Raw genomic sequence first — 461,373 nt, forward strand, 5'->3', positions numbered from 1 at the left:
ACGTCACGCTCGGCGAGGGTCTGCGCTTCGAGGACCAGCGCCATTTCCTGCGCCTTGGTGCCCAGCGAGATTTCGTCGCCGACATAGCAACGACGCGATGCGATGTTGCACTTCACGCCGTTGACGCGGACGTGGCCGTGGCTGACGAGCTGACGCGCGGCGAACACGGTCGGCGCGAACTTCGCACGGTATACGATCATGTCGAGGCGCTGTTCGAGCAGGCCGATCAGGTTCTGACCGGTGTCGCCCTTCATGCGCGACGCTTCTTCGTAGGTGCGCTTGAACTGCTTTTCGGTGACGTCGCCGTAATAGCCCTTCAGCTTCTGCTTCGCGCGCAGCTGGATGCCGAAGTCCGACATCTTGCCCTTGCGACGCTGACCGTGCTGGCCGGGGCCGTATTCACGCTTGTTCACCGGGCTCTTGGGGCGACCCCAGATATTCTCGCCAAGGCGGCGATCGAGCTTGTACTTGGCGCTGGAGCGCTTCGACATCGTATTTCCAATGCAATCTGGTATGACGTTTGACCGTCCGGGGACGATCGCGGCTCCCGGTCTTCGCCTCCGACTTGTGGTCAGGGCCACCGCTTCACCGGGAATGCGGGGCCGAATTGCGAAGGGGCGCGGTTAGACGCTGGGTTCCGCAGAGTCAAGCTGGACAAGGTGGCCGTCGCGCGCCACACCCCGCGGCCATGACGATCCTGCCCGGCCCCGACTGTACCACCATGACCGAAGTCCGCGCCGGCGTGGACGCGCTGGACCGCGAACTGGTCGCGCTGCTGGCGCGGCGGTTTGCGTATATGGACGCGGCGGCGCGGATCAAGCCGGGGCGGGGCGCGGTGCGTGACGAGGCGCGCAAGGCGGAAGTCATCGCGAATGCACGGGCGGCGGCGGTCGCGATGGGCGTGCCGGAGGATGTGGTTGCCGATTTGTGGGAGCGGCTGGTCGAGGCGTCGATCGGGTATGAGTTGGCGCGGTTCGACGCCACGCGGGGGTGAGCCGACCTCCCTCTTGCTCCTATCCGTTTGCTTCGAACGGAGGTTCGAGCTTGTCGAGAGGGGAGTGGCCCAAACAACGGCGTTCTCGACGGACGCTTCTCGACAAGCTCGAAGCTGCTCGAACCGAACGGATTTCGGGTATTACCGCCGCCGCTTCGCGCCATCCAGTGCCGACAATACGCCGCGCATCGTCCGCACTTCCTGTGACGTCCAGCCCGCTTTCGTGATCAGCGTGCGCAGCGTCCGGCGTGACGTCGCGGCGCGTTCGGGGGGATAGAAGAAGCGCGCGGCCTCCAGCATGTCGTCCAGCTGACCAATCATGCCCTCCAGCTCCTCATGCGGGGCGGGGACGCCCAGATCGACGGTGGGCGGGCTGGCCAGGCCCTCACCCTTCGACCATTCATAGGCGACGAGGATCACCGCCTGCGCGAGATTGAGCGAGCCGAACTCGGGGTTGATCGGCACGGTCAGGATCGTGCGGGCCAGCGCCACGTCGTCGGTTTCGAGGCCCGAGCGTTCGGGGCCGAACAGGATCGCCGAGCGGCCGGGTTCGGCGCGGATCGCCTGTGCGGCGGCTTCGGGGGTGACGACCGGTTTGGTGATGCCGCGCTTGCGCACCGTCGTGGCGTAGACATGGGCGCAGTCGGCGACCGCTTCGGCGACCGTTTCATAGACGGTGGCGTCGCGCAGCACCTGGTCGGCACCGCTGGCCGCCGGGCCGGCTTCGGGGTTGGGCCAGCCGTCGCGCGGGGCGACGAGGCGCATTTCGACGAGGCCGAAGTTCAGCATGGCGCGGGCGGCCTTGCCGATGTTTTGCCCTAGTTGCGGGCGGACGAGGACGATGACGGGCGCGCTGCTATCCCCCCGTTCGGTTCGAGCAGGATCGAGCTGGTCGAGATCCGTCCGCCGAGAGCTGGCTGCCGTCGAAATCGTCGACCAGTCGCCGCGGAACAGCCCTTCCTTCTTCTTGCGCGACCAGTCCTTGACCTGTGCCTCGCGCTCCAGCGCGTCGGTGCGGGTCTGGAAGGTTTCGTGCCACATCAGTTCGACCGGGCGGCGGTCATGGGTGTAGCCTTCGAACGCGCCCGACTGATGCTCGGCGATGCGGCGGTCGAGGTCGTCGGTGTGGCCGGTATAGTAGGTGCCGTCCGAGCATTTGAGGATATAGACGTAGAACATGGCGGGCCTTGGGTTCGCGGGGTCGAGACGGGTTCTCGACGGGCGTATCTCTTGCAAGCTCGATACCGGTCGAACCGGATGGGGGGAAGGGGGTGCCCCAAGTGGCCGGGTTCTCGACGGACGCTTCTCGACAGGCTCGAAGCTGCTCGAACCGAACGGAGAGTGTGGGGGTGAGGGGGCCTCACCCCTTCGCCGCATCCCCCACGGTGCCCGCAAACTCCTCGAAATCCTTCGCCTCGCGGAAGTCCTTATAGACGCTGGCGAAGCGGATGTAGGCGACGGGATCGAGGCCCTGCAGGCCCTCCATCACCAGCTCGCCGATGCGGCCCGAGGGGACTTCGCTGTCGCCGGTGGTTTCCAGCTGGCGCTGGATGCCGGATACGAGGCGTTCGACCTGTGACGGAGTGATCGGCCGCTTGCGACAGGCGGTCGCGACCGAGCGCAGCAGTTTGTCGCGATCGAAGGGCTGGCGGCGGTCGCCCGATTTCACGACAGTCAGGTCGCGCAGCTGGATGCGTTCGAAGGTGGTGAAGCGTGCGCCGCAGCCCGAACATTGCCGGCGGCGGCGGATGGCGGCGCCGTCGTCGCTGGGACGGCTGTCCTTCACCTGACTGTCTTCATGGGCGCAAAAGGGACAGCGCATCGAAATTCCCGTTGGACCCGCCGCCCCGCGATGACGCGGGGCGGCCGGGGTGCCGCATCAGTAGCGCGGCTGCTTCTTCGCCTTGTAGTACGCATAGCCGGCGCCGGCGGCGGCGCCGATCAGCGGGCCGACAAAGGGAACCGGAATCGCGATCACCGCGCCCAGCGCACCCCATTTCGCCATGCTCTTGCCAACCGACTTGTCCTGCATTTCTCGAACTCCTTACAGACCCGGATAGATCGGGAACCGCTCGCACAGCGCCCGAACCCGTGCCTTAACGTCCGCCTCGACCGCAGGGTCCCCGGCTTCGCCCTTGTTGCGCAGGCCGTCGAGCACATCGGCGACCATATGGCCGATTTCGGTGAACTCCGCCTTGCCGAAGCCGCGGGTGGTGCCGGCGGGCGATCCGACGCGGATGCCGCTGGTCTTGACCGGGGGGAGGGGATCGAACGGGATGCCGTTCTTGTTGCAGGTGATCGCCGCACGCTCCAGCGCCTCGTCGGCATCCTTGCCGGTGACGCCCAGCGGGGTGAGGTCGATCAGCGCCAGATGGGTGTCGGTGCCGCCGGCGATGACGTTCGCCCCGCGTTCCTTGAGGGTGGCGGCCAGCGTCTGCGCGTTTTCGACGACGGCGCGGATATAGTCCTTGAATTCGGGGCGCAGCGCTTCGCCGAACGCGACCGCCTTGGCGGCGATGACGTGCATCAGCGGGCCGCCCTGGAGGCCGGGGAACACCGCCGAGTTGATCTTTTTGGCGATGGCTTCGTCGTTGGTCAGCACCATGCCGCCGCGGGGGCCGCGCAACGTCTTGTGCGTGGTGGTGGTGACGACATCGGCATGGCCGAACGGGGTCGGGTGCAGCCCGGCGGCGACGATGCCGGCGAAATGCGCCATGTCGACCATGAACTTCGCGCCCACTTCATCGGCGATCGCGCGAAACTTCGCGAAATCGATATGGCGCGGATAGGCCGAGCCACCGGCGATGATGAGCGTGGGCTTGTGTTCGCGGGCCAGTGCGGCGACCTGATCGTAGTCGATCAGGTGCGTCTCACGGTCGACGCCATACTGCACCGCGTTGAACCACTTGCCCGACATCGCCGCCTTGGCACCATGGGTCAGGTGACCGCCGGCGTCGAGGCTCATGCCCATGATCGTGTCGCCGGGCTTGGTCAGCGCCAGCATCACCGCGCCGTTCGCCTGCGCGCCCGAATGCGGCTGCACGTTGACGAAGCCGCAGCCGAACAGCTGCTTGGCGCGCTCGATCGCGAGGGTCTCGACCTCGTCCGAAGGGTGGCAGCCCTGGTAGTAGCGCTTGCCGGGATAGCCCTCGGCGTACTTGTTGGTGAAGACGCTGCCCTGTGCCTCCAGCACCGCCTTCGACACGATGTTTTCCGATGCGATCAGTTCGATCTGGTAGCGCTCGCGCTCCAGTTCGTGGGCGACCCCCGCGAACACGGCGGGATCGGCATCGGCAAGGGTGGTTTCGAAGAAACCGTCGGGGCGGAACTGGTCGGTCATGGGGCGCGGCTCCCGCTGAGAAAGAGGTCGCGCGCGCTTTACTGCCGACGTCACATAATTGCCACCCGGTGAATCGGGCTTGCCCGATCAGGCAGGCGGTTGGCCGAGCTTGTCGACGCGGCGCTGGTGACGGTCGCCGCCGAACGGGGTCGAGAGGAACGCGGTCAGGCACGCCTTCGCCATTTCGCCGCCGATCAGCCGTGCGCCCATCGCGATGACGTTCGCGTCGTTATGTTCGCGTGCGAGCGACGCCGAGAGCGGTTCGGACACCAGCGCGCAGCGGCATGTCGGCACGCGGTTGACCGCGATCGAGATGCCGATGCCCGATCCGCACAGCGCGACGCCGAAGTCCGCTTCGCCGCTGCCAACCGCTTGCCCGAGCTTGTATCCATAGTCGGGATAATCGACGCTGGTCGCGTCATGCGGGCCCAGATCGGCGACATCATGCCCCTGGTCATGCAACCAAGTGGCGAGTTCTGCCTTGAGCGTCAGGGCGGCGTGGTCGGATGCGAGTGCGATGCGGGCCATGGCGCGCTTCTAGCGGTCGGGACACGGCAAGGCTAGGCTGTGTCGACGAGGTGCAGGAAAGGACGAACGGATGCGTGGAACGATCATCGTCGCGGCTTTGGTACTCAGCGCGTGCGGCGCCAACGAGCGACGCAGCGAAGGGGCCGCGACCCAGGCCGAGATCGAGAACAGCGCCGCGACGCCGTTGCCCGCGCTGATCGCGCCAAGTGCACCCAGTCCGACGCCCACGCCCGCATTGACCCCGACGCCGACCCCCACCCCCAGCGCGACGGCGGCTGCGGCGGCAACGGCCGCGGCAGAGGCGACCCGCTATCTTGGCCGCTGGATCGGGGTCGAGGGCATGTATCTGAACGTGACCCAGGCAGCGACGCCGGGCGCGGTGACGCTGGAGATGCAGTACGACCTCGACAACAAGGGGCAATATACCGGCACCGTCACGCCCGAGGGCATCCGGTTCAAGCGCGGTGCCGACACGCTGCTTCTGCGCCCGAGCAACGGCGATGCCACGGGCCTGAAATGGCTGGCGGGCAAGAAGGATTGCCTGACCGTCGCGTCGGGCGAAGGTTATTGCCGTGACTGATCCGCTGGCCGCCTCGACGCCGGTGCGCGTGCGGCCGCCGGTGGCGGCGCTGCTGCTCGGCTATGCGGGGTTGCTGCCGCCGATGGTCGCCGTCGCGGTGCGGCTGATCGATCCGGCCAAGGGCGGGATGATGCTGGCGCTGTCGCTGCTGTATGCCGCGCTGATCCTCAGCTTCCTGGGCGGCATGTGGTGGGGTGCGGCGGTGGCGCGGGTGAGCGGCGCGGCGCTGACGCTGTGGCTGGCCATCGCGGTCGTGCCGTCGCTGGTCGCGCTGGCGGCGGGGGCGGTGTTGTTCAGCTCGGTCGTGTCGAGCGCGGCGATCGTCGCCGCCGGGCTGCTGGGGTCGCTGCTGGTCGACATGGCGCTGGTCCGGGCCGGGCATGTGCCGCCATGGTGGATGCGGCTGCGCATCCCGCTGTCGGTCGGTCTGGCGGCATTGACGTTGCTGACCGGATTGCTGGCGCAACCGTGATATCGCCGAATATCGGGCGGATGGATAACCGTCTGTTCACCAACAGTTCGTGGCGCTCAAAGTCTATATCGCGTTGAAATGCTTATACCTGCCGGATAATCATGCTGTCATGACAACGACGTTCGAGCAGGCTCGCGCCGCGCTGGCTTTTCTGGAGCAACATCGGCTGGAGCCGAGCGTCGAATTTTACGATTTTGCGCTGGTATATTTGTACCAGTCGGACCCGATCTCATCCGAAGATGTCGATCGCGCGATCGACGAAGATGGCGCGCTGACTACCGCGCGGGCGGCGGATATCGCGGCGGCGCTGCGTGAGCGGCGGTCGGGGCCGGCGGATGCGGCGGTGCTGGCCGTCCGGGTCGCGACGACCGAGCGCGAGCTGGTGGCGCTGCGCGACCAGATCGCGGCACTGCGCGCGCTGGTCCTGTCGCAGATCGGGCCGGGCGACGATGCCGAGCATGACCGGCTGACCCACACGCTCAACCAGACCGGGGCGCAGCGTATCCTCGAACAGATCGGGCAGCAGGACCGCCGGTTCGTGGTGCTGATGTTCAGCATCGACCGGCTGGTCGCGATCAACCGCGATTTCGGCCATTCGGTCGGCGACAATATCCTCAACTCGTTTGCCGCGAAGCTGAAGCGGACCTTTCCCAACGAACAGGCGATCCGGTGGGGCGGTAACGAATTCATCGTCGTCGTCCCCGGACAGACCGCCACCGCCGTGCGCGAACTGGCCGAAGAGGCGCTTACGTTGCTGGAACAGCGCAATTTCCGGCTGCGCGATACCGGCGCCTCGATCGGAAAGGTCACCGCATCGGCGGCGGTGGTGTCGGATCATGTCGGCGATATCGACGCGATCCTGCGCGAGGCGCGCGCAAAGATCGATACAGCGATCGCGGCCGGCGGCAATCGGGTCGAGGTTTAGGGGCGGCGATCCTCCCCGTACCGGGGAGGATGTTGGTCAGGCCGCTTTCTTCAGTTCCAGCCGGCCCCAGATTTCGACCAGTGCGGCGGTCAGCTCGCGCATCATCGCCTCGTCATGCGCCGGGCCGGGGGTGAAGCGCAGCCGTTCGGTGCCGCGCGGCACGGTCGGGTAATTGATCGGTTGGACGTACACGCCGTATTCGCGGAGCAGGATGTCGCTGATCCGCTTGGCCTTTACCGGGTCGCCGACCATCAGCGGCACGATGTGCGTCGTCGTATCCATCACCGGCAGGCCGGCTTGCGTGAACAGCGTCTTCAGCATCGCGGCGGCGGCCTGTTGCCCTTCGCGCTCGGCGGGCGAGGCCTTCAGGTGGCGGACGCTGGCGAGCGCGCCGGCAACCAGCACCGGCGACAGCGAGGTCGTGAAGATGAACCCCGGCGCATAGGAGCGGATGACGTCGATCACGGTGCGGTCGGCGGCGATATAGCCGCCCATGACGCCGAACGCCTTGCCCAGCGTCCCTTCGATGATGGTCAGGCGCGATGCGGCGTCGTCGCGTTCGGAAATGCCGCCGCCACGCGCGCCGTACATGCCGACGGCGTGCACTTCGTCGAGATAGGTCAGCGCGTTATACTTGTCGGCCAGGTCGCAGATCGCGTGGATCGGGGCGACGTCGCCGTCCATCGAATACACGCTTTCGAACGCGATCAGCTTGGGCACCGCCGGGTCCTCGGCCGCCAGCAGCTCTTCGAGATGCGCCAGGTCGTTGTGGCGGAACACCCGCTTTTCGCAGCCCGAATGGCGGATGCCGGCGATCATCGACGCATGGTTCAGTTCGTCGGAAAAGATGATGCAGCCCGGCAGGATGCGCGCGATCGTCGACAGCGTGGCCTCGTTCGAGACATAGCCGCTCGTGAACAGCAGCGCCGCTTCCTTGTCGTGCAGGTCGGCGAGTTCGGTTTCGAGGTCGATGTGGTAGTGGGTGTTGCCGCCGATATTGCGGGTGCCGCCAGAGCCTGCGCCGACATCGTGCAGCGCGCCCTCCATCGCGGCGATGACCGACGGATGCTGGCCCATCGCGAGATAGTCGTTGGAGCACCAGACGGTGATCGGCTTCGGCCCGTTATGCCCGGCGAAGCAGCGCGCATTGGGGAACTGCCCCTTGTTGCGCAGGATGTCGATGAAGACGCGGTAGCGCCCCTCTTCGTGCAGACGGTCGATCGCCTGTGCGAAGACACGGTTGTAATCGACCGAGCGGGCCGGAACTGCGTCGATGCTCATGGGGCGGGGGTGTACCTGTTGGAACGCACGGTTGCCAGCGGATAAAAGCGGTTACGGTGATCGGCCGGGTTGGACATATTGTCCAAGGGGGCGGTGCCGGTCGCGCGGCCTACAGCGCCTCGACCGATGCGAATCCCTGCTGTTCCAGCCCCGCCGCGATGGTGCGTTCGCGTGCCCCCAGCCGGGTGAACACCAGCCGGCCGGGCACCGGAGTCGCGGGGAAGTCCTGTCCCGCGGTCAACGCCACGATACGCCGGGCGATGCCGGGGCCGCCATCGACGAACGCGACCTGTGGGGCAATGGCCCGCATCGCTTCCTCCAGCAGCGGGAAATGGGTGCAGGCATTGACGATCACGTCGATTCGCTCCCCCCCCGGCTGGTCGAACAGTCCGGCCAGTTCGGCGGCGACCGCGGCGGGCGGCGGCGGGATGCCGGCGAGCGCGCTTTCGGCCAGTTCGACCAGCGCCGCCGATCCGTGGCGCAGCACGGTGCAGTCGGCGGCGAAGCGCGCGGCGAGGTCGTCGACATAGGGTTGGCGCACCGTTGCCTGCGTGCCCAGCACGCCGATCACCCGCGTGGCGCTCCGTGCCGCCGCGACCTTGATCGCGGGCACGGTGCCGACCACCGGCACGTCCAGCGCGGCGCGCACCACCGGCAGCGCGATGGTGGAGGCGGTGTTGCACGCGATGACCACCAGGCGCGGGGAAAAGCGTTCGACCAGTCGCCCCAGCAGCGCAGGCACGCGTGCGGCGATCTCCGCCTCGCTCCGGGTACCATAGGGGAAACCGGCCGAGTCGGCGGCATAGACGATCGGCGCGGTCGGCAGCAGCCTGGCGGTCGGGGCGACGACCGACAGGCCGCCCACGCCCGAATCGAAGAACAGGATCGGTTGTGCCGCCGGGTCCATGATGCTCTCGGTCCTCCATCGGCATCGCCCGCCGCGTTGCAAGCCGCCGCCGAACCCCTTACCCTGACCATCACAGACGGCAAGTAACGGGGGCGATCCTGCCGAGCGACATTCTCTGGTTCCCGCCGGTGGCGGCATTGCTGATCGGCTATCTGCTCGGTTCGATCCCGTGGGGCATCTTGCTCACGCGGATCGCCGGGGCAGGCGATCTGCGCGCCATCGGATCGGGCAATATCGGCGCGACCAACGTGCTGCGCACCGGGCGCAAGGGGCTGGCGGCGGCGACGCTGCTGCTCGACCTGCTGAAGGGCGCGGCGGCGGTGTGGGTCGTGGCGGCGCTGTTTCCGGGCGAGGAACTGGTCGCGGGTGCGGCGGCGTTCGTCGGCCATTGTTACCCGCTGTGGCTGCGGTTTCGTGGCGGCAAGGGCGTGGCGACGATGATGGGCGTCGTGGTGGCACTCAGCCCGATCGCGGGCCTCGTCTATGCCATCGTCTGGCTGGGGCTGCTGGGGACGATCCGCATCTCCTCGGTCGCGGGGATGGCGGCGGCGGTGGCCGCGCCGATCGCGGCAGCGGCGCTGGGGCGGCTCGACCTAGCCGTGCTGTTCCTTGGCCTCGCGCTGATCGTGTTGTGGAAGCACCGCGAGAATATCGCGCGACTGATCGCGGGGACCGAGCCGAGGATCGGCCGCAAGCGTGACTGAACCGCAGGCCGCGCGGTTCGCGGCGTTGCGGCTGATCCGGTCGGCCAATATCGGGCCGGTCACGTTTCGCGCGCTGATCGAGCGGTACGGCGATGCGGTGGCGGCGATCGAGGCGCTGCCGACGCTGGCGGCGCGGGGCGGCGGGCGCGCGCCGGTGCTGGCCGACGAAGCCGTGGTGCGGCGCGAGATCGCGACCGTGCGGGGGCTGGGCGGGCGCTATCTGCTGCTCGGCGATCCCGACTATCCGGCCTTGCTGGCGGAAATCGACAGCGCGCCGCCGGCGCTGATCGTGCGCGGCGACCTCGACCTGTTGAAGCGGCCGATGGTGGCAATGGTGGGGGCGCGCAATGCCTCGGCGGCGGCGTGCCGCTTTGCGCGCGGGCTGGCCGAGGAACTGGGCGCGGCGGGCTTTTGCGTGGTGTCGGGGCTGGCGCGGGGGATCGATACGGCGGTGCATCAGGGCGCGATCGGCCACGCCACGATCGGCGTTATCGCCAGCGGGATCGACGTCGTGTTCCCACCGGAAAATGCGGGGCTGCAGGAAGAGGTGGCGACGCGCGGGCTGCTGGTCGCCGAACAGCCGCCGGGGACGCAGCCGCTCGCCCGCCATTTCCCCTCGCGCAACCGGATCATTGCCGGGCTGGCGCTGGGCACGGTGGTCGTGGAGGCCGCACCGCGTTCCGGCTCGCTCATCACCGCGCGACTGGCGGGCGAGGCGGGGCGCGAGGTGATGGCGGTGCCCGGATCGCCGCTCGACCCGCGGGCGCAGGGGTGCAACGCGCTGATCCGCGAAGGCGCGACATTGGTGCAGAACGCGGCCGACGTGGCGGAAATGCTGCGCCCGATCGATGCGCGCGCGGTGCGCTCGCCCGGCGGTGCCTATCGCCCCGAACCGGCGGCGGCGGATGCCAGCGAGGCGGAGCGGGCGCGGATCACGGGGTTGCTGGGGCCGGTGCCGGTGGCGGTCGACGAACTGGTGCGGCAATCGGGATGCGCGACGCCGGTGGTGCAGACGGTGCTGCTCGAACTCGAGCTGGCCGGGCGGCTGGAGCGTCACGCGGGCGGGCGGGTCAGTCTGGGGGGATGATGATCGGGGACGCAGTGGAATTGTTGCGCGGTACGGCGGTCGAGCTTCGGCGCGACCCGGTTGCGGCGGTGGTTGGGCTCGTGCCGCTCATCGCCCTCGGCATGTGGGGTGATCTGGGCGGGGCGGGAATAATGCCCCTTTCCTTCTTCGCCGCATCGATCGCCTCGTTCGTGCTGCACTATGTTTTGACCCGCCGTGCGATGCGGGCGGGCGGCCTGTTGGCGAAGGATGCGTCGGGCGACGTCAGTGGTCTGTTCCTGCTGAACCTCGTGTCCAACCTCGCCACCGCGCTGGGTTTCGTCCTGCTGATCCTGCCGGGCATCTGGTTGTTGGCGCGGTGGCTCGCCGCAGTGCCGATACTGTTTGCCGAAAAGACCACACCGTCCGAGGCGATGGCCGCCAGTGCTGCCCGCACCCGACCCTTGCTGGTGCCGATCATTCTAGCAGTCGTGGCACTCTATGCACCGAGCATCGCCGCCCTTGTCGCTTCGATCGCGTTGCCCGAAGCGGACATCATATCGCCCGGTATGTCGTTCGTGATCAATTTCGCATCGACCATTTCGCAGCTCGCGGGCTGGTACATGGCCATCGCGACCTATCGTGCGGTGCAGCCCGAACCGGTCGAGGCGGTATTTGCCTGATCGGACAGGCCATGTCGTAACATGTTCCGCTTAGCACCGACTTGACGCCACCCCCCGGCGCTCCCCACTCTCGTACGCGTACGCACAAGGACCGACCGCCACATCATGCAGCTCGTCATCGTCGAATCGCCCGCCAAGGCGAAGACCATCGAAAAATATCTGGGGTCGGATTACCGCGTCCTCGCCTCCTATGGTCACGTTCGCGACCTGCCGCCGAAGGACGGGTCGGTGAACCCCGACGACGGCTTCGCGATGGATTGGGAGACGTACGCCGACAAGACGAAGCAGCTCAAGGCGATCACTGATCTGGCGAAGACCGCCGACCGACTGATCCTCGCAACCGACCCTGATCGCGAGGGCGAGGCGATCAGCTGGCATGTGCAGGAGGTGCTGAAGAAGCGCCGCGCGCTGCCCAAAGAGGTCGAGCGGGTCACGTTCAACGCGATCACCAAGCCGGCGATCCTGGCGGCGATGAAGGCCCCGCGCGAGTTGGATACCGACCTGATCGACGCGTACCGGGCGCGCCGGGCGCTCGATTATCTGGTGGGCTTCACGCTGTCGCCGGTGCTGTGGCGCAAGCTGCCGGGGGCCAAGTCGGCGGGGCGCGTGCAGTCAGTGGCGCTGCGCCTGCTGGTCGAGCGCGAGCGCGAGATCGAGACGTTCATCGCGCAGGAATATTGGTCGGTCATCGCGAAGATGGAGGCCGACGGCACGCCGTTCGATGCGCGCCTCGTTAAGCTCAAGGGCAAGAAGCTCGACCGCCTGTCGCTGGGCGATGCCGGATCGGCGGAGGTCGCGAAGGCGGCGGTGGTCGATGGCCGCTTCACCGTGGTCAATGTCGAGACGAAGCCTGCGACGCGCAACCCGCCGCCGCCCTTCACCACGTCGACGCTGCAACAGGAGGCCGCGCGCAAGCTGGGCTTTTCGGCCAGCCACACGATGCGGATCGCGCAGTCGCTCTACGAAGATGGCGCGATCACCTACATGAGGACCGACGGCGTGCAGATGGACGGGTCGGCGATCGATGCCGCGCGCGGGGCGATCGCGAACCGCTATGACGGCAGCTATGTCCCCGACAAGCCGCGGCAATACCAGACCAAGGCCAAGAATGCGCAGGAAGCGCACGAGGCGATCCGCCCTACCGATTTTTCGAAGGACCGCGCGGGCTCTGGCGATCATGGCCGGCTATACGACCTGATCTGGAAGCGGGCGCTGGCCAGCCAGATGGCGTCGGCGCGGATGGAGCGCACGGCGGTCGAGCTGGAGGACCAGACCGGGCAGACCGGCCTGCGCGCGACTGGTCAGGTCGTGTTGTTCCCCGGATACCTCGCGCTGTACGAGGAAGGCCGCGACGATGCGGCGGACGAGGATTCGCGCCGCTTGCCGCTGCTGCGCTCGGGCGACAGCCCGACCAAGAAGGACGTCGTCGCCGAGCAGCATTTCACCCAGCCGCCGCCGCGTTTTTCGGAAGCGTCGCTGGTCAAGCGGCTGGAGGAATTGGGGATCGGTCGCCCGTCGACCTATGCCTCGATTATCCAGGTGCTGAAGGATCGCGGGTACGTCCGCGTCGAAAAGAACCGGTTTTTCGCCGAGGAAACCGGGCGGTTGCTGACAGCGTTCCTCGAACGCTTCTTCGAGAAATATGTCGGCTACGACTTTACCGCCGAGCTGGAGGAGGAGCTGGACGACGTGTCGGGTGGCCGGGCCGAATGGCAGGCGGTGCTCGAGGCGTTCTGGCGCGATTTCAAGCCGCGCACGTCGGAGGTGATGGAACAGCAGCCGAGCGCGATCACCGCCGAGCTGGACCAGTTCCTCGGATCATACCTGTTCCCCGAAAAGGCCGATGGCACCGATCCGCGCCTGTGCCCGAATTGCGGCGAGGGGCGCCTTGCGCTGCGCGGTGGCAAGTTCGGTGCGTTCATCGCCTGCTCCAACTACCCGGAGTGCAAGTACACCCGTCGCTTCGCGCAGCCGGGCGGCGAGGAGAGCGGCGATGCCGGGCCGGAAGGGCTGGGCAAGGACCCGGAGACGGGGCTGGAGGTCGAACGCAAGTCGGGGCGCTTCGGGCCGTACATCCAGCTGGGCGAGGGCAAGGAGGCCAAGCGCGCGTCGATCCCGAAGGATATCGGCGAGCTGAACCTCGAATGGGCGCTGAAGCTGCTGAGCCTGCCGCGAACCATCGGCAACCACCCGGAAACGGGCGAGCCGATCGAGGCGGCGATCGGGCGCTATGGCCCGTATCTCAAGCATGCCGGCAAATATGCGCGGTTGCAGTCGACGGCGGACGTGTTCGAAACCGGCATGAATGCGGCGGTCGTCAAGCTGGCCGAAGCGGCGGCGGGCGGCGGACGCGCGGCGCGCGGGGCGGCAAAGGAGCCGCTGAAGGTGCTGGGCAACCACCCGCGTACCGAGCTGGAGATCAAGCTGATGGAAGGCCGCTATGGCCCGTACGTCACCGACGGCACGACCAACGCGACGATCCCGAAGTCGGTCGAACCGAATGCACTGACGCTGGAGGAAGCCGCGCAGCTGATCGACGATCGCGCGGCGGCGGCCCCGGCCAAGGGCAAGAAGAAGCCGGCCGCGAAGAAGGCTGCGCCGAAGAAGGCGGCGGCGGCCAAGGACGGCGCGGCGAAGAAGGCGCCTGCCAAGAAGGCACCGGCGAAGAAACCGGCAGCGAAGAGTAGCTGATACCAATCGTCACTCCCGCGAAGGCGGGAGTCCATATGCGCCAGCGTCGCGGATCATGCCCCGGCGTTGGCGGTAATGGATTCCCGCCTGCGCGGGAATGACGCACGAGGACGATGGACCTGGGGCCCAACCGTGGTTGCGGAGAAGCGGGACCCCGGATCAAGTCCGGGGTGACGGAAGAGAATTGATCGGCCGTTGTCACTCGCCAACGGGTTCTGCCCCCGGCGGCGCAACGCCACCGGACCCGTCGGCGTCGCCGGTCAGTGCGCCCGCGCGCCGCCCTGCAGGAATGCCCGTGCCGCCTTTTGCGCGTCGGCGATCTGGCGCGGGGTCATGTCGCACGCGATTTCGGCGCGCCATGCCTGTGCCGCCTCGACGCCCGACATGGCGGCGAGGTTGAACCATTTATGCGCCTCGACCAGGTCGATCCCTGTCCCGCCGGACCCGCTGGAATAGCAGATGCCGAGATCGAACCACGCCGTGCTGTTGTTTGCGCCTGCGTCTTCCACCCGGCTTTCCGAGAGGAAGCGGGCGCCTTTCTGTCCAATGCCCATGTTTCGAACCCCCATTTGTACAGGCAAGAGATTGCCGGCAATGGGGTTGTGATTTGGTTAACGCGGAAAACCGAATGGGTTCAGTGCGTTAACGTACCGTCGATTAAGCATGTCGCCGAAAGTGTCGCTTATCCTCCCGTGGACTCCCCATGCTGGGGCCGCGTCGTTGCCGGGGTTCGGGCAACGGGCCCCCATTTTGGGGGGAGTCCGCATGGCCGGTGGCGTCTCAGCCCTGCGACAGCGCGTCCAGCGTGGGGCGGATGCCCGACAGGTCATATCCCGCCGCGCTGCCCGCCGCGACCAGCGTCGCGGGATCGCCGCCCTGCTTGGCGCTGGCCAGCGCCCAGAGATTGCACGACCGCGTGCCCGACCGGCAATAGGCGAGGATCGGGCCGTCGGTTTCGCCGAGGATTTTGGCCATAGCGTCCAGCTGCGGGTGGCTGAACCCGGCATGGGTGATCGGGATGGCGTGATAGGCGAGGCCCGCCGCCGCCGCCGCGTCCGCAATGGCATCGCCCGCCGGCTGGCCCGCTTCCTCGCCATCGGGGCGGTTGTTGACGATGGTGGTGAAGCCTTGCGCCTTCAGCGTCGCAACGTCGTCGGCGGTGATCTGCGGGCTGACCGAAATGCGGTCGTCGATACGGCGGATTTGCATGGGGGGAGGAGCTTAGTGTTGCTGGATGACGCTCAGGAATGCGTCGCCATAGGCTTGCAGCTTCTTCTCCCCCACACCGGTGATCTGGCGCATGCCGCCGATCGTCTGCGGACGGTCGCTGGCCATCTCGCGCAGGACCGAATCGTGGAAGATGACATAGGGCGGCACGCCGGCTTCCTGCGCCAGTTCGCGGCGCTTGGCGCGCAGTGCCTCGAACAGCGGGTCGCCGGTCGGGTTGGGCGTCGTCGACGTGCCGCCACGACCGCGCCGCCGTTCGCGCTTGGGCGGCACGATCAGCGACAGCGTGTCGCCGCCCTTCAGCAGCCCGCGTGCGGCAGGGCCGAATTCCAGCCCGCCATGCTCGTTCGCACGCAGCGCATCGCGCAATTGCAGCGCGCGGCCGACGGGTTTCAGGAGCGCCAGTTCGTCGCCCTCGACGATGCTCCACACCGACAGGTTTTCATGGCCATTGGTCATGCTGCGCTCGGTCGACTGGCCGGTCAGCACCTGTTCGATATAGGTCGCGCCGAACATCATGCCGGTGCGGAATACGGCCGAGAGATATTTCTGCGCGACCTGCGTCGCGTCGACCGCATTGGGCGGGGTCAGGCAATTGTCGCAATTCCCGCAGAATTCGGGCGGCGACTCGCCGAAATGCTTCAGCAGGATGGCGCGGCGGCATCCGGCGGTTTCGACCAGCGCGCCCAGCGCATTCAGCCGCTGGCGCTCGCCCGGCTGGCGGGCGGGTTCGACCTCGCCGATCCGCTGGCGCGCGCGGGCAAAGTCGTCGGCGCCCCAGAACAGGTGCGCGACCGCCGGATCGCCGTCGCGGCCCGCACGGCCGGTTTCCTGATAATAGGCCTCGATCGATTTCGGCAGTCCGGCATGTGCGACGAAGCGGACGTCGGGCTTGTCGATGCCCATGCCGAACGCGATGGTGGCGACCATCACCATGTCTTCGGACGCGACGAATTCATGCTGGTTGCGCTGGCGGACGGCAGGGTCGAGCCCGGCGTGATAGACGCGTACCGGGCGGCCGGTCTTCGCCAGCGCCTCCGCCAGCCGCTCCGTGCCGGCGCGTGACTGGACATAGACGATGCCGGGGCCGGGGGTCGCGGCAATCACGTCGGCGATCTGGCGCGTGCCCTGGTCGCGCGGGGTGATGTGGTAGCGGATGTTGGGCCGGTCGAACCCGGCGACGATCAGCCCTTCGTGCGGGATGCCCAGCTGTTCGAGGATATCGGCGCGGGTATGCGCGTCCGCCGTCGCCGTCAGCGCAAGGCGGGGCACCTCGGGAAACTGGTCGAACAGTGGGCGCAGCAGGCGGTAATCGGGGCGGAAGTCGTGGCCCCATTCGCTGACGCAATGCGCCTCGTCGATCGCGAACAGCGACAGGTTGCCGCGCGAAAGCAGCTCGCGGAAATCGCTGCCCGAGGCGCGTTCGGGTGCGACGTAAAGCAGGTCGAGTTCGCCATCGAGGAAGCGGCCGCGCGTTTCCGCACGGTTGTCGTCGGCGCTGGTCAGCGTCGCGGCGCGGATGCCGACGGCGGTGGCAGCGCGCAGCTGGTCATGCATCAGCGCGATCAGCGGGGAAACGACGACACAGGTGCCCGGCAGCATTTGTGCCGGCAGCTGGTAGGTCAGCGACTTGCCCGCACCGGTCGGCATCACCGCCAGTGTGCGCTGCCCGGCCAGCACCCGGTCGACGACCTGCCGCTGCACCCCGCGAAAGTCGGGAAAGCCGAAGGTCGATTGCAATACGGGGATCGGGTCGAGCACCATCGGGTCCCACCTAGGGATGCGGGGCAGGCGCGTCGAGGGGGGGAGGATATCGTCGAACCAGCGATACGCGTCGCCCAAGCCTGTGCCGGGGGGACGCGTATCGGTGGGGCCGGGTCTACTGCGTTCCCACCGCTGCCGCCGTGCGCAGCCATGCCGCCGTTTCGGCCGGATGGGTGACCGGGATCATATGCCCGCCGCCGATCTTGGTCAGTTTCGCGCCGGGAATTTCGCCGGCGGTCACGTCGCCCTGGCTGACCGGATCGAGCAATTCATCGTCCCGGCCATAGAGGATCGCGACCGGCAGCTTGATCGCGCCATAGCGCGGTACCATCGTCGCCAGCGCGCGGTTGGCGTCGGTCAGCTCGGCGGCGCCGGCCTGGAAGCTCGACGGGCGCAGCGCGACGAGCCCGCCGCCGCGCGTGCCGAAGTCGAGCGGCACGGCATCAGGCGCGAATACCTGTTTCGACACGGCAGGGCCGGTCAGCGTGGTCAGCGGCACGCCGATCGTCCATGCGGCCAGCCCGCGCACCGCGGCGGGTGGCGCCTTGCCACGAAAGATCGGGGGGGCGGCGGTCATCCGTTGCGTCAGCGGGGCGATGAGGGCGAGGCCGCGAATCTTCGCCGGCTGGTTCAGCGCCATCGCCAGCGCGACCGCGCCGCCCATCGAATGGCCGACCAGCAGCGGACGGTCGAGGCCCAGCGCATCGATCAGGTCGGCGATCATCCGCGCCTGCGTCTCGATCGTCGGATGGTCGCCCTCGACGCTGGAATGGCCCCAGCCCGGGCGGTCAACGACGATCAGCCGGTGGTCCCGCAGCTGGTCGGTCAGCGCATAGGTGAAGTTGCGCAGCTGGCCATAGATGCCGTGCAGCAGCACGATCGCCGGGCCGTCGCCGCCGGTATCGACATAATGCAGCCGGGCGCCGGGCACATCGACAAATTCGCCGTCCGCCGGGACCAGTGCCTCCGCCGCGCTGGCGGCCAGTGCCGTCCAGAGCGCCAGCCCGCCGCCGACCAGCGCGGTCGTCACCGCCGCCTTCTTCAGGGAATCCTTCATGCGCGTTCCTCCCGCAATGCGCGGGGGATACGCGCCAGCGCGGCGGAGTGTCCATGGGCGATGATGAAACCCCTACGCCTCGGCCAGTGCCGCCTCGCGCTCGTCGGCCTGGCGCGCCCACATTTCGGCATAGGTGCCGCCCAGGCGCAGCAGGTCGGCGTGCGACCCGCTTTCGGCGACGCGCCCGCCCTCCAGCACGACGATGCGGTCGGCATGGACCACGGTCGACAGGCGGTGGGCGATGACGATGGTGGTGCGGCCCCGCTCGATCGCCTCCAGCGTGTCGAGGATGTCGGCCTCGGTACGGCTGTCGAGCGCGCTGGTCGCTTCGTCGAGGATCAGGACCGGCGGGTTCTTCAGCAACGTGCGGGCAATCGCCACGCGCTGTTTCTCACCACCCGACAGCTTCAGACCGCGTTCGCCGACACGGGTGGCGTAGCCTTCGGGCAGGCTGGCGATGAACGGCGCGATCGATGCACCGCGTGCTGCCTCGGCAATGTCGTCAGCGCTGGCCCCGGCGCGGCCATAGGCGATGTTGTAGCCGATGGTGTCGTTGAACAGCACGGTATCCTGGGGCACGATGCCGATCGCGCTGCGCAGCGAGCCTTGCGCGACCTGCGCGATATCCTGTCCGTCGATCGTGATCCGCCCGGCGGTGGGATCGTAGAAGCGGAACAGCAGCCGGGCGAGCGTCGACTTGCCCGCGCCCGACGGGCCGACGACCGCCAGCGTGGTGCCCGGCGGAATGTCGAGGTCGATCCCGTTCAGGATCTGCCGCCCGTCGCCATAGCCGAAGCCGACATTTTCGAAGCGGACATGGCCTTCGCGCACGCTGAGCGGCGGGGCGTCGGGGGCATCGACGATCTCGGCCGGCGCGTCGATCAGGTCGAACATCGCCCCCATGTCGACCACGCCCTGCCGCACGGTGCGATAGACCATGCCGAGCAGGTCGAGCGGGCGGAAGAGCTGCGTCAGCAGCGTCGACACCAGCACGACGTCACCCGGCGTGAACCGCCCGCTGCTCCATCCGAACACGATCAGCGCCATGCCGCCGCCCAGCATCAGCGCAGTGATGAGCGCCTGCCCGATATTCAGCAGCGCCAGTGAGTTTTCGGACTTTACCGCGGCATCGGCATAGCCGGCGATGGCGCGATCGTAGCGCTCTGCCTCGCGCTCCTCTGCGCCGAAATATTTGACGGTTTCGAAGTTCAGCAACGAATCAACCGCATGCGCGACCGCGCCGGTGTCGAGGTCGTTCATCCGTTCGCGCAAGGCCGAACGCCAGTCGGTGACCCAGCGGGTGAAGGCGATGTAGAACACGACCATCGCCACCGTGCCGCCGACCAGCCACGCGCCGAACCGCGTGCCGAAGATCGACAGGACCAGGGTCAGTTCGAGGATGGTCGGCGCGATGTTGAACAGCAGGAAATACAGCATCGTGTCGATGCTTTTGGTGCCCCGTTCGACCACCTTCGTCACCGCGCCGGTACGCCGTTCGAGGTGGAAGCGCAGCGACAGGGCATGGAGGTGGCGGAAGACGGATGCCGCCAGCCGCCGCGTCGCATCCTGTCCGACGCGTTCGAACACGACGTTGCGCAGATTGTCGAACAGCGTGCCGCCGAAGCGCGCGGCGGCATAGCCCGCGACCAGCGCGACCACCAGCCATAGCGCGTCGCGCGATCCCGCCGCCATGGTGTCGATCGCGCCCTGCAGCGCGAACGGCGCGCCATAGACCTGCACCAGCTTCGACGCGACGACCAGCAACAGCGCCGCGACGATGCGCACCTTCAGCCCCGGCGCATCGGCGGGCCAGAGATAGGGGAGGAAGCGACGGAGCGTCGCCAGCATCGGCCGGGTCGGACCGGAGGCGGAATGGGTTTCAGGCGGCATGGCAAGCGCCATTTGGGGAGGCTGGCGTGGATAGGCAACGCTTCGTCGGAACAAGCTGCGGTGGAATGTATTGAAACCATCGAGGAGACGGAAAATGGCACCGTTGGTCTATGTCATGACGATCCTGGGTTGCGGCGACGATGGCGCGACCTGCACGCGGGAGCGGGTTGCTCCGGCCAGCTATACTTCGGTCGCCGAATGCCAGGCGGCGATGCCGGCCATTCTTGCCAGCAACACCGACCTGTCCTTCCCGGTCATCAGTGCGTCGTGCGAGCGTGGTGGGCAGTTCGTCGTGAACAATGCGCCGCGTTCCAAGCCCAAGGCGGGCTGATCGCCCGGCGACTTGACGCCATCGCACCGCCGGAATACTTACATGGATGTAAGTAGCGGAGGCGGGCATGGCGACGCAGGGAATCGAGACATTGCAGCCGCTGCGTCGCGACTGGGGTGCGGCATGGGCGGCGCTTCGGCGGTTGCTTGCCGATGGCAACGACACGGTACAGGTGTTCCGCATCATGCGCGCGCTGAACGCCGATACCAGCCACCGCAACTATGCGCGCCTGCTGCAGGAGCCGGGCGGCGGGCGCATCGCCTATGACCATATCGAGCTGGCACGGCGGTTTTCCGACCGGGCGTGGGTCGATGCGCTGCCCGATGGCAGCGTCGGCGCGCAATATCGCGCGTTCCTCGACCGCACCGGCTTTTCGGCGCAGGGGCTGGCCGATATCAGCTACGCCGATGGCGAAGGGTGGCAGGACGCAGCACATCCGGTCGCGTGGTTCGGCCGGCGCGAGCGCGACGTCCACGACATCTGGCACATCCTGACCGGCTACACCGCCGAAGAGCATCTGGGCGAAGCGTGCCTCGTCGCCTTTTCCTATGCGCAGACCGGCGGGCTGGGTTGGGCCGCGATCGGCCTTGGCGCGGCATTGAAATCGCTACGCATCACCGGCGAGCGGGCGTTCGCGAAAGCGGTGTGGGAGGGGTATCGCCATGGGCGACGGGCGAAATGGCTGCATGCCCAGGATTATGAGGCGCTGCTGGCCGAACCGCTCGACGTCGCGCGGCGGCGGCTCAATATCGCCGAGCCGGTGGCGTATCACGCGGCGCAGGCAAGGTTGCGCGAGCTGGGGCTGGCGGGGATTTAGGACGGCTGCTTACGATGTCACCCCGGGTCAAACCCGGGGTGACGGTTGATTGTAAGTACTTGTTACTTTGCCAGCGCGGCGCTGGCCTGCGCTTCGCCGCGGTCGCGCACGGCCTTGGCGCGTGCTTCGGCCTGCTGTTCGACCAGCTTGGATTCTTCGCGGATCGCGTCGGCGCGGACCTTCAGCCGTTCGGCATCATAGCCGCCGGCCTGCCCGGCCTGATTGACCAGCCCTTCCGCCTCGACCTTCATCTGCGCAGTCTGGTTCTCGGCGGCGGCTTCGATCGCGTCGGCCTCGGCATCGGCCTGGTCGCGCAGCTGTTCCGCACGCTGCTGCTCGGGGCTTTGCGAGCCGCAGGCAGTGAGTGCGAACGCGGCGGCGGCCATCAGGACGAAACGGGGCATCGGCGATTCCTGTCGTAAGTCGAACCTTCCCAATTCGCGAAGCGCCGGAAAGTTGCGTTTGTATAACAAACCACCGTGCGGCCGGAGGGTTTCGCGCGGGCGCTCGCGCCGCTAACGGTCACGCGCACATGCTCACCCGCCTGACCCTGACCGATTTTCGCAACCATGCGGGCGGCACCATCGAACCGGGTGGCGGCTTCGTCGTGCTGAGCGGGCCCAATGGCGCGGGCAAGACCAATGTGCTGGAGGCGGTGTCGCTACTGGCACCGGGCCGGGGGCTGCGCCGTGCGCCGTTGTCCGACATGGCGCGCGAGGGCGGGGCGGGCGGCTTCGGCGTCGCCGCCGACCTGACCGACGACGTGCGGATCGGGACGGGAACCCAGCCGAGTGCGCCCGAACGGCGGATCGTGCGGGTGAACGGTGCGGGTGCGGCGGCAACGGCGCTGGCCGAATGGCTGTCGGTGCTGTGGCTGACACCGGCGATGGACCGGCTGTTCGTCGAGCCGGCGGGCGAGCGGCGCCGGTTCCTCGACCGGATGACGCTGGCGCTGAACCCGGCGCACGCGACGCAGGCGACGCGCTATGACGCGGCGATGCGGCAGCGCAACCGGTTGCTGGCGGAGGACGCGATGCCCGATCCCGACTGGCTGTCGGCGCTGGAGGCGCGGATGGTCGAGCACGGGCTGGCGCTTGGCGCGGCGCGGGCGGAGGCGGTGGCGATGCTGGACGCGCGGATCGCGGCGCTGCCCGCAACCGATTTCCCACGCGCCGCCTTGTCGCTGGAGGGGTGGCATGGCGATGCGGGGCTGTTCGCCCGCGAACTGGCGGCGGGGCGCGCGCGCGATGCGGCGGCGGGGCGGGCGCTGAGTGGGCCGCACCGCGTCGACCTGATCGTCACCGACCGCGACCGCGGCATGGCGGCGGCGCGCTGTTCGACCGGCGAGCAGAAGGCGCTGTTGCTGGGGCTGGTGCTGGCGCATGCCGAACTGGTCGCGGAGCGTGCCGGGCGGCGGCCGGTCCTGCTGCTCGACGAAGTGGCCGCGCATCTCGACCCCGCCCGCCGCGCGGCGCTGTTCGCGCGGGCGGCGGGGGCAGGGCAGGTGTGGCTGACGGGGACCGAGGCGGCGCTGTTCAGCGACATGCCGGCCGATGCCACCCGCTATCATGTCGAAGGCGGACGGATCGAGCGGGATTAGTAGAAGCGTAGCTCGCCGGGTGTCCGTGCCGCCGTATCGCCGCGCAACCGGGCCAGCGCGGCGTCGATCACCGGGCCGATCGCGGCGGTGTGGAACGGTTTCGCCACGCAGCCGAGGATCAGCGGGTGGTCTGCGACATCAGGGCAGTTGCCGCTGAGGAACAGGCAGGGGATGCCCTGTTCGGCCAGCGTCGCGGCGATCCCGCGCCCGCAATCGCCGCGCGCCAGCCGGACGTCGCACAGCGCAAGGTCGGGCGGGTCGGCAGCGGCGAGTGCCAGCGCGTCGGCGCGGGTGTCGGCGATGCCGGTGACGACATGGCCGTGCAGGACCAGCGCGTCCTCCACCAGCATCGCGACCAGCGCTTCGTCCTCGACCAGCAGGATGCGTGAACGATCAGCCATCGTCGCGGCCGGCTACACTGAGCGTCAGCCGTTCGCCATCGCGCAGGATGGTCGCGCGCAGCTGTCGCGCCAGCCCGCGCACGAGGCGGCTGTCGTCCAGCACCGGGTTCGCCTGCCCCATGGCCGGGCCGGTCAGTATGATGCTGAGGGCTTCCGGCAGCCGCGCGATCGTGATGGCAGTCACTGCATCGGGTTCGGCGGTGACGAGGGCGTGGGTCAGCAGCGCGATGGCAGCGGCCTGTTCGAGCGGCAGCGCCACCGTGCCGCTGACCGTGATCTCGACCGGTTCGTCGTCGCTACGCTCGACCAGCGAGTCGATCAGCGCTGCGATGTCGATCCGGCTGGGGCTGTCGGTCGCGTAGAGCGGGCGATGCGCGGTGGCCAGCACCTCCAGCCGGGCAGCGGCGACGGCCAGGGCGGTGCGTGCCGAATCGTCCACCGTATCGGCCGCGCCCAGCCGGACGACGGCGACGGCGGTCTGCAGCGCGTTGCGGACGCGGTGGTTGAGTTCGGCGAGCAACCGTTCGCGCGATGCGATCCCGGCGCGCAGCTCTGCCTCGATCCGCAGGCGATGCTTGGCGAGCGCGACATAGTGGCAGACGGTGCGGATGAAGGCGAGTTCGTCGGCGTCGAACCGGTCGGTCCAGCGCCGCCCGAAGCTGAGCGTGCCGAGCAGCGTCGATCCGTGCATCAGCGGCGTGCAGACATAGGCGTCGACGCCCAGGCCGCGGACGAATTGCGCCATCGGGTCGTCCGATGTCTGCACACCGAAGGCGGTGATCGGCCGGCGATCGCGCGCGACGCAGCCGCACACCGCCTGTCCCATCGCCAGCCGGTCGAACGCCGTTGCCTCGCCCGGCGTCAGCCCGCCATGGGTTTCCAGCACCAGTTCGTCGCCATCGATCCGGTAGTTGAAGAAGACGTCGAGCCGCAGTTCGTCGGCGATCAGCGTGAACAGGTCGTCGACCATCCGCGCCGGGTCTTCGGCGGCAAGCAGGCGGTCGGCCGCTTCCCCCAACAGATAGAGCTGGCGACGGGGCAAGGCATCGACCACGGGGTTTGCGGGTGACGCATCGTTCGGGCGTGCGCCGGCCGGGGCAGGGTCGGTCATCGCCACGGTGTAGGGCGTCCGGACGGGTGTTACCACCTTCAAACTACGTTGGCCGGGGCGGCATACTTGACCTTCGAGCTGGTTTCCCCTATTTGCCGCAGCGCAGCGACGCTTTTCAGGCAGCGTGATCGGACCTCCTTGGTCTCGGCTCCGCGTCGCAGCTCCAACCGGCTTCCCCAGTCACGCGGGTGGCATTTTTTGCCCCGCTACCCGTACGCCATCGTTGCGCCACGGGTGCCGGAAGTATTTCAGGAACTACCATGACCTTCCAGTCGCTCGGCCTGTCGAAGTCGATCCTCGACGCGCTCGCCGCAAAGAATTACGAAACCCCGACCCCGATCCAGCGCGACGCGATCCCGCTGGTGCTCGAAGGGCGCGACCTGCTGGGCATCGCCCAGACCGGCACCGGCAAGACCGCCGCGTTCGTCCTCCCCTCGATCGACCTGCTGGTGAAGGCGAATGTCCGTCGCCGCCCGATGCGCTGCCGCATGCTGGTGCTGGCGCCAACGCGCGAACTGGTCAGCCAGATCGCGGACAACGCTCGCGCCTATGCCAAGCACAGCAAGCTGACCGTCGCGACCGTCTTCGGCGGCGTGCCGGTGCCGCGCAACATCCGTGATGTCGCGCCGGGCGTCGACATCCTCGTCGCGACGCCGGGCCGTCTGCTCGACCTGATCGACCAGAAGGTCCTGGGTCTGGGTGAGCTGGAAATCCTCGTCCTCGACGAAGCGGACCAGATGCTCGACCTGGGCTTCATCCATGCGCTGCGCCGCATCGTGTCGATGGTGCCGAAGTCGCGCCAGACGCTGTTCTTCTCGGCCACCATGCCCAAGGACATTCGCGAGCTGGCCGACAAGTATCTGACCGATCCGGCCACCGTGCAGGTGACGCCGGTGTCGTCGACCGCCGAGCGTGTCGAACAGTACGTCACCTTCGTCCAGCAGGCGGAGAAGCAGACGCTGCTGACGATGTTCTTCCGCAATACCAAGATCGACCGCGCGCTGGTGTTCACCCGCACCAAGCATGGCGCCGACCGCGTCGTGAAGCTGCTGGCGGCCAACGGCATCGCGTCGAACGCGATCCATGGCAACAAGTCGCAGCCGCAGCGTGAAAAGGCGCTGGCCGCGTTCCGTGACGGCACCGTGCCGATCCTGGTCGCGACCGATATCGCCGCGCGCGGCATCGACGTGTCGGGCGTCAGCCATGTCGTGAACTTCGAACTGCCCAACGTGTCGGAACAATATGTCCACCGCATCGGCCGCACCGCGCGTGCGGGTGCGTCGGGCGTGGCGTTCAGCTTCTGCGCCGATGACGAGCGGCCGTTCCTGAAGGGGATCGAGCGGCTGACCAAGCAGAAGATCGACGTCGTGCCGCTACCCGACGATTTCCTGCAGCAGAGCGCGCAGATCAAGGCGAGCCGGGCACCCTATGCCCCCGATCGTCCCGAGCGCCTGCCCAGCGAGCGTGGCCCCGCGCGGCCGCGTGCGACCCATGCCCATGGCGCAAAGCCGGCGCATGGTCGCGGCGGTCCGGTCGGCAATCCGTCGCGTGGTGGCGGCCAGCCGCAGCGTGGCGAAGGCCAAGGCGGCGGTGGCCGTCCGCAACGCGAAGCCGGTGTCGGTGGTGGCGGGCGTCCGGGTGGCGGTGGCCGTCCGGGTGGTAACGGTGGCGGCGGCGGTGGTCGCAGCCGTGGCGGCCGCGGTCGCGGCGGCGGCGCTCCCCGCGCAGCGGTGTAATCGACAAGCCCCGGCAGGCAACTGCCGGGGCTTTTTTCATCCTCCCCGGCACGGGGAGGGGGACCAGCGCAGCTGGTGGAGGGGGGCGTCGGCATACGGCACCGTTGCGTTTCGGGGAGGTCCCCCTCCACCACCGCTCACGCGGCGGTCCCCCTCCCCGTGCCGGGGAGGACTTTACAGCTCCCGCAGCGCCCGCGCCGGTCGCGCCGACAGGATCGGCAACGCGCCAAGCAGCCCGATCCCCACCGTAACCCCGACCCCCACCGCCAGCGTCATGGCGATCGCGCCATAATCCGGCAGCCAGTCGAACGCGAACAGCTCGACCACGACATACCAGCCCCCGGCGATCCCGATCGCCGCCGCCAGTACGGCAAGGATCACCGCCAGCAGCAGATATTCCAGCCCCTGCGCGGCCAATATCTGCCCGCGGGTCGCGCCCAGCGTCTTCAGGATTACCGAATCATAGGTCCGCGTCTCGCGCGCGGCCGCGATCGCGCCGATCAGCACGGCGATGCCGGCCAGAATCGCGATCCCCGCCGCCGCCGCGATCGCGGTCGCCATCTGTGACACGATGGTCCGTACCTGCCCGATCACCTCGCGCACCTCGACCACCGAGGTCGAGGGGAAGTCGGCCGACAGCGCGCGGACGACGGCGCGTTCGCGGCCCGGCGGCATGGTGATCGTCGCCGCCAGGTTGTGCGGCACGTCGGACAGGGTGTTGGGGCTGAACACCATCACGAAATTGAACCCCATCGTGTCCCATTCGATCTTGCGAAAGGATGCGATGCGGGCGGTGCGCTCCTGTCCCGCGACGCTGATCGTCAGCGGGTCGCCGAGCTTCAGCGCCAGCGCCTCGGCCATGCGTTCGTCGACCGACACCAGCGGTGGCCCGCTATAGTTTGCCGGCCACCATCTGCCCGCCACCAGTTCGCTGCCCGGCGGCAGGTCGGCGGCGAAGGTCAGGCCGCGTTCGCCGCGCAGCGCCCACGCGCCTTCGGGGATCGTCTTCAGGTCGGCGACGCGGGTCTTGCCATAGGCGGTGATCGTGCCGCGCATCAGGGGCACGGTCTGGATTTCGGCGTCGGGCTGGATGCTGACGATGGTTGTGCGGAACGATGATTCGCGGGCGGGAGGCACATCGAGGGCGAAAAGCGCGGGTGCGCGCGCTGGAACGGTTCGTTGGATGTTGGCGTCGAGGCTGGTGCGGATCGCCGCCAGCAGCACGAACAGGGTCAGGCCCAGCCCCAAGGCGACCACCAGCGCGCCCGTACGTGCGCCGGGGCGGTGCAGCGCCGCCACTGCCAGTCGCCACAGCGGTTGGCGCGACCGGGGCAATCGGGCCGCCAGCCTGCGGATCAGCGAACCAAGTAGCGATAATAGAAGGAGAAGTCCGCCCGCCGCGCCAAGGAACGCCGCGCCGAACCAGGGTCGTTCGCTGGTCACCAGCACCAGCGCGACGATCCCGGCAAAGGCCGCGCCCATCCATGCCGCAGCCTTCCACCGGGGCGCGCGCCGCCCGTCATGCACGCCGCGCAACAGCCCGGCGGCCGGCACTGCGCCCGCCGCCAACAACGGCGGCGCGGCAAAGGCGAGCGCGATCAGCAGGCCATAGGCCGCGGCCTGCAGCAGCGGCAACGGATGGATCGCAAAGGCCGGCGCGACCGGCAGGACATCGCCCGCCAGCGCCACGATCAGCGGGACGGCGGCGATGCCGATCGCGAGGCCCACCGCGATGCCGACCGCCGACACCGCGACGATCTGCAACAGATAGACCCGCGCGATCAGGCCGGAGGTCGCACCCAATACCTTCAGCGTCGCGATGCTCGATCGGCGGGTGGCAAGATAGCTCGATACGCCGTTGCCGACCCCGATCCCGGCGATAACGAGGGCGGTCAGTCCGACCAGCACGAGGAATTCGCCCATCCGCGACAGGAAGCGTTCCGCCCCTGGCGAGGCGCGGTCGCGGGTGCGCGTGTCCCAGCCCTGCGCGGGATAGCGGTCGGTAAACGCCTTGATCGCCTGCGCCGGATCATAGCGGCTGGCGATGCGGTATTTGCTTTCGTACAGGCTGCCCGGCGCGATCAGGCCGGTACGCTGCAACCCCTCCAGCGACACCAGCGCCACCGCGCCCAGCGTAAAGCCTTCGCTCAGCCGGTCGGGTTCATCGGCGATGATCCCGGCAACGGTGAAGCGCGCGGTGCCATAGCGTAGCGACCCGCCGACGCGCAGTTTCAGCCGTTCGACCAGCGCCTGTCCGACATAGGTCTCGGTCGGCGACAACGGGCGCGCAGTGCCGCTTCGCAGGGTGAGCGTGCCGTAGAGGGGATAGGGGGCATCGACCGCCTTCAGCTCGATCGGGGCGGTCTGGCCGTCGAAGTTGGCGGCCATCGACTGCATCCGCAGCGTTTCCGACACCCGTCCCAGCCGCGCCATCGCCCGGCGTTCGGCATCGCTGGCGGTACGCTGCGATACGGAGAGCTCGAGATCGCCGCCGAGCAGGCTCTGCCCGCGCGCCGCCAGTTCGCCGGTGATCGATCGCGTCAGGCTGCCGATCGCCGCCAGCGCACCGACGCCGAGGATCAGGCAGACCAGCAACAGCCGCAGGCCCCGGAAGCGGGCATCGAGTTCGCGGCGGGCGAAGGTCCACGCCAGACGCCACTCGCTCATGTCCGGATTCCGATACAGGATCGATCCGCGCGCCCTGCCGTACCCCCGCGCAGGCGGGGGTCCAGAGCCAAGCAAAGCAGCCGCGTGCGTGTGCCGCCCTGGACCCCCGCCTGCGAGGGGGTACGGCATGCGGGGGATGGTCCGAGTTTCGGCAAATGTATCGCAGGGGGCGAGGTCGAGTTGGCAAGCCCCGGCCGCCAATTACCGATGCCCCCCAACTGGGCCCCGGCCTTCGCCGGGGTAAGGACGGCGGAGGCTTGTCGCGCGCCCATCACCGCCCCGTATCCCGCGCGATGCGGCCATCGGCCAGCTCGACCACCCGGTCGCAGCGCTCGGCCAGTGCCGGGTCATGGGTGATGACCAGCAACGTGGCCTGCGTCGCGGCCCGGCGTTCGAACAGCAGGTCCATGATCGCCTGCCCCGTCGCGCGGTCGAGATTGCCGGTCGGTTCGTCGGCAAACACCAGCGTCGGCCGCCCGGCCAGCGCGCGGGCGATGGCGACGCGCTGTTGCTCGCCGCCCGACAATTGCGTCGGATAATGGTGAAGCCGGTGGCTTAAGCCCACCGCGACCAGCTCGGCCTCGGCCCGTGCGAAGGCGTCTCTCTCGCCGGCCAGCTCCATCGGCACCGCGACATTTTCGAGCGCGGTCATCGTCGGCAGCAGGTGGAATGCCTGCAACACGATGCCGATCCGCCCGCGCCGGGCGCGCGCCAGATCATCCTCGCCCATCGCGCCGAAATCCGCGCCCGCAACATGGACCTGCCCGCCGCTGGCGCGCTCCAGCCCCGACAGCACCGCCATCAGCGAGGACTTGCCCGATCCGGAGGCACCGAGCAGCGCGACGCTGGTCCCGGTGGGCACGGCCAGGTCGATACCGTGGAGGATGCGGGTGGCGGCGTCGCCATCGCCCAGCGTCAGGGTGACACCGCGTGCGTCGATGACCATATCGTTCGGAACCGAGGGCATGGAGTTTTTCGCCAGTGACGAAGCAGGGACCCACATATGCGGGCGCAGTCATCCTTCTCCAAGGCGCTTTGCTGCTGGCGGGATGCGGTGGGCCGGATTTGTCGGAGGCGAACGACGCCACGCCGGTGAATATCGCTGCGGCGGCGACGCCGAACCCGGTCGAGCCTAAGGCGCCGGTCGCGGGGCCGGAGCGGCTGGTGGTGGCGTTCGGCGACAGCTTGTACGCGGGCTATGGCCTCGCGCGCGGCGACAGCCTGCCCGACGATCTGCAGGATGTGTTGCGGGGGCAGGGGATCAATGCCCGCGTGGTGAATGCCGGGATTTCGGGCGACACCAGCGCGGCGGGGCGGCAGCGGCTGGCCTTCACGCTCGACAAGCTGGATCGCAAGCCCGACCTCGTGTTGCTGGGGCTGGGCGGCAACGACCTGCTGCGCCAGATTCCGCCGGCCGAAACGCGGGCGAATTTCGTCGCGATGCTGGACGAACTGAAGCAGCGCGGGATTCCGGTGGTGCTGACCGGCATGATGGTGCCGCCCAATCTGGGGCCGGACTATGCCGCGCAGTTCAACCGCATCTGGCCCGACATGGCGAAGCAGTACGGCGCGACGCTCGACCCGTTCATCCTGACGGGCGTGATCGGCAACCGGGCGCTGATGCAGCCCGATGGGATTCACCCCAATGCGCAAGGGGTGGACCGCATCGTTGCGCGGCTGGGTCCGGTGGTGGCGGCGCGGTTACGGGGGTAGGGGAACGGTTCAATAGCATTTCGCTCCCGGCACTGGCGCCCGCGTCCAAGTTCAAAATTTCCTACCTTTTAACCCGCGGCGTTGACACGGTCGCCGCTACGGCATGAAGTGTCGGCAGGGGAAGGGGAATGAACTTGGAATCTGACGAGAAAAAGTGCCCGCAATGCGCTGAGCTGGTAAAGGTTGAGGCGAAAATCTGCCGCTTTTGCGGTTATTCTTTCGAGCAAAAGGCCTCGGACAGTTTTAACGGTTCAAAGCCAGCCAAGAAGGGAAATTCGCTAGGAAAAGGGTGTTTGGTAGTTTTCGGCATCCTCGTCGCGCTCGCGTTTATTGGATCACTTTTCGGTTCGGGCAAAAAGAATGTGCCTTCCTCGAAAATGGCTACCGGCGAAAACGTAACTGCGGAATCTTTGACCTCGGCTGGCGCTGAACAAGCGACTTCCGCCGCGAAAAAACCGGACGACAGCTCAAACATTGGCCTCTTTGGGCCACAAGCGAATGCTGCACGCAGCGCTCAGCAGTATCTGGATATGACCGGATTCTCTCGTAAAGGACTTATTGAGCAGCTCTCATCCGATGCGGGCAGTGGGTATAGCGCTACGGACGCTACGGCGGCGGTCGATAGTTTAAATGTAGATTGGAACGAACAGGCAGTTCGGTCGGCCAAGCAGTACTTGGATATGTCTGGGTTTTCGTGCGCCAAGCTGATAGAGCAGCTATCGGCCGATGCTGGGTCGAAATATACAAGTGCCCAAGCGCGGTATGGCGCCGAGCAGGCAGGGGCTTGTTGAAGACTGCCGATACGTTGCTCAATTAACTTGGCAATTTGGAGCACCGGATGGCACTCCATGGAAATTGCCTCACCCGAACGGCCGGTCGATCGAGGGCTGCGGCTGGGTGAACCATTTCGCGCCATCGTCGGTGACGAAGAAATGGTCCTCCAGCCGGATACCAAAGCGGTCGGGGACGACGATCATCGGTTCGTTGGAAAAGCACATGCCGGGTTCGAGCGGCGTCGTGTCGCCGCGCACCAGATAGGCGGGTTCGTGGATCGACAGGCCGATGCCGTGGCCGGTGCGGTGCGGCAGGCCTGGCAGGCGATAGTCGGGGCCCAGCCCCTCGCGCACCAGCACCGCGCGGGCGGCGGCGTCGACGGCTTGCGCCGGCACGCCGGGCGCGGCGGCGGCGAAGGCGGCGGCTTGTGCGGCGTGTTCGATGTCCCAGATCGCGCGCATTTCGTCGGCGACCTGGCCGAAGGCATAGGTGCGGGTGATGTCGCTGTGATAGCCCTCCACCCGGCAGCCGGTGTCGATCAGCACCAGCTCGCCTTCCGCCAGCGCGCGGTCGCCGGGCAGGCCGTGGGGAAAGGCGGTGGCGCGGCCGAACTGGACGATGCAAAAGAACGACCCGCCGCCACCGACCGCGCGGTGCGCGTCGTCGATGAAGCGGACGACTTCGCTGGCGAGGATGCCGGGGCGCAGGATGCGTGCGGCGGCGGCCTGCACCTGGAGCGTCATGTCCTTTGCCTGTTGCAGCAGCGCCAGCTCGGCCGCCGACTTCACCTGGCGACACCCGTCGATGGCGGGCGCACCGTCGGCCAGCGTCAGGCCGTGGCGCGCGAGCTTCTGCCCCCAGGCGAAGGGCAGCAGCGGGTCGACCGCCAGCGTAGCGCCGGCAGGCAGCGCGCCTGCGACCAGCGCGGTCGGGTCCGCATCCTCCTCCCACAATAGCAGCTCGGCGGGGATGGTGAGGTCGGCCTCCAGCGTGCCGCGCTCGAACGCCGGGCAAATGATGCGCGGCGTGCCGGTGACGGGCAGGAGGAGCGCGACCATCCGCTCGCTCGGCCCCCAAGGAATGCCGGTAAAATATTGCAGCGACGCGCCGGTATGGACCAGCAGCGCCTGCGCGCCGGCGGCCTCGGTCAGCGCACGGGCGCGGTCGATCCGGGCGAGGCGCTCGGCAGAGGTGATCGCCGGGGCGGGGGACGCCCAGGGCGCGATCGCTGCCAGCTGCGCCGCCGCGCTCGATCCGCCGATGGTCATGTCCGTCTCCGCCTGAAAACCGCCCGAATGAGAAGGGCGACAGGTCGATCGCGGGGGCCGCGTCCACGATCGTCGCCGCGTCCAGCCTAGCTGGGATCGGCGCGGGCGTCAGCCCCATTGCCAGACGGGGTATCGCTGACCTAGCTGGGGCCACCCCGAAGGAGACTGCCCGATGCCGACCGACCGCCGCACGTTGATGACGCAGGGCGCTTTGCTGGGCGCAGGGCTGGCGACCGGGGGTTTCGCGATGGCGCAGGGCAAGCCGGCGTTTGCGAGCAAGCGACCGGCGCCCGCCGATCGCCGGTTCGTCAGCAAGTCGGTCGAGCAGGAGATCGCGCGGGTCAGCGGGATGATCGCCGATCCGGAACTCGCATGGCTGTTCGCCAACGCCTATCCCAACACGCTCGACACCACGGTGCGGATGGGGATGGTCGGCGGCAAGGCCGACAGCTTCGTCATCACCGGCGACATCCCCTGCCTGTGGCTGCGCGATTCGGCGGCGCAGGTGAAGTCGTACCTGCATCTGGCGCCCCGCGACGCGAAGCTGCGCGAGCTGTTCCGCGGGCTGATCGCGCGCCACGCCCGCTCGGTGCTGATCGACCCCTATGCCAATGCCTTCATGGAAGACCCGACCGCGAAGACCTCGCTCGAATGGGCGAAGGTCGACGAGACCGAGATGAAGCCGGGGGTGGCCGAGCGGAAGTGGGAGATCGATTCGCTCTGCTACTCGATGCGGCTAAGCCATGGATACTGGTCCACCACCCGCGACGCCGCGCCGTTCGACGCGACCTGGGCGGAGGCGATGCGCGCGATCGTGCGGACCTTCCGCGAACAGCAGCGGAAACAAGGCCCCGGCCCCTACAAGTTCCAGCGCGCCAGCCGCCAGCCGACCGAGACGCTGCTCGCCGGATACGGCGCGCCGACGCGCAAGGTGGGCATGATCCATTCGGGCTTCCGCCCGTCGGACGATGCCTGCCAGTATCCTCTGTTCGTGCCGGCCAATATGTTCGCGGTGACGACGCTGCGCGAAATGGCGCAGGTCGCCAATGAAGCGCGCAAGGACAGCTCGCTCGCCAATGAGGCGACCGCGCTGGCCAACGAGGTCGCCGCCGCCGTGGCCCAGCATGGCACGATGCGGCTGCCCGATGGGCGCGACGTGTGGGCCTATGAGGTCGACGGCTTTGGCAATGCGATCTTCATGGACGATGCCAACGTACCCTCGCTCTCCAGCCTCGCGTGGCTCGGCTGTGTACCTGCCAGCGATGCGCGGTGGCAGCGGACGGCGGCGGCGGCGTGGAGCGAGGCCAACCCGTGGTTCTTCAAGGGACGCGCGGGCGAGGGGATTGGCGGGCCGCACCAGGGCATGGACTATATCTGGCCGATGTCGCTGATCGTGCGCGGGCTGACCGCCACCGACGATGCGACGATCCTGNGGCGAGGGGATTGGCGGGCCGCACCAGGGCATGGACTATATCTGGCCGATGTCGCTGATCGTGCGCGGGCTGACCGCCACCGACGATGCGACGATCCTGAAGTGCCTCGCGACGCTGAAGCGCACCCATGCCGGCACCGGCTTTATCCACGAGGCGTTTGAAAAGGACGATGCGGCCAAGTTCACCCGCGACTGGTTCGCCTGGGCCAATGGCCTGTTCGGCGAATTCATCCTGCATCTGGCCGCGACGAAGCCGAAATTGTTGCAGGCACCATTGGACGGCATCCGGGTATGAGGACAACGTTACCCTGAGTTTATCAGCAATATTTCCGCCATGTGTACCCCCGCGCAGGCGGGGGTCCAGAGCGGCAAACGTCGTCGGTTTGTTACCCTGGACCCCCGCCTGCGCGGGGGTACCACTTTAGTGTAGATCGGCCTGTTGACTCACCCCCGCTGGCCGGGCGGCTGTGCGTTGTATGCCTCGCGAAATTCCTTGGCGAACATGTCGAGGAACGCCTCGTCCGACCCCTGCGCCACGCCGCCGAATTCGCGTTCATAGGCCTGCCACAGCGCCGCATCGCGCGCGGCGGGCAGGACGCGTTCGAGGACGCCGCCGTCCTTGGCCCGCGCGCGGATCGCCGAGGGGGCGAAGCGTTCGAGCGTGGTGCGCAGTGCGCCCTGCATAGCGCGCAGCGTCGCGACCTGATGCGATTGCAGGTCGCGAAATGCATCCTCGACCGCGCGGTCGGGGGCCATGAAGCCGGGCTGTTCGACCCCCAGCAGCATCGCCAGCGCATCGTCGGGACTGCGCGCGAACTTCAGCGGGTTATGGCCTTCGGGGCTATAGGCGGTGGCCTCCGCGCCCAGCTGCGCCTTGGCCCGCGCTCGCGCCTCCAGCATCACGACCAGCCCGGCGACCAGCCGCCGGAACAACAGCGCCCCGCGTTCGGCGGCGTCGGGGGACAGGCGCGCCGGATCGATGCCGAGCGCGGCGAGGAACGCATCGCCGGCGGCTGGCGTGGCCGGTGGAACGGGTGGCGGCGCGGGCGGTGCCGGCTGGGCGACCGGAGTCGGCGCGGGCGGCGGCGGTGGTGGCGATAGGCCCAGCGGATCGCGCGGTGCCTCGACCGGCTGGCCGAAGCCGCCGCGGGCCCAATCGACCACATTGCCCTCCGCGATGCGGCCCCACAGATCATCGGGGGTGGGGGCCGGCGGCCGGTCGGGCGCGGCGCTCGACCAGGCGGAGGCCGGATCGGGCGTCGGCATCGCGCTGTCCCACGTCGATACGACCGGCGGGGCGGCGGCGGGCGTGGCGGGTGTCGCCCCGCCGGACGCGCGGTCGGGTGCCGGGCCCCAGCCGGTCGCGGCCGCGCGATGCGCTTCGGGGCGGGCGAGCGACGGGCCGGTCTGCGGCTGCCAGCCGGCGCTGCTGCCGCTGCTGCCGCTGCTGCCGCGTCCGGCAGACGGGAGCGGCCCCCAGCCTGCGCTGGCCCCGCCGCCCGTGTCGGCCGGGCTCCAGCCGTCATGGGCCGGCACGGGGGTGGGGGGCGTCGTGTCGTTCCACCCGCCCCAGCCGTTTGCCGCCGCCGCCGGGCCATCGAGCCGGGCGAGGAAGGTGAACGGCCCGGCGGTGAAGCGATCGCCGTCGCGGATCACATGGTCGGGCGACACGCGCTGCCCGCTATCGGCCAGGAAGGTGCCGTTGGTGCTGCGATCAATCAGGCGATAGTCGCTGCCGTCGAACCGGATTTCGCAATGCCGCGACGACAGGTGCCGGGTCGGATCGCCCAGCATCCAGTCGCATCCCTCCGCCCGGCCGATCACCGCGCCGCGCCGGTCGAGCGTCAGGGGCGCGGCGGTGGCGGGGCCGGCGACGACCGACAGGGTAAGCGTCATTGGCCGCCGTCACCCGCTGCGGGGCCCAGCGCCTCGGGTGCGCCGAACGCCCCGCCGCCTTCGGGATTGATGTCGGTGCGCGCGCCGTTCAGCACCAGTGTGGTGGCGCCGTTGACCCGCGTATCGGGGGCGTTGACGACCGCCATGGTGTTCGCCTGCACATTCACCGTCGGCGACTGGATGGTGATGCTGTCGGGGCCGATGGTGATCTTCGAATTCTTGACGCGGATGGTGATCGACGTCTTGGATTCGATCGACAGCGCACCATCGACCAGCAGGCCGTCGGTGCCGATGACATGCGTCTCGCGCTTGCCCTTCACGTCGGTCCTGCTGTCGCGGCCGATCGTGTTGGTGTCGTCGCGGCCGATATTGGTGGTGCGGTCCAGCCCGACGCGGCGGTCCTGGTTGTGGCCGACATGGCGCGATTCATCGAAGCGGACGCGGCTGTTCATGTCACGCTCGGCATGGATGAACAGTTCCTCCTGCCCGCCCTTGTCCTCGAACCGGATTTCGTTCGAGGTGCGGGTCTGCCCGCTGTCGAGCGCCTCCGTCTCGGGATAATCGCCCGACGCGCCATAGGTCAGCGTGCGCCATACCGCGCGCGTCTTGTTCGCGGGCAGGTCGTAGACCGGCATATGCGACCGGTTGAACACCCGGCCCATCACGATCGGGCGGTCGGGATCGCCGTCGAGGAAGTCGACCAGCACTTCATGGCCCACCCGCGGCAGGATGACGTTGCCCAGCCCCCCGGTCTGCGACACGCGCACCCAGCAGGTGGAGCGTTCGCCCGGCGTGTCGGCACGGTCCCACGGGAAGCGGATTTTCACCCGGCCATATTCGTCGGTGTAGATCGTCTCACCCGCAGGCCCGGTGACCATCGCGGTTTCCAGGCCCTGCGCGCGCGGGCGCGGCGTCTGTGCCGGCGACTGGAACACGGTGTCGGCGGGTACCGCCTCGAACTTCACATTGTACGGCTGCTCATCCTCCTGCTCGCCCGAGCGATAGGCTTCGGCGGCGATCGAATGGGTCGCGGCGATCACCATATACGACCCGTTCAGCCGGTCGGCGGGATGGTCGGCGATGTCCAGCCGCTGTCCGGTTGTGATGCCCGATGCCTGGCTGGTGCCGGTAAAGACGCGGCGATTGGCGCGCTGTGCGTCGAGCAGGGTCTGGCCGCGTTCGCGTCCGGTCTGTTCCTGATCGCCGCGACCGGTCTTTTCGCGGGTATAGCGGCCGGGATAGACAAAGATTTCGCGGTCGTCGCGCGGGTGGCCGCCCTGTCCGGTCGATTCGCTGGCCAGCGGCTGGTCGGGCGATTCGAAATCGAAATCTCGCACCGTTACCCGTGCCTGCCCGCTGGATGCGACGCGTTCGACCCACGTCTGAAGGATGTCGCGCGGGGCGTCGAACCGGCTCTTCGAATTGGCGGTGAACACCGACATCGCGTTGGCGTTGAAGCGCAGCTGTGGCGGATTGCCCGGCTGGTGCGATGCCGGCCCCTCGCACAGCACCATCACATGCCGGTCGGCATCGTGGCGGAAGAAGTAATAAATGCCTTCCTCTTCCATCAACCGCGAGACGAAGTCGAAATCGCTCTCGCGATACTGGACGGTATAGCCCCGCGTAACGCGCGGCTTGGCAAGGCGGGTGTAATCGACGTCCTGGATGCCGGCGCCCTCGATCACCGCCTGGATGATCTCGACCGCGGTCTTGTCCTGAAAAATCGCCATCTGGCGGTTCTGCGCCAGATAATAGGTCCAGGGTTCGATGGTCAGGCGGTAATGATGGCCATCGGGCTTTTCCTCGACATATTCGCCCGCCGTCACCAGCCCGTGGAACCGTCGCAGCAGTTCACCATCCTCCAGCACCGCCAGCCCGGCGGGCTTGCCGAGATGGGGATAGAGGTCGAGTTCGAGCGGCGAGATGATCGTCGCGCGCACCGTGAAGGGGCGGCCGAGCCGTTCCTCGCTCTCGATTCGCTGCAACACGACCTGTTCGTCGCCGACGTCGATCGACATCTGGGTGAGCCGTTGCCCTGCGTCCGCCACCAGCTACTCCTGCGTGCGCGACAGCCTGCTGCATCAGCGGCCGAACTGCCTTGTCCCTGCCCGCGAACCTATCGTTCGTCCCGCCACCGTACAATGGCTTGAAAATCAAACGGTCGTTTCGGGATTGTGATCCATCGCGAATCGCGGCTAGAATATGGCAACAGGGCGGGGGCCTAATCGTTATCGGAACCGGAAGGGGACGAGACTATGACGCTACGCTTCGCACTGCTGTCCATGGCGGGACTGTCCATGGCAGGGACGATCGCGGTTCCGGCGCTTGCTGGACAGGCACAGCCTGCGCGGACGCCGACCGTGGAGGGGTATCTTTGCACCTTTGCCGGTAAATGCGATGGCGCGACGCCGGATCGCGTGACCCGCGATGCCCCGGAAACGCGCGGCTTCCGCCTTGCCCGGCCGGGTGAGGGGGGCGATGCATCGGCCTCGACGCCGGCGGCCGCACCGGTCGCGCGGACCCAGCGGCGGCCGACCCGCAGCGCCGTCGCCGAACGATCCGGTCGCAGAAGCTATGGCGCCGGTCCCCGGACCTATGCCACCGCGATCACGCCGCCGCCGGCCGCCAATCCTGGTGCGGGACGCCGCGCCGACCTGATGATCGGGTTCGAGCTGAATTCCGACCGGCTGACCCCGGCGGGCGAGGCATCGGCGCAGGTCTTTGCCCGGTCGCTGCTGATGCCCGAACTGCAGGGCCATCGCTTCCGGATCGAGGGGCATACCGACGAACGCGGCGGGCGCGGCATCAACGTGCCGCTGTCGGTACGCCGGGCGCAGCGCGTCGCCGACTATCTAATCGCAAATGGTGTCGCGCCGGCCCGGCTGGAGACGCGGGGCTTCGGATCGTCGCAACCGCTCCCTGGGCGTAGCGCCACCAATCCGGCCAACCGACGGGTCGAAGCCGAGCTGATCTCCTGATCGCGCCGGCGGCCGCCGTGACCCCGATCGACCGGGAAACCCTGTTGCAGCCGGTGGCGGACGATGCGCCCGCCGGCCCCGACCTGTCGTACGACCCCGCGCGCGAGACGATCGAACAGGCGTTCGCCACCCCGCCCGACGAAGTGGACTGGGACGCGACGATCCGCGCGATCGTCGATCAGATGGCGCACACCCGCGACCTGTGGCTGGCAGTCTATCTGGCGCGGGCGGGCGCGCGTGCCGGGCGGCTGGCGGTGGTCGGCGACGCGTTCGAGTTGCTGGCGGGCTATCTCGAACGCTTCTGGGACAGCGCGCACCCCACGCTGGCGGAATATGGCATCGAGGGGCGGCGCGGCGCGTGTGAATCGCTGGTGCGGATCGGCGAGTTCCTGGCCCCGCTGCGCCGCGTGCCGTTGATCGACCATCCGCGCCTCGGCAGCTTTTCCGGCGGCGATTTCGAACGCTTCGCGACCGAGGGCGCGGTGGCCGATGGCTATGGCCCGTTCCGCGCGGCGCTGGCCGATACGCCGGTCGACCGCATCGCCGAGGAACGCGACCAGCTGGGCCAGATTCGCGCGGCGATCCTGCGCACCGACCGCGTGCTGTCCGAACGATCGGAAGCGGTCGGACAGACCGGCACCAATTTCACCGCGACCTATGACACGATCGATTCGATCGTCGAGGCGATGGACAGCTTCGTCGCCGCCGCCCCGCCGGACGAGGCGATGGCCGACATGGCGAGCGGTACTCCGGCGACAGCCTCCGCGCCGCAGGGATCGGCACCGGGGCGAATCGCCTCGCGCGACGACGTGGCGCGCGCAATCGATTCCATCGTGGATTATTATGCCAGGGCCGAACCATCCAGCCCGATTCCGATAGCACTCGTCCGAATCAAGGGGTGGATCACAATGGACTTCGTTTCGATCCTAGATGACATTGCACCAGGGAGCCGAAACGAGGCCTTGAGCGTATTACGATCCAGAAACGAAGACGGCGGCGGTCCAGACATGATGTAATTCCGGTGCGACATCGCAGCGCCGGGCAAAATACAGGTCCGGTCGAAACGTTCAGAAGGGATGCGGATACATGGCGATCAAGAGCGGGCAGCGTTTCATTCGGGAGAATCGCAAGCCCCGAGTGCATATCGAATACGAAGTGGAGACCTATGGCGCGCGCCAGAAAGTCGAACTGCCCTTCGTCATGGGGGTCATGTCCGACCTGTCGGGCAAGAGCCTGAAGGACAAGAAGGCCGCCGAATCCCGCGAATTCGTCGATTTCGACATGGATAATTTCGACCAGCGGATGGAGGCGATCGCGCCGCGCGTCGCCTTTGCCGTCGACAACACGCTGACCGGCGAGGGTAAGCTCGCCGTCGACCTGACGCTCAATTCGATGAACGACTTCTCGCCCGGCCAGATCGCGAAGCGGATCGAACCGCTGGCCAAGCTGCTGGAGGCGCGGACCCAGCTGGAGGACCTGCTGTCGTACATGGACGGCAAGCATGGCGCGCAGGACCTGCTCGACAAGGTGTTGAACGACCCGGCGCTGCTGAAGGCGCTGCTCGCCGAACGCGCGGCGGCCCGTACCGAGGCTGACGGCACCCCGTCGGCACCCCAGGCCTGAACCCCGGTAGCGAACAGGAGCGGACCATGGCCCAGGAAGCCTTCAGCCAGACCAACGACACCGCGCCCGCCACTTCGGAAGAGGTGAGCGATTTCCAGGCGCTGCTGCAAAAGGAATTCAAGCCCGCGACCGAGGAACGCCGGTCGCGTATCGAACAGGCGGTGCAGACGCTGGCCGAACAGGCGCTGTCGAACGCGCAGATCGTCGGCGGCGACGTGTTCGCGACGGTCGATGCGATGCGCGCGGCGATCGATCGCAAGCTGACCGAGCAGATCAACCAGATCATCCATCACCCGGAATTCCAGGCGATGGAGTCGGCATGGCGGGGCCTCAACTACCTCGTCATGAATACCTCGACCGGCAAAGACATGAAAATCCGCGTGATGAACATGTCGAAGGAAGAGGCGCGGCGGATGTTCCGCCAGTATCGCGACGCGGCGTGGGACCAGAGCCCGCTGTTCAAGAAGATCTACGAGAACGAGTTCGGCCAGCTGGGCGGCCAGCCGTACGGCGCGTTCGTCTGCGACTACAGCTTCGACCACAGCGCCCCCGACCTGGAGGTCATGCGCGGGCTGTCGCGGATCGGTGCGGCAAGCCACGCGCCGTTCATCGCCGCCGCCGCGCCGTCGCTGCTGGGCATGGACAGCTGGACCGAACTGTCGAACCCGCGTGACCTGGGCAAGCTGTTCGACGCGACCGATTATGGCGCGTGGCGTTCGTTCCGCGCGTCGGAGGACAGCCGCTATCTGGCGCTGACCCTGCCGCGGTTCCTCGGGCGTCCGCTCTATGGCGCCAAGACCGAACCGGTCGAGGAATTCGATTTCGAAGAGGACGCCGGCGGGGCGCATGACAGCCATCTGTGGCTGAACGCCGCCTATGCGATGGGCACGCGCATCACCGAAGCGTTCAACACCTATGGCTGGACCACCCGCATCCGCGGCGTGGAATCGGGCGGCACCGTCGAGGAGCTGCCGACGGCGGCGTTCCCGACCGACGAAGGCGGCATCGATTACAAATGCCCGACCGAAATCGCCATTTCCGACCGGCGCGAGGCGGAGCTGTCCGCCGCCGGGCTGATGGCATTGGTCCATCGCAAGAATACCGATCAGGCGACGTTCATCGGCGCGCAGACCGTCCACCGGCCCGCCGCCTATGACAAGAAGGAGGCGACCGCCAACGCCAACCTGTCGGCGCGCCTGCCCTACATCTTCGCCAGCTGCCGCTTTGCACATTATCTGAAGTGCATGGTGCGCGACTGGGTCGGCGGATCGCGGGAGGCCGAACAGCTTCAGCGCGATCTGAACAATTGGGTCCTCCAATATGTCGACGGATCGCCCACGACATCGAACGAGGAAACCAAGGCCCGCCTGCCGCTCAAGCAGGCCAAGATCGAGGTGATCCCAGACGAGGAGAACCCAGGCTATTACAAGGGGAAGTTCATGTTCGTGCCGCACTACCAGCTCGAAGGGATGGATGTGGCGCTGAGCATGGTTTCACGCTTGCCCAAGTCCTGACGTGAACGGTTTTCGTCCGGGCTTTCACGGTTTGTAACAGGAGTAAGTCAATGGCAGTCGATCTTTTCCTCAAAATTGACGGCGTTCATGGTGAATCGTCCAAGAAGAACCACCAGGGCGAAATCGATATCATCTCGTTCGATTTCGGCGCCGTGCAGCATGGTTCGTTCCACAGCGGCGGTGCCGGCGGTGGTTCGGGCAAGGCCGAAATCTCCGACATCCGCATCCAGAAGGAAGTCGACAAGTCGTCGCCGCTGCTGTTCAAGCATTGCGCTTCGGGCAAGCACATCAAGGAAGCGGTCATCTATTCGCAGAAGGCGGGCGACGGCAACAACCCGCTGACCTATTACAAGATCAAGCTGGAAGACATCATCGTCTCCGACATCCATAACAATGGTGCCTCGGGCGGCGATGCGATCATGGAATCGGTCACGTTCAACTGTGCAAAGGTGACCTTCGACTATCAGGCGCAGAACGCGCAGGGTGGCAAGGACGGCGGCGTCGTCACCGCCTATTACGATATCCGCCAGAACGAGGCGGGCTAAACGATGGCGGCGGTCGTCAGTTCTGGTTCGCAGGCCGACGACCTGCTGCGTGCCGGCGACTTCGACGGGGCACGCCGTGCCCTGGTCGAAGTCGTCAAGGCGGATCCCGGCCATGTGCCGACCCGATTGTTCCTGTTCCAGCTGCTGGCGGTGCAGGGCGACTGGGCGAAGGCAAAGACGCATCTGACCGCGCTGGCGCAGCTGTCGCCGGAGGCGCAGATGCTCTCGGTCGTCTACGGTCAGGCGATCGATGCGGAGGCGACGCGCGCGGCGGTGATGGCCGGGCGCGAATGCGCAATCATTCATGGCGGCTCGGATTGGGCCGATGGCGTCGCCGAGGCGCTGCAACTGGCAGCAACCGGCGCGACCGCCGAGGCGGAGGAGGTCCGCGCGGCGGCGTTCGATGCCGCGCCCGATACGCCCGGAACCATCGACGGCGTGGACGTCGACTGGATCGCGGACGCCGATCCGCGCTTCGGCCCGGTGGTGGAGGCGATCATCGGCGGGCGCTACGGCCTGTTGCCGTTCGACGCGGTGGCAAGGATGACGTCGGAAGGGCCGAAGGACCTGCGCGATATCGTGTGGGCACCGGTCGAACTGACATTGAAGGCGGGGCCGCGCGTCGCCGCGCTGCTGCCGGCGCGCTATCCCGACCTGTCTGACGATCCGGCCGAACTGGCCGCGCGCGCGACCGGGTGGCGGGACGACGGGCGCGGTGTCGGACAGCGGCTGTGGACTGCATCGGACGGCGAGGATCGCGCGCTGCTCTCGATCCGCTCGGTCGAGCTTCGCTGACCCCGTGGCGGTGCGGCAACGGCTGACGCCGACGCTCTATGACAAGCTGGTCGCCGATCTCGACATTTCGGGCATGCGCGACGACGAAGAGACCGCGCCTGCCGTCGCGCGCGAGAAATTCCGCTATTATTCGGTGCCCAAGCTGGAGCGCTTCAACGAAACGGCGCTGCGCGCGACGATCCGCCGCGATTTGGCGTGGTTGTTCAACACCACCAATCTGGAATCGCTGGTCGATCTGGACGCCTATCCGCATGTGAAGGAATCGGTGCTGAATTACGGCCTCACCGACCTTGCCGGCCGCACGCTCGACCGGCGGGCGGTGCTGGCGCGGGCGCGCGAGATCCGGCGGGCGATCCGGCTGTTCGAACCGCGCCTGTCGCGTGAAGGGCTGACGGTCGATCCGGTCGAGGACCCCAGCGATCCGCACGCGCTGACCTATCTGATCCAGGGCGACATCACCGCGGCGGCGCAGACGATGCCGGTGAAGTTCCGAACCGAAGTCGAGGCCGAAACCGCCTCCGTCAACGTGCGCGAATGACGACCGGCATCGATCCGCGCCTGCTGCGCTATTATAACGACGAACTCGCCTATCTGCGCGAAGAGGCGCGGGCGTTCGGGATCGAACATGAAGCGGTGGCTGGGCGGCTGGGGCTGAAGACCCCGACCGACCCCGACCCCTATGTCGAACGGCTGCTCGAGGGGGTCGCCTATCTCGGCGCCCGTGTGCAGCTGAAGATCGCGGACCAATATCCCGAATTCACCCACCATCTGCTGCATGCCGTCCAGCCGCATTACCTCGCGCCGACGCCATCGATGTGCATTGCCGCCTTTGCGCCCAAGGACGGCGACCCGATCCTGACCAAGGGCTATGTCGTGCCGCGCGGCACGCCGCTGACCGCGACGGCGACCGAACAGAATGGCGTGCCTGTCGAGTTCCGCACCGGGCACGACGTGACGCTGTGGCCGCTGAAGATCACCCAGGCCGAATATCTGCCCAGCCGTGCCGCCGTCGCCCCCTTCGCCACCGCCGCCGACGTGCGGGCCGAGGCGGGGTTGCGGCTGCGGTTCGAAACGACCGGCGGGGCGGCGTTGCCGCAGATATTGCCCGATGCGCTGCCGCTCTATCTGGCGGGGTCGGAGGCGGTGCCGGCCGAACTCTATCGCCAGCTCATCGGCGAAACGGTGGCGACGATCGCGCGGTCGGCCGATGCGGCGGCGGGGCCGGAGGGGTGGATGCGCCTGCCGCAACCGGGGCAGGTCGGGTTCGACGACGATCAGGCGCTGTTGCCGCCCGAGCTGCGGTCGTTCCGGGGCTATCGGTTGCTCACCGAATATTTCGCCTGTCCCGAACGGTTCCTGTTCGTCGACCTGAAGGGGCTGGGCCGGGCGTTCCGGGTCAGCCCGACCGCGTGCGACGTGGTGCTGCTGTTCTCACGATCGGCGCAGATCCTGCACAATGCGCTGGACCCGTCGAACTTCCGCCTGTTCGCGACGCCGGCGATCAATCTGTTCGAAAAGCAGCTGGGCCGGGTGCGCGTGTCGCGGTTCGATCACGAACATCATGTCGTGCCCGACCGCGCGCGGCCGCTCGATTACGAGGTGTTCCGCATCCTCGACGTACAGGCCTATGCCGCGAATAATGTCGATGCGCGGACGGTCGCGCCACTTTATGCGCCGGGCGCGTTGCTCTACGACTGGAACGAAGCGCTGTTCTATACCACGCAGCTGCGCCCGCGCCGGCTGTCGACGCGCGAACGGCGGCTGCGGCGGCGCGGGGAGTATACGGGCACGGAGACGTGGATCGCGCTGACCTCGCCGGGGGATGCATCGCGGCTGGACGGGGTGGATGAACTGGCGGTGCGCGCGCTGGTCACCAATCGCGAGCTTCCCGAATTGCTGACCTTTCGCGGGGAGCATCACTTCACCGTATCGGGCGTGCCGGCGCGCACCGTCAGCGTGCTGCGTGCGCCGACCAAGCCGCAGACGCCGATGGGGTTGGGCGATGCCGCGTGGCGGCTGATCGGGCATTTGACACCCAATTATACCACGCTGGCGCCGCAGGACGGCGACGATCCCGGCGTGCTGCGCGATCACCTGGCGCTGTATGGGCGGCAGGACGATGCGGCGTCGCGGCGGCAGGTCGATGGCGTGACGGCGATCCGGTCCGAACGCGTCGCGCGGCGGGTGCCCGGCATGGACCGCATGTCGATCGCGCGTGGGCATCGCATCCATGTCACGCTGGACGATGCCGCATTCGACAAGGGGCGGATGTTCCTGTTCTCCGCGGTTCTCGAACGGTTTCTGGCCGAATTCAGCAGCATCAACAGCTTCACCGAAACCTGGGTCGCAAGCGCCAATGAAGGGGAGTTTCAGCGATGGCCGCTGAGGATCGGTCGCCGACCGACCATCTGACCTTCCTGGCCGATGCCGCCGCCGATGCCGGGCGCTTCGGGCTGTTCCCGATCGTACGGGGGGCGGAGGCGCGGGCGCGGCACCTGCCACGTGTCGGCCGGGCGCGGCGGCCGGCGCAGAGCGTCGCCGACCTGACGCAGGTGCCCTCGCTCGCCTTTCCCGATTCCACGCTGGCCGAGGTGGAGGTGCGCGGCGGCCGGGCGCGGGTCGGCGGATACTGGCTGGGGCTGACCGGGCCGATGGGCCCGTTGCCGCAGCATATGACCGAGTTCGCGACGTTCGAGCGGCGCTATGCGCGGGCGCGACCGTTCGGGCGGTGGCTCGACCTGCTGGCCGGCCGGATGCTGCAATTCTTCTTTCGCGCATGGAGCGATTCGCAGCCGGCGGCACAGGCAGACCGTCCGGAGGACGATCGCTTCGCCATCGGGCTGGCGCGGCTGACCGGAGCGGGCGACGGCGTATCGCCCGACGCCGCGTTTCCGGCGGCGGGGCGGGTGCATTATGCCGCGCTGTTCGCCGGGCGGCGCAGCGCCGGGGCGATCGAGGACGCCCTGACCCACCTGCTGGGGCAGGCGGTGCGGGTCGAGGAATATCAGCCGCGCTGGCGCGACATCGATGCGGAGGATCGCACCCGGCTGGGCCGGCAGTTCGCGCGGCTGGGCGACGAGGTGATGCTGGGCGGCCGGGCCAAGGTGGTGAGCGATGCGTTCCGCGTCGTGATCTGCGCGAAATCGGCGGCGGATTATGCGGCGCTGATGCCGTCAGGCGCGCGCTTCCGCGTGCTGTCGGAGGCGCTCGATGCCTTTGCGCCGAGCCACCTCGAATGGGATGTCGCGCTGGAGATCGACGGGGCGGACGCGACCCCCGCCCGGCTGGACGGTGCGACGCGGCTGGGGTGGAGCGGCTGGCTGGGCGGCGGCGGCGCAGGGGTGCGCCGCGACGCGCATCTGCGGCGGGCTGGCGACGGGGCGGCAACGGATCGGTCGCAGGGGAGCGGGGTCGCATGACGGCCACGATCCGCATCTGCGCGCGCGGCGCGATGCGGCGGCTGATGCCGGCCCTGTTCCTGATCGGTTGTGGTGCGTCCGCTGCACAGGCGTTGCCGATCGAGGCGTCACGTACCGAAATGTCCGGATCGGCGAGTGCGGCCAGTGTTGCGGCGGCCGAGGCGGGCGCCGCCCGCGCCGGTTGGCGCGACGTCAGGGTGAGCCGGGCGCAGTCGTTCCGGCTGATCGCGGGTGATCGAGCGGTCGCCGCGCTGGTCACGGGCAGGGCGATGCTGGCCCCCGGCGTGCCGGGATGTTTTGCCGGCGTGGTGCAGGGCGATCGCGTCGCGTTGGTCCCGACGATCGGGCAGGGCGAGTATGAAACCACCAGCTGCGGCGGGCCGGTCGCGGCAGGCATCCTGTCGTCGGGTGCGCCGGTTGGCATCGGCGTGGTGTTCCAGTCCTATTCGCCGAACGCGGCACCGCGCGAACCGATCGCCTTTCGCTGGGACGCCGCGACCAACGGGTTCGCGATCGATGCCGCGCGAACGAAAACGGCCTCCCTCGCCGGGGCGCAGTCGATCGCCGACATGCGCCGCGCCCTCCACTAGTCCATTCGCCCAAGCCCATCGACCGACAAGGATCAGCATGACCGACATCAGCCGTACCGCCCTGTTCGGACGCCTCGATCCCAGCGCGTTGCAGGCGATCGAATCCGCCACCGGTTTCGCCCGGATGCGCGGCAATCCCTATGTCGAACTGGTCCACTGGCTGCATTTGCTGGTGCAGGATTCGACCGGTGATATCGCCGCGATCCGGGCGGCGTTCGGCATCGACGATGCGGTGCTGGCGCGTGATATCGTCGGCGCGCTCGATATCCTGCCGCGCGGGGCGTCGGCGATTTCCGACTTCGCGCCACAGGTCGAGGAGGCGATCGAGAAGGGCTGGCTCTATGCCTCGCTGCAATTCGGCGCGGGCAAGGTGCGCACCGGGCATCTGCTGTACGGGATGCTGCGCACGCCGACGCTGCGCAACGCGCTGTTCGCGACCAGTGGCGAATGGCGCAAGATCGCGGCCGACCGGCTGGGCGCGGAGTTCGATGCGATCGTGAAGCCGTCGGCGGAGACGAACGCGGTTGCGCCCGGTGATCCGGCGACCCCGGCGGCGAGCGGCCCGGCCCCGGCGGGGGAAGCGCTGGCGCGGTATTCGACCGACCTGACCGCGAAGGCGCGCGCGGGCGAGATCGACGCGGTCGTCGGGCGCGATGCCGAAATCCGCCAACTGGTCGACGTGCTGCTGCGGCGGCGACAGAACAACCCGATCCTGATCGGTGAGGCGGGCGTGGGCAAGACGGCGGTGGTCGAAGGGTTCGCCCGCCGCATCGCCGATGGCGACGTGCCCCCGGCGCTGAAGGGCGTGACGCTGCGCGCGCTCGACGTGACGCTGATGCAGGCGGGCGCGGGCGTGAAGGGCGAGTTCGAGAAGCGGCTGCGGCAGGTGATCGACGAGGTCGAGGGCGCGGCCAGCCCGGTGATCCTGTTCATCGACGAGGCGCATACGCTGGTCGGCGCCGGCGGGCAGGCGGGGACGGGCGATGCCGCCAACCTGCTGAAACCCGCGCTGGCACGCGGGCGACTGCGTACGATCGCGGCGACGACCTATGCCGAATATCGCCAGTATTTCGAAAAGGACCCGGCGCTGACCCGCCGGTTCCAGCCGGTCGACGTGGCGGAGCCGGAGACGGGCGTCGCGGTCGACATGCTGCGATCGGTGGTTAGCGCGATGGAGGCGCATCACGGCGTGGTCGTGCTGGACGAGGCGGTGGGCGCGGCGGTCACGCTGTCGCAGCGTTACGTGCCCGCCCGGCAATTGCCGGACAAGGCGGTGAGCCTGCTCGACACCGCCGCCGCGCGGGTCGCGGTGTCGCAGCACGCGACCCCGGCGGCGGTCGAGGATCGGCGGCGGCGGTTGGAGCTGCTGGAGGCGGAGCGCGGCGTGGTCGAGCGTGAGACGCAGCAACGCTATCGCCGCGACGATCGGTTGGCCGAACTGGACGCGGCGATCGGCGAGGCGCGGTCGGCGGTCGAGGCGGTCGAGGCGAAATGGACCGCCGAACGCGACGCGCTGGACGCGGTGCGCGCGGCGCGCGACGGCGACGATGCGGGCGCGCTCGACACCGCGCTGGCGGCCGCGCGCGACGCGGCGGGCGATGATCCGATGGTGTTCGGCGTGGTCGACAGCGACGCGATCGCGGCGGTGGTCGGCGACTGGACCGGCATCCCGGTCGGGCGGATGGTGAAGGACGAGATCGCCAGCGTGCTGACGATCGGCGATGCGCTGAAATCGCGGGTGATCGGGCAGGATCATGCGATGGATGCCATCGCCAAGCGTATCCAGACCAGTCGCGCAAAGCTCGACAATCCGGCCAAGCCGGTCGGCGTGTTCATGCTTTGCGGGCCATCGGGCGTCGGCAAGACCGAGACGGCGCACGCCCTGTCCGAGCTGCTGTTTTCCGGCGACGATTCGATGATCGTCATCAGCATGAGCGAGTTTCAGGAGGCGCACACCGTCTCCACGCTGAAAGGTGCTCCGGCCGGCTATGTCGGATATGGGCAGGGCGGCGTGCTGACCGAGGCGGTGCGGCGACGCCCCTATTCGGTCGTCCTGCTGGACGAGGTGGAGAAGGCGCACCCCGACGTCCACGAGATGTTTTTCCAGGTGTTCGACAAGGGGTTCATGAACGATGCCGAGGGGCGGCATATCGATTTCCGCAACACGGTGATCCTGCTGACGTCGAACGTCGGCACCGACCTGATCGCGACGCTGACCGAGGACGAGGAGACCGCACCCGCCCCCGATGCGCTGGCGACGGCGCTTCGCCCTGAATTGCTGAAGGTGTTTCCGCCGGCGCTGCTCGGGCGGCTGTCGGTGCTGCCCTATTATCCGCTGAGCAAGGACATGCTGGCCGGGATCGTCCGGCTGCATTTGAGGCGGATCGAACGGCGGATTCGCGACAATCACGGCATCGCGCTCACCATTGATCCGGCGGTGGTCGACCATATCGTCGAACGCTGTACCGAAGCGGCATCGGGCGGGCGGATGATCGATGCGATCCTGACCAATTCGATGCTGCCCGACATGTCGGTCGCGCTGCTGGAACGGCGGATGCGCGGTGACGAGGTGCGGTCGATCGCGGTGGCGGTCGACGGCGATGCGCTGACCTATCGGTTCGATGGTGCATCGGGCGCGGTGGATGGTCCGGGCGAGTGATTGCAGCGACTTAGGCTTGCGATCATCCTGTTCGATGCGCGCTGGCGGCGTGGATGATCGCCGGGGCGTCGATCCGGGGGGCGACCGACAAAAGACGGTAAACGATGCATCCATTGCGAAGGCGGAACGTTCAACGTTGCGCCGATAATAAGGCGGAGACGGAATCGTGCGATTTGGAGAGATCGATCGAGGCGCTCGGGGCCAGCAGGTCCAGATGTTGCAGCATCTGTTGAACACCACGGCCCGCCCCCGGCCACCGCTGGAACTGGACGGCGTGTTCGGCCAGTCGACCGAGCGCGCGGTGCGCAGTTATCAACAGAGTCGCGGGCTGGAGGTCGATGGCGTCGTCGGCGCGAAAACCTGGTCCAGCCTGGGCGTCAACGGATCGGCATTGCCGCGCACGCCGTCCGCCGCCCGATCGACCGGCGGCACGCCGACCCGCGCGGTCACGGCGCCGTCGATCCGCAACCTGCCGATCGGCGATGCGCCACTGGGGCGGGGGATGGGCGGGACCGCTGTCGCGACCCGGCCCGCGCCGGCCCGTCCGGCCCCCGCCGCACGGCCCGCGCCGCATCGCAGCGCGCAGCTGGAGCCGCCGGGATCGACCATCGGCGCGCCGTGGATGCGGGTGGCGCTGGCCGAGAAGGGCGTGGCCGAAGTCGCCGGGCGGACCCATAATCCGCGCATCGTCGAATATCACGCCACCACCACGCTGGCCGCAAAGACCGATGAGGTCGCGTGGTGCGCGTCGTTCGTGAACTGGTGCCTCGAACAGGCCGGCATTCGCGGCATCCGCAGCGCGCGCGCCGCCGACTGGGGCAAGTTTGGCGTGGCGCTGAGCGAGCCGCGCTATGGCTGCATCGTCCACATCTATCGCACGCCGCGCGGGGTCGACGGATCGACCGGATCGTCGTCGGGGAACCATGTCGCGTTCTTCGTCGGACAGACCGCGACGCATATCCAGCTGCTGGGCGGCAATCAGGGGAACCAGGTGAAGGTCTCCGGCTACCCGCTCAAGCAATACACAGTGAAGGCCATGCGCTGGCCGGAGGGACGATGAAGGGACCGGTAACGATGACGATCGGGCTGGGTACGCTGCTGCTGCTGTCGGCCTGTGGCGGCGGTGGCGATACGGCGGTCGAGGCAAATGCGGCAGCGCCCGCCGCGCCGGTGGAGACGCCGGCCGAGGCACCAGTCGCGCCGGCGACGCCGATGGTGACGGCGACCGCTACACCGGCGGCTTCGGCGCAGGAGCAGTCGTTTCAGGCGTTCTGGACGAAGTTTCGCGCCGCTGCATTGGCGAACGATGCTGCGGGACTTGCTGCGCTGAGTGCGCCGGTGGTGATGCAGCATGGCGACCTGGACGACAGTCCGAAGGTTCGCCTGAATCCGGCACAGGTCGGGCCGGTGCTCCGCAAGCTGCTCGACAATCCCGATAACACCAATGGCGAGGGGCAAACCCAGCGACAGCTGGTCGAAGCCACCACGACGGCGAAGGTCGATCCGAACTGGGCGAAAGATCGCGTCCGGATCGGCGATATGGAATTTGCGCTGGGCAAGAACGGGTGGCGGCTCGACCAGATATATTACGAGTCATACGACTGACGCGCTTCCGGGCGTAGCATCTGGCCGGCGACACGGGACAACCGGCGTCGGCAACAAGGGGGAGTATCGGTTTGCGGAAGCTGGGTTCGGGACGTTGGAAGCTGCTGATGGGGGCGGTCGCTTTGACCGTTCCGGCGGCGGGATGGGCGCAGGTCGCGCCGTTGCCCAGCCGGCAGGAGGTGACGCCGCCCGCACCCGATCCCGATCGGGCATCGCGTGCCGAGGTAGATTCGCGCGGCGCGCTGGCCATCGGCAATTGCCCGTTCGCGGAGTCGCCGCTGCGCGTGTCGCTCAACCGCGTCGCATTCAGCCGGGCCGATGGCGCGCCGCTGCAACCGCAGATCGCCGAGGCGCTGGCGAAGGTGCAGCCGATGCCGGGCGACCAGTCGATTGCGGCGGTGTGCGACATTCGCGACCGCGCCAATGCCGCGCTGCGTTCCGAGGGATGGATCGCGTCGGTGCAGATCCCGGCGCAGGAGATCGCCGACGGCGTACTGCGGCTGGAGGTTGTGACCGCGCGGATCGTCGAACTGCGCGTGCGCGGCGATGCCGGGCGGTATGAACCGCTGCTGCGCCAGCGGCTGGCAAAGATCCAGGCCATGGACCCGCTGAACGAGCGCGAGGCGGAGCGATTGCTGCTGCTGGCCGGCGACGTGCCGGGGCTGGACGTCGCGCTGTCGCTGCGCGCGTCGGGCGGCAAGCAGGGCGACGTGATCGGCGACCTGACGGTCAGCTCGCGCCGCTTCGCGCTGTTCGCCAACGTCCAGAACTATAATTCCCGGCTGCTGGGCCGTGAAACCGTTTATGCGCGCGGCGAGCTGTACGGTCTGACCGGCCTTGGCGACATCACCTATCTGGGTGCGTCGGCGGCGGTCGATTTCCCCGAACAGTTCATCGTGCAGGGCGGGCATATCTTCGAGGTCGACAGCGCCGGCACCAGCTTCGGTGCGCGCGCGACCTATGCATGGTCGCGGCCCGATCTGGGGGCGCTCGACCTGCGGACCAATACGCTGATCGCCGGATTCGACGTGGCACGGCCGCTGGCGCGATCGATCCGGTCGAATGCGCGGGTGCGTGGCGGGCTGGACTATATCGACCAGGTGTCGCGCGTCGGCGGCGGTCGCGACGCGGTGACGCTGACCCGCGACAGATTGCGCGTCGTGTTCATCGGGCTGGATGGCGACCGGCAGTTCGTCGATGCGAACGGCAATGTCTGGCTGTCGATTTCCGCCACCGGCGAATTGCGCAAGGGACTGGGCGTCCTCGACGCCAGCGAGCGCGGCTTTGGCAGCGGGACGCTGACGTCGCGGCTGGACGGCAATCCGCAGGCGCTGGTGTTCCGCAGCGCGATCGACGCGACGGTGCGGGTCGGGCCGGTGTTCAGCGTGGCGGCACAGGGCCAGTTCCAATGGTCGAACGACCCGCTGCTGAACTACGAGGAATTCGCGCTGGGCAGCCTGACCATCGGGCGCGGCTATGATCCGGGTTCGAACAGCGGCGACCATGCGGTCGGCGGCCGGTTCGAGGCGCGGGCCGACGTGCCGCTGTGGTCGCCGGTGCAGGCGCAGTTCTTCGGCTTCTACGACCATCTCTACCTGCGCAACCTCGACCGCACCGCGATCGAGGGGCCGCGCAATTTCAAGAGTGTGGGGGGCGGCGTCCGGCTGTCGCTGCCCGGTAGCGTCGTGCTCGACGTCGCCTATGCCAAGCCGCTCGACAAGGCGCTGTTGCTCGACGAACGTCGGCCACCGGCGCGTGTACTCGTTTCGCTGACCGCGCAGTTGCGCGATCGCGCCCGATAGGAAACCCCCATGCCCGTCGCCGCCACCGCTCGCCGCCTTCGCGCCGTCCTCGCGCTCACCACCGCCTGTGGTGCGCTGTACCCGGCGGTCGCCACGGCCCAGAGCGTGGAGGTGCGGCTGCCGACCAAGGATGACGTGAAGGACATCCGGACGGACGGGTTCAAGCCCGATTTCCGCGGCAGTGGCGACAAGCTGCGCGTCGACCTGAACGCCCGCAACACCGTCATCGACTGGAACGGGTTCAACATCCCCGAGGGCAAGGAGATCGACTTCACCGACGCGCGGCTGCTGGGCGGGCTGCGCGGTGATATCGCCGTGCTGAACCGCGATGTGTCGACGAAGCCGTCGCAACTGCTGGGCAAGCTCAGCAGCGATCCCAATGTCGCGGTGTGGGTGCACAACGCCAACGGCATCCTGGTGGGATCGAAGGCGGCGTTCAACACCGGGTCGCTGGTGCTGACCACGCTCGACATCAAGCCCGAGGATTTCGTGGGCGCGGGCAACAGCTATCGGTTGCAGGGCAGCGCCAACAGCCAGGCGGCGATCACCGTGCAGCAGGGCGCGAAGCTGCGCGTCGATGGCAGCACGCGCGGGCTGGTGATGCTGGCGCCCAAGATCGACGCGCATGGCAATTTCGTGGCGGAGGGGCAGGATGTCGCCTTCGTCACTGCCAGCGACGTGACGCTCGACTATCGGTCGGGCAGCCCGTTGTCGGTGACGCTGAACCGGGGCAGCGCGGTCGCCGGGACCAGCCAGTATGTGCGCGGCACGGTGGCGGGCAACAATGCGATCTTTGCGCTGGCGTCGCAGGATACGCTGACCGATTCGTTGTTACAGGTATCGGCGGCGGTGACGACCGCCAGCACCGGATCGCGCGGGATCGTGCTGTCGGCGGGCAAGCCGGCGACGGCGGTCGGCGGCGTCACCGTCGCAGGCGATGCGGCAGCGACCGGCGGGGTCGCGCGGCTGCTGGTCGATGGCGCGCTCAATACCAACAATCGCGATGCGGATATCACGGCCGGCGCCAGCGGTGCTGTGACGTTCGGCGGGGCGGTGCAGACCCGCGACACGCTGACCATCGCATCGGGCGGTGCCCTGGCCGTGGCGGGCAATGTCACCGCCGGGGGCGATGTGCTGCTGTCCGGGCGCGGCGTGACGCTGGGCGCGACCGATCCGGTGACGCAGCGCGCCGGCGGGCAGTTCCGCGTTGCTTCGACCGATGGCGATATCGTCGGCATCGGCGCGGTGACGCTGCGGTCGGGCGATACCGGCGATGACGGGCTGCTGCTCGAAACGCTGGGGAGCAGTGCGGGCAACATCACGCTGGGCAACCGCAGCCGGTTGATCGCGGGCGACGATCGGCGCGGGGGACTTAAACTGACGCTGCGCGACGGTGCGAACACGATCGATATCGGTTCGGTCGACGCGCGGGCGCTGCGCGGTGCGGTCGGCAGCGGGGCGATCGGCCTTGGCGATGTGAACGTGCGTGAGGCGCTGTCGATCGGCGGGACGACGATCGTCACCGGCGACCTGGCATCCGACCGCGCGGTCGAGGTGCGCGGCAGCGGGGCGGTGACCACCGGCGGGATCGCCAGCGGCGCGGGCATCGCCGCCGTCGCGGGCGGCGCGCTGGGCGTCGGCGGCGATGTTGTCGCGACCGATGCGGTGAGCCTGCGCGGTGGGTCGGTGGCGCTGGGTGGTGCGACGCTGCGCAGCGGCGGCGCGATCGACGTCACCGCGCTGAACGGCGGCATCACCGGGTCGCGTGCGCTGGCGATCCAGTCGGGCAGCAGCCGGCGCAGCGACGTCATCAAGCTGCAGGCGGCGGGCGCGCAGGGCATCGTGCTGGCCGATGGCAGCGCGATTACCGGCGGGACCAACCGCGCACTGGCCGTGCGGGTGTTCACCGCCAGCGATGCGCCGGTGCAACTGGGCGATGTGACCGCGCGGTCGCTGGGCACGATCGCCGCGCTGGATGGCGATACGTCGACCGGCGGTGCGTTCCGTTCGGCCGGGTCGCTGCGCTTCGGGCGGCTCGATCTGGTCGACGGCTTCACCGCGGAGAGCACCGGCGGCGACCTGAGCGTCGGGCGGATTGCGGTGAGCGGCGCATTGCAGGGGATCGACCTGCGCGCTGCGGGCACGCTGTCGGTGCAGAGCGACATCGGCGCCAGCGGCGCGGTGACGCTGGCGAGCGGAACGGCGCTGACGCTGGGCGCGATCGAGAGCCGCGACCGGGCGGTCACGTTGACCAGCGGGGGGGTGCTCCGCGCCGGGCGCCTGACGGCGGCGACCGGGGTGACGGCCAGCGGGACCGGCGTGACGCTGGGCGATGTGCGCGGCGGCAGCGGGGCGGTATCGCTGACCGCGACGTCGGGTGACCTGTCGCTTGGCAGTGCGGCCGGACGGAGTGTCGCGCTGACGGCGGGTGGTGGGATCGGCGTCACGGGCGCGCTGACCAGCGATGCCGGGGCGATCGACGTGAACGCCACGCGGGCGATTACGGTCGGCGGTGCGGTGCGCAGCACCGGTGGCGGCGTGGGCATCGCATCGACGGGCGGGTCGGTGGCGGTGACCGGCGGGCTTGCGTCCGATGCGGCGGCAACCCTGTCGGGATCGGCGATCACGCTGGGCGGGACGCAGGCCGCGCGCGGGGCGTATCGCGCGACGGCGACAGCGGGCGGAATTACGCGGAGCGGCACCGGGCTGTCGATCCGGGCCGACAGCGACGGCAGCGGCGGCGAAGACGTGACGTTGCGCGCGACGGGCGGTGCGATCGACCTGACCGACAGCCGGATCGATGCCGGCGGCACGGTGCGGCTGACGACCGATGGGCAGGGCGTCACGGTCGGCGCGGTCCAGGCCGCCGGGCTGGCAGCGACCGGGGCGACCGCCACCGGTGCGGCGATCCGCACCGGCGACATACGGGTCGGCGGGCCGGTCACGCTGGGCGCAGCGGGCGATGTGACGACCGGCGCGATCACCACCGATGGCGCGGTGGCGTTGACCGGCAATGCGGTGCGGTTCGGCAATGTGCGTGCGGCGAGCCTGTCGGCGGTTGCCGCCGGCGGTGCGGTGAACGGCGGCACGATCGACACCAGCGGCGGCGTGCAGGTGCAGGCGGCCAGTGGTGCGCTCACGCTGGGCCGGGTCACGACCGCGCAGGGCGATGTCGCGTTGAACGCGCTGGGGCCGGTGTTCGTGCAGGGCGTGGCGTCGGGCGGCACGGCGTCGATCGTCGGGACCGGGGCCGGAGCCGATGTGTCGATCGCCGATGGCGTCGCGTCGAACGGCGCGGTGACGGTGCGGTCGGGACGCGATATCCGCACGCCGTTCGTCCGCAGCGCGACCGGTGCGTTGACGGTGGCGGCACCCAATGGCCGGGTCGCGGGCTTCGTCGCGGGCACCGGGACCAGCCTGTCGGCGGGGGCGGGACAGCCCTTTTCACTGACGGTCGGCACCGATGCGGTGCTGGGCGATGTGGTCGGCGGCAATATTTCGATCACCGCGACGGCGATCACCGCCAACCGGATCGACGGCGGCGCGCTGCCCGTCGCGCTAAAGGCGACGGTCGGCGACCTGATCGTGACCGGGCCGGTGACCGGAAGCACGCTGTCGCTGACGGCGGCGGGACGGGCGCTGCTCGGATCGGTCGATGGATCGGGCGCGGTGACGCTGGCAGGGGCGCAGGGCCTGTCGTTCGGCCGGGTATCGGGTGCCTCGATCAGCGCGACCGGCGGGGCGATCCGGGGGACCGCGCTCACTTCGGCCGGGGCGGTGACGCTGAGCGGTGCCGATGTGACGCTCGACCGGATCGATGCCGGGACGCTGACGGCGGACGCCACGGGCACGCTGGCGATCGGCACCGTCGCGGCGACGGGCGATGCGACGCTGAACGGAGCGGCCGGCAGGTTCGGCGACGTGACCGCCGGCGGTGCGCTCGGCATCACGACGACCGGCGGTATGCAGTTCGGCACGCTGTCGGGACGGACCGTCGTGGCGTCGGCGCAGGGCGGCGCGCTGAGCGGATCGGCGGTGGTGGCCGCGGGTAATGCAACGCTGACCGCGCAGTCGATCGACGTGGGATCGGTGGACAGTGGTGGGGCGCTGTCGGCGACGACCGGTGCGGCGCTGGCGATCGGTGCAGTTCGGACGACGGGCGATGCGGTGCTTGCCGCCGGGACGACGGGCACGTTGGGGACGGTCGAGGCGGGCGGGACGCTGAATGCCACATCGGCGGGCGCGCTGCGCTTCGAGCGGCTGGCAGGGCGCAGCATCACCGCGACCGCGCAGGGCGGGGCGCTTGTCGGCGCAGCGGTGGTCGGGACCGGCGATGTGACGCTTGGCGGGCAGTCGATCGACGTGACCTCGGCGGAATCCGGCGGCAATCTGGCCGCCACATCAGGTGGTGCGCTGACGATCGGCACGGCGAAGGCGACCGGCAATGCGACGCTTGCCGCTGGCACGATCGCGACGCTGGGAACGGTCACGGCGGGAGGCACGGTCGATGCCACGTCGGCAGGCGCGCTGCGCTTCGACCGGCTGGCAGGGCGGAATGTCATCGCGACCGCGCGGGGCGGGGCGCTTGCCGGCGCAGCGGCGGTCGGGACGGGCGATGTGACGCTTGGCGGGCAGTCGATCGACGTTACCTCGGCGGAATCCGGCGGTAATCTGGCCGCCACCTCGGGTGGTGCGCTGACGATCGGTACGGTGAAGGCGACCGGCAATGCGACGCTTGCCGCTGGCACGACCGGGACATTGGGAACGGTTACGGCGGGAGGCACGGTCGGTGTCACTTCCGCCGATGCGCTACGGTTCGAGCGGCTGGCGGGGCGCGCTGTCGCCGCGACGGCGCGGGCGGGGGCGCTGAGTGGGACGACAGTGGCGGCGACCGGCGATGCGGCATTGACCGGACAGTCGGTGGACGTCGCGACGGTCACCGGCGGCGGATCGCTGGTGGCGGATGCGACCGGTAGTGGGCTGCGGCTGGGCACGGTCGGCATGGGCGGCAACGTCACGGCGCGGGCGAGTGGTACGGCGACGCTGGCGGGTGCGGTGACGGCGGGTGGTGCCTATCGCGTCACCGCAGGGTCGATCGCGCTGGACGGCAATCAGCAGGCCGGTGGCGAGGTTCGGCTGGTCGCGACCAGCGGCGCGATCGGCGGGACGTCGGGGCTGACGCTGGCGAGCGGCACGGCCACCGGGACGGCGGGCGGTGCGGCACCGATGGTGCTCGACGCGACGGCGGGTATCGACCTGTCGAGTGCGGCACTGCGCGCCGGGGCCGGTTCCGCGCTGGCGGTGCGCGCCGGGCGGGGGCAGGCGATCCGGCTGGGATCGGTCGAGGCCGGATCGCTGGGCGGCTTCGACGGCAATGCGCCGGTCGACCGGTTGACGCATGATGCGAGCGTGACGACCGGCGACCTGAAGGTCGGGCGGGTCGCGGTGACGCTGACAGGTGGCGACCTGACGACCGGACAGGTGACGGCAAGCGGCCTGGTATCGCTGATCGCGACCGGCGGGTCGGTGCGCGCAGGCGACCTGACCGCGGGGACGCTGGAGGCACGCGCCGGATCGACGCTGGCGCTGGGCACGGCGACGGTCGGCGGGACCGCGACGCTGGAGGCGGGCGATATCAGCCTGCGGTCGCTGACGGCGCAGGCGCTGACGATCAAAACTGCCGGGACGCTGGGCGATACGGGCGGCGGGGCGACGGCGCTGCGCACGACCGGGGGCGACCTGTCGGTCGATGCAGGCACGGCGCGCCTGGCCAGCGTCGATTCGGCCGGATCGGCGACGTTGCGCGGTACCTCGATCGAGGTGCGCGACCGGCTGGCGGCGGCACGCGCGCTGCTGGTGGAGGCGCGATCGGCGCTGACGCTGCAGAATGCGGCGGCGGGCGGCGACCTGTCGCTCAGTGCGACCGGGGCGGTCAATGCGGGTGCGGTGACGGCGGGTGGCGCGCTGTCGGTCGACGGTGCGGGCGTCACGCTGGGCGCGGCGCGGGCCGGCGGGGCGTTGAAGGTCACCAGTGGTGCGGGGCTGTCGCTGGCATCGGGCAGTGGGAACGGGATCACGCTGGATGCGGCGGGGCTGGTGCGTGCCGGCGCGTTGAGCGGCGGGCCGTCGGTGTCGATCCGGGGTGCCGACGCCGAATTGTCGGGTGCCGTCCAGGGATCGAGCGTGCGCTTTGCCACGCGCGATCCGGCGACGACGGCGCTGCGTATCGGCGACGGCACGCGCAGCGACGGCTTCCGCTTGTCGGCGGCCGAGGTCGGACAGGTCGCAGCGGACACGGTGACGTTCGACAGTGGTGCCGGCGCGATGGAGGTCGGCACGATGGCGCTGACGCCGGGCATCGGCCGGTCGGTCGAGATGCTGTCGACCGGCGATATCCGCGTGACGGGGCAGGTGAGCGCCACCGGCAGCGGGCGGAGCATCCGTATCGGCGGCGACGGCACGACCGGCAATGCCGCGACGATCCACCTGATCGCGACCAGCGATGCGGGCGGGCGGTTGCTGCTGGGCGACAACGACCTCGACCTGCGGGGCAACCGGATCGCGGCAGGGCTGACGACCGGGTTCCTCGACACGTTGCAGCCGGGCGATGCCGGGCGGGCGCAGGCACAGGCGCTGATCGGCAACCCCAATTCGGCGCTCTACAACACGCAGCTGGGCGGCGGGTTCTTCGCGCCCGATGCGACGACGATGATCGCGGCGCGGTCGATGAGCGTCCGGTTCGGCGACTATGCGCTGTTCCAGAATACGGCAGTGCCCGGCCGGTCATCGGGCGTCACGGTCGGGTCGCTGGCGGCACCGGTCACCCCGGCGCTGCGCATCGCGACCTTCGGCACGCCATCGGCGGCGAGCTTCGCCTTTTTTGGAGAGATCAACGGGATCACCGGGGCGGGGGCGGCGCTGCTCGGCAATCCGGTGATCGATATCCAGCCCGCGCTGCTGCCCAACAGCCGGATCAACGGCTGTCTGGCCGGGTCGGGCGCGGGGTGCCTGACGACGATCGTCATCCAGCCGACGCTGCAGGTCTTCGACTGGGACAGCCAGGCGGTGTTCGGCATCCTGCAGGACGTGTCGCTACCCTTCACGCCGATTATCGGCGGCAATAACGAAGCGTTGCTGAGCGGGCTGCCCGCGCTGGCGCCCGAAACGCCCGCCGATGCCGCCGCCCCCGCCCCGACCGTCGCCGCCCCCATTGTCCCGGTGCAGGAGCCGAAGCCTTGATCCCCAGCCGTATCGTCCCGTTGCTGTCGGGCGTCGCCGCCGCCGTGCTGGCGGGGTGCACCGCCACGCCACCCGCGCGGCTCGACAGTTTCAACCTGGGGAGCAATGCGGCGGGCGAACGCTGTTCGGCGGCGCGCAATTGGGGCGATGCGGCGACGCCCGACCCGTTTTCGCGGGCCTATGCCATCACCTGTTCCAGCGTCGCGGCCAGCCGCCCGCTGGGCAGCATCCGGATCGTACCGGTCGAACCGGCGGCGGTCGCCGCGGTCGACGCGCAATTCGATTGTGCCGACCGGCGCGACGTGACGATCGCGGGAACGCCGGGGGGCGCCGCGCGCTGTTTCGACAGGCAGACCGGGCTGGAATCGATCCGGCTCGACCTGACGCGCGGACAGCGGCGCTATGTCGCGGCGGGTGCGCCGGCGATCTTGCCGCAGGTCGAGGAGGCGCTGACCATCGCCGCCGGCCTGCGCCGCCCGACGGTCGCCGCGACCTATGTCGCGACCGCCAGCGTCGATGCAGCGACCCTGCCGCTGCGCGCCGGCAGCCAAGGTGGCGACACGTTGCCGGTACCGGAAGCGACCGCCAGCGCCGCGCTGACGCAGGGGATCGCGCTCAACCACAAGGGGCTGCATGTCGAGGCATCGCGCGTGCTGAACGATGCGCTGACCCGGCTGACCCCCGATGCGCCGCCCGCGTTGAAGGCCGAATTGCTGCTGGAGGCCGGACTGGCCGATTCCAACATCCGCTTCCCCGATGCCGCCGCGCAGCATTTCGAGGATGCGCGCGCGATCTTCGTCGCGGTGCCGGCGACGCGGACGCCGTTCCTGCTGCGCAAGCTCGACACCTATCGCGCGCTGGACGCGATCAATCGGGGTGCGTTTATCGAGGCGCTGGCAACGCTCGACCGTACCGGCGGGATGCCGGGTGCGACCGACCGGCCGCTGCAGGATGCCGCGACGCTGGTCGCGCTGAACCAGCCGGCGGCGGGCGACCGGGGGATGCCCGCGCTCGCCGATACGGCGCAGTTGTCGCGGCTCGTGCTCGACGCGCAGGCGCATTATGCGCGCAGCATCGCCTTGCTGGGACGCGGCGACCGGGCCGGGGCCTTGACCGAGATCGATGCCGCCGCCGCGATCTATCGCCCGCTCACCAACGAACGGCTGGACCAGACGCAGCTCTATTGGCTGGGGGCGCGGATCGCGCGGCAACAGGGACGGTTACGCGCGCAGGCGGGCGATTATCGCGCGGCGCTGGACCATTATACCACCACCGTCGAACTGCTGCGGCGCGGGTCGATCGCCAATGCCGGGACCGGCAGTGAGCCGGCGATCGCCGAGGCGGGACTTGAGCGCGCGGCGGTCTATGCCCGCGCCGGTGCCTCGCGCAACGACGCGCGGGCGGCGTTTCGCGATGCGGTGGATGCGGTGATCGCATCGGGCGGCACGGCGCCCAGCGGCGCGATCGGCATGGAGGATTATCTCGACCTGCTGGTCGCCGAATCCGCCCGGCCGGCGGCCGACACCTACGACCTGTTCTTTCGCGCGGTGCAGGCGGCGGGCGAGCCGGCGGTCGCACGGCAGATCACCGAATTGCGCAACGTCGTCACCGCCGATCCGGCGGTGGGCGCGGCGGTGCGCGAACGCGCCGATCTGGAGCGCGAACTCACCCGGCTGCGCTATGCGCTGTCGAGCGGGGGTGAGGGAGCACCGGGCAGCTCGACCGCCGAACTGAACCGCGCGCGCGAGGCGGCGGAGAACCGGCTGCTCGCGGTCGACGCGCAACTGGCCGCCGATCCGCGGTACCGCACGCTGGACGAAAGCCCGGCGACGCTGGCCGAACTGCGCACGGCGTTGCAGCCGGGCGAGACGTTCCTGAAGCTCACCACGCTCAACCGCCGCATCTATGGCATGGTGGTGACCGCCGACCGGACGTATCTGTATCAGGTCGCGGAGAGCGATGCGGCGCGCGGCGCGGTGCTGCAACTGGCCGAACAGCTGCGCGCATCGATCGACGGCGACCTGGCGCTGGGCAAGCTGGTGCCGTTCGACGAGGTGCGGGCCTACACCCTGTACCGGCTGGTCAGCGGACCAGCGGCGCCGGTGTTGGCGGCGTCGCGGGCGATCGTGGTTGATCCGTCGGGGCCGCTGCAACGGCTGCCGGTGGGTGTGCTGGTCACGCGCTACACCCCCGATGCGCCGGAGGCACCCAAGCGCGATCCGTTCGATTTTTCGCGCACCGCGTTCCTGGCGGCGAACGCGTCAATTTCGACCGCGCTGTCGCCGCGATCGTTCCTGGTGTCGCGCGCCCTACCCGCATCGCGCGCGCAGCGGGCGTTTCTGGGCTTTGGCCAGAACCAGCCGGGATCGCCGGTGCCGCTGCCCAATGCGCCGGGCCAGATCCGGGTCGGGTTCGGGTGCATGGTCGCCGCCGACCGGCTGGGCACGATCGCCCGGTCGCTCAAACCGATCGACGGGCGCGAGCTGAACATCGCCGCTGGCGCGCTGGGCACGCGCGACGCGCAGTTCGTGACCGGTGCGGCGTTCAGCGACAGCGCGGTCGAGGGGCGCAGCGACCTCGACCAATATGAGGTCGTGCATTTCGCGACGCACGGTATCGAGGAAGGGCTGTGGGGCTGTTCCAAGTCGCCGCCCGCGCTGGTCACGTCGTTCGGGCAACCGGGGTCGGACGGGCTGCTCGATTTCTCGGAAATCGCCAAGCTGAAGTTCGATGCGAACCTGATCGTGTTGTCGGCATGCGATACGGCGGCGGGCGTGCGGGGCGAGGCGCTGCGCCGGGCGGTCGGGCAGGAGGAGCCGGGTTCGACGCTGGAAGGGCTGGTCCGCGCGTTCCTGACCGCCAATGCGCGGTCGGTGCTGGCGACCTATTGGCAGGTGTCGGCCGAGCGGGAGAGTACCGAGTTCATGCGCAGCTTCTATGGCGAGGCGCGCACCCACAGCATCGGCGAGGCGCTGCAACGCGCGCAGCGGACGCTGATCGCGCAGCCGCAATATTCGCACCCCTTCTATTGGGGGCCGTATTTCCTGGTCGGGGATAGCGCCAAGTCGATGCTGAGCGGCGGGGCAGGCGCGCGGGTCGCGGCGCGCTGATCGTGCGGGCGCGGGCGATCGCGCTGGCGCTGGCCGGGGTGCTGGCGACATGGGTGTGCCTGTGGGGCGTGGCGCCCTTTGCCGACCATCTGGTCCGGGGCGCTTCGCCGGTGGTGGCGGAGGCCGGATTCGGTGCGATCGTGTTCGGCGCCATCCTGTTGCTGGCATGGGGGCTGGGCAGGGTGGGCGGCGTCGCGTGGCGCTGGTCCGGGTTTGCGCAAGGGGCGGCGGTCGGGCTTTGCGCGCTGTTGCTGGCGATCGGCTATTGCGCGCTTGCCGGCACGCTGGGCCGGGGCGGCGGATCGTCGCTATCGCTTGCGCTGCCGTTCGGCCTGCTGGTCGTGCTGGTGCAGGTGGTGGCGGAAGAGGCGATGTTTCGCGGCGTCGTCCAGCCGCTGCTGGTGCGGGGCATCGGGGCGCGGGCGGGGGTGCCGCTGACCGCGCTAGCCTTTGCCGCGCTGCATGCCGTGCTGGGCGGCGCGGTACCGGTGATGCTGGTCAACATGCTGCTGGGCGGGGTGCTGTTCGGCCTGCTGGCGCTGCACCACGGGCTGGGCGCGGCGATCGGTGCGCATGTCGCGTGGAATGCAGTGGAACAGCTGGGCGTCGGGTTGGACCCCAATCCGGGCGTCGGGCCGTTCGGGGCGATCGTCGACCTCGACCTGTCGGGTGCCGCGCGGTGGGGCGGGTCGACCGCCGGGCTGAACGGCAGTTTCGCGATGGCCATCGCGCTGCTGGCGGCGATTTCGTTCGTGTGGTGGCGGCGGCCGGCGTGAGGCTACATCGCCTCCGCCCGCTTCGCGTCGATCGCGTCGCGCACCTTGCGGAATGCCGCCATGGCCGCTGTCGGAATGGCGCGGCCGCCCCCGGTTTCGATCGACATCGGGTCGACCGCCTGGCCATCGATATGGACTTCGTAATGCAGGTGCGGCCCGGTCGAGCGGCCGGTAGTGCCGACCTCTCCGATCTGCGTCCCCTGACCCACGCGACTGCCCGGCACGATCGCGGGGGCGATGCGGTTGAGGTGCAGGTAGAGCGTTTCCCAGCCATTGTCGTGGCGCAGCCGGACGAAATTGCCGTTCGGCCCCTTCATCGCGGCAAAGGTGACGGTGGCGTCGCCGGCGGCGAAGACTGGCGTACCGGTGGGCGCGGCGAAGTCGGTGCCGCGATGCATCTTGCGAAAACCCAGGATCGGGTGGCCGCGCATGCCGAAGCCCGAACTGATCCGCGCGGCATCGACCGGGGTCCGCATCAGCGACCGGCGGCTGCTGCGCCCGCTGCTGTCGAACCATTCCGCCTCCGCATCGCCCGGCAGGCGATATTGGTAGAGCGCGCGCGTCTTGGCGGCGGTGGCGAGCGAGGCGTAGACGAGGCGCGGCGTGCCGACGACATCGCCATCGGCGTTGATCCGCTCTTCGAAACCCGCCTCGAACACGTCGCCCGCCGAAATTTCGCGCTGGATGTCGAAATCATAGCGAAAGGCGTTGGCGAACGGGCCGACCAGCACGTCGCTGACGCCGGCGGCGACCGCCGAGCTATAGAAGCTGTTCCCGTCCAGCTCGCCCCGCACGAAGCGCAAACGTCGCGTCAGCCGGGCGGTCAGCGGCTTGGCGACCAGCGCGCCGTTGCCGCCGCGTTCGATCGCGACGCCGCCGCCATCGGCATGCGTCACGGTGGCGGCATGCAGCGTCGCACCGGCGAGCGTGACATCGAGGCGGAGGAGACCGGACGTATCGCCCAGCGCCTGCTGCGCCAGGTCGGCGGTACGATCGGCATCCGCCGGCGCGATGCCCAGCGACCGCAGCGTCGGGGCAATGGCGGTGGCGCTCGCAATATTCAGCACGCGCTGGTCATAGGAGACACCGACCGGGGCGGCAGGGGCCGGCGTCGGGGCGGCGGCAGGGTCGTTCGCCGGGCGGGCGGCATAGGCGAGGATCGCGCCGCCCAGCGTCACGGCGACCCCGGCGAGCAGCGGTATCGGGTTGCGCCGCGCGGCAGCGGGTGCCGCCTTCGCGATGGGCGGCATCGGCGCGGCGACCGGCCGGGGGCGGCTCCACGAGCGCGGGTCGTAGGACGGTTCGGGATCGTCGCGATGCTGCATGGCCTGCCCTTGGAACCAAAAACCGTGCCGGGCGTCCCTCCGGCAGCTATTGCTGTGGCGAAACGATCTGACAGTAACTTGGCTCCGGCGCGGTGCATCGTGCCTGAAGGGGGTAGAGGTTGGTGAAGAACCGGGTGGCGTGGTCCGAGGGTATGTTCCTGCGGCCGCAGCATTTTCAGGCGCAGGACCGCCACGCCGAGGCACAGCTGAACGCGCGGATCGCGTCGATCCGGCCATGGCCATGGGGCCTGACCGAGCTGGTGATCGACGAGGATGTGGCGACGCTGGGCAAGTTCGCGGTGACGCGGGCGACCGGCATCCTGCCCGACGGTACGCCGTTTTCGATCCCCGACGACATCCCGCCGCCGCCGCCACTCGACATTCCCGCCGATGCACGCGATGCGCTGATTTCGTTGACGCTGCCGGCGGCACAGCCCGGTGCGGTGCAGTTTCGCGAGGCGGACAGCGACAGCCTCGACGCGCGCTTCCTGGTCGACGATGCCGAGGTTGCCGACAGCTTTTCGAGCGATAGGAGCAGCGAGCCGGTCGGGCTGGCGCGGCCGAACCTCCGCTTCGGCGTGACCCGCGACCAGACCTATGGCCGGGTGACGCTGGGCCTCGTGAAAGTGCGCGAGGTGCAGAACAAGCGGGTGATGCTCGACGACCGCTATATCCCGGCGACGCTGGATATCGCGGCGGCGGCGCGGTTGCGCGGCGGGTTGTCGGACATCGCCGGGCGCGCCGGACAGCGCGCGGGCGAGCTGGCCCTGCGCGCGGTCGAGGCGACCGATGGCGGGTCGGATACCTTTGCCGGGTTCCTGCTGCTGCAGGCGCTCAATCGCTGGCTGCCGGTGCTCGACCATCTCCAGCATCTGCCGATGGTCCATCCCGAACGTCTGTTCGAGGCGCTGGTGTCGATGGCGGGGGAATTGGCCACGCTAATCCGCCCCGAACGCCGCGCACCGCCGCTGCCGCGCTACGATCATGTCGATCCGCAGCAATGTTTTGATCCGGTGTTCGACCTGCTGCAATCGATGCTGTCGGCAGTGTTCGAACGGTCGGCGGTGCAGCTGCCGCTCGATCAGGCGGGGCCGGGGGCCTATGTCTCGCGGATCACCGACCACGCGCTGTACCAGACCGGCTATTTCTACCTCGCGGTATCGGCCGCCGCGCCGGTCGAGGAAATTCGCGGACTGTTTCCGTCGGTCGCAAAGATCGGCGCGGTGCAGCGGATGCGGCAGATCGTCGATTCCGCGCTGCCCGGCGTGCCGCTGCGCCATACCCCGACCCCGCCGCCGCAGCTGCGTGTGCTGCCCGGCTTCGTCTATTTCGAACTGGATCGCGGCGTGCCCGACTGGGCCGAGTTCCAGCAGGCGACGGCGCTGGGCCTGCATGTCGCGGGTGACTGGCCGGGGCTGAAGCTCGAACTGTGGTGCGTGAAACGGAGCGCGCGGTGACCGAAGACGGCGACGAGGGCGACAAGACGGTCTTCCGGCCGTCGCCATTGCAGGGGCTGCGGCGTGGCGTGACGCCGGATGCGGGCTATGGCGCGCCTCCACCGCTGTCGCGTACCGGCCATGCGCCGGGCAGCGGGAACCTTGCCCCGTCGCGGCTGTCCGAAGACGATGTGCCGCTGCCGGCGACCCCGCCCAAGGTCCGCAACATCATGCTGGCGGAAGCGGAACCGGTCCTCGCGCTGCTGGCGGCGGTGCGTGCCGGGCGGGTGCGGATGCCGATGCCCGAATTCCACCGCGAATGCGCCAAGGCGATCGCGACGTTCGAGCGGGCGATCGCGCCGCACTACCCGGAGGAAAAGCGCCAGCGCGCGAAATATGCCGTCTGCGCGACCGCCGACGACATCGCCCAGAACCTGCCCGGCATCGGCGCCGATGGCGCGGAATGGGCGCGCCGGTCGATGGTCGTGCAATTCTTCCACGAAAATATCGGTGGCGACCGTTTCTGGCAGCTGGTCGACGACATGCTGCGCACGCCGAACGACAATCTCGACCTGATCGAGCTGTTCCATGCGTGCCTAGCGGCCGGGTTTGAGGGGCGGTTCCGCGTGATGCCCGACGGGCGGCGGCGGTTGCAGGAGATCATGACGCGGTTGTACGGCGCGCTGCCGCACGTCCGCGCGCTGTCGCAGGTCGAACTGGTCCCCAACTGGTGCGGGGAAAAGGCCGCGCCGGCCCGGATCGGGATGAACATCCTCGCGCTGGCGGCGGCGGGCGCACTCGCGCTGCTGGTGCTGGTCTATGCGGTGCTGCGGCTGATGCTGGCGTCGAGCGGCGACCTGCCGTCCGACCGGCTCGCCGCGCTGAACCCCGACAGTCGCCTCACCTTGTCGCGCCCGGCCGAGACGATGGCGGCGGCGCGGAGTGCGCAGGCGTCGCGCCTCGCCAAGTTTCTCGAACCCGAAATCCGCGAAGGGCTGGTGACGGTCGAGGAGGATGCGCAGACGGTGCGGGTGCGCACCACCGTCGGGCAGCTGTTCGAATCCGGATCGGACGCACTGGAGACCGGGCGCGAGACGCTGTTCCACCGCATCGGCCGTGCGATCGAGGGCGAACGCGGATCGGTGCTGATCGAGGGCCATGCTGATAACGACCGCGTGGCGACGGTGCGCTTCCCCGACAATATGGCACTGTCGGAGGCGCGGGCGGAGACGGTCGGGAAGCTGATCCGCGAGGACCTGTCCGATCCGTCGCGGGTCACGACCAAGGGGCTGGGGGAAAGCGTGCCGATCGCATCGAACGATACGCCGCAGGGCAAGTCGCAGAACCGCCGGGTCGAGATCATCGTGCCGAGGCGCCAGTGATGCGGCGGTTCTTCACCAACTGGTATGCGGTCACGCTGCTGACCGCGCTGGTGCTGGCGCTGATCGTCCTGTTCGCGCTGCCGTTGTTCTTCGCCTTTTTCCGGCCGTGGAGCGTGCGGATCGCGTTCGTCGTCGGCATCGCGCTGCTGTGGGGTGCATGGTGGGGCTGGCGGCGCTGGCAGGCCAAGAAGCGGTCGGACGCCATCGCCAAAGAACTTGCCGGACCCGACGCCGCCGAGGAAGAGGGCAAGGCGCTGGGCAGCCGCATGGGCGATGCGCTGGCGAAGCTGCGCAGCGCATCGGGCAATCGCCGCGACTATCTCTACAGCCGGCCGTGGTATGTTATCATCGGCCCGCCGGGCGCGGGCAAGACGACCGCGCTGCTCCATTCGGGCCTGCGCTTCCCGTTCGTCGAACAGGCGGCGAAGGGCGTGGGCGGCACCCGCAACCTCGATTTCTGGTTCGCCGACGAAGCGGTGCTGGTCGATACCGCCGGGCGCTATACCACGCAGGATTCGGACGCGACCGTCGATGCGGCGGGATGGGGCGCGTTCCTCAACCTGCTGAAACGCCATCGCCCGGCGCAACCGATCAACGGCATCCTCGTCGCGATCGGGGTCGATACGCTGGTCGGCAGCGACTGTGCGGCGATCGACGCCCATGCCAGCGCGGTACGGCGACGGCTGGTCGAGCTGCGCCGGACGCTGGAGACGGCGGTGCCGGTGTATCTGGTCGTGACCAAGGCCGATCTGCTGGCCGGGTTCGACACCTATTTCGACGATCTGGACGTCGAGGGGCGGCGCGCAGTGTTCGGTGCGACATTGCCGTACGGCGATGGCCGGCCGAGCGCCGAGGCGCTGGCGCAGGCGTTCGACATATCGGCGCAGGCGATCGCCGACCGGCAGGCACGGCGACTGTTCGAAGAGGTCGACCAGCGGCGGCGTGGCATGATGCTGGGCTTCCCCGCCCAGCTGCGCAGCCTGCGCGCGCGGCTGATGCGCTTTGCCGAGGGCGCGTTCGTCGCGGGTGACGATGCCCCGGCGCAGTTGCGCGGATTCTACCTGACCAGCGGCGTGCAGGAGGGGGCGCCGCTCGACCGTATCCTGGCGGCGATGGGCGAGGTGTACGAAGCGCCCGCCGGCGGCATGGAAACCCGCAGCCGCGCTTATTTCCTCAACCGGCTGCTGACCGAGGTGATGTTTCCCGAAGCCGGGCTGGGGTCGACCGACCTGCGTGCGCGGACGCGGCACCGCGCGCGGTTGATCGCGGTGCTGGCGGCAATCGGCATCGCGACCGCGCTGGTGTTGGCGGCATGGGGCATCAGCTATGCCCGCAACCGCGCGTTCCATAATGCGCTGGCCGAGCGGGCGCAGCTGGCCGAAAAGCAGCTGCGCGAGGCGGGTGTCGATCTGGCGCAGGTGCGTGAGGACGACGCCGATCTGCGCGCCGCGCTGCCCGCGCTCGACACGCTGCGCAATTTGCCACGCGGCTATGCCGAACGGCGCGCCGGTGGCCCGCCGCTGATGATGACGTTCGGGTTGTATCAGTCGAGTCTCAGCCAGCAGGCGGAGGAAAGCTACCGCGTGGCGCTGCGCCGCATCCTGCTGCCCCGCCTGCTGTTGCGGCTGGAGGCGGTGATGCGGGCCGATGGACGCGATCCGATGCGGCTGTACGAACCGCTGAAAGTGTATCTGATGCTCGGCCAGCAGGGCCCGATGGATGCGAAGGCGGTAAAGGCGTGGGTCACCGCCGACTGGGCGGGCGAGCTCTATCCCGGTGCCGACAGCCAGGCGGAGCGCACCGCGCTGACCCGGCATCTCGACGCGCTGCTGGAGGATCGCGACATGGCGTCGGTCTGGGCCAATCGCCGCCCGCCGCTCGACGCCGGACTGGTCGCGTCGGCGCGCGCGGCGGTGCAGACGCTCAGCCTTGCCGACCGTGCCTATGCGGTGATGCGACAGAAGGCGGCGTCGGCGGGTCCGGCATGGGAGGCGGCGAACATCCTGTCGCAAGGGGATGTGCTGGCCTTTGCCAACCCCGATGCGGTCGCGGCCTATCGCATCCCCTATTTCTTCACGCGCGCAGGCTATGAGAAGGCGTATCTGCCAGGGTTGGCGACGGTGCAGCAGGATCTGAAGCGCGACCTGTGGGTGCTGGGCGGCGCGGGCGAGGCGGGCGTGGGCGAGGAATTGTCCAACGTTCGCCCCGGTGTCGCGGGGCTGTATGCCAAGGACTATATCGCGGCATGGGACGGGATCATCGCCGCGATGAAGCCCGGCGCCTATTTCCGCGACCCCGCCGCGTTCGGCGCGCTGACCAAGAGTCCGTCGCCGCTGAAACGCGTGCTGCTCGAACTGCGCAAGAACACGATCTTTACCGGCGGGGTGCAGGCCGGGCTGGCGCGGGCCGGGCGCTATGGCATGAACCGGTCGCGGCTGGGGCGTGTCGCGAACGAAGTCGGACGCGACCGGGCAAGCGGGATCGATGCGGGCGACGAGATCACCGGCTATTTCGCGAACCTGCACGAATATGTCGGCGACGGGCGCGGCTCGGCGCCGGTCGATGAATTCATCGGCGGGATCAAGGCGGCGGGACAAGCGGTGATCGCCGCGCAGTCGGTCGGTGGTGGCGGCGGGTCGGACGCGACCCAGGCGGCGATGGCCACTGCGCTCGCCACGGTAAAGGCATCGGCGGCGCAGGCCCCGCCACAGCTGCAATCCTTCGTCAACCAGGCGGCAGGCGGCGGTGCCGCGGCGCAGATCGGCGCGGCGAGTGGCGCGGTGACCGATGCCTATGCCCAGAGCGTCCTGCCGGCGTGTCAGGGGGTTGCCCAGGAGCACTACCCTTTCTTCGCAAGCGCCCCGGATGCGCCGATGGCTGAGACGCTGCGCGTGTTCGGGATGGGCGGGGTGATCGATTCATTCGTGCAGCAGCGGCTGGCGAAGCTGATCGACACCGGCGGCCCGGTATTGCGCTGGCGCGAGGGCGATCCGGTGGCGGCGGCGCTGAACCCCGCCACGCCCGAGGCCTTTGCCCGCAGTGCCGAGCTGCGCGACCTGCTGGCCGGTGGCCTGCCGATCAAGGTGGCGGTGGCGCGTTTCGGGCAGGGGGTCGGCACGGTCGAACTCTCGAGCGGCGGTACTCGCTATCGCTTCACGCCGACCAGCAACCAGCCGCGCCCGATTCTGTGGTCGGCCAATGGCGGGCTGCCCGAGGCGTCGCTGATCCTCTATGGCCCGGCGGCACCGGGTGCCGCGCCGGCGGGCGGCGATGCTGCGCCCGGTCCCGAACTGGCGCGGATCGAGACGGAGGGGCCGTGGGCGCTGTTCCGGCTGATGGACCGCGCCGAAAAGCGTAATGCCGGCGAACAGCGGATCGAGGCCGGCTTTGGTGACGGCATGGCGCGCAGCACGCTGGCCATCGCGCTACCGACGAAGCGCAACCCGTTCAGCCGCGCCGGGCTGTGGTCGTTCCGCTGCCCGAGGACGCTATGACCGCGTGGGTGTTCGGCAAGCTGCCCGCGCATGGCGATTTCGTCGCGCGGGGCATGGATGCCGCAACGCGTGGCACGCTCGACGACTGGCTGGCGGATGCGCTGGCGACGGCGCGGGCGCGCTTCCCCGGCGATTTCGACGTGCGGTTCGACATGGCGCAGGCGTGGCGGGCGACGGGCGAGGGCGTGGCCGGGGCGGTCGCGGCGTCGCAGGATGCGGTAGGGCGGCGCTTTCCGGTGCTGCTGCTGGCGGACGATGCCCAGCTCGATCCGGCGGCGTGCGAGGACCTGCTCTATGCGGCGATTACCGAAGGCTGGGATGTGGATCGGCTGGCGGCGGCGGGTGCTGCGCCGCGCGGTGTCGTGACGCGCTGGTCCGGCGCGCAGGGGCAGGGGCTGGACGGACCCCATCCGGCCGAACTGATCGTGGAGATGCTGGCATGAGCGGCGTCCGCGCGCGCGGCTTTGCCGCGACCCATCCGGGGCTGAAGCGCCGGATCAACGAGGATCGTTTCTGCGCGCGGCCCGATCTGGGCCTGTGGGCGGTCGCCGATGGCATGGGCGGCCATGCCCATGGCGACTGGGCATCGAACGCGGTGGTGCAGGCGCTGGAGGCGATCGACCTGCCCGGCGACTTCCACGAGGCGACCCGCACCGTCGCCGACGCGGTGCACAGCGCCAACCGCCGCATCTGGGCCGAGGCGCAGCGGCGGACGCAGCAGATGGGGTCGACCGTGGTCGCGCTGCTGGTGCGCGACGGCTGTTTCTCCGCGATCTGGGTCGGGGACAGCCGCGCCTATGTGCTGCGCGACGGGGTGCTGCACCCGCTGACCCGCGACCATAGCCAGGTGCAGGAAATGGTCGATCGCGGGCTGATCTCGCCCGAGGAGGCGCGCGACCATCCGCGCGGCCATGTGCTGGCGCGCGCGGTAGGGGTGGGGGCGCGGCTGGCGGTCGACGTGGTGACCGACGATGCGCTGCCCGGCGACCTGTTCCTGCTGTGCAGCGACGGGCTGACTGCGACGACCGGCGATGCCGCGATTGCCGCCGCCATGGCCCTGCCCGACCGGCAGGCGGCGCTCGACCGGCTGGTCGCCAGTGCGCTGGCGGGTGGGGCACCGGACAATGTGACCATCGTACTGGTCGCGGTCGAGGAGGCGACGGCGCTGTCGCTGGGGCGGGGCGCGGCATGACCGGCGACGACGACGACCGCACCGTGTTCCAGCCGGGCGACGGCCGGGGCGAGGGTGATGCCGACCGGACCGTGTTCGAACCCGTCGGCGGCACCGTGGCGCAGCGCAGCGCCCATATCCAGCCCGGCGACGTGCTGAACCATATGTTCGTCGTGCGCCGCTTCCTGGCGCGTGGTGGCATGGGCGAGGTGTTCGAGGGCGCGAACCTCGCCACCGACGAACGCGTCGCGATCAAGGTGATGCTACCGGCGCTGGCCGCCGATCCGAACGTCATCACCCTGTTCCGGCGCGAGGCGCAGACGCTGACCCGGCTGCACCATGAGGCGGTGGTGCAGTATCGCGTGCTGGCGATGGAGCCCGAACTGGGCGTCCTCTACATCGTTACCGAATATATCGACGGGACCAGCCTGTCGGACGTGCTGCCGACGCTTAAGCCCGATCCGGTGGCACTGGGCGGGTTGCTGCGGCGGCTGGCATCGGGGTTGGCCGCGGCGCATCGGCTGGGGGCGATCCACCGCGATGTGGCGCCCGACAACGTGCTGCTGGGCGGGGGTGAGCTGCGCCGTGCCAAGCTGATCGATTTCGGCATCGCCAAGGACCTCGACCCCGGCACCGCGACGATCGTGGGCGACGGCTTTGCCGGCAAGCTGGGCTATGTCGCGCCCGAACAGCTGGGCGATTTCGATCGGGCGCTGGGGCCGTGGACCGATGTCTACAGCCTGGGGCTGCTGATCCTCGCGGTGGCGCGCGGGGCCGATCTGGGGCTGGGCGGTACGCTGGTCGATGCGGTCGACAAACGCCGCGCCGGGCTGGACCTGTCCGCCGTGCCGGTCCCGCTGCGCAGCGTCGTCGAGCGGATGGTGCGGCCCGACCCGGCGCAGCGGCTGCGCGATATGGAGGCGGTGCTGGCGGCGCTGGACGCGGCGGAGGTGCCGAGTGTCGTGTCGTCCGGTCTGCCGCGCCGGTGGCTGTGGGCGGGCGGCGCGGCGGCGCTGGTCGCGATCCTGGTAGCCGCCCTGCTGTTCCTGTCGGGGCGGGGCGGGGGCGAGCAGGCGACGGGCGATGTTCCGACCGTGGCATCGGGCGATCCGGTGCAGACCGCGCGATCCGCGATCGACACGGCGCTGCCCTCGGTCGGCTGTACCTGGCTCAGCATCACCGACATCACGGCGGCGGGTGGCGGGGTCGACGTCGCGCTGACCGGCGTGGCGGGCGATCCGGCGCAGGCCCAGCGTGAGATCGGCGAGACGCTGCGCGACCGGGGCATCGCCACGCGCCGGATGGATTTCGCCGATGTGGCGGTCATCACGCCGGCGGGTTGTGCCGCGCTGGATGCCTTTCGCCAGATTCGCGCAAATGGTGGCCACCGGCTGAGCGTCCCGCAGCGCCGGTTCGAGATGCGGCCGCAGCCCGCCACCTCGGCCTATGCCGGGCGACAGGCGGCCAACGCGATCGTCGGCATCGACATCGGCGAGCCGTCGCTCGACTTCGCACTGCTCGGGATCGAGCCGTCGGGGCGGATCGAGATGCTGATCGCCGATCGCGCCGCCTTTGCCGCCACGCTGCGCGCGTCGCGCGACGAAGTGCCGATCAAGGATCTGGGGAACGATCGGTACCGGCTGCAGATCGACCTGGACCATGCCGGCTGGTCCGGGCTGTTGCTGGTCACCGGCAAGGGGCCGTTCGAGCCGGCGATGCTGGCTCCCCCGCTTGGCAGCCGGGGCAGCGACTGGCGCGACAAGGTGGCAACGCTGGCGGGCGAACGCGGCTGGCGTACCGAGATGATCTGGTTCGAATCGGTGGCCGCGCGCTGAGGCTGGCGCGGTTCGGTTCAGCGATGGGGGAGAAGTGGTGCCCGGAGACGGATTCGAACCGCCGACACTGCGATTTTCAGTCGCATGCTCTACCAACTGAGCTATCCGGGCACGCCCGGTTGTCCGGGAGAGCGGGCCTGTTAGCGGGGCGGATCGTCGCTGTCCAGCCCGGTTTCGCCTTTTTCATCCGACGATGCCATCGGGCCGGGAATGCGATATCCCTCACCCATCCAGTTCAGCATGTCGCGGTCGCGACAGCCGCGGCTGCAGAACGGGCGAAAGGCGGCGTCCGTCGGGGCGGAACACAGCGGACAGTTGTTACGGGAAGCGGGCCTGGACATGGCCGGCGGATATGGCGAGGCCGGCGTCGGCCCGCAAGGCAAGCGTGGCACCCAGCGTGCGTTCGACCGCTTGGCACCATTCGGGCCGCGCGCCGATCGCGGCGATGACGGCGGGATGCGCGGTCAGCGTGCGTTCGCCGCTGCCCCGGTCGCGCTGCGCCTGTCGCAGCAGCGCGCGGGCATGGGCGGGGACGTGTGCGAACAGTTCCGGCAGCGAGGCACGGGTGCGGCGACGCACGATCTGGAGAAAGCCGAAGCCGTTGACGGCGGTGCGTTCGAAGGGTTGCGGCAGGATGGCGTCGACCGCTTCGGCAGCGGCGATGCGGACGCTCTTGTCCCCCACCGTCGGCAGGTCGATGCCGATCGATCCGGCAAGGTCGAGCCGGGCGATGGCGCGTGCCGCCGCGCGGGCGCCGCTGATCGCAAGGTCGGCCGGAGCCAGTTCGCCGTCGATGTCGATCAGCGTCATCGCCGGGGTCAGCGAGATCGTCAGCGCGCCGCCGGGAAAGCCGACCTGTCCGGTCGTCGCTTCCTCGATCAGCAGCGGCCAGCCGGCCTCGCCCAGCACATCGCGGTCGAACGGGCCGAGGATGCGGGCGTCGGGGAGGTCGGCCAGCGAGGGGCCGTCGCACGGGACCGCATCGGGCAGGGCGGGGCGGGCGCGGGCGCGCTTGGGCTTGCCGGGCTCGGGGGTCGCGGGGCGGGTGAGCTCGACCAGCAGCGTGGCGCCTTCGGTCACGGCGCGGGGCAGCGGGTGGAGCAGGGCCTCGCCACCGTCCCATGCGACGATGCCCTCGCCCCGGACGGGCAAGCGGCGGACGAGGCGTGCGGTCAGGATGGTGCCGGCGCGCAGGGTGTCGTCGGGTTCGATGCGGGCTTCGACGATATCGCCATCGACGATCCGTGCGGCGCGGACCTCACCGATGCCACGCTCGACGATCCAGTCAGCCAAGCGGGACGCCGGCGGTTTCGAGCAACGCGCGCGTGTCGAACAGCGGCAGGCCGATCACGCCCGAATGGCTGCCCGACAGGAAGCGGACGAACGCCTCGGCCCGGCCCTGGATCGCATAGCCGCCGGCCTTGCCGAGGCCCTCGCCGCACGCGACATAGGCGTCGATCTCGCGCGGTTCGAGGCGCTTGAACGCGACGATCGTGTCGGCGATGCGGATGCGCGCCTGCCCGTCGGGCATCAGCACGCAGACGGCGGACAGGCAGTGGTGGCGACGGCCGGACAGCAGCCCCAGCAGCTCGCGCTGGACATCCTCGGTCGTGGCGGGGGGCAGGATGCGTCGGCCGAGCGCGATCGTCGTGTCGCCGGCCAGCACCACAGCGCCTTCCTGCGGCCCGATCGCGCGCGCCTTCGCCTCGGCAAGGCGCAGCGCATAGGGGCGCGGCAATTCGCCCTTCAGCGGGCTTTCGTCGATATCGGGCGCCTCGACCCGATCGGGCACCGCGCCGATCCGTGCCAGCAGGTCGCGGCGGCGGGGCGAGGTCGAGGCGAGAATCAGGCGCATGGCCGAAGGCGCGGTCATGCGGCTATCGCTTACTTGAAGCGGTAGGTGATGCGACCCTTGGTCAGGTCATAGGGGGTGAGTTCGACGAGAACTTCGTCGCCGACCAGCACGCGGATGCGGTTCTTGCGCATCTTGCCGGCGGTGTGCCCCAGGATTTCGTGGTCATTCTCGAGCCGGACGCGGAACATCGCGTTGGGCAGCAGTTCGACCACCTGGCCGCGCATTTCGAGAAGTTCTTCCTTCGCCAAACAAATACCTCATGAGATTATGGCGCACCGGCAACCGGGCGGGTTCCCATAGGCGCTAAACGATAAAAAGGAAAGCGCGAACGACCGGACCCGTGGCTGGCACGGCCGGTCGACACTGTTTGGTCTAAATAAGGGGTGGGATTGGGTGAAGCAAGGGTCCCGCCCGTTCGTCATTCTCGAGCAGGCGGGGACGGCGAGCGGCCGTTACGACGGATTATACTCCTTCAGGAACGCGGTCATCTCGCTCAGGAATTGCAGCCGGTCCTCGCTGCGGGAAAAGAAATGGTCGCCCAGCGGCTGTTCGACGTAGCGATAGGGCTTGCCCGCCTTCTTCAGTTCGGCGGCGAGATTGCGCGACTGGGCGACCGGCACGCGCTTGTCGACCTTGCCGTGCATCAGCAGGATCGGGGTCGAAAAATCCCCGGCATGGAAGCGCGGCGAGATCAGCTGGAAATCAGGGGCCTGCGTCTTCAGCCAGTCGCCGATGGTGCGGCCGTTCAGGAACTGGCTGTCGTACCGGCGCAGCGCCGCCAGATCCGACACGCCGGCATAGCTGACCGCGCAGCGGTACAGATTTCCGTCGCGCTGGGCCGCGCGCATCGCCGCATAGCCGCCATAGGACGCGCCGACCATGCACACCCGCTTCGGATCGGCGATGCCCTGTTTCGCCAGATGGGTGACCGCATCGTTCAGGTCGTCCTGCATCTTCAGGCCCCATTCGCCCGCGCCCTTCTTGGCAAAGGCGATGCCATAGCCCGACGATCCGCGATAATTTGGCTGGATCACGACATAGCCGATCTCCGCCAGATATTGCGTCCACCAGTCCCAGCCTTCGCTGTCGCGCACCGACGGGCCGCCATGGGGGAGGACGATCAGCGGCAGGTTCTTTTGCCCCATCCGGTGGCGGGGCATCGTCAGCACCGCTTCGATCGGCGTCCCGTCGCGTGCGGCATAGCGGATGGTGCTGACCGGCGAGAGGCGGCGGCTCTGCAATATCGGGCTGTTCCAGGCCAGCCGGTTCATCTTTGCATTGCCGGTGTCCCAGAAATACAGCGCGCCGGGCTGCGACGCGGCGGCGACTTCGATCAGGAAGCGGGTGCGCGTCCGGTTCCACGATATGATACGGGCGCGGCGGTCGCCGACCGATCCGTCGATCGCCTGCTGCAATTCCTTCAGGTCGTTGTCGAACCAGACCGACCGGCCATGATGGTCGGTGACGGTGGCACCGACCACGTCGTTTTCCTGCGCGTTGTCGATGATGTCGTCGACGTCATAGCCGTCGAGCGCGTAGAGCTTCTTGCCGAGCTTCAGGTCGGGCAGCGATACTTCGTACAGCGCGGTATAGCCGCCTTCGTCGTCATAGGCGACGGCGGTGGTGCCATCGGCGCGGAAGGTGAGCGGGATGGTCATCCCGTCCTCGTCCTTGCGCGCGCGGCGGGCGATTGGGCGGAAACTGTCGCGGTTGTTCGCGCGGTACAGCAGCGCCGAGCTGCGCGTGGCATCGTTATATTGATAGGCGGCGCGGACCTGCCCCTCGCCATCGGCGTACCAGGTGCGGACGTTGGGACGCCCCTCCGCCACGCGGCGCGACTTGCCGGTCGATACGTCGATCTCGAACACCGACGGGTTGAAATCGGCTTCGGTTTCGATGCCGGTCTGTTTCGACAACAGGATGCGCGGGGTTCCGTCATGCGCGACCCACAGCACATCGTCGGCGCGCACGCCCGAGCTGTTCCAGTCGAGCCGGCGGGTGGTCTTCAGGTCGGTGCTGATCGCCAGCACGCGGGTGACGTAGATTTCCTGGCCGAAATAATCCTGCTGCGCACCGAGACCGATCACGACCCAGTCGTCATTGACTCAGCGCCACCAGTTGATGTCGGTGTTTTCGGGGGCAGCCATCGTGTGGTTCTGCTTGGTATCGATCAGCGACGTGAGCAGCAGCACCTGCTTTCCGTTCACCGCGCCCTTCGCCATCAACCGCGTGCCGTCGGGCGATAGGCTGGGAGATTCGAGCAGTGGCAGTTCGGCGAAGGTGGTGATCGGGACGGGCGTGGCCGGGTCGACCGCGGCGACGGGCGCCGGGGTCTGTGCCGGCAGGGCGGTGGCAAGCGTCAATCCGATCCATGGCAACAGCCGCATTCTCGTCCCCCGTATGCGCCGGGGGGCGGGGGCCGCGCGATGCCGCCCCCCGGCAGCGCGCGTCCGTCCTGAATCGAAAAGCCCCCGCCGTTCGCCCGCGATGGTAGCGCGGCCACGGCGAGGTGCAATGGCTTATCCCGCGCCCCCGCCGGCAAGCGCGGCGAGCAGCAGCAGGGCGACGATGTTGGTGATCTTGATCATCGGGTTGACCGCAGGGCCGGCGGTGTCCTTGTACGGATCGCCCACCGTGTCGCCGGTAACCGCCGCCTTGTGCGCCTCCGACCCCTTGCCGCCGTAATTGCCGTCCTCGATATATTTCTTGGCATTGTCCCATGCGCCGCCGCCGCTGGTCATCGAGATCGCGACGAACAGGCCCGAGACGATGACGCCGAGCAGCATCGCGCCGAGTGCCGCGAACCCCTGCGACTGTCCCGCCACCCACGTGACGACGTAATAGACCGCGACCGGCGAAAGGACCGGGAGCAGCGAGGGGATGATCATCTCGCGGATCGCGGCGCGGGTGACGATGTCGACGGTGCGGCCATAGTTGGGACGGCTGGTGCCGGCCATGATGCCGGGGTCGGCGGCGAACTGCGCGCGGACATCCTCGACCACCGATCCCGCCGCCCGGCCGACCGCGGTCATGCCGAATGCGCCGAAGAGGTAGGGGAGCAGCGCGCCGAGCAGCAGCCCGACGATGACGTACGGATTGGAAAGCGAGAAATCGACGGTCAGGTCGGGGAAGAACAGTTTCAGGTCGGTGGTGTACGCCCCGAACAGGACGAGGGCGGCGAGCGCGGCGGAGCCGATCGCATAGCCCTTGGTCACCGCCTTGGTCGTGTTGCCGACCGCGTCCAATGCGTCGGTGCGGCGGCGGACCTCGTCGGGCAGGTTGGCCATTTCGGCGATGCCGCCGGCATTGTCGGTGACCGGGCCGTACGCGTCCAAGGCGACGACCATGCCGGCCAGCGCCAGCAGCGCGGTGGCGGCAAAGGCGACGCCGATGATCCCGGCGAGCTGGTACGACGCGACCACCGCGACGACGATCACCAGCGTCGGCAGCGCGGTCGATTCGAGGCTGATCGCAAGGCCCTGGATGACGTTGGTGCCGTGGCCGGTGACGCTGGCCTTCGCGATCGACTTGACCGGGCGATAGGCGGTGCCGGTGTAATATTCGGTGATCCACACCAAGGCGGCGGTGACGGCGAGGCCGATCATCATGCACCAGAACAGGTCCATGCCGGTAAAGCTCTGTCCGGCGACCGGGGCCTGTGCGCCGAGCGCCCCCTCGACGGTCAGCGTGTCGCCGCCGGGATCGAGGAAGCCCGCGCCGCCGATCACGGCGTTGAGGTCGCCCAGCGCCCAGCTGGCGGCGAAGTAGATCGCGGGAACGGCGAGCAGCGCGGTGGTCCAGAACCCCTTGTACAGCGCGCCCATGATCGACTGGCCCTTGCCGAGCCGGACCATATAGGTGCCGAGGATCGAGGTGACGATGCACACGCCGCCGACGATCAGCGGCAGCGCCATCAGCCGCAGCAGTTCGGCGGGCGGTGCCTGTACCAAGAGCGCGATCGACACCATGGTCAGGCCGATGGTGACGACATAGGTTTCGAACAGGTCGGCGGCCATGCCGGCGCAGTCGCCCACGTTGTCGCCCACATTGTCGGCGATGACGGCGGGGTTGCGGGGGTCGTCCTCCGGAATGCCCGCCTCGACCTTGCCCACCAGATCGGCGCCGACATCGGCCGCCTTGGTAAAGATGCCGCCGCCCAGCCGCGCGAAGATCGAGATGAGCGACGCGCCGAAGGCCAGCGCGGTCAGCGCTTCGACCACTTCGCGGTCGCCCGGACCATGGCCGGCAATGGCGACGAGGTACCAGAAGATGCCGGCGATCGCGAACAGTCCGAGGCCCGCGACCAGCATGCCGGTGATCGCGCCCGAGCGGAACGCCATGGTGAGGCCGCCCTGCAGCGACCCGCGCGCGGCTTCGGCGGTGCGGACGTTGGCGCGGACCGAAATTTCCATGCCGACATAGCCCGCCACGCCCGACAGCACCGCGCCGATGACGAAGCCGACGGTCGATAGCGCGCCGAGCGTCGGGAACAGGATGATGGCGACGATGACGCCGACGATGGCGATGGTGCGATACTGGCGGCCGAGATACGCCTTGGCCCCTTCCTGGATGGCGGCGGCGATATCCTGCATCCGCGCATCGCCCGCTGGCGCGCGCAGCACCTGCATGGCGGTGAAGATGCCGTAGAGCACGGCCAATACCGCACACGCCATGGCCAGATAGACGATCGTCATCCGCAAACCCCTCCTGAACGGGGCCGCCCGGCTGTCTCGTCGGGTCGATGCCCTTGATGGGAGCAGCTTATGCCGATGGGCGAGGGGCGCAATAGCTAAATCCTCCCCGGCACGGGGAGGGGGACCGCCGCGAAGCGGTGGTGGAGGGGGTTCACCGCGCAATGCGATGGTTCCGTATGCGGACACCCCCCTCCACCAGCTTCGCTGGTCCCCCTCCCCGTGCCGGGGAGGATTAGTGCTGGTAGCCGAGACGATCGGGCAGGGGGATGGGATTACCCGCGTCGAGCAGGTCCAGACCGTCTCCTTCGCGGAACGTGCCGATGCGCGTTGCCGCGACTGGAGGCTCGCCCTCGCAGGCGAACAGCAGTTCGTAATCGTCGCCGGCCGTTGCCGCCGTGAGCGCGTCGTGGCCGAACGCCTTGAGATCGTCGGACAGCGGAACGCAGGCGAGGTCGATTTCCACCGCAAGGCCGCTGGCCGCCGCCATGCGGCCGGCGTCGATCAACAGGCCGTCGGACACGTCCATCATCGCATGGACATGGGGAGCGAGCGCCTGTCCTTCGACCAGCCGCGGCGTCGGACGACGGTACCGGGCGAGCAGCGACGGCGGCCCAGCCGCCCCCTGCGCGATGGCGAGGCCGGCGCCGGCATCGCCGATTGTGCCAGTTATCCACAGGCTATCCCCAGGCTGCGCGCCGTCGCGGCGGGGGGCATGGGCGCTGCGGCCGAGCGCGGTCAACGACAGTATGCGCGGGGTGTGCGGCGGCACCTTCACCGTGTCGCCGCCGAGCAACGGGCAATCGAACGCGCGCAGTACCGCGTCGAGGCCGGTCAGGAAGGCGTGGTCCCAGACGTCGTCGCCGATCGGGTAGCCGAGCATAACCCCCACCGGCACGGCACCCTTGGCGGCGAGGTCGGACAGGTTGGTCGCGACCAGTTTCCACGCGACATCGGCGGGCGGGTCGCCGGCAAGGAAATGGATGCCCGCGACGGTCATGTCCTTGGTCAGCACGAGGTCGCCGAGATGCGCGGCATCGTCGGTCAGGCCATGCGCCCCGGCATGGAGCGGCAGGCGGCGCAGCGCGGCGATGAAGTCGGCCTCGGTCACACGCCTGCGATCCACGCGCCATGGGCATGGGCGGTGGCGAGCATGCGCGGCGTGGGCTGGCCGGGCCAGTGCTGGACGATCAGTTCCTGGCGTTGCAGCACCCGGTCGGGCTCCATCCGGACCCAGGCGAGCGGGCGTTCGGGCGTGGCGTTTGCGGCGGCGTCCTGCATCATCGCGGTGATCGCGGCGCGGCGGGCATCGCCCAGATATTGCCAGACGACCGAATGCAGCAGGACGCGGGTAACGCCCGCCGCCTGCGGCTCGGCAAGGCGGGCGCGGAGCCAGTCGACCGCATCGCCCTGCACCAGATCGACCGGCCGCGCACGCTGCATCGCGGTGGCGGCGGCAAGGCGCGCCTGCCGCTCGGGCTGATCGGCCCAGATATAGCCGGCGAGGCGGGTAGCGACGGCGGGGTCGGTGGCGTCGAGCGGTTGGATATCGACGCCGCGTACCGACCGGATTTCCAGCGGCGCGGCGGGCGGCGGGGTCCCGCGCCAGTCGGGGCGGATGGTGACCGGGCTGTCGTCCAGCCCAACGCTCACCCCGCCCAGGTCGAAGCGATAGCGGTCGATCAGCAGGTTCAGGCCGGCGCTCGACCCGATCTCGAGCAGCTCGACCGCGGGACCATGCGCGGCGGCGACCGCAAGCAGCCCGGTCATCAATACGCCCGATCGCATCGGTTCGTTGGTCTGCGGCGGGCCGTCGAGCCACGGCAGCAGCGCGGCGTCGTGTTCGACCAGCACGCGGCGCAGGATCGCTACCGCGTCGCCCCGTCCGGCGAACAGCGCGGTCAGTTCGGGATCACTGCCCTTTCGGGCAAGCGCGTGGAGGCCGCCGACCAGCCGCAGCGGCAGCGCGTCGGGGATCGGTTGCCCCGGCCAGTCGAGCGTGCGCCGCCCGGTGGCGCTCTCCCGCGTCAATGCCTCCGCGAGCGCGGTGCAGACCGCCGCGGTCACGGGCGCATCCATCGCCGCGCAGAACGCCGCCTGCTGGCGAAAGGCATCGCGATTCGTCGGTTCGTCGGCCATGGCCCGTCTGTTGCGCCCGCCGTGCGCCCCAAGTAAAGCCCGGCCTGCCCATGACCGATCCCATCATCATCGCCGTGCCCAAGGGGCGTATCCTCGACGAAGCCATGCCGCTGCTCGCCCGCGCCGGCATCGTGCCCGAAGCGGCGTTCCGCGATCCCGACAGCCGGGCGTTGCGGTTCAGGACCGACCGCGCGGACATCGACCTGATCCGGGTGCGCGCGTTCGACGTCGCGACGTTCGTGGCGCATGGCGCGGCGCAGCTGGGCATCGTCGGGTCGGACGTGCTGGCCGAGTTCGACTATTCGGAGCTGTATGCGCCGGTCGACCTAAAGATCGGGCATTGCCGCATCTCGGTCGCGGAACCCGCCGGCATGGCCGCCACCGACGATCCGCGCGGGTGGAGCCATGTGCGGATCGCCACCAAATACCCGCACACGACCCAGCGCCACTTCGCCGCGCGGGGCGTTCAGGCGGAATGCGTCAAGCTGAACGGCGCGATGGAGCTGGCCCCGGTGCTGGGCCTCGCCCCGCGCATCGTCGACCTGGTGTCGTCGGGTCGCACGCTGAAGGAGAATGGGCTAGTGGAAGTCGAAACCATTGCCGAGGTGACGTCGCGGCTGGTCGTCAACCGTGCGGCGTTCAAGACGCGGGAACAGGTCGTGCCGCTGGTCGATGCGTTCCGCCGGGCGGTGGCGGCATGATCCGGCTGGACGCCAGCGCGGCGGGCTTCGCCGCCGACTTCGCGGCGCTGGTCGATGCCAGGCGCGAGGCGGACAGCGACGTGGCGCGCGACGTGACCGCGATCCTGCGCGCGGTGCGCGACGATGGCGATGCGGCGGTGCGGGCGTTTACCGAGAAGTTCGACGGGCACGATCCGGATACGACCGGCTGGCGGATCGAGCGGGCGACGTGCGATGCGGCGCTGGCGGGCATCGATCCCGAACTGCGCGCGGCGCTGGAATTGGCGCACGACCGGATTGCGGCGTATCACGCGAAGCAGCGGCCCGAGGATCGCGACGCGGTGGACGCCGATGGCGTGCGGCTGGGCGCGCGGTGGAGCGCGGTCGAGGCGGCGGGGGTCTATGTGCCCGGCGGACGCGCGGCCTATCCGTCGTCGGTGCTGATGAACGTGGTGCCGGCCAAAGTCGCCGGCGTCGAGCGGATTGTGATGGTCACGCCGACGCCGAAGGGCGAGGTGAACCCGCTGGTTCTCGCCGCCGCCGCGCTGGCGGGCGTGGACGAGGTGTGGCGGATCGGCGGGGCGCAGGCCGTCGCCGCGCTCGCTTATGGTACCGACCGGATCAAGCCGGTCGATGTGGTCACGGGGCCGGGCAATGCGTGGGTCGCCGAGGCCAAGCGGCAGCTATACGGTGTGGTTGGCATCGACATGGTCGCCGGGCCGTCCGAAATCGTGGTGGTCGCCGACGGGCAGAACGACCCGGAATGGATCGCCGCCGACCTGCTGAGCCAGGCCGAGCATGACCCGACCAGCCAGTCGATCCTGTTCACCGACGATGCGGGCTTTGCCGATGAGGTGGCGGCGGCGGTCGACCGGCAGATCGCCGAACTGGCGACCGGACAGGTCGCGCGGGCGAGCTGGGATGCGAACGGGGCGATCGTGATCGTGCCGACGCTCGGCGATGCGATGCCGCTGGTCGACCGGCTGGCGCCGGAGCATTTGGAGCTGGCGGTCGGCGACCCCGAGCCGTTGTTCAAGGCGGTGCGCCATGCCGGGTCGGTGTTCCTGGGGCGCTATACGCCGGAAGCGGTCGGCGATTATGTCGCGGGGCCGAACCATGTGCTGCCGACCGGGCGGCGGGCGCGGTTCGCGTCGGGGCTGTCGGTGCTGGACTATATGAAGCGGACCAGCTTCCTGGGGCTGGATGCCGCCGCGCTGGCGAAGATCGGGCCGGCGGCGGTGACGCTGGCCGGGGCAGAGGGGCTGCCGGCGCATGCGCGGTCGGTGGCTATACGACTGTAATCGTTGGGTTCCAGGGCCCAACTTGCGACGGTCCTGTTTGGCTCTGGCCCCCCGCCTGTGCGGGGGGACGGGTGTGTCCTGGCGGGCCAAAGTTCACTAAGTTCACACTCGTGCGCAAGTTGCGCGCCGGGTGGAGCGCGGGCGCGGTGGCGGCGAACGGTTTAAAAGCGGACGGTGCAATTTAAAAGCGGACGGTGCAAAGAGCGTTGGGGCATGCTGGCATGGGCGGCACATGTAGGAAACCGCCCCCTCGACTTCGGGGGCAAGGTGGCGCTATGGGGCGGCGCTTATGACCAGCAAGAATTCCCGTCCGCGCGGTGCCCGTCAGGCGCGCGCCGCTGCCCGGTTGGCCGCCGTCCAGGCGCTGTACCAGCATGAGATGGAAGCGACGCCGATCCCGGCGCTGCTCCATGAATTCCACCAGCACCGGCTGGGCGCGACGATCGAAGACGTCGAATATGCCGAGGCCGACGTTCATTTCTTCGACGATGTGGTCAAGGGCGTCGATGCCCGCCGCGAAGAGATCGACGCGCTGATTTCGACCAAGCTGTCGAGCGGCTGGTCGATCGAACGGCTGGACAAGCCGATGCGGCAGATTCTGCGCGCCGGGACGTATGAGTTGCTGGCGCGGGCGGATGTGCCGGTGGCGGCGGTCATCAGCGAATATCTGGACGTCGCCGATGCGTTCTACGACCGGCGCGAGAAGGGGTTCGTGAACGGGCTGCTCGATTCGGTGGCCAAGCAGGTTCGGGTCTAGGCCCTTCCCACTCCTATCCCCTCCGTTTGCTTCGAGCGGAGGTTCGAGCTTGTCGAGAACCGTAGTCGAGAAGGGGTTGCCCCAAACGGCGTGTTCTCGACGGACGCTTCTCGACAGGCTCGAAGCTGCTCGAACCGAACGGGGTGAGGTAAGGTCCTGTTAGGCCAACCACCCCCGGATCGCAGCGTTCACCGCCTCTGGTGCCTCCCACGGCACGAAATGCCCCGCCTCGACCCGCACCACCGTCAGGTCGGGGACATAGGCGTCGAGCCCCGCCAGTTGCACCGGCAGCAGGGCGTGGTCCTGCGTTCCCCATACCACCAGCGTCGGTTGCGTCACCGGCGGGAAGGGGCCGTCGAGCCATGCCGGGCGTGCGGGCGTCTCGTCCATCGCGGGGACGATGATCTGCGATGCGCGGTACCAGTTGAGCATCGCGGTCATCGCGCCGGGATGGCGCCATTCGGCGAGGTACGCCGCCTTGGCCGCGTCGGCGATCGGGTGAGTCACGAACTTCGCGAAGCCGGTCGTGAAGAAATGCTCCAGTCCCGCTTCGGTGAGCCCCTGGTCCAGCGTCGTGTCGCGGAAGCGGGTCATGTACTGGCTGGCGGCGCGCTGGGCCGGATCGTCGAATAGCGAGCGTTGGAAGACCAGCGGATGCGGCGCGTTCAGGATGACGAGCCGCTCGATCCGGTCGGGATGGTTCAGCGCCGCCATCCACGCGATCGCGCCGCCCCAGTCATGGCCGACCAGCGTGAAGCGCCCGATCCCCATCGCATCGGCCAGCGCGATCAGGTCGGCGACCGGCCGGGCGGGGGCATAGTCCGCGACCGAAGGCGGCTTGTCCGACCCGGCAAAGCCGCGCTGGTCGGGGGCGACGACATAATGGTCACGTGCGAATTCGGGCAGCTGGTGCCGCCACGTCCGGTGCGATTCGGGAAAGCCGTGGAGGAAGATCATCGCCGGATCGACCGGATCGCCCGCCACCGCGACGTCGAGCGCAACGCCGGTCGACAGTGCGATGCGGGTCAGGTCGCTCATGGATAGCTGACCGTCTTGGGCACTTCGGGGATCGGGATGAATTCCTGCGAATCGCCCGGCACCTTGGGGAAATTGCCCGCTTTCCAGTCCTGCTTCGCCTGGTCGATCCGGTCGCGGCGCGACGAGACGAAATTCCACCAGACATAGCGCGGCGTCGTGAACGCTTCGCCGCCGCACAGCATCACCCGCGCGCCGCCCGAGGAGCGCAGCGTCGCGGCGATGCCGGGGCGCAGGACGTAGAGCGTCATCGGTTCGAGCGCCACGCCGTCCAGCGCGGCGTCGCCATGCGTCAAATAGAGCGCGCGTTCGTCGGCACCGGCATCGATGGGGATCGCGCCGTTCGCCTCCAGCACGATATCGGCATAGATGGTCGCGGCGTACTGGGTGGTGGGGGCGGAGACGCCCCACAGGTCGCCCATGACGACGCGGGCGGTCGCGCCGCTGGCCGAGACGACCGGCAGCCGGGCCGCTTCGACATGTTCGAACGCCGGGTCCATCTCTTCGCGATCCTCGGGCACCGCCAGCCATGTCTGGATACCCGACAGAAGCGGCCCGCCGGCGCGTTCGTCGGCAGGCGAGCGTTCGGAATGGACGATGCCGTGGCCTGCGGTCATCAGGTTGACCGCGCCGGGTTCGATCCGGGCATGGGTGCCAAGCGAATCGCGATGGTCGATCGCCCCGCCGAACAGATAGGTGACGGTGGCGAGGTTGATGTGCGGGTGCGGGCGCACGTCGATCCCCTGTCCGGGGTCGAGTTCGGCCGGGCCCATCTGGTCGAAGAAGATGAACGGGCCGACCATGGTCCGGGTGCGGGTCGGCAGGGTGCGATGAACCTTGAACCCGCCCAGATCGTGGGTGACCGGCTGGATCGTCTGCAGGAAGAAGCGGTCGTTTTCCATCAGTCGGCGTCCAGTTCGGGGTAATGGCGGAAAATGTCGTCGGTATTGAACGCAATCCGGCGGTCGCTGGCAAGATAGGCGGCGATGCCGGGCAGCTTCGCCACCTGGTCGTGGATCGCGATCAGACGGGCGAGGTCGCGCTCCAGCGTCGCCATCCGCCGGGGAAAGGCATAGCGCAGCCCCTCGACCAGCTGGAACAGCGAGGTGTCGACATAGGTCCAGCGATGGTCGATCGCCCACGGGCCGCTATGTTCGCCGATCAGCCCGTTGAAATAGCGCAGATATTTGGGCAGGCGTTCGCTCAGGAACTGCTGTGCCGCGCGCGCCGCTTCCGGACGTTGCTCGGCATAATAGGCGCCGGTTGCGACCGGGTGGTGGACGGCGTGCACCTCGCTCACCAGGTCGGCGATGGTCAGCTGCCACTGGTTTGCCCATTGCCGGTCGCGGATGCTGGAGAGGGCGAGGCCGTGGCGTTCGCCCAGATGCTGCAGGATGTTGGCGACCTGCGCGATGCGGATGCCGTCGAGGTCGAGAAAGGGCGGGGCGAGCGGTGCGCGGGGGCTGCGCTGCAACTGGTGCTGCATGGCCGCCACCCCGTCCTGCCGGGCGCGGTCGCGATAGTCGATGCCCGCCGCTTCCATCGGCAGGCGGACGAATTCGCCGCGCCCCTGGATCGTCGGCCAATACCACAGGTCGTAGGTCAATCAGCCTCTCCGGGTGCGCGGGCGCGGATCGCCAGCGCGTGAATGCGGGTCGCAAGCAGATCGGCGAGCGCATGGTTCACCAGCCGCTGCCGCGCGACGCGCGACTGGCCGGTGAAGGCGTCGGCGACGATCGCTACCGAGAAATGGGTTTCGCCGGTGCCATCGTCGCCCATATGGCCGGCGTGATGATGGCTGTCGTTGGTCACGGTCAGCCGTGCCGGGGACAGGGCGTCCTGCAGGCGGGCGGCGATCAGGTCGGCGAGGGGCATGGTGGCGGTGTCGGTCATCCGACCTATATAACGCGTTTTGCCAAAGGGAGTCGCGGGCTGCGCGAGAGATTATCCAAGGATCGTCCCAATGCCCGGTTTCATGGGCGGATGGAGGCGAATGGCCGCCCCTGTGAAGTGCCGGGCTGTCCGGAATCGGGCGAATTCCGTGCGCCGCCGCTGGAGGGTGCGCCGCAGGGGGGCGACCGGCCGAGCGCCTATCGCTGGTTCTGCCTCGACCATATCCGCGCGTTCAACGCCGGGTATAACTACTTCGCAGGCATGACGGCGGAGGAAATCCACGATGCCCAGCGGCCCTATGCCGGGTGGGAGCGCGAGACGCGCGCCTTTGCACGGGCGGGGACCGATCCGGGGCCGGCCTGGGCCGATTTCGCCGATCCCCTTGACGCGATCGGGGCGAAGTTCCGCACGGCACGCGAGGCACGGGCCGAGCGGCAGGACGGGCGGCCGCTTAGCCCGGCGGATCGGTCGGCGCTGAAGGTCATGGGGCTGGCGGTCGATGTCGACCGGACGGGTTTGCGCAAACGCTATTCGGAGCTGGTGCGGCTGTACCACCCGGATCGCAACGGCGGCGATCGCAGCCATGAGGCGGCGTTGCAGAAGGTGATCGCGGCGTATCAGCAGCTGAAGGGGGCGGTGGCGTTTGCGTGAGCTAACCTGACGCCCCCCGTTTGCTTCGAGCGCAGGTTCGAGCTTGTCGAGAACCGTAGTCGAGAAGGGGGTGCCCCAAACGGCGTGTTCTCGACGGACGCTTCTCGACAGGCTCGAAGCTGCTCGAACCGAACGGGGTGGGTGAGGTGAGATGCGGGGTGGTAGAAAGGGTGGCTCAATCCAGCCCCAGCGCCACCGCCTCTAACTGCTGCGCGACCATCGCCCAGCCGCCTTCGAACCCCATTTCCGCGTGCATCTTCGCCGTCTCCTCGTCCCAGTGGCGGGCGGCGGCGCGGTAGAGCGTCGCGCCGTCGCCATCCGCATCGAAGGTGAAGAAACCGACAAAGGCCAGCCGCTGCGGCTGCGGTAGCCAGCCGGGCGCGAAGGCGTTGGTGAAGACGATCCGCTGGCGGTCCGCCACGTCGAGGATCACGCCCTCGCCGGTCATCGCTTCCCCGCCGGGGCCGCGCATCGTGGTGGCGAAGCGGCCGCCGGGATGGAGATCGAGGCCGAGCAACTCGGTCGTCCATGGCCGCGGTGCCCACCATTTCGGCAGATGCTCGGTCCACGCGCGCCACACCGTGTCGACGGGGGCGGGAATGCGCCGTTCGATGGCGATTTCGTGTTCGGGGGTCATGCGCGCGCTCCTGTCAGGCCGAAGCGGGTACCCATAGGATCGACGGCGACGACCGAAAAGCTGCCGCCGGGGATTTGGTCGGGTCCCTGCAGCACCTGACCGCCCCCGTCCACGATCCGCGCGGCGGCGGCGTCGATATCGGCGACATGGGTGTAGAATTGCCAGCCGGCTTCCCCACCCGGCACCATGCCCATCGCCGCGCCGATGGCAACGTCGCCGCTTAGCAGGAACTTGTAGTCGCCCCATGCCCCCATCGGCATCGATCCTTCCTGTCGCCAGCCGAATCGATCGACGTAGAAGGCGATGGCGGCATCGGGGTCGGCGGCGGTCAGCTGGTTCCAGACGAAATGCCCCGGCGTGGCTTGATCGGCGGCCTGGAACACGGTGTTGGTCTCCGTGCTTTCGCTGCGCATGATGTAGAGTGCCGCGTTTTGCGGATCGGTCAGCATCGCCATGCGGCCGACGCCGGGCATGGTCGTCGGCGGCATGTGCTGCGTGCCGCCCGCCGCGACATAATCGGCGGCGGTCGCATCGACGTCATCGACCGCGACATAGCCGAGCCAAGTCGGCGCGGGCATGCCTGCCGGCATCGCCATCAGCCCGCCGACCATCGCGCCGTCGGGGGCGACGAATAGGCGATAGTCCATGCCCGGCATGCCCGAATCCTGCACGGTCCAGCCGATGACGTCGCCGTAAAAGGCCGCCGCCGCGTCGAGGTCGCGGGTCAGCAGTTCGTACCAGATGAAATCGCCCTGCCGGTTCATGCCTCTGCTCCGAAGCGGCGGTCGAAGATCGGCACGAACCCGCCATAGACCATGCGCCTGCCGTCGAAGGGCAGTGCGCGGTCGGCCATGCGCGGGTCGGCCATCACCGCCTGCCATCCGGCGTCGCGGGCGTCCTTCGACGGCCATTCGATCCACGAATAGCAGGCGACCTCACCTTCTTGCAGGGCGACGGCGCGGGCATAGTCGGTGTGGGTGCCGGGCGGCACATCGTCGCCCCAGCCCTCCACGATGCGCAGCGCGCCATGGTCGCGGAACACCTGTGCCGATTCGGCGGCGAAAGCGAGATAGGCGTCGCGATCGGCGGCGGCGACCGGGGTCAGGCAGCCATCGACATAGCCCGGCGTCGCGTCCTCGCCCGCCACCATCGCGCCGTCGAACCCGCCATAGATCATCCGCTTGCCATCGAACGGCATGTCGAGGTCGGCCATGCGCGGATCGGCCATCATCGCCGCACCCACCGCGTCGCGGGTCGCCCGGTCGGGATATTCGATCCAGCTGAACAACACATCCTCGTCGTCCGCCAGCGCGACCGATCGCGCGAAGTCGGTATGCTCACCGACCGGCACGTCGTCGCCCCGGCATTCGACCATCCGCGTCGCGCCCAGATCGGCAAAGATCGCTGCCGCTTTTGCGACATGCGCTTCATAGGCGGCGCGGTTGCCCCGTGGCACCGGGGTCACGAACCCATCGATATAGGTCATGCCGCATCTCCCGCATGCGCCGCCTGCATCGCGGCCATGTCCATGGTGAACGGGCCCCAGCCATGACCGTCGAGATCCTCGAACGCGCGGCTGTACATATACCCTTCGTCTTGCGGGTCGTGCAGTTCGCGCCCGCCCGCCGCCAGTGCGGCATCGGTGATGGCATCGACGCCGGCCCGGTCGTCGAACGACAGCGCCAGCAGTACGCCGCTCTCGATCTTCGCATCGATGATCCGCTTGGGCGTGAAGGTCGCGTAGAAATCGCGGTCGAGCAGCATGACGTGGATCGTGTCGGACCAGTTCATCCCCGACCCGCGCGCGTTCGAGAATTGTTCGTTCTTCACGAAACCGATCGCTTCGTAGAACCGGGTCGCAGCCGCCACGTCGGCGACCGCCAGGTTCACGAAAATCATCTTCGGCATGGCACCCTCTCCCCCAGGTTCACACGAATCGCTGTTTGTATTGGATGCGCTTCGGAGTAAGCGAACGCAACGATGGAGTTAGAAAAAGTAACTAGTTTGGAAAAGCGGCGCTACGACGATGCCTGTGGCGCGGCGCTGGGCATGGAATATGTCGGCGAACGCTGGGCGCTGTTGCTGATCCGCGAGCTGTTGCTGGGGCCGCGCCGGTTCGGCGAATTGCGCGGCGGATTGCCGGGGATCAGTGCGAACGTCCTGACGCAGCGGCTAGCCGGGCTGGAGGCGGCGGGGATCGTCGAGCGCCACCGCCTGCCGCCGCCCGCCAATGCGCAGGTCTATGCGCTGACCCGCTGGGGCCATGAGGCGGAGCCGGTGGTGCTCGCGCTGGCGAAATGGGCGCTGCGGTCGCCGACGCACGACCCGACGCTGCCGTTTTCGGCGGTGTCGCTGATGCTGTCGCTGAAGATGCTGCTGGTGCCCGAGCGGGCAGGGGAGGTGCGCGCCCGAGTCGCGTTCCGGCTGGGCGACGATCGCTATGCCGCGACGCTGACGGCGGGGACGCTGGCGGTGGTGCGCGGGGAGGTGGCGGACGTCGACGCGACCTTGGCCGGGCCGCCGCCGGCGTTCCTGCCGGTAATCTTCGGGCGCAAGCCGCTGGGCATCGCACTGGACGAAGGGGCAATCGCGCTGACCGGGAACCGTGCCATCGCCGAACGGTTCGTCACGCTGTTCCAACTGCCGCGCAAGGTTGAGTAGGCGGCCCGCTTCGTCCTAAAGACCGCCGCGGCGCATTGCTTCGCGCCCACGCGAAAGGCCCGCATGACCACCGATACCCTGCCCCAGCCGTCCGAGACCACGATCCTGAGCGCACCCGACCGGATGGTGAAGGTGCGGGACATGTTCGGCATCGACAGCGACCTGGAAGTCCCCGCCTTCTCGGTCGCCGACGAACGCGTGCCCGATGCCGATCCGGCCTATGTGTTCGATCCCGACACGACGCTGGCGATCCTCGCGGGCTTTGCCCACAATCGCCGGGTGATGGTGCAGGGCTATCACGGCACCGGCAAGTCGACCCATATCGAACAGGTCGCGGCGCGCCTCAACTGGCCGTGCATCCGCATCAACCTCGACGCGCATATCAGCCGGATCGACCTGATCGGGCGCGACGCGATCGTGTTGAAGGACGGGCAGCAGATCACCGAGTTCAAGGAAGGGCTGCTCCCCTGGGCATTGCAGACGCCGACCGCGCTGGTGTTCGACGAATATGACGCCGGCCGCCCCGACGTGATGTTCGTGATCCAGCGCGTGCTGGAGACCGAGGGCAAGCTGACCCTGCTCGACCAGAATCGGGTGATCCGGCCGAACCCCTATTTCCGGCTGTTCGCGACCGCCAATACGGTGGGCCTTGGCGATACGTCGGGGCTGTATCATGGCACGCAGCAGATCAACCAGGGGCAGATGGACCGCTGGAACATCGTCGTTACGCTGAACTACCTGCCGGCCGCGACCGAAGCGCGGATCGTGCTCGCCAAGTCGGGCGAATATGACAAGGTGGGCGGCAAGGAAGCGGTCGAGAAGATGGTGCGCGTCGCCGATATGACCCGGCGCGGGTTCGTTAACGGTGATATCTCGACGGTCATGTCGCCGCGGACGGTCATTACCTGGGCGCAGAATGCGCTGATCTTCGGCGATGTCGGCTTTGCGTTCCGCCTGTCGTTCCTGAACAAGTGCGACGAGGCCGAGCGCGCGCTGGTCGCCGAATATTACCAGCGGGTGTTCGGCAAGGATTTGCCGGAGAGCGTGGTCGGGAAGGCGTAACGCTGGCGGCGCAATAACGCCGTATCCCCGCGCAGGCGGGGATCCAGAGTTAAGCCAAACAACGGCAGCGTATGCCGCCCTGGATCCCCGCCTGCGCGGGGATACGGTGTTTGCGGGGAAGGCACGCGCCATGCCGGACCAACCCCTCGCCCCACCGCGACTCGCATTGACTCCCCTGTCAGCAAGCCCCATCCCAATTTCATGGCTCACCAGCATCCGCTCGCCGTCGCGCCCGGCGACATCGACCATATGGGGCACGTCAACAATGCGGTGTACCTGTCATGGGTGCAGGACGCGGTCGTCGCCTATTGGGAGCGGGTGGCCCCGGCCGATGCGGTCGCCAAGCACCTGTGGGTCGCGCTGAAGCACGAGATCACGTATCGCCGGCCCGCGTTCCTCGACGATCCGATCGTCGCGACGGTCGTGGCCGAACGGGTGGAGGGCGTGCGCGCCTATTTCTCGACGCTTATCAAACGGGGCGAAGAGGTACTGGCGGAGGTGCAGAGCACGTGGTGTTCGCTGGATGCGATCACGAAACGGCCCGCGCGGCTGGCGCGCGACGTGGTGCATCGCTTCCTGCCCGAATAACGATTTCGTTTTCTGCAATTGCGCTGAAAACCTGTGCAGTTGCGATATTGCACTGCACAACGCATTTCTCCGGTCAACGAACGACGCCCGAGCGTCGACCCCCAACCGACCGGAGACAGACCCATGCGCAGCCTTGCCGCCGCCGCCGCCTTTCGCGTTGCCCTCGTCGTTGCGGGCATGCTGATCCCGACCCTCGCCTCGGCCAACGAGATCGAGCGTGACGGGTACAAGTTCGATTACAACCGCACCGTCACCGACAAGGGCGACACCGTGCTGTCGGGCACCGTCAAGTCGACCGGCGAGCCGTTCCGCCTGGTCGTGCGCGACCGCACCGTAACCGGTGACGTCGGTGGCCGCTCGGTGCGCTTCCGCATCGCCAAGCCGCTGCCGAGCGCGGCGCTGGTCGCGGCGCGCTAAACCCGATCCGCCGCTTGGTCGCAGCGCCCGTCCCCTGCCAAGGGGGCGGGCGTTTTGCGTCGTGGGCCACGAGAAGAACCCGTCATGCCGTCGCACCCGCGCAGGCGGGAATGGCGAGGGCAGCGGGACCGCGGATCAGGTCCGGGGTGCCGGAACCGGCTTGCCCGCCATCCCGGCATAGTCGATCCGCCACAGCTTCAGCGGCGACCCCTTGGGCAGCGGCACCGGCGTCAGCCAGCCCGGTACCTTGCCATGCGCCAGCTGGTCGTAGAATCCGCCGGGCGAGCGTGCGCGATAGACCGTCGTCTCCGCCATGTTGGGGCAGGTCAGCAGATAGGTTGCGCCATGCCGCCGGGCGATGGTGCGGAAATTCTCCGGATCGCCCTGAAACGCGTGATGCACGTCGAGGATCGCGTCGCCGTTGCGGTGGTACGGGCCGGTGATGCCGTCATGGTGCGTGGCGACGATCAGGCGGGGGCCGAGGTCGACATGGGTGAACATCACTGCTGCCGGTATGCGGTTCAGCGCCTGTAGCGCGGGCAGGCTGGCGCAGCGGGCACCGGCGCGCAGCACCTGCTTCGTCCGGGCGTCCTGCGGCTTGATTCGGACATGGGCGGCAAGGCCGCGGTCGGGCAGCTTCGACAACAGCTTGCCGACCTGATCGACGGCAAGGTTGCCGAGCAGGAGCAGCGAGACCAGCCCCGCCGTGCCCAGCACCCGCACCGCTGCGTTCTTGCGCGACAGGAGCCACGGGATCACGACCCAGGCGAGCGCGACCGTGCCGGGAATCGCCAGCAGCTGTGCGGCGGGACCCGAACGGATTTGCCAGAACAGCATCGCCACCGCGAACGCGGTGAAGAGCGTCGTCACCGCCCAGCCGACGAAATTGGCCGACCGGCGCGCGCGCCACGTCGCGAGGATCGCGCCGAACAGCCCGATGATCGGCCCGGTCACGATCAGCAGGATCGTGCGGCCGGGCATGGTGTAGAGCGGTTTCGCCTCGCGCACATTGTTCAGCCAGGTGCGTGCCAGTTCCTCCGACACGCCTTCGGGCCGGCCAAGGCATTGCGGGAACAGCACCGCAAACGCCCCCGCCAGCACGCCGCCGGCGATCAGCGTCAGGACCAGCCGCACGCCCCACGCCCTGGGGCTGATCCACGCCAGCAGCACCAGGAATGCGCCGCCCGCGACCACCGCCGACAGCCACACCGGGGTCAGCGCGTCGCAGCGCATCGCGTAATTGGCGTTGGAGGCAAAGGCGACGAAGCCGATCGCGCTCGCCCCGGCCAGCGTCGCGCCATAGACGGTCAGCCGCCGCGCTTCCGCCCGGTCCCAGACCCAGCGCAAGGCGACGATCCCGCCGGCCATCGCGCAATAGGGGAGGAGTTCGAGGCCGATGGTCAGCGAGCAGGCCGACGACAGCCCGACGACCCATCCGCCACGGGTCTGTTTCGGATCGGCAAGGCCGGCGACGGTCCAGGCGAGGCAGGCGAGCTGCCACCCGTGATGGTCGATGCGTTCGGGCATGAACATCAGCAGCGTCGACGAACAGCCGAGCAGGAACAGCACCGCGAGCGGCCACGCGACCGGCGCGACCAGCCGCCGCGCCGTCACCGCCAGCGCCGCCATCGCGACCCCCATCGGCAGCAGCGGGGCGATGCCGACCGCCAGCTTCTCGGCCCAGACCGGGCCGGCGAACGGCTTGAACAGCAGGAGCAGCCCGGCGATCGGCAGGTCGACCAGCCGTGACCAGTGGATGTCGAGGCCGCCGGGCGGGTTCAGCCGGTACTGGCGCAGGTCGTACCAGCCCTGGCCGCCCATCCACGCCCGCACCTGCATCAACCGCATATTGTCGTCGGTGTCGGACAGGGCCAGCCAGTGCACCGCATTCCAGCGTTGCCACAGGAACCAGGCGGCGATCGCCACCCACGCCAGCAACAGCCAGCGCCGCCAGTGACGGTCGAGTTCGGTGAGGCGCGCGGGCGTGTCGGTCAAAATCGCTTTCCCCAAGCCGCCACGCATTCTACGGCGGCTGTCCTGCCATGGTGGCAACACGCGCGCTGTATCGGATGGCGCGCAAAGGACAAGGGTGGCACGCGGGTGATCGCGCGGATCGAACGGTTGATGGCGGACGGGGTGCTGGGGCAGTTGATCCGCTTCGGTATTGTCGGTGGGCTGTCGACGGTGATTTATTCGGCGGTGTACCTGCCGCTGGTCTATCATGTCCTGCCCGCCGGCTATGCCTTTGTCGCGGTCATTCCGGCGTTCGTCGTCGCCGCCGCCTTTGGCTGGGTGGCGCATGGTCGCTGGAGCTTTCAGGGGCATGGCACGCGCACCGGGGGTGCCGAACAGCCGATCAAGTTCCTGGTGGTGCAGGGGTTCGGCATGGTGCTGAACGGCCTCTTCACCTACGGCATGGTCGATCTGGCCGGGCTGGCCGACTGGACGCCGCTGATCCCCGCCGTGCTGGTGACGCCGTTCGCCACCTTCGCGCTCAATCGTTCATGGGTATTCGGATAAGATGGACCGCATCGTTTACGACCGCATGGCGGCGCACGACTCGACGCATTGGTGGTATCGGGCCCGCCGCGAGATTCTGGCCGATTATGTCGAGCGCTATGCCGCGCTGAAGCCCGGCGCGCGCATCCTCGAGATCGGCTGCGGCACCGGGCACAACCTGCCGATGCTGGGCGCGTTTGGCGACGTCGACGCGATCGAGATCGATCCGGCGGCGCGTGAAATCGCGAGCGAACGGCTGGGCAAGCCGGTCGGCACCGCTCCGCTGCCGACACTGGCCGGGGTAACCGGCCAGTATGACATGATCGCGGTGCTGGACGTGGTCGAGCATATCGAGGACGATGTGGCGACGTTCCGCGGCATGGCCGACCGTCTGGCACCCGGTGGCAAGATCCTGGTCACGGTTCCGGCACATCAGTGGATGTGGAGCGCGCACGACGTCGTGAACCACCACCACCGCCGCTATTCGAAGGCGACGCTGGCCAAGGCGATCGCGGACGCGGGCCTGAAGCATAACGGCCTACGCTATTTCAATTCGCTGCTGTTTCCCGCCGCCGTCGCGGCCCGGGTCGCGGGCAAGATTCGCGGCAAGGACGACAGCGACGATTCGCCCCCGCCCAAGCCGCTCAACACCGCGTTCGAGGCGATCTTCCGGCTGGAGCGGCATCTGCTGGGCCGTATCCCGATGCCGCCGGGGCTGTCGATCGTGACGTTGGTGACGAAGTAGACTTTCGGGCCGCAGCACGTCGATAACCGTCACCCCGGACTTGATCCGGGGTGGCATTTCGTCGGCGGTTGCTGGAGCATGACGACATGAAGCCTGCCCGTTCGTGCTGAGTAGGGGCTGAGCGAAGTCGAAGACCCGTATCGAAGCACCCGCTCAAACGGTCCTTCGATACGCCCCTTCGACAAGCTCAGTGGCTACTCAGGACGAACGAGTCAGCCCAAAGAAGCGGTACCCTGGGTCAAGCACGGAGTGATGGGCAAAGGGTCAGCTACGCCGACGCCGCAGGGCAAGATCAGTCGCAGGGGCGCGCTACCCCCGCTTGAACCATTTCCACTTCGGACCCGCCGATTGCAGCACGCCGCGCCGGAACAGCCGTGCGCCGACGCTGATGGTGATCGCAACCCACAGCAACTGCCACGCTAGTGCCGCGACGTGCGGCCAGATCGCGGCGCTGGTCGCAGCGCGGCCGGCCATGGCGAAGGGGGAGCTGAACGGGAACAGTTCGGCCGCGGTCGCGATCCAGCTGTCGGGGCGGCCGATCGCCGCCAGCGCGAAACCGAACATCGCCATCTGGAAGATCGTGATCGGCAGCGACAGCATCTGGATTTCGCGCGGGGTCGATGCCTGTGCGCCGACGGTCAGGAACACCGATCCCAGCAGCATATAGGCGAGCGTGAAATACAGGATGTAGAGCAGCGCGAACCCCGGAAAGCCGATCGCGGGGGCGATGCCCGACAGCCCCTGGGCAAGATCGGGCGGGATCAGCGCGCCGACATTGATTCCGACCGCCACCCAGAAGGCGAGGAACAGGATCGCCACGCCGAACATGCCGATCAGCTTGCCGAGGAACACCGATTCCAGCGGCACGGCGGCGGCCAGCACCTCGATCACCTTGTTCGAGCGTTCCTCCGCCATGGTGCCGACCGCCTGTCCCGCCAGCATCAGCGTGACGACGAACAGCGTGACGACGGCAAAGGTGCCCGCCGCGCTCTTTTCGCCCAGCGACGTGCTGTCGCGCGCGACGCGGGTGAAGGTCGGGCGCGACAGGGGCGCACCGCTGAGGCCGGTGCGCCGGTCGCGCTGCGCCTGTTCGGCCAGTACCGCCAGATATTTGACGGTGGTCGAGGCGGGGTTGGCATGGATCAGCTGTGGCCGGTCGAGCGGGCCGTAGAGAACCGAGGGCACGTCGATATCGGGGTTCGACAGCAACGCGCGCGCCTGTGCGGCGGGATCGGCGGCAGGCGCGATGGTCGCGAGCGGCGGCAGGCCGCGATCGGTCGCGACGGCGGGCCGGACCCGCGCATCGGCGGCCAGCAGCCGCGCGGCATCGTCGGGCGTGGCGATGGCGTAGATCTTTTCCTTGCCCTCCGCGCCCTGGCCCACGGTCATCGCGCCCAGGCTGCCCATCAGGCCGAAGCCGATGAAGAGCAGCGGGGCGAGCAGGAACAGCAGGAACATCGGCGTCATCACCGTCGCGGTGAAATCGCGCCGGGCGATGGTCAGCGTCTGGCGGATCAGCTTGGCAGGCGCGCTCATGCCGCATCCTCCCGCGCGGCGTCGCCGACGATGCGGACGAACGCGTCGTGCAGTCCCGGCCGCTCGATCGACAGCCCCGAAATGCCATAGCCCGCGTCGATCAACCGCACCAGCGTCCCCTCTATCCCGTCGGCAGGCAGCGTAAAGCGCCAGCCGCCGCGATCCTCCTGTGCATCGGCGGGCAGGAGGCCCGCGATACCGGGGGCGGGGTGGTGCGGCACATAATGCGCCTTCATCGGCAGCAGCGCGCGGGCATCGTCCACCGTCCCTTCGAACCGGCGACGCCCGCCGGCGATGACGCACAGCCGGTCGCACAGCCGTTCGGCATGGGCCATGACATGGGTCGAAAACAGGATGGTCGCCCCCCGGTCGCGCTCGGCCCGGATCAGCGCCTCCAGCCGTTCCTGGTTGACCGGATCAAGCCCGGAAAAGGGTTCGTCGAGGACCAGGAAATCGGGCTGGTGGACGACGCTGCCCAGCAGCTGGACGAACTGCGCCATGCCCTTCGACAGCTTGCGGATCTTGGAATCGATTGCGTGGCCCAAGCCCGCCTGTTCGAGCATCGCCGCCGCCCGCTTGCGCCCGACCGACCAGTCGAGGCCGCGCAGCGCGCCCATGAAGGCGATCGCCTCGCGCGCCTTCATGCCGGGATACAGGCCGCGTTCCTCGGGCAGGTAGCCGACGCGATCCGATGCGTCGCGCGGGGACGCGTGGCCGAGCAGCGAACGACTGCCTTCATCGGGTTCGATGATGCCGAGCAGCATGCGCAGCGTCGTCGTCTTGCCCGCGCCATTGGGGCCAAGCACGCCGTACACCGCGCCGGTCGGCACCGACAGGTCGATGCCGTCGACCACCCTCCGGTCGCCGAACCGCTTGACCAGCCCGGTCGCATGCAGGGCAAGGCCGTTTCCGGCCGAATGATCGTTACGCAACGCTTGGATCCCCTCAACGACGCTCTTTAGCGTGCGCATGGAAAAGCGTAGCGGGGGGAAGTGATCCAAGACAAGGCCATCCCGACCGATATCGTCGCGCGGATACGTACGCAGGCGGCCGAATGCGGCTTCGTCGCGTGCGGCATCGCCCGCGCCGACGCCGCACCGCGCACCGCCGCGCGGCTGCGCGAATGGCTGGACGAGGGTCGGCACGGGTCGATGATCTGGATGGAGGAGCGCGCCGAGCAGCGCGGGTCGCCTGCCGGGCTGTGGGGCGAGGTGCGGTCGATCATCGCGCTCGGCATGAGTTATGCGCCGGCCGCCGATCCGCTGGCGCTGGAGGGGGTGGGCGACCGGGGGCGCATCTCGGTCTATGCGCAGGGTGGTGATTATCATGACGTGGTCAAGAAGGCGCTGAAACGGCTGGGCCGCTGGCTGGCGCAGGAATCGGGCTGCGACCTGAAGGTATTCGTCGACACCGCGCCGGTGATGGAAAAGCCGCTGGCAGAAGCCGCGGGGCTGGGGTGGCAGGGCAAGCACACCAATCTGGTCAGCCGGGATCATGGCAGCTGGCTGTTCCTCGGCGCGATCTACACCACGCTGGACCTGACGCCCGACCGGGCCGGGCGCGATACGTGCGGGTCGTGCGATGCGTGCCAGCGGGCATGCCCGACGGATGCGTTTCCGGCACCCTATCGGCTGGATGCGCGGCGCTGCATCTCCTACCTGACGATCGAACATGCCGGACCCATCCCGCACGACCTGCGCGAAGGGATCGGCAATCGCATCTATGGCTGCGACGATTGCCTGGCGGTGTGTCCGTGGAACAAGTTTGCAGCAACAGCGGCGGCGAACCGGGCGTTTGCGGCACGGGCGGAACTGGCCGCGCCGCGCCTCGCCGACCTGATCGCGCTGGACGACGCCGCGTTCCGCGAGGTGTTTCGCGGATCGCCGATCAAGCGGATCGGGCGCAACCGGATGGTCCGCAACGCGCTGATCGCGGCGGGAAACAGCGGCGATGCGGCGCTGGTGCCGCCGGTGCGCGCGGCGTGCGGTGATGCCGATCCGGTGGTGGCGGAGGCGGCGGCGTGGGCGCTGGCGAAGCTGGGGGACGTACCGGGCTGACGCAGGATCGGCGGGTCGGGCGTCACGCCCCGCTTTGCCGGCGGACGGCGGCAAGGTCGCCATTGGGCCGGCCCTGCACATGCGCCCAGTCGCGGAATTTCCAGTCCCCGCCCCATACCAGCCCCTCGGCCTTTGCCACCCGGCCCAGCGCGCGGAAGAACACATGGGCGTCGGGTTCGCGCCAATACCAGCGTTCATCGACCAGGTCGGCAGCCCATGCGGCGGGCAGGCCGTCGGGGGTCTGGGCATTGTGGAAGCTGAAGCGGACCTTGCTGGAGCCGGCGCGGAACAGGCGGTCCTGCACCGCAACCGATCGCCAGCCATAGACGATCGCCGGGCGAAAACGTTCGGCGCGCAGCCGGGCGATGACCGCGACGACGCGCGGGCGGAACTTGGGATGGAGGCTGGCGAGCTTGCGCTCCTGCGGCCAGTTGCTGCTGTCGCCGTCCCACCGCGCCGGGGCCGCGCGCAGCCGGGTGAGCGTCGTGCCGCCGGGATCGATCCGGCCATCGGGTTCGATGCCGAAGCGGTCCTGCGCCACGCGGATCGCCGCAATCAGGCGCGGGCCGGCGATGCCGTCGATCCCGCCCGGCTCGATCCCGCCGCGCAGCAACAGCCACTGCACCGTGCGCACATCGTCCGCACGGTTCGCGCCGCCTTCACCGACCGTCGCCTCGATCATCGCCCGTTCCTCGTTCCATTGCTGGGGGCGGGGACGCTGGCGGTCGAAATCCTACATTGCAAGCCGGGGATCAGCGGGGCCGGGCGCGCGCCGCCGCGACCTGTTCGCGCAGCGCCCGCACGCGCTGGTCGATCGCGGCGGTGTCGGCAAAGGCGGGACCGCCGCCGCGCGCCTGCCGCGCGAGGCGTTCGACCATCACGCTTTCGGCATAGAGCGCGCGCACTTCCGACCGGCTGAGATCGCCGCGCCGTCGCCCGTCGCGGATCGCGCGGTTGACGTCGCCGACGCCACTGTCGAACGCCGGGGCAGGCGGGGCGGGCATTTCGCGCATGGCGCTGCGACCCCCGTCCCAGATCTGCGCGGCGGCGGGTGTGGCCAGCAACAGCGGCAGGATCAGCAGGATCGCACGCATCGACGTTTCTCCTCGGGCGGATGGTTGATCCTATCGGGTGACGCGGAAACACGCCATCCGGCTTTTCCTGTCGCGCGGCTTGGGGTAACGCCACGCCCCATGATCCGTCCCGCGCTGTCCATCGTCGTCCCTTGCTATAACGAGGCCGCGTGCCTCGACGTGCTGCACGCCCGCATTTCGGCGGCGGCGCACGCGGTGGTGGGCGACGATCACGAAATCGTGCTGGTGAACGACGGATCGCGCGACCAGAGCTGGGCCGTCATGGAGCGGCTGGCGGCGGCCGATCCCCGGCTGGTCGCGATCAACCTGTCGCGCAACCATGGACATCAGCTGGCACTGACCGCGGGCCTCGACCTGTGTGCGGGCGAACGCATCCTCATCATCGATGCCGACCTGCAAGACCCGCCCGAATTGCTGGCCGACATGATCGCGACGATGGAGTCGGAGGGCGCCGATGTCGTGTATGCGGTGCGGCGCAAGCGCGAGGGCGAGACGTTCTTCAAGAAGCTGACCGCCGCCGCCTTCTATCGCGTGCTCGACCGGGTGACCGATACGCCGATCCCGCTCGACACCGGCGATTTCCGGCTGATGAGCCGGCGGGCGCTCGATGCGTTTTTGTCGCTGCCCGAACAGGCGCGCTTCATTCGTGGCATGGTGGCATGGGTCGGGTTCCGGCAGGTGCCGTTCCCCTATGACCGCGACGAGCGGCTGGCAGGCGAGAGCAAATATCCGCTGGGCAAGATGATCCGCTTTGCGCTGGACGCGGTGACCGGTTTCTCCACCGCGCCGCTGCGGCTGGCCAGCCATATGGGGCTGGTGCTGACAGGGCTTTCGCTGCTGCTGTTCGCCTATATCGCGATCGGGTGGATTTCGGGCAGCGCGGTACAGGGATGGACGTCGACGATGCTGGTCGTCGTATTCCTGGGCGCGGTGCAGATGTTCGTGCTGGGGATGATCGGCGAATATCTCGGACGGCTGTATGTCGAATCGAAGCGGCGGCCATTGTATCTGGTCGCCGACGTCGCCGGGCCGGTGAAGGGGCGGGCCAGTTTGGGATATCGTGCAGGGGATCGGGGCGAGGTTACCGTGTCGCCGGTATTGCCCGACATCGCCGATCAGGGGTGACGGCTCCGCTTTGATATTCGTCACTCTCGCGTAGGCGGGAATAACGAAGAAAGTGTCAGGGTTGAACCGGACGGACGTTGCCCACCTCGCCCAGCAACCATGACCGGATCGCGCTGGCAAGGTTCGGTGGATCGTCGCCTTCGATCCGCAACCCGTCGATCGCCGCGACCAGCGCCGACAGCGGCAGCGACCGCCGCGCCGCCGCATCCTCCAGCGCCGTCCAGAATCCGGGTTCGAGGCTGATCGAGGTCGCGTGACCGGCGATGGTGATCGACCGCTTCACCGGCCCGCGAAAGCCGCCGGGCGGGGCGGCGGGCTTCATGGGGTGTCGAACAGCGAGGCGAGCTGCTCGATCATCGTACCCGCCAGCTGCTCGGCATCCATGATCGTGACGGCGCGGTTGTACCAGCGGGTGACGTCGTGGCCGATGCCGATCGCGACCAGTTCGACCGGCGACTTGCCCTCGATATAGGCGATCACCTGCCGCAAATGCCGTTCCAGATAGCTGCCGGAATTGACCGACAGGGTGGAGTCATCGACCGGCGCACCGTCGGAGATGACCATCAGCACCTTGCGATCCTCGGGCCGGGCGATCAGTCGGCCATGGGCCCACAACAGCGCCTCGCCGTCGATATTCTCCTTCAGCAGTCCTTCGCGCATCATCAGGCCGAGCGATTTCTTCGCGCGGCGCCACGGCTCGTCGGCCTGTTTGTAGACGATGTGGCGCAGATCGTTGAGGCGGCCGGGTTGGGGCGGGCGACCGGCGGCCAGCCATGCCTCTCGGGCTTGCCCGCCCTTCCACGCGCGGGTGGTGAAGCCGAGAATTTCGACCTTTACGCCCACCCGTTCGAGCGTGCGGGCAAGGATGTCGGCGCTGATCGCGGCGATGCCGATCGGGCGGCCGCGCATCGAGCCTGAATTGTCGATCAGCAGCGTGACGACGGTATCGCGAAACTCGGTATCGCGCTCGATCTTGTAGCTCAGCGACTGCGCCGGGTTGATGACCACGCGCGCCAGCCGCGCGGCATCGAGCAACCCTTCTTCCTGGTCGAAATCCCACGACCGCGATTGTTGCGCCATCAGCCGGCGCTGCAACCGGTTGGCGAGCTTGGTTACGACCCCCTGCAACTGCACGAGTTGCTGGTCGAGATAGGCGCGCAGCCGTTCCAGCTCGTCGGCGTCGCACAGTTCGGTCGCGGCGATCACCTCGTCGAACTTGGTGGTGAAGGCGCGATAGTCGAACTGCGCGTTCAGGTCGGCGAACGGGCGGTTGGGACGCACCGGCATCATGCCGCCCTCATCCTCGCCATCGGCCATGTCGTCGCCCTCGGCATCGACGTCTTCCGACATGTCGTCGGAGCGGGCTTCGGCCTGATCGTCGCTGCGATCCTCGCCGCGTGCTTCGACTTGGCCCTCGCCACCCTGCTGCTCGCCTTCGTCGTCGCCGTCGTCCTGCGGGGTTTCCTCGTTCTCCCCTTCCGAATCGTCGCCGCCGTCATCGGCCTGTTCGGGCTCGACCTCGCCCTCGACCAGTTCAAGGTCCTGCAGGATGCGGGTGATGCCGCGCCCGAACGCCGCCTGGTCGTCGGTCAGCGCGGACAGGGCATCGAGCTGCGACCCCGCGCGCGCCTCGATCCAGTCGGTAATCAGCGTCATGGCGGGAATGGCGGCGGCAGGCGGCAGCCGCCCGGTCAGCCGTTCGCGCACCATCAACTGGACGGCGGTCGACAGCGGCACTTCGGCCCGCGTCCGCGCCCGCGTGATCGGGTCCGATCGCATCCGCAGGTCGAGCGCGCGGTCGAGATTGTCGGCGATCCCGTCATAGCCCGCCGACCCGACCGCATCGACCCGCGCCTGTTCGACCGCATCGAACACCGCACGCGCCACCGCATCGCCGGGTGCGGCGCGGGCATGAAGCGCGGTGTCGTGGTAGCGCATCTTCAGCGCGAAGCCGTCGGCAAGGCCGCGCGCCTCCGCCACCTGGTCCGCCGGCAGCGCACGGGCGGGCATCGGCACCTTGATATGCTTGCCCGAGGCGACCGGCGCGTCGGCGGTGAAGCCCAGCTCCACCTCCGGCTCCTCGGCAATCGCGCGCGAAGTGCCGCGCAGGACGTCGCGAAACCGGTCGAGTGGGGATTCCTGTGCCATGCCGCCTGCTTTGGGGATTGGGCGGTGTCAGGGCAAGGGGGTGGTGCGACCCGTTGGGGCAATGGGGTGCGGGGAACCATCATGACAACCGCCACCCGCTCCGCTACTACCGCGCGGTGTCCCGCTTTCGCCGCCTGTTCCTGACCCATAACGCACTGGCGGCTTTGGTGATTGTCGTGGCGTTGGCGATGAAGGCGGTGGTGCCCGCGGGGTTCATGCCGATGCTGGTCGAGGGGCGCGTCGTCATTGCGCTGTGTTCGGGATTTGGCCCCGTGCCGCCCGTCATGGCAGCGCCGGCGATGGCCGGGATGGACCATGGCGCGGCCATGGGTGCCGAGCATGGCGGTCATGCCCCGAAGGACGGCGGCCAGCACGACAACAAGCCGCAGCCCTGCGCCTTTTCGGGGTTGAGCGCGCCGTCGCTTGGTGGGGCCGATCCGGTGGTGCTGGCGATCGCCATCGCCTTTGTCCTGGCACTGGGCGTGCGCGTTGTCGTGGCGCTTCCGGTACGGCGGGCGGTCAGGCTGCGGCCGCCGCTGCGCGGGCCGCCCGCTATCGCCTGATCCCGTTCGATGCGTCTGGCAGGCGCGTCGGTATTTTGCACGCGATGGCGTGCGGCGGTTGGTCGTGGCCCGCCGCCTGAAGCGTTCAGGGGTAGTTTTCATGTCATCCATATGGGCCGCGTCGGCGGCCATGCTGTGCCTTGCGCCGGTGGCGCAGGCGCAGGGGCGCGACGATGCGCGCGAACCGGTTCGCGACGACACGATCGTCGTCACCGGCACCAAGGCGGGGGATTTCGGCGCGAAGTCGGGCATTCCGATCGACCGCGTGCCGCAATCGATCCAGCTGCTGGACGAGGAGGAACTGATCGCGCGCGGGGTGCGCAGCGTCGGTGATGCGCTGCGCGCGGTGCCGTCGGCCAATATCGGCGGCAGCCGCGTGTCGCGCTACCAGAGCTTCGGCCTGAAGATTCGCGGGTTCGTCGCGGACCAGATGCGCAACGGCATCCGCCAGCGTTATTACGAGGATGTCGACGCCTCCGCCCTGTCGAACATCGCGCGGGTCGAGGTGCTGAAAGGGCCGTCCGCCGTGCTGTACGGCCAGTCGGGGGTGGGCGGCATCCTGTCGATCATCACCAAGCAGCCGACCGATGCCGCGCAAGGATCGGTGGCGCTGACCGGCGGCATGTACGGGCAGAAGATGGCGACGGTCGACCTGTCGACCCCGGTCACCGACACGCTCGCCATTCGCCTGACCGTGGAGGTCGAGCGGTCGGGCACCTCCGTCGATGTTCAGGATATGGACCGCGAGAATGTCGCGCTGACGCTGGCATGGCGGCCGAGCACATCGGTGTCGGCGCATCTGGTCGCCGAATATGTCCGGCGCACCACCGCCAACAATCCGGGGCTGCCGGTGGTCGGCACGGTGCGCGGCAATGGCGTGGCGACGGTGCGGCGATCGGCGTTCCTGGGGGAGCCGAACTTTACCGACCTGATCGCCGACGCACCGCTGATCCAGGCGTGGGTGGCGTTCGACATGGGAGCGGGGTGGGCGCTGACCCCGCGCTTCCAATATTCGGAGTTCAACACCTCGCTCGACCAGGTGCGGCTGCTCGGCCCCGTCAGCGTCCAGCCGACGCGCATCCAGCGCAACGGCCGGCGCGGGCGCGAGGCGGATCGCTATATGATCGGGCAGCTTGACCTGAGCGGCCATGCCACGACGCTGGGCATCGACCACAGCCTGTTGTTCGGGATCGAACACAGCGCCGAGCGCCCAACCTTTCGCCAGTTCGATATCGTCGCCGGCGATATCGCGCCGATCGATGCGCTGAACCCGGTCTATAGCTATGCCACGCGGCAGCCCCGGCTGGCGTTCAGCTTCTTCACGCAGGGCAAGGTCGACGGCTTTGCAGCCTATGCGCAGGACCAGATCGCGCTGACCGATGCGTGGAACGTCGTCGCGGGCGTGCGCCATTCGGTGTTCGATTACGAAAACCTGCGCACGACGCCGGCGGGCACGACCCGCGATGCCGATACGATCGCGAACACCACTTGGCAGCTGGGCACAACATGGCGGATCGGCGGCGGCTGGTCGCTGTTCGGGGGCTATAACAAGGGGTTCGACGTGGACGCCGTGGTTGGATCGCGCAGCCGCGACGGATCGCCGTTCCGGCCCGAAACATCGGATCAGGTCGAGGCGGGCATCCGCCTGACCCGCGACCGGCTGCGCGCCAGCCTGTCGGCATTCCGCATCCGCCGCAACGATGTGGCGGTGACCGATCCGGCCGATGTGAACTTTCAGGTGCAGGAAGGGCAGTTGCAGGTGCAAGGCGTCGAGGTCGAGGGCGAATGGACCCCGGTCGATGGCTGGTGGCTGCAGGGCGGCTATGCGTATCTCGACGGGCGGGTGACGCGCACGACGACGGCGGCGATGCGGGATGCGCGGCTGGGCGACACGCCCGAACACAGCGCCACCGCATCGACCCGCGTGGCGCTGGGCCCGGTCGAGCTGCGCGGCGGGGCCTATCATGTCGGCGCGCGACGGCTGGTAAACGGCAGCCCGGTGACGCTCGATAGCTATACGCTGTTCGATCTGGGGCTGGGGAGCGAGGTCGGGCCGGTGCGGATCGACGCGATGCTGACCAATGTCGGCGATGCAACCTATTACACCGCCAATGGTGGCGCGAATTTCGTCTATCCGGGCGATCCGCGCACCCTGTCGGTGCGGGTCGGCTATCGGTTCGGAGCGCGGTCATGAGCGACGCACGCCTCTATCGCACGATCTGGCGCTGGCATTTCTATGCCGGGCTGATCGTCGCACCATTCCTGCTGATTCTGAGCATTACCGGTGCGATCTACCTGTTCAAGGACGAGCTGAACGATGCGCTGATGCCCGATCTTCAGGTCGTGGCCCCGGTCGCCCGCGCGCTGCCCCCGTCGCGGATGATCGCGGCGGCGGTGCGGGCAGTGCCCGGCGTCCCGACGCGGATCGACCTGCCCGACGCGCCCGACCGCCCGGCCAAGGTGTGGATCGATGCGGCCAGCGGCGAACCGCGCCAGGTGATGGTCGATCCGGCATCGGCGCGGGCGCTGGGCAGCTATGTCTATACCCACACGCTGGTCGGGTTCGCCGATGTGATGCACGGGTCGCTGACCTTTGGCCCATGGGGGGATGCGGTGGTCGAGCTGGCGGCGTGCTGGGCGCTGATGCTGATCGTGTCGGGGCTGTTCCTGTGGTGGCCGCGGGGGCGGCGGTCGCTGGCCGGGGTGCTGTGGCCGCGCCTCAGGGCACGGGGCCGGGTCTTCTGGCGCGACCTGCATGCGGTGACCGGCGTGTGGAGTGTCGCGCTGATCGCATTCCTGCTGCTGACCGGCCTGCCGTGGGCAGTGGTGGAGGGGCCGCTGGTGCGCGGCGCGTTTACCGCGCTGGGTATCGGGAACGAGGCCGCGCGCTTCGGCCACGAAGCCCCGCACAGCGCGCCGATGGCAACGCTGGGCGAGGTGCCGTGGAGCCAGGCGACGGCACCGATGCCGACATCCGACCCGGCCCATGCCGACCATGGCGGCGGCGCGCACCACAGCGCCATGGCCGATCCCGCCGCCATCACCGGCACCGATGCGATCGCCGCCAAGGCACGGGCGGCGGGGATCATCGGCGGCTATCGGCTGTACCTGCCCGCCGGCCCGACCGGCATCTACACCGTGATGGTCACGCCCCGGCAACCGGAGGGGCAGCGGACCTTGCAGTTCGATCGCTGGTCGGGGCGGCTGCTGTGGACCAATGGCTGGGATCGCTATGGCGTCGGGGCAAAGGCGGTGGAGCTGGGCGTGCAGATCCATATGGGCCGCTATTTCGGGCTGCCCAACCAGCTGCTGATGCTGCTTCCGTGCATCGCCATCGTCCTGCTGGTCGTCAGCGGGGTGACGATGTGGTGGCGTCGGCGACCGCGCGGGACACTGGCCGCGCCGCCGCCGGTCAGCGGGGCGCGACTGCGCGGCGCGATCACGCTGCTGGTCGTGTCGGGCGTGGTCCTGCCGCTGTTCGGGGCATCGCTGCTGGTGCTGGCGGCGATCGATCGGATCGTGGTGGCGTTGCGCCGCCCTGCCGTCGCCTGAATTCAGTCGACCGGCGCCAGCGCGCGCCGGTCGACCTCAATCCAGCGCCGCGCCGCTTCGCCGCCGCGTGCGGTGCGCGTCGCGCGCAGGCGGGCGGTGGTCGGCGCGTCGTGATCCATCCACAGCCGCACGCCGCCCGAATGGAACAGCATCGCCCAGTCGCTGCCGCTGTCGCCCGCGACCAGCATCGGCCGGCGCACCGGGTCGATACAGGCGAGGATCGCGGCGACCTTGCCCTCCTGCCACGGCGATGGCGACCACAGCGTGGTAGTGGGGATGAGCGCGCCACGGGCGGACCAGTAACCGGGCGCCGCCGCCAGCCCCTGCGCGATATCGCGGCGCGCGGTGGAGATCGCGCCGGCACCGTCGCGCAGCAGCATCGACGTGCCGATCACCCGTTCGGGCGGGATCGACAGGCCATAGCGCGGGTCGGAGGCGACCATGCGTACCACCTCCTCCTGCGACGCGCTGACGATATAGACCGCCACGCCCTTTGCCGTCAGCGCGGCGACCAGCGCGCGTTGCGCGGCATAGATGCGGGGGGGCTCGATCCGCTCCTCGACCGGCTTGCCGTCCAGCAGATAGCGCACCGGGATGCCGCCGCGGTGCGCGAGCAGCGCGTCGAACCGCTGTTTCAGCAGGCCCAGATCCTGCCCGGCAAAGACCTGCGCGCTCCATGGCAGGCACAGCTTCGCATCGAAATCGCACAGCCGTCGGTAATAGCCGTACAGGCTCTCGCCCGCCGCCACCGGGATCGGGCGCAGTTCGGGGGGCAGGCGGTCGATCGACAACCAGCCGCGTTGTTCGAAGAACGCGATGCCCGCTTCCTCGATATCGCTGCTCCACAGCGTACCGTCGGCATCGAACACCGCATAGTCGCCCGGCCGCGCCGCCGCGACCGCGCGGTCGAGTTCGGCCTGCGCCGGGGCGGGCCACGGCGTGGCGGTGGCGAGCATGAGGGCGAACAAGGGCAGCGGCATCACGACAGGCTTTCGACAAAGGGATCGCTGACGCTCGCCCGGCCGGCGCGGTCGTGCCGGCCGGCAAGGCGGCGGCGATAGGCGGGGTGCGCGCCATGGGTCAGCGTCACGTCGTACCAGCCGAGCGCCTGTTCGAGCGACCAGCGATGGCGGCCGGGGGCGAGCGCCTCCTCCGCCGCGCCGCCGCCGGGGGTCAGGCGGCGCAGGCGAAACCCGGCGGTGGGAAGGGTGAGTGTCAGGCCGGCATCGCCGACCGCTCCCGCGACCGGGGGCAGGGCATCCCCCTGCGTGCCCGCGAAATGGCGGTGGAAGCCGTTCGGCCCCAGCACCCACAGGTCGTAGCGACCGTTCGCGTCGAAGCGCCACGCCCCTTCGATCCGGTCGCCCGCGCCGACGACATAGCGGCGCGGCGGCTGGTCGAGCGCGTGGCGGTCATAGACATGGAACACCGCGCCCGCGCCCTCGGCGGCAAAGCGCAGCGTCATGCCGTCCGCCGCAACACGATCGGTCACCTCGAGGCGATAGGGCAGCGGGCGCGAGCGGCGCACGCCCGCTTCCTGCCACGGCGCGGCGGCGGGCGGGGCGGGGGGATCGACCTGTCCCTTCAGCGCGGCGGCACGGCGGGCATCCTCGCCCGGATCGGGCAGGCGCGGCGGCGCATCGTCGCGGGCGGCGAAGTCGAAGGCGCTGGTCAGGTCGCCGCACACCGCCCGCCGCCACGGTGCGATATTGGGTTCGTGAAAGCCGAAGCGGGTTTCGAGGAAGCGGATGACCGATGTGTGGTCGAACACCTGCGAATTGACCCAGCCGCCCCGGCTCCATGGCGAGATGGCGTAGAGCGGCACGCGTGGCCCCAACCCGTAGGGACGGCCGCGATATTCGGACCGGTCGATATCCTTGTCGCCGATGCTCGGCACGTCATGATAGGCACCGGCCAGGTCGACGGTCGCTCCGCCCAGCAGCGTACCATCCGCCCCGCGCGACGGCGGGGCGGGCGGCGGCATATGGTCGAAGAACCCGTCATTCTCGTCGAACATCACCAGCAGCACGGTGCGTGCCCACACCGTCGGATCGGCGGTCAGTGCGTCGAGCACCTGCGCGATATAGTCCGCGCCCTGCGCCGGGCTGGAGGGACCCGGATGTTCGGAACCGGCGGCGGTGGCGATGACGTAGGACACTTGCGGCAGGCGGCCGGCCAGCACATCGGCCTTCAACTGGTCCGGCCTGCGCGTGGTGAGCGCCCGGTCCTTCAGCGCAGGATCGCCGCGCCCGGCATGGGCATCGCGAAACGCCGCGAAGCCGACCAGCGGGTTGTCGGTGAAATTATCGTCCATGTCCTGATAGATGCGCCAGTCGACCCCCGCCGCCTGCAGCCGCTCGACCGTGGTGGTCCAGCGATAGGGATCGGACGCGCCGCCCTTTTCGACGAACTCGTCGTGCGAATTGCCGATGGCGGGGCCGCCATGGGTGCCGGCGGGATCGTTGGTGCCGCTCCACAGGAACAGGCGGTTGGTGTTGGTGCCGGTCTGCACCGCGCAGTGATAGGCGTCGCAGAGCGTGAACGCCTCGGCCAGCGCGAACTGGAACGGGATATCGGCGCGGGCATAATGGCCCATCGCGCGTGGGTGCTTGGCCTCGGGCCAATGCGCCATGCGGCCCTCGTCCCACGCGCGCTGCGCATCGGGCCAGGCGTGCGGCGTGCCCTCCATCCGCATCAGTTCGAACTGGCGGCGGGTGTCGAGGTGGAAGGGGGTGATGGTGCGCGGGCCGTCCTTGCCGGTTCGGTCGACCTGTTGCCACACATTGCCGGCCGGGGTCGGGATGGGCAGGCGATCGCCAAATCCGCGAACCCCCTTCAACGTCCCGAAATAATGGTCGAACCCGCGATTCTCCTGCGCGAGGATCACGACATGCGCCACATCGGCGATCGTGCCGGTGCGCCGGTCGGGCGCGATCGCAGCCGCCCGCGCGATCGACGCGGGCAGCGCCGCCGCCCCGGCAAGGGCGGCCCCGGTGGACAGGAGCGTGCGGCGCGACAGGTCGACCATGGAATGTCCTTTGGGTGAACCGCAATCGTCAGCAGATCAAACAACACCGTTCGTCCTGAGGTGCCATTGAGCTTGTCGAAATGGCGTATCGAAGGACCTGGGACAGATACTTCGATACGGGTCTTCGACAAGCTCAGCCCCTACTCAGCACGAACGGCTTTGTGGCTCCGAAGGCGGGTTGCTCAGAAGTCGAACGTCAGCGCCGCCGACACGGTGCGTGGCGTTCCGAGGAACGCCGAACCCCCGTCCGCACCCGCCAGATAGCGACGATCGGTCAGGTTGGTCGCCTGTACCGTCAGCGCCATGCCCTTCATCACCGCATTCACCTCGCCCAGATCGATCCCGGCATAGGCGTCGACCGTGGTGAAGTTCGGCGCGGTGGCCGTCCCGTCGCTGCCGATGAAGCGGTCGCCGACGAACTTGGCCGCACCACCGACCTTGAAGACGCCGTGTACGTAATCGGCCGCCGCGACCCACATGTTGCGCGGCGAATTGATGACCTGCCGCCCCGGCGTCACGCCGATATCGGCGTCCTGCGCGGCATTACCCGTGCCCAGATACGTGGCGTGGTTGTACGTATAGTTGCCCGACAGGGTCAGCCCCTGCGTCACGCGATAGGCCAGCGCGGCCTCGATCCCCCGGCTCTTGATCCCGCCGACGTTCAGATAGACGCTGTCCTGTTCCTCCAGATAATCGATGCCGGTGACCAGATTGGCCGAGATCGACTGGATGCGGTTGCTGAACTTGATGTCATAGGCGGTGAGCGACGCCTTGACCCGGCCGGTCGAATAGCGTGCACCGATTTCCAGGTTGTTGGCGGTTTCCGGCTTGATCCGGGCGATCACCTCGCGTGGTTCGCCCAGCGGTCCGTTGCCGATCGCGGCGAAATTCTGCGAATAGCCGGCAAATGCCTCCAGCCCGTCGACCGGCGCGTGATAGACGATGCCGGTCGAAATCAGCGGGCGGCTGTTCGAACTGAGCTTCGTCACTGCGCGGTCGTTCAACAATTCCGCCCGACGCTGGTCGAGGAAGAACTGCTTCACGCCGAACCGCGCGGTCAGCGGGCCGACATTCACCACGTCCTCGACATAATACATGATCTCGTCGAGGTCATAGTCGGTGCTGAACTGCTGGTAATAGGGTTTGCCGTCGAACGCCGGGCCGACGATCGCGTTGGTGATCTTGTGCCAGTCGCGCAGCTGGTTGGCGCGGCCGCGTTCCCACCACAGGCCGCCGCGCACCGTGTTCTCGATCCCGCCGAAATCATGGGTCCACGCCGCATCGGCGTTCAGGCCGCCCCGGTCGTTTTCGTAATGGGTGTGGCGATACGACATGACCGGGGTCGATCCCGCCGCATAGCAGCTGGCCGAATAGACTGCCGGGACCAGCGCGGTGCCCTGGCATCCGGTCAGGAACGTCGCCTTCGCCCCCGTCGGCGTCACGAAATAATAGCGGCCGAGATTGCCGCCGCCGATCATCGTCGGCTGGCTGCCGGTGAACTCGCTCTCCGGATTGCCGGTGCCGTCGTTGCGCACATCGACCAGATAGGGCGGCGCGAAGTCGCCACGCCCGCGCATCCGGTGGTAATAGGCCGCACCCGACAGCTTCACCTCGCCCAGATCGGTTTCGGCGCGCAGATAGCCGAACAGGTTGCGGCGGAGCGCCCGCGAGGTCGAGCGATAGCCCTGGTCGATATACGGGATGCCGGTCCAGTTGTCGGTATAGGCATCGTGGTTCGGATCGTTGGCGAACATTTCCGGGCTGACCGACCCGAATTCGGCTTCGTCGGCATCGTCATAGCTGACCCAGCCGGTCAGCTTCACCCGGTCGATCCGGCTAACGAACTTCGCGTCGAGATGGTCGCGGCGAGTCTCGCCCGATCCGCCGATCCAATCCTTCACGCGGCTGGTCGACGCGCTGATGAAGGCGCGGGTGTCGCCGGCAAACTGCCCGGTATCGACCCGGCCATAGATCTTGCGCGCGCCGAAATCGCCACCGGCCAGCGTGAAGCGGTAGCGCCTGTCGAGCGTCGGGTCGCTGGTCACGTAATCGAGCGTGCCGCCCAGCGCCTCGTTCGAACGCGACGAGATGTCGGCGGTGCCCTGCGACACGATCACCGTCTTCAGGTCGAGCACGTCGAGATAGCGGTTGGCACGCGATCCGCCGCCATAGCCCGATCCGCCATTGGGCAGGCCGTCGATGGTCGATCCGATCTGCTGGCCTCCGCCGCCGCCCGAGCTGAACCCGCGGATGCTGATCGAGGTTGCCCAGTCGGACGAACCGAACGCGTCGCCCTCCGCCACGAACACGCCGGGCAGTTCCTTGATGACGTCGTTGACGCTGGTCAGCGCCGATTGGCGTTCGAGCATCGGCTGCGTGACCTGCGTGTTCGCAAAGGTCGTCGCCTGGCCGGTCACGACGATCTCGCCGCCGGTGCCGCCGGCATCGTTGTTCTGCGTTGCATCGGCCGGCGCGGTCGTCTGCGCCTGGGCATGCGTCGTCATTGCCGCGATCGCGAGGATCGCCGCACCCGTCATCCACTTCATGCTGTCTCCCCTGCGGCGTCCCACCGCATGTTCCCGGCCGGTTTCGGCCCCCGACAGCGCCTGTGGCAGCGGATGATGACGGCTGCGTGACTTTTGTGCGTATGTTTGAAGATTCGCGAGATATCTGGCGACATGTTGACGATATCGCGGCGATATCATCACCGATACGTCATTTCTCGGGCGAAAATCGCCGAAGGAACCACCATCCCGACAATAGGGTCGCCACCGCCAGCACCATGCCGGTCACCATCGTCGCGGTCGTGAAGAAGCCCAGCCAGCGCGCATGCCCCTCGGCCAGTTCGCGCACCAGCAACAGCGCGACGCTGCCGACATAGCCGAACGAATCGGCGACATAGATCAGGAAGCCGGCATTGCCCGGCGACCGGCCGAGCGAGATCATCCGGTCGAACAGCACCGCGCTGAACGGGGCATAGGCGCTGTAGATGCCGAGGCCAATCAGCGTCATCCACGCGACCGGCCCGATCGCCCCGGCCAGGAACAGCGCGGTCGCGGCGCATAGCAGCAGTGCGCCGAACAGGATCGCGCCATGGATCGCCATCAGTGCGCGCAGGTTGCTGCGCACCATCGCCAGCAGTGCGAGGCCGATGAGGACCACCACCGTCACCGGTATCTCGGTCAGCGAAAAGATCGCGGCGGGCGCACCGTCGCCCAGTTCCCCCCACAGTTCGGCGGCGAAATTGTCGCGGAAATCGCGCAGCGCGGTCAGGAGAGTATAGCCGATCACCAGCGCGCTCAGCGGCAGCGCATGGGCGCGCAGATAAGCATGGCGCGCCGCCCGGTCCATCGGCGCGCGGACACCGCGTTCGGCCCGGTCCTGCGCATCGGGCGGCGGGGTGCGCGCCAGCACCGCCAGCGCGCCGACCAGCACCGGCGCGAACAGCAGCCCCGCCACCGCCGGCATCCAGAAGGGCGAGACGCCGTGCTGCACCAGCAGCGCGCCCGCCGTCTTCGTTGCGCCGGACGACAGGATGAAGCTGGCGGTCAGCATCGCCGCCAGCAGTTCCGACACGCGCCGCCCCTCCAGATAGCGGATGACGAGGCCCCAGATCATGCCGAGCGGCAGGCCGTTGAGGAACAGGCACAGCGGCCCGGCCCAGGCGGGCAGCAGCGCAAAGCCCAGCAGCGCGGCCCACGACGCGCCGACCAGCGACAGGATCAGCATGGCACGCCGGTCGCTGCGATGTTCGGCGACGACCCGCACCCCGACCATCTTCGACAGGGCATAGCCGATCGCCTGCGCGACGATCAGCGTCGCCTTGTAATCCAGCAGGTGCCACAGCGGCGGCTGATCGGCGAAGGCGACCGCCATCACCGGTTTGCGGAACGCGTACATCGCGAAATACACGCAGAACGCGGCCAGCCCCGCCGCAAACAGGGGAAAACGGGAAGGGGCGGGCGTCGACAAATTCTGGCAATCGCTGCGAAACCCTTGCCTCCTACGCCGGCGATATGTCGGTTCGATGACCTTGGCACCGCCGCGCCCGCGCCCCATCTCGCTGTCATGGCCCTTGCCCGATGGATCACCCCGCATCCCAGCGGCATTCACCTGCCCGCGATCGACGTCTGGATCGATCCGTCGCAGCCGGTCGCGCGTGCGCTCATCACCCACGGCCATGCCGACCATGCGCGCGGCGGCCATGGACAGATATGGGCGACGCCCGAAACGCTGGCGATCATGGCGGCGCGCTATGGCCCGCAAAACGGCGTGCCGGTCGCCTATGGTGAGAGCATCGGCATGGGCGACTATGATATCGCGTTCGTGCCCGCCGGCCATGTGCTGGGATCGGCGCAGATCGTACTGGACCATGCCGGCGAGCGCGTCGTCGTCTCGGGCGATTACAAACGCCGTCCCGACCCGACCTGTGCCCCGTTCCAGCCGGTGCCGTGCGACGTATTCGTGACCGAGGCGACGTTCGGCCTGCCGGTGTTCCGCCACCCCGAGACCCGCGACGAGATCGACAAGCTGCTCGCCGCGCTCCGGATGGAGCCGGAACGCTGCGTGCTGGTCGGTGCCTATGCGCTGGGCAAGGCGCAGCGGGTGATTGCCGAGGCGCGGGCGATGGGGTTCGACGACCCGATCTACCTGCACGGCGCGATGCAGCGGCTGTGCGACCTTTATGCCGAACTGGGCGTCGATCTGGGCGAGTTGCGGCCGGTGGCTGGCGCGTCGAAGGCGGAATTGCAGGGGCGGATCATCGTCGCGCCCCCCTCGGCGCTGGGCGATCGCTGGTCGCGGCGGCTGCCCGACCCGATCACCGCGATGGCCAGCGGCTGGATGCGGGTCCGCGCCCGCGCCCGCCAGCGCGGCGTCGAACTGCCGCTGATCCTGTCCGACCATGCCGACTGGGACGAACTGACCCAGACCCTGACCGAAATCGCGCCGAAGGAAGTGTGGGTAACCCACGGCCGCGAGGACGCGCTGGTCCACTGGTGCATGACTCGCCAGATCAAGGCACGCGCGCTCGACCTGGTTGGGTTCGAGGATGAGGATGATTGAGGGGAGGGCGGTCGCCGCTGGCAGAACCGGAGATGTTGCTCTGACGGGTGTCTAGTATCGACGAGGCGCGCCAACAGATGCCGTGATGCGGCCCGGCCCCATCCTCGTCACCCCGGACTTGATCCGGGGTCCCGCTTCTTCTCTGCCGTCGTTAAAATGCGGAAGCTCGGCACCTGTCCAGCGGGACGCTCGTGTCGGCAAGGCCTTGCGTCGATCGGCAAAGGCAATGCAGCGCGCGAAACGTTCGAATAGCTGTTTTCAGGAAAACGGAAACGCGACCTCGCGCTCAAATTCCACCTAGTCTTCAAATTCCCATCGCGACCATCGCGCCAACTTGGCGGCGACCTCCGCCCAATCCGTGCCGGTCGCCTGCGCAACCCGTTTGGCGACGTACCGTTCGACGGCCTCATAATCGAACCGGGCCATGAACAGATGGAAGCGACCCGATACCAGGACGTCGCGTTCGACCTCGGCGGCAAGCCAGTCCGGCGAGCAGACCTCGAAATCGAACGACTCCTCACCCGGCAGGCCGCTGGGTCCGATCAGGGCGCGCAGCGTCACGCAAAAGGCTTCACCCGGTGCATGGGATCGCAGATCGTCGACATCGGAACTGAACAAGGATCGCAGTTCGGCTTGCATCCGCGTACCTTGGTCGAACGCCTGCTAACAGCTTGGCAATGGCAGTGCTGAACCGCCCGCTTCGATCAGAGGCTTTGTATTGACGATGGGACGGAAAGTCCGACGCCGCGTCGAACAACCGATATCCGTTTACGACCGCAAAAAACCGGACTTCCAACGCTCAGCCATCTGAACCGCCGCCCTGAGCCGGCAAGCCCCGAATCAGAACCGGAACGCGGTCCCCACATACACCGCCTGCCCCTCGCGGCGATCGGGTGCGACGCGCAGCATCCGTTCGCGGTCGGTGCGATAGCGCATGCCGGCGGTGACATCGAGGTTGCGGGTCAGCTTGTACGACCCGCCGCCATCGAGCGAATAGCCCGAGGTATCGGCCACCATCTTCGGCTGGTCGGTCAGCGCGTGGTCGGCGGTGACCGGCGTCCGCAGGCTGAACTTGCGTGCGGTATAGCCCGTGCCGATCGGATCGCGGCTGCCCGGCTGCGTGCCGAGGTCGAGGCGGGTCAGGTCACCGATCGCGGCCAGCCGCTTGCCGCCTACCGATCCGCCCAGATTATAGGCGACGGGGTTCAGCGTCAGCGTCGGGGAAACGGCGGCCACCCGGTCGGTCGGGCGTTCGGCCTGCAGCGTGGCGCTGCGCACGGCGGCCTTGATCGCGCGGCTGCCGATGACGGCGCCTTCGGACGGCGTGAACTGGAACCCGGTCGGGTTGAGTGCGGAGCGCGACAGCGCGGCGGCGAGTCGTGGATCGGCCGATGCCGGCGTGAACGATCCGAAACCGGCCAGCGGCATCCGGTCCATGTCGAGCTGCTTCAGGACGCGCGGGGCGCGCTGTTCCTGCGCGAACAGGGCAGGCGACGCACCAAGTCCGGCGGCGATCATCGCCCCCAGTCCAATGCCAGCCAAGATCCTGCCACCCGTCATATCAAACCTCACTCCCCGCTAATGGCGATATCACAATTCGGTTTCCTGTATCCACCGCCCCACGTCGCTTTCCGTCGCAGTGTTGCATCGAACACACATATTTGTCCGACCAAACCACCCCTCTGCGCACGATCCGTACCGACAGGCCGTTTCCGCCTGTTGCGACACCACCGACACCAACCCGCTTGCCGGGTCGGCGCCACCTCCTATAGAAGCGGGCCGAATTGCCATATTGGCCTGTAGTCAAGGAACCGCCGATGAACCGCCCGCTGCTGATCGCGTTGCTGGCAACGCTTGCTTTGCCGATGGCCGCGTGCAGCGGGGGCAAGGGCCGCGTCGCGGGCGACCTCGCCGCGTCGAAGGTCACCACGATCGGCGTGAACAGCTATCTGTGGCGCGCCAGCCTCGACACGCTGTCGTTCATGCCGCTGACCCAGACCGATTCGAACGGCGGCGTCATCGTCACCGACTGGTACGTCAATCCGGCCACGCCGACCGAACGCACGAAGGTGACGGTCACGATCCTCGACCAGGACCTGCGCGCCGACGCGCTGCGCGTCGCGGCGCTGCGCCAGGTGAACCAGGGCGGCCAGTGGATCGAGGCGCCGGTCGCCGCCGCCACCGTGCAGAAGCTGGAAGACATCATCCTGACCCGTGCGCGCGACCTGCGCCGCGGGGCCATCACGGGCTGATCCGACGACCATGACCCCGCGTTTTTCGCCGGCCGAGGCCGATGCCCGCTGGCAGGCCGCATGGGACTCGGCGCAAACTTTCGTCGCCGACGACCACTCGTCCAAGCCCAAGCGCTATGTGCTGGAGATGTTCCCGTACCCCTCGGGGCGCATCCATATGGGGCACGTTCGCAACTATACGATGGGCGACGTGCTGGCGCGCTTCCTGCGGATGACCGGCCATGAAGTGCTGCATCCGATGGGCTGGGACGCCTTCGGCATGCCGGCCGAAAATGCGGCGATGGAAAAGAAGGTCCATCCCGGCCAGTGGACCTACGCCAATATCGCGGCGATGAAGGCGCAGCTGAAGCGGCTGGGCCTTGCGTTCGACTGGAGCCGCGAGTTCGCGACCTGCGATCCCGAATATTACGGGCATGAGCAGGCGCTGTTCCTCGAACTGCTCAAGGGCGGCCTCGTCTATCGCAAGGAATCGGCGGTCAACTGGGACCCGGTCGACATGACCGTGCTGGCGAACGAACAGGTGATCGACGGGCGCGGCTGGCGCTCGGGCGCGCTGGTCGAGAAGCGCAAGCTGAGCCAGTGGTTCCTGAAGATCACCGACTTCGCCGACGACCTGCTCGCCGGGCTGGGAAGCCTCGACCAGTGGCCCGACAAGGTCCGGTTGATGCAGGAAAACTGGATCGGCAAGTCGGAAGGGCTGCAATTCTCCTTTGCCCCGGTCGCGCCGTTCGGTGAGCGGATCGAGGTCTATTCGACCCGTCCCGACACGATCTTCGGCGCGAGCTTTGTTGCGATCGCCGCCGATCACCCGATCGCGCGGGCGCTGGCCGATGCGAACCCGGACGCCGCGGCGTTCATCGAGCTGTGCAAGCAGGGCGGGACCACCGCTGCCGAACTGGAAACGGCCGAAAAGCTGGGCTTCGACACCGGCTATCGGATGCAGCATCCCTTCGCTGCAGGCATTGAGCTGCCGGTCTATATCGCGAACTTTGTGCTGATGGATTACGGCACCGGCGCGGTAATGGGCGTGCCGGCGCACGATCAGCGCGACCTCGATTTCGCGCGCAAATACGGCCTCGATGTCCGTCGCGTGGTCGCCGATGGCGACCTGACCGATCCGCTGTTCGACGGCGCGGAAGCCTATACCGGCCCCGGCCGCCTCGTGAACTCCGACTTCCTCAACGACATGGACGTCGCCGCCGCCAAGCGTGCGGTGATCGACCGTGCCGAAGCCGGCGGCTGGGGTAAGGGCACGACCGTATGGCGCCTGCGCGACTGGGGCGTCAGTCGCCAGCGTTACTGGGGCACGCCGATCCCGATCGTCCATTGCGACGATTGCGGCGTAGTGCCGATCCCGACCGATCAGCTGCCGGTGAAACTGCCCGACGACGTGTCGTTCGACATTCCCGGCAACCCGCTGGACCGCCACGCGACGTGGAAGCACGTCGATTGCCCGGCGTGCGGCAAACCGGCGCGGCGCGAGACCGACACGCTCGACACCTTCGTCGATTCGTCGTGGTATTTCATCCGCTTCGCCAGCCAGCCCGACGACAAGCCCTTTGACCGCGCAGTCGCGGAAAGCTGGCTGCCGGTCGGGCAGTATATCGGCGGGGTCGAGCATGCGATCCTCCACCTGCTCTACGCCCGCTTCTGGACGCGCGCGCTCAACCATGTCGGGCTGATCGACCTGAAGGAGCCGTTCGCCGGCCTCTTCACGCAGGGCATGGTCACGCACGAAACGTACTATCGAACGACCCGCAAAGATGTGGTCGATTGGGATGGTACGAACCCGCGCGAGATGGTGACCGTTGACGGCTTCTATTCGCCAACCGAGGTCGAGAAGGTTGGTGATCGCACGGTACTCAAGTCCGATGGTGAAACTGTCACCGTCGGCCGCATCGAAAAGATGTCGAAGTCGAAGAAGAATACGGTCGATCCCGAACCGATTCTCGATCGCTACGGTGCCGATGCCGCGCGCTGGTTCATGCTGTCCGACAGCCCGCCCGAACGCGACCTGCCGTGGAGCGAGGCCGGCATCGAAGGCGCCGAACGCTTCGTCAAGCGGGTGTGGAAGCTGGTCGCGGCGCATGCACCGGGCGGCTCGAGCCCGGAAGCACTGACCCGCGCCGTCCATCGCACCATCGCCGGCGTCGCCGACGACATCACCGCGCTGCAGTTCAACAAGGCAGTGGCCAAGCTCTACACCCTGCTGGGCGAGGCGGAGAAGGCCAAGGGCATGTCGGATGCCGACATGGACGCGCTGCTGCTGCTGGTCAGCCCGATGATACCGCATCTGGCGGAAGAGGCGTGGTCGCAGCTGGGACGCACCGGCCTGATCGCCGATGCGCCGTGGCCGGTGGTCGACCCGGCGATGCTGGTCGAGGCCGAATCGACCATCGCGGTGCAGGTGAACGGCAAGCTGCGCGACACGATCGTGCTGCCCAAGGGTATCGCGAAGGAAGACGCGGAGGCCGCGGCGCTCGCCAGCGAAAAGATCGTCCGCGCGCTGGAGGGCAAGGTGCCGCGCAAGATCATCGTCGTGCCCGACCGCCTCGTGAACATCGTCGCATGATCCGCGCAGTCGTCCTCGCTGGCGCCCTGCTGCTCGGCGGTTGTGGCCTGCGTCCGCTCTATGCCGGCGGAGAGGGCGGGGTCGTGCGCCAGACGCTCTCGGGCGTCGAGGTCGCGCCGATCGCGGGCCAGAATGGCTGGCTGGTCGCCAACGCCCTGCGCGACCGGCTGCGGGCGGAAGGGCCGGCGCGCTATCGGCTGGAGATCAAGCTCGACGACGATATCACCGGCTTGGGCGTGCGGCGCGACGATTCGATCACGCGCGAACGGCGGACGTTGCGCGCGCGCTATCAGCTGATCGACCTGTCGAACGGCGCGGTGACGCTGGACGCGACGGCGGGGTCGGATGCCGGCATCGATGTGGTGCGCTCCGAATATGCCACCATCGCTGCCGAACGCACCGCGCTCGAACGGCTGTCGGTGATCGTCGCCGACCAGATCGTCACCCGGATCGCGCTGAACCTGCCCAAGTCGGGCTCGTGAAACTCCGGCCCGAGCAGGTCGCGGCCAAGCTCGACCGGCCCGGCCCCGATATCCGGCTCTACCTGTTCCACGGCCCCGATACGGCGGGTGCGCTGGCACTGGCCGCGCGGCTGGCCAAGGGCGTGGGCGAGGGGGCGGAACGCGTCGACATGGACGGCGCGATGCTGAAAAGCCGCCCCGGCCTGCTCGCCGATGAAGCCGCGTCGATGTCGCTGTTTGGCGATGCACGGCTGATCCGCGTAACCGGCATGGGCGAGGAATCGGTCGAGGCGGTGACGCTGCTGCTCGCCGCCGAGCGGGCGGGCAACCCGGTCGCCGCCATCGCGCCGACGGTCAAGGGTACGTCGAAGCTGGTGAAGCTGGTCACCGCCTCGCTCAACGCCGTCGCCGTCGCCTGCTATGTGCCCGATGCGGCGCAGGCCGCGAAGCTGGCGGTGGCGATGGCGCGCGACCACGGCCTGCGGCTGCTGGGCGATTTGCCCGACCGGCTGGCGGCGGTGACGGCGGGGGACCGCGCGGTGCTGGCCAGCGAGATCGAAAAGCTGGCACTGTATCTCGACGCGTCGCCCGACCGGCCGCGCGATGCCGATGGCGAGGCGTTCGACGCGATCGGCGCGTCGATCGCGGATGCCGAGATGAACGGCATCGTCAGTGCGATGATCGCGGGCGATGCGGCGGCGGCGGCGCTGCCCGAAATGCCGGGCGGGCCGATCCCGTTGCTGCGCGGCGTCGCCCGGCGACTGTTGTCGCTGGCCGAGATGCGCGCCGATATCGATGACAGCGAGAGCGTCGACCGGGTGATGGAGCGCCACCGCGTCTTCTTCAAGGAACAGGCGGCCACCGCACAGGCGCTGCGCCGCTGGGACGCACCGCGCCTCGCCCGCGCGCTGGAGCGGGTGCGCGATGCCGAACGGGCGGCGTTGTCGGGCAGTGGCCTGGGTGATGTGATGACCGCCGCCGAAGCCATCGCGATCGCCCGCGCGGCGGCGCGTGGACGATAACGCATAAAAGCATTTGCACGACCGCCAACGCGCTGCTAGGGGCACCCTCCTGCCAGCCAAGGGGGCAACCCCAAGGTGTTCACGTGCGGTCGTGGCGGAACTGGTAGACGCGCAACGTTGAGGTCGTTGTGGCCGAAAGGCCGTGGAAGTTCGAGTCTTCTCGACCGCACCATTTCCGGTCAAAGACGGGCATCAGGCCCGCTTTGACGGGAAGTCCCGTCCGGGAGCGCTGCGGCGTTGATGACGGAAGCCGGGACGGTGGTCCCGCGCCGACCATAGCGTCGACGACTTTCCCACATCCTTAATTCCGTGAGCATCGCTGGCGTGCTATGATTTCGCGTTCGGCCTGAGGCGCCATTGAACTTGTCGTAGGGGCGTATCGAAGCACCTGCCCCTACTCAGCACGCACGGGCAGCTTCCTGCCATCGGCTTCTAAAGACTGATCCGCTCGCCCGGAAACACCACCCAGCAATGGCGGAGGCGATAACCGGCTCCCGCTCTATGCCCGGGGCGGGGCAGGCGGCTACCGGCTCCAGCGTGCGAAAATGGCGGTCGGCAGCGTCAGCCCGCGCGTCTCCTCGCGCACGCCCAGCTCGCCGCATTCGACCGTGCCGCCCAGATCGCCGAGCGACTGGCGCAGCAGCTCGCCGATCGCCAGCGCCGACATGCGCACCGCATAGACGGTGAGGAACAGGAAGCGCGATTCGCTGTCGAGCAACTGCCGACAATCGGCGATCAGGCCGGGGAGGTGCTCCTCCAGCTTCCACACCTCGCCATTCGGCCCGCGGCCCCATTTCGGCGGATCGAGGATAATGCCGTCGTACCGCCGCCCGCGCCGAACCTCACGCGCGACGAACTTTGCGGCATCCTCGACCAGCCAGCGCACCGGCTTGTCGGTCATGTCGGACAGGGCGGCATTGCCGCGCGCCTGTTCGACCGATTTCTTCGACGCATCGACATGCACCACGCGCGCGCCCGCTGCCGCCAATGCCAGCGATCCGACCCCGGTATAGCCGAACAGGTTCAGACATTCCGGGTCGTTCGCCCCGTCGATCCGCCCCCGCATCCAGTCCCAGACCGGCGCCATGTCGGGAAAGAAGCCCAGATGACGGAACGGCGTGTTGCTCGCCGAAAAGCGCACCTCGCGCCAGGTCAGCGGCCAGTCGCGCGGGGGCTGTTTGAAGAACTGCCAGCGCCCACCGCCATCCTCGTCCGATCCCGGCACGAACTCGCCATGCGCGTCCCAGTCGGTGAGCGCGGGCGCCCACATCGCCTGCGGTTCGGGCCGGATGAAGCGATAGGAGCCATAGCGTTCGAGCTTGCGACCATGGCCGCAATCGATCAGCCCGTAGTCGCTCCACGGCTCGCCGATCAGCGCGATCGGGTCCATCAGGTGCGCGGCGTCGCGCGCTGCGCGATCCAGTCCGTTACCGCCGCGAACGTGGCGGGCAGGGTGACATAACGCTCCTCGCGCTCGAACAGGTCGCCGACGCGCGGGGGCAGCGTGGCACGGGTGCCGATCGCCCGCTCGACCGCATCGGGGAACTTGGCCGGGTGCGCGGTTGCCAGCGTCACCATCGGCGCGTCGATCCCGCTGTCGAGTGCGGCGGCAAGGGCAATGGCGGTGTGCGGGTCGATCGTCTGCGCGGCATGGTCGCACGCCCAGCGCATCGCCTGCGCCATGCGGTCGCCATCGACGCGTGCGCTCTGGAACAACCCCGCTGCCCCCTGCTGCTGCGCGTTGGTCAGCCGCATCGCGCGCGTCGCTTCGAACCCGCGCATCTGTGTCCCCAGCGCCAGCCCGTCACTGCCGCCCAGATCGTGCAGCAGCCGTTCGAAGTTCGAGCTGACCTGGATATCCATCGACGGGGTGGCGGTGGGGGTCACCGTCGCGCTCGAATAATCGCCGTTGGTCAGCGCGCGGTGCAGGATGTCGTTGACGTTGGTCGCGACGATCAGCTTTGCGATCGGCAGCCCCATCTGCGCCGCGACATAGCCGGCGAACACGTCGCCGAAATTGCCGGTCGGGACCGAGAAGGCGATCGCCTTGTCCGGCCCGCCCAGCCGCACGGCGGCGTAGAAATAATAGACCACCTGCGCCATCAACCGCGCCCAGTTGATCGAATTGACCGCCGACAGCCGGAACCGCCCCGAGAAACCGGGATCGTTGAACATCGCCTTGACCAGCGCCTGCGCCGTGTCGAAATCGCCCTCGATCGCGATATTGTGGACGTTGGGCGACAGCACGGTCGTCATCTGCCGCCGCTGCACGTCGGACACGCGGCCCGCCGGATGCAGCATGAAGATGTCGATATTCTCGCGCCCCGCCACCGCGTCGATCGCCGCCGACCCGGTGTCGCCGCTGGTCGCGCCGACGATGGTCAGCCGGTCGCTGGTGCCGGTCAGGAACTTCTCGAACAGCAGCCCCAGCAGCTGCAGCGCGACGTCCTTGAACGCCAGCGTGGGGCCATGGAACAGTTCCAGCAGCCATTGGTCATGGTCGAGCTGGACCAGCGGGGTCACCGCCTTGTGGCTGAACCGGCCATAGGCGGTGTCGCACAGCGAGCGCAGTTCGGCTTCGGACAGCGAATCGCCGACGAACGGCAGCATGATGCGCACCGCCGTCTCGGCATAGCTGAGGCCCGCCAGCGCCGCGATCTCGTCGCGCGTCAGCGTCGGCCACTGTGTCGGGACATACAGCCCGCCATCGCGCGCCAATCCGGCCAGCGTCGCGCCGGCGAAGTCGAGTTCGGGCGCATCGCCCCTGGTGCTGACATACCGCATGGCGCTGCCGGTTAGCGGCTGCGGCGACGAAGTGCCAGCAAGTATATGATGACCGCGGCCAAGGCGAAGGCGAACCACTGGATCGAATAGCCCAGGTGATTGTCGGGCAGGCTGGCCGGATCGGGCCGGCGGCTGGGCGACAGGCCGGGGGCGGCGATGTCCGACACGATCATCGGCGCAGGCGGCGCGACGTTACCGGTCATCCGGTCGAGTAGGGTGGGGCCGCCCGGCGCATGGCTGAGCGTGCCTGCCACCGCGCCGCCGGTCCAGACCGGGCGCAGCTTCGGATCGGTCGCGACGCCCATGTCGACGCCGAAGCGCTGCCCGGTGGGCGAGACGCAGGCGGCGATATGGCGATAGCCCGACATGCCGGTGGCGGTGCGGCCGGCGCCCATCGTCCACCCGTCGACCCGCGCACAGCTCGCCGTGACGCGCGCGAACAGCAGGTCGTCGGTGATCCGTGGCGGCAACGGCTGGGCCGGGCGGTCGAGATTGGCGACGGCGCGGGCGATCAGCGCGGCCTTTTCGGTGCGGCGCTGCAACTGCCACACGCCCAGCGCGACCATTGCGGCAACGGCAAGCAGGACGAGCAGGGTGGGGAGGATGGGCAGGCGTTTCATGGCCGGGGGTCGATCTTCCCTTCGCGTGCGGCGTTGCGATATTCGAGCGCCAGCAACACGCCCTTGGCCACCCGCAGCGACCCGACCACCCCGCCGATGGTCAGCGGGACCCACAGCACGACATGCACCCACCAGGGCGGCCCAACCTTCAGGTCGAGCCAGATGGCAAGGACGGTGACGATCCCGCCCAGGATCAGCGTCAGGAACGCCGCCGGCCCGTCGCCGACATTGAACGCGGTAAAATCGAGCGCGCAGGCGCTGCACCGGTCGGCAAAGGCAACGGGGCCACGAAACAAGGTCGTGGCCCCGCACCGCGGACACAGGCCGCGCACGCCGCAATCGAAAGGCGCGGGACCGCCCGCGCCCGTCTGCTCAGGCATCAGCCACCATGGATCGGTGCGCCCCAGCCGCCCCAGACATAGATGACGACGAACAGGAACAGCCACACGACGTCGACGAAGTGCCAATACCACGCGGCCGCTTCGAAGCCGAAATGCTGCTTGGGCGTGAAGTCGCCCTTGTACGCGCGGATCAGGTTGACGGCGAGGAAGATGGTGCCGACCAGCACGTGGAAACCGTGGAACCCGGTCGCCATGTAGAAGGCCGCGCCATAGTTCAGCCCTTTGAACGGCATCGGCGCGTGCATGTATTCATAGGCCTGGATGCACGAGAAGAGGGCGCCGAGCAGGACGGTGAGCCACAGCCCCTTCTTCACGCCGTCATTCTCACCCACGCCGATCGCGCCCCACAGGCCCTTCAGCTTGCCGCCGCGCTGGTTGTGGATCAGCGCGTGGTGCGCCCAGGTCACGGTGGTGCCCGACAGCAGCAGGATGAAGGTGTTGAGCAGCGGCAGTTCGAAGGCGTTCAGCACTTCGAGGCCGGCGGGCGGCCACTGCGCGGTGACGGCGGTATCGCCCGCCTCGATCAGCGCGGTGCCGCCGTCATGGCTCCACTGCACCGCAGCCGGGAACAGCGAAAAGTCGAACCACGACCAGAACCAGCCGACGAAGAACATCACCTCGGACGCGATGAACAGGATCATGCCATAGCGCAGGTGCAACTGCACCACCGGCGTATGGTCGCCCGCCTTCGCCTCGCGGATGACGTCCGCCCACCAGAAGCCCATGCAGGAGAGCGTCGCGATCAGCCCGGCGCCGAACACCAGGCCGCCCAGCGCCGCTTCGTTCATCCACATGATGCCGCCCGCCGCCAGCATGAGCGCGGCCATCGAGCTTGCCAGCGGCCAGATGCTGGGGGGCAGGATGTGAAAATCGTGGTTCTTCGCGCCTGCCATCATCCGTCCCTATTATGCGTCGCGCCTATGCTGGCACGTGTTTGCGCGCGATCCTAGCTCTTCGTCGCGGCCGAATCCACCGGGTAAAATGTATAGGACAGCGTGATCGCGCGAATGTCCTTCGCGTCCGGATCGGCCAGCATCTTGGGATCGACGAAGAAGATGACCGGCATCCGTATCTTTTCGCCGGGTTGCAGCGTCTGCTGGGTGAAGCAGAAGCACTGGATCTTCGTGAAATATTTGCCCGCCTGGCTGGGCGTCACGTTGAAGGTCGCGGTGCCCGTCACCGGGCGGCCCGACACGTTCTTTGCGGTGAAGAATGCCATGTCGCGCGCGCCGATATCGACCGTTTCCGACGCGCGTTCGGGCCTGAATTCCCAACCGAGCGCCGGGTTGGTGTTGGTGTCGAACCGGACCACCACCTTGTCGCCGATGCCGCCGGGTGCTTCCTGCCCCCGCTGGGTGGTGCCGTTGAAGCCGGTCACCTGGCAGAACATGCGATAGAGCGGAACGCTGGCGAACCCCACGCCCGTCATGCCGACGACGGCGGCGGCGGCGAACAGGGCGGTGCGCAGGTTCCGGGTCATGCGCCCATCCCGGCCCGGATCTTGACGATGGTGATCGCGAACATCAGCAGGACGAACGCGCCGAGCAGCCACGCCATCACCTTGGCCCGTTCGCGCTGGCGGGCCCGAATCCGGTCGTCGTGTTCGCTCATGCCAATACCCACCGGTCGGCGACCAGCGCGCCGAACATTGCAAAGAGATACAGGATCGAAAAGGCGAAGAGCCGCTTTTCGGGCTTCATCTTGTCGTCCTGTTGCGTCGAGCGCGTCGCGACCTGCACCGCCAGCACGCCGAAGGTGGCGGTGAGCAGGCAGGCGGCAATGCCATAAATCGCTCCGGTCAGCCCCAGCGGCCACGGCGCGACGGCAACGGCCGCCATCGGAATCGTGTAGAGCCCGATCTGCGTCCGCGTCACCCGCTCGCCCGCCACCACCGGCAGCATCGGCACGCCGGCATTGGCGTAGTCGGTCTTCACGAACAGCGCCAATGCCCAGAAATGCGGCGGCGTCCACAGGAAGACGAGGCAGAACAGCAGGAACGGCAGCAGCGCGACATCGCCGGTCGCCGCCGCCCAGCCGATCAGCGGTGGAAACGCCCCCGCCGCCCCGCCGATGACGATGTTCTGCGGCGTGCGGCGCTTCAGCCACACGGTATAGACCAGCACGTAGAACAGGATCGAGACGGTCAGGATGATCGCGGCGGGGATATTCACCGCCAGTCCCATCAGCACGACCGAGAAGATCGCGAGGCCGACGCCGAAATGCAGCGCCGATTCGCGGTCCATGCGGCCGGCAGGCAGCGGGCGGCCCTGTGTCCGCTTCATCTTCGCGTCGAGATCGGCCTCGTACCACTGGTTCAGCGCACCCGCCGCGCCTGCGCCGAGTGCAATGCACAGCACGGCGGTAAAGCCCAGCACCGGGTGGATCGGCACCGGTGCCGCCAGCATCCCGCACAGCCCGGTAAAGACGACCAGCGTCATCACCCGGGGCTTGGTCAGGGCCAGAAAGTCGCGCCAGTCGGCGGGCAGGGTAATCGTCTGCGCGGTCATCGCCGCCCTATATCGGGTTGTGGCGGCGGGGGAAAGTGCGCCGCCGCGCGCCGATGCCTACGCGTCCCTACTGGCGTTGGCCTTCACCTCCGACGACCTTCGGCTGCATGTCGCGCAGCAGCTTCATGCCGGTCTGGCCCTGCGCCAGCGCCGCCTCCCTGAGCGCGATGTCCACCCGGCACACATCCTCGTGCGTGCCCAGTCGCGAGAGGGCATTGCGCACTCGATCTTCGGGCAAGCGGGTACGGCGCAGCAGGTCATCGATGATCGAACCGTGGATCGTGAACCGGTCTTGCAGGCTGGTCGGTCGGCCATCCGACATCAGGATCGCCCGATGGACCAAATTCGTCTGTCGCTCGCGGGTAAGAGGGGTCAGCAGCATGTTGCCCGCCGGAAAGGAGAAGTCGTCGCAACGGGTCGGGTTGGTCGAAAGAAGCGCCTTTTTCGCATCGATCTCGAACCTTGCGATGTCCCGCAGCAACCCGTCGTCCGCCCGGGCAAGGCCGGACAAGAGGCGGGTACGCAACAGGTCCTGGATCGTCTGCCGTGCGCGTCGTTCCTCGCCGTTGCTGTTGATCGCCGCGGTCGTCGATCGGATTGCCGTTGCCAGGTCGGGGTTGCGCTCCGCGACCCGACGATGGTCGAGGTCGGTCAGTTCGCGCGCGATCTGGTCGGGATCGGCGACATAAGCGATCCGGGGCGGCACACTGGGCACCGTGTCCGGCTCTCCGTTGCCTGATAGCGCGAGGCGCAGGACGGTGATGATGATGAAGAGGACAAGCCCGATCGGTACGCGGCCGATCGGGTTCGGGGCGTCGACCTCCGTCACCCGCAGCGGCTCCAGCCAGGTTTCGACCATCGGGAATCGGTCGCGGATCAGCGTCAGCAGTTCGCGGCGGGGTGCCCGCGGGTTCCATAGCGGTGCACGCCCGTCAGCGCGGTTGAGCTCGCGCCATGCCCGGTGGAACCGGTGCCGGGGATCGTCGAGCAACGCGACGAAGCGGGTCGCCCCGATCCGCTCGACGATGACCTGCGCATCGGCGGACAGGGCATAATCGTTACGCCGGTCGATCCAGCCGAACGCCGCCGCAGCAGGTTCGAGCAGCGGGTCGCTGCGGGGCACGCTCGCCGCCAGCGTCTCGGCGAACCAGCGCTCCGCGCCGGCGGCGAAATCGACCTGTTCCAGCCGTGGATCGGCCAGCAGCGTGCGGCCGTGACGATCGATGTCGGCCAGTTCGTCGGGGGTGGGCGGGGCGTCGTGACCGGGGGACAGCAGGGATTCGAGCGCGTGGAAATGCGCGTTCATCGCCTCGGCCAGCGGGTCGGCCTCGGGCGCGGGGTCCAATTCAGGCTCCTCTTCGGCGACTACCGGCTCGACCGCTACCGGTGCGTCCGGCTCGGCGGCGCGGGCCAGCGCGGCGTCGCGCGCATCACGCAGCGCGGCGAATCCGTCCGGATCGGCATCGACGTCCATCGCCTTCAACCGCGCGGCATAGGCGCGGCGAATCGTCCCGCGATCCGTCGTCGGGTCGCAGTCGAGGATCGCCCAGATGCCGTATTTCACAGGAACCGTTCGCCCTCGATCTGGTCGAGCGCCGCGCCGAACGCGGTGCGCGCCTCGGCGATCGACCGTTCGTCCTGCGTCGCCAGCACGCTTTCGAACTGGCCGAGCATCTGGCCGATCGCGGCGCGGGTATCGCCGAGGAAGGATTCATACGCCCGCCGTGCACGCGCCATCAGCGCGGCATTGACCGCATCGTCGCGCGGATGGACCTTCAGCGCGGCCAGCGCCGCGCGGCGCTTCTCGATCTCGGCGGGGGCGGGCGCGTCCTCGTCGTCGACGATCACCAGGTTACGGGTCATGCCCGTTTCCGGCACGGCAAGGTCGACCTCCAGCAATCCCGAACTGTCATAGCTGAAGCGGCATTCGATCGACACGGCACCCGCCGGACGCCGGGGAACCTCGATGGTCGCCTCGCCCAGCTTGACGTTGCCCGCGACCTCGCGCGCCTCACCCTGATAGATGCCGAACTGCACCCGGCGCTGGTTGTCGACAACCGTCGAGAAGCTCGACACCCGGCTGATCGGCACCGCCGAATTGCGTTCGATGATCGGCGAGAACAGCCCGGTGCGAAAGCCGCCGCGCCCGTCGGGTTCGCTGGTGTCGACGCCCAGCGTGAACGGGCAGACGTCGGTCAGCCGGATTTCGTCCAGCCCCGCATCGCGCGCCAGCAGCCCGGCCTGCACCGCCGCGCCCATCGCCACGGCATGGTCGGGATGCACCGTGGTCGCGGGAAAGCGGCCGAACATGCGGGTTACCGCACGCCGGACGATCGGCATCCGCGTTGCCCCGCCGACCAGCACGACTTCGGACAGGGCGGCGGCGGCAATGCTGCTGTCGCGTAGCGAGCGCAGGACGGGCTCGCGAATCCGCTGGAGCAGGGCGGCGGCATGTTCCTCGAACGCGGCGGCGGTGACGGGGACGCTGAGCGCCGTATCCCCCACCGTGACCGACAGGTCGGCCGAGTCCGCTTCGCTCAGCGCGCGGCGGCACCGTTCGGACGCCTGCGCCAACAGCGCTGTCGCTCGGTCGGGCGGCAGCCTGGCGAGCAGCCCCCCGGGATCGAGCGTGGCGCGGGTCAGGTCGATCAGGCAATCGTTGAAATCATCGCCACCCAGCCGGTTGTCGCCGGCCGAGGCCCGCACCTCGATCACGCCGTCGAACATCTCGACGATCGACACGTCGAACGTACCGCCGCCCAGGTCGAAGACGAGGAAGGGTTCGCGGTCGCCCCGGTCGGCGATGCCATAGGCGAGCGCGGCGGCGGTCGGTTCGTTGATGAGCCGCTTGATCGGCAGCCCGGCCAACTCGCCCGCGCGCCTGGTCGCCTTGCGCTGGCGGTCGTTGAAATAGGCGGGAACGGTCACGACCGCGCCGGTCACGGTGTCGCCGGTGAACGCCTCCGCGTCGCGTTTCAGGCTGGCGAGAACCAGCGCCGACAGCGCCTCCGCATCATAGTCGCGCTTCGCCAGCCGGGCGGTTTCGCGCGTGCCGATCCGCCGCTTGAAACTGGTGACGGTGCGGTCGGGATGCGTCGCCATCCGGTCACGCGCGGCACGGTCGACCAGCACCGCGTCATCGTCGCCGATGCTGACGGCGGAAGGGGTCAGATAGTCCCCCAGCGCGTTCGGGACCATGACCGGCTGGTCGTCCCGCCACAGGGCGCAGGCGCTGTTGGTGGTGCCAAGGTCAATGCCGACGATCATGTCCCACCCCGTTTCGATGCCGCACCGGATGTAGCGTGTGGCCGGCGACAGGCAATGTTGGATCGCGACCACAGCGTTAACCAACTGGTATCCACCTGTACCCTAAGCCTTCCCTGCTAAGGACAATCGGTCCGGGGGGATGCGGGGATGCGTAAGAGCGGATTTTTGCTGGCGGCAAGCGCCTGTGTGACGGTGGCGGCACCGGTTTCGGCGCAGGGGTTGCGAGGCGTCGTGCCCACCGCCGGGGACAAGGCTGATGCCAAGCCCGCCGAGGATCAGTCCGCCAACACCGCCGACATCATCGTCACCGCGACTCGCCGTTCGCAGCGCCTGTCGAATGTGCCGATCGCGGTCAGCGCCTACAGCACCGCCGCGCTCCAGAATTCGGGCGCGACCGACATCCGCCAGATGGCGCAGCTCTCGCCGTCGCTGATCGTGTCCTCGACCGGATCGGAGGCGAACGCGACCGCCCGTCTGCGCGGCATCGGCACCGTCGGCGACAATCCCGGTCTCGAAAGCTCGGTCGCGGTGTTCATCGACGGCGTCTATCGCAGCCGCACCGGTTCGGGCCTGAACGATTTGGGCGAAGTCGAACGGATCGAGGTGCTGCGCGGGCCGCAGGGCACGCTATCGGGCCGCAATTCGTCGGCCGGCGCGATCAGCATCTATACCAAATATCCCTCGTTCGACTTCGGCGGCTATGGCGAGGCGACCTACGGCAATTTCAACGCCGTACGCCTCGCCGGTGCGCTGACCGGGCCGATCGTGAAGGACAAGCTGGCCTTCCGCGTCGATGGCGTGTTCGCCAAGCGCGACGGTTTCTACCGCGATGTCGTCAACAACACCGATTATAACGACCGCAACCGCTATTTCGTGCGTGGGCAGCTGTTCTTCCGCCCCACCGACGAGTTCTCGATCCGGCTGATCAGCGACTATACCTATCGCAACGAAAAATGCTGCGGTGCGGTCTATCTCGACACGCAGGAAAAGCTCGATCCGACGCCGGGTGTCGCGGGCGACTATGTCCCCGCCGCGCAGAACCGCATCGTCACGATCCTGCGCAGCCTGGGCGGCGTGCTGCCCAGCAACGGCGACCCGTATAACCGCCAGATCGCGAACTCGCGCGGTCGCGCCTATTCCAACGTGACAAAGGATTATGGCGGCTCGGCGCGGATCGGCTGGACCTTTGCCAATATGCAGCTAATTTCGATCAGCGCCTATCGCGAATACAAGGCGGGGGGTGCCGCCGATCTCGATTACGGCAGCGTCGACATCGGCTACCGCGCCGACGACGGCAACGCCTATCGCCAGTTCCGCACCTTTACGCAGGAAACGCGGCTGAGCGGCGGGCTGTTTGGCAACCGGCTCGACTGGATGGTCGGTGGCTATTACGCCCATGAAAAGCTGCAGGTCGCCGACAATCTCCGCTTCGGGACCGATTTCGGTGCCTTCGCCGCCTGCCGCCTGGTGGCGACGATCAACCCGCTGGAGGCGCTGCGCACCCCGCGTGCCTCGGGTTGCCTCAGCGCGGTGGGGCGCGCCGCGCTGACCCCGGCGGTGGGGCCCACGATCATCGCGGGCATCGATCGCCTGTCGACGCTGAACGACCTTGGCAGCATCCGCGATACCTATGACCAGACCAGCAGCAACTATGCGTTCTTCACCCATAATATCTTCAAGGTGACCGACACGCTCAGCCTGACCGGCGGCCTGCGCTACACCAACGAACACAAGCAGCTGAACGCCAGCTTCGTGAACAACAACACCGTCTGCCCGGCACAACAGGCGGCGCTGGGCCCGCTGCTCGGCAGCAGCAACGCGACGCTGCGGTCGCTGGCGGCGGGGATCATCACGCTGACCTGTACCGGCAATTCGACCGCCGCGCTGACCGGCGTGCCGATCCGCGATTCGTTGCGAGAAGGGCAGGTTACGGGCACGACCGTGCTGTCGTGGAAGCCGGTGCCCAGCACCTTGCTCTATGCGTCCTATGCGCGTGGCTACAAGGCGGGCGGCTATAATCTCGATCGTTCCGACCTGACGGCAAACGTCTTCGCCACGCCGACCGCCGCCAACGCATCGAACCTGCGCTTCGACCCGGAAACGGTGCAGGCGTTCGAAGTCGGCGTGAAGTACAGCTCGGCCAAGTTCACCGCGAATCTGGCCGCGTTCCGCTCGGCCTTCCGCAATTTCCAGCTGAATACGTTCAACGGCACCAACTTCATCGTGCAGAACATCAGTTCGTGCAGCGATGCGCTGGGCGGGGCCGATCGCGACAATGATTCCACCACCGGCCGCTGCACCGGCAAGGTCGGCGCGGGCGTCGTGACGCAGGGCTTCGAACTAGAGGCCGGCGCCTATCCCGCGCCGAACCTCGCCTTCAACTTGGGCTATACCTATGCCCACACGCAATATCGCCGGAACTTGATCGGCAGCGAATCGGGCGAGCCGCTGAACGCCGCGCTGTTCCTGCTGCCGGGTAACCAGATGTCGAACGCGCCGCGTCACACCATCACCAATTCGGCGGTGTGGACCCCGGCGGTGTCGCGCAACCTGACCGCGCTGTTCTACGTCGATAGCCGCTTGTCGAGCGACTATAACACCGGGTCCGACCTGTTCGCCGAAAAGGAGCAGGACGGCTTCTTCCTGATGAACGCCCGCATCGGCCTGCGCGGTCCCGAACAGCGTTGGGCGATCGAATTCTGGGGACAGAACATCCTCGACACCGATTATCAGCAGGTCGCCTTCGCCGCCCCGTTCCAGGGATCGGGCAGCGTGTCGCAGGTAACCCGCTTCGGATCGCCCGCCTTTGCGGCGGGCAATGCGATCACCTCCTCCTACCTCGCCGAACCGCGCACCTACGGCATCACGCTGCGCTCGCGGTTCTGACATGATTGTTTTGTTTCCAACGGATCGGCTCCGATGAAGATACCGCGTAAGCTCGGCCTGTCGTTCCTGACGATCAACGCTTCGGCGGCGGTGGTCATGCTGGTGTTCCTTGCCAGCATCCTGATGATCGCCAGGACGACCGAGCGGAACAACCACAGCCAGGACGTCTATGCAAAGGCATTGACGCTGGAGACCGCGATCCTGCGCCAGAACAGCCAGTTTCGCGGCTTCCTGGTGACCGGCGACCCGACCTACCTCAAATCCTATGAGGAAGCGCGGGTCGAGTTCGACGCGACGGCGGTCGAGCTGGCGGCGATGCTGACGGTCGCGTCGGAACAGGCCGAGCTGGCCGAGGCACGGCGCGAGACGCTGGCATGGCGGCGCAACTGGGGCGACCGGCTGATCGCGCGTGTAAAGGCGGGCGAGCGCGACGCCGCGCAGGAAGAAGTGCGCGGCGCGGGGGCAAAGGTGCTGGTGAGCAAGATCGCGCTGCCGCTGCGCGCGCTGCGTGCCACCGAAACCGACGCGATGGCGGGACATGCCGACGATCAGGCGGGGGCGATCCGCATGGCGCTCATCGCGCTGGTCGTGGGCGGCATCGCCCTGATCGCGATCGCGGTCACCTTGGCACGGTTGCTCAGCCGGCAGATCGCCCGGCCGATCACGACGCTGACCCAGGCGATGGCCGACCTTGCCAATGGCCGCCACGACATCGCCGTAGATGCGGCGGGGCGTACCGACGAACTGGGCGACATGGCGCGCGCGGTGCTGGTGTTCCGCGATACCGCCACGGCCAAGCTGGCCGACGATCGCGACCGCGAAGCGGCGATGACCGCGATCGGCGGGGGCTTGCGCAGCCTGTCGCAGGCCGACCTGACCGCGCGGCTGGCCGATGTGCCCGCCGCCTTCCGCGTGCTGTCGGACGATTTCAACCTTGCCACCGCCAGCCTTGCCCAGGTGCTGGGCGATGTCCGGGGCAGTGTCGATTCGATCAAGCTCAATTCGGGTGAGATCGCGCAGGCCGCCACCGACCTTGCCGAGCGTACCGAGCGCGAGGCGGCGGCGTTGCAGCAATCCTCCTCCGCGCTGGACGACGTGACCCGTTCGATCCGCGAAGGCGCGGTCGCGGCGACCGAGGCGAGCGGGGCGATGGCCGAGACGCGCGGCGAGGCCGAACGTGGCGATGCGGTCGTGCGACAGGCGATCGCGGCGATGCACGGCATCGAACAGGCCAGCGACGAGATCGCACAGATCATCACCCTGATCGACGGGATCGCGTTCCAGACGAACCTGCTGGCGCTGAACGCCGGAATCGAAGCGGCGCGGGCGGGCGAGGCGGGCAAGGGCTTTGCCGTCGTCGCGTCCGAAGTCCGCGCGCTGGCGCAGCGTTCGGCCGATGCCGCGACCGAGGTGAAGACGAAGGTGAAGGCCGCGTCGACCCATGTCGGCGCCGGCGTGGAACTGGTCGAGCAGACCGGCGAGGCACTGGCGCGGATCATCGAGCGGGTGGCCGGGGTCGGCGGTTCGATCGACGCGATCGCGCGCCAGTCGGATCATCAGGCGACCAGCCTGGGCCAGATCAACGTCGCCATCGCTGAAATGGATGCGATGACGCAGCAGAATGCGGCGATGGTCGAACAGACCTCCGCCGCCTCGCGCCAACTGGTCGAGGAGGCCGAGGCGCTGGCCCTGTCGGTCGCCGCCTTTTCGATCGACACGCCGGCTACTGCCGACGCCTCCGCGCCGCGTGCGGCGGCGAATGTCACGCCGTTGCAGCCCAAGCGGTCGCAGCGTCGCTGGGTAACCCCGCCCGAGCCCGCGCCGCTCAAGGTCGCCAATGACGACTGGGATGCGTTCTGATCATCATGGCAGGACCATTGGCCCGGCAGGCGCAGGTCGTGCGCGCCTTGGGCTCTTCCTTCGTCGCGGCGATCCTCGATGCCGGTGAACGACAACTGCACCGCGCGCCGCTGACCGCGCGGCGGATCGACGACTGGCCGGGCGATCCGGCGGCGGATGCATTGGCGATGCGCTTCAACGGCGCGTTGCATGCGCTGGCGCGGCGCGGGGATCGCCCCGCGCTGTCGACGCTATACGCCACGCGTACCGGCGATTTCGACGGCGTGATCGGCGATACGATGGCGCAGGCCGATGCCTTCATCGCCGACTGGATGCGCGAACCGCCCCAGACCAACGAGGTCGCCCGCAGCGCCGCGATCATGGCCGCGCTGATGACGCTGCGCGCCGACGTCGATCTGCCGGTCGAACTGCTCGAATTGGGTGCCAGTGCCGGTCTCAACCTCAATCTCGGCCGCTATGCGTTCGATCTGGGCGGGGTGCGTGTCGGCGATGCCGCGTCGCCGGTCCGGATCACGCCCGAATGGCGCGGTCGCCCACCGCTGGCCCACCCGGTCGAGATCGTCGGCGCGGCCGGCGTCGACCTGCGGCCGCTGATCGTCGGCGATCCGGCGGCGCAGGAGCGGCTGATGGCCTATGTCTGGGCCGACCAGCCCGAGCGGGCCGAGCGGCTGCGCCACGCGCTGGCGATCGCCCACGCCCATCCGCCGCGGGTGGAGCGCGACGATATCGCCCACTGGCTGCCACAAGCCTTGTCGCGGCCGGCCGTCGCTGGCACCTGTCGGGTCGTCGTCCACGCGATGTCGCTGCAATATTGCGATGCCGCCACCCATGCGACCGTCGCCGAAGCGCTCGCCACCGCCGATACGCCGATCGCCCGCATCGGCTTCGAATGGACCGAGGCGCGCGATGCCGTCCACCTGACGCTCACCACCTACCCGGACGGGCGCACGCGGCATCTGGCGACCTGCCATGCCTATGGCCACTGGATCGACTGGCACGGCCCGACCGGCGGCTGAGCGCCGCCCCGCGGCCGTCAGCGCAGGATGATATCGGCGCCGTGCTTGTGCGCGCGGATTTCCGCTTCGGTCAGGCCGTTGATCTCATGTGGAAAGATCAGCCAGTCGCTGGTCCGGTGCACGAAGAAGTCGGGGGCGAGGTCGGTCACGTTGCGCGACGGCTTGTAATAAACGGTCGCGACCTTCAGTTCGTCCGGCAGGCGATCCCCGCACCGGTCCCGCAACTCGCCCAGCACCGCGCGGATCGACCGGCCGGAATCGAACACGTCGTCGATCAGCAGCAGGCGATCCCCGCGCGTCAGCACATCGACCAGATAGCCCAGGCCATAGACGCGCACTTCCGCCTCCTGCTGGTCGATGCCGGTATAGGATGCGGTACGGATCGCGATATGGTCGCTCTGCACGCCGCGATATTCCAGCAGTTCCTGCACCGCGATGCCGACCGGCGCGCCGCCGCGCCAGATGCCGACGATATGCGTCGGGCGAAACCCGGCATCGAACACCTGATTGGCGAGGCGGAAGGAATCTTCCAGCAGGCGATCGGCCGACAGATAGACTTTGGCGCTCAAGAAATATCCATCCTGATTGGGGCGAGGGGGCATGCCCCTCGCGCGACCGAACGGTCGCCGGGTCCATCGGGATCATCGATCGAACGGAAGGTATCGCTGGATGCCCCGTGAGGACTACGAATTACCCATAATCGTAAGGGGCTACGTTGGCTACCCTATCTGCTCTTTGCATAAATCTCCCCTTATGTCGGGATGAGTTTGGCTAACCTTTTATGCCTTGAGCGATGGGTACGGAAGTCCGCAAACCGACGATCTGGCTAGACCGCTCGAGTATCGCGGGGAGTAGTCGGCGTTCGTGCAAAGTTGGGTTGGTGACCCATATGCGGACAATCGTAAGGCGCCGCTGCAATGCCGAGAACGGACGTTTGTTCAGGGGCTCGTTCAACCCTACGAGCTCCTTCCAAACTGCCGCCTTTCACCAACTTTTGGGGGCGAGGGGATACGTTCGATGTCGATCCGCCACGGACCCCTTTGAGTTCGGGATCGAGATGGTTGAAGGTTAGCGTATGGCCGACCATACCCGCTTCTGCACGACGCCGAGACGACATTGTCTCGTCGTGGCCGGCATTGCCTCTCTGCTGATTCTTGGAGGTGCCGCCCCGGCGCCCGCCGCGGACCCGGTCGGACGACCGCTGACGATGGACGACCTGCTGGACCGGCAGACTCTGGACCGCACAACAACCTCGCCCGACGGCGAGTGGGTCGCTGCCGTAATCCGGCGCGGGGCTAAGCCGGGCGAGGCGTATGGCCGCACCTCCTACGAAGTCGACGCGACGCGCTCTGACGTGTGGCTGCTCTCTACGCGCACAGGCGAGCGACGCCGTATAACCGATGGCGCTGCCCGCGCTGCTGGCTTCTGGTGTGCCACTTGGTCGCCTGACGGGCGGCGACTCGCGATGCTGTCCACCACGCCGGAGGGTGACGAGCCGCGCGGGGGCGACAACGTGCGACTCTACGTCTGGGAACGTGACACCGGCGCGCTGCGGCGGCTAGGTAACTGGCCGGTCATAACCCAGTCCCGCTACGGCAGCCCACTCGATCAGCTCGATCTACGCGGCGGCGCCCGAGGTGCAGGCGATGGAGCGGACGCGGCTCACGCCTGCAGTGTGGGTTTGCTACCCGAGAACGCACCTTTCCTATGGCTGGACAGCCAGCGGCTGCTGATCGCCACGCTCGCAGCCGGTGAAGTGTCAGCGGCCGTGGGGCACTACACCCGTCCCTATCGCATCGCCTCCGCCGACGCTGCCCGCCTACGCGACGGCATGGAGCCGACGGGGAGCGCAGTGGCGAGCGGCGCCGCGCGCACGTCCGATGCTGCGATGAACGCGAGAGTGACCTTCCGCGTCGCGGATGCAGCTACCGGCGCAGCCTTCGCGGTCGCGGCTGTGCCCACCTACCCTTTCCGCGGCGCGCTCACCGCTTCGGTGTCGCCTGACGGTCAGCGGTTTGCGGTGCTGGCAACGGTTGGCGCGCTGCCGCCAGTGGAGGGGCGGATTTTTCCCCACCCGCGGTTTGAGGAATGGTCACTCGAGCGGCGGCTCGGCTTCGCAGACCTCGTGCCTGGCAAGGCGGTGCGCTGGGTGACAATGCCCGCCGCCGCACGCCTGCCGCTGGAACTCTACGGTTGGTCGCCCGATGCGCGTGCAGTCGCTTTTCGCGCTCGAGACGACGCATACGCAACCGAGACGCCCTTGTTCACCGCTCGCGCGGACACCGGCGGTGTAACGGCGGCGGGACGCCGATCGGTTGGAGGCGAAGCGACCGGCATAGTGCGCCCACTTCCGGCGGGAGCGCTTTGGCTCGATCGCCGCCGGCTCGCCGCGCGAGGCCCTGACGGTACGTGGACGGTGGTCGAGGGGCAAGATGAGATGCCGGCCACTGTGCCCACCGGGGTCGCGGCGCCCGACCGGCTGCTACGCGCGGCCGACGGGGCGCTGGCGGCGTTGTCAGGACAAACCCTGCTGCGGCTCGATCCCAGGCAGGGGTTCGTGAAGGTCGCCGATCTGGGCGGCGGAGCGTTCGTGCCACCGGCCGACGACGGCACCGTCTCGCCTGGACGACCACTGGTCGTCCTTAACCGTCTCGGCGCCCCCCAGTCGCTGGCAACGCTCGACCTCGTCACCGGGGCGCTCGGCATCCCCTTTCCGGTACCGGCGGGCCAACCGTTGGCCACCGATCCCGCCCATCCGTCGCTGCTCTACCTGGTGAACGAGGGGAGTGGGCAATACCTGCGCCGAGGTAGCGCCGTCGGCACCAGCACCGAATTGCTTGCGCTCAACACCTATCTCGACGCGGTGAACTGGGGCCAGCGGCGATTGATTGCCTATGATGCTGCGGACGGGACAAAGCTCAACGGTTCGCTGATCCTGCCGCCGAACTATCGCGCGGGACAGCGCCTGCCGCTGCTCGTGTGGGTCTATGGCGGCTATCAGGTGCCCGCCGACCTGAACGGCGACTACATGACCGGGCGGGACATGCCTGGCATGTATAACCTCTACCTCTACGCCGCACGCGGCTACGCAGTGCTGGTGCCGTCAATGCCGTTGGGACCACGCGACGGAAAGCGCGACGTCTATACGGAACTGCCGAAGGGCGTGCTACCCGCGGTGGACAAGGTCGCGGCGCTGGGCGTCATTGACCCGGCGCGCGTCGGCGTGTTCGGGCAGAGCTACGGCGGCTATAGCGTCATGGGGCTGCTTGGGCAGACGCGTCGCTTCCGCGCGGGCGTTGCGATTGCAGGGATTAGCGAGCTTGTATCGAACTGGGGCCAGTTCGATCCCACCGCGCGCGGCTATCCCGGCATCGAGCACGAAAAGAGCACAAACCTCGGCATGACCGAGCTGTTCGGTCTTCATGCCCTGCCCTGGATCGACCCCGATGGCTACCGACGCAGCTCGCCGCTTAGCTTTGTGAACAAGGTGGAGACGCCGTTGCTTCTGCTACACGGCGAGTTTGACACCCGCGGCGCCCCGACACAGGCCGAGCTTTTCTTTCAAGGCCTCTACTCGCGCGGGCGGACGGCCGAATTGGTCCGCTACGGTGGCGAAAGTCACAGCCTTCACCAGTCGCCCGCCAACGTGCGCGACGTGTTCGAACGAACAGTCGCCTGGTTCGACCGCTTCCTGCAACCGGTCAACGGTGACGCCGGCTCTGTCAGCGGTCCCTAGACCCAAAGCCGGACGCTCAGGCGGTTAACATCTGTTTCCCGGTTCGGACGCTCGTTCATCGATCTCGTAGCTGTCCGTCATCTGGTTCATGCGGCGTCAGACGACGATGCAAGGGATGGCGAACCCATCCGGTCGCGCGATGAGCCTTCCCGGTCCGAACGGCTACTCCGCCGCTCTGAGCTCGGGCACCAGTCCCATCAGTTCGTCATACGGCCGCACCTTGGCGCCCTTCGACTTCGTAAGCGAAGGCTTGGCGAAGACGATCACGTACTCGTGCACGTTTTTGAACAGGAAGTTGGGCGGGTACGGATAGCTTCCGAAAATGGGGCGCTGCCCGTTCGCCGAACCCCATCTGCCCCCGGTGCCGTCCTTGGACCAGATGATCTCGTTGATCATCACGAGGCCAAGTTCACGGAGCATAACGCCGATGTCGGTGCTCAGCGGGAACGTCAGCAGGCCATGATCGGTCATCTGGTTCACGTTGGCCGTGACGACGCAGAGCTTGCGGCCGGGCCGCAGCACTCGTGCGCACTCCGCGAAGACCTGCCGGAGCTCGCCAAGGAAGTCGACGTAGCTTCCGGCGGTGCCGATGTCGCTGGGCTTGCCGCCGTAGTCGGCCTTGTCCCAATAGGGGGGGCTAGTGACGATTAGATCGACGCTTCCATCCTGCAGCCGGGACAGGTCGCGGGAGTCGCCCAGCACTGCCTCAAAGTCCGGTCCGTCGAGGTCCTCCTTCTTCAGTCTCGCCTTCATCTCGGCGACGTACTTGCGGTTCTGGTCGAAGCAGACCGCTCGCCGTCCCTCGCGACGCGCGGCGACCGCAGTGGAGCCCACGCCGCCGAACGGATCCAGCACCGTCTCCCCCCAGAAGCTGAAGAGCTTGACGAGGCGCTTCGGTATCTCGACCGGAAACGTTGCGGGATGGAGCTCGTGGCTGACGTTCGCGATGCTCCACACCGTCTTAGTGTACTCGCGCCACTCGTCCTTGGTGAGTGCGCTGAGCGCCTTTACTTCGGCGGTCGGCTTCATCGAGTTGCTCCTGGAACGAAACTGGTGCGGGATAGCCTGACGGTCCCGTCGATCGAGACGATCTGGCGCTCGAAGTCGGCAAGCAGATCGGCGGTGCCCGGGCCGGCTCCGAGTCGCGCCGCGAGCAGCCGGTCGATCTCCGTGCGGACCCCGGCGATCTCGGTAGGCCGGAAGGCGATCGTCAGCTTGCCCCGATTGACGCTCTGGATCGAGTCCTCCTGCAATCCCGCCCATGCCGCCCGTCCGGCCGCGGCCAGACGAGCGCGATCGTCGGGTGAGAAGCGCACGTTCAGCAGAGGGCACTCGGACAGGAACCAGGCCGGGACGTGGAAGCCGTCGCACTCAACGTGCCAGAGCCAGAACGCCATCCGCGAGACTAGCAGAGCCGTGACCACGTCCGCCTCCTCCGCATCGGCGCACGACAGGCGGTGCACGCCGCTGGCGCTCATCTCCCCGGCACCCGCGGGAAGCGCGGGCAGTCCTCGATAGACGTTCAGGAAGTTATACGCCGTTCCAGCCACGAAGACGCTCGACGGCGAGGTGTCGCCCGCGATCTCCGACGGCGTCGTTCGATCCGCCTCGGCCCTCGCCCCTGCGCGTAGCCGATGGGCGTCCAGGAGGCGATACAGGGTCGCTTCCGCGGAGGATCCGAGCTTCGGCACGAGGCGGCCAATCGCGGAGTCCTCGAGCGGGACGGCTCGGTCCTCGGTAAAGATGGAAGCGCGCGACCGGCTCGTCCACTTCAACAGTCGGCTGGTGCGGATGTCGGCCGGCGTCGCTCCGGGACGCCTCGTCGCGATTGTCGCCCGCGTCTTAGCCTCCTCGCCGAAGAGGGCGTGCGGCTGCCGGTCGAAGAAGAGTAGCGTCCACTGCCCGCCGGCAGCCGCCATGCGGGTCCTGCACCGCCTGTGGTCCGCGGTGCGGTTGGCTCCGAGCGACAGCGGAACCACCATGGTCGTTGCGTCGCGCTCGCCGTGCGCCACGCACCACGACAGCTCCACGAACGGCAGGTACATCGCGCCGGTGGCTCGGCCGTCCGAGGTCGTCGCCCCGGATGCGGAGCCCGCTCCGTACGGCGGATTGCAGATCATGCGCAGAGGACCGTCGCTCGGTGCCAGCGCCGCCCGCATGTCTCCCCGCCGCGAGCGGCTGATCGAATTTACCGCGTGCATATTGTCCCGGATGGCACGCCATGCCCGCAGCGGTTCGCGCACCCGGTCCGCCATCTCCGAGAGGATGACGAAGGATGCGAAGTCGCATGCCTGGGGAGAGATGTCGCATCCGATCAGCCGGGTCGCTGCGAAATCGACCGCGTCGACGGTTCCGGAGACGATCCGTCTCCTTAAAACGGCGGCCAGGAAGACGCCGCTTCCGACGGCTGGATCCAGCCACCACTCTCCCGCTTCCGGCTCGTCGGAGGCGATCGTCGAGACCATGAAGTCGGCGACGTCCGCCGGCGTGTAAAAGGAACCGGCTTTCTTCCGCTCCGCTCTTTTACCTTCGAGGCCGCCGTCGCGCATGACGTCCAGGCGGGTCGTGCGTCCGTAGGTGTCGAGCAGGTACGGCAGGAAGCGCTGAAGGCTGGGATCACCGGCGAGCGGCGCGAGCGCGAGTGCGACAGCCGCCGCGCTTTCCGCCTCGATCGGCGACCCGAACCATTCCGACGCGCGCGTGGGGTCAGCATGCAGGCCCGTGCGTGCCATGTCGACGAGCAACAGTGCGGTGATTGCCCATGCTGCGCGCATCCTCTCGTCGCCCTGGATTTCGTCATGTCGTCCGGCACCGGCGAGCCATGCCGCACCGGCACCAAGCGATGACGCGGCGTCGACCGCAGCAAGCACGTGCTGCCGGCGCGGCGCCACCTGTCCTTCGAGGGAGCGTCCGTTTCGCGGCGCCGCGATGGCCTGCATAGCCGTCACCCTTCGTCTTCGGCGATGGACGCCAGCGAACGATCTAGCCACCGTTCCTGCATCTCGCGGGCCACCAACTCGCCGGCGCATGCAGACTGCGATCGACCGAGAACCGCCGCGCGCTCCCGGAAGCGTTCCGCGCGCGCGCCGTCGATGTATGTCGACACCTTAGCCCCCCTGGGCTGGACCACGGGCGGACGCGCTTCTCGACCGAGTCGCTCGATGCGGAGCTCGCGGGCTATCAGGAGCGCGAGGAGCGAGGACGAACTCGGGACGCCGAGCTCCGCGGCGTAGGCCTCGAAGTTCCGATGCACGTCAGGACTTACATAGGCGTGAACCGCCGATCTCGCGCTGCCATCCGGGATACTGCACCTCATATAGAGGTGAATATATGACTCATTACGAGGTGTCAACTTGGTTCCTTATTTGTTCCTGGGATTGTTTCTGTCAATCCTCTCGTGCAGACTTCCACTCATCGCGAGCGGCGTCACCGAAGGTCGGAGCGTCTACGTGATCCATGTCCGGGAGGATTGACGATGCTTGTGACTCAGTTCGGCAACGAGGCCTTCGCCGACGTGCTGCGCCGTGAGATCGCGTCGGCGGATCGGATAGACGTCGCGACGGCATGGGTCAGGGCGTCCGGCATGGCCCTGCTGTGGGGACCTCTCGAAGCCTTTCTGCGACGAGGGGGCAGCCTGCTTGCCATCGTCGGCCTCGATGGCGACAACACGTCCCGGGAAGGATTGGAGGCTCTGCTCGCGCTGGATGGTGACGTCGAGCTGTGGGTCCGCCACAACGAGGCGGGGCCGATCTTCCATCCTAAGCTCTACGCCTTCCGCGACGAGGCGCAGAGCCGGATCTACGTCGGTTCGAACAATCTTACCGCCGCCGGCCTCGTGGGGAACGAGGAGGTGTCCGCCCTGCTGAGGTCTGATCGCGGAAGTGAGCTGGATCGCTCCCTGGAGGAGGCGATGGCGAGGCTGGCCACTGTGGACGATGGTCTAAGCCGCCGCCTCGATCGTGCGCTTCTGGAGGCGCTCGTCGCACGCGGGTACATCTTCGACGAGGCGCGGTTGCGCGGCAAGTCCGGGCGCGCCGGCAGTGGCCGTGCTGCGGCCGAGCGGCTGTTCGGTAGCAGGAGAGCTGTCACGCGACGCGCGGCCGGTGTCATCCCCGTCACGATGCGGTCGACGGTTCCTAGCGCCGGCAAACCTGAAGCCGGCTGGCGTCGCGTCTTCGTTAAGGTACTGCTGGCGCGGGGCACGCAGGCGCAGCTGCCGGTACCGGTCGCTCGTGAGGTGCGCCGCCGTCTCGGGTATGGTCTCACCGACGGGCCGATCCGGGCTATCATGCGCGACACGGGTGAGATCAAAGAGATCAATCCCACCTTCGCTAGGCGCAACCCCGATGCTGCTAACACCTACAAGCTGGAAGCGTTCGCGCCCGCCCGGGACATCGTCATCAAGCTCGAATTCGTAGGCGACGAGGTCCTTATCGAACTCTTCGACACGCAGGGGCCCGCCGGGCGTGCGATCGACGCCTATATAGACGCCGGACTGCGGACCGACCCACCCGCTACCATGCCGGCGCGGGGCTCGGTTGACGCATTCCTCGCGGGCGGAGGAGCCTCCACGCTCTATCGATACGACTGAGGAGCGCAGTCGTCGCGCCCCGCCCTGGGCCCGGTCTACGGCAGCGTGACCTCGTCCTCCACCGTGCTCCGTTCGTCGGAAGTCACCACCTGCAGGAACGATCCCCGGCTGCATACGGCCTGCACCGCCCTCGTGCCCGGATGTCGCCAGTCGCCATGCGCATCAGCTGCCGCGATGCACAGGGCGGGCTCGATCGTGTCGAGCAGTTCGGGGTGGAAGTTGTGATCCGAACCGTGATGGGCGAGCATGAACGTGTGTGCCTGAGGCACAAGGTCACGGTAGTGGGTCAGGAAGTCGTCGCGGCGTTTGCGATCGCCAAGGGCGGCGTCTCCGGTGGCGAGCCACGCCGTTCGGGTCGTGGCCGCCGGCTTGAACTCGAATCTTCCCGCCTTTGAGCGAAGAACGGCGCCGGCGGGAGGGCGCCTTGCCGGCCCCGAATAGAGCAACAGGGACGTCACGTTTAGGTTTCGTTCGATGGTTGAGTATGCGGCGACGAGGTCCGATGCGTGATTCGCTACGAGGTCGAGAACGTTCGCCGGATCGCTCAGCCAGTCTTCCAGATCGCGTCTCGGATGTCGACGGATGGCGGCGAGCCAGTCTAGGAAGTCCTCCCGATCGGAAGCGAACGAGGGATCGACGAAGGGCGCGAGCAGCCAAGCTCCTGACGAAGAAGCGGTGAGGAGGGCCTGGGTGTCGGAGACGACCAGCGTCCTGACCGGAGCGGAGGATTGATCTGGCCGCACCCGGGCATCGTCGCGGATGACGCTACCAGTTCCAACAAGCGTCCATGCAGGTCCATCGGGTTCCGACGGGTCGCCATCGAACCGTCCGCGCTCCTTGGGATCGGGGTCGGGGCCGAAGTCGGCCGGAGCACCCACTCCCCGATCTCCGGGCTCCACGTAGATGATCACACGAGGTTCGAAGCGGGACAGCGCCGAGGTCGGGTTCACCACCAGCGCCTGATAGAACGCCGAACGCGCAGAGACCGGATCGACCGCCGCAGTCCGCGCGTATGAGATGAGGCGGTCGACGTGGTTCACGAGCGGCAGTATGATCGTGTCCACTCGCAGGCCGGTACTCTCCTCCAGCAGACGCTCGAGGCCATTAATGTGATCGGCGTGGATGTGAGAGAGGACAAGGGTGTGCAGCTTGGAACCGGCGCCGACGGATGCGATGTGTCGATCGATCGCATCATCGCGGGCGGAGGCGTAGCCGGCCGTCGCTCCGCAGTCGTACACGTAGCGATGCAAGACACGTCCGTCCTCGGATATGCTACCGCTGTGGAACCCGCCCTGCCCCACTGGATGCTGCTTGCGCCTGATCTCTAGCATCGCGTTCCCGCTCCCTTTTGAAAGACGCAAGCTAGCTACGTAACGGAAGCGGGTCGAGGCGCCGTTCCGTCATGCGCGCCGGCACATGATCCGCAAGAAGCCGAATGCGCCATGCCGCCAGGCCGTCCGTCAACGCTCCAGAGGTCCTTTTCGGCACTGACGGAAGAGCGAGGTTGTCGAGGGACGACGGCCTGGTGTAGCCTTGCGGAGTAGTCAGCCCAACGAGGACGGATGAAGCCGGACGCGAGGAGAAGGCCCAGAGGCGTAGGCGGCGAGCGCGAGCTGGTCGACGTCGCGGCGGGGGCTGAGGGCCTTGAGCCGCGAGTGGCGGAACTCATCCACGTCACTTCGGTCGGCTGGGGACGCCGGATCGTGTCGAGCGGCTTAATCGAGGCTCGCCGATGTCCGGTTTTCGATAAGGATTTGCTCTACTTCTTCCTAGCACGTCCGGCGTACAGATTCGCCAAGGGGGATGAGAAGGCGGACCAGCTGAATTTGTTCCCGTTCGCGATCGTGCTCTCGCCCGAGGCGCTGCCGCAACCGCATCATGTGTATCCGTTCGACACCGGCGCCTTCATGGCAGGCTACTACGACAACGTTCTCGATCCCTCGATCTACATCGAGGATTACGAACTGGACCCTGATCTGCGCTCCGGCATGAGGCATGTGGCATGGGGCTTCGGCTCGACCAGAGCATACTACGAAGCGCGACTCAGGAGCGGGTTGGAGCTGTCCTTGCCCGCCTGGATGTCAGTATCCCGCAGCTGGATCGCGATCGCTTCTCTCGCGGCTCCCGGGCGCGATCGGCCCGATAGACGGGCCTCGGCGATAGAGGTGGCGTACTCGAGATCCGTCGATCTTCGCGGGGGGCACGCCCGACTGCTGGTGTTTCCGCAGCAGCTGCTAGAGGATCCGAGGGGCACGAACGTCGCGTTCTTGGAAACGCTGCGAGGCCTCGACGTTGAGTTTGCCACGTATGATTGGAGACCGAACGAGACGCCCGACAGCTACGCTCGCGAGATAGAGACCGTCGTGGCAGATCGGCTCGGATATCGATCAGCGGCATGAGCGCTGTAGGGCATTCCGCATTGCGTCTGGTCGCTTTCGAACCGCTGACCCAGCACGGCTTCGCCCTTCCGCTTTACGCGGGAGCACCGGGGAGCAATGCTCTCTATGTTGCGGCTGCGTCGCCTGCCGGTGACGCCGACGCCCGGATCACATCGTTCTGTGACCATGCCGCCGATCTGGTCGTCATGCTCGAAGAGCATCTCCACCGGGAGGTTGCCATCGGGGACTGCTGGGTGGACGTCTTCCTGTGGGCGGACGGCGTGTACGTGGGCGCACGTCCGGCGCTTTGGAAGGAAACGGTTGCCATACATGGCGAGATCGCGCGGACGGCGCCCCTCACGATGCTGAACCTGGTCGAAGGAACAGGAGTGGAAGCCGGTCCGTACGCGTGGGCGGCGCACGAATGGCTCGGGCGCGACTGGGGACCGGTCGTCGCGGATCGTTGGAGGCTCGACGGCTACATCCGCAGGCTCGCGATCTCGGACGTACGGCGATCTATTCTGGCCGCCGAGATGCCGCTGCGGGAGCTGGGAAATCTCGGAGGCATCCGAGTTCGGCTGCGTGACACGATGCTGCAGATATCGCTTCCGGCTTCCTTGACGCCGATCGTCCCGACGGACCTACCGGGTCTGACGCGGGCGGCTGCGGCGTTCGGCTGGGGTGTCGTCATAATCGTGTACGACGATGAGACGGGCGCGGCGGCTTCAAGTGCGAACGGCAAGGTCCTCCTGATGAGGCTGCGACACGGACGCGGCGCCACGCAGACCCAGATACCCTTCAGCGTATTCGATACCTTTTTCGAAAGCGACCGGATCGTTCGCGATCGGTCCGGGAAGCGCCGTTCGATGACGCAGTCGTTGTCGAACGGTCGTCGAAACACGATGAAGCTACAGCTGCCGGAGCTGGCAACGATGCAGGACCCCGTCGCGAGGTTCGAACGTCATGGTCGTTCGACCTACTACGAGCTCTACGATGGCACGAGTGCCGAAGGCGCGTCGATCGCGGCGGCGCTGCGCGACGGTTTGATCGATGGATCAACTCAACGAACGAAGGGAGGAGCGACCTGGTGGCGCCTTCTGTAACCAGGCGAATACTGTGCCCTTCTATTCTGGTAAAATTCTAAAAAAACGTAGTTGGATAGTCAACTTCCTAATAAACTATATGCCTGTACTTAGCAAAGTGATTGTCCTTGCCCTCTAACATGGTTGTTATCTCGCAAGTCACTGATTCTACCGCATCGTAAGATCGGCTGTACTTGGTCCTTGCAGTATGCATCGGGCCAGCCGTGCGTGAGGCGCTGATGTTTAAGCTGGCTGTTGGGACGATCGCGTTCGAGGGTGTTGATCTCGCGATCCGCAGCTGTCCGGTCCGCCAAGCGGTGAGCTGAAGGCGACGGAGAATGCCACCGAGATCCGGAGGATCTACGGGCGGACGGGGTCGAAGACGAGGGCTAAGTTGCGATGGCGCCCCCGTACCGGCTTCTGTGGAAGCACTGCGACAGCTTGGTGAGGGACATCCAGATCATTGTGACGGACCATGTCGATATGATGCAGTAATAGTTTCAGTTGTCCGTCAGGCAGCACCGGCGTCAAACAGGCAGCACCGGCGTCAAAATGGTGTCGGTGCCTCGGCTCAACGCACTCGTTTGAGGAGGCCGCGACATCCGCGGTTGTTGACCTTGAGCGCTTTAACCGGTGCGTGATGTGAGAGGGCTGTCACAATTAACGTGTCACTGTGATGCTGACAAAGCGCCACAGCAAATAGGTCGGTTTTAGGATTGGGTCATCTGAACCACGGCACAGGATCTCGGTCAGAGTGTCTGCGCGACTGTCTGATTTGCGGTGCGCCAAACAGGACCAGCGGCAATGTACCAGGAACAAGCGCTCGTGCCTCTTTAGCCAGTTCCTGAAGCAGCGGCAGCTTGCTGTGATCGACCGTCCGAAAGCGGCCGTTCCGTTTCCCACCATTTGCTACATCTCGAGTTCGATCGACCGTTCCAGCTCCTTTCCGGTCATTTCGAGCGCAATCTGCTTTTCGGGCACGGGGTCGCTCTTCATGGCGGCTTCTCCGACAATCGACGCTTCCGTCTTCGCACCATCCCGACGTCCGGCAACCCGCTCTAACCGCACGGCATCGTCCACGACGAGCGTAACACTCTCTCGCACGCGCGTGGCCAACACCCTCATCAGGCTAGTAGAAATCAAGCGTCCCTCACGGCTGTCGGCGGCGATGATACCTCGATCGCTCGTCGCACCCTGCGCAGCGTGAGCACTGGTTGCGTAGGCGAGATCGATCCGACGCAGCATCGAATCCTTCGGCGCCAGTTCGATCCGGTCGCCCCTGCTGGTTTCGATCAACAGCGCGTCCGGCCGAACCTCCCGCAGCATCGCGGTGTCGGCGTTGACCAGGCCGCGGGAATTATCGGTGCCGGTCCAGCGCAACTGGTCGCCGGCGAACAGCGTGAGCTTGCGCAGCTCATAGACCCGAACCGCATCCTCGACGCGATTGGGTGCCAGCTTACCCGGCCGGTAGCGTTGTTCGACGCCGCTGCGCCTTTGCAACGTCACGACCCCGCGTTCCGATCGAACAACAAGCGCCAGCCCGCGTTCGATACCCTGACTCGGCAAATCCTTCGCAAACTCCACGATGTGACCGGGAGTGTAGTGGTGTGCCATCCGCTCTTCCTCGCGGCTCAGGTGAACAGGATCGTAGACTGACAACCGCGCCGGCGTTTGGCCCAGCTCGCCGGCCGCGATCCGCAATCGTTGCACCTCGCTGTTCACGTCTGCGCGCAATTGGCGACCGGAGGTGTAGATGCCGGTGCGCCCGCGTTCGTCGGGCGACAGGGCCATCCAAATCCGCGCGACGGTCTCGGCCCCTTCGCCCGGCGCTTCGATCGTGTCCGCCTTCAACAGCCCCATCAGCTTGCCGACGTTGCCAGCCTGCGCGGCAGCATGGATCGCGCGCATCTCGTCGTTCGCGGCACGCAGGTTCGTTGGCATGAACGCCGTGTCGCCGGCACGCTGGACAATGTCGAACGGTCGCCCAGCTTCAACCGCTCCCAGTTGCCGACTATCCCCGACCAGTACGAGGCGGCCGAGCTCATAGCGATTGGCGACGTCGACAAGCCGCCGCATCGCGTCGTTGCCGAGCATCGACGCTTCATCGATCACGACGACCGCGCCCCGAAGCAACGCAGCCGATCGCCGGTCGTGCTGGTCGGTCCGATCGCGCCCGTCGTGCTCGTGCAGGAACGAGGCGACTGTCCGCGCTTCGACGCCGGTGTCCTGGCCGAGCCGCCGCGCAACCGTGTTCTGCACCGCCAGTCCGAGCACGGCGCGCCCTTCTTCGGCGGCAATCGCCAGCGCAGGCTTCAGCATCGACGATTTGCCAGCGCCGGCCACACCCTGAACCGCGACGATCCGATCCGCGCTCGATAGGATGCGGGTGGCGGCGCTCATCTGCCCAGCGTTCAAACGCCGCCCGTCCGCCCGCGCCGCCGCGGCAACGCGCTCCTGCGCTTGGGCCTGTTTCAGAACAGGGGCCACAGCACCTTTGCCCACGACCACACCGTCAACAATCGCCTGCTCCGTCGCCAGCGCAGCAGCGGTCGTCATCATCCGTCCGTCAGCACCCGCGATCAGCAATCCGCGACCAACCAACGTCGCCATCCGCTGCTCGACCGCAGCCGCACCGACCGGCGCGCCCATATCGAGCGCCGTCTTCAGCACCTCCCGGGTAGGAAAGGCAGCCTCACGCTCCGCCAGATGCCGGACGGCCGAAGCGACCGCGTGCGCCGCTGCGAAGGCCGTTGGGTCCAACCGCCCGGTGCGCTCCGGCACCAACGGGTCCGGCGCCTTCACCCGAATGCCAAGCCGCTCGGCCAGTGCCAAGCCCTGCGCACCGACACCCCGCGCGCCATCGACCAACCGTCGCCAAGCCGTCGGACTGCGAGCCGCAATCCGGCTCGCTTCCGACGCCATCGAAGGCAGATCGATGCCGGCCTTCTCCGCCCGCGCTACCCACTCTCCGCGCAACTCCGCCCGGTCGATCTCGACCGGTTTGGCGGCCCGGGTTCCGATCGTCACCGCCGACCGGGCCTCCGGTGTCTGATGCTTCATGCCCCTCATCGCCGCGTCGATCTCGGCGGACCGGGTGGAGAACCGCTCGATCACTTCGCGAGGGATGCCCGAGATCTCGAACTGGCCATGCTTGGCAACGCGCTCGGTCGAATAGCCCAGCGCCTCGACCCGCTGTCGCAGGTCCGCGTTGTAGACAGAGGCGGCGGTCGAATACCCCTCCCACAACGCGTCGTTGTGAACCGCCCGCCACTTGCCGTCCGGCCCCCGCGTCGCGTTGGCGATGATCGCGTGGATATGCGCCTGCGGATCCAACGCCCGGCTCGTATCGTGCTGGAACAGTGCGACGACCAGGTTGCTCGACCGCACCGTCTCCTGCGCGCCGTCCTTCGCCACCCGCGTCTCGGCAAGGTTGCGCTCGATCCATCCGACGGTCGAGCGGACCGATGCCATGTGCGCCGCCAGCAACCGCGCGTCACCGCCAACATAGGCTAGCAACGACATCGATTTCGGCGCCGAGAAGGTGAAGTCCATGCCAGCACGATGCTTGCCATTCACCCCGGCCGGGATCGTCGCGCCATTGGGAAGCTCGCCTCGCAGCACCGCTTCGAACGGTTCGCGGCCAACCTCTCCGGTCAGCCCGAGCTGCGCAGCACCTTCGCCGACCCACAGGCTCGCTTCGGTCGCCTGGCCATCGGTGTAATAGTTGTCGGCGGCATAGTAGCTCGCCGCCCCGGAAGCGGACCGGACGACCGCCGGCGTCAGCATGACGGTCGTCCAGACGTCACCGAACGATGCCCTGCAACAACTCGCGCTCACGCCGCTGCCCGGGAACGTAGATCCGGCATGGCTCCAGCTCGCGATAATCGCTGCCTTTGCCGGCGCGCTTGGCACAGGCGAACAGTCGTTTGCGGTTGTCCGGAATGTTGGCGGTAGCGAACAGGTAGCGGGTGATGTCGTCCTCGCCCGCGTGCCGGTTCAGCAGCATCACGCCCGCGCCATACCCATCGCCGCGCATCCCAAATGCGGCCAGCGCGATCTTCTCAGCGACGACGCCGTCACCGGGAACAAGCAGCAGTACGGCGAGCGCTGCGATGAAGCCGACCAGCATACCGAGCCCCGTCGAGCCTTCGAACGCGTAGCGTTGCCGACGGCGCGGCGGCGGTGCTCCATCTACGGTCGGCTCGGCCTCCAGTACGCGGGCGGGGCGGGGCGCAATTTCGATCGGTGCCGGCGTGGCTGGCTCGATGCGAACCGCCGGGACCGCCGCCACCGACGGTGAAGGCAAGGAAGGCAGAGCGTCCTCGGCGTCGGAACGCTGCTCCATGGCCGTCGCCAGATACCGCTCGATCAGCGCGCTGAACGATATACCCTCCCGGTCCGCCTCGTCCTTCAGCATCGCGTAGCGATCCGGCGCGAACGAGATCGATTTGCTGAGCGCCTTGCGTCCGAAACTCATGTGTCCCCCCTGTGCGCCGCCGCCGCGCATCCGGTGGTCGGACGACGCGGCGGGGGCAGGGCACCCTCATACTCGGCCCGATCGCGGACGCGCCACAGCGCACCCATCCAGGCATCCAGCACGCCTAGGTGGTCCGTGATGACCCGATCGATGTCCCGCACGACCGCTTCGTTGGGGCAGGGGCAAGCCGCGTCCGTGGCTGCCTCGGAGGCGCAAAGGGTCGTTCTCACTGGTTCGTCCTGTGATTGCTGCCGCCCGTCCGCCGGGGGTCACGACGGTCAGGATCGACAGAAATGAGCGATACGCAAGTGGATCGACGGCGCGGAAAAGTATCCAACAATCCGTTGTTGGCGAACGTACGCAGCTGCCTGCCACGTTAGTAACCGGTCATAACTGTGCTAAAACAATCACTTATCACTGCTGAACGCAGCGTGATGTGTGCTTCCTGACCCCCTTTTATCGTCGTGGTAGGGCGTTTGGTTGCTTGTCGATTGTTCGGAAGATGGCCGGGGCTTTCAACGGGCAACCGCCCGGACTGCCGTCCGGAATTGCTGCCGGCTGCTGCTCATTGCGCAGACGCGATCGCCAACTTCGCAAGACGGCGCAATGCTTCCGGTCGAGACGGCCGGTCGGGCTGTTCCTCGATCCACTGGTCTAGGCGAGCCAGTTCATCAGGCGGAATACGTACAGACACCTGTATCGCATCGACCCTGGGGCGACCTCGGGATTTTCTCGTACCAGTTATTGACATTGGAATTAATTGATACGAGAAAAAGACGGCCCAACGCAAGGCGGCAACCTTGCGCTGAGCCTGACCCGAACCAAGGAACAGACCCATGGCTCAAGCTACCGCAAATACTACCCGCCGTTCCACGAACGAGGAAGGCCATTACGCCATCAGCGAGAACGAGTTCATGAACCTGACGCTAGTGCGCGATGCGCTCGCCGGAGTTGCAGAGCTTGCCTTCGACGGCCGGCTTGAACGCGCAACCGAGACGCCAGAAATCACCTGTCACAACCTGTCGGCTTTAATGCTGGTTCTGAGCGATCGGTTGGGCACCATGCTCGACAACATGACCTTCTCCCACGGCCGTCGCGGCTGAAGCTAGAGCAACAGGAGGAGGGCCATGGCAACCAGCGTCGAGCTTGTCCCATTCGATCAGCACCAGATCGCGACCATTAGAAGGGATGACGGCGTTTACGTCGTCATGAAGCCGATCGCCGAGGCGTTAGGTCTGAACTGGGGATCGCAGCACAAGCGGATTCGCACTCATCCCGTTCTAGCGAAAGGTATCGTCGTAACGACGATACCCTCTCTAGGGGGCGAGCAGGAAACTATCACGCTTTCATTGGAAAGCTTCCATGGGTGGTTGGTAACGCTACACCCCGACCGGACACAGAATGCGGTAACCCGCGAACTTGTCGTCCGCTATCAAGAGCGCGCATTTCGAGTGTTGTTCGATCACTTCCACGGCGCGGGCCAGCTACCGGCCGCGATGCCGATCCAGTCGCGCATCGCGATCCAGAACCAGGTGCTGCGGCTGACCGCAAAGCTGCAGCACACCCGTAACCGTACCGAACGCCGCGTCATCCACGCGATGATCGGCGATCTCTGCCGCGACATCGGCATGGCACCGCCGGCAATGAACGATCTGGGCTTCGATGCCCCGCATCCCTCTGATGCAGTTGCACCTTTCTGGGCGGGCATTGCCGAACTGAAGCGACGCGGTGTCGTCTTCAACCACAGCCGGACCAGCGGCCTGCTGGCCATCAACCGCACGGCGCTCGCAGAAGAGTTCAAGCAAGCGGGTATCACGCTAAAGCTCGACACCCAGCTGGGCCGGGCGCTGCGGGCAAGCGACCCGCGCTACATCGCGGCGAAGACAGTCAACAGCCGTCTGACCGGCGGCGGCATCCACTGCTGGGTGTTCACCGACACCGACTGAGCTTTGCCCGGGCGGGCGAACGGAGTACAGGCAAGGGCCGGGACGCGGATGCGCGCTCCGGCCCTTCTGCTGTGCGCTACCGCCGCTGGCCGAGGACGAGCCTCCCCGCCGGAAACACGGCTTGGGAGGGGGGTCGGGAAAAGTCTTATCTCCTTTATCCCCCGGTTTGATCCCCGGAAAAACGGCGGAAATCCGCCATTTTCCATGTAACACGCTCGGCGTTATCGTTTCCTACATGGCGCCGGCGAAAACACTTATCACACTGTAAAGACACGATATTCTTAAACTAAAATATTCGAAACTAAGTCTATTATCAGTAACGATGGGATAAGCGTCTTTGTAACGTCCCAAGTCATTGAGATTGCAGGACTGTTCGAGAGATAAGAAGTTTCCCGCCTCCCCCCTGTCTACTAAACCACCTCGCGAAACGTGCACGATTTGGACGTTTTCGGGCGTTCGCTGACCGGTTTTCGCTGGCGATCGCGCGCCGTGTTTCGCGCTACCGAACGCGTTCACACGGCCCGCCGCCGGCACCCTCGCCAGCTGCGTCGATCTGCGTCGCGGGTGCGACCGAGAATGGCGGCATTCCGCCCAGCTTTCCCGCCGGTTTGGCTAGGGACGCTGCATGCGTCGAAAGCGCCACGAAAAGCGCGCGGGCGAGGCGGGGGGAAAAGCGTGTAATTCGGGGTCGCAACGCGAGCGGGCGGTGTCCATCTTGGTGCTGACCACCGTGCGCTGCGAATAGCGGGAATTTGCGTCCGTCGTGCTCGCGGTAGCGCGGTCGAATGCGCCGTGAAGCGAACGAGACCGTCCGCCTTGGCGATCGCCTCGGGAATGCGTGTTCGAGCCCGACTGCCGCGGCTCAATCTCGCGTGACCGGACCTCAGGAACATCAGCGCTCCTAGCCAGCGGTACTCTTTGGCTCCGGCCTGCCAGGACGCCAATCTTTGCCAGGATCAGGCCTTTTTACCTCTCGGGGCTCAACCGTCGCGCGCGAGATAAATTGCTACAAAGCGCGGTATTCCAGTGAATCCTGTGTATGGCATGCTCAGATCAACGGTCGAAATGGAGCGGATGCCCATATGCATATGGCGCGAAAGGGCACGAACGCTAGCGGGATGAGGCGGTATAACGAACGGCTGATTCTGTCGGCGATCCGGCGATTGAACGGTGCGTCAAAGGCCGAACTTGCGCGCGTAACAGGGTTGTCGCCGCAAGCAGTCGTACGGATTATCGACGAACTCGACAGCGACGGATTGCTGTTCCAAGCCGAAAAGCGCACCGGCGGCATGGGGCAGCCGGCCACTGTTTATCGCATCAACGGCGCGCGTGGTTACACGGTTGGTGTCGAAATCGGGCGCAATGCGATGACGCTGGTCCTGCTAGATTTCGATGGTCAGCAGCAGGCGCTGCAACGCGATGCTAGCCCGTTTCCGACCATCGATTTGGCGGTGGAGCGGATCGGCCGGTTCCTGCACGAACAGCTGCCCGCTTCGCTGCGCGAACCCGGTACCTTTCTGGGCGTTGGCATTGCCATGCCGTGGTTTCTGGGCGAATGGCGCGACGAGCTAGGCATTTCCGAACGTCAGGCGGCGGAATGGCGGCGGGAGGACGTGGCCGACCGGCTGCGCGCCGGGCTGAACTGTCCGACTTTTTTCGACAATGATGGCAATGCCGCGACGCTGGCGCATTTGTTGTGCGGGGCGGGGGGCGACCTGCAAAGCTATCTGTTCATCAACCTCGGGACCTTTGTCGGCGGCGGGCTGGTGCTGGCCGGGCAGGTTGTGCAGGGGCGGCACGGTAATGCCGGGGCGCTGGCGTCGATGCCGGTCATGGTCGACGGTCGACGCGATTCGCTTATTCATCATGCGTCGCTCTACGACCGCGACCGGGCGACGACGCCCGCCGCGCTGGAGGGCTGGCGTCACCGCTGCACCGAGGCGCTGACCTTTGCAATTGCAGGGGCCAACAGCCTGCTCGACCTGGAGGCGGTCATTCTCGACGGATCGCTCGAAGCGCACGAGCTGGCCAGCATCGCCGCAGCGGTCGAGCGGCAGCTTGCCGCCGACGCCCCGCCAGATTTTTTTGCGCCCGACATACGGGTCGGAACGCTGGGGCAACGGGCGGCAGCGATCGGGGCCGGGCTGCTGCCGCTGCACGCGCAATATTCGCCTGATCTCAGCAGTTTGTTCAAGCGCGCCTGACGCCGCCCAACGTGATCTCAATAGCAGAGATGCCCCCTTTTATCATAAAACGCCTAGGCCGGTTAGCGGTAACAGCAAACGATTGCCAACCAAGTTACTGATAACGCGCTGATTTCTCCCCTTGACCAACTAAATCACCTTTGTAGATTTAGTCGTATGGACCGCATAAAGCGGCGGTGAGGGGAGAGTGATGATGAGGGTGGGTTCGCGTCGTAAAGGCCGGGCGGGGTACCGGTGGTGAACGAACCACTGCTGCTGGGTGGGATTGAGGCGGGGGGCACGAAGTTCCTATGCGCCGTCGCTGACCGTAATGGGACCGTCCTGACCGAAACTCGAATTGCCACGACCACCCCGGCCGAAACGCTGGGCGCGGCCACCGCCTTCTTCCGCGATGCGCAGCGCGACCATGGCGCACTATCGGCATTTTCAGTCGGCAGCTTCGGACCGTTGTCGCTCAACCCGCTGGCCGGGGATTACGGCTACATCACCTCGACGCCTAAGGCGGGTTGGGAGAATGTCGACCTGCTGGGCACGCTTCGCGAGGGCGTCGATGCACCGATGACGCTCGACACCGATGTTAATTGCGCGGCGGTGGGGGAGCGGCTGTTCGGCAGCGGGCAGGGGCTGGACAGCTTCTGCTATGTCACCATCGGCACCGGCATCGGCGTCGGCCTGCTGATCGGCGGTGCGCCGCATGGTGGGGCGAACCATCCTGAGGCGGGGCATATCGCGGTGCCGCGCGCCGCCGGTGACGCGGCGTTCGCCGGCATTTGCCCGTTCCACGGCGACTGTCTGGAAGGGCTGGCATGCGGGCCGGCGATGCGGGCGCGGTGGGGCGTTCCGGCCGAACAGCTTCCCGCTGATCATCGGGCGTGGGATATCGAGGCGGACTATATCGCCGCGCTGTGCGCCACGCTGACCTATGTTATCCGGCCCGACCGGATCATCGTCGGCGGCGGCGTGATGCAGCCGCAAATGTACCCGCGCGTGCGCGCCGCGCTGGTCGCGAAACTCGCCGGCTATGACGCCAGCATGCGGGCGATCGACATGTGCGACTATATCGCCGCGCCGACTGCGGGCGCATCGGCTGGGCTGACTGGGGCGCTGGCGCTCGCCTATCGCACCGCGACCCGGCAATGGCCGATGCACTGGCGCACGGCCGAACCCTTTCACGTGAACAAGGAGACCGCCGATGCATAGCGTCGCGACGCCGGGTGGCCGGCAGGATGTGGACGATGCACGGGCGACGACCGCGATCGTGCTGAGCGCGGCCGGCGCGGCATTGGGCGGGCTGTTGTTCGGGTTCGATACCGCCGTTATTTCCGGCGCGACGCAGGCGCTGCAGGAACGTTTCGCGCTGACCGATGCGTCGCTGGGCTTCACCGTCGCCTCCGCGCTGATCGGGACGGTCATCGGATCGCTGGTCACCGGGGCGCCCGCCGACCGCTATGGTCGCAAGGCGATCATGCTGTCGGTCGCCATCGCCTATGTCGTGTCGTCGCTCGGCACCGGTCTGGCGCAGAGCTGGCCGATGCTGATCGCGTTCCGGTTCCTGGGTGGTCTGGCGATCGGCGCGGCGTCGGTGGTGACGCCGATCTATATCGCGGAGGTATCACCCGCGAAGTTTCGCGGGCGACTGGTGGCGATGAACCAGCTGAACATTGTCCTGGGCATTCTGATCGCGTTCCTAAGCAACTATCTGATTGCGCAGTCGCTGCCGCCAGAAGTGGCATGGCGGTGGATGTTCGGCATCGTCGCGGTGCCGTCCGCGTTGTTCCTTGGGGTCACCTTCCTACTGCCCGAAAGCCCGCGCTGGCTGGCGGTAAAGGGCGAGAACGGGCAAGCGATCAAGGTCATGACTCGGCTAGGCTTTCTCGACCCGCAGGCCGAGCTAGTGCGGATCGAGGCGGCGGAGCGGCGCGACGTAGCGCAGGGCGACACTCGCCTGTTCCAGCCTGCGCACAGCTTTCCGGTCGCCTGCGCCATCGCAATCGCGCTGTTTAACCAGCTGTCCGGCATCAACGCGCTGCTCTATTACGCGCCGCGCATTTTCGAACTGGCCGGGGCGGGTGCCGACAGCGCACTGTTGCAGTCGATCGCGGTCGGCGGCACCAACCTGGTGTTTACTGTTGCCGCGTTGTTTTTCATCGACCGGTTCGGCCGGCGGCCGCTGCTGCTCGTTGGATCGATCGTTTGTGCCGCAGCGCTGCTGATGGTCGGGTTCCAGCTCGAACGCAGCACGCCCAACGGCATGCTGATCCTGGGCGGGCTGCTCGCCTTCATCGCAGCCTTTGCCATCAGCCAGGGCGCGGTGATCTGGGTGTTCATTTCCGAAGTATTCCCCAGCCACGTGCGCGGCAAGGGGCAGGCCTTAGGATCGACCACCCACTGGGTCGCCGCGGCGGCGATTACATGGCTGTTCCCAATCGTGGCGAGCGCGGTCGGCGGATGGGTCTTCGCCTTCTTCGGCGCGATGATGCTGTTGCAGTTGGTGTGGACGGTGCGGGTGATGCCGGAGACGAACGGCGTCGCGCTGGAAGACATGAATCTGAAGGGAAATGCGGCATGAAGCGGCTCGCGATCCTCGCCATGACTGGTCTGATGCTCACCACCGCCGCGTCGGCACAGCGACCCGATCCGCGCCCGGCCTATCACTTCGCGCCGGCTGCCAACTGGATGAACGATCCCAACGGCCTCGTCTATTACGAGGGTGAGTACCATCTGTTCTACCAGTATAACCCACACGGCGACCGCTGGGGCCATATGAACTGGGGCCACGCGGTTAGCCGCGATCTGGTGCATTGGCAGGAACTGCCGATCGCCATCCCGGAAACCGCCGACGTTATGGCGTTTTCGGGCAGCGCGGTGGTCGACTGGAATAACACGACCGGGTTCGGCAAGGGCGGCAAACCGCCGCTGGTTGCGATCTATACCGGTCATAACCCGAAGGCAAAGCTCCAGTCGCAATATGTCGCCTACAGCAACGACCGGGGCCGGACCTGGACGGTGCATGGCGAGGTGCTGAGCGTCGGATCGCCCGAGTTCCGCGATCCCAAGGTGTTCTGGTACGCGCCCACCAAACGCTGGGTCATGGTCGCGGTAATGGCGCTGGAGAATCGCGCCGTCCTGTTCACTTCGCCCGACCTGAAGCAATGGACCTTTGCCAGCAGCTTCGGCCCGGCCGGCGGGCGTGGCAAGAATTGGGAATGTCCCGACCTGTTCGAACTGCCGGTGGAGGGCGGAGCGCCCGGCGAGAAGCGCTGGGTGCTGGGCATCAACCTGGGCGACAATGCCGTCGGCGGCGGTTCGGGCGGGCAGTATTTCGTCGGGGACTTCGACGGGAAGCGCTTCACGACGGTAGCGGGCTGGCCGGGCGAGGCGCAATGGATGGACTATGGCGCGGATTTCTATGCCGCCGTGTCGTGGAACGACCTGCCGAAGAACGACCCGCGTCGCATCTGGATCGGATGGGCGAACGACTGGCGCTATGCCGAGGCGATTCCGACCTGGCCGGCGCGCGGGTTGATGACCGTGCCGCGCGAGGTGACGTTGAAGAAGACGCCCGCCGGCTATCGCATTGCGCAAGCGCCGGTACGCGAAGTCTCGATGCTGCACGGCGCGCGGCAGAATTTCGCGGCAACACTAGGCGAAACGCCGACCGATCTGCCGGTTGCGGGCGGTTCGGCGGACCTGACCTTCGAGATCGATACCGGCACCGCCGAACAGATCACGATCGCGCTGACCGACGAACAGGGGTACCAGACGCTGGTTGGCATCAACCCGACCGTCGACGAGGTCTTTATCGACCGCACCCGTTCGGGGCCGCATTTCCATGACGGCTTCGCCAACCGCCATGTCGCGCCGGTGGACCTGAAGGGCAAGCGCGTGCGGTTGCGCTTGCTGGCCGACCAGTCGATCCTCGAACTGTTCATCGACGACGGTACGCGCACCATCACCGACCGCTTCTTTCGCGGGGGCGGGCAGTTGCGCTGGAGCGCCAGTGCGCGCGGCGGAAGCGCAAAGCTGATGCTGTTGGCATGGCCGATGACCGGAGCCGCAGGGCCATGACCGGGGCGACCGCACCGGGCTGAACGCCCGACCGAAGCATGACGAACATTACCGATAAAAATAACGGAAATCTGGGAGGATTTATGCCGAAGACGTTGCTCGCCCTTTTGACATCCAGCGCGCTGATCCCGCTGGCCGCGATCCCCGCCGCCGCGCAGGACAGCACCGCGCAAGCGGAGGCGGAGGCCGCACCCGAAAATGACGGCGGTGCCGATATCATCGTCACCGGTTATCGTGCCGCGCTGGGATCGGCGCAGGAGATCAAGCGCAACTCGCCTTCAATCGTCGATGCGATCGTGTCGAACGATATCGGCAAGCTGCCCGACAACAACGCCGCTGAAGCGATCGCCCGCGTGACCGGCGTCACCGTGCAGCGCTACAATGACGAAGCGGGCGTCATTCTGGTGCGCGGGCTGCCCGACGTCGCCACCACCTTCAACGGCCGCGAATTCTTTTCGGCCGAGGACCGGGTGCTGCATTTGCAGGACTTTCCGGCCGGCGTCGCGGCGGGGATCGAGGTGTATAAATCGGGTACGTCCGACCTGATCGAACCGGGGCTGGCCGGCCTCGTCAATTTGCGCTCGCGCCGCCCGTTCGACGTGAAGGATACCGAGATCGCGGGCGAGTTGCGCGCGTCCTACAACGATCAGGCGAAGGCGTTCGACCCGGCGGGCAATCTGTTGCTGACCAAGCGCTGGGACACGCCGGTCGGTGAGATCGGCGCGCTCATCAATGTCAGCTATGTCCGCACGACCTATCGCAATGCCGATCGCTATGCGGACTCCGCCGTCATCTCACCGCGCGGCTTCGGCGCGAACGACCCGGCCGACGACCTGACGGTGACGACCCCCGGCGTCGGCAACGACTTCCGCTTTCCCGCCAATGCCGGCAATTTCTATGAAAAGGGCGTGCGGCATCGCCCGGCGGTGAACGGCACGATCCAGTGGCGCCCGACGCCGAACCTCGAACTCTTCGCCGAAGGGCTGTGGCAGGCCTATCGCGGGGAAGTGCTGCGCGACGCGTTCAACGTCAATTTCGAACGCCGCGACGCGGACGGGGTCGCCCCGACGCTCAGCAACGTCGTGCTGGTGCCCGGCGAGCCGAACAAGGCGGCGAGCTTTACCAAGACCGGCGGCTATGTGCCGGAATTCTACCGGTCGACCCAGAATGATCGTACCGACACCTGGCAGGCGGCGACCGGGTTCAAATGGACCACCGGCCGCGCGATCCTGTCGGGCGACTTCGCCTATACCAACAGCAAGTACGAAGCGTCGGAATATAGCCTCGACGCGCAGCTGGCGTCCGCGCCAACGATCAATGTCGACTGGGACGTGCGCGGATCGGCAGTGTTCGACCTGGGTAGCTATGCGATCGACAACCCCGCCAACACCCGCTGGCGCGGCTATTACCAGCGCGATTTCGTGACAAAGGGCGACGGGGTACAGGGGCGGATCGACCTCGACCTCGAAACCGACTGGAGCTGGGTGCCGCGCCTGCAATTCGGCTTCCGTGCCAGCGACCGCAACGCATCGTCGCAGAACAACAACCGCTATGCCTATACCGCCGGGCTCAACATCGCGCTCGACAGCCTGCCGAGCGGTGCGCTCGGCCTGATTACCGACGGCTTCCGCGGCGATCCGCAGCGGTTCCAGAACTGGCTGGCGCCCAGCCGCGAAGGCATTCGCGACAATGGCGAGGCGCTCCGCCTGCTGGCGCTGCAATCGGTGCAGCGCGCGACCGTGCTGTTCCCATGGGACAATGGCATCCGCGAGGCGGTGACGAAATTCGCCACGCCGGAGATCCCGTTCGATCCGCTGGGCGGCTTCACCGCCAGCGAGGCGAGCTATGCGACCTATGGTCAGGGCAAGTTCGACGTGGACGTCGGCGGGGTGCGGATCGACGGCACCGTCGGCGCGCGCATCGTCCACACCGATGGTACCTATCGCGGGTTCAGCCGGGTGCAGGCGGCGGACGGAACGGTGGGCATCGTGCCGACCACCACGCGACAGAATTATGTCGACGTGCTGCCCTCCGCCATCGCCCGCGTGCGCTTTTCCCCCGAATGGCAGATGCGGTTGGGCTATACCCAGACTCGCACCCGGCCAGGCTTCGGCCAGCTCAACCCGTCGATCAACATCACCCGCAACAGCGTCGGGCCGGACGGCACGCCGCCGGTGTTCGATGCGGTCGGTTCGGGCGGCAATCCGGACCTTCGCCCACTGACGTCGAAGAATTACGACGCCAGCCTCGAATGGTATTTCTCGAAGAACGGATCGGCGTCGATCGCCGCCTTCTATCGCGATCTGAACGGCTTCATCGGCTATTATACGCAGGTCGTGAACGATCCCGTCTATGGTCGCGTCCAGCTCAACCGGCCGGAAAATGCCGGCGATGGCCGGATTAAGGGGATCGAGGCGTCGTTGCAGACCTTCTTCGATTTCCTGCCCGGTGCGCTGTCGGGCTTCGGCGTGCAGGGCAACGTCACCTATCTCGACGGCACCAACCAGCTGCCGCGCGCGCTGGGTGAGGGCGACCGCCAGGTAGAGATCACCGGCCTGTCGAAATGGGCGTACAACCTGACCGGCTTCTACGAAAAGGCCGGTATCTCGGCCCGGCTGTCGTATAACTGGCGATCGCGCCACGTCACCAGCTACAACCGCAACATCAACGAAGAACAATATGCGGGCGAGCTGGTGCAGCCGATCTCGCGGCTCGACTTTTCGGCCAGCTATGATGCATTCCGCAATGTCTCACTGGTCGCGAACGTCAGCAACATCCTGGCGCAGCCGTTCAAGAATTACCGCTTCTACAACGAAACCCAATCGTTCGGCCGCGATCTGCGGATCGAGGGACGGTATTTCAGCCTCGGCGTCCGCTTCAAGATGTAGCGCGCATGCGGCGGCGGCCCTGACCCCGCCGCCGCAATTCCTGACGTCAACGCACCGCGTGAACCGCCGGCACAGGCGGCGCGCGAACCATGCCGCGTGGCCGCTCGCCACGCGCGGAGAGGAAATTGCCATGGCACAGATTTTTTCACGGCGTCGGACGCTCGGCCTGATCGCGACCTTGCCCATATTGCCGGCGTGCGGCGCATCGGGGGACGGCGGCGGGGGGCTGGTTTACGCGCCGGCCCCGACGCCGACACCGATCCCGAGCGCGACGTCGAGCCCGATCGCGACGACCGTCAGCGGGCGTCCGCGCTATCACATCGCCGCGCCCAATGGCGGGTGGATCAACGATCCGCAGCGGCCGATCCGGATCGGCGATGGCTGGACGATGTGGGCGCTCTACAACCCGACCTGGCCCAATGGCGGCACCGAATGGCGGCGCTGGACTTCGACCGATCTGGTTACCTGGTCTGATCGCGGGGTGTCGATCCCGCGGCGGACCACCTCCTTCGGCGACGTGTGGAGCGGCAGCACGGTGATCGACACCAACAATACCGCCGGGTTCGGTGCGGGCACGCTGATCGCGCTCGCGACGATGCCCGCCGACAATGCCGCCGGACAGAACCAGTCAACCGCGCTCTGGTATTCGCGCGACGGCGGGGCAAGCTTCACCTTCCACGCGATCGTCCATCCCAACTTCCCGGGTAACAAGCCGTTTCGCGATCCTACCGTGTTCTGGCATGCGCCCACGTCGCGCTGGGTGCTGACCCTTTCGGAAGAGGGCAAGATCGGTTTCTATACCTCGCCCGACTTGAAACAGTGGAGCTACGCGAGCGGCTTTGGATCGAACCTGGTCGGCGGAGTGATGGAATGTTCGCACCTTTTCCCGCTACACCTGTACGAAGCTGACGGGACGACGAAGGGCGACAAATGGGTGCTGCTGGTCGGCGGCGACGGTACGTCGGGTGGGTTTACCATCGGCACCTATTACTGGGTCGGCAGCTTCGACGGCACGACGTTCACCGCCGACAGTGCGACCGGCCAATGGCTCGACGGCGGGGCTGATTATTACGCGGCGGTGGTATGGCGCGATCCGCAGGCGGCCGATCCGTTGGCCAGCGCCTATACGCTGGGCTGGATGAACAACTGGTCCTACGCCAACACCCTACCGGCACCGTATGGCTATCGCGGCCAGCTGAGCATCGTCCGCCAGATTCGCCTGCAACGCACCTCCACCGGTACCCCTCGGTTGCGCATGTCACCGATCGCGGCACAGAACGGCGCGTTCCAGCGTGTCGTGACCGGGACCGACCAGACGATCACCGACGGCAGCGACTATGTCTGGCCAGCCAATGCCGGCATCGTCGCTGGGCGGATCGACCTGACGCTAACCCGCGTCGGTACCGACTGGCCGGGCGGGGCATGGCTGTCGGTACGCGGCGGCGAAGGGTATTTCACCCAGATCGGCTTCGAACTGCGCGACAACCGGATTTTCGTAAAGCGCGACACGAGCGGCCCCAACGGAGCGAACAACGTAGCATGGCGGCAGAATCGCAGCGTTCCGTACGACGCCGCTAGTGGAACGGTAACGGTCAGCCTCTTCCTCGATGTCGGCTCAATCGAGGTGTTCGTTAACGGAGGTGAAGGTGTCATCTCCGAACTTATCGCTGCGCCATCAAGTGCGACTGGATTAAACCTGAACGCAAGCGGCGGTTCGCTTCGCGTGTCCGAAGTTAGAATTTTAGAAGGTTCTTGAGGCGAATGCCTCTAATCAAAAGCGTGTCGAGGAACAAAGGCTTCTGTGGAATCAATTTAACGTCCTGATCAATCGTTGTGTTGTGACTGGCACGGCCGGACGTCCGGCCGTGCCCAACATTAAGCCGTTGACGAAGATATGAACGGGGTCATCTGCGCTTATCGCAACCGATACTGGCACGCGCACATACTCGGCTCATATCGAAAATTCCCAGCGGCCAAGAAGCTCACAGCCTATCGGCCCGCCAAACGAGGCGCCCGATAACGCGCAGATTTTCCGTCTCGGCTTGGTCATCCGGGACCGCCCGGTTATCCGCCATCAGCACGAAGGTGCCGTCGGGTTTGGCACGGATGCGCTTGACCGCGATCATGCCCTCGACGGCAACGACGTAGATCTCGTCCTGCATCGTGATCCGGTCCTGCGCCCGGTCGACGAGACACAGTGTGCCGAGGCGCAGCGTCGGCTCCATGACGTCGCCCTGAATCTCGAAAGCGAAGACCTGGTCGAAGCGGCCGCGGATCATCGGCTCGATCCGCTCGCGCCGAAACGGCTCGAACCGCGGCGTGGTCGTGGTGCTCGGGCCGCCGACGAGCTCGCTGAGGTCGAGCAGCGGCACGAACACTTGCCCGAACTGCTCGAGCACGGTCTCGAGCGTCGGCAGCGGCACGGCCCCCTCGGACGGATCTTCGGTCTCGCCAATGAGATAGGCTGGCGTGGTGCTGAGCTCGCGAGCGATGCGGTGGAGGTGGGAGGTCCGCTGCGAAGCGCCCGACACGAGCTTGGCGATGGTGGGCTGGGCAAGGCCAAGCCGTCGCGCCAGTTCGGCCTGCGACATGCCGACTTCGTCCATGCGTGCCTTCAGGCGAGTTGCGAGCGTCATCTCGTCCATCTATCACTCCAGTTATGGCGCGCTACTGCATAGCGGCTATTGACCAATGTATTCCTGTGGCTAATAGTGTGCCTATGCAGACGCTACCTCCCGGCTCCGGTCACCTCACCCCGCACGAAGCGCTGCTGGAGGCGGTTCGCATCGCCGGCGGCCAGAACAAGATCGCCGCCGTATGCGACGTCAGCCAGCCTTCGGTGTTCCGTTGGATCCACAAGCACNCTCCGGTCACCTCACCCCGCACGAAGCGCTGCTGGAGGCGGTTCGCATCGCCGGCGGCCAGAACAAGATCGCCGCCGTATGCGACGTCAGCCAGCCTTCGGTGTTCCGTTGGATCCACAAGCACAAGCAGGCGCCCGCCGCCCGGGTGCTGGCGATCGAGGCGCGTACCGGTGTCTCGCGTCATTTGCTGCGTCCCGACATCTATCCCCGCGATGGTGCGGCAGGGGCGGTGGTAACCGCTGTGCCGGGCGCCGTCGCATGTAATCCGGGCGGTGTTTTCTATCGCCCGAATACCGCCAACGATAATTGCTGTTGTCCCTGCCACCGGCGGGACTGATCCGCTGAACCTGTGATGACCGGCGGTGCCGGTCGCACCGCTGCCCTACCGCCTCCCGCTCTTCCGACCTTCCCCATTCTCCGCCACCCGGTAGCGTACAGGATCCCATGCGCCCCGATCTGCTGTCCGATGTCACCACCAGGCTGATGGCCGAGTTCGGCTTCGTCACCAATGGTGCGTGGCTGCAGAAGGGCCGTTGCCCGGATTGCTCGAAGCGCGAGGTCTACGCCAAGGCCGACAAGCCGTGGCTGTTGAAGTGCGGCCGCCTCGAGCGCTGCGGGTGGGAGGTCCATGTAAAGGACCACTATCCTGAGCTCTTTGACCACTGGTCCAACCGCTACCAGGCGAACGACAGCAACCCGACGGCGGCGGCGGACGCCTACCTCCAGCACGGCCGTGGCCTGTCGCTGCTCGGCATCCGTGACGCCTACACGCAGGAATACTTCCGCCAAGGCGATATTGGTTCGGCCACCGTGCGCTTTGCGCTGCCCGGCGGCGGGTGGTGGGAACGGCTCATTGATCAGCCGTCGCGCTTCGACCGCAAGGCCCGCTTCGCGCCCGGCAAGAGCTACGCCGGCCACTGGTGGGCACCGCCATGGCAAACCACTGCAAAGCTCGCTGGCGCGCTCGAGATATGGATTTGCGAGGGTATCTTCGACGCCATCGCGCTCAACAACGCCGGTGTTACCGCCGTCTCGGCGATGAGCTGCTACAACTACCCGGCGCTGGCGTTGGCCGAGCTGCGCAAGGCGATCGCCAATGGACCGACCCCGAACCTGCGGCCCAAGCTCATCTGGGCGTTCGACGTCGGCAAGGCCGGCGCGGAGTATACCCGCCGCTTCGTGGCGCAAGCTCGGCTCGAGGGCTGGGACTGCGGCGCGGCGCAGCCGGTAGCGGAAGGTGAGGGCGGCAAGCTCGACTGGAACGACCTGGCGCTGCGCGATCGCCTCGGCGCCGACAAGCTCGACACGTACCGGTGGAATGGCGACATCCTCATCGCTGGCACCGCGATCGACAAGGCGCACCTGATCTGGTGCCGCGAGGGCTGGGCGAGCTTTCCGTTCGTGTTCGAGACCCGCCAGTTCTGGGCGAGCTTCGATGCGGCACGCATCGCCGAGACCATCGCGTCCTATGCCGACAACCCGCAGGTCCGTGACCTCGACCCTGAAGCCAAGCGCGAGCTCGCGGCGCGGGAAGCCGGCCTCGTCCGCGAGATTGCCAACTGCACCTTCCGGGCGCTGTACTACCAGCGCGACGAGGCGACCGACGACAGCTGCTACTATCTGCGCGTCGACTTCCCCGTCCGCCAGAACCGCATCAAGGGGACCTTCTCCGGCGCGGCGCTGGCAGCCGGCGCCGAGTTCAAGAAACGCCTCATCAGCCTCGCTCCCGGCGGCATCTGGACCGGTACGACGCAGCAGCTCGACCGGATCATGCAGCGCCAGCTGGCGGGCATCCAGACCGTCGAGGCGATCCACTTCACCGGCTACTCGGCAGAGCACGGTGCCTATGTGTTCGGTGACATCGGCGTTGCCGGCGGACGGGTCGTGACCCGCAACGAGGATGACTATTTCGAGTTCGGCCGGCACGCGGTGAAGCTGCGCTCGAACGAGCAGCTGCTGCGCCACATCCGTTACGATCCGGACCAGCTTAACGCCGCCTGGGTCGAGCCGCTCATCACCGCTTACGGGCCAAAGGGCCTCGTCACGCTCGCCTTCTGGTTCGGAGCGCTGTTTGCCGAGCAGATCCGCGCCGAGCAGCAGAGCCTCGCCTTTCTCGAGATCACCGGCATTCCTGGGTCAGGCAAGTCGACGCTCATCGAGTTCCTGTGGAAGCTGTACGGCCGCGCCGGGTTCGAGGGCAACGACCCGGCCAAGACCACTACCGCCGCCATGGCGCGGATCCTCGGCAAGGTCTCCAACATGCCGGTGGTGCTGATGGAGGGCGACCGCGATGCCACCACCCCGCACGCCAAGCGCTTCGAGTGGGACGAGCTCAAGACTGCCTACAACGGCCGCTCGGTTCGCGCCCGGGGCGTCGCCAATGGCGGCATGGAAACCTTCGAGCCGCCGTTCCGCGGGGCGATCGTGATCGAGCAGAACGACCCGGTGAACGCGTCGCCCGCCATCCTCGAGCGGATCATGCATATGGAGTTCGACAAGACCGGTTGGGGGCCGAACACAAAGGCGGCGGCCGAAACGCTCGCCCGGATGCCTATCGAGGACGTGTCCGGGTTCATTGTCCACGTCGCCCGGCGCGAAGCCGAGCTGCTGACGGTCTACCGGCAGTCTTTCCAGGCCGCCGAGAAGGCAATGCTGGCGCAGCCTGAGGTTCGCAACGGTCGCCTGGCCAAGAACCATGCGCAGCTCGTCGGCATGCTCGATGCGCTCGCCACCGTCGTGCCGATCCAGTCGCGCGACCACCAGGCCGCGCGCCACCTTATCGAGCGGATGCTGCTCGAGCGCCAGCGGGCGATCGCGGCGGACCATCCGATGGTCGAGCTGTTCTGGGAGCGGTTCGACTACATCCAGGGTTGTGAACCACCCGGCTTCAGTAGTCCGATCGACCACAGCCGCAACCCGGACGTGATTGCGGTCAACCTCACGCAGTTCGAGCAGATCTGTGGCGAGCGGCGGCTGCCGCTGCCGCCGATGCTCGAGCTCAAGCGCCACCTCAAGACGTCGCGCATCCGCAAGTTCGTCGGCGCCAAGACCGTGAACTCGCGCGTCGACCGCATCCTGCATTGCTGGTGCTTCGAACAGGCGGGAGTCGCGAAGTGAACCTCCTACATTCCTCAGCCCACCGCGAGGTTCGATAATGGCCGTTCGGGCACTTATTCGGGAAGCCGATCTTAGGCGCTGGGCGCGGATCGCTCGCGAGGAACGGGTGACCATCCATGGTCGCATCGACGGCAAGGGCGGCGTGACGATTCAAATGACAGCCGTCGAACTATCGCTCCCCACCGATCCAAGCGACCTCGACGCGCGCTTGGACGCTTTCGGATCCCTATGATGCCAAAGAAGCTCGCGTATGTTTCAAACTTTCTCGACCGCCACGGTAAGCGCCGCTACCGCTTTCGGCGTAAGGGCTATGCTACCTACTATTTTCGCGAACCGGTCGGGACGAAAGCGTTCGAGCGGGAGTATGCGGCCTGCCTCGATGCCGAACCGGCGCCGGTCGGCGGCGATCGCATTATTCCTGGCAGCGTCTCTGACGTCATCGCACGCTACTATTCGGACAACGCGTTCCAGGATCTGAGGCCGGCAACCCAAACGGTGTATCGCGGTGTCCTCGAACGATTTCGCGACGCCTTTGGCGACACGCCGATGCGGGCGTTCGATGCCGAACGTATCGCCCGCTTGATGAACGCTATGCGGCATAAGCCGCACGCCGCTGCCCGGTTGCGGAAACTGCTCGCTCAACTGTTCGTGATCGCGCGCCGGGGGAAGCTCGTGCCTCACGGCTTTGACCCCGTTCGAGATACCAAGCCCCCGAAAGCAGAAACCGTCGGGTATCACCGTTGGACAGAGGACGAGCTCGCCCTGTTCGAGGCGAAACATCCATTGGGCACCAAACCCCGTCTCGCGTTCGCGATGCTCCTCTACGGCGGCCAGCGGAGCGGGGACGTTCGCTACATGACCCATGAGACGATCCGTTCCGGTCGCATCCAACTGAACCAGAGCAAGACGACCAACGCTGTCGACGTGCCCGTGGTGGAGCCATTGGCGCAAGCCTTGCACGCCGGCCCCCTGGGGCGGAAGACGCTGATCGAAACCCGCGACGGCGAGCCTTTCACCCCGAAAGGCTTTTACGGGATGATCAAGAAGGCCTGCATCGCTGCGGGCCTGCCGCATTGCTCGCCGCACGGTCTGCGAAAATCAGCAGCACGGCGTTGCCGCGAAGCTGGTTGCACCAGCGAAGAGGGGATGGCGATTACCGGTCATAAAAGCGTGAAGGAGTATCTGCGCTACGCCGGCGATGCCGATCGCGCGGACCGTGCGGACGCCGCAATGTCGAAGGTAATGGCTAACCAAATCGAGAGGTTAGCCAAGCCGAGAGCTTAATGCCCCGGAATACCGTCGATTTTGGTAGTTCGCTGGATGCCCCGTGAGGATTCGAACCTCAATTAACGGAGTCAGAGTCCGTAGTCTTACCTTTAGACGACAGGGCAGCGTCGCAGCGAGGGCGGTCGGATAGGGCGACTGTCCGGGCATGTCAACGCCGAATCGTTCGATTCGTCGCAATCCCTTGTAGGGGACGGCGGGCTTCGCTAGGCTGGCGTTCAAGCACCGAGCGGCGTTCGGCCGTGACGGATAGAACATAAGTGAGTGACGGCATGGGGGATCTCTCCGCCCGGTTGCCGCACCGGGGCGCGCGCGGCGCTCCTCGCAAGGCAGCTTCTTCGCCGGCGCGGCCGCGCTGGCCGGGCGCGCGTCATTACGCTGCGCTCGACCTCGGCACCAACAACTGCCGGCTGCTGATCGCTCGGCCGCAGGGCGACGGGTTCGCGGTGGTCGATGCCTTTTCGCGCATCGTCCGGCTGGGCGAGGGGCTGGCCGCGACCGGTCGCCTGTCCGACGCCGCGATGGACCGCACCGTCGCCGCGCTGAAGATCTGTGCCGAAAAGCTGAAACGCCGCGACGTGACGCTCGCCCGCTCGGTCGCGACCGAGGCGTGTCGCCGCGCCACCAACGGCCCGGCGTTCGTCGAACGGGTGCTGGAGGAAACCGGCATCCACCTCGACATCATCACTGCCGAGGAAGAGGCGCGGCTGGCGGTCCTCGGCTGCCATGCGCTGCTCGAACCCGGCGACGGGCCGGCGCTGGTATTCGACATCGGCGGCGGATCGACCGAACTGGTGCTGCTCGACGCGTCGGGGCCGGTGCCGCGCGTGCTCGACTGGCATTCCGCACCCTGGGGCGTGGTGTCGCTGACCGAGAGCCTGGGCGCGGGCAAGGAAGCGCCGACGACCTCGGGCGCCTATGCCCGGATGCGCGCCTGCGTGACGGAGAGCTTCGCGCCCTTTGCCAAGCGCCTGCCGCAGACCGACGAACCGCGCCGGCTGCTCGGCACCAGCGGCACGGTGACGACGCTCGCCAGCGTGCATCTGGGGCTTGCCTCCTATGACCGGTCGCAGATCGACGGGCTGATCGTGCCCGCCGAATCGATGCTGGCGGTCAGCCAGCGGCTGGCGGGCATGAGCCTGGCCGAACGCGGCACGGTGCCGTGTATCGGCAGCGAACGCGCCGATCTGGTGGTCGCGGGCTGCGCGATCCTCGAAACGATTCTGGCGCTCTGGCCCGCTGAACGGCTAGGGGTCGCCGACCGTGGGATTCGCGAAGGAATCCTGCGCCGATTGATGGCAGGAACCCGATGACCCGCGGAAGCCCCCCCGGACGCCAACGTGTACGCACCGCGCGTGCACGCTCGGCCCAGTCGACGCGTTGGCTCGAACGCCAGCTTAACGACCCCTATGTGAAGAAGGCCCGCGCCGAGGGCTATCGCAGCCGCGCCGCGTACAAGCTGATCGAGCTGGACGAACGCTTCAAGCTGCTGCGCGGCGTCAAGCGCGTCGTCGACCTCGGCATCGCGCCCGGCGGCTGGACGCAGGTCGTGCGCAAGGTGCGGCCGGACTGCACCGTGGTCGGCATCGACCTGTTGCCGGTCGACCCGATCGATGGCGTCACGATCCTGCAGATGGACTTCCTCGCGGACCACGCGCCCGATCGCCTGCGTGAGGAACTGGGCGGGGAGGCCGATCTGGTCCTGTCCGACATGGCCGCCAACACCGTCGGCCATCCGCAGACCGACCATTTGCGCACCATGGCGCTGGTCGAGGCGGCGGTGATGTTCGCCTGCGAAATCCTGCGTCCCGGCGGCGATTTTGTCGCGAAGGTGCTGGCGGGCGGGGCCGACAACGAGTTAGTCGCCGAGCTGAAGCGCAATTTCCAGGCGGTGAAGCACGCCAAGCCGCCGGCGAGCCGCAAGGATTCGTCGGAATGGTACGTTATCGCCACCAACTTTAAGGGGCGCCGCGACGTACCCTCGACCGACGCGGCGGAGACGGACGAACCGTCCCCGGACGCATTCACGGAATGATGCGGTCGGCGCGCAGCCGGTCGAACAGCGCGAAGAACGCATTGTCGGTCGGGCGGTAACCGGTAAAGCCCAGCCGCCGGCTTTTCGACATGTCGGTCACGACCTCGATCGGGCGGCCGAGATCGGCGTCGGTGTGCCACGGCGACGCCAGCCGGGTCAGGTCACGCTCGACCAGCCCGTGCGCTGCCGCGATTGCCGCCCAGCGTGGGGCATCGTCCACCATCTGCTGCTCCAACGGACGCGGCGTGCCGTCGAACGGTGCGGGCTCCACGCCGAACCACTCGGCGATCCGCCCCCACATCCATTGCCAGCGAAAGACGTCGCCATTGACGACGTTGAACGCCTCGTCCTGCGCCGCCGGCGTCTCCGCGGCCCAGAGCAGATGTTCGGCCAGCAAACCCGCATCGGTCATGTCGGTCAGCCCGTTCCACTGCGCTGCCGACCCGGGAAAGGCGAAGGGCCGTCCGGTTTCGCGGCATAGCGTCGCATAGACCGCCAGCGTCGTGCCCATGTTCATCGCGTTGCCGACCGCCTTGCCAATCACGGTATGCGGACGGTGGACGCTCCACGTCGATCCGTCGCGCGCGGCGGCGGCGAACAGCTCGTCCTCCTGCGCGTAATAGAAGTTATCCACAGGCAGCCGTCCCTGTTCCTCGCGGAACGGCGTCTGCGGCAGGCTACCCTGTCCGTACGCCTCGAATGGCCCCAGATAATGTTTGAGCCCGGTGACCAGTGCGACATGGCGCGCGCGGTCGGGAGCGGGCAGGGCGGCCAGCAGGTTGCGGACCATCGCCGCATTGACCCGGATATTCTCCGCCTCGCTATCCTGCCGCAACCAGGTGGTGATGAATACCGCATCGGCCTGTATCCCGGCCAGCGCCGCCTTCGTGCCCTCCGCGTCGAGCAGGTCTGCGGCCAGCGGCTGCACGCCATCCTGCGCGACCGGGCGACGGGCCAGACCGTGGACGGTCCAGCCCTTGCGTACCAGCAGGTCCGCCGTCGCGCTGCCGATGATGCCGCTGGCCCCTGCCACGATTGCCGTCTTCGCCGCCATGTCGCTTCCTTTCCTTTGTCGAGCCGGCCAGTTAGGAACCCGTCGACCGTGCCGAAAGACGGCACCCCCTCCACCCCCAGGCACCAAAAGGTACCCATGCACCCCGGAACGGACGAGGCGGAATGGCGGGAGGATTGCGCGCCGCGCCGCGTGCTGTCGCTGTTCGCCACCAAATGGACCAGCATGGTGCTGCACACGCTGCACGCCCGCCATGGCGGGACAGCGCGCACCGGCGTGCTGCTGCGCAGCCTGCCGGGCATTTCGAAGAAGATGCTGACCCAGACGCTGCGTGAGATGGAGGAGATCGGCCTGATCGCGCGCGAGGTGCTGGCGGTGATGCCGCCGGCGGTCGAATATCGCCTGACGGAGCTTGGCTGCCGGTTCGTCGAGCCGGTGAACCTGCTCTACGCCTGGGGCCGGGACAATGCCGATGCGCTCGACGCGCTGGGCAGCCGGCCGGGCGCGCGGCGGGAATAAATATTGTAACGTCACCCCAGCCTTGCGCCGGGGTCCCGCTCCTTCTTTTGCCGGGAAAAGCGCGCCAAAAACGAAAAGGGCGGCCCCGCAGGACCGCCCTCTCGCATCACAACAATCGACCAGCCTCAGCCGTCGTAGTCGCCACCGACATTCTGGTTACGCGGCGGGGCAGCGGCGGTGAGGCGCAGTGCCTCGGCCGATGCGGCCAGCGAACCCAGTTCGTCCGGGGCTTCCTCGTCGTCGATCTGCACCTTCTGCATCGACGTGATGACCGATTCGCGCAGATGATCCGGAGTGATGTTCTCCTCGGCGATTTCGCGCAGCGCCACGACCGGGTTCTTGTCGCGGTCGCGATCGAGGGTGAGTTCGGCACCGCCCGAAATCTGGCGGGCGCGCTGGGCAGCCATCAACACCAGGTCGAAACGGTTGGGGATCTTGTCGACGCAATCCTCGACGGTGACGCGCGCCATGAAACGCCTTCCTTGCAAAACGGAGGGTATCGGAAAGCGTGCTGCCTACGCACGCCGGCTCGGAAAGTCAATGAAACTTGGCCACCCGCCGGCCGTTACGTCCTGCGAACGAATGGGAGGGGACATGACCGGGGCCAGCGAGCCGACCTTTACCGTCGCGGGAAACCGGCTGACATTGTTGACCGAAGGGCCGGAGCGGCTGACGGCGCTGCTGGCGCTGATCGACGGCGCGCGCCGGTCGCTGCGGTTCCTGTTCTATATCTGGGAAGAGGATGCGTCAGGTGTCCGGGTCCGCGACGCGCTGGTCGCGGCGGCGCAGCGCGGCGTGCGGGTGTCGCTGATCGTCGACGGGCTGGGCGCGGAGGCGGCGGCGAACCGGCGCTTCTTCGAACCGCTCCGCGCCGCGGGCGGCGATGTCTGCGTGTTCGTGCCACGCATCGGGCGGCGTTACCTGCTGCGCAATCACCAGAAGCTGGCGCTGGCCGACGACGCCCGCGTGATCGTCGGCGGCTTCAATATCGAGGATGCCTATTTCGGCACGGTCGCGGATCAGGCGTGGCGCGATCTGGGGCTGATCGTCGACGGGCCCGCCGCCGGGCGGCTGGCGGGGTATTTCGACGCGCTGAAGGCGTGGACCGCGCTGCCCGGCGCGCCCTTGCGCAAATTGTCGAAGCTGCTGCGCGACTGGAGCGAGGATAGCGGGCCGATCCGCTGGCTGCTGGGTGGCCCGTCGCGGCGGCTGTCGCCGTGGGCGCGAACGGTGAAGCACGAAATCCGCCATGGCGAGCGGATCGACATGATCGCCGCCTATTTCGCGCCCGGCCCGCTGATGACCCGCCGGCTGGACCATGCCGCCCGGCGAACCCGGCTGCGCATCGTGGTGCCGGCCAAGACCGACCATGCCATCGCACTGCTAGCGGCGCGCTTCACCTATCGTGGGCTGTTGCGCAAGGGCACCGAACTCTACGAATATCGCCCGACCAAGCTGCACACGAAATTGTTCGTCGCCGACGACGCGGTGCATATCGGCTCGGCCAATTTCGACATGCGGTCGATGTTCCTGAACATGGAACTGATGCTGCGGGTGGAGGACGCTGCCTTCGCTGCGCATATGCGCGCCTATATGGACCGCGAGATCGCCGATTCGCAACAGGTGACGCGCGCGCTGCACCGCGAACGGTCGGGCTGGTGGGCGCGGGTGAAGCAGGCGGGCGCCTATTTCGTGATGGCGGTGCTGGACCCGGAAATTACCGTCTGGCTCAACCGCGACTGAAGCTGCTTGAGGTCGGGGCGCTGCTGGTCCATCGCATGGCGCATGGATATTCCCGCACTCTATGCCCAGCTGATTCAGGCGATCGGCGACGGCACCGGCATGGCCGACAGCCTGTTGCACGTCCATGCCGGCATGGCGGTCCTGCTGCTGACGCGCGTACTGACCGGCCGCCGTCTGTCGACGCCGGTGCCGCTGGCAGTGGTGGCGCTGGCCGAACTTGGCAACGAGGTGCTCGACCGGCTGCATTACGGGTCGTGGCGCTGGGACGACACGCTGCTCGATATCGTCAACACGATGTTCTGGCCGACGATGCTGTTCATCGGCCTGCGCCTGCGCGACCGGTTCGAACCGCGCGATGCAGCGGTGCCGGAACAGCCGGTGATCTAAAAGGGTTGATGGGGCAAAGGAGCCTTGCCCCATGACCAACACCCCCGCGCATCCGAAGGTCGATCCCGAACGGATCGAACCTCACAATGCCTTCGACAATCCGACCGGCTATTCGGGTCAGGAATATGACCGCGAGCGCGCCGCGCGACAGGCCGCCGCCGAAGCCCGGCCCGCCAGCATCGCGCCGGCGCCGGACGGCCGCGAAATCCCGCCCGAAGCCGGCCACCGCGCGACGATCAGCCCCAATGGCGAAGTGCATGGCAGCGGCGCCAATGCCGGCGGCGGCGGGCAGGGCGAGAATTTCGATGACGATGGGTCGGGGGAGGGGGCCGGTGTGCCCCCGGCCGACCGCGCCCCGGATCGGTAATCCCTCATCGTCATTCCCCGCCAGCGCGGGGAATGACGAAATTGGCGATCGATTACCCCTTCGCCTCACCGATCAGCTTGGCGGCGTCCGTCCCGGCCCAGTCCATGCCGCCGGTCACCCGCCACACTTCCTTGCCGGCGGTGTCGTACAGGATCGTCGTCGGAAGGCTGATGCCCATCCCGGTCGAGAATTTCAGATCGGGATCGCGATACGCCTTCAGGTTGGCGAGCTTCCGCTCGGTCAGGAACGCCTGGACCTTGGCCGGCTCCATGTCCTGCGACACGGTAAGCACGGTCAGCGTCGCGCCGTCGCGCGCGGCCAGCGCGTCGAGCGTCGGCATCTCGCGCACGCACGGCGCGCACCATGTCGCCCACAGGTTCAGCAGCACCGGCTTGCCGCGGAAATCGGCCAGCGTCACGCCCTTGCCCGCCGCGTCCTGAAACGCGAACGTCGGCATCGCCTCGCCCTTGTGGCTGCGATCGACCTTGCCGGCTGCTTCCGGCGCGGCGTCGTTGGCGGGGGCGGCGACGTCGGGCACGGTGCCGTCGTCGGTCGTGGCGGCTTGCTCCGGCGCGGCGGCTCGCTTATCGCAAGCGCCGACGAACAGGCTCAGTCCAAGGAGAAGCGCGATTACCGGGCGCATGGAAGGCTCCAACAGCATGTGGGGCGGGCGCTTCGCCGAAGGCCCGTCGGCGGTGATGCGTGAGATAAACGCGTCGATCCCGTTCGACAAGCGGATGTGGCGACAGGATATCGCCGGGTCCCGTGCGCACGCAACGATGCTGGGCGCGCAGGGCATCGTCGATGCCGCCGACGTGGCGACGATCCTGGGCGGGCTGGAGGCGGTCGCCGCCGACTATGCCGAACACGGCGTCCCCGACGACCTGACGCTCGAGGACATCCATATGCTGACCGAGGCGCGGCTGGCCGAAAAGATCGGCCCCGTCGCCGGGCGGCTGCACACCGCGCGGTCGCGCAACGATCAGGTCGCGACCGATTTCCGCCTGTGGACCCGCGACGCGATCGATGCGGTCGATGCGGCGCTGGGGCAGTTGCAAGCGGCGTTGCTGGTGCGCGCGGAGGAACATGCCGCCACCGTCATGCCGGGTTTCACCCATTTGCAGGTGGCGCAGCCGGTGACGCTCGGCCATCACCTGATGGCGTACCACACCATGGTCGCGCGCGATCGCGGGCGTTTCGCTGATTGCCGTGCGCGGCTGAACTACAATCCGCTGGGCTCGGCGGCGCTGGCCGGGACCGGCTTTCCGCTCGATCGCCATGCGACGGCGCAGGCGCTGGGCTTTGCCGGGCCGACGGTCAATTCGCTCGATTCGGTCAGCGACCGCGACTTCGCGATCGAATATCTGACCGCCGCCGTGCAATGCTCGCTCCACCTGTCGCGGCTGGCCGAAGAGTTCGTGATCTGGGCATCGCAGATGTTCGGATTCGTCTCGCTGTCCGACCAATGGTCGACCGGCAGCTCGATCATGCCGCAGAAGCGCAATCCCGACGCCGCCGAACTGGTGCGCGGCCATAGCGGCCGGATCATGGGCTGCATGACGTCGCTGATGGTGACGATGAAGGGCCTGCCGCTCGCCTATTCGAAGGACATGCAGGACGACAAGCCGCCGGTGTTCGAGGCGACCGACCTGCTGGCGCTGTCGATCGCGGCGATGACCGGCATGGTCGAAAGCGCGACCTTCCGCCCCGACCGGATGCGCGCCGCCGCCGAAACCGGCTTCTCCACCGCGACAGACCTTGCCGACTGGCTGGTGCGCGAAGCGGGCGTGCCGTTCCGCGAGGCGCACCATATCACCGGCCGCGCGGTGAAGCTGGCCGAGGAAAAGGGTTGTCGGCTCGATGGCCTGACCCTCGACGACCTGACCGGCATCGACGACCGCATCCATGCCGGCATCTTCGACGTGCTGAGCGTCGATGCCTCGGTCGCCAGCCGCAAGAGCTTCGGCGGTACCGCGCCCGAACGGGTGCGCGAAGCCATCGCCGCCGCGCGGGGCCAGTGATGCGGGGGGTCGCGCTCCTCGCCGTCGCCCTCGCGCTGGCCGGGTGCGGCCAGCGCCGCGACCTGCACCCGCAGGAAAACGCGTCGCTGCCGCCCGCACCCTATGGCGCGACCACGCAGCCGACGTCGGGCGAGCTGCTCAATCCGACGACGCAGCAGCGCCCCTCGCGCAGCGACGAACTGCTGACCGAATCGAAGGCGCGTGGCGACGATCCCTTCGCCCTGCCGCCGCGCTGATTACGCCAATGAGACCACAACCGTTCGTGCTGAGTAGGGGCTGAGCGAAGTCGAAGACCCGTATCGAAGCATCTGTGGCACGGGTCCTTCGATACGCCATTTTGACAAGCTCAATGGCTACTCAGGACGAACGGTGATTAGCTGAACCGGACCAAGGCTCAACCCATGGACAATTTCACCCTTCGCGACGGCACGCTCCATGCCGAGGACGTCAGCCTGCTCGCCATCGCCGATGCGGTCGGCACGCCGGTTTATGTCTATTCGACCGCGACGCTGGAACGCCATGTCCAGGTGTTTCGCGACGCCGTGGCGGGGCTGGGCAAGGGTGAGCCGCTGGTCGCGTTCGCGGTAAAGGCCAATCCGAACAAGGCGGTGCTGGCGACGCTGGCCCGTGCCGGCATGGGGGCCGACGTGGTATCGGGTGGCGAGCTGTACCGCGCGCTCGACGCCGGCATGGACCCGGAGAAAATCGTATTTTCGGGCGTCGGCAAGACGGCGGACGAAATGGCGCAGGGGCTGACCGCCGGCATCGGGCAGTTCAACATCGAATCCGAACCCGAACTCGACATGCTGTCGGCGGTCGCGACCCGGCTGGGCAAGGTCGCGCACATCGCGATCCGGGTGAACCCCGACGTGATCGCCGGCACCCATGCGAAGATTTCGACGGGGGGCAAGGAGAACAAGTTCGGCATCGATTACCACGCCGCGCCCGCCGCCTATGCCCATGCCGCATCGCTGCCGGGTATCCGGGTGCGCGGCGTTGCGGTGCATATCGGCAGCCAGCTGACCGATCTCGTGCCGCTGGAGGCTGCGTTCGGCCGGGTCGGGGTGCTGATCGCCGAGCTGCGCGCCAGCGGCCACGATATCACCCATGCCGATCTGGGCGGTGGCCTGGGCGTCCCCTACGACCCTGCCAAGCCGCTGCCGCCGTCGCCCGCCGCCTATGGCGAAATGGTCGCGCGGGCGACCGCCGGCTGGGATGCGCGACTGATGTTCGAACCCGGCCGGTTGATCGTCGCCAATGCCGGGGTGCTGGTGTCGCGCGTGATCCGCGTGAAGCAGGGGGCGACCGCGCCGTTCGTCGTCGTCGATGCGGCGATGAACGACCTGCTGCGACCCAGCCTCTACGACGCCTATCACGATATCCGCGCCGTGACCCCGACCGGCGAGCGCGCGGTGACCAACATCGTCGGCCCGGTGTGTGAGACCGGCGATACCTTTGCGCTCGGCCGCGATATGGACGTGGTCGTCGCCGACGATCTGGTCGCGTTCATGACCGCCGGTGCGTACGGCGCGACCATGGCCTCCACCTACAATTCGCGCGCGCTGGTGCCCGAGGTGCTGGTATCGGGCGACCAATTCGCGGTGGTGCGTGAACGCCCGCCAATCGAGGCGCTGGCGCAAGCCGACCGCCTGCCGCCCTGGCTGTGAACGGGCTGCCGATCCTGCTGCGCACCGCCGGGCGCAGCGTGATCCTGGTGGGGGAGGGTGAGGCCGCCGATGCCAAGCGCCGCCTGCTCGAACGCACCGGCCTGACCGTCGTCGCCGACGCCGCCGATGCCCGCATCGCGGTGGTCGCTGTCGAGGACGACACGCAGGCCCGCACCGCGATCGACGCGCTGAAGGCACGCGGCATCTTGGTCAACGCCGTCGACCGCCCCGCCGATTGCGACTTCACCCTGCCGGCGATCGTCGACCGGTCGCCGATCCTGATCGCGATCTCCACCGGCGGCGTCTCGGCGGGCCTCGCGGCGGCGATCCGGCAACGGCTTGAGGCGATGCTGCCCGCCGGCGTCGGGCGATTGGCCGAGGGGCTGGGCGCGGCCCGCGCGGCGCTGCGCGCGCGCTTTCCCGATGGCGGCGACCGTCGCCGCGCGATCGGTTTGGGCGTAGCGGCGGGCGGTCCGCTCGACCCGATGGTCGCGCACGGCGACGATGCCGTCGCACGCTGGCTGGAGGATGTCGCCCCGGTCGCGGGCCGGGTGGAGGTCATCCGCCTGCGCTCGGCCGATCCCGACGACCTGACGCTCCGCGAAGCCCGCTGGCTGGGACAGGCCGACCGCATCCATCATGCGCCGGATGTGCCCCCCGCAATCCTCGACCGCGCCCGCGCCGATGCGGTACGGATCACCGGCCCGGTCCCGGCCGATCCGCTCCCCGGCCTGACGATCGACCTCGCATGACCTGTCGCGCATGGCATATCGACGGGGGGAAGGTGACGGAGATCGATCCGCTGGCGGCGGTCGATGCCACCGGCGGCTTCACCTGGATTCACCTGCATGGGGAGGGGGATGCGGTGGCGACGTGGCTGCGCGACCATGCCCATCTGCCCGAATATGTCATCGATCCGCTGACCGCGGTCGAAACCCGCCCGCGCTGCGACGCGATCGGCAAGGGTGCCTTCGTCAACCTGCGCGGCCTGTCCGACGATCAGCTAAGTAGCGCCGATCCGCTCGCCTCGATCCGGCTCTATGCCAGCGCCGGGCGGGTCCATTCGGTTACCCGGCGCAACCTGACCGCGTTCAGGACGGTGGTCGACCGGGTGGAGGGCGGCGACGTCGCCGATCCCGGCGACCTGATCGTTGCGTTTGCCAGCGCGATCACCGAACAGCTCGATCCGCTGATCGCCGATTTGGGCGACACGCTCGACGAATGCGAAGAGGCATTGGACCCGGCGCGCATCTTTGAACAGCGTCGTGCGGTGACCCACACCCGCGTCCGGGCGATCGGCTATCGCCGGTTCCTGGTGCCGCAGCGTTCGGCGCTGGAAAAGCTGGGGCAACTGCCCGGCGACTGGCTGCAGGCCGACGATCGGCTCCACCTCGCCGCCGCCGCCGACCGTGCCGCGCGCATGGCGGAGGAGGTCGATTCGATCCGCGAACGCGCCGCGCTGATCCACGAAACGCTGACCGACCTGCGCGCCGAACAGCTCGACCAGCGCTCGCTGCAGATCGCGATCGTGGCGATGGTGTTCCTGCCGCTGACCTTCGTCACCGGCCTGCTCGGCATGAATGTGAAGGGCATCCCCTTCGCCGACGAACCCTGGGCCTTTGCCGGGGTGGTCGCGCTATGCATCGCGATGAGCGCCGGCATCGTCGCATGGTTCGTGCGCAAACACTGGATCGGGCGCTAACGCCCGATCCGGTCTGCTGATCGGTTCAGGCGGCGCGCCCAAACCCGGCATCATCCTCATCGGCGCCGCCCTGCGTCAGGTCGAGGGCAAAGCCCCGCACGCGGGCCTGCTGCTCGCCGACCGACCCCGGCTTGGCCCGTACCGCCGCCGGCTTGGCGGCCGGCGTGCGAACCGGCGCGCGCGGCGCGGTCGGGGCACCGTTTCCGGTGCGGAAGAACGCGATATTCGCCTGCAACTCGTCGGCCTGGTTGGCCAGTTCCTCGGAGGTCGAGGTGATCTGTTCCGACGCCGACGCATTCTGCTGCGTCACCTGATCGAGCTGCTGCAACGCCTGGTTGATCTGGCTTGCGCCGATATCCTGTTCGCGGCACGCGGCGCTGATTTCCGACACCAGTTCGGCGGTGCGACGGATGTCGGGAACCAGCTTGGTCAGCATGTCGCCGGCCTGTGCCGCCGCCTCGACCGTCTCGCCCGATACCGCGCTGATTTCGGCGGCCGCACTCTGGCTGCGCTCGGCAAGCTTGCGCACTTCCGAAAGCAGGTCGGTCTGGCGGGCGATTTCCTGCACGATGCCGATCTTGTCGGCGATGGTGCGCATCGCGGAGACGGCGCGGTCGACCGCGAGGCCGCTGGCCTCGGCATCCTTCGACGACTGGCGCGCGATCTTTTCGGTCTGCGCGGCATTGTCGGCATTCTGTTTGATGTTGGCGGCCATCTGTTCCATCGATGCCGAAGCCTCTTCGGCGGCGGCGGCCTGCTCGGTCGCGCCCTGGCTGACCTGCTCCGACGATGCCGAAAGCTGCTGGCTGCCCGCCGCGACGCTTTCGGCGGCCTGGTTGGTCTCGCCGATCACGCCGCGCAGGCGGACGACCATCGCGTTCAGCGCCTCGATCAGCGTGCCGACCTCATCCCGGCTGTTCGCAGCGACCGTCACCGACACGTCGCCCTCCGCCACGGCGGTGGCAAGGCCGGTCGCACGGTTCAGGTTGCGTCGGATCGCATTGGCGACGAACCATGCCGCCGCCGCTGCCGCCGCCATCGCGATCAGCGCGATGACGATCATGTAGGTCGTCAGCTTCGACGACAGCGCCGTGCCCGCTTCGCGCGCGGCCTGCGCCGATTCCAGCTGGTAATCGGACAGCTTGACGATCTCCGAGGTCGTCGGATCGATCGCGGGGTACATGTCGTTGTCGGCGAAGGAGGCCAGTGCCGGGGCATCGCGACGCGCGATGATCGTGCGCAGCGTGCTGACCGCATCGTTCGACCGCGCCATGTTCGCCTTCACCGTGTCGGCGATCGCGGCTTCTTCGGCCGTCTGGCTGGTGCGCATATAGGCCGACCATTGTTCGCCGACGATGCGGTTGGCCGCGTCGATCCTGTTGCTCGCCTGTTGCCAGTTCAGCTTGCCCGCGCGCAGCTGATGGGTCGTGTCGACCACGTTCAGCCCATAGGCGTCGGACACCTTCTTCAACTGGCGCAGCGGCACGATGCGATCGTCATAGATCGACGTCATCGACCCGGTGAGCGCCGACATGCCGTAATAGCCGGCGCCACCGACCGCCGCGGCGATGGCTATGCCGGCGGCAAGCTGAATCGCGAGGATCCGCGTGCCGATCGATCGAAACCCGCCGTTGCTGCCCGCCATGTCCGTCTTCCTCCGTGGAGGTGGCATGGCTAATTTGAATGATTTAATAACAGATGAAACCGTATCCGATTTACCGGGTGATAAACCCGATCATCTGTTCGACCATCAGCCGCAGCTGCCCGTCGGCCTTGTCGATCGCGCCGTCCTCGACCGTGTTGATCGCGACGCCGACCGGCGTGGGCCAGCCGCGCAGGGCGTGGGCGACGGTGCGCAGCGTCGTCATCGTCGCCACCGCCGCCTGCCATCCCGCTGCCGTCGCGACGATGCCGATCGGCATCCCATCGAAATAGACGCGATCGTCACGGCGCAGCAGCTCCACATGGTCGAGCGCGTTCTTGACCAGCCCCGACAGCGTGCCGTGATAGCCCGGCGACCCGATGATGATCCCGTCGGCATCGCGCAGCGCGCGCAGGAACGACTGGATGCGGGCATTGCCGCTTGCCGTTTCGGGTTCGTAGTTGGGGAAATCGATCGCCGGCCCGGTCAGCAGCGTCGTGCGCGCACCCAGCATCGCGGCATGGCCGAGCGCCCGTTCCAGCGCGGCGGCGGTTCCCGATGTCGGGCGCAGCGTGCCCCCCAGCGCGACGATATGCGGTTGCTTCATGCGCGCACCGCTAGCGGATCATGGCAGCCGATGCCACCGCTGAGCGCAGGAATCAGGCGCGCCGGGATCAGCGCGGCCGAACCGCTTCCCACGCCTCGGCGATGTCGGTCAGCGAGGCGGCGGCGTTCAGGAACGGTTGCGCGTCATGGCCGATGCTCGCGTTGACGATCTGGTCGCGCAGCCCGGTGTAGAGCCGCGACAGCGTCTGCGACAGGTCGCCGCCCTTTTCGTAATCGAGTCCCGCTTCCAGCGCGAACAGGATCGCGGTCGCACGGGTCACGCGTTCGCCCTTCATCGCATATTGGCGGTTGTTGGTCGCCCATGCCGCCGATCGCAGCGCACGGATCGCTTCCTCGTACAACAGCGACACCAGCGCGTGCGGGTCGGCGCCGCCGGTGCGGGCGGCCAGGTCGACCGAGCGATAGGTCTGGGCAGGATCGCCCGCCAATGCGGAGGCATAGCGGGTCATCAGTTGCTCTTCGACCACATCTTGATCTGGTTTTCCATGAAGGTCTGTTGCGCCTTGTACGCCGCGACCCGCGCTTCGGACGCCGCGAACTGCTGCGTCATGCGGGTGGTGGTCAGGTCGGTCTGTTCGACGACCTTCGCCTGTTCCTTGGCCAGCGCGCCCTGCGCATCGGCATAGCGCTTGTCGCTGGCGCCAAGGCCCAGCGTGGTGCTCTTGGCACTGACCGCGATCCGGTTGAGCGCGGCGGGCAGGCTGGTGCCCGTCGTGCCGTCGGTGCCGCTGGCTGCGGCGAACATCGCCTCCACCGCGTCCGGGTTCTTGGCCAGCGCCGATGCCAGCTGCGTCTTGTCGACGCGCAGCGATCCGTCATTGTTGGTCGCGATGCCGATCTGCGCCAGCGTGGTCGGGCTGCCGTCCTTCTTGCCGGTCAGGTCGGCGATGCTCAGCTTCTGCAGCGCCCGCTTCATCGCCATCGCCGCCGGATCGGCGCGCAGGTCGCCGGTGATCGGGTCGGTCGCCTTGTTCACCGATGCCAGCATGTTGTTATAGGCGGCGACGACGTTGTTCACCGCGTCCTTCAACGCATCGGTCGGTGTCGACGAACTGAGCGTCACCGGACCATCGGTCGTCACCCCCTTCAGTTCGAGGATCACGCCGTCCGCGCCGGTGATCTTGTTCGATGCGCTGACCATCGGCACGCCGTCGACGCTGAACACCGCGTTGCCCGCACGGGTCACTATCTCGGCGCCATCGGTCGTCGTATCGTCGAAATCGACGTTCAGCCGCTCCAGCCCGGTGCTGCCCGAATCGGGCGTCGTGCTGACGGTGAACGCCTGGTTCGCACCGTCGGTGCTGCGCAGCACCAGCCGCTGGCCGTTGGCGTCGTTCACCACGCTGGCGGTGACGCCGGCCTTGGCGGCGGTGATCTTGTCGGCGACCTTTTGCAGCGATGCCGCATCGTTCGACGTGATGGTGATCGGCGGGATGGTCGTGCCGTTCCCGTTGAACTTTCCGGTGGAATCGACGCTGCCCAGCGTCAGCTGGATCGTGCCGGTGCCGACCGATCCGGTGGTGCTGAACGATTCCTTCGTAACCGCGACCTGTGGCGTGGCGAGGCGGGCGACCGTGACGCTCGCGTTGAGACTCGCGACCTTCGCACCGCTGGCCGTCGACACCTTCACCGCCGACCCGCTGCTGCTCAGCTGCGTGGTCAGCCCGCCGCTTTCGGCGAGCGTCGTCAGCGCGCTGGCGAATTCGGTGATGCCCGATTTCAGCTCGGACACGGCCGATACCTGCGCGGTCAGCGTGTCGGACTGTTTCGTCAGCCGGGCATTGCGGGCGGCGAACTGCGCCTCGACCAGGTTCTTGACCAGCGCGGCGGTGTCGACCCCCGACCCGGCGCCCAATGCATTGGCGAGGTTGGGGGTGGTCGCCTTGGTCGTGGTGGTGGCGGTCGTCGTCTTGGCCGTGGTGGCGGTGGCCGTCGCACTGGTCGTCGTGATTGCCATCGTTGATCCCCGGTCCGTCTCCCCCATCCAACGGCACGGGCAGCCAAATCTTTAAGGGTTTTTTACCGCCAGATTGCCGTTTTCGTCGTAGCGCGCCTCCTCCGGCACGGTCACCGGCGGCTGGATGCCGCCCGCCTGCCGGTTGACGCCCATCACGAACGCCAGGACGGTCGCGATGGCGAGGTACAGGTCGTCGCGAATCTCCTGCCCCTGCTTGCTGGTGTAATAGACCGCACGGGCGAGCTGCGGATATTCGAGCATCGGTATCTTCGCCTCCGCCGCCAGTTCGCGGATCGCCATCGCGGTCGCGCCGCGCCCCTTGGCCACCACCACCGGCACCTGGTCGCGGCCATGGTCGTAGCGTAGCGCGACGGCGAAGTGCGTCGGGTTGGTCAGCACGACCTGCGCCTCGCCCACCGCCGCCTTGAAACCGCCCTTCAAAATATCGTGGCGACGCTGGCGGATCTGCGCCTTCACATGCGGATCGCCGTCGCTTTCCTTATGCTCGTCGCGCACTTCCTGCTTGGTCATCTGCAACCGCTGCATCCGCTGGAAGATCGCCAGCGGCACGTCCAGCCCGGCGATCAGCACCAGCCCGCCCGCCATCACGAACAAAAGCGTCAGGAACGTGCCGCCCAGATCGCCGACCGCCTGATCGACGTTCGACGACACCAGCCCGACCGAACTGATCGCCGCCTTCTTCAGCATGACATAGCCGATGGCACCCAGCAGGATAACCTTCAGCAGCGACTTGCCCAGCTCGATCCAGCCCTGCGTGCCAAAGATGCGCTTCATCCCCGATGCCGGGTTGATCCGCGATCCCTTGGGCGCCAGCGCGCCGCCATTAAAACGGATGCCGGTCAGCCCCGCCTGCGCCAATATGCTGGCCGATACCGCGAGCGCGAGGATGCCGCCCAGTGACGGCAACAGCTTCCACCCGGCCTCGATCAGCGGGCGCCACGGCTGGAAATCCTCGACGTCGGCCCGGCCGAAGCGGAAACTGGCGGTCATGATCGCCTTGCACGCGCCGACCAGCGAGGGGCCGAGCAGCGCCAGCCACGCACACCCGGCCAGGATCACCAGCGCCGCGCCCAGCTCCTTGGACTTGAGGACGTCGCCATCTTCGCGCGCCTTGTCGAGGCGCTTCTGGGTTGGGCTTTCGGTTTTGTCTTCGCTCAACGCACGCCCCCCAGCACCAGCGTATTGGCGGCGTCCAGCGCCTCCTGCACGATGACCAGCATATAATCGGTCATCGCGGGCAGCGCGACGAACAAGGCGACGACCCCGACGAACAGGCTGGCCGGCAGCCCGACTGCGAACAGGTTGAGTGCGGGGGCGGAGCGCGACAACATCCCCATGACGAGGTTGAGGCACAGCAGCAGGAACCCGACCGGCATCGCAAGCAGCAGCCCCGACAGGAACGCATAGCTGCCGAAGATCGCGATATTCTCCAGCTTGGCCGCGCTCAGCCACGCCGCGCCCGGCGGCAGCAATTCATAGGAGCGCACGATCAGGTCGATCAGCAGCAGATGCCCGTCGAGCGACAGGAACAGCAAGGTCAGCAGCACCGACAGGAAGGTGCCAAGCGCCGGGCTCTGCGCGCCGTTCTGCGGATCGACCATCGCCGCAAAGCCGATGCCCATCGAAATGCCGATGATCTCAGCGGCGATGACCGGCGCGGCAAACGCGATCTGCAGGACAAAGCCGATGGCCAGTCCCACCAGCCCCTCGGCGGCGATGCTGAGGATGGTGGTGACCGAAAAGATGTCGGCCGGGATGGCAAAGGGCTGTGCCTTCAGCACCAGCACCGCGATCGCGCCCGACAGCAGCACCCGCACCTGCACCGGCATCGCCACCGCGCCGAACACGGGGGCGACGATGAACGCCGCGCCGATGCGGACCATGGTGAAGAGCAGCGCCCAGAGCTGCGGCTCGACCGACAGGCCGAAGCCTAGCATGGCTGGCTGGCCTCTAGCAGTCCCCACGCACGCCGGCGTGCCCCCGCGCAGGCGGGGGCCCAGAGCCACGAATGCCGCCGCCCGCGACCCTGGACCCCCGCCTGCGCGGGGGTACGGGTTGCGAGGAGATGGGCGCCAGCCAACCCAAACCCGTCATTCCGGCGAAGGCCGGAATCCATTGTGTCGGGCGCTATCGATGACGCGCAACCGTCCCCCCCTCCATGGATTCCGGCCTCCGCCGGAATGACGGAAGGAGCGCAAACGATCGTCACCGCACCAGATCCGGTATCCGCTCGAAGATACTCGTCGTGAAATCGCTGAGCAGCCCGAGGATCATCCCCCCGAACACCGCCAGGCTGATGCCGACCACCGCCAGCTTCGGCACGAACGACAGCGTCTGCTCGTTGATCGACGTCGCCGCCTGGATCATGCCGAGGATCAGCCCGCTGAGCAGCGCCGGAATCAGGATGGGTGCCGCGACCAGCGCCAGCACCCACATCGCTTCGCGCGCGACGGTCATGAAATAGCCTGCGTCCATGGCGTTACGTCCCGAAAGAGGCGGCAAGGCTGCCCATCGTCAATGCCCAGCCATCGACCAGCACGAACAGCAGCAACTTGAACGGCAGCGAGATGATCGTCGGCGACAGCATCATCATGCCGAGCGACATGAGGACGGTCGCCACCACCAGGTCGATGACGATGAAGGGGAGGAAGATCAGGAACGCGATCTGGAACGCGGTCTTGAGTTCGCTGGTGACGAAGGCGGGCAGCAGGATCGTGAACGGCGTGTCGGCGGGCGTCGCGATCGGGCCGATCTTGGCCATCTGCGCGAACATCGTGACATCCTTGGTCCGGGTCTGCTTCAGCATGAACGCATGGAGCGGCAGGCTGGCCGCCTCGATCATCTGGGTCGAACTGATCTGCCCGGCGGCATAGGGCTTGATCGCCGTCTCGTTGATCCGGCCGATCACCGGCGACATGACGAACAGCGACAGGAACAGCGACAGGCCGATCAGCACCTGGTTCGGCGGCGTCTGTTGCAGGCCCAGCGCCTGGCGCAGCACCGCCAGCACGATGATGATCCGGGTAAAGCTGGTCATCATCAGCAGGATGCCGGGCAGGACCGACAACAGCCCCATGATGATAAGGATCTGCAGCGACAACGCCATCGGCGCATCGTTCGCGCCGCCCAGTTGCCCCAGCGCCCGGTCGAGCGCGTCGGCGGCCCCCGGCGTCGGCGCGGGTGCGGCGGGCACCCCCTGCGCCATCGCCGGCACCGCCAGGAACAGCATCAATGCGAGGCCCAGCACCGCCAGCACGAGTTCGAACCGCCAGTGCGGCAGCGTGCGCGCGGGCCGGCGGACCTTGACGGTCTGCGTCGGCACGGTCGCCATCGTCCGCCGGCGCGCGGCGGCGATCGGCGACGGCCGATAGCGCATCCGCGACAATACCGGCGCCAGCTTCCCCCCCAGGACGCTCACTTGTCGCCCCGGTCCAGCAGCGTGACCCCGTTACGGCTGACCGATACAAGCAGCAGCCGGTCGTCGAATTCCAGCACGGCCAGCTTGGTGCCGGTCGACACCATCATCGTCTCACGCACCTTGACCAGCCGTTCGCCCTGATTGCCCGGCATCCGCGCTTCCAGCCGTCGCCACAGATACAGGCAGCCGATCATCAGCCCGCACACCAGCGGCAGCAGGATGACCAGCTTCAGGATGTACGACCACATCATCAGCGGCTGACCCGCTTGTCCGGGCTGACCAGTTCGGTCATGCGCACGCCGAAGCGGTCGCCGACGGTCACCACCTCGCCCCGCCCGATCAGCGTGCCGTTGACGAACACGTCGAGCAGCTCGTTGGCGGCGCGGTCCAGCTCGATCACGCTCGATTCGCTCAGCGCCAGCAGTTCGCGCAGCGTCAGCTGCGTCGACCCGATCTCGACGGTCAGGCGGACATCGACATCCTGCAACAGCTTGAAATTGGCGGCGAGCGACGCTTCGGCGGGGAAGCCACCGGTCATCTCGTTCATTGGAATTCCTCTTCGAAACCGGGGTCGATGGAGTTGAGCTTGATCGCGGCCTGTCCGTTGGCGGTGCCGACCGTGCCGGTGCCCAGCCGCCGGTTGGCGACCCAGACGGGCACCTGCGGGCCAAAGCTGATCGGAATGATATCCCCCTCCTTCAGCTCCAGCAGCAGGGCGAGCGACACGACCGGTTCTGCCAGCACCGATCGCACCGGCAGCTTCACCGACATGACCGCACGGGTCAGGCCCGCCAGCCATTTGGGATCGGGCGCGCTCTTGCCGTGGACCTTGGTCGACAGCTGCGGCGCATGGGGTTTCAGCGCGGCGACGGGATAGAGGATGTCGATGAAGGTCGGCTCCGCATCGCCCACCGCAATGCCGAACCGGGTCGCGATCACCGCGTCCTCGCCATCGATCGCGCCCATCATCGCCGGGTTCGATTCGGGGTTGCCGGGTTCGAAGCCGATGCCGGCCAGCGGACCCCATGCCTCGCTCAGCGGCTGGGCGATCGCGCCGGCCAGCCGGCGCAGCATCGCCTCGGCCGCCGGCGAAAATTCGATCGGCAGCGGGGCGGGGGCCTCGCCGAACCCGCCGAAGAAGATATCGAGCACTTCGAGCAGGAACGCGCCGTCGAACACGATGATCGCCGGGCTTCCCCCGGTCGACAGCGTCATCGGCACCCACCCGGTCAGCCGGTCCTTGCGCCGCGCCTGCACATAGCCCGCGAATCGATCGACCTCGACCGGTTCGGACCAGCTGCGCACGCCCCGGCGCAGCAACGGTTCGAACACCTGCCGCAGCGACCGCGCCATCCGCGCCGACAGATGCTCCAGCGCGTGGAGGTCGCCGAACGGATTCAGGTTCGCCGCGCCCAGCGTGGGCACGTGCGACGCCGGGGCCGTCCGGCGGGCCCGTTCGCGGCGCTCGGGCGCGGAGGTGGATGGCGCGTTAACCATGCACGTTTACTGAACGACAAATTGGGTAAAATAAACGTTACCGACGCCGCCAAAGCCCTCTTTCTGCTCCAAAGTGTCGTTGATCGCCTTTTTGATGCGCAGCGACAGCTGTTTCTTGCCCTCGGCGGTGAACACCTGGTCCTCGGTGGTCTCGCCCAGCGCCAGCAGGATCGCCGAGCGAATCGCGATTTCATGGGTCTTCAGGTTGTCGAGCACCTTGTGGTCGTACGACGTCGAGATGGCGATGCCGACCTGGATGAAGTGCGTGCTGTCGGTCAGGTTGGAGGTGAACTCCTTGTCCATCGCGTAATAGCTCGATGCATAGCGATCGCCGCCTTCCATCTCGGGCGTCGGGCGGCCGCCCTCGCCGTTGTTGGCCGCCGCGTCGCCGCCGCCTTCGCCGCCACCCTCACCGCTACCGCCACCTTCGCCACCGCCTTCACCGCCGGCGGCGCTGGCCTTCACTTCCTCGGACTTGGGGACCAGCTTGGGCAGGTCCTTCTTGACCGCCTCATGCTCGCCTTCCTTGGCGTGCCCGCCGCCGATCAGGCCGGACGAACTGGCATACAGCCCGGCACCGACGCCACCGCCCAGCAGGACGAGGACGCCGACCGCCATGACGATGATCTTGCCGAGCTTGCCCTTCTTCTTGGCCGGTTTTTCCTCCGGCGTGTCCTTGTCGCTCATGTCATACTTCCTCAGGCGATACGATCATCGGATCGGGTGGTTTGGGTATGGGCTTGGGTCGCCGGTCGCGGCGCGCGGGGGGCGGGGTTGCCCTGATCCTGCGCCTGCCGCTGCGACTGTTGCGATTGCGCTTGCGTGCCGACATCGACCTGCATCCCGCCCAGCTTCAGCCCGCGTGCCTCGGCCATCTGCACCAGGCGCGGCTGCGCCTCGGCTAGCAGGCGCCCGGCATCGGCATTGTCGCTGCTGAAGTGGACATGCAGCTTGCCGTCATCGCCGGTGCGGATCGCCACCTCGACATCGCCCAGCGCATCGGGCGACAGGCGGATGCGGGTTTCGCCGTTGTTCGTGCCGTTCGCGTCGCGCAGCGTCGTGATCCGGTCGATCATCCCCTCCACCCATTGCGGCTGGCGGGTGTCGAGCGTGGCGCTCGCGGCATGCGCGGTCGGCGCGACCGGACGCAATGTGGCAGCCTCCGGTGCCTGCGCGGCGCCGGTGGCCGGGACCGACAGGTCGTCGTCGCGCCGCACGCGAGGGGCAGGGGCGTCGCGATCGGTGAAGCCGGCATCGACCATCGGCGCTGGCGTCTGCACCGGCGCGGCGGCGACGCGCGTCACCTGCGGCATCGGCGCGGCGGCATGGCTCTCGTGCAGAACGGCCGGCGTGATGCCGTCTGTCTCAGGTGCCGGAGGCGTCTCATCGGACACCGGCGCGGTGGAGATCCGCGTAACCGGGGGGGCAACGGTGACCGGCTGCACGGTAGGCGCGGCGACCGGCACCACCGGCGCGGCAGCCTCGCCGGCGATCGGGATGCGCTCGGCGGCGGGACCGTCCGGGCGCGCGGTCGGTGCGCTCGCGGGTGCAGGCGCAGCCATCTCCCGCTCGGCCGGGATCGCAGCGGTCGGTGCGGTATCGTTGGCGAGAGGCGCGGTCGTCGTCGCAGCGGCGTGCACCGTCGGACGGGCGCGGACGACGCCATCGACTACCACCGGCGCTGGCACGGCCGCGTCCACCGGCAAAACCATGGGTGCGACCGGCACCGTCACCGGGCCGGCGGCGGGCGTCGCCTCGCGCTGACTCTGGGCGCGCAACACCTGTGGGATCGCTGTCGACAAATCGACCGGCACGGCATCGGCGACCTGCGGTGTCGCGTTGGTAGCCGGCGCGAACGCGTCGACCGTGACCGGAGTGCTTACCGCACCGGCATCCGATAGTGTCGTTGCGGCGGGCACGATGCTCGGCGTGGCCGATGCTGCTGGCGTGGCGGGTACGGCCGCAGCTGCGAGCGCCGGCATGGCCGATGGCCTGATCAAGGGCGCGTTCGGCACGACCGCTGGTGCGACGGTCGACATGACAGGATTCACCAGCGTCGCATCGGGCGCGATGGACGGCCCAGTGGTCGGGATGGTTGGCGTGACCAGTGACTTGTTCTGCGTCGCAGCGGGTGCGGCGATCGGCGCAGCGGTCGGGATGGTTGGCGTGACCGGTAGCTTGGTCGGCGTCGCAGCGGGTGTGACGGTCGACGCCGCGATTGGGTCGGTTGGCGTGACCGGTAGCTTGGTCGGCGTCGCAGCGGGCGCGACGATCGGCGCTGCGATCGGGTCGGTTTGCGTGACCAGTGGCTTGTTCGGCGTCGCAGCGGGTGCGGCGATCGGCGCAGTGGTCTGGTCGGTTGGCGCGGCCAGAGGCTTGTTCGGCACCCCATTCGGCGCGAACGTCGATTCAGCGGTCGGAATGGCTGGCGTGACCGGTGGCGTGCTTAAGGTCACGGCGGCCGCGACGGTCGACGCCGCGATCGGTACGGTGGGCATGGCCGATGGCTTGGTTGGTGTCGCACGCGGCGCGACGGTCGGCGTAGCGCCAGAGATGGTTGGCGTTGCCGATGTCATATCGGCCGCGATAGCTGGCGCGGCGGTTTGGATGGCTGGCTTGGTCGACGTCACGCCGGGCACCGCACGCGACATGACCGGCACCACAGAGGGCGCGGTCGTCTGCGCGGCCGGCATCCTGGCCATGCGCGGCGCGGCCTGTCGCTGGTCGGGCGCTACGTCCTCGGTCTGCTGCGGCACGACGATATGCGCCGGCACGACCGTATCGGTGGCGAGCGGCGTCACCGTCCCGTTTGCCGGCGCGGCACGGGCGACCGGCGTCCTATCAGGCATCTGCGTGGCGACGGGCGCGGGGCGGGCGATCGGGGCGGGCGTCTCGGCGCGCTTCGCCATGCGCATTGGCCCCGCTCCGGCGGGGGTGGGTGCGGTGGCAACGACTTGTCCGTCCTCAATCACCAGCGCAGCCGCCGGCTTGGCACCATCGGCCAGCACGGCGGGCGGGGTCGGGAGGGCTGCGACAAGGATCGCCTCGGCCGGCTGCGGCACGACTGCCGGCGCGACGACGATCGACGGCGGCTTGGCAGCATCATCGCCGTCCTCGCTCTCGCCGGGCGGCGGCGTATCGTTCGACGGTGCGGGCTCGGCCCGTTTCACGCGTGGCGGGAGCGGGGCGAAGCGCACCGGCACCGGTAGCTGCTGCGTCGCGCGGGTCGCCACATCCTCGGCACGCGGCGGGGCGGCGGCGGGTTCGTCGTCGGGCAGTATGCCGGCCATCGCGCCGACGACCGCCGTCGCGGCCAGCACCGGCGCGACCTGCCGGGCCTGCGCCACGATCGGCGCATCGGCCTCCTGCGGCAGCATCAGCACCGCCTCGGTCGCCGATACCGGCAGCGGCGGGGCAACCGCCGGCACCGCATCGACCGGCAGGGCCGGCGCGGCAGGCATCACCGGCAAGGGGTTGCCGGTCGGGGCAGCCGCCTGCCGCTCACCCGGAACCGCATCCCCCGTCGGCACCATCCCCGCGATCAACGCGGCAAAGTCGCCCGCGCCCGACGCGACAAGCGGCAGCGCCTGCATCGCAAGCGGGGAGGTGGTGCTGGAAAGGGCCGAGAGCAATTGCATGGGTCGATCCGTCAAAGCGTTCGACCGGTCGATCAGCAAGGATCGTGCCGATTGAGACGGCGCACCGGCGGTGCATTTTCCAGCGCGCGCAGTTCACGCAACGCACGGGCGGCGTGGGCGCGCTCCAGCAGCTTTTCGACCGCGCTCTGGTCGCGCTTGGCGGCCATCGTCGCGGACTTCGCGCGGGTCAGCCCGTCATCGGCCTGCGCCACGCGGTGCTCGACGACCCGCGCGGTGGCGTGGAGTTTCTCGCGATAATGGGCGGCGGCGCCCAGCGTCTGCGCGCTGGCGCTGGGGGTCGGCACCGGCGACACCGCCTGCGCCAGATGGAGGATGCGGTCGCGCAGCGCGATCTCCTCCGCCACGCGGGCGGCGGCGCGCGCTTCCTCGGCCTGGGTCAGGTTCAGCTGCATGGTCCGCACGCGCAGCACGCGCGCCAGGCGCTTGGCCTTGTCAGACACCGAACACCCCCACCAGTTCGGCAACGGCATCGTCCAACGACACCACCTCGTCCGAATCCTGCTTCACATATTCCATGACGGCGGGATGCGCCGCCAGCGCGCCGTCGATCGCCGGATCGGTGCCGGGGCGATACGCGCCCATCAGCACCAGATCGCGATTTTCCTCATACGTCGCCAGATGCCGGCGCAGCACCCGCGCGGCGGCCAGATGCGGCTTGTCGGCGATGTCGGTCATCACGCGGCTGACCGACGGCCCCAGGTCGATCGCCGGATAGACGCCGCGCTCGGCCAGCTGCCGGCTCAGCACGATATGCCCGTCGAGGATCGACCGCGCCGAATCCACCACCGGGTCGCTATTGTCGTCACCATCGGCCAGCACGGTATAGATCGCGGTGATCGACCCGCCGGTGCGCACGCACGTGCCCGCCCGCTCGATCAGCCCCGGCAGCATCGCGATGGCCGAGGGCGGATAGCCGCGCGCCGACGCCGGCTCGCCCAGCGCGAGTCCGATCTCACGGCCCGCGTGCGCGACACGGGTCAGCGAATCGATGATGAGCAGGACCTTCTTGCCCTGTTCGCGAAACGCCTCGGCAATCGCGGTTGCCCGCAAAGCGCCGCGTATACGCAGCACCGGCGAATGATTGGCCGGCACCGCGACCACGACCGACCGCGCACGGGCATCGCCCTTGAGCTTGGTTTCGAGGAAGTCGGAAACCTCGCGGCTGCGCTCGCCGATCAGCCCGACGACGATCACATCGGCCTTGGCGGCGCGGACCATCATGCCCAGCAGCACCGACTTGCCGACGCCCGATCCCGCCATGATGCCGACGCGCTGCCCCTGACCGATGGTCAACAGCCCGTTGATCGCGCGCACGCCCACGTCCATCGGTTCGAGCACGCGGCCCCGGTCCAGCGGCGACTGGATACGCCCGGCCAGCGGCCAGCGGGTGGCACCCCGGATCGGGCCCTTGCCGTCGATCGGCTTGCCCGCGCCATCGACCACCCGGCCCAGCATCGCCTCGCCCACCTCGGCCTCGCCCGGCTTGTCGCCCGGCCGCACCAGCGCACCGGGGAGGAGGGGGGCCGGGCCGCCCAGGTTCATCATCAGCGTCCGACCGTTGCGAAACCCGATCGCCTCCGCCTCGACATGGCCGCCATCGCCGGTGCCGACCTGGCACACGGTGCCGACCGGCAGCGACAGCCCGACCGCTTCCATCAACAGCCCGTCATAGCTGGCGAGCTTGCCCGCCACCCGCGCGCGCGGGCGGAAATCGGTCGGGGCAAGGGCACCCAGATAATCGTCGGCGAAACGGTTGAGCATCAGCGCGGCACCTGCACGGTTTCGATCACGGCACCCAGCTGTTCCAGCCAGAGCGACGGACCATCCTCGACCACGGTCGAGGCGGATTCGAGGATGAAGCCGCCACGCTCGACATGGGCGTCGGCGACGGCAAATACCGCCTTGGGCAGCTTGCCCTCGACCAGCGGCATGTCAGCTTCATGCATCCGGAGGATCGCCGATTCCGCGCCATCGGCCAGCAGGTCGGCGGCGGCGTCGATCCGTTCGACCAGGTGGTTGGCCGACACGCCGACCTCCCCCACGATCTGGCGGACTAGCGTCAGCACGGTCTGGCGCAGCCGCGCGGCCATCGCCTCGCGGTCGATATGCGTCGCGGTGCCCAGCGCATCGGCCAGCTTGGCGAGCAGCGCATGGTCGCGCGCGGTGTCGGACTGGCTGGCGGCGGCAGCGGCGGCCAGCCCCTCGGCAAAGCCCGCGGCATGCGCCTCGGTCACCGGGTCCAGCGGCGACGCCACCTCGTCGACCACGGTCGAAAACGGATCCCAGCCCTCGGTCGGGTTGGCATCGGGATCGGCCGGGCGGAAATGCTTGGGGCCAGTCGACTGTGCGGCACCGGCGGCGACACCGAAATCGGCCGGGCGCACCGGCACGACGCCGGTCGCCGCGAACGGATCGGGCGCGCCGAACGCGCGGGCCAGGATATCGGCCGCCGCGACATGGCGGCTGGCGAAGCCGGCGACGAAGCCGCAGGCGGATGTCGGGGACGTGGCGCTCTCAAACATAATCGTCGTCGCCGCCGCCCATCATGATCGTCCCGTCCTTGGCCAGCTGCCGCGCGACGGTGATGACGCCCTTCTGCGCGTCGAGCACCTCGGCCAGCTTCATAGGACCGCGTGCCTCCATCTCGTCGCGAATGCCGTCGGCGGCGCGCGCCGACATGCAGCCGAGGAACCGGCCGCGCGCATTCTCGTCCACGCCCTTCAGCGCGCGCACCAGCAGGTCGCTGTCGACGTTGCGGATCAGCACGCCCAGATTCTTGTCGTCCATCTCCAGCAGGTTGTCGAAGACGAACAGCTGGTCCTCGATCTGGCGGGCGATGTCGCGGTCGATCTTGGCCAGCTTCGGCATGACCCGCGTCTCGGTCGCCTTGCGGCCCGACGACAGGATCTTGGCGGCATCCTTCGCCCCGCCCAGCTGTACGCCGGTCCCGCTGGAACGGCCGGTCGACCGGCGCGTCAGCATCGATTTCAGCGTATCGATCGCCTCGGGCGTGATCGGCCCCAGCTTGGCGATGCGGTGCAGGATCTGCGGCTGCGATGCCTCTGGCAGCCCCTCCAGCACCTGCGCCGCGACGCTCGGCTCGAGATTGGCGAGCAGGACGGCGGCGATTTGCGGATGCTCGTCCTTGATGAGGCTGACGATCTCGGCCGCATCCATCCAGTCGAGCAGCTCGATCTGGCACGCGGTCTCGACCGGCGTGATCCGGGCGAGCACGCTCTCCGCCTTGTCGGCACCCAGCGCGCGGTTCATCACCTGTTCGATATGCGGGCGCGGGTCGAAGCCGACCGTGGTGCGCTCGCGGGCCTTTTCGACGAAATCGTCGAGGACCACCGACACCTCGTCCTCGCTGACATCGGCGACGCTGAACATCGCCTTGCCCAGCTGCTGGACCTCTTCGGGTTCCAGCTTCTGCAGGATCGCGGCGGCTTCCTCCTCGCCGACCAGCATCATCAGGACGGCGGCGCGTTCGACGCCGGTCTGGATACGGACGGGGGCGTTCACGACTTGGCGTCCGACTGGATCATGTCACGGATGGCAAGCGCGGCGCGCGTCGGATTGTCGCGGGTGAAGCCGCGGACCAGCCCGACCCGGTCGTCATACCCCTGCGCGGTTTCCAGCATCGCCATGCTGACCGGTTCCGGCCCGGCGGGGGCGGTCAGCGCGGCCTGCTGCGCGGCTTCGGCGGCGGCGGCGCGGGCGGTCTCGGCGGCGGCGTCGGCCTTGCGCTTTTCGTTGATCGCCTTGACCATCGGGCGGACGCCCATGAACAGCACCAGCAGCGCGATGACGAGTGCGGTGCCGTTGCGGGCGGCCAGCGGTACCCAGTCGGCATCGTACCACGGGCGGGCGACATCGGTCGCGGTCGCATCGGGCGAGAATTTCCGGCTGATGACCGTCACCGTGTCCTGGCGCTGCTGGTTATAGCCGACCGCCGCCTTCACCAGATCGTTGATCTGCTGGATTTCGGCCGGATTGCGCGGCTTTGCCCCTTCGGGTTCGCGCAGCAGCACGGCGACCGACAGGCGACGGATCGATCCGGGGGCGGCGCGGGTCACCGACACTTCCTTGCCCAGGTCATAGGCGCGGTTGAAATTCTCGCTGGTCTTGACCGGCGGGCTGGCGCCCGGCGCGGTTCCCGGTTGGACCGTGGCACCGGCGGGGCCGGGGGTCGCAGTCGCCAGCGTCGATGCGGCAGGCGGCGTGTTGCTCAACGCACCGGGGATGCCGCCGGGGGTCGTCTCGCCGGGGGTATTGCCCTGCCAATTGCCTTGTTCGGCGCGCACCACGCCCTGCTTGTCATAGCTTTCGCGCGTCGCCTGGCTCTGGTCCAGATCGACATCGGCCTGGATCTCGGCCGAGAAATTGCCGGCACCCAGCAGCGGGGTCAGCAGCGTGTTGAGCTGCGCGCGATACTTGTCCTCGATCCGGCGCTGGTAATCGATCCGCTCGTCGGACAGGGTCGATCCCTCGCTGCCATCGGTCGGCTTGCTCAGCAGTGCGCCCATCTGGTCGATGATCGTCACCTGGTCTGCCTTCATCCCCGGCACCGAGCTGGCGACGAGGTTGACGATCGAGCGCACCTGCGCCTGCGTCAGGCTGCGGCCCGGTTCCAGTCGGACGATGACCGAAGCGGACGGCTGCGCATTGTCCCGCACGAACACCGAGGATTCGGGCATCGCCAGGTGGACGCGGGCGTCGGCGACCGATTCGATCTCGCCGATCGACTTGGCCAGTTCGGTCTCGCGCGCCTGGCGCAGCCGTTCGCCCTCGACGGCGCGCGACACGCCCATCGGCAGCTGGTCGAGGATCGCATAGCCACCCGGCGCGGCCTTCGGCAGGCCTTGGCCGGCCAGCAGGATGCGCGCGCGGTGATAATCGTCCTCGGCGACGGTGATCCCGCCCGAATCATCGACATGGCTGGTGATCTTCGCCGCGCCCAGCGCATCGACGACTGCCTGCTTGTCGCTGTCGGGCAGCTGCGGGAACAGCGTACGCTGCGGCGGGGTGGCCAGTGCCATCCATGCGAGCGCCGCCGACAGCACCAGCCCGACGATGAAGATCATCGGCAGGCTGCGCTTGACGGCGGGATTCTTCACGATCCCGCCGATCTGGGTCAGCGGATTGGCGAACTTTGTCGCGGGGGCGGCGGGAACGCCGCCTGCACCGGTGGTGGCGAGAGCGTTTTCCATATCAGACCGGCATGCTCATGATGTCCTTGTAGGCGGACAAGAGTTTGTTCCTGACCTGCATCGTGGCTTCGAAGCCGACCGATGCCTGCTGGCGCGCCATCATCACCTTCGCGATGTCCACGGTCTCGCCGCGTTCGTACATCGCCGACAATTCGCTCGCCTTGTTCTGCTGCGCGTTCACGCCCTTCAGCGCGTCGCCCATCGCCTCGACGAAGCTGGTCGGCTTCGCCGGTTCGGCCGGCACCGGGGCGGTCGCGACCTGCGCGTTCGCCTTCGACAGGGCCTGGTTCCGTTCGAGGATCTGCGCACGAAGCTGCATCACCCGGTCGACTCCCATCGCGCCGCCGACACCGCCCACGCCGCTCATGCCGACGCCGCCATCGATTGTGCGGCAGGTGCGACCAGCAGCTCGCCGGCCTCACGCGCCTTGGCAAGGCGGTAGCGCAGCGTACGCTCCGAAATCCCCAGCCGCCGGGCGGTTTCGATCCGGTTGCCGCCGCATTCCTCCAGCGTGCGGCGGATCGCCGCGAACTCGTGGATCTGCACGATGTTGGTCAGCGTCGCCGCCACCGGCTCCACCGCGCGGGGCGCGCTGGCAGTCGCGGCGACGTTGGCGGCGCTCGCCCGGTCGAACACGATGTCGTGCGCCTCGATGCGGTCGCCCATGCCCAGCAACAGCGCACGCTGGATCACATTCTCCAGCTCGCGGGCATTGCCCGGCCAGTCGTGGCGGCCGAGCAGCGCCAGCGCCTCGTCCGAAATCCACGGCAACGTGCCCCGCATGCCCGCGTGGCGCACGACCATCGCGGCGGCGAGCGCCGCGACATCGCCCGGCCGGTCGGCCAGTGCGCGGGTGCTGAGCGGAAAGACGCTGAGGCGGTAATACAGATCGGCGCGGAAGCGGCCGGCGGCCACCTCGTCCTGCAAATCGCGATTGGCGCAGGCGACGACGCGGACGTCGATCGCCTCGGCCTGGGTCGCGCCGATCGGCACGACCTCACGCTCCTGCAACACGCGCAGCAGCTTGGCCTGCAGCGGCAGCGGCATTTCCGCGATCTCGTCGAGCAGCAGCGTGCCGCCATGCGCCGCGCGGAAAAAGCCTTCGCCCGCCGCGCCGGCGCCGGTGAACGCGCCCTTCACATGGCCGAACAGCATCGCTTCCAGCATGGTTTCGGGGAGCGCGGCGCAGTTGATTGCGATGAACGGGCCATCGGCGCGCGCGCTCTCGGCGTGGATGGTGCGGGCCAGCACTTCCTTGCCGGTGCCGGTCGGGCCGTTCACCAGCACGGTGATGTCGGCGGCGGCGACCCGGCGGGCGAGTGCCTGTAGTGCCAGGCTTTCCGGATCGGCGGCGACCGCCTCGTGCCGGCCGCACAGCAGCGCCGCGGCAAAGGCATGGGCCAGCTCGGTGTCGGCATGGGAATAGGACAGGCGGGCCGGGCGGCCCCCTTCGAACGGGGTCGCCGATGCGGGGCCGTCGGCCAGGACCAGCGTGCGTGCCGCGATCGGCGGCACTTCGCCCTCCATCACCAGGAACACGTCGTTCGGCCCCGGCTTCTGTCCGGCATTGGCAAGGGCGAAGCCCTGCGCGCGCAGCGACGAAACCAGCGTGAACTTGGCGCCGAGCACGGCAGCGGATGGATAGATCGAGCGCATCGTTTCGGACATTCCCCCTGAACGGCACCCTTTTGCCGGCAAATGGTTAACGGCCGGTAAAATCCGCCCCGATTCGGCTCTGTACTCCGCGTACGCCCTCGTACGCGCGCGAGGGCCGGGGGAGGGGCGGAACTTTTTTGCTTAATACCGCCCGATGCGTGCCGTTTCTCCGGGCAGCAGCTTCGATCCCGATCGTTTCAAGGGGGGACGCGGGGCGCTGGAAGTCACACTGGAGGACACACCCAATGACCGTCATCGGATCCAACATCGGATCGCTCCGCGCCGCCAACGCCTCGTCCGCCGCCAACGACGCCCTGAAGGCCTCGATGGAGCGCCTGTCGACCGGCAAGCGTATCAATTCGGCCAAGGACGACGCCGCCGGCCTCGCCATCGCCAGCCGCATGACCAGCCAGATCAAGACGATGGCCGTCGCCGCGCGCAACGCCAATGACGGCATCTCGATGGCGCAGACCGCCGAAGGCGCGCTGGGCGAAGTCACCAACATGCTGCAGCGCATGAAGGAACTCGCCGGCCAGGCCGCGAACGGCACGCTGGGTTCGGCGGAACGCAAGTCGCTCCAGTCGGAAGTCGGTCAGCTGACCGCGCAGATCAACGACATCGCGAACAAGACCAACTTCAACGGCATCAACCTGCTCGACGGCACGGTGAAGGCCGTAACGCTGCAGACCGGTTCGCAGGCCGGCCAGACCACCTCGGTCAGCCTCACCAGCACCTCGGCGACCGCGCTCGGCCTGAACGGCTACCGCGTCGAAGGCCAGGCGACCACCGGCCGTATCGACACCGCGACCGTCGCCGTCGGCGACGTGCAGCTGAACGGCAAGAATGCCCTCGGCACCGCCCTGACCGCCGCCGACGCGGAAACGACCGCCGCCAGCATCAACGCCAACACCGGCCAGACCGGCGTGTCGGCCAAGGCATACAACACCCTGTCGGGCGGCCCGATCTCGGCCGGCGGCATCACCGCGACCGGCAGCCTGACGATCGCCGTCGGCAGCGGCACGGGCGTCGACATCACCGGCGCCAATGGCCAGGAACTGGTCGACAAGATCAACCGCGACGTGGGCGGCGTGACCGCGCAGCTCGACAACGAAGGCAAGATCGTCCTGTCGAACGACACCGGCAAGTCGATCACCATCGGCGGCACGGCATCGGGCAAGGCCGGCTTCACCGCCGGCACCTATGGCGGCTTCGTCGCGCTCCAGAGCTCGACCGGCGAAGCGATCGACATCAAGCGCAGCGCGACCGGCTCCGCCGCCAGCCTGACCGCGCTCGGCCTGAACGAAACCACCGCCAATGAAGGCGTGAAGGGTTCGGCCGTCGGTGCGACCGCGCTTGCCGTCACCGACGACGTGAAGATCAACGGCGTCGCCGTCGGTGCATCGAACGACGCATCGGCCGCATCGAAGGCCGCCGCGATCAACGCCGTCAGCGACAAGTCGGGTGTCACCGCGACTGCGACGACGAAGGCGACCGTGTCGCTCGACTCGTCGAAGATCGTCGCTGCCAACACGCTGGTCATCAACGGTTCGACCGTGACGCTCAGCGACTCCGACGGCACGACCGGCATGTCGATGTCGGACGTGGTGAAGAACATCAACGATGCCGGCATCAGCGGCCTGGTCGCGTCGAGCGATGACAAGGGCAACCTGATCCTCACCTCGTCGACCGGCAACGACATCACGCTGAAGGACGGCACCGGCGGTACCTCGGCGGGCATGGTCATCGGCATGAAGGGCGATGACGGCGGCGGCTCGACGGGTGCGATCGGCACCGGCCTGACCCTGCGCGGTCGTGTCGAGCTGAAGTCGGACACCGGTGCGGAAATCCGTGTCGAAGGTTCGGACACCTCGCTCGCCAAGGTCGGCGTGTCGGCACAGGGCGGTTCGGCCGATACGGTCGGCGGCGCGCTGAACGTCTCGACCCAGGCGAATGCCGCGGTGGCGATGAACGCCATCGATAAGGCGCTCGACAAGGTTTCGTCGATCCGCGGCGACCTCGGTGCGGTCCAGAACCGTCTGCAGGTTACCGTCAACAACCTGACGACCACCTCGTCGAACCTGCAGGAAGCGCGCAGCCGCATCGAAGACACCGACTTCTCGGCGGAATCGACGGCGCTCGCCAAGGCGCAGATCCTCGGCCAGGCGTCGACCGCGATGCTCGCCCAGGCGAACCAGTCGCAGCAGGGCGTGCTGAAGCTGCTCGGCTAATCCCGGCTCCGCCGCCGCCGCTCCCCCTTGATGAAGGCGGTGGCGGCGGAACTCCCGGCGACGGGACCAGCCCCCGGTGACCCGATACGGTCACCGGGGGTTTCGGCGTTTCCGATGTCTGTGCGCAGACTCTATATATAGCGCACACCCAAGATCCTCCCCGCTGCGCGGGGAGGGGGACCATGCGCAGCATGGTGGAGGGGGGGGCGTATCCCACCACACCCCCAGGATCCCCGCGCAGGCGGGGACCCAGAGTCCCAAACACAACGGCAGCCGCCCACAACCCTGGGCCCCGGCCTCCGCCGGGGTACGCCGAGGTGGAGTAGGGCGAACCGCCACTTTCCTACAACCTGCCCGCTACGCTAACCTCCGTAACCCGCTCTTTCCTATCGCCGCCGCCCACTCAACGTCCCACCACACCGCGCGCGCAAACAGCGCACGAGTGTGAACTTTGTGAACTTTGGACGCAAAAACGGGGCCAGACTCCCTGTCCGACCCCGCCCAAGTACCTGATAACAAACCGAAACCTATCCGGTCGCCCGCGCCAGCGCCTTTTTCAGCTTCTCATGCGCCGCCTTCTTGATCTGGCAGATACGCGCCGCGCCGACGCCCAGCACCTGCCCGATTTCCTCGAGGTTCAGTTCCTCGACATAATAGAGCTGGATCACCTGTGCCTCGCGTTCGGGCAGCGCGCCGATCGCGGCGATCAGGGTCTCGCGCAACTGCCCTTCGGCCAGCGCCTCGAACGCGTCGGGGCCGTCGTCCATGAACCACGGTGCTTCGTCGGTATAGACGTCGTCGATCGAATCGAACTGCACTGACTGGACATCGGCATAGTCGACCCGCAACCGCCCCAGCGGCACGCCCAGCCGGTCGGCGATCTCGGCCGGCACCGGCGCGCGGCCCAGTTCGACCGTCAGGGTCGATACCGCCTTCGCATAGTCGCGCCGCCGCTTCATCGCGCCCCGGCTGATCGTCGCCTGCCGGCGCAGCTCGTCGATCATCGCCCCGCGCAGCCGGGTGGCCAGATACTGCTCGAACGTGACCGTCCCCCGGTCCTCGAACATCGGCACCGCCTCGACCAAGGCGACCAGCCCGACCTGCACCAGATCCTCGACATCGACCATCGTGCTCATATGGCCATGGACGTGCCACGCGATGCGACGGACCAGCGGCAGATGGCGGCGGACGATCGCATCGCCGTCGTTCGGCCTCGCCGTCCGGGTATAGACCGGGACGCTCAGCTCGGGCTGGGGAAAGAAGGGGGCGTTCATGCTGGGATGGCCTCCGGGGCACCGATGACGGCGACGACTTCGACTGCCTTGTCCTCGGGAACTTCGAAGAAGCTCATGACCGGGGTGTCGGGCAGGCAGGTTTTCACGAGCTTGCGGATCGCGACGCGGATCGACGGCTGCACGACCAGCGCGAACGGCTTGGCCTCGGCCATCAGCGGCTGCGCGGCATGGGTCAGCGCGTCGACGATGCGGCGGCCGAGGTCCGGCTCGATCGCATGGCGGCGGCTCGGGTCATTGCGCATCGCCTGCCCCAGCAGCGCTTCCAGCTGCCCTTCGAGGGTCATGACCCGCAGCGGCTCGCGCACGCCGCACAGCTTCTGGATGATGAGCGCGCCCAGCTCCGGCCGGATCAGCTCGACGATCTCGTCGGCATCCTGCGTCCGCTGCGCGACCACGACGATGGCGGCGGCGATACGGCGGAATTCCTTGAGCGTGATATTCTCGGCCAGCAGCGCACGCAGCACCTGCGTCAGCGTGGTCAGCGACAGCGGGTTCGGGCACAGCGCCGCGACCAGGTTGGCGGCGCGGTCTTTGAGGCCATCGAGCAGCGACTGTACCTCGTCCGGGCCCAGCAGCTCGGTCGCGTTGACGGTCAGGACGTGGTTCAGATGGGTGGCGATCACGGTTCCGGCATCGACCACCAGATAGCCCGCGCCGGTCGCGGCATCGGCATCGCCCGGCTGGATCCAGATCGCGTCGAGGCCGAAGGTCGGGTCCTTCGCGGTCTTGCCGTGCAGCAGCCCGCCGACCGCCTGGCCGGTGTCTAGCGCCAGCATCTCGGTCGCCGACGCCATGTCCTCGCCGACGACCACGCCGCCGATCGAGATGCGATAGGTGTACGGGGCGAGGTTGATGTCGTCGCGCACCTTCACCTGCGGCACGACGAAGCCCAGTTCCTTGGACAGCTGGCGGCGAACGCCGGTGATCCGGCTCATCAGCGGCGCGCCTTTGCGCTCGTCGACCAGCGGCACGAGGCCGTATCCGATGTCGAGCATGATGTGGCAGGTGTCGGCCACTTCCTCCCAGCCGATCTTCGACAGGTCGGCGGCTTCGGGCAGTGCCTCGACCGGCGGCGGGGGCGGGGGGGCGTTCTTCTGCTTGGCGAGCTTCCACGATGCGAAGCCGGCGATGCCGGCGGCGGGTGCCAGCACCAGGAACGGCATCCCTGGCAGCATCGCCAGCAGCCCCAGGATACCGGCGACCGGTGCCCAGGTGCGGTGCGACGCGAACTGGCTGCCGATCTGTCCGGCCAGATCCTGTTGCGAGGTGGAGGTGACGCGGGTCACGATGGCGGCGGCGGCGATCGACAGCAGCAGCGAAGGGACCTGCGCGACCAGCGCGTCGCCGATCGCCAGCAGCACATAGGTCTGTGCCGCCTGTCCGACCGCCATCTGGTGGCTGACGACGCCCAGGATCAGGCCACCGACGATATTGATCGCGAGGATCAGCAGGCCGGCGACCGCATCGCCCTTCACGAACTTCGACGAACCGTCCATCGCGCCATAGAAATCGGCTTCGGCGCCGGTCTCGATGCGCTTGTTGCGGGCTTCGTCGGGGGTGATCAGGCCGGCGTTCAGGTCGGCGTCGATCGCCATCTGCTTGCCGGGCAGGGCGTCGAGGGTGAAGCGCGCCGACACTTCGGACACGCGACCCGCGCCCTTGGTCACCACGATCATGTTGATGATGATCAGGATCGAGAAGACGAAGAGACCGACGACATAGTCGCCGCCGATCAGGAAGGTGCCGAACGCCTCGATGACATGGCCCGCCGCCGCTTCGCCCTCATGGCCGTGGACCAGCACGACGCGGGTCGATGCGACGTTCAGGCCGAGGCGGAACAGCGTCGCGAACAGCAGCACGGTCGGAAAGGCGGAAAAGTCGAGCGGCTTTTGCGCGTTGAGCGCGACCATCAACACCGCGATCGAGATCATGATGTTCATGACGAAGAAGATGTCGAGCATGAACGCCGGGATCGGCACGACCATCAGCAGCACGAGCAGCAGGATGGCACCGGGCAGCGCCGACCCGCGCAGCGCGGGCAGGATGCTCTTGGGATTGCTCAGGATCGCCTGCATCATGCGTTACCCAGATTGGCGAGGATCGAATAGGCGAGCCGCGCCGATTCAGGGGTCGGGCGATAGAGCGAGGCCATTTGCGTGGGGGTAGCCGCCGCGTCGCCGCCACGGCTGCGCACGACGTTCAGATTGGCGAGGGTGGTGGTCAGCCACGCCGCGTCGCCGCCCTGCGCCTCGTTCCCCATGATGACGTCGCCGTCGAAGCCGTTCATCATGACGGCGGGCTGCATCCGGTTGACCGGGAAGCCGCCCTGCATGTCGGTCATGTCGACCCCACTGCCGCCGCCGGCCTTCGCCCCGCGATCCAGCTTCGTCGCCATCTTGTCGTAGATTTCGGCGAGCGAGCGCGGCTGGCCGCCGGCACCGTAGAAGATCGAGCGGTTGGCGCGGGCCGCGGCGGGGAACATGTCCGCCGCCGACCGATCGGGATTGCTCTGCATCGACGTCAGGAAATGGCGCGCACCGCCCAGCCCCAGGAAATGCGCCATGTAGAGGTCGGCGCCGGTCGCGCTGCGGCCCAGCGCACTCTCCAGCGCGGTCTTGTTGTCGGCGGCATGTTCGGCGGCCATCAGCGACGATGCCTGCGGGTCGCTGCGCAGTTGGAGGATCGCGCGGCGCGTGGCCGGGTCGGCGACATAATAGCGGCCGTTGCTGCCTTGGCGGATGCTGTCGGCGGCCCAGCCCATGCCGTGCTCGGCACCATGCGCCTTCACCACGCCCAGCCAGCTCTGCTCGACGAACTGGTAGAGGCCGGTCGCGGTCGAGGTGCCGGCGCGTGCGTTGGTCTGCAGGCCGCTTTCGACCTGTGCCTGGCCCAGCAGGAAATTGAAATCGACACCCGTCCGCGCGCTCGCCTTCGCGATCGCGCTGTGGACATAGGATCGGGATTCTACCGGAACGACACTCATCGGGCTATGCTCTGCTTCCCCTGTTCAGGAGGGAGCACAGCAAGCGTCGTGCCAGTTCGGGATTCGTCGCGGTGGCGCGTTCAGCGATACGCCGCTGCGGCCATGCGCTGCGGCGAGGCGGCAATGCCTGGCCGGTATGCCGGCAATCCGCCGCCGGCCAGCTGGTCGATCCGCCGGCGGACATTGGCCGCCATCAGGTTGACGTAGATGCGCGCGGTCTCGTTCAGCCGCTGCGCCTCGCGTGCCAGCGTTTCCAGCTCGGCGTCGAGCGGCAGGTCGTCATTGGCGGCAACCGCCTCGATCCCCTTCAGCTTCATTGCCGTGGCGGTTTCCAGCGCGGTCACATCGTTGGTCTGCAGGGCCGCGATCTCGGCGTGCAGGCTGTCGATGATCTGGATCAGCGCATCACGCCGGTTCATTGCTGTTCCAATCGAGTTTCAGGGCGATGAGCCGGTCGGCGATGGTGGCGGGCGACAAGGGGAAGCGGCCCTCCGAAATCGCCTTGCGGATCGTCGCTACCCGGTCGGTATCGACCGGTGGCGACGACGACATCGCCTGGGCGGTGGTCCCGCTCGCCAGCAACGATACGCCGCTCTTGGCGGGCGTCGCATCCTGTGGCGCCTGTGGCGTTTCGGTGCGTGTCTGCCCGTCGGTACGCGCGACACCGCGCCCACCGATCGACGAAACCAGCCTTGATCCGACAGAATCCACCATGTCCCCGTCCTTTGCGAACTGCTGACATGAGGAGAAACGGCGGCATCCCGAACTTCTTTAGCAAAAATTACTGGGAGATTATTTTTTCGGGAATCAGCCGGTGAAGCCCGGCAGCGCGGCCCGGCCCGATTCCAGCGCGATCGCCTGGATCGGCGGCTTGGCCGGGTCGATCTTCACCATCAACCGACCCCCCACCGGCGCATCGCCCATCGCCACGCCGTCGCGGGTGATCGAAAAGCCGGGGGCGCCGGCCTCCACCATGATCGGGTCGCCGCGGCGGATGACCGGTTCGGGCTTGGCGGCGACGACCGCTGCCGGAGCCGCGGCGGGGCGTTCGGGCGCCACGCGGGTCAGGCGGCGGACGGGCACATAGACTTTCCACGTCGGCGCCATGCAGCTGATGACCACCGCGTCCTGCCGGTCGGACAGCCAGCCGAATTGTGGCATCGGACAACGCGCCAGCTTCAGCCGGGGATCGACCGGCATCTGCGCGCCGCCGTCCATGCCGATGCTGGCCCCGGTGAACTGCACCACCGCCTCGTCGAGCTGCGCGGTCGACTGGAATGTCTGCGCGACCGCCGCGGGGGCGGCGAGCAGCAGTGCGGCGAACAGGCTGTAACGGATCATTTCTCTGCTCCATCGGCAGGGGCGGCAAGCGGGGCTTGCCGGTCGGCAACGGCTTGCCGCTCACCGGCAAAGCCCAGGTCGATGAACACGCCGCGCCCGCCGGTGCCGGGCGGTGCGAAGGCGATCTGTGCGGGCGTCGCGGCACCTTCGCGGACCAGCAGCGCGGCAACGGCACGCGCCCGGTCGGTGGCGAGGATCGCGGCGCTGCCGGTCGCGGGGTCGACGTCACCATCGGTGCCGCCGGTCAGCGTGACGGCGATACGCCGGTCGGCCGCCGCGCCACGGACGAAATCGACGCTGCTCGCGGTGCCGGCGGGCAGGGCGGCGGAGCCGGCGGCAAAGCCGTCGATCACCGCGCGGTCGACCGTCATCGGGATCGGCTGGGCATCGAACCCGGCCCGGATACCGGCGGTCAGTGCGCGCTTGTCGACCGCCTGTGCTGCCTGCAGGAACACGAAGAACCCGACCAGCAACAGCGACAGGTCGGCAAGGGTGGTCAGCCACAGCGGGCGACCGGGGGCGGTATCGAAACGGTTCATTCTCATTCTGCGGCCTCCCGGAATTGTGGGCGCTCCCGCTTGGCGAGCGCGACCAAAGGTGCCTCGAACCGGGCACGTTCAAATGCTTCGGCACGGGCCAGCCGACGCAGCCGGCCGGCGATCGGCATGCCGACCAGCGCGGCCAGCACCGCGCCGTAGAGCGTCGACAGCAGCGCGATCGCCATCGCCTGCCCGATTGCGGTCGGATCGGTCATCGCCATGAACATCCGAACCAGCCCGACCAGCGTGCCGACCATGCCCAGCGCCGGCGCCAGTTCGGCGACAGCGGCCCACATGTCGGCGGCGGCAAGGTGGCGTTCGGCGCGGGATTCGTTGCGATGGCGCAGTGTCGCGGCCACCCCCTCCGGCCCGGTGCCGTCGACGATCGCGGCGATGGCGTCGGCAATGTCGGGATCGGCGATCCGCGACCGGTCGAGCGACATCACGCCGTGATTTTTGGCGATACGGCCCAGCGCGGCGATCTGGGTCAGTCCGTCGCCGGCCGAAAAGGGGCGTCGGCCGATAACGGCAAGTGCGCGGATCGCGCGACCCAGGTCGCCCGGCGGCGTGCGGATCAGCAGCGCGAACACGGTGCCGCCGACCACGAAGGCGGCGGCGACCGGATCGGCATAGGGGGCGAGCGCGGAAGCATCCATGCCCGCTTCCCTGCAAACACGGTGCCAGTTTTGCGGCGGCAAGCGATTGCCGGCTGCGGTTGCCGTTTGCCGGTGGCGGGCGGCAACGTGGCCGATTTGCAGATCGGCGGCGGCGCTGGCGTGAAATTGGCACGCCCTTTGCTGTGATCCCGTGTGACGCGCATCCGGCGCGCCGACTTTGGGATCGTCCGATGGCCGACAATGCTCTGTTCGGGATACACGGCACCGCGCTGCAGGTGCGGGCGCAGCGCATGGGCATGCTCGCATCGAACATCGCCAATGCCTCGACGCCGGGGTTCAAGGCCAAGGATGTCGACTTCCGCGCGGCGCTGGCCGGCGTCGAGCAGGGCGGCAATGTCGACCGCTCGATCGACAGCAACACGCTCTATCGCCGGCCGCTCCAGCCCTCGCTCGACGGCAACACCGTCGAACTGGTCACCGAACAGACCGCCTTTGCCGAGAACGCCGTGGCGTATCAGACGACGCTGGCGTTCCTGAACGGCCGCATCTCCACCATCACCCGCGCGCTGAAGGGGGAATAAGCCCATGCCCGCACCCATGAGCATCTTCGAAGTATCGGGCCGCGCCATGTCGGCGCAGCTGATCCGGATGAACACCACCGCTTCGAACCTGGCCAATGCCGGGGCGGTGTCGACGACCGAGGCGGGCGCCTATCGCACGATGAAGCCGGTGTTCCGCACCAGCTTCGACGCGGCGAGCGGCCTTGCCACGGTCGACGCGGCACAGGTGGTGACGGCGGGCGAGGCACCGTCCAAGCGCCACGATCCCGGCAACCCGCTGGCCGATGGCGAGGGGAATGTGTGGGAAGCCGCCGTCGATGAACCGCGCGAGCTGGTCGACATGCTCGATGCCGCCCGCACCTATCAGAACAATGTCGAGGTGATGTCGACCGCCAAGTCGCTCATCACCGAAACGCTCCGGCTGGGACGCTGATCATGACCACCACCGCCATCCAGAATATTCCGACGGTCAAGGGCGCCAGCGACGCCTCGGCCAAGGCAAAGCTCGGCCAGCGCTCGCTGGGGCAGGACGATTTCCTGCGCCTGATGACCGCACAGCTGCAATATCAGGACCCGTTCAACCCGACCGACAATACCCAGATGGTCGGGCAGATGGCGCAGATGTCGTCGCTGTCGGGCATCACCGAAATGACCTCGACGCTCAAGACGCTGGCGAACCGGCTGGCCGGCAGCGGGACGAGCGACGCGGTGTCGTGGATCGGGAAGGCGGTGCTGACCGATGGCGCCACCGCGACCGCCGACAGCAAGGGCAATGTGACCGGCGCGGTCGAACTCGACAAGGACGCCGCGCAGGTGAAGGTCGAGATCCGCGACGCCGAAGGCAACCTTGCCCGCGCGGTGTCGCTGGGCGCGCAGCCCGCCGGCCTGGTTGATTACCAGTGGGACGGAAAGACCGATGCGGGCACCGCCGCCGGCGCCGGTCCCTACACCATCAGTGTCGCGGCGACCGATGCCGGCGGACAGGTGGTGAAGGCCCGCAACCTCGCCTGGGCGGGGGTATCCTCCGTCATGCCCAATGGCGGCAAGCCGATGCTCACGCTCACCAGCGGCGAGCAGGTGCTGGCCGACACCGTTCGCAAGATCGCCTGATTTCCACCCTCTTCATCTGAATTTTCGCAGGAGCAACCCGCATGTCCTTCTATACTTCGCTATCCGGTCTGAAGGCCTCGCAGGTCGACATGGCGTCGATCTCGCACAACCTCGCCAACGTCGGTACGACCGGCTTCAAGAAGAGCCGCGCCGAATTCGCCGACGTGATCGCATCGAACCTGGCCGTCGCACCGACGCAGATGGTCGGGTCGGGTACCGTGGTGAAGGGCAACCGCCAGCAGTTCGGCGAAGGCAACCTAGTCCAGTCGTCGTCGTCGCTCGATATCGCGATCGCCGGTGACGGGTTCCTGGCGCTCAAGCAGGACCCGACCAAGGACGGCCTGACCTTTACCCGCAACGGGTCGCTGCGCGTCGATGCGAACCAGTTCGTGACCGATGCGCAGGGCGCGCGGCTGCAGGTCTATCCGGTCGACGGTTCGGGCAACGTCGTCGCCACGACCCGCGCGTCGCTGACCGACCTCGTGCTCGCGAGCACGTCGGGCAAGCCGGCGGGCACGAACAACGTGTCGCTCGATCTGAACATGAACGCCCGCTCGGTCGTACCCGATACCGCAAAGTTCGACCGGTTCGATTCGACCAGCTACAATGAATCGATCGCCACCACCGTCTATGACGGCGCGGGCAATCCGATGACGATGACCACCTATCTGAAGCGCACGACCGCGCCGGTGGTCACCACGCCGCCGGCCGCCGAGGATTTGTCGAGCACTTGGGAAGCCTATAGCTTCGTCGGCGATCAGCCGCTGACCACCGGCAGCCCCGCCGCGCAGGCCGTGCCGGTCCAGTTCGACAATACCGGCAAGCTCACCACCGCCGTTGCCGCGACGTTCAATTCGTTCATGCCGGCCAGCGGCGTCGCGCAGCAGCAGATCACGCTGAACATTCCCACCACGTCGGCGGCGACCACCAAGCCGTTCAAGTTCACGCAGGGGCAGGACGGCATCGCCGTCGGCCGGTTGCAGGGCGTGACGATCAACGAAAAGGGCATCGTCACCGCCAGCTATTCGAACGGCGATACCAAGGCGCTGGGCCAGGTCGCGATCGTCAACTTCTCGAACTCGGCCGGCTTGCGTCAGATGGGCAACAGCAATTGGCAGGCGACCGGCCTGTCGGGCGATCCCAGCTTCGCCAGCTCGGGTGAGAACGGCGCGGGTTCGCTGATGTCGGGCATGATCGAAGGGTCGAACGTCGACATTACCGAGGAACTGGTCAGCCTGATCGCCGCGCAGCGCAATTTCCAGGCGAACTCGAAGGCGCTCGATACCTCGAACCAGATCACGCGGTCGATCCTCGACCTGCGGGCGTAAGGCATGAAACTGGCATGACCCTTGCTGTGTAGCGAGGGTCATACTTGGGAGGTTTCGATGGACCGGCTGGTCTACACCGCAATGTCGGGGATGCGCGGCCACATGGCGTCGCAGGCGACGATCGCGAACAACATCGCGAACGCCTCGACGATCGGGTATCGCGCGGACAAGGTGGATTTCGAGCAGCTGTTGCTGAAGGGCAAGAACGGCGAACTCGAAACCCGCTCGCCTTCTTCCGAAGAGGTGCGCGACATGGATCGCCGGGCCGGCGCGATCCTCGCCACCGGCCGCCCGCTCGACATCGCGATGGAGGGCGACAGCTGGATGGCGGTGCAGGGCCTCGACGGCACCGAAGCCTATAGCCGGCGCGGCGACCTGCAGGTTTCTGCCGCCGGCACGCTGGAGACCGGCGATCGCTTGCCGGTCATGGGTGCCGCCGGGCCGATCACCGTGCCGCCCTACCAGTCGATCTCCATCACCGCCGACGGCCGGGTGATGATCGTGCCGCAGGGCGCGGCGCCGGGCACGCCGGACCAGGAAATCGGACAGATCAAGCTGGCGAGCACCGCCGGCAGCCAGACGGTCAAGGGCATCGACAACCTGCTGCATGTGCGCGGCGGCGGCGTCCTGCCCGGCGACATGACCGCCAAGGTGCGCTCGGGCGCGCTCGAACAATCGAACGTCAACATGACGCAGGCGCTGGTCGACATGATCGAGAACCAGCGGTCCTACGAAGTGCAGGCGGGCATGCTGAAGCAGGCGAAGGAGATGGATGAATCCTCCGCCAACCTGATGCGCGTCCAGAGTTAAGGGGAAGACACGATGGCCAATGCCGCACTCCACATCGCCCGCACCGGGCTGGACGCGCAGGACACGCGGATGCGTGTCATCTCGAACAACCTGGCGAACGTCAACACGACCGGGTTCAAGCGCGACCGTGCCTCGTTCGAGGCGCTGAGCTACCAGATCGTCACCGCGCAGGGTGCCGCCTCGACCGCCGAATCGCGCTACGCCACGGGATTGAACCTCGGCACCGGCGTGAAGGTGCAGGGGACCGCCAGCATCCAGACGCAGGGGTCGTTGTCGTCGACCGGCAACACGCTGGACGTCGCGCTGGAAGGTGATGGCTATTTCCAGGTGCAGCTGCCCGGCGGGCAGCTGGGCTATACCCGCGCCGGCAATTTCAGCCGGTCGCCGCAGGGGATGCTGGTCACGACCGAAGGCTATCAGGTGATGCCCGGCATCACCCTGCCGGAAGGGGCGACCTCGATCACCATCGGCGGCGACGGCACGGTCAGCGCGACCATCCCGAACCAGACCGAAGCGACCCCGATCGGCCAGATCCAGGTGTCGACCTTCGCCAATTCGGCGGGGCTGCAACCGGTCGGCGACAATTTCCTGATCGAAACCGGCGCATCGGGTGCCGCGCAGACCGGCGTTGCCGGCCTCGATGGCCGCGCCCGCATCCGGCAGGGGATGCTGGAAGGATCGAACGTCAACGTCGTTGAGGAACTCGTCGACATGATCGAGACGCAACGCGCCTATGAGGTCAATTCCAAGATGATCTCGGCCACCGATGAAATGCTGAAATATGTCAACCAGAACATCTGACGCCGCGCGCGGCCTCGCGCTCGCCGCGGTCGTGCTGGCGGCAATGCCGGCAACCGCCCGCCCGCTGTTCGGCAGGAAATTGCCGCCCGAGGATTATTCGGCATCGCGCCCGGCGCCGCCGATGACCCCGGTCGTCGCGACCGGCGCGATCTTCCAGGTCGATCAGGGCTATGCCGCGCTGTACGAGGGCTGGCGTGCCAAGAAGGTCGGCGACCCGCTGACCATCGTGCTGGTCGAACGCACCAGTGCGTCGAAGTCGGCCGGGTCCAAGCTGGACAGCGGCGGCGGCTTCGGCATCACCCCGCCGTCGGTCGGGCCGCTGTCGTTCGATCCGAACATCGCGTCGGCATCGGGCAAGCGCAATTTCGGCGGTACGGGCACGGCGGATCAGACCAACGCGCTGTCGGGTGAGCTGTCGGTGACCGTCGCCGAAGTCTATCCCAACGGCACGATGCTGGTGCAGGGGCGCAAGCAGGTGACGCTCAATCGCGGCGACGAATTCGTCGCGATCAAGGGCATCGTGCGCGTCGCCGATGTCGATGCCAACAACCGCGTGCCGTCGACCCGCGTCGCCGATGCCCGCATTTCCTACACCGGCAAGGGCGATGTCGCCCGCGCCAGCCGGCAGGGGTGGCTCAGCCGCTTCTTCCAGGTCGTCAGCCCGTTCTAGGACCGCCCATGCGCCTGCTGCTCGCCATCTTCGCCGCCCTCCTGATGATCCAGCCCGCTGCTGCGGAGCGGGTCAAGGACCTCGGCCGTTTCCAGGGCATCCGGTCCAACCAGCTGACCGGCTACGGCATCGTCGTCGGCCTGCCCGGCACCGGCGACGACAATCTGGAATATACCGTGCAGTCGGTGAAGGCGATCACGTCGCGCATGGGGCTGCAGCTGCCGCAGGGTATCAATCCCGGCTTGAAGAACGCGGCGGTGGTGATGATCACCGCCGAACTGCCCGCCTTTGCCAAGCCCGGCCAGCGGATCGACGTCACCGTCGCTTCGATGGGCAAGGCGAAGTCGCTCCGTGGCGGTGCGCTGGTGATGACCCCGCTGATGGGTGCCGACGGACAGATCTATGCGATGGCGCAGGGCAACCTGGCGGTCGGCGGCCTCGGGGCGGAAGGTGCCGATGGCTCGAAGATCGTGGTCAACATTCCCTCGGCCGGCCGCATTCCCGACGGGGCGACGGTCGAGCGCACGGTCGACACCGGCTTTGCCACCGCGCCCACGCTGACCTTCAATCTGGCGCAGGCCGATTTTACCACGGCGCAGAATGTCGCAGGCGCGATCAACCGCCGCTTCGGTGCCGGCACCGCGACCGCGATCGACGCGGTGTCGGTGGCGATGCGCGCGGCACCGGGGGCCGATACCCGCTCGATGCTGATGAGCGAGGTCGAGAACCTGCCGGTGCAGCCGGCCGAGACGGCGGCGCGCGTCATCGTCAACGCCCGCACCGGCACGGTCGTCATCAATTCGGCGGTGCGCGTGTCGCCCTCGGCCGTGACGCACGGCAAACTGACCGTGAAGATCGACGAGAACCAGCGCATCAGCCAGCCTGCCCCCTTGAGCCAGGGCCAGACCGCCGTCGAACAGAAGAGCGGCGTGACCGTCGAGCAGGAGGTCAAGCCGATGTTCCTGCTCGATCCCGGCCCCAAGCTGGCCGATGTGGTGAAGGCGATCAACGCGATCGGGGCGTCGCCCGCCGATCTGGTCGCGATCCTCGAGGCGCTGAAGGAATCGGGTGCGCTCAAGGCCGAGCTGGTGGTCCTGTGAGCATGATCGGCGCGACGACCGGCATCGGGGTCGATACCAGCCGCACCGGCACCAGGGAGAACCTGAAGGCCGCGGGCGAACGGTTCGAGGCGGTCTTCACCGGCATGATGCTGAAATCGATGCGCCAGGCGAAGCTGGCGGACGGCTTGTTCGAAAACAAGGCCGCCGGCCAGTTCCGCGACATGTGGGACCAAAAGGTCGCCGAAGGCATGGCGGTGACGACGCCGCTGGGCATCGGCAAGGCAATGACCGAGTTTCTGGCCAAGGCACAGAAGGTTAACGAGGCGGATACCGCCAATTCGACGCAAAGTCCGTCGCAAGCTGCCGTTAACTCCTCCGAAGGGAAAAGCGGATGAGCGACCTGCTGTCGATCGGCGCGAGCGGGGTCAGGGCGTACCAGTCGGCGCTGACCACGACGTCGGATAACATCGCGAATGCCGGTACCACCGGCTATGTCCGCCGCACGACCTCGCTGGCCGAGATCGGCGTCGGATCGTCGGTACAGCTGACCGGCAGCGGCGTGACCGTTGCCGGCATTTCGCGTTCCGCCGACATGTTCCGGTCGGCCGATGTGCGCCAGACCACATCCGACGTATCGCGCAGCGACGGCGGCATCGTGTGGATGACCCGGATCGAGGATGCGCTGGGCAGCCGGGCGCTGACCACGCGGATGACCGCCTTCTTCAACGCAGGGACTACCTTGTCGGCCGATCCGTCGGCGGACGCGCCGCGCCGGGCGATGCTGGAGGAGGCGGAAAGCGTCGCCCAGTCGTTTTCGGGTACGGTCAAGGCGCTGGACGATGCGTCGGTCAATCTCGACCAGACCGCCGTCAACGCCGCTGAAAAGATCGGCAACAACGCCGCCGCGCTGGCCCGGATCAACGATGGCCTGGCGCGCGTGGCGCGCGGATCGGTGGGCGAGGTGCAGCTGCTCGACCAGCGCGACCGCATGCTCGACGAGATGAGCGAGCTGATCGACATCGACGTGCAGTTCGATCCCGTAGGCCGGGTGACGGTGCGCGCCGGCGGAGGCGACACGCCGCCGCTGGTCCACGGTATAAAGGCATCGACCGTGCGCATGTGGCGCGACGAAACCAGCAACCTGCCGGTGTTCGCCGCGATGCGCGATGGCAAGGAAACCGTGCTGTCGCCGCGCGGCGGATCGACGGCGGGCATGATCGACGGGGCGCAGCGCATCAACGAGATGCGCGCGCAAGTCGTCGATCTGGCGACCTCGTTCGTCACCGGCGTCAACGATGCGTTCGCCGCTGGCGAGGATGCGAAGGGTAACACCGGCACCGGCAACGCGATGTTCGCGATCGATGCGAGCGGCCGTGTCACGCGGCTGTTCGACGATCCCAGCAGAATCGCGGCGGCAACGGTCGGCAAGGGGCCGCGCGACAGCGGCAACCTGGCCGTGCTGGCCGAGGCGCGGCGCACCGGTGCGTTCGAAACCAAGGTCGTCGCGCTGCAATCGAGCAACGGGTCGGCGCTGGCCGCGCGCAAGACCGTGTCCGACGCACAGGGCGCGATCCGTGATTCCGCCGTCGATGCGCGCGATGCGTCGTCGGGCGTCAACCTGGATCAGGAAGCGGTCAACCTGATGCGGTTCCAGCAGGCCTATCAGGCGTCGAGCCGCGTGATCCAGGTCGCGCGCGAGACGCTCGATACGATTCTCGCGATCCGATAGGACGTATGATGCAGATTTCCACCGCCAGCTTCTACAACCGCTCCGCTGCGCAGATGTCGCGGCTGAACGCCGATCTCAACCGGTATCAGACCGAGATGACGACGAAGAAGCTGAACGTCGCGTCGCAGGATTCGACCGCGTGGATGATGCTGGGCGGGATCAAGAAGGACGACGCGGATTCGACCGCGTTTCGCTCCAACATCACCTTGTCGCGCGGGCTGCTGGCGCAGGCCGATACCGCGCTTGGCAATGTCGACGACCGGCTGGTGCGCGTGCGCGAACTCGCGACGCGCGCTGGCAGCGAAACGCTGAACGACAAGGACCGCGTGTCGATCGCGACCGAACTGGGGCAGTTGCGCGAAGGGTTGATGGCGCTGGCCAATACCCGCGACGTGCGCGGCCATGCGATCTTCGGCGGGGTGGGCGACGTCGCCTTTGCCAAGGATGCCGACGGGGCGATCAAATATACCGGCATCGACGCGACCGGGGCGACCGTCGTCGACATCGACGCGACCGCACGCATCCGCATCGGCGATGCGAGCGAGATCCAGGTCGGCATCGATGGCAGCCGCGTGTTCGGTGGCGCCACCGGCACGACGGATATCTTCAAGCTGATCGACGACCTGAAGGCGGCGATGGAAATGCCGCTGACCGACCCGGCGACGACCGGCGGTGCGACGGGCACGGGCGGTACCACGGGGGGAACGACCGGTGGTACCACCGGCGGGACCGGCACCGGCACGACCGACCCGGCGACTCCGTTCGATGCGGATGCGGCGCGGAGCAAATATGCGCTGGCAATCAATTCGGCGCTCGGCAAGCTGAACACGGCCGAGGCGCAGATCACGTCGGCACGCGCGGCCAACGGCGCGCGGGCGGCGCGGCTGGAGATCGAATCGAGCCAGCTCGAATCGGTCGGCATCGACCGCGAAGAAGCGCGCAGCTCGCTGGAGGACGTCGATATCGCGACGATGACGGTCCAGTTCCAGAAGACGCTGACCATCCTGAACGCAACGCAGGCGACGATCTCTAAGCTCGCGAACCTGTCGCTTTTCAATTATTTGAAGTGATCGCCCGCGACCCGGCCTGACCCAATTCGGTGGCCGGTAACGATTTCTCGACGTCTGTCGCGCAAAAGGGGGATCACATGACGCGCCGCGACCGGCGGGGCGCCATTTCGTAACCCAGGGGCAAGCGCCATATGTTTCCGGCCATCGGCTTCGTCGTCCTTATCGCCATGGTGTTCGGCGGGTTCGCCTTCACCGGCGGTTCGCTCGGTCCCGTGCTGCACGCCCTGCCGCACGAAATGCTCATCATCGGTGGGGCCGCCGTCGGCGCGCTCATCATCGGCAATTCGGGCCGCGAGCTGAAGGGCATGGGCAGCGGCTTCATGAAGGTGCTGAAGGGGCCGAAGTACAAGAAGCAGGATTATCTGGACGCGATCTTCCTGGTGTCGAAGCTGATGAAGATGCTGCGCGCCGAAGGGCCGATCGCGCTCGAACCGCATGTCGAGGACCCGAAATCGTCGTCGGTGTTCAACGAATATCCCCGGTTGATGAAGGACCATACGCTGGTCAACCTGATCGCCGATACGCTGCGCCTGATCGTCGTGTCGTCGGGCACGCTGGACGTGCACGCGGTCGAGGAGGTCATGGACAACGCCATCAAGACCCACCACCACGAGGAACAGGGACCGCAGGCGACGTTGCAGGGCCTGGCCGACGCGCTGCCGGCACTGGGCATCGTCGCCGCCGTGCTGGGCGTGGTGAAGACGATGGGATCGATCGACAAGCCGCCATCGATCCTGGGCGGGATGATCGGGTCGGCGCTGGTCGGCACCTTCCTCGGCATTCTGCTTGCTTATGGTCTGGTCGGGCCGCTGGCCGGCCGGTTGCAGCAGGTGATCGACGCCGACGCCGCGATCTATCACGTGGTCAAGCAGATTATCATCGCCTCGCTCCACGGCCATCCGCAGCCGCTGGTCATCGAAGCGGCGCGCTCGGGCATCGCGCATCACAACCAGCCGGGGTTCGCCGAAGTGTTCGACGGCCTGCGCGGGCGCTGATCCATGGCGCGCGCTCCGCACGGCAATAACCAGCCGCCCCCCGTCATCATCGTCAAGAAGATCATCGCCGAGGGCCATGGCGGCCATCACGGCGGTGCGTGGAAGGTCGCCTATGCCGATTTCGTGACGGCGATGATGGCGTTCTTCCTGCTGATGTGGCTGCTGGGCGCGACGACCGAGAAGCAGCGCAAGGGGCTGGCCGATTTCTTTGCGCCGACGCTGGTCACGGTAAAGGCCGGGTCGGCCGGATCGAACGGGCTGTTCGGCGGTGAATCGATCGTCGACCAGGACAATTACCCGCATCGCGCCGCGCAGACCGGCACCCGCTCGCTGACCATTCCTGCGGACTCCAGCGGCGGTGCCAAGGAAGGGGCGGGCGACAAGGGCCGGTTGAAGAACAAGGCCGAACTGACCGCCGCCGACAAGAAGGCGTTCGAACAGGTCAAGCGCGACCTGGCGCGCAAGCTTGCGAGCAATGCCGACCTGCGCAAGCTGTCGCGCAACGTCCGGTTCGTGCCGACGCGCGACGGGGTGCGGATCGATCTGGTCGACAATGCCGATTATTCGATGTTCGCGCTTGGCACCACGGCGCTGGCGCCTGAGGCGGCCAAGCTGATGACCATGATCGCGCAGACCGTCAGCGATCTGCCGAACACGATCATGATCCGCGGGCACACCGATGCCGTCGCCTATGGCCGGCCGCAGGACATGAACAACTGGATGCTGTCGTCGGGCCGCGCGGAGGCGACGCGCCGTCGCCTCGCGCTGGGCGGGGTCGGCGAGCGCCGGTTCGAACGGATCGAGGGCGTGGCCGACCGCGAACCGATGATCGTCAAGGACCCGTACGACCCGCGCAACCGCCGCGTCGCGATCACCCTGCTGTATCAGGCGACGCCGGGCTTTGGCGGCGCGCGCATGGCCAGCGTCGACAGTACCCCCGCCGACCGCGCCGACGTGCCGCGTCCGGGCCGGGAAATGCCGGCGCATTGAGGGGAGCGACTACCTCCCTCCTCGAACAAGGCTGGGCCGGAAGCCCGCCCTGACCGTACCCCCGCGCAGGCGGGGGTCCAGGAGCGTAATCCGCCACAGTCGTGCTGTTTGGCCCTGGACCCCCGCCTGCGCGGGGGTACGGTCTGAATGTCGACCCGCCCTTAAAAAAACAGCTTCCGGAACGTCAGCCGCACCGTGCGGCCATTGGGGTCGAGATAGCCCGGTTGATAGTTGATCGGCACGATCCCGTTCGCATCGGTCACCCGCTGGCGCGCATTGAACAGGTTGTCGACGCCGATGCTGATCCGCGATCCGCGCAGCCAGCGATTGTCGCGCACCAGCCCCGGCTGCTGCCCCAGATCGGCGAACAGGCGCAGGCCGACGGTGGCGAGGCTGCCGAAGTTCAGCCGCTGGGCGGAACCCGTCGCCCCGCCATCGACCTCGGTCCCCGACTGCCAGTTCACCACCAGCCGCGATCCGATGCCGTCGCGGGTGTAGCCGCCGTTGAACTGTAGCTGGTGGCGCGGCTGGCCGCCGGTATCGCTGATCGCCGATCCGTTGAGCAGGTCGAGCACGGGCAGGCCCGGCCGGATCAGGATCGTGTTGGTCAGGTTGACCGTGTGGTAGAGGCTGGCCCAGATCCGCCCGCCGCCACCAAAGCCGCCACCGCCGCCGCCACGTCCGCCAAAGCCGCCGCCGGGACCACCGGGGCCGCCAAAGCCGCGTCCACCGCCTGGGCCCCGCCCTTCGCCACCGGGACCGCCGCGACCTTCACCGGGCGGCGGGGCATCGCCCGGCGGGGGCGGGGGTGGCGCGCCATTGGCCTCGGCCGCTTCACGCGCGGCACGGCGCTCGTCCATCCGCGCCTGGCGCAATGCCTCGAACTGGCGCGACCGCGCGGTCGTCACCCGTTTCGAAAAGTTGATGCCATAGCGCAGCTGGCTGCTGTCCGCGCGCGCGAAGTTGATCGGGCGATTGTCGACGCGCAGCAGGACGCCATCGGCATCGCGCACGAACCGGTCGGGGAACGCCGCCTGGATGTCAGCGGTGATGGCAGGGAAACTCTGGATCGGATTATCGATCCGGCTGTCGGTATAGTCGAACTGGAACGATATGTCGCGCTCGCTCCACGGTTTCGCGTTCAGGCCCAGCTTGATGACGCGGCTGTTGCTCGACACCAGATCGGGATTGCCGCCGCCGATGGTGGTGACGTCGACGGTCGTGCCGCGCACATAATCAAATGTCCGCACGAACGGCGTGGTGATGAGCGGATTGCCCAGCTGCTGCTGCGTCGGCGCATTTTCTTCATGGCTGACCGAGGCAAGCAGGCGCAGCGCGGTGATCGGCTGCCAGTTGATGCCATAGCCATAGGTGGTGAGCGTGCCGAAGTCCGACAGCTGCTCGACCTCGGCATTGGCGTTGAGCGACAGCCGGCCGAGCGCCGACAGCACGTCGCGCGCCGCATTGGCGATCGGCAGGTCGATATTGGCGCGGATCGATCCGCTGTCGCGGCCGAGGCTGGTCGAATTGGCGATGCCGGCCCGCAGCGAATCGCTGGTGAAGTCGGTCGTCGTCGCCGCCACGCGGATGCTGGTGTTCGCTTCCCCGGCGGGGAGCGAGAAGGGCGACCCGGCGACCAGCGCGTTCAGCCCCGCCGCGCTCGACACCGATTTCGCGCGGTCGGCGGTGCGGGTCAGCGTGCCGAGATCGCTGAACGGGCTGAATGTGCCGGCCGTCACCGCGCTCTGAATATCGGAGATATCGACGCCGCGTTCGGTGCGGGTGCTGGTTTCGGTGCGGTCGTAATTGCCGTTCACCGTCCAGCGCCAGCGACCAATATCGCCGTTCAGCGCCAGCGCGGCATTGGCCGTCGTCGTCTCGCCATTGCGCATCAGCGGATCGGTGTCGGCATAGCGGCGGACGATCACGTCGCTGGCAAAGGGGGAGAAGGGCGTATTGCCCGGCAGCGTCAGCGAGACGCCCGGCAGCCCCAGCAGCGATTCGGTACGGGTATGTTCGACCCGCGTCGTCACCGTCGCCGCGACATTGCCGAAGATGCTGCGCGCATAGACGCCGTTCGCCGAAAACCGGTCGACCGCGCCCGACAGCGTGCGGAACGGTGTGGTGTCGGTAATGTTCGGGGTGTTCGCCCCCGCTGCGAAGCCGGCCAGCGTCGGCGTGCCCGCCGGGACCGCCGCGATCGTCACCGGCGTACCGGCCAGCGCGGTCAATGCCGGATCGATCGCTGCGCCGCTGATGGTCGAGGTTACATTGCCGGTCAGGTCGAACGGCGTGCCGGTGGTGTTGGGAATGATCCCGCGTTCGCTCTCCAGCAGGTTCGACGTGGTTTCGGCCTGCAGGTTCAGGTTGAACCGCTTGTCCTGGTCGATGCGGACCAACCCGCCCTCGGCCTCGAAATTGCTCGACCCGCCGTCGGTCGGCGCGCTGCCCTGCAACTCGCCGGTATAGCTGCGGAAACGGGGGCGCAGGACGAAGTTGATGACCTTTTGATCCGAACGATAGCCGTATTTCAGCGCGACTTCTTCGGGCAGGATATCGACGCGCAGGATCGCTTCGGTCGGCAGGTCGCGGATTTCCTGGAAACCGGCCGAGCGGCGGCCGTTGACCAGGAATACCGGCTGCCCGCCGCGCACCGATTGCAGCTGGGGAGCGAGTTCGGTGACCAGTTCGGCGACCGAGCTGACGCCGTAGGAGCGGATGTCGCGGGGGGAGAGCTGCAATTCCGGCTTGATGTCGCCGGGGACCGATCCGGGGGGCGGGCGGCCGGTGACGACGATCTCTTCCGCCTCGCTCTCGGTGTCGGTGCCGCCCGCGCCGCCCGATCCGGGCTGGGCGGGTTCGGGCGTCTGGGTCTGGGCGGTGGTCGGGGTCGGAGAGGAGGGAGCGGTCTGTGCCGCCCATGCGCCGGGCGCGGTGCCCAATGCCAGTGCCAATACCGTCCACCGCGCCATGCGCATTCCTTCCAAACCCTGCCCGCCACGATGCGGGAACAGGGGCAATAGGGTCCAAATGTCGCACAACTATCGCGGGCGGCGAAAATATCCGGGTGGGCGCTACCGCTTCAGCAGATAATTCAGCCGGGCGGCGGCGATGGGGCGGTCGCGGTCGTCCTGCCATGCGGTGGCGGTGACATTGGCGATCCGCGCGCCCAGCCGGGTGACGTTCCCGGCGGCAAAGGTCGTCCGCTCGCGCCCACCGCGCATATAATCGATGGTGACGTTGATCGGCTTGATCGTCGTGACGTCCTCGCCCAGCGCGGCGCGCAGCGCGACCCATGCGGCCATTTCCAGCATCCCGCCGATCGCGCCGCCATGGACGAAACCGGGCCGCCCCAGCACGTCGCGGCCAAAGCCCATCGTCACGAACGGATGGCCGTCGGCATCGGTGTCGAAGGTCATGCCGAGCAGTTCGGCATAGGGAGAGACCGTCATGCCGCACCGTCCAGCAGCATGAAGGTGCCCGCGACATGCGCGACCGGATCGTGCGGGTCGCCGTCATGGGCGATGCCGCGCACGAACGCGACCTGCCGCGCGACGCGGTAGCATTCGCCGCGCCCGACGACCGTCCGCCCCGGCGTGGCCGGCCGCAGATAATCGAGCCGCAGGTCGAGCGTGGCATGCGGCAGGAACGCGCCGCGCTTCAGCCACACCCCGACGCTGGTCGCCATGTCCATGAGCGTGACGATCGGCCCCGATGCCAGCACCCCGCGCGCCGGATCACCGATCAGGTCGTCGCGAAACGGCAGCAGCAATTCGCACCAGTCGGCCCCATGCGCCTGATACCCGATGCCGAGGCGCGATCCATGGCCATCGAGCCGCGCGGCAAAGAAACGGGCCGGATCGAAACCGGGCGAAGGGGCGGGGAACGTCATCGCCAGCGTCATAGGGCGGAACGCCGACCGATTGAAGCGCGCGATCATAACAGCCTTGTAACTAGGGGCGGCAGCTGCGGGGCCATAGGGTCGCGGGTGCGGCGCGCTGTCGTCGTATTTTGGGGGAAAGAAGGACATGCCGATCGTCACCATCGCGATGGCCGAAATCGTCGAACTGGGTACGCAGGTCGCGACGACCGGCGCGATCCGCGCGGCGGAGGCGTCGGGCGATCAGGTCTTCGAATATATCATCGCCGTCGCCATGCTGGTGTACGAGATGTACCCGAACTGAGATGCCGTCACCGATCGATGGCCGATTGCGCGATGCGATCGCGGCAGCGCGGGTCCGGTCGCTGGCCGCCGGGCGCGCGTGGGCCGACGATGCGGCGGTTCGGGCGGTAACGGCACGCTTTGCCGATGTGACGACGCTGGCCGAGGGAGAGGCCGTTGCGCGTGCATTGGTGGAGGATGCCGGATGGGTCGCGGCAATGCTCGCCCCATGGATCGCGCGATTGCGGGACGATCCGCTGTTCGAACCGCCGTTCAAGAGCCAGCGCGACCTGCTGCGCACGGGCATGGTGCTGGCGGAGACGCCGGTGGCCAGCGTGACGATGGCGGCGATCGACCCGCTGGCCCCCGCCGCGCGGGTGCTGCCCGATACGGTCGTCGTGGGCGGGCGGGTGTCGTGGACGCGGTATCTGCGCGGGGGGCAGGCCCGGCTGTGGCGATGGCGTGCCGACCGTATCGACGAACACTGGCATGGCGGCATCGCCGCACCCGCCCGGCCGCTGGGGGTGCAGCCGCTCGGCGATGGTGCGGTGGTGCGGCTGGACGGGCGCAGCGATGCGATGCTGCTGGTCGATCCGGCATCGGCGGTCGTGTCGGTCACGATCACGCTGCGTCCCGGTGCCGCGCCGTTCCTGCGTGAATATGACCGGGTGGGCGGCGCGCTGGTCCGCGTGGCGACGCTCGACGACGGTGCCGCGCGCAGCACGATGCTGCTGACGCTGCTGCGCGAACTGGGGCAGGCGGATGCGGAAGTTTTCGACAGCTTGTCGCGCGATCCGGCGTTCTTCGTCCGCTGGGACGCGATGCGTGAATGGCTGGCCACCGATGCCCGCGCCGCGCTGCCGCGGTTGCAGGGGATGACCGATGACCCGCATCCCGACATCCGCGCCGCCGCGCAGGCGATGCTGCCGCTGGTCGAGCAACGGGTGGAGCCGGCATGGCCCGCCTGATCGATCCGGGTGACGGCGATGCGATCGGACTGGACGATCTGGTCGACCTGCTCGCCGCCGAACCGGTCGATGTGCGTGACGAGGAGGCGTTTGCCTCACTCGGCTCCGCGCTGGCCCGGCTGGGGCGCAACCGGACATTTTTGGGCGAGCTGGCACTGGCCGAACTTCGCCAGCGGTGCCGGGGACAGGTCGATGGCAATGCCTATGGCGCGCAGGTGCTGCTGCTGCGTCCGCCCGACGGCCGGTTCGTGCTGCGCGCCAATTTCTGGCCGGCGGCACAGGACCGGGCGCTCCGGGCCGGTGGGCGTGGCGCCTTTTTCTACGACCTGCCGCACGACCATAATTTCCCGTTCCTGACGGTCGGCTATCATGGGCCGGGCTATTGGAGCGACGATTATCGCTATGACGTCACCGCGATCGATGGCGTGGTGGGCGAGGCGGCGGGGCTGCGCCATGTCGGGCGGTCGCGGCTCGATCCGGGCAAGGTGCTGCTCTACCGGATGCGCGACGACGTGCATGTCCAGCTGCCGCCCGATGCGTTTTCGGTGTCGCTCAATATCCTGGGCTATGATGCGGCGCAGCCATGGCTCGACCAGTATCGGTTCGACATTCGCGGCAACACGATCGCGCAGGTGCTGACCTCGACCCCGGCCGAGGCGCTGGTGACGCTGGCGGTCGGGGCCGACCTGCCCGATGCGCTCGACCTTGCCGAAGCCTTTGCCGCGCGCCACCCGTGCGAGCGGATGCGGATCACCGCGCTCGACGCGCTGGTCCGCTCCGGCCCCGATCCGGCAGGGGCGCTGCACCGCGCGGCCGGGGATGCGTCGTGGCGGGTGGCGATCCATGCGCGGCGCCTGCTGGAACAGATCGATCCGGTTCGGACCCGGTTGGCGTAACCCGCCGGCGATGGGCGGTTAAGGTGGCGTCGATGCATGTCGTCGTTGCCCTTGATCCCGTTCCGACGCTCGTCGCCCCGGCGCAGCGGCGCGGCATCGCGTTGCGCCCGCTGCACGACGCCCCGCATGCTGCCGTGCGCCTGGCGCGCTGGCGACCGCATGAAGGGTGCGCGCCGGGGCGGTTGCACATGGTGCGCGCGGGCCAACGGTCGGTGCGGGCGATGCTGCTGGTCGAGGATGCCGACGCGCTGGCCGCCGGGCTGGAGGCCGGCGCGGACGACGCGGTGCTGGAGCGCGCGCACCCGGTCGAGATCGTCGCGCGGTTGCTCGCGCTACTACGCGGGGTCCGGCACGACGGGGTAATGACCATCGGCGACCTGACCATCGACCGCGCCGCGCGCCGGGTGTGGCGCGGCGGCGTGGCGCTGCACCTGCTGCCGCGCGAATATGCGGTGCTGGAATATCTGGCCGACCAGGCCGGCAGCACCATTTCGCGCGACGCGCTGTTGCGGGCGGTATGGGACCGCGCGTTCGATCCGGGCACCAACGTCGTGCAGGTGCAGATGTCGCGGCTGCGCGCCAAGCTCGATGCCGCCGGGCCACCGCTGCTCCACACCGATCGCGGGCGCGGTTATCGGCTGGGCGATCCGCCATGGCGCGGGTCGCCTGCGCCGGGTAGCTAGGTCCCGGAACAAAACGGGATGAGGGTGCCGCATGACTCGGGTGACGATTTCGACGGTCGATGGCGTTGCCGAGGTGCGGCTGGCGCGCGGGGACAAGATGAACGCGATCGACCCGGCGATGTTCGACGCGCTGATCGACGCGATCGACAGGCTGCGGGCGTCGTCGGCACGCTGCGTCGTGCTGTCGGGCGAGGGGCGGGCGTTCTGCGCCGGGCTGGACATGGTCAGCATGGCTGGTGACGCGGCAGGCCTCGACCTCGCAACGCGCAGCCACGGGATCGCCAATCGGGTGCAGCAGGTGGCGTGGGGCTGGCGGATGCTGCCGATGCCGGTGATCGCCGCGGTGCAGGGGCTGGCGTTCGGCGGGGGCATGCAGATCATGGCCGGGGCCGATGTGCGGATCGCCGCACCCGACACACGCTTTGCAATCCTGGAGGCGAAATGGGGGCTGGTCGCCGACATGGCGGGCTTTGCGCTGTGGCGCGACGTGCGGGGTGACCTGCTTCGCGAACTCGCCTTCTCCGCGCGCGAATTTACGGCGCAGGAGGCGCTGCGGGCCGGGTTCGTCACGCGATTGGCCGACGATCCGCATGGCGCGGCGATGGTCCTCGCCCGCGCGATCGCAGTGCGCAGCCCCGATGCCGTCCGCGCCGCCAAGCGGATGGCGAACCTTGCCGACGATGCCGATGCCGCCACGATCCTCGCCGCCGAAAGCGCCGAGCAACAGGCGCTGCTGGGCATGCCCAATCAGGTCGAGGCGGTGCGCGCGGGGATGGAGAAGCGGGCGCCGAACTTCGCGGACTGACCCACCCATCGTCACTCCCGCCCCTGCGGGAGTGACGAGGAGGCTCAGATATCCTGCACCAACCGCCCGTACAGTTCCGGCCGGCGATCGCGGAAGAAGCCGAACGCCGCGCGGTGGCGTTTTACCCGGTCAAGGTCGAAGGTGGCGGTGATGACGCCCTCTTCCTCACGGTCCAGTTCAGCGACGATATCGCCGCGTTCGTCGGTGATGAACGACGTGCCGTAAAAGGTCTGGCCATGCTCCACGCCGACGCGGTTGGCGGCGACGACCGGCACGACGTTCGACACGGCATGGCCGACCATCGCGCGGCGCCACAGCCGCGCGGTGTCGAGGCTGGTGTCATGCGGTTCGCTGCCGATCGCGGTCGGGAAGAACAGGACCTGCGCGCCCATCAGCATCAGCGCGCGCGCGGTTTCGGGATACCATTGGTCCCAGCAGATGCCGACACCCAGCTTCGCCGGGCCGTCCCACACCTTGAACCCGGTATTGCCGGGGCGGAAATAGAATTTTTCCTCGTATCCCGGCCCGTCGGGGATATGGCTCTTGCGATACACGCCCTGGATGCGGCCATCGGGATCGATCATCGCCAGGCTGTTGTAATGATGCTGCCCATCCAGTTCGAAGAAGCTGGTGGGAATTGCGATCTTCAGTTCGCGCGCCAGTTCCTGCATCGCCAGCACCGCCTTGTGCTCGGCCACCGGCTTCGCATTGGCGAACAGCCCTTCGTCCTCGACCCGGCAGAAATATTCGCCCTCGAACAGTTCGGGCGGCAGCACGACCTGCGCCCCTTTCGCAGCAGCTTCGCGGACGAGGCGAGAGACATTGGCGATGTTGCGGTCGATATCGGCGGTGAAGCCGAGCTGGAGCGCGGCAACGGTGATGTCGGTCATGGCGGGTCCTAAAGCGTGACGCCGAAACGGGCGGCGACGGGGATAGTGGCGCAATACAGCAGGATCGTGACACCGCAACCGGCGAGCAGCGCCCACCAAAAGCCGATGCCGTGGCGCAGCAGCGCGGGCACGATCAGGAACATGGGAAGCGAGGGCAGGACATACCAGAAGGTCGCCTCCGCATGGGTCGCCAGCCGCGCCGTGTCCCCCGTATCGCGCCACAGCCAGATCATGCCGAGCAGCGACACGAGCGGCAGCGACGCGACCAGGGCCCCCGCCGCCGGGCTGCGCCGGGCAATCAGTGCGACGGCAGCGACAATCAGCCCGGACAGCGCGGCGCGGATCGCAAAGGCGATCAAGCCGCCGGAATCTGCTGGCTGATGCAGTGGAAGCTGCCGCCGCCGGTCAGGATATGGTCGGCGCGCAGCCCCACGACCTCATGGTCCGGAAAGATTTCGGCAAAGGCGGCGACCGCCGCATCGTCGGTCCCGGTGCCATAGAGCGGCACGACCACGGCGGCATTGCCGATATAGAAGTTCATGTGGCTGCCCGGAATGATCTCCTCGTCCGGCGACAGCACGCGACCGGGTGAGGGGACCAGCACGACCTCCACGCCGAACGCCGTCGCGCGGGCGGCGGCATCCTGATAGATGCGCCAGTTGGGGTCGTTTTCCGCGGCTTGCGGGATCGCCAGCCGGTTCGGCCCGACGAACCGCGCGAGGTTGTCGACATGGCCGTCGGTATGGTCGTTGATCAGGCCATCGCCCAGCCACAGCACCCGGTCATAGCCCAGATCCTCGCGCAGCCGCGTCTCGGCAGCATCGCGATAGAAATGGTCGTTGCGGTTGGGGTTCAGCAGGCATTGCTCGGTCGTCACCACCAGCCCGGTGCCGTCGCCGTCCAGCGCGCCGCCCTCGACCACCCAGTCATGGTCGGCGACCGCCATCCCACGCTCGCGTGCCAGCCGCAGGCCGATATCGTCGTCGCCGGGCAGGTCGTATTTGCCGCCCCAGCCGTTGAACCGGAAGCGGTGCGCGGTGCCGTCGCCGCCGATGATCGGGCCGGTATCGCGCAGCCAGATATCGCCGAACGGCTCGATCACCACTTCGGTAAAGGGGGCCCGCCGGCGTGCATCGTCGGCTGCCTCTATATCGGCGGCGACCAGCAGGACCGTTTCGCCCCGGCCGCCGGCATGGACCGCGCGGGCAAAGGCGACCACCTCGTCGCGGGCGGGGTCGAGGTCCTCCTGCCACAGTTCGGCGTGGCTGGGATAGCCGATCCATACGGCGGCGTGGGGGGCCCATTCGGGTTTCGGCGCGTTCATGCGCGCGGAAATAGTGGATCGCGGGCGGGAGGAAAAGGGGCCGCGCCCCGCAAACCTTGCCCCGGCGGCGGCGATGCGCGATGGGGCGGCCAGTGCCTCCATCCGCCAGGAACCCGAGTCCCATGAAATTCTTCGTCGACACCGCCGATACCAACGACATCCGCGAACTGGCCGATACCGGCCTGCTGGATGGCGTCACCACCAACCCGTCGCTGATCCACAAGTCGGGCCGCGACTTCCTCGAAGTGGTCGCCGAAATCTGCTCGATCACCGATGGCCCGGTGTCGGCCGAAGTGGTCGCGCTCGACCACGCAGGCATGATGCGCGAGGCCGAAATCCTGCGCAAAATCGCCGATAACGTCGCGGTGAAGGTGCCGCTGACGATCGACGGCCTGAAGACCTGCAAGGCGTTGAGCGACGATGGCACCATGGTCAACGTGACGCTGTGCTTTTCGGCGAACCAGGCGCTGCTGGCGGCAAAGGCCGGCGCGACCTTCGTCTCGCCCTTCGTCGGCCGCCACGACGATATCGGCTTCGACGGCATGGGCCTGATCAGCGATATCCGCCTGATCTATGACAATTACGATTTCGGCACCGAAATCCTCGTCGCCAGCGTCCGTCATCCGATCCACGTCCTCGAATCGGCCAAGCTCGGCGCCGACGTGATGACCGCACCGCCGTCGGTCATCCGCGCGCTGGTCAAGCATCCACTGACCGACAAGGGCATCGAAGGCTTCATGGCCGACTGGGCCAAGTCGGGCCAGCAGATCGGCTGATCCGGGTTCGACAGCGGCTGCTGCATGGCGCTATCAGGCTACCATGACGCAGCCGCTGCCGCTGGCTTTCGCCACCCACCTGTCCCGCGATCGCCGCCGGTCGGTGCATACCGTCCGGGCCTATGCCGCGACCGCCGAGCGGCTGATTGCATTCCTGCAGGGCCATTGGGGCGGTGCGGTCGATGCGCCCATGCTCCACCGCATCACCGCCGCCGACCTGCGCGCCTTCCTCGCCCATCGCCGCGAACAGGGGCTGGGCAATGCCGCCGCCGCCCGCGAATTGTCGGCGGTGCGCGCGTTCATTGCCTTCACCGGAGGCGAAGCACCGCCGCTGCGCGGCCCCCGCGTCGCGAAAAGCGTCCCCCGCCCGATCTCCCCCGACGAGGCCGTCGCACTGGCCGGGGAAGTCGCCGATGCCGCCGCCGAGCCGTGGATCGGCGCGCGCGACTGGGCAGTCCTGCTGCTGCTCTACGGCGCAGGGCTGCGCATCGGCGAAGCGCTGTCACTGACCGGTCGTATCCTGCCGCTGGGCGAGACGCTGGTCGTCATCGGCAAGCGCGACAAGACGCGGATGGTGCCTCTCCTGCCGCCGGTGCGTGCGGCGGTCGAGGCCTATGTCGCGCAGCAGCCTTGGGGCACCGCGCGCGATGCACCGCTGTTCCGCGGGGCGAAGGGCGGGCCGCTCGACGCCGGGGTGGTGCGCAAGGCGGTGCGCACGGCCCGCGTCGCGCTCGGCCTTGGCGATCGCACCAGCCCGCACGCGCTGCGGCACAGCTTCGCGACGCATCTGCTGGGGCGGGGGGCAGATTTGCGCTCGCTGCAGGCGTTGCTGGGCCATGCCAGCCTGTCGTCGACGCAAATCTACACGGCGGTCGATGCCGCGCATCTGCTCGACGTCTATCGGAATGCGCATCCGCGGGGGTAGGGGCGGCCGGGCAAGATACCGCTTGCCCACACCGTCACCCCGGACTTGATCCGGGGTCCCGCTTCTTCTTCGATCGCGGCAAGCAAGCGGGACCCCGGGTCAAGCCCGGGGTGACGAGGGGGATGGCAGGGTGCGTCCCTCGACGTCGCCCCAAGACACGAACGCCGCGCCGAACCTCAGTCCGACGCGGCGTTCGCCTTAAACCGATACCGGAAAGCCGTTACCCAGCCTGCTCGGCAAGGATCGTCAGCCCCTTGGCGGTCACCTCGGCAAAGCCGCCGCGGATTGCGATGCGCTCGGCCTCGCCCTTTTCGGTGCGCTCGATCAGGACGTCGCCGTCGCGGATCGTCGACATGAACGGGGCATGGCCCTCCAGCACGCCGAAGTCGCCTTCGGTGCCCGGCACGGTGACCATATAGACCGATTCCGAGCGCACCAGCTTTTCGGGGGTCACGAGTTCGAAGTGCAGCATGTCAGGGTCTCGTTTCAATCGCGCGATCGAACGCGGCGGTGGCCGCATCGAACTTGTCCCGGCAGCCGGGATTGCAGAAGCCGACCACCGCGCCGCGATACACCGTCAGGGCGTCGTCGCTGATCGGCTTGGCCGACCAGGGACAGACGTCGTTCACGGCATCTTCGCGGCGCAGCGCCGTCATCAGGCGTCCTGCGCCATCTTCTGCGCCTTGGCGACGACTTCGTCGATGCCGCCGACCATGTAGAAGGCCGATTCCGGCAGGTGATCGTATTCGCCTTCGACGACCGCCTTGAACGACTTCACCGTGTCTTCCAGCGCGACGAACTTGCCGCTGATGCCGGTGAAGACCTCGGCGACGTGGAACGGCTGGCTGAGGAACTTCTGGATCTTGCGGGCGCGGGCGACCGTGACCTTATCCTCTTCGCTCAGCTCGTCCATGCCGAGGATGGCGATGATGTCCTGCAGCGACTTGTAGCGCTGGAGCAGCGACTGCACGGCGCGTGCCGTGTCGTAATGCTCCTGGCCGACCGTGCGCGGCTCCAGAACGCGGCTGGTCGAATCGAGCGGATCGACCGCCGGATAGATGCCGAGTTCGGAGATCGCGCGGTTAAGCACGGTCGTCGCGTCGAGGTGGGCAAACGAGGTCGCCGGTGCCGGATCGGTCAAATCGTCGGCAGGAACGTAGATCGCCTGCACCGAGGTGATCGAGCCCTTGTTGGTCGACGTGATGCGCTCCTGCAGCGCGCCCATGTCGGTCGATAGGGTGGGCTGATAGCCCACCGCCGACGGAATGCGGCCGAGCAGCGCCGACACTTCCGAACCCGCCTGGGTGAAGCGGAAGATATTGTCGACGAAGAACAGCACGTCCTGCCCTTCGACGTCGCGGAAATATTCGGCGATCGTCAGGCCCGACAGCGCGACGCGCGCACGGGCGCCCGGCGGCTCGTTCATCTGGCCGTATACCAGCGCGACCTTCGACCCTTCGCTCGTCGGATTGCCCTCGGCATCCTTGGCGATGACGCCCGCGTCGAGGAACTCGTGGTACAGGTCGTTGCCTTCACGGGTCCGCTCACCGACGCCCGCGAACACCGACGTGCCGCCATGGCCCTTCGCGATGTTGTTGATCAGTTCCTGAATCAGCACCGTCTTGCCGACGCCGGCGCCGCCGAACAGGCCGATCTTGCCGCCCTTGGCGTAGGGCGCGAGCAGGTCGATGACCTTGATGCCGGTGACCAGGATCGCGCTCTCGGTCGACTGGTCGACGAATTCCGGTGCCTTGGCATGGATCGGGGCGGTGGTTTCCGCGCCGACGGGGCCACGCTCGTCGATCGGCTCGCCGACGACGTTCAGGATGCGGCCGAGCGTCTTGGGGCCGACCGGCACGCGGATCTGCGATCCGGTGTCGCGCACCGCCTGGCCACGGGTCAGACCCTCGGTCGCGTCCATCGCGATCGTGCGGACGGTGCTCTCGCCCAGATGCTGCGCGACTTCGAGGACCAGCCGGTTGCCGTTATTGTCGGTTTCCAGTGCCGACAGGATGGCCGGCAGTTCGCCGTCGAACGTCACGTCGACGACCGCGCCGATCACCTGGCTGATGCGGCCGGTATTGTTGGTGCTGCCCTGCGGGGCGTAGGTGTCTGCGGCGGTTGCCATTACGGGTTCCTCGGGTGGCTGTCCCCGGCCTGTGGCGCGGGACGGGTAAAGGTCACGATCAGGCGACGTCCGCCGTCGATCGGTTCACGGGTAATCTTGTAGTCCGCGCCGGGCAGGGTACCCGATGCGGGGCTTTCGGTGCGGATCGCCTTTTCGACGGCATCCTGCCCCGGCAGCGCCATCGATGCCAGCGGCCGGTTCACCCAGCGGATGAACTGGTCCTTCGCAAACGGGCTGGCGTCGAGATTCACGATGTCGAGCGTGAAGCGCAGCTCGCCAATCCGCTGGGCATCGCCGGTCACGCTCAGATTGGCAGTGTTGACCGGCTTGACCGACGGGTCGCCCATCGGCGTCGGCTGTGCCGTCGTCACGAATGCGCCGCCCTTCGGCGCATAGGCCGACAGGCGAAAGCCCATGCCGTTCAGCAGCTCGATCGTGCGCGGCGCATCACCCAGCACGGTGGCCCAGCCGCCGGTGACGAACGGCGTCGGCGTCGCGTGCGGCTGCTCCGCTGCCTTGTCGGCGGCAGGCTGACCGCAGCCGGCCAGCGTGGCGACGAGCGCCAGCAGGACGGCGACACGGATCACAGCGCTTCGGCGCCCGAGATGATCTCGACCAGCTCGGTCGTGATCGCGGCCTGGCGGGTGCGGTTATATTCGATGGTCAGGCGGTTGATGAGGTCGCCGGCGTTGCGCGTGGCATTGTCCATCGCCGTCATCTTCGAGCCCTGCTCCGACGCCGCGTTTTCCTTCATCGCGCGATAGATCTGCACGGCGATGTTGGTCGGCAACAGGCTGTCGAGGATTGCTTCCTCGCTCGGCTCATATTCCACCACGGCGTCGGCCGCCGGGACCTTGGTCGCGTCGGGAATCTTGACTGGGATCAGCTGCTGTTCGGTCGGCTCCTGCGTCAGCACCGTCTTGAACGTGGCATAGAACAGGTGTGCGACGTCGAACTCGCCCGCTTCGTAGCGGCGGATCAGGTCGTCGGCATAGCCCTTCGCATCTGCAAAGGTCAGCTTGCCGAGGTCACCCGGCTCGACCGCATGGACGAAGCCCTCGCGGAACTGGCGCGCCAGCACGGCGCGGCCCTTGCGACCGATCGTCAGGAACTTGACGGTCTTGCCCTCGGCCTGCATCTCGAGCGCGCGACGGCGGGCGAGGCGGGCGATGTTCGAATTGAACGCGCCGGCCAGCCCCTTGTCCGACGTTGCGACGACGAACAAATGCACCTGGTCGCGACCGGTGCCGGCGAGCAGCGGCGAGCTGCCCTCGGTGATCTGCGCAGTGCTCGCCAGGCTGGCGACGACCTGCTCGACCCGCTGGGCATAGGGGCGACCGGCCTCGGCCGCCTCCTGCGCACGGCGCAGCTTGGCGGCGGCGACCATCTTCATCGCCTTGGTGATCTTCTGCGTCGACTTCACCGAGCCGATGCGCAGTTTCAGGGCCTTGAGGCTTGCCATCTGTCTTCCCTACTCCCTGTTCCCGACAAGCGGGAAAAGGGTCGGGGAGAGGGGACTGTCGCAACGACGGTTCCGCTCTGCCCCTCTCCCAACCCTCTCCCCTGAAGGAGAGAGGGCTATGTGGCTTACGCGAAGGTCTTCGCGAACTGGTCGAGCGCGGCCTTCAGCCCCGACTTCGCCTCGTCGCCCAGATCCTTGGTGTCGCGGATCTTGGCCAGCACCTGCGGGTGGTTCGCCTTGAGGTCCGACAGCATCGCCGCTTCGTAGCGCACGACGTCGTTCACCGGAACGGTGTCGAGATAGCCCTGCGTGCCGGCGAAGATCGACGCGACCTGTTCCTCGAACGGCATCGGCGAGAACTGGGCCTGCTTCAGCAGCTCGGTCAGGCGCGCACCGCGGTTCAGCAGCTTCTGCGTGCTGGCGTCGAGGTCCGACCCGAACTGCGCGAAGGCGGCCATTTCGCGATACTGCGCCAGCTCCAGCTTGATCGAGCCGGCAACCTTCTTCATCGCCTTGGTCTGCGCGGCGGAACCGACGCGGCTGACCGAGAGGCCGACGTTGATCGCGGGACGGATGCCGGCGAAGAACAGGTCGGTTTCGAGGAAGATCTGGCCGTCGGTGATCGAGATCACGTTGGTCGGGATATAGGCCGACACGTCGCCCGCCTGGGTTTCGATGATCGGCAGCGCGGTCAGCGAACCGCCGCCATTGGCGTCCGACATCTTGGCGGCGCGCTCCAGCAGGCGGCTGTGGAGATAGAACACGTCGCCCGGATAGGCTTCGCGGCCCGGCGGACGGCGCAGCAGCAGCGACATCTGACGATAGGCAACCGCCTGCTTCGACAGATCGTCGAACACGATCAGCGCGTGCATCGCGTTGTCGCGGAAATATTCGCCCATCGCGGTGCCGGTGTACGGCGCCAGATACTGCAGCGGAGCGGGGTCCGAAGCGGTCGCGGCGACGACGATCGAATATTCCATCGCGCCGTTTTCTTCGAGCGTGCGCACCAGCTGGGCGACGGTCGAGCGCTTCTGGCCGACGGCGACATAGACGCAATAGAGCTTCTTGCTCTCGTCATCGCCCGCATTCGCGATCTTCTGGTTGATGAAGGTGTCGATCGCGACCGCCGACTTGCCGGTCTGACGATCGCCGATGATCAGTTCGCGCTGGCCACGGCCGACGGGGACGAGGGCGTCGATCGCCTTCAGGCCCGACTGCATCGGCTCCGACACCGATTGGCGCGGGATGATACCCGGTGCCTTCACGTCGACGCGGGCGCGCTTTTCCGAAACGATCGGGCCCTTGCCGTCGATCGGGTTGCCGAGGCCATCGACCACGCGACCCAGCAGCCCCTTGCCGACGGGAACGTCGACGATGGTGCCGGTGCGCTTGACGGTGTCGCCTTCCTTGATCGATGCGTCCGACCCGAAGATCACGACGCCGACGTTATCGGCTTCGAGGTTCAGCGCCATGCCCTGGATGCCGCCGCCGAACTCGACCATTTCGCCCGCCTGGACGTTGTCGAGCCCGTGGATGCGGGCGATGCCGTCACCGACCGACAGCACCTGGCCGACTTCCGAAACCTGCGCTTCGGTGCCGAAATTGGCGATCTGGTCGCGGATGACCTTCGAGATTTCTGCGGCGCGGATATCCATGTTCAGCCTTTCATCGCGTGCGCGAGCGTGTTCAGTCGGGTCTTGATCGAGCTATCGATCATCTGGCTGCCGATCTTCACGACCAGTCCGCCAAGAAGCGTGGGGTCGACCTTCAGGTCGATCGCGACCTCACGGCCGACGCGGTGACGCAGCTGTTGTTTCAGCGCATCGACCTGGGCATCGTCCAGCGGGTGGGCCGAGACGACCTCCGCATTGGTTTCGCCGCGCGAACGGGCCGCAAGGTCGCGAAACGCACGGATGATCGCGGGCAGGTCGCCGAGACGACGATTCTGCGCCAGCACGCCGAGGAAATTGGCGGTGAGCGGGTCGAGGCCCAGCACCGGTACCAGCGCGGCGATGGCGCGGCCGGCATCGTCGCGGCCGACCAGCGGGCTCTTCACCAGCGCCGACAGGTCGGCCGATTCGGCCATCGCGGCCGATACCGTCTTCAGGCTCGATTCGACCGCCGTCAGCTGGCCCTGCTGCTGGGCGAGGCCAAACAGCGCGGTCGCATAACGGCCGCCCAGGCTCGCCTGGATCGTACCGCCGCCACCAGTAGTTCCGCCGGATGTCTCCACGCGCGCGTCCTTGTCAGGGGTCAATTCAACGTCCCATGCCGATAGGGGAGCTGCCATGCCAACCGCCGTCGCGAACCGAATTCGCGCCGCTGACCGGCCCATGCGCCCCCGATGGGTCGAGGGGCCGCTAGCATCGGTGTCACGATTTCGCAAGCTTTGTGGGACGTGGGTCCGCGCGATGCGATTCGGATGAAAGCTGAACGGGGGATTACGCTGCCGGTTTCCACGCCCGCCCTTGCCCCGCGCAGGCGGGGATCGGGCGGGCCGCGGAAGCCCTACTTCGCCGCCGTGCAGCGATACACCAGCCGCTCGTTCACCTGCGCCGGCAGGGAAGTGCGAATCGCCGATTGCTGCGTCGCCAGCGCGGCGCGCGCGCCGGTTTCGGCGGCGCACGCCTTTTGCTGCACCTGCCCGCGGAGCGAGCGGGCACGGGTCATCGCCTCGGCCGACAGCAGATAGCGGCTGTTGGTATAGCTGCCGCTGACCGGATCGAAGCGCAGCACGGAGACGGTCGCGTCCTCGTTGGGGACGAGAATGCGTTCCCAACCGCCGCCCGGCGCCTCGGCATATTGGGTGCGGCCGTTCATGCAGCCGTCGCCGCGCCAGCTCAGGCTGACCGTTTCGACCGGCGGCAGGATGATCCGGCTGCGTTCGGGCACCAGCGTGCAGAGCAGCGGCCCCGAGAGCGCGGTCGTGCGGGTCGCGGCGGTGCCGCCCGATTCGTCGGCGGCGGCGACCGATTCGGGATCGAAATCGGGCCTGAGCAGGAAGGTTGCGATCGCCGCGACGAACAGCACGCCGCCGGCGATCGCGGCGATGCGCGCCTGCCGCTGCTTCTGCCGCTTGCCCGCCAGCAGCCCCGCGCCGCCGATCGCCAGCACCGACAGCGCCAGCAGCAGCGCTGCCCCGGCGATCATGTTCTCGCGGGTCTTGGCATTGTCGGCGCGCGCCTTCTCCAGCGCAGCCTCGCGGTCGTCGCGGGCGCGTTCGGCGGCGGCGCGGGCGCGTTCGCGCTCCTCGACGCTCTGCCGCTCGGCCTCCGCCCGGTCGCGCGCATCGGCATCGGCCAGCGTCAGGCAGGGGGTGGCGATGGTCGAGACAGGCTGGCTCGCCTCGCGCAGGAACGCGATCAGTTCGCTGTCGGCGATGGCAAAGGCGAAGCTGGCATCGCCTTCCTCGCCCCGCGTCAGCGCCGAATTGACCCCCAATACCCGGCCGCACCGGTCGAGCAGCGGGCCGCCCGAATTGCCGCGCGCGATGCTGGCGGTATGGACCAGCACGGCGGTCCCCTCCAGCGTGCGGTTGCCCGACATCACCCCCTGCGATCGCACCGGCGCGGTCGGCGTCACGAAATCATCGGCCGACCGCGCGGTCGCGAGGTCGACATTGCCGGGATAGCCGAGCGCGATCAGCGGATCGCTCTCCCCCAGCTGCCCGGTGTAGAGCGTCAGCGGCGGCAGGCGCACGCCGGTGACCTCGATCAGCGCCAGGTCACGCGACTTGTCGAGCCGCAGCACGCGCCCCTCGAACGACTTGTCGCCCTCCGACGGGACCACGCCGACCACGGCTTCACCGGGATAGCGCTCCAGCAGTTCGACGACATGCGCGTTGGTGACGATGCGGCCCGGCGCGACCGCGAAGCCGGTGCCGTGCTCTACATCGACCATCTCGCCATCGACCGTCGCGATCACCACGACGCGCACCACCCCGCGCGCCGCCGCCGACACGTCGTCGGCACGGGCGGGCGCGGCCAGCACCAGCATCGCCGCCAGCGCGGTGAGCCAGGAGGCGAGCAGTCGGACGAGCGGCAGCGGGGCGTTGGTCATGACGCCGCCGTTTCGGACAAAGCGGCGCGCGGGGCAAGGGGGCGCAGGGTCAGCTTTCTTCGTCGTCCTGTTCCGCCTTCGCCCCCTTCTGCCAGCGCGCGATCGCCGCCTTCGCGCCGTCTCGGTCGATGATCGTGATCAGTTCGGCGGCAAAGGCCGCGGTCGCGCCGCCATGCGGGGCATAGGCGACCGGCCCCAGCACCTGCTTGGCCTCCGCCGCGCGGTCCATGTCGAGCAGCGCTCGCGCCGCTTCCATCCGCAAGCCCCGGTCCTGCGGGCCCAGCGCATGCGCCCGCAGCAACGCCGCGCGGGCATTCTCGTTCGGGGTCTGGCCGGGCACCTGATAGGTCTGGTAGAACAATCGCAGCGGTTCGGGATCGTCATTCTCGATCCGGTTGGCGGCCAGGAACGACCGGCGGATTTCCTTCCAGCGGGCCGGATCGGTGTCGTGCGCGGCGCGGGCCTGCGCCATCTGCGCCATGCCCAGATAGACGTGTGCATCGATCGCCTGCGCATCGGCGGCGATCCCCCGGCGGGCGGCGGCTTCGGCGGCGGCATAGTTGCCGGCATCGTATTCGGCCTCGGCCAGCGCGGTCTGTACCGTCGCATCCGCCGGATAGGGGGCGGCCAGGCGCTGCGCCATCGGCAGCAGTTCCAGCGCGGCCTTGCGGTCGACCCCGCGCCGCGACCGGATGCGCACCGGCATCATCGCGGCTTCGGCCGGGGTCAGCGTGCGCAGTGTCACCTTGGGTTGCGGCACCGCTCCTGCAGGCATCACCGAATAACGCAGCCCCGTGCGGGCATAGCGGGCCATGTCGCGGTCGAGCTGGCGCGGATCGCCCATCGCCGCCGCCGCCTTTGCCGGGGGCTGCCCGGCCGAGATCGCCTCCATGAACTGGCCGAGCTGCCCCCGCCGTGCCGGATCGAGCAGCAGCATGTGCGTCAGCAGCCAGCCCCCGGCGTACAGCGCCGACGAATCGATCTTGCGCGGATCGCCGGTCAGCAGCTCGGTGGCCGAAATCGGCATGCCGTTGGCGAACTGCCGCGCGCGGTACATCGGCGGGCGGGCGATTTCGATCGAACCGTCGTCGCGAAAGCGGGTGGGTGCAAAGAATTCGGCGAACCCTTCGACATACCATGGCGGGAACGCCGATTCCGCCCAGTTCGACAGCATGAAATGGTGGGTATATTCGTGGAACAGCACCTCTTCGGGGTCGATGCCGTTGCCGGAGGCGTTCTTCGGCACGAACGCCACCGATCCGCCGGCGCGCGGGATATAGAAGCCGGCGACGTTGGACGACCGCGCCAGCCGCGCGATGCTGCTCATGTCGCCGGTCATGTACACGGTGACCCGGTTGGGCAGCGCGATCGGCGTCGCCGGCATCTTGGTCAGCAGGCGCAGCGTCGCATCGAAGCGTTCGAGCCGCTCGGCAAAGCGCACCACGTCCTTTGCCTGGTCATCGGAATAGACGATGAAATGGTCCGACCGCGCTTCGCGCCATTCGGCCTGCGCCACCACCGGCCAGAACGCCATGGCGCCGCACGCCAACCATCGCACCAGCCGCCGCATCGTCACGCTCCCCACTACCCTGGCCGACGATGCTAACTGCTTGAATCGCCGCCGCCAAGGGTCAGACGAAGCTGTACGGATCGACATCCACCGCGACCCGCACCTTGGCGCCCCATTCCACCGCGTCCAGCCAGTCGCGGATCATGTCCTGCACGTCGAGGCTGCGGGTCGCATGGACCAGCAGGCGGAAGCGGTGCCGTCCGCGCAGCATGGCGAGCGGGGCGGGGGCGGGGCCATAGACATGGGCCCCCTCCACCTGCGGCGCGGCGCGGCCGATCGCGCGGGCGGTTACCTCCGCCGCGCCCTTGTCCTCCGAAGACACGATGATCGCGGCATAGCGGCCGAACGGCGGCACCCCGGCATCGGCGCGCGCCTCGGTCTCGGCGGCATAGAAGCTGTCGGCATCGCCGGAGATCAGCGCCTGCATCACCGGTGCGTTCGGCTGGGTCGTCTGGATATAGACATGGCCGGGCTTGGTCCCGCGCCCGGCACGCCCCGCGACCTGCGCGATCTGCTGGAAGGTCCGCTCGGACGCGCGCAGATCGCCGCCCTGCAACCCCAGGTCGGCATCGATCACCCCGACACAGGTCAGGTTGGGAAAGTGATAGCCCTTCGTCACCAGCTGCGTGCCGACGACGATATCGATATCGCCCGCCTCCATCCGCCCGACAAACTCCGCCGCCTTGGCCGGGGACCAGATCGTGTCGGAGGTGACGATGGCGATCTTCGCGGTCGGCCACAGCGCGGCGGCTTCGTCGGCGATGCGCTCCACGCCGGGACCGCAGGCGACCAGCGCGTCCTCCGCATTGCATTCGGGGCAGGCGCGCGGGGTCGGGATCACATGGCCGCAATGATGACACGACAGCCGGTGGATCAGCCGATGCTCGACCATCCACGCAGTGCAGTTGGGACATTGGAAACGATGTCCACACGACCGGCACAACGTCAGCGGGGCATAGCCGCGCCGATTGAGGAACAGCAGCGCCTGTTCCTTGCGGCCCAGCGTCTCGTCGATCGCCTTGACCAGCGGCGCCGCGATCCAGCGGCCGCGTTCGGGCGGCTGTTCGATCAGGTCGATCGCCTCGATGCTCGGCAACTGCGCCTTGCCATAGCGGCCGGGCAGCTTGACCTCGGTATAGCGGCCCTGCGCCACCTGTTGCCTTGTCTCGATCGCGGGCGTGGCGCTGGCGAGGATCACCGGGCATTTTTCGAACAGCCCGCGCATCACCGCCACGTCGCGGGCGTGATAGTGCACACCCTCTTCCTGCTTGAAGCTCGTCTCGTGCGCCTCGTCGACGACGATCAGCCCGAGATCGGCATAGGGCAGGAACAGCGCGGAGCGCGCGCCGACCACGACCTTTGCCTGTCCGCTGGCGATCGCGCGCCATGCCCGGCGGCGCTGCGTGCTGCGCAGGTCGCTGTGCCACGGCACCGGCTCACAGCCGAACCGCGCGGTGAAGCGCTTGAGGAACGGTTCGGTCAGCGCGATTTCGGGCAGGAGGACCAGTACCTGCCGGTCCTGCCGGATCGCTGCCGCCACCGCCTCGAAATACACCTCGGTCTTGCCCGATCCGGTCACGCCGTCGAGCAGGAAGGGGTGGAAGGCATCCGCATCCACCGCCCCCGTCAGCCGGTCGGCCGCCGCCTGCTGATCGTCGGACAGTGCCGGCTGGTGATGATCGGGGTCAGGCGTGGGATAGGGCTGGTCGATATCCACTGACACCGCCTCGATCGCGCCCAGCTTTACCAGCCCCCGGATCACCGCGTCGGACACGTCGGCGATCGCCGCCAGTTCGCGCACCAGCCCGCGCCGCTCACCGATCCGCTCCAGCGCCTGTTCACGCTGCGGCGTCATCCGATCGGGCACCACGCCGGTCGCGCGATATTCGATGGCGAGCTTCGCTCCCTCCAGCGCCGAATTGGAGGCAAGGCACATGCGCAGCACGGAGGCGGGGGCGGCCAGATAATAGCCCGCCGTCCACTCGACCAGCCGGCGCAAGGGCGCGGCGATCGGCGGTACGTCGGCAACACCCAGCAGCGGGCGCAGGCGATTGTCGCCGACCTCCTCCGCCGCCAGCCGCTCGGCATCCCACACCACGCCCAGCAACTGGCGCGGCCCAAGCGGGGCGGAGACGATCGAACCCGGCTCGACCGTCATGCCGTGCGGCACACGGTAATCGAGCGGCCCGAGTGCGGCGTTGAGCAGGAGGACGCGGGCGCGGGACATGGAGGCGTAGATAGGGGCGCAGGCGGTCGACGTCATCCCGCACCTTCTTCGTCGTCCCCGCGCAGGCGGGGACGACGATCGGGTGGATTACAGCGCCAGCCGCGCGGTCACGCGAATATCGCGCCCGGCGAGCGGCGCGTAATCCTTCAGGAAGCTGGCATGCCGGCGCGCCTCCACGTCAAAGATATTGTTCGCCGACAGCATCAGGCTGGTGTTGCTGCCCTTGCCGAACGGCTTCAGCGACACCGACGCGTTGACCATCGTATAGGCCGGCGTCGTCGTCTCCAGATCGGCCACGCGGTCCTGCCGCGTCACATGCTCGACCTCGCCGCGCACCTGCACCATCCGGCCCTGCGCCTCGATCCCGCCCAGCACGCGCAGCGGCGGGATGCGCGGGGCGGGGCCGCGATCGACGATCGTCGCGCGGGTATAATCGGCCAGGCCATCGACGTTGATCGCCGTCTCGCCAAACTTTGCGACGCGCGCCGACGCTTCCGCCTCGAACCCCCACAACCGCGCATCGGCCTGGCTGTACTGGAACACGGGCAGGTCGTCCCGCACCGTGCCGGTCGGGTTCTCGTAGATGAAGTTGCGGAACCAGTTGTGATACGCCGACAGGCCGAAGCTGTAGCCGTCGCCCGATCCCTTCAGCGTCGCCTCGATGCCATCGCTGATTTCCTTGGCAAAGCCCGCATTGCCGACCTCGAACGCCTGCGTCCCGGCGTGCGGGCCGTTGGCGAACAGTTCCTCCGCCGACGGCGCGCGTTCGGTGTGGCTGCCGTTGATGCCGAAGCGGAGGTGTTCGGCCAGCCCGACGCTGCCGCCGAGCGAGCCGGAGAAGCTGTCGAAGCTGCGGCGGATATTGTCGTTGCCCAGCAGGTCGTCGGCCGCGGCGCGCGCGACGGTATATTCGTACCGGCCGCCGGCTTCGGCCCGGAACGCGCCCATGTCGAACGACTGGAGCGTGAATAGGCCGAATTGCTGCGTCTCGCTCTTGGGCAGGAATTTCTCGTCGCCGACGATGTTCAGGTCGCGGATGAACATCTGTCCGCCGACCGCGCCGCGCCACCCGCCGCGCGCCGCCTGCACCAGCTCCAGCCGCGCTTCGAGCCCCTGGTTGAAGAAGCTGGTGCCGATCGCGCCGGTATCCTCGATCTCGTCATGGCGGTAATCGGCAAAGCCCGCGCGCAGGCGGATCTTTTCCAACAGCCCGCCGCCGGTATCGACCTCGGCGCGCATGTCGGCACGGGTCTGCTGGACGTGGAGCGTCACCTGCTCCGCCTCGCCGCCGTCCAGCGAATAGCGGATCGGCACGCCATAACGATTGTCGAGATGGCTGACCGAGAAGCCGAGATTGCCGGTATCGGTGACGACCGCCGCGCCGCCGGCAACCTCCCACATTTCCGACTGCGAATTGGGCAGCTTGCCGCGCAGGTCGGCCAGTTCGCGGGTTTCGGCGTCGGCGCTGGCCGCCGCCTGCGCACGCAACGGCCGCGACAGGATGTAGCCGCCAGTGTCGAGGTCGTCGGTCTTGCCGTACGTGCCGTCGAGGTGGAACACGATCTTGTCGGTCACCGGCACGTCGACCGCCGCCGACCCGCTCCGCTCATTCGCGGCCGAGCCATAGGTTGCGATGGCATCGGCATGGACCGGTTCATCGGGCACGCGGCGCGGGATGCGGCTGTCGATCACGTTCACCACGCCGCCGATCGCCGAAGACCCGAACAGCAAGGCGGACGGCCCGCGCAGCACCTCGATCCGGTCGGCGGTCAGCGGGTTGATCGCCACGGCATGGTCGACCGAGGTGTTGGACACGTCGAAGCTGCCGATGCCGTCGGTCAGCACGCGCACACGCTCCCCCTGAAGCCCGCGCAGCACCGGGCGGGATGCGTTCGGGCCGAAGCTGGTGGCCGATACGCCCGGCTGGCGGGCCAGCGTCTCGCCGATCGTCGGGCGCAGCTCGCGGGTCAGCGCCTCGCCGCTCAGCACGCTGGTGCCCGACAGGATGTCGGCCTGGTTGCGCTGATACGGGGCGGTGACGATGATCTCGGGCGGGGCTTCGCTATGATAGCGGTCGGTGGCCGGGGCCGGCGTGCTGCTCTGGGCAAAGGCGGCGGCGGGCAGGACCAGGGCGGTGGTCGACAGCCACAGGGCGGGACGGAACATGGGGCAGAAACTCCGGTTTACGACGACTCGATGCGGTAGCGTAATATGATACAACATACCACTGCCTTTGTGCGGCGCAGCGGCGGGTGGAGCCGGCGCTGCCGGACCGGGTGCCGGGCATCGGGTTGCAAGCCCTTGCTTTTCCGGCGAAGGTCGCGCCCATGACGCGCCAGACCCCCGCACCGCCCGCTGAACCCGTCGCCGATGCCGAAGGTGCCGACGTTGCCGACGACCGCCGCTACCGCGCGCCCGCGCTGGAAAAGGGGCTGGATATCCTCGAACTGCTGGCCGGGGTTACCGCGCCGCTGACGCTGACGCAGATCGTGCAGCGGCTGGGCCGGTCGCATGGCGAATTGTTCCGCATGGTGCAGGTGCTGGAATATCGCGGCTATCTGACGACCGAGGCGGGGGGCGATGGCTATACGCTCAGCGACCGGCTGTTCTCGCTCGGCATGAACCAGCCGCGCACCCGCTATCTGATCGAGGTCGCGTTGCCGGAAATGCGGCAACTGGCGCAGGAAACCGGTCAGTCGTGCCACGTCGCGGTGCATACCATGGGCGACATGGCGGTGATCGCGCGGATGGAATCGGCCGACCAGCTCGGCTTCTCGGTGCGGGTCGGCTACCGTCGGCCGCTGTTGCAGGCGGCGTCGGGCGTCGTCCTCTACGCCTTTCAGCCCGACGACGTGCGCGCGCGCTGGGAAGCAATGCTCGATCCCGTGCCGACGCCCGAAGCGCTGGCGGCGTTCCGCGCCCATGCCGAAGAGGTGCGCGCGACGGGCATCGAACGCATCCCCAGCCGCTTCGTCAGCGGCGTGACCGACCTGTCGGCCCCGATCCTGCGCGGGCGCGGCGCGGCGGCGGCGCTGACCATGCCCTATCTGTCGAAGCTGGGCGAGGTCGACAGCATCGACGCGGCGGCAGCGGCAGTGCAGGCGGCGGCGCGGCGCATTTCGGACCAGCTGGTCGACGACGACCATCATCCGTGAAGTATACGCGGCGACCCGCGCTTTGCGGTTGCAAGAAAAATCCTGTTCAAATATGAAAACGTCACGGCGTCGGGGTTGACGACCGGAACGGGGCGGATCGATCATGTACGGGCGGCCCGCATGGGGGCTGCGCATGACCATCATCACCCGGCTATCGGTGCACGACATCCGGTTTCCGACCTCCGCCTTTCTGGACGGATCGGACGCCATGAATCCGGAACCGGATTATTCGGCGGCCTATTGCATCCTCGAAACCGATTCGCCGGACCTTGAAGGGCACGGCCTGACCTTCACCATCGGGCGCGGCAACGACCTGTGCTGCGCGGCGATCGCGACGCTGGCGCCGCTGGTCGAGGGGCTGTCGCTCGACGAGATCCGTCGCGACGGGGCGGGGTTCTGGCGGCGGATCACCGGCGACAGCCAGCTGCGCTGGGTCGGCCCGGAAAAGGGGATCATCCACCTCGCCACCGGTGCGGTCGTCAACGCGGTGTGGGACCTGCTGGCGAAGGCCGCGGGCCTGCCGCTGTGGGACTATATCGGATCGATGAGCCCGGCGGAGATCGTCGGCCTGATCGATTTCCGATACATGACCGACTGCATCACCCCCGACGAAGCGCTCGCGCTGCTGGAGGAGCGGGCGATCGGCAAGGGCGAACGGCGCACCACGCTGCTGGCGGAGGGCTATCCCGCCTACACCACCTCGCCCGGCTGGCTCGGCTATTCGGACGAAAAGCTGGTGCGGCTGTGCAAGGAAGCGGTGGCCGACGGCTTCACCCATATCAAGCTGAAGGTCGGCGGCGATCCCGAAAACGATCGCCGCCGCGTGGCGCTGGCGCGCGAGACGGTCGGGCCGGACATCGACCTGATGATCGATGCGAACCAGGTGTGGGAGGTCGATCAGGCGATCGAGCGCGTCAACGACCTCGCCTTCGCCCGCCCACGCTTCATCGAGGAACCGACCTCGCCCGATGATGTCGAGGGGCATCGCGCCATTCGCGAAGGGGTGCGTCCGGTCCAGGTCGCCACCGGCGAGATGTGCCAGAACCGCATCGTCTTCAAACAGTTCATCATGCGCCACGCCCTCGACGTGGTGCAGATCGATGCCTGTCGCCTGGGCGGCGTGAACGAGGTGCTGGCGGTGCTGCTGATGGCCGCGAAATACAATCTCGCCGTCTGGCCGCATGCCGGCGGCGTCGGCCTGTGCGAATATGTTCAGCACCTGTCGATGATCGACTATCTGTGCTTTTCGGGCGTGAAGCACGAACGCGCGGCCGAATTCGTCGATCACCTCCACGAACATTTCCTCGACCCGTGCGTGGTCGAAAACGGCGCATACCGCGCGCCGTCGCGGCCGGGCTATTCGATCGAGATGAAGCCGGAATCGCGCGAGGCGCATCGCTGGACCGGCGGTCGCTGAACGGTTTCAAAAGCCCTTCATCGTCACCCCGGGCTTGACCCGGGGTCCCGCTTCTCGACCACGCCTGAAGAAGAAGCGGGACCCCGGATCAAGTCCGGGGTGACGGAGATGGCGGATCGGACGCATCTCTGCGAAACCCGCGACAATTTGCGACAACCTTCGCATTGCGCCATTCGATGCGACGCGTATGAAATCGGCACCGAAACTTATCGATGCGCTGGCAGTTATGCGTCGGCGCATTCGCGCCGTTTTCCTGTGCAAAGGTTGCCGCCCTTGATCCGATCCGCGTCGCCGCGCGTCCGCCCGCTATGGTTCCTGCCCGCATTGCTCGCGCTGTCCGCCTGTGGCGGCGGTGAGGAAAAGGCGACGAAGAACGGGCGCGGCAATCAGGGGCCGGCACAGGTCGGCTTCGTCGTGGTGCAACCGACCAGCGTCGCCCAGACCGCCGACCTTGCCGCGCGCGTCGTCGCCTTCCAGCAGTCGGAGGTCCGCCCGCAGGTCGCCGGCATCATCCGCAAGCGCTATTTCACCGAAGGTACGCTCGTCCGCGCCGGGCAGACGCTCTACCAGATTGATCCGCGCCTCTATCGCGCGCAGGCCAACGAAGCGGTCGCCAACCTCAACAGCGCCCGCGCCAATGCAGAGGCGACGCGCGTTCGCGCCGACCGCTATCGCCCGCTGGCAGAAATCGAGGCGGTCAGCCGCCAGGACTATACCGACGCCGCCGCCCAGGCACGCCAGGCCGCCGCCGCCGTCGAACAGAGCCGCGCGCAGCTGGAGACGGCGCGCGTGAACCTGTCCTTCACCAACGTCCCCGCGCCGATCACCGGCCGCATCGGGCGCAGCTATTTTACCGAAGGCGCGCTGGTCACCAGCAACCAGACCGATCCGCTGGCGGTGATCCAGCGGCTCGACCCGATCTTCGTCGATATACAGCAATCCGCCGCCGACCTGCTGGCGCTGCGCCGCGAACTCGCCAGCGGCGGGGTGGTCCCTGCCTCGGCCGCCGTCCGCCTGCGGCTGGAGGATGGCAGCGACTTCGGCCAGACCGGCAGGGTCGAATTTGCCGAGGTGATGGTCAATGCCCAGACCGGCACCGTCACGCTGCGCGCCCGCTTCCCCAATCCGCAGGGTATCCTGTTGCCCGGCATGTTCGTCCGCGCGCAATTCGCGCAGGCGATCGACCAGCAGGCGATCCTGGTCCCGCAACAGGCGGTGAGCCGCGATCCCAAGGGGCAGGCGACCGTCTTCGTCGTCGGGCCGAACGACACCGCGGTACAGAAGAAGATTCAGGCCGACCGCACCCAGGGCGATTTCTGGGTCGTGACCGGCGGCCTCAATCCGGGTGACAAGGTGATTACGCAGGGGACCGCGAACCTGAAGCCCAATGCGAAGATCAAGCCGGTGCCGGCGAACACGCCGCAACGCATCGCGCCCAAGCCCGCGGGTGACAAGGCCGCCACGCCACAGAAGGCGGGATAAGCGATGTCGCGCATCTTTATCGACCGCCCGATCTTTGCATGGGTGATTGCGATCATCGTGATGCTGGGCGGCCTCGGCGCGATCCTGTCGCTGCCGATCGCGCAATATCCCGACGTCGCCCCGCCACAGGTCAATATCCGCGCGACCTATCCGGGCGCCAATGCGGAAACGATCCAGAATTCGGTGACGCAGATCATCGAACAGCAGCTGACCGGCATCGACGGCCTGCTCTATTTCAGCTCGCAGAGCAGTTCGCGCGGGCAGGTGACGATCAGCGCGACCTTCGACAAGGGCACCGACGCCGATATCGCGCAGGTGCAGGTGCAGAACCAGGTGCAGCAGGCGCTGTCGCGACTGCCGCAACAGGTGCAGCAGCAGGGCATCCGCGTCACCAAGTCGAACCCCGACTTCCTGATGATCGTCGGCATCTTCGACCAGACCGACCAGCGCACCAACGGCGACGTGTCGGACTTCATGGAGGCGAACCTCGTCGAACCGCTCGCGCGGATCAACGGCGTCGGCGAAACCAACGTGTTCGGGTCGCAATATGCGATGCGCATCTGGCTCGACCCGGCCAGGCTTGCCTCCTTCTCGCTGATCCCCGGCGATGTCGTCACCGCGATCCAGGCGCAGAATACCGAAGTCGCCGCCGGCGAACTGGGCGGCCTGCCCAGCGGCCCCGAACAGCAGCTGAACGCGACCGTCACCGCGCAGTCGCGCCTGCAAACCCCGGCACAGTTCAAGGCGATCATCCTCAAGACGCTGCCCGACGGGTCGACCGTCCGCCTGTCGGACGTCGCGCGGGTCGAACTGGGGCAGGAAAACTATTCGGCGCTCAGCCGGGTCAACGCCCATCCCGGCGCCGGCCTCGCCATCAGCCTGGCCCCCGGTGCCGACGCGCTGGAAACCGCCGAACTGGTGAAGGCGGAGGTGGAGCGCCAGTCGGCGAAATTCCCCGCCGGCCTCACCTATGCCTATGCCAACGACACCACCGCCTTCATCAAGCTGTCGATCGAGGAAGTGGTCAAGACGCTGATCGAGGCGGTGATCCTCGTCGTCATCGTCATGTTCGTCTTCCTGCAGAGCTGGCGCGCGACCTTGGTCCCGACGATCGCGGTGCCGGTGGTGCTGCTCGGCACGTTCGGCGTCTTCTATCTCTTCGGCTTCTCGATCAACACGCTGACGCTGTTCGGCCTCGTCCTCGCCATCGGCCTGCTGGTCGACGACGCGATCGTGGTCGTGGAGAATGTCGAGCGTCTGCTCGAGGAAAATCCCGACATGTCGCCGCGCGAGGCGACGATCCAGTCGATGAAGGAAATCCAGGTCGCGCTGATCGCGATCGGGATCGTGCTGTCGGCGGTGTTCCTGCCGATGGCGTTCTTCGGCGGGTCGACCGGGGTCATCTATCGCCAGTTCTCGGTAACGATCGTCGCGGCGATGGTACTGTCGGTGCTGGTCGCGCTGATCCTGTCGCCGGCCCTCACCGCGACGCTGCTGAAGCAGAAGAAGCGCGGCGAGGACGGTAGCCTGGAGGGCGGCTGGCTGGAGCGGAAATTCCCGCGCGTCGCCCATGTCGGCGAACGGCTGCGGAACGGATTCAACCGCAATTTCGACAAGGGCGTCGACAAATACGAACGTGGCGTCATCCACGTCATCGACCGCAAATGGCTGTACCTACTGCTTTATGCGGCGATCCTTGCCATCCTCGCGCTGCTGTTCTTCCGCCTGCCGACCAGCTTCCTGCCGACCGAGGATCAGGGCGCGGCCTCGATCCGGTTCCAGCTGCCCGCCGGTGCGACCCGTGGCCGCACCGAAGCGGTGCAGCGCGAGGTCGAGAAATATTTCCTGACCTATGAAAAGGACAATGTCCGTACCCTGCTGGTCGTCGCCGGCGGTGGCGGCGGTGCCTCGGGGCAGAATACGGGGCAGGGGTTCATCAACTTCACCGACTGGGCCGAACGTCCGGGCAAGGACAATGGCGCCGATGCCATCGTCTCGCGGGCGTCGGCCGCCTTCCGCGGCTTCCGCGATGCGCAGGTCTTCGCGCTGCTGCCGCCTGCCGTGCGCGGGCTGGGGCAGGCGAACGGCTTCACCATGGAGTTGCAGAACGCCAGCGGGATGAGCGCGGCGGAATTTGCCGAGGCGCGCGACAAGCTGCTCGCCGCCGCCAATGCCGATCCGATGCTGACCGGCGTGCGCCTGTCCGAACTGCCCGATATCGGCACGCTGAACGTCGATATCGACCAGCAGCGGCTCTCCACGCTGGGGCTCAGCCAGAACGACGTGAACAACACGCTGTCGACCGCGTGGGGCGGGCGCTACGTCAACGACTTCATCGATCGCGGCCGGGTGAAGCGCGTGTTCGTGCAGGGAGACGCCCCGTATCGCAGCGCGCCGTCCAACCTGTCGCAATGGTTCGTGCGCGGATCGGATGGGCAGATGGTGCCCTTCTCCTCCTTCGCCCGCACCGGCTGGACCGTCGCACCGACCACCCTCTCGCGGTTCCAGGGCCTGCCCTCGTTCGAGTTCCAGGGGCAGGCGGCAGCGGGCGTCAGCTCGGGTGAGGCGATGAACCGCATCGCCGAGCTTGCCGGACAGATTCCGGGCACCAGCGTCGCGTGGGCCGGGCTGTCGTTTCAGGAACGGCTGTCGTCGGGACAGGCGCCACTCCTCTACGGCCTGTCGATCCTCGTCGTTTTCCTGTGTCTTGCCGCGCTGTATGAAAGCTGGTCGATCCCGATTGCGGTGCTGCTGGTCATTCCGCTCGGCCTGATCGGCGCGATCGCGTTCGTGACGCTGCGCGGCCTCGAAAACGACGTCTATCTCCAGATCGGGCTGCTCACCACCATGGGCCTTGCCGCCAAGAACGCGATTCTGATGATCGAGTTCGCCGAACAGGCCGAGAAGAAGGGTGCGCGCGTCATCGACGCCGCGCTGGAGGCGGCGCGCATCCGCCTGCGCCCGATCCTGATGACGTCGCTCGCTTTCATCTTCGGCGTGTTGCCGCTCGCCATCTCGACCGGGGCCGGCGCCAACAGCCGTATCGCGATCGGCACGGCGGTGATCGGCGGCATGTTCACCGCGACCGTGCTGGCGATCTTCTACATCCCGCTGTTCTTCGTGCTGGTCCGGCGCGGCGTGCGCGACGGCCTCGCCAAGCTCCGGCACAAGCCGACCAAGGAGGCCGAAGCATGAAGCGGCTGACGATCCCGCTTATCGCCACCTTGCTGGCGGGCTGTTCGATGACCCCGGCCTATGAACGGCCGACCGCTGTCGTGCCGCCGTCCTGGCCGGTAGGCGACGCCTATCTGCGGCAGAGCGAGGCAAGCCTGCCCGCGCTGACCTTCGAACAGGTGTTCACCGCGCCCGGATTGCGTACGCTGGTCGGACAGGCGCTGGTCAACAATCGCGACCTGCGCATCGCCGCCGCCAACATCCGCGCGGCCCGCGCGCAATATCGCATCCAGCGCGCCGACCTGTTCCCGCAGGTCGATGCCTCCGCCCGCTACAGCTATCGCGGCACCGGCAGCAACGGGACGACGACGATCCCGACGACCGGTGGTGGCACCGGCACCGGCGGTACCGGCAATGGCGGGACCGGCACCGGCGGCACGGTCGTCACCAGCAGCCGTTCGCCCAGCAGCTTCTCGCTCGATCTCGGCGCGACCGCGTTCGAACTCGACCTGTTCGGCCGCATCCGTTCGCTCACCGAGGCCGAACAGAACCGCTATTTCGCAACCGAAGCCGGCGCCCGCGCCACCCGCCTGACCCTGGTCGGCGACATTGCCGAGGCATGGGCCAGCTATGGCGCCGACCGCAGCCTGATGACCGTGGCCGAGGCGACCGCCGCCAGCGCCCGGCGCAGCGTCACGCTGACCCGTGCCCGGCTGCAGGGCGGCATCGCCCCGCGCACCGATCTGCGCCAGGCCGAACAGATATTGGCGACCGCCGAGAGCGATTTGGCCGAACAGCGCACGCAGCTGGCGCAGGATATCAATGCGCTGCAACTGCTGGTCGGGGCGCCGGTCGATCCCCGGCTGCTGCCCGCGTCGATCGACGCGGCGCTGCCCACCATCGCCGACCTGCCGGCCGGCATCGATTCGTCGATCCTGCTGCGCCGCCCCGACGTGGTGCAGGCCGAATACGAGCTGCTGGCCGCCAATGCCGATATCGGCGCGGCGCGCGCGGCGCTGTTCCCGCGCCTGTCGCTGACCGGACTGGTCGGTTTTGCCAGCGACGCGCTGCGCACCTTGTTCACCGGCGGCGCGTTCAACTATTCGGTCGCGCCTTCGCTCAGCTACCCGATCTTCCGCGCCGGGGCGGGGCGGGCAGGGGTGGAGGCGAGCAAGGCCCAGCGCGACGTCCTGCTCGCCACCTATGAACGCACGATCCAGTCGGCGTTCCGCGACGTCGCCGACGCGCTGGCACGGCAGGGAACGATCGCCGAACAGACCCGCGCCGAACGCACCAACCTGCTGGCGGCGCAGGACACGTTCCGCCTGACCGAGGCACGCTACCGGGGCGGCATCGACACCTTCCTCACCAGCCTCGATGCGCAGCGCAGCTACTACAGCGCGCAGCGGCGTCTGGTCGCGACGCAGCTGGTCGCGGCGACCAACCGGGTGACGCTGTACCGGTCCCTGGGCGGCGATTCGCTGTTGGAGGTCGGGCCGACTGGCCCGGTGCCGTTGACGCCGCAGGCTCCTGCGACACCCGCTCCCTAAATCGTCACCCCGGGCTTGACCCGGGGTCCCGCTTCTTCTCCTACCTTGGTCAAGGAAGCGGGACCCCGGATCAAGTCCGGGGTGACGGTAACGGCTCAGGCGGCCAGCCCAACCCCCGCCGGCTCATCATCATTCGCCGCCTTGCGCGCGACCCGCGCCGCCCGCGTCCGTCGCGCCCGCCCGCGCGGCAACACCCGCGCCACCCACAGCCTGAGCGACACCCCCCGCACCGCGCCGGCCACCGCCAGCGCCGCCAGCATCGCATCGAGATACGCCGCGACATCGACCGTCAGCAGCACCCCGGCCAGTTCGGGCGACCCCATCGCCGACACGATGATCATGTCGCCGCCCATCCACAGCACCGTGCCCGCCGCCGCCGACAGGATCAGGAACAACAGCCAGTGTCCCGGCGTCAGCGAAGCGAACCGCCGCGCCACCGGCACGACCAGCAACCCGGCCAGCACCCGCGAAACCGGCACATCCGGCCACAGCCGCAGCAAGACGATACAGGCAACGAACACAGCGGCGACGGTCAGCATATGTTTCCCCTCCGCAACGACATGGGGAGCCGGGCGCCAGGCGTAAAGATCAGCCCCCGTCGACGATCAGGTCGACCGACGTGCCCCGCCCCTCGGGCGACAGGAACACGGCATAGGCGGCATTGCCGCGCGTGCCGCCCAGCACATGCTGTTCGCCCTCGGCCTGATGCTCGGCCGAATAGCCGCCCTTCTTCGCCCGCGTGTAATACCAGTCGACCATGCGATCGACCGGCTGGGCGATGGTGAAGCTCACCACCCGCATCCGGCAGCCATCGGCATCGGTCCCCGCCGCCTCGGACAGGCGCGCATCGGGGTGCAGCGCAAAGGCGGCGGGCAGGCGGTTGGCCCATGCCGCACTATAGCCGACCTTGGCCGCGCACTGCCGGTTGCCGCCCTTTTGCACCGCCGCCAGTTCGCCCAGCGTCAGCGCCTCGCGGCCGCCCTTGCACGACGGACAGGCACCGGCCTTGGGCGCCGTTTCGAGCGATTCGGACTTGGCCGCGCTGCCCGATGCGACATTGGCGGCGGGGGCGGCGGCGCTGTACGGCTTGTCGGCCGGCTTGACCGCGCCATTGCCCGATTGCCCGGTCAGGCTGGGGTCGACCATGATCTGGTCCTGCAACGCCGCCGTCACCGCCGGGTCGCCGGCATTGCCGCGCAGCAGTTCGGCATCCAGCGCCTCGACATTGTTCGCGGGCGGCGCGCCCTGGTTGCACGCACCCAGCAGCGCCAGCGGCACCAGGATCGAAACGGCACGAATCATCGGCGACGCACTCCCGCGAAGTCAGGTCCGCGCGACGGTATCGCCGGCGGGTTAAGATTCCACCGTAACGGAAAAATGGCCGATCGCCATTGCCCGGCGCGCCTGCCGGGGCCATGTCGTGTCCCATGTTGAACATCGTCTCGATCCTGATCGGTCTCGTCGCGCTGGTGATCGCGATCCCCGCGCTCATCCCCATCGTCTCGCTGATGAACTGGATCGCCTTTCCGATCGCGCTGGTCGGCTTCGTCGTCGGGCTGCTGTCGTCGAAAAATACCGGCCGCAACCTGAACCTCGTGATCCTCATCATCGCGGGTCTGCGCCTCTTCCTGACCGGCGGCCTGATCTAACCGGCATGGCCGACGAAGCGGCGGATCGGCGGGGGCTGGCGTTCGGCGTCGGCGCCTATGTGCTGTGGGGGTTGTTGCCCCTGTATTTCCGGCTGCTGGGGCCGATCGACGCGGGTGAGATCGTGGCGCAGCGCGTCCTGTGGTCGGCGCTGCTGGTCGCGGTCCTCGTCGTGGCGGTCGGGCGGGGCAGCCAGCTGCGCGCGGCCTTTGCCAACCGCCGGGCGCTCGCCAACCTCGTCGCCAGCGCCGCGTTCATCGCGATCAACTGGCTGGTCTATGTCTGGGCGGTACTGCACGGCGAAGTGCTGGCTGCCAGCCTTGCCTATTTCCTCAACCCGCTGCTGAACGTGCTGCTGGGCGTCGTGCTGCTCGGCGAACGGATGAACCGCACACAGGCGGCGGCGGTGGCGCTGGCCGGGGCGGGGGTGGCGCTGTTCGCGCTTGGGTCGTCATGGATCGCGCTGGGCATCAGCCTCAGCCTCGCGATCAGCTTTGCGCTCTACGGCCTGATCCGCAAAACGGTATCGGTCGGTGCGCTCGAAGGGTTGATGGTCGAAACGACGCTGCTCGCGCCGATCGCGCTCGGCTATCTGCTGTTCCTGTCGGGCAAGCAGCCGCTGGCGTTCGATCAGGGGGCGGGGATGGCCTGGCTGCTGGTGCTGGCCGGGGCGGTCACCACCGCGCCGTTGCTGCTGTTCGCGGCGGCCGCGCGCCGGTTGCGGCTGGCGACGATGGGGATGCTGCAGTTCCTGGCGCCGTCGCTCCAGTTCCTGCTCGCCATCCTCGTCTTCGGCGAAACGCTGACGCCGGTGCGGATGGGGTGTTTCGCCCTCATCTGGGCGGGGCTCGCCGTCTATATCATCGGCGGACGCAAGCCGGGGCGGCGCGAGGCCGCCCCGGATCGGGCTTAGCGGCAGACCACCTGGCCCCGGTCGATCGACCGGCCGAGCAGCGCACCGGCACCACCGCCGAGCAGCGTACCCAGCAGGCGCGAATCGCCGCCGGCAATCACATTGCCCAGCACGCCGCCACCCAGGCCACCGACGATCAGGCCGGTCGTGCCGTCGCTGCGGCGGCAATAATAGCGGCTGTCCTGCCCGCGATAGATGCGGTCGTTACGGGTCAGCCGGCGCGGCTGGTAATAGCGGCCGTCGCGATAATAGCGGTCGGCGAAGTACCGGTTCTGCTGCCCCGGTTCGAACCGGTTGTAGTTATAGTTGCGATAGCTCCGCCAGTCGCGCTGGTCGCGGCGCAGGTCGCGGCGGGCATCGTTCACATCGCGGCGATATTCGCGGTCGGCCCGGCGCACATCGCGGGGGCTGTCGGCATTGCGCAGGTCGCGGCGATAATCGCGGCGGGCATCGCGCACTTCGTCGCGATATTCCTGGCGCGGGGTCTGCGCCATCGCCGGGGCGGCGGCGATCGTCGGCAGGGTCACGGCCGCAACCAGCGCGGCAAGGATCGGGGTACGCATCGTCTTCACTCCTATCCAGAGGATGGGCAGTAGAACGACGCGTACCCTTATCCAGTTGCGTGAACGGAAAACTACCTTCCGTTCATTTTCACGTCAGGCGTATTGTTCGCCCGGATAGGCGAACAACAGGTCGGCGTCGTCGCTCGCCTCGACTTGCACGTCACCTTCGAACGTCAGGCAATCGCCGGCGGCCCATTGCGTACCGTCCGCCGTTCCATTGCCGGTGACCGGAACGAACCAGCCCTTGACCCCGGCCGGAACTGTCACGTTGCGCGCGCCGCCGGTCCAGCGTTCCAGCACGAATTTCGGCCCGTTGACCAGGATCGTGCGATCGTCGCTGACCTTGCCCGGCGCTTCGGGTGCGACGAACGGCCGCGCGTCCGACACGGCGACACCGTCGTCCAGATGCAGCTCGCGCGGACGGCCATAATCGTACAGCCGGTACGTGGTTTCCGAGTTCTGCTGGATTTCGATCAGCGTGATGCCCGCGCCGATCGCGTGGACCGTGCCCGACTTCGCATAAAAGAAATCGCCCGCCTTCACCGGCTTCCAGTCGAGCTTCTGCTCGATCGACCCATCGAGCGCCGCATCGCGCAGCTGTTCGGCGGTCATCGGTTCCAACGTGCCGAGCGCGATTGTCGAGTCGGCTTCGGCGGCCAGCAGCGTCCAGCATTCGTCCTTGCCGCGCGGCAGGCCGCGTGCCTGTGCCTGGCGGTCGTCGGGATGGACCTGCACCGACAGTTTTTCCGACGTAAACAGATATTTGACCAGCAGGTCGGGCGTGTCGTCGCCCGGCGCCTTGTACCAGATTTCGCCGACCGGATCGGCATCGGCGGGCTGGTCGGCGAATCCGAAGCCCAGGGTATGGCGACCCCACGGCTTTTCGACACGGTGCATTTCGAGCTTGGTGACGGGCATGGGTTACGCTCCGGAACGTCGTTGAACGGGTCCGCGTGCTCATGCGCGAAAGGGACTGTTCGCGCTACCCCTGTGGCAGTAGAAGCATCGCCCATATGCGTACCCTATCGACCCGCGCGTCTGCGCTCATCCTCGTCGCCATCGCCGGTCTCGGCCTCTCCGGCTGTGCCCGTGGCGGTGCCGGTGCGGGCCGCGACCTGCCCTATGTCGCCCGCGACGTGGGCACGCTGTATTCCGCCGCCAAGGACCGGCTCGACCGCCACCAGTACAAGGTCGCCGCCGCGCTGTTCGACGAAGTGGAGCGCCAGCACCCCTATTCGGTCTGGGCCCGCCGCGCGCAGCTGATGGGTGCGTTCAGCTATTATCTCGACGCCGACTATACGAAGGCGATTGCCGGTGCGCAGCGTTTCCTGTCGGTCCACCCCGGCAACCGCGACGCGCCCTATGCCTATTACCTGATCGCGCTCAGCTATTACGAACAGATCAGCGACGTGACCCGTGACCAGAAGATCACGATGCAGGCGATGGACGCGCTGGGCGAACTCTCGCGCCGCTATCCCAACACGCCCTATGCCGCCGATGCCCGGCTGAAGCTCGATCTGGTCCGCGATCACCTGGCGGGCAAGGAAATGGAGATCGGCCGCTTCTATCAGCAGCGCGGCCAATGGCTCGCCGCCTCGATGCGCTTCCGCTCGGTCGTCGATCAATATCAGACGACGACCCATGCGCCCGAAGCGCTGATGCGCCTGACCGAAACCTATCTGGCGCTGGGCGTGCCGGCAGAGGCCAAGAAGTCGGCGGCGGTGCTGGGGGCCAACTATCCGGGCACCGACTGGTACAAGCGCGCCTACGACCTCATCAACGACAAGTCGCCGCCGCCGCCCAAGCCGATCCCGGTGAAATACGCGCCGCCCGCGCCGCCGCCCTCGGGCACGGTCACGGTCGAACCGGGCGACGATCCCACGCCCGCGCCCAAGACGCCGCCGGCGGTCACGCCGTCGCCGACCGGCCCGACGACGGGTGGCACGACCACCGGTTCGACGGGGAACTGACACCCCATCGTCATTCCTGCGCCGGCGGGAATGACGACCGCATCCCACAACCGTCACCCCGGGCTTGACCCGGGGTCCCGCTTCTTCTTCCTCTTCGCCGGCCGGTGAAAGCGGCACCCCGGATCAAGTCCGGGGTGACGAAGAAGGAAGGCGACCGCCGAACGCCGACGGATCGAACCCCCGCACCATCCGTTCCCCCGCGATGCCGCACGAAGCCATTTGTTCTTGCGCTGTTCCGCCGCTATGGAGGGCGCGATGCTGACGGCGCTTTCCATCCGTGACGTGGTGCTGATCGAGGCGCTCGACCTCGATTTCGCTGCTGGTCTGGGCGTGTTGACCGGGGAAACCGGCGCGGGAAAATCGATCCTGCTCGACGCGCTGGGTCTGGCGCTTGGCGCACGCGGCGATACCGCGCTGGTTCGCCACGGCGCGAAACAGGCTGCCGTCACCGCGATCTTCGGGGCCCCTGCGCCCGACAGCCCGGTCGCGCGGCTGTTCGATGACAACGGCCTCGATCTCGAACCCGGCGAACCGCTCATCATCCGCCGCATCGTCAAGGCCGATGGCGGCAGCCGCGGCTTCGTCAACGATCAGCCGGCCTCCGCCGGGCTTCTCCGCGACATTGCCCCGTATCTGGTCGAGATCCACGGCCAGCACGACGATCGCGGCCTGCTCAATCCGCGCGGCCACCGCAGCCTGCTCGACGGGTTCGGCCGAATCGACACTGCGTCGCTGTCGCGCGCCTATCGCGACTGGCGCACCGCCGAAGCGGCCCTTGGCGCCGCGCTGGCCGAGATCGAGGTGGCGCAGCGCGACCGCGAATGGCTGGAACATGCCGTCGCCGAACTGACGGCACTCGCCCCCGAATCGGGCGAGGAAGAGACGCTGGCCGAACGCCGCCGTTCGATGCAGCGCGCCGAGAAGGTCGCCGATGATCTGACGCAGGTCGAGGAACGACTCGACGGCCCGAACGGCGCATTGTCGGCGCTCCGCCAGGCCGCCCGCGCGCTCGAACGCATCGCCGACGCGCATCCCGCGCTGACCGAATCGCTGGCGGCGGTCGACCGCGCGCTGGTCGAAGCCGAAGCCGCCGAGACCACCTTGCGTGACGCGACCGACGCACTGGCCTTCGACGCCGGCGCGCTGGAGGACGACGAATCCCGCCTGTTCGCGCTGCGGGCGATGGCGCGCAAGCACCGCGTCCAGCCCGACGACCTCGCCACCCTCGCCGAAGACCTCGCCGCGCGACTCGCCCTGCTCGAATCGGGTGAAGCGGGCCTCGGCAAGCTGGAGGCGACCGTGACCAAGGCACGCACCGCCTATGCCAAGGAGGCCGATCGCGTCCACGCCGCCCGCGTCGAAGCCGCCGCGCGACTCGACGCAGCGGTGGCGGGCGAACTCGCCCCGCTGAAGCTCGACGCCGCGCGGTTCCGCACCATCGTCGCCGAACTGGACGACGGGCAATGGTCGTCGTCGGGCCGCGACCGGGTGGAATTCGAGATTTCGACCAACCCCGGCGCACCCTTCGCCCCGCTGGCAAAGATTGCGTCGGGCGGCGAACTCTCGCGCTTCATCCTCGCGCTGAAGGTGGCCCTGGCCGAAGAGGGCGGGGCGGCAACCATGATCTTCGACGAAATTGATCGCGGCGTCGGCGGCGCGGTCGCCTCGGCAATCGGCGACCGGCTCCACCGCCTGTCGCGCGCCACGCAGCTGCTCGTCGTCACCCACAGCCCGCAGGTCGCGGCGCGCGGCGACCGCCACCTGCTGATCGCCAAGGCGCATGACGGCACCGTCACCCGCACCGGCGTCCGCCCGCTGACCAGCGACGAACGCCGCGAGGAAATCGCCCGGATGCTCTCGGGCGCGGAAATCACTGACGAGGCACGGGCGCAGGCACGGCGGCTGATCGAACCGGCATGACCGACCCGCCACGCACGCCCGATGGCCGCTATATCGTGGTCGACAGTGTGCTCTGGCGCGCGACCCGGCCCGACCTGCCAGAAGCGGAGCGCGACCGGCTGGTCCATGCCCTGATGGACGCCCGCCGCGCGGTAGGCGCAGGCAAGCGCGCCGCCGACGACGCGGCGGTCGCGAAGGCGCGCAAGGCAGTCGATGCGGCGAAGGTGGGCCTCGGCGAACGCGGCCCCGTCTGGTGGGACGACGGCGCGCCTGACTATAATCAGCATAAGGTAGCGAACACGCCCTATGCCGACTGGTGGGCAGGGCGGTAGATAGCACAACCCACAACGTCACCCCGGACTTGATCCGGGGTCCCGCTTCTTCTTCATCGGCTCCACGCCATCACGGATGTGGAAACTGACGCCCGTCCGCCGCCAGATGCAGCGCCATCGTCTTTACATAGGGTGTGGCCGGTTCGGCGGCGGGGCGGTGAGTGGCGCGGTCGTCGACAGGGCGGCAAGCAGAAGCGTTCGGCGCCTGATCTCCTCCGATTTCCGGAGGCAGCGTGGCCGGGAACTCCGCACGGTGGAAATCGTTTTCCTACACCGGATCGGGCTGTCAGCGTCGCTCCGCTCTTTGACAATTCCATCGCTATTGCGAGCTAACCGCAAATGGTGTGCAAAAACGCGGCGAGTGTGAACTTTGTGAACTTTGGCCGGAAAAGGCTTTGTTTTCAACGAAGCGTCACCGGCAAAGCCGGTGCCGTCGGTCGGCGCTTTTCGCGCCGCCGGCCGGACGCGCCTTGAGCCTTGGTCCAGCTATGCTGGACCTTGGCCGGCGCTAAATCGCGCTGTTCTTCGCTGCCTGCGTCGCCGGATCGAACATATAATGGTGCCACGCGAACACCGTCGCCGCGCTGCGATGCGGGCGCCATTGTTCGGCCAGCTCGCGGATCTGCTTCTCGGTCGGCCGCTCGGGCAGGCCCAGGATCTTGCCGATCTCGACCTGCACCGCCAAGTCGCCCGCCGGCCACACGTCCAGCCGCCCCTCGGCGAACAACAGGTAGATTTCGGCCGACCACCGCCCGATCCCCTTCACCCGCACCAGCTGCGCGATGGCCTCCTCGTCATCCTCCGGCAGATGGGCGAGGTCGAGCCGCCCGCTCAGCACCTCGTCGGCGAGACTCCGGGCATAGCCGCTCTTCTGCCGCGACAGCCCGGCGGCGCGCAGCTCCTCGTCGGTCTTGGTGGCGATCATCGCGGGGTCGGCCGCATCGCCCAGCAACGCCTCCAGCTTCTTCCACACCGCGTCCGCCGCCTTGTAGCTCACCTGCTGTCCGACGATGGTGCGCAGTAGCGTCACATAGCCACGCTCGCGGATGCGCGGTTCGGGATAGCCGGCATAAGCCAGCGCCGCCGCAAAGGCAGGCTCACGCGCGGCCAGCGCATCCAGCGACGTGCGCAGCTGTTCGGCGGAAAGTCCCATGGCGGGTCCTTGAAAAGCGTCGGTCGCCCCGGCATGGGACGGCGAACAGGGAGAAGATCAGATGCCAACGCTTACCGTCGTCGACCGTGCCGGGGAAGAACGAACCGTGGACGCAGAGGTCGGCCTGTCCGTCATGGAAGTGCTGAAGATCAACGGCTTCGACGATATCTTGGCGCTGTGCGGCGGTTGCTGTTCGTGCGCGACCTGCCACGTCCATGTCGATGCGGCCTATCTCGACCGCCTGCCGCCGGTCAGCCCGGACGAGGACGACCTGCTCGATGCAGTCGACGACCGTGACGCGACCTCGCGACTGTCGTGCCAGCTGCCGGTGACGGCGGAGCTGGAGGGGATGCGGGTCACCATTGGGGCCGAGGATTGACGCGAAGGAGGACTGACGCGGCAGCGCAAGCTGGCGCGCAGCCCTTCCAAGCGCGGCCGGCGGGCTCTCGGCCCGACCGACGGCATGGGCTTTGCCCATGCCGCTTTGGTGTTTGGGGCAGTCGGGCTCTGGACCGACCCTTTCCCCACCCATCCCGTTCGGTTCGAGTAGGGATCGAGCGAAGTCGAGAGCCCGTATCGAGAACGGGGTTCCGCGAACGCAACCCGCCATGGGCAAAGCCCATGTCGTCGGACGGGCCGATGGCCCGCCGGCCGGGCTTGCAGGGGCTGCGCAGCAGCGTGCTGCGTCAGTCCTGCTGCGCCATCGCCACCGCATACAGCGCAATCGCCGCGGCATTCGACACGTTCAAACTCTCGATCCGATCCGAAATCGGCAGCTTGGCGAGGATGTCGCAATGCGCCGCGGTATTCTGCCGCATGCCCTCGCCCTCGGCACCCACGACCAAAGCGACCCGCTTCGGCCCCAGCGCCTGCGCCAGCGTCGTCTCGGTATGGCCGGTCAGCCCGACACGCCAGTACCCGGCATCGCCCAGCTCGACCAGGGCCCGCGACAGGTTCACCACCCGGACCCACGGCACGCTCTCCAGCGCGCCCGATGCCGACCGCGCGACCGTGCCCGATTCGGGCGGCGCGTGCCGGTCCTGCGTGACCACGCCCAGGCAATTGAATGCCGCGGCCGAGCGCAGGATCGCGCCGACATTGTGCGGGTCGGTCACCTGGTCGAGCAACAGGATCGGGCGGTCGTCGTCGCGCCCCTGTTCGATCAGGTCCGCCAGCCAAATGTCCTCCAGCGGATCGGCTTCGATCACGATGCCCTGGTGCGGGGCGTCGGCGGGCACGAGGCGGGCGAGGTCGGCGACTTCGGCAAAGACCACCGGCACGCCTTCGGGCAGGACCAGCTGCGACCCCATTTCGCGCGTGCACCAGATCTTGCGGATCACCCGCTCGGGGTTGTCGAGCGCGGCGAAGGCGGCGTGCCGGCCCCAGAAACGGGGGCGTTGCGGCGATGCCTTGCTGGGGCGGTGTCCTTTGCGGGCCATGTCGGTCTTTCGTGTCGTGGGGGTGCGGCCGGGGTCGGCGCAGTCATCGCCGCGTCATAGCCGCGTCGGGTGGCCACGCGCAAATCGGCAACAAAGTTGCAGGCAGGCGTTGACAGCGCCGCGCCGGGACGGCAATGGGCGCCCTCGCTCAAGCGGCTTGCCCGCCTGAGTGGCGGCTGGACAGGTGGCCGAGTGGTTAAAGGCAGCAGACTGTAAATCTGCCCGGGTTTCCCGTACGCTGGTTCGAATCCAGCCCTGTCCACCACCGCCCGCGCAGGTAGCGCGGCGGTGCCCCAGCGGGAGGTGACCATCCCGACCCCCTTCGTCTTCGTTCTGGCCGCGCTCTGCGAGATCGCCGGCTGCTTCGCCTTCTGGGCGTGGTGGCGGCTCGATCGTTCGCCATGGTGGCTGATCCCCGGCATCGCCGCGCTGATCGCCTTCGCCTGGCTCCTCGCGCAGAGCGACACCGCCGGGGCCGGACGGGCCTATGCGGCCTATGGCGGCGTCTATGTATTGGGCGCGGTGCTGTGGGGCTGGGCGGTCGAGGGGATGGTGCCAGACCGGTTCGACCTGATCGGCGCCAGCCTGTGCCTTGCCGGCTGCGCCGTCATCCTGTTCGGATCGCGATGATGTGGGGTTGGAGCGGGTAGCGGGAATCGAACCCGCGTATTCAGCTTGGAAGGCTGCTGCACTACCATTGTGCTATACCCGCCCACGCGCATCGGCGTCAGGGCGATGCACCTGCCACAGCGAAGCGGGATAGGTCAACCGCCTCGTGCAACGCCTTGCTTTCACGGCATGCCGCCCTATTGCTCCGACCACAATATGCCCGGGGGAGGGTGCGATGCTGAACGAAATGGGCGCCGCGATCGGCGATGTGCTGAACCCGCACGGGCCCGCAGTACAGGCGGCGAAGAGCTTTGCGCCGTCCGACTATTCGATCCATTTCTTTTTGCAGCTGGCGGTGATCCTGCTCGCGTGCCGCGTGGTCGGCTGGGCGGGCAAGCGCTTCCTGAATCAGCCGCAGGTGGTGGGGGAAATGATCGCCGGCGTTGTCCTCGGCCCCTCGCTGCTCGGGCTGTTCTTCCCCGATCTGCAGGCGGCGATCTTCCCCAAGGAAACGCGCGGGGTGCTCTATGCCGGCGCGCAGCTGGGCGTGGGCCTCTACATGTTCCTCGTCGGGTTGACGCTGCGGCTCGACCATTTCCAGACCAAGGCGCGCAGCGCGGCGATGGTGTCGGCGGCGGGCATTGCCATGCCGTTCCTGCTCGCAGTGCTGATTACGCCGCTGCTGCTGAAGGTCCCCGGCCTATTCGCGCCAGGGATTTCGACCGGCAGTGCGACGCTGTTCATGGGCGCCTGCATCGCGCTCACCGCCTTTCCGATGCTGGCGCGGATCATCCACGAACGCGGCCTTGCCGACACTGCGCTCGGCACGCTGTCGCTGACCGCCGGGGCGTTCGACGATGCGGTGTCGTGGTGCGTGCTGGCGATCGTGCTGGCGACGTTCGGCGCGGGCGCGGGTGTCGCCATCCTGGCGATCGGCGGGGCGCTGCTCTACGCCGTCTTCCTGATCCTGTTCGGCAAGCGGTTGCTCGCCCCCCTTGGCCGCGCGGTCGAGGCGAGGGGCGAGATGAGCATGACCGTGCTGTCGATCACGCTGATGCTGTTCTGCCTGTCGGCCTTCTTCATGGACGCGATCGGCATCCATGCGATCTTCGGCGGCTTCATCCTCGGTGTGTTCATGCCGCGCGGGGCTTTCGTCGAGGAACTGAAGCGCAAGGTCGAGCCGCTGGCGGTCGTCCTGCTGCTGCCGATGTTCTTCACCTATTCCGGGCTCAACACGCGGATGGATACGGTCAGCTCGCTGCCGTTGCTCCTGATCGCGCTGGGCGTACTGGCGGTGTCGATCCTCGCCAAGTTCGGCGCCTGCTGGGCAGCGGCGCGGTTGGCGGGCGAGGATAACCGCACCGCGCTGGGCATCGGCGCGCTGATGAACTCGCGCGGGCTGATGGAGCTCATCATCATCAATATCGGCCTGCAAAAGGGGATCATCGGCCCGACCCTGTTCGCGATGCTGGTGCTGATGGCGATCGTCACGACCGTCATGGCGACCCCGTTGTTCGAGGCGGTGTACGGCAGGCGGGCGCGGGCCAGTGGCGAACTGGGACACGTGCCTGCGTAAACACTGGCGTTCGTACCCCGGACGCCATAAATCGCGCGCACAATGGCAAAGATCACGACTCCGCGCCCGGTTCGCGGCACCCAGGACATTTTCGGTGACTTCGAACGGCGCTTCACCCATGTGGCTGAGACGTTCGAGCGCGTCCGCCGGCTCTACTGCTTCAACCGGGTCGAGGTGCCGGTGTTCGAATCGACCGCCGTCTTCGCGCGTTCACTGGGCGAGACGACCGATGTCGTGTCGAAGGAGATGTATTCGTTCGAGGACCGCGGCGGCGATTCGCTGACGCTGCGCCCCGAATTCACCGCCGGCATCGCCCGCGCGTTCCTGACCGAAGGGTGGCAGCAGCACGCCCCGCTGAAGCTCGCGACCCACGGCCCCGTGTTCCGCTACGAACGCCCGCAAAAGGGCCGTTATCGCCAGTTCCACCAGATCGACGCCGAAGTGATCGGCGCGGCTGAACCGATGGCCGATGTCGAATTGCTGGCAATGGCCGATCAGCTGCTCAAGGAACTGGGCATTTCGGATGGCGTGACGCTGCAGCTCAACACGCTGGGCGATGCCGAGACGCGCGACGCATGGCGCGCCGCACTGGTCGAACATTTCGAAGCGCATCGCGGCGACCTGTCGGAGGACAGCCTCAAGCGCCTCGACAAGAACCCGATGCGCATCCTCGATTCGAAGGACCCGCGCGACCGGCCGATCGCCGACAGCGCGCCGGGGATCGACGGGTTCCTGACGCCGGAAGCGGCGGACTTCTTCGCGGCGGTCACGTCTGGGCTGGATGCGGCGGGGGTCCAGTGGACCCGCAACGACCGCCTCGTGCGTGGGCTCGACTATTACCGCCACACCGCGTTCGAATTCGTCACCGACCGGTTGGGTGCGCAGGGCACCGTGCTGGCCGGCGGACGTTATGACGGGTTGATCGAAAGCCTTGGCGGGCCGGCGACGCCGGGCGTTGGCTGGGCGGCGGGGATCGAGCGGCTGGCGATGCTGTTGGAGGAAAAATCTGCTGAGGTGGCAGAGGTCGTGGTCCTCCATACTGACCGAAGCTATATTGCGATGGCGCAAAACCTAACGGCTTCGTTCCGCAGAGCCGGGATAGTGACTCGGATGCCGTTCAAGGATGATCTCAATCTAGGCAAAGAGTACAAGCGTGTTGGCGGCTCTAAGCTCGTTGTTGAAGTTGGCGGCACCGAGTTCGATGAGCTTCAGAAGAGCGACATTCCGTTGGATCGAATGGTCCATGTTAAGAACCTTGCTACCGGTGCTAAAGCTACAGTCGACGTCGAGCGCGCAATCGACGTGGTGCGCAAAGCGGTAGCTGCGCTGGCATGACCATCGCCCCCGAACGCATCGCCCAGATCGAGGCGCGGCGCGACGAGCTGGCGGCGCAGATGGCGACCGGCGACCTGCCCGGCGACCGCTTCGTCGCGGTGTCGAAGGAATATGCCGAGCTGGAGCCGGTCGCGCAGGCGGCGGGTGAGGTGCGGCGGCTGCGCGCGGAGAGCGAGAGCCTCTCCTATATGACGCAGGACGCCGATGACGACCTGCGGCAGATGGCGGTGGAGGAACTCCACGCCAACCGCCAGCAGCTCGAAGCTGCCGAACGCGCGCTGTCGCTCGCCCTGCTGCCGCGCGACGCGGCCGACGAACGCGCGGCGATGCTCGAAATCCGGGCTGGCACCGGCGGCGACGAAGCGGCGCTGTTCGCGGGCGACCTGTTCCGCATGTACCAGCGCTATGCCGACAATCGCGGCTGGCGGGTCGAACTGATCTCGGCATCGGTGTCGGACGCGGGCGGCTACAAAGAAGTCGTGGCCAGCGTCACCGGCGCGGGCGTGTTCGCGCGGTTGAAGTTCGAAAGCGGCGTCCACCGCGTACAGCGCGTGCCGGCGACCGAAAGCGGCGGGCGCATCCACACCAGCGCCGCGACCGTCGCCGTCCTGCCCGAAGCCGAGGATGTCGACGTCCAGATCGACGACAAGGACCTGCGCATCGACGTCTATCGTTCGTCCGGCCCCGGCGGCCAGTCGGTCAACACGACCGATTCGGCGGTGCGCATCACCCACCTTCCCACCGGCCTCGTCGTGATCCAGCAGGACGAAAAGTCGCAGCACAAGAACAAGGCGAAGGCGCTCAAGGTCCTGCGTACCCGCCTGTACGAAGCCGAACGCCAGCGGCTGGCCGACGAGCGCGCCGGCACCCGCCGGTCGATGGTCGGGTCGGGCGATCGGTCGGAGCGCATCCGCACCTATAATTTCCCGCAGGGGCGGGTGACCGACCACCGCATCAACCTGACCCTCCACCGCCTGCCCGAAATCCTGGAAGGCGAGATGGAGGAACTGATCGGCGCGCTGATCGCGCAGGACGAGGCGGAGCGGCTGGCGACGCTGGATGGGTGAGACGACGCTGCGTCGCGCACTGGTCGCGGCGACGGCGCGGATCGCGGGCGTTTCCGATTCCCCCCGGCTCGACGCCGAACTGCTCGCCGCCCATGCGCTTGGCTGCACGCGCGAGGCGATGCTGCTCGCGCGGCTCGACGATCCGGTACCGCCGGACTTCGAAGCGCTGGTCGAACGCCGCCTGACCCATGAACCGGTCGCCTACATCACCGGCAGCCGCGCCTTCTGGACGATCGACCTGCTGGTCGGTCCCGGCGTGCTGGTCCCGCGAGCCGATAGCGAGACGCTGATCGAGGCAGCGGTGGCGCATTTCGGCGGACGTTCGCCCGCGCGTATCCTTGACCTCGGCACCGGGCCGGGTACGTTGCTGCTCGCCGCGCTGGACGAGTGGCGCGAGGCGACGGGGCTGGGCGTCGATGCCTCGGGCGTCGCGCTCGACTATGCCCGGCGCAATGGCGAGGCGCTGGGGATGACCGGGCGCGCGACGTGGATGCAGGGCGACTGGACGGCGGGGATCGATGGCCGCTTCGACCTGATCCTCGCCAACCCGCCCTATATCGGCACCGACGAAGCATTGCCGCGTGAGGTTGTCGGCCACGAACCGGCCGGTGCGCTGTTCGCCGGGGCGGACGGGCTGGACGATTATCGCCGGATCATCCCCGAACTGCCGCGACTGCTCGCGCCGAACGGGATCGCCGCGATCGAGATCGGCCATGCGCAGGGCGATGCGGTGATGGCGCTGGTGCGGGACGCCGGTCTGCCCGCGCGGCTGGTCCGCGATCTGGGTGACCGGGCACGCTGCGTCGTGGCCGGTTGACGAGACGAACCGGGACCCCATCTTTCCGCTTGGAGAACCCCGATGCACCCGCTAAGACCGGCAGCGGGGCAGGCACCATCGACCAAGGCGTCGATTGCGGGGCGTGGCTCCTTCCATCGTCATGTGAACCACTGTCGTCCGGTGGTCATGGCAGGCGGACGGTGCCCGTGCATCGTTTCGCGAAGTGGCTCGCACCCGGGATCGCGAGATCGACGGACAGGTAAGGACAGGACAACCAACCCTTGATGAACAATCGTCAGCCCGGCCGCCGTCGCGGTCGCGGTGGTCAGCGCCAGCCGGGAAGCGGCGGCGGCGGCAATCCGCGTGATAACGGCAACCGTATCGACAATCGCGCGCGCGGCAACGCGGCGCAGTTGCTCGAAAAGTACAAGAACCTCGCCGCCGACGCCCAGCGCGCCGGCGACCGGGTGAACACCGAATATTACCTTCAGTTCGCCGATCATTATTTCCGTGTGCTCGAAGCCGGGCGTTCGCGGGTCGAGGAACAGCGTCGCAGCCGCGACGAGTTCGACGGCAATGACGAGGATGATTTCGACGGCGACGGCGACAATGGCGCCGAAACCGGCGGCCAGGATCGCGGCAACCGCGACGATCGCGGTCAGCAGCGGGACCAGCGCGAGGATCGCGGCAATCGCGACGATCGCCAGCCCCGTGCCCAGCGCGACTATCGCGACGACCGGGCTCCGCGCGAAGAGCGTCAGCCGCGTGAAGAACGCCAAGCGCGTGAAGAGCGTCAGCCACGTGAGGAACGCCAGGCGCGCGACGATCGCGGCCCGCGCGAAGATCGCCCGCAGCGCGAGGAACGGCCCCAGCGCGAGCGCCTGCGCCGTGATGGCGGACGCACCACCGCCCCGGCTAATGACGGCGCGGAACTGCGCGGCGTAGAGGGCGATTTCGGCACGCAGCAGAACGTCGCTGCCGAAATCGCGCCCGAGGTTGCGGCCGAGGCCAAGCCCGTCCGCCGCCGCACGACGCGCGCCCGCGTCGAGGCGGTCGCCGCCGAGCCGGTCGAGGTCGCACCGTCGATCGAGGCCGATCGCCTGCCGCCGTCGCTGTCGGCGAACGACGATGGTGCGGAGCGTCCGCGCCGCCGCCGCCGCGTCCGTGCCGACGAGGAAGAGGCTGTGCCGCCCGCCGCCTGATCGGGCGACGACGGTAAGGAACAGGGGCCGGTATCGCCAAGCGCGATGCCGGCCCTTTTTCGTGTGAGGTTGGTGACGAAGCCTGCGCTATCAACGCACCACTTCGTCACCTTGGACTTGATCCGGCGTCCCGCTTTTTCGTCAGCCGGGAAGGAAGAAGCGGGACCCCGGGTCAGGCCCGCGGTGACGGGGGGAGGTGGTGCCCTTAATTCCGAACGGCACCGGATTGTCGAGCGGCCCGCCCTTCGTCCCTCACCCCGCTACGAACTGTTCGGCGGTGAGCGCGTACAGCCCGGCCGCGCCGGTCATCGCCGCCATGCCCAGCCCGCGTGCCTCGGGCACGATCCGGTCGAGATAGAAAGCGACCGCCGCCCGCTTGCGCGCGACGAAATCGGGGTCGTCGATCTGGTCCAGCGCGCGGCCCTGTCGTTCCAGCAGCCAGCCACAGGTGCAGGTGGCGAGCATCGTCAGGAACGGATAGCTGCCCGCCAGCCGGTCATCGACATCGGCCTCCAGCATCCAGCGCGCGACCGCGCGGGTGTCGTTCAACAGGTCGCGCAGCGCCGCATGGCCGACCTCGCCGTCCATGTCGGCGAACAGCGATTCGACGCCCGCGCCGCCATCGCCCACCAACTTGCGCCCGACCAGATCGGCGGCCTGGATACCGTTGGTCCCTTCATAGATCGGGGTGATCCGCGCATCGCGATAATATTGGGCGGCACCGGTTTCCTCGACATAGCCCATGCCGCCATGGACCTGCACGCCAAGACTCGCGACCTCGCAGCCGATGTCGGTGCCATGCGCCTTCGCAAGCGGGGTCACGAGGTCGAGTCGCGCCTTCGCGCCGTCGATGCCCAGCGTCGCGCGATCGACCTGCCCGGCGGCGTAATAGACCAGCGCACGCGCCGCCATGGTCTGCGCGGTCATGCGCAGCAGCATCCGGCGGACATCGGGATGTTCGATGATCGCCACCGGCGCACCGCCGGTCGAGGCGCGGGCCGACTGGATACGGTCGCGGGCATAGGCGACGGCACGCTGCGTCGCGGCCTCCGCCACCTGCACCCCCTGAAGCCCGACATTCAGGCGCGCATTGTTCATCATTGTGAACATTGCGCGCATGCCGCCGCCCTCTGCCCCGATCAGTTCGCCGATACAGTCGCCGTTATCGCCGAACGAAAGGACACAGGTGGGCGAGGCGTGCAGCCCCATCTTGTGTTCGATCGACACGACGCGGACGTCGTTCGCCTCGCCGGGATCGCCGTCCGCATCCAGCCGGTATTTGGGGACGAGGAACAGCGAAATCCCCCTGGTCCCCGCTGGCGCGCCGGGCGTTCGGGCAAGAACGAGGTGGACGATATTGTCGGCCATGTCGTGATCGCCGAACGAGATATAGATTTTCGTGCCCCTGATCCGCCAGGTGCCGTCGCCGACCGGTTCGGCGCGGGTGGTCAGCGCACCGACGTCCGACCCGGCCTGCGGCTCGGTCAGGTTCATCGTGCCGGTCCATTCGCCGGTCGCGAGTTTGGGCAGGTAGCGCGCCTGCTGTTCGGGGCTGCCATGATGGGTCAGCGCCTCGATCGCGCCGACGGTCAGCGTCGGGGCGAGCGCAAAGCCCAGATCGGCGGTGCCCAGCGTCTCCAATACGGCGGTCGCCACTGCGAAGGGCAGCGCCTGTCCGCCGAATTCTGCGGGCGATCCGATCGTGCCCCAGCCACCGGCGACATAGGCCTGATAGGCGGCGCGATAGCCATCGGGCATCACCACGCCATCGGGGGTCCAGCGCGCGCCGACCGTATCGCCCTTGCGCGCCAGCGGCCGCCATTCGCCGGCGGCGAAATCGCCGACCCCGGTCAGGATCGCATCGAGCAGGTCGGGGGTCGCATCGGCGAAGCGTGGGGCGTCGGCGATCGTTTCTATGCCGGCGGCATGGGTCAGCACGAAACGCTGTTCGGCGGTGATGGGGGTCAGGTCCATTTGCCCTCTCTCGATCCTTGGCTTTTGGCGGTATAGGCACCGAACCATGACCGCTTCAAACGCTTCGATCACCACCGTTTCCTTACCCTACGGCACGGCGGGCATCGCGGCGGCGGCGGCGGTGATCGCGGATGGGGGATGCGTCGCGGTGCCGACCGAGACGGTCTATGGCCTCGCCGCCGACGCGACCGATTCGCGGGCGGTCGCCGGCATCTATGCGGCCAAGGGTCGGCCCGGATTCAACCCGTTGATCGTCCATGTGCCCGACCGCGCGGCGGCCGGGGCGCTGGCGGTCTTCGACGCTGCCGCCGAGGCATTGGCCGGGGCGTTCTGGCCGGGGCCGCTGACGCTGGTGCTGCCGATGCGGGAGGGGGCGGGCATCGCGTCGCTGGTGACGGCGGGGTTGCCGACGATCGCGATCCGGGTGCCGGCCCATGATGCGATGCAGGCGCTGCTGGCCGCGACCGGTCGGCCGCTGGCCGCGCCGTCGGCCAATGCCAGCGGATCGATCAGCCCGACGCGTGCCGACCATGTGCTGCGCAGCCTGGACGGGCGCATCCCGATGGTGATCGACGCCGGGCCGACGGCGCGCGGGATCGAATCGACGATCATCGCCTGTATCGACGGGCAGGTGCGTGAACTGCGCCCCGGCCCGATACCGCGCGCGGCGGTGGCCGAGCTGCTGGGCGTCGCGGTCGGCGGGGCCGGGCCGGGAATCGAGGCACCGGGGCAACTGGTCAGCCATTATGCGCCGTCCAAGCCGGTGCGCCTGAACGCGACCGACCGGCAGGCGGGCGAATGGCTGATCGGGTTCGGGCCGGTGCAGGGCGACGATACGCTGTCGGCGCAGGGCGACGTGGTGGAGGCGGCGGCGCGGCTGTTCGATGCGCTGCACGTCGCCGATGCCGCCGATGCTGTGCGGATCGCGGTCGCGCCGGTGCCCGATCACGGGCTGGGCGCGGCGATCAACGACCGGCTGCGCCGCGCGGCGGTGCCCGCCTGATCGCTCGCCAAGCTACGGGCGCGCGGTCATTTTTCAGCTTTCAGCTACGCGACGTTAACCCATGCTCCAGTACGGTACGTTTCGTACCAAGGGAGGGTCGGGTGAGCGGATCGGACGAGATTGATTTCGACAAGCGCCTGGCGGCGTTCGACTATGACGAGCGCAGCTATGGCGCGTTTCCGATGGTTCGGCGCGCGATCGAACGCCATGCGCCCGCCGCGCTGAACGCGCTGTATCGCCACATCGCCAACACGGCGTCGATCCGGGGGATGTTCGCGTCGCAGGCGCGGATGGACCATGCCCGCGACAAGCAGCTGGAGCATTGGCGCAAGCTGTTCTCCGGCCCGATCGACCGCGACTATGCCGCCGCCGCGACCAATATCGGGAATGTCCATGCGCGCATCGGGCTGGCGCCGACCTGGTATATCAGCGGCTATGCCCGGATGTTGCAGCATGTCCTGCCCCGGCTGGTGCTGGGGCGGTTCGGATTGCCCTTCGGTGCCCGCAGGCGCGCGTGGGCGGCGACCGCGCTGGTCAAGGCGTCGCTGATCGACATGGATATCGCGCTCGCCGCCTATTTCACCGCCGAACAGGCCGGGCGGCGCGCGGTGATCGAACGGTGCGGCGCGGCGTTCGAACGCATGGCGCAGGGCGACCTGACTGTCTCGCTCGACGGGCTTCCCACCGAATATCAGGCGCTGGCCGACAGTTTCGAAGCGATGCGGGTGCAGATGTGCGCGACGCTGGGCATGGTCACCCGCTCGGGCGAGCAGATCCGCATCGGATCGGGCAATATCCGCCATGCGTCCGACGACCTGTCGCAGCGCACCGAGCAGCAGGCGGCGAGCTTGGAGGAAACCGCCGCCGCGATGGACCAGATCACCAGCACGGTGCGCCAGACCGCCGACGGTGCGTCGCGCGCCGACCGGATCGTCGGGGAGGCCCGCAGCGAGGCCGAGGAATCGGGCCGCATCGTGCGGCAGGCGGTCGACGCGATGGGCGGTATCCAGCGGTCGTCGGCCGAGATCAGCGAGATCATCAGCGTGATCGACGGCATCGCGTTCCAGACGAACCTGCTGGCGCTGAACGCCGGCGTGGAAGCGGCGCGGGCGGGTGACGCGGGCAAGGGCTTTGCCGTCGTCGCATCCGAAGTCCGCGCGCTGGCGCAGCGTTCGGCCGATGCGGCGAAGGACGTGAAGGTCAAGATCACCGCTTCGTCGGATCAGGTCGATGCCGGGGTCGATCTGGTCAATGCCACGGGGCAGGCGCTGCAGCGGATCATCGGCCGGATCGGCGAGATCAGCGAACTGGTATCGGGTATCGCGACGTCGGCGGCACAGCAGTCGATCGGGCTGCAACAGGTCAATACCGCCGTGTCCGAGATGGACAATGTGACCCAGCGCAACGCGGCGATGGTCGAGGAAGCGACCGCCGCCGCGCGCATCCTGGCGCAGGAGGCCGAAGTGCTGGCCGCCGAGGTCGCGCGGTTCCGGCTGGAGGGCGCAGGGGCGGTGAACGAGGTGCATCGGTTGCAGCAGCGCCTCGCGGTGGCGTGATCGGCGGTGGGTGCGAGGGACCCGTGATCGCGCCGCGCCCATTTGTCGCCTTCCTGCGTTCGCAACGGTCTGACGCTCCGTAAACGCCTTGCGCCCCGGCGGCGTGCGTGCTTGGGATCGCACGGGATCGGGAAGGGGTTATGGCCAGCCGCGCAACCAGGGGACAGGTCGATGCCGACGTGACGGACGCGCGCTGGCTGGACGACTATCGCGCGCGGGCACCGCGCGGCGATATGCTGTGCGAGGCGACCGGGCTCGACCGTGCGGCGTGGGAGGCGGCGTTCGACGAACTGGCGGGCGTGCCCGACACGCTGGCGGGTGCCCGCGAACGGGCGCAGCGCCATGCCGACGATATCGGCACCGCCTACCGCGCTGCCGGTGAGAAGGAGGAGCGCCGCTGGCCGCTGTCGCCGGTCCCGCTGCTGATCGGTGCCGGGGAATGGCGCGGCATCGCCGAGGGGATGGCGGAGCGCGCCGAGCTGTTCGAGCGGATCATCGGCGACATTCACGGCGAACAACATCTGGTGGCCGAGGGCGTGCTGCCGGCGATGCTGGTGACCGGATCGCCACTGTTCCTGCGCCCGATGGTCGGGCTGACGCCGCCGGGCGGGCATCAGCTGCACTTCGTCGCCGCCGACCTGTGCCGGGGGCCGGACGGGCGCTGGCGGGTGCTGGCCGATCATCTGCGCGTGCCGGTCGGGGCGGGCTATGCGCTGGAAAACCGGCTGGCGATGGGGCGGACGCTGGGCGGACTGCCGTCGCGGGTGAATGTCGAACGCCACGCGCCGTTCTTTGCCGCGATGCGCGCCGGCATTGCCGCTGCGTGCCGCCGCGCCGAACCGCGCATCGGGCTGCTGACGTCGGGCAAGCTCAACCCGAGCTATCCCGAACAGGCGCATCTGGCGCGCTATCTGGGGTTCCTGCTGGTCGAGGGCGCGGACCTCGCGGTGCGGGACGATCAGGTCTATGTCCGCACCATCGCCGGCCTCAAGCGGATCGACGCATTGTGGCGGCGGATCGATCCCCGGCTGATCGATCCGCTGGCGTTCGATGCCAATTCGACGATCGGCGTGCCCGGCCTGGTCGACGCGATGGCGGCGGGCAATGTCGTGATCGCCAATGCGCCGGGCGTGGGCGTGCTCGAATCGCCGGCGTTCGCCGCGTTCCTGCCGGCGCTGGGCGAGCGGTTGCTGGGCCGCGCGCCGGCGCTGTCGTCGATCGGGACGTGGTGGTGCGGCGATCCGGCGGCACGGGCGCAGGTATTGGCGTCGCTCGACCAGCTGGTGATCGGTCCCGCCTTTGCCGGGCCGGCGATCGCCGGGCTGCCCGGTGGTGCGGTGTTGGGCGCGTCGCTGGACGATTCGGCGCGCGAGCGGTTGGCCGCCGCCATGGCGCTGCGCCCGCAGGATTATGTCGGGCAGGAGGTCGCCGAATTGTCGACCATGCCGACCGCCTGTGGCGAGGGGTTGTTGCCGCGACCCTTCTCGCTCCGGGTCTTTGCCGCGCGGGGTGGCGACGGGCGCTGGGTCGTGCTGCCCGGCGGGTTCGTGCGGATCGGCGACCAGCCCGATGCGCGCGCGGCGGTGATGGGTGAGGGGTCGTGGTCGGCGGACGTCATCGTCCATGGCCCCGATCCGGTCGAGCCGGTGTCGCTGCTGCAACCGACCGACAGCGTGGAACTGCGCCGCAATCCCGGCACGTTGCCCAGCCGGGTCGCCGACAACATGTTCTGGCTGGGCCGCTATCTGGAGCGGGGCGAGGCGCTGCTGGGTGTTATCCGCGTGCTGTTCGGCCATTCGATCTCCGCCGATACCGGAGCGGCGCTGGCCCCGGCGACGGTCGAGCGGCTGGTGACGATCATCGCCGATACCGGTGCGGCCCCGCGCCCGCCCAGCCACCGCCGCCGCGACCTGGTCGATTTCGCGCGCGAGGCGATGGAGTCGGTCGACGGCTGGGGCAGCGTGCGCGCGGTCAACCGGCTGGCTACCGGTATCGGCGGCGTGTCGCGCGACCGATTGTCGGCGGACATGGTACGGCTGCTGGATGCGCCGCATCCTACCGGGGGGACGCTGCTCGACCGGGCGGGGACGTTGCAACGCCGCTATGCTGCGCTCGCCGGGCTGTCGGCCGAGCATATGGGGCGAACCGATGCGTGGCGGTTCCACGATCTGGGCCGGCGGATCGAACGCGCGCTGGCGATGACGCGGACCTTGCTGGCGGTCGACCTGCGCCGGGCCAATGCCGAGGATCTGTCGACGTTGCTCGACTTGGCCGACAGCCAGATCAGCTATCGCCAGCGTTACCTGATCGGTTTTGCGCGGGTACCGGTGATCGACCTGATCGCGCTCGACCCCGGCAATCCGCGCGGCATCGCGTTTCAGGTGGAGACGATCGTCGAGCATCTGTCGAAGCTGCCGGTGCTGAACGATGCCGGCATCGCCGAACCGCAACAGCGCATCGCCGCGCGCCTGACCGCCGGGATCGCGATGGCATCGGCGGAACGGGTCGATCGCGGCTGGGTATTGGAGATCAACCAGCAGTTGCAGAAGCTGTCCGATGCGATCGCCACCCGCTATTTCCTGCAGGGTGCGCAGGCGCTGCGTGAAGCCGGGCTGACGCTGGCATGATGCGCTATGCCATCCGTCACATCACCCGCTTCGATTATGAGGAGGCGGCCGGGTTTGCGCGCTGCAACCTCAGGCTGCGGCCGATCCTGTGGTCGGGACAGACGCTGGAGGACTATGCGCTGCTGGTCGAACCGGGCGGCCATACCCACCCGGCGCGGGCGCAGGCAGGGTTGGCGAACGTCACCCGGCTGGTCGTCGAACGACCCGAAAAGACGCTGACGATCGAGAGTCGCGCGACGGTCAGCGTGGATCGCCCGATCCCGTTCCCGTCGCCGTCCGATCCGACGCTGGCCGACATTCGCACCATGGTGGCGAACGTCGCCGATGCCGGCCCGGCCAGCCCGGTCAGCTACCTCTTCCCCTCCGCGCATGTGCCGATCGTGCCCGAGATCGCGGCATGGTGTGCCGAGGACCTGGCCGACGATCGCGGCATCCTCGACGCGGCGATCGCGCTCGCCCGGCGTATCCAGCGCGACTTCGCCTTCGATCCAACCGCCACGCTGGTCGACACGCCGCCCGCCGAAGCCTTCGCCAAGCGCGGCGGGGTGTGTCAGGATTTCGCGCAGATCATGCTGTCGGGGCTACGCGGCGCGGGGCTGCCCGCCGCCTATTGCTCAGGCTATCTGCGCACGCTGCCGCCGCCGGGGCAGGAGCGGCTGGTGGGTGCCGATGCGACTCATGCGTGGGTGCTGGTGTGGGCGGGTCCCATATTGGGATGGGTCGGCGTCGATCCGACCAACGGCATCTGGATGGCCGAGGATCACGTCGTGATGGCGATCGGCCGCGACTATGCCGATATCGCCCCGATCGATGGCGTCGTGCTGGGCTCGGGCGCGCAGACGATGCACGTCTCGGTCGATGTGGAGCCGTTGCCGGTCGGTTGATCGCTTCCCCCGTCCAACCCGGATTGACGAATCCATAAGGGTTGGAGGATAAGAACAAACCATGAACCTAGAGTCGCCCACCCTGTCCGCGCTGAAGCGGCAAGTCGCCGCCATGGAGCGGCGTGCGCCGGTGGCCAGGGCGGTGCGGGTGGCGACCGGGCATGGCGATATCGACGCCGCGCTGGGCGGTGGCCTGGCGCGCGGGCGGCTGCACGAGATTTTCGCGGGCGAAGCGGGCGATGCCGGCAGCGCGACCGGCTTTGCGGGGATGCTGTCGATCCGCCTCGGTGGCGGCATCGTGTGGCTGCGCGAGGAGGCGGCGGTGCGCGGGGGCGGGCATTTGCACGCGCCGGGGCTGGTCGAGATCGGCGTCGATCCCGCGCGGCTGCTGCTCGGCTTCCTGCCCGATCCGCTGTCGGTGCTGCGCGCCGCCGCCGATGTGGTGCGCTGTGCCGGGGTCGGGGTGGCGGTGATCGAGCTGCATGGCGATCCCCGACCGCTCGACCTGACCGCCAGTCGTCGCCTGGCGCTGGCGGCGGAGGAAAGCGGAGTGACGGCGCTGCTGTTGCGCATTGCCGCGACTCCGGTGGCGAGTGCTGCCGATACCCGCTGGGCGGTGCGGTCCTGCGCATCGCAACCGCTGCCGGCCAATGCGCCGGGGCATCCGACCTTCGACATCGAATTATTGCGTCAGCGCGGCCGGGGTGCCGATGGTCGCTGGCAAGTGGAGTGGAACCGTGAGCAAGCCGTCTTCACCAGCCCGGCCCAGCGGCCGACGCCATCTGGCGCTGTGGTGGCCGTTCCTGCCCACCGACCGGTTGCGATCCCGATCCCCCTGCGTCGTGCCGGATGATGCGCCGTTCGTCTGTGTCGAAACGGTGCGCGGCGCGCTGCGCATCGCTGCGGTCGACCCACAGGCGGCGGACAAGGGGCTGGCACCCGGCATGGCGCTGGCCGATGCGCGGGCGCAGTTGCCCGATCTGGTCGCGGTCGATGCCGATCCGTTTGCCGATCATGGCTGGCTGGAGCGGATGGCCGATGCCTGCGACCGGTTCACGCCGCTGGTCGCGCTGGACGGGGGCGACGGGGTGACGCTGGACATTACCGGCTGCGCGCATCTGTTCGGCGGCGAAGGCGCGCTGGTCGCCGAGGTCGAGGGGCGGCTGGCGCGGTTCGGGATGCTGCGCCATGCGCTGGCCGACACACCCGATGCGGCGCAGGCGCTCGCCCGGTTCCAGAGTGCCCCGGCGGCAAGTGAGGCGGCGGCGATCCGGCGGCTGGGAGTCGCGGCGCTCAGGCTGGACGACGAGATCGCGGTGGCGCTGCGCCGCGCGGGGCTGCGCACCATCGGCGATCTGGCGAGCCGCCCGACCGCGCCGATCGCGGCACGCTTTGGCGAGGAGACGGTGGCGGCACTGGCGCGCCTGCTGGGCGATGCCGACCAGCGGTTGCGGCCGCGCCGGGCGCTGCCGGCGTTGTTCTTCGAACGACGCTTTGCCGAACCGATCGCGCGCGACGGCGATGTGCTCTCGACGATCGGAGAGCTGGCGGCGGAGGCGGAGGCGGAGCTGACCGCGCGGGATCGGGGTGGGCGGCGCTTTGCGGTGCGGTTGTACCGTGCCGATGGCGCGCTGCGCGATCTGGCGGTGGAAAGCGGGCTTCCTTTACGCGATCCGCCGTCGATCCTGCGGCTGTTCCGCGAACGGATCGATGCGCTGTCCGATCCGATCGATCCGGGATTCGGCTTCGACATGATCCGCATGAGCGTGCCCGCGCTCGAACCGCTGGCCCCCACGCAGCTGCAGCTGGAGGGCGGCACGGTCAGCGAGGAGGCGATGGCGGCGCTGGTCGACCGGCTCAGCACGCGGTTGGGGCGCGGGCGGATCGCGCGGGTGGCGCCGGGCGACAGCCACCTGCCCGAACAGGGTATGTTGACGATCGACGCGATCGACGCGCCGGTGCCGACCGGCTGGGACGTGCCGGAGGCGGGCGAGCCGCCGCTGCGCCCGATCCACCTGTTCGACCCGCCGCAGCGGATCGAGGTGATGGCCGAGGTGCCCGATGGTCCGCCGCACCGCTTTCGCTGGCGGCGGGTGCTGCACGACGTGATCCGCTTCGAAGGGCCGGAGCGGATCGCCGCGCAGTGGTGGCGCAGGGGCCAGGCGAAGGTCAGGACGCGCGATTACTACCGGGTCGAGGATGTGCGCGGGCGGCGTTACTGGATCTTTCGGCACGGGTTGTATGATCGCGAGACGCCGGACCCGATGTGGTATGTGCATGGGGTGTTCGCGTGAGGGGATGGCCTGCCGCCCTTCGTCATTCCCGCGCAGGCGGCGTGGCGGGCGGGGCGCGTCGGTGAGATGGCCTTTGCCGAACTGATCGCCGCGACGCATTTCTCGTTCCTGCGCGGGGCGTCGCCGCCGTGCGACATGGTGGCACAAGCGAACGCGCTGGGGATGGCCGGGATCGGGATCGCCGACCGCAATACCGTGGCGGGGGTGGTGCAGGCGTTTCTGGCGCTGAAGAAGGCGAACGAGGGGCTGGTCGAGCAGGGATTGCTGCCCAACGACTTCGATCTGGTCGTCGGTGCGCGGCTGGTGTTTGCCGATGGGACGCCGGACATCGTCGCCTATCCGGTCGACCGCGCGGCATGGGGCCGGCTGACACGGCTGCTGACCATGGGTAACCGGCGGGCGAGGAAGGGCGACTGTCACCTCGAACTGACCGACCTGCTCGCACGGCAGGAGGGGCTACTGCTGATCGTCACTGCGCCCGATGCGGCGTTGCTGACGCGGCTCGGCGATGCCTGTCCGGGGCGGGTGTGGCTGGCGGCGGCGATGCCACGCGGGGGGCGGGATCGGCGGCGACTGGCGGCAAGGATGGCGCTGGCGAGAGCCGTGGGTGTGCCGCTGCTCGCGACCAACGATGCGCTCTATGCGACGCATGAACAGCGCTCGCTGCACGATGTGCTCACTTGCATTCGCGAGGGGACGACGATCGCCGCTGCAGGGCGCAAGCTGGCGGCGAATGCCGAGCGGCATCTGAAGGACCCGCTGGAGATGGCGCGGCTGTTTCGCGATTGCCCGGAGGCTGTCGACGAAAGCGTGCGGCTGCTGAAGCGGATCGAGTTTCGTCTGACCGACCTGAAATACGAATATCCGCACGAGCCGGTGCCCGACGGGTGGGAGGCGCAGGACTGGCTGGAGCATCTGACGCTGACCGCCGCGCAGGATCGCTATGGTCCCGACCTGCCGGTCGAGGTGCGGCGGCGGCTGGACGAGGAGTTCGCGCTGATCCGCAGCCAGAACTACGCCCATTATTTCCTGACGGTCCACGATCTGGTCCGGTTCGCGCGCACCTGCGACCCGCCGATATTGTGCCAGGGGCGTGGGTCGGCGGCCAATTCGATCGTGTGTTTCCTGTTGGGCGTCACCTCGGTCGATCCGAGCGAGCATGACCTGCTCTTCTCGCGCTTCGTGTCCGAACAGCGGGGCGAGCCGCCCGACATCGACGTCGATTTCGAACATGAACGCCGCGAGGAGGTGATCCAGTATATCTACGCCCGCTATACCCGCGACCGCGCCGGGATCGCGGCGACCGTCATCCATTATCGTCCGCGCAGTGCGGTGGCGGAGGTTGGCAAGGTGCTGGGCCTGACCCGCGACGTGACGCAGCGGCTGGGCAGTACTGTGTGGGGCAGCTTCGCGGGCGATATGGAGGCGCGGCGCTATACCAGTGCCGGGTTCGACCTCGACAATCCGGAGATCGCCCAGCTGCGCGATCTGGTGGACCAGATCCTGAAATTCCCCCGCCATCTGTCGCAGCATGTCGGCGGGTTCGTGCTGACGCAGGGGCGGCTGGACGAGATGGTGCCGATCCATAACGGCGCAATGGAAGGGCGGACCTTCATCGAATGGGACAAGGACGATATCGACGCGCTGGGGCTGATGAAGGTCGATGTGCTGGCGCTCGGCATGCTGACCTGCATCCGCAAGGCGTTCGACCTGTTGCGGCACCACGGGCTGGGCGACCACGACCTGACCGTCGACCTGAAGGCCGATGACAAGGCGGTATACGAGATGCTGCACAAGGGCGACAGCATCGGCGTGTTCCAAGTCGAGAGCCGGGCGCAGATGAACATGCTGCCCCGCCTGAAGCCCGAGAATCTCTACGACCTGTCGGTGCAGGTGGCGATCGTGCGGCCGGGGCCGATCGAGGGGGACATGGTGCATCCCTATCTGCGGCGGCGGGCGAAGCAGGAGATCGTCACCTATCCCTCGCCCAAGCCACCGCATGACCCTGATGAGCTCAGGACGCTGCTCAGCCGAACATATGGTGTGCCGTTGTTTCAGGAACAGGTGATGAAGCTGGCGATCGTTGCCGCCGGTTTCACGCCGGGCGAAGCGAACAAGCTGCGCAAGGCGATGGCGACGTTCCGCAATCCCGGCACGATCCAGGAACTGCGCGACAAGCTGGTCACCGGCATGACCGCACGCGGCTACGAACCCGACTTCGCCGAGCGTTGCTTTCGCCAGATCGAGGGGTTCGGCAGCTATGGCTTTCCCGAGAGCCACGCGCTGTCGTTCGCGCGGCTGGTCTATGTGTCTTCCATGATAAAATGCCACTACCCGGCGGTGTTCGCCTGCGCGCTGCTCAATTCGCAGCCGATGGGGTTCTATGCCCCGGCGCAGATCGTCCGCGACGCGCGCGATCATGGTGTCGCGGTGCGCGGGATCGATGTGAATGTCAGCGCATGGGACAATGTGCTGGAGAGCTGCCTACGCTCGACCGCAGAAGGCGAAGCGGGACCCCTCAAGTCCGGGGTGACGAAGGAACAGGGCTCGCTCGCGCTCAGGCTGGGGTTTCGGCAAATGGATGGGTTTCGCGAGCGTTGGGCGGAGGCGATCGTCGCCGCACGCCCCTTTGCCAGTGTCGAGGAACTGGCGCGGCGCGCGCGGTTGCCGCAGCGCGCGCTCAGGCTGCTGGCCGATGCCGATGCGTTCCGCTCGATCGGGCGCGACCGGCGCGAGGCGCTGTGGGAGGTGCGGCGGACGCCCGATGCCGAACTGCCGCTGTTCGCCCATGCCCGCGCCGCCGAGCTGGGCGCGGAGCCGGACATGGCGCTGCCAGCGATGCCCGAGGTCGAGCATGTCGTGACCGATTACCAGACGCTGCGGCTGTCGTTGCAGGGCCACCCGATGCAGTTTTTGCGCGGGCGGCTGGACCGGATGGGGGTGGCGAGCTGTGCTGATATCATGGCGGCGAAGGCGGGGGCGAAGGTGACCGGCGCCGGACTGGTCCTGGTGCGCCAGCGGCCGGGCAAGGGCAATGCGATCTTCGTCACGCTGGAGGATGATACCGGCATCACCAATGTCGTGCTGTGGGCGCGGCTGTTCGAGGCGTATCGGCGCGAGGTGATGGGCGCGCGGCTGATGCTGGTCGAGGGGGAGGTGCAGCGCACCCGTGAGGGCATCGTTCACCTGATGGGCGCGCGGGTGCGCGATCGCAGCGACCTGCTCGACACGCTGGGCGAGGCGAGCGTGCAGGAATCGGAGGTCGTTCGCCCGATGGCATCGCGCCACCCGCGCGACGTGCGGCTGGTGCCCAAGTCGCGCGATTTCCACTGACATCCCCCTTGGCTGGGGCGTAGGACAGCACTTAGGACTCTTTCGTCACCCCGGACTTGATCCGGGGGCCCGCTCACTCACGAGCGTGGCAGAAGAAGCGGGACCCCGGATCAAGTCCGGGGTGACGATGAAGGCGGTGTCGACGTCGATCGCCGCAGGGGGAGGGTCGCCATGGACGGGTTGCTGCTGTTCGTCGTCGCGATCGGCTATGCCGCGCTGCTGTTCGCGGTGGCGTGGATCGTGCGGCGGCGGGGCATCGCGGCGGGGCAGCGGCGGGTGGTCTATACGCTGGGTCTGGCGGTCTATTGCAGCAGCTGGACCTTCAACGGCGCGGTCGGCAGCGCGGTTGCCGATGGCTGGGCGTATCTGCCGATCTATCTGGGGCCGATCCTGTTGTTCGTCGGCGGGCGGCGGTTGCTGGTACGGCTGGTGGGCGCGGTGCAGGCCGATGGGGCGACGTCGATCGCCGACTTCATCGGCGGGCGGTTTTCGCGCAGCCGGGGGGTGGCGGCGCTGGTAACGCTGATCGCGCTGACCGGTACCGTGCCCTATGTCGCGCTGCAGCTGCGGTCGGTCGCGACCAGCTATGGCGCGCTGTCGGGCATGGCCGATGCCACCCGGCCGATGATCGTGACCGCGATCGTGCTGGCCGGGTTCGCCGTCGCGTTCGGCACGCGCGGCGATGCGCGCGAGCGGGCCGATGGCGGGTTGCTGGCGGCGGTGGCGGTGGAGTCGCTCATCAAGCTGGCCGCCTTTGCCGCGGTCGCGCTGTTCGCGCTGTGGCTGGTGGCGGGGGCGGCACCGATGGATCGGGCCGCCGGGCTGACGCGGCTGGCAAGCGGCCTCGCCCGGCCGCCGGCGATCGGCGATTTCGCCATCGCGACGCTGCTGGCGATGGCGGCGATGCTGTGCCTGCCGCGCCAGTTCCATGTGACGGTGATCGCGGCGCACGACCCGCAGGACCCGGCGCGCGCCCGCTGGCCGTTCGTCGCTTATCTGGCGCTGACCGCGCTGCTGGTCGTGCCGATCACCTGGGGCGCGCTGGTGCAGGGCGGCGTGACGCGGCCCGACCTGTTGGTCATCGCCATGCCGTTGGCGGCGGGTGCGCCCATCGTCGCGCTGCTGGGGTTCGTCGGCGGGTTTTCGGCGGCGACGGCGATGGTGGTGATGGAGACGGTGGCGCTGGCGACGATGGTGTCGAACGACCTGATCGCGCCGCTGTTGCTGCGCAGCTCGCGCATGGCCGCCGCCGCGCATGTCGGGCGGACTTTGCTGTGGGTGCGGCGGGTAGTGATCGTCGGCATTGTCGGCGTGGCGTTGCTGAGCGCGCTGCTGATCCCGACGACGCGCGGGCTGGCGGCGATCGGGCTGGTCGCCTTTACGGCGATGGCGCAGTTTGCCTCGGCGCTGGTGCTGGCGGTGCTGGGCGGCGGGCGCGATCCGATGGCGGCGAAGGCGGGGCTGGCCACCGGCCTGTGCGGATGGACGCTGCTGCTGTTCGTGCCGACGCTCAGCGGTGCGCCGCTGCCGATCCCAGCGATGCCGGGCATGGGCGCGGTTGCGACGGCGGCAGTGGTGACGTTGGCCGCGAACATGATCGTCCATGCGATCGTCGCCATGTCGCGTGCGCCGCGCCTGCCGTTCGTGCGCGACGACCGGGTGCCGCCGGTGCGCGACCTGTCCGAGCTGACCCAGCTGGTCGCGCGGTTCGTGGGCGAGGAGCGCGCCGCCGCCGAACTGGGGAGCGGCACCCATATCGACGCCCGTGCGGCACGCCGGGCCGAGCGGCTGGTGGCGCAGGCGGTGGGGGTGTCGTCGGCACGGCGGCTGGTCGCATCGGCATTGTCGGGGGAGGGGCTGGGCGCCGAGGATGTTGCCCGGATGCTGGATGAAAGCGGGCAGAGCCTGCAATTTTCCAAGGGGCTGCTGGCCGCGACGCTGGAGCATATCGATCCGGGGGTCAGCGTAGTCGATGCCGAGCTGAACCTGGTCGCGTGGAATCAGCGGTACCTCGACCTGTTCGGCTTTCCGGCCGGCATGATCCGGGTCGGTGCGCCGATCGCCGATGCAATCGCGTTCAATGCGCTGCGCGGCGATTGCGGGCCGGGCGAGGTCGACGACCATGTGCGGCGGCGGCTGGCGCATATGCGGCGGGGGACGCAGCACAGTTTCGAACGGGTCCGCAGCGACGGGCGGGTGCTGAAGACGGTCGGCGGGCCGATGCCGGGCGGCGGCTATGTCATGTGCTTTTCGGATATTACCGCCGAGGCGCAGGCACTGCGTGCCGTCGAGACGGCGCGGGCCGAGCTGGAGCGACGGGTCGAGGCGCGGACGCGGGCGCTGTCGGATGCGAATGCGGCGCTGGCGCGGGCGACGGCGGACAAGACCCGGTTCCTGGCCGCCGCCAGCCACGACCTGTTGCAGCCGCTCCATGCCGCACGGCTGTTCACCGCCGCGCTGGCGCGCGGGGCGGATGATCGGGCGAAGCCGCTGGTCGAGCGGATCGACCAGTCGATCGCAGCGGCGGACCAGCTGCTGCGCGCGCTGCTCGACATTTCCAAGCTGGATGCCGGGGGAATCGTGCCGGTGCCGACGCGCTTCGGGTCACGCGACCTGCTGGCCGAGCTGGTCGACAGTTTCGCCGACCAGGCGCGGGCGAAGGGGCTGGTGCTGCGGCTGGGGCCCGGTGACGCGGTGGTCGAAACCGACCGGGTGCTGCTGCGGTCGATCGTGCAGAATCTGCTGGGCAATGCGGTGCGCTACACGGCGCGGGGCGGGGTGGTGATCGGCGTGCGGCGGCGTGGGGGCCAGGCGCGGATCGAGGTGGTCGATAGCGGGCCGGGCATTGCCGATACCGACCGGGCACGGGTGTTTCGCGAGTTCGAACGGCTGGCAACGGCGGAGGATGCCGGGCTGGGCCTCGGCTTGGCGATCGTCGCGCGGACGGCGGCGTTGCTGGGGGCTGAGGTCGATCTCGACAGCCGGGTCGGGCGGGGGAGCCGCTTTGCGGTGACGCTGCCGATGGTGGAGGGCGTGGTGGCGCCGGTGCCACAGCGGTTGGCGGCGCGGGAGGTCGGGCCGCTGTCGTGCCTGATCGTCGATGACGATGCCGGGGTGCGGCGGGCGATGGCGGCGCTGGCGGTGAGCCGGGGGCACCAGGTGCGGGTGGCGGCTTGCGTCGAGGAGGCGTTGTCGGCGGTGACCGAGGACGTCGCGTTCGTCGATCACGATCTGGGCGGGACGGTCGATGGGCTGGCGCTGATCGCGGCGCTGCGGGTGCAGAAGCCGGGGCTGCGCGTGGCGCTGGTGACGGCGGGTGCCAGCCGGACGCTGGCCGAGGCGGCGCAGGTCGCGGGGGTGGCGGTGTTGTTGAAGCCGTTGTCGGGTGAGGTGTTCGACGGGTGGCTAGCCGCGCCGGACAAGCAGTAGCGCAGCTACGGCGAGCCTAAAGGCGCGGCCGGCCGGCGGCGCGGGGAGCGCCGTCCGACGGCACGGGCTTTGTCCATGGCGTGCCGTTGGAAACAAAGGATTTTTCGGCCAAAGTTCACAAAGTTCACACTCGCCACGTTTTCGTTGCACGTCGGAGCGGGGCGGTTCGCGGCGTGGGTAGGGCGGTGCTGGTGGAGGTCCCAGCCTTCGTCGATGCGACGAGTGTGGCCGGGCGGCGGGCGGGTTGCGACGATGCGAAAGAGCGGGCGCGATCATGGCAGGCCGTGGCCTTGTAGGACAGCGCTGGGGTGCCGCTACCCATCGTTGCAGAAGAAGCGGGACCCCGGATCAAGTCCAGGGTGACGTTGTGGTGGATGGCCTGCCTATCCCGTGACCTCCAGCCCCAGCGCGCGGGCGGCGACGGCGGCCTGGGTGCGGTTGCCGACGTCGAGCTTGCGCAGGACGGCGGTCATGTGGACTTTTACCGTCGCTTCGGCGATGCCGAGGTCGTGGGCGATCTGTTTGTTCAGGCGGCCGGCGAGGACGCCGAGCAGGACGCGCAGTTGCGTCGGGGTGAGCGCGGCCACGCGGGCCGCCATGTCGTCCTCCGCGGCATCGTCGGCAGCCATGCGTTTGCCGGCGAGGGCGGCGGCGATGGCGGCTTCGATCGATTCCAGCGGCGCATCCTTGCCGACAAAGCCGACCGCACCGAAGCGGGCGACCTGGGCAAAGGCCGCCGCGCGGTCTGCGCCGGAGACGACGAGGATGGGGACGTCGGGGGCTTCGGCATGGAGCAGCGCCACGCCGCTATAGCCGACCGCGCCCGGCATGTTCAGGTCGAGCAGGATGAGGGCGAGGGTGTCGGCTTCGCGAACGGCCTGGACGGCGCGGTCGAGCGAGCCGGCTTCGACGATGTTCGCGTCGGGGCGGACCTGGAGGACGGCCAGGGTCAGCGCTTGGCGGAACAGGGGGTGGTCGTCGGCGACGAGGATGGTGGTCATCGGCCTGTTCTGGTCTCTCCGTCGTCACCTCGGATCTGATCCGGGTCCCGCTTCTTCTGCGACGGTGGAGAAAGAAGCGGGACCCCGGGTCAAGCCCGGGGTGACGGGAGGGGTGGGTGGTCGCCCCTCACGCCGGCTGGATACGCTCGGCGACCAGCGTGTCGACGACCGACGGGTCGGCCAGCGTCGAGGTATCGCCGAGGTTCGACGTGTCGTTCTCGGCGATCTTGCGCAGGATGCGGCGCATGATCTTGCCCGAGCGGGTTTTGGGCAGGCCAGGGGCGAATTGCAGTGCGTCGGGGGTGGCGACGGGGCCGATTTCCTTGCGGACCCATTGGCGCAGTTCGGCGCGCAGGTCATCGGACGGTTCGTCGCCGGCGTTGAGCGTCACATAGGCGTAGATGCCCTGGCCCTTGATGTCATGCGGCATGCCGACGACCGCCGCCTCGGCGACCTTCGGATGCGACACCAGTGCGCTTTCGACCTCGGCGGTGCCCATGCGGTGGCCGCTGACGTTGATGACGTCATCGACGCGGCCGGTAATCCAGTAATAGCCATCCGCGTCGCGGCGCACGCCGTCGCCGGTGAAATATTTGCCGGGATAGGTGGTGAAATAGGTCTGGAAGAAGCGGTCGTGGTCGCCCCACACCGTCCGCATCTGACCCGGCCAGCTGTCGGTGATGCAGAGGTTCCCCTCGGTCGCGCCGGTCAGTTCCTTGCCCTCGGCATCGACGATCATCGGCTGCACACCGGGCAGCGGCTTCGTCGCGCTGCCGGGTTTCAGGTCGGTGGCATAGGGCAGCGGCGAGATGAGGATGCCGCCGGTTTCGGTCTGCCACCAGGTATCGACGATCGGGCAGCGGCGGTCGCCGACGACGCGGTGATACCAGTCCCATGCCTCCGGATTGATCGGTTCGCCGACGCTGCCCAGCAGGCGCAGTGACTCGCGGCTGGACTTCGTGACCCAGCTGTCGCCCTCGCGCATCAGCGCGCGGATGGCGGTGGGGGCGGTGTAGAAGGTGTTGACGCCCAACCGGTCGATGGTTTCCCAGAAGCGGCCATGGTCGGGATAGTTGGGCACGCCGTCGAACATGACGGTCGTCGCGCCGTTGCTCAACGGGCCATAGACGACATAGCTGTGCCCGGTGACCCAGCCGATGTCGGCGGTACACCAGAAGACTTCGCCGTCGCGGTAATCGAACACGTCGCGGAAGGTGGTGTGCGCCCATACCAGATAGCCGCCGGTGGTGTGCAGCACGCCCTTGGGCTTGCCGGTCGATCCCGACGTATAGAGGATGAACAGCGGGTCTTCGGCGTCCATTGGCTCGGCCGGGCAGTCGGGCGACGCGTCGGCGAGGAGGTCGTGCAGCCAGAAGTCGCGGCCCTCGACCATCGGCACGTTGCCGCCGCTGCGACGGATGACGATGACGGTGTCGACGCCGGGGGCATGGTCCATCGCCTTGTCGACATTGGCCTTCAGCGGAATGCGCTTGCCGCCGCGACAGCCTTCGTCGGCGGTGATGACCAGGCGGCTGTCGCAATCGACGAGGCGGTTGGCGAGGCTGTCGGGGGAGAAGCCGCCGAAGACGATCGAATGGATCGCGCCGATGCGGGTGCAGGCGAGCATCGCGGCGGCAGCTTCGGGGACCATCGGCAGATAGAGGGTGACGCGATCGCCCTTCTTCACGCCCTTCGCCTTCAGGACGTTGGCGAAGCAGCACACTTGCTGGTGGAGTTCGCGATAGGTGACCTTGCGCGTCTCGCCGGGTTCGTCGCCTTCCCAGAGGATGGCGATGCTGTCGCCGCGTTCGGCGAGATGGCGGTCGAGGCAGTTGACCGAGACGTTGGTCTGCCCGTCGGCGAACCAGCGGATGCGGAAGTCCGCCTCGTCGAACGAGGTGTCCTTCACCTCCGTATAAGGGCGCGACCAGTCGATGCAGCGGCCGCCCTCGCGCCAATAGGCTTCGGGGTCATTAAGCGACACGGCATAGCGCGCGTCGTACTCGGCCTTGTCCACCTTGGCGGCGGCGTCCTGCGGTGCCGCATGGATCGTCTGGGTCATATGTCTCTCCTGTGCGCCTGATGTGCGGTCGCGGGGGCGCGCGTCAAGCCGGTGCCCCCTACGACCAAGGTCGTACTGGCCACCATGGCGCGCGCGCATGACACTGGCGCGGCAAGAAGGTGCGGCGACAGACCGCGCCGGAAAACGAGAGGATGCCGCCATGGCAGAGGCGATAGCCACGCCCCATAAGGGCCAGAACGAGAAACTGGTGATCGCGGCGTCGTCGCTGGGCACCGTATTCGAATGGTATGATTTCTACCTCTACGGGCTGCTGGCGAGCTATATTTCGAAGCAGTTCTTTTCGGGCGTGAACGAGACGACCGGGTTTATCCTGGCGCTGGGCGCGTTTGCCGCCGGCTTTGCGGTGCGGCCGTTCGGCGCGCTGGTGTTCGGGCGGATCGGCGATCTGGTCGGGCGCAAGAACACGTTCCTGGTGACGATGGGGCTGATGGGCCTGTCGACCTTTGCGGTCGGGTTGTTGCCGTCCTATGCCAGCATCGGCGTGGCCGCGCCGATCATCCTGGTGCTGCTGCGCATCGTGCAGGGCTTGGCGCTGGGCGGGGAGTATGGCGGGGCGGCGACCTATGTCGCGGAACATGCGCCCGACGGGAAGCGCGGACTCTATACCAGCTTCATCCAGACGACGGCGACGATGGGGCTGTTCGCGGCTCTTTTGGTCGTGATCGGGTTCCGCACGGCGCTGGGCGAAGAGACGTTCGGCGGGTTCGGTTGGCGGTTGCCGTTCCTGGTGTCGATCCTGCTGCTGGGCGTGTCGATGTGGATCCGGCTGCAGCTGTCGGAAAGCCCGGTGTTCCTGAAGATGAAGGAAGAGGGCAAGACGTCGAAGGCCCCGCTGACCGAGGCGTTCCTGCGCTGGCCGAACCTGAAGCTCGTGCTGATCGCGCTGTTCGGCGCGGCGATGGGGCAGGCGGTGGTGTGGTATACCGGGCAGTTCTACGTCCTGTTCTTCCTCGAAAAGATGATGAAGGTCGACGGCGCGACGGTGAATGTGCTGCTTGCCATATCGCTGGCGCTGGGCACGCCGTTCTTCGTGTTCTTTGGCTGGCTGTCGGACAAGATCGGGCGGAAATGGATCATCATGGGCGGCTGCGCGCTGGCGGCGCTGACCTATTTCCCGCTATTCGGTGCGCTGACCAATGCCGCCAATCCGGCGCTGGCGAAGGCGCAGGTGGCGTCGCCGGTGCGGGTGACCGCGCATGACGAGGATTGTTCGGTCCAGTTCGATCCGATCGGGCGGAACAAGTTCGATGCGAAAAGCTGCGACATTGCAAAGTCCTATCTGGCGAAGAATGGCATCAGCTACACCAATGTCGAGGCGACGGCGGGGACGATCGCGAGCGTTGCGGTGGGTGACCGGGTGTTGCTCGCGCCCGATCCTTCCAAGGTGACGGGTGCCGATCGTGCGGCGGCGATCACGGCGTATCAGGGCGAGGTCGCGGCGGCGTTGACCGCGGCGGGCTATCCGGCCAAGGCCGATCCGGCGGCGATCAACAAGCCGCTGGTGATCCTGATCCTGTGGTTCATGGTGATCCTGGTGACCATGGTCTATGGCCCGATCGCGGCGCTGCTGGTCGAGCTGTTCCCCAGCCGCATCCGCTATACGTCGATGTCGCTGCCCTATCATATCGGCAATGGCTGGTTCGGCGGGTTCCTGCCGACGACGGCGTTCGCGATGGTCGCCGCGACCGGGGATATTTATTACGGGCTGTGGTATCCGGTGGTGCTGGCGGTGGTGACGCTGGTGCTGGGCGTGCTGTTCCTGCCGGAGACGTTCCGGCGGAATATTCGGGATTGATGCCGGGCGGTGCCGCCGATGCAGGCGGTGGCATTGCAAACTTCGTCACCCCGGGCTTGACCCGGGGTCCCGCTTCTTAACCACGGTCGCAGAAGAAGCGGGACCCCGGATCAAGTCCGGGGTGACGGTGGGAGAGGGTGGCGCTCAGCAACAACGCGGCGGGGCGCTGGGGCCGGTGCCGTAGCGGCGGGCCACGCGGTCGCGGTGGAATTCCTTCAGCGTCATGACCGGTTCGTCCGGATGATGTGCCGCCCGGTGCGCGACATAGCGATCGTAATCGGGAACGCCGACCATCAGCCGCGCGGTTTCGGCGAGCTTATGCAGGAAGGGCATCGCCGACCTCCTGCGCGGTCGGGGTCGGCGATGCCTTTGCCTTGCGGATCGCGCCGATGCCGTAGACGAGGATCGACAGCACCACGACGATGAACAGCACGCAGAGGCCGGCGTCGATGCGGTCGTTGAGGATGATCCGCTGCATCTCCGCCGCCGTCTTGGCGGGTGCCAGGATCTCGCCGCGTGCCAGCGCTTCGGAAAAGACGTTTGCGTGGGCGAGGAAGCCGATCTTCGGATTGGCGTCGAACAGCTTCTGCCAGCCCGCCGTCAGCGTGCAGATTAGCAGCCATGCGGTCGGGACGATCGTCACCCATGCATAGCGGTCGCGCTTCATCTTGAAGAGCAGCACCGTCGACAGGATCAGCGCGATGGCGGCGAGCATCTGGTTCGAGATGCCGAACAGCGGCCACAGCGTGTTGATCCCGCCCAGCGGATCGGTGACGCCGCTGTAGAGGAACCAGCCCCATGCGGCGACGGCGAGCGCGGTGCCGATCAAGTTGGGGCCAAGCTTCTGCGTTTCCTTCATGGCCGGAATGAAGCTGCCGAGCAGGTCCTGGATCATGAAGCGGGCGACGCGGGTACCGGCATCGACGGTGGTCAGGATGAACAGCGCCTCGAACAAAATCGCGAAGTGGTACCAGAACGCCATCATCGCCTGTCCGCCGATCACCTGGGACAGGATATGCGCCATGCCGACCGCCAGCGTCGGCGCGCCGCCGGCGCGCGACAGGATGCTGGTTTCGCCGACGTCGCGCGCCAGCTGGGTCAGCATGTCGGGGGTGATGACGAAGCCCCACTGGGCGATCGCCTGTGCCGCGCTGTCGGCGGTCGTGCCGATCAGCGCGGCAGGCGCGTTCATCGCGAAATAGACGGCGGGGTCGAGGACGCAGGCAGCGATCAGCGCCATGATCGCGACGAAGCTCTCGGTCAGCATCGCGCCATAGCCGATGAAGCGCAGGTCGGCCTCGCTCGCCACCATCTTGGGCGTCGTGCCGCTGGCGATCAGCGCGTGGAAGCCGGAGACGGCCCCGCAGGCGATGGTGATGAACAGGAACGGGAACAGCTTGCCCGAAAAGGCCGGGCCGGTGCCGTCGATGAAATGGGTGACGGCGGGCATCTGCAGGTCGGGGCGGACATAGAGGATGCCGAGCGCCAGGCCGGCGATCACGCCGATCTTGAGGAAGGTCGACAGGTAGTCGCGCGGGGCGAGCAGCAGCCACACCGGCACGACCGACGCGACGAAGCCATAGGCCATCAGGATCAGCGCCAGCGCCGGGCCGGAATAGGTGAACATCGGTGCGAAGACCGGCGAATGGGCCACCGGCTCCCCACCGATGATCGCCGCCATCAGCAGAACGAAGCCGATCAGCGACATTTCGGCGATCTTGCCGGGGCGCAGGAAGCGGCCATAGAGACCCATCAGCACCGCGATCGGAATGGTCGCGAAGACGGTGAAGGTGCCCCACGGACTGCCGGTCAGCGCCTTCACCACCACCAGCGCGAGGACGGCGAGCAGGATGACCATGATCATCAGCACGCCGATCAGCGCGATGGTGCCGGGAATCAGCCCCATTTCGCTGCGGATCATGTCGCCCAGCGACCGGGCATCGCGGCGGGTGGAGAAATAGAGGATCAGGAAATCCTGCACGGCGCCGGCGAACACGACCCCGGCGAGCAGCCACAGCGTGCCGGGGAGGTAGCCCATTTGTGCCGCGAGGACCGGGCCGACCAGCGGGCCGGCCCCGGCGATGGCCGCGAAATGGTGGCCGAACAGCACGCCCTTGTGCGTCGGCACGTAATCGAGGCCGTCGTCGCGGCGGACGGCGGGGGTCGGGCGCGACGGATCGACGCGCAGCACGCGCGACGCGATGAACAGGCCGTAGAAGCGATAGGCGATGGCGTAGACGCACAGCGATGCGACGACGATCCACAGCGCGTTGACCGGTTCGCCGCGCATCAGCGCGATCCAGCCGAGCGCGACCGCGCCGACGATGGCGACTATCGCCCAGCCGATCCATTCGCCTAGCCGTTTCGGCGCGATCGGTGTGACTGCTGCGGTCGCCATGCGTCTCTCCCCTGTTTTGGGATACTCTTGGCGTAAGGGGGCGGGGGATGCCATGGGTTTTGTCGGCTTCTTCTTCCCGGTTGCTCCGAGCGAAGGTTCGAGCTTGTCGAGAAGGGGTTGCCCCAAACGACCAAGTTCTCGACAGACGCTTCTCGACAGGCTCGAAGCTGCTCGAACCGAACGGGGTTGGGGAGGGGGCCTTGGAGAGCCCGATGCCGCAAACCCCATCGATCCTGTTCGTCTGCCTCGGCAATATCTGTCGCTCGCCGCTGGCCGAGGCGGCGTTGCGTGCTGCGGCGGTGCGTGTTGGGGTGGCGATCGAGGTCGATTCGGCCGGGACCGGGGCGTGGCATGTCGGCGACCCGCCCGACCGCCGCGCGCAGGCCGAGGCGCGGCGGCACGGGATCGACATTTCCGGCTATCGCGGGCGACAGGTGCAGGCGGCGGACTTTCGCCGCTTCGACCATATCTACGCGCTCGACCGCGACAATCTGGCCGAGCTGCGGCGGCGGGCGCCGGCGGATGCCACGGCGGTGGTCGGGTTGCTGCTGGACGTGGTGCCGGGGCGCGCGGGACAGGCGGTGGCCGATCCCTATTATGGCGACGATGCCGGGTTCGCGGTGACGTGGGGCGATGTGTCGGCGGCGGCGGACGGCATCGTGGCGGGGTTGGCCCAGGATCGTCATTCCTGCGAAGGCGGGAATCCATAGCCGCTGACGCTGGGATCAGAGCCGGAACGTCAGCGCATATGGATTCCCGCCTGCGCGGGAATGACGAGATTTTCGGAAATTACCCCCCGAACGACCGCCCGCCGCCCCAGCCGCCGCTCGACCTGGCGCTCACCCGGCCGCCGAAGCCGCCGCGCGAGACGACCGAGCTGCGCGTCTGGATGCGCTGGGTTGTGACCGGGGTCGTGATCGCCTTGCTGCCGACATTGTAGCGATAGCCGTTGTTCGGGCTGAGATACGCGCCCGACCCGGTATACCAGCCACCGCCGCCGCCGCTGCCATCGCGCCGTTCGCGGTACAGCCCGCCATAATTGTAGCGGGCCGAGTTGTTGTTGAGGATCTGTCCGATCAGGAAGCCGGTGAGCAGCGGCGTGAAGAAGCTTTGTCCGCCTTCGCTGCGGCGCTGGCATTGCGCCGCGCCGAACTGTTCCTCGCACAGCGCCTGGCTGTCGTAGCGCGGGGCGGCCTTGCCGTCGTCGTTGAACGCCTTTTGCTGGGCGGCGACGCAGGTGGCGCGGTCGTACTGGCCGCTGTCGACGCATTGCTGGATCGTCTGGAACGCGGCGACTTCCGTCTGGGGGCCGAAGCGCGCCTGTTCGTTATTGTCGTCGCAGCCCGACAGCATCGCGACCGCACCGACGGCGGAGAGGCCGGCGGCGACCGAGCGTTTGCGGCGGGGGGGCAGGGTGGTCATGGATCGGCCCCTCAATAGGTCATCGATGCGGCGTTGAGCAGGCCCACGCCGATCGAGGTCGCCGCGCTGTAGGTCGCGCTGGCGAGGTTGCCGGCTTCGATCCGCGCGGCCATGTCCCGCACGACGACGCGGCGGATGATGAGCGCGGCGACGATCTGGATCACGCCGGCAAGCAGCGCCCAGGCGGTGAATTCGACGACGCCACTGGTCACTTCCAATGCGGAGGCGAGCGGCAGCGCGAACCCTATGATCGCCCCGCCCAGCGCCACCGCCGCGGCGGTGTTGTTCGCCGCGATCAGCGCGCGTTCGTCATAGGGGGTCGAGACCTGATAGAGCCATTTGAAGACGGTGAGGAACAGGCAGGCAAGGCCGAAGGCGACGATGAAATGCGCCGCCCCGTTCGTGAAATAGGCAATATCGAACATCGCGGGTCCCCCTTCAGGCGTTGAATTCGGCGGGTAGCAGCGGCAGCCCGACCATGATTTCGTGCGTCAGGTCGCCGCCCTCGGGCTGCATCGCCAGCGCCAGCAGCAGTTCCTGCCCCTCGGGCGGCACTTCGCGGGCATAGAGCATGCAGGCCTGCTTGATATGGCGGACCGGCGCGCCGGTGCGTTCCTCGTACACCGCTTCCCACAGCTCGACCGGCGGCTGCACCCGGTCGTCGTCAGGGTACCAGAAGCGGTCGAAGCGGGCGAGGTCGGGTTCGTCCCACAGCGGCTGCGACAGGCGCTGGCGGAACGCACCGGTATCGGCCCAGTCGGTCGGATAGGTCGATGACCAGGGGCGGAACAGGGTGAAATCGTCGGCATCCGCCCCGTCCGCGCGCTGGCTGACCGCCTGCAGCATCAGTTCGTCGTCGGTGTAGAAACGGTGGACATGGCTGCCATCGTCCAACCGGATCAAGCCCTGCGCGGTGATCTCCAGCGTATCGCGATCAAGGGTGAAGGCCGCGCGGGTTAGCCGCCGCCACGCCAGCGCGTCCAGCCGCACCTGTCGTCCGATGGTGATGTTGCGCACCACCGCCACGGCGGGGGTTTCTTCACGGGGAGCGCCGCCGAACAGGCTGCCGAAAATCATGCCGCGATCCTTGTGCGCGCGATGTAGAACAGCCGGTCGCCGACCGCGATCTGGCCTTCGGGGTCGAATACCGGCGAATTGCTGCCAGCACCACAGGTCGCGACCAATATCCCGCCGCGCGTGCGCAGATCGCGCGCGGCGTCGTCGAAGCTGCCGGCGGTTCGCGCGGCGGTGGCGTACAGCGTGCCGCCATCGTCGGTATGGCTGGCCAGTTGCGCGATCAGGCGGCTGGAGCCGGGGTCGCTCAACGCCTTCACCACCAGTTCGACGGTTGGGGTCAACACGACCTCCACCTGCGGGCAGTGCGCGGTGAGCAGCCCGGCGGTGTCGGGATCGCGCAGGAAGCAGACGACATGGCCGCTGTCGTTGAGCGCGGTGACGGCCAGCGTCGCGGCCAGCGTATTGGGATCGGACGGGCCATAGACGATGACCCGCTCTGCCGTGGCGACCCCGGCGCGGCGCAGATCGGCGGGGGCGGTGAGCGATCCGACGCGGACGAAGCGGTGGTCGGTTGCATCGCCGGTCAGTTCCTGCGTCGCGACCAGCACCAGTTCATGGCCCTGCCCGTCGGCGACGATCTCGGCGATCATACGGGGCGTGCGGTCGGGGTCGTAGCCGACCAGGACGATATGGCCACGCATCGCGCTATAGTCCCCCAACCCCATGCGCCGTCGCCGCCAGCGCGCCGACACGCCGGCAAAGGCGCGGGCGATCGACACGGTGAACAGCGCGATCGCGCCGGGCATCACGAACAGCGCGGTGACGATCCGCCCGGCATCCGATTTCGGCGACAGGTCGCCATAGCCGACCGTCGAGGCGGTGGTCGCATACCAGTAGAGATAGGCCGGGGCGGCGGTCAGGTCCGCCTCGCCCGCCCAGGCCAGCAATTCCCATGACAGCGCCATGTGCAGCACGAGCAGCGAGAGCAGCACGCCGCGATGCAGCGCGCTGGCCGCGAGGTAGAGGCGCCGGAGATATCTGCCCAGACTGAATGGCTTCATTCCTCGACTGCCCCCGCACCTTGCTTTTTGGTCGCGCCTTATGCTTGGGGTGTCAAGCGCGGCCAATACACCGGGCCGGCGTTTCGGAGGGATGGATGGACGACGCACCCCGTAGCTGGACCGTGGCCGCGCTGGCCGATGCGCTGGGCACCGGCGAGCACACGCAAGAATTGAGCGTCGAGCGGATCGAGCAGGCCGAACCGGTCCTGAAGCTGACGATGCACCATTTCGGCGACCTCGCGATCTTCGCTTCGGTCGCGGGCGAGCAGATCGTCGTGTCGTCGCTGCTGTGGCCGGTCGACGAACAGGCCGACCAGCATGCGTTCAACCGCTTCCTGCTGAAAACGCAGAAGCTGGTGCCGCTGTCGAATTTCGCAATCGCCGAAGTCGGTGGACGCGAATATTATGAGCTGGTGGGTGAGTTGTCGGTCGAATCGTCGCTGCGTACTGTGCTGATCGAACTGCGCGTATTGGCGCAGAACGCGATCGAGGCGGCGTCCGAGCTGCGCACCGAATTTGCCGCGTAACGGAGTAGGTTGGATGTCGATGTGGAAAAATCTGGTCGCGCTGGTCCGCGGCACCGCGCATGAAACCGGCCAGTCGATCGTCGATGCGAAGGCGCTGACGATCCTCGACCAGCAGATTCGCGATGCGGGGTCGTTGCAGGCGAAGGCGCGCGACGACCTGGCGACGCTGACCGCCAAGCGGCGGATGATGGAAAAGGAGCTGGAGGCGCTGACCTCGCAGCGGGACAAGTATGAATCGTCGGCCCGCGCCGCGATGGCGCGTGGCGACATGGACCTGGCGCGCGAAGTCGCCCAGCGGCTGGCCACGATCGAGCAGGAACAGTCGAGCAAGACCCCGCAGATCGCCGACATGCGCGCCGCCGAGGACAAGATCCGCGGTATCATCAAGACCGGCGACGGCAAGATCGACGCGCTGCGCCGCGAGGTCGATGTCGTCCGCGCGAACGAGAGCGTGCAGAAGGCGCAGGCCTCGGTCGCCAGCAGCTATGGCGGGGCGGCATCGTCGCTCGGGTCGGCGGCGGACAGCCTGGCCCGGTTGAAGGAGCGGCAGGCGATCCGCGAGGAGAAGTTCCGCGCATCGGCCGAGCTGGAGGATATGCGCACCGGCGCGGACCTCGACGCGAAGTTGCAGGCCGCCGGGCTGCTGCCCGGATCGTCGAGCGCCGACGATATTCTCGCCCGGCTGTCGCAGGCCAAGGACGCCGCGCCGCGCCTGTCGGACGGCACGCGCGACGGCGGCACGATCGGGCGCGACTGATGGAACGCCGCGCGGTCGCCGAACGCCCCGACTGGCGGGCGACCGCCGAGCGGATGGGATTCACCTTCCACCATCAGGACGGGCAGAAATATTGGGAGGAGGAGGCGTATTACGCCTTCTCGCTCGACGAGGTGGAGCAGGGGATCGAGGGTCCCAGCGCCGAGCTGCACGGGATGTGCCGCGATCTGGTGGACGAGGTGGTCGGCAGCGACGCGTTGATGCACCGCCTCGCCATTCCCGACGATATGCGCGACGTGGTGGCGGCGTCGTGGCGCGCCCATGCGCCGTCGCTCTATGGACGCTTCGATTTTGCGTTTGACGGGACCGGCCCGGCCAAGATGCTGGAATATAACGCCGATACGCCGACCAGCATCTTCGAGACGGCGCTGTTCCAATGGCAGTGGCTGGAGGATCGCATCGCCGAGGGGACGCTGCCCGAGGGTGCGGATCAGTATAACCGGCTGCACGATGCGCTGGTCGAACGCTTCGGCGCGCTGTTCACGCGGGGCAGCACGGTGCATTTCGCGTCGATCGACGATCATGTCGAGGATCGGCAGACGGTGCGCTATCTAGAGGATGTCGCGCGGCAGGCCGGGTTGGACCCGGCGTTCGTCGCGATCGATCGGATCGGCGTCGATGGCGACGGCGCGTTCGTCGATGGCGAGGACGTGCTGATCGCCGCGCTGTTCAAGCTGTATCCGTGGGAGGATATGCTGCGCGAACCCTATGCCCGGCAGCTGGCGGCGACGAAGACGTTGTTCCTGGAGCCGGCGTGGAAGGCGTTGCTGTCGAACAAGGGCATCCTGCCGCTGTTGTGGCAGCGGCATAAGGGGCATCCGAACCTGCTGCCCGCCGCCTTTGCTGATGATACGGCGGCGCTGGCGGAGATTGGCGATGCCTATGTCCGCAAGCCGATCTTTTCACGCGAGGGGTGGGATATCGAACTGGTCGACGGGGCCACGACGGCGCGCGGGCCGGACGGCGGCTATGGCGAGGAAGGGCATGTCGTGCAGGCGCTCAGCCCGTTGCCGGTGTTCGACGGCAACCACGCGGTGGTGGGCTCGTGGATCGTCGGCGACGATGCGGTGGCGTTGTCGGTGCGCGAGGATGACGGGCCGATCACGCGCGACCTTGCGCGGTTCGTGCCGCATGCGATTGTTTGAGGCGTTAGTCGACCGACCCTTCGTCATTCCGGCGTAGGCCGGAATCCATGGACGCGGTTACGTCGTGTTTTCGTCGTTGCCGCCCGACACAATGGATCCCGGCCTTCGCCGGGATGACGAAGGGGGGTCAGTTCGTCGTTCCTGCGCAGGCGGGAACCCATTGCCGCTGACCGTTGTGATAGAGCCGCGGCGGTAGCGTGTATGGATTCCCGCCTGCGCGGGAATGACGATCAAGGTAGGAGCGCCCGCAACGCCTTCTCCAGCGCCACCGCATCCCCCACGATCCGCAACCGCTTCACCCGCGCCGTCTGCCCGGCGACCAGCGTCACCGATCCCCGCCCGACGCGCAGCGCCTTCGCGACAAAGCGCACCACTTCGTCGTTCGCCGCGCCGTCGACCGGCGGGGCGGCGATGCGCAGGCCCAGCGCGGTGGCGTCGCCCTCCAGCGCGACCACCCCGGTCACCGCCGTCTTCGATGCCTTCGGCGTGGCGCGGATCGTCAGCATCGCGCCGGTCGCGTCGAGGGTGAAGGGATCGCGCATCGTCCTGTCCATGGCGTGACGGGGGTCGGCGTTGCAAGTGGGTTGGCACAAAGCGGCGCTTGCCGCATTCAGCCGTCATGGCATCGACCCCTGCAACGACCGCGACGGCGACGCATAGCTCCCCGCTGTCGATCCCGATCTTTCGCGCCATCTGGATCGCGTCGATGGCGTCGAACTTCGGCGGGTTGATCCAGTCGGTCGGCGCGTCGTGGATGATGACGTCGCTGGCCGCGTCGCCGCAGATGATCGCGCTGGTGCAGGCATCGACGACGCTGCCGATCATGCTGTTGTCGCTCTGGGCCGGCGCGGTCGCCGACAATCTCGACCGGCGGCGGGTGATGCTGGCGGCGCAGAGCTTCATGCTGGTCGTGTCGGTCGCGCTGGCGGTGTGTGCATGGATGGGGCTGCTCAGCCCGTGGCTGTTGCTGTCGTTCACCTTCCTGATCGGGTGCGGCACCGCGATCAACGGCCCGGCATGGCAGGCTTCGGTCGGCGACATGGTACCGCGCAGCGTGTTGCCGAGTGCGGTCGCGCTCAATTCGATGGGGTTCAATATCGCGCGCAGCGTGGGACCCGCGATCGGCGGCGCGATCGTCGCGGCGGCGGGAGCGGCGGCGGCGTTCCTGACCAACGCGCTGAGCTATCTCGGGCTGATCGCGGTGCTGGCGCGGTGGAAACCGGACTATGCCCCGCGCCTGTTGCCGCGCGAGACGCTGGGCCTCGCGATGGCCGCTGGCGTGCGGTACGTCCGGATGTCGCCGTCGCTGCGCACGGTGTTGCTGCGCGCCGCGCTGTTCGGCGTCGCCGCCAGCGCGGTGCCGGCGATGATGCCGCTGGTCGCGCGCGACCTGGTGACCGGCGGGCCGCTGACCTATGGCGCGCTGCTGGGCGCGTTCGGCGCGGGCGCGGTCGGCGGGGCGCTGACCAGCGTGCGATTGCGCCGCCGCTGGGCGCCCGAAAAGCTGGTGCGGGTTGCCGCCACCGCGCTGTCGGCGGGCGGCGCGATCGCGGCGCTCAGCCCGTGGTTGCCGCTGACCATGGCGGCATTGGTGCTGGCGGGTGCCGGCTGGGTCGCGGCGCTCAGCACCTTCAACGTATCGGTCCAGATGGCCGCGCCGCGCTGGGTCGTGGCACGCGCGCTGGCGCTGTACCAGATGTCGGCGTTCGGCGGGATGACGATGGGCAGCTGGCTGTTCGGATCGATCGCGGAAGGGAAGGGCGTGGAGGCCGCGCTGCTGACCGCCGCTGCGGTCCAGATGCTGAGCGTCGTCGCCGGGTTCAAGCTGCCGCTGCGCGATATCGAAACGGCGAACCTTGCCCCGCGCGGCTGGGAAACGCCCGATACCGAGGTGCCGGTGGAGGCGCGGTCGGGGCCGGTGGTGGTGACGATCGATTATCGCATCGAGGCGAAGGACGTGGTGACGTTCCTGAACGTGATGAACGAGCGGCGGCGCATCCGGCGGCGTGACGGGGCGCATCACTGGGCCCTGCTGCGCGACCTGAACGATCCCGAATTGTGGATCGAGCGCTATCACGTTTCCACCTGGCTGGAATATATCCGCCACAACCAGCGCCGGACGGAGGCCGATCGCGCCAATAGCGAGGCGCTGCTGGCACTGCACCGGGGCGAGGATGCGCCGCGGGTCCACCGCATGATCGAGCGGCAGACCGGATCGCTGCCGGTCAGCCGCCTGCCGACGCCGCGCGAAATGGCCGATCCGATGACCGACCCCACGCGCTCCAGCTGATGTCCCTGATGGCTTGACGCGGACGGTGCGAATGGCGGTTATGGCATGTCCGCGTCCGGACCGGGTTCGAACCCGATCGAGGGGAATGCATGTCCGCACCTGATTTCTCGTTGCTGGCCCGGCGTCGCTACGCACCGCTCTTCACGGTGCAGTTCCTGACGGCGATGAACGACAATCTGCTGAAGTTCGCGCTGCTGTTCCTCGCCAATTTCACGCTGTACCGCGCCGATCCGGCGAAGGCGGCGACGCTGGCGACCATTTCCACCGGCCTGTTCATCCTGCCCTATTTCCTGTTTTCAGGGCTCGCCGGGCAGATGGCCGATGCGTGGAACAAGGCGTGGCTGATCCGTGCAGTGAAGGGCGCGGAGATCGCCATCATGGCGCTGGCGCTGGCCGGGTTCTGGTTCGAATCGGTGCCGGTGCTGCTGACCTGTCTGTTTCTGATGGGGGTGCATTCGACCGTTTTTGGCCCGGTCAAATATTCGATCCTGCCGCAGCATCTGCGCCCCCATGAGCTGATGGGCGGTACCGGCCTGGTCGAGGCGGGGACGTTCGTCGCGATCCTGACGGGACAGCTGCTGGGCGGGATCATTCCACCATGGGAAGCAGGCGTTGCCGCGTTCGGCTTTGCGGTGCTGGGGTTCCTCGCGGCGCTGGCAGTGCCGAGCGCGTCGTCGGCGGCGCCGGACATGCGGATCGACCTGAACCCGTTCCGCAGCACTGCCGCGATTTTGCGCGCGGCTCATGGCGGGCGCGGGGTGTGGCTGGCGATCCTCGGGATCAGCTGGTTCTTTTCGGTCGGGGCGGTGGTGCTGTCGGAGTTCGCGCCGCTGGTCGCGGGCACGCTCAACGCCGCGCCGGAGGTCGTGACGCTGTTCCTCGCGGTGTTCAGCCTGTCGGTCGCGGCGGGGTCGCTGCTGGTCAACCGGCTGCTGAAGGGCGAGGTGTCGGCGCGTTACGTGCCGGTCGCCGCGATCGGGCTGTCGGTGTTCCTGATCGACCTGTGGCTGACCAGCGGGCGGTTCGTCGTGGAGACGCCGGGGGCGGACATCGCCGCGTTCCTCGCGACGCCGGGCAGCTGGCATATGCTGGTCGACCTGGCGGGCATCGCGCTGTCGGGCGGGGTGTTCGTCGTGCCGCTCTACGCCATCCTCCAGACGTGGAGCGCGCCCGAAAAGCGGTCGCAGATCATCGCGGCGAACAACGTCATCAACGCGATCGTCACCGTGTTGATGGTCGCGGTGGTGACGGCGATGCTGGCGGGCGGGAGCAGTGTCGCCGGCATCTTCGGCGCGCTGGGCTTTGCCACGCTGTCGATCGCGCTGATCTCGTGCTGGCTGCTGCCCGAGACGGTGTTCAAGGCCGTCGTGCGGATGGCGCTGCGCCTTGCCTACCGTGTCGAGGTGGCCGGTGCGGAAAACATGCCGGCACCGGGCGCGCGGGCGGTGGTGGTGGTCAACCACGTCTCGTTCCTCGACGGGCTGCTGCTGGCCGCGTTCCTGCCGGGCAAGCCGACCTTTGCGATCCATAGCCGGTTCGCGCGGGCATGGTGGATGCAGCCGCTGCTGAAGCTGTTCGACGCCTTCCCGGTCGATCCGACCAATCCGATGTCGGCCAAGGCGATGGTGAAGGCGGTGCGCGAGGGGCGGACGCTGGTGATCTTCCCCGAAGGGCGGATCACCGTCACCGGCGCGCTGATGAAGATTTTCGACGGCCCCGGCATGGTCGCCGACCGTGCCGATGCGCCGATCGTGCCGGTCAGGATCGACGGCGCGCAATATAGCCGTTTCTCGCGCCTGAAGGGAAAGGCACGGCTGCACTGGTTCCCGAAGATCGAACTGACCGTGCTGCCGCCGCGCCGGTTTGCGTTGCCCGAGGGGTTGAGCGCGCGCGAGCGGCGGGCGATTGCCGGGCGGCGGCTGTACGACGTGATGAGCGAGATGATCTTCGCCACCTCGGATACCGACCGCACGCTGTACGACGCGCTGATCGATGCGCGGCACCTGCACGGGGCGGGCATGGGCGTGGTCGAGGATGTGCAGCGTGTTGCCCTGACCTATGACCGGCTGGTCACGGGGACGCAGGCGTTGGCCCGGCCACTTACCATCGGTACGACGCAGGGGGAGGCGGTCGGCGTGCTGCTGCCCAACGTGGGCGGCGTGGTCGTGACCTTCTTTGCGTTGCAGGCGACGGGCCGCGTGCCGGCGATGCTGAACTATACCGCCGGCCTCGCCAACCTGCGCGCGGCGTGCACGGCGGCGCAGATCCGCACGATCGTGACGGCGCGGGCGTTCGTCGAGCAGGCGAAGCTGGGCGAGGTCGTCACCGGGCTGGCGGGTGAGGGGATCGCCGTCCGCTATCTGGAGGATATTCGGGAGACCATCGGGGCCGGGGCAAAGGTCATGGCGCTGGTCCGCTCGCGCATGGCCGGGCGGCTGCATCGGCGACAGCGGGTGGCGGCGGATGCGCCGGCGGTCATCCTGTTCACCAGCGGGTCGGAGGGGGTGCCGAAGGGGGTGGTGCTGACCCATCGCAACCTGCTGGCCAACTGCCTGCAGCTGTCGTCGCGGATCGATTTCAACCGCGCCGACGTGGTGCTGAACGCGCTGCCGGTGTTCCACAGTTTCGGCCTGACCGGGGGGACGTTGCTGCCGATCCTGTCGGGGGTGAAGACGGTGCTGTATCCCAGCCCGCTGCATTACCGGATCGTGCCGGCGCTGGCGTACGACGCCAATGCGACGATCCTGTTCGGGACCGATACCTTCCTGTCGGGCTATGCGCGGATGGCGCATGGCTATGACTTCTACGCGCTGCGCTACATCTTTGCCGGGGCGGAGCGGGTGCGGCCGGAGACGCGTGCCGCCTATGCCGAGAAGTTCGGCTTGCGCATCCTCGAGGGCTATGGCGCGACCGAGGCCGCCCCGGTGATCGCGGTCAACACGCCGATGCACTTCCGCGCCGGCAGCGTCGGGCGGATGCTGCCGGGAATCGAGGCACGGCTGGAGCCGGTTCCGGGGATCGAGGAGGGCGCAAGGCTGGCGATCCGGGGGCCGAACATCATGGCCGGCTATCTGAAGGTCGATGCGCCCGGCGTGGTCCAGCCGCCCGAGGAGGGCTGGCACGATACCGGCGATATCGTGACGATCGACGACAGCGGCTTCGTGACGATCCGCGGCCGGGCCAAGCGCTTTGCCAAGATCGGCGGCGAAATGGTGTCGCTGCCGGCGGTCGAGGGCTATGCGGCGAAGCTCTGGCCAGGGGGCGAACATGCCGTCGTCACGCGGCCGGATGCGCGCAAGGGCGAGCAGCTGGTGCTGTTCACCACGCAGGCCGGGGCGGCGGCAGCGGAGCTGTCGGCGTGGGGCCGGGCGAACGGCGTGTCCGAACTGGCGCTGCCGCGCGATGTGCGGGTGGTGGCGAGCCTGCCGGTGCTGGGCACGGGCAAGCTGGATTATGTGACGATGGGGGCGATGGCGGCTGGGTAGGATTTGCCCCCTCCTTCTCGTCACCCCGGGTCCAGCCCGGGGTGACGGTGGGGATAAGGGCGGTCTTCAGAACCGATAGTCGAGCGTCGCGGTGTCACCCGGCGCGATCGTCACCCGCCAGGTCGGGACGCCGTCGATCCGTTCCAGCCCGGCCGCTTCCACCTTTCCGCCGGGATAGCCGATCGGCAGTTCAACATCGACTGGCACCTTGCGGGCGTTGGTGACGGTCAGCCGCGCGGCCCGACCGGGAAGCGGAGTCTGGGTCACCAGCACCTGTCGGCTGCTACCCGCGCCGATCAGCAGCGTCTCGCCCTCCGCCCGGTCGGTCATCGTGCCGGTGCCGACCAGCAGCGTAGTGTCGCCGCGCGGCGCGTAGAGCGCGGTGGTGCCGGCGGGCAGGGGGATGCCGAGGCCATCGGCCTTTTCGTTCTTTACCCGTAGCGCGATGTCGAGCGCGCCGCCGTCGATCGGCTGGGCGATGGGAATGCGGCGGCGATAGATGCGGGTATAGGCGACGCCGTCCTGCCGCAGCAGCGCGACCTGTTTCTGGCCCTTTGCCGTGACGGTCGTGCGGCCGGGGAGGCGGTATAGTTTCACGTCACCCAGATTTTCGGGGGCTGGGGGCGCCATCGGGGCGGGTGGAGCCGGGGGGCCTGCCATCGGCGGGGGCGGGGGTGGCGGGATGCCCATGCGCGAAGCGGTGACGATAATCTCTTCCGCCATTTCGAACTGTTCGCTGCGCAGGTCGGAGGTGGTGGTGCCGAGCGGATAGCAGCGCAGTTGCAGCCCGGTCGCCGCCGCCCGGACCTGATCGACGCGTTCGCGGTTCAGGCGGCCGGCGACGACCTGCACCTCGGCATCGGCAAACCCCTCTGCATTGCTGTTGGCCAGCGTGGTCCAGGCGAACAGGTCCAGCCGGTCGCCGTTGAGCGTCCCGACATAGCTGGCCGACCAGTCGAAACCGGTGGCGAGATAGGAGAGGCGCACGGTCACGGTGCGGCGCGCCGGACTGTCGGTGGTGACGCTCAGCACCGGTTTCGCGGCAAGGTTCGCGGGGATGCGGGCGTATTTCAGGCTGTCGGCGAGGCCGGCACAGCCCAGCGCCTCCACGCCGTTCGGCGTCCGTACGACCACGCCGCCGGTCGGGCCGGACAGGATCGTCGCCTCCTCTTCGCGCACCACGCCGCTCCGCCGATCGGTCCGGCGCAGCGTGACGCGGTTGCCGAGCGTGCCGTCGACCAGCGCGGCGGGCGACAGGACGCGCGCGTCGCGGTTCTTCTCGACCGTGCCGCCGGGCAGGCCCTCGACCACCGCGCTGACGGGGATGATGCCGCCGGCGACCCCTTCGAACCGTAGCACCGATCGGCCACGCGGCAGGGTGACGCGGCGGGTTTCGGTGACCAGCGCATAGCCTTGAAGATTGCGCAGGTTCATCGCCTCCCGCGGGGAGCGATAGGGCGCGCGGTAGAGGGTGACGGCGATGGTCTGTGGTGCGGGGGAGGTGACCGTGTCGCTGATTTCACCTGATCGTACCCCGGCGGAGGCCGGGGTCCAGTTGGGCGACGGTTGCGATCCGTTATCGGCGTTCCCCAACTGGGCCCCGGCCTTCGCCGGGGTACGGACAGGGGTGATGTCCCGTGCTGCCAGCGGCGTGGCGGCGGTGGCGAGGAGGATTGCGACGGCGGTCTGGTAGCTCGTCGCAAAACGGCGGTCCCTTGTTCCGTACCCCCGCGCAGGCGGAGGGCGAGAGCCAAGCTCACTGGCCGCTGCGCCCGACAACCTTGGACCCCCGCCTGCGCGGGGGTACGGCACCTTGCCGGGCGGGCTGTCCGCCGTCCGCACTATCCGGCACTGCCTGCGCATCAGTAGCGCGTGTCGAAGGTCGCGGTGACGGTGGTCGATCCGTTGGCGGGGACCGGTACCTGCCACACCGCCTGCCCGGCATCGGCCCGCTCGCTCGGACGGCTCTGTTCGGGGATGCGGGTGTCGCTCCAGTCCAGCCCGGCCTGCGCCAGTTCCACGGTCACCGCGCCCGGCATGGCGTTGGTGAGGGTGTAGCGCATCTTCGTCTGCCAGCGATTGGCGTTGATGCGGGTACGGCTTTCGACGACGGCGCGGACCTTCACGTCGAACGCGTCGCCGGTGGCCAGCGCGATCTTCGACCCCTGCGGCGTATGGTCGATCGCCGCCTCGCCGGTGAATTGCGGCTGGCCGCGCGCGTCGCGCATATAGACGCGGATCGTGCCGGCGGGGAGCGCGTCGCCGAGGCCGCCCTTCGCCGCATTGCTGAAGCGGACGATGCTCTGGGCGCTGGCGGGCTGCTGCGTGGTGCCGAGCCAGTTGTTGACGAAGCGATAGCCGGTGGTCGCCGCCGCGCCCTTCACGTCGAGGAAGCTGACCTGCTTGGTCTGCTTGTCGGCGATCGTGGTGCGTTCGGGCAGCGGATAGAGGTAGAAATCGCCCAGCTGTTCGCGGTTCGCGGTTTCGGTGCCGGGTTGCTGGAGCGGCCGGCGGCGCGGGGGGCGGGGCGGGTACACGTCCTCGTCGTCGCTCGACCCGACTTCCCCGGCGACCAGCAGCGTGCGCGCGTTGGTGAAGGTCGTGCCGGTAGTGTTGGTGAGCGTGATCCAGCCCTGTACGTCGATCGTGCCGCTCTTGCGGTCGAGCAGCGCGACATAATCGGCTTTCCAGCCCAGACCCCGGCTGAGATAGGAGAGCGTCGCCGGGCGGGTGCCGCTACGGGCGCTGTCGAGCGTGACCGACAGGGTGGGGCGGGCGCGCAGCGACGGCGGCACCTTGTCAAAGATCGCGCGGACCGGCAGGCCGTCGTCGCGCAGTACCTCGATCCGGTCGCCGATCTGCAGCACGACGCCGCCATTCACCGCCAGCACCTTTGCCCGTTCGCGCGATTCGGCGCCGGTGGCGGGGTTGGTGCGCAGCAACGTGATGGTCTCCCCCACCGCCTTTTCCATCAGGCTGGAGGGGGAGAGGAGGTCGAAGTCGAAATTCTGTTCGACGATGCGTGCGTCGGGGACCGCGAGCGAGACGGTTTCGGGGCGGATCTGCGCGCTGACGTCGGGGAAGTCCTGTCGCACGGTGCCCGAGCGCAGGTCGAGCGGGCGGACGTCCTGCACCAGCGCGACGTCGCCATTATAGATGGTGACCGAGACGTCGCCCTGCGCGGAGGGCGCGATCGCGGTGGGCGTGCTGGCGTCCTGCGCCAGCGCGGGCAGGGGGGCGAGGAGGCTCGCCAGCAGCAGCCAGTTCGGTTTCACGGTCCATCCCCCTGTTGTTTCGGGAGAGTTTGGCCGGGGGATGTTGCGTTGGCAAGACGGGGTTGGATCCTCCCTCCCCTTGTCCACTCCCCGTTTGCTTCGAGCGCAGGTTCGAGCTTGTCGAGAACCGAAGTCGAGAAGGGGTTGCCCCAAGTAGGGCGTTCTCGACGGACGCTTCTCGACAGGCTCGAAGCTGCTCGAACCGAACGGGGTGGGTGGGAGAGCGGGAGGCGTGCCTACTCACTCCGTTTGTCCTGAGTAGCCGCTGAGCGACGTCGAAGCGGCGTATCGAAGGACCATGGCGGTGCTTCGATACGAGCCTTCGGCTTCGCTCAGTCTCTACTCAGCACGAACGGTTGGGAATTAGGACCATCGCGCCCCAATGGCCCCTCAGTGGTTGTCGCGCGGCAATCCCTGCGTCTGGGCGATCTGCTGGAACGCTTCGGAGCCTTCGAGGATCGCGCCGGTCGACATCTGGCCGACGACCGAACGCTGGATCGCTTGCCACGGGGTCTGCGACGCCGGATACTGGTACCCGCCGGCGGCCTCCAGCTCCTGTCGGCGCTGCGCCAGTTCCTCGTCTGACAGCAGCACGTCGGCGCGGCCCTGGCCCAGGTCGATCCGCACGCGGTCGCCGGTGCGCAGCAGCGCGAGGCCACCGCCCGCCGCCGCTTCGGGCGAAGCGTTCAGGATCGACGGGCTGCCCGACGTGCCCGACTGGCGACCGTCGCCGATGCAGGGGAGCGCGCTCACGCCCTCGGTGATGAGGTAGGCCGGCGGGCGCATGTTCACGACCTCGGCCGCGCCCGGATAGCCGATCGGCCCGGCGCCGCGCATGAACATGAGCGTTTCCGGCGTGATGCCGAGTGCGGGATCGTCGATGCGGTGGTGGTAGTCCTCCGGCCCGTCGAATACGACCGCCGGCCCTTCGAACGCTTCGGGATCGTTCGGGTTGGACAGATAGCGTTCGCGGAATTCGGGGCCGATGACGCTGGTCTTCATCACCGCCGCGTCGAACAGATTGCCCTTCAGCACGATGAAGCCGGCATCGGTCTTCAGCGGCTGATCGAACGGGCGGATGACCTTCTCATCCTCGATCACCGCGTCGCGGCAGTTTTCGCCGATCGACTTGCCGTTCACGGTCAGCGCGTCTTCGGCGATCAGGCCCTGGCCCATCAGTTCCTTGACGACGGCGGGCACGCCGCCCGCGCGGTAATAATCCTCGCCCAGATATTCGCCGGCGGGTTGCAGGTTCACCAGCAACGGTACCTTGTGCCCCTGTTCCTGCCAATCCTCGATCGGCAGGTCGACGCCGATATGGCGGGCAATGGCGGCAAGGTGGATCGGCGCGTTGGTCGACCCGCCGATCGCCGAATTGACCTTGATCGCGTTGTGGAAGGCATCCTTGGTCAGAATCTGCGACGGCTTCAGGTCCTCACGCACCATGTCGACGATGCGCAGGCCCGTGCGGTACGCGATCTCCTGCCGATCGCGATAGGGCGCGGGGATCGCGGCCGAACCGGGGAGCTGCATGCCCAGCGCCTCGGCCAGCGAGTTCATCGTCGTCGCCGTGCCCATCGTGTTGCAATAGCCGGTCGACGGGGCGGAGGACGACACGAGGCGGATGAATTCCTTGTTGTCGATCTCTCCGGCGGCCAGCATCTGGCGCGCCTTCCACACGATCGTGCCCGATCCGGTGCGCTCGCCCTTGTGCCAGCCGTTCAGCATCGGGCCGACCGACAGCGCGATGGCGGGGATGTTCACGGTCGCGGCGGCCATCAGGCAGGCGGGCGTCGTCTTGTCGCAGCCGATCGTCAGCACCACGCCGTCGAGCGGATAGCCGTACAGTACCTCGACCAGCCCCAGATAGGCCAGGTTGCGGTCGAGCCCGGCGGTCGGGCGCTTGCCGGTTTCCTGGATTGGGTGGACCGGAAATTCCAGCACGATGCCGCCCGCTTCGCGGATGCCCTCGCGCAGCCGTTCGGCGAGGACGAGGTGGTGGCGGTTGCAGGGCGACAGGTCGGAGCCGGTCTGGGCGATGCCGATGATCGGCTTGCCCGACTGCAGCTCTTCCTGGGAGAGCCCGAAGTTCAGATACCGTTCGATATACAATGCCGTCATGTCGATATTGTCGGGATTGTCGAACCATGCGCGGCTGCGCAGCGAAGGCATGTCGGTCATCGAAGTTCCGGTTCACCAAGAGGGTGTGGGCACGGCGGCTCAGGACAGGTGAGACGCGCGCCGTGGTGCGATTCGGTGTCCCGAACCTTCACCCCCGTCCGCATCCCCCAAGCGCCGTTGACGCCGTGCGTTGGCATATATAGTCAGACAAAATCGAATTGGGCAAGCGATGCGACGGAACAAACCGTCCCGCCATGCCACCAAATAGGGAGAAGACCAGGATGCCGGCCCCGATTTCCGCGCGCTCCGTTGGGGGCACGCCAGCCCCCGCCGGAGCCAGCTACGCGCCCGCGCTGACGCTGCTGGCCAGCCTGTTCTTCATGTGGGGGTTCATCACCGTCATCAACAACACGCTGCTGCCGCACCTGCGCAGCGTGTTCGACCTGAACTATACCCAGACCACGCTGATCGAGAGTGTGTGGTTCATCGCCTATTTCGTCGCGTCGATCCCCTCGGCCAAGCTGATCGAGCGGATCGGGTATCAGAAATCGCTGGTCATCGGGCTGCTCGTCATGGCGGCGGGCGCGTTGGGCATGGTGCTGGCCGCCAGCCTGCCGTCCTATGGCGTGACGCTGCTCATGCTGTTCGTCATCGCCAGCGGCATTACGCTGCTGCAGGTCGCGGCCAACCCCTATGTCGCCGTCATCGGCCCGTCGGAAACCGCGTCGTCGCGGCTCAATCTGGTGCAGGCGATGAATTCGGCGGGCACGATGCTCGCCCCGCTGTTCGGCGCCTATCTGATCCTTGGCCGGTCGAAGGGCGGCACGTCGCAGGCAGGCACGGTACTGACCCAGGCCGAGAGGCTGGCCGATGCGCAGTCGGTGATCCTGCCCTATGTACTGGTCGCGGTCGTGCTGGTCGTGCTGGCGGTCGTCATCGCGCGCTTTCCGCTGCCCGCCATGGGATCGGCGACCAGCCGCGTCGCCAAGGAAGAACGTAAGAAGCATTCGCTGTGGAACCACCGCAACCTGGTGTTCGGCGTACCCGCGATCTTCATCTACCTGATCGCCGAGATCGGTGTCGCCAACCTGTTCGTGAACTTCGTCAGCCAGCCCGACATCGCCAATGTGACCAACGAACTGGCCGGGCGCTACCTGACCTTCCTGTGGGGCGGCATGATGATCGGCCGCTTCGTCGGCAGCGTCGTGATGCAGAAGGTCGACGCGGCCAAGGTACTGGCGTTCTTTTCGATCGGCGCGTTCATCGTGATGCTGGGCGCGACGTTCCTGCACGGGCCGGCGGCGATGTGGTCGCTGATCCTGGTCGGGTTGTTCCATTCGATCATGTTCCCGACGATCTTTACGCTGGGCATCAAGGGGCTGGGCCCGCTGACCGAGGAAGGGTCGGGGCTGCTCATCATGGCGATCGCCGGCGGCGCGCTGGTGGTGGTGCAGGGCTGGCTGGCCGACAAATATGGTCTGCAATGGTCGTTCCTGCTGACCGCCGCGTGCGAGCTGTACATCCTCTTCTACGCGCTGTGGGGATCGAAGGTGACGAACCCGATCGCCGATACCCCCGCCGACCCCGACGTCTTTGCATAAGGAATCCCCGATGACCCTCCGTCTGTTGCAGCGCGTGGCCCCGTCGCGCGCCGTCATCGCCGCGACCGATACGGGCGCGCATATCGTCCCCGGTGTCGAGAGCGTCCGCGCGTTGGCGCTCCGCGCTATCGAGGCCGGCCACAGCATCAACGATGCGCTCGCGGCGGCGGGGCAGGGGGAGGCGGTCGATATCGCCGCGCTGCTCGATGCCGGGGCGATCGGGTCGCCGATCGACCATGACGATGCCGCGCACGTCATCCTGACCGGCACCGGTCTCACTCATCTCGGTTCGGCCGAGGGGCGCGACAAGATGCACCGCGCCGCCGCCGAAGCCGCGACCCAGACCGATTCGATGCTGATGTTCCTGGAGGGGGTCGAGGGCGGCAAGCCGGCGGCGGGCCAGGTCGGGCAGCAGCCCGAATGGTTCTTCAAGGGCGACGGCACGCAGCTGGTCGCGCCGGGCGACGACTTCGCCATGCCGCATTTCGCGCAGGACGGCGGCGAGGAGCCGGAGCTGGCGGGCATCTACCTGATCGGTCCCGACGGTACGCCGCACCGCATCGGCCTGACGCTCGCCAACGAATTTTCCGACCATGTGACCGAGCGGCACAATTATCTGTGGTTGGCGCACAGCAAGCTGCGTCAGGCGTCGCTCGGCCCCGAATTGCTGGTCGGCGCGGCGCCCGAGCATGTCGAGGGGACGAGCCGGATCGTGCGCGGTGGCGAGACGATCTGGGAAAAGCCGTTCCTGTCGGGCGAGGCGAACATGTCGCACAGCCTGTCCAACCTCGAACATCATCACTTCAAATATCCGCTGTTCCGGCGGCCTGGGGACATTCATGTCCACTTCTTCGGCACGGCCACGCTGTCGTTTTCGGACGGGGTGCGGACGGAAGAAGGCGATGTGTTCGAGATTGCGGCGGCGCCGTTTACCTTGCCGCTGAGGAACCGGTTGACGCGGGCGGCGGACGCGCCGGTGGCGGTGAAAATCTTGTAAGCCTGCTTGGTCATCTCGGCTTTCGCCGGGATGACGGGTGAGGCGTGCGCGACGGTTTGGCACCTTCGTCACTCCTGCGGAGGCGGGAGCCCATTGGCGCTGACGTTGCGGATTTTGCGGTGACGCTGGCGTATATGGATTCCCGCCTTCGCGGGAATGACGCTTTTGAGAGTTCCGTTCTCCTCACCCCTGCCGCTTGTTTCGAGCTTGTCGAGAAATTGATCCTATCCCAGCAACGGCTCGATCCGGTCCAATAGCGGCAACTGGCTTTTCAACATCATGGTCCGCGCCTCGGCGACGGGCATCCAGCGCGCGGCGTCGACTTCGGGAAAGCTGCGGCGGCGGCCGCTGCGGGGCGGCCATTCCAGTTCGAACGTCATGCTGGTGATCGCCTGCGTGTCGACATCCTGTTCGGCCGCAAAGGCCGATACCGATTTCCCGCCCGCCTGCCGCACCATGCCCAGGGGCGCGAGCGGGGCGACGACCGCGACGCCCAGTTCCTCCGCCACCTCGCGACGGGCGGCGTCCTCGACCGCTTCGTCGGGTTCGATATGGCCCTTGGGGATTTGCCACGCCCCCACCTGTCGCCGCGCCCAATAGGGGCCGCCGGGATGGATGAGCAGCACCGCCGGGCTCGGCGTGCGACGATATAGCAGGATGCCCGCGCTATGCTGTGGCATGAAGCTGTCCCCGTTTCTTGACCGGCGATCGTGATCGTCGCCGCTGGTTGATGGACAGACGCCGCCGACCCATGTTGCGTTCCATCGATGCCGCAACTCGACCTCTTTGCTGCCGAACCGGTCCTGCCCGGACTGACCCATCGGCCGGGCGCGCTGCCGACCGGGCAATTGCCCGCGTTGGCGGCGGCGATCGATGCCGCGCCGCTCACCCCCTTCCGGTTCCAGCAGTGGACCGGCCTCCGGCTGACCGCCTCCTATGGCTGGCATTATGATTTCGAGGCGGGGCAGGTCGGGCGGGCCGAAGCGATGCCCGACTGGCTGCTGGCGGTGCGCGACGTGGCGGCGGGTGTCGCGGGTGTGCCGGCCGACGCGTTGGTGCAAGGATTGCTGATCCGTTACGATCCGGGGGCCGGGATCGGCTGGCACCGCGACCGGCCGGTGTTCGAGCATGTCGTCGGCCTGTCAATCGGCGCGCCGGCGACGCTGCGGTTCCGGCGGCGGAGCGCGGGCGGGTTCGACCGGTTTGCGCAGGATCTGGTGGCGGGCGATGCCTATCACCTGACCGGCGATGCGCGGTGGGAGTGGGAACACGGCATCGCGCCGATGGCGGCGACGCGTTGGTCGATCACCTTTCGCAGCCTGACCGAGCGGTTCCGGCGGGAGATCGGCGTTGCGTGAATTGAGCCTGCACGTGGTCGGGGCCGACTTTCCGAATCGCGTCGGGCCCAATCGCGGCGGGGGCAATCGCCGGTTTGAAATCCTGCTGTGCACGCCGGGCGAGCCGGTCGCGCTGGTGCCCGAACCGCGCAATCCGGTCGATCCCAACGCGGTGATGGTGGTGAGCACGCGCGGGGTGCAGATCGGCTATCTGACCGCCGATCGCGCGGCATGGATCGGCGCGATGCTGCGACAGGGGCGTGCCGTCGCGGCGCTGTTCCAGCAGGCGACGCCGATGGGCGCGGCGATCCGGGTGGCGTTCGACGGGGCGGTGCCGACGTTACCGGCGGTCGTGGCGACAGCGGCGGACCCGGAGCCGGAATTCTGGCCGGACGACGTTCCGCCCGACGACTGGGATTAGGGTCCGCTGCGAACCGACGGGGACGCGCCCCCTCAATCCTCCATGATCTGGCTGTGCGTTCGCGTATCGCGCATCCGCAGGTATACGACCAGCGACACGGCGATCATCGCGGTCACATACCAGTAGAAGCCGCGCTCGAAGCCGGCGTCCTTGAACTTCAGCGCGACGACCTCCGCCGTGCCGCCGAACAGGGTGTTGGCTAGCGCATAGGGCAGCGCCACGCCCAGCGCGCGGATATGCGCCGGGAACAGCTCGGCCTTCACCACCGCGTTGATCGAGGTATAGCCGGTGACGATTACCAGCGCGCCCATCACCAGCAGCCCGGCGGTAACCGGATCGCGCGTCGTCTCCAGCGTGGAAAAGATCGGATAGGTGAACAGCACACCCGCCAGGCCGAAGGCGATCATCAGCGGCTTGCGCCCGATCCGGTCGCTGAGCGCGCCGGCGACGGGTTGCAGCAGCATGAAGACGAACAGCGTGACGCCGTTGATCTGGCTGGCGACTTCCCGGCTGAACCCGGAGGTGTTGACCAGGAATTTCTGCATGTAGATCGAATAGGCGTAGAAGGCGAGCGTGCCGCCCGCCGTCAGCAGCATGACGACGGCGGTCTCCTTCGGGTGCTGGGTCACGAGTTGGAGGAAGCCTGATTTTGGCGCACCCGCCGCCTTGGCATTGGTGAAGCTGTGGCTTTCGGCCAGGCCGCGCCGGATCCAGAACACGACCACCGCCAGCACCGCGCCGATGGCGAACGGAATGCGCCAGCCCCATGCGTCGAGCTGCCCCTCGCTCATCGTCGATTGCAGCACGAGCAGGACGAGGATCGCGAGCAGCTGCCCCGAGATCAGCGTGACATATTGGAAGGACGAGAAGAAGCCGCGCCGGTCCTTGCCCGCCATTTCGGACAGATAGGTCGCGCTGGCGCCATATTCGCCGCCGACCGACAGCCCCTGCATCAGCCGCGCGACCGTCAGCAGGATCGGCGCGGCAATGCCGATCGTTTCGAATCCCGGCGTCAGCGCGATCATCAGCGATCCGGCGCACATCAGCGTGACCGAGATCGACAACCCGGCCTTGCGCCCGTGGCGGTCGGCATAGATGCCCATGATCCACGCACCGATCGGTCGCATGATGAACCCGACCGCGAACACCGCTGCGGTACCGAGCAGCTGTGCCGTCCGGTCGGTGCTGGGAAAGAAATGCGGCGCGAAATAGAGCGAGAAGGCCGCATAGACATACCAGTCGAACCATTCGACCAGATTGCCGGTGGACCCACCGATGATCGCCTTCAGGCGGGCGGCGCGGTCGGGGACCGCAGCGGAGGCTGGATGGCTGTTCATGGCAAGGGGCTATCGCGTAGCGCCGGTCGCGCCAACCCCCGTGACGACTGGTAGCGGTACCTTGTTAGAAGCTGTTTGAAAATGCGCTGAAGGCGCATTTCTGCGGTGCCGGCCCGCTCCCCCTCCCGGCCACCCATCAGAATACCGTGTGGGTGGCCGGGAGGGGGAGCGGGCCGGTACCGCCTGAAATTGGCGCTCTCGCCAATTTCCAAATGGACCCTCAGAAGCTGCCCTGCACGCTCGCGCCGGCGGGCAGGCCGGTGAAGGGCAGCGTCGCAGCGCCGTCGCCGGTCAGCGCGAAGCGCAGCGATCCGTCCTCGTTGATCGTCGCATCCATCAGCGTCTTGCGCCGCTGGTCGGCAGGGACGAGGCGGACACGGGTCTGGGTGCCGATATGCTCGGCGGTCAGCAGCATGGCGGGGGTCGGGGTGGCGACATTGCCGGGCTTCGTCACGCAGCTGCCCGGATCGATCGCGATGCGGCCATCGGCCATGGCCGATCCGGCGATGGTCGACAGGACGGGCAGGTCGACCTGCCACGTCGAATCGCAGGCAAAGGGCAGATTGGGTTGCAGCGCGGCCAGCAGCGAGGCGTCGGCCGATCCGCTCACCCGGTCGAGCCGTACGCCGCCGGGACGCAGTAGCGCCTGCCCCCCCAGATCGGTATCGGCCCCGGTTGCGGTCCAGTCGACCGCCAGCCCCAGGCTGGTCAGGCTGCGCAAGGGCGCGAAATGCCATTCGAGACGGCTGCCGCCGGCAATGCCGACCTCGCCATCCCACACCGTGCCGCCGACACCGCTGCGCCAGTCGGTGTTGCCCGCGATCAGGCTGGCCGGCAGCGTCGCGACGATCGCCACCGCGAACGAGGCTATGCCGAGGGCGGCGAAGCGGATACTACGCCGACGTGCCAGCAACCTCGAAGGACTCGATAATGCGATCGCGGCGCTCGACGCTTCACCTGCTGCGCGATGCGGTGCTGCTGTCGTCGGTGGCATCGGTCGCGTCCCCCCTGATGGCTGCGAAACGGGCCAAGCGCTCCGCCGCGTTGCTGGTTCCGCTGACCGGAGACCGCGCGGCGCTGGGGCTTAGCATACGCAATGCGGCGATGCTTGCGCAAACCGATGCGGGCGCGATCACGGTGATCGATACCGGCGGCACGGCAGCAGGCGCGGCGAATGCGGCGCGGGCGGCGGTGAAGCGCGGGGTGGCGATGCTGCTGGGGCCGTTGTCGGCGGCGGAGACGCGCGCGGTGGCGGCGGCGGTCAGCGTGCCGGTCGTGGCGCTGACCAACGATGCAGCGGCGCGGGGCGGATCGGCGTTCGTGTTCGGGATTACGCCCGCACAGGCGACGGCGGCGATCCTGAGCTACGCCCGGTCGCGCGGCGTGCGTCGGATCGTGGCGGTCGATGACGGGACGCCGTGGTCGCAGGCATCGGTCGCGGCGGCGCGGGCGAGCGAGGCCGATCTGGGGCTGACCATCGTGCCGGTGACCGGGGCGACGATCCCGCCGGGCGTCGAGGGCGATGCGGCGTTCGTGCCCGGAACGGCAGTGGCGATCGCGCCGGTGCTCAGGAACCGGGGGATGCAGTTGCTGGCGACGATGCAGACGCTCGACTATCGCCCAGACGCGCTGACCGCGCTGGAGGGGGCGTGGATCGCCAGCCCCGATCCGGCGAAGTTCGCGAGCTTCGCCACCGCCTATGCCGCGCGCAATGGCGGGCGGCCCGGTGCCATCGCGGCGCTGGGCAACGATGCCGCGCTGATCGCCAAGGCGCTGCGCGACAGCGACCAGATGACGCGCGAAGGCGTGTTGCGCGAGGCCGGGTTCGACGGCGTGACCGGGCCGGTGCGCTTTCGGTCGGACGGCAGCTGCGCGCGTGACTTCGCGATCCTGGTGCCGACCAACGGCGTGTATGAGAAGGTGGCGGAGAGCCGCGGGGCATGACGCGCGCGCGCGCCGGGGAGGGTGGCTTCACCCTGCTCGAACTGATGATCTCGCTCGGCCTGTTCGCGCTGATCGCGGTGGCCGGGCTGGCGCTGGTCGACAGCGTGATCGGGGTGGACGGGCGCACCGAGGCGCGGCTGGACCGGGTGGCCGACCTGCAGCGTGCGATGGTGGTGATCTCGTCCGACCTCGACCAGATCGCGCCGGGGCCGATGGGGGGCGACGCGGCGGGCGTCCGGTTCCGGCGCAGCGCACCGGGGCTGGGCGGGCCGCCAATCGGCGTCGGATACCGCGTCGCCGAGGGACAGTTGCAGCGGGTGGTCGATGGCCGCGCGCAACTGGTGCTGGATCAGGTCGCGGCGGCGCGCTGGCGCTATTTCGACGGCGGCTGGCGCGACAGCTGGCCGCCGGCACCTGACCGCTCGCTCGACTGGCCACGCGCGGTGGTGGTGGAGTTGCAGGTCGGCGGGCCGGGCGGGGGGAACCTGCGGCGGGTCGTGACGCTGCCGATCGCGGCGAAGACGACATGAGCAGGCGGGTGCCGGAGCGCGAGCAGGGTATGATCCTGGTCAACGTGTTGATGTTCGTGGCGATTGCCAGCGGGCTGGTCCTGCTGATGATCAACCGTGAGGAAGTGGCGCTCGACCGGTCGATCCGGTCGCGGGAGGCGTCGCGGGCACTGGCGATCGTGCGCGGGGGCGAGCTGTCGGCGCTGTCGGCGCTGCAACGCGATGCGCGGGTGGCGCCGGAGGCGGACTATCCGGGCGAACCCTGGGGCGCGATCAGCGAGAACGGCATTGCGATCGACGGCGGCCGCTTCGACCTGGCGATTGCCGATGCCGAGGGGCGCTTCAACGTCAATTCGGTGCGGCGCGATCTGGACCCGATCCCGCAATTGCTGTTCCTGCGCATCGCCAAGGCGGCGGGGATCGAGGAGGAGAAGGCGGTCGCCGCCATCGCGCTGATCCGTGAGCGCGGGCCGGTGCAGGATTTGCGGCCGCTGGCGGTGTTCCTGCCGCCCGAGCAGGCGCAGCTGCTGGCGCGGATGGTGACCGCGTTGCCGGGCGATACCGCGATCAATCTGAACGCGGCGACGCCCGAATTGATGGCGGTGCTGTTCGAACCGGACAAGGCCCAGCGGCTGATCGCGATCCGCAACCGACAGGGCTATCTGTCGAAGGACGACCTGTCGCGCGAGGATGTGACGATGCCCGGCGGCACGCGGTTCAAGTCCGACCATTTCTGGGTCCGCACCCGCGCGACCATCGGCGGCACGGCGCAGCAGGGCGCGACGCTGATCCAGCGGGTGGAGCGGAAAGAGGGGGCGCAGAGCGTGCCGGTGGCGGTGCCGGTGGAGCGGTGGCGCAATGCGGCTATTCCGCCAGAAGTGCCTGATTTTACAGGCTGAATCGGCCAAAGTTCACTAAGTTCACACTTGCCGCGTTTTTTGCGCGTGTTGCGTTGGGGTGGTGCGGCGGTGTCAAAGAGCGGGGCGACGGGCGACCAGCGAGGATGGTCGCAGGCTTGGCGGCGGTAGGAAAGCGGACCTGCGTCCATTCGTTTGGTTGGCTCGACTTTCAGTGAACGTCCCGATCAATGGGTTGATATGTCCACATCCGAAACATGAGAAAGCTGAATGCTGCGATGAAACTTCCTAAGGCGACGTATATCGACACCGTTGGAAGGGGATATTTGCTCTTCAAGACCCAAACAAAAGCAACCACGCTTGCCAGTACGCACAGGCTTGGGAGCGTCATGCCCTTGAACCAGTGAATTGTTCCGGATCGTTCCATAAGATAGATAGCGGCTATCGGCAGCAGGGGAGCTGCAAGCCATGGGATAGTCAGATCTTTGATACCCGCCAGATCCAGAACGAACCAACATCCAGAGGCAATGATAAATAACGCGGCAACCTTTGGACTATTTTTGGCGTCGCGGGCAATTACTCGTTGGGATAGCTCGATTATATCAGCCACAAGTTCGTTCCCGGAAGGTTGATATGTTTCATACGGGGCTATTGAGGATGTGGGCAATGGTGCCGGATTTTCGCAGCTGCAATTAATACCCGATCCACGCATTCTCGATATGACGCGGAGCCGTGCGCGGCGCGAGGAGGATGACGTCGATCCGCATGTCGCAGCCCTCGGCATAGGTTGGGGCGAGCAACTCCGCCGCTGCTGCCACCCGCGCCAACCGGCGTTCGTCGATGGCGTGGTCGAGGTCGGCGGCGGTGGCGCGGGTCTTTACCTCGACGAAGGCGACGATGTTCCCGCGACGGGCGATCAGGTCGACCTCGCCCGCTTTCGTCCGGACGCGGCGCGCGAGGATGCGCCAACCCTTCAGCCGCAGCCACCAGCCGGCGATGCGTTCGCCCCGGCGGCCGGCATCGTCGGCGGCGATGCGCGAGGCGCGCGAGCGGGGGCGGGGTGGGCGGGCGAGCATGACCCTGTGTGCCGTCCGGCCGCCCGCCGGGCAAGTCAGCGCATCAGGCCGGCGGTGCGCAGGGCATGTTCGATCGTCGCCTGCACCCCGGTCGGTGCCGCTGTCGGAGCCGGGGAAACGGGTGCGGGACGGGCGGGCGGCGGTACTTCGGCGTCGAGCGCGGGCGCGACCAAGCCCCAGCCGCGCGCGATCTCCAGCGTGCTCGACAGGCCGACATCGAGCATGAACGGCCCCGCCGCGCCGATGCCGCTCGACGGATCGACCGGTACGCCGTGGCCCATGCCGGCGATGCGCCATTCCTCGACCAGCGCATGACCCTGTGCATTGCACCATGCGCGGTGCGACCAGTTCGGGCCCTTGCCGGCCTGTTGTGGTTCGGCGGGCAGGGCGTGGACGGCGCGCCACTGGCGAACCAGCGCGTCGCTGTTGGCAAGGACGACGGTCGCATCGGCGGTGCCGTGCCAGATGGCGACGCGCGGGATGGCCGAGGCGGGGGCGATGGCGAGCGTGTCGGTGGCGGCAGTCCCGTGCATCCGCTCCAGCGCGGCGCGGACGCCGATCGCGGTGCCATAGGGCAGGCCGCCGATGATCGCCCCGGCGGCAAAGCGTTCGGGCCAGGTCGCCAGCATCACCGCGGTCATCGCGCCGCCCGCCGACAGGCCGGTGATGAACACCCGTGCCGGATCGATCGCGTGGGCCGCCACCACCTGATCGATCATCGCCGCGATCGATTCGGCTTCCCCGCCGTGGCGGCCGATATCGGCGGCCTCGAACCAGTTGAAGCACAGATTGGCGTTGTTCGCGCGGCGCTGTTCGGGGAACAGCACGGCGAACCCCTCACGGTCGGCCAGCGTCGACCAGCCGGTGCCGTGATCATAGACCGCCGCGTCCTGCGTACAGCCGTGCAGCGCCACGACCAGCGCGGCACCGGGCCGCAGGTCGGCGGGAATATGGACCCGCGCGCGCAGATTGCCGGGATCGGGCGTAAAGCCGGTCAGGTCGTGCAGCCGGTCGGGCACCTGCGCCGGGCCGACGCCCTGCATCCGCGACAGGTTCGCAATGGTAGTGGAGAGCGACACCATGATTCCGGTTCCTTCCGCGCGGTATCGGTGGATACCATGGGAAGGATATGGCGGCTATGCTGCAATGCACAATGGCCCGGACACGGAAAGTGGCGACGCCGGGTAGCACCCGCCGCCGTCAAACCGCTGAAATCAATGGGGATGCCGTTTGCGGCAAACATCCAATGGTCGGGGAGAGAGGATTCGAACCTCCGGCCCCTGCCTCCCGAAGGCAGTGCTCTACCAGGCTGAGCTACTCCCCGACGGAGTATCGACCGGGCCGTTTGGGGCCATGCCGTTGCTTGGAGGCGCGCCTATAGCGGGCGGTTTCGGGGTCCGCAAGCGGGATTCGTATGCCCGCCTGTTTGGCTTTGGCGGGGAAGCTGCTAGGGGCGCTTGCATCCTACTCTTTCCGAATGTGTGACCGTGGCCACTCCGCTCGACAAACTGCGTAATTTCTCGATCATCGCCCATATCGACCATGGCAAGTCGACGCTGGCCGACCGGCTGATCCAGCGTACCGGCGGCCTCGCCGAGCGCGAGATGTCGGCGCAGGTGCTCGACAACATGGACATTGAAAAGGAACGCGGCATCACCATCAAGGCGCAGACCGTGCGCCTGGAATGGAAGGGCCATGTCCTGAACCTGATGGACACGCCGGGCCATGTCGACTTCGCCTATGAAGTGTCGCGCAGCTTGGCCGCGTGCGAGGGCGCGCTGCTGGTGGTCGACGCGGCGCAGGGGGTCGAGGCGCAGACGCTGGCCAACGTCTATCAGTCGATCGAGCATGACCATGAGATCATCCCGGTCATCAACAAGATCGACCTGCCCGCCGCCGAACCGGAACGGGTGAAGACCGAGATCGAGGACCTGATCGGCCTCGACACCGCGCATGCCGTGCTTGCGTCGGCGAAGGCGGGGATCGGGATCGACGAGATTCTCGACGCGATCGTCGAGCATATCCCGGCGCCCAAGGGCGATGCGGGCGCGCCGCTGAAGGCGATGCTGGTCGACAGCTGGTACGACCCGTATCTGGGCGTCGTCATCCTGATCCGCGTGATCGACGGATCGATCCGCAAAGGCCAGCAGATCAAGTTCATGAATGCCGACACCACGCACCTGGTCGACCGGGTCGGCGCGTTCCGCCCGAAGATCGAGCAGCTGCCCGACCTGGGTCCCGGCGAAATCGGCTTCATCACCGCGCAGATCAAGGAAGTGGCGCAGACGATGGTCGGCGACACGATCACCGACGCCAAGCGCCCGACCGCCGAACCGCTGCCCGGGTTCAAGGAAGTGCAGTCGGTGGTGTTCTGCGGCCTGTTCCCGGTCGATGCCGCCGATTTCGAAAAGCTGCGCGAATCGATCAGCAAGCTGCGGCTGAACGACGCCAGCTTCACGTTCGAGATGGAAAGCTCGGCGGCGCTGGGCTTCGGCTTCCGCTGCGGGTTCCTCGGGCTGCTGCATCTGGAGATCATCCAGGAGCGGCTGACCCGCGAATATGACCTCGACCTCATCACCACCGCGCCGTCGGTGGTGTACCAGATCGAGCTGACCCATCCCGATCCGGCCGGCATCACGCAGATCGACCTGCACAACCCGGCCGACATGCCCGACGTCAACAAGATCAAGACGATCAGCGAGCCGTGGATTCAGGCAACGATCTATGTCCCCGACGAATATCTGGGCGGCATCCTGAAGCTGTGCCAGGACCGGCGCGGCATCCAGATGAACCTGACCTATGTCGGCGGGCGCGCGCAGGCGGTGTACGAATTGCCGCTCAACGAAGTGGTGTTTGATTTCTATGACCGGCTGAAGTCGCTGTCGAAGGGCTATGCCAGCTTCGACTACGAACAGATCGGGTATCGCGAGGGCGACCTCGTGAAAATGAGTATCCTCGTCAACGAGGAGCCGGTCGACGCGCTGTCGATAATCGTCCACCGCGGCACCGCCGAGACGCGCGGGCGCGGTATGGTCGAGCGGTTGAAGGAACTGATCCCGCGCCATCTGTTCAAGATTCCGATCCAGGCGGCGATCGGCGGCAAGGTGATCGCGCGCGAGACGATCAGCGCGATGCGCAAGGACGTGACCGCGAAGTGCTATGGCGGTGACGCCAGTCGCAAGCGCAAGCTGCTGGACAAGCAGAAGAAGGGCAAGGCGAAGATGCGCGAATACGGGTCGGTCAGCATCCCGCAGGAAGCGTTCATCGCCGCGCTGCGCATGGGCGACGACAACTAAGGCGCGCGGCCCGCGGGCTGCGCCGTTTCTGGATGCAAAAAGGGCCGGCGCTGTGGCAGCGCCGGCCCTTTTTAGCTTGGCAGGATCAGATCGTCAGAGGACGTTCATCACCATCTGAACGGTCAGCGCGACACCGGCCCATCCCAGCGCGGCCAGACCAGCGAGGGTCGCGATCGTCGTACGTCCCGAATACTTGCTGTGCATCCTCTCAACCCTCCTGCTTTTCTCTTGCGACAAACTGTCCCAAAAAAACGACGATTGCAAATTTCCGAAATGCAAAAATTCGGCGAATTTCAGTGTGATCGGGTCGTGCCTGATCGTGGCGGCGCGAAAATTGCTGCGGTGCAAAACGGGCCATGTGGAGGGGGATGTTCCAAAATGAGACATTTGCCCCGCGGCCTGTTCGCAGCTGCGATGTAGCGTTTGCCATCCACGGCGAGCCGAAAATATTTTTTGGATTCAGTCAGGAAACTGTCAGAATCAGGGGTGATCGGCGGCGTGGGGCGCGCATCAGCGAGTCGGGCGCCGAATTTTGGAGCTGCCGGCCGGAACCTTCTTAGGCCACGAGCGTCCTGCGCTACGTATCATTTTATCCGCGACAGGAGCAACCGATGGCCGACACCGATTCGAATCCCGCTGCCGCCGCCAGCGAGCGGATGCGTGCCGCCGGCAGCGCGATGACCGAGCAGGGATCGCAGCTCGGCCTGGCCATCCTGTCGCAGGCGGAGGCGAATACGCAGGAGGCGTTTCGCGCCATGCGTGCGGCGGCGCAGGCGAACGATGTCGCTGAAGTCATGCGCATCCAGTCGGACTATCTGCGCGACCAGGGTGCCCGGTCGATGGCACAGGCACGCGAGGTCAGCGAGATGATCGCCCAGTTCGGTCGCAATGCCGTCGGGCAGATGACCGGACGCGGCTGATCGCCGGCAACACACGGGGGGCGACATGATACGGCGGATTTTGCTGCTGCTGGCGGGGCTGATGCTCGCCGGACCCGTGGTCGCGCAGCCGCGGCCGCCGATCGTGCTGGCGGCGGCGAGCCTGCAGGAATCGATGAACGCGGCGGCCGATGCCTGGGCGAAGCGCGGCCATGTCCGCCCGACGCTGTCCTTTGCTGCCAGCTCGGCACTGGCACGACAGGCGGCGGCGGGAGCGCCCGCCGACCTGTTCGTGTCGGCCGACGTCGAATGGATGGACGACCTCGACAAGCGCGGGCTGCTGGCCAACGGAAGCCGGGTCAACCTGCTCGGCAACCGGCTGGTGCTGGTCGCGCCGGTCGACAGCCGGGTGCGCGTGACGCTCAGGCCCGGTGTCGACCTGCGGCCGGCGCTGAACGGCGGGCGGCTGGCGATGGCCGATCCCGATGCGGTGCCGGCGGGACGCTATGGCAAGGCGGCGCTGACCGCGCTGCGCGGCTGGGACGCGGTGGCGCCGTCGGTGGTGCGCGCGGAGAATGTCCGCGCCGCGCTGGCGCTGGTCGAGCGCGGTGCCGTGCCGCTCGGCATCGTCTATGCGACCGATGCGAAGGCGTCGGCAAAGGTCCGGGTCGTCGGCGTCTTTCCCGCCGCGAGCCATCCGCCGATCACCTATCCCATCGCCCGGCTGAAGGCGTCGCGGAATGTCGAGGGTGAGCGGTTCCGCCGGTTCCTGGTCAGCCCGGCGGGCCGCGCGATCTTTGTGCGATACGGATTCAGCCCACGCTGATGCCCGATGACGCCGAATGGGCGATCGTCCTGCTGTCGTTGAAGATCGGGGGCGTGGCGATGCTGGCCGCGCTGCCGGTTGCCTATGCGCTGGCATGGATATTGGCGCGGGGGCGGTTTCCGGGGCGGGTGGTGCTGGACGGGATCGTCCACTTGCCGCTGGTGCTGCCGCCGGTCGTCACCGGCTGGCTGTTGCTGCTGGCGTTTGCGCCGACCGGGCCGATCGGCCGCTGGCTGGAGGTGTGGTTCGGCGTCAGCGTGCTGTTCCGCTGGAGCGGGGCGGCGATCGCGGCGGCGGTGATGGCATTGCCGCTGATGGTCCGTGCGATTCGCCTGTCGATCGAGGGCGTCGACCGGCGGCTGGAAAGCGTCGCGCGGACGCTGGGCGCCAGCCGGGCGCGGGTGTTCTGGAGCGTGACCGCGCCGCTCAGCCTGCCCGGTGTATTGGCGGGCATGGTGCTGGGGTTCGCGCGGGCGCTGGGCGAGTTCGGCGCGACGATCACTTTCGTGTCGAACGTGCCGGGGGAGACGGCGACGCTGCCGCTCGCCATCTATAGCGCGTTGCAGGTGCCGGGTGGCGAGGCGAGCGTAGTACGGCTGGCGGGTATGTCGGTTGCGCTGTCGCTGGTCGCGCTGGTTGCGTCCGAATGGCTGGCGCGGCGCGGCGGGCGGAGGGTCCATGTCCTTTGACATCGACGTGACCGTCCGGTTGGGCGAGGCGGTGGTCGGCGCGGTGGTGCCCGATGACGGGCGCGACAATGGGCTGACGGTGCTGTTCGGCCCGTCGGGCGTGGGTAAGTCGAGCGTGCTGAACATGGTCGCCGGATTGCTGCGGCCGGCGGCGGGCCATGTCCGGGTCGGTGGCGTCACACTGTTCGATGCGGCGGCGGGGATCGACGTGTCGGTGCCGGATCGCCGAGCCGGTTACGTGTTTCAGGCGCCGCGCCTGTTCCCGCATCGCCGGGTCGCGGCCAATCTGCGCTATGGCATGGGGCGGGGCGAGCCGCCGATCGGCTTTGACGACATGGTGGCGTTGCTGGGGCTGGGCGGGTTGCTCGACCGCTGGCCGGCCACCTTGTCGGGCGGCGAGGCGAAGCGGGTGGCGATCGGGCGGGCGCTGTTGTCGGGCGCGCGCTTCCTGTTGATGGACGAGCCGCTGTCCTCGCTCGACCGGGCGCGGCGCGAAGAGGTGATGGTGACGATCGAGCGGCTGCGCGACGCGCTGCGCCTGCCGATCCTGTACGTGACGCACGACGCGGCGGAGGCGGAACGGCTGGCGACGCGGATCGTCGCGATGTGACCATCCTTCCGCCGCAATCCGCAGGTGATGTTGCACCCGTAACGACCGGGAGTGTGCGATGCGGATGGCGATGGTGGGCGTGGCGATGGTGATGGTGGCTCCGGCAATGGCGCAGGAGGTCGAACCGGATGGTCCCGACATCGTGGTCACCGCGGGCAAGCCGCTGAAGCTGGATGCGAAGGTGCTGCGCGCCGGGCAGCGCCGCTTTGCCGGGGATCGCGGCGAACTGGCCCCGAACGGCGCGCTGCGGTTCGAACTGTGGCGCGGCAGCAGCCGGATTCCTGCGACGACGATCCCGATCACGCTGCGCAACGATGCCGGACAGGCTATGCCGGTGGCGGTCGACGGCGATGGGCGGATCGCGTTCGGCGAGCTGCCGAAGGGACGGTGGTTCCTGACCGCGCCCGCGCAGTCGCAAGGCATGTCGTTGCGGCCGATCGTCCTGTCGACGGGCACGACGCCGACCGACCGACGGCTGGGCGACCTGCGACTGCAATGCCGGGTGATGCTGTCGATGGCGAAGGCGCAGGCGTCGTTGCTGGCGATGCCGCTGATGGGGCTGCTCGATGCGATCGGCGGGTGCGAGAGCAAGCGGGTGCATATGTATCACCGCGCCGAACAGCCGCTGGACAGTGCCACCGCGCTGGCCCCGGGTGGCGCACAGGCGCTGGAGATTTCCAAGCGCGGCAATGCCTATCTGGCGCCGCTCAACGACCCGGCGATGGGCAACGACGTGCGGGTGAAGATCGCCTATCGCTGATCGTCGCTGCCGGGCATCGGCACCCGTGCGCTTTGCCCGCCGCGCGTGAAATAGGCGGCGTCGATAGCAAGGCTGCGCAGTTGCCAGCCATCGATGCTGTCGCCGGGCGACAGGGTGCGGGTGCCGTCGCTGCCGCGCACCAACGCCACCGCGTCGCGGCCAAGCCGGCCGACGACGCCGAGCAGCTGTGGCGCATCGGCGGGGAGCGCATCGGCGGCGGGCGGGGCGAACAGCGTGCGGGCGAAGGCGGCGCGCAAGGGTGGCGGCGCGGCCGGCGCGGCGAGCGGGGACGTGGCGACCGGCGTGACCGTTGCCGATGCCGGTTCGCGCAGCAGCCACGGCGGCACGGCCAGCGCGACCAGCACCGCGCCGGCCAGCAGCGCGTGCTGGCGCAGGCTCAGCCCCGCCATGGTGCCACCAGCGTCGCGTCGAGCCGCACGCCGCCGGGCGCGGCGGTCAGCCGCCATGCCTGCGCCCGGATGGCGGGGCGTGCGCGCTCCAGCGTGTCGGCGAAGGCGACGACGGCCTTTTCCGTGCCCGACGCGCGCAGCGTCAGGACGGTGAGCGGTGTCGGGGCGGCAGGATCGGGGGTGAGGGTTTCGACCAGCACCCCGCCGCGCGCGGCATCGGCGCGCACCCGCGCGGTCAGGCGGGCGCGGGCATCGGCGGCATTGTCGGCCGGAAAGGCGGCGTCGGCGGTGGCGAGCGGCGGAACGGTTGCGCCGGCCTCGACCGCGGCGGCATCGCGCGCGGCACGGGCGGCGGCAAGGTCGCCGAGTGCATCACAGGCGGGGATCGCCAGCAGCGCGGCGACGCCGCACGCGATCAGCGGCAGGCGCGGGGTCACCGTCGCTGCTCCAGCGTGACGCGCATCCGCCCGTCGCCATCGGTACGTGCCTGCGCCGTCGCGCGCAGGCCGGGCAGTGCCGCGACCACGCGGTCGGGATCGGGGGCGACGACCTGCATCGACATCTGGCCCGCGCCGTCGCGCTCGACCCGCAGCAGCGCGGCATCCTTTGGCAGAGCGCGGGCGGTTGCTTCGAGCGTGGTGCCAAGCGTCGGCAGGCGCCATGCCTGTTGCAGCAGGACGCGGGCACGCTGTGCCGCCGCCTGTTCCGCGATCCGCGGCGCGGCGCGGTGGGCGATGGCGCGGCCCTCCTCCTGTGCGCGCGCGGTCAGCACGGCGGCGCCGCCCCACGTCAGCAGCGGCGTGGCGAGGATCGCGGCGGCCAGCAACAGCGATGCCCGGTCGAGAGGTGCGCGGGGCGGAGTAGGCGCAGGGGGCGGGGCGGGGGCGCGCTCCCGCCGGGCGGCATCCACCGCCCGGTCGAACAGGCTGGGCCGGATCGGCGCGCTGTCATTGGCGGGGCGGGGGTCGGCGGCCATCCCCGTTCCCTACGCCCGGCATCGGCGGGGGCACAAGCCAGTCATCGAACTGTCGTCGTTTCGCCATGCAGGCTTCATCGATCCGCAACCGCGCTGTCGCAGCGATACGCCAACGAAGGGGACAGGGAGGGTGCCGGCGTGGCCGGTGTCCAGATATGCGGGGAATTACAATGGCGAACACCGACCTGACCATCGGCTATGACGATGGCGATATCGAAACCAACCCCAGCGCCGGCCCCAGCCTGCAGGAACTGGTCGACCAGCGTTATTCGCGGCGACAGGCGCTGCGCGGTGGTGCATCGACCGCGGCGGTCGCGGTGTTGGGCGGATCGCTGCTGGCGGCGTGCGACGACAAGGTGCAGGGCATCGACAATACCGCACCGGTGGTCGGCGCCACGTCGAGCGGTGCGACCAGCGCGGGGCGCGTCGTCACGCTGACCGGCACCGCCACCGACGACAATGCGATCGTCACCCAGACCTTTACCCAGGTGTCGGGACCGACCGTCGCGATTTCGAGCACGACGCCGGGCACCGCGACCTTCATCGCGCCCGCCGTGTCGGCCGCGACCAATGTCGTCATCCGCTATACCGCGACCGACGCGAAGGGTGCGAGCAGCAACAGCGACATCACCGTCACGGTATCGCCCCCGACGCTGGGCTTCGCCGCCGTCGCGCGCAGCCTGGCCGATATCGTGAGCGTGCCGTCGGGCTATACCGCCAGCGTGCTCTATCGCCTGGGCGATCCGATCAACGCCGCGACGTCGGCGTTCGCCAATAACGGCACCGACACCGGCTATTCGGCGCGTGCGGGCGATCACCATGACGGCATGAGCTATTTCGGGCTGGCCGCCAGCGCCAACACGCCCGACGCGAACAATTCGACGCGCGGCCTGCTGGTGATGAACCACGAGAATATCTCCGAACAATATCTGCACATCAACGGACAGACGGTGGTGAACGGCGCGCGGCCGACGTCGGAAGTCGTCAAGGAAATGGAATGCCACGGCGTGTCGGTGGTCGAGGTCACCCGCACGTCGGGGACGTGGACCTATGTGCAGGGATCGTCGCTCAACCGCCGCATCACCCCCTATACCCCGACCGCGTTCAGCGGCCCGGCGAAGGGCAGCCCGCTGCTGTTCACCGCCTATTCGCCCGACGGCACGACCGGGCGCGGCACGATCAACAACTGCGCCAATGGCCATATGCCGTGGGGCACGTACATGACCTGCGAGGAAAACTGGGCGGGATACTTCCGGCGCGACACCGGCGACAACACGACCCGCACCGCGCTGGTAGGGGCCAAGTCGACGCAGGCGTTCACCCGCTACGGCCTGTCGCAGCGCAGCGGCAATTACGGCTGGACCACGGCGGCCGAGGCGACGACCGGCACGACGCTGATCGGCAAGTTCAACGCGACGATCGACCCGACCAAGCCGGTCGGCGGCACCGGCGATTTCCGCAACGAGCCGAACCAATATGGCTGGTGCGTCGAGATCGATCCCTATGACCCGACCTCGACTCCGCGCAAGCGCACCGCGCTGGGCCGCATGAACCACGAAGGCTGCTGCCCGGGGCGCGCCATCGCCGGGGTCAAGCCCGCCTTCTACATGGGCGACGACGCGCAGAACGAATATATCTACAAGTTCGTGTCGAACACCGCGTGGAGCGAGGCGGATGCGACCGCCAGCAACCGGTTGGCCATCGGCGACAAGTATCTCGATGCGGGTACGCTGTACGTCGCGAAGTTCAACGCCGACGGGTCGGGCGAGTGGATCGCGCTGGTGTTCGGGCAGAACGGGCTGACCGCGACCAACAGCCTCTATGCCTTTGCCGATCAGGCCGATGTGCTGACCCACGCCCGCCTTGCCGGCGATGCGGTGGGTGCGACGCGGATGGACCGGCCGGAATGGACCGCGGTCAACCCGGCGACCGGCGAGATGTACTGCACGCTGACCAACAATTCGTCGCGCGCGCCGGCACAGGTCGATGCCGCCAACCCGCGGTCGTATATCGATCCGAAGGTCAACAGCAGCTCGCGCTCGACCGGCAACGCCAACGGCCACATCATCCGCCTGCGCGAAGCCGGCGACACGACCGAGGCGACGCGCTTTGCATGGGACGTCTACGCGTTCGGCGCGGGGTCGGACCTTGATCCCACCAACATCAACCTGTCGGCGCTGGATGCGACCAACGACTTCTCCAGCCCCGACGGGCTGTGGTTCGGCCGGCCGTCGAATGCCAGCGGGCAGGTGACGCCGGTGCTGTGGATCCAGACCGACGACGGGGCGTACACCGACGTCACCAACTGCATGATGCTGGCGGCGATGCCGGGTTCGGTCGGCGATGGCGGCACCCGCACCATCACCAATACCGGCGTGTCGGCGACCAGCACCGCGACGACCCGCATCGGCAAGGCACCGGGCACCGCGCTGCGCCGCTTCCTGGTCGGGCCGGTTCAGTGCGAGATCACCGGCATCGAATCGACGCCCGACGGCCGGTCGCTGTTCGTGAACATCCAGCATCCCGGCGAAGGCGGTAACGTCGCCGCGATCAGCAGCAACTGGCCGGCGCTGCCGACCAGCGGCAGCAGCGTGATTTCGGCCAGCGCCGCGGGCACGGCGGGCACCCGGCCCCGGTCGGCGACGATCGTAATCACCAAGAACGACGGCGGCGTGGTCGCGCTGTAAGCGCGGCACCCTGCCGATGGCGGAGCGGGCGGTGGTCGAACGACCGCCGCCCGTTTTGCGTCCAAAGTTCACGAAGTTCACACTCGTGGCGCGTTTTGCACAACGTCGTTGGTGGTCGGTTCGGGCGGACTGCGCCAGCAGTGGAGCCACCTTGCCAGCGGGATGGCCTGTAGGACAGCGCTTCTCGTTGACTCTTAAATCTACATATGTTTGATTTATGCCATGGTGCGCGAACGAGGCCCTTCGAAACAGATGATCGCGCTGCTGCGGCTGTTGTCGGAGCGGCCGCAGGAATGGCGGCATGGCTATGACCTGATGAAGCAGGCCGGGCTGTTGTCGGGCACGCTGTACCCGCTGCTGATGCGGATGGGGGATCAGGGGCTGGTCGAGGCGCAGTGGCAGGAGCCGACCCGGCCGGGACGCCCGCCGCGCCATGCCTATCGTCTGACCGGAGCCGGGCTGGCACTGGCGCGGTCGATCGCAGACGATGTGCCCGATAGCGATCCGTCCGGCGCGGTGCCGGCGTGAACGCGCTGCTCGCCCGGCTGCTGATGGCGCTGGCGACCTGCTGGCTGGGGGAGGCGCGGCGCGACTGGGCAGCGGCGATGCGCGCCGAATATGGCGAAGCGACCGATGCTGGCGAGGGGTTGGGCTTTGCTGCCGGATGCCTGTCGAGCGCCGCGCGCGCGATGCTGGCGGCCCCCGAGGGGCGGTTTGCGGTGGCGACGCATGTGCTGGCGGTCGGCGTGCTGGTGCCGATGGCGGGGCTGTTGCTGGTCAGTGCGGCGCTCGGCTTCCCCTATCTGGCGTTCGGGGTGGTCGGCGCGGGTGCGCTGGGCAGTGGCTGGCCGCATGTGGCGGTCCATGCCGGCAATCGGGACGGGGTGCCGTTGCTGGTGCTGCTGACCGGCACGATCGGGGCGGGCCATGTCGCGGTGGCATGGGCGCTGCTGGAGCGCGACTGGGAACGTGTTGCCCGCTTGGCGCGGTTCGGGGCGGCGATGCTGGCGACGATGGTCGCCTTTTCGGGGGTCCTGTTCCTCTACGATCCCTGCGCCTTGCCGCAACTGGGCATCGTCGGCGGGGAGTTGGCGCTGTTGTGGTTGGCGGTGCGCTGGCACGACGACCTGTCCGTCTGGTCCAGCGCCTGACCTGACCGGCCCCGCGCGGCCGACCCTTTCCTATTGCCAACCTGTCCGACGGAGAGCGTGATGATGATCGCCGCACGACGCCTGCTGCCGCTTGCCCTGTTGATCGGAGCGCCGGTCGCGCCGCTCCTTGCCCAGACGCCGCCGAGCAAGGAGGTGGTGCGGATCGCGTCCGATCCGGGTGTAATGCTGGCCGGCGAACTGCGCCTGCCGCCGGGCGTGCGGCGACCGCCGGTCGTGCTGCTGCTGGGCGGGGCGGGGGAGTCGCCGCACGGCATTTATCCGCTGTTGGAGCAGCGGTTGCTGGCGCGGGGGATCGCGACGCTGAGCTTCGACAAGCGGGGTGTCGGCAAGTCGACCGGCACCTTTTTCGACGCGATCGACGTGGCACAGCGCGATGCGGCGGCGGTGCTGGCATGGCTGCGGACGCGGGGCGATGTGATCGATCCGGCGCGGATCGCGGTGCTGGGGATGAGCCAGAGCGGGGTGATCGGCCCGGCGTTGGCGGTCGCCCCGCCGCCGATCAAGGCACCGCCGATCGCGGCGGTAGTGATGCTGTCCGCCCCGGCGGGGGAACGCGGCAAGCTGTTCCTCGATTCGATGCACGAGCAGCTGGCGACGTCGGGGATGAAGGCGGACGCGCTGGCCCCGGTGATCGAGGCGACGCGGCGCTATCTGGACGACCTGACCGGCGGGGGTGCGCCGGGGCTGGTTGCGGCGGGCCGGGCGGGCGTGGTCGATGCGTTCGTCGCGGCGGGCTGGACGGCTGCGCAGGCGGAGGGTGCGGTGAAGACGCTGAGCGATCCGGCGACGTCCTCGCTCTACACGGTCGGGCCGGGGGCGGTGCTGCGGCAGATGAAGATGCCGGTGCTGGCGCTCTATGCCGCCGGCGACACGGTGGTGAGCAACCGGCTGGCCATCCCCTCCGCGCTGGGCGCACTGGCGAGCAATCCGGATGCGACGGTGGTGCGGATGCCGAAGGTCGAACATGGGTTCAAGCCGCTGGTGACGACCGAGCGCGGCACGGCGGAGTATCGCGGCTGGCCGATTTCCGATCCCGATACGATCGACCTGATCGATCGGTGGCTGGGGGAGCGGTTGGGGGTCGGGGGTAGTCGATCTTTCCTTCGTCACCCCGGGTCAAGCCCGGGGTGACGGTGGAACCGATCAATAAATCCCGTCGATTTCCATCGTCAGGCGGGGGGCGGGGGGATTGAGGAGCAGGCTGCGCTTGTCGCCCAGCAGCACTTCCTCCTGCCGCAGCCGGTCGTAGCGGGTGCGCGCGGCGGCCGCCGCGTCGGCGCCGTCGCGCAGGATGGTGGGTTTCAGGAAGACGAATAGCGTGCGCTTCTGGCGCGATTCCTGCCGACTCTTGAACAGCTCACCGATGACCGGCAGGCTGCCTAGAATTGGTACCTGGCTGCGCAATCGCTGGTAATCGTCGCTGGTTAGGCCGCCCAGCATAATCGTCTGGCCATTGTCGGCGAGCACGGTGGTGTTGGCCGAACGCTTGTTGGTGATGATATCCGCTGCGCCGCTGACTTGGGTCGGGGCGATCGACGACGCTTCCTGGCTGACTTCGAGGCGGATAGTGTCGCCCGCATTGATGCGCGGCAGGACGCGCAGGGTGATGCCGACGTCCTTGCGTTCAATGGTGGTGTACGGGTTGGCGTTGCCGTTGCCGGTCAGGATCGAGCCGGTGACGAACGGCACTTCTTGTGCAACGACGAACTCGCCGAGCTTGTTGTCGAGGACGGTGATCTGCGGGGTCGAGAGCAGGTTCGCCTTTTGCGAGGTGCTAAGCGCCTGCACCAGAATCGAGAAATCGTTGCCGATGCCAATATTGCCGGCAATCCCGCCGCCCGACAGCAGTCCGGCGGCAGGCACGCCCAGCACGCTGAGGATACCGGATAGCGATGCACCGCCGTTGTTGAACGAGGTGCCGACGCCGCTGACGCGGGTTAATGCCGCGCCGGCCGTGCCGATCTGGACCGACAGGCGCTCAGCATCCTCGCCGGTGATCTCGGCGATCGCGGCCTCGATCAGCACCTGCGGGCGGCGGACGTCGAGGTCCGGGATCAATCGTTCGATCTGGGCGATGGCGGTCGGCGTGCCGCGCACGACGACGGCGTTGATATCGGGCGCGGGCTGGACGGTGATGTCGGGGGTGGTGAAACCCTGCGCCGGTGTCGCCTGCTGGTTCTGTCCCACGGTGCTGATGCTGCCGCCGGTGCCGGTCGCGCCGCCAAGGCCCCCTGCGGCCCCCGCCAGTGCGCCGGCATTGGCACCGCCATTGGCGATCAGGCCGGACAGCGCATTGCCGGCATTGTTGCGCTGGCTGATGGTCGACAGGCTGCGGGCGACCGGGTTGGTCGCCGACTGCTGCTGGCCCAATATGCCGCGCAGCACCTCGGTCACGCTTTCGGCATCGGCATAGTTCAGGCGGAAGACGCGGGTCGACATGGTGGCGCTGCCGCCGCGTGCGTCGAGCGACTGGGCGATGCGGCGTGCCTCCGCGACGCCGGCGGGGGTGCCGCGCACGAGGATGGTGTTGCTGCGCGGATCGCCGGCGACGCGCGCACCGCCTTCGCCCAGCACCGCCTGCATCGCCGTCGCGATATCGGCGGCGTTGCCGTTCGTCAGCGTGATCGTGGCGAAGGTCGACCCGCCGCCGCCGTCCAAGGAGCGGGCCAGCGCCTCGATCCGGCGGACGTTATCGGCATAGTCGGTGACGACGATCGCATTGGGCTGGGTCAGCGGTTCGACGCTGCCGAAGCTGGCGACCAGCGGCCGCACGATCCGCGCGGCGTCGGCCGAGGGGACGTTGGACAGGCGGACCATCCGCGTCGTCAGCTCCTGTCCGCCGACCCCGCGCGTGCGCACGCCGCCGTCGCGCACCGCATTCGCCTGCGGAATGATGCGCCAGGCCGAACCGGAGCGGACGGCGGCGAAGCCGTTGGCGCGCAGCACCGACTGGAACAGTTCCCACACCCCGCCGGGCGACAGCGGTTCGGCGGAGGTGACGGTCACCTGCCCCTTCACGCTCGGGTCGAGGATCAGCGTGCGGCCGGTGATGCGGCTGATCTGATCGGCGACGTCGGCGATCTCCACGCCGCGCATGTTGACGACGATGTCGGCGGCCTGGGTCTGTGCCATGGCCGGCGACAGGCTGGTCGCGGCGAGCGCGAGGGCGACGAAGGCGAAGGCGAAGCGGTGGCGCACGGGGGAAAACCCTAACGAATGGGAATGGAGACGGTGATCGGCTTGCCGTCGCGAAGGATGGTGATCTGTGCCTGCCCCGATGCGGCGGCGCTGGCGATGGCCGAGTTGACCGCCGACGGATCGGTCATGGCCGCGCCGTTGACCGATTGCACGACATCGCCCTGCCGCATGCCGGGCGGGGCGTTGGCCCCGATCGCATAGCCGCCCGCGACCGGGGTGGCATTCAGGCGCGACAGCACCGCCTGCGCGCTGGGCGGCGGGGTGGCGGTGGTGGGCGAGGGTTGGGCCATCGGCTGTCCGGGTGCAAGGGCGGGGGCAGTGCCCGGCGTCGGCGTCGCCTGTCCGAAGGGATCGGGGAAGGCGAGATATTCCAGCCGCCCGCCATTGTTCAGGATGATGCGGTCGCGGCGGATCTCGGTCACCTGTGCGCCGGCCAGCGCATCGCCGACCTTGTACGGCTTGGCCGGTTCGTTGCCGAGCGACACGAACGAGATCGAGAGTTCGGCGGGGCGGGCAAAGACCACGCCCTTCAGGATCGCCTGGATACCGGTGGGGCTGGTCGCGTCGGCGGCGGTGGGGCTGCCGAAGGGAGCCCAGGCGATGGCGGGTCCGCTGTCGACCGTCACCGCGCGGGCGCGGGCGGCAGACGGGATGGTGATCGCGCCGGTATCGGCATGCCCCGCGATTCGCCAGACGAGGCCGGCGAGCGCGAAGGCGACCGACACGATCGCGGCGGCGGCGAGCCAGTCGACCCAGCGTTCGCGGAGCCGCAGACGTTCGACGACGATCATGCCGCGTCTTTCCGCACGAAGCCGTCGAGCCGGGCCATGGGCGCGCTTTCGCCGGCGGGGGCGACGGTGATGGTCACCCGGTCGAGCGCGGGATCGCTGGTGGCGGTTCGATTCACCGTCACGCTCCAGTTCCGCCCCAGCATGTCGACCGTTTCCCCATCCGCCTCCGGCGTCCCCACTTCCAGATCGGCCAGCCGGTTTTCGGCGACCCACATCGCGATCGCGCGTCGTTCGACGCCACGGGTCGAATCGATGTGCTGCTCGACCGCGCCGATCAGCCCTACCGTGGCGATCGCCAGTACCGCCAGCGCCACCATCGCCTCGATCAAAGAAAAGCCGGATTCGCTAAGATCCTCCCCGCTCCGCGGGGAGGGGGACCATGCGCAGCATGGTGGAGGGGGAGGGCGGCGCAACGCAACGGCAGCGTATGCGGCGACGCCCCTCCACCAGCCTGCGGCTGGTCCCCCTCCCCGCACAGCGGGGAGGATCTTCATTTCAGCACCTTTGTCGCGCGGGCGGTGATGCCGTCATATTGCACCCGCCAGGTCTGATCGCCGCCGGTCACGGTCGCGCCCAGTGGCTGGCCGGTGCCGTCGACGCCCAGGATCACCGGCGGCGCGGTGTCGAGTGCCATCACCATCCCGCCGGGCAGGGTATGGAACGCCAGCGCATCGTCGGTGATCGGGGTCAGCCCCTTTGCCCCCACCCGCGCAAAGCCATAGCCGTGCGTGTCGGTGGTGAGCGCGATCAGCCGGTCGCCGAGCATGGCGTCGTCCGCCGCCGCCTGCAGCCGGACGGCGAGGCGACGCGCCTCCGTCTCGACATTGGGCGCGCGGGTGGCGGCACCGATGCCGAGGCTGACCGCACCTGCCGCCACGCCAATGATGGCGAGGACGATCAGCATCTCGATCAGGGTCATGCCGGATTGGGCGTGACGATGGGCGGCGGTGTGGATCAGCGCGCCGACCCGTCGATATCGGCGTCGAGGCCCTCGCCGCCGGGCTTGCCGTCCTTGCCGAGCGACTTGATCGCGAATCGACCGCCGGTCGATTCGTAGACGTACGGATTGCCCCACGGGTCCTGCGGCATCTGCGACAGATAGCCGTCGGGCGGGTAGGCGCCCGGCACCGGCAGCTGGGTCGGTTTCTCGACCAGCGCCTTCAGCCCCTGCGTCGTCGTCGGATAGTCGCCATTGTCCAGCCGGTACATTTTCAGCGCGCCGGAGATCGACTTGATATCGGTGCCCGCCGTCGTCACCCGCGCCTGATCGGGGCGGTTGATGACGTTGGGCACGATCAGCGCGGCAACCAGCGCGATGATCGCCAGCACGACGATCATTTCGACCAATGTCAGGCCGGCCTGGTTGTCAGGGACAGAAACCTTGCGGGCGGCGGGGTTCGCGGCCAAGGTGTCACGAAACTTTCGGAATAAGATGCGCATCCACGCCCCAATGCGTCCACACGATGAAGCCATTGTGACAATCGAACCCGCCCCCGCCGGTCCGGCCGCCGGCGTGTGGGCTGTCGCGGGCGGCGAAGCCATCTTAGTCGATGGGACGGTCGCGGCAACAACCTTGCTCGTGCCGTCCGAATCGGTCCTTCTGCTGAGCGTCGACCTGCCGCTGCCCAGCCGGGCCAAACGGCTGGCGGCCTTGCCCTTTGCGGTCGAGGACCGGATCGCCGATCCGCTGGACGCGGTGCATCTGGCGCTGGGCGATGCGGTCGGTGATCGGCGCTATCTGGTGGCGGTCGTCCGGCATGGCGTGATGGCGGAATGGATCGGCATTGCCGAGGCTGCCGGGATCGGTACGGCAGCGTTCCTCCCCGATGCGCTGGTGCTGCCGGTGCCGGTCGAGGGGTGGAGCGTCGAGGTCGACGGTGGTCGCGCGCTGGTTCGCGCCGCCGACGGTACCGGATTCGCGTTGCCGCTGGCCATGCTGGCGGCGGCATGGGAGGCGGCGGGGCGGCCGAAGGTGGCGGCGTCGGGCGATCCGCTGCCCGAAGCGATGGCGGGCGACGGCGTGGCATTTCCGCCCGCCGCGCTCACCGATCGCGTGGCGGCGGCACCGATCGACCTGCGGCAGGGGGCTTATGCCCGCCGCCGCACGGCGTGGCCCAGCACTACGCGCAAGGTTGCGATGATCCTCGGCATTGCCGCGCTGGCGCATGGCGTGATCGCGGTGGCCGATACGCTGATGCTGCAACGCATTGCCGAGCGTCGCTATGACTCGCTGCAACAGCTGGTCGCGACGACTGCGCCGGCGGTGCCGACCGGGGGCGCCGATTTCATGGTGCGGGTCGCCGACCTGCTGCCGCGCCCGACCGGGACCAACCGCTTCGTGCCGTTGCTGTCGCGCGTCGGCGGGGCGCTCAGCCCGATCGGGCCGGTATTGGTGGTGCGGACGATGACCTTTGAGGGAAATGCGCTGACCATCGACTGCGAATCGCCCGAGACGGGCATGGCCGACCGGGTGCGCGCGGCACTGTCGGCGGCGGGGGTCGCGGCGCAGGTCGTGGCGGCACCGGGCGGAACGCTCCGCATTGTGGCGCGCGGCGCATGATCGTCCTGCTGAAACGTAACGCCCGGATCGAGGCGGCGCTGGGCCGCTTCGACAGCTGGTGGCAGGGGCTGACCACGCGTGAGCGGGTGCTGGTCGGGACCTTGGCTGCGCTGCTCGTCGGGGTGGTGCTGGTGTACGGCGTGGTGAAGCCGGTGCAGGCGGCGCGGGCACAGGCGCGCGCCGACATTCGCCAGGCCGAGACGCTGATGGCGCGGGTGCGCGCCGCCGGGCGGCTGGAGGCGGCACCGCAGACGATCGCCGCCGGGCCGCCGCAGTCGGTGATCGGGTCGACCGCCGCGACCGCCGGCTTGCAGCCGACCATTGCGGAGGCAAATGGCGCGATCACCGCGACGCTGACCGACGCGCCCTATCCGGCGGTGGTGACGTGGCTGAGTTCGGTCGCATCGACCAGCACGATCGGCGTGCGGCGGGTGGCGATGCAGCGCGGCGCCACGTCGGGCCGGGTCAACGCGACCGTGGAGTTCCAGCCATGACCGACACGCTGCTCCATGCCGAACCGGTGCGCCTGCCCTATGGCTATGCGCGCAAGGGCGGCGTGCTCATCCGGCTGGGCAAGGGCGGCATGGAGTGCGTCCACCGCGCGGACGCGACGCTGGACGCGATGCTGGAGGTGCAGCGGGTGGCACCCGGCGTGCCCTTCGTCGCGCTGGAGGATGGCGCGTTCGATGCGGCGTTGCAGGCAAGCTATGGTGGCAGCGCATCGACCGCCGCCGATATCGAACTGGCCGAAACCGACCTCGCGGCGCTGGCCGACAGTGCGGCGGCGGTCGACGACCTGCTCGACGCGCGCGACGATTCGCCGGTCATCCGCCTGATCAACGCGCTGTTGCTGGAGGCGATCAAGGAGGGCGCGTCCGACGTCCATGTCGAGACGCAGGAAAAGCGCCTCGTCGTCCGCTTCCGCATCGACGGCGTGCTGCGCGACATCGTCGAGCCGCCGCGCGCGCTCGCCCCGCTGCTGGTCAGCCGGATCAAGGTCATGGCGAAGCTCGACATCGCCGAGCGCCGCACGCCGCAGGACGGGCGCGTGACGCTGCGCATCGGTGGGCATGACGTCGATGCGCGCGTGTCGACCATGCCGACCCAGCATGGCGAGCGGGTGGTGCTGCGGTTGCTGGAGCGTGGCGGCATGATGCTCGACCTTGCCGGTCTGGGCATGTCGGAGCGCGACGAGGCGGTGTTCGCCCGGTTGTTGGAGCGGCCGCACGGGCTGTTGCTGGTCACCGGGCCGACCGGATCGGGCAAGACCACGACGCTCTACACCGCGCTGACCCGGCTGAACGATCGTCGGCGCAACGTGATGACGGTCGAGGACCCGATCGAGTACGAACTAGCCGGCATCGCCCAGACGCAGGTCAATCCGCGAACCGACATGACGTTTGCACGCGGGCTGCGCGCGATCCTGCGGCAGGACCCCGACGTCATCATGGTCGGCGAAATCCGCGACCAGGAAACGGCGCAGACCGCGGTCCGGTCTTCGATGACCGGGCATTTCGTGCTGTCGACGCTGCACACCAACACCGCGATCGGATCGGTCACGCGGCTGATCGACATGGGGGTCGAGCGCTATCTGCTTAGCCCCATGCTGGTTGGGCTGGTTGCGCAGCGGCTGGTGCGGCGGTTGTGCGTCGAGTGCCGGTGGCAGGATCGGTCGACCGAGGCGGACAGCGTGCTGCTGGGCGGGGCGATCAAGCCCGGCAAGAAGATCTGGCGCAAGGGCGGGTGCGAGGCGTGTCATAACGAGGGCTATCGCGGGCGGGCCGGGCTGTACGAGGTCGTGGCGGTCGATGACCGGTTGCAGGCGATGATCCACAACGGTGTGGCCGAGGCGGAGCTGGAGCGGGCGGCGCGGGTGAGCAATCCGGCGTTGCTGGACGACGGCGTGGCGAAGGTGAAGGCCGGGGTGACCACCGTCGAGGAGGTCGCGCGGGTCGTGCGGGACGAGGGGTGACCGACCTCTCCTTTAATTCCCCCCGTTCGGTTCGAGCAGCTTCGAGCCTGTCGAGAAGCTTCTGTCGAGAACTGCCTGCCCGGGGAGAGGCGTTCTCGATACGCGCTCTCGACAAGCTCGATCGCTACTCGAACCGAACGGATTGGGCTGGGATGGGGTGGGGGCTGCCATGACCGCCTACACCTACCGCGCCGCATCCCGCACCGGCGCGACCGTCAAGGGTGTGATCGAAGCGTCCAGCCCGGCCGCCGCCCGCGCGGCGCTTCGCGAACGCGGCGAACTCCCGCTGTCGGTCGAGGAAGCCGCCGAAAAGGGCCCGAAGCTCGGCAGTATCCAGCTCCCCCGCCTGTTCCGGCGCGGGGTGTCGGCCAAGGCGCTGGCGACGATGACGCGGCAGATCGCAACGCTGGTCGGGTCGGACATCTCGATCGAGGAATCGCTGCGCATCGTCGCCGGACAGGCCGACAATGCCGCGGTCAACGCGCTGTTGCTCGACGTGCGCGCCGCGATCCTCGACGGACGCAGTTTCGCGCAGGGGCTGGCGCGGCATCCCAAGGCGTTTCCGGAGTTTTATCGCGCGTCGGTAGCGGCGGGGGAACAGTCGGGGCGGTTGCCCGACGTGCTCAACCACCTCGCCAATTTCGTCGAGACGCGGCAGGCCAATGGCCAGAAGATGCAGCTGGCGCTGCTGTATCCGGCGCTGCTAGCGACGGTCAGCTTCGGCATGATGGTGCTGCTGATGGTCTATGTCGTGCCCGATATCGTGCGCGTGTTCGTGTCGCGCGGGGCGGAACTGCCGTTCTTGACGCGCGCGCTGATCGCCTTGTCGGCGTTTATCCAAAGCTATGGGCTGTACGTCGCGGTCGGGGCGCTGGTGCTGTTCCTGGTCGGTGCGCGCTGGCTGAAGGTGCCGGGCAACCGGCTGCGGGTCGACCGGCGGCTGGCGACGCGGGCGCCGTTCCGCCGGTTCAGCCGCCAGCATAACGCCGCGCGCTTCGCCGGCAGCCTCGCGACGCTGGTCGGCAGCGCGGTGCCGCTGGTCGAGGCGCTGCACGCCGCCGCCGCCGTCACCCCCAACCGCTTTGTCCGCGACAAGGCGCTGACCGTCGCGGCGCGGGTGCGCGAGGGATTGTCGTTGCGCGCGGCGATGGGGGAGGCGGAGATTTTTCCGTCGATGCTGGTCGCGATCGTCGCCTCGGGCGAGACGTCGGGGCGGCTCGCCCCCGCGCTCGACCGTGCGTCGGGCGAACTGGAGCGGGAGCTGGACGCGCTGGTCGCGACGCTGGTCGCGCTGGTCGAGCCGATGGTCCTGCTGCTGATGGGTGGGCTGGTGCTGATGATGGTGCTGGCGATCCTGTTGCCGATCATCAACCTGAATAACCTGGTTTCGATCTAGGGGGCACGTCCCTCCCGTTCGTGCTGAGTAGGGATTGAGCTTGTCGAAAGCCCGTATCGAGGCATCCGCGGCGGTCCTTCGATACGCCGCTTCGACAGGCTTAGCGGCTACTCAGGACGAACGGCTTGGGCTAGTACCGCAACGATTAGCTTGTCCGAGGAACACCCATGACCGACCTCGCCCGCATCGTCGCCGAGGTGACGGAGGAGATCACCGCCAACGCCGTCGAGATCGAGGCGGCGGCGGATGCGGGGCTGGATTATCCGCCCGACTGGTTCGGCATGGCGGTGGCGACCGCCGATGGACAACTCCACCATGGCGGCTATTCGCACATCCGCTTTCCGATCCAGAGCATCGCCAAGGTCTTTGCATTGGAACTGGCGCTGGAGGCGTGCGGCGACCAAGTGTTCAAGCGGGTCGGGCGCGAACCGTCGGGCGATCCGTTCAATTCGATCGTCGACCTCGAACGCAACAAGGGTGTGCCGCGCAACCCGTTCATCAACGCCGGTGCGCTGGTGGTGTGCGACATCCTGGTCGAGCACAAGGGCGACGATGCGTCGGCGCGGGCGGTGGTGGAGTTTGTACGCGAGCAGGCCGGGCTGGAGCAGGTCATCCTGAACGACGATGTGCTCGACAGCGGGCGCAAGGGCGGGAACCTGAACCGCGCGATGATGAGCTTTGCCAAGCATCACGGCAATCTGCACAGCGATATCGACGAGGTGATGGAAGCCTATGTCCATCAATGCGCGATCGAGCTGAGCGCGCAATCGCTGGCGAAGGCCGGGCTGTTCCTGACCCGCACCGCACGGACGGGCGATCGCGAGGGCGACGCGCGGGCGCAGCGGACGCGGCGGTTGCTGTCGTTGATGACGACCAGCGGGCAATATGACGGGTCGGGCGACTTCGCGTACCGGGTGGGCTTGCCGGCCAAGAGCGGGGTGGGGGGCGGCATCCTGGCGATCGTGCCGCAGGTCGCATCGATCGCGGTGTGGTCGAACAATCTCGACCGGCATGGAAATTCTATTCTGGGGGTCCGGGCGCTGGAATTGCTGGCGGACAAGGCGGATTGGTCGGTGTTCGGGTAGGGACTGTCAGCCCCTCTATCACTCTCCTACCCGTTTGCTTCGAGTGGATGTTCGAGCTTGTCGAGAACAGTAATCGAGAAGGGGTTGCCACAAACTAAGGCGTTCTCGACGGACGCTTCTCGACATGCTCGAAGCTGCTCGAACCGAACGGAGTGGGTGGGGCCGAACGGGCCGGGCGGGGTGTCAGCTCCCCGACGCCGGCCCCAGCAAATCGAGCACGGCCGCCGTCATCGCGATCGTCCCTGTCACGATCGACGGCTCCGGCGCGACCTTGAACAGCGGCGAATGGTGCGACGGGATCGCCGGGCCGCCATTTTTCGCTGCGACGATATCCGCCATCGGCGTGCCGCCGACCGCGAAATAATAGCCTTTCACCTTGCTGTCGGGCTGGACGAGGTAGGCGAAGTCCTCCGCGCCCATGCCGGTCTGTTCGAACGGCACGACATTCTTCGGCCCCAGCGTCGTCGCCATCACTGCGTTGAGGCGGCGGGCGAGCGGGGCGTCGTTGATCGTCGTCGGCGTGCCCTCGATCACCTTGGCGGTCGGCATCTTGTCGGCGGGCATGCCGTTCAGCGTGCCGATGCCGGTGGTCACCCGCTGGATGCCGTCGAGCAGCTGCTTGCGCGTCGCTTCGTCATTGGCGCGGACGGTAACCTGCAACTTGGCCATGTCGCTGATGATGTTGTGCTTGAGACCGGCATGGAACGATCCGACGGTGATGACGCCGGGGTCGAGCGGCTGGCGTTCGCGGCTGATGAGTCCCTGTAGCGCGATCACCAGCTGCGACGCCATGTACACCGGGTCCTTGCCCGCATGCGGGCTGGCGCCATGCGCACCGATGCCGGGGACGTCGATATCGACCGAGTCCGACGACGAATACTGGATGCCCTCCGACGCGGACACCATGCCGGCGGGCAGGCCGGCGGCGACGTGGAAGGCGAGCGCATAATCGGGCTTGGGGAAGCGGCTGTAGAGACCGTCGGCGATCATCGCCTTCGCGCCCCCGACGCGTTCCTCGGCCGGCTGGACGATGAAGACGATCGTCCCCTTCCACCGGTCCTTCAGCGCCGCCAGCCGGCGGGCGGTACCGACCATTGCGGTGATGTGGGTGTCGTGGCCGCAGGCGTGCATCACCGGCGCCTCGACGCCATCGACGCCGACCTGGCGCGCCTTGCTGGCATTGGGCAGGCCGGACTTTTCCTCGACCGGCAGGCCGTCCATGTCGGCGCGGACCAGCACGGTCGGACCCGCGCCGTTCTTCAGCACGCCGACGACCCCCGTCCCGCCGACCCCCGTGGTGACCTGCATGCCGGGCACCTTGCGCAGTTCGGTCGCCATGCGCTCGGCGGTCTTGACCTCCTTGAACGACAATTCGGGGTTGCGGTGGAACCAGTCCCACATCTGGCCCAGCGACGCGCCGTAATCGGCGCGGACGGCGGGCGCCCAGTCGGGTTCGGCCATGGCCGGTGTCGCGGCCAGCAGGCAGGCGGCGGTGGCGATCAGTGTGCGCATCGAATGTCCCCTTTGACCCCCAAGCTATCGGCTTTCGCAGAAGTGTCGAGGGTCGATGTTGCCGTCCCGTTCCGCGTCACCCATATTCGCACGCATGGCGATCATGATCCGCACCGACCTGTCCGAACCCGAAACCGGACAGACCTTCGTACCCCATCGCCCGGCGCGCCCGGCGAAGGTGGATGCGGGCAAACGCTTCGTCATCAAGTCCGATTACGAACCCGCCGGCGACCAGCCGACCGCGATCCGCGAACTGGTCGCGGCGGCCAGGGCGGGGGAAAAGGATCAGGTGCTGCTGGGCGTCACCGGCTCGGGCAAGACGTTCACCATGGCCAAGACCATCGAGGAATTGCAGCGCCCCGCGCTGATCCTCGCGCCCAACAAGATCCTCGCCGCGCAGTTGTACGGCGAAATGAAGTCGTTCTTTCCCGACAATGCCGTCGAATACTTCGTCAGCTATTATGATTATTACCAGCCCGAGGCCTATGTGCCGCGGTCGGACACCTATATCGAGAAGGAAAGCTCGACCAACGAGGCGATCGACCGGATGCGGCATTCGGCCACCCGGTCGCTGCTGGAGCGCGATGACGTCATCATCGTCGCATCGGTGTCGTGCCTGTACGGTATCGGGTCGGTCGAAACCTATTCGGCGATGATTTTCGATCTCAAGAAAGGCGATGTCGTCGACCAGCGCGAGATCGTGCGCAAGCTGGTCGCGTTGCAGTACAAGCGCAACGACATGGCGTTTCAGCGCGGCAATTTCCGGGTGCGCGGCGACAGCCTCGAGCTGTTCCCGTCGCACTATGAGGACAGCGCGTGGCGCATCACCTTTTTCGGTGACGATATCGAGGAGATTACTGAGTTCGATCCGCTGACGGGCAAGAAGATCGCGAACCTCAATTCGATCCGCGTCTATGCGAACTCGCACTATGTGACGCCGGGGCCGACGCTGAAACAGGCGGGCGAGGCGATCAAGCACGAGCTGGCCGAGCGGCTGAAGGAACTGGTGATGGAGGGCAAGCTGCTGGAGGCGCAGCGGCTGGAACAGCGCACCAATTTCGACCTCGAAATGATAGCCGCCACCGGTTCGTGCGCGGGGATCGAGAATTACAGCCGCTTCCTGACCGGCCGCCTGCCCGGTGAGCCGCCGCCCACGCTGTTCGAATATCTGCCTGAAAACGCGTTGCTGTTCGTCGATGAAAGCCACCAGACGATCGGCCAGATCAACGGCATGTCGCGGGGCGACCATCGCCGCAAGATCACGCTGGCCGAGTACGGTTTCCGCTTGCCCAGCGCGATCGACAATCGGCCGCTGCGCTTCAACGAATGGGACGCGATGCGGCCGCAGACGGTGTGCGTGTCGGCGACGCCGGGCGGCTGGGAAATGGAGCAGACCGGCGGCGTGTTCAGCGAACAGGTCATCCGCCCGACTGGCCTCATCGATCCGCCGATCACGATCCGACCGGTCGAGGAACAGGTCGACGACCTGATCCACGAGGCGAAGGAAACGGCGAAGAACGGCTATCGCACGCTCGTCACGACGCTGACCAAGCGCATGGCCGAGGATCTGACCGAGTTCATGCACGAGGCCGGCCTGAAGGTCCGTTACATGCACTCGGACGTCGAGACACTGGAGCGCATCGAGCTGATCCGCGACCTGCGCATGGGCGTGTATGACGTGCTGGTCGGCATCAACCTGCTGCGCGAGGGGCTGGACATTCCCGAATGCGGGCTGGTCGCGATCCTCGATGCCGACAAGGAAGGGTTCCTCCGCTCCGAAACCTCGCTGATCCAGACGATCGGCCGCGCCGCGCGCAACGTCGACGGGCGGGTGATCCTCTATGCCGACCGCATGACCGGCAGCATGGAGCGCGCCATCGCCGAAACCGACCGCCGCCGCGAGAAGCAGCGCGAATATAACGAGGCGCACGGCATCACGCCGACGACGATCAAGCGCCAGATCGGCGACATCATTGCCGACGTCGCATCGCGCGATCAGGTGACCGTCGAGATCGACGAGGACGGCCCGCGCCACATGGTCGGCCACAATCTGCGGTCGTATATCGAAAGCCTCGAAAAGCAGATGCGCGAGGCGGCGGCGAACCTGGAATTCGAAACCGCCGGGCGGCTGCGCGACGAAATCCGTTCGCTGGAGAACGAGGAGCTGGGCCTGCCGGCGAGCGAGCACAAGGCGCCGATCATGGGCCGTTCGAACGAGGGCAAGCCCGGCACGCGCAAGACGCGCTATGGCAAGCAGAAGGCGATGCGGATGGCCGGCGGCGGGGCGCGGGGGCGGTAGGCAGGCCGACCTCCCGCCTTCGCCGGAATGACGAGGGGGACGATTGGAACGTTGGACGGGCCCGATCCTCGGTTGAGGCTGCCGTCTGCATCGCCCATAAGGGCGGCATGCGTATCCTGTTCCCCCTCGCCACCGTCATCCTGCTGGCCGGGTGTGTACCGCCCGGTGCGCCGCCCGCGACCGAAGAGGTGCCGGCGCCCGCGCAACGTCCGGTGCCGACCCGCCCGATTCCCGTGGCACCGGTCGCCGACTGGCGCGACCTGCCGCGGACGCCGGGTGACTGGCAATATCGCGGGGTCGGCGGCGGATCGGCGGCGACCTATGGCGTGCGCGGTGCCGCGCCGCTGGCGACGCTGACCTGCGACCGTGCCGCCGGGCAGGTGACGATGTCGTTTGCCACCGCCCGCCCGAGCGCGGGCAGTGTCACGGTACGCACCACCAGCACGCAGCGGACGCTGACCCTCCAGCCGATGGCGGGCGGGGTCGGCGTGGCGCTGCCCGCCAGCGACCGGCTGCTCGATGCGATCGGGTTCAGCCGCGGGCGGTTCGTGGTCGAAGGGGCACCGGTCGGCCGGCTGGTGCTGCCCGCCTGGGCCGAGGTCCTGCGCGTGACCGAGGATTGCCGCCGCTGATGCGGGGGCGGGCGCTGGTCCTGCTGCTGGCGCTGGCGGGGTGTTCGAGCGAACCGCCGCCACCCGCGCCGGCGCCGGGCGTCACGCCGACTCCGTCGCCCACGCCTGTGCCCTCCCCGCGTCTGCGAAAGCCCGGCCAGTTGCCGACGCCCGAGCTAGATGGCGCGATGCCGCTCACGGGGAGTTGGTCGGGGAAACGCGACGCCGCGCTTTACACCGCCGACGGGCGAATCGCCTTTGCCCTTCGGTGCGACCGTCCCGCCCGCCACATCCTGTTGTCGCGCGGGGTTGCGGAGGGCGCATCGATCGCGCTGTTCACCGACGATGCCGCCGCGACCTTTCCGGCGCAGGTGGTCGACGGCGCGTTGGAAACGCCGGTGTCGACCGGACAGACCTTCCTCGACGCCCTTATGCGTGCGGACGTGATCGGTGTGGCTACCGGAAAGGGGCCGGTGCTGCGCATTCCGGGTGATCCGGCGATCGGCCAAGTCGTGCGGGGATGTCGTCCGGCGGGCCGCTGACTCGGGCGGGGCCGGGCTGCGGAGTATGGCCGGAACCGTACGCATTACAAGTCTTGTACGTGGCCGTCCGATGGCCCACCTTCTGCGTGCGCACCGGTCGGTGCGTAACGGCTTTAACTAGCGAAAGGAGGTGATCCGATGTCTCATGGTTCAGCAGTGGGTTCGGTTCAGTTCGTTCGGGAGACGCGCCGCTAACGCAGGTCGGTCGCGTGCGGGGGGTATCCTCCCCCAGTCAACGCCGTGACCCCATGCAAGCGGCTCGCATGGTCTCCCGGGCTGGAACTTCCGGCCGCTGACCATGCTTGAGGTCGTCAGGCGTCGAGAGACCCTGGCGGCCTCTTTCATATTCGGGGCATGCCGTCTTGGCGGCCGCGCTTATTTCGCCAGCACCCGGTGCCCGGCCGCCAGCGTGATCGCGACCAGCGAACCGCCGACGATATTGCCCGCCGTCACCAGCAGCAGATTGCCGAGCAGCGCCTCGACCGGCACCGCCGCCGGGTCCAGCCCCCATGCGATCGGCAGCAGCGTCATGTTCGCCACCGAATGTTCGAATCCGGCCGCGACGAACAAGGCGACAGGACCGATGACCGCGGCGATCTTGCCCGCGACGGTCTTGGCCCCGGTCGCCATCCAGACGGCAAGGCAGACGAGCATGTTGGCCAGCACGCCGGACGCCAGCAATTCGATCCAGTCCTTGGCGAGCTTGGTATGCGCGGTCTTGAGCGCGGCTTGTCCGACCGCGCCATCGATCGCATGCGGCGCGCCCGATGCCACGAACAGCGCGACGACGACCAGGCTGCCGACCAGATTGGCGACCCACACGATGCTCCAGTCGCGCAGCGTCTCCCCGATGCCCAGGCGGTGCTGGGCAGCGGGCAGGACCAGCATTGTGTTGCCGGTGAACAGCTGCGTGCCGGTCACCATCACCAGCATCAGCCCGACCGAAAAGGCGATGCCCGACAGCAATTGCGTCGCCCCGCCGGGTACCATCCCGGCCTGCGCCACCAGGTAGCCGATCGCGCCGAAACCGATCTGCGCCCCCGCCGCGATGCCCAGCAGGACCATCGCGCCGATCGGCGGGCTGGTCTTGGCAAGCATGGCGTCGTCCACGCTGTCGGCCAGCGTGTCGGCGGTCACATCGTCCTGCGCCATGGCATGTCCTCTCCCTGTTTCGGAGAGATAACGATCGGCCGCGTCGGCGGCTCCGGATCAGCGCAGCAGCGGTACCATGTCGATCACGCGGACATCGTGCATCTGGTGGAGATAGGCGTCGAGATACGGTTTGTGCGACACCCCGACCACGACCAGCGCGCGCCGGCCCGGCCGTTCGCCCAGCATGTCGCGGATATTCGCCGCCATGCGCAGGTTGCGGGTTTCCCAATAGCCGACATATTGCCGCCCGAACCGCTGGGGCGACGGCTCCTCCAGCGCGGCGCCGAAGTCGCTGGCGTAGATGATCGGTGCGATGTCGGGCGCGTTATAGGCGCGGTACAGCGTCAGCAGGCCGGGCCCGGTCGCCAGATCGCGCTCGGCCGCCTCGCTGAGGACGCGCCGTTTCGCCCCGGCGGGATTGTCCCACGCCTTCTGGATCGCCGCGCCGTACGGGGCTTCGTCCGCCTTCGCCATCATCCGGTCGGCGCTGTGGTCGTCCATCGCATAGACCCGCTCCAGCCCCAGCCGGGCGGCGAGGCGCGCGGCGATCATCAGGCTTTCGTCGCGCCTGGTTTCCAGCTTGGTCAGGCGTTCGACCAAAGCTGCATCCAGCCCGTCGCCCGCGCGGCGTTCGGCGGGGGGCAGGCGGAGCCACTGGACCAGCGCGGAGGCTTCCTCCCCGGCAGCGAGGAAGGTCGCCGACAGGCGACGGCGTTGCGCGGGGACGGGGGCGGTCGGCCAGTCGGCCAGCATCTTGTCGAACGCAGCCGTCGCCGCCGGCACGTCCAGCCCGGTCGCGGTACGGGCGGCGGTGGTGTCCGGGCAGTAGGACGACACGGTATCGGCATAACGATACGGGTAGCGGCGGAGTTCGTCGCACTGCGCGCCCGACAGCGCCTCGATCGCGATCGCCTGTGGCTGCCACGCGGCCAGCTTGTCGAGCAGCGGGCCGAGCGCTTCGGGGCGGAAGCTCTTGGGCAGTTGCGAGAGGTGGGTCGATCCGAGGACCGCGACCTCATTTGCCGGCCCCGATCGCGGACCCTTGTGCGCCGATGGATCGAAGGGCGGGCGATAGGTCTGGGCCGCTGCCGGCGCGGCGAGCAGCAGGAGTGTGAGCAGGATGCGGCGCATGGGTCCCCCTTGGTTTGCGGCAGGGTAGGGGGTGTGTGGCGGGTAGGGAAGGTGGCACCACGCCTACTTCCGTCGTCAGTCCGGACTTGATCCGGGCTGACCAGAAGGAGGGAGCGCCGTCCCCCAAAAAACGAAACCGCCGCCCGGTTGCCCGGACGGCGGCTCGTCAGTTCAGCGAAGACCCGAACGATCAGTCGTTCAGATACTCGCCCGCATCGGCGTCGGTGCCGGTGCCCGAGGGCACGACATCGGCCAGCGGGTCGTTGGCGCCTTGGCCGTCGCGGGGCGAACGGGCCAGTTCGGCGGCATGTTCTTCCTCAGCCGAATGCGGCGCGATGAAGCCCGACAGTGCCTTCTGCTGTACCCGCAGCGCCGCATCACGCGACGATGCCGCAACGCGCAGGCGGTTCATGCCGGCACCGGTGCCCGCCGGGATCAGGCGGCCGACGATGACGTTTTCCTTCAGGCCGTTCAGGCTGTCGATCTTGCCCTGTACCGATGCTTCGGTGAGGACGCGGGTCGTTTCCTGGAACGATGCGGCCGAGATGAAGCTGCGGGTCTGCAGCGATGCCTTGGTGATGCCGAGCAGCACCGGCTTGCCCTGTGCGGGGGCGAGCCCTGCGTCGAGCTTCGCGTTGGCTTCGTCCATCTCGTCACGATCGAGCTGTTCGCCGGCCAGCAGGGTGGTGTCGCCACCGTCGGTGATCTCGACCTTCTGCAGCATCTGACGAACGATCGTCTCGATGTGCTTGTCGTTGATCTTCACGCCCTGCAGTCGATAGACGCCCTGGATTTCGCTGACCAGATATTCGGCCAGCGGCTCGATGCCGAGCGTTTCCAGAATGTCGTGCGGGTTCGGCGAACCACCGATCAGGTTGTCGCCGCGCTTGACATAGTCGCCTTCCTGAACGTCGATCACCTTCGACTTCGGGATCAGATACTCGACGACATCGCCGCCATCCTCGGGCTGGATGCCGATCTTGCGCTTCGCCTTGTAATCCTTGCCGAAGATCACGCGGCCCGAGACCTTGGCGATGATCGCCGCCTCCTTCGGGATACGTGCCTCGAACAGCTCGGCGACGCGCGGCAGACCGCCGGTGATGTCGCGGGTCTTGGCCGATTCACGGGCGACACGGGCGAGAACGTCACCCGCCTGCACCTGTGCGCCGTCCTCGACCGACAGGGTTGCCCCCGGTGCCAGCATGTAGCGCGCGGCTTCGCCCGAGTTCGCATCGAGCAGGGTCATGCGCGGACGCAGATCCTCCTTCGACTTGGTCGTCGCGCGATATTCGATGATCTCGCGCTGGGCGATACCGGTCGCTTCGTCGACGCGCTCGGTGACGGTCTTGTTCTCGATCAGGTCGATGAACTTCACCGTACCGCCGGTTTCGGTGATGAGCGGCGCGGTGAACGGGTCCCACTCCGCCATGCGGTCGCCCTGCGAAACGATGTGGCCATCGTCGAACAGCACGTACGCACCGTAGGGGATGCGGTGGACCGACAGGTCGCGGCCGTCCATGTCGACGATCGCGATTTCGCCCGAACGGCTGAGCACCACGCGCCGGCCACGCTGATCCTCGATCAGGCGCAGGTCGCGGAACTCGACCGTGCCGTCGACCGGCGCTTCGAGGTTCGACTGTTCGTTCAGCTGCGCCGCACCACCGATGTGGAAGGTACGCATGGTCAGCTGCGTGCCCGGCTCACCGATCGACTGCGCCGCGATGACGCCGACGGCTTCGCCGATGTTCACCGGGGTACCGCGCGCCAGGTCACGGCCGTAGCAGGTGCCACAGACGCCGACCTTGGCTTCGCAGACCAGCGGCGAACGGATCTTCATCGCCTGGAGACCCAGTGATTCGATCTTGGCCACCATGGCTTCGTCGAGCAGCGTTCCGGTCGGGAACACGACTTCGCCGGTCTTCGGGTCCATCACGTCCTCTGCCGTGGTCCGGCCGAGGATGCGCTCGCCCAGCGACGCGATGGTCGCGCCGCCTTCGATGATCGAGCGCATTTCCAGCGCGCGCTGGGTACCGCAATCGTCCATGATGACGACGCAATCCTGCGACACGTCGACCAGACGGCGGGTCAGGTAGCCCGAGTTCGCCGTCTTGAGCGCCGTATCCGCCAGGCCCTTGCGGGCGCCGTGGGTCGAGTTGAAGTATTCAAGGACGGTCAGGCCTTCCTTGAAGTTTGATATGATCGGCGTTTCGATGATCTCGCCCGACGGCTTGGCCATCAGCCCGCGCATGCCGGCCAGCTGCTTGATCTGTGCCTGCGAACCGCGGGCACCCGAGTGGGCCATCATGTAGATCGAGTTGATCGGCTTTTCACGACCCTTGTCCGGGCCGTCCTCGTAGCGGCGAACCGCCTTGATCTCGTCCATCATGCTGGTCGCGACCTGATCGCCGCAACGGCTCCAGGCGTCGATCACCTTGTTGTACTTCTCCTGCTGCGTGATCAGGCCATCCTGATACTGCTGCTCGAAGTCCTTCACCTGGTCGCGGGTTTCGTCGACCAGCTTGTCCTTGTCCGGCGCGATCAGCATGTCGTCCTTGCCGAACGAGATGCCGGCCTTGAACGCGTGACGGAAGCCCAGCGCCATGATGGCATCGGCGAACAGCACGGTCTCCTTCTGACCGGTGTGGCGATACACCTCGTCGATGACGTCGCCGACATCCTTCTTGGTCAGCAGGCGGTTGACCGTTTCGAACGGCACCTTGTGCGACTTCGGCAGGGTTTCGCCCAGCAGCATGCGACCCGGCGTGGTCTCATAGCGCTTGAGATACTGGTTGCCCTGTTCGTCGGTCTGCGGAACGCGGCTGACGATCTTGGTGTGCAGCGTGACGGCACCGGCGTGGAGTGCCTGATGCACCTCCGCCATGTCGCCCAGCAGCATACCTTCGCCCGGCTCGTTCGTCTTTTCCATCGACAGATAATAGAGACCCAGCACCATGTCCTGCGACGGCACGATGATCGGCTTGCCGTTGGCGGGCGACAGGATGTTGTTGGTCGACATCATCAGGACGCGCGCTTCCAGCTGCGCTTCGAGCGACAGCGGAACGTGGACGGCCATCTGGTCGCCGTCGAAGTCGGCGTTGAATGCCGAGCAGACCAGCGGGTGCAGCTGGATCGCCTTGCCCTCGATCAGCACCGGCTCGAACGCCTGGATGCCCAGACGGTGGAGCGTCGGCGCGCGGTTCAGCATGACCGGGTGCTCGCGAATGACTTCGTCGAGGATGTCCCAGACTTCCTTGCGCTCCTTCTCGACCCACTTCTTGGCCTGCTTGAGCGTCATGCTCAGGCCCTTGGCGTCGAGGCGCGCATAAATGAACGGCTTGAACAGCTCGAGCGCCATCTTCTTCGGCAGGCCGCACTGATGCAGCTTGAGTTCCGGGCCGGTCACGATGACCGAACGACCCGAATAGTCGACGCGCTTGCCGAGCAGGTTCTGACGGAAGCGGCCCTGCTTGCCCTTCAGCATGTCGGACAGCGACTTCAGCGGACGCTTGTTGGCACCGGTGATCGTGCGGCCGCGACGGCCGTTGTCGAACAGCGCGTCGACCGCTTCCTGCAACATGCGCTTTTCGTTGCGGACGATGATGTCCGGCGCGCGCAGTTCCATGAGGCGCTTCAACCGGTTGTTGCGGTTGATGACGCGGCGGTACAGGTCGTTCAGGTCCGACGTCGCGAAGCGACCGCCGTCCAGCGGCACCAGCGGACGCAGTTCGGGCGGGATGACCGGCACGACGTCGAGGATCATCCACTCGGGACGATTGCCCGATTCGAGGAAGCTCTCGACGACCTTCAGCCGCTTGATGATCTTCTTGGGCTTCAGTTCCGACTTGGTGACGGCCAGCTCTTCGAGAAGGTCGCGCTTTTCGCCCTCGAGGTCGAGGTCGATCAGCATCTGCTTGACCGCTTCGGCACCGATCCCGGCCGAGAACGCGTCCTCGCCATACTGATCCTGCGCATCGAGCAGTTCGTCCTCGGTGAGAAGCTGATACTTCTCCAGCGCGGTCAGGCCCGGCTCGATCACGATGTACGATTCGAAGTACAGCACGCGCTCGAGCTGCTTCAACTGCATGTCGAGCAGCAGGCCGATGCGCGACGGCAGCGACTTCAGGAACCAGATGTGCGCGACCGGGGCGGCCAGTTCGATATGGCCCATCCGCTCACGGCGGACCTTCGACACCGTGACTTCGACACCGCACTTTTCGCAGACGATGCCCTTGTACTTCATGCGCTTGTACTTGCCGCACAGGCACTCGTAATCCTTGATCGGACCGAAGATGCGCGCGCAGAACAGGCCGTCACGTTCCGGCTTGAACGTGCGATAGTTGATCGTCTCGGGCTTCTTGATCTCGCCGAACGACCACGAGCGGATACGCTCCGGCGAGGCGATGCCGATCTGGATCTGGTCGAAGGTTTCCGGCTTGGCCACCGGGTTCGCGAAATTGGTCAGTTCGTTCATTTTGCTTTCCTCACGGAGAGGGAAAATCGTCGGGGCGGGAAGGGGGCGCCGCGTCGTTACCGGACGCGACGCCCATCCATTACTCCGCCGCCTCGGCCAGGCCGTCGTTCTCTTCGATGCTGCTCAACTCGATGTTGAGGCCGAGCGAACGCATTTCCTTGACCAGCACGTTGAAGCTCTCGGGGATGCCGGCCTCGAAGGTGTCGTCGCCCTTGACGATCGCTTCATAGACCTTGGTGCGGCCGACCACGTCGTCGGACTTCACCGTCAGCATTTCCTGGAGCGTGTAGGCAGCGCCGTACGCCTGGAGCGCCCACACTTCCATTTCCCCGAAGCGCTGGCCACCGAACTGCGCCTTACCACCCAGCGGCTGCTGGGTAACGAGCGAGTACGGCCCGATCGAACGCGCGTGGATCTTGTCGTCGACCAGGTGGTGCAGCTTCAGCATGTAGATGATGCCGACGGTGACCATCCGGTCGAACTGATCGCCGGTACGCCCGTCGAACAGCACCGACTGACCCGAGCTGTGCAGCCCGGCCAGTTCCAGCATGTCCGACACGTCGCTTTCGCGTGCGCCGTCGAACACCGGGGTCCCCATCGGCACGCCCGTGCTGATGTTCTGGACCAGCTCGGCCAGCTGCTCGTTCGAGCGGGTGTCGAGGTCCTCGGCATAGTGATCGCCGTAGATCTCCTTCAGGCGATCCTTGACCGCCGCCGGCATTTCGCCGCCGACCGCATCGGGGTTCGCCTCGCGCCAGTCGCGCAGCGACCGTGCGACCTGCATACCCAGGTTGCGCGCCGCCCAGCCAAGGTGCGTTTCGAAGATCTGACCGACGTTCATGCGCGACGGCACGCCCAGCGGGTTCAGCACCAGGTCGACCGGGGTACCGTCCTCGAGGAACGGCATGTCTTCCTGCGGCAGAATCCGCGAGATAACGCCCTTGTTGCCGTGACGGCCGGCCATCTTATCGCCCGGCTGCAGCTTGCGCTTCACCGCGACGAACACCTTGACCATCTTCAGCACGCCCGGCGGCAGCTCGTCACCGCGCTCCAGCTTCTCGCGGCGGTCGTGGAACTTGTCGGTGATACGCTTCACCGCCTCGTCATACTGCGCCTTGACGGCTTCGAGGTTGCCCTGCGCCGCATCGTCGGCGACGGCGAACCGCCACCATTCGTGCTTTTCGACGCTGTCGAGCAGGTCGCGGTCGATGACCACGCCCTTCTTGACGCCCTTGGGCGCGGCCGTCGCGGTCTGCCCTTCGAGCATTTCGCGCAGGCGCGACCAGGTGGCACGGTTGAGGATGCCGCGCTCGTCGTCCGAGTCCTTCTTCAGGCGCTCGATCTCCTCGCGCTCGATCGCCATCGCGCGCTCGTCCTTGTCGATGCCGTGACGGTTGAAGACGCGAACGTCGACAACCGTACCCGACACGCCCGGCGGCAGACGGAGCGAGGTGTCGCGCACGTCGCTGGCCTTTTCACCGAAGATCGCGCGAAGGAGCTTTTCCTCCGGCGTCATCGGCGATTCGCCCTTCGGCGTGATCTTGCCGGCGAGAATGTCGCCTGGCTCGACCTCAGCACCGATGTACACGATGCCCGCCTCGTCGAGGTTGCGCAGCGCTTCTTCACCCACGTTCGGAATGTCGCGGGTGATGTCTTCCGGCCCGAGCTTGGTGTCGCGGGCCATCACTTCGAACTCGTCGATGTGGATCGACGTGAACACGTCGTCCTTCACGATCCGCTCGCTGATGAGGATCGAGTCCTCGTAGTTGTACCCGTTCCACGGCATGAACGCGACGAGGGCGTTGCGGCCCAGCGCCAGCTCGCCGAACTCGGTCGACGGGCCGTCGGCGATGACTTCGCCGGCACGGACCACATCGCCCACCTTCACCAGCGGACGCTGGTTGATGCAGGTCGACTGGTTCGAACGCTGGAACTTCATCAACGTGTAGATGTCGACGCCGCTCTCCGCCGCATCGACCTCACCGGTCGCGCGGATGACGATGCGGGCCGCATCGACCTGATCGACGACGCCGGCGCGCTTGGCCGAGATCGCTGCGCCCGAATCGCGCGCCACGGTCTCTTCCATGCCGGTGCCGACGAACGGCGCTTCGGCCTTAACCAGCGGCACGGCCTGCCGCTGCATGTTCGAACCCATCAGCGCGCGGTTGGCGTCATCGTTTTCCAGGAACGGAATGAGCGAGGCGGCAACCGACACGAGCTGCTTGGGGCTGACGTCCATCAGCGTGACGTTTTCGGGCAGCGCCATCAGGAATTCGCCGGCCTGACGCGCGGACACCAGTTCCTCGGCGAAGCTGCCGTCTTCGTTCAGCGCAGCCGACGCCTGTGCGACGGTGTGCTTCTGCTCTTCCATCGCCGACAGGTACACGACCTCGTTCGACACCTTGCCGTCGATGATGCGACGATAGGGGGTCTCGATGAAGCCGTACTTGTTGACGCGGCTGAACGTCGCGAGGCTGTTGATCAGACCGATGTTCGGGCCTTCCGGCGTTTCGATCGGGCAGATACGGCCATAGTGGGTCGGGTGGACGTCGCGGACTTCGAAGCCGGCGCGCTCACGCGTCAGACCGCCCGGCCCGAGGGCCGAAACGCGACGCTTGTGGGTGACTTCCGACAGCGGGTTGGTCTGGTCCATGAACTGCGACAGCTGCGACGAGCCGAAGAATTCACGCACCGCGGCCACGGCGGGCTTCGCGTTGATGAGGTCGTTCGGCATGACCGTCGACACATCGACCGACGACATGCGCTCCTTGACCGCACGCTCCATGCGCAGCAGCCCGACGCGATACTGGTTTTCCAGCAGCTCGCCGACCGACCGCACGCGACGGTTGCCGAGGTTGTCGATGTCGTCGACTTCGCCCTTGCCGTCCTTCAGGTCGACCAGCGTCTTGACGACCGACAGGATGTCCTCGCTGCGCAGCGTGGTCACCGTGTCCGGCGCGTCGAGGTCGAGGCGCATGTTCAGCTTGACGCGGCCCACGGCCGACAGGTCGTAGCGCTCCGGATCGAAGAACAGGCCGGCGAACAGTGCTTCGGCGGTTTCCAGCGTCGGCGGCTCGCCGGGGCGCATCACGCGATAGATGTCGCTGAGCGCCTGTTCGCGCTCCTCGGCCTTGTCGACGTTCAGCGTGTTGCGGATCCACGGACCCGTCGACACGTGATCGATGTCGAGCAGTTCGATCCGCTCGATGCCAGCCTGGTCGAGCAGTTCGAGGTTCTCGGGCGAAACCTCGTCGCCGGCTTCGATATAGATCTGGCCGGTGGTTTCGTTGATGAGGTCATAGGCGCTGTAGCGGCCGAAGATTTCTTCGGTCGGAATCAGCAGGTCGGTCAGGCCGTCCTTGCCCGCCTTGTTCGCCAGGCGCGGCGAAATCTTGGTGCCGGCCGGGAACACGACTTCGCCGGTGTTCGCATCGACGATATCGAACGACGGCTTCTGACCACGCCAGTTTTCCGGCGCGTACGGGATGCGCCAGCCGCCTTCGCCACGGACGAAGGTCACGCGGTTGTAGAAGTGGTTGAGGATGTCCTCGCCGGTCATGCCCAGCGCATAGAGCAGCGACGTGACCGGCAGCTTGCGCTTGCGGTCGATGCGGACGTTCACGATGTCCTTCGCGTCGAATTCGAAATCGAGCCACGAACCGCGATACGGGATCACGCGGGCGGCGAAGAGATACTTGCCGCTGGCGTGGGTCTTGCCGCGGTCATGGTCGAACAGCACGCCCGGCGAGCGGTGCATCTGCGACACGATGACGCGTTCGGTGCCGTTGATGAAGAAGGTGCCGTTCTCGGTCATGAGCGGCATGTCGCCCATGTACACGTCCTGCTCCTTGATATCGAGGACGCTGCGGGCCTCGGTATCGGCGTCGACCTCGAACACGATCAGGCGGAGGGTAACGCGCATCGGCGCCGCATAGGTGATGCCGCGCTGACGGCATTCTTCCACGTCGAACTTGGGATCTTCCAGCTCGTACGTCACGAAATCCAGCTCGGCGGTGCCGGCGAAGTCGCGGATCGGGAAGACCGAGCGCAGCGTCTTTTCGAGGCCCGAGACATAGCCGATCGACGGGTCCGAACGCAGGAACTGTTCATAGCTCTCGCGCTGGACTTCGATCAGGTTCGGCATCTGCACCACTTCGTGGATGTCGCCGAACACCTTGCGGATGCGGCGCTTGTGCGTGCCGGTTGCGGTTGCCTTGGTCGCCATAGGGTCGTGGGCCTCGCTTACAGTCAAATCTCGTGCCCGGTGGCCACCGGGCTGGCGTGCGAACAGGACGACGAAAGCCGCGTCACCCACACGGGGCCGCAGCTGTTCGAGCGTCCTGGAATGGCGACAGGCCTATGCATGCAATGCGTTGCGCGACGACGCATTCTTTCCCGGTCCTGAAGCAAGCCGGTCCTATATAAGCCGGGGCAGGGGCTGTCAACGCGGCGCATCCGACGTTTCGGTTGGGCGCGCCGATGGCTCGCTTCGTCGTATATCGGCCCGTGACAGGCTGACGCGGACGCAAAAACCCCGGTTGAGGGGCGTCATGCAGTTCCAGCTTCCGCTCGCGGCCCTCGTCGCGATCCTCGCCGTGCCCGCCGCCGCGCAGCAGACGTCGCCCGGCGGGTCGATCCCGATCTACGACATCACGCCGCAACCGATGCCGACTCCGTCGCCGACGCCGAGCGCGACGCCGACCCCGCGGGTGACGCCTGCGCCAACGCCGCGCGCCATCGCGCCGGTGCCGCGTGCGACCGCCACGCCGGCCCCGCGTGCCACGGCGACCCCGGTCCCGCCGCGCCCGACCCCGACTCCGCGCGTACAGCCCGAAGCGGTGCCGGCGGCCGAGCCGACCTATGTCGGGCCGCCGGTCCTGCCCGAACCGACGCCCGCCCCGTCCGCGACCCCTTCGCCGGTCGCAACCGCGACCCCGGCGGCGATCGCGCCCGCGCCGGCCAACGACGATGCGCTGCCGTGGTGGGTGTGGTTCCTTGGCGGGATCGCGGTTGCCAGCGGCATTGCGTACGCGCTCGCCCGTCGCCGTCCGGCCGAAGTGCAATATGTCCCGGCGCCGCTGGAGCCTGCGCCGCCGGTCGTGCCGGAACCGACGCCGGTCGCTCCTGCGCCGAAGCCGGTGCGTCCGCCGGTCGCCCCGGTAACGCCGCCCGCACCGCCCCCTGCGCCGGTCGCGCCGACGCCGGGGCCGTTCCTCGAATTCCAGCTGGCCCCGCTCAAGGTCGGGCTGGAGGGCGACCGCGCGCTGCTCGATTTCGACCTGACCGTCGGCAACCCGGCATCGACCCCGGTCGCCGAGGTCCGCATCGCGACGCTGCTGATTACCGCCAACGCCCGGCAGGATGAGCAGATCGCCACCTTCTTCTCCGACGCCGACAAGCGCGGGCTGGAGCCGTTCCCGCTGGGGGCGGGGGAGCGCCGCCATCTGGAGGCGACGATGACCCTGCCGCGCGTGGCGGTGAACATCGTCGAGGCGAACGACCGCGCGTTCTTCGTGCCGATGATCGCGATCGATGCGCGCTATCGCTGGGAGGATGGCCGTGAATCGCGCACCACCGCCGCCTTCATGGTCGGCCCGGCCGCGCCGCAGGGGAAGCTGGCCCCGATCTTCGCCGATCGCGGCGACCGGATGGTCGACCGGCTGGAAGTGCGGTTGCACGGCCAGGTCCGCCGGACCTGATCTGCGTGTACTGCTTGCCGATAATCGATAAACGCGATAGTTTCGTGGTAACGGAGAGGGGGCGGCATGGCGCGGCGTGACCGGATATTGCGATTTACCGTCGTGGTGTTGCGCGTCCTGCTGGTCCTGAACATCGCCTTTGCCATCGCCTTCCTGTTGGGGGCGCTGGCGAGTTTTCCGTTCCACGCCCCACTGGCGGCGCGGATCGCGGCGAAATATCCGGCGGTCGACGTCGTACGGGTCGTCGGTGGCATTCGTGCCCTGCTGCTGCTGGGTGTCGTGGCGTCGGTGCCCGCGCACATCATCTTTTCGCGCCTGATCGCGATCATCGGTACCGTGCTGTCCGGCGAGACGTTCGCGTCGCCCAACGCGCGGCGGGTGCGGGCGATCGGGTGGGCGCTGCTTGCCATTCAATTGCTCGACGTACCGCTGCTGCTGATCGTGCCGAGCTTCGATGGGCTGGGGGTGCGGGTCGATGGATCGTCGATCTCGATCGGTGGCTGGCTGTCGGTGCTGGTCGCCTTCATCCTTGCCCGCGTATTCGCCGAAGGGGCGGCGCTCCGCGAAGACCTGGAAGGGACGGTCTGATGGCGGTGCTGGTCCGCCTCGACGAAGTATTGCAGGCCCGGCGCATGACGCTGACCGAACTGGCGCAGGCGGTGGATATCACGCTCGCCAACCTGTCGATCCTGAAGACGGGCAAGGCGCGTGCGATCCGGTTCACGACCCTCGACGCCATCTGTCGCGTGCTGGAATGCCAGCCGGGCGACATCCTGGTCCATGCGGCCGGTGCGCAGGATGAGGGCGAAGACTGACGCGCCGGCCCGCGATTACTGCGGTGGCGGGCCTTCCTCGGCATTCTCGACGGCGGCTCCGTCATCCGGACGGATCGCGAAGCGGACCCGTTCGATGCAACCGCTCGCGCCGGTCGGCGATGCCGGGCGCCGCGCGGATCGGACAACCTGCATCGCCTGCTGCCCGAAAGCCTCGGCCGGCTCGCTGGCCAGCACGCGGGTGTTCCCGATCTCACCCCAGGGTGCGACGTCGAACTGCACCACCGCCCATCCTTCGATCCGACGACGATTCCACGCCGGCGGATAGGTCAGGCGCGGGGGGTGTGCCCATCCTGCCGCCGGACATAGCGGTGTTGCGCCGAATTGGGCTTCGTCGGGCACGGGTGGCGCCGCCAATCGCAAGGCGTCGCGCCAATAGGGATAGAAGCAGCCCCGGCGCTTGCCGTCGACAAAGCGGGAACCGGCAGCGGCCTTGCGCGCGGCGGTATCGAGCGTGGGGTCAGCGGTCCCGCCGATCGTCCGCACGGCGACGGGGCGACCCTTCTTATCCAGATCATAGCTGGTCATCGACCATTGCCGTTCGCCCGGTCTGCCCGCGACCTTGCGGAAATCGGGGTAGGCGCGAAGCAGGGCTGCCGGTCGCGGCTGGCGCAGGCAATCGCTGTCGGCGGGGCTGATCCGCTCCCATCCCTCACGCGGCAACGGGCCATTGGTGGGGGCCAGCGAATAGGCCATCAGATCGGCGGGATCGGCCTTGGCCAACGGGAGCATCTGCTGCTGATAGTCGACGCGGCAATCCGTCCGGGGCGTGCCGGGCGCGAAGGTCGATGCGGCAAGGGTCGGGGCAATCTCCTCGCTGTTCGGAACATAGGACGCCCCGTCGGTCCGGATCGAAAGCGGACGCCCGCTGGCGTCGATCCGAAACCGCAGCGTTACCGGGCGGACATCGCCGGCGCCCCATCGCAGCGCAGGCGGAACGGCGGACAGATGGACCGGATCGACCGCGATATCGCCACAGCGGATCGGTCCCGGCGTCCACCGCGCCAGTTGCTGCGTGGGCAGGTCCGTCGCCTGGATCGGCAGGGGCACGTTGCTTGCCGCCAGAAGCAGCGCGAGCGAGGGGATCGACATGGCGGGCAGGATGACCGCACTTCGTGACGGGTGCAAGCAAGGCGGCTGCGGTCGTCCGGCCGGGGACGGGTTTCGCGAGCGGGCATGAAAAAAGGGGACAGTCCGGTGCGGACTGCCCCCTTTTTCTGGTCGAGCCGGGATGGAAGTGAATTCCATCCCGTCGGTCGGGCCTTGCGGCCCGCCGGCCGGCCTTGGTGGAGATGGCGGATCGTCGATCCGCCGTCCCACCTGCGGCTTACTTGACTTCGACGGTTGCGCCGGCGCCTTCGAGCTGCGCCTTGATCTTGGCGGCTTCGTCCTTGTTCACGCCTTCCTTGACGGCCTTCGGCGCGCCTTCGACGAGCGCCTTGGCTTCGGTCAGGCCGAGGCCGGTGATGGCGCGGACTTCCTTAATGACGTTGATCTTCTTGCCACCGTCGCCGGTGAGGATCACGTCGAACTCGGTCTGCTCTTCAGCAGCCGGGGCAGCGGCGCCGCCGCCAGCGGCCGGAGCGGCTGCAACGGCAGCAGCGGCCGAAACGCCCCACTTCTCTTCGAGCAGCTTCGACAGCTCGGCTGCTTCGAGGACGGTCAGCGCGCTCAGCTGTTCGACGATTGCGTTCAGGTCAGCCATGATATTCTCCGTAAATCAGATAGGGTTGTGTTAGTCGGAAGCGTGCCTTCAGGCCGCTTCCTTCTCCGCATATGCCGACAGCACGCGCGCGATCTGGGCCGCGGGTGCCTGCGTGATGGTGGCGATCTTCGTTGCCGGGGCAACGATGAGGCCGACCAGCTTGGCGCGCAGTTCGTCGAGCGAGGGCAGCGAGGCAAGAGCCTTCACGCCGTCCGCGTCGAGGATCTGGCCGCCCATGGCGCCGCCGACGATCTCGAGCTTGTCGTTCGTCTTGGCGAAGTCGTTGATGACCCGCGCCGCAGCGACGGGATCGGTCGACGTCGCCAGCGCCGTCGGGCCGGTCAGCAGGTCCGACAACACCGCGTACGGCGTGCCTTCGGCTGCGATCCGGGCAAGACGGTTCTTCGAGACCTTGTAGCTCGCGCCGGCTTCCCGCATCTTGTTGCGCAGATTCGTCGACTGGGCGACGGTCATGCCGAGGTTGCGGGTGACGACCACCACGCCGACCTCGTTGAAGGTGCGGTTCAGCTCGGCGACGGCTTCACTCTTCTGAGTGCGATCCATGCCGTTCTCCTTTACTGGGGCGTGTCCCGGCAGAACCGGCAAACGCCCGCGAACAATCCGCCCGTCGCAGGGTGCGACGACCGGGGCGAAAGTCCGTGAGGGGCATGGTCGCCATGCGGAGCCGTGCAGTGAGCAGCGGTCGCTTCATGGCCGGCCCGACGTGCCTCGGCACGCACGGGCGGAATAACACATTCCCCGTCTCGGCAGGACATTAAGCGGGAAACCCGCACCTGCTGTCTCGGACGGACGTCACACACAGGACGAATCCCCATGCGACGGCTGGCCGCGCGCTTACGCGGGTGGCCGAGGGGAGTCAAGCGTGCGAACCGGCTTGACCTTGGCCGTGCACGCTTCATTAGTCAGATAAATCTGGAGGGACCATGCCGCGCACGACGTTGGAAATCTGTATCGACAGTGCCGCCGGGGCCGATGCGGCGATCACAGGCGGCGCGGATCGGATCGAACTGTGCGGGGCGCTGTCGGTCGGCGGGTTGACGCCGCCGCCGGGACTGGTGGCGCTGGTGGTCGAGCGGGCGCGGGCGGCGGGCGTACGTGTCCATGCGATGGTCCGGCCGCGCGCGGGGGATTTTGCCTATGACGCACCCGAACTGGACACCGCCATCGCCGATGCCCGCGCACTAATCGCGGCCGGGGTCGATGGCCTCGTCTTCGGGGCGGTGCGGGACGGCGCGATCGATGGCGAGGCGACGGCACGGTGGCTGGCGGCGGTGCGGGGCCTGCGCGCCGATATCGACCTGACGCTGCACCGTGCGGTCGACCTGCTGGTCGATCCGGTCGCGGTGGTCGAACCGGCGGTGGCGCTGGGGTTCCACCGCATCCTGACCTCGGGCGGGGCCACCCGCGCGGTCGATGGGGTCGGGGTGATCCGGGCGATGCATGAACGGGCGGCGGGGCGGATCGTGGTGATGCCAGGATCGGGCGTCCGTCCCGAGAATACCGCGGCCTTGCTGGCGCAGACCGGGGCGGGGGAAATCCATGCCTCGGCCAGCGTGGCCGTGGTGCAGGACGATCCGCGCGTGATCGCGCTGGGCTTTGCCGGGCCGGGCCTCGCGCGAACCGATGCAACCGTCGTGCGCGCGCTGCGCGCCGCGATCGACGCCTGACAAGAGGGATATAGGACCATGATGCCGATCGATCGCCGGACCCTTCTTGCCGGAACTGCCGGCACGCTGGCGGCAGGTGCGCTGCCCCTGCCGGCGCACGCTGCGCGGGCCGAACCGAGCGGGCTGCTCCACGGCCTGTCGCCGCGCCCCGGCCTGCCCGAACGGCTGCCGGTCGAGGACCCGTCGCGCATCCTGCTGGCAAACGGCTGGCTGTTCCACGAAGGCGACATTGCCGCCCCGCTGCCGACGACGCATGACGAGACCTACACCAATGCCAAGGCGGGCAATGCGCGCGGCGCGGCGGCGATGGACTATGACGACACCGACTGGGCAGCGGTCAGCGTGCCGCATGACTGGGCATCGGCGCAGGGTTTTGTCGAGACGGCGAATGTCGCGCAAGGATACCGCCCGCGCGGGATCGGCTGGTATCGCCGCACGCTGCGGCTTGCGCCCGAGGATCGCGGCAGGAAGCTCGAGCTGCATTTCGGCGCGATCGCGACTGCCGCGACAATCTGGATCAACGGCAGCGTCGTAGCGCGCAATTTCTCGGGCTACAACGCGATCACCGTAGACCTGACCCCGTTCGCGCGGTTCGGCGACGAGCTGAACGTCATCGCGATCCGGGTCGATGCGACCGCGATGGAGGGGTGGTGGTATGAAGGCGCGGGCCTGTATCGCCACGTCTGGCTGGCGAAGCGGTCGCCGGTATCGATTGCGACCGATGGCGTGCATTGCGATCCGCGCCTCGGCAGCGACGGGCGCTGGCAGGTGCCGGTCACGGTCGCGCTGGAGAGCATCGCGCGGACGGCAGCGACGGCGACCGTGATGGTCGACCTGCTCGACCCCGCCGGCAAGGTGGTCGGCAGCGCGCGGGGGCAGGCGGAATTGTCGCCGCTAGGCGAGGGGCAGGTGGCGCTGTCGCTCCCCGTCGCCGATCCGCAGCGCTGGTCGATCGAGACGCCGACGCTCTACACCGTCCGCGTCGCCACCGATGCGCCGGGCGGGGGCGACGAACGCCGCATCGCCATCGGGTTCCGCACGATACGCTTCGATGCGCAAACCGGCTTCCTCCTCAACGAACGACCGGTAAAGCTGAAGGGCGTGTGCCTGCATCAGGACCATGCCGGGGTCGGCGTGGCGGTGCCAGACGCGCTGCTGGCGTGGCGGTTGCAACGGATGAAGGACACCGGCGTCAACGCCATCCGCTGTTCGCACAATGCGCAGGCCGACGCCTTCTACCAACTGTGTGACCGGATGGGGTTCGTCGTCATGGACGAGAACCGCATCTTCAATCCTGCGCCGGAGAATATGGCGCAACTGGAATGGCTGGTCCGCGCGCATCGCAACCATCCCAGCATCATCCTGTGGTCGGTCTTCAACGAGGAACCGATGCAGGGCACCGAAGCCGGCGTCGAGATGGTCCGGCGGATGGCCGCCCATGTCCACGCGCTGGACGACAGCCGCCCGGTGACGGCGGCGATGAACGGCAGCTTCTACGATCCCCAGAACGTGTCGAGCGTCGTCGATGTGATGGGGTTCAATTACTATCAGGGCGATTACGACAAGTTCCACGCGCTGAACCCGGGCAAGCCCAGCACGTCGTCGGAGGATACCAGCGCGTTCATGACGCGCGGGGCCTATGCGACCGACAAGGCGGCGCATGTGATGTCGTCGATGGATACCGAGGCGGCGCCGTGGGGTGCCACCCACCGGAACGCCTGGGCCGAGATCGCGAAGCGCCGCTTCATCGCGGGCGGGTTCGTGTGGACCGGGTTCGATTATCATGGCGAGCCGACGCCGTTCACCTGGCCGACCATCGCCAGCTTCTTCGGCATCCTCGACCTGTGCGGATTCCCCAAGACCGCCTATGATATTCACCGCGCGCACTGGATCGATAGCGAGCCGGTGGTCGGCATTGCGCCGCACTGGACGTGGCCGGGCAAGGAGGGGCAACCGGTCGAGTTGCTCGTCACCAGCAACGCCGAGCGGGTCCGCGTCGTGCTGAACGGGCGAATGGTCGGCGAACAGGCGGTCGACCGGATCATGGGCAACGCGTTCACCGTCCCCTATGCGCCGGGCAAGCTGGAGGCGATCGCGTTGAAGGGTGGGCGAGAGGTCGCGCGCGCGGTGCATGAAACGGCGGGACCCGCGGTCGCGCTGCGGCTGACCCCGGCGCGTACCGCAATGCTGGGCGATGGCGAGGATGTCGTGCCGGTGACGATCGATGCGGTCGATGCGAAGGGGCGGCACGTTCCGACCGCAAACCGCATGACCCGCTTCACGGTCGACGGCGCGACGCTGATCGGGGTCGGCAATGGCGATCCCAACAGCCATGAGAGCGAGAAGGCCCCTGCGCGGTCGCTGTTCAACGGCCTCGCGCAGATGATCGTGCAGGCGGGCGAGGGGCGCGGCAAGGTGACGATCGCGGCAAGCGCCGAGGGCCTGCGCCCGGCGCGACTGGTGATCGACCGGGTGGCGGCCACGCCGCGCGCGCAGGTTGCGGTGACGCCACCGGGCGCGTTCATCCTCGGCTGGCGACGGTCGAAATCGTTCGCGACCGCGCCCGATCCGGGCCTGACGCCGCCGGTCAACGACAATAACAGCTGGGACTTCACCCGCAGCGGCAGCGCCGCCGCGCCCGAAGCCGGGCCGTCGTTCCGCCTGTACCGCGCCACGCTGCCCGAACGGCGGCGGGTGATGGCGGAGGGCGGCATGGTCAGCTTTGCGCAGGTCGAGGGGCGGGCGAGCGTCTATATCGACGGTCGGCAGGCCGGAGCGAAGACCGACCCCGACGCCGGGCCGCTGGTGGTGCCGGTGCCCGCCGGGGCTAAGGTGGTGGCGGTGCTGATCGAGGCGGTACCGGGCGCGCGGTCGGGGATTACCGGGGCGGTTCGGCTGGCGCCGAAGGGGTAGGGGGCGACATCCCCTTACCCCTCCCCCCGTTCGGCTCGAACCTGCGCTCGAAGCAAACGGGGGGAGCTAGCTGCCCTATCGGAACGCGCCGATTTCCGCGACGGCGATCGCCGGGGCAGGCACCGCCGGCTGCGGGAAGGCGAAGCGCAGATAGCGGGCCGAGCGCGCGGCGGTGAACGGCAGGCGCTGGGTCGCGCGGGCATAGTTGATGTTGGGGAATTCGCCTTCGCCACCCGGCTTCCACGTCTTGCCGTCGACGCTGGTTTCCACGCGATATTTCATCGGCGGCGCGGCGTTCGGGTCGATGTGCCGCGTCGGGGTCAGGGTGAAGCCGGCGAGCTTTTCCGCGCGACCCATGTCGATGGTCAGCGACGCGGGCGCGGGGCTGGTCCACGCGGTGCGCGGGGATGCGTCGAGCAGGGCTTCGCCGCCGGGAGCGCTGGCGGCGGTCACCTTCCACCCTGCACGGTCGACGATGCTCGGATCGCTGACCTTCAGCGGCGGCAGGTCGATGGGGGCGACCGAGCGGAACAGCGCGAATTCGCGGATCGCCGGGCCGGCTTCGGCGGCGACGGTGCGGAAGCGGACGCGGCGCGGCGCGATCGGGGCGGGGAGGCGCACGAGGCGCTGCGGGCCGACCATGTCCTTTTCGGCGACCGTGGTCCACTGGTCGCCGCCGTCCGATACGTCGATGGCGAAGCGGGTGACACGGAGACCCAGCGGCAGCCATTCCTGCAACCGTACCGTGTCGAAGCTGCGGCCCGGCGGCAGGTCGAGGATGATGCTCGCATCCTTCGCATCCGCCGGGGCGAGCCAGAAGGTGTCGAGATTGCCGTCGTTGACGTTGCGGGCGGTGCTGCCGGTGTCGGCGCTGGCGGTGACGACCGCGCCGGCCGCCAGATCGTTGGCGAAGGTTGCGCGCAGGGCGTTGCCGAAGGCGGTCAGGCTGGCGACGTCGCGGTCGTGGATGCGGCCGCGGCGGTCGGGGGGCAGGTTGAGGTGGAAGGTCGTGCCATGGCCGACCGACTGATCGTACATCTCCATGATTTTGCTGGGGTTTTTAACCTGGGCGTCCTCGTCGGCGTGGTAGAACCAGCCCGGCCGGATCGAGACGTTGGTCTCCGCCGGCCACCACAGCGGCGCACCGCGCACGCCGGTGTTACCTTCGGCCTGGTCATAGGGGTGGTTCGGCATGGTCGGCCAGCAGGGGTCGGCGGCATGGCCGTCCTCGTTGCCGACCCAGCGAATGTCGGCACCCAGGGGATCGAAGGTGCAGGCATCGGGTTGCAGCTGGTGGACCAGCGCGATGATCGACGGCCAGTTATAATATTGAACCGCATCGATTTTCCGCGTCTCGCGCGCGCCGCCATAATAGCCGTCGCCACCGTTCGCTCCGTCGAACCACACCTCGAACAGCTTGCCATAGCGGGTGCACAATTCGGTAAGCTGCGCGCGGTAATAGGTGATGTAGCTGGGCGCGCCATAGTCCGCGCGATTGCGGTCCCAGGGTGACAGATACACGCCGAAGTTGATCCCGCCGCGCCGGCATGCCGCCTCCAGTTCGCCGACAATGTCGCCTTTGCCCCCTTTATAGGGCGAATTGCGGATGCAATGTTCGGTCAGCATCGTCGGCCACAGGCAGAAGCCGTCATGATGCTTGGCGGTCAGGATCAGGCCGGTAAGGCCGCCGGCCTTTGCCGCCGCGACGATCTGGTCGGGGTCGAAATCGGTCGGGTTGAACAGCTTGGGGTCTTCGTCGCCGTACCCCCATTCCTTGTCGGTGAAGGTGTTGATCGAGAAATGGATGAAGCCGTACTGACGATGGTCATGCCATTTCAGCTGGCGCGGCGAGGGCGTCGCCCCCCATGGTGCGGGCAGCGCGGTCGGGGCCGGGGTGATCGCGGCGCGCGGGGCGCAGGCGGCGGCACCGGCGATCAGGCTGCTGCCCATCAGGCTGCGGCGGGAAAGGGTCATTGCGATACTCCGGGTGCGTTTGATTCGGGAGACAGGGGTTCGGGGATCAGCCAGGCCTGCGCGATCTGATGACCGCGCCCGCCGCCGCCGATGCCGGCGGGGCGATGCCATTCGAGGGTCAGCGTACCGCTGGCAGTGAGGCTCTGCGGAATGGCGGTCTCGACCGTATCGCGGTCGCCGCTGCGCGGGCGGAAGGGGTGGAGTTCGACACCGTTACCGGTCAGTCGCATCGGCAACGCGTAATCCTCGCCCGCCCAGCGCGCGACCAGGCGGTAGCGGCGGTTCCGCTCCAGCCCCGTATAGCGCAGCCGCACCGGGGTTTCGTATAGCCCCTCGGCATAGCTCAGGTCCGCCATGCGCCAGCCCTGATCGGGCACATGATCGGCGACGCCGTCGATCGCGCTGTCCAGCGATTGCGGATCGGCGTCGAAGCCGGCCCCACGCACCAGATGCGGTTCGGCGGTCGGGTCGCCCAGATCGTCGTACAGCGCCATGTCGCGGGTGCGCCACGGATCGCCGATCACGGCCAGTCGGGCGGCGGCGTCGGGATGGGGCAGCGCGTCGGCAATGTCGGCCTCGACGGCGGTGCGGTCGTTCAGCTGGATGTCGGCGCGGTCGAGGTTCGCGCCGCGTTCCCAGTTCGATGCGCCATGGCGCGGCACCGACAGCTGCATCCGCGCCCGCGTCCACAGCCGGTCGGCAAGCGTGGTCAGGTCGGTGCGCAGCGACGCGACGATCGCCGGTTCGGGGCGGGCATAGGCAAAGCGCGCGGCGACGGCGGCGGCCTCCGCACCGGTCGCGGGCGCCTGTCGCAGCGTGTAGAGCGCCTCGGCCTGCGTGGCCTTGGCCGCGATCAGGCGATGGCGGACCAGCGCGTCATAGGTCGCGCGGTAGCGATAGAGGTCGATCCGCCAGTCGGCCCAGCGCGCCGGGCGGATGCCGTTCACCAGCGCCAGTGTCGCATCAATCCCGGCATTGGCCGACGGATCGCCGCGCCAATTACCCTCCAGCGCGGCCGGCACGGCGGCAAAGGCCCGGTCGCCGACGAACATCCGGGCATAGTCGTCGGCGATGTCGGCCAAGGGCGTGGCCGGGTTCCAGCCGAGGCGGAACCACTGGGTCACGTTCCAGTCGTCGTTCACGCCCTCGCTATAGGTTACGAAGCCGCGCGTGGCCGGGGCGAGGTATGCGAAGATGCGCTGGGTCGCGGCGGGGCGGGGGTTCACCGGCTCGCGCCCTTGCGTCAGTGCGAACGCCGGGTGCCAGTCGGGGATCGGGAATTGCGCGTGCATCGTGTGCGCGGTGTCGGGATAGGTTTCGATCGGGTAGCGGCCGGCGATGCGGCGGCGATGCTCGGCGATGCTGTCGCGCGTCTGCGGGCCGACGAAGATCGCGGTCAGCCAGCGCGGGTTCCGGGCCAGTTGCGCGTGGAAGGCGTCGAGGTCGGCGGCGTCGAACCCCTGGGTCGACAGCAGCACTTCCGCCTTCGCGAAACGCTGTCGCAGGGCCGCCGCGATGCGCTCCGCGACCGGGAACAGTCGGTCGGGCGCGGTATGGCCGGGATCGCCGCCGGGGATGTAGAGCGCGTCGAGCGCGGGAAGCTTCGCGGCCAGCGTGGTGAAGTCGGCGACTTCGGCATCGGCGCTGCCGGGCTTTTCATAGTCGCGCAGCAGCGGATAGAAGAGCGCGACGTCGATCCCCAGCCGGTGCGTCGCCTGCGCGATCGCGATCAGCGTTTCGGTGGCGGGCAGGGGTGAGAGCGGCGAGGTGGCGGCATCGTCCGACACGGGTGCCACGAACTGGATGCGGTTGCCGCCCAGCAGCGCGAAATCCTCGATCCGGCGCGTCAGCATGGGCAGGTCCCAGGCGTCATAGCTGTTGTTCTTGGCGCGGTAGCCGATCTGGGTCCCGCGGATCGCCATCGCCGGGGCTTCGGTGACATGGGCCGGGGCGGTGAGGGTGAGGTTGTCGAGGTGGCGCAGCAGGTAGCCGGCGGCGAACAGGCGCGCGCGGGTGGTCGCGGCGCGGATGGTGATGGTGCGGGCGGTGGTGTCGATCGCGAAGGCTTCGGGGGCAAGGCGGGCGGGGGTGAAGCGGATGGTGACCGCTGCCCCCCCGTCATTCCGGCGAAGGCCGGAATCCATTGTGTCGGGCGTTTTCGGCTCCGTCGCTGCCGTCTCCCCATCCGTGGATCCCGGCTTTCGCCGGGATGACGGAGGAGAGGGACACGCCGCCCCCCGCTCTGCCAGCCGTTCGCGCAGCACCTGCGCCGCCGGGTCGCTCCCGACGACGCACGCGGCATCCAGCGGCACCACGACCGGCGCGGCGGTGGCGAGGAGCGCGGCGAGGATCACCGCCTGCCCGGCCGATCCCCAGGCGCACGACCGAACGCCTTGTTCGGGGTCGCCGCCATCTCGAACACCAGCCGCCCGCCCTTGACCAGATCGGCGTGCGCGATCCAGCTCTTGGTCCACGGACGCCCGTTCCACGTCACGCTGCGGACATAGGGGCGGTCGGGGGCATTGCCGCGTGCCTCGACCACCAGCGTGCGACCACCACCGACCTGCACCGTCGCCCGGTCGAACAGGGGGGAGCCCAGCACATAGGTCGCGCTGACCGGATCGACGGGATAGAAGCCGAGCGCGGAGAGCAGGTACCACGCGCTCATCTGTCCGCAGTCGTCGTTGCCGATGATGCCGTCGGGGCGGTCGTGGTACATTTCGGTCAGCAGCCGGCGGACCATCGCCTGCGTCTTATACGGCGCACCGCAATAGGCATAGAGATAGGCGACGTGGTGGCTGGGTTCGTTGCCGTGGGCATATTGCCCGACCAGCCCGGAAATGTCGGGCGGCGCGTCGGCTGGCAGTTCGGAGGAAGCGTTGAACAGGCCGTCCAGCTTCGCTTCGAACGCGGCATCGCCGCCCATCGCCGCGATCAGGCCGGGGACGTCGTGCTGGTTGAGGAACGTCGCCTGCCAGCTGTTGCTCTCGGTATAGTCGCGCCACTTCTTCGAATGGCCGATGCCGTTCGGGGCAAAGGGTTCGGCCCAGCTGCCATCGGCGAGCCGCGCGCGCGCGAAGGTCAGTTTGGTATCGAACACGTTGCGCCAGTTGCCGGACCGCTTGCGCAACCGTGCGGCCCCGGCGGCATCGCCCGCGGCATCGGCGATGAACGCGCCGGCATAGTCGTCATACGCGAATTCCAGCGTCTTCGACACGCTTTCGAAGATGTGGTCGGCAGGCGCATAGCCCAGCTCGTCATAGGCCTGCACGCCGATGCTGTTGTCGAGGTTCGGCGTGGTCCAGTCGAACGACCGCTTCTTCACGCCCCCCCATGCGGCGGCATAGTCGGCGGCGACGCCCTTCGCCCGTGCCTCGGCCATCACCGGCACCGCGTGCCAGCCGATCATGCAGCCGGTTTCCACGCCCTGCAGCGGCCAGACGGGCGGGCCGAACGGGCTTTGCTGCGTCTGGCGGATCAGGTCGCGGGTGAATTGTTGCGTGCGCGCGGGGCGGATCAGCGTCTGCAAGGGATGGAAGGCGCGGTAGGTGTCCCACAGCGAATAGGCGCTGTACGCCGCCTCGCCACGCGGCACGGTGTGGGTCTGGCGATCGAGGCCGATATAGCGGCCGTCGACGTCGGAGAAGAGCGTCGGGCCGATCGAGGCGTGATAGAGCGCCGATGCGGCGACGGTGCGCTGCGCTTCGGTGCCGCCGTCGAAGCGGATCAGGTCGAGCTCGCGCGCCCATGCCGAACGCGCGGCGCGGACATAGCGGTCGAAATCCCAATGCTTCGCTTCGGCGGCCAGATTGGCCTTGGCACCGTTCAGGTCGACCGCCGAGATGCCGGTGCGGATCATGATCGGCGCGGCGCCGGCGTCGTTATAGTGCAGGACCGCCTTGACCCGCTTGCCCGCAACGCCCTTCGTGCCGGCCGGCGCGTCGCTGTCGCCGAAGAACTCGATCCGGTCGGGTCTGCGCGACAGCTGCATCGCGAAGAAGATCCGCCGCCCCTTGGCCCAGCGGAAAACGCGGCGGGTGCCGGTCAGCGTGCCGTCGGCCTCCAGCGTCAGCGCGGCGTCGTCGATATAGGGCGACTGGTTCGGCCCCTCCATGACGAGGTGCGACATGTCGATCAGGATGTGCGCCCGCCCGGCGGGAAAGCGGTGGCGCTGGATACCGGTACGCTCGGTCACGGTCAGTTCGGAGCGGACCCCGCTTTCGAGCGTGACGGCGTAATAGCCGGGATCGGCGACCTCTTGCCCGTAGCGCTGGCGATAGCCCTTGTCGGGGTCCTCCAGCGGGCCGCCGTCGAGGAGCACGGGACCGCGCGTCGGCACGACCAGCACGTCGAGCATGTCGCCGATGCCGGTGCCCGACAGGTGCGTATGGCTGAACCCCAGGATCGAGCTGTCGCCCTTGTGATAGCCCGAACAGGTTGCCCAGCGCGCGGTGTCGGTGTCGGGGGACAGCTGCACCATCCCGAACGGCATGGTCGCGCCGGGAAAGGTGTGGCCGTCGCCGCCGGTGCCGACGAACAGGTCGGGGCGGGTCACAGGCGGGGTGACGGTCGTCGCCGGCAGGGCGGTCGCGACCGCGAGGCCGGCGCTGCTGCCGAGCAGGGCGCGGCGGGAGAGCATGGTCATTTCGGCAACTCCTGCGTGCCCGTGATGGTGAACGCGATTTCCTGACCGGGCGTGTCGCCCGGCTGGCCGCCGCCCACGAACAGGCGATAGCTGCCGGGCCGCACCGCGCGGGTGCCGTCGAGCGACACTGTGCTGAGCAGGCGCGGGTCGAGGGTGAAGGTCACCGTCTTGCCCTGACCCGGCTTCAGCGCGACCCGCTGGAAGGCGACGAGGCTGTGGCGCAGCACGGGATCGTTCCATGCGCCGACCTTGTTCACGTCGGCGGGCGCGATCAGATAGGCCTGTGCGACTTCTTCACCGGCCCGTGTTCCCGTGTTGGTGACGCGGGCGGTGACGTTCAGCGGCTGGCCGGCGGTCAGCGTCGTCGGCGCCTTCGCATCGCCATAGGCATAGCGGGTGTAGCTCAGCCCATGGCCGAAGCCCCAGAGCGGCTGTCCGTCGAAATAGCGATAGGTGCGGCCCTTCATGTTGTAGTCGACAAAGGCGGGCAGGTCGCTGGTCTTGGCGTAGAAGGTCACCGGCAGGCGACCCGATGGATTGGTCGTGCCGTCGAGCAGATCGGCGATGGCCGTGCCGCCGACCTCGCCGGGATACCAGCCGGCGACGATCGCGTCGGCATGTTGCTTTGCCCATTCCATCGCGACCGCGCTGCCCGAAAGCAGCACGACGACCAGCGGCTTGCCCGATGCCTTGACCGCTTCGAGCAACTGCTGCTGTGCGGCCGGCAGGGCGATATCGGTGCGGTCGCCGCCCGAGAAGCCGGCGACTTCGAGGCGCAGCGCCTCACCCTCCACGGCGGGGGACAGGCCGACGAATGCGACGACCGCATCGGCGGCGCGGGCGGCGGCGACCGCCTGCGCGCGCTGCGGATCGGCGGGGGCGATCCAGGTCAGGCGGATGCTGTCGTCGGTGCTGGCATGGGTGAGGTCGAGGCGGAAGGATTTGGGGCTGGCGTCGGCGAAGTCGAGTACTGCCTCCATCCGCTCCGACTTGCTGTCGTTGGCCGCTCCCTCGACGGCGGCGGTGCCGGTGGCGCTCAGCACGTCCTTGCCATCGACCCACAGCTTCACCGCGTCGCGGCCCGAACATTTGTCCCAGCAACGGTTGATGTCGATGCGCAGCGTGTAGCGGCCCGGCCCCGGCGGGGTCAGCGTGCCGGTCCAGCGGACGCCGTAGCGGTTCACGGGCAGGTTCGCCGCCGGGCTGGTGCGCGCCCAGTTGAAATCGATGATGCGGTCGGTGCGGGTGACGACGGGCGTGCCGGTCATCGCCGGATCGGCGAAGAACTCGGTCTTCAGCCCCGCGCCGAACGCGGTCTGGGGCACGGGCAGGGGGACGCCCTCTGCCAGCGTCGCCCCTTGCGCATAGGTCACGGCGAAGCGGTTGGTGAGCCCTTTCAGCGGGGTTACCGGGTCGGCGGCGGTGCCGTTGTAGTTTGCCTCCAGCACGTCGAGGCTGTCGGCATTGGGGCCGACGACCGCGATCCGGGCACCGCGTTTCAGCGGCAGGACGCCATTGTTCTGGAGCAGGACCAGCGACTTGGCGGCGACCTCCAGTGCCAGCGCGCGGTTGGCGGGGGTGTGGAGCGCGCTGGCGGGGATGCTGTCCCAGCGGCTCTTCGCGCCGAACGCGTCGCCCAGCCGCTTGCGCGCTTCGAAGGTGCGGGTGAGTGCGCGGTCGACCACGGCCTGCGTGGTCAGGCCGCGTTCCAGCGCGCGGGGCAGCGCGGCGTAGGCCGAGCCGCAGTTGAGATCCATCCCGGCATTGATTGCCGCAGCGGAGCCAGCGGCGTTGTCGAGCGCATAGCGCTGATAATGGGCGATGTTACCGATCGCGTCGCAGTCCGACACGACCAGCCCGTTCCAGCCCCAGTCGCGGCGGATGCGGTCGTTTAGGAGCCAGCCGGCGGCACAGACTGGTACGCCGTGGACGCCGTTATAGGCGCACATCACCGATTGCGCCTTCCCCTCGGTCAGCGCGCGGCGGAAGGCGGGGAGGTAGGTCGCCTCCATGTCATAGGGCGCGGTCTGCACGCTGAACGCGTCGCGACCCGCCTCCGGCCCGCTATGCGCGACCAGATGCTTGGGCGTGGCGATGACGCGGGGTTGCAGCGGGTCCGGTCCCTGAAGCCCGCGCACATAGCCGACCGCCAGCGCGCCGGTCAGCACCGGGTCCTCGCCATAGGTTTCCATGCCGCGGCCCCAGCGGGGGTCGCGGAAGATGTTGATGTTGGGCGACCAGATGGTCAGCCCTTCGTAGCGCCGCCGGTTCCTGCCCGGCAGCGCGTTGTATTTTGCGCGCGCCTCGGTCGAGACGACGGTGCCGATCCGCTCCATCAGCGGCGCGTCCCAGGTCGCCGCCAGCCCGATCGCCTGCGGAAAGACGGTGGCGACGCCGTTGCGCGCGAGGCCGTGCAGCGCTTCGTTCCAATAGTCATAGGCGGGCAGCACCTCGCCCTGCGCCGGGGCGGTGCTTTGCAGCTGCGCCGCCTTTTCCGCCGGCGTCATCGCCGCGATGGTCGCGGCGATCTGCGGGTCCGGCTCGGCAGCGCCAGCCAGCAGGGCGAGAAGCATGCTCATTTGGCGGCCCCCAGCGTTTGCAGGCGCAGCGCCTTCTTCAGCGCACCGGCCGATGCCTTGCCCTCGATCGTTACCGTGACGCTTTCGCCCGGCAGCAGGTCGAGGAAATTGTCCGACGCCTGCACGTCCAAGGTGCCGAAGCCGATCCACAGCGCACGGGCCAGCCGCTGCGTGGTGATGGTCAGCGCCGGCTTGCCATTGACCGTCGACCAGCGGCTGGTGAGGCCCGGATCGGGCAGCGTCATCGCCTTTTCCGGCAATGCCGTCACCAGTGCGCGCGACGCGACCGCGCCGTCGACGACCAGTTCGACCACGGTCACGCTGCGCTTCGGATTGGCACCCTTGAACAGGTCGACATCGGTCAGCGTCGCGACCTTGGTCGCCGACAGCGCGGGCAGCTGGATCGCGGCTTCATGCGCCATCGTCACCTTGCCATCGACGTCCATCGTCCGCATCCGCCACAGGGCGGTGACCGGAACGGTGCGGTCGGAGATCAGGGTGATGTCGGTCGGCCCGTCCGCCTTGCGTGCAGCGGATACAGCGAGCGGGGCGTAGAAGCGGCGGGCGGCGAAGTGCAGCGCCTTCCACCGGCCATAATAGTCGATGCTCGACCACGACGCGCCGGGCCACACATCGTTCAACTGCCAGTAGAGCGAGCCGCTGGTGACCGGGCGGCAGGCGCGGTGGTGCAGCGCGCCGAGCTGGATACCGTCGGCCTGCATGACCTGCGACAGATACACGAAGTCGGCGAAATCGCGCGGCTCGCGGTAGCGCAGGCGGATATAGTCGAGCAGCCGCTGTTGGCCGGCACCCTTCAGGAATTTCTGGTGCGCGGTCATCACCGGGAAATCGACCGCATAGTCGGCGGGCTTCGCGAATTTCGCGAGGGTCGCCATGTCGGGCATCGCTTGCAGCCCGTATTCCGACATGAAGCGCGGGCAGCTGTCGAGATAGGCGGTGGCGGGCTTCTTGCCGCCCCACACGTCCCAGTAATGGCGGTCGCCATTGCCGTCCTGGTCGGGCTTGCCCTCGTAATTGGCGCTGGGCGATCCGGGCCAATAGGGGACGTCGGCATCACGGGCGGAGGCGGCGTCGCGCAGCACGCGGTCGAACAGGATCGCCATGCCGACCCCGATACGCTCCTGCTCGTCGGCACCGACGCGCTTCTTGAAGGCGGTGCGGTCGCTCCAGCCCTCCCAGCCCGACAGCACTTCGTTATTGCCCGACCACAGCACGATCGAGGGATGCGCCTGCACCCGGTCGACCTGTTCCTCGGCCTCGACCTTCACGGTTTCGCGATAGTCGGGGTCATAGGGGGTGATCGCGCCGCCGAACATGAAGTCGGACCAGATCATCAGGCCCAGCCGGTCGGCAGTGTCGAAGAAGCTGTCGGGCAAATACATGCCGCCGCCCCAGATGCGGATCATGTTCATGTTCGCGGCCTGCGCGTCGCCCATGATCTTTGCCATATAGGCGTCGGTGACGCGCGGGCCGAAGCTGTCGAACGGGATCAGGTTCGCGCCCTTGGCGAACACAGGAATCCCGTTGATCTTGAACAGGAAGCCGCGCCCGATCGCGTCCTTGGTCCGGACCAGTTCGACGGTGCGGATGCCGGTCGCGCGCTGCTGCGTATCCACCAGTTCGCCGCCCAGCCGGGTTTCGGTCGCGACGGTGTAGAGCGGCTGCGCGCCATAGCCGGCGGGGTACCAGAGCTGCGGATTGGCGATGGCAACCGGCACGCTCACCCGGTTTTCGCCGGCCATGACCGCGACGGTGCGGGTGGCGCGGACCTTGGTCCCGTCGGGGGCGGTGACGATCGCGTCGACCTGTACCGTCGCGGCGCGGTCGGCGATCAGGGTCACGTCGGCGGACAGGCGCGCCTCGGCCGGGGTTACCGCCTCCTGCTGGACACGCAGGGTATCAATGCGCACGTCATCCCACGCATCGACCTTTACCGCGCCATTGGGACCGACATTGAGGATGCGGGGACCCCAGTCCCAGCCGTAATGATATTTGGGCTTGCGGATATAGGGCGAGGTCTGCCGCGCCTCCGGCTCGTCGCCCGCGGTCGAATCATATTCGCCGGGCAGCGGGTTTTCGAGTTTCGCGACCATCGGCTTCAGCACGCCCAAGGGCGATTTGAAGGCGATGCGGATGTCATTCGCGCCAGCCTTCAGCAGCGGCTTCGCATCCGCGCGCCAGCGGCGGTGCGCATTGTCGGCGGCGAGCAGCTTCTGGCCGTTGACGAACACCTCGGCAAAGGTGTCAAGCCCGTCGAACACCAGATCGACATGCCCGCGCGCGAGCAGCGCGGGGGAGGCGTTCAGCGTGCCCTTATAGTCCCAGTCGCTGCGCCCGACCCACTGGATGGTCGCTTCATTGAGGCCGATGAACGGGTCGGGCGTGACCTTGGCTGCGATCAGGTCGGTCTGCACCGTGCCCGGCACCTTGGCCGGCAACCAGCGCGCGGCCTTGGGATGGTCCTCGGCCGCCGTGTCACCGGGGGCGAGCCGCACCTGCCACCCCTTGTCGAGCGTCACCGTCTCGCGCGGCGCGGCCCACAAGGCGGCTGGGGCAGCGGCGAGCAGCAGGAACAGGGCAGGCTTCTTCACTTCGCGTCTTCCAGTTGCAGCGTGTCGACGGTGTAGAACGGGTCGGATAGCGGGGAGGTGAATTGCAGGCAGACGTCCGCATCGCCGGGCTGTTTCGCGAACGTCCCCTTGAACGTGAACCGGTTGGGCGCGGTGTTCGGATCGGGCAGCGGGAAGGTCGCGGCGATGGTGCCGTCACAGCCACCGGTGCGCATCACCAGCTCGCCATGCTGCGTCACCGCGAAATGTTCGCGCAGCGCGGTATAGTCGTGTGCGAGGCCGTAATGGCGCGGCAGGCGGGCGACGGTGACGGTGAACGCCTGCGCGACATCCAATGGCATTTTCGGCGCCTGGGTGCAGGTGTCGAAGATGTTGACGTTGTACGCCGGGGCATCGCCCGACTGACCCGACACCAGCGGCACGCGCAGGCCCAGCGCGCCGTTGGGACAGGCCACCATGTCCGCCGTGCCGGTCGCGCGCAGCAGTGCGGGCCGCGTCGCGTCGAACGCGCGCGGTTTGGCGAGGGCATGGCCGTCCTTCGCGAAAGCGGCGGCAGTGATCGTCTGCCCCGGCTTCAGCGCGATCGGCGCGGCATAGCTGCGCGACCGGGCGGTCGGCTGGCTGCCGTCGGTGGTGTAGCGGATCGTGCCCGCGCCGGTCTGCGTCGTCAGCGCCAGTTTGGGCGACTTGCCGCGCAGCACGTCGCCCTTGGAACCGTCGAGCGCATAAGTGACCGCGAACGCCGCATCGGCCGCCGCGATCCCCTGTCGTTCATAGCGCAGCATCTGCGGCGGGAGGCGGTCGACGAAGCCCTTCCAGTCGCGCTTGTCGCGCGGGCTCCAGGTGAATTCGGCGATGGCGGACAGGCGCGGGAAGGTGGCGTGTTCCTTCTGCTTGGCCGTCGCCAGATATTCGGACCACGCATTGCCCTGGGCCCCCAGCACATGCGCGGCGGCCTCTGCCGTCACGCCGGGACGGACGGGCTCATAGCCATAGATCATTTCCAGCGTCTGCAGCCCGATGCGGCCGGGCGGTTCGTCGCCGGCGGTCGACTGGATATTGTCGAGATACAGGTTGGGGGCGGGCGACATGACGACGTCATGGCCCTTGTTCGCCGCCTCGACCGCGCCTGCCTCGCCGCGCCATGACATGACGGTCGCGCTGGTCGGGACGTCACCTTCGAGGATTTCGTCCCAGCCGATCAGGCGGCGGCCCTTGCTCGCCAGATGCTTGCCGAGTTCGGAGATCATCCAGCCCTGCATCTGGTTCTCGGTCTTGAGGCCCAGCGCCTTCATCTGCGCCTGCACCTCGGGCGAGCGCTGCCACTGGTCCTTTACCGCCTCGTCGCCGCCGACATGGATGAACTGGCCGGGGAAGATGTCGATCAGCTCGTCGAGCACGTTCTTGATGAAGGTCATGCTGCGGGGTGAGGGCGAGAAGAGCCATGGATTGACGCCCCAGTCATGGCCGACCGGCGGGCGGTCGCCCAGCACGCCGACCTCTTCCGGATAGGCCGCGACCGCCGCCTGCGCATGGCCGGGCATGTCGATTTCGGGGACGATGGTGATGCCGCGTTCCGCCGCATAGGCGACCAGCTTGCGTAGTTCGTCCTGCGTGTAGAAGCCGCCGACCTTCGGCCCCGGAGCGCCACCGGCGACCGGAGGCTCGCGGAAGCCGCCGATCTCGGTCAGCTTCGGGTAGCGCTTGATCTCGACGCGCCATCCTTGGTCATCCGACAGGTGCATGTGCAGCGTGTTCAGCTTCTGCGCGGCCATGGTGTCGATGACCGGATAGAGCGTGTCGATCGGCTGGAACGAGCGGGTCACGTCGACCATCAGCCCGCGCCAGCGGAAGCGCGGGGCGTCGTCGATCGTGGTCGCGGCGACGCGCACCGGCTTGCCAAACGCGGTGTCGGGGCTGAGCAGCTGGGCGAGCGTCATCGCGCCCCAGATCAGGCCCCGGTCGCCACTGGCGGCGATGGTGATGCCTTGGGGCGTGACCGTCAGGCGGTACGCTTCGTCGCCGGTGATTGCGGCATCGCGCACGAAACGGATGTTGCCGGTAGCGCCGGGGGTCAAGGTCAGCCCGCGATCGACCTTCACCCGATCGGCCAGCAGGCGCGCGGCGGTCGCGGCACCCTTGTCGGCTGCGGGGGCGACGATGCCGGCCCCGTTCGCGATGGTGATCGATCCGCTGGCCGGGGTCATCCGTGCGGGCAGGGGGAGGAGCGGGGCGGTCTGTGCCGCTGCCGGGGCAACGATCGCGGTGGCGGCGGCGAGGGCGGCCCAGGTCAGACGATGCTTCACGCGATACTCCCCTTGGATGGCCGGTCGATTCGACCGTACCGAAACGTCTAGCGGCCCGAACGAAAAAAGGCCCCGGCAAAGCCGGGGCCTTCGGATGAAACGGAGGGCACGGGCCGCACCCCCCGGATCACCGGCCCCGTTATAGGCGGAAGGCCACGCTGGCTGCGAAGGTACGGCCGTTCTTGTAGAAGGCGGTCGGACGATCGCGGGTCGCGTTGTACTGATAGTAGGTTTCGTCGAGCAGGTTCTGTGCGTTGACGGTCAGCGTGATCTTGGGCGTCAGGTTGACCGAAGCCGACAGGTCGAGCTGGCTGTACGGTGCGACCATTTCGCGCGAGTTCAGGCGACCGATCGTGCGGAAATAGCTCGAGCGGTAGTTGTAGCTCAGCCGCGTCTGGAAAATCCCGCTTTCGAAATACGGGATCACGTTCACGGTGTGCTTCGACAGGTACGGCAGGTTCAGTTCGGCACCGGTGGTATCGACCGAGGAGGTCGAGCTTTCCTGATACGAATAGTTCGCCTGGATACCGAAGCCGCCCCAGATTTCGCTCTGACCCGAAATCAGTGCGCCGTTGACCGTGGCCTTGCCGCCGTTGATCGGCTGATTGACGTTGTAGGTCGTCAGGCGGTTCTGCAGCGAGTTGAAGAACACCTGATTGGTGCGGGTGTTGATGATGTAGTTGCTGATTTCGCGGCGGAACAGTTCACCGGCGACCAGCGTGCCCGCACGCGGATACCATTCGGCAGTCAGTTCGTAGTTGACCGATTCATAGGGCTTCAGGTTCGGGTTGCCGCCACCGCCATCGAGCGTGATGTCGTTGAGCGAGGTCGCCGCCGCCAAATCCTGATAGCGCGGACGCGAGATCACCTTTGCCACCGCGCCGCGCACGATGAACTGCGGCGAGAAGGAATAGGCGACGTTCACGCTGGGCAGGAACTTCAGATAATCGGTCGCCGTGGTGGTCGGCACCGGCTGCGGGTTCACCGTGTTGCTGAGCGTGGTGGCGTAGTTCGACACGTCCTGCGTGTAGACGAGGCGACCACCGATGTTGCCGCGCCAGCCGCCCTGGTCGAAATTGGCCTGGACGTACGATGCCGCGACCGTTTCCTTGACCTTCGTCGACGCGCCGATCTTGTTGACCAGCGGGCTGTTGATCGCGCCGGCCAGGATATCGATCACCGCCTGTTCGGACAGGTTGAGGTACTTGGTCGCATTACCGCTGCCGCCGCTGCCCGAGAAGGTGCCGTCGGGGGTCGAGGTAGTATCGACGCCCAGCTGCGACCCGAGGCGCGACGTGGTCAGGTAGGTGTTGATGCCGCGCGCATCGACCCGGTTGACGTGCTCGGTCACGCGGCTGCCGAGCATCACTTCGGTGAACGGACCGAACGAGACCGGGATCGTCGCATCGTAACCGGCGTAGATGTCGCGGTCGGTCGTGACGCTGTAATCGAGACCGCCGATCTGGGCCGCGTTGAGCTGCGCGCCGTTGACGATGACCGGACGGCCTTCGATCTGCGCCGGGTTGTTGTTCGGGTTGGTGAAATAGTTGGCGGGGTTGGTCAGGTCGCCGACGAAATTGACCTCGGCCGATTCCGGGGTGAACGAATAGCTGAACGGCAGCTTGGTCTGCACGTTGAACAGATATTCGGGGTTGCGCCCGCCCGTCGCCTTCGACCAGCCGCCGGCGAACGACACCTTGGCGCCGTTGTCGCCTTCCCAATCGGCGAACAGGTTGATGTTGTCGGTCTTGAGCGAGGTGCGACGCACCAGCGTGTCGAGCTGTGCGCTCTGGTTCGGTGCGGCACCGAAGCTGGCGGCGGTGACGACGCCGTTGTTGACCGTCGCCGACTGCAGCACGCTGCCGGTCCAGGCGACCGGGATCGTGTACATCGACTGGCTATAGTTGTTGTACTTGCCGTCGATGTGCAGGCCGTTGAGCGAGAAGGTCAGGTTCTCGACCGGGCGGAACTGCACGGTGCCCGACACGCTGGCGCGCTCGCGGGTCTGCTGGAAATAGGCGTAGTTGATGCCGAACGGCGCGACCGCACCGATCAGATCGTTCTTGCTGCCGCCGGAAATCGTGGCGTTCGGGTTCAGCAGGATGCCCTGGCCCGACGCGTCGCGACGCACCGAACCATCGGCGTTCTTCTGGAAGAAATCGGCACCGCTCTGATAGCCGAAGAATTCGACGCCGGCGCGGGTCAGGTTCTGCTTGTCATAGGTTGCGGCGACCAGGAAACCGAACGTCTCGGCAGCGTTGCGCCAGCTGTAGAGGCCCGATCCGCGAATGTTACCCTTGTCGGCGCGGTCGTTGTACGAATAGCCGGCCGAGGCGAAGACCGAGTTCGCCGCGAGATCGAGCGGACGTCGGGTGCGGACGATGACGGTACCGCCAAGGCTGCCTTCCTCGATGCGCGGTTCGGGCGACTTGTACACTTCGAGGCGGTCGACCAGTTCAGGCGCCAGCAGCGAATAGTTGAAGGTACGGCTCGACGGATCGTTGTCGTTGCCACCCCAGTCGGCCGACGCCAGCGCGTGGCCATCGAGCAGCATGCGGTTCAGCGCCGGATCGGTGCCGAGGATCGCGACCTTTTCACCTTCGCCAAAGCGGCGGTCGATCGACACGCCGGGGATGTGCGACAGCGACTCGGCGACGTTGCGATCGGGGAACTTGCCGATGTCTTCCGCCGAAATCACGTCGACGACGGCGTTGGCCTGCTTCTTGACGTTGATCGCGTTACGCAGCGATCCGCGGATGCCGGTGACCACGATGTCGTCGCCGCCGGTCGCGGTGTCGTTCGACGATGGCGGCGTGGTGGTCGGCGCCTCCTGCGCGAACGCCGGCGTGGCGAGCGCCACCAGCGCGGTGGAAGCTAGATAAGCGAAACGCGAAAATGCCATGGACCCTACCCCTTATATCCGGGCGCGAAATGCGCCCCCCCGAATGTGGCCGCGACGGGCGAGACGACATGCGTCCAGCATTGGTACTAGATTGGCACCATGCAGGCTCGTTTTGGTCGAGTGCAATGTGACCAATCGCGATCATAAAATCTACATAAAAATGAAAACATCATGCACTGGTGAGAAAATTGTAGCCGAGACAGGCCAATATCGGTTGTTAGGTGCAATTTATAAGCGATAGGCGTAATTAAATTGCGCAATTGGCAACGCTGCTGCCGGTCGTGTAATCGATTAATCTAAGGCCAAAGCGCAAATCCGGGGCGGTCCAATCGCAACATCGGTAGCGGGCAAGCGGTGGAAAAGCCGTATTTCGGCCAGTCGAATCCGCATTGATTAATACCAAAAAGGTACCTATCCAGACTCGGTGTCCGTATCGTCCGCCCCTTCCGTCGATCGTTCGTCGGTCCAGCCTGTCGGCGGGGCCTTTTCCGAACGTGTCGGGCAGCTGCGTGGCGATGCCCATGCGCCGCTGTACGTCCAGCTGCAGCAGCTGGTGCGTGCCGCGATCGAGCGGCGCATCCTGCAACAGGACGACGCGATCCCGCCCGAACGCGACCTGGCCGCCGAATACGCGGTGTCGCGCATTACCGTGCGCAAGGCGATCGAGGGGCTGGCGAACGAGGGGCTGGTGGTGCGCCGTCGGGGTGCTGGCACTTTCGTCGCGGCGCGGGTCGACAAGAGCTTTTCGAAACTGTCGTCCTTTTCCGAAGACATGGTGGCGCGCGGCCGGGTGCCGAGCAGCGCGTGGGTGGCGAAGTCCGCCGGGCTGGTGACGCCCGAGGAATCGATGTCGCTGGGCCTGTCGCCGGGCACGCCGGTCTATCGGTTCCAGCGGATGCGCTTTGCCGACGACGTGCCGATGGCGGTCGAATATTCGGCGATCGCCGGCCACTGTCTGCCCAATGTCGATGCGGTCGGCGACTCGCTCTATGCGGCACTGGAAGTGACCGGGTGCCGCCCTGTGCGCGCGCTGCAACGGCTGCGGGCGATGGCCTTTCCCGCTGAACAGGCGAGGCGGTTGGGCGTCGAGGTCGGCCATGCCGGGCTGTTCATCGAACGGCGCGGCTTCCTGCCCGATGGCGATACCGTCGAATTCACCCAATCCTATTATCGCGGCGACGCCTACGACGTCGTTGCCGAACTGAACGCAAGCTGATCCGGCGCTGGCCGGGACCAAGAGGGGGTTCATGACGTCCATAGCCGAAGCCGTGCCAAAGCCGGTTGCTGCCCAAGATACCGCCATGCACCGGGAAGCCGGGGAAGGGGCCGCATCGGTCGCCCGGTTCCTGTCGCGCAACGCCGCGACGCTGGCTGCATTGGGCGAATCGCTGCGGGCCGATCCACCGGCGCTGGTCGTTACCTGCGCGCGCGGATCGTCGGACCATGCCGCGACCTATGGCAAATACCTGGTCGAGACGCTGTGCGGCGTGCCGGTCGCGAGCGCCGCGCCGTCGGTCGCGTCGGTCTATGCGACGCGGATGGCGCGGATGAACGCGCTGGTGATCGCGGTGTCGCAGTCGGGTCGCAGCCCCGACCTGCTGCGCACGGTCGAAAGCTACAAGGCGGCGGGCGCGCGCGTCGTGGCGCTGGTGAATGTCGAGGATTCGCCGCTCGCCGCGCTGGCCGACACCGTGCTGCCGCTGTCGGCAGGCGCCGAAACGTCGGTCGCGGCCACCAAGTCGTTCATCGCCTCGCTCGCCGGCCTTGCCGCCATCGCCGCGCACTGGAGCCAGGATGCCGAGCTGCTCGCCGCGCTCGACGGCCTGCCCGCGCAGCTGGAGGCGGCGTTCGATCTCGACTGGACACCGGTCGCCGATACACTGGTCGATGCGCGCAACCTGTTCGTGATCGGGCGCGGCTACAGCTTCGGCGTGGCGCAGGAAGCGGCGCTGAAGATGAAGGAAACCTCGGCGCTGCATGCTGAGGCGTTCAGCAGTGCCGAGGTCCGCCACGGCCCGATGGCGATCATCAACGACGGCTTTCCCCTGCTGGGTTTCGCCACCTCGGACGATGCCGGCGATGACGTGCGTGCGGCGGCGGCGGAGTTCGCCGGGCGTGGCGCGGCGGTGCATCTGGCCGATGCGGCGAGCGACGACAGCCATCCGCCGGCGATCCGCAGCCATGCCGCGATCGAGCCGATCCTGATGATCCAGAGCTTCTATCGCATGGTCAACACGGTGTCGCTGCGGCGCGGGCTGAACCCCGATCAGCCGCCGCATCTGCGCAAGGTGACGGAAACGCGATGAGCAACTTTGTCTTTCGCGGCGGGCGCGTCCTGGCCGGGCATTGCACGCAGGACAGCTGCGCGTTCCGGGTGGAAAACGGCGTCATCGTCGAATTTCATGCCGGGGACGACGCGGAGGTCATCGACCTCGACGGCGGCTGGCTGGTGCCGGGTTATGTCGATACGCAGGTCAATGGCGGCGGCGGCGTCCTGTTCAACGACCAGCCGACCGTCGAGGGCATCCGCGCGATCGGTGCCGCCCATGCGCAGTATGGCACGACCGCCTATCTGCCGACGCTGATCAGCGATTCGCTGGAGGTGGTTGCCGCCGGGCTGGACGCGGTGGATGCCGCGATCGAGGCGGGCGTGCCCGGCGTCGTCGGCATCCATGTCGAGGGTCCGTTCCTGAACCCGGTGCGCAAGGGCATTCACGACGACAAGCATTTTCGCGCGCTGGACGATGCCGCGATCGACCTGTTGACGTCGCCACGCAAGGGCGTGGTGATGGTCACGCTGGCGCCCGAGCGCAACGACGTTGCGTCGATCGAGCGGCTGGTCGCGGCGGGCGTGATCGTCAGCATCGGCCATAGCGACGCGACGTACGAACAGGCGCGCGCGGCGATCGATGCCGGTGCGCGGGGCGTCACGCACCTCTACAACGCCATGTCACCGCTGAAGCACCGCGAGCCGGGTGTCGTCGGCGCGGTGCTGGAGGACCAGAGCGTCTATGCTGGGCTGATCGTCGACGGGGCGCACCTGCACCCGGCCGCGATCCGCGTGGCGCTCAAGTCGCGACCGGTCGACCGGTTCATGCTGGTGACCGATGCGATGCCGACCGTCGGCGCGGCCAGCAAGGAATTCGTGCTGAACGGCCAGCCGATCCATGTCGAGAACGGCGTATGCGTCGACGACAACGGCACGCTGGCCGGATGCGACCTCGACATGGCGACGGCGGTCGCGAACACGGTCGCGCTGGGCGTCGCGTTCGAGGATGCGGTGGCGATGGCGTCGGCCAATCCGGCCGCGTTCCTGCGCCTGTCGCACCGCATCGGCAGCATCGATGTCGGCCACAGCGCCGATTTCGTGTGGCTTGCCGCCGACCTGACCGTGCGCGGTACGTGGATCGCGGGCAACCGCATCGTCTGAAAGATCCGGCCCGGCCCGCGCCATGGAGGCGCGGCCGGGCCAACTTACCCAAGGGGGCATTGATGACCGCCATCCAGCTGACCGCGCCGCTTCACGGTTGGGCGGCCGCGCTCGACGATGTGCCCGATGCGGTGTTTGCCGGGCGCATGCTGGGCGACGGCGCGGCGATCGATCCGCTCGGCACGACGCTGCACGCACCGTGCGACGGAAAGGTGCTGACGCTGCACGTCGGCGGCCATGCTATCACCCTGCGCGGGGATGGCGGGGTCGAGCTGCTGATGCATATCGGCATCGACACGGTGCAGCTGGGCGGCAGCGGCTTTACCGCAAGGGTCGCGGTGGGTGACACGGTGACGCGCGGCCAGCCGCTGATTGATTTCGACCTCGACGCGCTGGTGCAGGCAGCACCTTCGCTGATGACGCCGATCATCGTCACCAATGGCGACCGGTTCCGCATCACCGATCGCAGCGGTGGCCGGGTGGTCGCGGTGGGCGATGCGCTGCTGACACTGGAGCCGCTGGATGCGACAGCCGCTGCGCCCGATGCGTCGGGCGAGCGGGTCGTGAAGGGCGTCCGGGTTCCGCTGGCGCACGGCATCCACGCCCGCCCGGCGGCGCGCATCGGCGAGGTCGCGCGCGGCTTCACCGCCACCAGTTGGCTTGCGAAGGACGGGGCCGAGGCCAAGACTTCGGGTGCGGTCGGGCTGCTGGGTCTGGGCATCCGGTTCGGCGACACGATCCGCGTCAGCGCCAGCGGCCCCGATGCGGCGCAGGCGGTCGACGCGCTGGTCGCGCTGATCGAAGGCGGCATGGGCGAGGGCGTCGCCCATGCTCCCGCCGCACCGATCGCCGCGCCGCCGCCGGTGCAGCCGGTCGAACTGGCCGAGGGGCAGCTGGCCGGCACGCTCGCCGCGCCGGGCTTTGCAATCGGCACCGCGCGCTGGCTGCGCGTCGCCGATATTGCGGTGCCGGTCGACGGGCAGGGCGCGGGCGTCGAAGCCGCGCGGCTTGACAGTGCGCTGGCGGCGGTGCGCGACCGGCTGGCGTCGCAGGACGGCAGCGGGGCCGGTGCGGCGATCCGTGCGGCGCATATCGCGTTCCTCGACGATCCCGAACTGCGCGAGGCGGCCGACCGCGACGTGGGGGCCGGGCGCGATGCTGGCCATGCCTGGCGACAGGCGACGCGGGCACAGGCGACGACGCTGCGGTCGCTGGGCGATGCGCGGCTGGCCGAGCGGGCCGACGATCTGCTCGACCTCGAACGACAGGTGCTGCGCGAGCTGACCGGCGTGGCCGACGATGCGATGACCTTTGCACCCGGCACCATCCTGCTCGCCGACGACCTGTTGCCGTCGCAGGTGATGGCGCTCGATCCTGCCTGTGTCGCCGGCCTGTTGGTTGAGCGCGGTGGCCCGACCTCGCACGTTGCGATCCTTGCCGCGACGATGGGCCTGCCCGCGCTGGTCGCGGTCGGCGCGCCGCTGACGCATGTCGAGGACGGCACGACCCTGATCCTCGACGCCGATAGCGGCGTGATCCATGTCGCGCCTGACGAGGTGACGCTGACGCAAGCGCGCGGCGGCATCGAACGCCGCGCTGCCGAGCGTGCCGCCGCGCTGGCGCAGGCGGCGGAGCATTGCGTCACCACCGATGGCGTGCGGATCGAAGCGTTCGCCAATCTCGGTTCGCTCGACGACGCGGTCGCCGCCATGGCGAACGGGGCGGAAGGATCGGGGCTGCTGCGCACCGAATTCCTGTTCCTTGAGCGCGATACCGCCCCCGACGTCGCCGAACAGGCCGCATTGTACGGTGATATCGCGCGCACGCTGGAAGGTCGGCCGCTGATCGTCCGCCTGCTCGATGTCGGCGGCGACAAACCGGCATCCTACCTGCCGATCGCGCCGGAGGAGAATCCGGCGCTGGGCCTGCGCGGCATCCGCGTCGCGCTCGCCATGCCCGATATCCTTGAGGCGCAGCTGCGCGCGATCCTGTCGGTCCAGCCGGTCGGGCAGTGCCGGATCATGGTGCCGATGGTCGCCAGCGTCGAGGAAATCACCGCCGTCCGCGCGGTCGTCGACCGGTTGCGCGGCGAGATGGGGATTACCGAGCGGGTCGAGGTCGGCATCATGGTCGAAACCCCCGCGGCGGCGGTCACGTCGGCGACGCTGGCCGCGCACGCCGATTTCCTGTCGATCGGGACCAACGACCTGACGCAATATGCGCTGGCGATGGATCGCGGCAATCCGGCGGTGGCCGGCGGGGTCGATGGCCTGCACCCGGCGGTGCTGCAACTGATCGCGCATACGACCGACGGCGCGAAGCGGCACAAGCGCTGGGTCGGCGTGTGCGGCGGGCTGGCGTCCGATCGACTGGCGATCCCGCTGCTGGTTGGCCTTGGCATCACCGAATTGTCGGCGTCGCCGCGCTTCGTACCCGAATTGAAGGCGCTGGTCCGGCGCCTCGACACCGCCGCCTGCCACACGCTTGCCATCCGCGCGCTGGCGGCATCCTCCCCGCGCGAGGTCCGCGCGCTTGCCCGCGAATTCCTTCAGGAGCTATCCGCATGAAGTCGATCGTCGAAGCGCTGCAACCGATCGGCCGTGCGCTGATGCTGCCGATCGCGGTCCTGCCGGTGGCGGGGCTGTTGTTGCGGCTGGGCCAGCCCGACCTGCTCGATATCGGCCTGCTGGCGGCGGCAGGCGATGCGCTGTTCAACAATCTGGGGCTGTTGTTCGCCATCGGCGTCGCGTGCGGCATCGCCCGCGACGGCAATGGCGCGGCGTGCCTGGCCGGGGTCGTTTGCTATCTGGTCGTCAAGAACGGCGGGCCGGTGTTCCTGATCGTGCCGGCCGACGTGACGCAGGGCTTCAACGATGCCACTGCCGCCATCCTGTCGGCCGCGTGGAAGGCTAAGGCGTTCGGCAAGCTCGACGTGCCGATCGGCATCGTCTCCGGCCTGATCGGTGGAAGTTTCTACAACCGGTTTGCGACGATCAAGGTGCCGGAATATCTCGCCTTCTTCGGCGGGCGCCGTTTCGTGCCGATCGTCAGCGGGCTGGCGGGCGTTGGCATCGCCATGGTGCTGGGGCTGAGCTTTGCCGGGATCAGCAGCGCGCTCGACCTGACCAGCCGCGCGCTGGTGGCATCGGGCAGCTTCGGGCTGTTCGGGTTCGGCCTGCTCAACCGGCTGCTGCTGGTGACCGGGCTGCACCATATCCTGAACAATGTCGCCTGGTTCGTGCTGGGCGATTTCAACGGCACGACCGGCGATCTGCGGCGCTTCTTCGCCGGCGATCCGACCGCGGGGGCGTTCATGGCCGGGTATTTCCCCGTCATGATGTTCGGCCTGCCCGCCGCGTGCCTTGCCATGTATCGATCGGCCCTGCCCGACCGGCGCAAGGCGGTGGGCGGCATGCTCCTCAGCCTCGCGCTCACCAGCTTCCTGACCGGGGTGACCGAGCCGATCGAGTTCTCGTTCATGTTCCTCGCGCCTGTGCTCTATGCGATCCATGCGGTGCTGACCGGGGTGTCGATGGCGGTGATGGATGCGCTGGGCGTGCGACTGGGTTTCGGTTTCTCCGCCGGGCTGTTCGATTATGTGCTGAACTATGGGAAGGCGACCAAGCCGCTGCTGCTGCTGCCCATCGGCCTCGTCTATTTCGCGGTCTATTATGGGGTGTTTCGCTTCTTCATCGTGCGGTTCGACCTGAAGACGCCGGGCCGCGACGCCAGTGTCGCGCCGATGGGCGGTGCGCCGGTCGCGGCGGGCGAGCGGGGGCGGGCGTTCCTCGCGGCGCTGGGCGGCAGTGCGAACCTGGCCAGCATCGGGGCATGCACCACGCGCCTGCGTCTTGTCGTCGCGGATCAGGCGCTGGTCGACGAAGCCGCGCTGAAGGCGCTGGGCGCGATGGGGGTGATCCGTCCGTCGGATCGCGCGGTGCAGGTCATCGTCGGCCCGATCGCCGACCAGGTGGCCGAGGAAATCCGTGCGGCCGGAGCCGGTGGCCCGGTGGCCGTGGTCGCCGCGACGGAAGCGGTCACGACCGATGTGGCCGTCGACCTGTCGCCCGATCTGCTGGCGGCACTGGGCGGGGCGGCGGCGATTGCTGAGGTGCAGGCGCTGGCCGGGCGGATTCGCATCGAACTGCGCACGCCCGGCACGATCGACCCGGCAACGCTGCCCGGCGTGCGCGCCGCGCGGCAGGTCGCGCCGACCGTGGTACATGTGCTGGTCTGACAACGCTGGCGGTGTGTTGCGCAAATAGCGCACCGCATCGCAATATCGTTTGCAGGGATGAAAACCAGTTTCAGCTGATATTGACGCGGCTGGTCGCTGGCGAAAGAATGTCTCGCAGGTGAAATAAAGCGCGTGGGAGGACGGTCGGTGGTTCGGCCGCGATGCGGGGAAGGGGCGAACAGGGTCGCCCGGCCACCCGCATCGTGCAGGGCCAACCCCGACGGGCCGCGCGGCACCACAAGGGGGACGTTCATGCAATCGATCACCAAGCTGCTGACGACATCGTGTCTTGCGACCATGCTGGCGGGCACCGCCCATGCGCAGGTCGTGCCGGTGGAGGCCTTGCCGGAAACCAACACCGCGTCGACGACCAGCGACGACGACAAGGCGATTGTCGTCACCGGCACCCGCATCGTCCGCCCGAACAACAAATCGGCCGCGCCGATCGCGACCGTGACCGCGCAGGAAATCCAGGCGCAGGGCGCGACCACGATCGAGGAGGTGCTGAACCGCCTGCCGCAGGTCGCGCCGAACGCCGAACAGAATTATGCCGAATCCAGCGGGCGTCAGCGGATCAAGCTGCGCAGCCTCGGTTTCGAACGCACGCTGACGCTGGTCGATGGCCTGCGCCTTGGCATCCAGAACGGCCTCGACGTCGGCATCATCCCGGCCACGCTGGTCGAGCGGATTGACGTGCTGAGCGGCGGTGCGTCGTCGGTGTACGGTTCAGACGCGGTATCGGGCGTCGTGAACTTCATCCTGAAGAAGAATTTCGACGGCGTGGAAATCAACGCCAACTATAATTTCTACAACCACCAGAACCGCGAGAACGCCGTGACCGACGCGGCGCGGCGGTCGTTCTTTCAGGCACCGACCGGCCTGACCAACGATGGCGCGCGGATGGACGTCACGCTGACGGCGGGCAAGTCGCTGCTCGACGATCGCGTCAACCTGACCGGCTTCTTCAGCTATCGTCAGGCGGATCTGCTGCCGCAGGGTTCGCGGTCGTGGTCGGCATGCGAGGTGACGACGCCGACGCGGGATTCGGCGCTGAGCTGCACGCGTAGCCAATACACCCAGGTCGGCACGATCATTCCGGGCGCCGGCGCCAATGCCGGGCGGGTGCTGGTCAACAATCCCAACGGGTCGGGCAACTTCATTCCATGGGGATCGACCCAGGGCGCCGCGGCCAATCCGTTCGATGAATTCGCCGCCCAGCGTCAGTTCAACCGCATCAACGCCGGCGGTTTCCTGACCGTCAAGCTGTCGGATGCGGCCGAAATCTATTCGACGCTGCTGGCGTATCGCGACCGGTCGCAGAACCCGACTCCGTTGCGCGTCTATCCGGCCAGCGTCTTCGGCGCGACGTCCTACCAGGTGAACTGCAACAATCCGTTCCTGTCGGCATCGCAGGGGCAGACGCTGTGCGGCAACGCCGCCGGCACCAACACGCTGGTCCCGTTCAACCTGCTCTACCGCTTCGACGGGCTGCCCCCGGCGTACAACAAGTTCGAGAACAAGGGGTATCGCGTCACCGGCGGCATTCGCGGCAACGTGTTCGACGCGTGGCATTACGATCTGTCGGGGGTGTATTCGACGAACACGTCGAAGCTGACCTATCCCGCATTCCCGAATTTCGACCGGCTGCGCCAGGCGCTGATCGTCGATAACGTCAACGGGGTTCCGACCTGCCGCACCGGCGGTGCGTCCTGCGTGCCGTTCAATCCGTTCCGGCCGTATAACAACGACGCCGCCTTCGCGAACTATGCGTTCGAGAATGTCGACGGGTCGGAGGTCAGCAAGCCCAGCATGTGGCAGGTGCTAGGAACCGTGTCGGGCGACCTTGGCACCTACGGCATCAAGTCGCCGCTGGCCGAACAGGGCGTCGCGATCGCGCTGGGCGTGGAATTCCGTGCCGAACGCTATATCGAGACCGCCGACGCGCTGTTCCGTCAGACCAATGGCGGTACCGATGCGCGCTTCACCCAGAATATCTGGGAAGGCAACGTCGAGGCGCAGCTGCCGATCGTCGAGGATCGCAGCTGGACCAAGCTGCTGCAGGTCAATGCGGGCTATCGTCGTTCGAAGTATAACCGTCTCGCCGGGTCGTTCGACACGTGGAAGGTCGAGGGGCTGTGGGCGCCGGTCGACGACATCACCTTCCGCGGATCGATCAACAAGGCGCAGGCGGCACCGACGCTGACCCAGGTCGTGTCGGCCAGCAACATCAACTATGTCACGGTCGGTTCGCGCAACGATCCGTGCGCCACCACGCCCGATCCGCAGAATCCGGGGCGCTTCCTGGCCCCGGTTGCCAGCATCGAAGCGTGCCGCGCCACCGGCCTGCCGGACAATCTGTACGGCAGCCAGACGCTCAGCTGTCCTGACGGCCTGTGCACGATCCGCAATGGCGGGTTCGAACTGGCCCCGGAAACCGCCTATACCAAGACGTTCGGCGTCATCCTGCGCCCGCGGTTCCTGCCGGGTCTGACCGTCTCGATCGACCGGTTCCTGATCGACCTTGACGACCAGATCAATTATTTCGGCGCGAACGATTTCGTGAACGGCTGTATCCAGACGCAGAACCCGTATTTCTGCCGCGGGATCGTGCGCAATCCGGGGACGTACACGCTGTACAGCCCGGCAACCGGCAACCCGTCGACCGGCTTCTTCATCCAAGGCACGAGCAACGGGTACAAGAGCGACTCGCATGGCTGGGATTTCCAGAGCCAATATGCGCTGAACCTCGACCAGGCGGGTCGGGTCGACCTGAGCTTCAACGGCACGCTGATGACCTCGATCGGTGGGCAGGATTCGCCGACGGTCGGTGCGCGCCAGTGCGTCGGCTATTACGGCCCGTTCTGCGGCGAAGGCTTCCCGAAGTGGACGCACGGCCTGCGCACCACCTGGTCGTCGCTGGAAAACGTGGTCAGCCTGTCGCTCAACTGGCGCTATCAGGGGCCGATGACGATCACCTACAACGCCACCGCCGATACGGGCATTCCGTATGGCGCGGCGGATCGTCGCACGACCTATAACCGCATCCGCGATTACAATTACTTCGACCTTGCGGCGACGTTCAACGTGGCGAAGCGCTACACGCTGCGGCTGGCGGTCAACAACCTGTTCGACCGTGATCCGCCGCTGATCCCGAACTCGCGTTCGCTGCTCGGCCTGCTGCGGAACAACACGCTATTCCGGTACGACCTGCTGGGCCGTCAGATCGTGGCCGGCGCGACTGTTCGTTTCTGATCCCGTTCCTATTGTGACGAAAAGGCCCGCTCCCCCAACCGGGGGGCGGGCTTTTCCATGTCAGGCGCGGCGCAGGCTGGCGGATTTGACGATGGTGCTGCGGCCGTCGTCGCCGGTCACGGCATAGGTGAAGCCCGGCAGGATCGCGAACGCGCCGACCTGTCCGTTCCGGTCCATCGCGAGGAAGCCGACCTGCACGCCGTCGAGCGCCTTCCCGCGCAGCTTCGCGATGTGGTCGACCGCCTCGCGACAGGCGTTCATCGGCGTCATGCCCGCCCGCAGCGAGGACACGACGCGGGCGGTGCCGGCGATCCGGGAGACTTCTTCGCCAAGGCCAGTGGCGGTGGCGGCACCGACGCCGGCTTCGACGAACAGGCCGCTGCCGACCTGCGGTGAATCGCCGACGCGGCCGTGCAGCTTGAACGCCATGCCCGACGTCGTGCAGGCCCCGGCCAATTCGCCGCCGGGGGCGCGGGCGATCATGCCGATCGTGTCATGGTCGAGCGGCCCGCCCAGCGGCGCGCGCACATTCTCGCTATTGGCGACGGGGGCATATTTCGACGTTTTCAGCCATTTGCGCCATTCGGCCTCCGCCTCCGGCGTCAGCAGCTTTTCCGGGGTGAACCCCGATTCCAGCGCGAACTGCCGTGCGCCGTCGCCGACTAGAAACGTGTGCGGCGTGCGCTCCATCACCGCGCGCGCGACCGAGATCGGGTGGGCGATATCCTCCATCGCCGCAACCGCGCCGACATGGCCCTTGTCGTCCATGATGACCGCATCCAGCGTTACCCGCCCGTCGCGGTCGGGATAGCCGCCCTTGCCGACCGAATGGTTCGACAGGTCGGCCTCGGGCACCTTCGCCCCGGCCTCCAGCGCGTCGATCAGGCTGCCGCCGGCGCGGAAGCGGGCGACGGCGGCGTCATTGGCGGCGGCGCCGAAGTCCCAGGTGGAAGCCACGCGCAGGGTGGACGCGGCGCGGGGTTGCGCGGGCAGGCTGGCGGCACCGGTCGCGGCGGCGAGGCCGGCAATGGCGGTGCGGCGGGTGATGGTCGGCATGGGTGCCCCTTTTACTGGTGATGCGCGGTTGTGCGCACTCACCGGCAAAGGGGCAAGGGGATCAGATCGCGATCTCGCGCAGCACCGCGTCGAGCACCGGAATGCCCGCCGGGGTCAGCGCCAGCCGATCGCCCTCGCGCACCAGCAATCCTTGTCGCGCAAGCAGGGCAACCGCATCCGCGCGTACGACCGCATCGATCGGGCGCGCGCCCAGCGTCGCAATGCGGGCGAGGTCGACGCCCTCGCGCATCCTGAGACCCATCACCAGCGCCTCGGTCACGCGTTCGTCGGGGGTCAGGGCATCCTCGCGTTCGATGCCATGGCCGTTGCGTTCGACGGCGGCGATCCAGTTTTCGGGCTTCTTGCGGCGGACGGTCGCCAGCCCGGTGCGGCGGCCATGCGCGCCCGGACCGATGCCGGCATAGTCGCGATAGCGCCAATAGGTCAGGTTGTGGCGGCTCTCCGCGCCCGGCCGGGCATGGTTCGACACCTCGTACAGCGGCAGCCCGGCGGCACGGGTCAAAGCCTGCGTCGTTTCGAACAGGTCGGCGGACAGGTCGGCGTCGGGCAGGATCAGCTGCCCTTTCGCCGCCAGCGTCGCGAAGCGCGTGCCGGGTTCGACGGTCAATTGGTAAAGCGACAGATGCTCGGTCCCGAACGACAGCGCACGGGTGAGTTCCGCCTCCCATGCTGCGAGCGACTGGCCCGGCCGGGCATAGATCAGGTCGAAGCTGACCCGCGCGAAATGGCGCTGTGCGACGTCTAGCGCGGCCAGCGCCTCCTCCACGCCATGCGCGCGTTCGAGGAAGGCGAGCGCGTCGTCGTGCAACGCCTGTACGCCCAGCGACACGCGATTGACCCCGGCGGCGGCGATGTCGGCGAAGCGCGCGGCTTCCACCGAGGACGGGTTCGCCTCCAGCGTGATCTCGATAGTGTCGGTCGGTGGCCAGTGGCGGCAGGCCGCCTCGATGATCGTGGCGACGGTCGCGGGCGGCATCAGCGACGGCGTGCCGCCACCGAAGAAGATCGATGCCAGCCGCCGGCCGGGCAGCTCGGCGGCCTCATGCGCCAGGTCGGCCAGCAGCGCGTGCAGCCACGCGGCCTGATCCACTTGATCGCGCACATGGCTGTTGAAGTCGCAATAGGGGCATTTCGACACGCAGAACGGCCAATGGACGTAGAGCGCCAGAGGATCGGGGGCGGGTGCTTGGTCGGGCTGCATCGCCGTCCCATATGGGGGCGATGCGAGCGATACAAATGCTGATGGCGGCGTTGCTGCTGGGTGCCTGTTCCGCCGGGCCCGCCCATGTGCCCGAGCGTGTGGTCGAACCGCGTGCGTTCGAAGGATACGCGCCGCGCGGGAGCGCGCAGTTGCGGCAGGCGATGGAGGCGGGGCACCGCGCGGCGCGGGCGCAGGCGGGTTTGCCGGCGCTGGCGTGGGACCCGGCGCTTGTTCGCGATGCGCAACGCTATGCCGACACGCTGGCACAGAACCGCCGCTTCGAACATTCGCCCCAGCCGCGCGGCGTGCCGGAACAGGGCGAAAACCTGTGGACCGGCACACGCGGCGCCTATCGCTATGCCGAGATGGCGGGGCATTGGGTCGCCGAAAAGCGCGACTATGTGCCCGGTATCCTGCCGGCGGTGTCGCGCACCGGCCGGTTCGAGGATGTCGGGCACTATACCCAGATCATGTGGCGCACGACCCAGCGCTTCGGCTGTGCCGAGGCGAGCAGTGCGAAGGACGATTATATCGTCTGCCGCTATGTGCCCGCCGGCAATTATCCGGGGCAGCGCGCCTTCTGATCGATCATCCGCGCGCGCCGGCGATCATCTTGGCGGCGATATGGCGGACGGCGTTGTCGTCCTTGTCATCGGCCGGCGACGGATCGCCCAGCTTGTCGAGGCTCGCTTCGAGGGAATCGAGCAGGCCCGGATGCTGTTGTTCGACGTAGCGCATCGTCCAGAACAGGAGATGCTCGACCGCGATCTCGCGGTGGCGGGTTTCGGTCAGCGCGTCGGACATGGGGCAATTCCTTTCGGAACGCCCAATGCCCGGACGCGGGTGGGCGTTCCGCTTGGTACGCCCGACCTGATCGTCACCCCGGGCTTGACCCGGGGTCCCGCTTCTTACCCGCGCGAGAAGAAGAAGCGGGACCCCGGATCAAGTCCGGGGTGACGGAACAGCTTTAGCTCAGAAGACCGCCTTCACCAGCTGCGCGAACGCATCGGCGCGGTGGCTGATCGCATGCTTGTGGTCGGGATCGATCTCGCCATAGCTCTGGTCCATGCCGTCCTGAACAAACATCGGGTCATAGCCGAAGCCGTGTTCGCCACGTGGCGGCCAGACCAGCTGTCCGTCGACGCGGCCCTCGAACCATTCGACATGGCCGTCAGGCCAGGCGAGCGCCAGCGCGCAGACGAAGTGCGCGGCGCGGCTGTGGTCGGGGCCGGTCGCCTGCATCCGTTCCTCGACCAGCCGCATCGCCGCGCCGAAATCCTTGGACGGCCCGGCCCAGCGGGCGGAGAAGATGCCGGGATCGCCGTTCAGCGCCTCGACACACAGGCCGCTGTCGTCGGCAAGTGCGGGCAGGCCCGACAGGTCGGCGGCTTGCAGCGCCTTCAGCTCGGCATTGGCGACGAAGGTCGTGCCGGTTTCCTCAGGCTCGGGCAGGTCGAGTTCGCCGGCCGAGATGGGCGTCACGCCGTACGGCCCGAGCAGCGCAGCGATCTCGCGGATCTTGCCCGGATTATGGCTGGCGATGACCAGCTTACCCGGTTCCAGCTTGCGGATCGCCTGCGGTTCCTTGCCCTCGCCGCTCATCGACCGGTCGCCCGCAGCTGTTCGGCGAAGATGCGGCCGCAGCCGATGCGGGCGAGGCGCAGCAGGCGCAGCAGCGCCTCCTCGTCATAGCATGCGCCTTCGGCGGTAGCCTGGACCTCGGCGATATTGTTGTCGCTGGTCAGGACGAAATTGGCATCGGCGTCGGCGGCCGAATCCTCGATATAGTCGAGGTCGAGCACCGGGGTGCCCTGATGGATGCCGCAGCTGACCGCCGCGACCTGCCGGCTGATCGGATCGACCTCCAGCTTGCCTTCGCGCATTAGCCCGTCGACCGCGAGGCGCAGCGCCACCCATGCGCCGGAGATCGACGCGGTGCGGGTGCCGCCATCGGCCTGGATCACGTCGCAGTCGAGCGTGATCTGGCGTTCGCCCAGCGCCTTCAGGTCGACCACGGCGCGCAGCGAGCGCCCGATCAGCCGCTGGATTTCCTGGGTACGGCCCGACTGCTTGCCCTTGGCCGCTTCCCGGCTGCTGCGGGTGTGGGTGGCGCGCGGCAGCATGCCGTACTCGGCGGTGACCCAGCCTTCGCCCTTGCCACGCAGCCATGGCGGCAGGCGCTCTTCGAGCGAGGCGGTGACCAGCACCTTGGTATCGCCGAACCCGATCAGGCACGAACCCTCCGCATGGCGGGTGAAGTTCGTCTCGATCGTGATGGGGCGCATTTCGTCGGGGGTGCGGCCGGATGGGCGCATGGGAATCTCCTGAAATTTGCCTATGCACTAGCCGCCCGTTCATCGACGCGCCAGACGCCGCGCGGTACGCCCAAAGGAATACGGGGCCGAAACAACCAACGACAACAGGGAGCCGATGATGAAGAAGATGGCGTTAGCGATGCTGCCGATGCTGCCGATGCTGCCGATGCTGGGCGGATGCGTGATGGCGGTGGGGAACACGACCACCCAGGCCCCGCCGGTCGCGATCGAGAGCGAGACGATCAGCTACGAGACGTCGCGTTGTTTCGGGACCTGTCCGGTCTACCGCGTCACCGTCCAGCCCGACGGTTCGGGCGTGTTCGAAGGGCGGCAGTTTACCAAGGTCGTCGGCATCCGCAGCTTTCGCGCGACCCCGGCCCAGTATCGTGCCTTTGCCGCAAAGTTGCAGCCGTACCGGCCGCGTGACGGCGAGCAGCTGATCCAGCCGGGGCAGCCGGGATGCGGGCAGGTGGCGACCGACATGCCCTCGGTCGATATCCGCTGGAACGAAATCTCGGGCGCGGCGCAGCACCTCTCGCTCTATTATGGCTGTCGGATGCACGATCAGGCGATGAACGAAGCGCTGCGCTCGGCCCCGAACGAGCTGCCGATCCGGCAGTTCATCGAGGTGAACTAGAGGGTCCTCCCCGGCACGGGGAGGGGGACCAGCCGCAGGCTGGTGGAGGGGGGTATCCGCATACGGAACCGTTGCGTTGCGAGGCTATCCCCCTCCACCACCGCTTCGCGGCGGTCCCCCTCCCCGTGCCGGGGAGGATAGGCTTTCCCGAGCGCTTCAACGCTTCTACATTCCCACTATGGCCCAACCGATCCACGAACTGACCGACCGCGCCCGCGACGTGTTCCGGATCGTGGTCGATTCCTATCTGTCGACCGGCACGCCGGTCGGATCGCGCACCATCGCGCAATTGTCGGGCCTGAACCTCTCGCCGGCATCGATCCGGGGAGTCATGCAGGACCTTGAGGAAGCGGGCCTGCTCGCCGCGCCGCATGTCAGCGCGGGGCGGATGCCGACCGAGACCGGGCTGCGCCTGTTCGTCGACGGCATGATGCACGCGATGGAGCCATCGGCACAGGAACGCGCGACCATCGCCGCACAGGCCGACAGCGCCGGCCCGGTCGAGGAGGCGCTGGCCGGCACTGCCGCTGCGCTGTCAGGCCTGTCCGCGAGTGCGGGCGTGGTGCTGGTGCCCAAGCGCGAGCCGGTGCTCAGGCAGGTGTCGTTCGTGCCGCTGTCTGGCACCCGCGCGCTGGCGGTGCTGGTCGGGGCCGATGGATCGGTCGAGAATCGCGTGCTGGAAACGCCCGGCGCCGGTGCCGCCGCACTGGTCGAGGCGGGCAATTACCTGACCGCGCGGCTGTCGGGCCTGACCTTGAGCGAGGCGCGCGACCGTATCCTCCGCGAAATCGGGCAGGAACGCGCCGAGCTGGATGTTGCCGCCCGGGCGCTGGTCGAACGTGGCCTTGCGATGTGGAGCGAGGATGGCGACCATCGCCCGGTGCTGATCGTGCGGGGGCAGGCGCGGCTGATCGACGATGCCGCCAGCCACGACCTCGACCGCGTACGGCAGCTGCTCGACGAGCTGGAGGGCAAGGAGGAGATCGCCCGGCTGCTCGAATCGGCGCAGGACGGCGATGCCGCGCGGATCTTCATCGGGTCCGAGAACAAGTTATTCGCATTGACCGGATCGTCGGTCATCGCCAAGCCGGTTCGCGCGCTGGACGGGCGCGTGGTCGGCGTCGTCGGCGTGATCGGGCCTGTTCGGTTGAACTATGCGCGCGTCGTGCCCATGGTGGATTTCACCGCAGCAACGCTGGCCCGACTGCTGGGCTGACAAAGAAGAGACTGGAATGAACGACATCCCCGCCAACGACGATACGAACGACCTGCGCGAAGCCACCGCAGAGGCCGCCCCCGAAGTCGCCGAAGCGGATCGCCACGCCGAACTGGAGGCGAAGCTGGCCGATGCGCAGGCCGAGGTGCTCTATGCCCGCGCCGACCTGCAGAACGTCCGCCGCCGCGCCGAAAAGGAAGTGGCCGACGCCCGCGCCTATGCCGCGACCGCGTTTTCGCGCGACATCCTGTCGGTTGCCGACAATCTGTCGCGTGCGCTGTCGGCGATCCCCGACGAACTGCGCGGCGACGACCGAATGAAGGGGCTGATCGTCGGCCTCGAAGCGACCGGCCGCGAGCTGGAGAGCGTGTTCGGCCGCCACGGCATCAGCAAGATGGTGTCGGTCGGCGAAGCGCTGGACCCCAACAAGCATCAGGCGATGTTCGAAGTCCCGTCGAGCGATGCGAAGCCCGGCACGGTCGTGCAGGAAATCCAGACCGGCTATATGATCCGCGACCGGCTGCTGCGCCCGGCGCTGGTCGGCGTGGCGAAGGCGCCGGAGGGCGGGGCCTGAACGACGCGGTTCAGCCCGACCTTGCCACCCCGCCGCGGTTCGAGCGGATCGTCCATCCCGAGGCGATCGTCGATCGCGGCGCGGTGGCGACGTCGCTGCGTGCGCTGTCCGGCGACGGGCAGGACGGCGTGGCATTGCGCCGCGCCGCGACCGCCGTGTTGCGCGACGTCATGGCGCGCGGGCGGGGCGAGATCGAGCGGCGGTTGCGCGCCAACCCCAGCCACGGGCTGGAGACGGCGGCGGCCTATGCCTATCTGACCGATGCGGTCCTCGTCGCGCTGACCGGCTTCATCGTCGAGCGCGTGCATCCCAACCACAATCCGACCGCCGCCGAGCGCATGACGCTGATCGCGGTCGGTGGCTATGGTCGGGGCGAGATGGCACCGCATTCCGACGTCGATATCGGCGTGCTGACCCCGTGGAAGCAGACGCCCTGGTCCGAACAGGTCATCGAATCGACGCTCTATGCGCTGTGGGACCTGGGGCTGAAGGTCGGTCATTCGTCGCGCTCGCTCGACGAAATGGTGCGCCAGGCAAAGGGCGACGTGACCGTGCGCACCGCGCTGGTCGAGGCGCGCTATGTCTGGGGCGATACCGCGCTCTATGCCGAGGCGGCGCAGCGCTTCAAGACCGAGGTACAGGAAGGGACCGCGCGGACCTTCATCGCCGAAAAGCTGGCCGAGCGCGATGCGCGGCACAAGAAGCTGGGCGACACGCGCTATGTCGTCGAACCCAATGTGAAGGAGGGGAAGGGGGGGCTGCGTGACCTCCACGCGCTCTTCTGGATCGGGAAATATGCGTACAATGTCCGCCGTGCCGCCGATCTGGTGCCCGCCGGCCTGTTGAGCGCGCCCGAACTGCGCAAGTTCAACCGCGCCGAGGATTTCCTGTGGGCGGTGCGCTGCCACCTCCACCTCATCACCGGGCGGGCCGAGGAGCGGCTGACCTTCGACGTACAGACCGAGATCGCGACGCGGATGCGCTACAGCGACCGGGTTGGCAAGTCGCGCGTCGAGCGCTTCATGCAATATTATTTCCTGCAGGCGAAGCGGGTCGGCGACCTGACCGGCATGTTTCTCAGCCACCTCGACGAAACTTATGCCGCGCGGGGCAGCCGGTTCGGCTTTCCCCGGCTGCGGCGGCGTCCGCGCCGGCTGAACGGTTTCGTGCTGGACCGCGGACGGCTCGCGCTGCCCAAGGATGATTTCTTCGCCGACGATCCCGTCCGGCTGATCGAAATCTTTGCGCTGGCCGATCTCCACGGCCTCGAAATCCATCCGCTGGCGATGCGCGCGGCGTCGCGCGACGCACGGCTGGCGGCGCATGTCCGCTCGCACCCACGCGCCAACCAGCTGTTCCTCGACGTGCTGACCTCCCCGCGCGATCCCGAACTGGTGCTGCGCTGGATGAATGAATGCGGCGTGTTCGGCCGCTTCATTCCCGATTTCGGCCGCATCGTCGCGCAGATGCAGTTCGACATGTACCACCATTATACGGTGGACGAGCATACCATCCGCATGATCGGCCTTTTGTCGCAGGTCGAACGCGGCATCTGTCGCGAAGAACATCCGCTGGCGACCGCGCTGTTCGGCGGCATCGTGCAGCGGCGCGCGCTGTATGTCGCGGTGCTGTGCCACGACATCGCCAAGGGGCGCGGCGGCGACCATTCGATCCTGGGGGCGGAGGTCGCCGAGCGGCTGTGCCCGCGCCTCGGCCTGACCCCGGCCGAGACCGAGACGGTCGCGTGGCTGGTCCGCTATCACCTGTTGATGTCGGCCACCGCGTTCAAGCGCGATCTCAGCGATTTCAAGACGATCCTCGACTTCACCAGCGTCGTGCAATCGCCGCAGCGGCTGCGCATGTTGCTGGTGCTGACCGTCGTCGATATCCGCGCGGTCGGGCCGGGGACGTGGAACGGGTGGAAGCGGCAGTTGCTGACCACCTTGTTCGAAACCGCCGAGGAGGTGCTGCGGCTGGGCCACAAACAGCGCGGCCGCGACGAGCGCATCGCCGAGAAGCAGGCGACGCTGCGCGGGGCGCTGGGCTGGGACAAGGAAACGCTGGCCGCCTATGTCCGGCATTTGCCGCCGGCCTATTGGATCGCCGAGCCGGACGACGTGATCGCCGCCAATGCGCGCGTCGTCGACCAGTCGGCCGACACCCGCCTGACGATCGAAACCAGCGTGGACGAGGATCGCGGCGCGACGCTGGTCACGGTCCATGCCGCCGACCATCCCGGCCTTTTCTACCGCATCGCCGGGGCGATCCATGCGGCGGGCGGCAACATCATCGACGCACGCATCCACACGACGCGCACCGGCATGGCGCTCGACAATTTCCTCGTGCAGAATCCGCTGGGCGGGCCGTTCGACGAAGCGGGGCAGTTGCAGCGGCTGAAGACCGCGATCGCCGACGCGTTGGCCAACCGCATGAAGCTGAACGACCGGCTGGCCGCCAAGCCGCTGTCGCGTCCCCGCGCAGAGGCCTTCCCGATCGAGCCCAACGTGCTGATCGACAATGCCGCGTCGAACCGCTTCACCGTGATCGAGGTCAACGCCCGCGACCGCCCGGCGCTGCTCCATCATCTGGCGCAGGCGCTGTTCCAGTCGAAGGTGACGCTGCATTCGGCGCATGTCGCGACCTATGGCGAACGCGCGGTCGACACCTTCTATGTCACCGATCTGACCGGCGACCGGATCACCGGGCAATTGCGGTTGAAATCGCTGGAGCGGCGGCTGCTCGACGCGGCGGCGGGCAAGGAATTCGCGGGCTTCGCCTGATCCTCGCGATCTGGTGGATCAGCTATCGTGTCCCTCGTGGACCTGCTGCTCCCCGGAGATCGCGCCGACGCTTTCCGTCTGAATCCGGCGTGGTCGCCGCGCGGACATGAAAAAGCCGCCATGGTCACAACGGACCATGGCGGCTCTTCAAACCGATAGGTCGGCGCCCCGGATTACTTCGGCGACAACACCATCAGCATCTGGCGGCCTTCCATGCGCGGATAGGCTTCGACCTTGGCGATTTCCTGCGTCGCTTCGGCCACCCGCTGCAACACCGCCATGCCGAGCTGGCCATGGCTCAGCTCACGACCGCGGAAGCGCATCGTGACCTTCACCTTGTCACCCTCGGTAATGAACTGCTCGACCTTCTTCATCTTCGTATCATAGTCATGATCGTCGATGTTCGGACGCATTTTGATCTCCTTGATCTCCTGCGTCTTCTGGGTCTTGCGGGCGAGGTTCGCCTTTTTCTGCGCCTCGTACTTGAACTTGCCGACGTCGAGGAACTTCGCGACCGGCGGGTCGGCGTTCGGCGACACCTCGACCAGATCGAGTCCGACCTCCTGCGCCTGCGCCATGGCTTCGCGCGTGAACATCACACCCAGATTCTCTCCCTCATGGTCGATCACACGGACCTTGGGGCTCTGGATGAACTCATTGAATCGGGGGCCGTTCATCGGCGGCGGCGCATTGGGGCGACGCATCATGGGCGGACGGATAGGTGCTGCTCCTATAGTTATCGAAAGTTCTATATAGTCAATCTTGCGCGATTACGAAAGGTTCCGCGCAAGATCGGGTGCGAGGGCTTCCGCCTTCAGCATCGCGACCAGTTCGTCGAGGGCGATGACCTGCTGTCCCTGGCTGCCCAGGCGGCGCAGCGCGACGGTGCGTTCCTCCGCCTCGCGCTTGCCGACCACGACCAGCGCCGGGACCTTCGCCAGTGAATGCTCGCGCACCTTATAGTTGATCTTCTCGTTGCGCAGGTCGGTTTCGACGCGAATCCCTGCGGATTTCAGTGCGGCCATGACCTCGTTCGCATAGTCGTCGGCGTCCGACACGATCGTCGCGACGACCGCCTGCACCGACGACAGCCACATCGGCATGCGGCCGGCGTGATGTTCGATCAGGATGCCGAGGAAGCGTTCGAACGTGCCAAGAATCGCGCGGTGGAGCATGACGGGGCGGTGGCGGTTGCCGTCTTCCCCGACATAGGTCGCGTCGAGTCGTTCGGGCAGCACGCGATCCGACTGGATCGTGCCGACCTGCCACGTTCGCCCGATCGCATCGGTCAGGTGGAATTCGAGCTTGGGGGCATAGAACGCCCCTTCACCCGGCAGTTCCTCGAACTTGTCCTTGATCTCGTCCGACAGGTTCGACGAAAGCACCGCCTCGCGCAGCTCGCTTTCCGCCTTGTCCCACATCTCGTCCGACCCGAAGCGCTTGTCGGGGCGCAGCGCCAGCTTCACGGCATAGTCGGTGAAGCCCAGATCCTGATAGACCGAATCGAGCAGTTCGCAGAAGTCGCGGACTTCCTCGATCAGCTGATCCTCGCGGCAGAAAATATGCGCGTCGTCCTGCGTGAACTGGCGCACGCGCATGATGCCGTGCAGCGCGCCATGCGGCTCGTTGCGGTGGCAGCAGCCGAATTCGGCCATGCGGATGGGCAGGTCGCGATACGACTTGATCCCCTGGCGAAAGATCAGGACGTGGGCCGGGCAGTTCATCGGCTTCAGCGCCATCATGTCAGCATCGCCGCTGATGATCGCGCCCTCGTCCTCGGTATTCGGGATTTCGTCGGGCACCACGAACATGTTCTCGCGATACTTGCCCCAATGGCCCGACTGTTCCCACTGCCGCGCGTCCATCAGCTGCGGCGTCTTCACTTCCTGATAGTCGGTCGCGTCGAGCCGGCGGCGCATATACGCCTCCAGCTGCCGCCACATCATATAGCCCTTGGGGTGCCAGAAGACCGAGCCCTGCGCTTCCGATTGGAGGTGGAACAGGTCCATTTCCTGGCCGAGCTTGCGATGGTCGCGCTTGGCGGCTTCCTCCAGCCGGGTCAGGTGCGCGTCGAGCTGCTTCTTCGACAGCCATCCGGTGCCGTAGATGCGGCTGAGCATCGCGTTCTTCTGGTCGCCGCGCCAATAGGCCCCCGACACGCGGGTCAGCTTGAACGCCTGCGGGTCCAGCTTCGCCGTCGATTCGAGGTGCGGCCCCCGGCACATGTCGAGCCACTGGCCCTGGCGATAGATCGTCAGTTCCTCGCCTTGCGGAAGTTCGGCGGCCCATTCGGCCTTGAACGTCTCACCCTGTGCGGTCCAGCGGTCGATCAGCTGCTGCCGCGTGACGACCTCACGCTCGAACTTCTCGCCCCTGGCGATGATCTTGCGCATCTCTGCCTCGATCAGCGGCAGGTCCTCGTCGGTGAACATGCCGCGTCCGGGGGCGGGCGCGAAGTCGTAATAGAAGCCGTCGTCGGTCGCCGGGCCGAAGGTGATCTGCGTACCCGGATACAGCGTCTGCACCGCTTCGGCGAGGACATGGGCAAAGTCGTGGCGGTGGAGTTCCAGCGCGTCGGCCTCGTCCTTGGCCGTCACCAGCGCGAGCGACGAATCGCCCTCGAACGGGCGGTTCAGGTCGCGCACCTGCCCATCGACCCGCGCGGCGATCGCCGCCTTGCGCAGACCCGGCGAGATCGCGGCGGCGATGTCGGCCGGGGTAGTGCCCGGCATCACCTCACGGACGGCACCGTCGGGAAGGGTGATGCGGAACATTGCGGACATGAAGGAACACCTGGAATGTCGGAGGATAAACGCCCGTCGGTTAGCCGCTGGGCGGGGCAAGGGCAAGGATGGGGCTTACTCCACCGCCGCGCCGGCATCGGTATAGGTGATGCGGATGCGCACCCAGCTGCCGATCAGCGGCTTGCCGCCGACGCGCGGCGGCAGGATGCGGAACTGCCACGCCGCCTGTCGCACCGCGCCCGCCAGCCCCGATCCGCGCGCCGACTGGCCGATCTCGCGGCAATCGGTCACCTGGTTGTTGGGGATGGTGCGGCACGCGACTTCGCCCCAGCCGGGCTGGGCGTGGCGGGGGAGGTAGGTCGACAGCTCGGCATGGGTCGGGCGGCGATACCAGTCGGCGGCGTAGAGCCGCTCGCCACCGCCGCTGCCGCCGCCGGCATCGCTGTCCGCATCGCCATCGCCGCTGTCGCCTGTCGCGTCGCTGCGTCCGGTGCCCTCGGTGGCGCTGCGGGTGCCGGGCGTGATCGCGGCGCGGGCGAAGTCGCGACCGGTCATCGGAATGACCTTCGACCAGACATCGTTCGACGGCGTGACCGGTACCGGCGGCGGCGGGGGTATGTCGGGCGGTGGCGCGACGGGGGTGACCGGCGTCGTGGTGCTGGCGCTACCGGCGGCGGCCTTGCGCTGAACCTGTTTTGCGGGCGCGGCGGCGGGAGCGACCTGATCGGCGGGGAGCATGTCGACGACCAGCGGCGATTTCTCGCCCGGCGGCGGGGACATGATCGTCGGCGCGATGCGCAGCAACAGCCACAGGATCGCGACATGGATCGCGACCACCAACGCCAGCGTGGCGATGCGACGCGGCAAGGGTACCGGGCGACGCGCGGAGAACCGTTCCTGATACACTGTCGACGCCACGAAAAGCCCCTAGCGCAGCCCGCACGCAAGCGCGATGGGAAAGACGATGGTTGGCGATATCAGGAGAGTGGAGCGAACCGCCGCTTTGGCCCGAAAGGGAGGGGCGGCATCGAGAGACTCGAGAGTTCGCGGCATGGCAGAGCCATGCGGTTGGTCATCGCTGGCGGTGCCGGCCGTGTTGTCTCGGTAAGCTGAAATAGCCTCGCTATTTCAGCGAGACTGCTGGAGCGGGTGAAGGGAATCGAACCCTCGTCGTAAGCTTGGGAAGCTTCTGCTCTACCATTGAGCTACACCCGCTCGGGAATGTCGCCCTTACCCAAAGGATCGGGCGGGTGCAAGCGGGTGGTGCAACTTCCCACCGGCTGCGGCTGTGGGTATCGAGGGTGGCATGACGCACCCTATCGTTTCCGACGCCGTGCCCGGCACGATCCGCCATGTCGCGATCATCGGCGCGGGATTTTCCGGCACGTTGCTGGCGATCAACCTGCTGCGCCATGACGGGCCGACGGCGACGCTGATCGAGCGGGGCGATACGGCCGGCCTGGGCGTCGCCTATGGCACGCGGCAGAGCGATCACCTGCTGAACGTGCGCGCCGCGAACATGAGCGCCTTTCCCGACCGGCCCGACCATTTCGTGGCTTGGCTGGCCGGGCGGGACGAAGCGGCGGGGCCGGGCGATTTCGTGCCGCGCGCGCTGTATGGCGTCTATCTGCGCGAGACGCTGGGGGCGGCGCAGCGCGCGGCGCCGGGGCGGCTGACCGTGGTCGATGGCAAGGCGGTCGGTATCGATGGCGAGACCGTCCTGCTGAAAGACGGCGGCCGGGTGGTGGCCGATGCGGTCGTGCTGGCGGTCGGTAACCTCGCGCCGCAGGTGCCGCCGGGGCTGGGCGGGATCGCGGACGATCCGGCCTATGTCGGCAATCCCTGGGCAACAGGCGCGACCGCTGGTCTCGGCGACGACGATCGGGTGTTGTTGATCGGCACCGGGCTGACGATGGTCGATGTCGTGCTGACGCTGGAGGCGCAGGGGTTTGGCGGGCAGATCGTCGCACTGTCGCGGCGCGGGCTGCTGCCGCATCGCCATGCCCTCGCGGCCCCGGCCGCACAGCCGCTGACCGAGCGTCCGCGCCCGCCGCTGTCCGCGCTGGTGCGGTCCGTGCGGGCACGGGCGGCTACGATCGGCTGGCGCAGGGCCATCGACGAATTGCGGCCGTTCACGCAAGGAATCTGGACGGCAGCCGATCCGGTCGAGCGTCGCCGCTTCCTGCGCCATTTGCGGCCTTGGTGGGACATTCACCGCCATCGCCTCGCCCCCGCCGTCGCCGACCGGATCGATGCGATGGTGGCGAGCGGGCGGCTGACCCTGCTGGCGGGCAAGAGCTGCGATGCGCGACGCGTCGATGGCGGGGTGGAGGTCGCGTGGCGGCCGCGCGGGGAGGATGCGCCGCGCCCGATGCACGCGACGCGCGTGATTTCCTGCATCGGGCCGCAGGGCGATGTGGCCCGCACCGACGATCCGTTGCTGTCGGCGCTGGTCGCAGGCGGGCGCATCCGTCCCGACAGCGAGCATCTGGGCATCGATGTCGAAAGCAGCGGACGGGTGCTGCATGCCGATGGCGCGAGCGACGATCGCCTGTTCGCGATCGGGCCGATGACCCGCGGCGCGTTCTGGGAAATCGTCGCGGTGCCCGACCTGCGGCGACAGGTGTGGGACGTCGCCCGCTATCTGTCCAATGCGCACTGGGTGGGGGGTGAGGGGCTGTAACGCCGCATTGGGCCGTTCGTAGAAATGCTTCGTTGTGGAGGCTGGCCTGCCACCCGAAATGTTCGCACATGCAAAAAACCCGTAAAATCCTGCCGTCCTTCGGCATTCAGGTCGCGATCGGCATGGTCGCAGGCGTCGCGCTAGGCCTGATCGCCGCAGACGTCGGCGGGGCCGATGGCGCGATCGGCACCGTGCTGCACACGGTCGGACAGATTTTCGTGCAGCTGCTGAAGTTGCTGGTCCCGGCATTGGTGTTCACCGCCATCGTCGGGTCGATCGCGGCGCTGCGCGACCTGCCCAATGCCGCGCGGCTGGTCGGGCAGACCTTGTTATGGTTCGCGATCACCGCGCTGATCGCGGTGTCGATCGGCATCGTGCTCGCGCTGACGCTTCAGCCCGGCCTGCACAGCGCGGCACCGCTGTCCAGCGCGGCGCAGCCGGGCACGGTCGGCACCTGGCTCGATTTCCTGAAAGGGCTGGTGCCGGCCAATCTGCTCGGCCTGACCGCATCGACCAAGGTCGCCGATGGCGGGGCAACCACGACGCTCGGCTTCAACGTGCTGCAGATCATCGTCGTCGCCATCGCGGTCGGCGCGGCGGCGGTGCGGGTTGGGGCGGCGGGGGAGCCATTTCTCGCCTTCAACACCTCTGCGCTGATGATCCTGCGGCGGTTGCTGCGCTGGGTGATCGCGCTGACGCCGATCGGGTCGGCGGCGCTGATCGGCGATGCGATCGTGCGCTATGGCTGGGGCACGCTGTCGTCGCTGGGCGCGTTTGCAGCGACGGTGTATATCGGGCTGGGGATCGTGCTGTTCGTCGTCTATCCGGCATTGCTGGCGCTGCACCGGATTTCGCCCTTGTGGTTCTTCCGCCGCGCATGGCCCGCGATCCAGCTGGGCTTCGTCACCCGGTCGTCGGTCGGCACGTTGCCGGTGACGCAGGAGCGGACCGAGCAGGCGCTGGGCGTGCCCGCCGCCTATGCCGCCTTTGCCGTGCCGCTTGGATCGACGACCAAGATGGACGGGTGTGCCGCCATCTATCCGGCGGTGTCGGCGATCTTCGTCGCGCAATTCTTTGGCCTGCCGCTGGGGGCGGCCGATTATGCGCTGATCGTGATGGTGTCGGTGCTGGGATCGGCGGCGACCGCCGGGCTGACCGGGGCGACGGTCATGCTGACGCTGACGCTGACCACGCTCGGCCTGCCGCTGGAGGGGGCGGGGCTGTTGCTGGCGATCGACCCCATCCTCGACATGGGGCGTACCGCCGTCAATGTCGCTGGGCAGATGCTGGTGCCGGTGATCGTCGCCAAGCGCGAGAGGCTGCTGGCCGCCCCCGCCGACGCTCCGGCGGAGATGGCTTTAGGGTAGCAGCAGCGAGGCGTCGCCATAGGAATAGAAGCGATATTCCTCGGCGATGGCATGGGCATAGGCGGCCAGCATCCGCTCGCGCCCCATCAGCGCCGATACCAGCATGAACAGCGTCGATCTGGGCAGGTGGAAATTGGTCATCAGCCCATCGATGCCGCGAAAGCGATAGCCCGGCGTGATGAAGATCGCGGTATCGCCTTCGAACGGCTGCACCTGTCCGGCATCGTCGGCAGCGCTTTCGATCAGGCGCAGGCTGGTGGTGCCGACCGCGATCACCCGGCCGCCGGCGGCGCGCACCGCGTTCAGCCGGTCGGCGGTGGCGGCGTCGATCCGGCCCCATTCGGCGTGCATCTGGTGGTCGTTAGTGTCGTCGGCCTTGACCGGCAGGAAGGTGCCCGCCCCGACATGCAGCGTCAGCGTGGCATGGCCGATCCCCGCCGCCTCCAGCGCCGCCATCAGTTCGGGCGTGAAGTGCAGCGCGGCGGTCGGCGCGGCGACGGCGCCGGCCTCGCGCGCGAACAGCGTCTGGTAATCCTCGGCATCGCGCGCGTCGGCGCCGCCGCGCTTCGACGCGATATAGGGAGGCAGCGGCATGCGCCCGGCCCGCTCCAGCAGCAATTCGACCGGTTCGTCGCCGGCAAAGTCCAGCGCGAAGCTGCCGTCCGCGCCCTTGTCACCGGCGGTCGCCGTGACGCCCGCGCCGAAATCGATGGTGTCGCCATCACGCAGCCGCCGGGCGTTGCGCACGAACGCACGCCAGCGGCGCGGCCCCTCACGCTTGTGCAGCGTCGCGCCGATCGTCGCATCGCCGCGCTTGCCCTCCAGCTGTGCCGGGATCACCCGCGTGTCGTTGAAGACTAGCAGGTCGCCGGGGCGCAGGCACGACGGCAGGTCGCGCACGCCACGATCCAGCGTCGCGTCACCGTCCAGCACCAGCATCCGTGCCGCATCGCGCGGCGCGGCGGGGCGCAGCGCGATGCGGTCGGTCGGCAGTTCGAAGTCGAACAGGTCGACGTGCATCGATCGAAAGACTTGGGATTAGCGCGCGCGGGCCGGCTGCGGACGCTTGGCCGCCGGCGCGGGCGCAGGCTTGCGCGGCATCGTCGCCGGCAGCGGGGCGACGGTCTCGGGCAGCGCGACCGGGGCTGCGGCCTGGTACGGCGGCGGATTGTCGCTGGCGATATAGGCGCGGACGATGCGCGACGGGTTCGCCGGCGGTTCGCCACGTTCGATCGCGTCGACATATTGCATGCCCTCGATCACGCGGCCGAATACGGTGTATTTCTTGTCGAGCGAGAATTTGGGGGCGAACATGATGTAGAACTGGCTGTTCGCGCTGTTCTCGTCATTAGCGCGTGCCGCCGCCACCGCGCCGCGGACGTGGGGGAGGTAGTTGAACTCCTTTTCCACGTTCGGCAGCTTCGACCCGCCGGTGCCGTCGCCATCCGGATCGCCGCCCTGCGCCATGAAGCCGTCGATCACCCGGTGAAAGGCGAGGCCGTCATAGAATTTCTCGCGGGTCAGCGTCTTGATCCGCGCGACCATCTTGGGCGCGACATCGGGACGCAGCCAGATGGTGACCCGCCCGCCGGTCGACAGGTCGAGAATCCACAGGTTGCGGGTGTCGGTGGTGGCGGGCGGCGGTTCGCGGCCGGGCACGTCGATCACCTGCGCGAGCGCCGGCAGGGCAAAGAACGAGGCGATGACAGCGAGCAAAAGGGCAAGACGACGCATGAACTTCCCGAAACGCGCGAGGAAACCAAAAGGCATGAGGCGAGCCGCATAGACCATGTGATCGCTTGCGCCAATCTGAACATGACGGCGCCGTTCCGTCCCGAAACGGCAAAAGGGATTGGCAAACGGCCGAACGCCCGGCTATCACCCGTGCGACTGGACGGAAAACCGATCGGTCCGGCGTCGCTTCCACGAAGGCGACCGGAGAGGGGCAGGGCGCGAAACGCGCCCGACGACAAGGGCTGTTGAATGGCGACTGACGAAGATCAGCACGTACCCGCAGGCGGCGCGACTGCGCTCGACGGTGGGCCGGAAAATCCCCGCAGGCGCGACTATCTGTCGATCGGCGCGGTGGCATTTGCCGGGGTCGGCGCAGGCGTGATCGCGCTGCCGCTCATCAACCAGATGTCGCCCGCCGCCGATACGCTGGCGCTGTCCACGACCGAAATCGACCTGTCGTCGATCGAACCGGGGCAGGCGATCAAGGCGACGTTTCGCAAACAGCCGCTGTTCGTGCGCAACCTGACGCCCAAGGAAATCGCCGAGGCGAATGCCGTGCCGGTCAGCACGCTGCGCGATCCGCAGACGCTGGCGGAACGCACCAAGACGGGCAAGGCGAACTGGCTCATCACGCTGGGCGTCTGCACGCATCTCGGCTGCGTGCCGCTGGGCGCGGGCGAGGGTGAGAACAAGGGGCCGTTCGGCGGCTATTTCTGCCCGTGCCATGGGTCGGCCTATGACACCGCCGGGCGCATCCGGTCGGGGCCTGCGCCCCAGAACCTGCACGTTCCCGAATATACCTTCACGTCCGACACCGTCGTGACGGTTGGCTGAGGAGAGAGACGATGAGCTTCCCCTGGGCCAAGCATTACGAACCGAAACAGCCGCTGATGCGGTGGCTGGACGAGAAGCTGCCGCTTCCCCGGTTGGTTTATAACGCGGTCGGCGCCGGCTATCCGGTGCCGCGCAACCTCAACTATTTCTGGAATTTCGGCGTGCTGGCAGGCGCGGCGCTGGCGGTGCAGATCATCACCGGCATCGTGCTGGCGATGCATTATGCGGCCAATGGCGCGGTCGCGTTCGATTCGGTCGAACGCATCATGCGCGACGTGCCGTCGGGCTGGTTCCTGCGCTATGCCCACGCCAATGGCGCGTCGATGTTCTTCATCGTCGTCTATACCCATATCTCTCGCGGTATCTATTACGGGTCGTACAAGGCCCCGCGCGAGATGGTGTGGCTGCTGGGCGTCGTCATCTTCCTGCTGATGATGGCGACCGCGTTCATGGGCTATGTGCTCCCGTGGGGGCAGATGAGCTTCTGGGGCGCGCAGGTCATCACCGGTTTCTTCTCGGCGATACCGGGGGTGGGTGAGACGATCCGCGTGTGGCTGCTGGGCGGTTATGCGCCGGACAATGCCGCGCTGAACCGCTTCTTCTCGCTCCACTATCTGATGCCGTTCGTGATCGCGGGCGTCATCATCCTGCACATTTGGGCGCTGCACATTCCGGGGTCGAACAACCCGACCGGCGTGGAGGTGAAGGGGCCGCAGGATACCGTGCCGTTCCACCCCTATTACACCGCGAAGGACGGGTTCGGGCTGGGCGTATTCCTGATCGTGTTCGCGTCGCTGATCTTCTTTGCGCCGAACCTGCTGGGCCATCCGGACAATTACATCCCGGCCAACCCGCTCTCCACGCCCGCGCATATCGTGCCCGAATGGTATTTCCTGCCGTTCTACGCGATCCTGAAGGCGTTCACCGTCGACTTCATTTTCCCGGCGAAGCTGTGGGGCGTGCTGGCCATGTTCGGCTCGATCCTGCTGCTGTTCTTCCTGCCGTGGCTGGACAAGTCGCCGGTCAAGTCGGCCAATTACCGCCCGACCTATCGCATCTTCCTGATCGTGCTGCTGATCGACGTGCTGGTGCTTGGCTATCTCGGCGGGGCGGAGGCGACGCCGGTGACGGTGCTGCTCAGCCAGATCGCGGCGGGATATTATTTCGCGCACTTCCTGGTCGTGCTGCCGATCGTATCGGCGATGGAGCGTCCGCGTCCCCTGCCCAATTCGATCACCGAAGCGGTGCTGAAGGGCGAGGGCGGCACCTCGCCCGCGCAGAGCGCCGCCCATGGTCACGCCACCCCGGCCGCGGCCGAGTAAGGGAACAACGATGCTCTCCTTCGCTTCCCGCTTTCTCGCCCGCAACCTGAACCTCGTCGTCGGGGCAGGCTTCCTGTTCGCGCTGCTGCTCGGTATCTTTTCGACCGTCAGCGGCATGATCAACGACACGCCGGTCCATTCGGCCGAGCATGAATTCCATATCAAGGAGCGCCGCGACGCCGGGCTGCAATCGGCGGGCCTGTTCGGCACGTTCGACAAGCAGCAGCTGCAGCGTGGGTTCCAGGTCTACAAGGAAGTCTGCTCGGCCTGCCACTCGATCCGGCTGGTGTCGTTCCGCGACCTGGAGGCGCTGGGCTATGACGAGGGTCAGGTAAAGACCATCGCCACCGACTGGCAGATCGAACAGCCGAGCGTGAACTCGGAGACGGGCGAACCGGCGACGCGCAAGAACCTGCCGTCCGACCGCTTCCCGCTGGTGTTCGCCAACGACGTCGCCGCGCGTGCCGCCAACAACAATGCGGTGCCGCCCGACCTGTCGCTGATGACCAAGGCGCGCGACGATGGCCCGAACTATGTCTATTCGCTACTGACCGGATATCGCGCGCAGCCGGCGGAACTGCTGAAGGAATTCCCCGACGCGAAGACGCCGAACGGGCTGCACTACAATCCGTATTTCGCCACGCTGAACCTTGCCATGGCGCCGCCGCTGACTGCCGACGATCAGGTCCAGTATCAGGACGGCACCCGCGCGACGAAGGACCAAATGGCGAAGGACGTCGCGGCGTTCCTGACTTGGACCGCCGAGCCGAAGCTGGAAACGCGCCATGCGGCGGGTGCGGCGGCGGTAATCTTCCTGCTGATCTTCACCGCGCTGGCGTTCGGTGCCTATCGCAACATCTGGCGGGGCATGAAGCATTGAGCGGCGCGGATGGCGTCGGGTCGGTGGAGATCGCTCGGCGCATCCGTACCATTCCGGACTTCCCCAAGCCCGGCATCCAGTTTCGTGACATCACGACGCTGATCCTCGACCCTGAAGGGTTGCGGCTGGCGGTCGACGGCATGGTTGCCGCCGTACAGGGCCCGATCGATCTGGTGGCGGGGATCGAGGCGCGGGGCTTCGTCTTCGCCCCCGCCGTCGCGCTGGCGCTGGGCGCCGGCGTCGTGCTGATCCGCAAGGACGGCAAGCTGCCCGGCGCGACCATCGCCGAGGATTATGCGCTGGAATATGGCACCGACCGGATCGCGATCCATGCCGATGCCTGTACCCCCGGCGCGCGGGTTCTGCTGGTCGACGACCTGATCGCGACCGGCGGCACCGCCCGTGCGGCGGTACGGTTGTTGCGCAAGGCCGGGGCGACGGTCGAGCAGGCGGCCTTTGCGATCGACCTGCCCGATCTGGGCGGTGCGGCGGCGTTGCGGGCGGATGGAATTTCGGTGTCGGCGCTGGTGGCGTTTCCCGGGCATTGAGCGGCACCGGTCGTGGCTGCCACTGCCATCGGAATCCCCCGGGCCATTTTCCTCCGTCGGGGAGATGCCAAGGCGGCACTGGCCTGACGCGAGACGTCCGATATCGGTCTGGCCAGCCGCGCTGATCGCATGATCGCCCTGACCTTGTACGCCATGGTGACCTTCTCCATTCCCGATGAGCCGCTGGCAGGGCAGTTACGCGCGGCCATCTGGGACGATCTGCAACGCAATGCGATGATCGGCAATGGCAACCGGCTGGCCGCGTTGTGGTACGAGGCGGGGCAGGACGAAAGCCCTGCGCCCCGCCTTCATATTCAGGCGCTCGACTGTATCACGACCCGCGCCGGGCAGCGCTGTTCCTTCAACCTGTGGCGTGCGGGTGGACCGCGATGGGTGTTGGGGAAGGTTGCCCCCGACCGACTATCTTGCCGTGCGCAGTTCGTTCAGCAGTCCGGGGAGTGGAGCGTCCGGCACCGGCCGCCGCCGGACGCAGGCCATATTCGGACGGATATGCGTTGTCGGGTTGTCACGGAGACTCCTTCCTAGGGACGCAAGCCAACACCATCGGCGGTTGCCGGAAACCAGATGGCGCAAACGGTACAGCCCCAATTCAGCCGGCACGGCCGATGGTGCCTGCCGGACAGGAACCGGCGACCCGTGCCGGCTGTTGTTTTCGATCATAACCGGCGTCGTGCCCATGCCCGTCGCCTGTGGGAGCAAACCCATGTTGCATCGGATGCGCGCGATCATCTTGACGCTGGCGGCGGGGGCGGGTGTCTCCGCCTGCGCCTATGGCGATTACGGCTATAGCGGGGTCAGCGTCGGCTATGCCTCGCCCGGCTATTATGGCGGCGGCTATGGCGGGTATGGCGGCTATTATGACGATTATGCCGGCGGGTTCGGCGACCCCTATTGGGGCTGGTTCGGCGACTATTATTATCCGGGTTCCGGCTATTACGTCTATGACCGCTACCGCCGTCCGTTCCGCTGGAACGACCGCCAGCGTTCTTACTGGGAACAGCGGCGCGGGCAGTGGCGCGGCGGGCGTGGCGATGGGCGGCCGCGCTGGGACGGCTGGGACCGGCCGGGTTGGAACGACCGGCGCCCCGGCTTCGACGGACGCCCCGGTTTCGAGAATGTCCCGCGGGGCAGCACCCAGTCGCCATTGCCGGGTCGTCCGGACGGGTGGCGCGGGAACCGGCGGCCGGGGTTCGACGACAGGCGCGGGTTCGAGAATGTGCCGCGTGGCGACTGGCGCGGACGCCCCGATGGTGCTCCGGATCGTCGACCGGGCTTCGACGGGCGCCCCGGTTTCCGCAACGTGCCGCGTGGCGACAACACGTCGGTCAGGGCACCCCGACCGGACGCGCCGTCCGCCGGTGCCGCGCGCGGGTTCGGCCGACCCGAAGGCATCCGTCCCGGCGGCGGCCGCTTCCGTGGACCAGCAGGACGGGGACCGGATCGGCGCGGGCCCCGCGCGGAATAGGGCGTCCGTTCAGGCGGGCGGGGTGGCGGCGCGCGTTGCGATCAGGGCTTGCGAAATGAAGGTCATCACGACCTGATCGTCCTGATTGCACACCGTCACCCGGCTGGCGACGCTGCCCATTTCGGGCCGGCTGGACGAGGGGCGGGTCGACAGGACCTCGGTTTCGCAGCGTAGTGTGTCGCCCGGAAATACCGGACGTCGCCAACGCAGTTCGTCGATCCCCGCCGCGCCCAGGCTGGCAATAGGATCGACCTTCCACTGTTCGACCAGCATCGCCATCGTCATCGCGCAGCTGTGCCAGCCGCTGGCCGCCAGCCGCCCGAAATGGGTCTGGGCGGCGGCCTCGTCGGACAGGTGGAACGGCTGCGGATCATATTGCCGCGCGAAGTCGATCACGGCGTCCCGCGTCACGGGATAGGAACCGAAGCGGGCGGTATCGCCGACGGCGATGTCTTCGAAATAGCGCATGCGGCCAGTTTCAACCCGAAACTGGCCGGCGGCAAGGGCCAACGTGTCGCGGATGGATCAGACGTTGAAGCGGAACAGCATCACGTCGCCGTCCTGCACGACATATTCCTTGCCTTCCGCGCGCAGCTTGCCCGCGTCGCGTGCGCCGCTTTCGCCCTTGCAGGCGACGTAATCGGCAAAGGCGATGGTTTCGGCCCGAATGAAGCCGCGTTCGAAATCGCTGTGGATTTCGCCTGCCGCCTGCGGTGCCTTCGCCCCGACCGACACGGTCCAGGCGCGCGCCTCCTTCGGCCCGACGGTGAAGAAGGTGAGCAGCTGGAGCAGCGAATAGCCGGCGCGGATCACGCGGGCGAGACCGGTTTCCTTCAGGCCCAGGTCGGACAGGAATTCGGCGCGGTCGGCCGGGTCCATCGTGGCGATCTCCGCCTCGATCGCGGCCGACACGACGACCGCCTGCGCGCCCTCCGCCTTTGCCTTGGCAAAGACCTTGGCCGACAGCTCGTTGCCTTCCGCCGCATCCTCTTCGTTGACGTTGCAGACATAGAGGACCGGCTTGGCGGTCAGCAGCTGGGCCTGCGCGAAGTGGCGCTCCTCTTCCTCGTCCTTGATCTCGGTCAGGCGGGCGGGCTTGCCTTCGCGCAGCAGGTCGAGCGCGCGGCTGAGCACGACGGCGGCGATCTTGGCCTCCTTGTCGCCCTGCTGACCCTTCTTGGCCAGGTTTGGCACCCGCTTTTCGAGCGATTCGAGGTCGGACAGCATCAGCTCGGTCTCGACCGTATCGGCGTCGGCGATCGGATCGACGCGGTCGTCGACATGCTGGATGTCGTCATTCTCGAAACAGCGCAGTACATGGACGATCGCGTCCACCTCGCGGATATTGCCAAGGAACTGGTTGCCGAGGCCCTCGCCCTTTGACGCGCCGCGCACCAGGCCGGCGATGTCGACGAAGGCCAGCTGCGTCTCGATCTTCTTGGCCGAACTGGCGATCTCGGCCAGCGAATCCAGCCGGGGGTCGGGCACGGCGACGTTGCCGACGTTCGGCTCGATCGTGCAGAAGGGATAATTGGCCGCCTGTGCCGCCTGAGTCTGCGTCAGCGCGTTGAACAGGGTGGACTTGCCGACATTCGGCAGCCCGACGATACCGCAGCGAAAACCCACTTGGCGCAATCCCGGTGATGATGGAAAGCCTGCCCCTTAGCGCCTGGCGCGCCGGTTTGCTACCAGCGATAGTTGAAGCTGACGCTGATCCGTTCGCCCTTGCCGGCATGGGGCATAACTTCGTGCCGCAGCCAGCTTTCCCACAGCAGCAGCGTGCCCGGCTGCGGCGCGACCGTTTCGAAGGTGCCGGGGCGGGTGGGGGCGGCCATCAGCATGGGGAGGCGGGGGTCCTCGAACCGGATGCCGCCGGCCCCCTCCGGCACCGCGACATAGACGGTGCCCGACACAACGCTGTGCGGATGCAGGTGCCCCGAATGCCCGCCGCCGGGCTTCAGCAGGTTCACCCACAGGCTGTCGAGCTTCAGCTTGCGTGCCCCCAGGTCCATGCCGCACGCGGCGGCGAACTTCGCGACATGGCGGTCGAGCACGCGCTTCAGGTCGGCGAACACCGGATCGCGTAGAGGAAGGTCGTTCAGGGACGCATAGGAGGTATAGCCGCGATAGCCATGGTCCTTCGACCAGCGACGCCCGGCCATGTCCTCCTCCGCCAGCGCGCGCACCGACGCGTCGAGGTCATCGACCAGCGCGGCATCGGCAAGGTCGGCTTCATAGAGATGGGTTGGGAAGAGGGTGCGGACGGTCATACGCGCGGCTTGGCCGATCGGGCGCGCTTTGGGAAGGGACTCAGCGGCGGTGCCGGGACAGGAATGCCCAGAGCGCATCATTGTCGACAACCCAGCTGTGCCCGCCACCGACCGTGATCCGCCCGGCGACATCGGCACCACCCCGGCAGCCGGTATAGCGTTCCTCATAGACGTTCGGCCCGACCCAGCGGGTGGTGGGCGCGGCGGTGCAGCCGTTGAGCGTGGCCCAGCGCATTTCGGCGGCGTGCATGGTGTAGGACCAGTATTTCGCGCCGCCGCCCTGGATCGGGTTGGTGGTGTCGGCGTCGCCGGCAAAGGCGATCACCGGCAGCGGCCGCGACGGGCGGCAGGTTGCCGGGTCGGGGCGGGTGGGGTCGCTGGCCAGCGGGTTGCCCGCGCGCAGGCCGACAACGGGTGCGATCGCGGCGAAGCGGTCGGCCGCGACGCACCCCAACCACGAGGTCATCCGGCCGCCGCCCGACAGGCCGGTGGCATAGACCCGCGCCGGATCGATGCAGCCCTGTACGGCGAGCTGGTCGATCAGGGTGCCGATAAAGGCCACGTCGTTCGGCGCGTCGGGGCCGGGGATCGTGCCGGCGACGGTGGGCACGCCGGGGATGTTCCACACAAAGCCCTTGTCATGGGCGATGCCGGCATCGGGCGCGGCAACGATGAATCCGTGCCGATCCGCCGCCTCGGCCAGCTTCGAGTCGCGCAGCATCGCCGCGCCGGTGCCGCCGCTGCCGTGGAGCAGGATCACCAACGGGGCGGGACGCGCCGGGTCGAAGCCCGGTGGGAGGTGCAGCACCACCGAACGCCGCCCTTCGTTGATCGTAATCGTCTGTGCCGTGCCCGACGGACTGGCAGTGCAGCGGGCGGCGGCATGCGCTGTCCCGCCCAGCATCAGGAGGATCAGGCAGGCGAGCGATGCGAGGAACCGGGACATGGCCGGGGGTGTACCGGTGGGTCGGGGCACGAAGCAAGGGCGGGGCTAAGTCGTCCCCGCCCACCGGTCAGGCGGCGAGGCGCAGCGTGTTGCGACCTGCATGCTTGGCGACATACAGCGCCTGATCGGCGCGACGCAGCAGCGATTCGCGCGTTTCGCCGGGCAGGCGCTCTGCGACGCCGATGCTGACCGTTACCTGCGGATGCTGGCCCGTCGCCTCGATCGCGCCGCGAACCCGTTCGGCGACCCGCAGCGCGGTATCGGCGGCGGCATCGGGCAGCACGAGCACGAATTCCTCGCCCCCGAAGCGTCCGATAACGTCGGTCCTGCGCAGTTCGGCGGCGGCGGCATGCGCCACCCGCTGCAGCACCTGATCGCCGACCGCGTGGCCGTGCCGGTCGTTGACCTGTTTGAAATGATCGATGTCGAAGATTGCGATCGATACCGGGGCATCGTGGGCGTCCGCCGTCGACACCGCTTGTTCCAGCGCGGCCATCGTCCGGCGGCGATTGGCGATGCCGGTCAGCTGGTCGGTTTCGGCCATGATCGTGGCAAGGCGGGCGGCTTCCTCCGCGTGCTTTCGCGCGTTGTCGAGCAGCGTTTCGTGGGCAACCTGCACCGTCACGTCCTGGATGATCCCGAACAGGCAGAGCGATCCGTCATCGTTCACCCGGTCGATTTCCCCGCGGGAAAAGACGTGGCGGACCTCGCCATCGGGCCGGATGATCCGTGCGCGGAATTCGAAGCTGGAGCGATCCGCGATCGCCTGTCCGATATGCCCGGTCACCATCGCCCGGTCGTCGGGATGATAGGCTTCCAGCGCGGAGGCAAAGGTCGGCGGCACCGCGGCGGGAACGCCGTGGATGCGGAACACCTCCTGCGACCATGTGACACGCTCCCGGCCGGTGTCGAGCCGCCAGTGGCCGACCTCCGCCGCGCTTTCGGCCAGTTCGAGCAGGCGCATCTTTTCGGCGAGCCGCGCCAGCAACCGGTCGCGCGCAGCCAGCAGCGTGGCGATCGGCAGCGACGCGGCAAAGGTCGTCAGCAGATAGCATTGCAGCAACAGGCTGCGTTCCAGCGGCCCGATATCGTCCTGCGCGATCGGCCCGGTGCCGGTCGCCATGGCGATGGTCGAGATGATGGCGACGATCAGCACCCCGCCGGCCGCACCGACCGGGCCGATCCAGAACACCGCCAGCAGCACCGCCAGCATCGGTGCGAACAGCGGCGGATAGGATGACTGGGTAAAGGTCGCCGCCGACACGGCCGCGATCGCTGCGAACACCATCAGCGTCCTCGGCAGCGACCGGGGCACCGCCCAGGCGCGGGGGCGGTGCAGCGCCTGGCCAAAGATCAGGATGACCGGCGCGACGATGTAGATGCCCAGCAGGTCGGTCGAGCACCACGACAGCCAGAACATGGCCAGCCGGTCCAGCGGGGCGCTGAGCGTCGTCGTGGCGACCGTCGCGCTGAACATCGTGCCGGCGATCGTGGCCCCGCCGAAACGCAGCAGGTCACGCTGGTCGAGGAACGAAGCGCCGGGCCGGTCGCGGCGTCGCAACAGCCATGTCGCCAGCGTCGATTCCCCGATATTGCCGATGGCGAAGACCAGCGCGGTGAGCGGCGAGGCCCCGACGACCAGATTGGCGGCGACCGCGCCGATCGCGGCGGCGGCGACATGCCACGCAATCCGGTGGCGCGGCGCCAGCAGCAGGACCGCGAGCAGAATCCCGCTGGGCGGCCACAAGGTCGCGATGCCATCCTGGCCGAGCGTCAGCGTGAGCGACGTTACGGCCGCAAGGAAATAGATGGACCCCGTGATCGTGGAACAGGCCGCGGAACGCACCCACTGCGCCGGGAATTTTGCGGATCGAACCATCGCAACACCTTGATCCGCAATCATTAAGGCTTCTTTACCTTTGATTGTCCGCCGGGCTCCATTCGTCCCGTCGGCGCGATGGTTTCTGCGCGCTGTTCGAGGATTTTTACCTTAGCGGCAGGAACAGGTCGGTGATCGCGTCGCGTTCCGCCACCTCCGGAAAGAACCGAACCCGCTGACAGAAGAGTGGGAAGTCGCGCGGCTCTTCCCCGCTGTCGGGCAGCCAGTCGCGATAGAGGTGGAGCGCCGGCGCTTCGAGATCGTCGGCGCGCCCGATCACCCGCACCACCGCGCAGCGACCGCCGGGAATGACGCCGATCGTCATGCCGTCCGCGAGCGGAACGTCGCGATCGGTGGCGACGCACAGGTCGATGCGAGCCGGGCTGGCGGCGATGGCGTGCGGATCGCTGTGAAACAGGTTGAAGGTCGCCGCGTCCGTCGGGGACAGCCGGTTGGCGCGCCGCCACGCGATGAAGCGGCGGATGGTGTCGCCGATGCTGTCCATGTCGCCGACATGGGGCAGGATCGCGACGCGGGTGTCGGGCACGTGGCGGATGGTGACGTCGTAGGTCGGCATCGATCGGTTCCTCGCATGATCCAGCGGCAGGAGCGCCGCACGCCACGGTGCCCAGTCGGGCGCGGAACGGAAGGATGACGGCGATTGCCCGAACTGCCGGCGAAAGGCGCGGGCAAAGGCGTCGGGTGCGTCATACCCGGCATCCAGTGCGACATCGGTCACGCGCTGCCCGTGAAAGGCAAGGCGGTGCGATGCGCGCTGCAACCGGGCAAGCTGGACATAGCGTTGGACGGTCAGACCGAAGGTCGCGACGAACTGGCGATGGAAATGATATTTGGAAAAGGCCGCGACCGCGCTGATGCTGGCGAGGTCGAGTTCGTCGCCCAGATGCCGGTCGATATGGTCAAGCGCGCGCTGCATCCGGTCGTGATAGGGTGTGCGGCTCGCCGTCATGTCCGTTCCTTGTGTGGCACGGGTGGTATGCGCACGGGAAGGGGCGGGGCGCTCGACCGATCTTGCGGAAGTCGGGGGCACTCTACGGGGCTTCACCCCATCCGCCGCGCGACCTCGTTCATGAAGCGCACGTCGTCGTTCGCCGCCAGCCACGGCGCTTCGGCGGCAACCGCGCCCAGCAGGTCGGTCAGGTCGTCCAGCTCGGCCTTGGCGAAATTGCCCAGCACATAGGGCGTCACCCGGTCCTTATGCCCCGGATGGCCGATGCCCAGCCGGATGCGGCGAAAGTCGGGGCCGATATGCGCATCGGTCGAGCGCAGGCCGTTATGCCCGGCATGGCCGCCGCCGACCTTCACCTTCAGCTTGAACGGCGCAAGATCGAGTTCGTCGTGGAACATGGTCACGTCGGCGGGGGCGAGCTTGTAGAAGCGCATCGCCTCACCCACCGATCGACCGCTTTCGTTCATATAGGTGCCGGGTTTGAGCAGCAGCACCTTCTGCGTGCCCACGCGCCCTTCCTGTACCCAGCCCTGGAACGCGCGCTTCGGGGCGGCAAAGCCATGGACCTCGGCGATCGCATCGACGGCCATGAAGCCGATATTGTGGCGATGCATCGCATATTGCGGGCCGGGATTTCCCAGGCCGGTCCAGAGCTGCATTGGCGGGTCCTTTGGGGTGGCTGACGTGGGGCTGTAGCTGGTGCGGGCGGGTTGGTCACGCGCCGGGTTCGGGGTGCGCCGGATCGTCAAGCGCTTCGTCACCCCGGACTTGATCCGGGGTCCCGCTTTCTTGCCGGGCGTCGCAGAAGAAGCGGGACCCCGGGTTAAGCCCGGGGTGACGACAGGAGGCGTTCGTCGTTCCAGCGGAGGCCGGAATCCTTTGTGTCGGATCGTCGCAATGGAGCCGCGGGCTGGCCGTGTCCGTGAATCCCGGCCTATGCCACGATGACGGTGGTGCGCCGGAACAACGTGCCCCCGAAACGCAAAGGGGAGCGGGACGGCATCGCCATCCCGCTCCCCCTCAGGCAGCACAAGGCGGGGCGGATCAGCCCTCGGCCTTGTCCTCGCCTTCGGCTTCTTCCTCGGCGGCGGCTTCGGCTTCCGCCTCGGCAGCCTGCGCCTCGGCGACTTCGGCGTCGAGCGCTTCGTCTTCCGCGGTCAGCACGGTCGGCTGGGTGATCGTCGCGACGGTGACGGTTTCCGCATCGGCGGCCGTTTCGGCGCCGTTCGGCAGCTTGACGTCCGACAGGTGGATCGAGTCACCGACTTCGCGGCCGGTCAGGTCGACGACGATCTCGGTCGGGATGTTCGACGCTTCGACGGTCAGTTCGATCTCATGCGCCACGACGTTCAGCACGCCGCCGTCCCGCTTGATGCCGGGGGCGTCGTCTTCGTTGACGAACGACACCGGCACGGCGACGGTCACGGTCGCGTTCTTGGCGATGCGCAGGAAGTCGACATGGATCGGCTGGTCGGTTACGACGTCGAACGCCACGTCCTTGGCCAGCGTGCGGACCTTCTTGCCGCCGACGTCGACCATGATGACCGAATTCATGAAGTGGCCGGTCATCAGCGCCTTCATGAGTTCGCGGGCGTTCAGGTGAATGCCCTCCGGGTCCTGCTTGTTGCCATAGATCACGGCGGGGACGCGGCCATCGCGACGCAGGGCACGGGAGGCTCCCTTGCCTGCCCGATCGCGCGTCTCGGCCGACAGATTCAGCGTGTCGCTCATCATGTCTTCCTTGAATGCTTGGTGTATCAGTCTTGCGCGGCCGGGCCTCCAGGGATGACCCCGGCACGAACAAGCGCGGGCGCATAGGGTAGTTCGTAGCGAAAGGCAAGGTTTGGGGGGGGGGGGGCTAGCGCACCCGCGTTACCGCCACCCCCCGCGCGCGCAACCGTTCCTGCACGCTGCCCGGCCCGATCAGGTGTCCGGCACCGACCGCGACGAATCGCTCACCCGGCTGACGCATCCACTCGGCGATCCGCTCCGCCCAGGCGGCGTTGCGCTTGTCGAGCAGGGCCGTGCGTACCGCCGGCCCGGCTTCGTCCATGTCCTCACCCAGCAACCGGTCGAGCGTCGCCATGTCGCCCCGGCCCCAGGTGGCGACGACGTGGTCCATCGCCGGTACCGGATCACGATCGGCAAGGGTGCGGTCCAGCATCGTACGCTGGGCGTCTTGCGGCAGGGCGGCAAAGAAGCCGAGTTGCTGGCCCAGCGTCTCGAACGCGGTGACCGGCTTGCCCGTCCGCCCGGCAAGCGTCGTCAACAGCGTTTCGGGCGCGGGGGTGCTGGTATAGCCGGCTTGCGCAAGCGGCTGAGCGGCGAGGACCGTCGCGGCGAACCACGGGGCGGTCGCGTCGAAGGCGTTGCGGGGAAAGCCCAGCTCGGCCGCCCGCTTGCGCAGCCGGCGGTCCAGCTCGGATGGCAAGGGCGCGGGGCGGGGCGGCGTGACCTGCACCACCGCCGCGGCCATCTCGTCCGGCGTGGGCTCCACGATTTCGAGGACCAGCGTGTCGCTGTCGGAAAAGGCGTCGGCCACCGCGCCGCTCAGCCACGGCGTGCCCGGCCGAAGCTGATGCACCGTGCCGAACAGCCACACCGTCGCATCGCCATCCCGCGCGACCCACAGCGCCGGGGCGAGCGCCGCCGGTGCCGCGATCGGGCTGGCCAGCGACAGCCAGCCGATCAGCGTGGCGATGACCCGACCGATCATCCGCGCAGGCGCTGGACGATGCGCAGGGTAACCAGCGCGGCGATGGCCAGCCCCCAGCCGATCATCCCCGGATTGTCGAAGCCGAGCGGAACCGCCGCCAGCGACAGGACCGGCAGCGTCACCAGTGCGACGATCCCGCCCAGCGCCAGCGCATCGGTCATCTGCCGGCGCTCCACTTCGTCGGCGGCGCGCCAGATGCGATAGTTGATCGTCACCGCGGCCAGCATGGCGATGGCGGTAGCGATGTAGCTGGCATGGGCACGCGTGCGGATCGCACGATCCGGCGTCGCCACCGAGGTATAGCCTTCGATCACGCCCATGATGAAAGTGGCGAGGATCGGTGCCACCGCCACCGCGACGATCGCGATCGCCACCCATTTCCACCGCCGCCGCTTGCGCTGTCGTTCGCGGGCGGTGCCCCAGTCCTCAACCATCGACATCATCCTCGAAAATCGCTTCGATCGGCAGGTCGAACAACCGGCTCATGCGGAAGGCGAGCGGGAGCGACGGGTCGTGCTTGCCCGTCTCGATCGCGTTTACCGCCTGCCTCGACACGTCGAGCCGCCCGGCCAGTTCCGCCTGGCTCCAGTCGCGTTCCGCGCGCAGGATCTTCAGCCGGTTCTTCACAGGCCGCTCACCGCCAGGACAACGATACCGCCGCATCGCCCAGCCGTGCTGCAAAGGCGACGCCGCTGGTCGTGGCGGCCTGCACGTCGGGCGCCGCCGCCCGGTCGGACCGGCCGGCCGCCATCGCCGCGACGGCAGCGCACAGCGCGATCACGAGCAGCGTCTGGCGGTTGGTGTCGGGGCGGGGCATCGCGTTGACCTTCCATGTCAATGACAGGCGACATTGTGTCGTGTTTACCTGACTATCTATCTCCCGATTCGCTGATTGTGTCAATACTACCTGACACGAAGTCGTGTTCCCCTGACACGCGGTTCGCTTGACCGGCCCGCGGCGATCCGGCTAGGCGCGGGGCATTCCCGTATTCAAAGGCGAAACCATGTCCGCCCCGCTCAGCTTCCAGAAAATGATCCTGACGCTCCACGATTATTGGAGCGACAAGGGCTGCGTCATCCTGCAGCCCTATGACATGCGCATGGGGGCGGGCACGTTCCACCCGGCGACGACGCTGCGCGCGCTGGGGCCGGAGCCGTGGAATGCGGCGTTCGTCCAGCCGTCGCGCCGGCCGACCGACGGGCGCTATGGCGAGAACCCGAACCGGCTGCAGCATTATTACCAGTATCAGGTGATTCTGAAGCCTTCGCCGCCCAATCTGCAGGAGTTGTATCTGGGGTCGCTGGCCGCGATCGGGATCGACTTTACCCAGCACGATATCCGCTTCGTCGAGGACGACTGGGAATCGCCGACGCTAGGCGCATGGGGGCTTGGCTGGGAAGTGTGGTGCGACGGGATGGAAGTCACCCAGTTCACCTATTTCCAGCAGATGGGCGGCTTCGACTGCAAGCCGGTCGCGGGCGAGCTGACCTACGGCCTCGAACGCCTGGCCATGTATATCCAGGACAAGGACAGCGTGTACGACCTGGCGTTCAACGACGCCGGCGTGACGTACGGCGACGTGTTCCTCGAAAACGAGAAACAGATGTCGAAATGGAATTTCGAGGTCGCCGACACCGACGGCCTGTTCGACCTGTTCAAGAAGGCGGCGGCCGAGTGCGAGAATGCGCTGGCGGCCGACGTACCGATCGCCGCCTATGAACAGGCGATCGAGGCGAGCCATGTCTTCAACCTGCTGAATGCGCGCGGCGTGATCTCCGTCGCCGAGCGGCAGGCCTATATCGGTCGCGTGCGCGATCTGGCGAAGGCATCGTGCGCGAAGTTCATCGAGACGCAGACGCCCGCATGGCAGGCAAAATATCCGGGGTGGGTGGCATGACCGATTTTCTGCTCGAACTGCGCAGCGAGGAAATCCCTGCACGGATGCAGGCCAAGGCGCGTGAGGATCTGGCCAGGCTGTTCGTCGGCGAACTGGCCAGGGCGGGGATCGCGGCGCCACGGATCACCACCTATGCGACACCGCGCCGCCTGACGCTGATCGCGCATGACCTTCCGCAAGCCACCGAGCCGGTGCGCGAGGAAGTGAAGGGGCCGCGCGCCTCCGCCCCGCCACAGGCGCTGGAGGGGTTCCTGCGCAAGACCGGGCTGACGCGGGAGGCGCTGACCGAGCGTGACGGCGTGCTGTTCGCGGTGACCGAGGTGCCGGGGCGCGAGACGGCGACGGTTCTCGCCACCGCGATCCCCGCGATCGTGCGCGCCTTCCCGTGGCCCAAGTCGATGCGCTGGGGCACGGCGTCGCTCAGCCCGGAAAGCCCGCGTTGGGTGCGGCCGTTGCAGGGCATCGTCGCGCTGTTCGGTGGCGCGGTCGTGCCGTGCGAGGTCGCGGGCGTGACCAGCGGGGCGGAGACGATGGGGCATCGCTTCCACCACGACGGCCCGGTCACGATCACGTCGGCGGAGACCTATGTCGAAACGCTGCGCGACGCCCATGTCATCGTCGACCAGAACGAGCGCGCGGCGATCATCGCCGTCGGCGCCAAGATGGCGGCGCAGGGGGCCGGGCTGACGCTGGTCGAGGATGAGGGGCTGCTGGCGGAAAATGCCGGGCTGACCGAATGGCCGGTGCCGCTGCTCGGCCGTTTCGACGAAGCGTTCCTTAGCGTTCCGCCGGAGGTGATCCAGCTGACCGCGCGGGTGAACCAGAAGTACTTCGTGTGCCGCGACGGCGCGGGGCAGTTGGCGAACGCCTTCGTCTGCACGGCGAATATCGACGCGGCGGACGGCGGCGAACGGATCGTCGCGGGTAACGCCAAGGTGCTGGCGGCGCGGCTGTCGGATGCGAAGTTCTTCTACGAAACCGATCTGAAGACGCGGCTGGAAGACCAGCTGCCGAAGCTCGACAAGATCGTGTTTCACGAGAAGCTGGGCACCGTCGCCGACAAGGTGGATCGGGTCGCGAAGCTCGCGCGGTGGCTGGTCGAAAGTGGCGTCGTAAAGCCCTCTCCCCTTCAGGGGAGAGGGTTGGGAGAGGGGGTGTCCACTGCTACCTCGGTTCCTGCCGACAGCCCCCTCTCCCCGGCCCTCTCCCCTGAAGGGGAGAGGGAGCAGCTCGCCGACATGGCCGAGCGCGCCGCACGGCTGGCGAAGGCCGATCTGGTCACCGGCATGGTCGGCGAGTTCCCCGAATTGCAGGGTCTGATGGGCGGCTATTATGCCGCTGCACAGGGTGAGCCGCAGCAAGTCGCCGAGGCGGTGCGCGACCACTACAAGCCGGTCGGGCAGGGGGATGACGTTCCGACTGCGCCGGTGACGGTGGCGGTGGCGCTGGCGGACAAGCTGGACACGCTGGCTATGTTTTTTTGGGCGAAGCAGGTTCCGACCGGTTCGCGCGATCCGTTTGCGCTGCGTCGCGCCGTGATTGCATCGGCAAGGTTGGTTCAGGAGAACCACCTCCGTCTCAACCTAGCGGCCGCTTTTGATAGAGTTATATCGTACAGCTTCATCGACGAATTCGACAAATTTGAGGAAGACGCATCGCGCGATTTCATCCCGCACCTCCTCGATTTTTTCGCCGACCGGCTGAAGGTGCAACAACGCGAGGCCGGCGTCCGCCACGACCTGATCGACGCCGTGTTCGCGCTCGGCGGTGAGGACGATCTCGTCCGCCTGCTCGCCCGCGTCCATGCCCTCCAAGCCTTCGTCACGACCGAGGACGGCACGAACCTGCTCGCCGGCTACAAGCGCGCCGCCAACATCCTGAAGAAGGAAGCGCCGGTCACCAGCAAGCATATCGCGGAAACCGGCGAGGAAGACCCCCTCGCCATGGTCGAGGACCCGGACTTCGCACCGGTCGTCGCCGAACTGGCGCGGACCAATCGTGAGGCGCGCGACTATGACCGCGAGCCGGCCGAAGCCGCGCTGATCGCCGCGCTCGATGCGGCCGAACCGCAGGCGGAAAAGGCGGTCGAGGCGGAGGATTTCGCCGGGGCGATGGCCGCACTCGCCACCCTGCGCGCGCCGATCGATGCCTTCTTCACCGACGTGACGGTCAACGATGCCGACCCGCACAAGCGCGCCGCGCGGCTCGCCTTGGTGGCACGGGTCCGCGACGCGGTGCACCGGGTTGCCGATTTTTCGAAAATCGAGGGCTGACCTATCGGTTTAACCCGTTTAACGGGGGTTGGAACGGGGGGTGATTCGTCGCCCGCTGGCACTACCAAACCCCGCGGCCCTGCGGCCCCGGATGGAAGGGGAACGAGCATGACGCAGTATGTCTATCGGTTCGGCGGCGGGGTTTCGGACGGGGGGTCGGGCGACAAGACCCTGCTGGGCGGCAAGGGCGCGAACCTTGCCGAAATGGCGTCGATCGGGCTGCCGGTACCGCCGGGCTTCACCATCGCGACGACGATGTGCACCCGCTATTACGAGGAAGGGCAGACCTTTCCCGACAGTGTGCGCGAGGAAGTCGCCACCGGCATCGCCCATATCGAGGGGATCACCGGCAAGCGCTTCGGCGACCATGCCGATCCGCTACTGGTGTCGGTGCGCTCGGGCGCGCGGGTGTCGATGCCCGGCATGATGGACACGGTGCTGAACCTCGGCCTCAACGACCAGACGGTCGAGGGGCTGGCGAGCGTGTCGGACGACGCCCGCTTTGCGTGGGACAGCTATCGCCGCTTCATCCAGATGTATTCGGACGTCGTGCTCGAACTCGACCATGGCCGGTTCGAGGAAGCGCTGGAGATCGCGAAGGAAGATCGCGGCTATTATCTCGACACCGACTTGACCGCCGACGACTGGCGCGCACTGGTCGCGCAGTACAAGGACATCGTGGTCGAGCTGTGGGGCAAGCCGTTCCCGCAGGACGTGCATGACCAGCTGTGGGGCGCGATCGGCGCGGTGTTCGGGTCGTGGCAGGCCGACCGGGCGAAGGTCTATCGCCGGTTGAACGACATTCCGGGCGACTGGGGCACGGCGGTCAACGTGCAGGCGATGGTGTTCGGCAATATGGGCGACACGTCGGCCACCGGCGTCGCCTTCACCCGCGATCCGTCGACCGGGCAGAACGCCTATTATGGCGAATTCCTGATCAATGCGCAGGGCGAGGACGTGGTGGCGGGCATCCGCACGCCACAATATCTGACGACCGCCGCGCGGGCGGCGGCGAATGCCAAGCCGCTGTCGATGGAAGAGGCGATGCCCGACGCCTATGGCGAACTGGCCGCCGTGTTCGACCGGCTGGAGCGGCATTACCGCGACATGCAGGACATCGAATTCACGGTGCAGCAGGGCAAGTTGTGGATGCTGCAGACCCGCTCGGGCAAGCGCACCGCCAAGGCTGCGCTGAAGATCGCGGTCGACATGGCCGAAGAGGGCCTCATCAGCCGCGAGGAAGCGATCCTGCGCGTCGACCCGCAGGCGCTCGACCAGCTGCTCCATCCGACGCTGGACCCTGAGGCCAAACGCGACGTGCTGACCAAGGGGCTGCCGGCCTCGCCGGGGGCCGCCAGCGGCATCGCGGTGTTCGACAGCGACACCGCCGAGCGTCGCTCGAACGCGGGCGACGCGGTGATCCTGATTCGCACCGAAACCTCGCCCGAGGATATCCACGGCATGCACGCGGCGCGCGGCATCCTGACCGCACGCGGCGGGATGACCAGCCACGCGGCGGTCGTGGCGCGCGGCATGGGCCGGCCGTGCGTGTCGGGTGCGGGGTCGATCTCGATCGATGCGAAGGCGGGCGTGATGAAGGTCGCCGGCCGCGAAATCCGCGAGGGCGATATCGTCACCATCGACGGCGCGGCCGGTGAGGTGATGGCCGGTGCCGTCGCGACGGTGCAGCCCGAACTGGCCGGCGATTTCGGCACGCTGATGGAATGGGCCGATGGCGTCCGTCGCCTGAAGATACGCACCAACGCCGAAACCCCGCTCGATTGCCGCACCGCGCGCGATTTCGGCGCGGAGGGCATTGGCCTGTGCCGGACCGAGCATATGTTCTTCGAACAGTCGCGGATCACCGCCGTGCGCCAGATGATCCTGGCCGAAGACGAAGCGGGCCGTCGCGCCGCGCTGGAGCGGTTGCTGCCCGAACAGCGCAGCGATTTCGTCGAGATTTTCGAGGTGATGGTCGGGCTGCCCTGCACCATCCGCCTGCTCGACCCGCCGCTGCACGAATTCCTGCCGCATCAGGAAGCCGAGTTCGCCGAAGTCGCGCAGGCCGCCGGCATCGCCGTCGACCAGCTCAAGCGCCGCGCGGCCGAGCTGCACGAGTTCAACCCGATGCTGGGCCATCGTGGGTGTCGCCTCGGCGTGACCTACCCCGAAATCTACGAGATGCAGGCACGCGCGATCTTCGAAGCGGCGGTGATCGTTGCGGAAAAGTCGGGTGAGGCGCCGATTCCCGAAGTGATGATCCCGCTGGTCGGCACCAAGCGCGAGCTGGAGCTGATGAAGACGGTCGTCGACAAGGCGGCCGAGGCGGTGTTCGCCGACAAGGGCCGGCGGATCGAATATCTGGTCGGCACGATGATCGAACTGCCGCGCGCCGCGCTGAAGGCAGGGGAAATCGCCGAAGCTGGGCAGTTCTTCTCGTTCGGAACCAACGATCTGACCCAGACGACGCTGGGCGTCAGCCGCGACGATGCCAGCCGGTTCCTGGGTGCCTATGTCGAAAAGGGCATTTACGCGCGCGACCCGTTCGTCTCGATCGATGTCGAGGGCGTGGGCGAACTGATCGAACTGGCCGCCGAGCGCGGGCGTAAGACGCGCCCGGATATCAAGCTCGGCATCTGCGGCGAACATGGCGGCGATCCGGCGTCGATCGCCTTTTGTGAAAAGGTCGGGCTCGATTACGTCTCGGCCAGCCCGTACCGCGTGCCGATCGCCCGGCTGGCGGCGGCACAGGCGGCGCTCGCGAAATGAAGGCAGTGTTCAGCGACCGCCCGCGCGTGACCCGCGACGGCTATGACCGGGTGGGACCGTTCCACCCGGCCTTCGTGTGGGGCGCGGTGATCGCGTTCGACCTGCTCGTGATCGTCGCGCTGCTGCTGGCGGCGACCAAGATCGGCGACAAGGTCGAGGACGTGGTATTCCCCGGCGGGACCGAATGGGTCACGTTCTGAACCGATGACGAAGGGCCGCCCGCATCGCTGCGGGCGGCGCCGCGTCAATAGGCGGCGGTGAAGCGGGCGCGGGGGTAGCGATGCGCCTCCAGCTCGTCGACCATCGCGATGGCATAGTCGGCAAAGCTGATCCGGCTGACCCCGGCATCGTCGGTGACCAGCGTATCGGTGCCGATCCGGTACTGCCCGGTGCGCGGGCCTGGTTCGATCAGGGCGGCGGGCGAAAAGAACGTCCAGTCGATATCGTCGACCCCGCGCAACGCGTCGAGGAACGCGATCCCACCCATCGCGAACGCCCGCCATTCGGCGGGAAATTCGGGCGAATCGATCAGCCGCAGTCCCGGTGCCACCTCCAGGCTGGCCGCGCCGCCGGTCACCAGCAGCCGTTCGACGCCTGCCGTGCGCAACGCAGCGAGGAGGGTATCGGCGGTGACATCGAAATGCAGCGCGCTGACGACTGCATCGACCCCGCCGATCAGCTGCGCCAATGCCTCGGGATCTTGCGCATCGCCCGCGAGCCGGGTGATGCCGCCGCCGGACGGAATTTTTTCGGGATGGCGGGCGATGGCGCGGACGTGATGTCCCCGCCGCGCGAGTTCGCGGGTGATTTCCGAACCCGCATTGCCACTGGCGCCGAGTACCGCAACGATCATGGGATATCTCCACTGGTTTCCAATGGATACCAGGTGCTATGGCGATACCCATGACGCAAGACGGCACTTTCGCGATACCCGGTTTCACCCAGGATACCGCCTCTCGCCCCGGCGACGTTTATGCCGCCGATTGTCCGACACGGCAGTTGCTCGACCGGATCGGCGACAAATGGAGCGTGCTGACGCTGTTGCTGCTGGGCGAAGGGCCAATGCGCTTCAACGCGCTGCGCCGTCGGATCGCGGGCGTATCGCAGAAGATGCTGAGCCAGACGCTGCGCGCGCTGGAACGCGACGGGCTGGTCGAACGGGCGGTCGTGCCGACCATGCCGGTCGAAGTACGCTACAGCATTACCCCGCTGGGGACGGAACTGATCGAGGCGCTGACGATGATGATCCGTTGGGCGGAACGGCGGTACCCGGCGGTCGCAGCGGCGCAATCGCGGTTCGACGCCCAACGCGTCGAATAGGAGGGACGGGTCAGGCGGCGGTGCCCAACCCGTCCCGACTGCTTTACCCCCAACGGCTGCGGTGATCGTCGTCGTGACCGGCGCGCAGCATCGCGGCCTGTTCGCGCCAGTGTTCCGCGTCGATCGTGCCCGGACGCAGGCGGAGGTCATCCTCCAGCGCGCGTTCGTCCGCTTCGCTCAGCCCCTCGATCGCGCGGTAGGTCTTGATCCCGCGCTGGCTAAGAGCGCGTTCGAGATCGGCGTCGATGCCACGGATGCGCGACAGGTTGTCGCCACCCCAACCGAAGAAGCCACCGCCGCTGCTGCTGGTGGCCGCGGCACCGGTCGCCGCAGCTGCTGCGGTGGTCGCCGCCGCGGTGCTACGTTCCTTGGCCAGCCGGTCGCGTTCTGCCTCGACTTCGCGCAGATGTTCTTCGCGGGTCTTCAGGTCGGCGGCGACTTCGGCGCGATATGCCTTGTGCGCGGCTTCCTCGTCGCGATGGCGCTGCTTCCACTTCTTGCCGCCAGAGGAAGAGGCGAGGCCGAAGAGCCAACCGGCCAACAGGACGAGAGCGAGGACCGCAAACTGGGTCGGCGTCTGGAACAGCATCGTGCAGGCCCCTTGAAAGTGATTACGGGGCAATAACGGACGGGGGCAGGCCGCGTTCCCCGCACACCCCGGCCGAGGGGCGACGCCCTATTTTGCGAACGCGTCGCTGATGCTGCAGGCCGCCGGGCCCAGGATGACGACGAACAGCGTCGGCAGGATGAACAGGATCAGCGGCACGGTCATGATCGCGGGCAGGCGCGCGGCCTTCTCCTCGGCCCGCATCATGCGTTCGTTGCGGAATTCGGCCGAGAGCACGCGCAGTGCCGAGGCGAGCGGCGTGCCGTATTTCTCGGTCTGGATCATGGTCGTCACCACGCCCTTCACCGCGTCGAGGTTGATGCGCATCGCCAGATTCTCGAACGCCTGGCGCCGTTCGGTCAGGAAGCCCAGCTCGATCGCGGTCAGCGAGAATTCCTCGCCCAGTTCGGGATAGGCCCGGCCCAGTTCGCGTGCGACCCGGCCAAAGGCGGCGTCGACGGTCAGGCCGGCTTCGGCGCAGATCACCAGCAGGTCGAGCGCATCGGGCAACCCCTTGCGGATCGCGTCGGTCCGCTTGGTGATCTTGTTCTTGAGGTAAAGGTCGGGCGCCTTGTAGCTCAGGATGAACGTGCCGGCGACCAGACCATAGGCCTTCAGTGGCGACCAGTCGGCAAAGGTGTCGGTGCCATAGACGATATAGAGCATCGGCAGGCCGAACACGATCGGCAGGACTAGCCGTCCGAAGATGACCGCGACCGCCCAGTCCTTCGACCGGATACCCGCCTGCATCAGTTTGAGTTGTGCCGCCTTCAGCTGCGAATCCTGCAGGACCTTCATCGACGACAGCAGCTCGCGGATGCGGTCGGTCGCGTCGTTCTTCTGCACCAGCTTGGCGCGCCGCTTGCTGGTCGACGCGGTGATGCCGGCCTTCAGCTGTTCGCGGCGATCGTTCAGCGCCTTGACCCGGCGGGTCATCGGGTCGCGCGTTGTTGTCGCGACATAGATCGCCAGCATGATCGACAGGACGGCGATGGCCGACAGCGCCGTCGCGACATTGACCATATCGAAGCCGAGCAGCGTGGGATTGGGGGCGCTTACCATCGCATCAGATCTCGAAATTGACCATCTTGGCCATGATGAACGCGCCGATCGCCATCCACAGCGCCCCGCCGAGCCCGGCGATCATCAGCCGCGGATCGACAAAGAAATTCTGCATATAGGTGTCGTTGATGACCCAGATCATGCCGAACACGATGAAGGGCAGCGATCCCACGATATAGGCCGATGCCTTGGATTCGGACGACATCGCCTTGATCTTCAGCTTCATCTGCGACCGCTTGCGCAGCACATCGGCCAGGTTGGCGAGCGTTTCGGCAAGGTTGCCGCCGGTTTCGCGCTGGATGGCGATGGTGATGATGAAGAACTGGAATTCGGGCGTGCCCAGCCGGTCGCCGGTCTCCTGCAACGCGGCGTCGAGCGAGCGGCCGATCTTCATCCGGTCGCTGACCAGGCGGAATTCCTCGCCCACCGGGCCGTCGACTTCCTGCCCGACGACGGTCATCGTCTCGGTGATCGGCAGGCCGGAGCGAAGGCCCCGCACCAGCAGTTCGATCGCATCGGGGAATTTGGCGGTGAAGCGGGCGATCCGTTTCTTGATGACCCAGCCGACCGCGAAATGCGGCAGCCCCATGCCCGCAACCAACGCCAGCAGCAGCGCGAGGATCATCGGAAAGCCGCGCAGCATCAACAGGGCAAAGACGCCGACGATGATACCGAGCGATAACTTGCCATATTGCGCGAGGGTCCAGCTGCGTCCGGTCTTTTGCAGGCGCAGCTTCAGCTGTTCGACATTGGGCAGCAGCCGGGCGGCGGCGCGATCCCCCTTGGTCGTGCCGCGGTTGCCGATGCGGCGCATCTGCGCCTCCATCGCCGTCGCGCTGGCGGCGGCGGCATGGCGTTCGCGTACCGCCAGCAGGCGGCGGCTGCGCGCGCGGTCGCCCGACGGCCCCGACAGGGCAAGGACCAGCAGCACCAGCGTCATCGCCGCGCCGACCGCCAGCAGCAGGAGGGGGAGCATGTCCATCGCCGAGCCGCCCGCGCCTATTTCTTCTTGGCCAGCGCGGGCAGGCGCGAGCGCAACCCGGCGAGCTTGCCGACCAGCGAGGTCCCGCCCTTGCCCTTGCCCGCGGCCTTTGCGTCATCATCGTCGCCGGCATCGTTCAGCCGGCACAGATGCCGCGACAGGTCGAGCAGGGGGCTGAGCGCGCGATTGCCCTTGCCCGCTTCCGCCAGCGGCTTGCCAAGCTTGGCCGCCTGTGCCGCCAATTTGCCGTCCCACGGGATCAGGAAATCGAGCTTGCGTTCGATCGAGCCTTCGAAATCCTTGCGGGTGATTTCCTGGTTCGCCGCCGGCTGCACCTTGTTGCCGACCAGCACGACCGTGACGTGCGAGGCGTTGGAGCGGAACCACGACAACAACCGGATCGTGTCGCGGGCGGAGGCGAGGGTCAGTTCGGTGACGATCACCGCCGTCTGCACTTCCTCCACCAGATGCGGGTAATTCACCAGCATGCTGCGCGGCAGGTCGACGATGGTGCATTCGAACGCGGCGCGCATCTCCTCCTGCAACTGGTAGAAGGCGGTGCCGTCGGTCTGGATCGGCGCGTTGATCGGCGCCTCGGCCGACAGGACCGACAGCCGTTCGCCGGCGCGCACCATCGCGCGTTCGATGAACAGCCCGTCGATGCGGCTTGGATTTTCGATCGCATCGGTCAGCCCGCGACCGGGTTCGAGGTCGAGGCCGAGCGCGCCCGTGCCGAAATGGACATCGAGGTCGAGCAGCGCGGTGCTGCGCTTTTCCTGTTCGCCGCTGAGCCACGCCAGCGAGGTGGCGATGGTCGATGCGCCCGCACCGCCGCGCGTTCCGATGATCGCGACCGCGCAATGCGGCCGCTCGGCACTCGCCTCCGCCGCCTTGGGCGCGTGGAGCAGCGCATGGGCCTGCGCGATCGACTCACGCACCATGTCGGGGTTGAGCGGTTTCAGCAGATAGTCGTGGATGCCGCTGGACAGCAGGTCGCGGTACAGGCGCACATCGTTGACCTGACCCATCGCGATCACGATCGTTCCCGGCTCGCACACTTCGGCAAGGCCGTTGATATCGTTCAGCGGATCGCCCGATTCCGACAGGTCGACGAACAGGACATGCGGGCTGGCCGACACGGAGAGCGTCTGCACCGCGTTGCGCAGCCCGCCCTTCATGATCTTTTCGACCGGCCAGCCATGATCGGTGGCGACGCCGCGCAGCGTTTCCGCCGAATTCTCGTCGCAGACGAACGCGATGAACGCATCGCGCTGGGTCGATTTGGCCAGGGTGAAGGGGGCGTTCATTACTTGCTGCTCCCCCCGCTCGAACCGCCGCCGCCGGCGCTGCCGGCCGAGTTCGTGACCTGCCCGCCATTGCCGCTGGGCGCGGCGCGGCGCAGCGCGCCGACTGCCTTGCTGTTGACCATCGTGTCGGTCGTGTCGGCATTGCCGCGACCCAGCACCATGTCGCCGGGCCGCGCGACCATCGCCGCCAGGTTGGAATTGATCGCGCAGCCGAAATCGGACGAGGTGTGCGCCCCGAAATTGGGCTGGTAGGTGCGCGAATTGTCGGGGCATCCCGGTACGCTCGCGACCATCCGCGACACGACGACGCGGACGGTGCCGGGGGCCAGCGCGCCCGGCGTCGGCGGCACGGCATCCGCGAGCAGCAAGCCGACGCGCGCCGCTTCGGCGGCGATGTCGCCGCGCACCGCGTCGTCGCCACTGCCGGCATCGTCCACGCCGATCTCGTCGCCGTAGCGCAGGTGCATCGCCTCCAGCCAGCCGGCCAGCCGGGCGCGCTCGCCCGGTGCCAGCCCGGCGGAACCGGTCGCCACGTCGAACGAATAGGCGGAGCGGCTGACGACCGGTTGATGGACCGATTCGACGCCGCGATTGGGCGTGCCGGTGCAGCCGGCGACCGCGATCGTCGTGCCGAGCGCGAGGATACGGAAAAGGGTCATCGGGGCGTGCCTCACTGAATGCTGAAACCGGGGGCGACGGGCTGGGCGGCGCGACCGCCCTTGCGCGGCGGCGGCGCGGCGGGGGCGGGCGCTGTGGCCTGCGGTTCGACCGGGGCCGGTGCGGTCAGGCCGATCGTCGGCCGTGCCGGCAGCTGCGGGGCCATCGTCGGCACCGGCCGGGGATCGGGTTTGCGCTGGCCGGACAACTGACCCATCAGCACGCGCTCGACGTCGCCGGGGCTGGAATAGGCGTCGGTCGGCAGCGCGATGCGCGACTGGCTGTCGACCGGCTTCACCAGATACGGGGTGATGACGATGACCAGTTCGGTTTCGTTGCGGGTAAACGCGTTCGACCGGAACAGCGAGCCCAGCACCGGCAAGTCGCCCAGGCCCGGTGCCTTGTCGATCGAATTGTCGTGGCTGTTCGACAGCAGGCCGCCGATCATCATGCTCTGCCCCGACCCCAGTTCGACCGTCGTTTCGGCGCGGCGGGTGGTGAGCGCGGGGATGGTGGTGCCATCGATCTGCACCGCGCCCGCCGCCGACAGCTGCGACACTTCGGGGCGTACCCGCAGGGAGATACGGCCATCGGCCAGCACGGTCGGGGTATAGGCGAGGCTGACGCCGTACTGCTTGTACTGCACCGACACCGCGCCGAACCCCTGGCTGACGGGGATCGGGATTTCGCCGCCCGCCAGGAACGACCCGGTTTCGCCCGACAGGGCGGTCAGGTTCGGATTGGCGAGCGTGGTCACCTGTCCGATCCGTTCGCCAAGATCCAGCGCGCCCAGCAGTTCGAGGCCGAGCAGCTTGCCCGCAAGGTTCAGCGTCGTGCCGTTGGTGCCCTTGGTCGGGAAACCGAACAGCGTGCCGCCGGGACGTCCGCCGGTCGTCAGGAAATTGGTATCGGTCGCCGATCCGGGGATGGTGGTGATCGTACCCTGCCGCCCCTGCGCGATGCCGAACAGGATGCCGCCCGACGGATCGCGCGACGTCATGTTCACGCCGATATTCTTGACGAAGTTGCGGCTGACCTCGGCAATGCGGACCTGCAGATTGACCTGCAGCGGGGTGGCGAGCTTCAGCCGGTTCACGATGCCGACCTTCAGCGCGACATTGGGGTCGCCGATCGCGACGCCCGGATTGAGCAGCGCGGTGACCAGCCGTTCGGCCTGCGCGCTGTCGGCGGGGGAGGCGATCGTGCCGTTGATGACCGCGATCTGCCCGACCGTGGTCACACGGATATCGGCTTCCGGCATCGCCGCCTTCAGCATCCGGTCGAGCGAGGTCAGGTTCTGTCCCACCCGGACGTTCGCCGAATAGACGACGGCACCGCTGGCATTGGTGGCGAAAATGGTCGCTTCGCCATCGGCCTTGCCGAACAGGTGGATCTGGCGCGGATTGCCGACATAGACGTCGGCAACGGTCGGATTCGATACCCAGACGTCGACGACGCTGGAGGGCAGCGTGACCAGTTCGCCCTGGCCGATCGACAGCATCACGTCGGTCGTCGGTCGCATCGTGCCGGTCGGCGTGCCGACCCGTGCCGCGCGGACGGCGGCGGTACCGGGGGCGGCGATCGCGGCGGCGGGCAGTGCCGATCCGGCAACCAGCGCGACCGACAGGGTCGCGGCCAGCGACCGGTGGAGCAGGTTTATGCCAGGCATTATTTGGTTCCTCCGACCGGCACGGCGGTCACGTCATTGCCGCGGGTGATCCGCACGACCGGCCCGGCCGGTGCGGCGGGCGTCGTCGGCCCGCCGGGTGTCATCGTCGGGGGCGAAGCGGGGGCGGCACCGCCATCGGCCATCATGCCGGCCTTGCCCGGCACCGAGCTGCGCTGGAACCGCGACACGTCGGCCCCGGTGGAAAAGGTCGACCCGCCGTCGATCGGGCGGCTGGACACGCGGGCCAGCGCCGCCTTTTCCGCCTTGGGATCGCCATTCGCGGGCAGCTGTACGTCGCCGCTGGCAATCGCTTCTTCCAGTTCCGATCCATTGTCGGCGATCGAGCGCAGCGACAGCGACAGCGTGCCGACCGTCTGCGCGACCGCGATCTTTTCGGCGATGCGTGGCGTCGCCTCGACGGTGACGGTCGAATAGGTTGATACCAGCGTCTTGCCCTGGTCGTCGGTATTCTTGTCGGTGCGCTGGTCGGTCGCCAGCACGCGCAGGTTGCGCAGGAACGTCTCCGCCGCCTTCAGCGGGGCACCGTCGCCGCCGCCCGGAACGTTCTGCGTCAGGACCAGGTCCACCCGGTCGCCGGGGAACACGAAGCCCGCGACGGCGCTCTGCGCCGATACCGGCACGGTCACCGCGCGCATCCCCGGCCCGAGGGCCGCGGCAAGGAAGCCCCGGTCGCCCGGCTTCACCAGCGCGCCCTGCGTGATCGGCTGTCCGGCGGGGATCGCGAAGCGAACCACGGTGCCGACCATGTTGCGCGATTCGGGCATGGATTCGAGGAAATAGGCGTTCTCGACCAGTTCCTTGGGCCATGGCTGGAACCGCAGTGCGGTCGCGTCGATGATCGTCCCGACCGGCAGCGCCTTGGTCGCCACCAGCACGCGCGGGCCGTCGATCGGCGCGGCGGTGGGGGCGGCGGTCGCCATCGGTGCGGAGGCGCCGGCCATCAGGCTGCGGGCCATGAACGCGGTCAGCCCCGCGACCATCAGCGCCCCAAGCAGCAGGAACAGTTTGCGAGAATCCATGACGTCGGTGGCCTTTCAATTCGTCTGGCCGGTTGATTCGCCGTTAAGCATCACCGAAATGGGTTAAGAACGGGTTCGCGATGGCGAGCATCCCGGCGATGGCGATGGCGATGCCGTACGGAATCTCCGCCACCTGTGCCGCGCGCCGCCGCCAGCGATCGGCGAGGAACAACAGCGTCAGCACCCCGCCCAGCAGCGACATCACGACCAGCATCGACAGCACCGCCCCCGGCGGCAGCCACAGCGCGAGCGCGGCGATCATCTTCACGTCGCCGCCGCCCATCTGCCCGGCGGCAAAGGCGGCGAGGAACAGGGCAAAGACGATTCCGGCCACGCCGACCTGCCACGCGATGTCGATGCCGCTAAGGCCATTGGCCCACCACCACGGCAGCGCCAGCAGCGCGATCGCCGCATTTTTCCAATTTGCGATTTCGCGGGTTCGTGCATCCTCGATACCGGCGATGACCAGCAACAGCAGCAGCGCGAGCGCCAGCCAAGGAACGACGATACCCCCCATGTCGTTAAGCCCTAGACGTAAGGGGTTTCGAAACCGTAACCGGACCCATGGCCGCCCACGCCCTATACCGCCGTGCGATTCCCGCCGCCGCCACCATCACCCGGTGGCAGGTGCCCGACGGCTGGTCGCACCGCCGGTTCGATTGGGCGGCGCCTGCCAATGTTCGCCCGCGCGGCAGCCTGTTGTTCCAGACCGGGCGCGGCGACATGTTCGAGAAATATCTGGAAGCCTTCGCGCATTGGCATGTGCGCGGGTGGAGCATCACCGCGTTCGACTGGCGCGGGCAGGGCGGGTCGGGGCGCTGCACCCCGGCGGGCGATTGCGGCGATATCGACCGGTTCGAAACCTATCTGGACGACCTGGCCGCCTTCTGGAACCAGTGGACGGCCGAGGGGCCGCGCGTGCTGATCGGCCATTCGATGGGCGGGCATCTGGCGCTGCGCGGCGTGGTCGAACGACGGGTCGATCCGGCGGCGTGCGTGCTGGTCGCGCCGATGCTGGGGCTGCGTTCGCCGATCGGGCCGCGCTTCGGCGAACGGATGGCGCGGGTGCTGGCCGCGATGGGCAGCCCGCTGCGCCCGGCGTGGAAGGGGAACGAACGCCCGCACACTGTCCGCCCGCGCGAGGCGCTGCTGACGCACGATCCGGCACGCTATTCGGACGAATTGTGGTGGCAGGGGACCGATGCGGCGCTGCGCACCGGGCCGCCCAGCTGGCGCTGGGTGATCGACGCGTTTCGTTCGACCCGCGAACTGCGCACCGACCCGGCACTTGGGCACGTGCGCGTACCGATCCAGATGCTGGTCGCCGATGCCGATGCACTGGTCGATCCACGCGCCGCGGTCGAGGTCGCCGGACGCCTGCCCGATGTCGAGCTGCTGCGCTTCGGGCCGGAATCGGCGCATGAGATCCTGCGAGAGATCGACCCGATCCGATCGCGCGCGATCGCGGCGATCGACGCGTTCCTCGACGCCCGCGCGCCCGCGCCGCACCGGGCGCACGCATGACGCGCAGGCGGGCGGCGATTATCGGCGCGGGGATGGGCGGGGCGAGCCTTGCCGCCGAACTGGCCGCTACCGACGAGGTGATCCTGATCGAAGCCGAGTCGCAGCCGGGCTTCCATGCAACCGGGCGGTCGGCGGCGTTCTGGTCGGAAACCTATGGCGGGCCGCTGGTCCAACCGCTGACCACCGCATCGGGCCCGTTCCTCCACGCGCCGCCCCCGGAATTCGCGCCCCGCGGATTCCTGCGCACGCGCGGCGAACTGCTGCTGGCGCGCGACCCTTCCGTGCTGGCGGCGATGGCGGCGGAGTTCGCCGCGACCGGCGTGCCGATCGCCTGGCGCGACCCACATGGCGTGATCGACGGGCTGCGGGGGCAATGGCACGCGCTGTGGTCGCCGGGCTGCGCCGATATCGATGTCGGCGCGCTCCACGCCGCCTATCTGGCAAAGGCGCGGCGCGGCGGGGTCGAACTGCGCTGCGATGCGCGGGTGACCGGTGCGCAGCGTACCGACGGGCGCTGGATGTTGAAGACCGCGGCGGGTGACATCATCGCTGCCGATGTGGTCGTCAACGCTGCCGGGGCGTGGGCCGATGACGTTGCCGTGCTGCTCGGCGCCGCGCCGCAGGGCATCCGCCCCTATCGGCGGACGGTGGTGCAGGTCCGGGTCGATCCGCCGGCACCGGCCGACCTGCCGCTGGTGATGGATGCGGCGGGCGGATTCTATTTCAAGCCCGAACCCGGCGGTCGCCTCTGGCTGACCCCGCATGACGAAACGCCCGACCGGCCGCACGACGTCGCGCCCGAGGAGATCGACGTCGCGCTGGCCATCGACCGGTTCGAGGCGGCGGTCGACTGGCGGGTCGAGGCGGTCGAGCGGCGCTGGGCCGGCCTGCGCAGCTTCGCCCCCGACCGGCTGCCGGTCTATGGCTTCGACGCTGCCGTGCCGGGGTTCTTCTGGTGTGCGGGGCAGGGCGGCTTCGGCATCCAGACCGCACCCGCCGCCGCGCAACTCTGCGCCGCGCTGCTGGGCGTCGGGAAAGTGCCGCAAGGGGTCGACGCGACCGCCTATTCGCCGCATAGATTGTCGGAGTAATTCGCGACACCCATTTACGTTAGCGCTATCAGTACCTATCTGGGCGCCAACACTTTTGCGCAAAGAGGATGCACATGACGATCACCGGCGAACTGTTCCTGGGTTCGAAGCGCGTCGCCCGCGACGACCAGTTCCAGGCCTATGACCCCGCGACCGGCGCACTGTTCGGCGAAGGTTTTTCGAAGGGCACGAAGGAAGACGCCGAGGAAGCGTGCGCCCGCGCTGCCGCCGCCTTCCCGATCTATGCCGCGCTGCCGCTCGAACAGCGCGCCGGGTTCCTCGATGCGATCGCCGATGAGATCGAGGCGCTGGGCGACGCGCTGATCGAGCGCGGCTCGCGTGAAACCGGCCTGCCGACCGCGCGCCTGACCGGCGAGCGCGGCCGCACCTGTGGCCAGCTGCGCCTGTTCGCAAAGGAAGTGCGCGACGGCGCATGGCAGCAGCTGCGCATCGACCATGCCGATCCGGCCCGTGCGCCGGTGCCCAAGCCCGACCTGCGGCTGCGCACCGTGCCGGTCGGCCCGGTCGTCGTGTTCGGCGCGTCGAACTTTCCGCTCGCCTTCTCGACCGCCGGTGGCGACACCGCGTCGGCGCTGGCGGCGGGCTGCACCGTGATCGTGAAGGCGCACCAGGCGCATCCGGGCACCGCCGAACTGGTCGCCTCGGCGATCATCAAGGCGGCGGAAAAGACCGGCATGCCCGACGGCGTGTTCTCGATGGTGTCGGGCGCGGGCCAGACGATCGGTACCGCACTGGTCGCCGATCCGCGTATCCAGGCGGTGGGCTTTACCGGATCGCGTGCCGGCGGCACCGCGCTGATGAAGGTCGCACAGGACCGTGCGCAGCCGATCCCGGTCTATGCCGAAATGTCGTCGATCAACCCGGTCGTGCTGATGCCCGAAGCGCTGAAGAACCGCGGCGAGGCGCTGGCGAAGCAATATGTCGGGTCGCTCAGCATGGGTGCGGGCCAGTTCTGCACCAATCCGGGCCTCGTCCTCGGCATTGCCGGGCCAGAGCTCGACGCGTTCCTCGACACGGCCGGTGAAGCGCTGCTCGGCACCCCGGCGCAGGTCATGCTGACCGACGGCATCCACAAGGCGTTCGAGGAAGGCCGCGCGAAGCTCGCGTCCAGCCCCGCCGTGACGCTGGTCGGTGAAGGCGCCGAACCCGAAGGCCCGACGCGCGGTCGCGCGGCGATCTTCGCCGTGTCGGGCAAGGACTTCATCGCCGACCCGGCGCATGCGCATGAAGTGTTCGGCATGTCGTCGGTCGTCGTGAAGTGCACGGATGCCGACGAACTGGTCGAGGTGCTGAGCAAGCTCGAAGGCCAGCTGACCGCGACGCTGCAGATCGACGAGGGCGATTACGACGACGCGCGCAAGCTGATCCCGGTGCTGGAACGCACCGTCGGCCGCATCCTGTGCAACGGCTGGCCGACCGGCGTCGAAGTGGGCCATGCGATGGTCCATGGCGGGCCGTTTCCGGCGACGTCGGACGGTCGCACGACCTCGGTCGGCACGCTCGCCATCGACCGCTTCCTGCGGCCGGTGTCGTATCAGGACTTCCCGGAAGCGCTGCTCCCCGAAGCCCTGCGCGGAGGGAACCAGCAGGGCGCGCTGGCGCGGATCGACGGAGCGTGGACGCTCGGCTGATAGCCGTTTGATCCGCTAGCGCGGATGCGGTGCCGGCCCGAGGGAGCGGGCCGACACTGCATTCGACCGGCGGATGACGGAGACAAGGAGGCGGCGGGTCGTTGATCCGCCGCCGCTTTTCGTTTTGGATGCTGTGATGGACGACGATACGATCATCGATACCCCCGAAGGCCCGAAGCGCTGGGGGGACTGGAAGAAGAAGAACCCGGTGCAGGTGCCGTCGCGGCGGACCAAGGGCAAGGACCTGCCGAACCGGGTGAAGATTCGGACGGATGAGTGATGTTGGATTTCCGGTTTGGATGAAGCCCATGCGGTCTTCCACTCGTTCGTCCTGAGTAGCCGCTGAGCTTGTCGAAGCGGCGTATCGAAGGACCGTTTGGGGCCGGTGCTTCGATACGGGCCTTCGACAAGCTCAGTTCCTACTCAGCACGAACGGGGGGTGGCCAGGGAGGCTTTGCTTTCTCCCCACCCACCCCGTTCGGTTCGAGCAGCTTCGAGCTTGTCGAGAAGCGTCCGTCGAGAACGGGTCGTTTGAGGCAGCCGGGTTCTCGACAGGCTCGAACCGAACCGAGGGGAGGGCGGTTTTCTCACCTCCAGCGCAACGCTTGCGGAACCCCGTTCTCGACAAGCTCGAACCAAACGGCTTTTTTTTGGGGGAGAGAGTGGCGGAAAACCCCCTACCGCCGCCCGGCCAGCCAGATCACATGCCGCGCGCCCTTGGTCCCGCGCGCCCGCACGACCTGTTCGTCGACCAGGTAGCCGCAATCCTTCAGCCGCCGGGTGAACACCGCGTCGGCATAGGCGGACCAGATCGCCAGCACCCCGCCCGGGCGCAGCGCCCGCTGCGTCACCTGAAGCCCACGCGACGAATACAGCTTGTCGTTTCCGGCATGGGTCAGCCCGTCCGGGCCATTGTCGACATCGAGCAGCACCGCGTCCCAACCGCCCTGTTCGATCGCCCGCGCGACATCGCCGACCACGATCCGCACGCGCGGATCGTCGAGGCACCCGTCGAAGATATGCGCCAACGGCCCGCGCGCCCATTCGACGATCTTCGGCACCAGTTCGGCGACCACCACCTCGGCATCGGCCGGCAAAATCTTCAGCGCGCGGCGGAGCGTAAAGCCCATGCCCAGCCCGCCGATCAGCACGCGGGCTTGCCTGCGCCCGGTCAGGTGCGCACAGCCGAGATCGGCCAGCGCCTCTTCCGACGCCGACATGCGGCTGCTCATCAATTCGTTGCGGTCGAGGACGATCATGAAGTCGTCGCCGCGCTGGACGAGGCGCAGTTCGACGTCATCGCCGGGGACCTGCGCGGTGTCGATCAGAACGCGTGGGATCATTGGTTCAATGCTGCATCGCTGGCGAGCTTGTCGGCCCGCTCGTTATCGGGGTGGCCGGCATGGCCCTTGACCCAGATCCATTCGATCCGGTGCGGCTTGGCGGCGGCGAGCAGGTCCTGCCACAGCTCGGCATTCTTGACCGGCTGGCGCGCGGCGGTCTTCCACCCGTTCTTCTGCCAGCCCTTGATCCACTTGGTCAGGCCATCCATCACATAGCGGCTGTCGGTCGACAGGATCACCCGGCACGGGCGTTTCAGCGCGCGCAGGCCCTCGATCGCGGCCATCAGCTCCATGCGGTTGTTGGTCGAGACTTTTTCCCCACCCGACAATTCGCGTTCGCGGCCATCGGCGGCGCGCAACACCGCGCCCCAGCCGCCGGGGCCGGGATTGCCCTTGCACGCGCCATCGGTCGCAATTTCCACGCGGGGGAGTTCAGCGGCCTCGGTCATGCGAAAGCGGTCGGGTTCGCGTCATACCAGTCGAGCCGGCGGAGATAGGCCAATGGGTCCTTGCGCGTCACCAGCGCATCGGCCGGCGTGTTGATCCAGTCCCACGCGCGGGTCAGCAGGAACCGGATGCACGCGCCCCTGGCCAGCAACGGCAGCGCGGCAACCTCGGCATCGCTCAGCGTTGCCTGCGTGGCGTATCCCGCCAGCAGCGCCTGCCCGATCGCCGGGTCGAGCGCCACGCCCTTCGCATCGAAGCTCCACGCCGAATGGGTGATCGCGACGTCATAGGCGATGATGTCGGTGCAGGCGAAATAGAAGTCGATCAGCCCGGTCACGCGCTCGCCCAGCATCAGCACGTTGTCGGGGAACAGGTCGGCATGGATCGCCCCGGTCGGCAGCTCGGCGGGCCATGCCGCGACCACCGCGTCCAGCGCACCGCCCACCCGAGCACGCAGCCCCGGCTGGATCGAATCGAGCTGATCGGCGCAGTCGGCGAACAGCTTCGGCCATGCCGCAACACCCATCGAATTGGCGCGGGTCGGTGCGAAATCGCGCAGACCACGATGCAGCGCGCCCAGCGCGGCACCCGCCGCATGCGCCTGTTCGACCGTCGGATGGCTGACCGATACGCCCGACAGAAACTCGATCAGGCATGCGGGGCGACCCTCCAGCGTCTGGATCACCTGTCCCGCCCGGTCGGGCAGCGCGCGCGGCACCGGGTTGCCAGCACGGGCAAGTGCATCGGTCATCGCGAAGAAGAACGGCAGGTCGGCAAGGTCGACCCGCTTTTCATACAGCGTCAGGATGAACCGGCCGGTCGTGGTGTCGACCAGATAGTTGCTGTTCTCGACCCCCTCGGCGATCCCCTTGGCCGATACCAGTTCGCCATGGTCGTAAGCAGACAGGAAGCGCGCGAGCGCCTCCGCCGACACCTGCGTATAGACCGCCATTACGCGGCTTCGAGGCCACGCGGCAGCTTGAACGCGATCGTCTCGCGCGTCATCTCGACCTCGCGCTCGGTCACGTCGAAGCGGGTGGCGATGCGGTCGACCAGCTCGCGCACCAGCACTTCGGGCGCCGACGCGCCGGCAGTGATGCCGAGCGTGCCGACCCCCTCCAGCCATGCGAAGTCGAGTTCGGCGGCGCGCTGGATCAGCTTGGCCGACGTGCCTTCGCGCTCGGCCACTTCGACCAGCCGCACCGAGTTCGACGAATTGGGCGCACCGATCACCAGCATCATGTCGCAGCTTTGCGCGATCGCCTTCACCGCATTCTGGCGGTTGGAGGTCGCATAGCAGATGTCGTCGGCCTTGGGCGCGACGATCGTCGGGAAACGGGCGATCGTCGCCTCGACGATGGCGCGGGTGTCGTCGACCGACAGCGTGGTCTGCGTCAGGAAGGCGAGGTTGTCGGGATCGGCGGGGTTCAGCGCCGCCACATCCTCGACCGTTTCGATCAGCGTCATCTGCCCCTCGGGCACCTGGCCGAACGTACCGATGACTTCGGGATGACCGGCATGGCCGACGAACAGGATGTGGCGGCCGCTCGCGACCAGCCGTTCGGCCTGGCGATGGACCTTCGACACCAGCGGGCAGGTCGCGTCGAGATAGTCGAGGCCGCGCTGGCTGGCCGCCGCGGGCACCGACTTGGGCACGCCGTGTGCGGAGAAGACGACCGGCACGCCGTCGGGCACCTGATCCAGCTCCTCGACGAAGATCGCGCCCTTGGCCCGCAGCGAATCGACCACGAACTTGTTGTGGACGATTTCGTGGCGGACATAGACCGGCGCGCCATGCTTCTGGATCGCCAGCTCGACGATCTGGATCGCGCGGTCGACCCCGGCACAGAAGCCGCGCGGGGCGGCGATGAGCAATTCGATGGCGGGGCGCTGGCTCTCGGTCATGGGTTTTGCGCTTACAGCTTGTTGGGGGACACGCCAAGGTGCGGCAGGCGGCACCGGCCCGCTCCCCCACCCGGCCACCCATTCAGGATACGCTGTTGGGTGGCCGGGTGGGGGAGCGGGCCGGTACCGCAATCCCTAAAAAGACGCGATTGCTTGCGCGTGCGAGAGCCGGTTCCTATGAAGCGTGGCTATTCAGGAGGCGCGGCATCGCCGCACCCGTGCATAAGGTACAGATTTCCGTGACCCTCCGCAAAACCGCCGCCGTCGCCACCCTCGCCCTGGTCGCCCTGTCGGGGTGCAAGCGCACCGGCGAGCTGGACGTGACGCAGGGCGTCGGCATTTCGGCGGTGCGTTCCGCGTGCCCGGTGGCGGGCGTGCCGGCGGGCACCGGCGACATCACGCTGTTCGACCCGGCCGGCAGCACCGATGCAAAGGCGATCGACGTCGTGGCCACGTTGACCAACGTCCGCGCAAACTGTGTCGAGGGGACCGACACGATCAACAGCACGATCAGCTTCGACGTGCAGGCGCGCCGCATCCGCACCGACGCCGCGCGCACTGTGACGCTGCCCTATTTCGTATCGGTCGTGCGCGGCGGTACGCAGGTCGTGTCGAAGCGGGTGGGGCAGGTGACGCTGAACTTCGCCGCCGGTGAGGCCCGCGCCTCGGCACAGGGGCAGGGGAGCGCGATCGTCGACCGCGCCGCCGCCACGCTGCCACAGGAAACCCGCGACCAGATCAACCGCCGTCGCAAGCCTGGAGACCAGGACGCAGCGATCGATCCGCTGTCGGACCCAGCCGTGCGCCAGGCGGTGCTGTCCGCGACGTTCGAGGCGCTGGTCGGCTTCCAGCTGACCGATGCGCAGCTGAAGTATAACGTCACGCGGTAAGCTGTTCGAGGCAGAGCGGCCGGAGCAACCCCCTCGTCGTTCCCGCGAAGGCGGGAACCCATAAACGCTGACGTTTTGGCAGGAGTCGCTGCCGTGGTGGCTATGGATTCCCGCCTTCGCGGGAATGACGAAGTGTGCACTGGCTTGGGGCAGGTTCTTTCTGCATCCCGGCCTGCGCCGGGATGACGGGAGTTGTTGGAGCGGCGGCCGCAAACCCGCTTTCCCGATTGACTAATCCCCACGCCCAAGCCAGAGCTTCGGCCATCACAGGCTTGCAGCCGACGCCATGCGCGGGAGAGTGCGGAAGTATCCGCCGCCGAAGGAGCAACCGCCCCGGAATCTCTCAGGCAACAGGGACCGCGCAGGGCAGGAAGATACTCTGGAAAGCGTCGCGGCCGAAACGGTCGGACCACCGAAGGGGTAAGCAAGGGCGCAACCGCCCTTAGCGAAAGCTCTCAGGTACCGTGACAGAGGGGGCGATGGTCGTCAGGCATGCTGTGCCCGCGCGTCCGTCGTTTACCCCATCACGAAGGACGTGGCCCATGAGCGACATTGCCCCCGAACCCGCCCACGAACTGCGCGCCGACGGCACCGATCCGGTCGAGGAGCTGCCGCCGCAAATCCTGCCGCTCGACGGCTGGCACCGTGCAAAGGGTGGCCGCATGGTTCCGTTCGCGGGCTACCTGATGCCGGTCCAGTATGAAGGCATCATGGCCGAGCATTTGTGGACGCGCGAGAGCGCCGGGCTGTTCGACGTCAGCCATATGGGCCAGCTGCTGATCCACGGGGCGGACGCGACCGCCGCGCTGG

Annotated in this window: 401 protein-coding genes, 7 tRNA genes, 2 pseudogenes and 1 riboswitch (2 of these 411 cut by a window edge); of the genes and pseudogenes, 204 read left to right on the plus strand and 206 right to left on the minus strand. The window is 67.8% G+C overall.

The features are described 5' to 3' along the window. Positions 1 to 491, minus strand: the 5' portion of a protein-coding gene (gene rpsD, locus ASE67_RS06235) for a 30S ribosomal protein S4 (protein ID WP_055757940.1). It extends 121 nt beyond the left edge of the window; only the first 491 of its 612 coding nucleotides appear in the window; it begins with the start codon at positions 489 to 491; its stop codon lies off the left edge, out of view. Positions 492 to 688: 197 nt separating this feature from the next. Between rpsD and ASE67_RS06240 the strand changes: the two genes are divergently transcribed. Beyond that, entirely contained in the window at positions 689 to 994 is a 306-nt protein-coding gene (locus ASE67_RS06240) for a chorismate mutase (RefSeq protein WP_055757943.1), read from the plus strand. Between the two features lie 141 nt (positions 995 to 1,135). Here ASE67_RS06240 and ASE67_RS06245 read toward each other — a convergent pair whose 3' ends face one another. From ASE67_RS06245 to rpiB, 5 genes are all read right to left on the minus strand, one after another. Beyond that, on the minus strand, positions 1,136 to 2,173 hold the full coding sequence (locus ASE67_RS06245) for a TrmH family RNA methyltransferase (protein WP_082456976.1): 1,038 nt from the start codon (positions 2,171 to 2,173) through the stop codon (positions 1,136 to 1,138). A gap of 181 nt (positions 2,174 to 2,354) precedes the next feature. Further along, positions 2,355 to 2,816 carry a transcriptional regulator NrdR gene (gene nrdR, locus ASE67_RS06250; protein WP_055757946.1) on the minus strand — a complete coding sequence of 154 codons (462 nt, stop codon included), beginning with the start codon at positions 2,814 to 2,816 and terminating at the stop codon, positions 2,355 to 2,357. A gap of 57 nt (positions 2,817 to 2,873) precedes the next feature. Continuing rightward, a complete protein-coding gene (locus tag ASE67_RS18445) occupies positions 2,874 to 3,026 on the minus strand; it encodes a hypothetical protein (RefSeq protein ID WP_200922176.1) in 153 nt (50 codons plus the stop codon). Between the two features lie 12 nt (positions 3,027 to 3,038). After that, positions 3,039 to 4,334: a serine hydroxymethyltransferase gene (gene glyA / locus ASE67_RS06255; RefSeq protein ID WP_055757949.1), complete on the minus strand. Its 1,296-nt coding sequence runs from the start codon at positions 4,332 to 4,334 to the stop codon at positions 3,039 to 3,041. An 87-nt stretch (positions 4,335 to 4,421) separates the two neighbouring features. Beyond that, complete coding sequence (rpiB, locus tag ASE67_RS06260) at positions 4,422 to 4,862, minus strand: ribose 5-phosphate isomerase B (RefSeq protein ID WP_055757952.1); 441 nt, start codon at positions 4,860 to 4,862, stop codon at positions 4,422 to 4,424. A gap of 70 nt (positions 4,863 to 4,932) precedes the next feature. Between rpiB and ASE67_RS06265 the strand changes: the two genes are divergently transcribed. From ASE67_RS06265 to ASE67_RS06275, 3 genes are all read left to right on the plus strand, one after another. Continuing rightward, positions 4,933 to 5,442, plus strand: a complete 510-nt coding sequence (locus ASE67_RS06265; RefSeq protein WP_055757955.1) for a hypothetical protein — start codon at positions 4,933 to 4,935, stop codon at positions 5,440 to 5,442. After that, positions 5,435 to 5,914: a DUF3429 domain-containing protein gene (locus ASE67_RS06270; RefSeq protein WP_235511813.1), complete on the plus strand. Its 480-nt coding sequence runs from the start codon at positions 5,435 to 5,437 to the stop codon at positions 5,912 to 5,914. Before ASE67_RS06265 ends, ASE67_RS06270 begins: the two co-directional genes overlap by 8 nt. Positions 5,915 to 6,023: 109 nt before the next feature. Further along, the gene (locus ASE67_RS06275; protein WP_055757960.1) at positions 6,024 to 6,839 is read left to right on the plus strand and encodes a GGDEF domain-containing protein; all 816 of its coding nucleotides are present in this window, start codon (positions 6,024 to 6,026) and stop codon (positions 6,837 to 6,839) included. A gap of 36 nt (positions 6,840 to 6,875) precedes the next feature. On the opposite strand, the gene hemA is transcribed toward ASE67_RS06275, so the two are convergent. After that, complete coding sequence (gene hemA / locus ASE67_RS06280; RefSeq protein WP_055757963.1) at positions 6,876 to 8,120, minus strand: 5-aminolevulinate synthase; 1,245 nt, start codon at positions 8,118 to 8,120, stop codon at positions 6,876 to 6,878. Between the two features lie 109 nt (positions 8,121 to 8,229). Beyond that, entirely contained in the window at positions 8,230 to 9,027 is a 798-nt protein-coding gene (gene murI / locus ASE67_RS06285; protein ID WP_055757966.1) for a glutamate racemase, read from the minus strand. Positions 9,028 to 9,164: 137 nt separating this feature from the next. Between murI and plsY the strand changes: the two genes are divergently transcribed. The 4 genes from plsY (at position 9,165) to topA (ending at position 14,150) form a co-directional block, all read left to right on the plus strand. Then, on the plus strand, positions 9,165 to 9,731 hold the full coding sequence (plsY, locus tag ASE67_RS06290; RefSeq protein WP_082457024.1) for a glycerol-3-phosphate 1-O-acyltransferase PlsY: 567 nt from the start codon (positions 9,165 to 9,167) through the stop codon (positions 9,729 to 9,731). Beyond that, positions 9,724 to 10,818 (plus strand): DNA-processing protein DprA, encoded by a 1,095-nt coding sequence (gene dprA, locus ASE67_RS06295; RefSeq protein ID WP_055757972.1) that lies wholly within the window; start codon positions 9,724 to 9,726, stop codon positions 10,816 to 10,818. Before plsY ends, dprA begins: the two co-directional genes overlap by 8 nt. After that, positions 10,818 to 11,459 carry a hypothetical protein gene (locus tag ASE67_RS06300; RefSeq protein WP_055757975.1) on the plus strand — a complete coding sequence of 214 codons (642 nt, stop codon included), beginning with the start codon at positions 10,818 to 10,820 and terminating at the stop codon, positions 11,457 to 11,459. The genes dprA and ASE67_RS06300 overlap by 1 nt, the downstream gene beginning before the upstream one ends. Positions 11,460 to 11,564: 105 nt before the next feature. Further along, a complete protein-coding gene (topA, locus tag ASE67_RS06305; RefSeq protein ID WP_055757978.1) occupies positions 11,565 to 14,150 on the plus strand; it encodes a type I DNA topoisomerase in 2,586 nt (861 codons plus the stop codon). Between the two features lie 260 nt (positions 14,151 to 14,410). Here topA and ASE67_RS06310 read toward each other — a convergent pair whose 3' ends face one another. The 5 genes from ASE67_RS06310 to ASE67_RS06330 all read right to left on the minus strand — a co-directional run bounded on the left by ASE67_RS06310 (position 14,411) and on the right by ASE67_RS06330 (position 20,088). Then, on the minus strand, positions 14,411 to 14,704 hold the full coding sequence (locus ASE67_RS06310; protein ID WP_055757981.1) for a hypothetical protein: 294 nt from the start codon (positions 14,702 to 14,704) through the stop codon (positions 14,411 to 14,413). A gap of 226 nt (positions 14,705 to 14,930) precedes the next feature. Then, positions 14,931 to 15,359: a TIGR01244 family sulfur transferase gene (locus ASE67_RS06315; RefSeq protein WP_055757984.1), complete on the minus strand. Its 429-nt coding sequence runs from the start codon at positions 15,357 to 15,359 to the stop codon at positions 14,931 to 14,933. Positions 15,360 to 15,371: 12 nt separating this feature from the next. Then, complete coding sequence (gene recQ / locus ASE67_RS06320; RefSeq protein WP_055757987.1) at positions 15,372 to 17,141, minus strand: DNA helicase RecQ; 1,770 nt, start codon at positions 17,139 to 17,141, stop codon at positions 15,372 to 15,374. Positions 17,142 to 17,256: 115 nt separating this feature from the next. Further along, positions 17,257 to 18,198 carry an alpha/beta fold hydrolase gene (locus tag ASE67_RS06325; protein WP_055757990.1) on the minus strand — a complete coding sequence of 314 codons (942 nt, stop codon included), beginning with the start codon at positions 18,196 to 18,198 and terminating at the stop codon, positions 17,257 to 17,259. 72 nt (positions 18,199 to 18,270) lie between these two features. Next, positions 18,271 to 20,088 (minus strand): ABCB family ABC transporter ATP-binding protein/permease, encoded by a 1,818-nt coding sequence (locus ASE67_RS06330; protein ID WP_200922177.1) that lies wholly within the window; start codon positions 20,086 to 20,088, stop codon positions 18,271 to 18,273. Between the two features lie 94 nt (positions 20,089 to 20,182). Here ASE67_RS06330 and ASE67_RS06335 point away from each other — a divergent pair, with 94 nt between their 5' ends. Beyond that, positions 20,183 to 20,419, plus strand: coding sequence for a hypothetical protein (locus ASE67_RS06335; protein WP_055757998.1), 237 nt, complete (start codon positions 20,183 to 20,185; stop codon positions 20,417 to 20,419). Positions 20,420 to 20,486: 67 nt separating this feature from the next. Beyond that, complete coding sequence (locus ASE67_RS06340; RefSeq protein ID WP_055758001.1) at positions 20,487 to 21,236, plus strand: Coq4 family protein; 750 nt, start codon at positions 20,487 to 20,489, stop codon at positions 21,234 to 21,236. Between the two features lie 62 nt (positions 21,237 to 21,298). Here ASE67_RS06340 and ASE67_RS06345 read toward each other — a convergent pair whose 3' ends face one another. Further along, entirely contained in the window at positions 21,299 to 21,640 is a 342-nt protein-coding gene (locus ASE67_RS06345) for a hypothetical protein (RefSeq protein ID WP_055758004.1), read from the minus strand. 128 nt (positions 21,641 to 21,768) lie between these two features. Here ASE67_RS06345 and recF point away from each other — a divergent pair, with 128 nt between their 5' ends. Continuing rightward, positions 21,769 to 22,836: a DNA replication/repair protein RecF gene (gene recF, locus ASE67_RS06350; protein WP_055758008.1), complete on the plus strand. Its 1,068-nt coding sequence runs from the start codon at positions 21,769 to 21,771 to the stop codon at positions 22,834 to 22,836. On the opposite strand, the gene ASE67_RS06355 is transcribed toward recF, so the two are convergent. Next, the gene (locus tag ASE67_RS06355) at positions 22,833 to 23,237 is read right to left on the minus strand and encodes a response regulator (protein ID WP_055758012.1); all 405 of its coding nucleotides are present in this window, start codon (positions 23,235 to 23,237) and stop codon (positions 22,833 to 22,835) included. The two genes, recF and ASE67_RS06355, sit on opposite strands and share 4 nt — an antisense overlap. Continuing rightward, positions 23,230 to 24,348, minus strand: coding sequence for a histidine kinase dimerization/phosphoacceptor domain -containing protein (locus ASE67_RS06360; protein WP_156348528.1), 1,119 nt, complete (start codon positions 24,346 to 24,348; stop codon positions 23,230 to 23,232). Before ASE67_RS06360 ends, ASE67_RS06355 begins: the two co-directional genes overlap by 8 nt. 260 nt (positions 24,349 to 24,608) lie before the next feature. Between ASE67_RS06360 and ASE67_RS06365 the strand changes: the two genes are divergently transcribed. Further along, a complete protein-coding gene (locus ASE67_RS06365) occupies positions 24,609 to 26,084 on the plus strand; it encodes a DEAD/DEAH box helicase (RefSeq protein ID WP_055758020.1) in 1,476 nt (491 codons plus the stop codon). Between the two features lie 174 nt (positions 26,085 to 26,258). On the opposite strand, the gene ASE67_RS06370 is transcribed toward ASE67_RS06365, so the two are convergent. Together ASE67_RS06370 and ASE67_RS06375 are read right to left on the minus strand one after the other, a co-directional pair. Beyond that, positions 26,259 to 28,751 (minus strand): ABC transporter permease, encoded by a 2,493-nt coding sequence (locus ASE67_RS06370; RefSeq protein ID WP_055758022.1) that lies wholly within the window; start codon positions 28,749 to 28,751, stop codon positions 26,259 to 26,261. A gap of 271 nt (positions 28,752 to 29,022) precedes the next feature. Next, a complete protein-coding gene (locus ASE67_RS06375) occupies positions 29,023 to 29,718 on the minus strand; it encodes an ABC transporter ATP-binding protein (RefSeq protein ID WP_055758025.1) in 696 nt (231 codons plus the stop codon). 14 nt (positions 29,719 to 29,732) lie between these two features. Here ASE67_RS06375 and ASE67_RS06380 point away from each other — a divergent pair, with 14 nt between their 5' ends. Together ASE67_RS06380 and ASE67_RS17685 are read left to right on the plus strand one after the other, a co-directional pair. Beyond that, positions 29,733 to 30,464 (plus strand): arylesterase, encoded by a 732-nt coding sequence (locus ASE67_RS06380; protein ID WP_055758028.1) that lies wholly within the window; start codon positions 29,733 to 29,735, stop codon positions 30,462 to 30,464. Positions 30,465 to 30,598: 134 nt separating this feature from the next. Further along, the gene (locus ASE67_RS17685; protein ID WP_162236334.1) at positions 30,599 to 31,255 is read left to right on the plus strand and encodes an Ltp family lipoprotein; all 657 of its coding nucleotides are present in this window, start codon (positions 30,599 to 30,601) and stop codon (positions 31,253 to 31,255) included. A gap of 69 nt (positions 31,256 to 31,324) precedes the next feature. On the opposite strand, the gene ASE67_RS06385 is transcribed toward ASE67_RS17685, so the two are convergent. After that, complete coding sequence (locus ASE67_RS06385) at positions 31,325 to 32,506, minus strand: M24 family metallopeptidase (RefSeq protein WP_055758031.1); 1,182 nt, start codon at positions 32,504 to 32,506, stop codon at positions 31,325 to 31,327. A gap of 172 nt (positions 32,507 to 32,678) precedes the next feature. Here ASE67_RS06385 and ASE67_RS06390 point away from each other — a divergent pair. Both ASE67_RS06390 and ASE67_RS18535 read left to right on the plus strand, forming a co-directional pair. Next, positions 32,679 to 33,938: glycoside hydrolase family 125 protein (locus tag ASE67_RS06390; RefSeq protein WP_443025538.1), on the plus strand; the 1,260-nt coding region annotated here is incomplete at its 3' end. 49 nt (positions 33,939 to 33,987) lie between these two features. Beyond that, entirely contained in the window at positions 33,988 to 34,233 is a 246-nt protein-coding gene (locus ASE67_RS18535) for a glycoside hydrolase family 125 protein (RefSeq protein WP_268795358.1), read from the plus strand. 149 nt (positions 34,234 to 34,382) lie between these two features. On the opposite strand, the gene tagH is transcribed toward ASE67_RS18535, so the two are convergent. Together tagH and ASE67_RS06400 are read right to left on the minus strand one after the other, a co-directional pair. Continuing rightward, positions 34,383 to 35,834, minus strand: a complete 1,452-nt coding sequence (tagH, locus tag ASE67_RS06395) for a type VI secretion system-associated FHA domain protein TagH (RefSeq protein WP_055758033.1) — start codon at positions 35,832 to 35,834, stop codon at positions 34,383 to 34,385. Then, the gene (locus ASE67_RS06400) at positions 35,831 to 37,882 is read right to left on the minus strand and encodes a type VI secretion system Vgr family protein (protein ID WP_156348529.1); all 2,052 of its coding nucleotides are present in this window, start codon (positions 37,880 to 37,882) and stop codon (positions 35,831 to 35,833) included. The genes tagH and ASE67_RS06400 overlap by 4 nt, the downstream gene beginning before the upstream one ends. Before the next feature lie 207 nt (positions 37,883 to 38,089). Here ASE67_RS06400 and ASE67_RS18775 point away from each other — a divergent pair, with 207 nt between their 5' ends. From ASE67_RS18775 to ASE67_RS06485, 17 genes are all read left to right on the plus strand, one after another. Continuing rightward, a complete protein-coding gene (locus tag ASE67_RS18775) occupies positions 38,090 to 38,812 on the plus strand; it encodes an OmpA family protein (RefSeq protein WP_055758037.1) in 723 nt (240 codons plus the stop codon). A gap of 17 nt (positions 38,813 to 38,829) precedes the next feature. Then, entirely contained in the window at positions 38,830 to 39,828 is a 999-nt protein-coding gene (locus ASE67_RS06410; RefSeq protein ID WP_055758040.1) for a type VI secretion system protein TssA, read from the plus strand. Between the two features lie 70 nt (positions 39,829 to 39,898). Further along, a complete protein-coding gene (gene tssB / locus ASE67_RS06415) occupies positions 39,899 to 40,435 on the plus strand; it encodes a type VI secretion system contractile sheath small subunit (protein WP_055758045.1) in 537 nt (178 codons plus the stop codon). A gap of 26 nt (positions 40,436 to 40,461) precedes the next feature. Next, positions 40,462 to 41,949 (plus strand): type VI secretion system contractile sheath large subunit, encoded by a 1,488-nt coding sequence (gene tssC, locus ASE67_RS06420; RefSeq protein WP_055758047.1) that lies wholly within the window; start codon positions 40,462 to 40,464, stop codon positions 41,947 to 41,949. Between the two features lie 50 nt (positions 41,950 to 41,999). Further along, positions 42,000 to 42,494, plus strand: a complete 495-nt coding sequence (locus ASE67_RS06425) for an Hcp family type VI secretion system effector (protein WP_055758051.1) — start codon at positions 42,000 to 42,002, stop codon at positions 42,492 to 42,494. A gap of 3 nt (positions 42,495 to 42,497) precedes the next feature. Further along, positions 42,498 to 43,289: a type VI secretion system accessory protein TagJ gene (locus ASE67_RS06430; RefSeq protein WP_055758054.1), complete on the plus strand. Its 792-nt coding sequence runs from the start codon at positions 42,498 to 42,500 to the stop codon at positions 43,287 to 43,289. A 10-nt stretch (positions 43,290 to 43,299) separates the two neighbouring features. Then, positions 43,300 to 43,827 carry a type VI secretion system baseplate subunit TssE gene (gene tssE, locus ASE67_RS06435; protein ID WP_235511814.1) on the plus strand — a complete coding sequence of 176 codons (528 nt, stop codon included), beginning with the start codon at positions 43,300 to 43,302 and terminating at the stop codon, positions 43,825 to 43,827. After that, a complete protein-coding gene (gene tssF / locus ASE67_RS06440; protein ID WP_082456980.1) occupies positions 43,824 to 45,701 on the plus strand; it encodes a type VI secretion system baseplate subunit TssF in 1,878 nt (625 codons plus the stop codon). Before tssE ends, tssF begins: the two co-directional genes overlap by 4 nt. After that, positions 45,665 to 46,708, plus strand: a complete 1,044-nt coding sequence (tssG, locus tag ASE67_RS06445) for a type VI secretion system baseplate subunit TssG (RefSeq protein WP_082457027.1) — start codon at positions 45,665 to 45,667, stop codon at positions 46,706 to 46,708. The genes tssF and tssG overlap by 37 nt, the downstream gene beginning before the upstream one ends. Continuing rightward, positions 46,705 to 47,298, plus strand: coding sequence for a hypothetical protein (locus ASE67_RS06450; RefSeq protein ID WP_055758062.1), 594 nt, complete (start codon positions 46,705 to 46,707; stop codon positions 47,296 to 47,298). Before tssG ends, ASE67_RS06450 begins: the two co-directional genes overlap by 4 nt. A gap of 37 nt (positions 47,299 to 47,335) precedes the next feature. Further along, complete coding sequence (tssH, locus tag ASE67_RS06455) at positions 47,336 to 49,957, plus strand: type VI secretion system ATPase TssH (protein WP_055758065.1); 2,622 nt, start codon at positions 47,336 to 47,338, stop codon at positions 49,955 to 49,957. Positions 49,958 to 50,123: 166 nt separating this feature from the next. Then, positions 50,124 to 51,017, plus strand: coding sequence for an NlpC/P60 family protein (locus ASE67_RS06460; RefSeq protein ID WP_268795353.1), 894 nt, complete (start codon positions 50,124 to 50,126; stop codon positions 51,015 to 51,017). Beyond that, entirely contained in the window at positions 51,014 to 51,562 is a 549-nt protein-coding gene (locus ASE67_RS06465; RefSeq protein WP_055758069.1) for a hypothetical protein, read from the plus strand. Before ASE67_RS06460 ends, ASE67_RS06465 begins: the two co-directional genes overlap by 4 nt. Positions 51,563 to 51,669: 107 nt before the next feature. Beyond that, complete coding sequence (locus tag ASE67_RS06470; RefSeq protein ID WP_156348530.1) at positions 51,670 to 53,364, plus strand: ShlB/FhaC/HecB family hemolysin secretion/activation protein; 1,695 nt, start codon at positions 51,670 to 51,672, stop codon at positions 53,362 to 53,364. Positions 53,365 to 53,373: 9 nt separating this feature from the next. Further along, positions 53,374 to 60,603, plus strand: coding sequence for a filamentous hemagglutinin N-terminal domain-containing protein (locus tag ASE67_RS06475; RefSeq protein ID WP_055758075.1), 7,230 nt, complete (start codon positions 53,374 to 53,376; stop codon positions 60,601 to 60,603). Further along, the gene (locus ASE67_RS06480; RefSeq protein ID WP_055758077.1) at positions 60,600 to 63,713 is read left to right on the plus strand and encodes a CHAT domain-containing protein; all 3,114 of its coding nucleotides are present in this window, start codon (positions 60,600 to 60,602) and stop codon (positions 63,711 to 63,713) included. Before ASE67_RS06475 ends, ASE67_RS06480 begins: the two co-directional genes overlap by 4 nt. 2 nt (positions 63,714 to 63,715) lie before the next feature. Next, positions 63,716 to 64,489 (plus strand): CPBP family intramembrane glutamic endopeptidase, encoded by a 774-nt coding sequence (locus ASE67_RS06485; protein WP_055758080.1) that lies wholly within the window; start codon positions 63,716 to 63,718, stop codon positions 64,487 to 64,489. 2 nt (positions 64,490 to 64,491) lie between these two features. Here the strand turns inward: ASE67_RS06485 and ASE67_RS06490 are convergent, their stop codons facing one another. Next, the gene (locus tag ASE67_RS06490; protein WP_055758083.1) at positions 64,492 to 65,814 is read right to left on the minus strand and encodes a M23 family metallopeptidase; all 1,323 of its coding nucleotides are present in this window, start codon (positions 65,812 to 65,814) and stop codon (positions 64,492 to 64,494) included. A gap of 122 nt (positions 65,815 to 65,936) precedes the next feature. On the opposite strand from ASE67_RS06490, the gene tssK reads away from it, so the two are divergent. From tssK to ASE67_RS06520, 6 genes are read left to right on the plus strand one after another with little or no spacing between them, the layout of a single operon-like run. Beyond that, positions 65,937 to 67,271 carry a type VI secretion system baseplate subunit TssK gene (gene tssK / locus ASE67_RS06495; RefSeq protein WP_235511815.1) on the plus strand — a complete coding sequence of 445 codons (1,335 nt, stop codon included), beginning with the start codon at positions 65,937 to 65,939 and terminating at the stop codon, positions 67,269 to 67,271. Then, positions 67,268 to 68,632, plus strand: coding sequence for a type IVB secretion system protein IcmH/DotU (gene icmH, locus ASE67_RS06500; RefSeq protein WP_055759250.1), 1,365 nt, complete (start codon positions 67,268 to 67,270; stop codon positions 68,630 to 68,632). Before tssK ends, icmH begins: the two co-directional genes overlap by 4 nt. Next, a complete protein-coding gene (tssM, locus tag ASE67_RS06505) occupies positions 68,632 to 72,126 on the plus strand; it encodes a type VI secretion system membrane subunit TssM (protein ID WP_055758089.1) in 3,495 nt (1,164 codons plus the stop codon). Before icmH ends, tssM begins: the two co-directional genes overlap by 1 nt. Continuing rightward, the gene (gene tagF / locus ASE67_RS06510) at positions 72,123 to 72,569 is read left to right on the plus strand and encodes a type VI secretion system-associated protein TagF (RefSeq protein ID WP_156348532.1); all 447 of its coding nucleotides are present in this window, start codon (positions 72,123 to 72,125) and stop codon (positions 72,567 to 72,569) included. The genes tssM and tagF overlap by 4 nt, the downstream gene beginning before the upstream one ends. Next, entirely contained in the window at positions 72,566 to 73,318 is a 753-nt protein-coding gene (locus tag ASE67_RS06515) for a PP2C family protein-serine/threonine phosphatase (RefSeq protein WP_055758093.1), read from the plus strand. The genes tagF and ASE67_RS06515 overlap by 4 nt, the downstream gene beginning before the upstream one ends. Next, entirely contained in the window at positions 73,315 to 75,132 is a 1,818-nt protein-coding gene (locus tag ASE67_RS06520; protein WP_055758096.1) for a serine/threonine-protein kinase, read from the plus strand. Before ASE67_RS06515 ends, ASE67_RS06520 begins: the two co-directional genes overlap by 4 nt. A 35-nt stretch (positions 75,133 to 75,167) precedes the next feature. On the opposite strand, the gene ASE67_RS06525 is transcribed toward ASE67_RS06520, so the two are convergent. From ASE67_RS06525 to ASE67_RS06560, 10 genes are all read right to left on the minus strand, one after another. Continuing rightward, positions 75,168 to 75,243, minus strand: a tRNA-Phe gene (locus tag ASE67_RS06525). 29 nt (positions 75,244 to 75,272) lie between these two features. Next, on the minus strand, positions 75,273 to 75,473 hold the full coding sequence (locus tag ASE67_RS17690) for a DNA gyrase inhibitor YacG (protein WP_082456982.1): 201 nt from the start codon (positions 75,471 to 75,473) through the stop codon (positions 75,273 to 75,275). Next, positions 75,451 to 76,425, minus strand: a complete 975-nt coding sequence (locus ASE67_RS06530; protein WP_055758101.1) for a hypothetical protein — start codon at positions 76,423 to 76,425, stop codon at positions 75,451 to 75,453. Before ASE67_RS06530 ends, ASE67_RS17690 begins: the two co-directional genes overlap by 23 nt. Continuing rightward, entirely contained in the window at positions 76,418 to 76,987 is a 570-nt protein-coding gene (locus ASE67_RS06535) for a Maf family protein (RefSeq protein WP_055759253.1), read from the minus strand. The genes ASE67_RS06530 and ASE67_RS06535 overlap by 8 nt, the downstream gene beginning before the upstream one ends. Positions 76,988 to 77,016: 29 nt before the next feature. Beyond that, complete coding sequence (gene infA, locus ASE67_RS06540; RefSeq protein WP_003049127.1) at positions 77,017 to 77,235, minus strand: translation initiation factor IF-1; 219 nt, start codon at positions 77,233 to 77,235, stop codon at positions 77,017 to 77,019. 204 nt (positions 77,236 to 77,439) lie between these two features. After that, positions 77,440 to 79,074, minus strand: coding sequence for an alpha/beta hydrolase family protein (locus ASE67_RS06545; RefSeq protein WP_235511816.1), 1,635 nt, complete (start codon positions 79,072 to 79,074; stop codon positions 77,440 to 77,442). 18 nt (positions 79,075 to 79,092) lie between these two features. Next, positions 79,093 to 79,374 carry a hypothetical protein gene (locus tag ASE67_RS18545; protein WP_235511817.1) on the minus strand — a complete coding sequence of 94 codons (282 nt, stop codon included), beginning with the start codon at positions 79,372 to 79,374 and terminating at the stop codon, positions 79,093 to 79,095. Between the two features lie 132 nt (positions 79,375 to 79,506). Continuing rightward, positions 79,507 to 81,681 (minus strand): sodium-translocating pyrophosphatase, encoded by a 2,175-nt coding sequence (locus ASE67_RS06550; RefSeq protein ID WP_055758103.1) that lies wholly within the window; start codon positions 81,679 to 81,681, stop codon positions 79,507 to 79,509. A gap of 232 nt (positions 81,682 to 81,913) precedes the next feature. Next, on the minus strand, positions 81,914 to 82,789 hold the full coding sequence (gene thiL, locus ASE67_RS06555) for a thiamine-phosphate kinase (protein ID WP_055758106.1): 876 nt from the start codon (positions 82,787 to 82,789) through the stop codon (positions 81,914 to 81,916). Beyond that, complete coding sequence (locus ASE67_RS06560; protein WP_055758110.1) at positions 82,786 to 83,817, minus strand: DUF2332 domain-containing protein; 1,032 nt, start codon at positions 83,815 to 83,817, stop codon at positions 82,786 to 82,788. The genes thiL and ASE67_RS06560 overlap by 4 nt, the downstream gene beginning before the upstream one ends. A 50-nt stretch (positions 83,818 to 83,867) precedes the next feature. Between ASE67_RS06560 and hisG the strand changes: the two genes are divergently transcribed. The 3 genes from hisG to nusB all read left to right on the plus strand — a co-directional run bounded on the left by hisG (position 83,868) and on the right by nusB (position 86,555). Continuing rightward, a complete protein-coding gene (gene hisG, locus ASE67_RS06565; RefSeq protein WP_055758115.1) occupies positions 83,868 to 84,518 on the plus strand; it encodes an ATP phosphoribosyltransferase in 651 nt (216 codons plus the stop codon). Next, positions 84,515 to 85,798 carry a histidinol dehydrogenase gene (gene hisD, locus ASE67_RS06570; protein ID WP_055758117.1) on the plus strand — a complete coding sequence of 428 codons (1,284 nt, stop codon included), beginning with the start codon at positions 84,515 to 84,517 and terminating at the stop codon, positions 85,796 to 85,798. Before hisG ends, hisD begins: the two co-directional genes overlap by 4 nt. A gap of 289 nt (positions 85,799 to 86,087) precedes the next feature. Continuing rightward, entirely contained in the window at positions 86,088 to 86,555 is a 468-nt protein-coding gene (gene nusB / locus ASE67_RS06575) for a transcription antitermination factor NusB (RefSeq protein WP_055758120.1), read from the plus strand. A gap of 159 nt (positions 86,556 to 86,714) precedes the next feature. Here nusB and ASE67_RS06580 read toward each other — a convergent pair whose 3' ends face one another. The 4 genes from ASE67_RS06580 to ASE67_RS06595 are packed head-to-tail and all read right to left on the minus strand — an operon-like array spanning position 86,715 to position 89,483. Then, positions 86,715 to 87,593 (minus strand): alpha/beta fold hydrolase, encoded by an 879-nt coding sequence (locus tag ASE67_RS06580; protein ID WP_055758123.1) that lies wholly within the window; start codon positions 87,591 to 87,593, stop codon positions 86,715 to 86,717. Continuing rightward, positions 87,590 to 88,492, minus strand: coding sequence for a pirin family protein (locus tag ASE67_RS06585; RefSeq protein WP_055758126.1), 903 nt, complete (start codon positions 88,490 to 88,492; stop codon positions 87,590 to 87,592). The genes ASE67_RS06580 and ASE67_RS06585 overlap by 4 nt, the downstream gene beginning before the upstream one ends. Then, a complete protein-coding gene (locus ASE67_RS06590; protein ID WP_055758129.1) occupies positions 88,492 to 89,196 on the minus strand; it encodes a glutathione S-transferase in 705 nt (234 codons plus the stop codon). The genes ASE67_RS06585 and ASE67_RS06590 overlap by 1 nt, the downstream gene beginning before the upstream one ends. Next, complete coding sequence (locus ASE67_RS06595; RefSeq protein WP_055758134.1) at positions 89,193 to 89,483, minus strand: BolA family protein; 291 nt, start codon at positions 89,481 to 89,483, stop codon at positions 89,193 to 89,195. Before ASE67_RS06595 ends, ASE67_RS06590 begins: the two co-directional genes overlap by 4 nt. 90 nt (positions 89,484 to 89,573) lie before the next feature. On the opposite strand from ASE67_RS06595, the gene ASE67_RS06600 reads away from it, so the two are divergent. Further along, entirely contained in the window at positions 89,574 to 90,134 is a 561-nt protein-coding gene (locus ASE67_RS06600; protein ID WP_055758137.1) for a J domain-containing protein, read from the plus strand. A 175-nt stretch (positions 90,135 to 90,309) separates the two neighbouring features. On the opposite strand, the gene ASE67_RS06605 is transcribed toward ASE67_RS06600, so the two are convergent. Genes ASE67_RS06605 through ASE67_RS06625 form a run of 4 tightly spaced genes read right to left on the minus strand, consistent with a single transcriptional unit; the run spans position 90,310 to position 92,679 of the window. After that, a complete protein-coding gene (locus ASE67_RS06605; RefSeq protein WP_055758139.1) occupies positions 90,310 to 90,771 on the minus strand; it encodes an SRPBCC domain-containing protein in 462 nt (153 codons plus the stop codon). Continuing rightward, a complete protein-coding gene (locus tag ASE67_RS06610) occupies positions 90,768 to 91,535 on the minus strand; it encodes a VOC family protein (protein ID WP_055758142.1) in 768 nt (255 codons plus the stop codon). The genes ASE67_RS06605 and ASE67_RS06610 overlap by 4 nt, the downstream gene beginning before the upstream one ends. Further along, entirely contained in the window at positions 91,532 to 92,257 is a 726-nt protein-coding gene (locus tag ASE67_RS18840; protein ID WP_082456983.1) for a DUF1428 domain-containing protein, read from the minus strand. The genes ASE67_RS06610 and ASE67_RS18840 overlap by 4 nt, the downstream gene beginning before the upstream one ends. Continuing rightward, positions 92,254 to 92,679: a VOC family protein gene (locus ASE67_RS06625; protein ID WP_055758145.1), complete on the minus strand. Its 426-nt coding sequence runs from the start codon at positions 92,677 to 92,679 to the stop codon at positions 92,254 to 92,256. The genes ASE67_RS18840 and ASE67_RS06625 overlap by 4 nt, the downstream gene beginning before the upstream one ends. 72 nt (positions 92,680 to 92,751) lie before the next feature. On the opposite strand from ASE67_RS06625, the gene ASE67_RS06630 reads away from it, so the two are divergent. The 4 genes from ASE67_RS06630 (at position 92,752) to ASE67_RS06645 (ending at position 95,499) form a co-directional block, all read left to right on the plus strand. Then, positions 92,752 to 93,432, plus strand: coding sequence for a winged helix-turn-helix transcriptional regulator (locus ASE67_RS06630; protein ID WP_055758148.1), 681 nt, complete (start codon positions 92,752 to 92,754; stop codon positions 93,430 to 93,432). A 63-nt stretch (positions 93,433 to 93,495) separates the two neighbouring features. Next, complete coding sequence (gene cobS / locus ASE67_RS06635; RefSeq protein ID WP_055758151.1) at positions 93,496 to 94,494, plus strand: cobaltochelatase subunit CobS; 999 nt, start codon at positions 93,496 to 93,498, stop codon at positions 94,492 to 94,494. A gap of 201 nt (positions 94,495 to 94,695) precedes the next feature. Then, a complete protein-coding gene (locus ASE67_RS06640) occupies positions 94,696 to 95,082 on the plus strand; it encodes an acyl-CoA thioesterase (protein ID WP_055758154.1) in 387 nt (128 codons plus the stop codon). Positions 95,083 to 95,205: 123 nt separating this feature from the next. After that, positions 95,206 to 95,499, plus strand: a complete 294-nt coding sequence (locus ASE67_RS06645) for a hypothetical protein (RefSeq protein WP_055758159.1) — start codon at positions 95,206 to 95,208, stop codon at positions 95,497 to 95,499. Positions 95,500 to 95,634: 135 nt separating this feature from the next. Here the strand turns inward: ASE67_RS06645 and ASE67_RS06650 are convergent, their stop codons facing one another. Then, positions 95,635 to 97,494 carry an AcrB/AcrD/AcrF family protein gene (locus ASE67_RS06650; RefSeq protein ID WP_235511818.1) on the minus strand — a complete coding sequence of 620 codons (1,860 nt, stop codon included), beginning with the start codon at positions 97,492 to 97,494 and terminating at the stop codon, positions 95,635 to 95,637. A 105-nt stretch (positions 97,495 to 97,599) separates the two neighbouring features. Here ASE67_RS06650 and ASE67_RS06655 point away from each other — a divergent pair, with 105 nt between their 5' ends. Then, complete coding sequence (locus ASE67_RS06655; protein WP_235511819.1) at positions 97,600 to 98,019, plus strand: GtrA family protein; 420 nt, start codon at positions 97,600 to 97,602, stop codon at positions 98,017 to 98,019. A 1-nt stretch (position 98,020) separates the two neighbouring features. Then, positions 98,021 to 98,743 carry a class I SAM-dependent methyltransferase gene (locus ASE67_RS06660; protein WP_055758164.1) on the plus strand — a complete coding sequence of 241 codons (723 nt, stop codon included), beginning with the start codon at positions 98,021 to 98,023 and terminating at the stop codon, positions 98,741 to 98,743. A gap of 309 nt (positions 98,744 to 99,052) precedes the next feature. Here ASE67_RS06660 and ASE67_RS06665 read toward each other — a convergent pair whose 3' ends face one another. Further along, a complete protein-coding gene (locus ASE67_RS06665; protein ID WP_055758167.1) occupies positions 99,053 to 100,279 on the minus strand; it encodes an ABC transporter permease in 1,227 nt (408 codons plus the stop codon). Then, positions 100,276 to 101,211: an ABC transporter ATP-binding protein gene (locus tag ASE67_RS06670; RefSeq protein ID WP_055758170.1), complete on the minus strand. Its 936-nt coding sequence runs from the start codon at positions 101,209 to 101,211 to the stop codon at positions 100,276 to 100,278. The genes ASE67_RS06665 and ASE67_RS06670 overlap by 4 nt, the downstream gene beginning before the upstream one ends. Before the next feature lie 60 nt (positions 101,212 to 101,271). On the opposite strand from ASE67_RS06670, the gene queG reads away from it, so the two are divergent. Continuing rightward, complete coding sequence (queG, locus tag ASE67_RS06675) at positions 101,272 to 102,336, plus strand: tRNA epoxyqueuosine(34) reductase QueG (RefSeq protein ID WP_055758173.1); 1,065 nt, start codon at positions 101,272 to 101,274, stop codon at positions 102,334 to 102,336. 22 nt (positions 102,337 to 102,358) lie between these two features. Here queG and ASE67_RS06680 read toward each other — a convergent pair whose 3' ends face one another. Next, on the minus strand, positions 102,359 to 103,018 hold the full coding sequence (locus ASE67_RS06680; protein ID WP_055758176.1) for a peptidoglycan-binding protein: 660 nt from the start codon (positions 103,016 to 103,018) through the stop codon (positions 102,359 to 102,361). 70 nt (positions 103,019 to 103,088) lie between these two features. Then, a complete protein-coding gene (locus ASE67_RS06685) occupies positions 103,089 to 103,430 on the minus strand; it encodes a hypothetical protein (protein WP_055758179.1) in 342 nt (113 codons plus the stop codon). Positions 103,431 to 103,529: 99 nt separating this feature from the next. On the opposite strand from ASE67_RS06685, the gene ASE67_RS06690 reads away from it, so the two are divergent. Further along, the gene (locus ASE67_RS06690) at positions 103,530 to 104,555 is read left to right on the plus strand and encodes a glycosyltransferase family 2 protein (protein WP_055758182.1); all 1,026 of its coding nucleotides are present in this window, start codon (positions 103,530 to 103,532) and stop codon (positions 104,553 to 104,555) included. Positions 104,556 to 104,610: 55 nt separating this feature from the next. Here ASE67_RS06690 and ASE67_RS06695 read toward each other — a convergent pair whose 3' ends face one another. Together ASE67_RS06695 and cobT are read right to left on the minus strand one after the other, a co-directional pair. Next, the gene (locus ASE67_RS06695) at positions 104,611 to 104,877 is read right to left on the minus strand and encodes a ribbon-helix-helix domain-containing protein (protein ID WP_055758186.1); all 267 of its coding nucleotides are present in this window, start codon (positions 104,875 to 104,877) and stop codon (positions 104,611 to 104,613) included. Next, positions 104,874 to 106,703, minus strand: coding sequence for a cobaltochelatase subunit CobT (gene cobT, locus ASE67_RS06700; protein WP_055758189.1), 1,830 nt, complete (start codon positions 106,701 to 106,703; stop codon positions 104,874 to 104,876). Before cobT ends, ASE67_RS06695 begins: the two co-directional genes overlap by 4 nt. Positions 106,704 to 106,819: 116 nt before the next feature. Here cobT and ASE67_RS06705 point away from each other — a divergent pair, with 116 nt between their 5' ends. From ASE67_RS06705 to ASE67_RS06715, 3 genes are all read left to right on the plus strand, one after another. Continuing rightward, positions 106,820 to 107,266 (plus strand): hypothetical protein, encoded by a 447-nt coding sequence (locus ASE67_RS06705; RefSeq protein ID WP_200922178.1) that lies wholly within the window; start codon positions 106,820 to 106,822, stop codon positions 107,264 to 107,266. A gap of 100 nt (positions 107,267 to 107,366) precedes the next feature. Then, a complete protein-coding gene (locus tag ASE67_RS06710) occupies positions 107,367 to 109,460 on the plus strand; it encodes a TonB-dependent receptor (RefSeq protein WP_082456985.1) in 2,094 nt (697 codons plus the stop codon). Then, positions 109,457 to 110,818 (plus strand): PepSY-associated TM helix domain-containing protein, encoded by a 1,362-nt coding sequence (locus tag ASE67_RS06715; RefSeq protein ID WP_055758195.1) that lies wholly within the window; start codon positions 109,457 to 109,459, stop codon positions 110,816 to 110,818. Before ASE67_RS06710 ends, ASE67_RS06715 begins: the two co-directional genes overlap by 4 nt. A gap of 2 nt (positions 110,819 to 110,820) precedes the next feature. On the opposite strand, the gene ASE67_RS06720 is transcribed toward ASE67_RS06715, so the two are convergent. The 4 genes from ASE67_RS06720 to ASE67_RS06735 all read right to left on the minus strand — a co-directional run bounded on the left by ASE67_RS06720 (position 110,821) and on the right by ASE67_RS06735 (position 117,818). Continuing rightward, the gene (locus tag ASE67_RS06720; RefSeq protein WP_055758198.1) at positions 110,821 to 111,798 is read right to left on the minus strand and encodes a haloacid dehalogenase-like hydrolase; all 978 of its coding nucleotides are present in this window, start codon (positions 111,796 to 111,798) and stop codon (positions 110,821 to 110,823) included. Beyond that, positions 111,798 to 113,846, minus strand: a complete 2,049-nt coding sequence (locus tag ASE67_RS06725) for a phosphocholine-specific phospholipase C (protein WP_055758201.1) — start codon at positions 113,844 to 113,846, stop codon at positions 111,798 to 111,800. Before ASE67_RS06725 ends, ASE67_RS06720 begins: the two co-directional genes overlap by 1 nt. A gap of 182 nt (positions 113,847 to 114,028) precedes the next feature. After that, complete coding sequence (locus tag ASE67_RS06730; protein ID WP_055758205.1) at positions 114,029 to 116,392, minus strand: TonB-dependent receptor; 2,364 nt, start codon at positions 116,390 to 116,392, stop codon at positions 114,029 to 114,031. Between the two features lie 169 nt (positions 116,393 to 116,561). Beyond that, positions 116,562 to 117,818: a DUF5690 family protein gene (locus ASE67_RS06735; protein ID WP_055758211.1), complete on the minus strand. Its 1,257-nt coding sequence runs from the start codon at positions 117,816 to 117,818 to the stop codon at positions 116,562 to 116,564. Positions 117,819 to 117,914: 96 nt separating this feature from the next. On the opposite strand from ASE67_RS06735, the gene ASE67_RS06740 reads away from it, so the two are divergent. Next, complete coding sequence (locus ASE67_RS06740; RefSeq protein WP_055758214.1) at positions 117,915 to 118,910, plus strand: ligase-associated DNA damage response exonuclease; 996 nt, start codon at positions 117,915 to 117,917, stop codon at positions 118,908 to 118,910. Positions 118,911 to 119,207: 297 nt separating this feature from the next. On the opposite strand, the gene ASE67_RS06745 is transcribed toward ASE67_RS06740, so the two are convergent. Continuing rightward, positions 119,208 to 119,549, minus strand: coding sequence for an immunity 8 family protein (locus ASE67_RS06745; protein ID WP_055758217.1), 342 nt, complete (start codon positions 119,547 to 119,549; stop codon positions 119,208 to 119,210). 201 nt (positions 119,550 to 119,750) lie between these two features. Then, a complete protein-coding gene (locus ASE67_RS06750; protein WP_156348533.1) occupies positions 119,751 to 120,452 on the minus strand; it encodes a hypothetical protein in 702 nt (233 codons plus the stop codon). 275 nt (positions 120,453 to 120,727) lie between these two features. On the opposite strand from ASE67_RS06750, the gene ASE67_RS06755 reads away from it, so the two are divergent. The 5 genes from ASE67_RS06755 to ASE67_RS06775 all read left to right on the plus strand — a co-directional run bounded on the left by ASE67_RS06755 (position 120,728) and on the right by ASE67_RS06775 (position 125,389). Beyond that, positions 120,728 to 121,162 (plus strand): DUF3576 domain-containing protein, encoded by a 435-nt coding sequence (locus ASE67_RS06755; RefSeq protein ID WP_055758223.1) that lies wholly within the window; start codon positions 120,728 to 120,730, stop codon positions 121,160 to 121,162. A gap of 10 nt (positions 121,163 to 121,172) precedes the next feature. Beyond that, entirely contained in the window at positions 121,173 to 123,734 is a 2,562-nt protein-coding gene (leuS, locus tag ASE67_RS06760; protein WP_055758226.1) for a leucine--tRNA ligase, read from the plus strand. Continuing rightward, positions 123,731 to 124,216 (plus strand): LPS assembly lipoprotein LptE, encoded by a 486-nt coding sequence (gene lptE / locus ASE67_RS06765; RefSeq protein WP_055758229.1) that lies wholly within the window; start codon positions 123,731 to 123,733, stop codon positions 124,214 to 124,216. Before leuS ends, lptE begins: the two co-directional genes overlap by 4 nt. Beyond that, positions 124,213 to 125,217, plus strand: coding sequence for a DNA polymerase III subunit delta (holA, locus tag ASE67_RS06770; RefSeq protein ID WP_055758231.1), 1,005 nt, complete (start codon positions 124,213 to 124,215; stop codon positions 125,215 to 125,217). The genes lptE and holA overlap by 4 nt, the downstream gene beginning before the upstream one ends. 85 nt (positions 125,218 to 125,302) lie before the next feature. Continuing rightward, positions 125,303 to 125,389 (plus strand) — tRNA-Leu (locus ASE67_RS06775). A gap of 351 nt (positions 125,390 to 125,740) precedes the next feature. Here the strand turns inward: ASE67_RS06775 and ASE67_RS06780 are convergent. The 10 genes from ASE67_RS06780 to ASE67_RS06820 form a co-directional block, all read right to left on the minus strand. Next, positions 125,741 to 126,607 carry a class I SAM-dependent methyltransferase gene (locus ASE67_RS06780; RefSeq protein WP_055758234.1) on the minus strand — a complete coding sequence of 289 codons (867 nt, stop codon included), beginning with the start codon at positions 126,605 to 126,607 and terminating at the stop codon, positions 125,741 to 125,743. Further along, entirely contained in the window at positions 126,607 to 128,001 is a 1,395-nt protein-coding gene (gene thrC / locus ASE67_RS06785; protein ID WP_055758237.1) for a threonine synthase, read from the minus strand. Before thrC ends, ASE67_RS06780 begins: the two co-directional genes overlap by 1 nt. A gap of 11 nt (positions 128,002 to 128,012) precedes the next feature. Further along, on the minus strand, positions 128,013 to 128,621 hold the full coding sequence (locus ASE67_RS06790; RefSeq protein WP_055758240.1) for an SURF1 family protein: 609 nt from the start codon (positions 128,619 to 128,621) through the stop codon (positions 128,013 to 128,015). Further along, a complete protein-coding gene (locus tag ASE67_RS06795; protein ID WP_055758243.1) occupies positions 128,618 to 129,001 on the minus strand; it encodes a DUF983 domain-containing protein in 384 nt (127 codons plus the stop codon). The genes ASE67_RS06790 and ASE67_RS06795 overlap by 4 nt, the downstream gene beginning before the upstream one ends. Further along, entirely contained in the window at positions 129,001 to 129,915 is a 915-nt protein-coding gene (locus tag ASE67_RS06800) for a cytochrome c oxidase subunit 3 (protein WP_055759266.1), read from the minus strand. The genes ASE67_RS06795 and ASE67_RS06800 overlap by 1 nt, the downstream gene beginning before the upstream one ends. A 53-nt stretch (positions 129,916 to 129,968) precedes the next feature. Next, the gene (locus tag ASE67_RS06805) at positions 129,969 to 130,502 is read right to left on the minus strand and encodes a cytochrome c oxidase assembly protein (RefSeq protein ID WP_055758246.1); all 534 of its coding nucleotides are present in this window, start codon (positions 130,500 to 130,502) and stop codon (positions 129,969 to 129,971) included. Then, positions 130,499 to 130,633, minus strand: coding sequence for a hypothetical protein (locus ASE67_RS18720; protein WP_268794971.1), 135 nt, complete (start codon positions 130,631 to 130,633; stop codon positions 130,499 to 130,501). The genes ASE67_RS06805 and ASE67_RS18720 overlap by 4 nt, the downstream gene beginning before the upstream one ends. Further along, complete coding sequence (locus ASE67_RS06810) at positions 130,630 to 131,529, minus strand: heme o synthase (RefSeq protein ID WP_055758250.1); 900 nt, start codon at positions 131,527 to 131,529, stop codon at positions 130,630 to 130,632. The genes ASE67_RS18720 and ASE67_RS06810 overlap by 4 nt, the downstream gene beginning before the upstream one ends. Before the next feature lie 67 nt (positions 131,530 to 131,596). After that, positions 131,597 to 133,093: a hypothetical protein gene (locus tag ASE67_RS06815; protein WP_055758253.1), complete on the minus strand. Its 1,497-nt coding sequence runs from the start codon at positions 133,091 to 133,093 to the stop codon at positions 131,597 to 131,599. Continuing rightward, positions 133,090 to 134,796: an Hsp70 family protein gene (locus ASE67_RS06820; protein WP_055759269.1), complete on the minus strand. Its 1,707-nt coding sequence runs from the start codon at positions 134,794 to 134,796 to the stop codon at positions 133,090 to 133,092. The genes ASE67_RS06815 and ASE67_RS06820 overlap by 4 nt, the downstream gene beginning before the upstream one ends. Positions 134,797 to 134,943: 147 nt before the next feature. On the opposite strand from ASE67_RS06820, the gene ASE67_RS06825 reads away from it, so the two are divergent. Genes ASE67_RS06825 through ASE67_RS06835 form a run of 3 tightly spaced genes read left to right on the plus strand, consistent with a single transcriptional unit; the run spans position 134,944 to position 140,558 of the window. Next, positions 134,944 to 137,682 carry a TonB-dependent receptor gene (locus tag ASE67_RS06825; RefSeq protein ID WP_055758256.1) on the plus strand — a complete coding sequence of 913 codons (2,739 nt, stop codon included), beginning with the start codon at positions 134,944 to 134,946 and terminating at the stop codon, positions 137,680 to 137,682. A 33-nt stretch (positions 137,683 to 137,715) separates the two neighbouring features. Next, entirely contained in the window at positions 137,716 to 139,542 is a 1,827-nt protein-coding gene (locus ASE67_RS06830) for a methyl-accepting chemotaxis protein (protein WP_055758258.1), read from the plus strand. A gap of 5 nt (positions 139,543 to 139,547) precedes the next feature. Next, positions 139,548 to 140,558: a DUF2332 domain-containing protein gene (locus ASE67_RS06835; RefSeq protein WP_055758260.1), complete on the plus strand. Its 1,011-nt coding sequence runs from the start codon at positions 139,548 to 139,550 to the stop codon at positions 140,556 to 140,558. Positions 140,559 to 140,575: 17 nt separating this feature from the next. Here ASE67_RS06835 and ASE67_RS06840 read toward each other — a convergent pair whose 3' ends face one another. Beyond that, positions 140,576 to 141,127 (minus strand): phosphoribosyltransferase, encoded by a 552-nt coding sequence (locus ASE67_RS06840; protein ID WP_235511820.1) that lies wholly within the window; start codon positions 141,125 to 141,127, stop codon positions 140,576 to 140,578. A gap of 506 nt (positions 141,128 to 141,633) precedes the next feature. Here ASE67_RS06840 and ASE67_RS17700 point away from each other — a divergent pair. Beyond that, a complete protein-coding gene (locus tag ASE67_RS17700; protein WP_082456986.1) occupies positions 141,634 to 144,294 on the plus strand; it encodes a prolyl oligopeptidase family serine peptidase in 2,661 nt (886 codons plus the stop codon). Positions 144,295 to 144,456: 162 nt separating this feature from the next. On the opposite strand, the gene ASE67_RS06850 is transcribed toward ASE67_RS17700, so the two are convergent. The 3 genes from ASE67_RS06850 to ASE67_RS18365 are packed head-to-tail and all read right to left on the minus strand — an operon-like array spanning position 144,457 to position 147,547. Next, a complete protein-coding gene (locus ASE67_RS06850; RefSeq protein ID WP_055758268.1) occupies positions 144,457 to 145,323 on the minus strand; it encodes a site-specific DNA-methyltransferase in 867 nt (288 codons plus the stop codon). Continuing rightward, positions 145,320 to 147,233, minus strand: a complete 1,914-nt coding sequence (locus ASE67_RS18140; protein ID WP_055758272.1) for an N-6 DNA methylase — start codon at positions 147,231 to 147,233, stop codon at positions 145,320 to 145,322. The genes ASE67_RS06850 and ASE67_RS18140 overlap by 4 nt, the downstream gene beginning before the upstream one ends. Before the next feature lie 5 nt (positions 147,234 to 147,238). Next, positions 147,239 to 147,547 (minus strand): hypothetical protein, encoded by a 309-nt coding sequence (locus tag ASE67_RS18365; RefSeq protein WP_055758275.1) that lies wholly within the window; start codon positions 147,545 to 147,547, stop codon positions 147,239 to 147,241. Positions 147,548 to 147,769: 222 nt separating this feature from the next. On the opposite strand from ASE67_RS18365, the gene ASE67_RS06865 reads away from it, so the two are divergent. Beyond that, a complete protein-coding gene (locus ASE67_RS06865; protein ID WP_055758278.1) occupies positions 147,770 to 148,885 on the plus strand; it encodes a phospholipase D family protein in 1,116 nt (371 codons plus the stop codon). A gap of 35 nt (positions 148,886 to 148,920) precedes the next feature. On the opposite strand, the gene ASE67_RS06870 is transcribed toward ASE67_RS06865, so the two are convergent. After that, on the minus strand, positions 148,921 to 150,216 hold the full coding sequence (locus ASE67_RS06870; protein ID WP_055758282.1) for a hypothetical protein: 1,296 nt from the start codon (positions 150,214 to 150,216) through the stop codon (positions 148,921 to 148,923). A gap of 231 nt (positions 150,217 to 150,447) precedes the next feature. On the opposite strand from ASE67_RS06870, the gene ASE67_RS06875 reads away from it, so the two are divergent. Beyond that, positions 150,448 to 151,284 (plus strand): hypothetical protein, encoded by an 837-nt coding sequence (locus tag ASE67_RS06875; protein ID WP_055758287.1) that lies wholly within the window; start codon positions 150,448 to 150,450, stop codon positions 151,282 to 151,284. Further along, the gene (locus ASE67_RS06880; RefSeq protein WP_055758290.1) at positions 151,281 to 152,366 is read left to right on the plus strand and encodes a hypothetical protein; all 1,086 of its coding nucleotides are present in this window, start codon (positions 151,281 to 151,283) and stop codon (positions 152,364 to 152,366) included. Before ASE67_RS06875 ends, ASE67_RS06880 begins: the two co-directional genes overlap by 4 nt. Positions 152,367 to 153,254: 888 nt before the next feature. On the opposite strand, the gene mobF is transcribed toward ASE67_RS06880, so the two are convergent. Next, positions 153,255 to 156,131, minus strand: a complete 2,877-nt coding sequence (mobF, locus tag ASE67_RS06885) for a MobF family relaxase (RefSeq protein ID WP_055758294.1) — start codon at positions 156,129 to 156,131, stop codon at positions 153,255 to 153,257. 16 nt (positions 156,132 to 156,147) lie between these two features. Beyond that, positions 156,148 to 156,822 carry a hypothetical protein gene (locus tag ASE67_RS06890; protein WP_055758295.1) on the minus strand — a complete coding sequence of 225 codons (675 nt, stop codon included), beginning with the start codon at positions 156,820 to 156,822 and terminating at the stop codon, positions 156,148 to 156,150. A gap of 836 nt (positions 156,823 to 157,658) precedes the next feature. Between ASE67_RS06890 and ASE67_RS06895 the strand changes: the two genes are divergently transcribed. From ASE67_RS06895 to ASE67_RS06930, 8 genes are all read left to right on the plus strand, one after another. After that, positions 157,659 to 157,925: a hypothetical protein gene (locus tag ASE67_RS06895; protein WP_055758298.1), complete on the plus strand. Its 267-nt coding sequence runs from the start codon at positions 157,659 to 157,661 to the stop codon at positions 157,923 to 157,925. A gap of 24 nt (positions 157,926 to 157,949) precedes the next feature. Continuing rightward, entirely contained in the window at positions 157,950 to 158,768 is an 819-nt protein-coding gene (locus ASE67_RS17705; RefSeq protein WP_082456988.1) for a phage antirepressor N-terminal domain-containing protein, read from the plus strand. 1,118 nt (positions 158,769 to 159,886) lie between these two features. Further along, positions 159,887 to 160,972: an ROK family transcriptional regulator gene (locus ASE67_RS06905; RefSeq protein ID WP_235511821.1), complete on the plus strand. Its 1,086-nt coding sequence runs from the start codon at positions 159,887 to 159,889 to the stop codon at positions 160,970 to 160,972. 237 nt (positions 160,973 to 161,209) lie between these two features. Further along, positions 161,210 to 162,172, plus strand: a complete 963-nt coding sequence (locus ASE67_RS06910) for an ROK family protein (RefSeq protein WP_055759276.1) — start codon at positions 161,210 to 161,212, stop codon at positions 162,170 to 162,172. After that, positions 162,165 to 163,541 carry a sugar porter family MFS transporter gene (locus ASE67_RS06915; RefSeq protein WP_200922179.1) on the plus strand — a complete coding sequence of 459 codons (1,377 nt, stop codon included), beginning with the start codon at positions 162,165 to 162,167 and terminating at the stop codon, positions 163,539 to 163,541. The genes ASE67_RS06910 and ASE67_RS06915 overlap by 8 nt, the downstream gene beginning before the upstream one ends. Further along, on the plus strand, positions 163,538 to 165,040 hold the full coding sequence (locus ASE67_RS06920) for a glycoside hydrolase family 32 protein (protein WP_055758304.1): 1,503 nt from the start codon (positions 163,538 to 163,540) through the stop codon (positions 165,038 to 165,040). Before ASE67_RS06915 ends, ASE67_RS06920 begins: the two co-directional genes overlap by 4 nt. An 83-nt stretch (positions 165,041 to 165,123) precedes the next feature. Next, on the plus strand, positions 165,124 to 167,928 hold the full coding sequence (locus ASE67_RS06925) for a TonB-dependent receptor (protein ID WP_055758308.1): 2,805 nt from the start codon (positions 165,124 to 165,126) through the stop codon (positions 167,926 to 167,928). A gap of 130 nt (positions 167,929 to 168,058) precedes the next feature. Then, complete coding sequence (locus ASE67_RS06930) at positions 168,059 to 169,684, plus strand: glycoside hydrolase family 32 protein (protein ID WP_055758311.1); 1,626 nt, start codon at positions 168,059 to 168,061, stop codon at positions 169,682 to 169,684. A gap of 226 nt (positions 169,685 to 169,910) precedes the next feature. Here the strand turns inward: ASE67_RS06930 and ASE67_RS06935 are convergent, their stop codons facing one another. Then, positions 169,911 to 170,573, minus strand: coding sequence for an XRE family transcriptional regulator (locus ASE67_RS06935; protein WP_055758314.1), 663 nt, complete (start codon positions 170,571 to 170,573; stop codon positions 169,911 to 169,913). A gap of 265 nt (positions 170,574 to 170,838) precedes the next feature. Here ASE67_RS06935 and ASE67_RS18845 point away from each other — a divergent pair, with 265 nt between their 5' ends. The 3 genes from ASE67_RS18845 (at position 170,839) to ASE67_RS06955 (ending at position 175,193) form a co-directional block, all read left to right on the plus strand. Further along, entirely contained in the window at positions 170,839 to 171,129 is a 291-nt protein-coding gene (locus tag ASE67_RS18845; protein ID WP_443025549.1) for a transcriptional regulator, read from the plus strand. Positions 171,130 to 171,236: 107 nt separating this feature from the next. Continuing rightward, a complete protein-coding gene (locus ASE67_RS06945) occupies positions 171,237 to 173,909 on the plus strand; it encodes a toprim domain-containing protein (RefSeq protein WP_055758320.1) in 2,673 nt (890 codons plus the stop codon). A gap of 228 nt (positions 173,910 to 174,137) precedes the next feature. Beyond that, positions 174,138 to 175,193 (plus strand): tyrosine-type recombinase/integrase, encoded by a 1,056-nt coding sequence (locus ASE67_RS06955; protein WP_055758328.1) that lies wholly within the window; start codon positions 174,138 to 174,140, stop codon positions 175,191 to 175,193. A 33-nt stretch (positions 175,194 to 175,226) separates the two neighbouring features. Here ASE67_RS06955 and ASE67_RS06960 read toward each other — a convergent pair. Next, positions 175,227 to 175,300 (minus strand) — tRNA-Gln (locus ASE67_RS06960). 165 nt (positions 175,301 to 175,465) lie between these two features. Between ASE67_RS06960 and ASE67_RS06965 the strand changes: the two genes are divergently transcribed. Together ASE67_RS06965 and ASE67_RS06970 are read left to right on the plus strand one after the other, a co-directional pair. Next, on the plus strand, positions 175,466 to 176,506 hold the full coding sequence (locus ASE67_RS06965; RefSeq protein WP_055758331.1) for a Ppx/GppA phosphatase family protein: 1,041 nt from the start codon (positions 175,466 to 175,468) through the stop codon (positions 176,504 to 176,506). Next, complete coding sequence (locus ASE67_RS06970) at positions 176,503 to 177,228, plus strand: RlmE family RNA methyltransferase (RefSeq protein ID WP_055758334.1); 726 nt, start codon at positions 176,503 to 176,505, stop codon at positions 177,226 to 177,228. Before ASE67_RS06965 ends, ASE67_RS06970 begins: the two co-directional genes overlap by 4 nt. Here the strand turns inward: ASE67_RS06970 and ASE67_RS06975 are convergent. Then, a complete protein-coding gene (locus ASE67_RS06975) occupies positions 177,218 to 178,282 on the minus strand; it encodes an SDR family oxidoreductase (protein ID WP_055758337.1) in 1,065 nt (354 codons plus the stop codon). The genes ASE67_RS06970 and ASE67_RS06975 overlap by 11 nt on opposite strands. Before the next feature lie 96 nt (positions 178,283 to 178,378). On the opposite strand from ASE67_RS06975, the gene ASE67_RS06980 reads away from it, so the two are divergent. Then, positions 178,379 to 178,759, plus strand: a complete 381-nt coding sequence (locus ASE67_RS06980) for a winged helix-turn-helix transcriptional regulator (RefSeq protein WP_055758340.1) — start codon at positions 178,379 to 178,381, stop codon at positions 178,757 to 178,759. A gap of 125 nt (positions 178,760 to 178,884) precedes the next feature. Here the strand turns inward: ASE67_RS06980 and rpoZ are convergent, their stop codons facing one another. After that, positions 178,885 to 179,229, minus strand: a complete 345-nt coding sequence (gene rpoZ / locus ASE67_RS06985) for a DNA-directed RNA polymerase subunit omega (RefSeq protein ID WP_055758348.1) — start codon at positions 179,227 to 179,229, stop codon at positions 178,885 to 178,887. A gap of 124 nt (positions 179,230 to 179,353) precedes the next feature. Here rpoZ and ASE67_RS06990 point away from each other — a divergent pair, with 124 nt between their 5' ends. From ASE67_RS06990 to ASE67_RS07000, 3 genes are read left to right on the plus strand one after another with little or no spacing between them, the layout of a single operon-like run. Continuing rightward, positions 179,354 to 180,502, plus strand: a complete 1,149-nt coding sequence (locus ASE67_RS06990) for a phospholipase D-like domain-containing protein (RefSeq protein WP_055758351.1) — start codon at positions 179,354 to 179,356, stop codon at positions 180,500 to 180,502. 42 nt (positions 180,503 to 180,544) lie between these two features. Then, positions 180,545 to 180,889, plus strand: a complete 345-nt coding sequence (locus tag ASE67_RS06995; RefSeq protein WP_055758354.1) for a hypothetical protein — start codon at positions 180,545 to 180,547, stop codon at positions 180,887 to 180,889. Positions 180,890 to 180,920: 31 nt separating this feature from the next. Beyond that, the gene (locus ASE67_RS07000; RefSeq protein WP_055758358.1) at positions 180,921 to 181,256 is read left to right on the plus strand and encodes a hypothetical protein; all 336 of its coding nucleotides are present in this window, start codon (positions 180,921 to 180,923) and stop codon (positions 181,254 to 181,256) included. Between the two features lie 52 nt (positions 181,257 to 181,308). Here the strand turns inward: ASE67_RS07000 and ASE67_RS07005 are convergent, their stop codons facing one another. After that, positions 181,309 to 181,899: a TlpA family protein disulfide reductase gene (locus ASE67_RS07005; RefSeq protein WP_235511822.1), complete on the minus strand. Its 591-nt coding sequence runs from the start codon at positions 181,897 to 181,899 to the stop codon at positions 181,309 to 181,311. A 16-nt stretch (positions 181,900 to 181,915) separates the two neighbouring features. On the opposite strand from ASE67_RS07005, the gene argH reads away from it, so the two are divergent. The 5 genes from argH to ASE67_RS07030 all read left to right on the plus strand — a co-directional run bounded on the left by argH (position 181,916) and on the right by ASE67_RS07030 (position 186,646). Further along, positions 181,916 to 183,277, plus strand: coding sequence for an argininosuccinate lyase (argH, locus tag ASE67_RS07010; protein WP_055758362.1), 1,362 nt, complete (start codon positions 181,916 to 181,918; stop codon positions 183,275 to 183,277). Further along, positions 183,277 to 183,513, plus strand: coding sequence for an LPS translocon maturation chaperone LptM (lptM, locus tag ASE67_RS07015; RefSeq protein ID WP_055758365.1), 237 nt, complete (start codon positions 183,277 to 183,279; stop codon positions 183,511 to 183,513). Before argH ends, lptM begins: the two co-directional genes overlap by 1 nt. 165 nt (positions 183,514 to 183,678) lie before the next feature. After that, entirely contained in the window at positions 183,679 to 184,944 is a 1,266-nt protein-coding gene (gene lysA, locus ASE67_RS07020) for a diaminopimelate decarboxylase (RefSeq protein WP_055758368.1), read from the plus strand. Then, the gene (locus ASE67_RS07025) at positions 184,941 to 185,696 is read left to right on the plus strand and encodes a precorrin-2 dehydrogenase/sirohydrochlorin ferrochelatase family protein (RefSeq protein WP_082456992.1); all 756 of its coding nucleotides are present in this window, start codon (positions 184,941 to 184,943) and stop codon (positions 185,694 to 185,696) included. Before lysA ends, ASE67_RS07025 begins: the two co-directional genes overlap by 4 nt. After that, entirely contained in the window at positions 185,693 to 186,646 is a 954-nt protein-coding gene (locus tag ASE67_RS07030; RefSeq protein WP_055758374.1) for a zinc transporter ZntB, read from the plus strand. The genes ASE67_RS07025 and ASE67_RS07030 overlap by 4 nt, the downstream gene beginning before the upstream one ends. Positions 186,647 to 186,671: 25 nt before the next feature. On the opposite strand, the gene ASE67_RS07035 is transcribed toward ASE67_RS07030, so the two are convergent. The 20 genes from ASE67_RS07035 to ASE67_RS07130 form a co-directional block, all read right to left on the minus strand. Continuing rightward, a complete protein-coding gene (locus ASE67_RS07035) occupies positions 186,672 to 188,291 on the minus strand; it encodes a methyl-accepting chemotaxis protein (RefSeq protein ID WP_055758377.1) in 1,620 nt (539 codons plus the stop codon). 70 nt (positions 188,292 to 188,361) lie between these two features. Continuing rightward, entirely contained in the window at positions 188,362 to 188,895 is a 534-nt protein-coding gene (locus tag ASE67_RS07040; RefSeq protein WP_055758381.1) for an NADPH-dependent FMN reductase, read from the minus strand. Positions 188,896 to 188,962: 67 nt separating this feature from the next. Then, positions 188,963 to 189,364 carry a flagellar export chaperone FliS gene (fliS, locus tag ASE67_RS07045; RefSeq protein ID WP_055758384.1) on the minus strand — a complete coding sequence of 134 codons (402 nt, stop codon included), beginning with the start codon at positions 189,362 to 189,364 and terminating at the stop codon, positions 188,963 to 188,965. Continuing rightward, entirely contained in the window at positions 189,364 to 190,872 is a 1,509-nt protein-coding gene (gene fliD / locus ASE67_RS07050) for a flagellar filament capping protein FliD (protein ID WP_055758387.1), read from the minus strand. The genes fliS and fliD overlap by 1 nt, the downstream gene beginning before the upstream one ends. Positions 190,873 to 190,923: 51 nt before the next feature. Beyond that, positions 190,924 to 192,051, minus strand: coding sequence for an EscU/YscU/HrcU family type III secretion system export apparatus switch protein (locus ASE67_RS07055; protein WP_055758390.1), 1,128 nt, complete (start codon positions 192,049 to 192,051; stop codon positions 190,924 to 190,926). Next, on the minus strand, positions 192,048 to 192,830 hold the full coding sequence (fliR, locus tag ASE67_RS07060; RefSeq protein WP_055758392.1) for a flagellar biosynthetic protein FliR: 783 nt from the start codon (positions 192,828 to 192,830) through the stop codon (positions 192,048 to 192,050). Before fliR ends, ASE67_RS07055 begins: the two co-directional genes overlap by 4 nt. Positions 192,831 to 193,098: 268 nt before the next feature. Beyond that, positions 193,099 to 193,368: a flagellar biosynthesis protein FliQ gene (gene fliQ, locus ASE67_RS07065; protein WP_055758396.1), complete on the minus strand. Its 270-nt coding sequence runs from the start codon at positions 193,366 to 193,368 to the stop codon at positions 193,099 to 193,101. Positions 193,369 to 193,372: 4 nt separating this feature from the next. Next, positions 193,373 to 194,224: a flagellar type III secretion system pore protein FliP gene (gene fliP / locus ASE67_RS07070; RefSeq protein WP_055759280.1), complete on the minus strand. Its 852-nt coding sequence runs from the start codon at positions 194,222 to 194,224 to the stop codon at positions 193,373 to 193,375. Between the two features lie 83 nt (positions 194,225 to 194,307). Further along, positions 194,308 to 194,562, minus strand: coding sequence for a FliO/MopB family protein (locus ASE67_RS07075; RefSeq protein WP_055758399.1), 255 nt, complete (start codon positions 194,560 to 194,562; stop codon positions 194,308 to 194,310). Further along, positions 194,562 to 194,858, minus strand: a complete 297-nt coding sequence (gene fliN / locus ASE67_RS07080) for a flagellar motor switch protein FliN (RefSeq protein ID WP_055758402.1) — start codon at positions 194,856 to 194,858, stop codon at positions 194,562 to 194,564. Before fliN ends, ASE67_RS07075 begins: the two co-directional genes overlap by 1 nt. Further along, positions 194,855 to 195,808, minus strand: coding sequence for a flagellar motor switch protein FliM (locus ASE67_RS07085; RefSeq protein ID WP_055758405.1), 954 nt, complete (start codon positions 195,806 to 195,808; stop codon positions 194,855 to 194,857). Before ASE67_RS07085 ends, fliN begins: the two co-directional genes overlap by 4 nt. Positions 195,809 to 195,814: 6 nt before the next feature. Next, positions 195,815 to 196,495 (minus strand): flagellar basal body-associated FliL family protein, encoded by a 681-nt coding sequence (locus ASE67_RS07090; RefSeq protein WP_055758408.1) that lies wholly within the window; start codon positions 196,493 to 196,495, stop codon positions 195,815 to 195,817. A gap of 11 nt (positions 196,496 to 196,506) precedes the next feature. Continuing rightward, positions 196,507 to 199,446, minus strand: a complete 2,940-nt coding sequence (locus ASE67_RS07095) for a flagellar hook-length control protein FliK (protein ID WP_156348537.1) — start codon at positions 199,444 to 199,446, stop codon at positions 196,507 to 196,509. A 32-nt stretch (positions 199,447 to 199,478) separates the two neighbouring features. Then, positions 199,479 to 199,907, minus strand: a complete 429-nt coding sequence (locus ASE67_RS07100) for a hypothetical protein (RefSeq protein ID WP_235511824.1) — start codon at positions 199,905 to 199,907, stop codon at positions 199,479 to 199,481. Then, the gene (locus ASE67_RS07105) at positions 199,900 to 201,228 is read right to left on the minus strand and encodes a FliI/YscN family ATPase (protein ID WP_055758417.1); all 1,329 of its coding nucleotides are present in this window, start codon (positions 201,226 to 201,228) and stop codon (positions 199,900 to 199,902) included. The genes ASE67_RS07100 and ASE67_RS07105 overlap by 8 nt, the downstream gene beginning before the upstream one ends. Then, positions 201,228 to 201,989: a FliH/SctL family protein gene (locus ASE67_RS07110; protein ID WP_055758421.1), complete on the minus strand. Its 762-nt coding sequence runs from the start codon at positions 201,987 to 201,989 to the stop codon at positions 201,228 to 201,230. The genes ASE67_RS07105 and ASE67_RS07110 overlap by 1 nt, the downstream gene beginning before the upstream one ends. Continuing rightward, on the minus strand, positions 201,982 to 202,989 hold the full coding sequence (gene fliG, locus ASE67_RS07115; RefSeq protein WP_055758423.1) for a flagellar motor switch protein FliG: 1,008 nt from the start codon (positions 202,987 to 202,989) through the stop codon (positions 201,982 to 201,984). Before fliG ends, ASE67_RS07110 begins: the two co-directional genes overlap by 8 nt. Continuing rightward, positions 202,986 to 204,677 carry a flagellar basal-body MS-ring/collar protein FliF gene (fliF, locus tag ASE67_RS07120; protein WP_055758426.1) on the minus strand — a complete coding sequence of 564 codons (1,692 nt, stop codon included), beginning with the start codon at positions 204,675 to 204,677 and terminating at the stop codon, positions 202,986 to 202,988. Before fliF ends, fliG begins: the two co-directional genes overlap by 4 nt. 1 nt (position 204,678) lies before the next feature. Continuing rightward, entirely contained in the window at positions 204,679 to 205,044 is a 366-nt protein-coding gene (gene fliE, locus ASE67_RS07125) for a flagellar hook-basal body complex protein FliE (RefSeq protein WP_055758429.1), read from the minus strand. Then, on the minus strand, positions 205,041 to 206,333 hold the full coding sequence (locus tag ASE67_RS07130; RefSeq protein ID WP_055759283.1) for a sigma 54-interacting transcriptional regulator: 1,293 nt from the start codon (positions 206,331 to 206,333) through the stop codon (positions 205,041 to 205,043). The genes fliE and ASE67_RS07130 overlap by 4 nt, the downstream gene beginning before the upstream one ends. Before the next feature lie 245 nt (positions 206,334 to 206,578). Between ASE67_RS07130 and ASE67_RS18560 the strand changes: the two are divergent. Both ASE67_RS18560 and ASE67_RS18565 read left to right on the plus strand, forming a co-directional pair. Beyond that, a pseudogene (locus ASE67_RS18560) lies at positions 206,579 to 207,460 on the plus strand (flagellin N-terminal helical domain-containing protein); the annotation flags it as partial. Between the two features lie 849 nt (positions 207,461 to 208,309). Next, a pseudogene (locus tag ASE67_RS18565) lies at positions 208,310 to 208,561 on the plus strand (flagellin); the annotation flags it as partial. A gap of 527 nt (positions 208,562 to 209,088) precedes the next feature. Here ASE67_RS18565 and ASE67_RS07140 read toward each other — a convergent pair. The 8 genes from ASE67_RS07140 to ASE67_RS07175 all read right to left on the minus strand — a co-directional run bounded on the left by ASE67_RS07140 (position 209,089) and on the right by ASE67_RS07175 (position 215,375). Continuing rightward, entirely contained in the window at positions 209,089 to 209,835 is a 747-nt protein-coding gene (locus tag ASE67_RS07140) for a sigma-70 family RNA polymerase sigma factor (RefSeq protein WP_055758435.1), read from the minus strand. Further along, positions 209,832 to 211,931: a flagellar biosynthesis protein FlhA gene (flhA, locus tag ASE67_RS07145; protein ID WP_200922190.1), complete on the minus strand. Its 2,100-nt coding sequence runs from the start codon at positions 211,929 to 211,931 to the stop codon at positions 209,832 to 209,834. Before flhA ends, ASE67_RS07140 begins: the two co-directional genes overlap by 4 nt. Beyond that, complete coding sequence (locus tag ASE67_RS07150) at positions 211,931 to 212,839, minus strand: hypothetical protein (RefSeq protein WP_055758438.1); 909 nt, start codon at positions 212,837 to 212,839, stop codon at positions 211,931 to 211,933. The genes flhA and ASE67_RS07150 overlap by 1 nt, the downstream gene beginning before the upstream one ends. An 80-nt stretch (positions 212,840 to 212,919) precedes the next feature. Then, on the minus strand, positions 212,920 to 213,258 hold the full coding sequence (locus ASE67_RS07155) for a hypothetical protein (protein WP_055758441.1): 339 nt from the start codon (positions 213,256 to 213,258) through the stop codon (positions 212,920 to 212,922). Beyond that, positions 213,245 to 213,553 carry a flagellar biosynthesis anti-sigma factor FlgM gene (gene flgM, locus ASE67_RS07160; RefSeq protein ID WP_055758444.1) on the minus strand — a complete coding sequence of 103 codons (309 nt, stop codon included), beginning with the start codon at positions 213,551 to 213,553 and terminating at the stop codon, positions 213,245 to 213,247. Before flgM ends, ASE67_RS07155 begins: the two co-directional genes overlap by 14 nt. Before the next feature lie 93 nt (positions 213,554 to 213,646). Beyond that, positions 213,647 to 214,180, minus strand: a complete 534-nt coding sequence (locus ASE67_RS07165) for a hypothetical protein (RefSeq protein ID WP_055758448.1) — start codon at positions 214,178 to 214,180, stop codon at positions 213,647 to 213,649. Next, a complete protein-coding gene (locus ASE67_RS07170; RefSeq protein WP_235511825.1) occupies positions 214,177 to 214,719 on the minus strand; it encodes a flagellar motor protein MotB in 543 nt (180 codons plus the stop codon). The genes ASE67_RS07165 and ASE67_RS07170 overlap by 4 nt, the downstream gene beginning before the upstream one ends. Before the next feature lie 2 nt (positions 214,720 to 214,721). Then, complete coding sequence (locus ASE67_RS07175; RefSeq protein WP_055758454.1) at positions 214,722 to 215,375, minus strand: motility protein A; 654 nt, start codon at positions 215,373 to 215,375, stop codon at positions 214,722 to 214,724. A gap of 191 nt (positions 215,376 to 215,566) precedes the next feature. Here ASE67_RS07175 and flgB point away from each other — a divergent pair, with 191 nt between their 5' ends. The 13 genes from flgB to ASE67_RS07240 all read left to right on the plus strand — a co-directional run bounded on the left by flgB (position 215,567) and on the right by ASE67_RS07240 (position 226,460). After that, a complete protein-coding gene (gene flgB / locus ASE67_RS07180; protein ID WP_055758458.1) occupies positions 215,567 to 215,917 on the plus strand; it encodes a flagellar basal body rod protein FlgB in 351 nt (116 codons plus the stop codon). Positions 215,918 to 215,921: 4 nt separating this feature from the next. After that, positions 215,922 to 216,329, plus strand: coding sequence for a flagellar basal body rod protein FlgC (flgC, locus tag ASE67_RS07185; protein WP_082456994.1), 408 nt, complete (start codon positions 215,922 to 215,924; stop codon positions 216,327 to 216,329). Positions 216,330 to 216,331: 2 nt separating this feature from the next. Further along, positions 216,332 to 217,006, plus strand: coding sequence for a flagellar hook assembly protein FlgD (locus ASE67_RS07190; RefSeq protein WP_055758466.1), 675 nt, complete (start codon positions 216,332 to 216,334; stop codon positions 217,004 to 217,006). 41 nt (positions 217,007 to 217,047) lie between these two features. Beyond that, positions 217,048 to 218,334, plus strand: coding sequence for a flagellar hook protein FlgE (locus tag ASE67_RS07195; RefSeq protein ID WP_055758470.1), 1,287 nt, complete (start codon positions 217,048 to 217,050; stop codon positions 218,332 to 218,334). A 57-nt stretch (positions 218,335 to 218,391) separates the two neighbouring features. After that, the gene (locus tag ASE67_RS07200) at positions 218,392 to 219,144 is read left to right on the plus strand and encodes a flagellar basal body rod protein FlgF (protein WP_055758472.1); all 753 of its coding nucleotides are present in this window, start codon (positions 218,392 to 218,394) and stop codon (positions 219,142 to 219,144) included. 12 nt (positions 219,145 to 219,156) lie between these two features. Continuing rightward, the gene (flgG, locus tag ASE67_RS07205; RefSeq protein ID WP_055758475.1) at positions 219,157 to 219,945 is read left to right on the plus strand and encodes a flagellar basal-body rod protein FlgG; all 789 of its coding nucleotides are present in this window, start codon (positions 219,157 to 219,159) and stop codon (positions 219,943 to 219,945) included. Further along, positions 219,926 to 220,615 carry a flagellar basal body L-ring protein FlgH gene (locus ASE67_RS07210; RefSeq protein WP_082456995.1) on the plus strand — a complete coding sequence of 230 codons (690 nt, stop codon included), beginning with the start codon at positions 219,926 to 219,928 and terminating at the stop codon, positions 220,613 to 220,615. The genes flgG and ASE67_RS07210 overlap by 20 nt, the downstream gene beginning before the upstream one ends. An 8-nt stretch (positions 220,616 to 220,623) precedes the next feature. After that, positions 220,624 to 221,715, plus strand: coding sequence for a flagellar basal body P-ring protein FlgI (locus tag ASE67_RS07215; RefSeq protein WP_055758478.1), 1,092 nt, complete (start codon positions 220,624 to 220,626; stop codon positions 221,713 to 221,715). A 2-nt stretch (positions 221,716 to 221,717) separates the two neighbouring features. After that, positions 221,718 to 222,071 (plus strand): rod-binding protein, encoded by a 354-nt coding sequence (locus ASE67_RS07220; protein ID WP_055759292.1) that lies wholly within the window; start codon positions 221,718 to 221,720, stop codon positions 222,069 to 222,071. Beyond that, positions 222,068 to 223,405 (plus strand): flagellar hook-associated protein FlgK, encoded by a 1,338-nt coding sequence (gene flgK / locus ASE67_RS07225; protein ID WP_055758481.1) that lies wholly within the window; start codon positions 222,068 to 222,070, stop codon positions 223,403 to 223,405. Before ASE67_RS07220 ends, flgK begins: the two co-directional genes overlap by 4 nt. Positions 223,406 to 223,413: 8 nt before the next feature. Beyond that, positions 223,414 to 224,475 (plus strand): flagellin N-terminal helical domain-containing protein, encoded by a 1,062-nt coding sequence (locus ASE67_RS07230; protein ID WP_162236335.1) that lies wholly within the window; start codon positions 223,414 to 223,416, stop codon positions 224,473 to 224,475. A gap of 131 nt (positions 224,476 to 224,606) precedes the next feature. After that, positions 224,607 to 225,470 carry a flagellar motor stator protein MotA gene (gene motA, locus ASE67_RS07235; RefSeq protein WP_055758486.1) on the plus strand — a complete coding sequence of 288 codons (864 nt, stop codon included), beginning with the start codon at positions 224,607 to 224,609 and terminating at the stop codon, positions 225,468 to 225,470. Between the two features lie 3 nt (positions 225,471 to 225,473). After that, positions 225,474 to 226,460, plus strand: coding sequence for a flagellar motor protein MotB (locus ASE67_RS07240; RefSeq protein ID WP_082456996.1), 987 nt, complete (start codon positions 225,474 to 225,476; stop codon positions 226,458 to 226,460). Positions 226,461 to 226,621: 161 nt separating this feature from the next. On the opposite strand, the gene ASE67_RS07245 is transcribed toward ASE67_RS07240, so the two are convergent. From ASE67_RS07245 to ASE67_RS07255, 3 genes are all read right to left on the minus strand, one after another. Then, complete coding sequence (locus ASE67_RS07245; RefSeq protein ID WP_055758489.1) at positions 226,622 to 229,432, minus strand: hypothetical protein; 2,811 nt, start codon at positions 229,430 to 229,432, stop codon at positions 226,622 to 226,624. Between the two features lie 102 nt (positions 229,433 to 229,534). Then, entirely contained in the window at positions 229,535 to 229,912 is a 378-nt protein-coding gene (locus ASE67_RS07250) for a PaaI family thioesterase (protein ID WP_055758492.1), read from the minus strand. Then, on the minus strand, positions 229,909 to 230,352 hold the full coding sequence (locus ASE67_RS07255; RefSeq protein WP_055759295.1) for a PaaI family thioesterase: 444 nt from the start codon (positions 230,350 to 230,352) through the stop codon (positions 229,909 to 229,911). The genes ASE67_RS07250 and ASE67_RS07255 overlap by 4 nt, the downstream gene beginning before the upstream one ends. 136 nt (positions 230,353 to 230,488) lie before the next feature. Between ASE67_RS07255 and ASE67_RS18145 the strand changes: the two genes are divergently transcribed. From ASE67_RS18145 to ASE67_RS07275, 5 genes are read left to right on the plus strand one after another with little or no spacing between them, the layout of a single operon-like run. Next, positions 230,489 to 230,644: a hypothetical protein gene (locus ASE67_RS18145; protein ID WP_156347617.1), complete on the plus strand. Its 156-nt coding sequence runs from the start codon at positions 230,489 to 230,491 to the stop codon at positions 230,642 to 230,644. 1 nt (position 230,645) lies between these two features. After that, a complete protein-coding gene (locus tag ASE67_RS07260; RefSeq protein WP_055758495.1) occupies positions 230,646 to 231,590 on the plus strand; it encodes a hypothetical protein in 945 nt (314 codons plus the stop codon). Then, entirely contained in the window at positions 231,578 to 232,486 is a 909-nt protein-coding gene (locus ASE67_RS07265) for a hypothetical protein (RefSeq protein ID WP_055758497.1), read from the plus strand. The genes ASE67_RS07260 and ASE67_RS07265 overlap by 13 nt, the downstream gene beginning before the upstream one ends. 32 nt (positions 232,487 to 232,518) lie before the next feature. Beyond that, on the plus strand, positions 232,519 to 233,169 hold the full coding sequence (locus ASE67_RS07270) for a winged helix-turn-helix domain-containing protein (protein ID WP_055758502.1): 651 nt from the start codon (positions 232,519 to 232,521) through the stop codon (positions 233,167 to 233,169). Positions 233,170 to 233,200: 31 nt separating this feature from the next. Beyond that, positions 233,201 to 233,974 (plus strand): crotonase/enoyl-CoA hydratase family protein, encoded by a 774-nt coding sequence (locus tag ASE67_RS07275; RefSeq protein WP_055758504.1) that lies wholly within the window; start codon positions 233,201 to 233,203, stop codon positions 233,972 to 233,974. Positions 233,975 to 234,018: 44 nt separating this feature from the next. Here the strand turns inward: ASE67_RS07275 and aguB are convergent, their stop codons facing one another. From aguB to ASE67_RS07290, 3 genes are read right to left on the minus strand one after another with little or no spacing between them, the layout of a single operon-like run. Further along, positions 234,019 to 234,864 (minus strand): N-carbamoylputrescine amidase, encoded by an 846-nt coding sequence (gene aguB / locus ASE67_RS07280; protein WP_055758506.1) that lies wholly within the window; start codon positions 234,862 to 234,864, stop codon positions 234,019 to 234,021. Between the two features lie 8 nt (positions 234,865 to 234,872). Then, on the minus strand, positions 234,873 to 235,223 hold the full coding sequence (locus tag ASE67_RS07285) for a DUF3147 family protein (protein ID WP_055758509.1): 351 nt from the start codon (positions 235,221 to 235,223) through the stop codon (positions 234,873 to 234,875). After that, positions 235,220 to 236,188: an agmatine deiminase family protein gene (locus tag ASE67_RS07290; RefSeq protein WP_055758512.1), complete on the minus strand. Its 969-nt coding sequence runs from the start codon at positions 236,186 to 236,188 to the stop codon at positions 235,220 to 235,222. The genes ASE67_RS07285 and ASE67_RS07290 overlap by 4 nt, the downstream gene beginning before the upstream one ends. A gap of 122 nt (positions 236,189 to 236,310) precedes the next feature. On the opposite strand from ASE67_RS07290, the gene fsa reads away from it, so the two are divergent. After that, positions 236,311 to 236,964 carry a fructose-6-phosphate aldolase gene (gene fsa / locus ASE67_RS07295; protein ID WP_055758516.1) on the plus strand — a complete coding sequence of 218 codons (654 nt, stop codon included), beginning with the start codon at positions 236,311 to 236,313 and terminating at the stop codon, positions 236,962 to 236,964. Between the two features lie 43 nt (positions 236,965 to 237,007). Next, complete coding sequence (locus tag ASE67_RS07300) at positions 237,008 to 237,889, plus strand: tyrosine recombinase XerC (RefSeq protein WP_055758518.1); 882 nt, start codon at positions 237,008 to 237,010, stop codon at positions 237,887 to 237,889. Between the two features lie 220 nt (positions 237,890 to 238,109). On the opposite strand, the gene ASE67_RS07305 is transcribed toward ASE67_RS07300, so the two are convergent. The 11 genes from ASE67_RS07305 to ASE67_RS07355 form a co-directional block, all read right to left on the minus strand. Beyond that, complete coding sequence (locus ASE67_RS07305) at positions 238,110 to 238,361, minus strand: ATP synthase F1 subunit epsilon (RefSeq protein WP_055758521.1); 252 nt, start codon at positions 238,359 to 238,361, stop codon at positions 238,110 to 238,112. A 1-nt stretch (position 238,362) separates the two neighbouring features. Continuing rightward, positions 238,363 to 238,545 (minus strand): hypothetical protein, encoded by a 183-nt coding sequence (locus ASE67_RS07310; protein ID WP_055758524.1) that lies wholly within the window; start codon positions 238,543 to 238,545, stop codon positions 238,363 to 238,365. Then, positions 238,545 to 240,017: a F0F1 ATP synthase subunit beta gene (gene atpD / locus ASE67_RS07315; protein WP_055758526.1), complete on the minus strand. Its 1,473-nt coding sequence runs from the start codon at positions 240,015 to 240,017 to the stop codon at positions 238,545 to 238,547. The genes ASE67_RS07310 and atpD overlap by 1 nt, the downstream gene beginning before the upstream one ends. Then, positions 240,017 to 240,604, minus strand: coding sequence for a hypothetical protein (locus ASE67_RS07320; RefSeq protein WP_055758529.1), 588 nt, complete (start codon positions 240,602 to 240,604; stop codon positions 240,017 to 240,019). The genes atpD and ASE67_RS07320 overlap by 1 nt, the downstream gene beginning before the upstream one ends. Then, positions 240,601 to 241,479, minus strand: coding sequence for a F0F1 ATP synthase subunit gamma (locus ASE67_RS07325; protein ID WP_055758532.1), 879 nt, complete (start codon positions 241,477 to 241,479; stop codon positions 240,601 to 240,603). The genes ASE67_RS07320 and ASE67_RS07325 overlap by 4 nt, the downstream gene beginning before the upstream one ends. A 125-nt stretch (positions 241,480 to 241,604) precedes the next feature. Next, positions 241,605 to 243,134 (minus strand): F0F1 ATP synthase subunit alpha, encoded by a 1,530-nt coding sequence (gene atpA / locus ASE67_RS07330; RefSeq protein ID WP_055758535.1) that lies wholly within the window; start codon positions 243,132 to 243,134, stop codon positions 241,605 to 241,607. 2 nt (positions 243,135 to 243,136) lie between these two features. Beyond that, a complete protein-coding gene (locus ASE67_RS07335; RefSeq protein ID WP_443025551.1) occupies positions 243,137 to 243,712 on the minus strand; it encodes a F0F1 ATP synthase subunit delta in 576 nt (191 codons plus the stop codon). Positions 243,713 to 243,987: 275 nt separating this feature from the next. Then, positions 243,988 to 245,538 (minus strand): S1C family serine protease, encoded by a 1,551-nt coding sequence (locus ASE67_RS07340; protein WP_055758538.1) that lies wholly within the window; start codon positions 245,536 to 245,538, stop codon positions 243,988 to 243,990. A gap of 49 nt (positions 245,539 to 245,587) precedes the next feature. Continuing rightward, positions 245,588 to 247,108, minus strand: coding sequence for a hypothetical protein (locus ASE67_RS07345; RefSeq protein WP_055758542.1), 1,521 nt, complete (start codon positions 247,106 to 247,108; stop codon positions 245,588 to 245,590). A 61-nt stretch (positions 247,109 to 247,169) separates the two neighbouring features. Further along, positions 247,170 to 249,335, minus strand: a complete 2,166-nt coding sequence (locus ASE67_RS07350) for a primosomal protein N' (RefSeq protein WP_055758546.1) — start codon at positions 249,333 to 249,335, stop codon at positions 247,170 to 247,172. Between the two features lie 87 nt (positions 249,336 to 249,422). Then, a complete protein-coding gene (locus ASE67_RS07355; RefSeq protein ID WP_055758550.1) occupies positions 249,423 to 251,501 on the minus strand; it encodes a TonB-dependent receptor in 2,079 nt (692 codons plus the stop codon). 161 nt (positions 251,502 to 251,662) lie between these two features. Here ASE67_RS07355 and ASE67_RS07360 point away from each other — a divergent pair, with 161 nt between their 5' ends. From ASE67_RS07360 to ASE67_RS07380, 5 genes are all read left to right on the plus strand, one after another. After that, positions 251,663 to 252,490 (plus strand): IclR family transcriptional regulator, encoded by an 828-nt coding sequence (locus tag ASE67_RS07360; RefSeq protein ID WP_082457031.1) that lies wholly within the window; start codon positions 251,663 to 251,665, stop codon positions 252,488 to 252,490. A 133-nt stretch (positions 252,491 to 252,623) separates the two neighbouring features. Continuing rightward, entirely contained in the window at positions 252,624 to 253,907 is a 1,284-nt protein-coding gene (locus ASE67_RS07365) for an L-fuconate dehydratase (RefSeq protein ID WP_055759303.1), read from the plus strand. A 273-nt stretch (positions 253,908 to 254,180) separates the two neighbouring features. Beyond that, on the plus strand, positions 254,181 to 255,389 hold the full coding sequence (locus ASE67_RS07370; RefSeq protein ID WP_443024637.1) for an efflux RND transporter periplasmic adaptor subunit: 1,209 nt from the start codon (positions 254,181 to 254,183) through the stop codon (positions 255,387 to 255,389). A 3-nt stretch (positions 255,390 to 255,392) separates the two neighbouring features. After that, the gene (locus tag ASE67_RS07375) at positions 255,393 to 258,584 is read left to right on the plus strand and encodes an efflux RND transporter permease subunit (protein ID WP_055758553.1); all 3,192 of its coding nucleotides are present in this window, start codon (positions 255,393 to 255,395) and stop codon (positions 258,582 to 258,584) included. Next, positions 258,581 to 260,113, plus strand: a complete 1,533-nt coding sequence (locus tag ASE67_RS07380; RefSeq protein ID WP_055758556.1) for an efflux transporter outer membrane subunit — start codon at positions 258,581 to 258,583, stop codon at positions 260,111 to 260,113. The genes ASE67_RS07375 and ASE67_RS07380 overlap by 4 nt, the downstream gene beginning before the upstream one ends. Before the next feature lie 95 nt (positions 260,114 to 260,208). On the opposite strand, the gene ASE67_RS07385 is transcribed toward ASE67_RS07380, so the two are convergent. Together ASE67_RS07385 and ASE67_RS07390 are read right to left on the minus strand one after the other, a co-directional pair. Then, on the minus strand, positions 260,209 to 260,652 hold the full coding sequence (locus ASE67_RS07385) for a hypothetical protein (RefSeq protein WP_055758560.1): 444 nt from the start codon (positions 260,650 to 260,652) through the stop codon (positions 260,209 to 260,211). A 49-nt stretch (positions 260,653 to 260,701) separates the two neighbouring features. Then, a complete protein-coding gene (locus ASE67_RS07390; RefSeq protein ID WP_055758564.1) occupies positions 260,702 to 261,415 on the minus strand; it encodes a hypothetical protein in 714 nt (237 codons plus the stop codon). Positions 261,416 to 261,540: 125 nt separating this feature from the next. On the opposite strand from ASE67_RS07390, the gene ASE67_RS07395 reads away from it, so the two are divergent. Both ASE67_RS07395 and rarD read left to right on the plus strand, forming a co-directional pair. Beyond that, positions 261,541 to 261,762 (plus strand): hypothetical protein, encoded by a 222-nt coding sequence (locus tag ASE67_RS07395; protein WP_055758567.1) that lies wholly within the window; start codon positions 261,541 to 261,543, stop codon positions 261,760 to 261,762. A 5-nt stretch (positions 261,763 to 261,767) separates the two neighbouring features. After that, the gene (rarD, locus tag ASE67_RS07400; protein WP_055758571.1) at positions 261,768 to 262,673 is read left to right on the plus strand and encodes an EamA family transporter RarD; all 906 of its coding nucleotides are present in this window, start codon (positions 261,768 to 261,770) and stop codon (positions 262,671 to 262,673) included. Here rarD and ASE67_RS07405 read toward each other — a convergent pair. Then, positions 262,670 to 263,236, minus strand: a complete 567-nt coding sequence (locus ASE67_RS07405) for a glycine zipper 2TM domain-containing protein (RefSeq protein WP_055759309.1) — start codon at positions 263,234 to 263,236, stop codon at positions 262,670 to 262,672. The genes rarD and ASE67_RS07405 overlap by 4 nt on opposite strands. 93 nt (positions 263,237 to 263,329) lie before the next feature. Then, positions 263,330 to 264,154 carry a class I mannose-6-phosphate isomerase gene (locus ASE67_RS07410; RefSeq protein ID WP_055758574.1) on the minus strand — a complete coding sequence of 275 codons (825 nt, stop codon included), beginning with the start codon at positions 264,152 to 264,154 and terminating at the stop codon, positions 263,330 to 263,332. 95 nt (positions 264,155 to 264,249) lie between these two features. Between ASE67_RS07410 and ASE67_RS07415 the strand changes: the two genes are divergently transcribed. From ASE67_RS07415 to ASE67_RS07425, 3 genes are all read left to right on the plus strand, one after another. Then, on the plus strand, positions 264,250 to 265,206 hold the full coding sequence (locus ASE67_RS07415; protein WP_055758576.1) for an outer membrane protein assembly factor BamD: 957 nt from the start codon (positions 264,250 to 264,252) through the stop codon (positions 265,204 to 265,206). A gap of 255 nt (positions 265,207 to 265,461) precedes the next feature. Further along, the gene (gene recN, locus ASE67_RS07420) at positions 265,462 to 267,126 is read left to right on the plus strand and encodes a DNA repair protein RecN (RefSeq protein ID WP_055759310.1); all 1,665 of its coding nucleotides are present in this window, start codon (positions 265,462 to 265,464) and stop codon (positions 267,124 to 267,126) included. Then, positions 267,123 to 267,437 carry a hypothetical protein gene (locus ASE67_RS07425; protein WP_055758578.1) on the plus strand — a complete coding sequence of 105 codons (315 nt, stop codon included), beginning with the start codon at positions 267,123 to 267,125 and terminating at the stop codon, positions 267,435 to 267,437. Before recN ends, ASE67_RS07425 begins: the two co-directional genes overlap by 4 nt. Before the next feature lie 508 nt (positions 267,438 to 267,945). On the opposite strand, the gene ASE67_RS07430 is transcribed toward ASE67_RS07425, so the two are convergent. Next, a complete protein-coding gene (locus ASE67_RS07430; protein ID WP_055758580.1) occupies positions 267,946 to 268,590 on the minus strand; it encodes a DNA-3-methyladenine glycosylase family protein in 645 nt (214 codons plus the stop codon). Positions 268,591 to 268,651: 61 nt separating this feature from the next. On the opposite strand from ASE67_RS07430, the gene ASE67_RS07435 reads away from it, so the two are divergent. After that, on the plus strand, positions 268,652 to 268,969 hold the full coding sequence (locus ASE67_RS07435) for a 2Fe-2S iron-sulfur cluster-binding protein (RefSeq protein WP_055758583.1): 318 nt from the start codon (positions 268,652 to 268,654) through the stop codon (positions 268,967 to 268,969). A gap of 307 nt (positions 268,970 to 269,276) precedes the next feature. On the opposite strand, the gene rlmB is transcribed toward ASE67_RS07435, so the two are convergent. Beyond that, positions 269,277 to 270,029, minus strand: a complete 753-nt coding sequence (gene rlmB / locus ASE67_RS07440; protein ID WP_055758586.1) for a 23S rRNA (guanosine(2251)-2'-O)-methyltransferase RlmB — start codon at positions 270,027 to 270,029, stop codon at positions 269,277 to 269,279. Between the two features lie 178 nt (positions 270,030 to 270,207). Here rlmB and ASE67_RS07445 point away from each other — a divergent pair. Then, positions 270,208 to 270,294: transfer RNA gene (locus ASE67_RS07445), tRNA-Tyr, on the plus strand. Positions 270,295 to 270,338: 44 nt separating this feature from the next. Further along, positions 270,339 to 270,659, plus strand: a complete 321-nt coding sequence (locus ASE67_RS07450) for a YnfA family protein (protein ID WP_055759313.1) — start codon at positions 270,339 to 270,341, stop codon at positions 270,657 to 270,659. An 8-nt stretch (positions 270,660 to 270,667) separates the two neighbouring features. Here the strand turns inward: ASE67_RS07450 and ASE67_RS07455 are convergent. Next, positions 270,668 to 270,741 (minus strand) — tRNA-Gly (locus tag ASE67_RS07455). A 132-nt stretch (positions 270,742 to 270,873) separates the two neighbouring features. Here ASE67_RS07455 and ASE67_RS07460 point away from each other — a divergent pair. The 5 genes from ASE67_RS07460 to ASE67_RS07480 all read left to right on the plus strand — a co-directional run bounded on the left by ASE67_RS07460 (position 270,874) and on the right by ASE67_RS07480 (position 276,596). Further along, entirely contained in the window at positions 270,874 to 272,214 is a 1,341-nt protein-coding gene (locus ASE67_RS07460) for a cation:proton antiporter (RefSeq protein WP_082456999.1), read from the plus strand. A 42-nt stretch (positions 272,215 to 272,256) separates the two neighbouring features. After that, positions 272,257 to 273,549: a histidine--tRNA ligase gene (hisS, locus tag ASE67_RS07465; protein ID WP_055758589.1), complete on the plus strand. Its 1,293-nt coding sequence runs from the start codon at positions 272,257 to 272,259 to the stop codon at positions 273,547 to 273,549. Then, positions 273,546 to 274,616: a peptide chain release factor 1 gene (prfA, locus tag ASE67_RS07470; protein ID WP_055758592.1), complete on the plus strand. Its 1,071-nt coding sequence runs from the start codon at positions 273,546 to 273,548 to the stop codon at positions 274,614 to 274,616. Before hisS ends, prfA begins: the two co-directional genes overlap by 4 nt. Further along, entirely contained in the window at positions 274,609 to 275,433 is an 825-nt protein-coding gene (gene prmC / locus ASE67_RS07475) for a peptide chain release factor N(5)-glutamine methyltransferase (RefSeq protein WP_055758595.1), read from the plus strand. The genes prfA and prmC overlap by 8 nt, the downstream gene beginning before the upstream one ends. A gap of 245 nt (positions 275,434 to 275,678) precedes the next feature. Further along, the gene (locus ASE67_RS07480; protein WP_055758599.1) at positions 275,679 to 276,596 is read left to right on the plus strand and encodes a DUF4167 domain-containing protein; all 918 of its coding nucleotides are present in this window, start codon (positions 275,679 to 275,681) and stop codon (positions 276,594 to 276,596) included. A 252-nt stretch (positions 276,597 to 276,848) separates the two neighbouring features. Here the strand turns inward: ASE67_RS07480 and ASE67_RS07485 are convergent, their stop codons facing one another. Beyond that, on the minus strand, positions 276,849 to 278,570 hold the full coding sequence (locus ASE67_RS07485) for an acyl-CoA dehydrogenase (RefSeq protein WP_055758604.1): 1,722 nt from the start codon (positions 278,568 to 278,570) through the stop codon (positions 276,849 to 276,851). Between the two features lie 46 nt (positions 278,571 to 278,616). On the opposite strand from ASE67_RS07485, the gene ASE67_RS07490 reads away from it, so the two are divergent. The 8 genes from ASE67_RS07490 to ASE67_RS18725 all read left to right on the plus strand — a co-directional run bounded on the left by ASE67_RS07490 (position 278,617) and on the right by ASE67_RS18725 (position 293,696). After that, on the plus strand, positions 278,617 to 279,573 hold the full coding sequence (locus ASE67_RS07490; RefSeq protein ID WP_055758607.1) for an L-threonylcarbamoyladenylate synthase: 957 nt from the start codon (positions 278,617 to 278,619) through the stop codon (positions 279,571 to 279,573). Between the two features lie 101 nt (positions 279,574 to 279,674). Then, the gene (locus ASE67_RS07495; protein WP_055758610.1) at positions 279,675 to 281,129 is read left to right on the plus strand and encodes a globin-coupled sensor protein; all 1,455 of its coding nucleotides are present in this window, start codon (positions 279,675 to 279,677) and stop codon (positions 281,127 to 281,129) included. A 140-nt stretch (positions 281,130 to 281,269) separates the two neighbouring features. Next, positions 281,270 to 283,756 carry a circularly permuted type 2 ATP-grasp protein gene (locus ASE67_RS07500; protein WP_055758613.1) on the plus strand — a complete coding sequence of 829 codons (2,487 nt, stop codon included), beginning with the start codon at positions 281,270 to 281,272 and terminating at the stop codon, positions 283,754 to 283,756. Continuing rightward, positions 283,756 to 284,640 carry a transglutaminase family protein gene (locus tag ASE67_RS07505; protein ID WP_055758617.1) on the plus strand — a complete coding sequence of 295 codons (885 nt, stop codon included), beginning with the start codon at positions 283,756 to 283,758 and terminating at the stop codon, positions 284,638 to 284,640. The genes ASE67_RS07500 and ASE67_RS07505 overlap by 1 nt, the downstream gene beginning before the upstream one ends. A 61-nt stretch (positions 284,641 to 284,701) precedes the next feature. After that, the gene (locus ASE67_RS18370; protein WP_162236336.1) at positions 284,702 to 285,493 is read left to right on the plus strand and encodes an ImuA family protein; all 792 of its coding nucleotides are present in this window, start codon (positions 284,702 to 284,704) and stop codon (positions 285,491 to 285,493) included. Then, on the plus strand, positions 285,378 to 286,934 hold the full coding sequence (locus tag ASE67_RS07510; protein ID WP_055758619.1) for a Y-family DNA polymerase: 1,557 nt from the start codon (positions 285,378 to 285,380) through the stop codon (positions 286,932 to 286,934). Before ASE67_RS18370 ends, ASE67_RS07510 begins: the two co-directional genes overlap by 116 nt. A gap of 66 nt (positions 286,935 to 287,000) precedes the next feature. Then, positions 287,001 to 290,267, plus strand: a complete 3,267-nt coding sequence (locus tag ASE67_RS07515; RefSeq protein ID WP_055758622.1) for an error-prone DNA polymerase — start codon at positions 287,001 to 287,003, stop codon at positions 290,265 to 290,267. A gap of 171 nt (positions 290,268 to 290,438) precedes the next feature. Next, positions 290,439 to 293,696 carry a hybrid sensor histidine kinase/response regulator gene (locus ASE67_RS18725; protein ID WP_268795354.1) on the plus strand — a complete coding sequence of 1,086 codons (3,258 nt, stop codon included), beginning with the start codon at positions 290,439 to 290,441 and terminating at the stop codon, positions 293,694 to 293,696. Positions 293,697 to 294,079: 383 nt separating this feature from the next. Here the strand turns inward: ASE67_RS18725 and ASE67_RS07525 are convergent, their stop codons facing one another. Next, positions 294,080 to 294,697, minus strand: a complete 618-nt coding sequence (locus ASE67_RS07525) for a response regulator (RefSeq protein ID WP_055758624.1) — start codon at positions 294,695 to 294,697, stop codon at positions 294,080 to 294,082. 127 nt (positions 294,698 to 294,824) lie between these two features. Then, positions 294,825 to 296,759, minus strand: coding sequence for an acetate--CoA ligase (gene acs / locus ASE67_RS07530; protein ID WP_055758628.1), 1,935 nt, complete (start codon positions 296,757 to 296,759; stop codon positions 294,825 to 294,827). A 160-nt stretch (positions 296,760 to 296,919) separates the two neighbouring features. Between acs and ASE67_RS07535 the strand changes: the two genes are divergently transcribed. After that, complete coding sequence (locus ASE67_RS07535; protein WP_055758631.1) at positions 296,920 to 298,575, plus strand: MFS transporter; 1,656 nt, start codon at positions 296,920 to 296,922, stop codon at positions 298,573 to 298,575. Between the two features lie 144 nt (positions 298,576 to 298,719). Here the strand turns inward: ASE67_RS07535 and ASE67_RS07540 are convergent, their stop codons facing one another. Together ASE67_RS07540 and ASE67_RS07545 are read right to left on the minus strand one after the other, a co-directional pair. After that, positions 298,720 to 298,908, minus strand: coding sequence for a YbdD/YjiX family protein (locus ASE67_RS07540; RefSeq protein WP_055758635.1), 189 nt, complete (start codon positions 298,906 to 298,908; stop codon positions 298,720 to 298,722). Next, on the minus strand, positions 298,892 to 300,973 hold the full coding sequence (locus ASE67_RS07545; RefSeq protein WP_055758638.1) for a carbon starvation CstA family protein: 2,082 nt from the start codon (positions 300,971 to 300,973) through the stop codon (positions 298,892 to 298,894). The genes ASE67_RS07540 and ASE67_RS07545 overlap by 17 nt, the downstream gene beginning before the upstream one ends. 212 nt (positions 300,974 to 301,185) lie before the next feature. Here ASE67_RS07545 and ASE67_RS07550 point away from each other — a divergent pair, with 212 nt between their 5' ends. Beyond that, positions 301,186 to 301,683 carry a low molecular weight protein-tyrosine-phosphatase gene (locus ASE67_RS07550; protein ID WP_055758641.1) on the plus strand — a complete coding sequence of 166 codons (498 nt, stop codon included), beginning with the start codon at positions 301,186 to 301,188 and terminating at the stop codon, positions 301,681 to 301,683. 79 nt (positions 301,684 to 301,762) lie between these two features. Here the strand turns inward: ASE67_RS07550 and ASE67_RS07555 are convergent, their stop codons facing one another. From ASE67_RS07555 to ASE67_RS07570, 4 genes are read right to left on the minus strand one after another with little or no spacing between them, the layout of a single operon-like run. Next, positions 301,763 to 302,395: a DUF1190 domain-containing protein gene (locus ASE67_RS07555; RefSeq protein WP_055758644.1), complete on the minus strand. Its 633-nt coding sequence runs from the start codon at positions 302,393 to 302,395 to the stop codon at positions 301,763 to 301,765. An 11-nt stretch (positions 302,396 to 302,406) separates the two neighbouring features. Next, positions 302,407 to 302,820, minus strand: a complete 414-nt coding sequence (locus tag ASE67_RS07560; RefSeq protein ID WP_055758648.1) for a DUF350 domain-containing protein — start codon at positions 302,818 to 302,820, stop codon at positions 302,407 to 302,409. A 13-nt stretch (positions 302,821 to 302,833) separates the two neighbouring features. Then, positions 302,834 to 303,472, minus strand: coding sequence for a DUF2491 family protein (locus tag ASE67_RS07565; protein ID WP_200922180.1), 639 nt, complete (start codon positions 303,470 to 303,472; stop codon positions 302,834 to 302,836). After that, positions 303,469 to 304,473: a potassium channel family protein gene (locus tag ASE67_RS07570; protein ID WP_055758651.1), complete on the minus strand. Its 1,005-nt coding sequence runs from the start codon at positions 304,471 to 304,473 to the stop codon at positions 303,469 to 303,471. The genes ASE67_RS07565 and ASE67_RS07570 overlap by 4 nt, the downstream gene beginning before the upstream one ends. 95 nt (positions 304,474 to 304,568) lie before the next feature. Here ASE67_RS07570 and ASE67_RS07575 point away from each other — a divergent pair, with 95 nt between their 5' ends. Genes ASE67_RS07575 through ASE67_RS07585 form a run of 3 tightly spaced genes read left to right on the plus strand, consistent with a single transcriptional unit; the run spans position 304,569 to position 306,920 of the window. Then, the gene (locus tag ASE67_RS07575) at positions 304,569 to 305,000 is read left to right on the plus strand and encodes a YjfI family protein (protein ID WP_055758653.1); all 432 of its coding nucleotides are present in this window, start codon (positions 304,569 to 304,571) and stop codon (positions 304,998 to 305,000) included. Positions 305,001 to 305,013: 13 nt separating this feature from the next. Next, positions 305,014 to 305,757, plus strand: coding sequence for a PspA/IM30 family protein (locus tag ASE67_RS07580; protein ID WP_055758655.1), 744 nt, complete (start codon positions 305,014 to 305,016; stop codon positions 305,755 to 305,757). Then, positions 305,757 to 306,920, plus strand: a complete 1,164-nt coding sequence (locus ASE67_RS07585) for a glutathionylspermidine synthase family protein (RefSeq protein ID WP_055758658.1) — start codon at positions 305,757 to 305,759, stop codon at positions 306,918 to 306,920. The genes ASE67_RS07580 and ASE67_RS07585 overlap by 1 nt, the downstream gene beginning before the upstream one ends. Positions 306,921 to 307,150: 230 nt before the next feature. Here ASE67_RS07585 and ASE67_RS07590 read toward each other — a convergent pair whose 3' ends face one another. Next, positions 307,151 to 307,462, minus strand: a complete 312-nt coding sequence (locus ASE67_RS07590; protein WP_055758661.1) for a DUF167 domain-containing protein — start codon at positions 307,460 to 307,462, stop codon at positions 307,151 to 307,153. A 77-nt stretch (positions 307,463 to 307,539) separates the two neighbouring features. On the opposite strand from ASE67_RS07590, the gene ASE67_RS07595 reads away from it, so the two are divergent. Continuing rightward, positions 307,540 to 309,210, plus strand: coding sequence for an MFS transporter (locus ASE67_RS07595; RefSeq protein WP_055758664.1), 1,671 nt, complete (start codon positions 307,540 to 307,542; stop codon positions 309,208 to 309,210). Between the two features lie 89 nt (positions 309,211 to 309,299). Beyond that, positions 309,300 to 312,695 carry an acyl-[ACP]--phospholipid O-acyltransferase gene (locus ASE67_RS07600; RefSeq protein ID WP_055758667.1) on the plus strand — a complete coding sequence of 1,132 codons (3,396 nt, stop codon included), beginning with the start codon at positions 309,300 to 309,302 and terminating at the stop codon, positions 312,693 to 312,695. Between the two features lie 66 nt (positions 312,696 to 312,761). Here the strand turns inward: ASE67_RS07600 and ASE67_RS07605 are convergent, their stop codons facing one another. The 3 genes from ASE67_RS07605 to ASE67_RS07620 all read right to left on the minus strand — a co-directional run bounded on the left by ASE67_RS07605 (position 312,762) and on the right by ASE67_RS07620 (position 318,151). Next, positions 312,762 to 314,288 (minus strand): DUF4139 domain-containing protein, encoded by a 1,527-nt coding sequence (locus ASE67_RS07605; protein ID WP_156348540.1) that lies wholly within the window; start codon positions 314,286 to 314,288, stop codon positions 312,762 to 312,764. Between the two features lie 269 nt (positions 314,289 to 314,557). Beyond that, positions 314,558 to 315,970: a DUF4139 domain-containing protein gene (locus ASE67_RS07615; RefSeq protein ID WP_055758674.1), complete on the minus strand. Its 1,413-nt coding sequence runs from the start codon at positions 315,968 to 315,970 to the stop codon at positions 314,558 to 314,560. Positions 315,971 to 316,360: 390 nt separating this feature from the next. After that, positions 316,361 to 318,151, minus strand: coding sequence for an IlvD/Edd family dehydratase (locus ASE67_RS07620; protein WP_055758677.1), 1,791 nt, complete (start codon positions 318,149 to 318,151; stop codon positions 316,361 to 316,363). Between the two features lie 221 nt (positions 318,152 to 318,372). Here ASE67_RS07620 and ASE67_RS07625 point away from each other — a divergent pair, with 221 nt between their 5' ends. Beyond that, positions 318,373 to 319,692 carry a sugar MFS transporter gene (locus ASE67_RS07625; protein ID WP_055758680.1) on the plus strand — a complete coding sequence of 440 codons (1,320 nt, stop codon included), beginning with the start codon at positions 318,373 to 318,375 and terminating at the stop codon, positions 319,690 to 319,692. A 10-nt stretch (positions 319,693 to 319,702) separates the two neighbouring features. Continuing rightward, on the plus strand, positions 319,703 to 320,689 hold the full coding sequence (gene araD1 / locus ASE67_RS07630) for an AraD1 family protein (protein ID WP_055758685.1): 987 nt from the start codon (positions 319,703 to 319,705) through the stop codon (positions 320,687 to 320,689). Positions 320,690 to 320,913: 224 nt separating this feature from the next. Here araD1 and ASE67_RS07635 read toward each other — a convergent pair whose 3' ends face one another. Further along, positions 320,914 to 321,369: an NUDIX domain-containing protein gene (locus ASE67_RS07635; RefSeq protein WP_055758688.1), complete on the minus strand. Its 456-nt coding sequence runs from the start codon at positions 321,367 to 321,369 to the stop codon at positions 320,914 to 320,916. A gap of 87 nt (positions 321,370 to 321,456) precedes the next feature. On the opposite strand from ASE67_RS07635, the gene ASE67_RS07640 reads away from it, so the two are divergent. Together ASE67_RS07640 and ASE67_RS07645 are read left to right on the plus strand one after the other, a co-directional pair. Beyond that, positions 321,457 to 322,047, plus strand: a complete 591-nt coding sequence (locus tag ASE67_RS07640) for an alpha-ketoglutarate-dependent dioxygenase AlkB (protein WP_055758691.1) — start codon at positions 321,457 to 321,459, stop codon at positions 322,045 to 322,047. Beyond that, complete coding sequence (locus ASE67_RS07645) at positions 322,040 to 322,447, plus strand: HIRAN domain-containing protein (protein WP_055758694.1); 408 nt, start codon at positions 322,040 to 322,042, stop codon at positions 322,445 to 322,447. Before ASE67_RS07640 ends, ASE67_RS07645 begins: the two co-directional genes overlap by 8 nt. A 32-nt stretch (positions 322,448 to 322,479) precedes the next feature. On the opposite strand, the gene ASE67_RS07650 is transcribed toward ASE67_RS07645, so the two are convergent. Then, complete coding sequence (locus ASE67_RS07650; RefSeq protein ID WP_055758697.1) at positions 322,480 to 323,784, minus strand: MFS transporter; 1,305 nt, start codon at positions 323,782 to 323,784, stop codon at positions 322,480 to 322,482. Positions 323,785 to 324,004: 220 nt separating this feature from the next. Beyond that, on the minus strand, positions 324,005 to 324,697 hold the full coding sequence (gene gspN, locus ASE67_RS07655) for a type II secretion system protein N (RefSeq protein WP_235511826.1): 693 nt from the start codon (positions 324,695 to 324,697) through the stop codon (positions 324,005 to 324,007). A 17-nt stretch (positions 324,698 to 324,714) separates the two neighbouring features. On the opposite strand from gspN, the gene ASE67_RS07660 reads away from it, so the two are divergent. The 3 genes from ASE67_RS07660 to ASE67_RS07670 are packed head-to-tail and all read left to right on the plus strand — an operon-like array spanning position 324,715 to position 327,136. Beyond that, entirely contained in the window at positions 324,715 to 325,728 is a 1,014-nt protein-coding gene (locus tag ASE67_RS07660) for an ABC transporter substrate-binding protein (protein ID WP_055758700.1), read from the plus strand. Continuing rightward, positions 325,725 to 326,258, plus strand: coding sequence for a type II secretion system protein GspJ (locus tag ASE67_RS07665; protein ID WP_055758703.1), 534 nt, complete (start codon positions 325,725 to 325,727; stop codon positions 326,256 to 326,258). The genes ASE67_RS07660 and ASE67_RS07665 overlap by 4 nt, the downstream gene beginning before the upstream one ends. Next, positions 326,255 to 327,136 carry a general secretion pathway protein GspK gene (locus ASE67_RS07670; protein WP_055758706.1) on the plus strand — a complete coding sequence of 294 codons (882 nt, stop codon included), beginning with the start codon at positions 326,255 to 326,257 and terminating at the stop codon, positions 327,134 to 327,136. Before ASE67_RS07665 ends, ASE67_RS07670 begins: the two co-directional genes overlap by 4 nt. A 169-nt stretch (positions 327,137 to 327,305) precedes the next feature. On the opposite strand, the gene ASE67_RS18150 is transcribed toward ASE67_RS07670, so the two are convergent. The 4 genes from ASE67_RS18150 to ASE67_RS07685 form a co-directional block, all read right to left on the minus strand. Continuing rightward, positions 327,306 to 327,704: a hypothetical protein gene (locus tag ASE67_RS18150; protein ID WP_156348541.1), complete on the minus strand. Its 399-nt coding sequence runs from the start codon at positions 327,702 to 327,704 to the stop codon at positions 327,306 to 327,308. A gap of 82 nt (positions 327,705 to 327,786) precedes the next feature. Continuing rightward, complete coding sequence (locus ASE67_RS07675) at positions 327,787 to 328,170, minus strand: YraN family protein (protein ID WP_055758709.1); 384 nt, start codon at positions 328,168 to 328,170, stop codon at positions 327,787 to 327,789. Positions 328,171 to 328,205: 35 nt separating this feature from the next. Then, entirely contained in the window at positions 328,206 to 329,252 is a 1,047-nt protein-coding gene (locus ASE67_RS07680) for an extracellular catalytic domain type 1 short-chain-length polyhydroxyalkanoate depolymerase (protein WP_055758717.1), read from the minus strand. A 165-nt stretch (positions 329,253 to 329,417) separates the two neighbouring features. After that, positions 329,418 to 329,494: transfer RNA gene (locus tag ASE67_RS07685), tRNA-Pro, on the minus strand. 163 nt (positions 329,495 to 329,657) lie between these two features. Between ASE67_RS07685 and lepA the strand changes: the two genes are divergently transcribed. The 6 genes from lepA to ASE67_RS07715 all read left to right on the plus strand — a co-directional run bounded on the left by lepA (position 329,658) and on the right by ASE67_RS07715 (position 335,229). Next, positions 329,658 to 331,466, plus strand: coding sequence for a translation elongation factor 4 (gene lepA, locus ASE67_RS07690; RefSeq protein WP_055759326.1), 1,809 nt, complete (start codon positions 329,658 to 329,660; stop codon positions 331,464 to 331,466). A 611-nt stretch (positions 331,467 to 332,077) separates the two neighbouring features. Then, positions 332,078 to 332,386, plus strand: a complete 309-nt coding sequence (locus ASE67_RS07695) for a phasin family protein (RefSeq protein WP_055758722.1) — start codon at positions 332,078 to 332,080, stop codon at positions 332,384 to 332,386. Positions 332,387 to 332,411: 25 nt separating this feature from the next. Further along, the gene (modA, locus tag ASE67_RS07700; RefSeq protein ID WP_055758725.1) at positions 332,412 to 333,170 is read left to right on the plus strand and encodes a molybdate ABC transporter substrate-binding protein; all 759 of its coding nucleotides are present in this window, start codon (positions 332,412 to 332,414) and stop codon (positions 333,168 to 333,170) included. Continuing rightward, positions 333,170 to 333,859 (plus strand): molybdate ABC transporter permease subunit, encoded by a 690-nt coding sequence (modB, locus tag ASE67_RS07705; protein WP_055758727.1) that lies wholly within the window; start codon positions 333,170 to 333,172, stop codon positions 333,857 to 333,859. Before modA ends, modB begins: the two co-directional genes overlap by 1 nt. Next, on the plus strand, positions 333,849 to 334,469 hold the full coding sequence (locus ASE67_RS07710) for an ATP-binding cassette domain-containing protein (protein WP_055758730.1): 621 nt from the start codon (positions 333,849 to 333,851) through the stop codon (positions 334,467 to 334,469). Before modB ends, ASE67_RS07710 begins: the two co-directional genes overlap by 11 nt. Positions 334,470 to 334,527: 58 nt before the next feature. After that, on the plus strand, positions 334,528 to 335,229 hold the full coding sequence (locus tag ASE67_RS07715) for a hypothetical protein (protein ID WP_156348542.1): 702 nt from the start codon (positions 334,528 to 334,530) through the stop codon (positions 335,227 to 335,229). Here ASE67_RS07715 and ASE67_RS07720 read toward each other — a convergent pair. Genes ASE67_RS07720 through ASE67_RS07730 form a run of 3 tightly spaced genes read right to left on the minus strand, consistent with a single transcriptional unit; the run spans position 335,220 to position 336,615 of the window. Further along, positions 335,220 to 335,639 carry a hypothetical protein gene (locus ASE67_RS07720; protein WP_055758736.1) on the minus strand — a complete coding sequence of 140 codons (420 nt, stop codon included), beginning with the start codon at positions 335,637 to 335,639 and terminating at the stop codon, positions 335,220 to 335,222. The genes ASE67_RS07715 and ASE67_RS07720 overlap by 10 nt on opposite strands. Beyond that, positions 335,627 to 336,076 (minus strand): hypothetical protein, encoded by a 450-nt coding sequence (locus ASE67_RS07725; protein ID WP_055758738.1) that lies wholly within the window; start codon positions 336,074 to 336,076, stop codon positions 335,627 to 335,629. Before ASE67_RS07725 ends, ASE67_RS07720 begins: the two co-directional genes overlap by 13 nt. Further along, positions 336,073 to 336,615 carry a hypothetical protein gene (locus tag ASE67_RS07730; RefSeq protein ID WP_055758742.1) on the minus strand — a complete coding sequence of 181 codons (543 nt, stop codon included), beginning with the start codon at positions 336,613 to 336,615 and terminating at the stop codon, positions 336,073 to 336,075. Before ASE67_RS07730 ends, ASE67_RS07725 begins: the two co-directional genes overlap by 4 nt. Positions 336,616 to 336,785: 170 nt before the next feature. Between ASE67_RS07730 and ASE67_RS07735 the strand changes: the two genes are divergently transcribed. The 4 genes from ASE67_RS07735 (at position 336,786) to ASE67_RS07750 (ending at position 341,605) form a co-directional block, all read left to right on the plus strand. Then, positions 336,786 to 339,302, plus strand: a complete 2,517-nt coding sequence (locus ASE67_RS07735) for a PhoX family protein (RefSeq protein WP_055758744.1) — start codon at positions 336,786 to 336,788, stop codon at positions 339,300 to 339,302. Positions 339,303 to 339,554: 252 nt separating this feature from the next. Next, a complete protein-coding gene (locus tag ASE67_RS07740; RefSeq protein WP_055758747.1) occupies positions 339,555 to 339,830 on the plus strand; it encodes a PadR family transcriptional regulator in 276 nt (91 codons plus the stop codon). Continuing rightward, a complete protein-coding gene (locus ASE67_RS07745; RefSeq protein ID WP_055758750.1) occupies positions 339,827 to 340,453 on the plus strand; it encodes a hypothetical protein in 627 nt (208 codons plus the stop codon). Before ASE67_RS07740 ends, ASE67_RS07745 begins: the two co-directional genes overlap by 4 nt. Positions 340,454 to 340,513: 60 nt before the next feature. After that, the gene (locus ASE67_RS07750; RefSeq protein ID WP_055758752.1) at positions 340,514 to 341,605 is read left to right on the plus strand and encodes an alpha/beta hydrolase family protein; all 1,092 of its coding nucleotides are present in this window, start codon (positions 340,514 to 340,516) and stop codon (positions 341,603 to 341,605) included. A gap of 12 nt (positions 341,606 to 341,617) precedes the next feature. On the opposite strand, the gene gspD is transcribed toward ASE67_RS07750, so the two are convergent. From gspD to gspG, 5 genes are read right to left on the minus strand one after another with little or no spacing between them, the layout of a single operon-like run. Beyond that, entirely contained in the window at positions 341,618 to 343,672 is a 2,055-nt protein-coding gene (gspD, locus tag ASE67_RS07755; RefSeq protein ID WP_235511827.1) for a type II secretion system secretin GspD, read from the minus strand. 11 nt (positions 343,673 to 343,683) lie between these two features. Further along, complete coding sequence (locus ASE67_RS07760; RefSeq protein ID WP_055758755.1) at positions 343,684 to 344,463, minus strand: type II secretion system protein N; 780 nt, start codon at positions 344,461 to 344,463, stop codon at positions 343,684 to 343,686. Continuing rightward, a complete protein-coding gene (gspI, locus tag ASE67_RS17715) occupies positions 344,460 to 344,957 on the minus strand; it encodes a type II secretion system minor pseudopilin GspI (protein ID WP_082457001.1) in 498 nt (165 codons plus the stop codon). Before gspI ends, ASE67_RS07760 begins: the two co-directional genes overlap by 4 nt. Then, positions 344,954 to 345,421, minus strand: coding sequence for a prepilin-type N-terminal cleavage/methylation domain-containing protein (locus ASE67_RS07770; RefSeq protein ID WP_327196668.1), 468 nt, complete (start codon positions 345,419 to 345,421; stop codon positions 344,954 to 344,956). The genes gspI and ASE67_RS07770 overlap by 4 nt, the downstream gene beginning before the upstream one ends. Beyond that, positions 345,418 to 345,870, minus strand: a complete 453-nt coding sequence (gene gspG / locus ASE67_RS07775; RefSeq protein ID WP_268795355.1) for a type II secretion system major pseudopilin GspG — start codon at positions 345,868 to 345,870, stop codon at positions 345,418 to 345,420. Before gspG ends, ASE67_RS07770 begins: the two co-directional genes overlap by 4 nt. Before the next feature lie 106 nt (positions 345,871 to 345,976). On the opposite strand from gspG, the gene gspL reads away from it, so the two are divergent. From gspL to glsA, 5 genes are all read left to right on the plus strand, one after another. After that, positions 345,977 to 347,023, plus strand: a complete 1,047-nt coding sequence (gene gspL / locus ASE67_RS07780) for a type II secretion system protein GspL (protein ID WP_055759335.1) — start codon at positions 345,977 to 345,979, stop codon at positions 347,021 to 347,023. Next, positions 347,020 to 347,517 carry a type II secretion system protein GspM gene (gene gspM, locus ASE67_RS07785; RefSeq protein WP_055758764.1) on the plus strand — a complete coding sequence of 166 codons (498 nt, stop codon included), beginning with the start codon at positions 347,020 to 347,022 and terminating at the stop codon, positions 347,515 to 347,517. The genes gspL and gspM overlap by 4 nt, the downstream gene beginning before the upstream one ends. Continuing rightward, complete coding sequence (locus ASE67_RS07790; protein WP_055758767.1) at positions 347,514 to 348,995, plus strand: GspE/PulE family protein; 1,482 nt, start codon at positions 347,514 to 347,516, stop codon at positions 348,993 to 348,995. The genes gspM and ASE67_RS07790 overlap by 4 nt, the downstream gene beginning before the upstream one ends. Positions 348,996 to 349,164: 169 nt before the next feature. Beyond that, positions 349,165 to 350,391, plus strand: a complete 1,227-nt coding sequence (locus tag ASE67_RS07795) for a type II secretion system F family protein (RefSeq protein WP_055758771.1) — start codon at positions 349,165 to 349,167, stop codon at positions 350,389 to 350,391. A 167-nt stretch (positions 350,392 to 350,558) separates the two neighbouring features. Beyond that, positions 350,559 to 351,476, plus strand: coding sequence for a glutaminase A (gene glsA / locus ASE67_RS07800; RefSeq protein WP_055758774.1), 918 nt, complete (start codon positions 350,559 to 350,561; stop codon positions 351,474 to 351,476). A gap of 183 nt (positions 351,477 to 351,659) precedes the next feature. Here glsA and ASE67_RS07805 read toward each other — a convergent pair whose 3' ends face one another. Then, a complete protein-coding gene (locus ASE67_RS07805; RefSeq protein WP_055758777.1) occupies positions 351,660 to 352,988 on the minus strand; it encodes an amidohydrolase in 1,329 nt (442 codons plus the stop codon). Positions 352,989 to 353,082: 94 nt separating this feature from the next. On the opposite strand from ASE67_RS07805, the gene uvrB reads away from it, so the two are divergent. From uvrB to ASE67_RS07820, 3 genes are all read left to right on the plus strand, one after another. Then, positions 353,083 to 355,287: an excinuclease ABC subunit UvrB gene (uvrB, locus tag ASE67_RS07810; RefSeq protein ID WP_055758780.1), complete on the plus strand. Its 2,205-nt coding sequence runs from the start codon at positions 353,083 to 353,085 to the stop codon at positions 355,285 to 355,287. Positions 355,288 to 355,394: 107 nt separating this feature from the next. Next, on the plus strand, positions 355,395 to 355,919 hold the full coding sequence (locus tag ASE67_RS07815) for a hypothetical protein (protein WP_055758781.1): 525 nt from the start codon (positions 355,395 to 355,397) through the stop codon (positions 355,917 to 355,919). Next, on the plus strand, positions 355,919 to 356,440 hold the full coding sequence (locus ASE67_RS07820) for a hypothetical protein (RefSeq protein ID WP_055758784.1): 522 nt from the start codon (positions 355,919 to 355,921) through the stop codon (positions 356,438 to 356,440). Before ASE67_RS07815 ends, ASE67_RS07820 begins: the two co-directional genes overlap by 1 nt. A gap of 375 nt (positions 356,441 to 356,815) precedes the next feature. On the opposite strand, the gene ASE67_RS07825 is transcribed toward ASE67_RS07820, so the two are convergent. The 4 genes from ASE67_RS07825 to rpoB form a co-directional block, all read right to left on the minus strand. Beyond that, positions 356,816 to 357,592: a formate/nitrite transporter family protein gene (locus ASE67_RS07825; protein WP_055758787.1), complete on the minus strand. Its 777-nt coding sequence runs from the start codon at positions 357,590 to 357,592 to the stop codon at positions 356,816 to 356,818. Between the two features lie 57 nt (positions 357,593 to 357,649). Then, a complete protein-coding gene (locus ASE67_RS07830; RefSeq protein WP_055758790.1) occupies positions 357,650 to 358,723 on the minus strand; it encodes a DUF5694 domain-containing protein in 1,074 nt (357 codons plus the stop codon). Between the two features lie 190 nt (positions 358,724 to 358,913). Next, entirely contained in the window at positions 358,914 to 363,194 is a 4,281-nt protein-coding gene (rpoC, locus tag ASE67_RS07835) for a DNA-directed RNA polymerase subunit beta' (RefSeq protein WP_055758793.1), read from the minus strand. Positions 363,195 to 363,273: 79 nt separating this feature from the next. Beyond that, a complete protein-coding gene (gene rpoB, locus ASE67_RS07840) occupies positions 363,274 to 367,419 on the minus strand; it encodes a DNA-directed RNA polymerase subunit beta (RefSeq protein WP_055758796.1) in 4,146 nt (1,381 codons plus the stop codon). Between the two features lie 325 nt (positions 367,420 to 367,744). On the opposite strand from rpoB, the gene ASE67_RS07845 reads away from it, so the two are divergent. The 3 genes from ASE67_RS07845 to ASE67_RS07855 all read left to right on the plus strand — a co-directional run bounded on the left by ASE67_RS07845 (position 367,745) and on the right by ASE67_RS07855 (position 369,708). After that, positions 367,745 to 368,893 (plus strand): hypothetical protein, encoded by a 1,149-nt coding sequence (locus ASE67_RS07845; protein ID WP_055758798.1) that lies wholly within the window; start codon positions 367,745 to 367,747, stop codon positions 368,891 to 368,893. Positions 368,894 to 368,959: 66 nt separating this feature from the next. Beyond that, positions 368,960 to 369,481: a DUF2975 domain-containing protein gene (locus tag ASE67_RS07850; RefSeq protein WP_055758802.1), complete on the plus strand. Its 522-nt coding sequence runs from the start codon at positions 368,960 to 368,962 to the stop codon at positions 369,479 to 369,481. Beyond that, the gene (locus ASE67_RS07855) at positions 369,481 to 369,708 is read left to right on the plus strand and encodes a helix-turn-helix domain-containing protein (RefSeq protein ID WP_055758804.1); all 228 of its coding nucleotides are present in this window, start codon (positions 369,481 to 369,483) and stop codon (positions 369,706 to 369,708) included. The genes ASE67_RS07850 and ASE67_RS07855 overlap by 1 nt, the downstream gene beginning before the upstream one ends. Before the next feature lie 15 nt (positions 369,709 to 369,723). Here the strand turns inward: ASE67_RS07855 and ASE67_RS07860 are convergent, their stop codons facing one another. From ASE67_RS07860 to rplJ, 3 genes are all read right to left on the minus strand, one after another. Further along, entirely contained in the window at positions 369,724 to 370,818 is a 1,095-nt protein-coding gene (locus ASE67_RS07860; RefSeq protein WP_055758807.1) for a TonB family protein, read from the minus strand. A gap of 235 nt (positions 370,819 to 371,053) precedes the next feature. Continuing rightward, complete coding sequence (rplL, locus tag ASE67_RS07865) at positions 371,054 to 371,431, minus strand: 50S ribosomal protein L7/L12 (RefSeq protein WP_055758810.1); 378 nt, start codon at positions 371,429 to 371,431, stop codon at positions 371,054 to 371,056. A gap of 48 nt (positions 371,432 to 371,479) precedes the next feature. Continuing rightward, entirely contained in the window at positions 371,480 to 371,995 is a 516-nt protein-coding gene (rplJ, locus tag ASE67_RS07870; RefSeq protein WP_055758813.1) for a 50S ribosomal protein L10, read from the minus strand. A 380-nt stretch (positions 371,996 to 372,375) separates the two neighbouring features. Between rplJ and ASE67_RS07875 the strand changes: the two genes are divergently transcribed. Next, positions 372,376 to 373,119, plus strand: a complete 744-nt coding sequence (locus ASE67_RS07875) for a copper homeostasis protein CutC (RefSeq protein ID WP_055758815.1) — start codon at positions 372,376 to 372,378, stop codon at positions 373,117 to 373,119. 21 nt (positions 373,120 to 373,140) lie between these two features. Continuing rightward, positions 373,141 to 376,032 (plus strand): beta-galactosidase GalA, encoded by a 2,892-nt coding sequence (galA, locus tag ASE67_RS07880; protein ID WP_055759338.1) that lies wholly within the window; start codon positions 373,141 to 373,143, stop codon positions 376,030 to 376,032. A 75-nt stretch (positions 376,033 to 376,107) separates the two neighbouring features. On the opposite strand, the gene ASE67_RS07885 is transcribed toward galA, so the two are convergent. From ASE67_RS07885 to ASE67_RS07915, 7 genes are all read right to left on the minus strand, one after another. Next, a complete protein-coding gene (locus tag ASE67_RS07885) occupies positions 376,108 to 378,006 on the minus strand; it encodes an alpha-L-fucosidase (protein WP_055758818.1) in 1,899 nt (632 codons plus the stop codon). After that, positions 378,003 to 380,360 (minus strand): hypothetical protein, encoded by a 2,358-nt coding sequence (locus ASE67_RS07890; protein ID WP_055758823.1) that lies wholly within the window; start codon positions 380,358 to 380,360, stop codon positions 378,003 to 378,005. The genes ASE67_RS07885 and ASE67_RS07890 overlap by 4 nt, the downstream gene beginning before the upstream one ends. Continuing rightward, a complete protein-coding gene (locus ASE67_RS07895) occupies positions 380,357 to 382,651 on the minus strand; it encodes a GH92 family glycosyl hydrolase (RefSeq protein ID WP_055758826.1) in 2,295 nt (764 codons plus the stop codon). Before ASE67_RS07895 ends, ASE67_RS07890 begins: the two co-directional genes overlap by 4 nt. After that, positions 382,648 to 385,230: a glycoside hydrolase family 3 C-terminal domain-containing protein gene (locus tag ASE67_RS07900; protein ID WP_055758829.1), complete on the minus strand. Its 2,583-nt coding sequence runs from the start codon at positions 385,228 to 385,230 to the stop codon at positions 382,648 to 382,650. Before ASE67_RS07900 ends, ASE67_RS07895 begins: the two co-directional genes overlap by 4 nt. Continuing rightward, positions 385,227 to 387,842 (minus strand): beta-mannosidase, encoded by a 2,616-nt coding sequence (locus tag ASE67_RS07905; RefSeq protein WP_055758831.1) that lies wholly within the window; start codon positions 387,840 to 387,842, stop codon positions 385,227 to 385,229. The genes ASE67_RS07900 and ASE67_RS07905 overlap by 4 nt, the downstream gene beginning before the upstream one ends. Beyond that, positions 387,839 to 390,127 (minus strand): beta-N-acetylhexosaminidase, encoded by a 2,289-nt coding sequence (locus tag ASE67_RS07910; protein WP_156348543.1) that lies wholly within the window; start codon positions 390,125 to 390,127, stop codon positions 387,839 to 387,841. Before ASE67_RS07910 ends, ASE67_RS07905 begins: the two co-directional genes overlap by 4 nt. Before the next feature lie 139 nt (positions 390,128 to 390,266). After that, positions 390,267 to 393,029: a TonB-dependent receptor gene (locus ASE67_RS07915; protein ID WP_055758838.1), complete on the minus strand. Its 2,763-nt coding sequence runs from the start codon at positions 393,027 to 393,029 to the stop codon at positions 390,267 to 390,269. Between the two features lie 505 nt (positions 393,030 to 393,534). Here ASE67_RS07915 and ASE67_RS07920 point away from each other — a divergent pair. The 6 genes from ASE67_RS07920 (at position 393,535) to ASE67_RS07945 (ending at position 403,948) form a co-directional block, all read left to right on the plus strand. Further along, positions 393,535 to 394,245 carry a GntR family transcriptional regulator gene (locus ASE67_RS07920; protein ID WP_443025552.1) on the plus strand — a complete coding sequence of 237 codons (711 nt, stop codon included), beginning with the start codon at positions 393,535 to 393,537 and terminating at the stop codon, positions 394,243 to 394,245. A 31-nt stretch (positions 394,246 to 394,276) separates the two neighbouring features. Next, positions 394,277 to 395,335 (plus strand): SIS domain-containing protein, encoded by a 1,059-nt coding sequence (locus ASE67_RS07925; protein ID WP_055758844.1) that lies wholly within the window; start codon positions 394,277 to 394,279, stop codon positions 395,333 to 395,335. Beyond that, the gene (gene nagA, locus ASE67_RS07930) at positions 395,332 to 396,459 is read left to right on the plus strand and encodes an N-acetylglucosamine-6-phosphate deacetylase (RefSeq protein ID WP_055758847.1); all 1,128 of its coding nucleotides are present in this window, start codon (positions 395,332 to 395,334) and stop codon (positions 396,457 to 396,459) included. Before ASE67_RS07925 ends, nagA begins: the two co-directional genes overlap by 4 nt. 62 nt (positions 396,460 to 396,521) lie before the next feature. Then, positions 396,522 to 399,026 (plus strand): phosphoenolpyruvate--protein phosphotransferase, encoded by a 2,505-nt coding sequence (ptsP, locus tag ASE67_RS07935; protein WP_055758851.1) that lies wholly within the window; start codon positions 396,522 to 396,524, stop codon positions 399,024 to 399,026. Further along, entirely contained in the window at positions 399,023 to 400,696 is a 1,674-nt protein-coding gene (gene nagE / locus ASE67_RS07940) for an N-acetylglucosamine-specific PTS transporter subunit IIBC (RefSeq protein ID WP_055758854.1), read from the plus strand. The genes ptsP and nagE overlap by 4 nt, the downstream gene beginning before the upstream one ends. A 252-nt stretch (positions 400,697 to 400,948) precedes the next feature. Then, positions 400,949 to 403,948 carry a TonB-dependent receptor domain-containing protein gene (locus tag ASE67_RS07945; RefSeq protein WP_082457005.1) on the plus strand — a complete coding sequence of 1,000 codons (3,000 nt, stop codon included), beginning with the start codon at positions 400,949 to 400,951 and terminating at the stop codon, positions 403,946 to 403,948. A gap of 60 nt (positions 403,949 to 404,008) precedes the next feature. On the opposite strand, the gene ASE67_RS07950 is transcribed toward ASE67_RS07945, so the two are convergent. Further along, positions 404,009 to 405,004, minus strand: a complete 996-nt coding sequence (locus ASE67_RS07950; protein ID WP_055758856.1) for a N(4)-(beta-N-acetylglucosaminyl)-L-asparaginase — start codon at positions 405,002 to 405,004, stop codon at positions 404,009 to 404,011. A gap of 61 nt (positions 405,005 to 405,065) precedes the next feature. Next, a complete protein-coding gene (hemW, locus tag ASE67_RS07955) occupies positions 405,066 to 406,226 on the minus strand; it encodes a radical SAM family heme chaperone HemW (RefSeq protein WP_055758859.1) in 1,161 nt (386 codons plus the stop codon). A gap of 20 nt (positions 406,227 to 406,246) precedes the next feature. On the opposite strand from hemW, the gene ASE67_RS07960 reads away from it, so the two are divergent. Further along, positions 406,247 to 406,810, plus strand: coding sequence for a CAP domain-containing protein (locus ASE67_RS07960; RefSeq protein WP_327196665.1), 564 nt, complete (start codon positions 406,247 to 406,249; stop codon positions 406,808 to 406,810). Between the two features lie 4 nt (positions 406,811 to 406,814). Here ASE67_RS07960 and ASE67_RS07965 read toward each other — a convergent pair whose 3' ends face one another. The 3 genes from ASE67_RS07965 to rph form a co-directional block, all read right to left on the minus strand. After that, positions 406,815 to 407,030: a hypothetical protein gene (locus ASE67_RS07965; RefSeq protein WP_200922181.1), complete on the minus strand. Its 216-nt coding sequence runs from the start codon at positions 407,028 to 407,030 to the stop codon at positions 406,815 to 406,817. Positions 407,031 to 407,198: 168 nt separating this feature from the next. Continuing rightward, entirely contained in the window at positions 407,199 to 407,828 is a 630-nt protein-coding gene (gene rdgB, locus ASE67_RS07970; RefSeq protein WP_055758863.1) for an RdgB/HAM1 family non-canonical purine NTP pyrophosphatase, read from the minus strand. Then, a complete protein-coding gene (rph, locus tag ASE67_RS07975) occupies positions 407,825 to 408,541 on the minus strand; it encodes a ribonuclease PH (protein ID WP_055758866.1) in 717 nt (238 codons plus the stop codon). The genes rdgB and rph overlap by 4 nt, the downstream gene beginning before the upstream one ends. A gap of 118 nt (positions 408,542 to 408,659) precedes the next feature. Between rph and ASE67_RS07980 the strand changes: the two genes are divergently transcribed. From ASE67_RS07980 to ASE67_RS07995, 4 genes are all read left to right on the plus strand, one after another. Beyond that, positions 408,660 to 409,178 (plus strand): DUF6438 domain-containing protein, encoded by a 519-nt coding sequence (locus ASE67_RS07980; protein ID WP_156348544.1) that lies wholly within the window; start codon positions 408,660 to 408,662, stop codon positions 409,176 to 409,178. Positions 409,179 to 409,356: 178 nt separating this feature from the next. Beyond that, positions 409,357 to 410,394: a heat-inducible transcriptional repressor HrcA gene (gene hrcA, locus ASE67_RS07985; protein WP_055758872.1), complete on the plus strand. Its 1,038-nt coding sequence runs from the start codon at positions 409,357 to 409,359 to the stop codon at positions 410,392 to 410,394. 16 nt (positions 410,395 to 410,410) lie between these two features. Further along, positions 410,411 to 410,968, plus strand: coding sequence for a nucleotide exchange factor GrpE (locus tag ASE67_RS07990; protein ID WP_055758875.1), 558 nt, complete (start codon positions 410,411 to 410,413; stop codon positions 410,966 to 410,968). An 83-nt stretch (positions 410,969 to 411,051) separates the two neighbouring features. After that, positions 411,052 to 413,748 (plus strand): [protein-PII] uridylyltransferase, encoded by a 2,697-nt coding sequence (locus ASE67_RS07995; protein ID WP_235511830.1) that lies wholly within the window; start codon positions 411,052 to 411,054, stop codon positions 413,746 to 413,748. Between the two features lie 173 nt (positions 413,749 to 413,921). Here ASE67_RS07995 and infC read toward each other — a convergent pair whose 3' ends face one another. The 4 genes from infC to ASE67_RS08015 form a co-directional block, all read right to left on the minus strand. Continuing rightward, positions 413,922 to 414,455: a translation initiation factor IF-3 gene (infC, locus tag ASE67_RS08000; protein ID WP_055758887.1), complete on the minus strand. Its 534-nt coding sequence runs from the start codon at positions 414,453 to 414,455 to the stop codon at positions 413,922 to 413,924. 63 nt (positions 414,456 to 414,518) lie between these two features. Then, the gene (gene thrS / locus ASE67_RS08005; protein WP_055758890.1) at positions 414,519 to 416,531 is read right to left on the minus strand and encodes a threonine--tRNA ligase; all 2,013 of its coding nucleotides are present in this window, start codon (positions 416,529 to 416,531) and stop codon (positions 414,519 to 414,521) included. A 75-nt stretch (positions 416,532 to 416,606) separates the two neighbouring features. Next, a complete protein-coding gene (locus ASE67_RS08010; RefSeq protein WP_082457006.1) occupies positions 416,607 to 417,410 on the minus strand; it encodes a hypothetical protein in 804 nt (267 codons plus the stop codon). Between the two features lie 223 nt (positions 417,411 to 417,633). After that, positions 417,634 to 417,707 (minus strand) — tRNA-Gly (locus ASE67_RS08015). A 91-nt stretch (positions 417,708 to 417,798) separates the two neighbouring features. On the opposite strand from ASE67_RS08015, the gene ASE67_RS08020 reads away from it, so the two are divergent. Beyond that, the gene (locus ASE67_RS08020) at positions 417,799 to 419,175 is read left to right on the plus strand and encodes an FAD/NAD(P)-binding protein (RefSeq protein WP_055758896.1); all 1,377 of its coding nucleotides are present in this window, start codon (positions 417,799 to 417,801) and stop codon (positions 419,173 to 419,175) included. Positions 419,176 to 419,243: 68 nt separating this feature from the next. Then, a complete protein-coding gene (locus ASE67_RS08025; protein ID WP_055758899.1) occupies positions 419,244 to 420,542 on the plus strand; it encodes a dicarboxylate/amino acid:cation symporter in 1,299 nt (432 codons plus the stop codon). Here the strand turns inward: ASE67_RS08025 and queA are convergent. Continuing rightward, a complete protein-coding gene (gene queA / locus ASE67_RS08030) occupies positions 420,534 to 421,562 on the minus strand; it encodes a tRNA preQ1(34) S-adenosylmethionine ribosyltransferase-isomerase QueA (protein ID WP_055758900.1) in 1,029 nt (342 codons plus the stop codon). The two genes, ASE67_RS08025 and queA, sit on opposite strands and share 9 nt — an antisense overlap. An 18-nt stretch (positions 421,563 to 421,580) precedes the next feature. After that, on the minus strand, positions 421,581 to 422,276 hold the full coding sequence (locus tag ASE67_RS08035; RefSeq protein WP_055759348.1) for a peptidylprolyl isomerase: 696 nt from the start codon (positions 422,274 to 422,276) through the stop codon (positions 421,581 to 421,583). Between the two features lie 249 nt (positions 422,277 to 422,525). Here ASE67_RS08035 and petA point away from each other — a divergent pair, with 249 nt between their 5' ends. From petA to ASE67_RS08065, 6 genes are all read left to right on the plus strand, one after another. Beyond that, complete coding sequence (petA, locus tag ASE67_RS08040; RefSeq protein WP_055758903.1) at positions 422,526 to 423,110, plus strand: ubiquinol-cytochrome c reductase iron-sulfur subunit; 585 nt, start codon at positions 422,526 to 422,528, stop codon at positions 423,108 to 423,110. 11 nt (positions 423,111 to 423,121) lie between these two features. Continuing rightward, positions 423,122 to 424,432, plus strand: a complete 1,311-nt coding sequence (locus ASE67_RS08045) for a cytochrome b (protein WP_055758906.1) — start codon at positions 423,122 to 423,124, stop codon at positions 424,430 to 424,432. Between the two features lie 10 nt (positions 424,433 to 424,442). Continuing rightward, the gene (locus ASE67_RS08050; protein WP_055758909.1) at positions 424,443 to 425,312 is read left to right on the plus strand and encodes a cytochrome c1; all 870 of its coding nucleotides are present in this window, start codon (positions 424,443 to 424,445) and stop codon (positions 425,310 to 425,312) included. 29 nt (positions 425,313 to 425,341) lie between these two features. Beyond that, positions 425,342 to 425,860, plus strand: coding sequence for an adenine phosphoribosyltransferase (locus ASE67_RS08055; protein WP_156348561.1), 519 nt, complete (start codon positions 425,342 to 425,344; stop codon positions 425,858 to 425,860). Positions 425,861 to 425,989: 129 nt separating this feature from the next. After that, entirely contained in the window at positions 425,990 to 426,406 is a 417-nt protein-coding gene (locus ASE67_RS08060) for a hypothetical protein (protein WP_055758913.1), read from the plus strand. Between the two features lie 178 nt (positions 426,407 to 426,584). Further along, complete coding sequence (locus tag ASE67_RS08065; protein ID WP_055758916.1) at positions 426,585 to 427,346, plus strand: hypothetical protein; 762 nt, start codon at positions 426,585 to 426,587, stop codon at positions 427,344 to 427,346. 9 nt (positions 427,347 to 427,355) lie between these two features. Here ASE67_RS08065 and ASE67_RS08070 read toward each other — a convergent pair whose 3' ends face one another. From ASE67_RS08070 to ASE67_RS08125, 12 genes are all read right to left on the minus strand, one after another. After that, positions 427,356 to 427,814, minus strand: coding sequence for a MaoC family dehydratase (locus ASE67_RS08070; RefSeq protein WP_055758921.1), 459 nt, complete (start codon positions 427,812 to 427,814; stop codon positions 427,356 to 427,358). 57 nt (positions 427,815 to 427,871) lie between these two features. Next, positions 427,872 to 428,972 carry a redox-regulated ATPase YchF gene (gene ychF / locus ASE67_RS08075; RefSeq protein ID WP_055758925.1) on the minus strand — a complete coding sequence of 367 codons (1,101 nt, stop codon included), beginning with the start codon at positions 428,970 to 428,972 and terminating at the stop codon, positions 427,872 to 427,874. 59 nt (positions 428,973 to 429,031) lie between these two features. Then, positions 429,032 to 429,616 carry a TIGR02466 family protein gene (locus ASE67_RS08080; protein ID WP_055758927.1) on the minus strand — a complete coding sequence of 195 codons (585 nt, stop codon included), beginning with the start codon at positions 429,614 to 429,616 and terminating at the stop codon, positions 429,032 to 429,034. Positions 429,617 to 429,656: 40 nt separating this feature from the next. Then, the gene (locus ASE67_RS08085) at positions 429,657 to 430,562 is read right to left on the minus strand and encodes an alpha/beta hydrolase family esterase (protein WP_055758930.1); all 906 of its coding nucleotides are present in this window, start codon (positions 430,560 to 430,562) and stop codon (positions 429,657 to 429,659) included. A 67-nt stretch (positions 430,563 to 430,629) separates the two neighbouring features. Continuing rightward, a complete protein-coding gene (locus ASE67_RS08090; protein ID WP_055758934.1) occupies positions 430,630 to 432,441 on the minus strand; it encodes a sensor domain-containing diguanylate cyclase in 1,812 nt (603 codons plus the stop codon). 106 nt (positions 432,442 to 432,547) lie between these two features. Further along, positions 432,548 to 433,411, minus strand: a complete 864-nt coding sequence (locus ASE67_RS08095) for an AraC family transcriptional regulator (protein ID WP_055758937.1) — start codon at positions 433,409 to 433,411, stop codon at positions 432,548 to 432,550. A 92-nt stretch (positions 433,412 to 433,503) separates the two neighbouring features. Continuing rightward, positions 433,504 to 434,070, minus strand: a complete 567-nt coding sequence (gene pth / locus ASE67_RS08100; protein ID WP_055758940.1) for an aminoacyl-tRNA hydrolase — start codon at positions 434,068 to 434,070, stop codon at positions 433,504 to 433,506. Between the two features lie 385 nt (positions 434,071 to 434,455). After that, on the minus strand, positions 434,456 to 435,142 hold the full coding sequence (locus ASE67_RS08105) for a 50S ribosomal protein L25/general stress protein Ctc (RefSeq protein ID WP_055759351.1): 687 nt from the start codon (positions 435,140 to 435,142) through the stop codon (positions 434,456 to 434,458). Positions 435,143 to 435,269: 127 nt separating this feature from the next. Next, positions 435,270 to 436,127, minus strand: coding sequence for a TraB/GumN family protein (locus ASE67_RS08110; RefSeq protein WP_055758943.1), 858 nt, complete (start codon positions 436,125 to 436,127; stop codon positions 435,270 to 435,272). Further along, positions 436,124 to 436,567: a hypothetical protein gene (locus tag ASE67_RS18375; RefSeq protein ID WP_055758946.1), complete on the minus strand. Its 444-nt coding sequence runs from the start codon at positions 436,565 to 436,567 to the stop codon at positions 436,124 to 436,126. The genes ASE67_RS08110 and ASE67_RS18375 overlap by 4 nt, the downstream gene beginning before the upstream one ends. Next, entirely contained in the window at positions 436,554 to 436,754 is a 201-nt protein-coding gene (locus tag ASE67_RS08120; RefSeq protein ID WP_055758951.1) for a helix-turn-helix transcriptional regulator, read from the minus strand. The genes ASE67_RS18375 and ASE67_RS08120 overlap by 14 nt, the downstream gene beginning before the upstream one ends. Positions 436,755 to 436,761: 7 nt before the next feature. Further along, positions 436,762 to 436,944 (minus strand): hypothetical protein, encoded by a 183-nt coding sequence (locus tag ASE67_RS08125; RefSeq protein ID WP_156348545.1) that lies wholly within the window; start codon positions 436,942 to 436,944, stop codon positions 436,762 to 436,764. A 214-nt stretch (positions 436,945 to 437,158) separates the two neighbouring features. On the opposite strand from ASE67_RS08125, the gene ASE67_RS08130 reads away from it, so the two are divergent. The 4 genes from ASE67_RS08130 to ASE67_RS08145 all read left to right on the plus strand — a co-directional run bounded on the left by ASE67_RS08130 (position 437,159) and on the right by ASE67_RS08145 (position 443,267). Continuing rightward, the gene (locus tag ASE67_RS08130; RefSeq protein WP_055759354.1) at positions 437,159 to 438,025 is read left to right on the plus strand and encodes a glycine--tRNA ligase subunit alpha; all 867 of its coding nucleotides are present in this window, start codon (positions 437,159 to 437,161) and stop codon (positions 438,023 to 438,025) included. Next, positions 438,022 to 440,298 (plus strand): glycine--tRNA ligase subunit beta, encoded by a 2,277-nt coding sequence (glyS, locus tag ASE67_RS08135; protein ID WP_055758956.1) that lies wholly within the window; start codon positions 438,022 to 438,024, stop codon positions 440,296 to 440,298. The genes ASE67_RS08130 and glyS overlap by 4 nt, the downstream gene beginning before the upstream one ends. A 108-nt stretch (positions 440,299 to 440,406) precedes the next feature. Next, positions 440,407 to 443,067 (plus strand): pyruvate, phosphate dikinase, encoded by a 2,661-nt coding sequence (gene ppdK / locus ASE67_RS08140; protein WP_055758959.1) that lies wholly within the window; start codon positions 440,407 to 440,409, stop codon positions 443,065 to 443,067. Beyond that, a complete protein-coding gene (locus tag ASE67_RS08145; protein ID WP_156348546.1) occupies positions 443,064 to 443,267 on the plus strand; it encodes a hypothetical protein in 204 nt (67 codons plus the stop codon). Before ppdK ends, ASE67_RS08145 begins: the two co-directional genes overlap by 4 nt. Positions 443,268 to 443,311: 44 nt before the next feature. On the opposite strand, the gene ASE67_RS08150 is transcribed toward ASE67_RS08145, so the two are convergent. Then, a complete protein-coding gene (locus ASE67_RS08150; RefSeq protein WP_055758965.1) occupies positions 443,312 to 443,920 on the minus strand; it encodes an NAD(P)-dependent oxidoreductase in 609 nt (202 codons plus the stop codon). Positions 443,921 to 443,970: 50 nt separating this feature from the next. Between ASE67_RS08150 and ASE67_RS08155 the strand changes: the two genes are divergently transcribed. Then, on the plus strand, positions 443,971 to 444,387 hold the full coding sequence (locus ASE67_RS08155) for a winged helix-turn-helix transcriptional regulator (RefSeq protein WP_055758969.1): 417 nt from the start codon (positions 443,971 to 443,973) through the stop codon (positions 444,385 to 444,387). A 43-nt stretch (positions 444,388 to 444,430) separates the two neighbouring features. Here ASE67_RS08155 and ASE67_RS08160 read toward each other — a convergent pair whose 3' ends face one another. The 8 genes from ASE67_RS08160 to ASE67_RS08195 form a co-directional block, all read right to left on the minus strand. Next, positions 444,431 to 444,976 carry a hypothetical protein gene (locus ASE67_RS08160; RefSeq protein WP_055758971.1) on the minus strand — a complete coding sequence of 182 codons (546 nt, stop codon included), beginning with the start codon at positions 444,974 to 444,976 and terminating at the stop codon, positions 444,431 to 444,433. Positions 444,977 to 445,063: 87 nt separating this feature from the next. Then, positions 445,064 to 446,056: a type II secretion system F family protein gene (locus ASE67_RS08165; protein ID WP_055758973.1), complete on the minus strand. Its 993-nt coding sequence runs from the start codon at positions 446,054 to 446,056 to the stop codon at positions 445,064 to 445,066. Between the two features lie 4 nt (positions 446,057 to 446,060). Further along, the gene (locus ASE67_RS08170) at positions 446,061 to 447,038 is read right to left on the minus strand and encodes a type II secretion system F family protein (protein WP_055758976.1); all 978 of its coding nucleotides are present in this window, start codon (positions 447,036 to 447,038) and stop codon (positions 446,061 to 446,063) included. A 17-nt stretch (positions 447,039 to 447,055) separates the two neighbouring features. Further along, complete coding sequence (locus tag ASE67_RS08175) at positions 447,056 to 448,345, minus strand: AAA family ATPase (RefSeq protein WP_055758980.1); 1,290 nt, start codon at positions 448,343 to 448,345, stop codon at positions 447,056 to 447,058. After that, entirely contained in the window at positions 448,345 to 449,004 is a 660-nt protein-coding gene (locus tag ASE67_RS08180; protein ID WP_055758982.1) for a CpaD family pilus assembly protein, read from the minus strand. Before ASE67_RS08180 ends, ASE67_RS08175 begins: the two co-directional genes overlap by 1 nt. A gap of 11 nt (positions 449,005 to 449,015) precedes the next feature. After that, entirely contained in the window at positions 449,016 to 450,671 is a 1,656-nt protein-coding gene (locus ASE67_RS08185) for a type II and III secretion system protein family protein (RefSeq protein ID WP_055758985.1), read from the minus strand. Further along, positions 450,671 to 451,711, minus strand: coding sequence for a Flp pilus assembly protein CpaB (gene cpaB / locus ASE67_RS08190; RefSeq protein WP_055758988.1), 1,041 nt, complete (start codon positions 451,709 to 451,711; stop codon positions 450,671 to 450,673). The genes ASE67_RS08185 and cpaB overlap by 1 nt, the downstream gene beginning before the upstream one ends. A 43-nt stretch (positions 451,712 to 451,754) precedes the next feature. Then, positions 451,755 to 452,228: an A24 family peptidase gene (locus ASE67_RS08195; RefSeq protein WP_055758991.1), complete on the minus strand. Its 474-nt coding sequence runs from the start codon at positions 452,226 to 452,228 to the stop codon at positions 451,755 to 451,757. Positions 452,229 to 452,275: 47 nt separating this feature from the next. On the opposite strand from ASE67_RS08195, the gene ASE67_RS08200 reads away from it, so the two are divergent. The 4 genes from ASE67_RS08200 (at position 452,276) to ASE67_RS18380 (ending at position 456,258) form a co-directional block, all read left to right on the plus strand. Next, positions 452,276 to 453,235 carry an alpha/beta fold hydrolase gene (locus ASE67_RS08200; RefSeq protein ID WP_055758993.1) on the plus strand — a complete coding sequence of 320 codons (960 nt, stop codon included), beginning with the start codon at positions 452,276 to 452,278 and terminating at the stop codon, positions 453,233 to 453,235. Continuing rightward, positions 453,232 to 454,326: an NAD(P)/FAD-dependent oxidoreductase gene (locus ASE67_RS08205; protein ID WP_055758996.1), complete on the plus strand. Its 1,095-nt coding sequence runs from the start codon at positions 453,232 to 453,234 to the stop codon at positions 454,324 to 454,326. Before ASE67_RS08200 ends, ASE67_RS08205 begins: the two co-directional genes overlap by 4 nt. Positions 454,327 to 454,400: 74 nt before the next feature. Continuing rightward, complete coding sequence (locus ASE67_RS08210; protein WP_055758998.1) at positions 454,401 to 455,978, plus strand: aldehyde dehydrogenase (NADP(+)); 1,578 nt, start codon at positions 454,401 to 454,403, stop codon at positions 455,976 to 455,978. A 136-nt stretch (positions 455,979 to 456,114) separates the two neighbouring features. Then, positions 456,115 to 456,258, plus strand: coding sequence for a hypothetical protein (locus ASE67_RS18380; RefSeq protein WP_162236331.1), 144 nt, complete (start codon positions 456,115 to 456,117; stop codon positions 456,256 to 456,258). Positions 456,259 to 456,655: 397 nt separating this feature from the next. Here the strand turns inward: ASE67_RS18380 and ASE67_RS08215 are convergent, their stop codons facing one another. Genes ASE67_RS08215 through ispH form a run of 4 tightly spaced genes read right to left on the minus strand, consistent with a single transcriptional unit; the run spans position 456,656 to position 459,673 of the window. Then, the gene (locus ASE67_RS08215; protein WP_055759001.1) at positions 456,656 to 457,321 is read right to left on the minus strand and encodes a hypothetical protein; all 666 of its coding nucleotides are present in this window, start codon (positions 457,319 to 457,321) and stop codon (positions 456,656 to 456,658) included. After that, positions 457,318 to 457,770: a ribonuclease HI gene (gene rnhA / locus ASE67_RS08220; protein WP_055759004.1), complete on the minus strand. Its 453-nt coding sequence runs from the start codon at positions 457,768 to 457,770 to the stop codon at positions 457,318 to 457,320. The genes ASE67_RS08215 and rnhA overlap by 4 nt, the downstream gene beginning before the upstream one ends. Then, complete coding sequence (gene thrB, locus ASE67_RS08225; RefSeq protein WP_055759007.1) at positions 457,767 to 458,720, minus strand: homoserine kinase; 954 nt, start codon at positions 458,718 to 458,720, stop codon at positions 457,767 to 457,769. The genes rnhA and thrB overlap by 4 nt, the downstream gene beginning before the upstream one ends. Continuing rightward, positions 458,720 to 459,673 carry a 4-hydroxy-3-methylbut-2-enyl diphosphate reductase gene (ispH, locus tag ASE67_RS08230; protein WP_055759010.1) on the minus strand — a complete coding sequence of 318 codons (954 nt, stop codon included), beginning with the start codon at positions 459,671 to 459,673 and terminating at the stop codon, positions 458,720 to 458,722. The genes thrB and ispH overlap by 1 nt, the downstream gene beginning before the upstream one ends. 239 nt (positions 459,674 to 459,912) lie before the next feature. Here ispH and ASE67_RS08235 point away from each other — a divergent pair, with 239 nt between their 5' ends. Both ASE67_RS08235 and gcvT read left to right on the plus strand, forming a co-directional pair. Continuing rightward, entirely contained in the window at positions 459,913 to 460,563 is a 651-nt protein-coding gene (locus ASE67_RS08235) for a hypothetical protein (protein ID WP_200909300.1), read from the plus strand. A 281-nt stretch (positions 460,564 to 460,844) separates the two neighbouring features. After that, positions 460,845 to 460,933, plus strand: a riboswitch (glycine riboswitch). A gap of 172 nt (positions 460,934 to 461,105) precedes the next feature. Further along, positions 461,106 to 461,373, plus strand: the start of a protein-coding gene (gene gcvT / locus ASE67_RS08240) for a glycine cleavage system aminomethyltransferase GcvT (RefSeq protein WP_082457010.1). It continues 935 nt past the right edge of the window; only the first 268 of its 1,203 coding nucleotides appear in the window; its start codon is at positions 461,106 to 461,108; the stop codon falls past the right edge of the window.

It is taken from the genome of Sphingomonas sp. Leaf23, assembly GCF_001421585.1.
Lineage (GTDB): Bacteria > Pseudomonadota > Alphaproteobacteria > Sphingomonadales > Sphingomonadaceae > Sphingomonas.

Coding starts and splice junctions, on each gene's coding strand:
- cpaB (WP_055758988.1), bottom strand. CDS start 451,711: ATGGATTCTCGCAAACTGTTCCTGCTGCTTGGGGCGCTGATGGTCGCG.
- ASE67_RS08035 (WP_055759348.1), bottom strand. CDS start 422,276: ATGCGTCGTCTTGCCCTTTTGCTCGCTGTCATCGCCTCGTTCTTTGCC.
- ASE67_RS06970 (WP_055758334.1), top strand. CDS start 176,503: ATGACCCGCGGAAGCCCCCCCGGACGCCAACGTGTACGCACCGCGCGT.
- ASE67_RS07410 (WP_055758574.1), bottom strand. CDS start 264,154: ATGCCCGTCACCAAGCTCGAAATGCACCGTGTCGAAAAGCCGTGGGGT.
- ASE67_RS07830 (WP_055758790.1), bottom strand. CDS start 358,723: ATGCGCCGCATCCTGCTCACACTCCTGCTGCTCGCCGCGCCGGCAGCG.
- ASE67_RS08175 (WP_055758980.1), bottom strand. CDS start 448,345: ATGAACGCCCCCTTCACCCTGGCCAAATCGACCCAGCGCGATGCGTTC.
- ASE67_RS08070 (WP_055758921.1), bottom strand. CDS start 427,814: ATGCGCTATTTCGAAGACATCGCCGTCGGCGATACCGCCCGCTTCGGT.
- ASE67_RS06585 (WP_055758126.1), bottom strand. CDS start 88,492: ATGGAAAACGACCGCTTCTTCCTGCAGACGATCCAGCCGGTCACCCAC.
- ASE67_RS08130 (WP_055759354.1), top strand. CDS start 437,159: ATGATCCTGACGCTCCACGATTATTGGAGCGACAAGGGCTGCGTCATC.
- ASE67_RS07230 (WP_162236335.1), top strand. CDS start 223,414: ATGCAGATTTCCACCGCCAGCTTCTACAACCGCTCCGCTGCGCAGATG.
- ASE67_RS18140 (WP_055758272.1), bottom strand. CDS start 147,233: ATGCAGGCCATCGCGGCGCCGCGAAACGGACGCTCCCTCGAAGGACAG.
- thrC (WP_055758237.1), bottom strand. CDS start 128,001: ATGCGGTATGTCAGCACCAGGGGCGATGCGCCCGAACTCGACTTCGCC.
- tagH (WP_055758033.1), bottom strand. CDS start 35,834: ATGACGCTTACCCTGTCGGTCGTCGCCGGCCCCGCCACCGCCGCGCCC.
- ASE67_RS07590 (WP_055758661.1), bottom strand. CDS start 307,462: ATGCGCGATCCCTTCACCCTCGACGCGACCGGCGCGATGCTGACGATC.
- ASE67_RS06580 (WP_055758123.1), bottom strand. CDS start 87,593: ATGAGCGACCTGACCCGCATCGCACTGTCGACCGGCGTTGCGCTCGAC.
- ASE67_RS07140 (WP_055758435.1), bottom strand. CDS start 209,835: ATGAACGCCCCCTTCTTTCCCCAGCCCGAGCTGAGCGTCCCGGTCTAT.
- ASE67_RS08025 (WP_055758899.1), top strand. CDS start 419,244: ATGCAAAAAACCCGTAAAATCCTGCCGTCCTTCGGCATTCAGGTCGCG.
- ASE67_RS07515 (WP_055758622.1), top strand. CDS start 287,001: ATGGCCTTTGCCGAACTGATCGCCGCGACGCATTTCTCGTTCCTGCGC.
- ASE67_RS06720 (WP_055758198.1), bottom strand. CDS start 111,798: ATGCCGCTGCCCTTGTTCGCCCTCATGCTCGCCACCGCCACGCCGTGG.
- infC (WP_055758887.1), bottom strand. CDS start 414,455: ATGATGCGTCGCCCCAATGCGCCGCCGCCGATGAACGGCCCCCGATTC.
- ASE67_RS08080 (WP_055758927.1), bottom strand. CDS start 429,616: ATGACCGTCCGCACCCTCTTCCCAACCCATCTCTATGAAGCCGACCTT.
- ASE67_RS07545 (WP_055758638.1), bottom strand. CDS start 300,973: ATGGCGACCGCAGCAGTCACACCGATCGCGCCGAAACGGCTAGGCGAA.
- ASE67_RS06335 (WP_055757998.1), top strand. CDS start 20,183: ATGGCACCGTTGGTCTATGTCATGACGATCCTGGGTTGCGGCGACGAT.
- hemW (WP_055758859.1), bottom strand. CDS start 406,226: ATGCAGCCCGACCAAGCACCCGCCCCCGATCCTCTGGCGCTCTACGTC.
- ASE67_RS08095 (WP_055758937.1), bottom strand. CDS start 433,411: ATGACGGCGAGCCGCACACCCTATCACGACCGGATGCAGCGCGCGCTT.
- ppdK (WP_055758959.1), top strand. CDS start 440,407: ATGACGCAGTATGTCTATCGGTTCGGCGGCGGGGTTTCGGACGGGGGG.
- ASE67_RS06325 (WP_055757990.1), bottom strand. CDS start 18,198: ATGAAGGATTCCCTGAAGAAGGCGGCGGTGACGACCGCGCTGGTCGGC.
- ASE67_RS07085 (WP_055758405.1), bottom strand. CDS start 195,808: ATGGTTAACGCGCCATCCACCTCCGCGCCCGAGCGCCGCGAACGGGCC.
- rdgB (WP_055758863.1), bottom strand. CDS start 407,828: ATGAGCGGCGAGGGCAAGGAACCGCAGGCGATCCGCAAGCTGGAACCG.
- ASE67_RS06930 (WP_055758311.1), top strand. CDS start 168,059: ATGGCACAGATTTTTTCACGGCGTCGGACGCTCGGCCTGATCGCGACC.
- ASE67_RS06995 (WP_055758354.1), top strand. CDS start 180,545: ATGGATATTCCCGCACTCTATGCCCAGCTGATTCAGGCGATCGGCGAC.
- ASE67_RS07005 (WP_235511822.1), bottom strand. CDS start 181,899: ATGCGCCCGGTAATCGCGCTTCTCCTTGGACTGAGCCTGTTCGTCGGC.
- ASE67_RS18445 (WP_200922176.1), bottom strand. CDS start 3,026: ATGCAGGACAAGTCGGTTGGCAAGAGCATGGCGAAATGGGGTGCGCTG.
- ASE67_RS06660 (WP_055758164.1), top strand. CDS start 98,021: ATGGACCGCATCGTTTACGACCGCATGGCGGCGCACGACTCGACGCAT.
- ASE67_RS07670 (WP_055758706.1), top strand. CDS start 326,255: ATGAGCAGGCGGGTGCCGGAGCGCGAGCAGGGTATGATCCTGGTCAAC.
- ASE67_RS08065 (WP_055758916.1), top strand. CDS start 426,585: ATGTTGCATCGGATGCGCGCGATCATCTTGACGCTGGCGGCGGGGGCG.
- fliQ (WP_055758396.1), bottom strand. CDS start 193,368: ATGGACGCAGGCTATTTCATGACCGTCGCGCGCGAAGCGATGTGGGTG.
- tagF (WP_156348532.1), top strand. CDS start 72,123: ATGACCGCGTGGGTGTTCGGCAAGCTGCCCGCGCATGGCGATTTCGTC.
- ASE67_RS07105 (WP_055758417.1), bottom strand. CDS start 201,228: ATGCTCAACCGTTTCGCCGACGATTATCTGGGTGCCCTTGCCCCGACC.
- ASE67_RS07525 (WP_055758624.1), bottom strand. CDS start 294,697: ATGACCACCATCCTCGTCGCCGACGACCACCCCCTGTTCCGCCAAGCG.
- ASE67_RS06385 (WP_055758031.1), bottom strand. CDS start 32,506: ATGACCATCGGCGGATCGAGCGCGGCGGCGCAGCTGGCAGCGATCGCG.
- ASE67_RS07805 (WP_055758777.1), bottom strand. CDS start 352,988: ATGCGCACACTGATCGCCACCGCCGCCTGCCTGCTGGCCGCGACACCG.
- ASE67_RS07245 (WP_055758489.1), bottom strand. CDS start 229,432: ATGGCGCGGTGGACGGTATTGGCACTGGCATTGGGCACCGCGCCCGGC.
- ASE67_RS07255 (WP_055759295.1), bottom strand. CDS start 230,352: ATGACGTTCCCCGCCCCTTCGCCCGGTTTCGATCCGGCCCGTTTCTTT.
- ASE67_RS06865 (WP_055758278.1), top strand. CDS start 147,770: ATGCTTGTGACTCAGTTCGGCAACGAGGCCTTCGCCGACGTGCTGCGC.
- ASE67_RS07375 (WP_055758553.1), top strand. CDS start 255,393: ATGTCGCGCATCTTTATCGACCGCCCGATCTTTGCATGGGTGATTGCG.
- ASE67_RS07640 (WP_055758691.1), top strand. CDS start 321,457: ATGCCGCAACTCGACCTCTTTGCTGCCGAACCGGTCCTGCCCGGACTG.
- ASE67_RS17705 (WP_082456988.1), top strand. CDS start 157,950: ATGGCAACCAGCGTCGAGCTTGTCCCATTCGATCAGCACCAGATCGCG.
- ASE67_RS06360 (WP_156348528.1), bottom strand. CDS start 24,348: ATGACCGACCCTGCCCCGGCCGGCGCACGCCCGAACGATGCGTCACCC.
- ASE67_RS06625 (WP_055758145.1), bottom strand. CDS start 92,679: ATGCCGAAGATGATTTTCGTGAACCTGGCGGTCGCCGACGTGGCGGCT.
- lptM (WP_055758365.1), top strand. CDS start 183,277: ATGCGGGGGGTCGCGCTCCTCGCCGTCGCCCTCGCGCTGGCCGGGTGC.
- ASE67_RS18145 (WP_156347617.1), top strand. CDS start 230,489: ATGCCGATCGTCACCATCGCGATGGCCGAAATCGTCGAACTGGGTACG.
- tssB (WP_055758045.1), top strand. CDS start 39,899: ATGGCGATCAAGAGCGGGCAGCGTTTCATTCGGGAGAATCGCAAGCCC.
- ASE67_RS07960 (WP_327196665.1), top strand. CDS start 406,247: ATGCGAGCGATACAAATGCTGATGGCGGCGTTGCTGCTGGGTGCCTGT.
- ASE67_RS06740 (WP_055758214.1), top strand. CDS start 117,915: ATGGCCCTTGCCCGATGGATCACCCCGCATCCCAGCGGCATTCACCTG.
- ASE67_RS07885 (WP_055758818.1), bottom strand. CDS start 378,006: ATGACCCTTTCCCGCCGCAGCCTGATGGGCAGCAGCCTGATCGCCGGT.
- gspI (WP_082457001.1), bottom strand. CDS start 344,957: ATGAAGATCCTCCCCGCTGTGCGGGGAGGGGGACCAGCCGCAGGCTGG.
- ASE67_RS08180 (WP_055758982.1), bottom strand. CDS start 449,004: ATGACCCTTTTCCGTATCCTCGCGCTCGGCACGACGATCGCGGTCGCC.
- ASE67_RS06490 (WP_055758083.1), bottom strand. CDS start 65,814: ATGCAGCATCGCGACGATCCCGAACCGTCCTACGACCCGCGCTCGTGG.
- ASE67_RS07710 (WP_055758730.1), top strand. CDS start 333,849: ATGTCCTTTGACATCGACGTGACCGTCCGGTTGGGCGAGGCGGTGGTC.
- ASE67_RS07980 (WP_156348544.1), top strand. CDS start 408,660: ATGAAGAAGATGGCGTTAGCGATGCTGCCGATGCTGCCGATGCTGCCG.
- modA (WP_055758725.1), top strand. CDS start 332,412: ATGATACGGCGGATTTTGCTGCTGCTGGCGGGGCTGATGCTCGCCGGA.
- ASE67_RS06340 (WP_055758001.1), top strand. CDS start 20,487: ATGGCGACGCAGGGAATCGAGACATTGCAGCCGCTGCGTCGCGACTGG.
- ASE67_RS06240 (WP_055757943.1), top strand. CDS start 689: ATGACGATCCTGCCCGGCCCCGACTGTACCACCATGACCGAAGTCCGC.
- ASE67_RS18375 (WP_055758946.1), bottom strand. CDS start 436,567: ATGTCGATGGTTGAGGACTGGGGCACCGCCCGCGAACGACAGCGCAAG.
- ASE67_RS07695 (WP_055758722.1), top strand. CDS start 332,078: ATGGCCGACACCGATTCGAATCCCGCTGCCGCCGCCAGCGAGCGGATG.
- rarD (WP_055758571.1), top strand. CDS start 261,768: ATGGCCGACGAAGCGGCGGATCGGCGGGGGCTGGCGTTCGGCGTCGGC.
- ASE67_RS06715 (WP_055758195.1), top strand. CDS start 109,457: ATGAGCGACGCACGCCTCTATCGCACGATCTGGCGCTGGCATTTCTAT.
- ASE67_RS08050 (WP_055758909.1), top strand. CDS start 424,443: ATGCTCTCCTTCGCTTCCCGCTTTCTCGCCCGCAACCTGAACCTCGTC.
- ASE67_RS07310 (WP_055758524.1), bottom strand. CDS start 238,545: ATGACGGCGCTGCGCCGCGAAGATGCCGTGAACGACGTCTGTCCCTGG.
- fsa (WP_055758516.1), top strand. CDS start 236,311: ATGAAATTCTTCGTCGACACCGCCGATACCAACGACATCCGCGAACTG.
- ASE67_RS06245 (WP_082456976.1), bottom strand. CDS start 2,173: ATGTTCTACGTCTATATCCTCAAATGCTCGGACGGCACCTACTATACC.
- ASE67_RS06310 (WP_055757981.1), bottom strand. CDS start 14,704: ATGGGCATTGGACAGAAAGGCGCCCGCTTCCTCTCGGAAAGCCGGGTG.
- hisG (WP_055758115.1), top strand. CDS start 83,868: ATGACCGATCCCATCATCATCGCCGTGCCCAAGGGGCGTATCCTCGAC.
- ASE67_RS07430 (WP_055758580.1), bottom strand. CDS start 268,590: ATGGGACTTTCCGCCGAACAGCTGCGCACGTCGCTGGATGCGCTGGCC.
- ASE67_RS07760 (WP_055758755.1), bottom strand. CDS start 344,463: ATGATCGTCGTCGAACGTCTGCGGCTCCGCGAACGCTGGGTCGACTGG.
- ASE67_RS06690 (WP_055758182.1), top strand. CDS start 103,530: ATGATCCGTCCCGCGCTGTCCATCGTCGTCCCTTGCTATAACGAGGCC.
- ASE67_RS07925 (WP_055758844.1), top strand. CDS start 394,277: ATGACGTCCATAGCCGAAGCCGTGCCAAAGCCGGTTGCTGCCCAAGAT.
- ASE67_RS07665 (WP_055758703.1), top strand. CDS start 325,725: ATGACGCGCGCGCGCGCCGGGGAGGGTGGCTTCACCCTGCTCGAACTG.
- ASE67_RS07040 (WP_055758381.1), bottom strand. CDS start 188,895: ATGAAGCAACCGCATATCGTCGCGCTGGGGGGCACGCTGCGCCCGACA.
- uvrB (WP_055758780.1), top strand. CDS start 353,083: ATGGCGATCATGATCCGCACCGACCTGTCCGAACCCGAAACCGGACAG.
- ASE67_RS08205 (WP_055758996.1), top strand. CDS start 453,232: ATGACGCGCAGGCGGGCGGCGATTATCGGCGCGGGGATGGGCGGGGCG.
- ASE67_RS07555 (WP_055758644.1), bottom strand. CDS start 302,395: ATGACCACCCTGCCCCCCCGCCGCAAACGCTCGGTCGCCGCCGGCCTC.
- rpiB (WP_055757952.1), bottom strand. CDS start 4,862: ATGGCCCGCATCGCACTCGCATCCGACCACGCCGCCCTGACGCTCAAG.
- ASE67_RS18370 (WP_162236336.1), top strand. CDS start 284,702: ATGAACCTAGAGTCGCCCACCCTGTCCGCGCTGAAGCGGCAAGTCGCC.
- ASE67_RS07165 (WP_055758448.1), bottom strand. CDS start 214,180: ATGATCCGTTACAGCCTGTTCGCCGCACTGCTGCTCGCCGCCCCCGCG.
- ASE67_RS07900 (WP_055758829.1), bottom strand. CDS start 385,230: ATGAGCATGCTTCTCGCCCTGCTGGCTGGCGCTGCCGAGCCGGACCCG.
- ASE67_RS07580 (WP_055758655.1), top strand. CDS start 305,014: ATGTCGATGTGGAAAAATCTGGTCGCGCTGGTCCGCGGCACCGCGCAT.
- ASE67_RS07540 (WP_055758635.1), bottom strand. CDS start 298,908: ATGCCCTTCCTGCATAAGCTCGCCGAAACCGCGCGGCTGATGGTCGGC.
- ASE67_RS07845 (WP_055758798.1), top strand. CDS start 367,745: ATGCAGTTCCAGCTTCCGCTCGCGGCCCTCGTCGCGATCCTCGCCGTG.
- ASE67_RS06850 (WP_055758268.1), bottom strand. CDS start 145,323: ATGAAGCCGACCGCCGAAGTAAAGGCGCTCAGCGCACTCACCAAGGAC.
- ASE67_RS06810 (WP_055758250.1), bottom strand. CDS start 131,529: ATGACCGCGCAGACGATTACCCTGCCCGCCGACTGGCGCGACTTTCTG.
- ASE67_RS07480 (WP_055758599.1), top strand. CDS start 275,679: ATGAACAATCGTCAGCCCGGCCGCCGTCGCGGTCGCGGTGGTCAGCGC.
- ASE67_RS06795 (WP_055758243.1), bottom strand. CDS start 129,001: ATGCCTGAGCAGACGGGCGCGGGCGGTCCCGCGCCTTTCGATTGCGGC.
- hemA (WP_055757963.1), bottom strand. CDS start 8,120: ATGAGCATCGACGCAGTTCCGGCCCGCTCGGTCGATTACAACCGTGTC.
- ASE67_RS07405 (WP_055759309.1), bottom strand. CDS start 263,236: ATGCGTACCCCGATCCTTGCCGCGCTGGTTGCGGCCGTGACCCTGCCG.
- ASE67_RS07365 (WP_055759303.1), top strand. CDS start 252,624: ATGACCATCATCACCCGGCTATCGGTGCACGACATCCGGTTTCCGACC.
- ASE67_RS08145 (WP_156348546.1), top strand. CDS start 443,064: ATGAAGGCAGTGTTCAGCGACCGCCCGCGCGTGACCCGCGACGGCTAT.
- ASE67_RS07110 (WP_055758421.1), bottom strand. CDS start 201,989: ATGTTTGAGAGCGCCACGTCCCCGACATCCGCCTGCGGCTTCGTCGCC.
- ASE67_RS07305 (WP_055758521.1), bottom strand. CDS start 238,361: ATGCTGCACTTCGAACTCGTGACCCCCGAAAAGCTGGTGCGCTCGGAA.
- ASE67_RS07600 (WP_055758667.1), top strand. CDS start 309,300: ATGTCCGCACCTGATTTCTCGTTGCTGGCCCGGCGTCGCTACGCACCG.
- cobS (WP_055758151.1), top strand. CDS start 93,496: ATGACCACCGATACCCTGCCCCAGCCGTCCGAGACCACGATCCTGAGC.
- fliF (WP_055758426.1), bottom strand. CDS start 204,677: ATGGAAAACGCTCTCGCCACCACCGGTGCAGGCGGCGTTCCCGCCGCC.
- ASE67_RS06830 (WP_055758258.1), top strand. CDS start 137,716: ATGAAGATACCGCGTAAGCTCGGCCTGTCGTTCCTGACGATCAACGCT.
- cobT (WP_055758189.1), bottom strand. CDS start 106,703: ATGGCACAGGAATCCCCACTCGACCGGTTTCGCGACGTCCTGCGCGGC.
- motA (WP_055758486.1), top strand. CDS start 224,607: ATGTTTCCGGCCATCGGCTTCGTCGTCCTTATCGCCATGGTGTTCGGC.
- ASE67_RS08125 (WP_156348545.1), bottom strand. CDS start 436,944: ATGCCCCGCCCCGACACCAACCGCCAGACGCTGCTCGTGATCGCGCTG.
- ASE67_RS07170 (WP_235511825.1), bottom strand. CDS start 214,719: ATGAACCGTTTCGATACCGCCCCCGGTCGCCCGCTGTGGCTGACCACC.
- ASE67_RS06680 (WP_055758176.1), bottom strand. CDS start 103,018: ATGATCGAGGCGACGGTCGGTGAAGGCGGCGCGAACCGTGCGGACGAT.
- ASE67_RS07270 (WP_055758502.1), top strand. CDS start 232,519: ATGCATGTCGTCGTTGCCCTTGATCCCGTTCCGACGCTCGTCGCCCCG.
- rpoC (WP_055758793.1), bottom strand. CDS start 363,194: ATGAACGAACTGACCAATTTCGCGAACCCGGTGGCCAAGCCGGAAACC.
- ASE67_RS06935 (WP_055758314.1), bottom strand. CDS start 170,573: ATGGACGAGATGACGCTCGCAACTCGCCTGAAGGCACGCATGGACGAA.
- ASE67_RS08150 (WP_055758965.1), bottom strand. CDS start 443,920: ATGATCGTTGCGGTACTCGGCGCCAGTGGCAATGCGGGTTCGGAAATC.
- ASE67_RS07350 (WP_055758546.1), bottom strand. CDS start 249,335: ATGTCCCGCGCCCGCGTCCTCCTGCTCAACGCCGCACTCGGGCCGCTC.
- ASE67_RS07850 (WP_055758802.1), top strand. CDS start 368,960: ATGGCGCGGCGTGACCGGATATTGCGATTTACCGTCGTGGTGTTGCGC.
- ASE67_RS06560 (WP_055758110.1), bottom strand. CDS start 83,817: ATGGCCGACGAACCGACGAATCGCGATGCCTTTCGCCAGCAGGCGGCG.
- ASE67_RS07195 (WP_055758470.1), top strand. CDS start 217,048: ATGTCCTTCTATACTTCGCTATCCGGTCTGAAGGCCTCGCAGGTCGAC.
- ASE67_RS06345 (WP_055758004.1), bottom strand. CDS start 21,640: ATGCCCCGTTTCGTCCTGATGGCCGCCGCCGCGTTCGCACTCACTGCC.
- ASE67_RS07300 (WP_055758518.1), top strand. CDS start 237,008: ATGACGCAGCCGCTGCCGCTGGCTTTCGCCACCCACCTGTCCCGCGAT.
- ASE67_RS08090 (WP_055758934.1), bottom strand. CDS start 432,441: ATGGTTCGATCCGCAAAATTCCCGGCGCAGTGGGTGCGTTCCGCGGCC.
- ASE67_RS07150 (WP_055758438.1), bottom strand. CDS start 212,839: ATGAGTGTCGTTCCGGTAGAATCCCGATCCTATGTCCACAGCGCGATC.
- ASE67_RS06665 (WP_055758167.1), bottom strand. CDS start 100,279: ATGAGCGCGCCTGCCAAGCTGATCCGCCAGACGCTGACCATCGCCCGG.
- ASE67_RS07945 (WP_082457005.1), top strand. CDS start 400,949: ATGCAATCGATCACCAAGCTGCTGACGACATCGTGTCTTGCGACCATG.
- ASE67_RS07675 (WP_055758709.1), bottom strand. CDS start 328,170: ATGCTCGCCCGCCCACCCCGCCCCCGCTCGCGCGCCTCGCGCATCGCC.
- pth (WP_055758940.1), bottom strand. CDS start 434,070: ATGCAGCTCTGGACCGGCCTGGGAAATCCCGGCCCGCAATATGCGATG.
- ASE67_RS06470 (WP_156348530.1), top strand. CDS start 51,670: ATGGGGGCGGTCGCTTTGACCGTTCCGGCGGCGGGATGGGCGCAGGTC.
- hisS (WP_055758589.1), top strand. CDS start 272,257: ATGGCAAAGATCACGACTCCGCGCCCGGTTCGCGGCACCCAGGACATT.
- ASE67_RS07875 (WP_055758815.1), top strand. CDS start 372,376: ATGCCGCGCACGACGTTGGAAATCTGTATCGACAGTGCCGCCGGGGCC.
- ASE67_RS18840 (WP_082456983.1), bottom strand. CDS start 92,257: ATGACCTATATCGATGGGTTCGTGACCCCGGTGCCACGGGGCAACCGC.
- topA (WP_055757978.1), top strand. CDS start 11,565: ATGCAGCTCGTCATCGTCGAATCGCCCGCCAAGGCGAAGACCATCGAA.
- rlmB (WP_055758586.1), bottom strand. CDS start 270,029: ATGGCCCGCAAAGGACACCGCCCCAGCAAGGCATCGCCGCAACGCCCC.
- ptsP (WP_055758851.1), top strand. CDS start 396,522: ATGACCGCCATCCAGCTGACCGCGCCGCTTCACGGTTGGGCGGCCGCG.
- flhA (WP_200922190.1), bottom strand. CDS start 211,931: ATGCAGGCGATCCTGAGCAATCCCAAGAGCATCCTGCCCGCGCTGCGC.
- aguB (WP_055758506.1), bottom strand. CDS start 234,864: ATGACCGACATCACCGTTGCCGCGCTCCAGCTCGGCTTCACCGCCGAT.
- lptE (WP_055758229.1), top strand. CDS start 123,731: ATGATCCGCGCAGTCGTCCTCGCTGGCGCCCTGCTGCTCGGCGGTTGT.
- ASE67_RS07650 (WP_055758697.1), bottom strand. CDS start 323,784: ATGAACAGCCATCCAGCCTCCGCTGCGGTCCCCGACCGCGCCGCCCGC.
- ASE67_RS07740 (WP_055758747.1), top strand. CDS start 339,555: ATGATCGCGCTGCTGCGGCTGTTGTCGGAGCGGCCGCAGGAATGGCGG.
- rplJ (WP_055758813.1), bottom strand. CDS start 371,995: ATGGATCGCACTCAGAAGAGTGAAGCCGTCGCCGAGCTGAACCGCACC.
- ASE67_RS07340 (WP_055758538.1), bottom strand. CDS start 245,538: ATGACCAACGCCCCGCTGCCGCTCGTCCGACTGCTCGCCTCCTGGCTC.
- ASE67_RS08170 (WP_055758976.1), bottom strand. CDS start 447,038: ATGGACATGCTCCCCCTCCTGCTGCTGGCGGTCGGCGCGGCGATGACG.
- ASE67_RS07550 (WP_055758641.1), top strand. CDS start 301,186: ATGCCGCAAACCCCATCGATCCTGTTCGTCTGCCTCGGCAATATCTGT.
- nagE (WP_055758854.1), top strand. CDS start 399,023: ATGAAGTCGATCGTCGAAGCGCTGCAACCGATCGGCCGTGCGCTGATG.
- rplL (WP_055758810.1), bottom strand. CDS start 371,431: ATGGCTGACCTGAACGCAATCGTCGAACAGCTGAGCGCGCTGACCGTC.
- ASE67_RS07240 (WP_082456996.1), top strand. CDS start 225,474: ATGGCGCGCGCTCCGCACGGCAATAACCAGCCGCCCCCCGTCATCATC.
- ASE67_RS08215 (WP_055759001.1), bottom strand. CDS start 457,321: ATGATCCCACGCGTTCTGATCGACACCGCGCAGGTCCCCGGCGATGAC.
- ASE67_RS07415 (WP_055758576.1), top strand. CDS start 264,250: ATGCGTACCCTATCGACCCGCGCGTCTGCGCTCATCCTCGTCGCCATC.
- ASE67_RS17690 (WP_082456982.1), bottom strand. CDS start 75,473: ATGTCCAGGCCCGCTTCCCGTAACAACTGTCCGCTGTGTTCCGCCCCG.
- ASE67_RS06980 (WP_055758340.1), top strand. CDS start 178,379: ATGCACCCCGGAACGGACGAGGCGGAATGGCGGGAGGATTGCGCGCCG.
- glyS (WP_055758956.1), top strand. CDS start 438,022: ATGACCGATTTTCTGCTCGAACTGCGCAGCGAGGAAATCCCTGCACGG.
- modB (WP_055758727.1), top strand. CDS start 333,170: ATGCCCGATGACGCCGAATGGGCGATCGTCCTGCTGTCGTTGAAGATC.
- ASE67_RS07560 (WP_055758648.1), bottom strand. CDS start 302,820: ATGTTCGATATTGCCTATTTCACGAACGGGGCGGCGCATTTCATCGTC.
- ASE67_RS07380 (WP_055758556.1), top strand. CDS start 258,581: ATGAAGCGGCTGACGATCCCGCTTATCGCCACCTTGCTGGCGGGCTGT.
- ASE67_RS06645 (WP_055758159.1), top strand. CDS start 95,206: ATGCGCAGCCTTGCCGCCGCCGCCGCCTTTCGCGTTGCCCTCGTCGTT.
- murI (WP_055757966.1), bottom strand. CDS start 9,027: ATGGACCCGGCGGCACAACCGATCCTGTTCTTCGATTCGGGCGTGGGC.
- ASE67_RS06955 (WP_055758328.1), top strand. CDS start 174,138: ATGATGCCAAAGAAGCTCGCGTATGTTTCAAACTTTCTCGACCGCCAC.
- ASE67_RS07325 (WP_055758532.1), bottom strand. CDS start 241,479: ATGGCAAGCCTCAAGGCCCTGAAACTGCGCATCGGCTCGGTGAAGTCG.
- ASE67_RS07625 (WP_055758680.1), top strand. CDS start 318,373: ATGCCGGCCCCGATTTCCGCGCGCTCCGTTGGGGGCACGCCAGCCCCC.
- ASE67_RS08060 (WP_055758913.1), top strand. CDS start 425,990: ATGATCGCCCTGACCTTGTACGCCATGGTGACCTTCTCCATTCCCGAT.
- fliD (WP_055758387.1), bottom strand. CDS start 190,872: ATGGCAATCACGACGACCAGTGCGACGGCCACCGCCACCACGGCCAAG.
- ASE67_RS17700 (WP_082456986.1), top strand. CDS start 141,634: ATGGCCGACCATACCCGCTTCTGCACGACGCCGAGACGACATTGTCTC.
- argH (WP_055758362.1), top strand. CDS start 181,916: ATGTGGGGCGGGCGCTTCGCCGAAGGCCCGTCGGCGGTGATGCGTGAG.
- ASE67_RS06870 (WP_055758282.1), bottom strand. CDS start 150,216: ATGCTAGAGATCAGGCGCAAGCAGCATCCAGTGGGGCAGGGCGGGTTC.
- ASE67_RS07535 (WP_055758631.1), top strand. CDS start 296,920: ATGGCAGAGGCGATAGCCACGCCCCATAAGGGCCAGAACGAGAAACTG.
- flgG (WP_055758475.1), top strand. CDS start 219,157: ATGGCCAATGCCGCACTCCACATCGCCCGCACCGGGCTGGACGCGCAG.
- ASE67_RS07030 (WP_055758374.1), top strand. CDS start 185,693: ATGACCTGTCGCGCATGGCATATCGACGGGGGGAAGGTGACGGAGATC.
- tssG (WP_082457027.1), top strand. CDS start 45,665: ATGGCCGCTGAGGATCGGTCGCCGACCGACCATCTGACCTTCCTGGCC.
- ASE67_RS06475 (WP_055758075.1), top strand. CDS start 53,374: ATGCCCGTCGCCGCCACCGCTCGCCGCCTTCGCGCCGTCCTCGCGCTC.
- flgC (WP_082456994.1), top strand. CDS start 215,922: ATGCCCGCACCCATGAGCATCTTCGAAGTATCGGGCCGCGCCATGTCG.
- recQ (WP_055757987.1), bottom strand. CDS start 17,141: ATGGTGCTCGACCCGATCCCCGTATTGCAATCGACCTTCGGCTTTCCC.
- nusB (WP_055758120.1), top strand. CDS start 86,088: ATGACCAGCAAGAATTCCCGTCCGCGCGGTGCCCGTCAGGCGCGCGCC.
- ASE67_RS06890 (WP_055758295.1), bottom strand. CDS start 156,822: ATGAGTTTCGGACGCAAGGCGCTCAGCAAATCGATCTCGTTCGCGCCG.
- ASE67_RS06710 (WP_082456985.1), top strand. CDS start 107,367: ATGTCATCCATATGGGCCGCGTCGGCGGCCATGCTGTGCCTTGCGCCG.
- ASE67_RS07620 (WP_055758677.1), bottom strand. CDS start 318,151: ATGACCGACATGCCTTCGCTGCGCAGCCGCGCATGGTTCGACAATCCC.
- tssC (WP_055758047.1), top strand. CDS start 40,462: ATGGCCCAGGAAGCCTTCAGCCAGACCAACGACACCGCGCCCGCCACT.
- leuS (WP_055758226.1), top strand. CDS start 121,173: ATGACCCCGCGTTTTTCGCCGGCCGAGGCCGATGCCCGCTGGCAGGCC.
- hisD (WP_055758117.1), top strand. CDS start 84,515: ATGATCCGGCTGGACGCCAGCGCGGCGGGCTTCGCCGCCGACTTCGCG.
- ASE67_RS07795 (WP_055758771.1), top strand. CDS start 349,165: ATGACCGCCTACACCTACCGCGCCGCATCCCGCACCGGCGCGACCGTC.
- ASE67_RS06825 (WP_055758256.1), top strand. CDS start 134,944: ATGCGTAAGAGCGGATTTTTGCTGGCGGCAAGCGCCTGTGTGACGGTG.
- ASE67_RS08185 (WP_055758985.1), bottom strand. CDS start 450,671: ATGCCTGGCATAAACCTGCTCCACCGGTCGCTGGCCGCGACCCTGTCG.
- ASE67_RS07660 (WP_055758700.1), top strand. CDS start 324,715: ATGCGATCGCGGCGCTCGACGCTTCACCTGCTGCGCGATGCGGTGCTG.
- ASE67_RS06465 (WP_055758069.1), top strand. CDS start 51,014: ATGAAGGGACCGGTAACGATGACGATCGGGCTGGGTACGCTGCTGCTG.
- ASE67_RS07175 (WP_055758454.1), bottom strand. CDS start 215,375: ATGGATGCTTCCGCGCTCGCCCCCTATGCCGATCCGGTCGCCGCCGCC.
- ASE67_RS18725 (WP_268795354.1), top strand. CDS start 290,439: ATGGACGGGTTGCTGCTGTTCGTCGTCGCGATCGGCTATGCCGCGCTG.
- ASE67_RS06685 (WP_055758179.1), bottom strand. CDS start 103,430: ATGCGTGCGATCCTGCTGATCCTGCCGCTGTTGCTGGCCACACCCGCC.
- ASE67_RS07750 (WP_055758752.1), top strand. CDS start 340,514: ATGATGATCGCCGCACGACGCCTGCTGCCGCTTGCCCTGTTGATCGGA.
- flgK (WP_055758481.1), top strand. CDS start 222,068: ATGAGCGACCTGCTGTCGATCGGCGCGAGCGGGGTCAGGGCGTACCAG.
- ASE67_RS07435 (WP_055758583.1), top strand. CDS start 268,652: ATGCCAACGCTTACCGTCGTCGACCGTGCCGGGGAAGAACGAACCGTG.
- ASE67_RS07585 (WP_055758658.1), top strand. CDS start 305,757: ATGGAACGCCGCGCGGTCGCCGAACGCCCCGACTGGCGGGCGACCGCC.
- ASE67_RS07275 (WP_055758504.1), top strand. CDS start 233,201: ATGACTCGGGTGACGATTTCGACGGTCGATGGCGTTGCCGAGGTGCGG.
- ASE67_RS06370 (WP_055758022.1), bottom strand. CDS start 28,751: ATGAGCGAGTGGCGTCTGGCGTGGACCTTCGCCCGCCGCGAACTCGAT.
- ASE67_RS07260 (WP_055758495.1), top strand. CDS start 230,646: ATGCCGTCACCGATCGATGGCCGATTGCGCGATGCGATCGCGGCAGCG.
- thrS (WP_055758890.1), bottom strand. CDS start 416,531: ATGTCCGCAATGTTCCGCATCACCCTTCCCGACGGTGCCGTCCGTGAG.
- ASE67_RS06730 (WP_055758205.1), bottom strand. CDS start 116,392: ATGAAGTGGATGACGGGTGCGGCGATCCTCGCGATCGCGGCAATGACG.
- ispH (WP_055759010.1), bottom strand. CDS start 459,673: ATGACCGAGAGCCAGCGCCCCGCCATCGAATTGCTCATCGCCGCCCCG.
- ASE67_RS06880 (WP_055758290.1), top strand. CDS start 151,281: ATGAGCGCTGTAGGGCATTCCGCATTGCGTCTGGTCGCTTTCGAACCG.
- ASE67_RS07990 (WP_055758875.1), top strand. CDS start 410,411: ATGAACGACATCCCCGCCAACGACGATACGAACGACCTGCGCGAAGCC.
- ASE67_RS07290 (WP_055758512.1), bottom strand. CDS start 236,188: ATGAACGCGCCGAAACCCGAATGGGCCCCCCACGCCGCCGTATGGATC.
- ASE67_RS07265 (WP_055758497.1), top strand. CDS start 231,578: ATGGCCCGCCTGATCGATCCGGGTGACGGCGATGCGATCGGACTGGAC.
- ASE67_RS06430 (WP_055758054.1), top strand. CDS start 42,498: ATGGCGGCGGTCGTCAGTTCTGGTTCGCAGGCCGACGACCTGCTGCGT.
- ASE67_RS06790 (WP_055758240.1), bottom strand. CDS start 128,621: ATGAAACGCCTGCCCATCCTCCCCACCCTGCTCGTCCTGCTTGCCGTT.
- ASE67_RS06915 (WP_200922179.1), top strand. CDS start 162,165: ATGCATAGCGTCGCGACGCCGGGTGGCCGGCAGGATGTGGACGATGCA.
- ASE67_RS18720 (WP_268794971.1), bottom strand. CDS start 130,633: ATGAGCGAACACGACGACCGGATTCGGGCCCGCCAGCGCGAACGGGCC.
- ASE67_RS07190 (WP_055758466.1), top strand. CDS start 216,332: ATGACCACCACCGCCATCCAGAATATTCCGACGGTCAAGGGCGCCAGC.
- ASE67_RS06330 (WP_200922177.1), bottom strand. CDS start 20,088: ATGCCGCCTGAAACCCATTCCGCCTCCGGTCCGACCCGGCCGATGCTG.
- prmC (WP_055758595.1), top strand. CDS start 274,609: ATGGGTGAGACGACGCTGCGTCGCGCACTGGTCGCGGCGACGGCGCGG.
- ASE67_RS06535 (WP_055759253.1), bottom strand. CDS start 76,987: ATGCGCCTGATTCTCGCCTCGACCTCGCCCCGCCGCCGCGACCTGCTG.
- ASE67_RS07950 (WP_055758856.1), bottom strand. CDS start 405,004: ATGCCGACCATCACCCGCCGCACCGCCATTGCCGGCCTCGCCGCCGCG.
- ASE67_RS07680 (WP_055758717.1), bottom strand. CDS start 329,252: ATGGTGTCGCTCTCCACTACCATTGCGAACCTGTCGCGGATGCAGGGC.
- ASE67_RS08105 (WP_055759351.1), bottom strand. CDS start 435,142: ATGAGCGACACGCTGAATCTGTCGGCCGAGACGCGCGATCGGGCAGGC.
- ASE67_RS06425 (WP_055758051.1), top strand. CDS start 42,000: ATGGCAGTCGATCTTTTCCTCAAAATTGACGGCGTTCATGGTGAATCG.
- ASE67_RS07855 (WP_055758804.1), top strand. CDS start 369,481: ATGGCGGTGCTGGTCCGCCTCGACGAAGTATTGCAGGCCCGGCGCATG.
- fliR (WP_055758392.1), bottom strand. CDS start 192,830: ATGCTAGGCTTCGGCCTGTCGGTCGAGCCGCAGCTCTGGGCGCTGCTC.
- ASE67_RS08045 (WP_055758906.1), top strand. CDS start 423,122: ATGAGCTTCCCCTGGGCCAAGCATTACGAACCGAAACAGCCGCTGATG.
- ASE67_RS06975 (WP_055758337.1), bottom strand. CDS start 178,282: ATGGCGGCGAAGACGGCAATCGTGGCAGGGGCCAGCGGCATCATCGGC.
- ASE67_RS07035 (WP_055758377.1), bottom strand. CDS start 188,291: ATGGCGGGCAGCAACGGCGGGTTTCGATCGATCGGCACGCGGATCCTC.
- hrcA (WP_055758872.1), top strand. CDS start 409,357: ATGGCCCAACCGATCCACGAACTGACCGACCGCGCCCGCGACGTGTTC.
- ASE67_RS06450 (WP_055758062.1), top strand. CDS start 46,705: ATGACGGCCACGATCCGCATCTGCGCGCGCGGCGCGATGCGGCGGCTG.
- ASE67_RS06695 (WP_055758186.1), bottom strand. CDS start 104,877: ATGAAGCCCGCCGCCCCGCCCGGCGGCTTTCGCGGGCCGGTGAAGCGG.
- tssH (WP_055758065.1), top strand. CDS start 47,336: ATGACCGACATCAGCCGTACCGCCCTGTTCGGACGCCTCGATCCCAGC.
- ASE67_RS07820 (WP_055758784.1), top strand. CDS start 355,919: ATGCGGGGGCGGGCGCTGGTCCTGCTGCTGGCGCTGGCGGGGTGTTCG.
- atpA (WP_055758535.1), bottom strand. CDS start 243,134: ATGGATATCCGCGCCGCAGAAATCTCGAAGGTCATCCGCGACCAGATC.
- ASE67_RS07895 (WP_055758826.1), bottom strand. CDS start 382,651: ATGACCATGCTCTCCCGCCGCGCCCTGCTCGGCAGCAGCGCCGGCCTC.
- ASE67_RS06835 (WP_055758260.1), top strand. CDS start 139,548: ATGGCAGGACCATTGGCCCGGCAGGCGCAGGTCGTGCGCGCCTTGGGC.
- ASE67_RS07220 (WP_055759292.1), top strand. CDS start 221,718: ATGATCGGCGCGACGACCGGCATCGGGGTCGATACCAGCCGCACCGGC.
- fliS (WP_055758384.1), bottom strand. CDS start 189,364: ATGACCCGCTATGCCTCCGCATTGGCGGGCGATCCTGCCCAGACCTAT.
- petA (WP_055758903.1), top strand. CDS start 422,526: ATGGCGACTGACGAAGATCAGCACGTACCCGCAGGCGGCGCGACTGCG.
- ASE67_RS06375 (WP_055758025.1), bottom strand. CDS start 29,718: ATGCCCTCGGTTCCGAACGATATGGTCATCGACGCACGCGGTGTCACC.
- flgB (WP_055758458.1), top strand. CDS start 215,567: ATGGCCGACAATGCTCTGTTCGGGATACACGGCACCGCGCTGCAGGTG.
- fliE (WP_055758429.1), bottom strand. CDS start 205,044: ATGAGCGGCGTGGGCGGTGTCGGCGGCGCGATGGGAGTCGACCGGGTG.
- queA (WP_055758900.1), bottom strand. CDS start 421,562: ATGCACGTCGACCTGTTCGACTTCGAACTGCCGACCGACCGCATCGCG.
- tssF (WP_082456980.1), top strand. CDS start 43,824: ATGACGACCGGCATCGATCCGCGCCTGCTGCGCTATTATAACGACGAA.
- fliN (WP_055758402.1), bottom strand. CDS start 194,858: ATGAACGAGATGACCGGTGGCTTCCCCGCCGAAGCGTCGCTCGCCGCC.
- ASE67_RS08165 (WP_055758973.1), bottom strand. CDS start 446,056: ATGGTAAGCGCCCCCAATCCCACGCTGCTCGGCTTCGATATGGTCAAT.
- prfA (WP_055758592.1), top strand. CDS start 273,546: ATGACCATCGCCCCCGAACGCATCGCCCAGATCGAGGCGCGGCGCGAC.
- ASE67_RS07130 (WP_055759283.1), bottom strand. CDS start 206,333: ATGCGCTCGATCTATCCATCCGCTGCCGTGCTCGGCGCCAAGTTCACG.
- recF (WP_055758008.1), top strand. CDS start 21,769: ATGCTCACCCGCCTGACCCTGACCGATTTTCGCAACCATGCGGGCGGC.
- ASE67_RS07790 (WP_055758767.1), top strand. CDS start 347,514: ATGACCGACACGCTGCTCCATGCCGAACCGGTGCGCCTGCCCTATGGC.
- glsA (WP_055758774.1), top strand. CDS start 350,559: ATGACCGACCTCGCCCGCATCGTCGCCGAGGTGACGGAGGAGATCACC.
- ASE67_RS08155 (WP_055758969.1), top strand. CDS start 443,971: ATGACGCAAGACGGCACTTTCGCGATACCCGGTTTCACCCAGGATACC.
- ASE67_RS06820 (WP_055759269.1), bottom strand. CDS start 134,796: ATGATCGTCGGCATTGACCTTGGCACCACCAACAGCGCCTGCGCCCTG.
- ASE67_RS07000 (WP_055758358.1), top strand. CDS start 180,921: ATGACCAACACCCCCGCGCATCCGAAGGTCGATCCCGAACGGATCGAA.
- ASE67_RS07200 (WP_055758472.1), top strand. CDS start 218,392: ATGGACCGGCTGGTCTACACCGCAATGTCGGGGATGCGCGGCCACATG.
- ASE67_RS06755 (WP_055758223.1), top strand. CDS start 120,728: ATGAACCGCCCGCTGCTGATCGCGTTGCTGGCAACGCTTGCTTTGCCG.
- fliP (WP_055759280.1), bottom strand. CDS start 194,224: ATGGCGACCGTGCCGACGCAGACCGTCAAGGTCCGCCGGCCCGCGCGC.
- ASE67_RS06805 (WP_055758246.1), bottom strand. CDS start 130,502: ATGACCCGGAACCTGCGCACCGCCCTGTTCGCCGCCGCCGCCGTCGTC.
- gspM (WP_055758764.1), top strand. CDS start 347,020: ATGATCGTCCTGCTGAAACGTAACGCCCGGATCGAGGCGGCGCTGGGC.
- ASE67_RS07500 (WP_055758613.1), top strand. CDS start 281,270: ATGGCCAGCCGCGCAACCAGGGGACAGGTCGATGCCGACGTGACGGAC.
- ASE67_RS07390 (WP_055758564.1), bottom strand. CDS start 261,415: ATGATTCGTGCCGTTTCGATCCTGGTGCCGCTGGCGCTGCTGGGTGCG.
- ASE67_RS06640 (WP_055758154.1), top strand. CDS start 94,696: ATGGCTCACCAGCATCCGCTCGCCGTCGCGCCCGGCGACATCGACCAT.
- ASE67_RS07715 (WP_156348542.1), top strand. CDS start 334,528: ATGCGGATGGCGATGGTGGGCGTGGCGATGGTGATGGTGGCTCCGGCA.
- ASE67_RS07720 (WP_055758736.1), bottom strand. CDS start 335,639: ATGGCGGGGCTGAGCCTGCGCCAGCACGCGCTGCTGGCCGGCGCGGTG.
- glyA (WP_055757949.1), bottom strand. CDS start 4,334: ATGACCGACCAGTTCCGCCCCGACGGTTTCTTCGAAACCACCCTTGCC.
- ASE67_RS18535 (WP_268795358.1), top strand. CDS start 33,988: ATGTCGCTGATCGTGCGCGGGCTGACCGCCACCGACGATGCGACGATC.
- flgM (WP_055758444.1), bottom strand. CDS start 213,553: ATGGTGGATTCTGTCGGATCAAGGCTGGTTTCGTCGATCGGTGGGCGC.
- ASE67_RS06520 (WP_055758096.1), top strand. CDS start 73,315: ATGACCGGCGACGACGACGACCGCACCGTGTTCCAGCCGGGCGACGGC.
- nagA (WP_055758847.1), top strand. CDS start 395,332: ATGAGCAACTTTGTCTTTCGCGGCGGGCGCGTCCTGGCCGGGCATTGC.
- ASE67_RS06945 (WP_055758320.1), top strand. CDS start 171,237: ATGCGCCCCGATCTGCTGTCCGATGTCACCACCAGGCTGATGGCCGAG.
- ASE67_RS06600 (WP_055758137.1), top strand. CDS start 89,574: ATGGAGGCGAATGGCCGCCCCTGTGAAGTGCCGGGCTGTCCGGAATCG.
- ASE67_RS07395 (WP_055758567.1), top strand. CDS start 261,541: ATGTTGAACATCGTCTCGATCCTGATCGGTCTCGTCGCGCTGGTGATC.
- lysA (WP_055758368.1), top strand. CDS start 183,679: ATGGACAATTTCACCCTTCGCGACGGCACGCTCCATGCCGAGGACGTC.
- tssM (WP_055758089.1), top strand. CDS start 68,632: ATGCGGCGGTTCTTCACCAACTGGTATGCGGTCACGCTGCTGACCGCG.
- ASE67_RS06990 (WP_055758351.1), top strand. CDS start 179,354: ATGACCGGGGCCAGCGAGCCGACCTTTACCGTCGCGGGAAACCGGCTG.
- rpoZ (WP_055758348.1), bottom strand. CDS start 179,229: ATGGCGCGCGTCACCGTCGAGGATTGCGTCGACAAGATCCCCAACCGT.
- ASE67_RS07345 (WP_055758542.1), bottom strand. CDS start 247,108: ATGCGGCGGCTGGTGCGATGGTTGGCGTGCGGCGCCATGGCGTTCTGG.
- ASE67_RS06925 (WP_055758308.1), top strand. CDS start 165,124: ATGCCGAAGACGTTGCTCGCCCTTTTGACATCCAGCGCGCTGATCCCG.
- ASE67_RS07735 (WP_055758744.1), top strand. CDS start 336,786: ATGGCGAACACCGACCTGACCATCGGCTATGACGATGGCGATATCGAA.
- acs (WP_055758628.1), bottom strand. CDS start 296,759: ATGACCCAGACGATCCATGCGGCACCGCAGGACGCCGCCGCCAAGGTG.
- ASE67_RS07485 (WP_055758604.1), bottom strand. CDS start 278,570: ATGGACCTGACCCCCATCACCGCCGAACAGCGTTTCGTGCTGACCCAT.
- ASE67_RS08210 (WP_055758998.1), top strand. CDS start 454,401: ATGACGATCACCGGCGAACTGTTCCTGGGTTCGAAGCGCGTCGCCCGC.
- ASE67_RS18545 (WP_235511817.1), bottom strand. CDS start 79,374: ATGCGGCTGTTGCCATGGATCGGATTGACGCTTGCCACCGCCCTGCCG.
- ASE67_RS07730 (WP_055758742.1), bottom strand. CDS start 336,615: ATGGCCGCCGACCCCCGCCCCGCCAATGACAGCGCGCCGATCCGGCCC.
- ASE67_RS08160 (WP_055758971.1), bottom strand. CDS start 444,976: ATGCTGTTCCAGACGCCGACCCAGTTTGCGGTCCTCGCTCTCGTCCTG.
- ASE67_RS06315 (WP_055757984.1), bottom strand. CDS start 15,359: ATGCAAATCCGCCGTATCGACGACCGCATTTCGGTCAGCCCGCAGATC.
- ASE67_RS07210 (WP_082456995.1), top strand. CDS start 219,926: ATGTCAACCAGAACATCTGACGCCGCGCGCGGCCTCGCGCTCGCCGCG.
- rnhA (WP_055759004.1), bottom strand. CDS start 457,770: ATGACCGAGGCCGCTGAACTCCCCCGCGTGGAAATTGCGACCGATGGC.
- thrB (WP_055759007.1), bottom strand. CDS start 458,720: ATGGCGGTCTATACGCAGGTGTCGGCGGAGGCGCTCGCGCGCTTCCTG.
- atpD (WP_055758526.1), bottom strand. CDS start 240,017: ATGGCAACCGCCGCAGACACCTACGCCCCGCAGGGCAGCACCAACAAT.
- ASE67_RS07095 (WP_156348537.1), bottom strand. CDS start 199,446: ATGCAATTGCTCTCGGCCCTTTCCAGCACCACCTCCCCGCTTGCGATG.
- ASE67_RS08085 (WP_055758930.1), bottom strand. CDS start 430,562: ATGTCCCGGTTCCTCGCATCGCTCGCCTGCCTGATCCTCCTGATGCTG.
- mobF (WP_055758294.1), bottom strand. CDS start 156,131: ATGCTGACGCCGGCGGTCGTCCGGTCCGCTTCCGGGGCGGCGAGCTAC.
- ASE67_RS06275 (WP_055757960.1), top strand. CDS start 6,024: ATGACAACGACGTTCGAGCAGGCTCGCGCCGCGCTGGCTTTTCTGGAG.
- ASE67_RS08195 (WP_055758991.1), bottom strand. CDS start 452,228: ATGGGGGGTATCGTCGTTCCTTGGCTGGCGCTCGCGCTGCTGCTGTTG.
- ASE67_RS06800 (WP_055759266.1), bottom strand. CDS start 129,915: ATGGCAGGCGCGAAGAACCACGATTTTCACATCCTGCCCCCCAGCATC.
- ASE67_RS07825 (WP_055758787.1), bottom strand. CDS start 357,592: ATGGCGCAGGACGATGTGACCGCCGACACGCTGGCCGACAGCGTGGAC.
- rph (WP_055758866.1), bottom strand. CDS start 408,541: ATGCGCCCATCCGGCCGCACCCCCGACGAAATGCGCCCCATCACGATC.
- recN (WP_055759310.1), top strand. CDS start 265,462: ATGCTGACGGCGCTTTCCATCCGTGACGTGGTGCTGATCGAGGCGCTC.
- ASE67_RS06355 (WP_055758012.1), bottom strand. CDS start 23,237: ATGGCTGATCGTTCACGCATCCTGCTGGTCGAGGACGAAGCGCTGGTC.
- ASE67_RS06515 (WP_055758093.1), top strand. CDS start 72,566: ATGAGCGGCGTCCGCGCGCGCGGCTTTGCCGCGACCCATCCGGGGCTG.
- ASE67_RS07505 (WP_055758617.1), top strand. CDS start 283,756: ATGCGCTATGCCATCCGTCACATCACCCGCTTCGATTATGAGGAGGCG.
- ASE67_RS07570 (WP_055758651.1), bottom strand. CDS start 304,473: ATGAAGCCATTCAGTCTGGGCAGATATCTCCGGCGCCTCTACCTCGCG.
- ASE67_RS06745 (WP_055758217.1), bottom strand. CDS start 119,549: ATGCAAGCCGAACTGCGATCCTTGTTCAGTTCCGATGTCGACGATCTG.
- ASE67_RS18380 (WP_162236331.1), top strand. CDS start 456,115: ATGGACGACGATACGATCATCGATACCCCCGAAGGCCCGAAGCGCTGG.
- ASE67_RS06725 (WP_055758201.1), bottom strand. CDS start 113,846: ATGGTCGACCTGTCGCGCCGCACGCTCCTGTCCACCGGGGCCGCCCTT.
- ASE67_RS07915 (WP_055758838.1), bottom strand. CDS start 393,029: ATGGCATTTTCGCGTTTCGCTTATCTAGCTTCCACCGCGCTGGTGGCG.
- nrdR (WP_055757946.1), bottom strand. CDS start 2,816: ATGCGCTGTCCCTTTTGCGCCCATGAAGACAGTCAGGTGAAGGACAGC.
- ASE67_RS07075 (WP_055758399.1), bottom strand. CDS start 194,562: ATGATGTGGTCGTACATCCTGAAGCTGGTCATCCTGCTGCCGCTGGTG.
- ASE67_RS06780 (WP_055758234.1), bottom strand. CDS start 126,607: ATGGACCCGATCGCGCTGATCGGCGAGCCGTGGAGCGACTACGGGCTG.
- ASE67_RS06550 (WP_055758103.1), bottom strand. CDS start 81,681: ATGACGATCGTCTATCTGGCCATGGCGTGTGCGGTATTGGCCGTGCTC.
- ASE67_RS06920 (WP_055758304.1), top strand. CDS start 163,538: ATGAAGCGGCTCGCGATCCTCGCCATGACTGGTCTGATGCTCACCACC.
- ASE67_RS06265 (WP_055757955.1), top strand. CDS start 4,933: ATGCGTGGAACGATCATCGTCGCGGCTTTGGTACTCAGCGCGTGCGGC.
- ASE67_RS07360 (WP_082457031.1), top strand. CDS start 251,663: ATGACGCGCCAGACCCCCGCACCGCCCGCTGAACCCGTCGCCGATGCC.
- ASE67_RS07860 (WP_055758807.1), bottom strand. CDS start 370,818: ATGTCGATCCCCTCGCTCGCGCTGCTTCTGGCGGCAAGCAACGTGCCC.
- ASE67_RS07815 (WP_055758781.1), top strand. CDS start 355,395: ATGCGTATCCTGTTCCCCCTCGCCACCGTCATCCTGCTGGCCGGGTGT.
- ASE67_RS07490 (WP_055758607.1), top strand. CDS start 278,617: ATGACCGCTTCAAACGCTTCGATCACCACCGTTTCCTTACCCTACGGC.
- ASE67_RS07460 (WP_082456999.1), top strand. CDS start 270,874: ATGCTGAACGAAATGGGCGCCGCGATCGGCGATGTGCTGAACCCGCAC.
- araD1 (WP_055758685.1), top strand. CDS start 319,703: ATGACCCTCCGTCTGTTGCAGCGCGTGGCCCCGTCGCGCGCCGTCATC.
- ASE67_RS06905 (WP_235511821.1), top strand. CDS start 159,887: ATGAGGCGGTATAACGAACGGCTGATTCTGTCGGCGATCCGGCGATTG.
- ASE67_RS07635 (WP_055758688.1), bottom strand. CDS start 321,369: ATGCCACAGCATAGCGCGGGCATCCTGCTATATCGTCGCACGCCGAGC.
- galA (WP_055759338.1), top strand. CDS start 373,141: ATGCCGATCGATCGCCGGACCCTTCTTGCCGGAACTGCCGGCACGCTG.
- ASE67_RS06365 (WP_055758020.1), top strand. CDS start 24,609: ATGACCTTCCAGTCGCTCGGCCTGTCGAAGTCGATCCTCGACGCGCTC.
- ASE67_RS06630 (WP_055758148.1), top strand. CDS start 92,752: ATGGAGTTAGAAAAAGTAACTAGTTTGGAAAAGCGGCGCTACGACGAT.
- ASE67_RS06595 (WP_055758134.1), bottom strand. CDS start 89,483: ATGACCGACACCGCCACCATGCCCCTCGCCGACCTGATCGCCGCCCGC.
- rpoB (WP_055758796.1), bottom strand. CDS start 367,419: ATGGCGACCAAGGCAACCGCAACCGGCACGCACAAGCGCCGCATCCGC.
- ASE67_RS06965 (WP_055758331.1), top strand. CDS start 175,466: ATGGGGGATCTCTCCGCCCGGTTGCCGCACCGGGGCGCGCGCGGCGCT.
- ASE67_RS06895 (WP_055758298.1), top strand. CDS start 157,659: ATGGCTCAAGCTACCGCAAATACTACCCGCCGTTCCACGAACGAGGAA.
- ASE67_RS06610 (WP_055758142.1), bottom strand. CDS start 91,535: ATGAACCGGCAGGGCGATTTCATCTGGTACGAACTGCTGACCCGCGAC.
- ASE67_RS07155 (WP_055758441.1), bottom strand. CDS start 213,258: ATGAACCGGCGTGATGCGCTGATCCAGATCATCGACAGCCTGCACGCC.
- ASE67_RS06875 (WP_055758287.1), top strand. CDS start 150,448: ATGAAGCCGGACGCGAGGAGAAGGCCCAGAGGCGTAGGCGGCGAGCGC.
- ASE67_RS08020 (WP_055758896.1), top strand. CDS start 417,799: ATGACGCACCCTATCGTTTCCGACGCCGTGCCCGGCACGATCCGCCAT.
- ASE67_RS07565 (WP_200922180.1), bottom strand. CDS start 303,472: ATGATTTTCGGCAGCCTGTTCGGCGGCGCTCCCCGTGAAGAAACCCCC.
- ASE67_RS07595 (WP_055758664.1), top strand. CDS start 307,540: ATGGCATCGACCCCTGCAACGACCGCGACGGCGACGCATAGCTCCCCG.
- ASE67_RS18775 (WP_055758037.1), top strand. CDS start 38,090: ATGACGCTACGCTTCGCACTGCTGTCCATGGCGGGACTGTCCATGGCA.
- ASE67_RS08200 (WP_055758993.1), top strand. CDS start 452,276: ATGGCCGCCCACGCCCTATACCGCCGTGCGATTCCCGCCGCCGCCACC.
- ASE67_RS07575 (WP_055758653.1), top strand. CDS start 304,569: ATGGACGACGCACCCCGTAGCTGGACCGTGGCCGCGCTGGCCGATGCG.
- ASE67_RS07250 (WP_055758492.1), bottom strand. CDS start 229,912: ATGACGGTCTCTCCCTATGCCGAACTGCTCGGCATGACCTTCGACACC.
- ASE67_RS07215 (WP_055758478.1), top strand. CDS start 220,624: ATGCGCCTGCTGCTCGCCATCTTCGCCGCCCTCCTGATGATCCAGCCC.
- ASE67_RS07355 (WP_055758550.1), bottom strand. CDS start 251,501: ATGTTCCGTCCCGCCCTGTGGCTGTCGACCACCGCCCTGGTCCTGCCC.
- ASE67_RS06300 (WP_055757975.1), top strand. CDS start 10,818: ATGATCGGGGACGCAGTGGAATTGTTGCGCGGTACGGCGGTCGAGCTT.
- ASE67_RS07090 (WP_055758408.1), bottom strand. CDS start 196,495: ATGAGCGACAAGGACACGCCGGAGGAAAAACCGGCCAAGAAGAAGGGC.
- ASE67_RS07385 (WP_055758560.1), bottom strand. CDS start 260,652: ATGCTGACCGTCGCCGCTGTGTTCGTTGCCTGTATCGTCTTGCTGCGG.
- ASE67_RS08110 (WP_055758943.1), bottom strand. CDS start 436,127: ATGATCGGTCGGGTCATCGCCACGCTGATCGGCTGGCTGTCGCTGGCC.
- ASE67_RS07425 (WP_055758578.1), top strand. CDS start 267,123: ATGACCGACCCGCCACGCACGCCCGATGGCCGCTATATCGTGGTCGAC.
- ASE67_RS07965 (WP_200922181.1), bottom strand. CDS start 407,030: ATGTCCGACGCGCTGACCGAAACCCGCCACCGCGAGATCGCGGTCGAG.
- ASE67_RS06605 (WP_055758139.1), bottom strand. CDS start 90,771: ATGACCCCCGAACACGAAATCGCCATCGAACGGCGCATTCCCGCCCCC.